At 64.6% G+C, this 456,595-nt stretch carries 411 protein-coding genes, 6 tRNA genes, 5 pseudogenes and 1 other annotated feature (2 of these 423 only partly in view); of the genes and pseudogenes, 234 read left to right on the top strand and 188 right to left on the bottom strand.

The window, feature by feature from the left end; all coding sequences use genetic code 11:
* The 3 genes and pseudogenes from ACX36O_RS09925 to ACX36O_RS09915 form a co-directional block, all read left to right on the top strand.
* Positions 1-42, top strand: partial view of a hypothetical protein gene (locus ACX36O_RS09925; protein ID WP_488359722.1) — the 3' portion only. 804 nt of this gene lie to the left of the window's left edge; only the last 42 of its 846 coding nucleotides appear in the window; the start codon falls outside the window, past its left edge; the stop codon is at positions 40-42.
* A 94-nt stretch (positions 43-136) separates the two neighbouring features.
* A complete protein-coding gene (locus ACX36O_RS09920) occupies positions 137-1,450 on the top strand; it encodes a zinc ribbon domain-containing protein (protein ID WP_488359721.1) in 1,314 nt (437 codons plus the stop codon).
* 172 nt (positions 1,451-1,622) lie between these two features.
* Positions 1,623-2,133 (top strand): annotated as a pseudogene (locus ACX36O_RS09915) (helix-turn-helix domain-containing protein); the annotation flags it as partial.
* Between the two features lie 172 nt (positions 2,134-2,305).
* Here ACX36O_RS09915 and ACX36O_RS09910 read toward each other — a convergent pair.
* Positions 2,306-2,938 (bottom strand): response regulator transcription factor, encoded by a 633-nt coding sequence (locus ACX36O_RS09910; protein WP_213361317.1) that lies wholly within the window; start codon positions 2,936-2,938, stop codon positions 2,306-2,308.
* Positions 2,925-4,820 (bottom strand): sensor histidine kinase, encoded by a 1,896-nt coding sequence (locus ACX36O_RS09905; protein ID WP_488359720.1) that lies wholly within the window; start codon positions 4,818-4,820, stop codon positions 2,925-2,927. Before ACX36O_RS09905 ends, ACX36O_RS09910 begins: the two co-directional genes overlap by 14 nt.
* Positions 4,821-4,980: 160 nt before the next feature.
* On the opposite strand from ACX36O_RS09905, the gene dsrO reads away from it, so the two are divergent.
* Genes dsrO through ACX36O_RS09890 form a run of 3 tightly spaced genes read left to right on the top strand, consistent with a single transcriptional unit; the run spans position 4,981 to position 9,979 of the window.
* On the top strand, positions 4,981-5,739 hold the full coding sequence (gene dsrO / locus ACX36O_RS09900; protein ID WP_488359719.1) for a sulfate reduction electron transfer complex DsrMKJOP subunit DsrO: 759 nt from the start codon (positions 4,981-4,983) through the stop codon (positions 5,737-5,739).
* Between the two features lie 13 nt (positions 5,740-5,752).
* Positions 5,753-6,847, top strand: a complete 1,095-nt coding sequence (gene nrfD, locus ACX36O_RS09895) for an NrfD/PsrC family molybdoenzyme membrane anchor subunit (RefSeq protein WP_091813535.1) — start codon at positions 5,753-5,755, stop codon at positions 6,845-6,847.
* A 39-nt stretch (positions 6,848-6,886) separates the two neighbouring features.
* A complete protein-coding gene (locus ACX36O_RS09890; protein WP_488359718.1) occupies positions 6,887-9,979 on the top strand; it encodes a molybdopterin dinucleotide binding domain-containing protein in 3,093 nt (1,030 codons plus the stop codon).
* A gap of 161 nt (positions 9,980-10,140) precedes the next feature.
* Here ACX36O_RS09890 and ACX36O_RS09885 read toward each other — a convergent pair whose 3' ends face one another.
* Positions 10,141-10,803 carry a glutathione S-transferase family protein gene (locus ACX36O_RS09885; protein WP_371699082.1) on the bottom strand — a complete coding sequence of 221 codons (663 nt, stop codon included), beginning with the start codon at positions 10,801-10,803 and terminating at the stop codon, positions 10,141-10,143.
* Between the two features lie 121 nt (positions 10,804-10,924).
* Here ACX36O_RS09885 and ACX36O_RS09880 point away from each other — a divergent pair, with 121 nt between their 5' ends.
* On the top strand, positions 10,925-11,545 hold the full coding sequence (locus tag ACX36O_RS09880) for a hypothetical protein (RefSeq protein WP_488359717.1): 621 nt from the start codon (positions 10,925-10,927) through the stop codon (positions 11,543-11,545).
* 56 nt (positions 11,546-11,601) lie between these two features.
* Here the strand turns inward: ACX36O_RS09880 and ACX36O_RS09875 are convergent, their stop codons facing one another.
* Positions 11,602-11,892, bottom strand: a complete 291-nt coding sequence (locus ACX36O_RS09875) for a surface-adhesin E family protein (RefSeq protein ID WP_488359716.1) — start codon at positions 11,890-11,892, stop codon at positions 11,602-11,604.
* Between the two features lie 240 nt (positions 11,893-12,132).
* Positions 12,133-13,761, bottom strand: coding sequence for a peptide chain release factor 3 (locus ACX36O_RS09870; RefSeq protein ID WP_488359715.1), 1,629 nt, complete (start codon positions 13,759-13,761; stop codon positions 12,133-12,135).
* Between the two features lie 366 nt (positions 13,762-14,127).
* Here ACX36O_RS09870 and ACX36O_RS09865 point away from each other — a divergent pair, with 366 nt between their 5' ends.
* Positions 14,128-14,619 carry a Dps family protein gene (locus ACX36O_RS09865; protein WP_091813551.1) on the top strand — a complete coding sequence of 164 codons (492 nt, stop codon included), beginning with the start codon at positions 14,128-14,130 and terminating at the stop codon, positions 14,617-14,619.
* A 129-nt stretch (positions 14,620-14,748) separates the two neighbouring features.
* Positions 14,749-16,209, top strand: coding sequence for an MFS transporter (locus tag ACX36O_RS09860; protein WP_488359714.1), 1,461 nt, complete (start codon positions 14,749-14,751; stop codon positions 16,207-16,209).
* Here the strand turns inward: ACX36O_RS09860 and ACX36O_RS09855 are convergent.
* The 3 genes from ACX36O_RS09855 to ttcA form a co-directional block, all read right to left on the bottom strand.
* Positions 16,206-17,147, bottom strand: a complete 942-nt coding sequence (locus tag ACX36O_RS09855) for a LysR family transcriptional regulator (protein WP_488359713.1) — start codon at positions 17,145-17,147, stop codon at positions 16,206-16,208. The two genes, ACX36O_RS09860 and ACX36O_RS09855, sit on opposite strands and share 4 nt — an antisense overlap.
* Positions 17,148-17,411: 264 nt before the next feature.
* Positions 17,412-18,074 (bottom strand): histidine phosphatase family protein, encoded by a 663-nt coding sequence (locus ACX36O_RS09850; protein ID WP_091813559.1) that lies wholly within the window; start codon positions 18,072-18,074, stop codon positions 17,412-17,414.
* Between the two features lie 112 nt (positions 18,075-18,186).
* Positions 18,187-19,152 (bottom strand): tRNA 2-thiocytidine(32) synthetase TtcA, encoded by a 966-nt coding sequence (gene ttcA, locus ACX36O_RS09845; protein ID WP_488359712.1) that lies wholly within the window; start codon positions 19,150-19,152, stop codon positions 18,187-18,189.
* A 346-nt stretch (positions 19,153-19,498) separates the two neighbouring features.
* Between ttcA and bfr (ACX36O_RS09840) the strand changes: the two genes are divergently transcribed.
* The 3 genes from bfr (ACX36O_RS09840) to ACX36O_RS09830 all read left to right on the top strand — a co-directional run bounded on the left by bfr (ACX36O_RS09840) (position 19,499) and on the right by ACX36O_RS09830 (position 20,856).
* Positions 19,499-19,981 carry a bacterioferritin gene (bfr, locus tag ACX36O_RS09840; RefSeq protein WP_091813565.1) on the top strand — a complete coding sequence of 161 codons (483 nt, stop codon included), beginning with the start codon at positions 19,499-19,501 and terminating at the stop codon, positions 19,979-19,981.
* Positions 19,978-20,448, top strand: coding sequence for a bacterioferritin (bfr, locus tag ACX36O_RS09835; RefSeq protein ID WP_091813568.1), 471 nt, complete (start codon positions 19,978-19,980; stop codon positions 20,446-20,448). Before bfr (ACX36O_RS09840) ends, bfr (ACX36O_RS09835) begins: the two co-directional genes overlap by 4 nt.
* 174 nt (positions 20,449-20,622) lie before the next feature.
* Positions 20,623-20,856, top strand: coding sequence for a (2Fe-2S)-binding protein (locus tag ACX36O_RS09830; protein ID WP_091813571.1), 234 nt, complete (start codon positions 20,623-20,625; stop codon positions 20,854-20,856).
* Here ACX36O_RS09830 and ACX36O_RS09825 read toward each other — a convergent pair.
* Together ACX36O_RS09825 and ACX36O_RS09820 are read right to left on the bottom strand one after the other, a co-directional pair.
* Positions 20,846-21,253 carry a dihydroneopterin aldolase gene (locus ACX36O_RS09825; RefSeq protein WP_091813573.1) on the bottom strand — a complete coding sequence of 136 codons (408 nt, stop codon included), beginning with the start codon at positions 21,251-21,253 and terminating at the stop codon, positions 20,846-20,848. The two genes, ACX36O_RS09830 and ACX36O_RS09825, sit on opposite strands and share 11 nt — an antisense overlap.
* On the bottom strand, positions 21,250-22,065 hold the full coding sequence (locus ACX36O_RS09820) for an SDR family oxidoreductase (RefSeq protein ID WP_091813576.1): 816 nt from the start codon (positions 22,063-22,065) through the stop codon (positions 21,250-21,252). Before ACX36O_RS09820 ends, ACX36O_RS09825 begins: the two co-directional genes overlap by 4 nt.
* A 74-nt stretch (positions 22,066-22,139) precedes the next feature.
* On the opposite strand from ACX36O_RS09820, the gene ACX36O_RS09815 reads away from it, so the two are divergent.
* The 5 genes from ACX36O_RS09815 to ACX36O_RS09795 all read left to right on the top strand — a co-directional run bounded on the left by ACX36O_RS09815 (position 22,140) and on the right by ACX36O_RS09795 (position 38,454).
* Positions 22,140-23,267 carry a class I SAM-dependent methyltransferase gene (locus ACX36O_RS09815; RefSeq protein WP_488359711.1) on the top strand — a complete coding sequence of 376 codons (1,128 nt, stop codon included), beginning with the start codon at positions 22,140-22,142 and terminating at the stop codon, positions 23,265-23,267.
* Between the two features lie 568 nt (positions 23,268-23,835).
* Entirely contained in the window at positions 23,836-24,708 is an 873-nt protein-coding gene (locus tag ACX36O_RS09810; protein WP_488359710.1) for an OmpA family protein, read from the top strand.
* 158 nt (positions 24,709-24,866) lie between these two features.
* Positions 24,867-32,588: a cadherin-like domain-containing protein gene (locus ACX36O_RS09805; protein WP_488359709.1), complete on the top strand. Its 7,722-nt coding sequence runs from the start codon at positions 24,867-24,869 to the stop codon at positions 32,586-32,588.
* A gap of 536 nt (positions 32,589-33,124) precedes the next feature.
* Positions 33,125-34,000: an OmpA family protein gene (locus ACX36O_RS09800; RefSeq protein WP_488359708.1), complete on the top strand. Its 876-nt coding sequence runs from the start codon at positions 33,125-33,127 to the stop codon at positions 33,998-34,000.
* A gap of 158 nt (positions 34,001-34,158) precedes the next feature.
* On the top strand, positions 34,159-38,454 hold the full coding sequence (locus ACX36O_RS09795; protein ID WP_488359707.1) for a cadherin-like domain-containing protein: 4,296 nt from the start codon (positions 34,159-34,161) through the stop codon (positions 38,452-38,454).
* Positions 38,455-38,712: 258 nt separating this feature from the next.
* Here ACX36O_RS09795 and ACX36O_RS09790 read toward each other — a convergent pair.
* Positions 38,713-39,033 (bottom strand): annotated as a pseudogene (locus ACX36O_RS09790) (integrase core domain-containing protein); the annotation flags it as partial.
* A 512-nt stretch (positions 39,034-39,545) separates the two neighbouring features.
* Here ACX36O_RS09790 and ACX36O_RS09785 point away from each other — a divergent pair.
* Positions 39,546-41,012: a hypothetical protein gene (locus ACX36O_RS09785; RefSeq protein WP_213361300.1), complete on the top strand. Its 1,467-nt coding sequence runs from the start codon at positions 39,546-39,548 to the stop codon at positions 41,010-41,012.
* Between the two features lie 538 nt (positions 41,013-41,550).
* Here ACX36O_RS09785 and ACX36O_RS09780 read toward each other — a convergent pair.
* Positions 41,551-42,263, bottom strand: a pseudogene (locus ACX36O_RS09780) (IS3 family transposase); the annotation flags it as partial.
* Positions 41,869-41,985 (bottom strand) — a sequence feature (AL1L pseudoknot). (Overlaps the previous pseudogene by 117 nt.)
* Positions 42,264-42,379: 116 nt before the next feature.
* On the opposite strand from ACX36O_RS09780, the gene ACX36O_RS09775 reads away from it, so the two are divergent.
* Positions 42,380-42,511, top strand: coding sequence for a hypothetical protein (locus ACX36O_RS09775; RefSeq protein ID WP_284069726.1), 132 nt, complete (start codon positions 42,380-42,382; stop codon positions 42,509-42,511).
* Positions 42,512-42,699: 188 nt separating this feature from the next.
* Here ACX36O_RS09775 and ACX36O_RS09770 read toward each other — a convergent pair.
* Both ACX36O_RS09770 and ACX36O_RS09765 read right to left on the bottom strand, forming a co-directional pair.
* Positions 42,700-43,872, bottom strand: a pseudogene (locus ACX36O_RS09770) (multifunctional CCA addition/repair protein); the annotation flags it as partial.
* Positions 43,869-44,552 (bottom strand): glutathione S-transferase family protein, encoded by a 684-nt coding sequence (locus ACX36O_RS09765; protein ID WP_091813587.1) that lies wholly within the window; start codon positions 44,550-44,552, stop codon positions 43,869-43,871. The pseudogene ACX36O_RS09770 and the gene ACX36O_RS09765, both read right to left, overlap by 4 nt.
* 217 nt (positions 44,553-44,769) lie before the next feature.
* Here ACX36O_RS09765 and ACX36O_RS09760 point away from each other — a divergent pair, with 217 nt between their 5' ends.
* The 5 genes from ACX36O_RS09760 (at position 44,770) to ACX36O_RS09740 (ending at position 51,816) form a co-directional block, all read left to right on the top strand.
* Positions 44,770-45,579 carry an enoyl-CoA hydratase gene (locus ACX36O_RS09760; RefSeq protein ID WP_091813589.1) on the top strand — a complete coding sequence of 270 codons (810 nt, stop codon included), beginning with the start codon at positions 44,770-44,772 and terminating at the stop codon, positions 45,577-45,579.
* 26 nt (positions 45,580-45,605) lie between these two features.
* Positions 45,606-46,490 carry an ATP adenylyltransferase family protein gene (locus ACX36O_RS09755; protein ID WP_488359706.1) on the top strand — a complete coding sequence of 295 codons (885 nt, stop codon included), beginning with the start codon at positions 45,606-45,608 and terminating at the stop codon, positions 46,488-46,490.
* A gap of 139 nt (positions 46,491-46,629) precedes the next feature.
* On the top strand, positions 46,630-47,745 hold the full coding sequence (locus ACX36O_RS09750; protein ID WP_488359705.1) for a patatin-like phospholipase family protein: 1,116 nt from the start codon (positions 46,630-46,632) through the stop codon (positions 47,743-47,745).
* A gap of 397 nt (positions 47,746-48,142) precedes the next feature.
* A complete protein-coding gene (locus tag ACX36O_RS09745; RefSeq protein WP_488359704.1) occupies positions 48,143-50,698 on the top strand; it encodes a hypothetical protein in 2,556 nt (851 codons plus the stop codon).
* A 2-nt stretch (positions 50,699-50,700) separates the two neighbouring features.
* Positions 50,701-51,816 (top strand): ComEC/Rec2 family competence protein, encoded by a 1,116-nt coding sequence (locus ACX36O_RS09740; RefSeq protein WP_371686520.1) that lies wholly within the window; start codon positions 50,701-50,703, stop codon positions 51,814-51,816.
* Positions 51,817-51,833: 17 nt separating this feature from the next.
* On the opposite strand, the gene ACX36O_RS09735 is transcribed toward ACX36O_RS09740, so the two are convergent.
* From ACX36O_RS09735 to ACX36O_RS09720, 4 genes are all read right to left on the bottom strand, one after another.
* Positions 51,834-54,962: a hypothetical protein gene (locus tag ACX36O_RS09735; protein WP_488359703.1), complete on the bottom strand. Its 3,129-nt coding sequence runs from the start codon at positions 54,960-54,962 to the stop codon at positions 51,834-51,836.
* A 22-nt stretch (positions 54,963-54,984) separates the two neighbouring features.
* Positions 54,985-58,818, bottom strand: coding sequence for a hypothetical protein (locus tag ACX36O_RS09730; RefSeq protein WP_488359702.1), 3,834 nt, complete (start codon positions 58,816-58,818; stop codon positions 54,985-54,987).
* The gene (locus ACX36O_RS09725) at positions 58,815-65,987 is read right to left on the bottom strand and encodes an OmpA family protein (RefSeq protein WP_488359701.1); all 7,173 of its coding nucleotides are present in this window, start codon (positions 65,985-65,987) and stop codon (positions 58,815-58,817) included. The genes ACX36O_RS09730 and ACX36O_RS09725 overlap by 4 nt, the downstream gene beginning before the upstream one ends.
* A 340-nt stretch (positions 65,988-66,327) precedes the next feature.
* Positions 66,328-67,266 (bottom strand): LysR family transcriptional regulator, encoded by a 939-nt coding sequence (locus tag ACX36O_RS09720; RefSeq protein WP_213361291.1) that lies wholly within the window; start codon positions 67,264-67,266, stop codon positions 66,328-66,330.
* Between the two features lie 226 nt (positions 67,267-67,492).
* Here ACX36O_RS09720 and ACX36O_RS09715 point away from each other — a divergent pair, with 226 nt between their 5' ends.
* The 4 genes from ACX36O_RS09715 (at position 67,493) to ACX36O_RS09700 (ending at position 71,685) form a co-directional block, all read left to right on the top strand.
* On the top strand, positions 67,493-68,764 hold the full coding sequence (locus ACX36O_RS09715; RefSeq protein ID WP_213361290.1) for a putative Na+/H+ antiporter: 1,272 nt from the start codon (positions 67,493-67,495) through the stop codon (positions 68,762-68,764).
* 56 nt (positions 68,765-68,820) lie between these two features.
* Complete coding sequence (locus ACX36O_RS09710) at positions 68,821-69,636, top strand: dihydrodipicolinate reductase C-terminal domain-containing protein (protein ID WP_213361289.1); 816 nt, start codon at positions 68,821-68,823, stop codon at positions 69,634-69,636.
* Positions 69,637-69,768: 132 nt separating this feature from the next.
* A complete protein-coding gene (locus ACX36O_RS09705) occupies positions 69,769-70,536 on the top strand; it encodes a transporter (RefSeq protein WP_213361288.1) in 768 nt (255 codons plus the stop codon).
* Between the two features lie 135 nt (positions 70,537-70,671).
* Positions 70,672-71,685, top strand: coding sequence for a sodium:calcium antiporter (locus ACX36O_RS09700; protein ID WP_213361286.1), 1,014 nt, complete (start codon positions 70,672-70,674; stop codon positions 71,683-71,685).
* 133 nt (positions 71,686-71,818) lie between these two features.
* Here the strand turns inward: ACX36O_RS09700 and ACX36O_RS09695 are convergent, their stop codons facing one another.
* Both ACX36O_RS09695 and glmS read right to left on the bottom strand, forming a co-directional pair.
* On the bottom strand, positions 71,819-72,610 hold the full coding sequence (locus tag ACX36O_RS09695; protein WP_213361285.1) for an alpha/beta fold hydrolase: 792 nt from the start codon (positions 72,608-72,610) through the stop codon (positions 71,819-71,821).
* A 6-nt stretch (positions 72,611-72,616) separates the two neighbouring features.
* Positions 72,617-74,479 (bottom strand): glutamine--fructose-6-phosphate transaminase (isomerizing), encoded by a 1,863-nt coding sequence (gene glmS / locus ACX36O_RS09690; protein ID WP_371686534.1) that lies wholly within the window; start codon positions 74,477-74,479, stop codon positions 72,617-72,619.
* A 140-nt stretch (positions 74,480-74,619) separates the two neighbouring features.
* Here glmS and ACX36O_RS09685 point away from each other — a divergent pair, with 140 nt between their 5' ends.
* The 3 genes from ACX36O_RS09685 (at position 74,620) to ACX36O_RS09675 (ending at position 76,589) form a co-directional block, all read left to right on the top strand.
* Positions 74,620-75,135: an Lrp/AsnC family transcriptional regulator gene (locus ACX36O_RS09685; RefSeq protein ID WP_371686533.1), complete on the top strand. Its 516-nt coding sequence runs from the start codon at positions 74,620-74,622 to the stop codon at positions 75,133-75,135.
* A gap of 95 nt (positions 75,136-75,230) precedes the next feature.
* Positions 75,231-76,211 (top strand): DnaJ C-terminal domain-containing protein, encoded by a 981-nt coding sequence (locus ACX36O_RS09680; RefSeq protein ID WP_488359700.1) that lies wholly within the window; start codon positions 75,231-75,233, stop codon positions 76,209-76,211.
* A gap of 33 nt (positions 76,212-76,244) precedes the next feature.
* Positions 76,245-76,589: a chaperone modulator CbpM gene (locus tag ACX36O_RS09675; RefSeq protein ID WP_250131029.1), complete on the top strand. Its 345-nt coding sequence runs from the start codon at positions 76,245-76,247 to the stop codon at positions 76,587-76,589.
* 19 nt (positions 76,590-76,608) lie between these two features.
* Here ACX36O_RS09675 and glmU read toward each other — a convergent pair whose 3' ends face one another.
* From glmU to ACX36O_RS09650, 5 genes are all read right to left on the bottom strand, one after another.
* A complete protein-coding gene (gene glmU / locus ACX36O_RS09670) occupies positions 76,609-78,009 on the bottom strand; it encodes a bifunctional UDP-N-acetylglucosamine diphosphorylase/glucosamine-1-phosphate N-acetyltransferase GlmU (protein WP_371686532.1) in 1,401 nt (466 codons plus the stop codon).
* Between the two features lie 36 nt (positions 78,010-78,045).
* Positions 78,046-78,597, bottom strand: a complete 552-nt coding sequence (gene lspA / locus ACX36O_RS09665; RefSeq protein ID WP_213361280.1) for a signal peptidase II — start codon at positions 78,595-78,597, stop codon at positions 78,046-78,048.
* Positions 78,598-81,423: an isoleucine--tRNA ligase gene (gene ileS / locus ACX36O_RS09660; RefSeq protein ID WP_488359699.1), complete on the bottom strand. Its 2,826-nt coding sequence runs from the start codon at positions 81,421-81,423 to the stop codon at positions 78,598-78,600.
* A gap of 147 nt (positions 81,424-81,570) precedes the next feature.
* A complete protein-coding gene (locus ACX36O_RS09655; protein ID WP_213361276.1) occupies positions 81,571-82,626 on the bottom strand; it encodes a bifunctional riboflavin kinase/FAD synthetase in 1,056 nt (351 codons plus the stop codon).
* Between the two features lie 62 nt (positions 82,627-82,688).
* Positions 82,689-83,558: a hypothetical protein gene (locus ACX36O_RS09650; RefSeq protein ID WP_213361274.1), complete on the bottom strand. Its 870-nt coding sequence runs from the start codon at positions 83,556-83,558 to the stop codon at positions 82,689-82,691.
* 95 nt (positions 83,559-83,653) lie between these two features.
* Between ACX36O_RS09650 and purN the strand changes: the two genes are divergently transcribed.
* The 3 genes from purN (at position 83,654) to ACX36O_RS09635 (ending at position 85,545) form a co-directional block, all read left to right on the top strand.
* Positions 83,654-84,268 (top strand): phosphoribosylglycinamide formyltransferase, encoded by a 615-nt coding sequence (purN, locus tag ACX36O_RS09645; RefSeq protein WP_213361273.1) that lies wholly within the window; start codon positions 83,654-83,656, stop codon positions 84,266-84,268.
* Positions 84,265-85,002 carry an esterase gene (ypfH, locus tag ACX36O_RS09640; RefSeq protein WP_213361272.1) on the top strand — a complete coding sequence of 246 codons (738 nt, stop codon included), beginning with the start codon at positions 84,265-84,267 and terminating at the stop codon, positions 85,000-85,002. Before purN ends, ypfH begins: the two co-directional genes overlap by 4 nt.
* Before the next feature lie 189 nt (positions 85,003-85,191).
* A complete protein-coding gene (locus ACX36O_RS09635; RefSeq protein WP_213361271.1) occupies positions 85,192-85,545 on the top strand; it encodes a hypothetical protein in 354 nt (117 codons plus the stop codon).
* Positions 85,546-85,680: 135 nt separating this feature from the next.
* On the opposite strand, the gene ACX36O_RS09630 is transcribed toward ACX36O_RS09635, so the two are convergent.
* On the bottom strand, positions 85,681-86,457 hold the full coding sequence (locus ACX36O_RS09630; RefSeq protein WP_213361270.1) for a ferredoxin--NADP reductase: 777 nt from the start codon (positions 86,455-86,457) through the stop codon (positions 85,681-85,683).
* 209 nt (positions 86,458-86,666) lie between these two features.
* Positions 86,667-88,232, bottom strand: a complete 1,566-nt coding sequence (lysS, locus tag ACX36O_RS09625) for a lysine--tRNA ligase (protein ID WP_213361269.1) — start codon at positions 88,230-88,232, stop codon at positions 86,667-86,669.
* A gap of 254 nt (positions 88,233-88,486) precedes the next feature.
* Here lysS and ACX36O_RS09620 point away from each other — a divergent pair, with 254 nt between their 5' ends.
* The 4 genes from ACX36O_RS09620 (at position 88,487) to ACX36O_RS09605 (ending at position 91,709) form a co-directional block, all read left to right on the top strand.
* Positions 88,487-90,184, top strand: coding sequence for a vWA domain-containing protein (locus ACX36O_RS09620; protein ID WP_488359698.1), 1,698 nt, complete (start codon positions 88,487-88,489; stop codon positions 90,182-90,184).
* Between the two features lie 149 nt (positions 90,185-90,333).
* Positions 90,334-90,852 (top strand): GNAT family N-acetyltransferase, encoded by a 519-nt coding sequence (locus tag ACX36O_RS09615; protein WP_213361267.1) that lies wholly within the window; start codon positions 90,334-90,336, stop codon positions 90,850-90,852.
* A gap of 78 nt (positions 90,853-90,930) precedes the next feature.
* Complete coding sequence (locus ACX36O_RS09610; RefSeq protein ID WP_213361265.1) at positions 90,931-91,203, top strand: type II toxin-antitoxin system TacA family antitoxin; 273 nt, start codon at positions 90,931-90,933, stop codon at positions 91,201-91,203.
* Positions 91,200-91,709, top strand: coding sequence for a GNAT family N-acetyltransferase (locus ACX36O_RS09605; protein ID WP_349772150.1), 510 nt, complete (start codon positions 91,200-91,202; stop codon positions 91,707-91,709). Before ACX36O_RS09610 ends, ACX36O_RS09605 begins: the two co-directional genes overlap by 4 nt.
* A gap of 40 nt (positions 91,710-91,749) precedes the next feature.
* Here ACX36O_RS09605 and accD read toward each other — a convergent pair whose 3' ends face one another.
* The 7 genes from accD to asd form a co-directional block, all read right to left on the bottom strand.
* Positions 91,750-92,637: an acetyl-CoA carboxylase, carboxyltransferase subunit beta gene (gene accD / locus ACX36O_RS09600; protein WP_213361263.1), complete on the bottom strand. Its 888-nt coding sequence runs from the start codon at positions 92,635-92,637 to the stop codon at positions 91,750-91,752.
* 29 nt (positions 92,638-92,666) lie between these two features.
* Positions 92,667-93,476: a tryptophan synthase subunit alpha gene (gene trpA / locus ACX36O_RS09595; RefSeq protein ID WP_371698493.1), complete on the bottom strand. Its 810-nt coding sequence runs from the start codon at positions 93,474-93,476 to the stop codon at positions 92,667-92,669.
* Positions 93,473-94,747: a tryptophan synthase subunit beta gene (gene trpB, locus ACX36O_RS09590; protein ID WP_488359697.1), complete on the bottom strand. Its 1,275-nt coding sequence runs from the start codon at positions 94,745-94,747 to the stop codon at positions 93,473-93,475. The genes trpA and trpB overlap by 4 nt, the downstream gene beginning before the upstream one ends.
* 12 nt (positions 94,748-94,759) lie before the next feature.
* A complete protein-coding gene (locus tag ACX36O_RS09585; RefSeq protein ID WP_213361260.1) occupies positions 94,760-95,434 on the bottom strand; it encodes a phosphoribosylanthranilate isomerase in 675 nt (224 codons plus the stop codon).
* Between the two features lie 99 nt (positions 95,435-95,533).
* Positions 95,534-96,322 carry a tRNA pseudouridine(38-40) synthase TruA gene (truA, locus tag ACX36O_RS09580; RefSeq protein ID WP_213361259.1) on the bottom strand — a complete coding sequence of 263 codons (789 nt, stop codon included), beginning with the start codon at positions 96,320-96,322 and terminating at the stop codon, positions 95,534-95,536.
* 17 nt (positions 96,323-96,339) lie between these two features.
* Entirely contained in the window at positions 96,340-97,572 is a 1,233-nt protein-coding gene (locus ACX36O_RS09575; RefSeq protein WP_371686527.1) for a FimV/HubP family polar landmark protein, read from the bottom strand.
* 287 nt (positions 97,573-97,859) lie between these two features.
* Positions 97,860-98,996: an aspartate-semialdehyde dehydrogenase gene (asd, locus tag ACX36O_RS09570; RefSeq protein ID WP_091813707.1), complete on the bottom strand. Its 1,137-nt coding sequence runs from the start codon at positions 98,994-98,996 to the stop codon at positions 97,860-97,862.
* Positions 98,997-99,601: 605 nt separating this feature from the next.
* On the opposite strand from asd, the gene ACX36O_RS09565 reads away from it, so the two are divergent.
* Positions 99,602-100,711 carry an S-(hydroxymethyl)glutathione dehydrogenase/class III alcohol dehydrogenase gene (locus ACX36O_RS09565; RefSeq protein ID WP_213361256.1) on the top strand — a complete coding sequence of 370 codons (1,110 nt, stop codon included), beginning with the start codon at positions 99,602-99,604 and terminating at the stop codon, positions 100,709-100,711.
* Between the two features lie 148 nt (positions 100,712-100,859).
* Here ACX36O_RS09565 and ACX36O_RS09560 read toward each other — a convergent pair whose 3' ends face one another.
* From ACX36O_RS09560 to ACX36O_RS09535, 6 genes are all read right to left on the bottom strand, one after another.
* Positions 100,860-101,345: a hypothetical protein gene (locus tag ACX36O_RS09560; protein WP_488359696.1), complete on the bottom strand. Its 486-nt coding sequence runs from the start codon at positions 101,343-101,345 to the stop codon at positions 100,860-100,862.
* Between the two features lie 218 nt (positions 101,346-101,563).
* Positions 101,564-102,031: a signal peptidase I gene (lepB, locus tag ACX36O_RS09555; protein WP_213361254.1), complete on the bottom strand. Its 468-nt coding sequence runs from the start codon at positions 102,029-102,031 to the stop codon at positions 101,564-101,566.
* 3 nt (positions 102,032-102,034) lie between these two features.
* Positions 102,035-102,658 carry a DUF6448 family protein gene (locus ACX36O_RS09550; RefSeq protein WP_213361253.1) on the bottom strand — a complete coding sequence of 208 codons (624 nt, stop codon included), beginning with the start codon at positions 102,656-102,658 and terminating at the stop codon, positions 102,035-102,037.
* A 96-nt stretch (positions 102,659-102,754) separates the two neighbouring features.
* Positions 102,755-103,210: a periplasmic heavy metal sensor gene (locus tag ACX36O_RS09545; RefSeq protein WP_213361252.1), complete on the bottom strand. Its 456-nt coding sequence runs from the start codon at positions 103,208-103,210 to the stop codon at positions 102,755-102,757.
* Positions 103,207-103,689, bottom strand: a complete 483-nt coding sequence (locus ACX36O_RS09540; protein WP_213361251.1) for an anti-sigma factor family protein — start codon at positions 103,687-103,689, stop codon at positions 103,207-103,209. The genes ACX36O_RS09545 and ACX36O_RS09540 overlap by 4 nt, the downstream gene beginning before the upstream one ends.
* Positions 103,690-103,702: 13 nt before the next feature.
* The gene (locus tag ACX36O_RS09535) at positions 103,703-104,260 is read right to left on the bottom strand and encodes a sigma-70 family RNA polymerase sigma factor (protein WP_213361250.1); all 558 of its coding nucleotides are present in this window, start codon (positions 104,258-104,260) and stop codon (positions 103,703-103,705) included.
* A gap of 198 nt (positions 104,261-104,458) precedes the next feature.
* Here ACX36O_RS09535 and fghA point away from each other — a divergent pair, with 198 nt between their 5' ends.
* A complete protein-coding gene (gene fghA, locus ACX36O_RS09530; RefSeq protein WP_213361249.1) occupies positions 104,459-105,292 on the top strand; it encodes an S-formylglutathione hydrolase in 834 nt (277 codons plus the stop codon).
* Positions 105,293-105,362: 70 nt separating this feature from the next.
* Here fghA and ACX36O_RS09525 read toward each other — a convergent pair whose 3' ends face one another.
* Entirely contained in the window at positions 105,363-106,592 is a 1,230-nt protein-coding gene (locus tag ACX36O_RS09525) for an MFS transporter (protein ID WP_213361248.1), read from the bottom strand.
* A 268-nt stretch (positions 106,593-106,860) separates the two neighbouring features.
* Between ACX36O_RS09525 and ACX36O_RS09520 the strand changes: the two genes are divergently transcribed.
* Both ACX36O_RS09520 and ACX36O_RS09515 read left to right on the top strand, forming a co-directional pair.
* Entirely contained in the window at positions 106,861-109,548 is a 2,688-nt protein-coding gene (locus tag ACX36O_RS09520; RefSeq protein ID WP_213361247.1) for a bifunctional acetate--CoA ligase family protein/GNAT family N-acetyltransferase, read from the top strand.
* 9 nt (positions 109,549-109,557) lie between these two features.
* A tRNA-Ala gene (locus ACX36O_RS09515) sits at positions 109,558-109,633 on the top strand.
* A gap of 4 nt (positions 109,634-109,637) precedes the next feature.
* On the opposite strand, the gene ACX36O_RS09510 is transcribed toward ACX36O_RS09515, so the two are convergent.
* Positions 109,638-109,967 carry a cupin domain-containing protein gene (locus ACX36O_RS09510; protein WP_213361246.1) on the bottom strand — a complete coding sequence of 110 codons (330 nt, stop codon included), beginning with the start codon at positions 109,965-109,967 and terminating at the stop codon, positions 109,638-109,640.
* A gap of 126 nt (positions 109,968-110,093) precedes the next feature.
* On the opposite strand from ACX36O_RS09510, the gene ACX36O_RS09505 reads away from it, so the two are divergent.
* Together ACX36O_RS09505 and ACX36O_RS09500 are read left to right on the top strand one after the other, a co-directional pair.
* Positions 110,094-111,341 carry a nucleoside recognition domain-containing protein gene (locus ACX36O_RS09505; protein ID WP_488359695.1) on the top strand — a complete coding sequence of 416 codons (1,248 nt, stop codon included), beginning with the start codon at positions 110,094-110,096 and terminating at the stop codon, positions 111,339-111,341.
* Between the two features lie 95 nt (positions 111,342-111,436).
* The gene (locus ACX36O_RS09500; RefSeq protein WP_371686262.1) at positions 111,437-112,702 is read left to right on the top strand and encodes a putative Na+/H+ antiporter; all 1,266 of its coding nucleotides are present in this window, start codon (positions 111,437-111,439) and stop codon (positions 112,700-112,702) included.
* 72 nt (positions 112,703-112,774) lie between these two features.
* On the opposite strand, the gene ACX36O_RS09495 is transcribed toward ACX36O_RS09500, so the two are convergent.
* The 14 genes from ACX36O_RS09495 to ACX36O_RS09430 form a co-directional block, all read right to left on the bottom strand.
* On the bottom strand, positions 112,775-113,140 hold the full coding sequence (locus ACX36O_RS09495) for a PaaI family thioesterase (RefSeq protein ID WP_371686263.1): 366 nt from the start codon (positions 113,138-113,140) through the stop codon (positions 112,775-112,777).
* 77 nt (positions 113,141-113,217) lie between these two features.
* The gene (locus ACX36O_RS09490; RefSeq protein ID WP_488359694.1) at positions 113,218-113,550 is read right to left on the bottom strand and encodes a DUF4298 domain-containing protein; all 333 of its coding nucleotides are present in this window, start codon (positions 113,548-113,550) and stop codon (positions 113,218-113,220) included.
* Positions 113,551-113,702: 152 nt separating this feature from the next.
* Positions 113,703-114,770 carry a 3-isopropylmalate dehydrogenase gene (gene leuB / locus ACX36O_RS09485; protein WP_213361240.1) on the bottom strand — a complete coding sequence of 356 codons (1,068 nt, stop codon included), beginning with the start codon at positions 114,768-114,770 and terminating at the stop codon, positions 113,703-113,705.
* Between the two features lie 161 nt (positions 114,771-114,931).
* Positions 114,932-115,582, bottom strand: a complete 651-nt coding sequence (leuD, locus tag ACX36O_RS09480) for a 3-isopropylmalate dehydratase small subunit (RefSeq protein ID WP_213361239.1) — start codon at positions 115,580-115,582, stop codon at positions 114,932-114,934.
* Positions 115,583-115,673: 91 nt separating this feature from the next.
* The gene (locus ACX36O_RS09475) at positions 115,674-115,835 is read right to left on the bottom strand and encodes an entericidin EcnAB (RefSeq protein WP_213361238.1); all 162 of its coding nucleotides are present in this window, start codon (positions 115,833-115,835) and stop codon (positions 115,674-115,676) included.
* A gap of 35 nt (positions 115,836-115,870) precedes the next feature.
* Positions 115,871-117,322 carry a 3-isopropylmalate dehydratase large subunit gene (gene leuC, locus ACX36O_RS09470; protein ID WP_488359693.1) on the bottom strand — a complete coding sequence of 484 codons (1,452 nt, stop codon included), beginning with the start codon at positions 117,320-117,322 and terminating at the stop codon, positions 115,871-115,873.
* A gap of 27 nt (positions 117,323-117,349) precedes the next feature.
* The gene (locus ACX36O_RS09465) at positions 117,350-118,282 is read right to left on the bottom strand and encodes a LysR family transcriptional regulator (protein WP_371686442.1); all 933 of its coding nucleotides are present in this window, start codon (positions 118,280-118,282) and stop codon (positions 117,350-117,352) included.
* A 299-nt stretch (positions 118,283-118,581) separates the two neighbouring features.
* Positions 118,582-119,892 (bottom strand): citrate synthase, encoded by a 1,311-nt coding sequence (locus ACX36O_RS09460; protein ID WP_488359692.1) that lies wholly within the window; start codon positions 119,890-119,892, stop codon positions 118,582-118,584.
* Positions 119,893-119,943: 51 nt separating this feature from the next.
* Positions 119,944-120,222, bottom strand: coding sequence for an FAD assembly factor SdhE (locus ACX36O_RS09455; RefSeq protein WP_091813774.1), 279 nt, complete (start codon positions 120,220-120,222; stop codon positions 119,944-119,946).
* Positions 120,223-120,240: 18 nt separating this feature from the next.
* Complete coding sequence (locus tag ACX36O_RS09450) at positions 120,241-120,945, bottom strand: succinate dehydrogenase iron-sulfur subunit (RefSeq protein ID WP_091813777.1); 705 nt, start codon at positions 120,943-120,945, stop codon at positions 120,241-120,243.
* A 13-nt stretch (positions 120,946-120,958) separates the two neighbouring features.
* Positions 120,959-122,764 carry a succinate dehydrogenase flavoprotein subunit gene (gene sdhA / locus ACX36O_RS09445; protein ID WP_213361229.1) on the bottom strand — a complete coding sequence of 602 codons (1,806 nt, stop codon included), beginning with the start codon at positions 122,762-122,764 and terminating at the stop codon, positions 120,959-120,961.
* Positions 122,765-122,767: 3 nt separating this feature from the next.
* Complete coding sequence (sdhD, locus tag ACX36O_RS09440; RefSeq protein ID WP_213361228.1) at positions 122,768-123,133, bottom strand: succinate dehydrogenase, hydrophobic membrane anchor protein; 366 nt, start codon at positions 123,131-123,133, stop codon at positions 122,768-122,770.
* Positions 123,134-123,155: 22 nt separating this feature from the next.
* The gene (gene sdhC / locus ACX36O_RS09435) at positions 123,156-123,593 is read right to left on the bottom strand and encodes a succinate dehydrogenase, cytochrome b556 subunit (RefSeq protein ID WP_213361227.1); all 438 of its coding nucleotides are present in this window, start codon (positions 123,591-123,593) and stop codon (positions 123,156-123,158) included.
* Positions 123,594-123,799: 206 nt separating this feature from the next.
* Entirely contained in the window at positions 123,800-124,606 is an 807-nt protein-coding gene (locus ACX36O_RS09430; RefSeq protein ID WP_488359691.1) for a GntR family transcriptional regulator, read from the bottom strand.
* A 248-nt stretch (positions 124,607-124,854) separates the two neighbouring features.
* Between ACX36O_RS09430 and ACX36O_RS09425 the strand changes: the two genes are divergently transcribed.
* The 4 genes from ACX36O_RS09425 to acnB all read left to right on the top strand — a co-directional run bounded on the left by ACX36O_RS09425 (position 124,855) and on the right by acnB (position 130,400).
* Positions 124,855-125,841, top strand: a complete 987-nt coding sequence (locus ACX36O_RS09425) for a malate dehydrogenase (RefSeq protein WP_213361225.1) — start codon at positions 124,855-124,857, stop codon at positions 125,839-125,841.
* A 244-nt stretch (positions 125,842-126,085) separates the two neighbouring features.
* On the top strand, positions 126,086-127,078 hold the full coding sequence (locus tag ACX36O_RS09420) for an HpcH/HpaI aldolase/citrate lyase family protein (RefSeq protein ID WP_213361224.1): 993 nt from the start codon (positions 126,086-126,088) through the stop codon (positions 127,076-127,078).
* A gap of 52 nt (positions 127,079-127,130) precedes the next feature.
* Positions 127,131-127,733 (top strand): hypothetical protein, encoded by a 603-nt coding sequence (locus tag ACX36O_RS09415; RefSeq protein ID WP_488359690.1) that lies wholly within the window; start codon positions 127,131-127,133, stop codon positions 127,731-127,733.
* 75 nt (positions 127,734-127,808) lie between these two features.
* Positions 127,809-130,400, top strand: coding sequence for a bifunctional aconitate hydratase 2/2-methylisocitrate dehydratase (gene acnB / locus ACX36O_RS09410; protein ID WP_488359689.1), 2,592 nt, complete (start codon positions 127,809-127,811; stop codon positions 130,398-130,400).
* A 156-nt stretch (positions 130,401-130,556) separates the two neighbouring features.
* On the opposite strand, the gene ACX36O_RS09405 is transcribed toward acnB, so the two are convergent.
* Entirely contained in the window at positions 130,557-130,754 is a 198-nt protein-coding gene (locus ACX36O_RS09405; RefSeq protein WP_488359688.1) for a hypothetical protein, read from the bottom strand.
* The gene (gene trhP / locus ACX36O_RS09400) at positions 130,751-132,223 is read right to left on the bottom strand and encodes a prephenate-dependent tRNA uridine(34) hydroxylase TrhP (RefSeq protein WP_488359687.1); all 1,473 of its coding nucleotides are present in this window, start codon (positions 132,221-132,223) and stop codon (positions 130,751-130,753) included. Before trhP ends, ACX36O_RS09405 begins: the two co-directional genes overlap by 4 nt.
* A 174-nt stretch (positions 132,224-132,397) precedes the next feature.
* Between trhP and ACX36O_RS09395 the strand changes: the two genes are divergently transcribed.
* A complete protein-coding gene (locus ACX36O_RS09395; protein ID WP_213361217.1) occupies positions 132,398-133,606 on the top strand; it encodes an FAD-dependent monooxygenase in 1,209 nt (402 codons plus the stop codon).
* A 93-nt stretch (positions 133,607-133,699) separates the two neighbouring features.
* Complete coding sequence (locus tag ACX36O_RS09390) at positions 133,700-134,113, top strand: COG4315 family predicted lipoprotein (RefSeq protein ID WP_250131027.1); 414 nt, start codon at positions 133,700-133,702, stop codon at positions 134,111-134,113.
* Between the two features lie 50 nt (positions 134,114-134,163).
* Here ACX36O_RS09390 and ACX36O_RS09385 read toward each other — a convergent pair whose 3' ends face one another.
* Genes ACX36O_RS09385 through ACX36O_RS09375 form a run of 3 tightly spaced genes read right to left on the bottom strand, consistent with a single transcriptional unit; the run spans position 134,164 to position 136,656 of the window.
* On the bottom strand, positions 134,164-134,475 hold the full coding sequence (locus tag ACX36O_RS09385; RefSeq protein ID WP_213361216.1) for a YkgJ family cysteine cluster protein: 312 nt from the start codon (positions 134,473-134,475) through the stop codon (positions 134,164-134,166).
* A 23-nt stretch (positions 134,476-134,498) separates the two neighbouring features.
* On the bottom strand, positions 134,499-135,407 hold the full coding sequence (gene argF / locus ACX36O_RS09380; RefSeq protein WP_213361215.1) for an ornithine carbamoyltransferase: 909 nt from the start codon (positions 135,405-135,407) through the stop codon (positions 134,499-134,501).
* Between the two features lie 52 nt (positions 135,408-135,459).
* Positions 135,460-136,656, bottom strand: a complete 1,197-nt coding sequence (locus ACX36O_RS09375; RefSeq protein ID WP_371686440.1) for an aspartate aminotransferase family protein — start codon at positions 136,654-136,656, stop codon at positions 135,460-135,462.
* A 290-nt stretch (positions 136,657-136,946) separates the two neighbouring features.
* Between ACX36O_RS09375 and ACX36O_RS09370 the strand changes: the two genes are divergently transcribed.
* Complete coding sequence (locus ACX36O_RS09370; protein WP_213361213.1) at positions 136,947-137,273, top strand: DUF3579 domain-containing protein; 327 nt, start codon at positions 136,947-136,949, stop codon at positions 137,271-137,273.
* A gap of 165 nt (positions 137,274-137,438) precedes the next feature.
* Here ACX36O_RS09370 and rpsT read toward each other — a convergent pair whose 3' ends face one another.
* Entirely contained in the window at positions 137,439-137,741 is a 303-nt protein-coding gene (rpsT, locus tag ACX36O_RS09365; RefSeq protein ID WP_213361212.1) for a 30S ribosomal protein S20, read from the bottom strand.
* Positions 137,742-138,001: 260 nt separating this feature from the next.
* Here rpsT and murJ point away from each other — a divergent pair, with 260 nt between their 5' ends.
* On the top strand, positions 138,002-139,561 hold the full coding sequence (gene murJ / locus ACX36O_RS09360) for a murein biosynthesis integral membrane protein MurJ (RefSeq protein WP_488359686.1): 1,560 nt from the start codon (positions 138,002-138,004) through the stop codon (positions 139,559-139,561).
* Between the two features lie 246 nt (positions 139,562-139,807).
* On the opposite strand, the gene ACX36O_RS09355 is transcribed toward murJ, so the two are convergent.
* The 3 genes from ACX36O_RS09355 to purM form a co-directional block, all read right to left on the bottom strand.
* A complete protein-coding gene (locus ACX36O_RS09355; RefSeq protein ID WP_371686438.1) occupies positions 139,808-141,769 on the bottom strand; it encodes a bifunctional metallophosphatase/5'-nucleotidase in 1,962 nt (653 codons plus the stop codon).
* Positions 141,770-141,786: 17 nt separating this feature from the next.
* Positions 141,787-143,712, bottom strand: a complete 1,926-nt coding sequence (locus tag ACX36O_RS09350; protein WP_371686437.1) for an alkaline phosphatase D family protein — start codon at positions 143,710-143,712, stop codon at positions 141,787-141,789.
* 159 nt (positions 143,713-143,871) lie between these two features.
* Complete coding sequence (gene purM, locus ACX36O_RS09345; RefSeq protein WP_213361208.1) at positions 143,872-144,900, bottom strand: phosphoribosylformylglycinamidine cyclo-ligase; 1,029 nt, start codon at positions 144,898-144,900, stop codon at positions 143,872-143,874.
* A gap of 140 nt (positions 144,901-145,040) precedes the next feature.
* On the opposite strand from purM, the gene ACX36O_RS09340 reads away from it, so the two are divergent.
* The 5 genes from ACX36O_RS09340 (at position 145,041) to folK (ending at position 149,831) form a co-directional block, all read left to right on the top strand.
* A complete protein-coding gene (locus ACX36O_RS09340; protein ID WP_213361207.1) occupies positions 145,041-146,123 on the top strand; it encodes an AI-2E family transporter in 1,083 nt (360 codons plus the stop codon).
* Positions 146,124-146,220: 97 nt separating this feature from the next.
* Complete coding sequence (gene hda, locus ACX36O_RS09335; protein WP_213361206.1) at positions 146,221-146,916, top strand: DnaA regulatory inactivator Hda; 696 nt, start codon at positions 146,221-146,223, stop codon at positions 146,914-146,916.
* Positions 146,913-147,590: an HAD family hydrolase gene (locus ACX36O_RS09330; RefSeq protein WP_213361205.1), complete on the top strand. Its 678-nt coding sequence runs from the start codon at positions 146,913-146,915 to the stop codon at positions 147,588-147,590. The genes hda and ACX36O_RS09330 overlap by 4 nt, the downstream gene beginning before the upstream one ends.
* Before the next feature lies 1 nt (position 147,591).
* Positions 147,592-149,346 carry a polynucleotide adenylyltransferase PcnB gene (gene pcnB / locus ACX36O_RS09325; RefSeq protein WP_371686554.1) on the top strand — a complete coding sequence of 585 codons (1,755 nt, stop codon included), beginning with the start codon at positions 147,592-147,594 and terminating at the stop codon, positions 149,344-149,346.
* Positions 149,343-149,831 (top strand): 2-amino-4-hydroxy-6-hydroxymethyldihydropteridine diphosphokinase, encoded by a 489-nt coding sequence (gene folK, locus ACX36O_RS09320; RefSeq protein WP_371686555.1) that lies wholly within the window; start codon positions 149,343-149,345, stop codon positions 149,829-149,831. The genes pcnB and folK overlap by 4 nt, the downstream gene beginning before the upstream one ends.
* Positions 149,832-149,909: 78 nt before the next feature.
* On the opposite strand, the gene ACX36O_RS09315 is transcribed toward folK, so the two are convergent.
* Together ACX36O_RS09315 and ACX36O_RS09310 are read right to left on the bottom strand one after the other, a co-directional pair.
* Positions 149,910-151,217 (bottom strand): YihY/virulence factor BrkB family protein, encoded by a 1,308-nt coding sequence (locus tag ACX36O_RS09315; RefSeq protein ID WP_213361202.1) that lies wholly within the window; start codon positions 151,215-151,217, stop codon positions 149,910-149,912.
* A 249-nt stretch (positions 151,218-151,466) separates the two neighbouring features.
* Positions 151,467-151,751 (bottom strand): 2Fe-2S iron-sulfur cluster-binding protein, encoded by a 285-nt coding sequence (locus ACX36O_RS09310; RefSeq protein ID WP_213361201.1) that lies wholly within the window; start codon positions 151,749-151,751, stop codon positions 151,467-151,469.
* Positions 151,752-151,835: 84 nt separating this feature from the next.
* Here ACX36O_RS09310 and ACX36O_RS09305 point away from each other — a divergent pair, with 84 nt between their 5' ends.
* Genes ACX36O_RS09305 through ACX36O_RS09295 form a run of 3 tightly spaced genes read left to right on the top strand, consistent with a single transcriptional unit; the run spans position 151,836 to position 156,183 of the window.
* Positions 151,836-152,573, top strand: coding sequence for an ABC transporter ATP-binding protein (locus ACX36O_RS09305; RefSeq protein WP_488359685.1), 738 nt, complete (start codon positions 151,836-151,838; stop codon positions 152,571-152,573).
* Positions 152,570-154,942 carry an ABC transporter permease gene (locus tag ACX36O_RS09300; RefSeq protein ID WP_488359684.1) on the top strand — a complete coding sequence of 791 codons (2,373 nt, stop codon included), beginning with the start codon at positions 152,570-152,572 and terminating at the stop codon, positions 154,940-154,942. The genes ACX36O_RS09305 and ACX36O_RS09300 overlap by 4 nt, the downstream gene beginning before the upstream one ends.
* Before the next feature lie 32 nt (positions 154,943-154,974).
* The gene (locus ACX36O_RS09295) at positions 154,975-156,183 is read left to right on the top strand and encodes an efflux RND transporter periplasmic adaptor subunit (RefSeq protein WP_213361197.1); all 1,209 of its coding nucleotides are present in this window, start codon (positions 154,975-154,977) and stop codon (positions 156,181-156,183) included.
* 99 nt (positions 156,184-156,282) lie between these two features.
* Here the strand turns inward: ACX36O_RS09295 and ACX36O_RS09290 are convergent, their stop codons facing one another.
* The 4 genes from ACX36O_RS09290 to ACX36O_RS09275 all read right to left on the bottom strand — a co-directional run bounded on the left by ACX36O_RS09290 (position 156,283) and on the right by ACX36O_RS09275 (position 159,953).
* Complete coding sequence (locus ACX36O_RS09290; RefSeq protein WP_250131026.1) at positions 156,283-156,486, bottom strand: hypothetical protein; 204 nt, start codon at positions 156,484-156,486, stop codon at positions 156,283-156,285.
* A 130-nt stretch (positions 156,487-156,616) separates the two neighbouring features.
* Positions 156,617-157,828 carry a 5-demethoxyubiquinol-8 5-hydroxylase UbiM gene (gene ubiM, locus ACX36O_RS09285; RefSeq protein WP_488359683.1) on the bottom strand — a complete coding sequence of 404 codons (1,212 nt, stop codon included), beginning with the start codon at positions 157,826-157,828 and terminating at the stop codon, positions 156,617-156,619.
* 46 nt (positions 157,829-157,874) lie between these two features.
* Positions 157,875-158,855 carry a drug/metabolite exporter YedA gene (yedA, locus tag ACX36O_RS09280; protein ID WP_371686559.1) on the bottom strand — a complete coding sequence of 327 codons (981 nt, stop codon included), beginning with the start codon at positions 158,853-158,855 and terminating at the stop codon, positions 157,875-157,877.
* Between the two features lie 99 nt (positions 158,856-158,954).
* On the bottom strand, positions 158,955-159,953 hold the full coding sequence (locus ACX36O_RS09275) for an LLM class flavin-dependent oxidoreductase (protein ID WP_371686560.1): 999 nt from the start codon (positions 159,951-159,953) through the stop codon (positions 158,955-158,957).
* Between the two features lie 144 nt (positions 159,954-160,097).
* Here ACX36O_RS09275 and ACX36O_RS09270 point away from each other — a divergent pair, with 144 nt between their 5' ends.
* Positions 160,098-160,970 (top strand): pirin family protein, encoded by an 873-nt coding sequence (locus ACX36O_RS09270; protein ID WP_371686561.1) that lies wholly within the window; start codon positions 160,098-160,100, stop codon positions 160,968-160,970.
* A 64-nt stretch (positions 160,971-161,034) separates the two neighbouring features.
* Here ACX36O_RS09270 and ACX36O_RS09265 read toward each other — a convergent pair whose 3' ends face one another.
* Positions 161,035-162,801, bottom strand: a complete 1,767-nt coding sequence (locus ACX36O_RS09265; RefSeq protein WP_371686562.1) for a thiamine pyrophosphate-binding protein — start codon at positions 162,799-162,801, stop codon at positions 161,035-161,037.
* A 36-nt stretch (positions 162,802-162,837) separates the two neighbouring features.
* Complete coding sequence (locus ACX36O_RS09260) at positions 162,838-164,460, bottom strand: FAD-binding dehydrogenase (protein ID WP_371686563.1); 1,623 nt, start codon at positions 164,458-164,460, stop codon at positions 162,838-162,840.
* Positions 164,461-164,563: 103 nt separating this feature from the next.
* Here ACX36O_RS09260 and ACX36O_RS09255 point away from each other — a divergent pair, with 103 nt between their 5' ends.
* From ACX36O_RS09255 to ACX36O_RS09240, 4 genes are all read left to right on the top strand, one after another.
* The gene (locus ACX36O_RS09255) at positions 164,564-165,484 is read left to right on the top strand and encodes a CPBP family intramembrane glutamic endopeptidase (RefSeq protein WP_371686564.1); all 921 of its coding nucleotides are present in this window, start codon (positions 164,564-164,566) and stop codon (positions 165,482-165,484) included.
* Between the two features lie 176 nt (positions 165,485-165,660).
* Complete coding sequence (locus tag ACX36O_RS09250; protein ID WP_213361185.1) at positions 165,661-166,434, top strand: metal ABC transporter ATP-binding protein; 774 nt, start codon at positions 165,661-165,663, stop codon at positions 166,432-166,434.
* On the top strand, positions 166,412-167,344 hold the full coding sequence (locus tag ACX36O_RS09245; protein ID WP_250131025.1) for a metal ABC transporter permease: 933 nt from the start codon (positions 166,412-166,414) through the stop codon (positions 167,342-167,344). Before ACX36O_RS09250 ends, ACX36O_RS09245 begins: the two co-directional genes overlap by 23 nt.
* Complete coding sequence (locus ACX36O_RS09240) at positions 167,341-168,258, top strand: metal ABC transporter solute-binding protein, Zn/Mn family (protein ID WP_371686565.1); 918 nt, start codon at positions 167,341-167,343, stop codon at positions 168,256-168,258. Before ACX36O_RS09245 ends, ACX36O_RS09240 begins: the two co-directional genes overlap by 4 nt.
* Before the next feature lie 27 nt (positions 168,259-168,285).
* Here ACX36O_RS09240 and ACX36O_RS09235 read toward each other — a convergent pair whose 3' ends face one another.
* Positions 168,286-169,197, bottom strand: coding sequence for a peptidoglycan DD-metalloendopeptidase family protein (locus tag ACX36O_RS09235; protein WP_371686566.1), 912 nt, complete (start codon positions 169,195-169,197; stop codon positions 168,286-168,288).
* 175 nt (positions 169,198-169,372) lie between these two features.
* Between ACX36O_RS09235 and ACX36O_RS09230 the strand changes: the two genes are divergently transcribed.
* Positions 169,373-169,747 carry a DUF488 domain-containing protein gene (locus ACX36O_RS09230; RefSeq protein ID WP_371686567.1) on the top strand — a complete coding sequence of 125 codons (375 nt, stop codon included), beginning with the start codon at positions 169,373-169,375 and terminating at the stop codon, positions 169,745-169,747.
* A gap of 20 nt (positions 169,748-169,767) precedes the next feature.
* On the opposite strand, the gene ACX36O_RS09225 is transcribed toward ACX36O_RS09230, so the two are convergent.
* Both ACX36O_RS09225 and ACX36O_RS09220 read right to left on the bottom strand, forming a co-directional pair.
* On the bottom strand, positions 169,768-170,175 hold the full coding sequence (locus ACX36O_RS09225; RefSeq protein WP_213362705.1) for a DUF6691 family protein: 408 nt from the start codon (positions 170,173-170,175) through the stop codon (positions 169,768-169,770).
* Between the two features lie 2 nt (positions 170,176-170,177).
* Positions 170,178-170,648, bottom strand: a complete 471-nt coding sequence (locus ACX36O_RS09220; protein WP_488359682.1) for a YeeE/YedE family protein — start codon at positions 170,646-170,648, stop codon at positions 170,178-170,180.
* Between the two features lie 327 nt (positions 170,649-170,975).
* Here ACX36O_RS09220 and ACX36O_RS09215 point away from each other — a divergent pair, with 327 nt between their 5' ends.
* The gene (locus ACX36O_RS09215; RefSeq protein ID WP_488359681.1) at positions 170,976-171,443 is read left to right on the top strand and encodes a hypothetical protein; all 468 of its coding nucleotides are present in this window, start codon (positions 170,976-170,978) and stop codon (positions 171,441-171,443) included.
* A gap of 96 nt (positions 171,444-171,539) precedes the next feature.
* Here ACX36O_RS09215 and ACX36O_RS09210 read toward each other — a convergent pair whose 3' ends face one another.
* The 5 genes from ACX36O_RS09210 to ACX36O_RS09190 form a co-directional block, all read right to left on the bottom strand.
* A complete protein-coding gene (locus ACX36O_RS09210) occupies positions 171,540-171,977 on the bottom strand; it encodes a DMT family transporter (protein WP_488359680.1) in 438 nt (145 codons plus the stop codon).
* 130 nt (positions 171,978-172,107) lie between these two features.
* Positions 172,108-173,169, bottom strand: coding sequence for a PD-(D/E)XK motif protein (locus tag ACX36O_RS09205; RefSeq protein WP_488359679.1), 1,062 nt, complete (start codon positions 173,167-173,169; stop codon positions 172,108-172,110).
* 15 nt (positions 173,170-173,184) lie between these two features.
* Positions 173,185-175,359: a Z1 domain-containing protein gene (locus tag ACX36O_RS09200; protein ID WP_488359678.1), complete on the bottom strand. Its 2,175-nt coding sequence runs from the start codon at positions 175,357-175,359 to the stop codon at positions 173,185-173,187.
* A gap of 628 nt (positions 175,360-175,987) precedes the next feature.
* A complete protein-coding gene (locus ACX36O_RS09195; RefSeq protein ID WP_488359677.1) occupies positions 175,988-177,889 on the bottom strand; it encodes a GmrSD restriction endonuclease domain-containing protein in 1,902 nt (633 codons plus the stop codon).
* Positions 177,886-179,286, bottom strand: coding sequence for a DNA cytosine methyltransferase (locus ACX36O_RS09190; RefSeq protein WP_488359676.1), 1,401 nt, complete (start codon positions 179,284-179,286; stop codon positions 177,886-177,888). Before ACX36O_RS09190 ends, ACX36O_RS09195 begins: the two co-directional genes overlap by 4 nt.
* A gap of 187 nt (positions 179,287-179,473) precedes the next feature.
* On the opposite strand from ACX36O_RS09190, the gene ACX36O_RS09185 reads away from it, so the two are divergent.
* Positions 179,474-180,391: a bestrophin family protein gene (locus ACX36O_RS09185; protein ID WP_488359675.1), complete on the top strand. Its 918-nt coding sequence runs from the start codon at positions 179,474-179,476 to the stop codon at positions 180,389-180,391.
* Between the two features lie 15 nt (positions 180,392-180,406).
* Here the strand turns inward: ACX36O_RS09185 and ACX36O_RS09180 are convergent, their stop codons facing one another.
* The 4 genes from ACX36O_RS09180 to ACX36O_RS09165 all read right to left on the bottom strand — a co-directional run bounded on the left by ACX36O_RS09180 (position 180,407) and on the right by ACX36O_RS09165 (position 185,671).
* Positions 180,407-182,275 carry a glutamine--tRNA ligase/YqeY domain fusion protein gene (locus ACX36O_RS09180; protein WP_488359674.1) on the bottom strand — a complete coding sequence of 623 codons (1,869 nt, stop codon included), beginning with the start codon at positions 182,273-182,275 and terminating at the stop codon, positions 180,407-180,409.
* A gap of 100 nt (positions 182,276-182,375) precedes the next feature.
* Positions 182,376-183,101: a VIT1/CCC1 transporter family protein gene (locus ACX36O_RS09175; RefSeq protein ID WP_488359673.1), complete on the bottom strand. Its 726-nt coding sequence runs from the start codon at positions 183,099-183,101 to the stop codon at positions 182,376-182,378.
* A 71-nt stretch (positions 183,102-183,172) separates the two neighbouring features.
* Positions 183,173-183,832 (bottom strand): 3'-5' exonuclease, encoded by a 660-nt coding sequence (locus ACX36O_RS09170; protein ID WP_488359672.1) that lies wholly within the window; start codon positions 183,830-183,832, stop codon positions 183,173-183,175.
* Positions 183,833-183,847: 15 nt separating this feature from the next.
* Positions 183,848-185,671: a DUF294 nucleotidyltransferase-like domain-containing protein gene (locus tag ACX36O_RS09165; protein ID WP_213361172.1), complete on the bottom strand. Its 1,824-nt coding sequence runs from the start codon at positions 185,669-185,671 to the stop codon at positions 183,848-183,850.
* A gap of 443 nt (positions 185,672-186,114) precedes the next feature.
* Between ACX36O_RS09165 and ACX36O_RS09160 the strand changes: the two genes are divergently transcribed.
* The 4 genes from ACX36O_RS09160 (at position 186,115) to ACX36O_RS09145 (ending at position 190,185) form a co-directional block, all read left to right on the top strand.
* A complete protein-coding gene (locus ACX36O_RS09160) occupies positions 186,115-186,423 on the top strand; it encodes a DUF485 domain-containing protein (RefSeq protein WP_213361171.1) in 309 nt (102 codons plus the stop codon).
* A complete protein-coding gene (locus ACX36O_RS09155) occupies positions 186,420-188,138 on the top strand; it encodes a cation acetate symporter (RefSeq protein ID WP_213361170.1) in 1,719 nt (572 codons plus the stop codon). The genes ACX36O_RS09160 and ACX36O_RS09155 overlap by 4 nt, the downstream gene beginning before the upstream one ends.
* Positions 188,139-188,404: 266 nt before the next feature.
* On the top strand, positions 188,405-189,241 hold the full coding sequence (locus ACX36O_RS09150; protein WP_213361169.1) for an undecaprenyl-diphosphate phosphatase: 837 nt from the start codon (positions 188,405-188,407) through the stop codon (positions 189,239-189,241).
* 194 nt (positions 189,242-189,435) lie between these two features.
* Complete coding sequence (locus tag ACX36O_RS09145) at positions 189,436-190,185, top strand: DUF4136 domain-containing protein (RefSeq protein WP_213361168.1); 750 nt, start codon at positions 189,436-189,438, stop codon at positions 190,183-190,185.
* A gap of 77 nt (positions 190,186-190,262) precedes the next feature.
* Here ACX36O_RS09145 and ACX36O_RS09140 read toward each other — a convergent pair whose 3' ends face one another.
* A complete protein-coding gene (locus tag ACX36O_RS09140) occupies positions 190,263-191,123 on the bottom strand; it encodes an alpha/beta fold hydrolase (protein WP_213361167.1) in 861 nt (286 codons plus the stop codon).
* On the bottom strand, positions 191,123-191,962 hold the full coding sequence (locus ACX36O_RS09135; protein WP_213361166.1) for a proteasome-type protease: 840 nt from the start codon (positions 191,960-191,962) through the stop codon (positions 191,123-191,125). Before ACX36O_RS09135 ends, ACX36O_RS09140 begins: the two co-directional genes overlap by 1 nt.
* 181 nt (positions 191,963-192,143) lie before the next feature.
* On the opposite strand from ACX36O_RS09135, the gene ACX36O_RS09130 reads away from it, so the two are divergent.
* A complete protein-coding gene (locus ACX36O_RS09130; protein WP_213361164.1) occupies positions 192,144-193,043 on the top strand; it encodes an inositol monophosphatase family protein in 900 nt (299 codons plus the stop codon).
* A 115-nt stretch (positions 193,044-193,158) separates the two neighbouring features.
* Here ACX36O_RS09130 and maiA read toward each other — a convergent pair whose 3' ends face one another.
* The 6 genes from maiA to ACX36O_RS09100 form a co-directional block, all read right to left on the bottom strand.
* Entirely contained in the window at positions 193,159-193,809 is a 651-nt protein-coding gene (maiA, locus tag ACX36O_RS09125; RefSeq protein WP_213361162.1) for a maleylacetoacetate isomerase, read from the bottom strand.
* A gap of 76 nt (positions 193,810-193,885) precedes the next feature.
* A complete protein-coding gene (locus ACX36O_RS09120) occupies positions 193,886-194,899 on the bottom strand; it encodes a fumarylacetoacetate hydrolase family protein (protein ID WP_213361161.1) in 1,014 nt (337 codons plus the stop codon).
* On the bottom strand, positions 194,896-195,453 hold the full coding sequence (locus tag ACX36O_RS09115) for a VOC family protein (protein ID WP_213361160.1): 558 nt from the start codon (positions 195,451-195,453) through the stop codon (positions 194,896-194,898). Before ACX36O_RS09115 ends, ACX36O_RS09120 begins: the two co-directional genes overlap by 4 nt.
* A gap of 10 nt (positions 195,454-195,463) precedes the next feature.
* The gene (locus ACX36O_RS09110; RefSeq protein WP_213361159.1) at positions 195,464-195,718 is read right to left on the bottom strand and encodes a DUF2783 domain-containing protein; all 255 of its coding nucleotides are present in this window, start codon (positions 195,716-195,718) and stop codon (positions 195,464-195,466) included.
* A 16-nt stretch (positions 195,719-195,734) separates the two neighbouring features.
* Positions 195,735-197,477: an FAD-dependent oxidoreductase gene (locus ACX36O_RS09105; RefSeq protein WP_213361158.1), complete on the bottom strand. Its 1,743-nt coding sequence runs from the start codon at positions 197,475-197,477 to the stop codon at positions 195,735-195,737.
* A 199-nt stretch (positions 197,478-197,676) separates the two neighbouring features.
* Positions 197,677-198,642 carry an MBL fold metallo-hydrolase gene (locus ACX36O_RS09100; protein WP_213361157.1) on the bottom strand — a complete coding sequence of 322 codons (966 nt, stop codon included), beginning with the start codon at positions 198,640-198,642 and terminating at the stop codon, positions 197,677-197,679.
* Positions 198,643-198,745: 103 nt separating this feature from the next.
* On the opposite strand from ACX36O_RS09100, the gene ACX36O_RS09095 reads away from it, so the two are divergent.
* Together ACX36O_RS09095 and mutS are read left to right on the top strand one after the other, a co-directional pair.
* A complete protein-coding gene (locus ACX36O_RS09095) occupies positions 198,746-199,690 on the top strand; it encodes a LysR family transcriptional regulator (protein WP_371687210.1) in 945 nt (314 codons plus the stop codon).
* Between the two features lie 162 nt (positions 199,691-199,852).
* Complete coding sequence (gene mutS, locus ACX36O_RS09090; protein WP_213361153.1) at positions 199,853-202,510, top strand: DNA mismatch repair protein MutS; 2,658 nt, start codon at positions 199,853-199,855, stop codon at positions 202,508-202,510.
* 11 nt (positions 202,511-202,521) lie between these two features.
* Here mutS and ACX36O_RS09085 read toward each other — a convergent pair whose 3' ends face one another.
* On the bottom strand, positions 202,522-202,839 hold the full coding sequence (locus tag ACX36O_RS09085; protein WP_213361152.1) for a hypothetical protein: 318 nt from the start codon (positions 202,837-202,839) through the stop codon (positions 202,522-202,524).
* 113 nt (positions 202,840-202,952) lie between these two features.
* On the opposite strand from ACX36O_RS09085, the gene ACX36O_RS09080 reads away from it, so the two are divergent.
* Both ACX36O_RS09080 and cysE read left to right on the top strand, forming a co-directional pair.
* The gene (locus ACX36O_RS09080) at positions 202,953-203,801 is read left to right on the top strand and encodes an RNA methyltransferase (protein ID WP_213362704.1); all 849 of its coding nucleotides are present in this window, start codon (positions 202,953-202,955) and stop codon (positions 203,799-203,801) included.
* Positions 203,802-203,838: 37 nt separating this feature from the next.
* Complete coding sequence (gene cysE, locus ACX36O_RS09075) at positions 203,839-204,615, top strand: serine O-acetyltransferase (RefSeq protein ID WP_213361151.1); 777 nt, start codon at positions 203,839-203,841, stop codon at positions 204,613-204,615.
* A 71-nt stretch (positions 204,616-204,686) separates the two neighbouring features.
* Here the strand turns inward: cysE and ACX36O_RS09070 are convergent, their stop codons facing one another.
* Both ACX36O_RS09070 and yjgA read right to left on the bottom strand, forming a co-directional pair.
* Complete coding sequence (locus ACX36O_RS09070; RefSeq protein WP_213361150.1) at positions 204,687-206,006, bottom strand: FecR family protein; 1,320 nt, start codon at positions 206,004-206,006, stop codon at positions 204,687-204,689.
* A gap of 131 nt (positions 206,007-206,137) precedes the next feature.
* Positions 206,138-206,806, bottom strand: coding sequence for a ribosome biogenesis factor YjgA (gene yjgA / locus ACX36O_RS09065; protein WP_213361149.1), 669 nt, complete (start codon positions 206,804-206,806; stop codon positions 206,138-206,140).
* A gap of 53 nt (positions 206,807-206,859) precedes the next feature.
* Between yjgA and pmbA the strand changes: the two genes are divergently transcribed.
* Both pmbA and ACX36O_RS09055 read left to right on the top strand, forming a co-directional pair.
* Positions 206,860-208,266, top strand: coding sequence for a metalloprotease PmbA (pmbA, locus tag ACX36O_RS09060; RefSeq protein ID WP_213361148.1), 1,407 nt, complete (start codon positions 206,860-206,862; stop codon positions 208,264-208,266).
* A gap of 1 nt (position 208,267) precedes the next feature.
* Entirely contained in the window at positions 208,268-208,693 is a 426-nt protein-coding gene (locus ACX36O_RS09055; protein WP_213361146.1) for a hypothetical protein, read from the top strand.
* Positions 208,694-208,792: 99 nt separating this feature from the next.
* On the opposite strand, the gene ACX36O_RS09050 is transcribed toward ACX36O_RS09055, so the two are convergent.
* The 4 genes from ACX36O_RS09050 to ACX36O_RS09035 form a co-directional block, all read right to left on the bottom strand.
* Positions 208,793-210,949, bottom strand: a complete 2,157-nt coding sequence (locus ACX36O_RS09050; protein ID WP_488360235.1) for a heavy metal translocating P-type ATPase — start codon at positions 210,947-210,949, stop codon at positions 208,793-208,795.
* A 325-nt stretch (positions 210,950-211,274) separates the two neighbouring features.
* Complete coding sequence (locus ACX36O_RS09045; RefSeq protein WP_213361144.1) at positions 211,275-211,736, bottom strand: GatB/YqeY domain-containing protein; 462 nt, start codon at positions 211,734-211,736, stop codon at positions 211,275-211,277.
* A 93-nt stretch (positions 211,737-211,829) separates the two neighbouring features.
* Positions 211,830-212,042 carry a 30S ribosomal protein S21 gene (rpsU, locus tag ACX36O_RS09040; protein ID WP_091813978.1) on the bottom strand — a complete coding sequence of 71 codons (213 nt, stop codon included), beginning with the start codon at positions 212,040-212,042 and terminating at the stop codon, positions 211,830-211,832.
* A 300-nt stretch (positions 212,043-212,342) separates the two neighbouring features.
* Entirely contained in the window at positions 212,343-213,440 is a 1,098-nt protein-coding gene (locus ACX36O_RS09035) for an NAD(P)-dependent alcohol dehydrogenase (protein WP_213361143.1), read from the bottom strand.
* A gap of 448 nt (positions 213,441-213,888) precedes the next feature.
* Here ACX36O_RS09035 and ACX36O_RS09030 point away from each other — a divergent pair, with 448 nt between their 5' ends.
* Positions 213,889-215,757, top strand: a complete 1,869-nt coding sequence (locus tag ACX36O_RS09030) for a phosphoenolpyruvate carboxykinase (GTP) (protein ID WP_213361142.1) — start codon at positions 213,889-213,891, stop codon at positions 215,755-215,757.
* Positions 215,758-215,908: 151 nt separating this feature from the next.
* Here the strand turns inward: ACX36O_RS09030 and ACX36O_RS09025 are convergent, their stop codons facing one another.
* Both ACX36O_RS09025 and ybiB read right to left on the bottom strand, forming a co-directional pair.
* Positions 215,909-217,162 (bottom strand): BaiN/RdsA family NAD(P)/FAD-dependent oxidoreductase, encoded by a 1,254-nt coding sequence (locus ACX36O_RS09025; RefSeq protein ID WP_371686872.1) that lies wholly within the window; start codon positions 217,160-217,162, stop codon positions 215,909-215,911.
* Complete coding sequence (gene ybiB, locus ACX36O_RS09020; protein ID WP_213361140.1) at positions 217,159-218,082, bottom strand: DNA-binding protein YbiB; 924 nt, start codon at positions 218,080-218,082, stop codon at positions 217,159-217,161. The genes ACX36O_RS09025 and ybiB overlap by 4 nt, the downstream gene beginning before the upstream one ends.
* Positions 218,083-218,149: 67 nt before the next feature.
* On the opposite strand from ybiB, the gene tsaD reads away from it, so the two are divergent.
* The 24 genes from tsaD (at position 218,150) to ACX36O_RS08900 (ending at position 240,763) form a co-directional block, all read left to right on the top strand.
* Positions 218,150-219,214, top strand: a complete 1,065-nt coding sequence (tsaD, locus tag ACX36O_RS09015) for a tRNA (adenosine(37)-N6)-threonylcarbamoyltransferase complex transferase subunit TsaD (RefSeq protein ID WP_371686873.1) — start codon at positions 218,150-218,152, stop codon at positions 219,212-219,214.
* Between the two features lie 507 nt (positions 219,215-219,721).
* Positions 219,722-219,979 (top strand): 30S ribosomal protein S15, encoded by a 258-nt coding sequence (rpsO, locus tag ACX36O_RS09010; RefSeq protein WP_091813995.1) that lies wholly within the window; start codon positions 219,722-219,724, stop codon positions 219,977-219,979.
* 170 nt (positions 219,980-220,149) lie between these two features.
* Positions 220,150-222,345, top strand: coding sequence for a polyribonucleotide nucleotidyltransferase (pnp, locus tag ACX36O_RS09005; RefSeq protein ID WP_213361136.1), 2,196 nt, complete (start codon positions 220,150-220,152; stop codon positions 222,343-222,345).
* 16 nt (positions 222,346-222,361) lie between these two features.
* Positions 222,362-223,348, top strand: coding sequence for an NAD(P)H-quinone oxidoreductase (locus ACX36O_RS09000; RefSeq protein ID WP_213361134.1), 987 nt, complete (start codon positions 222,362-222,364; stop codon positions 223,346-223,348).
* Positions 223,349-223,360: 12 nt separating this feature from the next.
* Positions 223,361-224,104, top strand: coding sequence for a triose-phosphate isomerase (gene tpiA / locus ACX36O_RS08995; protein WP_213361132.1), 744 nt, complete (start codon positions 223,361-223,363; stop codon positions 224,102-224,104).
* A gap of 58 nt (positions 224,105-224,162) precedes the next feature.
* Positions 224,163-224,618 carry a preprotein translocase subunit SecG gene (secG, locus tag ACX36O_RS08990; RefSeq protein WP_213361130.1) on the top strand — a complete coding sequence of 152 codons (456 nt, stop codon included), beginning with the start codon at positions 224,163-224,165 and terminating at the stop codon, positions 224,616-224,618.
* A gap of 142 nt (positions 224,619-224,760) precedes the next feature.
* Positions 224,761-224,845: transfer RNA gene (locus ACX36O_RS08985), tRNA-Leu, on the top strand.
* A gap of 44 nt (positions 224,846-224,889) precedes the next feature.
* A complete protein-coding gene (locus ACX36O_RS08980) occupies positions 224,890-225,249 on the top strand; it encodes an NADH-quinone oxidoreductase subunit A (RefSeq protein ID WP_213361128.1) in 360 nt (119 codons plus the stop codon).
* 64 nt (positions 225,250-225,313) lie between these two features.
* Entirely contained in the window at positions 225,314-225,796 is a 483-nt protein-coding gene (locus ACX36O_RS08975) for a NuoB/complex I 20 kDa subunit family protein (protein ID WP_091814011.1), read from the top strand.
* A gap of 12 nt (positions 225,797-225,808) precedes the next feature.
* Positions 225,809-226,417 carry an NADH-quinone oxidoreductase subunit C gene (locus tag ACX36O_RS08970; RefSeq protein WP_213361126.1) on the top strand — a complete coding sequence of 203 codons (609 nt, stop codon included), beginning with the start codon at positions 225,809-225,811 and terminating at the stop codon, positions 226,415-226,417.
* A 26-nt stretch (positions 226,418-226,443) separates the two neighbouring features.
* Positions 226,444-227,697: an NADH-quinone oxidoreductase subunit D gene (locus ACX36O_RS08965; protein WP_371686874.1), complete on the top strand. Its 1,254-nt coding sequence runs from the start codon at positions 226,444-226,446 to the stop codon at positions 227,695-227,697.
* Entirely contained in the window at positions 227,694-228,182 is a 489-nt protein-coding gene (nuoE, locus tag ACX36O_RS08960) for an NADH-quinone oxidoreductase subunit NuoE (RefSeq protein ID WP_213361122.1), read from the top strand. The genes ACX36O_RS08965 and nuoE overlap by 4 nt, the downstream gene beginning before the upstream one ends.
* The gene (gene nuoF / locus ACX36O_RS08955; protein ID WP_213361120.1) at positions 228,179-229,534 is read left to right on the top strand and encodes an NADH-quinone oxidoreductase subunit NuoF; all 1,356 of its coding nucleotides are present in this window, start codon (positions 228,179-228,181) and stop codon (positions 229,532-229,534) included. The genes nuoE and nuoF overlap by 4 nt, the downstream gene beginning before the upstream one ends.
* 13 nt (positions 229,535-229,547) lie before the next feature.
* Positions 229,548-231,686, top strand: coding sequence for an NADH-quinone oxidoreductase subunit NuoG (nuoG, locus tag ACX36O_RS08950; protein WP_213361119.1), 2,139 nt, complete (start codon positions 229,548-229,550; stop codon positions 231,684-231,686).
* Positions 231,683-232,759, top strand: a complete 1,077-nt coding sequence (gene nuoH / locus ACX36O_RS08945; protein WP_213361118.1) for an NADH-quinone oxidoreductase subunit NuoH — start codon at positions 231,683-231,685, stop codon at positions 232,757-232,759. Before nuoG ends, nuoH begins: the two co-directional genes overlap by 4 nt.
* A gap of 14 nt (positions 232,760-232,773) precedes the next feature.
* Entirely contained in the window at positions 232,774-233,292 is a 519-nt protein-coding gene (gene nuoI, locus ACX36O_RS08940; protein WP_091814028.1) for an NADH-quinone oxidoreductase subunit NuoI, read from the top strand.
* 35 nt (positions 233,293-233,327) lie between these two features.
* The gene (locus ACX36O_RS08935) at positions 233,328-233,990 is read left to right on the top strand and encodes an NADH-quinone oxidoreductase subunit J (RefSeq protein WP_091814031.1); all 663 of its coding nucleotides are present in this window, start codon (positions 233,328-233,330) and stop codon (positions 233,988-233,990) included.
* The gene (gene nuoK / locus ACX36O_RS08930; RefSeq protein WP_091814033.1) at positions 233,987-234,295 is read left to right on the top strand and encodes an NADH-quinone oxidoreductase subunit NuoK; all 309 of its coding nucleotides are present in this window, start codon (positions 233,987-233,989) and stop codon (positions 234,293-234,295) included. Before ACX36O_RS08935 ends, nuoK begins: the two co-directional genes overlap by 4 nt.
* Before the next feature lie 7 nt (positions 234,296-234,302).
* The gene (gene nuoL / locus ACX36O_RS08925) at positions 234,303-236,333 is read left to right on the top strand and encodes an NADH-quinone oxidoreductase subunit L (RefSeq protein WP_091814036.1); all 2,031 of its coding nucleotides are present in this window, start codon (positions 234,303-234,305) and stop codon (positions 236,331-236,333) included.
* A gap of 14 nt (positions 236,334-236,347) precedes the next feature.
* Positions 236,348-237,823: an NADH-quinone oxidoreductase subunit M gene (locus ACX36O_RS08920; RefSeq protein ID WP_213361117.1), complete on the top strand. Its 1,476-nt coding sequence runs from the start codon at positions 236,348-236,350 to the stop codon at positions 237,821-237,823.
* 11 nt (positions 237,824-237,834) lie between these two features.
* Positions 237,835-239,331, top strand: a complete 1,497-nt coding sequence (nuoN, locus tag ACX36O_RS08915; protein WP_091814042.1) for an NADH-quinone oxidoreductase subunit NuoN — start codon at positions 237,835-237,837, stop codon at positions 239,329-239,331.
* A 21-nt stretch (positions 239,332-239,352) separates the two neighbouring features.
* Entirely contained in the window at positions 239,353-239,664 is a 312-nt protein-coding gene (locus tag ACX36O_RS08910; RefSeq protein WP_091814045.1) for a DUF2818 family protein, read from the top strand.
* A gap of 5 nt (positions 239,665-239,669) precedes the next feature.
* The gene (locus ACX36O_RS08905) at positions 239,670-240,296 is read left to right on the top strand and encodes an NUDIX domain-containing protein (protein WP_371686877.1); all 627 of its coding nucleotides are present in this window, start codon (positions 239,670-239,672) and stop codon (positions 240,294-240,296) included.
* On the top strand, positions 240,293-240,763 hold the full coding sequence (locus ACX36O_RS08900; protein WP_091814051.1) for a DUF1178 family protein: 471 nt from the start codon (positions 240,293-240,295) through the stop codon (positions 240,761-240,763). The genes ACX36O_RS08905 and ACX36O_RS08900 overlap by 4 nt, the downstream gene beginning before the upstream one ends.
* 2 nt (positions 240,764-240,765) lie before the next feature.
* Here ACX36O_RS08900 and miaA read toward each other — a convergent pair whose 3' ends face one another.
* Positions 240,766-241,752 carry a tRNA (adenosine(37)-N6)-dimethylallyltransferase MiaA gene (gene miaA / locus ACX36O_RS08895; RefSeq protein WP_488359671.1) on the bottom strand — a complete coding sequence of 329 codons (987 nt, stop codon included), beginning with the start codon at positions 241,750-241,752 and terminating at the stop codon, positions 240,766-240,768.
* 3 nt (positions 241,753-241,755) lie between these two features.
* Positions 241,756-243,786 (bottom strand): DNA mismatch repair endonuclease MutL, encoded by a 2,031-nt coding sequence (gene mutL, locus ACX36O_RS08890; protein WP_488359670.1) that lies wholly within the window; start codon positions 243,784-243,786, stop codon positions 241,756-241,758.
* A gap of 25 nt (positions 243,787-243,811) precedes the next feature.
* On the opposite strand from mutL, the gene ACX36O_RS08885 reads away from it, so the two are divergent.
* The 3 genes from ACX36O_RS08885 (at position 243,812) to ACX36O_RS08875 (ending at position 245,744) form a co-directional block, all read left to right on the top strand.
* Complete coding sequence (locus tag ACX36O_RS08885; protein ID WP_091815456.1) at positions 243,812-244,456, top strand: DedA family protein; 645 nt, start codon at positions 243,812-243,814, stop codon at positions 244,454-244,456.
* Positions 244,457-244,600: 144 nt separating this feature from the next.
* Positions 244,601-245,083 carry an outer membrane lipoprotein gene (locus ACX36O_RS08880; protein ID WP_371686879.1) on the top strand — a complete coding sequence of 161 codons (483 nt, stop codon included), beginning with the start codon at positions 244,601-244,603 and terminating at the stop codon, positions 245,081-245,083.
* Between the two features lie 283 nt (positions 245,084-245,366).
* On the top strand, positions 245,367-245,744 hold the full coding sequence (locus tag ACX36O_RS08875; protein ID WP_143280539.1) for a DUF2442 domain-containing protein: 378 nt from the start codon (positions 245,367-245,369) through the stop codon (positions 245,742-245,744).
* A gap of 100 nt (positions 245,745-245,844) precedes the next feature.
* On the opposite strand, the gene ACX36O_RS08870 is transcribed toward ACX36O_RS08875, so the two are convergent.
* Positions 245,845-246,438, bottom strand: a complete 594-nt coding sequence (locus tag ACX36O_RS08870; RefSeq protein ID WP_091814063.1) for a 5-formyltetrahydrofolate cyclo-ligase — start codon at positions 246,436-246,438, stop codon at positions 245,845-245,847.
* A 64-nt stretch (positions 246,439-246,502) separates the two neighbouring features.
* Here ACX36O_RS08870 and ACX36O_RS08865 point away from each other — a divergent pair, with 64 nt between their 5' ends.
* Both ACX36O_RS08865 and ACX36O_RS08860 read left to right on the top strand, forming a co-directional pair.
* A complete protein-coding gene (locus tag ACX36O_RS08865) occupies positions 246,503-248,518 on the top strand; it encodes a lytic transglycosylase domain-containing protein (protein WP_213361113.1) in 2,016 nt (671 codons plus the stop codon).
* 27 nt (positions 248,519-248,545) lie between these two features.
* A complete protein-coding gene (locus tag ACX36O_RS08860) occupies positions 248,546-250,366 on the top strand; it encodes an ABC transporter ATP-binding protein/permease (RefSeq protein ID WP_091814068.1) in 1,821 nt (606 codons plus the stop codon).
* A gap of 96 nt (positions 250,367-250,462) precedes the next feature.
* Here ACX36O_RS08860 and queC read toward each other — a convergent pair whose 3' ends face one another.
* The gene (gene queC, locus ACX36O_RS08855; RefSeq protein WP_371686880.1) at positions 250,463-251,206 is read right to left on the bottom strand and encodes a 7-cyano-7-deazaguanine synthase QueC; all 744 of its coding nucleotides are present in this window, start codon (positions 251,204-251,206) and stop codon (positions 250,463-250,465) included.
* Positions 251,203-252,132, bottom strand: a complete 930-nt coding sequence (locus ACX36O_RS08850) for a 5'-nucleotidase (RefSeq protein ID WP_213361112.1) — start codon at positions 252,130-252,132, stop codon at positions 251,203-251,205. The genes queC and ACX36O_RS08850 overlap by 4 nt, the downstream gene beginning before the upstream one ends.
* 207 nt (positions 252,133-252,339) lie before the next feature.
* Between ACX36O_RS08850 and ACX36O_RS08845 the strand changes: the two genes are divergently transcribed.
* Entirely contained in the window at positions 252,340-252,972 is a 633-nt protein-coding gene (locus ACX36O_RS08845) for a hypothetical protein (protein WP_488359669.1), read from the top strand.
* A 130-nt stretch (positions 252,973-253,102) separates the two neighbouring features.
* The gene (locus ACX36O_RS08840; protein WP_371686883.1) at positions 253,103-253,603 is read left to right on the top strand and encodes a hypothetical protein; all 501 of its coding nucleotides are present in this window, start codon (positions 253,103-253,105) and stop codon (positions 253,601-253,603) included.
* Here ACX36O_RS08840 and ACX36O_RS08835 read toward each other — a convergent pair.
* Complete coding sequence (locus ACX36O_RS08835; RefSeq protein ID WP_371686884.1) at positions 253,600-254,241, bottom strand: histidine phosphatase family protein; 642 nt, start codon at positions 254,239-254,241, stop codon at positions 253,600-253,602. The two genes, ACX36O_RS08840 and ACX36O_RS08835, sit on opposite strands and share 4 nt — an antisense overlap.
* Positions 254,238-255,089, bottom strand: a complete 852-nt coding sequence (locus tag ACX36O_RS08830) for an adenosylcobinamide-GDP ribazoletransferase (protein WP_091815460.1) — start codon at positions 255,087-255,089, stop codon at positions 254,238-254,240. Before ACX36O_RS08830 ends, ACX36O_RS08835 begins: the two co-directional genes overlap by 4 nt.
* A 190-nt stretch (positions 255,090-255,279) precedes the next feature.
* Between ACX36O_RS08830 and ACX36O_RS08825 the strand changes: the two genes are divergently transcribed.
* Both ACX36O_RS08825 and ACX36O_RS08820 read left to right on the top strand, forming a co-directional pair.
* Positions 255,280-255,534 (top strand): hypothetical protein, encoded by a 255-nt coding sequence (locus tag ACX36O_RS08825; RefSeq protein ID WP_091814081.1) that lies wholly within the window; start codon positions 255,280-255,282, stop codon positions 255,532-255,534.
* A 41-nt stretch (positions 255,535-255,575) separates the two neighbouring features.
* The gene (locus tag ACX36O_RS08820) at positions 255,576-255,893 is read left to right on the top strand and encodes an NGK_0946 family protein (RefSeq protein WP_091814084.1); all 318 of its coding nucleotides are present in this window, start codon (positions 255,576-255,578) and stop codon (positions 255,891-255,893) included.
* Between the two features lie 123 nt (positions 255,894-256,016).
* On the opposite strand, the gene ilvA is transcribed toward ACX36O_RS08820, so the two are convergent.
* The 4 genes from ilvA to ACX36O_RS08800 all read right to left on the bottom strand — a co-directional run bounded on the left by ilvA (position 256,017) and on the right by ACX36O_RS08800 (position 262,951).
* Positions 256,017-257,594, bottom strand: coding sequence for a threonine ammonia-lyase, biosynthetic (ilvA, locus tag ACX36O_RS08815; RefSeq protein WP_213361106.1), 1,578 nt, complete (start codon positions 257,592-257,594; stop codon positions 256,017-256,019).
* Between the two features lie 91 nt (positions 257,595-257,685).
* Entirely contained in the window at positions 257,686-260,955 is a 3,270-nt protein-coding gene (locus ACX36O_RS08810; RefSeq protein ID WP_488359668.1) for a valine--tRNA ligase, read from the bottom strand.
* 269 nt (positions 260,956-261,224) lie between these two features.
* Positions 261,225-262,109 carry an MBL fold metallo-hydrolase gene (locus ACX36O_RS08805; protein ID WP_091814092.1) on the bottom strand — a complete coding sequence of 295 codons (885 nt, stop codon included), beginning with the start codon at positions 262,107-262,109 and terminating at the stop codon, positions 261,225-261,227.
* Positions 262,110-262,132: 23 nt separating this feature from the next.
* On the bottom strand, positions 262,133-262,951 hold the full coding sequence (locus ACX36O_RS08800; RefSeq protein ID WP_091814095.1) for a sulfite exporter TauE/SafE family protein: 819 nt from the start codon (positions 262,949-262,951) through the stop codon (positions 262,133-262,135).
* Positions 262,952-263,349: 398 nt separating this feature from the next.
* Between ACX36O_RS08800 and ACX36O_RS08795 the strand changes: the two genes are divergently transcribed.
* The 12 genes from ACX36O_RS08795 (at position 263,350) to ACX36O_RS08740 (ending at position 273,810) form a co-directional block, all read left to right on the top strand.
* Positions 263,350-263,595 (top strand): hypothetical protein, encoded by a 246-nt coding sequence (locus ACX36O_RS08795; RefSeq protein ID WP_091814098.1) that lies wholly within the window; start codon positions 263,350-263,352, stop codon positions 263,593-263,595.
* A gap of 58 nt (positions 263,596-263,653) precedes the next feature.
* Positions 263,654-264,433, top strand: a complete 780-nt coding sequence (yaaA, locus tag ACX36O_RS08790; protein ID WP_371686888.1) for a peroxide stress protein YaaA — start codon at positions 263,654-263,656, stop codon at positions 264,431-264,433.
* Between the two features lie 124 nt (positions 264,434-264,557).
* Entirely contained in the window at positions 264,558-265,406 is an 849-nt protein-coding gene (queF, locus tag ACX36O_RS08785) for an NADPH-dependent 7-cyano-7-deazaguanine reductase QueF (protein ID WP_371686889.1), read from the top strand.
* 200 nt (positions 265,407-265,606) lie between these two features.
* Positions 265,607-266,737, top strand: coding sequence for a Re/Si-specific NAD(P)(+) transhydrogenase subunit alpha (locus ACX36O_RS08780; RefSeq protein WP_213361097.1), 1,131 nt, complete (start codon positions 265,607-265,609; stop codon positions 266,735-266,737).
* 2 nt (positions 266,738-266,739) lie between these two features.
* A complete protein-coding gene (locus tag ACX36O_RS08775; protein WP_091814108.1) occupies positions 266,740-267,063 on the top strand; it encodes an NAD(P) transhydrogenase subunit alpha part 2 in 324 nt (107 codons plus the stop codon).
* The gene (locus ACX36O_RS08770) at positions 267,060-268,481 is read left to right on the top strand and encodes an NAD(P)(+) transhydrogenase (Re/Si-specific) subunit beta (protein ID WP_213361096.1); all 1,422 of its coding nucleotides are present in this window, start codon (positions 267,060-267,062) and stop codon (positions 268,479-268,481) included. The genes ACX36O_RS08775 and ACX36O_RS08770 overlap by 4 nt, the downstream gene beginning before the upstream one ends.
* A gap of 275 nt (positions 268,482-268,756) precedes the next feature.
* The gene (locus ACX36O_RS08765) at positions 268,757-269,299 is read left to right on the top strand and encodes a carboxymuconolactone decarboxylase family protein (RefSeq protein ID WP_213361094.1); all 543 of its coding nucleotides are present in this window, start codon (positions 268,757-268,759) and stop codon (positions 269,297-269,299) included.
* 180 nt (positions 269,300-269,479) lie between these two features.
* On the top strand, positions 269,480-270,703 hold the full coding sequence (locus tag ACX36O_RS08760; protein ID WP_488359667.1) for an acyl-CoA dehydrogenase family protein: 1,224 nt from the start codon (positions 269,480-269,482) through the stop codon (positions 270,701-270,703).
* 11 nt (positions 270,704-270,714) lie between these two features.
* Positions 270,715-270,879 carry a rubredoxin gene (locus tag ACX36O_RS08755; protein WP_091814117.1) on the top strand — a complete coding sequence of 55 codons (165 nt, stop codon included), beginning with the start codon at positions 270,715-270,717 and terminating at the stop codon, positions 270,877-270,879.
* 18 nt (positions 270,880-270,897) lie between these two features.
* Positions 270,898-271,710, top strand: a complete 813-nt coding sequence (locus ACX36O_RS08750) for an ABC transporter ATP-binding protein (protein ID WP_488359666.1) — start codon at positions 270,898-270,900, stop codon at positions 271,708-271,710.
* 28 nt (positions 271,711-271,738) lie between these two features.
* Positions 271,739-272,890, top strand: coding sequence for an ABC transporter substrate-binding protein (locus ACX36O_RS08745; RefSeq protein ID WP_371686336.1), 1,152 nt, complete (start codon positions 271,739-271,741; stop codon positions 272,888-272,890).
* A gap of 17 nt (positions 272,891-272,907) precedes the next feature.
* Positions 272,908-273,810, top strand: coding sequence for an ABC transporter permease (locus ACX36O_RS08740; RefSeq protein ID WP_213361088.1), 903 nt, complete (start codon positions 272,908-272,910; stop codon positions 273,808-273,810).
* 75 nt (positions 273,811-273,885) lie between these two features.
* Here ACX36O_RS08740 and ACX36O_RS08735 read toward each other — a convergent pair whose 3' ends face one another.
* Positions 273,886-274,938 (bottom strand): ABC transporter ATP-binding protein, encoded by a 1,053-nt coding sequence (locus ACX36O_RS08735; RefSeq protein WP_213361086.1) that lies wholly within the window; start codon positions 274,936-274,938, stop codon positions 273,886-273,888.
* A 95-nt stretch (positions 274,939-275,033) separates the two neighbouring features.
* On the opposite strand from ACX36O_RS08735, the gene ACX36O_RS08730 reads away from it, so the two are divergent.
* The gene (locus ACX36O_RS08730) at positions 275,034-276,734 is read left to right on the top strand and encodes an ABC transporter permease (protein ID WP_488359665.1); all 1,701 of its coding nucleotides are present in this window, start codon (positions 275,034-275,036) and stop codon (positions 276,732-276,734) included.
* A 124-nt stretch (positions 276,735-276,858) separates the two neighbouring features.
* Here the strand turns inward: ACX36O_RS08730 and ACX36O_RS08725 are convergent, their stop codons facing one another.
* On the bottom strand, positions 276,859-277,899 hold the full coding sequence (locus ACX36O_RS08725) for an FAD:protein FMN transferase (RefSeq protein ID WP_488359664.1): 1,041 nt from the start codon (positions 277,897-277,899) through the stop codon (positions 276,859-276,861).
* A gap of 311 nt (positions 277,900-278,210) precedes the next feature.
* Between ACX36O_RS08725 and nosZ the strand changes: the two genes are divergently transcribed.
* The 8 genes from nosZ to ACX36O_RS08685 all read left to right on the top strand — a co-directional run bounded on the left by nosZ (position 278,211) and on the right by ACX36O_RS08685 (position 288,179).
* Complete coding sequence (gene nosZ, locus ACX36O_RS08720; RefSeq protein WP_488359663.1) at positions 278,211-280,169, top strand: TAT-dependent nitrous-oxide reductase; 1,959 nt, start codon at positions 278,211-278,213, stop codon at positions 280,167-280,169.
* An 82-nt stretch (positions 280,170-280,251) separates the two neighbouring features.
* A complete protein-coding gene (locus ACX36O_RS08715; protein ID WP_213361081.1) occupies positions 280,252-282,912 on the top strand; it encodes a NosR/NirI family protein in 2,661 nt (886 codons plus the stop codon).
* 3 nt (positions 282,913-282,915) lie between these two features.
* A complete protein-coding gene (locus ACX36O_RS08710; RefSeq protein WP_213361080.1) occupies positions 282,916-284,223 on the top strand; it encodes a nitrous oxide reductase family maturation protein NosD in 1,308 nt (435 codons plus the stop codon).
* Positions 284,207-285,205 (top strand): ABC transporter ATP-binding protein, encoded by a 999-nt coding sequence (locus tag ACX36O_RS08705; RefSeq protein WP_213361079.1) that lies wholly within the window; start codon positions 284,207-284,209, stop codon positions 285,203-285,205. Before ACX36O_RS08710 ends, ACX36O_RS08705 begins: the two co-directional genes overlap by 17 nt.
* Positions 285,205-286,020: an ABC transporter permease gene (locus tag ACX36O_RS08700; protein WP_213362700.1), complete on the top strand. Its 816-nt coding sequence runs from the start codon at positions 285,205-285,207 to the stop codon at positions 286,018-286,020. The genes ACX36O_RS08705 and ACX36O_RS08700 overlap by 1 nt, the downstream gene beginning before the upstream one ends.
* Positions 286,017-286,613 carry a nitrous oxide reductase accessory protein NosL gene (locus ACX36O_RS08695; RefSeq protein WP_213361078.1) on the top strand — a complete coding sequence of 199 codons (597 nt, stop codon included), beginning with the start codon at positions 286,017-286,019 and terminating at the stop codon, positions 286,611-286,613. The genes ACX36O_RS08700 and ACX36O_RS08695 overlap by 4 nt, the downstream gene beginning before the upstream one ends.
* A 36-nt stretch (positions 286,614-286,649) precedes the next feature.
* On the top strand, positions 286,650-287,315 hold the full coding sequence (locus ACX36O_RS08690) for a nitrous oxide reductase accessory protein NosL (RefSeq protein WP_250131021.1): 666 nt from the start codon (positions 286,650-286,652) through the stop codon (positions 287,313-287,315).
* Between the two features lie 18 nt (positions 287,316-287,333).
* The gene (locus ACX36O_RS08685) at positions 287,334-288,179 is read left to right on the top strand and encodes a pirin family protein (RefSeq protein ID WP_213361077.1); all 846 of its coding nucleotides are present in this window, start codon (positions 287,334-287,336) and stop codon (positions 288,177-288,179) included.
* 175 nt (positions 288,180-288,354) lie between these two features.
* Here ACX36O_RS08685 and ACX36O_RS08680 read toward each other — a convergent pair whose 3' ends face one another.
* The 15 genes from ACX36O_RS08680 to ACX36O_RS08610 all read right to left on the bottom strand — a co-directional run bounded on the left by ACX36O_RS08680 (position 288,355) and on the right by ACX36O_RS08610 (position 311,737).
* Entirely contained in the window at positions 288,355-289,431 is a 1,077-nt protein-coding gene (locus ACX36O_RS08680) for an extracellular solute-binding protein (protein WP_371686890.1), read from the bottom strand.
* A 483-nt stretch (positions 289,432-289,914) separates the two neighbouring features.
* Positions 289,915-291,132, bottom strand: coding sequence for a DNA polymerase IV (dinB, locus tag ACX36O_RS08675; RefSeq protein ID WP_371686891.1), 1,218 nt, complete (start codon positions 291,130-291,132; stop codon positions 289,915-289,917).
* A 72-nt stretch (positions 291,133-291,204) separates the two neighbouring features.
* Positions 291,205-291,660 (bottom strand): SPOR domain-containing protein, encoded by a 456-nt coding sequence (locus ACX36O_RS08670; RefSeq protein ID WP_213361074.1) that lies wholly within the window; start codon positions 291,658-291,660, stop codon positions 291,205-291,207.
* A gap of 162 nt (positions 291,661-291,822) precedes the next feature.
* Positions 291,823-292,980 (bottom strand): alpha-hydroxy acid oxidase, encoded by a 1,158-nt coding sequence (locus ACX36O_RS08665; protein WP_371686892.1) that lies wholly within the window; start codon positions 292,978-292,980, stop codon positions 291,823-291,825.
* Between the two features lie 322 nt (positions 292,981-293,302).
* On the bottom strand, positions 293,303-295,540 hold the full coding sequence (pbpC, locus tag ACX36O_RS08660; RefSeq protein ID WP_250131020.1) for a penicillin-binding protein 1C: 2,238 nt from the start codon (positions 295,538-295,540) through the stop codon (positions 293,303-293,305).
* A 217-nt stretch (positions 295,541-295,757) separates the two neighbouring features.
* Positions 295,758-301,808, bottom strand: coding sequence for an alpha-2-macroglobulin family protein (locus ACX36O_RS08655; RefSeq protein ID WP_488359662.1), 6,051 nt, complete (start codon positions 301,806-301,808; stop codon positions 295,758-295,760).
* 219 nt (positions 301,809-302,027) lie between these two features.
* Positions 302,028-303,017, bottom strand: a complete 990-nt coding sequence (locus tag ACX36O_RS08650) for a branched-chain amino acid ABC transporter permease (RefSeq protein WP_488359661.1) — start codon at positions 303,015-303,017, stop codon at positions 302,028-302,030.
* Between the two features lie 19 nt (positions 303,018-303,036).
* Complete coding sequence (locus tag ACX36O_RS08645) at positions 303,037-303,921, bottom strand: branched-chain amino acid ABC transporter permease (RefSeq protein ID WP_213361061.1); 885 nt, start codon at positions 303,919-303,921, stop codon at positions 303,037-303,039.
* A gap of 91 nt (positions 303,922-304,012) precedes the next feature.
* Positions 304,013-305,242: an ABC transporter substrate-binding protein gene (locus ACX36O_RS08640; protein WP_434087730.1), complete on the bottom strand. Its 1,230-nt coding sequence runs from the start codon at positions 305,240-305,242 to the stop codon at positions 304,013-304,015.
* Positions 305,243-305,352: 110 nt separating this feature from the next.
* Positions 305,353-306,111, bottom strand: coding sequence for an ABC transporter ATP-binding protein (locus ACX36O_RS08635; RefSeq protein WP_213361057.1), 759 nt, complete (start codon positions 306,109-306,111; stop codon positions 305,353-305,355).
* Positions 306,111-306,881, bottom strand: coding sequence for an ABC transporter ATP-binding protein (locus ACX36O_RS08630; RefSeq protein ID WP_213361055.1), 771 nt, complete (start codon positions 306,879-306,881; stop codon positions 306,111-306,113). Before ACX36O_RS08630 ends, ACX36O_RS08635 begins: the two co-directional genes overlap by 1 nt.
* Before the next feature lie 351 nt (positions 306,882-307,232).
* Complete coding sequence (locus tag ACX36O_RS08625) at positions 307,233-308,240, bottom strand: NAD-dependent epimerase (protein ID WP_213361053.1); 1,008 nt, start codon at positions 308,238-308,240, stop codon at positions 307,233-307,235.
* A gap of 84 nt (positions 308,241-308,324) precedes the next feature.
* Positions 308,325-308,714, bottom strand: coding sequence for a PepSY domain-containing protein (locus ACX36O_RS08620; RefSeq protein WP_371686726.1), 390 nt, complete (start codon positions 308,712-308,714; stop codon positions 308,325-308,327).
* Between the two features lie 159 nt (positions 308,715-308,873).
* A complete protein-coding gene (locus tag ACX36O_RS08615; RefSeq protein ID WP_488359660.1) occupies positions 308,874-310,040 on the bottom strand; it encodes a nucleotide sugar dehydrogenase in 1,167 nt (388 codons plus the stop codon).
* 71 nt (positions 310,041-310,111) lie between these two features.
* Entirely contained in the window at positions 310,112-311,737 is a 1,626-nt protein-coding gene (locus ACX36O_RS08610) for an ArnT family glycosyltransferase (protein WP_488359659.1), read from the bottom strand.
* Between the two features lie 194 nt (positions 311,738-311,931).
* Between ACX36O_RS08610 and ACX36O_RS08605 the strand changes: the two genes are divergently transcribed.
* A complete protein-coding gene (locus ACX36O_RS08605; RefSeq protein WP_213361049.1) occupies positions 311,932-312,675 on the top strand; it encodes a glycosyltransferase family 2 protein in 744 nt (247 codons plus the stop codon).
* A 12-nt stretch (positions 312,676-312,687) separates the two neighbouring features.
* Positions 312,688-313,413 (top strand): TVP38/TMEM64 family protein, encoded by a 726-nt coding sequence (locus ACX36O_RS08600; protein ID WP_213361048.1) that lies wholly within the window; start codon positions 312,688-312,690, stop codon positions 313,411-313,413.
* A 10-nt stretch (positions 313,414-313,423) separates the two neighbouring features.
* Here ACX36O_RS08600 and ACX36O_RS08595 read toward each other — a convergent pair whose 3' ends face one another.
* The 4 genes from ACX36O_RS08595 to ACX36O_RS08580 form a co-directional block, all read right to left on the bottom strand.
* Positions 313,424-314,113 (bottom strand): SIR2 family NAD-dependent protein deacylase, encoded by a 690-nt coding sequence (locus ACX36O_RS08595; RefSeq protein WP_213361047.1) that lies wholly within the window; start codon positions 314,111-314,113, stop codon positions 313,424-313,426.
* A gap of 54 nt (positions 314,114-314,167) precedes the next feature.
* Positions 314,168-314,255 (bottom strand) — tRNA-Ser (locus ACX36O_RS08590).
* Positions 314,256-314,312: 57 nt separating this feature from the next.
* A complete protein-coding gene (locus ACX36O_RS08585) occupies positions 314,313-314,792 on the bottom strand; it encodes a hypothetical protein (protein ID WP_250131019.1) in 480 nt (159 codons plus the stop codon).
* A 194-nt stretch (positions 314,793-314,986) separates the two neighbouring features.
* A complete protein-coding gene (locus ACX36O_RS08580; RefSeq protein ID WP_250131018.1) occupies positions 314,987-315,541 on the bottom strand; it encodes a hemerythrin domain-containing protein in 555 nt (184 codons plus the stop codon).
* A 201-nt stretch (positions 315,542-315,742) separates the two neighbouring features.
* Between ACX36O_RS08580 and ACX36O_RS08575 the strand changes: the two genes are divergently transcribed.
* Genes ACX36O_RS08575 through ACX36O_RS08560 form a run of 4 tightly spaced genes read left to right on the top strand, consistent with a single transcriptional unit; the run spans position 315,743 to position 320,495 of the window.
* A complete protein-coding gene (locus ACX36O_RS08575; protein WP_488359658.1) occupies positions 315,743-317,275 on the top strand; it encodes an ABC transporter ATP-binding protein in 1,533 nt (510 codons plus the stop codon).
* The gene (locus tag ACX36O_RS08570; RefSeq protein WP_213361024.1) at positions 317,272-318,360 is read left to right on the top strand and encodes an ABC transporter permease; all 1,089 of its coding nucleotides are present in this window, start codon (positions 317,272-317,274) and stop codon (positions 318,358-318,360) included. The genes ACX36O_RS08575 and ACX36O_RS08570 overlap by 4 nt, the downstream gene beginning before the upstream one ends.
* Complete coding sequence (locus tag ACX36O_RS08565; protein WP_213361023.1) at positions 318,360-319,280, top strand: ABC transporter permease; 921 nt, start codon at positions 318,360-318,362, stop codon at positions 319,278-319,280. Before ACX36O_RS08570 ends, ACX36O_RS08565 begins: the two co-directional genes overlap by 1 nt.
* 54 nt (positions 319,281-319,334) lie before the next feature.
* Positions 319,335-320,495: a BMP family ABC transporter substrate-binding protein gene (locus ACX36O_RS08560; protein ID WP_213361021.1), complete on the top strand. Its 1,161-nt coding sequence runs from the start codon at positions 319,335-319,337 to the stop codon at positions 320,493-320,495.
* A gap of 16 nt (positions 320,496-320,511) precedes the next feature.
* Here the strand turns inward: ACX36O_RS08560 and ACX36O_RS08555 are convergent, their stop codons facing one another.
* A complete protein-coding gene (locus tag ACX36O_RS08555; RefSeq protein WP_213361019.1) occupies positions 320,512-320,673 on the bottom strand; it encodes a hypothetical protein in 162 nt (53 codons plus the stop codon).
* Here ACX36O_RS08555 and ACX36O_RS08550 point away from each other — a divergent pair.
* From ACX36O_RS08550 to dcd, 3 genes are all read left to right on the top strand, one after another.
* Complete coding sequence (locus tag ACX36O_RS08550; protein ID WP_213361018.1) at positions 320,672-321,769, top strand: BMP family ABC transporter substrate-binding protein; 1,098 nt, start codon at positions 320,672-320,674, stop codon at positions 321,767-321,769. The genes ACX36O_RS08555 and ACX36O_RS08550 overlap by 2 nt on opposite strands.
* A 198-nt stretch (positions 321,770-321,967) precedes the next feature.
* Positions 321,968-322,282 (top strand): c-type cytochrome, encoded by a 315-nt coding sequence (locus ACX36O_RS08545; RefSeq protein WP_213361017.1) that lies wholly within the window; start codon positions 321,968-321,970, stop codon positions 322,280-322,282.
* Positions 322,283-322,438: 156 nt separating this feature from the next.
* Positions 322,439-323,008 carry a dCTP deaminase gene (dcd, locus tag ACX36O_RS08540; RefSeq protein ID WP_213361016.1) on the top strand — a complete coding sequence of 190 codons (570 nt, stop codon included), beginning with the start codon at positions 322,439-322,441 and terminating at the stop codon, positions 323,006-323,008.
* 18 nt (positions 323,009-323,026) lie between these two features.
* On the opposite strand, the gene ACX36O_RS08535 is transcribed toward dcd, so the two are convergent.
* Positions 323,027-323,932, bottom strand: a complete 906-nt coding sequence (locus tag ACX36O_RS08535; protein WP_213361015.1) for a delta(1)-pyrroline-2-carboxylate reductase family protein — start codon at positions 323,930-323,932, stop codon at positions 323,027-323,029.
* 196 nt (positions 323,933-324,128) lie between these two features.
* Between ACX36O_RS08535 and ypfJ the strand changes: the two genes are divergently transcribed.
* Together ypfJ and ACX36O_RS08525 are read left to right on the top strand one after the other, a co-directional pair.
* Positions 324,129-325,007, top strand: coding sequence for a KPN_02809 family neutral zinc metallopeptidase (gene ypfJ, locus ACX36O_RS08530; RefSeq protein WP_213361014.1), 879 nt, complete (start codon positions 324,129-324,131; stop codon positions 325,005-325,007).
* A gap of 126 nt (positions 325,008-325,133) precedes the next feature.
* On the top strand, positions 325,134-326,609 hold the full coding sequence (locus ACX36O_RS08525) for a DEAD/DEAH box helicase (protein WP_213361013.1): 1,476 nt from the start codon (positions 325,134-325,136) through the stop codon (positions 326,607-326,609).
* Between the two features lie 6 nt (positions 326,610-326,615).
* Here the strand turns inward: ACX36O_RS08525 and ACX36O_RS08520 are convergent, their stop codons facing one another.
* Complete coding sequence (locus ACX36O_RS08520; protein ID WP_213361012.1) at positions 326,616-327,443, bottom strand: symmetrical bis(5'-nucleosyl)-tetraphosphatase; 828 nt, start codon at positions 327,441-327,443, stop codon at positions 326,616-326,618.
* Positions 327,444-327,469: 26 nt separating this feature from the next.
* On the opposite strand from ACX36O_RS08520, the gene ACX36O_RS08515 reads away from it, so the two are divergent.
* Positions 327,470-328,786 (top strand): hemolysin family protein, encoded by a 1,317-nt coding sequence (locus tag ACX36O_RS08515; RefSeq protein WP_213361011.1) that lies wholly within the window; start codon positions 327,470-327,472, stop codon positions 328,784-328,786.
* Positions 328,787-328,874: 88 nt separating this feature from the next.
* Positions 328,875-329,168: an H-NS histone family protein gene (locus ACX36O_RS08510; protein WP_213361010.1), complete on the top strand. Its 294-nt coding sequence runs from the start codon at positions 328,875-328,877 to the stop codon at positions 329,166-329,168.
* Between the two features lie 143 nt (positions 329,169-329,311).
* On the opposite strand, the gene ACX36O_RS08505 is transcribed toward ACX36O_RS08510, so the two are convergent.
* Both ACX36O_RS08505 and ACX36O_RS08500 read right to left on the bottom strand, forming a co-directional pair.
* The gene (locus tag ACX36O_RS08505; RefSeq protein ID WP_213361009.1) at positions 329,312-330,094 is read right to left on the bottom strand and encodes an SAM-dependent methyltransferase; all 783 of its coding nucleotides are present in this window, start codon (positions 330,092-330,094) and stop codon (positions 329,312-329,314) included.
* Entirely contained in the window at positions 330,091-330,723 is a 633-nt protein-coding gene (locus ACX36O_RS08500; protein WP_250131017.1) for a Maf family nucleotide pyrophosphatase, read from the bottom strand. Before ACX36O_RS08500 ends, ACX36O_RS08505 begins: the two co-directional genes overlap by 4 nt.
* On the opposite strand from ACX36O_RS08500, the gene ACX36O_RS08495 reads away from it, so the two are divergent.
* From ACX36O_RS08495 to ACX36O_RS08390, 22 genes are all read left to right on the top strand, one after another.
* The gene (locus ACX36O_RS08495; protein ID WP_250131016.1) at positions 330,722-331,327 is read left to right on the top strand and encodes a YceD family protein; all 606 of its coding nucleotides are present in this window, start codon (positions 330,722-330,724) and stop codon (positions 331,325-331,327) included. The genes ACX36O_RS08500 and ACX36O_RS08495 overlap by 2 nt on opposite strands.
* Positions 331,328-331,582: 255 nt before the next feature.
* Entirely contained in the window at positions 331,583-331,765 is a 183-nt protein-coding gene (rpmF, locus tag ACX36O_RS08490) for a 50S ribosomal protein L32 (RefSeq protein ID WP_213361006.1), read from the top strand.
* Between the two features lie 95 nt (positions 331,766-331,860).
* Entirely contained in the window at positions 331,861-332,928 is a 1,068-nt protein-coding gene (gene plsX / locus ACX36O_RS08485) for a phosphate acyltransferase PlsX (protein ID WP_213361005.1), read from the top strand.
* A gap of 129 nt (positions 332,929-333,057) precedes the next feature.
* On the top strand, positions 333,058-334,035 hold the full coding sequence (locus ACX36O_RS08480; RefSeq protein ID WP_213361003.1) for a beta-ketoacyl-ACP synthase III: 978 nt from the start codon (positions 333,058-333,060) through the stop codon (positions 334,033-334,035).
* 54 nt (positions 334,036-334,089) lie between these two features.
* Positions 334,090-335,031 (top strand): ACP S-malonyltransferase, encoded by a 942-nt coding sequence (gene fabD / locus ACX36O_RS08475; protein ID WP_213361001.1) that lies wholly within the window; start codon positions 334,090-334,092, stop codon positions 335,029-335,031.
* Between the two features lie 19 nt (positions 335,032-335,050).
* The gene (fabG, locus tag ACX36O_RS08470) at positions 335,051-335,797 is read left to right on the top strand and encodes a 3-oxoacyl-ACP reductase FabG (protein ID WP_213360999.1); all 747 of its coding nucleotides are present in this window, start codon (positions 335,051-335,053) and stop codon (positions 335,795-335,797) included.
* Between the two features lie 118 nt (positions 335,798-335,915).
* Positions 335,916-336,155 (top strand): acyl carrier protein, encoded by a 240-nt coding sequence (acpP, locus tag ACX36O_RS08465; RefSeq protein WP_091814240.1) that lies wholly within the window; start codon positions 335,916-335,918, stop codon positions 336,153-336,155.
* Between the two features lie 266 nt (positions 336,156-336,421).
* Positions 336,422-337,666: a beta-ketoacyl-ACP synthase II gene (fabF, locus tag ACX36O_RS08460; protein ID WP_213360997.1), complete on the top strand. Its 1,245-nt coding sequence runs from the start codon at positions 336,422-336,424 to the stop codon at positions 337,664-337,666.
* A 46-nt stretch (positions 337,667-337,712) separates the two neighbouring features.
* Positions 337,713-338,240, top strand: coding sequence for a hypothetical protein (locus ACX36O_RS08455; RefSeq protein ID WP_213360995.1), 528 nt, complete (start codon positions 337,713-337,715; stop codon positions 338,238-338,240).
* Entirely contained in the window at positions 338,237-338,881 is a 645-nt protein-coding gene (gene rpoE / locus ACX36O_RS08450) for an RNA polymerase sigma factor RpoE (protein ID WP_250131015.1), read from the top strand. Before ACX36O_RS08455 ends, rpoE begins: the two co-directional genes overlap by 4 nt.
* A gap of 12 nt (positions 338,882-338,893) precedes the next feature.
* Positions 338,894-339,613: a sigma-E factor negative regulatory protein gene (locus tag ACX36O_RS08445; protein ID WP_213360993.1), complete on the top strand. Its 720-nt coding sequence runs from the start codon at positions 338,894-338,896 to the stop codon at positions 339,611-339,613.
* A gap of 16 nt (positions 339,614-339,629) precedes the next feature.
* Positions 339,630-340,757, top strand: coding sequence for a MucB/RseB C-terminal domain-containing protein (locus tag ACX36O_RS08440; RefSeq protein ID WP_488359657.1), 1,128 nt, complete (start codon positions 339,630-339,632; stop codon positions 340,755-340,757).
* Between the two features lie 229 nt (positions 340,758-340,986).
* Positions 340,987-342,495, top strand: coding sequence for a DegQ family serine endoprotease (locus tag ACX36O_RS08435; RefSeq protein WP_213362695.1), 1,509 nt, complete (start codon positions 340,987-340,989; stop codon positions 342,493-342,495).
* 230 nt (positions 342,496-342,725) lie between these two features.
* The gene (lepA, locus tag ACX36O_RS08430; RefSeq protein WP_213360989.1) at positions 342,726-344,534 is read left to right on the top strand and encodes a translation elongation factor 4; all 1,809 of its coding nucleotides are present in this window, start codon (positions 342,726-342,728) and stop codon (positions 344,532-344,534) included.
* Positions 344,535-344,538: 4 nt separating this feature from the next.
* A complete protein-coding gene (lepB, locus tag ACX36O_RS08425; protein ID WP_213360987.1) occupies positions 344,539-345,504 on the top strand; it encodes a signal peptidase I in 966 nt (321 codons plus the stop codon).
* Positions 345,505-345,628: 124 nt separating this feature from the next.
* Positions 345,629-346,366 (top strand): ribonuclease III, encoded by a 738-nt coding sequence (gene rnc / locus ACX36O_RS08420; RefSeq protein ID WP_250131121.1) that lies wholly within the window; start codon positions 345,629-345,631, stop codon positions 346,364-346,366.
* Positions 346,363-347,415: a GTPase Era gene (era, locus tag ACX36O_RS08415; RefSeq protein WP_371686716.1), complete on the top strand. Its 1,053-nt coding sequence runs from the start codon at positions 346,363-346,365 to the stop codon at positions 347,413-347,415. Before rnc ends, era begins: the two co-directional genes overlap by 4 nt.
* Positions 347,416-347,444: 29 nt before the next feature.
* Positions 347,445-348,215, top strand: coding sequence for a DNA repair protein RecO (gene recO, locus ACX36O_RS08410; RefSeq protein WP_213360981.1), 771 nt, complete (start codon positions 347,445-347,447; stop codon positions 348,213-348,215).
* Entirely contained in the window at positions 348,212-348,973 is a 762-nt protein-coding gene (locus tag ACX36O_RS08405; RefSeq protein ID WP_371686715.1) for a pyridoxine 5'-phosphate synthase, read from the top strand. The genes recO and ACX36O_RS08405 overlap by 4 nt, the downstream gene beginning before the upstream one ends.
* 22 nt (positions 348,974-348,995) lie before the next feature.
* Complete coding sequence (gene acpS, locus ACX36O_RS08400) at positions 348,996-349,412, top strand: holo-ACP synthase (protein WP_213360977.1); 417 nt, start codon at positions 348,996-348,998, stop codon at positions 349,410-349,412.
* Positions 349,413-349,470: 58 nt separating this feature from the next.
* Positions 349,471-350,571: a beta-N-acetylhexosaminidase gene (gene nagZ / locus ACX36O_RS08395; protein ID WP_213360975.1), complete on the top strand. Its 1,101-nt coding sequence runs from the start codon at positions 349,471-349,473 to the stop codon at positions 350,569-350,571.
* Positions 350,572-350,613: 42 nt separating this feature from the next.
* Positions 350,614-351,465: a dioxygenase family protein gene (locus ACX36O_RS08390; RefSeq protein WP_213360973.1), complete on the top strand. Its 852-nt coding sequence runs from the start codon at positions 350,614-350,616 to the stop codon at positions 351,463-351,465.
* Between the two features lies 1 nt (position 351,466).
* Here the strand turns inward: ACX36O_RS08390 and cutA are convergent, their stop codons facing one another.
* Positions 351,467-351,832, bottom strand: a complete 366-nt coding sequence (cutA, locus tag ACX36O_RS08385; RefSeq protein ID WP_213360972.1) for a divalent-cation tolerance protein CutA — start codon at positions 351,830-351,832, stop codon at positions 351,467-351,469.
* A 109-nt stretch (positions 351,833-351,941) separates the two neighbouring features.
* On the opposite strand from cutA, the gene ACX36O_RS08380 reads away from it, so the two are divergent.
* On the top strand, positions 351,942-353,222 hold the full coding sequence (locus ACX36O_RS08380) for an RsmB/NOP family class I SAM-dependent RNA methyltransferase (RefSeq protein ID WP_213360971.1): 1,281 nt from the start codon (positions 351,942-351,944) through the stop codon (positions 353,220-353,222).
* A gap of 124 nt (positions 353,223-353,346) precedes the next feature.
* Here ACX36O_RS08380 and rpmG read toward each other — a convergent pair whose 3' ends face one another.
* The 3 genes from rpmG to trxB all read right to left on the bottom strand — a co-directional run bounded on the left by rpmG (position 353,347) and on the right by trxB (position 355,042).
* Positions 353,347-353,517 carry a 50S ribosomal protein L33 gene (rpmG, locus tag ACX36O_RS08375; RefSeq protein WP_091814280.1) on the bottom strand — a complete coding sequence of 57 codons (171 nt, stop codon included), beginning with the start codon at positions 353,515-353,517 and terminating at the stop codon, positions 353,347-353,349.
* Between the two features lie 32 nt (positions 353,518-353,549).
* On the bottom strand, positions 353,550-353,783 hold the full coding sequence (gene rpmB / locus ACX36O_RS08370) for a 50S ribosomal protein L28 (protein ID WP_213360970.1): 234 nt from the start codon (positions 353,781-353,783) through the stop codon (positions 353,550-353,552).
* A gap of 305 nt (positions 353,784-354,088) precedes the next feature.
* Complete coding sequence (gene trxB / locus ACX36O_RS08365; protein WP_213360969.1) at positions 354,089-355,042, bottom strand: thioredoxin-disulfide reductase; 954 nt, start codon at positions 355,040-355,042, stop codon at positions 354,089-354,091.
* A gap of 221 nt (positions 355,043-355,263) precedes the next feature.
* Here trxB and ACX36O_RS08360 point away from each other — a divergent pair, with 221 nt between their 5' ends.
* The 9 genes from ACX36O_RS08360 (at position 355,264) to ACX36O_RS08320 (ending at position 365,272) form a co-directional block, all read left to right on the top strand.
* Positions 355,264-355,938: a Crp/Fnr family transcriptional regulator gene (locus tag ACX36O_RS08360; protein ID WP_213360967.1), complete on the top strand. Its 675-nt coding sequence runs from the start codon at positions 355,264-355,266 to the stop codon at positions 355,936-355,938.
* Between the two features lie 14 nt (positions 355,939-355,952).
* Entirely contained in the window at positions 355,953-358,328 is a 2,376-nt protein-coding gene (locus ACX36O_RS08355; protein ID WP_371686712.1) for a DNA translocase FtsK, read from the top strand.
* Between the two features lie 311 nt (positions 358,329-358,639).
* Positions 358,640-359,308 carry an outer membrane lipoprotein periplasmic chaperone LolA gene (gene lolA / locus ACX36O_RS08350; RefSeq protein ID WP_371686711.1) on the top strand — a complete coding sequence of 223 codons (669 nt, stop codon included), beginning with the start codon at positions 358,640-358,642 and terminating at the stop codon, positions 359,306-359,308.
* Positions 359,309-359,390: 82 nt separating this feature from the next.
* Positions 359,391-360,764, top strand: a complete 1,374-nt coding sequence (locus tag ACX36O_RS08345) for a replication-associated recombination protein A (RefSeq protein ID WP_213360961.1) — start codon at positions 359,391-359,393, stop codon at positions 360,762-360,764.
* 272 nt (positions 360,765-361,036) lie between these two features.
* Complete coding sequence (locus ACX36O_RS08340; protein ID WP_213360960.1) at positions 361,037-361,966, top strand: branched-chain amino acid ABC transporter permease; 930 nt, start codon at positions 361,037-361,039, stop codon at positions 361,964-361,966.
* A gap of 17 nt (positions 361,967-361,983) precedes the next feature.
* Entirely contained in the window at positions 361,984-363,183 is a 1,200-nt protein-coding gene (locus ACX36O_RS08335) for an ABC transporter permease subunit (RefSeq protein ID WP_213360959.1), read from the top strand.
* 21 nt (positions 363,184-363,204) lie between these two features.
* Positions 363,205-363,975: an ABC transporter ATP-binding protein gene (locus ACX36O_RS08330; RefSeq protein WP_488359656.1), complete on the top strand. Its 771-nt coding sequence runs from the start codon at positions 363,205-363,207 to the stop codon at positions 363,973-363,975.
* A 10-nt stretch (positions 363,976-363,985) separates the two neighbouring features.
* Positions 363,986-364,702, top strand: a complete 717-nt coding sequence (locus tag ACX36O_RS08325; protein WP_213360957.1) for an ABC transporter ATP-binding protein — start codon at positions 363,986-363,988, stop codon at positions 364,700-364,702.
* Positions 364,703-364,846: 144 nt separating this feature from the next.
* On the top strand, positions 364,847-365,272 hold the full coding sequence (locus ACX36O_RS08320; RefSeq protein ID WP_213360956.1) for a VOC family protein: 426 nt from the start codon (positions 364,847-364,849) through the stop codon (positions 365,270-365,272).
* A 39-nt stretch (positions 365,273-365,311) separates the two neighbouring features.
* Here ACX36O_RS08320 and ACX36O_RS08315 read toward each other — a convergent pair whose 3' ends face one another.
* Positions 365,312-366,367, bottom strand: coding sequence for a CDP-6-deoxy-delta-3,4-glucoseen reductase (locus ACX36O_RS08315; protein ID WP_213360955.1), 1,056 nt, complete (start codon positions 366,365-366,367; stop codon positions 365,312-365,314).
* Between the two features lie 118 nt (positions 366,368-366,485).
* Between ACX36O_RS08315 and ACX36O_RS08310 the strand changes: the two genes are divergently transcribed.
* The 9 genes from ACX36O_RS08310 (at position 366,486) to tatC (ending at position 371,729) form a co-directional block, all read left to right on the top strand.
* Entirely contained in the window at positions 366,486-367,445 is a 960-nt protein-coding gene (locus ACX36O_RS08310) for an SDR family oxidoreductase (RefSeq protein ID WP_213360953.1), read from the top strand.
* Complete coding sequence (hisF, locus tag ACX36O_RS08305) at positions 367,439-368,221, top strand: imidazole glycerol phosphate synthase subunit HisF (protein ID WP_213360952.1); 783 nt, start codon at positions 367,439-367,441, stop codon at positions 368,219-368,221. The genes ACX36O_RS08310 and hisF overlap by 7 nt, the downstream gene beginning before the upstream one ends.
* 78 nt (positions 368,222-368,299) lie before the next feature.
* On the top strand, positions 368,300-368,701 hold the full coding sequence (hisI, locus tag ACX36O_RS08300) for a phosphoribosyl-AMP cyclohydrolase (RefSeq protein WP_488359655.1): 402 nt from the start codon (positions 368,300-368,302) through the stop codon (positions 368,699-368,701).
* 12 nt (positions 368,702-368,713) lie between these two features.
* A complete protein-coding gene (locus ACX36O_RS08295; protein WP_213362694.1) occupies positions 368,714-369,061 on the top strand; it encodes a phosphoribosyl-ATP diphosphatase in 348 nt (115 codons plus the stop codon).
* Between the two features lie 51 nt (positions 369,062-369,112).
* Positions 369,113-369,568, top strand: a complete 456-nt coding sequence (locus ACX36O_RS08290) for a DUF4870 family protein (RefSeq protein ID WP_250131012.1) — start codon at positions 369,113-369,115, stop codon at positions 369,566-369,568.
* Positions 369,569-369,647: 79 nt separating this feature from the next.
* Positions 369,648-370,007: a histidine triad nucleotide-binding protein gene (locus ACX36O_RS08285; RefSeq protein WP_213362692.1), complete on the top strand. Its 360-nt coding sequence runs from the start codon at positions 369,648-369,650 to the stop codon at positions 370,005-370,007.
* Positions 370,008-370,107: 100 nt separating this feature from the next.
* Positions 370,108-370,347: a Sec-independent protein translocase subunit TatA gene (tatA, locus tag ACX36O_RS08280; protein WP_213360948.1), complete on the top strand. Its 240-nt coding sequence runs from the start codon at positions 370,108-370,110 to the stop codon at positions 370,345-370,347.
* Positions 370,348-370,369: 22 nt separating this feature from the next.
* Positions 370,370-370,861, top strand: a complete 492-nt coding sequence (tatB, locus tag ACX36O_RS08275) for a Sec-independent protein translocase protein TatB (RefSeq protein ID WP_213360946.1) — start codon at positions 370,370-370,372, stop codon at positions 370,859-370,861.
* Between the two features lie 79 nt (positions 370,862-370,940).
* Complete coding sequence (tatC, locus tag ACX36O_RS08270) at positions 370,941-371,729, top strand: twin-arginine translocase subunit TatC (RefSeq protein WP_213360944.1); 789 nt, start codon at positions 370,941-370,943, stop codon at positions 371,727-371,729.
* A gap of 138 nt (positions 371,730-371,867) precedes the next feature.
* Here the strand turns inward: tatC and ACX36O_RS08265 are convergent, their stop codons facing one another.
* Together ACX36O_RS08265 and ACX36O_RS08260 are read right to left on the bottom strand one after the other, a co-directional pair.
* Positions 371,868-372,602 (bottom strand): glycosyltransferase, encoded by a 735-nt coding sequence (locus ACX36O_RS08265; protein WP_213360942.1) that lies wholly within the window; start codon positions 372,600-372,602, stop codon positions 371,868-371,870.
* On the bottom strand, positions 372,602-373,075 hold the full coding sequence (locus ACX36O_RS08260) for a YhbY family RNA-binding protein (protein WP_213360940.1): 474 nt from the start codon (positions 373,073-373,075) through the stop codon (positions 372,602-372,604). The genes ACX36O_RS08265 and ACX36O_RS08260 overlap by 1 nt, the downstream gene beginning before the upstream one ends.
* 50 nt (positions 373,076-373,125) lie before the next feature.
* Between ACX36O_RS08260 and ACX36O_RS08255 the strand changes: the two genes are divergently transcribed.
* The 5 genes from ACX36O_RS08255 (at position 373,126) to ACX36O_RS08235 (ending at position 378,869) form a co-directional block, all read left to right on the top strand.
* Positions 373,126-373,794, top strand: a complete 669-nt coding sequence (locus ACX36O_RS08255; protein WP_213360939.1) for an RlmE family RNA methyltransferase — start codon at positions 373,126-373,128, stop codon at positions 373,792-373,794.
* Between the two features lie 141 nt (positions 373,795-373,935).
* Positions 373,936-375,891, top strand: coding sequence for an ATP-dependent zinc metalloprotease FtsH (gene ftsH / locus ACX36O_RS08250; protein ID WP_213360938.1), 1,956 nt, complete (start codon positions 373,936-373,938; stop codon positions 375,889-375,891).
* A gap of 62 nt (positions 375,892-375,953) precedes the next feature.
* Positions 375,954-376,871 (top strand): dihydropteroate synthase, encoded by a 918-nt coding sequence (gene folP, locus ACX36O_RS08245; protein WP_371686708.1) that lies wholly within the window; start codon positions 375,954-375,956, stop codon positions 376,869-376,871.
* A gap of 88 nt (positions 376,872-376,959) precedes the next feature.
* Entirely contained in the window at positions 376,960-378,303 is a 1,344-nt protein-coding gene (gene glmM / locus ACX36O_RS08240; protein WP_213360936.1) for a phosphoglucosamine mutase, read from the top strand.
* Positions 378,300-378,869: a GNAT family N-acetyltransferase gene (locus ACX36O_RS08235; RefSeq protein WP_213360935.1), complete on the top strand. Its 570-nt coding sequence runs from the start codon at positions 378,300-378,302 to the stop codon at positions 378,867-378,869. The genes glmM and ACX36O_RS08235 overlap by 4 nt, the downstream gene beginning before the upstream one ends.
* 16 nt (positions 378,870-378,885) lie before the next feature.
* Here the strand turns inward: ACX36O_RS08235 and ACX36O_RS08230 are convergent, their stop codons facing one another.
* Together ACX36O_RS08230 and ACX36O_RS08225 are read right to left on the bottom strand one after the other, a co-directional pair.
* Entirely contained in the window at positions 378,886-379,485 is a 600-nt protein-coding gene (locus tag ACX36O_RS08230; RefSeq protein WP_250131011.1) for an NUDIX hydrolase, read from the bottom strand.
* A gap of 20 nt (positions 379,486-379,505) precedes the next feature.
* The gene (locus tag ACX36O_RS08225) at positions 379,506-380,204 is read right to left on the bottom strand and encodes a fumarylacetoacetate hydrolase family protein (RefSeq protein ID WP_213360933.1); all 699 of its coding nucleotides are present in this window, start codon (positions 380,202-380,204) and stop codon (positions 379,506-379,508) included.
* Positions 380,205-380,298: 94 nt separating this feature from the next.
* Here ACX36O_RS08225 and pgeF point away from each other — a divergent pair, with 94 nt between their 5' ends.
* A complete protein-coding gene (pgeF, locus tag ACX36O_RS08220; RefSeq protein WP_371686704.1) occupies positions 380,299-381,099 on the top strand; it encodes a peptidoglycan editing factor PgeF in 801 nt (266 codons plus the stop codon).
* A gap of 83 nt (positions 381,100-381,182) precedes the next feature.
* Here the strand turns inward: pgeF and ACX36O_RS08215 are convergent, their stop codons facing one another.
* On the bottom strand, positions 381,183-381,542 hold the full coding sequence (locus tag ACX36O_RS08215) for a hypothetical protein (RefSeq protein WP_488359654.1): 360 nt from the start codon (positions 381,540-381,542) through the stop codon (positions 381,183-381,185).
* Positions 381,543-381,766: 224 nt separating this feature from the next.
* Between ACX36O_RS08215 and phaC the strand changes: the two genes are divergently transcribed.
* The 6 genes from phaC to ACX36O_RS08185 all read left to right on the top strand — a co-directional run bounded on the left by phaC (position 381,767) and on the right by ACX36O_RS08185 (position 386,458).
* Positions 381,767-383,518 (top strand): class I poly(R)-hydroxyalkanoic acid synthase, encoded by a 1,752-nt coding sequence (gene phaC / locus ACX36O_RS08210; protein WP_371686280.1) that lies wholly within the window; start codon positions 381,767-381,769, stop codon positions 383,516-383,518.
* A 135-nt stretch (positions 383,519-383,653) separates the two neighbouring features.
* Positions 383,654-384,391, top strand: coding sequence for an acetoacetyl-CoA reductase (phbB, locus tag ACX36O_RS08205; protein ID WP_213360927.1), 738 nt, complete (start codon positions 383,654-383,656; stop codon positions 384,389-384,391).
* Between the two features lie 135 nt (positions 384,392-384,526).
* Positions 384,527-384,602 (top strand) — tRNA-Asn (locus ACX36O_RS08200).
* A gap of 39 nt (positions 384,603-384,641) precedes the next feature.
* Positions 384,642-384,717: transfer RNA gene (locus ACX36O_RS08195), tRNA-Asn, on the top strand.
* Positions 384,718-384,829: 112 nt separating this feature from the next.
* Complete coding sequence (thiD, locus tag ACX36O_RS08190; protein ID WP_213360925.1) at positions 384,830-385,675, top strand: bifunctional hydroxymethylpyrimidine kinase/phosphomethylpyrimidine kinase; 846 nt, start codon at positions 384,830-384,832, stop codon at positions 385,673-385,675.
* 360 nt (positions 385,676-386,035) lie between these two features.
* Positions 386,036-386,458 (top strand): hypothetical protein, encoded by a 423-nt coding sequence (locus ACX36O_RS08185; RefSeq protein ID WP_488359653.1) that lies wholly within the window; start codon positions 386,036-386,038, stop codon positions 386,456-386,458.
* 36 nt (positions 386,459-386,494) lie between these two features.
* Here ACX36O_RS08185 and ACX36O_RS08180 read toward each other — a convergent pair whose 3' ends face one another.
* From ACX36O_RS08180 to ACX36O_RS08145, 8 genes are all read right to left on the bottom strand, one after another.
* Positions 386,495-387,568 carry an NAD(P)/FAD-dependent oxidoreductase gene (locus ACX36O_RS08180; RefSeq protein ID WP_213360922.1) on the bottom strand — a complete coding sequence of 358 codons (1,074 nt, stop codon included), beginning with the start codon at positions 387,566-387,568 and terminating at the stop codon, positions 386,495-386,497.
* Between the two features lie 82 nt (positions 387,569-387,650).
* Positions 387,651-387,980, bottom strand: coding sequence for a ferredoxin FdxA (gene fdxA / locus ACX36O_RS08175; RefSeq protein ID WP_213360921.1), 330 nt, complete (start codon positions 387,978-387,980; stop codon positions 387,651-387,653).
* Positions 387,981-388,194: 214 nt separating this feature from the next.
* Positions 388,195-389,505 (bottom strand): sulfate adenylyltransferase subunit 1, encoded by a 1,311-nt coding sequence (locus ACX36O_RS08170; protein ID WP_213360920.1) that lies wholly within the window; start codon positions 389,503-389,505, stop codon positions 388,195-388,197.
* Positions 389,505-390,506: a sulfate adenylyltransferase subunit CysD gene (gene cysD / locus ACX36O_RS08165; RefSeq protein WP_213360919.1), complete on the bottom strand. Its 1,002-nt coding sequence runs from the start codon at positions 390,504-390,506 to the stop codon at positions 389,505-389,507. Before cysD ends, ACX36O_RS08170 begins: the two co-directional genes overlap by 1 nt.
* Positions 390,503-391,288: a phosphoadenylyl-sulfate reductase gene (locus ACX36O_RS08160; protein ID WP_213360918.1), complete on the bottom strand. Its 786-nt coding sequence runs from the start codon at positions 391,286-391,288 to the stop codon at positions 390,503-390,505. Before ACX36O_RS08160 ends, cysD begins: the two co-directional genes overlap by 4 nt.
* Positions 391,285-391,761, bottom strand: a complete 477-nt coding sequence (locus ACX36O_RS08155; RefSeq protein ID WP_213360916.1) for a DUF934 domain-containing protein — start codon at positions 391,759-391,761, stop codon at positions 391,285-391,287. Before ACX36O_RS08155 ends, ACX36O_RS08160 begins: the two co-directional genes overlap by 4 nt.
* A gap of 4 nt (positions 391,762-391,765) precedes the next feature.
* A complete protein-coding gene (locus ACX36O_RS08150; protein WP_488359652.1) occupies positions 391,766-393,565 on the bottom strand; it encodes a nitrite/sulfite reductase in 1,800 nt (599 codons plus the stop codon).
* Positions 393,566-393,707: 142 nt separating this feature from the next.
* Complete coding sequence (locus tag ACX36O_RS08145; protein ID WP_213360912.1) at positions 393,708-394,829, bottom strand: beta-ketoacyl-ACP synthase III; 1,122 nt, start codon at positions 394,827-394,829, stop codon at positions 393,708-393,710.
* A gap of 226 nt (positions 394,830-395,055) precedes the next feature.
* Here ACX36O_RS08145 and dnaB point away from each other — a divergent pair, with 226 nt between their 5' ends.
* Entirely contained in the window at positions 395,056-396,465 is a 1,410-nt protein-coding gene (gene dnaB / locus ACX36O_RS08140; RefSeq protein ID WP_213360911.1) for a replicative DNA helicase, read from the top strand.
* A 117-nt stretch (positions 396,466-396,582) separates the two neighbouring features.
* Here the strand turns inward: dnaB and pabB are convergent, their stop codons facing one another.
* The 4 genes from pabB to ACX36O_RS08120 form a co-directional block, all read right to left on the bottom strand.
* Positions 396,583-398,502 (bottom strand): aminodeoxychorismate synthase component I, encoded by a 1,920-nt coding sequence (gene pabB, locus ACX36O_RS08135; RefSeq protein ID WP_371686628.1) that lies wholly within the window; start codon positions 398,500-398,502, stop codon positions 396,583-396,585.
* Between the two features lie 3 nt (positions 398,503-398,505).
* On the bottom strand, positions 398,506-400,365 hold the full coding sequence (locus tag ACX36O_RS08130; RefSeq protein WP_371686629.1) for a PhoH family protein: 1,860 nt from the start codon (positions 400,363-400,365) through the stop codon (positions 398,506-398,508).
* Positions 400,366-400,562: 197 nt separating this feature from the next.
* Positions 400,563-401,069 (bottom strand): peroxiredoxin, encoded by a 507-nt coding sequence (locus tag ACX36O_RS08125; protein ID WP_213360908.1) that lies wholly within the window; start codon positions 401,067-401,069, stop codon positions 400,563-400,565.
* A gap of 199 nt (positions 401,070-401,268) precedes the next feature.
* Complete coding sequence (locus ACX36O_RS08120) at positions 401,269-401,646, bottom strand: Mth938-like domain-containing protein (RefSeq protein ID WP_213360907.1); 378 nt, start codon at positions 401,644-401,646, stop codon at positions 401,269-401,271.
* A gap of 98 nt (positions 401,647-401,744) precedes the next feature.
* On the opposite strand from ACX36O_RS08120, the gene ACX36O_RS08115 reads away from it, so the two are divergent.
* From ACX36O_RS08115 to ACX36O_RS08050, 14 genes are all read left to right on the top strand, one after another.
* Positions 401,745-402,998 (top strand): pyridoxal phosphate-dependent aminotransferase, encoded by a 1,254-nt coding sequence (locus ACX36O_RS08115; protein WP_371686630.1) that lies wholly within the window; start codon positions 401,745-401,747, stop codon positions 402,996-402,998.
* Between the two features lie 42 nt (positions 402,999-403,040).
* The gene (locus tag ACX36O_RS08110; protein ID WP_213360892.1) at positions 403,041-404,366 is read left to right on the top strand and encodes a homoserine dehydrogenase; all 1,326 of its coding nucleotides are present in this window, start codon (positions 403,041-403,043) and stop codon (positions 404,364-404,366) included.
* Positions 404,366-405,793, top strand: a complete 1,428-nt coding sequence (gene thrC / locus ACX36O_RS08105) for a threonine synthase (RefSeq protein ID WP_371686631.1) — start codon at positions 404,366-404,368, stop codon at positions 405,791-405,793. Before ACX36O_RS08110 ends, thrC begins: the two co-directional genes overlap by 1 nt.
* A gap of 158 nt (positions 405,794-405,951) precedes the next feature.
* The gene (locus ACX36O_RS08100; protein ID WP_213360889.1) at positions 405,952-406,401 is read left to right on the top strand and encodes a copper resistance protein NlpE; all 450 of its coding nucleotides are present in this window, start codon (positions 405,952-405,954) and stop codon (positions 406,399-406,401) included.
* A 76-nt stretch (positions 406,402-406,477) separates the two neighbouring features.
* Positions 406,478-406,672, top strand: a complete 195-nt coding sequence (locus ACX36O_RS08095; protein ID WP_488359651.1) for a hypothetical protein — start codon at positions 406,478-406,480, stop codon at positions 406,670-406,672.
* Positions 406,673-406,687: 15 nt separating this feature from the next.
* Positions 406,688-409,078, top strand: coding sequence for a phosphoenolpyruvate synthase (ppsA, locus tag ACX36O_RS08090; protein WP_371686632.1), 2,391 nt, complete (start codon positions 406,688-406,690; stop codon positions 409,076-409,078).
* Positions 409,079-409,148: 70 nt separating this feature from the next.
* Complete coding sequence (locus tag ACX36O_RS08085) at positions 409,149-409,442, top strand: DUF4212 domain-containing protein (protein WP_488359650.1); 294 nt, start codon at positions 409,149-409,151, stop codon at positions 409,440-409,442.
* Complete coding sequence (locus ACX36O_RS08080; protein ID WP_213360886.1) at positions 409,442-411,514, top strand: VC_2705 family sodium/solute symporter; 2,073 nt, start codon at positions 409,442-409,444, stop codon at positions 411,512-411,514. The genes ACX36O_RS08085 and ACX36O_RS08080 overlap by 1 nt, the downstream gene beginning before the upstream one ends.
* An 85-nt stretch (positions 411,515-411,599) precedes the next feature.
* A complete protein-coding gene (gene rpsF, locus ACX36O_RS08075) occupies positions 411,600-411,971 on the top strand; it encodes a 30S ribosomal protein S6 (protein WP_213360885.1) in 372 nt (123 codons plus the stop codon).
* Positions 411,972-411,996: 25 nt separating this feature from the next.
* Positions 411,997-412,320 carry a primosomal replication protein N gene (gene priB / locus ACX36O_RS08070; RefSeq protein WP_371686634.1) on the top strand — a complete coding sequence of 108 codons (324 nt, stop codon included), beginning with the start codon at positions 411,997-411,999 and terminating at the stop codon, positions 412,318-412,320.
* A gap of 24 nt (positions 412,321-412,344) precedes the next feature.
* On the top strand, positions 412,345-412,620 hold the full coding sequence (gene rpsR, locus ACX36O_RS08065) for a 30S ribosomal protein S18 (RefSeq protein ID WP_091814421.1): 276 nt from the start codon (positions 412,345-412,347) through the stop codon (positions 412,618-412,620).
* 17 nt (positions 412,621-412,637) lie between these two features.
* Positions 412,638-413,090, top strand: a complete 453-nt coding sequence (gene rplI, locus ACX36O_RS08060; RefSeq protein ID WP_091814424.1) for a 50S ribosomal protein L9 — start codon at positions 412,638-412,640, stop codon at positions 413,088-413,090.
* A 136-nt stretch (positions 413,091-413,226) separates the two neighbouring features.
* Complete coding sequence (locus ACX36O_RS08055; protein ID WP_213360884.1) at positions 413,227-414,117, top strand: ATP-binding protein; 891 nt, start codon at positions 413,227-413,229, stop codon at positions 414,115-414,117.
* A complete protein-coding gene (locus ACX36O_RS08050; protein WP_371686635.1) occupies positions 414,114-414,602 on the top strand; it encodes an NUDIX domain-containing protein in 489 nt (162 codons plus the stop codon). The genes ACX36O_RS08055 and ACX36O_RS08050 overlap by 4 nt, the downstream gene beginning before the upstream one ends.
* Before the next feature lie 6 nt (positions 414,603-414,608).
* Here ACX36O_RS08050 and ACX36O_RS08045 read toward each other — a convergent pair whose 3' ends face one another.
* From ACX36O_RS08045 to ACX36O_RS08020, 6 genes are read right to left on the bottom strand one after another with little or no spacing between them, the layout of a single operon-like run.
* Entirely contained in the window at positions 414,609-415,130 is a 522-nt protein-coding gene (locus ACX36O_RS08045; RefSeq protein ID WP_213360880.1) for a 3-hydroxyacyl-ACP dehydratase FabZ family protein, read from the bottom strand.
* The gene (locus ACX36O_RS08040) at positions 415,127-415,855 is read right to left on the bottom strand and encodes a phosphatase PAP2 family protein (RefSeq protein ID WP_371686636.1); all 729 of its coding nucleotides are present in this window, start codon (positions 415,853-415,855) and stop codon (positions 415,127-415,129) included. The genes ACX36O_RS08045 and ACX36O_RS08040 overlap by 4 nt, the downstream gene beginning before the upstream one ends.
* The gene (locus ACX36O_RS08035) at positions 415,855-416,727 is read right to left on the bottom strand and encodes a MipA/OmpV family protein (protein ID WP_371698730.1); all 873 of its coding nucleotides are present in this window, start codon (positions 416,725-416,727) and stop codon (positions 415,855-415,857) included. Before ACX36O_RS08035 ends, ACX36O_RS08040 begins: the two co-directional genes overlap by 1 nt.
* Before the next feature lie 20 nt (positions 416,728-416,747).
* On the bottom strand, positions 416,748-418,106 hold the full coding sequence (locus ACX36O_RS08030) for an NAD(P)/FAD-dependent oxidoreductase (RefSeq protein WP_371686640.1): 1,359 nt from the start codon (positions 418,104-418,106) through the stop codon (positions 416,748-416,750).
* Between the two features lie 30 nt (positions 418,107-418,136).
* Positions 418,137-419,411: a beta-ketoacyl-[acyl-carrier-protein] synthase family protein gene (locus tag ACX36O_RS08025; RefSeq protein WP_488359649.1), complete on the bottom strand. Its 1,275-nt coding sequence runs from the start codon at positions 419,409-419,411 to the stop codon at positions 418,137-418,139.
* Positions 419,404-419,694, bottom strand: coding sequence for an acyl carrier protein (locus ACX36O_RS08020; protein WP_488359648.1), 291 nt, complete (start codon positions 419,692-419,694; stop codon positions 419,404-419,406). The genes ACX36O_RS08025 and ACX36O_RS08020 overlap by 8 nt, the downstream gene beginning before the upstream one ends.
* A 172-nt stretch (positions 419,695-419,866) precedes the next feature.
* Here ACX36O_RS08020 and ACX36O_RS08015 point away from each other — a divergent pair, with 172 nt between their 5' ends.
* The 13 genes from ACX36O_RS08015 (at position 419,867) to ACX36O_RS07955 (ending at position 432,791) form a co-directional block, all read left to right on the top strand.
* A complete protein-coding gene (locus ACX36O_RS08015; RefSeq protein ID WP_371699130.1) occupies positions 419,867-420,160 on the top strand; it encodes a phosphopantetheine-binding protein in 294 nt (97 codons plus the stop codon).
* A gap of 35 nt (positions 420,161-420,195) precedes the next feature.
* Positions 420,196-420,954, top strand: a complete 759-nt coding sequence (locus ACX36O_RS08010) for a COG4648 family protein (protein ID WP_213360867.1) — start codon at positions 420,196-420,198, stop codon at positions 420,952-420,954.
* Positions 420,951-422,675, top strand: a complete 1,725-nt coding sequence (locus ACX36O_RS08005; RefSeq protein WP_488359647.1) for an AMP-binding protein — start codon at positions 420,951-420,953, stop codon at positions 422,673-422,675. Before ACX36O_RS08010 ends, ACX36O_RS08005 begins: the two co-directional genes overlap by 4 nt.
* Positions 422,672-423,634, top strand: a complete 963-nt coding sequence (locus ACX36O_RS08000; RefSeq protein ID WP_213360865.1) for a lysophospholipid acyltransferase family protein — start codon at positions 422,672-422,674, stop codon at positions 423,632-423,634. Before ACX36O_RS08005 ends, ACX36O_RS08000 begins: the two co-directional genes overlap by 4 nt.
* A 19-nt stretch (positions 423,635-423,653) precedes the next feature.
* Positions 423,654-424,247, top strand: coding sequence for a LolA-related protein (locus ACX36O_RS07995; RefSeq protein ID WP_213360864.1), 594 nt, complete (start codon positions 423,654-423,656; stop codon positions 424,245-424,247).
* A 10-nt stretch (positions 424,248-424,257) separates the two neighbouring features.
* Positions 424,258-424,767, top strand: coding sequence for an O-acetyl-ADP-ribose deacetylase (locus ACX36O_RS07990; RefSeq protein WP_371686644.1), 510 nt, complete (start codon positions 424,258-424,260; stop codon positions 424,765-424,767).
* Between the two features lie 100 nt (positions 424,768-424,867).
* Positions 424,868-427,282 (top strand): MMPL family transporter, encoded by a 2,415-nt coding sequence (locus ACX36O_RS07985; protein ID WP_371686645.1) that lies wholly within the window; start codon positions 424,868-424,870, stop codon positions 427,280-427,282.
* Positions 427,279-428,247, top strand: a complete 969-nt coding sequence (locus tag ACX36O_RS07980) for a polysaccharide deacetylase family protein (RefSeq protein ID WP_488359646.1) — start codon at positions 427,279-427,281, stop codon at positions 428,245-428,247. Before ACX36O_RS07985 ends, ACX36O_RS07980 begins: the two co-directional genes overlap by 4 nt.
* Entirely contained in the window at positions 428,244-429,458 is a 1,215-nt protein-coding gene (locus ACX36O_RS07975) for a beta-ketoacyl-[acyl-carrier-protein] synthase family protein (protein WP_213360857.1), read from the top strand. The genes ACX36O_RS07980 and ACX36O_RS07975 overlap by 4 nt, the downstream gene beginning before the upstream one ends.
* The gene (locus ACX36O_RS07970; protein ID WP_213360854.1) at positions 429,455-430,285 is read left to right on the top strand and encodes a beta-ketoacyl synthase chain length factor; all 831 of its coding nucleotides are present in this window, start codon (positions 429,455-429,457) and stop codon (positions 430,283-430,285) included. The genes ACX36O_RS07975 and ACX36O_RS07970 overlap by 4 nt, the downstream gene beginning before the upstream one ends.
* Positions 430,279-430,725 (top strand): hotdog family protein, encoded by a 447-nt coding sequence (locus ACX36O_RS07965; RefSeq protein WP_371686647.1) that lies wholly within the window; start codon positions 430,279-430,281, stop codon positions 430,723-430,725. Before ACX36O_RS07970 ends, ACX36O_RS07965 begins: the two co-directional genes overlap by 7 nt.
* A gap of 12 nt (positions 430,726-430,737) precedes the next feature.
* The gene (fabG, locus tag ACX36O_RS07960; protein WP_213360850.1) at positions 430,738-431,481 is read left to right on the top strand and encodes a 3-oxoacyl-ACP reductase FabG; all 744 of its coding nucleotides are present in this window, start codon (positions 430,738-430,740) and stop codon (positions 431,479-431,481) included.
* Positions 431,478-432,791 carry a cation:proton antiporter gene (locus tag ACX36O_RS07955; protein ID WP_213360848.1) on the top strand — a complete coding sequence of 438 codons (1,314 nt, stop codon included), beginning with the start codon at positions 431,478-431,480 and terminating at the stop codon, positions 432,789-432,791. Before fabG (ACX36O_RS07960) ends, ACX36O_RS07955 begins: the two co-directional genes overlap by 4 nt.
* A 3-nt stretch (positions 432,792-432,794) precedes the next feature.
* Here ACX36O_RS07955 and ACX36O_RS07950 read toward each other — a convergent pair whose 3' ends face one another.
* Positions 432,795-433,580, bottom strand: a complete 786-nt coding sequence (locus ACX36O_RS07950) for a glycosyltransferase family 2 protein (RefSeq protein ID WP_213360847.1) — start codon at positions 433,578-433,580, stop codon at positions 432,795-432,797.
* Entirely contained in the window at positions 433,573-434,397 is an 825-nt protein-coding gene (locus ACX36O_RS07945) for a lysophospholipid acyltransferase family protein (RefSeq protein ID WP_213360845.1), read from the bottom strand. Before ACX36O_RS07945 ends, ACX36O_RS07950 begins: the two co-directional genes overlap by 8 nt.
* Before the next feature lie 179 nt (positions 434,398-434,576).
* Here ACX36O_RS07945 and nadA point away from each other — a divergent pair, with 179 nt between their 5' ends.
* The 3 genes from nadA (at position 434,577) to sstT (ending at position 438,026) form a co-directional block, all read left to right on the top strand.
* Complete coding sequence (gene nadA / locus ACX36O_RS07940) at positions 434,577-435,725, top strand: quinolinate synthase NadA (protein WP_488359645.1); 1,149 nt, start codon at positions 434,577-434,579, stop codon at positions 435,723-435,725.
* Between the two features lie 28 nt (positions 435,726-435,753).
* Positions 435,754-436,608 carry a carboxylating nicotinate-nucleotide diphosphorylase gene (nadC, locus tag ACX36O_RS07935; RefSeq protein ID WP_213360841.1) on the top strand — a complete coding sequence of 285 codons (855 nt, stop codon included), beginning with the start codon at positions 435,754-435,756 and terminating at the stop codon, positions 436,606-436,608.
* 209 nt (positions 436,609-436,817) lie between these two features.
* Positions 436,818-438,026 (top strand): serine/threonine transporter SstT, encoded by a 1,209-nt coding sequence (gene sstT / locus ACX36O_RS07930; protein ID WP_213360840.1) that lies wholly within the window; start codon positions 436,818-436,820, stop codon positions 438,024-438,026.
* A gap of 4 nt (positions 438,027-438,030) precedes the next feature.
* Here the strand turns inward: sstT and ACX36O_RS07925 are convergent, their stop codons facing one another.
* The 8 genes and pseudogenes from ACX36O_RS07925 to ACX36O_RS07890 all read right to left on the bottom strand — a co-directional run.
* Complete coding sequence (locus tag ACX36O_RS07925; RefSeq protein WP_250131010.1) at positions 438,031-438,669, bottom strand: LysE family translocator; 639 nt, start codon at positions 438,667-438,669, stop codon at positions 438,031-438,033.
* Positions 438,670-438,677: 8 nt separating this feature from the next.
* Positions 438,678-440,366 carry an L-aspartate oxidase gene (gene nadB, locus ACX36O_RS07920; protein ID WP_213360838.1) on the bottom strand — a complete coding sequence of 563 codons (1,689 nt, stop codon included), beginning with the start codon at positions 440,364-440,366 and terminating at the stop codon, positions 438,678-438,680.
* Between the two features lie 68 nt (positions 440,367-440,434).
* Positions 440,435-440,653 (bottom strand): DNA gyrase inhibitor YacG, encoded by a 219-nt coding sequence (locus ACX36O_RS07915; protein ID WP_213360837.1) that lies wholly within the window; start codon positions 440,651-440,653, stop codon positions 440,435-440,437.
* Between the two features lie 7 nt (positions 440,654-440,660).
* Positions 440,661-441,416: a cell division protein ZapD gene (gene zapD, locus ACX36O_RS07910; RefSeq protein ID WP_488359644.1), complete on the bottom strand. Its 756-nt coding sequence runs from the start codon at positions 441,414-441,416 to the stop codon at positions 440,661-440,663.
* A complete protein-coding gene (coaE, locus tag ACX36O_RS07905; protein WP_213360835.1) occupies positions 441,413-442,048 on the bottom strand; it encodes a dephospho-CoA kinase in 636 nt (211 codons plus the stop codon). Before coaE ends, zapD begins: the two co-directional genes overlap by 4 nt.
* Before the next feature lie 79 nt (positions 442,049-442,127).
* Positions 442,128-443,000 (bottom strand): prepilin peptidase, encoded by an 873-nt coding sequence (locus tag ACX36O_RS07900; RefSeq protein ID WP_213360834.1) that lies wholly within the window; start codon positions 442,998-443,000, stop codon positions 442,128-442,130.
* Positions 443,000-444,223, bottom strand: coding sequence for a type II secretion system F family protein (locus tag ACX36O_RS07895; protein WP_213360833.1), 1,224 nt, complete (start codon positions 444,221-444,223; stop codon positions 443,000-443,002). Before ACX36O_RS07895 ends, ACX36O_RS07900 begins: the two co-directional genes overlap by 1 nt.
* Positions 444,216-445,397 (bottom strand): annotated as a pseudogene (locus tag ACX36O_RS07890) (GspE/PulE family protein); the annotation flags it as partial. The pseudogene ACX36O_RS07890 and the gene ACX36O_RS07895, both read right to left, overlap by 8 nt.
* A gap of 170 nt (positions 445,398-445,567) precedes the next feature.
* Here ACX36O_RS07890 and ACX36O_RS07885 point away from each other — a divergent pair.
* Both ACX36O_RS07885 and ACX36O_RS07880 read left to right on the top strand, forming a co-directional pair.
* A complete protein-coding gene (locus ACX36O_RS07885; RefSeq protein WP_213360831.1) occupies positions 445,568-446,251 on the top strand; it encodes a histidine phosphatase family protein in 684 nt (227 codons plus the stop codon).
* A gap of 180 nt (positions 446,252-446,431) precedes the next feature.
* A complete protein-coding gene (locus ACX36O_RS07880) occupies positions 446,432-447,925 on the top strand; it encodes an ABC transporter substrate-binding protein (RefSeq protein ID WP_213360829.1) in 1,494 nt (497 codons plus the stop codon).
* Between the two features lie 100 nt (positions 447,926-448,025).
* Here ACX36O_RS07880 and ACX36O_RS07875 read toward each other — a convergent pair whose 3' ends face one another.
* The 4 genes from ACX36O_RS07875 to ACX36O_RS07860 are packed head-to-tail and all read right to left on the bottom strand — an operon-like array spanning position 448,026 to position 451,742.
* A complete protein-coding gene (locus ACX36O_RS07875) occupies positions 448,026-448,811 on the bottom strand; it encodes an ATP-binding cassette domain-containing protein (RefSeq protein WP_213360827.1) in 786 nt (261 codons plus the stop codon).
* Entirely contained in the window at positions 448,808-449,872 is a 1,065-nt protein-coding gene (locus tag ACX36O_RS07870; RefSeq protein ID WP_213360825.1) for an ABC transporter ATP-binding protein, read from the bottom strand. Before ACX36O_RS07870 ends, ACX36O_RS07875 begins: the two co-directional genes overlap by 4 nt.
* Positions 449,872-450,750, bottom strand: a complete 879-nt coding sequence (locus ACX36O_RS07865) for an ABC transporter permease (protein WP_488359643.1) — start codon at positions 450,748-450,750, stop codon at positions 449,872-449,874. The genes ACX36O_RS07870 and ACX36O_RS07865 overlap by 1 nt, the downstream gene beginning before the upstream one ends.
* 32 nt (positions 450,751-450,782) lie before the next feature.
* Positions 450,783-451,742 carry an ABC transporter permease gene (locus ACX36O_RS07860; protein ID WP_213360822.1) on the bottom strand — a complete coding sequence of 320 codons (960 nt, stop codon included), beginning with the start codon at positions 451,740-451,742 and terminating at the stop codon, positions 450,783-450,785.
* A gap of 113 nt (positions 451,743-451,855) precedes the next feature.
* On the opposite strand from ACX36O_RS07860, the gene ACX36O_RS07855 reads away from it, so the two are divergent.
* Positions 451,856-452,122: a YfhL family 4Fe-4S dicluster ferredoxin gene (locus tag ACX36O_RS07855; protein ID WP_213360821.1), complete on the top strand. Its 267-nt coding sequence runs from the start codon at positions 451,856-451,858 to the stop codon at positions 452,120-452,122.
* A gap of 84 nt (positions 452,123-452,206) precedes the next feature.
* Here the strand turns inward: ACX36O_RS07855 and pth are convergent, their stop codons facing one another.
* From pth to ACX36O_RS07820, 7 genes are all read right to left on the bottom strand, one after another.
* A complete protein-coding gene (pth, locus tag ACX36O_RS07850) occupies positions 452,207-452,779 on the bottom strand; it encodes an aminoacyl-tRNA hydrolase (RefSeq protein ID WP_213360820.1) in 573 nt (190 codons plus the stop codon).
* 73 nt (positions 452,780-452,852) lie between these two features.
* A complete protein-coding gene (locus ACX36O_RS07845) occupies positions 452,853-453,464 on the bottom strand; it encodes a 50S ribosomal protein L25/general stress protein Ctc (RefSeq protein ID WP_213360819.1) in 612 nt (203 codons plus the stop codon).
* A gap of 97 nt (positions 453,465-453,561) precedes the next feature.
* Positions 453,562-454,521, bottom strand: a complete 960-nt coding sequence (locus ACX36O_RS07840) for a ribose-phosphate pyrophosphokinase (RefSeq protein ID WP_213360818.1) — start codon at positions 454,519-454,521, stop codon at positions 453,562-453,564.
* Between the two features lie 84 nt (positions 454,522-454,605).
* Positions 454,606-454,682: transfer RNA gene (locus ACX36O_RS07835), tRNA-Gln, on the bottom strand.
* A gap of 43 nt (positions 454,683-454,725) precedes the next feature.
* Complete coding sequence (ispE, locus tag ACX36O_RS07830) at positions 454,726-455,592, bottom strand: 4-(cytidine 5'-diphospho)-2-C-methyl-D-erythritol kinase (protein WP_371698701.1); 867 nt, start codon at positions 455,590-455,592, stop codon at positions 454,726-454,728.
* 11 nt (positions 455,593-455,603) lie between these two features.
* Positions 455,604-456,128, bottom strand: a complete 525-nt coding sequence (locus ACX36O_RS07825) for a lipoprotein insertase outer membrane protein LolB (protein ID WP_213360815.1) — start codon at positions 456,126-456,128, stop codon at positions 455,604-455,606.
* A 37-nt stretch (positions 456,129-456,165) separates the two neighbouring features.
* A protein-coding gene (locus tag ACX36O_RS07820) for a tetratricopeptide repeat protein (protein WP_488359642.1) crosses the window boundary here: on the bottom strand, positions 456,166-456,595 show its 3' end. Its footprint extends 1,457 nt past the window's final position; 430 of the gene's 1,887 nt are visible here — the last part of the coding sequence; its start codon lies beyond the right edge, outside the window; it ends in the stop codon at positions 456,166-456,168.

The raw sequence follows: 456,595 nt of genomic DNA, 5'->3' as shown, positions 1-456,595 counted from the left end.
GACTATGAATCTTGGTTGTCAGGCTTCAGGACTCAGGAGTGAGGCATGCGGTCTAACAATTCATTCAAGCCGAAGCCGCTTCGCGGCTCGGCTTAATTCACGCGTTAGACTGCAGTGACGGTTACAGGGGGATTCCGTGAGCAAGACAGGTGACGCTCTTAATAGCCTGCTGGAGAACTGGCAGCTTTTGAAAGACCAACGACCTTCAGAGTCAGACTTCAGCCCGCACGGTGTACATCTTTCTTACTCATCACTCGATGAGTATTTCCTAAGGCTGAAGTCTTTAGTTGATGCGCTCGATTCCAAAGGCTATTGGACATCATCTCCTGAGGTAGCGGTCGCAGACCAACCAATATCTAGCCTGCTTAGCACAGTAAATAGCCTTCTAATCAATGCGCGTTCCAACGGTGTCGGCTGGATGCTGGGTAGCGGCTTTCTTGAAGCGTTGAACAACGCACGTCAACTTATTGCGACGTTGACGCGTAGCCAAGCCTCTCTGAACAAAGAAATTGCAAAAGTCCTAACGGATAAGTCTGAAGCAGACATTGAGGCTGTTATCTCAGCCGCTGGAACCGCGCGCACCATCACTCGACTGGAAGCTGATGTAGAAACGCGTGCGAATAAACTTTCCGAAGACTCTGAGAAAGCCTCCGAGGCATTGGATGCTATATCTCAAACTCACGAAAATATTGCCGCTCTCGCAGAAGAGGTGAGCAGCTCAGCGGCTCATATCAAAGGCCTCGAAGCTGACTCAAAGGCCGCACGGGACGAAATTGATCAAGTGCGCGCGGCAGCGCTAGCACAAGAAGATTCGCTTGCCAAGCGCATTGAGTCAACACAAAAGACGATTACCACAACGGATGCAGAGGCAAAGGCGGCACTTGAATCTGTTCGGCAAGCTCTAAAGCAAGTTCGGGATCAAGGTCTTGCGGGCGCTTTCCAGAGCAGGAGCCGCAACCTCGGAAAGGAGAGGTTTGTCTGGGGTAGCATTTTTCTCGCCTCCATCATCTTGCTTGTTTGCTTAGCAATCCGGTTCTCCGTAGATCTAACAGAACTTACTTATGAAAGTCTGACAGTCAACTTGTTGCGGAGATTAGGGCTTGCTGCTCCAGCCGTGTGGTTGGGCTGGTACGCGGCCACTCAGCTTGGACGAGTTTCTCGCGTCCAAGAAGACTATGAATATAAGACTGCCTCTGCGCTGGCCTACCAATCCTACAAAGAAGAGATTGGAGCGCTGGAGGACGACGCGCTGCTGGAAAAACTAGCTGACATTGCCATCTCAAATTTTGGTGAAAGTCCTGTCAGACTCTATGAAAAAGGGCCACATGATGATGCAGTAACCCCTATTCAAGCGGCCGTCAAAGAACTTCCGCCTGAAAAAATAGCAGCGGTACTGGCTGCTATCGGTGAACAATCAATCAAGAGCAAGCTCTGGCAGTTAGGAAAGTAACGGACTGCAGTCTAACAATTCGTTCAAGCCGACGCCGCTTCGTGGCCCGGCCTTTTGTGCTAGCTTCTAGCACAACGCCGAGCCACTACGCAGCGCGGCTTAACTCAGGCGTTAGACGTCATAGACCAAATGGCTTGGCTCTCAAGACTCTTCGGCCGCGTGAAAGACGCCGCGCGCATGTCGTGTCATGGGCGTCTCGCGCGATACCTTCTATCGCTACCGTGACGCGCACGAACAAGGCGGCGTGCAAGCGCTGCTGGACAGCAACCGGCGCAAACCCAATCCCAAGAACCGCGTCGAAGAGGCCGTAGAGGCTGCTGTGATTGCCTATGCCCTGGAGCAACCTGCCCACGGCCAACTGCGTGCCAGCAATGAGCTGCGCCAGCGTGGCATCTTCGTCTCTGGCTCAGGGGTGCGATCGATCTGGTTGCGACACAACCTGGCCAGCTTCAAGCAGCGGCTCGCACAACTGGAGGCGCAAGTGGCACAAACAGGGGCCGTGCTGACAGAAGCCCAGGTGGCCGCACTGGAGCGCAAGAAGTGGCAAGGCCGAGACGCATGACTATCAGTTGTACCTGGCGATCAACGACATCGAGCACAGCAAGACCAAGGCCAATCACCCACAGACCAACGGTATCTGCGAGCGCTTCCACAAGACGATCCTGCAGGAGTTTTCTGAACTTCTACAGTTAAAAGCCTGAACTGGCAAGGATTGTTCGCCGCCGCGCAAGCTGTAGCGTTCTTGCTCTTCCTGATAGCTGGGTTCTTCTATGCCGCAGCAACTTAACCCTGCGATTCTCCGCAATTCATGCGGAGAATAAGCGCCTTATTCGCCGCAAATGCAAGGGGCGGGAATCAATCCAACGCCCCCGGATCCGCCCGCAACACCACCCGCGCCAATTCCGCCGCGCTGCCGATCCCCAGCTTCTCCATCACATGCTGCCGATGGATATGCACGGTCTTCTCGCTGATATCCAGTTCCCTGGCCACCAGCTTGTTCGGCAGCCCGCGCGCCACCAGCAGCGCCACTTCCGCCTCACGCGGTGACAGGCGCGCCAGCGCCTCATGCGCCTCGCGCGTGCGGCTGTCGCGCTGCAGCGTGGCCTCATGCTGGCGCAGTGCCGCGCTCACCACATCCAGCAGCCGCTGATCCTTGAACGGCTTTTCCAGAAAATCAAACGCCCCCTGTTTCATCGCCTGCACGGCCAGTTCCACGTCGCCATGGCCGGTGATGAACACCACCGGCGTGGTCCAGCCGCGCTCGCCCAGCGTGCGCTGCAGTTCCAGCCCGCTCATCTGCGGCATGCGGATGTCCAGCAGCAGGCAGCCGATGCGTTCGTCCGGCTCGGGGCAGGCGGCCAGAAACTCCGGCCCAGAGGCATGGCCGGTCACGTCCCAGCCCATGGATTCGAGCAGGAACAGCAGGGAGCGGCGGAAGGCGGCATCGTCGTCGACGACGTGCAGATGCCAGAGGTCAGGCTGGGTCATAGGCAGGGGCCTCAGCAAGTGGGGGAGGGGGAAGGTAGCGAGGCAGCGTCAGCGTGAAGCGCAGGCCGCGGCCGTGGTCGCCCGCGCGCGCATCGAGCCGGCCGCCATGCGCCTCGGCAATGGTGCGGCAGATGGCCAGGCCCAGGCCGAGGCCGTCGGGCTTGGTGGTGTAGAAGGGCTGGAACAGGCTGTGCAGCGCATCCGGCGGCAGCGGTTCGCCGTCGTCCTGCACGGCCAGTTGCACCTGTCGGGCGTCGGCATCCAGCGCGATTTGCAGCGTCTGGTGTTCCGGCTCCAGCTGGCGCGTGGCGTCCAGTCCGTTTTTCAGCAGGTTGAGCAGCACCTGCTGGATCTGCAGGGCGTCGGCATCCACCAGCACATCGTCCGGCACGCGGTTGTGCACCAGTACGGTGGGTGCATGCACCATCATGCCGCGGAACAGGGCCACGGCATCTTCGGCCAGGCGCACTGGCGAGACGGGGCCGCTTTGCGCGCTGCGCTTGCGCGAGAAGCTGCGGATGCGGGTGACGATGTCGGCGGCGCGATCGGCCTGGGTGGCCACTTCGCCGGCGGCGGTGCGCACGGCATCGTCCGTCAGGCGTTGCTGGTCGGCGCGGCGTAGCAGGCTGCGCGCATAGTTGCCGATGGCGGCCAGTGGCTGGTTCAGCTCGTGCGCCAGCGTGCTCGAGAGTTCGCCCAGCACCGACAGCCGCGCCATGTGGTCGGCCTGTTCCTTGGCCTGGCGTGCCTTGTCTTCAAGCGCATCGCGCGCATCCAGCGCCTGCTGCAGCGCCGCCGTGCGTGCACGCACCTGGTGCTCCACATGCACGGTATAGACGATCCACAGCACGATCAGCAGCGCCAGCCCGGCCACCCAGGGCCAGTAGCGCTGCGCCAGCACCATCAGGGTGGGCTCGCGCAGGTAGGCGTAGGGCCCGATTTCCAGCGTGCGGAAAAGTTCGTGCACCGACTGGTAATCGGCCGGCACCGACCAGCTCATCTGGTCGGCCGCCACCGTCATGCCCAGCAGCGAGGCGGTGAGTTGCTTGGCCAGTTCCGGCGAGGTGCCGCGCAGGCTGGCCACTGGCCAGTTGGGGTAGAGGCGGGTAGAGCTCGCACACGGAAAGCCCGGCAACTGCACCGGCGCCACCACGCGCAGTTGCTGCTGCCACTGCGGATGCGCTTCCAGCAGGCAGGTGCGGATCACGCCGGCATCGGCCTTGCCGTCCAGCACGGCCTGTACCACCTGTTCCATTGGCAGGCCGGTAAGGATCAGGCGCGCGCTGTCCACCGCCGGGTCCATGCCGATGCGCGCCATTTCGCCCCACAGAATCTGGTAGCCGGCAAAGGCTTCCTGGCCGACCACCGCCAGGCGCTGGTTGCGCAGGTCCTGCAACTGCTGCAGGTCGGCGCGATCGCGCAGGGTAATCACGGTAGAGCCAAAGGCCGCTCCGCTGGCGCTGCCTTCCTGCATGCCGTGGTCCAGCGTGAGCAGGCGTGTTACGCCGTGGCGCGATTCCAGCTCCACGTACTGGCCGGGGTTGGTGATCAGGAAGGCGATGGTGCCGGATTCGACCGCCTGGCTCAGGCCGTTGTGGTCCAGGTATTGCAGGCTGAAGCGGTAGCCGGGCAGGGTATCCTGCAGGTGCTGCAACAGCGGGCGCCAGTCCATGGCGATGCTGTCATCGCGCATGAAGGCGAGCACGCCGATGCGCACTTCGGGAGCAGAAGCGGCGGGCCTGGCGGCAGCAGCGGCCGTACTGGCGGGGGCGGATGGCGCATCGGGCGCACCCTGTGCCGACGAAGCAGCCACGCCCAGCAGGCAGGCCAGCGCAAACGCTCCCGCCCGACACCGCCGCCACAGTCCAGCAACCATCCTCATGGCCCCATTCTAGGCCGCCACCCTGCCGCGGGGCAGTCGGTACAAGCATGCAGCGGCATAGGGAAAAGCATCTATTCCGATCAACGATCCCGCCAATGGCACACAAAGAATGGGGTTATTACAGTCAAGGCATCGGCTGAATCTGCAGGAGCGAGATGCAATGAAAAACCCCCAATCCCCATCCCCGGCAGGCGGCGCGGCCCCTTCGGCCTCGCGCCGCAATTTCCTGCGCGGCATCCCCGTCATCACCGCGGCTGCGGCCACCGTGCCCACCCCCGCCATGGCAGAAACCAGCAAGCACCACTGGGGCATGCTGGTCGATGTGCGCAAGTGCATCGGCTGCCAGGCCTGCACCGTCTCCTGCATCCAGGAGAACGTGGTGCCGGAGGGCAGCTTCCGCACCGTGGTGTCCACCTACAGCGTGAAGGTGAAGGATTCGGTGCAGCCGGCCGGCACCTATGTGCTGCCGCGCCTGTGCAATCACTGCGACGAGCCGCCCTGCGTGCCGGTCTGTCCGGTCAGCGCCACCTACAAGCGCGCCGACGGCATCGTGGTGGTCAACAACGAGCGCTGCGTGGGCTGTGCCTACTGCGTGCAGGCCTGCCCGTATGACGCACGCTTCATCAACCACGAAACCAACAAGGCCGACAAGTGCACCTTCTGCGCCCACCGCGTGGAAGCCGGCCTGCTGCCCGCCTGCGTGGAAACCTGCGTCGGTGGCGCCCGTATTTTCGGTGACCTGAACGATCCCAATGGCGTGCTGCGCCAGCAGCTCGATGCCAACAAGGACAAGCTGAAGGTGCTCAAGCCCGAGCAGGGCACCAAGCCGCAGGTGTACTACATCGGGCTGGACGAGCGCTTCACCGGCAAGGTCGAAGGCCAGGGCACGCTGTGGAAACCGCGCGCCACCCACGGCTGACAAGGAGAACCCCATGAGCACGATTGTCGAAACCATCAACGTCGCACGCGAAGTGGCCTGGCTGCCCTGGGCCGTGCAGTACTTCTTCCTGATCGGCTTGTCCTATGGCGCCTTCCTGCTGTCGCTTCCGGGCGTGGCGCTGCGCAAGCCGGGCTGGGAGGTGATCTCGCGCCTGGCCCTGCTGGCCGCGCTGGTGTGCGGCCTGAGCGCCCCGGTGGCGCTGCTGGCCGACCTGCACCAGCCGGGCCGCTTCTGGCACTTCTATGCCTACTTCTCGCCCAAGTCCTGGATGTCCTGGGGTTCCTTCTTCATTCCGGTCTATCTCACCGGTCTGATCCTGTACGCCTGGCTGGCCTTCCGTCCGCTGCTGCAGCAGCATGCCGACGAAAACGGCCGCTTTGCCACCGTGGCGCGCTGGATCGCCCTGGGCGGGCACGAAAGCCGCGGCCCGCTGCTGATGGCCGCTGCGCTGGCGCTGATCGGCGCCGTGCTGGTGGCCCTGTACACCGGTGTGGAAGTGATGGTGGTGCGTGCCCGTCCGCTCTGGCATACGCCGCTGCTGCCGCTGCAGTTCGTCATCACCTCGCTCGGCGGCGCGGCCGGCCTGACGCTGCTGTTCAACCGCTTCGGCCCCAGCCGTGACGATGCCGCCATCAACCGCCGCCTCGCGCACACCGTGGCCTGGATGCAGTTGGCCTCTCTGCTGCTGGGCGGCGTCTGGCTGGCGCTGGGCCTGAGCGGCATCTCCCCGATCCACGCCGAGGCGCTGGCCGAAGTGGGCGGCTCCAACAACTGGCAGATGGCCGCCGCCTGGGCCGTAGTCGTCACTGCCATCACCTGGTGGCTGGGCTGGAAGCGCCCCAACAGCAGCCTGCTGCTGGCCCTGCTGGCGCTGCACTCCGCCTGGATGATCCGCTGGGCCATCTTCATCGGCGGCCAGGAAGTGCCCAAGACCGGCGCCGGCTACTACAGCTACCAGCTGCCGCTCGGCCCCGAAGGCCTGCTCGGCATCATCGGCACCGCCGGCCTGTGGGTGTTCCTGTTCATCGTGATCACCTATGTGCTGCCGCTTGACCGCATCGGTCGCCCGACCCCTGCCAAGGCCTGATCCCGGCCCCCGCACAAGATTCCCTCAAGGAGTACGAACATGAAAAAACTGGAACGTCGTGACCTGATCGCCGCCGGTGGGCTGGCTGCCTTCGGCGCCGGTTTCTCGCAGACCCTGGGCCGCATGGCAGAGGGCGTGCTGGGCGAGCAGCCCGAGCGCCACTTCGAACACGGCCGCTCGCCCGAGCCCGAGTTCAGCGTCGATCCCGCCACCGGCGCGCTCAAGATGAACCCCAAGCAGCAGGTGAGCTACACCGTCTGCCAGGGCTGCACCACGCTGTGCGGCGTGCGTGTGCGCATCGACAAGGAAAGCGGCAGCGTGATCCGCGTCACCGGCAATCCCTACAACCCGCTCTCCACCGATCCGCACCTGCCGATGAAGGCACCGTTCAAGGAAAGCCTGATCAGCGTCTCCGCCTTCAAGGACAAGGGTCTGGGCGGCCGCTCCACTGCCTGCGGCCGCGGCAACGCGGCCATGGACCAGATGAACTCGCCGTTCCGCGTGCTGACCCCGCTCAAGCGCGTCGGCCCGCGCAATGGCGGCCGCTGGGAGCCGATCAGCTTCGAGCAGCTGGTGAAGGAAGTGACCGAAGGCGGCGACCTGTTCGGCGAAGGCCATGTGGACGGCCTGGCCAAGCTGCGCGACCTGAAAACCCCGATCGACCCCAATGCACCGGAACTGGGCGCCAAGGTCAACCAGGTCGGCGTGGTGATGAGCGTGAATGACGGCCGCGATTTCTTCTCGCAGCGCTTCTGGAAACAGTCCTTCGGCACGCTCAACTACGTGGGCCACGGATCGTATTGCGGCGGTGCCTACCGCTCCGGCTCCGGCGCGCTGTTTGGCGACATGAAGGCCATGCCGCACGGCAAGGTGGACTTTGCCAACGCCGAGTTCGCCATGTTTGTCGGCACCGCCCCGGCCAACGCCGGCAACCCGTTCAAGCGCAGTGGCGCGCTGGTGGCCAAGGCGCGCGCGCAGGGCGTGCTCGACTATGTGGTGGTCGATCCGGTACTGACCAACGCCGACAACCGCGCCGTGCCCACGCGCAGCCACTGGGTGCCGATCCGCCCCAGCACCGACGGCGCGCTGGCCATGGGCATCATGCGCTGGATGTTCGACAACAACAAGGTCAACACCGCCTATCTGGCCTTCCCGAACCAGGAAGCGGCCAAGGCCGGCGGCGAGCCGTCCTTCACCAACGCGACCTGGCTGGTGATTGCCGAAAAAGGCCACCCGCGCTTCGGCCGCTTCGTGCGCGGTACGGATCTGGGTCTGGTGGAACTGACGGACGAGGAGCGCTACAAGGAAAAGGATCCCTACTACGTGCTGGGCGCGGATGGCGCACTGGTGGATGCAGGCACCTACATGGGCGCCGCCCAGCTGGAAGCCACGCAGCCACTGACCATCGGCGAGCAGCAGGTTGCCATCAAGACCGCCTACCAGCTGCTGCGCGAATCGGCGCAGAAAATGACCGTCAAGCAGGCGTCCGACATCACCGGCATTCCGGTTGACGTCATCAATGGCCTGGCCACCGAACTGACCAGCCACGGCCGCAAGGCCTGCGTGGTGAGCCACGGCGGCATGATGGGCGGCAACGGCTTCTACAACGCCTATGCGCTGATGACGCTCAACGCCCTGATCGGCAGCCTCAACTACAAGGGCGGCTTTGCCTTCAACGCCGGCGGCTTCCGTGACGCCAACCCGGGCCCGCGCTACAACCTGGCCACCTTCGAGGGCGAGATCAAGCCCAAGGGCATCCCGCTGGGCCGCAACGTGCCCTACGAGCGCACCAGTGAGTTCAAGAAGCGCAAGGAAGCCGGCGAGAAACCCTATCCCGCCAGGGACCAGTGGTTCCCCAACGCGCCCGGCCTGGCCACCGAATGGTTCACCGCCGCGCTCAACGGCTATCCCTACAACCTGAAGGCGCTGGTGCTGTGGTCGGCCAACCCGATCTACGGCATCCCCGGCCTGCGCCCGCTGATCGACGAACAGCTCAAGGATCCGAAAAAGCTCCCGCTCATTATCGCCATCGACCCGCTCATCAACGAGAGCAGCGCCTATGCCGACTACATCGTCCCCGACAGCGTGATGTACGAAAGCTGGGGCTGGGTGGCGCCCTGGGCTGGCGTGCCCACCAAGACCATGGCCGCGCGCTGGCCGGTGGTCGAGCCCAAGGCAGAGAAAACGCCCGAGGGCATTGCCATCGGCATGGAAAGCTTCCTGATCGCCGTGGCGAAGAAGCTGAACCTGCCCGGTTTCGGCCCCGCCGGCCTGACCGACAAGGACGGCAACCCGGTGCCGCTGGAGCGCCCGGAAGACTGGTATCTGCGCGGCGGCGCCAACGTGGCCTTCGCCGGCAAGGAGCCGGTGGGCGATGCCACCGACGAAGACATCCAGCTCTCCGGCGTGGAGCGAATCCTGCCGCTGATCAAGTCCACCGTGAAGGAGGACGAATGGCGCAAGGTGGCTTTCCTCTACACCCGCGGCGGCCGCTACCAGCCGCTCAACCAGTCGCAGGACGAAACCAACCCCGACTGGCAGACCTGGAAGTTCGAAAAGGCGCTCTGGCTCTGGAACGACAACCTCGCCGGCGCCAAGAACAGCCTGACCGGCAAGCCCTACAGCGGCTGCGCCACCTGGACGCCGCCCGCTTTCTGCGATGGCACGCCCATGCGGGACGTGTACAAGCCGCAGGACTGGCCGCTGACGCTGATCAGTTTCAAGTCGCCGCTGCAAAACTCCTACAGCATCGCCACCCGCATCACCGGCGTGCACCCGGACAACCCGGCCATCGTGCACCCGCAGGATGCCGAACGCGCCGGCCTGCGTACTGGTGATGTGGCCAAGCTGCAAACCCCCGGCGGCGAAGCGAAATGCACCGTGATCGTGCACGAAGGCGTGGTGCCCGGCACCGTGGCCATCGAGCACGGCTACGGTCACAAGGAACTGGGTGCCCGTGCCCACACCCTGGGCGGCCAGCGACAGCCCGATCGCCCGGACCTGCGCGCAGGCATCAACATCAACGATATCGGCCTGCAGGACCCCACCCGCGGCGGCAAGCACATCTGGGTGGACTCGGTTTCCGGCACCTCGGTGCGCAATGGCCTGCCGGCCCGCATCCGCCGCGCCTGATCAACGTTTTGTCCCTGCTCTCGGCCCTTCGGGGCCGGAGTGTTTGGCCTCCAGCCCCTAACGGCTGGAGGTTTTTTTGTCTCCGTTCCGCCATGGTGGGCCGTTTCAGCACGGGCCAGGGAATGCGCGTTGCACTTGCTGCCCCGACGAGGCGGCTTGCGTCAAGTCTGCGCCGGGTTTCCCTGCATCGTCGCCGCCAGCTCGTCATCAATGGCGGAGGCCCGCACATGCGCCTCGCGCCCCAGGATCGGCGCAATATAACGCTCGAACACCGGGCGCTTCTCGATGGTGCCGAACTGCAGCCCCCACATCAGGTGCGAAGCCAGATACAGATCAGCCGCCGTGAAATGCTCGCCGCACAGGTAGGAGCCCTTGTCCAGCGTGCGTTCCAGCTCGATCTCCAGCGTGTCCAGCACATCGGCATACGATCCATAGCCGGCAGTGCGCGACTGCTCCGGCGTGCCGGGATGCAGATTGAGCGCATGCGCCGTCACTGCGGCCTCCAGCGGCCCGGCCGCAAAGAACAGCCAGCGGTAGTAGATGCCGCGCGCCGGACTGGTCACTGCCGGCGCCAGATGCTGCAGCGGAAACTGGTCCGCCAGATAGGCGCAGATGGCGGCGGCTTCCGTCACCACCACGTCGCCATGCCGGATGGCCGGCACCTTGCCCATGGGGTTGATGGTCTTGTATTCGTCCGCCTTCATGCTCGTGCCGTAGTCGAGCAGCACGGTGTCGTAGGGGCGGCCGGTTTCCTCCAGCATCCAGCGGGCGATGCGGCCGCGGGAGTAGGGGTGGGTGTAGAGCGTGAGCGGGGTAGTCGGCATCAGGGAACTCCTCGAGTGGACAGCGCACGGCAGCGCCGTTTCTGCGCATGGTAGGCGCGGAACATGACAGGTGCTGTCAGCAGTTGTACTAAGCGGCCGAATTTGCGGCGACAATGCCGCAATGGAGATTTTCAGCATCGTGTTCATGCTGGGTCTGGCAGCCATGGTGCTCAACGCCAACGCCCAGCGCAAGCGGCTGGCCTTTCTGGCCGGACATTTACGCCCCTACCAGATCGAAAAGCAGATGGAGAGCCTGATCGACGGCTACCTGCGCGCCCTGGGCGAATCCGACCCGGCGCGCCAGCAGCAGGTCTGGGGCACACTGGACGCTACCGAACAGTCACTCAGCCAGCAGGTCACCCGTCTGGCCGAAGACCTGCAGCGCGCTGACCCGGCGCAGACACGCATGAGCGGCGTACCGCTGCAGGCCCTGCTGGCCGACAAGCTGCCCGATTCCGCCGTGCTCGATCTGCGCGCCCTGATTCAGGTGCATGCCCAGGGCATTGCCGCCCTCGCGCGGCATCCCGATGGGGAAACCCCCGCCGCGCGCAAGCAGCGTGCCTACACCATGAGCGCCGAACTGCTGCTCCTGCAGCACAGTTGCCACTGGTATTGCCGCTCGCTGGCGCTGGCCTCGGCACGCCTGCAGGCCAAGCACGACACGCCCTATCGCCAGGTCGTGCAGTCGGTCTCGAACGGCACCCGCCAGGCCTATGCGCGGCTGACCAATTACCCGCTCTGAGTGCCTGACAAAAACGGCCGCTCATGGGCGGCCGTTGGCGTGGAAGGCGGCAGAGCTTAGCGCGGGCAATAGGTTTCCATCACCTGGGTCATCACCTTGTCTTCGCGAGTGACGGGGATGTCGTGGCCCTTGCCCTTGGACTGATCCAGCAGTTTGCCTCCCAGATGCGGCTGCGTGTAGTAGCGCACCTGGTTCATGGTGTACGTTTTTGCCTTGCAGTTCAGCACGAACTCGGAAGACAGGGAGCGGTGGCCGAGCTGCGTGGCGTGGTTCATGTTCCAGACGCCGTCAAAGCGGACCAGGCCCTTGGCCGGGCTGTTTTCCTTCACGCTGTTCGGGTTGATCAACAGTTCCTCGCCGAAGCCGGCAGCGCGACGGTGCCCAGTGCAGCACCGACCACCAGCGCGCCCAACAGACGGGAAGAAGCAGATATCGAGAAAGTCATGGCAGTTAATCGCCCCGAAAGGGAAAATAGAAAGGTCGTTCGATTATGACCTTTGCCACCTGCCAGTCTGTAACGACGATGCAAGCAGCCGCTTCCGTTTGTATCCGAACGGGATGATGGGGCGGCTGCGCTGCGTCTTCGCTCAGCGTGCGCTGCCCAGCGACAGCCCCGCGTGCTCGCGCAGCGGATGGAAGTGGATCTTCGGGAACCGTTCCTGTGCCAGCCGCACGTCATACGGGCTGGTGCACAGAAAGGCCAGCGAATCGGCCGCATCGTGCGCCAGCCGCATCGGATAGGCGGCCTCGAACTCGCGCAGTTCGGCTGGCGTATCGGCTGTGATCCAGCGCGCGCCGGTGTACTGGCAGCCTTCCAGCCGCACCTCGCAGTCGTATTCGGTCTTGAGGCGGTGCTGCACCACCTCGAACTGCAGCTGGCCGACCGCACCCAGCAACATGTTGCCGCCCGCATCGGGCTTGAACACCTGAATCGCACCTTCCTCGCCGAGCTGCATCAGGCCTTGCTGCAACTGCTTGGTGCGCAGTGGGTTCTTCAGCACCACGGTCATGAACATCTCGGGCGCAAAGAAGGGCAGGCCGGTGAACTGCAGGTTCGGCCCGTCGGTAATGCTGTCGCCCAGTTGCACGCCGCCGTGCGTGGTAAAGCCGATGATGTCGCCGGCGTAGGCCTCTTCCACCGCCTCGCGGCGCTGCGACATGAAGGTCACCACACTGGTCGGGCGCAACTCCTTGCCGGTGCGCTGCACCTTCATCTTCATGCCCGGCGTGTACTTGCCGCTGGCCACACGCACGAAGGCGATGCGGTCGCGGTGGTTGCTGTCCATATTGGCCTGCACCTTGAACACCACGCCGGCAAAGCTCTCGTCATCTGGTTGCACGATACGCTCTTCGCGGTTGCGGTTGACCTCGGCATAGGCCAGGCGCGCGCCGGGCGGCGGCGACATGTCGACCACCGCATCCAGCACTTCCATCACCCCGAAGTTGTTCACGCCGGAGCCGAAGAACACCGGCGTCAGCTTGCCGGCCAGGAAGGCTTCGTGGTCCCATTCTGCGGAGGCGCCCACGGCCAGTTCCATGCTTTCCAGCGCATGGTCGAAAGCGTCGCCAAAGCGCGCGCGCAGCTTGTCGGCATCGCTCAGCGGAATCACCTCGAAATCCTGCGGACGCTTCTCGCTGCCGGCCTGGAACACCGTCATGCTCTGCGTGCGCAGGTTGATGATGCCGCCGAAGGTCTTGCCCTGGCCCACCGGCCAGGTGATCGGGCAGCAGGGCATGCCCAGCTCGCGCTCCACCTCGTCCAGGATGTCGAGCGGATCGCGCACCTCGCGGTCCATCTTGTTGACGAAGGTGATGATGGGCGTGTCGCGCTGGCGACAGACCTCGATCAGGCGGCGCGTCTGCGCTTCCACACCGTTGGCGGCATCGATCACCATCAGCGCGCTGTCCACGGCGGTCAGCACGCGGTAGGTGTCTTCCGAGAAGTCCTTGTGGCCGGGCGTGTCAAGCAGGTTGATCACGTGGTCGCGGTAGCTCATCTGCATCACCGACGAGGCCACCGAGATGCCGCGCTGCTTCTCGATCTCCATCCAGTCGGAAGTAGCGTGGCGGCTGGCCTTGCGGCCCTTGACCGCACCGGCGATCTGGATCGCGCCGGAGAAAAGCAGCAGCTTTTCCGTCAGCGTGGTTTTACCGGCGTCGGGGTGGGAGATGATGGCAAAGGTGCGGCGGCGGCGGGTTTCGGGGGTGTAGGACACGGGGCGCGGCTTTGGGACAATGAGAAAAAGCCGCGCAGGGCGGCTGGAGGCGCATGCAGGCCTGAAGCCCGAGTGCGTGCAAAAGCATGATTTTACTGTGCAGCGTGATTGGCGGCCAGTTGCGGCGTTGCCCGGCGGTGCTGGTGCAGGGCTTGCCGGGGGGCTCAGGGCAGCGGCGCGGCATCAACGCGCACAACGCCACGCCGGGAATGTCCCGCTGCCGGATACGGTGCTCAGGCGCGGGCCCATAGATTTTCCCTAAAACGTCAATAATTACGTGTGTGCGATACAGGCGCGTGGGCTGCCTACAATGCAAGACACACCGGACACACCCGTTCCGCATGACACCTTGAACACGGAGACCCCATGGCCAGGAAATCTGCTTCCCTTCCCGTCAACATCGGCATCAGCGACGCCAAGCGCAAGAAAATCGCCGAAGGCCTGTCCAAACTGCTGGCCGACAGCTACACGCTGTACCTGATGACGCACAACTTCCACTGGAACGTCACCGGCCCGCAGTTCAACAGCCTGCACGTGATGTTCATGGACCAGTACACCGAGCAATGGAACGCGCTGGACGTGATCGCCGAGCGTATCCGCGCCCTGGGCTTCCCCGCACCGGGCACCTACAAGGAATTCGTCAAGCTCGCTTCGATCCAGGAAGTGGAGGGCGTGCCGAAAGCCACCGACATGATTCGCCACCTGGTACTGGCGCAGGAAGCCACCGCCCGCACTGCGCGCGCGCTGTTTCCGGTCGTGGACGATGCCAACGACCAGCCCACGGCCGACGTGCTGACCCAGCGCATCGACGTGCACGAAAAGACCGCCTGGATGCTGCGCAGCCTGCTGGAGGAGTGAGCGACTGCGCTCCGTATCGGGGCGGCCACAGTGTTCGCGCTGTGCATCCGGCCGGGCGGCGTGCGTGCCAGTTCCTGCGCAGCGCCGCCGTCAACGGGGCGTCGCATAGCCGCTGTATAAAGGGCGGACATGCAAGAGCTCTCCACCGACGCGCCAAGCAAGTCCGGCGCGCGTCCTCCCACCCGTTTCACCTACCTGCTGTTGCTGGCGCTGTACCTGGCCCAGGGCCTGCCGGTAGGCTTTGTCACGCAGGCGCTGCCCGTCATCCTGCGTGAGCAGCAGGCCTCGCTGGTGCTGATCGGCTGGAGCGGGGTGCTGCTCATGCCCTGGGGGCTCAAGTTCCTCTGGGCCCCGTTGCAGGACCGCTATTACTGGCCGCGCATCGGCCTGGGCCGCAGCTGGATCCTGCCGACGCAAGGCGTGGCGCTGCTGTGTGTGGCGGGGCTGGCGCTGCTGGAGCCGTCCCTGCTGCGCGATCCGCAGATGGCCGTGCTGTTCGCCTCGCTGCTGATGCTGCTCGCCTTCGCCGGCGCCACGCAGGACGTGTCCACCGACGGCCTGGCCGTGCGCCTGCTGGCAGCGGGCGAGCGCAGCATGGGCAACGCGATCCAGGTCACGGGCTCGCGCATGGGACTGATCCTGGGGGGCGGCGGCGCGCTGCTGCTGCTCGACATGGCGCCCTGGCGCACCGTGATGCTGGGTATGGCGGGGCTGATCCTGCTGACCACCGTGCCGGTCTGGCTGCTGCGCGAGCCGGCCTGGCGGCGCGCGCGCAAGAACCAGGACGTAGCCGGTGCGGGCACTGTCCGCCACGATGCGGAGCTGAAGCGCGCGCTGTTGCCTGCGGGCGAGATGGTGGAGCAGACCGCGCTACCCGCAGAGCTGCAGCAAGCCGATGAAGTGGCTTGCGCTGCCCCCGTACAGGGCCTGCTCCCGCGCATCCGCCATTTCCTGCGCACCGAATTCGGCTACTTCCTCTCGTCTCCGGAACTGCGCGCCTGGCTCGGCGTGCTGCTGGTCTACAAGCTGTGCGATGCCTTCACCAGCGGCATGGTCAAGCCCATGCTGGTGGACATGGGCTACAGCAAGAGCCAGATCGGCACCATGGTGGTGATGCTGGGTTCCGGTGCGTCACTGCTGGGGGCCGTGGCCGGCCATGCGGTGCTGCGGCGGGTCTCGCGGATGCGGGCGCTGCTGGGTTTCAATGCCCTGCAGGCCCTCACCACGGGCTGCTACGCACTCATCGCGCTGTTGTTTTCGGGCAAGGTGTCTGCGGCGGATGGCCTTACAGCCTTCGACATGCTGGTGTACGGCATCAATGCGCTGGAACATTTCACTGCCGGCATGGCGCTGGTGGGCGTCCTCACCACGGTGATGGACTATTGCCGTCTCCGCAACGGCGGCAGCGATTTCACTTTGCAGGTCAGCATCATGTCCACGGTGAGCGGCGTGGCGCACTGGCTGTCGGGCTATGCGGCCGAGGCACTGGGCTATCTGGGATACTTCAGCGCGGGGATGGTGCTGGGGTTGCTGCTGCTGGGGCCGCTGGTGCGCTGGGGGCGGCTGCAGCGGCAGACGCATCCGGCCTAGTGGCCGAGCGGTTGGCACGTTGCGGCCGCATCCGGCCTGGCGGCCGACCGGGTGGCACGTTGCACGCGGATCAATGCCAGCAGGGCGTGCAGCTGGGGAGAGCCGTCGTCGGCGCGGTAGATGCAACTCAGGTCGATCTGGGCATGCGGGGCGTCAGACAAGGGGCGGTACACCGTGTTGCGCAGCGCAATGGCCCGGGTGACGGATTCGGGCACCAGCGTCACCCCGAAACCATGCGCCACCAGTGCCATGCCGGTGACCGTGTCACCGATCTCCTGCGCAACCGCGATGTCCAGGCCCCTGTCGCCAAAGATCCGGATCACGCGATCCACGAAATTGGGCCGGCCGGCATTGGGAAAGAGAACGAAAGGCTGGGTGGCCAGTTGTTCCAGGCTCAGGCTGTCCTCGGCGGCCAGGGGATGGCCGGCAGGCAGCACGGCCCAGAGCGGCTCCAGGGTGACCAGCTCCTGCGCCAGATCCGGCAACACCGGCATCATGCGGTTGAATCCGGCCGAGATGCGCCGCTGCCGCAGGGCGTCGATCTGTTCCTCGCGGTGCATGGTGTGCAGCACCACGTTCAGTCCCGGCAGCGAAGCACGCAGCTTTTGCAGCAAGGCCGGAATGGCGTCGTAGATGCCGGAACCGAACACCCCGATGTCGAGGCGCCCGAGCCGCCCCTGCCCGACACGCTGCACGCGGTCGATGCCGGCGGACACCATCATGCTGATGTTGGCTGCCTCGGTCCGGAACACTTCCCCGGCCTGCGTCAGCTCCATGCCGCGCGGCGTGCGCACAAACAGCTGGACCTGCAACTCGTCTTCGATTTGCCGGATCTGCCGCGTGAGCGGAGGCTGGGAGATGCACAGCCTGCGCGCAGCGCGCCCCATGTGGAGCTCATCGGCAACGGCCAGAAAATACTTGATGTGACGCAGGTCCATCCGGCAAGTTTAGAGCGGGAACACCGCCTTGACCCACACCGAGTTACCCTGCGTGTGGTTCCTGGCCGCGATTTCCTTCTCCCACTTCAGCGTGGCGAACCAGGCATTGCGGTGGTCTGATACCTATTCGGTATCAAGAGGGGTGTTCAGAGTGACAAAAAGGTCCGTGCCAGCGGGATCGGCACGGCATCCTAGGGTTTGTCTGAGGGGGTGGCTGGCAGGCGGCGTTGCGGTTGACCAACAATGCGGTGCGGTGCGGTGCGCTCAGCGCACGCTGCTGTCCTGCAATGCCGGCCCGTCGAGTGCATCCAGATGCCGGGTGTCGCCCCAGCCGATCAGCGTCAGGCCATCGGGCGTCCACAGCAGACGGTTGATGGCGCAGTTGGGCAGGTACCAGGTGCGTGCCGCCTGCAGGCCCAGGCGCGCTGCGGAGCGGTACAGCACATCCAGCACGCCACCGTGGCTGACGATGGCCACATGCTCGCCGTTGTGCTGGCGGCCGATGTCGTTCACGGTCTGCACGATGCGATCGCGCAGTTGCGCCAGCGATTCTCCTCCGCCGGGCGGCGCCCAGTTCGGGTCGCGTTTGCGCCAGCGCAGGGATTCTTCGGGGAAATGCACCTCGAAGTCGATGAAGGTCTTGCCCTCGATGTGTCCGAAATGGCGCTCGCGCAGTTGCGGTGTGGTGATCACCTTGGCATCGTGGCTGGCCGCGATGATGCGACCGGTCTCCTCGGCGCGCTGCAGATCGCTGCTGTAGACGGCATGGATCGGACTGTCGGTGAGGGCCTCGGCCAGGGCCCTGGCCTGCTGCCGTCCGGTGTCATTCAGGGGAATGTCGGTATGCCCCTGGATGCGGCGTTCGGCATTCCAGGCCGTTTCGCCGTGGCGGATGATCAGCAGACGGGTGGCGGCGGCAATCGACATGCCGCAATTATCGCCGCGCCGGATGCATTTTCAGAATCGGAAAACAGTTTTGCGCGCACGGCAGAGGGCGCGTGCAACACTTGCACGGCGCGTGCGTAGAGGGTGCGCAGGCTCAGTCCTTGCGTGCCAGCGGAATGCTGTCGATGGCAATCGACGCCAGCGGCGGCGCAAACTCTTCCTCGTCAAACGCCTTGTCGCCGTCCGCATCGGGGATGCCGGTGGTCTGCAGATCGCGGAAGTTGTGCAGCTTGCGGTCCAGCAGATGGCTGGGCACCACGTTCTGCAGCGCCTGCAGAATCATCTCGGTGCGGCCGGGGTGGGTCTTTTCCCATTCCTTGAGCATGTTGCTCACCTGCTTGCGCTGCAGGTGCTCCTGGCTGCCGCACAGATTGCACGGGATGATGGGATACTGCATGTGCTCGGCCCAGCGCGCCGTGTCAGCCTCTTTCACATAGGCCAGCGGGCGGATCACCATGAATTCGCCGTTGTCGCTCACCAGCTTGGGCGGCATGCTTTTCAGCTTGGCGCCGAAGAACATGTTGAGGAAGAAGGTGGCCACGATGTCGTCGCGGTGGTGGCCCAGCGCAATCTTGTTGCAGCCCAGACGGCGCGCCACCGTGTACAGAATGCCGCGGCGCAGGCGCGAGCACAGGCTGCACATGGTCTTGCCTTCGGGGATCTTGCTCTTGACGATGCTGTAGGTGTCCTGCGTCTCGATGTGGAAGGGCACGCCCAGGCCTTCCAGGTAGGCGGGCAGAATCTCGGGCGGAAAGCCCGGCTGCTTCTGGTCCAGGTTCACCGCCACGATGTCGAAGTGGATCGGCGCGCGCTTCTGCAGCTTGAGCAGCACGTCCAGCAGCGTGAAGCTGTCCTTGCCGCCGCTCACGCACACCATCACCTTGTCGCCTTCCTCGATCATGTTGAAGTCGACAATCGCCTGGCCGGTGAGGCGGCACAGGCGCTTGTCGAGCTTGTTCATCTCGCGCTGCAGACGCGCTTCGGCAGAATCCTTGGCGGGGCGGGCATGGGTGTCGGTGGGCTGCTCTTCGGCCAGCTCGGAGGCAAAAATATCGGACATGGCGGGTGTGGGATAGGGGGCGCAAAGAGGGATGCGGCAAGGCGGCCGCTGCGCCAAGCCCGCGATTTTAAACGCTGGGGCGGTTCATGGATAGCAATGGCCTTGCCATTCCTCGGCCTTGCGGGCGAAGGGATAGGCAGCGATGTGCCCGCCTGGTCACGTTCTTCGGGTCCGTGACGCTGCATCCGTGTGGCTCTGCCGGCACGAGGCACGACCGGGCCGGGACGCAGCACCTCGTCAGTGTATTCCCGATGGGGATAGGGCAGCGCCGGCTTCATGGTGTCATACTGTGCGCTACTGACTGCGATACCCCTGCAGTTTCCATTCCATAACAGGAGCGACCTCCATGAAAGGCAATCCCGAAGTCATCGCCTACCTCAACCAGTTGCTGGCCGGCGAACTGGCCGCACGCGACCAGTATTTCATCCATTCCCGCATGTACCACGAGTGGGGCTACAGCCGCCTGCATGCGCGCATCGCACACGAAATGGAAGACGAAACCGGCCATGCCAGCGCGCTCATCGAACGCATCCTCATGCTGGAAGGCACGCCGGCCATGGTGCCAACGGCGCTGAAAATCGGTGCGGATGTGCCTGCCATGCTGCAATGCGATCTGGAAGTGGAACTGGAAGTGCGCGAGGCACTCAAGCAGGGCATTGCGCTGTGCGAGCAGCATCAGGATTACGTCAGCCGCGAAATGCTGGTCGAGCAGCTCAAGGACACGGAAGAAGACCATGCCCACTGGCTGGAGCAGCAGCTCTGGCTGATCCAGCAGATCGGCCTGCAGAACTATCTGCAGAGCCAGACCGGTGAAGGAGCCAGCACATGAAAGGCCATCCCGACGTCCTGCGCCAGCTCAATGCCGTGCTGGGCGATTCGCTCATCGCCATCAACCAGTATTTCCTGCATGCACGCATGCTGAAGAACTGGGGGCTGGACGAGCTGGGCGAACACATCTACCACCAGTCCATCGAGGAAATGAAGCTGTCCGACAAGCTGGTGCAGCGCATCTTCCTGCTGGAAGGTCTGCCCAACCTGCAGGATCTGGGCAAGCTGCTGATCGGTGAAGACGCGCCGGAAATCCTCGCCTGCGACCTGCGGCTGGAGCGGCAGAAGCACACCACGCTGGTGCAGGCCATCGCGCTGTGCGAGCAGCAGCAGGACTATGTCTCGCGTGACCTGCTGGTCGAACTCAAGGACGAGAACGAAGACCACATCGACTGGCTCGAAACCCAGCACGACCTGATCGGCAGCATGGGGCTGCCGAACTACCTGCAGAGCCAGATGGACGATTGAGCCCCCGGACCGAACCCTGCACAAGGCCGCCAGACAGCGGCCTTGTGCTTGCCTGAAGAGCGGCCTGCATGTGTTGCGTGAACAAGACCCTGCGCGTCATAGGGATTGATAATAAAAACAATTATCAATTAATATGCCGGCATCGTAGTCCACTTTTCAGCAGGGAAGTCCAGAATGATTGTCTGTGTATGCCAGCGCATTTCCGATCGCGAAATCGCACGCCATGCCCATACCGGCATGAGTTTCGACGAGATCCAGCTCGAACTGGGGGTTGCCACGCAATGCGGCAACTGCGAATGCTATGCGCGCGATGTAGTGGCTCAATGCCAAACCAGCGGCCAGATGGCCGCGTTGCGCAAGGAAGAGGCTGCCGGTTCGGTCGTGGCGGCGCAAGCGCTCAGCGCTTGATCCGGAACACTTCCACACCCACGGCGTCACAGTCCGGATAGACGTCCGGCTTCTCGGTGGACACACGCACGGCCTGCACCTTGGGGTGCTCCAGCAGGGTGTTGGCCACGTCATCGCACAGGGTTTCCTGCAGCTCGATATGCCCGGCGTTCACACGCGCGGCAATGGTGCGGCGAATGAAATCGTAGTCCACCACCTCATGGATACGGTCTGCCTTGGGGGTGGACTGGCTCAGCAGCACATACATGTCCACATTCACGCGCACGCGCTGCGGGCCCAGCTTTTCGAAATCATGCACGCCGATGTTGATGTGCACCTCGTAATTGCGCAGGAACAGGCGGCGGCAGGACAGGGCGAGGGCTTCGTTCCAGTGGGTCGAAGATGTGATGGCGGTCATGTTGTTGTTTTGGGTGGCAGGTGTTGTCGCAATAGCTCGTCCACCACAAACATGATGTCGCGCGGCAGCGGAACCAGATGCTGCCCATTATCCACGCAGACCGTGCTGCCGGTGATGGAAGCGTTACTGGCCAGAAACAGGCAGGTGCGCGCCACATCGCGCGGATCGACCGGGCGACGCAGCAGGTTGGCGTGACTGGCGGCGGCGAAGTTGGCGTCGGTCTGCGGGCCGCTCACCAGCATCAGGCCCGGCGCCACGCCGCACACGCGCACGCGCGGGGCCAGCGCCTGCGCTTGCAGTTCCACCGCGCGCTCCAGCGCCAGCTTGCTGACGGTGTAGCTGAAGTAATCCGGATTGAGGTTGTAGACCTTCTGGTCCAGGATATGAATCGCCACGCAGCTGCCGGGACCGGCATCGCTGGCGTGTTGCTGTGCCATCAGGCGCGTCAGGTCCATGGGCGCCATCAGGTTCACGCCGAGCTGGCGGCCGGCCTGGGCTTCGTCAAACTCCATGGCACAGTCGGGCTCGAACAGCGAGGCATTGTTGATCAGTGCCTGCAGGGGGCCGAACGTGGCGGCCTGCTCCATCAGCGTGCGGCGCTGTGCGGCATCACCCAGATCGGCCTGCAGTAAGTCAATGCGATGGCCGGCCGCCTGCAGGCGCTGCTGCAGGGCCTGGGCGGCATCGAGGCTGCGCTGGTAGTGGCACAGCACATGCCAGCCGGCTCCGGCAAACACCTCGCACAGTTCGGCGCCGAGGCGATGGGCGCCGCCGGTGATCAGGACGGTGGGGGCAGGGGATGTATCAGTCATGGTGGCTTGATAGGCGGCACTTCAGCGGCAAGGGACGACGGGGAAACAGCGGCATTCGGTGGTAGATTGCGCGCATGCAAACCACTCCTGCCTCTCCGTCCACCCCCGCCTCCGACAATGCCGCACTGCAGGCGATCATACGTGCTGAAGTGACCCGGAACGGCGGCTGGCTGCCCTTCGACCGTTTCATGCATCTGGCGCTGTACGCGCCGGGGCTGGGTTACTACGCGCATGGCAGCACCAAGCTCGGGCATCTGCCGGCGGATGGCAGCGATTTTGTCACGGCGCCGGAAATCAGTCCGCTTTACGGGCACACGCTGGCCGTACAGGTGGCCGAGGCGCTGGCGCGCACCGGCACGCAGGAAGTCTGGGAATTTGGTGCCGGCAGCGGCGCGCTGGCCGAGCAGGTGCTCGATGCCTTGCAACAGCAGGGCGTGGCGCTGCGCCGCTACACCATCGTCGATGTCTCCGGCAGCCTGCGCGCGCGGCAGCAGGAGCGGCTGGCGCGCTTTGGCGACGTGGTGCAATGGGCGGCGCAACTGCCCGATGCGATCGAAGGGGTGATTCTGGGCAACGAGGTGCTGGACGCCATGCCGGTGCAGTTGCTGGTGCGCAAGGGCGGCGTATGGCATGAGCGCGGCGTAATGTGGGACGAAACGGAGCAGGGCTGGGCCTGGGAAGACCGCCCGACCGACCTGCGCCCCCCGCTCGACATTGTGGGCGAACACGACTACCTCACCGAAATCCACCCGCAGGCCGAAGCCTTCATCGGCACCATCGGCCGCCATTTACGGCGCGGCGCGGCCTTCTTCATCGACTACGGCTTTGGCGAAGGCGAGTACTATCACCCGCAGCGCCACATGGGTACCCTGATGTGCCACCAGCTGCACCAGGCCGACGACAACCCCCTGCTGGCCGTGGGCGACAAGGACATCACCGCCCACGTCAACTTCACCGGCATCGCCGTGGCCGCGCAGGATGCCAGGCTGGAGATCCTCGGCTACACCACCCAGGGCTGGTTCCTGCTCAACTGCGGCCTGGCCGAGCGCATGGCGCAGAGCAGCCTGGCCGAGCGCGCGCTGGCGCAGAAGCTGGTGATGGAGCACGAGATGGGGGAGTTCTTCAAGGTGCTGGGGGTGTGCAAGGGGGAGCCGTGGGAGGCCATCGGGTTTGCGCGGGGGGATCGGATGCGGATGCTGTGAATGTGTCGCGCATTTCAGGAATTTTTTGCATGACAGAGCCGGTCGCCCACAGGGGATAGATGCAAAAGTAGCCCGTTTCACACAAAACGTACCCCAATTTTGAGGGGTAAATAGTGCACATTCATGGTTGGATGCAGGCCAACGACCACATTCCCTCAGGAAATGTTCAGTAAATTCAATCGCTTGGGAATTTCGTGCTCGTTCAGTATCGCGTGAAATCCGTGAATTTTTTCACCGATTTGTACGAACTTTCAAGGGTATTTGAAATACCCTGCAAAAAACGCTTGCTGCATGCAACAATACTTTTCACATGCCCACGGAGCAAAGTTGTGGCTATGTCTGTTTATTAATAAAAATACGCGGTGAAACCGCGAGAGCAGTCACGGCAGCGACTTCGTTGGGATGAAACAGTAAACTCCGGACCGGCGCGTATGCGTTTGATGACGGCTTGATGCCGGTTCGGCTAGCCCACAAGAGGGAACGATCCCGGGAGGAGTCACGCATGAGCCGTATCTACACGTCTTTCCAGAGGGGCACGCAAGTTGCCCTGTTTTCAGCATGCGTTGTGATGGCGTCAGGCTGCGCTACCAGCGGCGGAGACGCCCATCCGCGCGAGTTCACCAGCGGCAAGGTGAACACGAGCGTGGACGCCAACGCAGCCAGCGCCGTCTTCCTGCGCCAGCAGGGGGCAGTGCCCGGCCAGGCCGTCAACATCTTCATCAACGGCGAATACCTCACCTCGCTCACCCCCGGCGGCTTCCAGCAAGGCCCGGCCTGCGTCGGCTCCAACCGCCTCACGGCCAGCTACACCGACGTGAGCACGCGCTACCTGGAGAAGGAACGCCAGGGCCAGAGCTTCGCCACCCCGGCAGGCCAGGTCAGCTACTTCCAGGTAGTGGGCGATGCAGCCGGCAAGCCCGTGCTGCAGCAACTGGACGCCACGGCCGGCCAGGCCCTGGCCGAGCAGCTCAAGCAGCAGGGCCACACGCTGCCGCGCGTGCAACTGAAGTGCGCCGTGCCGCTCAAGACCTACACGCTGCAGGCCTCGGCCCTGTTCCCGTTCGACAAGTCCGACTACGCCAGCATGCTGCCGCAGGGCAAGGAAGAGATCCGCAAGGTGGCGCAGGACATTGCCGCGAGCAAGGCCCAGGTGGACCGCATCGAAGTGGTCGGCCACACGGATCCTGAGGGCAGCGACATGTACAACCAGGCGCTCTCGCAGCGCCGGGCCGACACGGTGCGCATGGCCCTGTCGCAGAGCCAGCTGCCAAGCAGCCAGATCGTGGCGCATGGCCGCGGCGAGAAGCAGCTGCTGGTGAGCGACTGCCGTGCACGCTTCCCGCGTGATGCGAAGCAGCGCATGGCCTGCGACCAGCCCAACCGCCGGGTGGAAATCACCCTGTACGGCACGCAACAGGCTGCCCAGCCTGCGGCGAACTGATGGCAGCGGGGCAGTGCGCCCCGCTCCAGCGCAAGACCGAGAGACGGGTCCCATCCGACTGAATCAGAACCTGGCGGTGCGCCACAGCAGCAGGCACCGCCCCCAACTCTCCCGCAGCCCAACGCAATGAGTCGCTGCAGGGGGAACAAGGAAAGATCATGAGCCTGAAGAACATCACCATCAACATCAACAGTGCCAGCGAAACCGTGCAGAGCCTGCGCATTGCAGGGGGCGAAGGCGGAGCGGGAGCGAAGGGCCAGGGCGTGCGCATCAAGGCGCTGGCCAACGTGAAGTACCACTTCACGGACGAGGCCACGGGCTATGGCCCGGAGAACATGGCGACCAAGCGCGTGGGCAAGAACCTGCACATCGCGTTCGAGGGTGGCGACGTGAACCAGCCGGACCTGGTGATCGAGGACTACTACAAGGACAACGGCGAGATCGGCTACGGCGAAGGCAGTGACAACCTGCTGGTGGGCACGCACGAGAACGGCAATGTGTACCCGTATGTGCCGGAGAGTTCGGTGAGCACGGATGCGGTGAGCATGCTGGCCGATGGGGTGCAGGCCGGGCAGGCGCTGGGCACGAGCGTGGCGCCGGTGCCGCTGTGGTGGCTGCCGCTGCTGCTGATTCCGGCACTGGCGGCTGGGGGGGGGGATGGGGGTACGACTCCGCCTCCGGTTCCGCCGACGATCGACATTCCGGACCTGAACGGCGCTGCTCCCGGACAGAACACCGTGCGCGAAGACAAGACGGTGGAAGGTCACTTCACGATCAAGGCGCCCGAGGGGCTGACCAGCATCGTGGTGGCAGGCACGACGGTGACCAAGGCCCAGCTCGAGGCGCTGGGCACTTCGCCGGTCACTGTGGCGACCAGCCAGGGCGACATCAAGCTGACCGGCTACGTCCCGGCAACCGGCAAGATCACCTACCTGTACGACCCGGCCGGCCTGAGCAAGGACCACTCGGCGGGTGATGACAAGGTGCTCGACACGATCACGCTTCAGGTGATCGATGGCAAGGGTGGCAGCGTGAGCGGCGACCTGGTGGTGCAGATCACGGATACGGAGCCTCAGGCACACCCGGACGCGGTCCAGCTTGCCAAGGACGCCGCCAGCATTTCCGGCAACGTTGTGGAAGGCGGCCTGCCGGGCGAGCAGGCGGATGAGAAGAACCCCGACGCGCCGGTGCAGGTGGTGAGCGTGACGGACAAGGACGGCAATGCGGTTGCGGTTCCTGCCGACGGCACGGTTGTGGTGCAGGGCAAGTATGGCGAACTGACGATCGGCGAGGATGGTGCCTATACCTACACGCGCACGCCGGGCACGGCAGGTGGCAAGGATGACGTGTTCACGTACACGATCAAGGATGCGGACGGGGACCTGTCGTTTACGACGCTGACGATCAGCATTGGCAACACGCCGCCGGTGGTGGGTGATCCGAGTGTTCCGAACTCGGGGGATGTGACGCTGACGGTGGACGAGAAGGGTCTGGCGCCGCGCACGGGCGAGCCGGGCGGGTCGGGCGAGATGGCCGACAACATTGGCGACAACGACAGCGACAAGAGCGAAGCGACGACGGGCTCGGTGGTGTTCACGAGCAAGGACGGCGTGGGCTCGGTGATGCTGGGCACGGTGACGCTGGGCATGGGTATGGCCGCTGAGAAGGTGGTGCAGGATGACGCAACGGGCACGCTGAAGGCGTACTACGTGTTTGATGCAGCGACCGGTACGGGCACGGTGCACTACAGCTACGTGCTCAAGGACAACTTTGCGCACACGGCCGGCAGCGGGATGAACACGCACAACCTGCCGGAGCTGACGCTGACGGTGAAGGATGCGGACGGTCAGGCGGCCACGGGCACGGTGAAGGTGACGATCGTGGACGATGTGCCGACGGCCAAGGCCGACGTGGACAGCGTGGCGGTGGGCCAGACGGGCCCGGCCACGGGCAACGTGCTCACGGGTATGGATGCGACTGGAGGTGACGACAACACCACCGATGGTGTGGCGGACGTACCTGGTGCAGACGGAGGCGTGCAGGTGGTTGGCGTAGCCAAGGGCGACACGAAGGTGGCGCTGGACGATACGACGACGGTGTCCAAGGAGATCGCTGGAGAGTACGGCAAGCTGACGATCGGCGAGGATGGTGCCTATACCTACACGCGCACGCCGGGCACGGCAGGTGGCAAGGATGACGTGTTCACGTACACGATCAAGGATGCGGACGGGGACCTGTCGTTTACGACGCTGACGATCAGCATTGGCAACACGCCGCCGGTGGTGGGTGATCCGAGTGTTCCGAACTCGGGGGATGTGACGCTGACGGTGGACGAGAAGGGTCTGGCGCCGCGCACGGGCGAGCCGGGCGGGTCGGGCGAGATGGCCGACAACATTGGCGACAACGACAGCGACAAGAGCGAAGCGACGACGGGCTCGGTGGTGTTCACGAGCAAGGACGGCGTGGGCTCGGTGATGCTGGGCACGGTGACGCTGGGCATGGGTATGGCCGCTGAGAAGGTGGTGCAGGATGACGCAACGGGCACGCTGAAGGCGTACTACGTGTTTGATGCAGCGACCGGTACGGGCACGGTGCACTACAGCTACGTGCTCAAGGACAACTTTGCGCACACGGCCGGCAGCGGGATGAACACGCACAACCTGCCGGAGCTGACGCTGACGGTGAAGGATGCGGACGGTCAGGCGGCCACGGGCACGGTGAAGGTGACGATCGTGGACGATGTGCCGACGGCCAAGGCCGACGTGGACAGCGTGGCGGTGGGCCAGACGGGCCCGGCCACGGGCAACGTGCTCACGGGTATGGATGCGACTGGAGGTGACGACAACACCACCGATGGTGTGGCGGACGTACCTGGTGCAGACGGAGGCGTGCAGGTGGTTGGCGTAGCCAAGGGCGACACGAAGGTGGCGCTGGACGATACGACGACGGTGTCCAAGGAGATCGCTGGAGAGTACGGCAAGCTGACGATCGGCGAGGATGGTGCCTATACCTACACGCGCACGCCGGGCACGGCAGGTGGCAAGGATGACGTGTTCACGTACACGATCAAGGATGCGGACGGGGACCTGTCGTTTACGACGCTGACGATCAGCATTGGCAACACGCCGCCGGTGGTGGGTGATCCGAGTGTTCCGAACTCGGGGGATGTGACGCTGACGGTGGACGAGAAGGGTCTGGCGCCGCGCACGGGCGAGCCGGGCGGGTCGGGCGAGATGGCCGACAACATTGGCGACAACGACAGCGACAAGAGCGAAGCGACGACGGGCTCGGTGGTGTTCACGAGCAAGGACGGCGTGGGCTCGGTGATGCTGGGCACGGTGACGCTGGGCATGGGTATGGCCGCTGAGAAGGTGGTGCAGGATGACGCAACGGGCACGCTGAAGGCGTACTACGTGTTTGATGCAGCGACCGGTACGGGCACGGTGCACTACAGCTACGTGCTCAAGGACAACTTTGCGCACACGGCCGGCAGCGGGATGAACACGCACAACCTGCCGGAGCTGACGCTGACGGTGAAGGATGCGGACGGTCAGGCGGCCACGGGCACGGTGAAGGTGACGATCGTGGACGATGTGCCGACGGCCAAGGCCGACGTGGACAGCGTGGCGGTGGGCCAGACGGGCCCGGCCACGGGCAACGTGCTCACGGGTATGGATGCGACTGGAGGTGACGACAACACCACCGATGGTGTGGCGGACGTACCTGGTGCAGACGGAGGCGTGCAGGTGGTTGGCGTAGCCAAGGGCGACACGAAGGTGGCGCTGGACGATACGACGACGGTGTCCAAGGAGATCGCTGGAGAGTACGGCAAGCTGACGATCGGCGAGGATGGTGCCTATACCTACACGCGCACGCCGGGCACGGCAGGTGGCAAGGATGACGTGTTCACGTACACGATCAAGGATGCGGACGGGGACCTGTCGTTTACGACGCTGACGATCAGCATTGGCAACACGCCGCCGGTGGTGGGTGATCCGAGTGTTCCGAACTCGGGGGATGTGACGCTGACGGTGGACGAGAAGGGTCTGGCGCCGCGCACGGGCGAGCCGGGCGGGTCGGGCGAGATGGCCGACAACATTGGCGACAACGACAGCGACAAGAGCGAAGCGACGACGGGCTCGGTGGTGTTCACGAGCAAGGACGGCGTGGGCTCGGTGATGCTGGGCACGGTGACGCTGGGCATGGGTATGGCCGCTGAGAAGGTGGTGCAGGATGACGCAACGGGCACGCTGAAGGCGTACTACGTGTTTGATGCAGCGACCGGTACGGGCACGGTGCACTACAGCTACGTGCTCAAGGACAACTTTGCGCACACGGCCGGCAGCGGGATGAACACGCACAACCTGCCGGAGCTGACGCTGACGGTGAAGGATGCGGACGGTCAGGCGGCCACGGGCACGGTGAAGGTGACGATCGTGGACGATGTGCCGACGGCCAAGGCCGACGTGGACAGCGTGGCGGTGGGCCAGACGGGCCCGGCCACGGGCAACGTGCTCACGGGTATGGATGCGACTGGAGGTGACGACAACACCACCGATGGTGTGGCGGACGTACCTGGTGCAGACGGAGGCGTGCAGGTGGTTGGCGTAGCCAAGGGCGACACGAAGGTGGCGCTGGACGATACGACGACGGTGTCCAAGGAGATCGCTGGAGAGTACGGCAAGCTGACGATCGGCGAGGATGGTGCCTATACCTACACGCGCACGCCGGGCACGGCAGGTGGCAAGGATGACGTGTTCACGTACACGATCAAGGATGCGGACGGGGACCTGTCGTTTACGACGCTGACGATCAGCATTGGCAACACGCCGCCGGTGGTGGGTGATCCGAGTGTTCCGAACTCGGGGGATGTGACGCTGACGGTGGACGAGAAGGGTCTGGCGCCGCGCACGGGCGAGCCGGGCGGGTCGGGCGAGATGGCCGACAACATTGGCGACAACGACAGCGACAAGAGCGAAGCGACGACGGGCTCGGTGGTGTTCACGAGCAAGGACGGCGTGGGCTCGGTGATGCTGGGCACGGTGACGCTGGGCATGGGTATGGCCGCTGAGAAGGTGGTGCAGGATGACGCAACGGGCACGCTGAAGGCGTACTACGTGTTTGATGCAGCGACCGGTACGGGCACGGTGCACTACAGCTACGTGCTCAAGGACAACTTTGCGCACACGGCCGGCAGCGGGATGAACACGCACAACCTGCCGGAGCTGACGCTGACGGTGAAGGATGCGGACGGTCAGGCGGCCACGGGCACGGTGAAGGTGACGATCGTGGACGATGTGCCGACGGCCAAGGCCGACGTGGACAGCGTGGCGGTGGGCCAGACGGGCCCGGCCACGGGCAACGTGCTCACGGGTATGGATGCGACTGGAGGTGACGACAACACCACCGATGGTGTGGCGGACGTACCTGGTGCAGACGGAGGCGTGCAGGTGGTTGGCGTAGCCAAGGGCGACACGAAGGTGGCGCTGGACGATACGACGACGGTGTCCAAGGAGATCGCTGGAGAGTACGGCAAGCTGACGATCGGCGAGGATGGTGCCTATACCTACACGCGCACGCCGGGCACGGCAGGTGGCAAGGATGACGTGTTCACGTACACGATCAAGGATGCGGACGGGGACCTGTCGTTTACGACGCTGACGATCAGCATTGGCAACACGCCGCCGGTGGTGGGTGATCCGAGTGTTCCGAACTCGGGGGATGTGACGCTGACGGTGGACGAGAAGGGTCTGGCGCCGCGCACGGGCGAGCCGGGCGGGTCGGGCGAGATGGCCGACAACATTGGCGACAACGACAGCGACAAGAGCGAAGCGACGACGGGCTCGGTGGTGTTCACGAGCAAGGACGGCGTGGGCTCGGTGATGCTGGGCACGGTGACGCTGGGCATGGGTATGGCCGCTGAGAAGGTGGTGCAGGATGACGCAACGGGCACGCTGAAGGCGTACTACGTGTTTGATGCAGCGACCGGTACGGGCACGGTGCACTACAGCTACGTGCTCAAGGACAACTTTGCGCACACGGCCGGCAGCGGGATGAACACGCACAACCTGCCGGAGCTGACGCTGACGGTGAAGGATGCGGACGGTCAGGCGGCCACGGGCACGGTGAAGGTGACGATCGTGGACGATGTTCCGTTTGCCACTCCGGTGTACGAAACGGTTGGTGTAGCCAACAAGTTCTATGCGAACGTGATGATCAGTCTGGATGTATCCGGAAGTATGACTGATAGTGTGAAGATCACCAATCCGAATGGCTCAATAGAATGGGTTACAAGGCTTGAGGCTTCAAAGCGGGCGATCAAGTTCATGCTGGATCAATACCAGTCCAACCTTGACAGCACGATAGCCAATGGCGGCGAAGGAGAGGTGAAAGTCAGTCTGTCGACTTTTGCGGGCTCCGCCACGCAACGTTCCGCCGGGTGGATTACGCTTGCTGAGGCCAAGGCTTTTATTGACAGCTATGGTGCGGCAGGATCCACCAATTATGACGCCGCATTGCAGGAACTGATCGACTCCTTCAGCCAGACGCATGACGCGCTTGGGAATGTCTACGGGCAGCCGGTCGATGTGTCCAAGGATCCTGTCAATATTTCCTATATGCTCACGGACGGTGAGCCGACCGCATCGAATGGTGGCCAAGTCGGCATCAGCCCAGGTAATTTCCCCGGCTTTGTCGCTGGTGGTAATACCGATGTGGGGCAAGCTGATTGGGAAGCATTCCTCCGTGGCGATCTTTCCATTGCTGCTGGCCGGAAGACCATTTCCTATGCCATTGGCATGGGAAGCGGCGTAAGCGCCAATGCGCTTAATCCCATTGCCTACAACGGGGTTACCGGGCAGGATGATAACTCCCTGGTAAAAATCGTCAGCGACATGAATGATCTGGCGTCCGTGCTGGCTGCAACGACACCGGTGCCGCAGGGGGTCGACAGCAGCCTGCTCAAGGGCTATCTGCCGGGAGCCGGGTTTGGTGCAGACGGTGGCTATGTGACCAAAGTGGTGGTCAACGGACAAACCTATATCTGGAATGGCACTACCATGAGTGGCTCCGGCGGGACCTGGTCCAGCCCGAGTACCGGAGTGCTGAAAGTGCTGGGTACTTCTGGCGGTTGGCTGACGCTGACAATGGCGCAAGGCGGAGAATCAGGAGACTTCTCCTTTGAGCCTCCCAAGACAGTGCTGAACCATGATCCGGAGGTCGTGAGCTTCGTCTTTATCGACAAGGATGGAGATACCGCAGCGAGCAACCTGGTGATCGATCTTTCGGCATTGCCCATAGCGGGAGCGACCTATTCAGGTACGCTGCTTGACAATACCAAGACGGGTACCAGCGGGGTCGACATCATGGATGGTCAGGCCGGGAACGATATCCTCAGTGGCGGTGCAGGCAACGATATCCTGTATGGAGGATTGGGCAACGATACCCTCAATGGGGATGCCGGCAATGACAAGCTCTATGGCGGTCTTGGCAACGATAGCCTGAACGGCGGTAACGGTGATGACTACCTGGTCGGCGGTCAGGGCAATGACACGCTGACCGGAGGAGGCGGTGCCGACAAGTTTGTTTTCGCAGCCCCCTTGCATTCCACGAACAACCTGGATACCGTGGTCGACTTCAGTTCGGCGGAGGGTGACAAGCTGGTTCTCAGTGCCTTGTTCTTTGAGGGGCTGAAGGCAGGTGACCCTGTCAAGCTGGTCGTGAATGGGCCGGCAACTGATGGCAGTCCAACTGTGCTCTACAACAGCAATACGGGCATGTTGTCCTACGATGCAGACGGTAACGGTGCTGGAGCCGCCGTGGACTTTGCCAAGCTGCAGAACCTGGCACCGTTGAACAGTGGCGACTTTGTAGTGATCTGATCCTTGGCATTCCACGGCTAGCCGGCGGCCTGCAGCCGTCGGGATCAGCGTCTCTCGGCGGCAGGGCCTGCGGTGCACAGGCCCCACCCACCTGCACGGTTGCACCTTCAAGGCGGCATCCACCCATCATGGGCGGATGCCGCTTTTTCCTTTCTGCCTTCCAGAATTCCTTCGTGGGGCGCATGTATGTCAAGCACCTGCAACGCCTGTCACATAACCGGCCATCATGACGTCTGGCAACGCTTGAATATTTCGCTTACATATCTTCGGGTTTTCCGCCTGTCAGAGAGAAGCGGGATGCATCAACATAAAAACGTTACATTGGAAACCATGTGTACGGCCAACACATGGCTGGCGTGGTCTTCAGTTCCAAATATGCGAGCACGAATCCGGAGTTTTGTGAATTAGTTAACGTAGAAGAACTATTCCGTTCAACCATGATTTTTTCAGCCTTTGTCCCAATGCAAGAGGAGAGTCAAATGAATAGGTTTGTACTATCAAAGAGCGTGGTTCTGCTCGTTGCAGGAGCTACGGCATTGACTGTCACAGGCTGCGCCACCAGCGGCGGAGACGCCCATCCGCGCGAGTTCACCAGCGGCAAGGTCAACACCAGCGTGAACGCCAACGCAGCCAGCGCCGTCTTCCTGCGCCAGCAGGGGGCAGTGCCCGGCCAGGCCGTCAACATCTTCATCAACCGCGAATACCTCACCTCGCTCACCCCCGGCGGCTTCCAGCAAGGCCCGGCCTGCGTCGGCTCCAACCGCCTCACGGCCAGCTACACCGACGTGAGCACGCGCTACCTGGAGAAGGAACGCCAGGGCCAGAGCTTCGCCACCCCGGCAGGCCAGGTCAGCTACTTCCAGGTAGTGGGCGATGCAGCCGGCAAGCCCGTGCTGCAGCAACTGGACGCCACGGCCGGCCAGGCCCTGGCCGAGCAGCTCAAGCAGCAGGGCCACACGCTGCCGCGCGTGCAACTGAAGTGCGCCGTGCCGCTCAAGACCTACACGCTGCAGGCCTCGGCCCTGTTCCCGTTCGACAAGTCCGACTACGCCAGCATGCTGCCGCAGGGCAAGGAAGAGATCCGCAAGGTGGCGCAGGACATTGCCGCGAGCAAGGCCCAGGTGGACCGCATCGAAGTGGTCGGCCACACGGATCCTGAGGGCAGCGACATGTACAACCAGGCGCTCTCGCAGCGCCGGGCCGACACGGTGCGCATGGCCCTGTCGCAGAGCCAGCTGCCAAGCAGCCAGATCGTGGCGCATGGCCGCGGCGAGAAGCAGCTGCTGGTGAGCGACTGCCGTGCACGCTTCCCGCGTGATGCGAAGCAGCGCATGGCCTGCGACCAGCCCAACCGCCGGGTGGAAATCACCCTGTACGGCACGCAACAGGCTGCCCAGCCTGCGGTGAACTGATGGCAGCGGGGCAGTGCGCCCCGCTCCAGCGCAAGACCGAGAGACGGGTCCCATCCGACTGAATCAGAACCTGGCGGTGCGCCACAGCAGCAGGCACCGCCCCCAACTCTCCCGCAGCCCAACGCAATGAGTCGCTGCAGGGGGAACAAGGAAAGATCATGAGCCTGAAGAACATCACCATCAACATCAACAGTGCCAGCGAAACCGTGCAGAGCCTGCGCATTGCAGGGGGCGAAGGCGGAGCGGGAGCGAAGGGCCAGGGCGTGCGCATCAAGGCGCTGGCCAACGTGAAGTACCACTTCACGGACGAGGCCACGGGCTATGGCCCGGAGAACATGGCGACCAAGCGCGTGGGCAAGAACCTGCACATCGCGTTCGAGGGTGGCGACGTGAACCAGCCGGACCTGGTGATCGAGGACTACTACAAGGACAACGGCGAGATCGGCTACGGCGAAGGCAGTGACAACCTGCTGGTGGGCACGCACGAGAACGGCAATGTGTACCCGTATGTGCCGGAGAGTTCGGTGAGCACGGATGCGGTGAGCATGCTGGCCGATGGGGTGCAGGCCGGGCAGGCGCTGGGCACGAGCGTGGCGCCGGTGCCGCTGTGGTGGCTGCCGCTGCTGCTGATTCCGGCACTGGCGGCTGGGGGGGGGGATGGGGGTACGACTCCGCCTCCGGTTCCGCCGACGATCGACATTCCGGACCTGAACGGCGCTGCTCCCGGACAGAACACCGTGCGCGAAGACAAGACGGTGGAAGGTCACTTCACGATCAAGGCGCCCGAGGGGCTGACCAGCATCGTGGTGGCAGGCACGACGGTGACCAAGGCCCAGCTCGAGGCGCTGGGCACTTCGCCGGTCACTGTGGCGACCAGCCAGGGCGACATCAAGCTGACCGGCTACGTCCCGGCAACCGGCAAGATCACCTACCTGTACGACCCGGCCGGCCTGAGCAAGGACCACTCGGCGGGTGATGACAAGGTGCTCGACACGATCACGCTTCAGGTGATCGATGGCAAGGGTGGCAGCGTGAGCGGCGACCTGGTGGTGCAGATCACGGATACGGAGCCTCAGGCACACCCGGACGCGGTCCAGCTTGCCAAGGACGCCGCCAGCATTTCCGGCAACGTTGTGGAAGGCGGCCTGCCGGGCGAGCAGGCGGATGAGAAGAACCCCGACGCGCCGGTGCAGGTGGTGAGCGTGACGGACAAGGACGGCAATGCGGTTGCGGTTCCTGCCGACGGCACGGTTGTGGTGCAGGGCAAGTATGGCGAACTGACGATCGGCAAGGATGGTGCGTACACCTACACGCGCACGCCGGGCTCGGCGGGTGGTCAGGACGACGTGTTTACGTACACGATCAAGGACGGCGATGGTGACGAGAAGTCGACGACGTTGACGATCAAGATTGGCAACTCGACGCCGACGGTGGGCGAAGAGGAGCCCAATCCGGATGATCCGAACGGAACGCCGATCTACGTGATTGCGGATGGACAGGTAAACGAAGCGGGCCTGCCGGCGCGCACGGACGAGCCTGCGGGTTCGGATGCGGACAGCGACAGCGAAACGACCACGAGCCAGTTCATCTTTGCCAGCGCCGACGGCCTTGCGGCGGTGACGCTGGGAGGCAAGGCTGTGGCCGAGGGTACGGACTTTGCGGCAGATCCGCTGGTGGAAGATGACACCGGCAAGCTGTGGGCGTACTACACGTATGACAAGGCCACGGGCCAGGGCGTGGTGCACTACAAGTACACGCTCAAGGACAACACGCTGACGGATCCGTCGTCGGTGGACTTTGCGGTGAAGGTAATGGACCAGGATGGCCAGTCGGCGAGCAACACGCTGAAAGTGGTGATTGTGGACGATGTGCCGACGGCCAAGCCCGACACTGCCACACTGACCGAAGACCAAACCATCACCAATGGTTCCGTGTACACCAACGATGTTTTCGGTGCAGATGGCAAGGACGCTGCAGGCGGCGTTGTAGGGGTGAAAACCGGGTCGGACACCAGCACGCCTGCTACAGGCAACGTTGGTACCAGTTTGAAGGGCACCTATGGCACCCTGAAATTGGATGCCAATGGAACGTATACGTACACCCCAGACGCCGAAGCGCAGAAACTGAATAACGGGGATTCCAGAACCGACGAGTTCGTCTACACCATCAAGGATGGTGATGGCGACTTGTCCACGACCACCTTGGTTATTACGGTGAGAGGTGTCGACGATCCGCCTACAGACTTCGTGCCGTTGAAGTCAGTCACTGTCTCCGAGGAGGGGTTGCCTGGTGGTATCAAGGACAATGTGGGTGTGCCGTCGGATACGACGAATGAAGTGAAAGTCACGGTCACTGACGGCATCAAGTTCAAGGATGTCGACAACGTTGCAGCCGACTTCAAGGTATTCTTCACGGAGCCGACTGGTGTCTACAAGTCCGACAACGTCGAAATCGTTTGGGATATCAGCGTTCCCAATCAGATCACCGGGCGTGCAGGAAGCGCGACTGGTCCGGAGGTCATCGTCATCAAGGTTGGCACCATCACTGCCGACAGCAGTGTTGCCAATGGCTTCAAGGCCGACTATACGGTCGAGCTGAAAAAGGCCATCGATCACTCTGGCGAGGGCGTCGAGGACGTGAGCGATCTTGTGTTTGGCCTGAAGGTCTCTGACGGCCAGCACGAAAGTGCCTTGCAGTCACTTACGGTCACGGTTGAGGATGACAGTCCGTTTGCCACTCCGGTGTACGAAACGGTTGGTGTAGCCAACAAGTTCTATGCGAACGTGATGATCAGTCTGGACGTATCCGGAAGTATGGCTGATATTGTGAAGATCACCAATCCGAATGGCTCAATAGAATCGGTTACAAGGCTTGAGGCTTCAAAGCGGGCGATCAAGTTCATGCTGGATCAATACCAGTCCAACCTTGACAGCACGATAGCCAATGGCGGCGAAGGAGAGGTGAAAGTCAGTCTGTCGACTTTTGCGGGCTCCGCCACGCAACGTTCCGCCGGGTGGATTACGCTTGCTGAGGCCAAGGCTTTTATTGACAGCTATGGTGCGGCAGGATCCACCAATTATGACGCCGCATTGCAGGAACTGATCGACTCCTTCAGCCAGACGCATGACGCGCTTGGGAATGTCTACGGGCAGCCGGTCGATGTGTCCAAGGATCCTGTCAATATTTCCTATATGCTCACGGACGGTGAGCCGACCGCATCGAATGGTGGCCAAGTCGGCATCAGCCCAGGTAATTTCCCCGGCTTTGTCGCTGGTGGTAATACCGATGTGGGGCAAGCTGATTGGGAAGCATTCCTCCGTGGCGATCTTTCCATTGCTGCTGGCCGGAAGACCATTTCCTATGCCATTGGCATGGGAAGCGGCGTAAGCGCCAATGCGCTTAATCCCATTGCCTACAACGGGGTTACCGGGCAGGATGATAACTCCCTGGTAAAAATCGTCAGCGACATGAATGATCTGGCGTCCGTGCTGGCTGCAACGACACCGGTGCCGCAGGGGGTCGACAGCAGCCTGCTCAAGGGCTATCTGCCGGGAGCCGGGTTTGGTGCAGACGGTGGCTATGTGACCAAAGTGGTGGTCAACGGACAAACCTATATCTGGAATGGCACTACCATGAGTGGCTCCGGCGGGACCTGGTCCAGCCCGAGTACCGGAGTGCTGAAAGTGCTGGGTACTTCTGGCGGTTGGCTGACGCTGACAATGGCGCAAGGCGGAGAATCAGGAGACTTCTCCTTTGAGCCTCCCAAGACAGTGCTGAACCATGATCCGGAGGTCGTGAGCTTCGTCTTTATCGACAAGGATGGAGATACCGCAGCGAGCAACCTGGTGATCGATCTTTCGGCATTGCCCATAGCGGGAGCGACCTATTCAGGTACGCTGCTTGACAATACCAAGACGGGTACCAGCGGGGTCGACATCATGGATGGTCAGGCCGGGAACGATACCCTCAGTGGCGGTGCAGGCAACGATATCCTGTATGGAGGATTGGGCAACGATACCCTCAATGGGGATGCCGGCGATGACAAGCTCTATGGCGGTCTTGGCAACGATAGCCTGAACGGCGGTGACGGTGATGACTACTTGGTCGGCGGTCAGGGCAATGACACGCTGACCGGAGGAGCCGGTGCCGACAAGTTTGTTTTCGCAGCCCCCTTGCATTCCACGAACAACCTGGATACCGTGGTCGACTTCAGTTCGGCGGAGGGTGACAAGCTGGTTCTCAGTGCCTTGTTCTTTGAGGGGCTGAAGGCAGGTGACCCTGTCAAGCTGGTCGTGAATGGGCCGGCAACTGATGGCAGTCCAACTGTGCTCTACAACAGCAATACGGGCATGTTGTCCTACGATGCAGACGGTAACGGTGCTGGAGCCGCCGTGGACTTTGCCAAGCTGCAGAACCTGGCACCGTTGAACAGTGGCGACTTTGTAGTGATCTGATCCTTGGCCTTCCACGGCTAGCCGGCGGCCTGCAGCCGTCGGGATCAGCGTCTCTCGGCGGCAGGGCCTGCGGTGCACAGGCCCCACCCACCTGCACGGTTGCACCTTCAAGGCGGCATCCACCCATCATGGGCGGATGCCGCTTTTTCCTTTCTGCCTTCCAGAATTCCTTCGTGGGGCGCATGTATGTCAAGCACCTGCAACGCCTGTCACATAACCTGAAGCGCCCCGGGTTTCGCGGAGGCCAGTTGGTTTAAGTCAGGCGGTCGCGGCCTGACCAGCGCGTTGTTGGTGATAGTTTGCCTCGAACTCGGCGGGCGGGATATTGCCCAGTGGCCCCATCAATCGATGGTGATTGAACCAAGACAACCATTCCAGCGTTGCCAGTTCGACGGCCTGCTTCGTCTTCCATGGTCCACGGCGGTGGATCACCTCGGCCTTGTATAGACCGTTGATGGTCTCGGCCAGCGCGTTGTCATAGCTGTCGCCCTTGGAGCCCACTGAGGGCTCGATACCCGCCTCGGCCAGTCGTTCGCTGTAGCGAATTGAAAGGTATTGCGAGCCCCTGTCGGAATGGTAGCGCCGCAGGTTCTGCCCGTCATTCGGCGCTTGGCGCATGGCGCGTACTGCGGCGCACTTGGTAGACCACATGCGCACGCTGCTGTAATATCTCGGTTACGCGGAGGCCACTTGTCCTCGCCGTTGGAAGTGACAGAGCCTTCGCCGCGAAACGCGACATGCAGCTGCGCGACAGCACTGAGCGCAGAAAGGGGAAGATTGTGATGCTGACCTGTTTGAGGCTGGGCGTTGCTGTTGCGGTGATCTTGAGCGCTGCAAGTCTTCCGGGGCGCGCATGGGCATGGGAATGCCTTGACTGCTCTAAGAAGTGCTGCACCACCGTAGACCTTGGCTTGTTGGGCTCGCACACCGTTTGTGAATCCACATGCCAGACGACTTGCGCTGCTGCAAATGTCGGTTGTGGCAAGATTGACCCGACCCCCCCGGGGCTTCCGCCGGGGACCATTTCACCGGTCCCGATCCCCCCGGTTGGCCTCGATCCCGCTGTTGGCCTGGCGATCTTAACTGGGGGCATGGTGAACCCCGTAACGCAGAAGGCCGTCAACGACGCCATCTGGAATTTGAACAAGGCAGTGAAAGATGCTGCTTGGAACCTGGACAAAGCGGGCAAGGACGCCGAAGCCGAGGTAGGTCGCGTCGGCCGCGACGCAGAAGCACTCGGGAACGCGGCTAAGCACTACGGGGAAGCGGTGGTCAAAGGTACGGGCCTGTCATTGAACAAGGCGTTCACGAGGGTTCGCGAAGGCAAAGTCGTCGATGCGCTATGGCACATGGGGACTGACAGGGTGGTGACCGAGAGCGACGCCGCGGCTGCGGCCGCTCAGGAAAGTTCAATCCTGCGTACGGTTGGCCAGGTGTCCGCATCCGTGTACGGCGGGCCGACCGGGTGCGCGGCTTATGCGGCTTGGCTGGCGTACTACCAATCGGGCGGGGACGTCAACCTCGCCTTGCGTGTCGGCATCATCAGCGGCGCGACGGCCTACGCAATGGCCGGCGCAGGCGACATTCCGACGCGAAACGCGACTGGGGAGCTTGTGGCAAGTGCCGTCGCCAAGCGTGCGGCGGTGACGGGTGCGATCGGAGGTTTAGCGATCGCTGCAGCGGGAGGAGACGAGAACGCCGTTCGGGACGGATTCCTGCGCGCTGGCGCCATGGTGCTGATCCAGGAAGGCTATCGCGAGTACACGAAGCACCCGCTGTCTGAAACCGACAGAGAAGGCAAGCCGAGCGGCTTGAAGGCATCCCGCGGTGACGCGTACTGTGTCTCCACAGTGGTGAATTGCCGAACACCTCCGCCAGGTGCTGCCAAGATTGTCGATGGCGAGTTCCAAGGATGGGACCAGTCTAAACTTGATCCGTCTGCGCCGCACGTCGGCAATTCGTCTGATCTGTCATCGACCTTCAAGTGGCCTGCGACGGGCGAGGGTGCTCCAATCATGACCGCCATCTCCAAGATCCCGGGCGCCAACGCCATGGCCGTCTTCCACGACCAGTGGGCGCTCGGCTGGAACATGCCACCAGGGGTTCTTCAGGCGACGATCTATCCTGCGGTGATCCTCACGTACAACGGTACGAGCGCGCCACTCATGGAGATGGTGCGTGAGCAGGCTGTCAAGAAGAACGCTAACAGCTCTGCAGCAGGGCCGACTGCAGCTCAGGCGGCACCTCCGGATGGTGCTGGCAGTGTGATCCTTGTGAACCGCGATGCCATCAAAGCAGATCCGATTCAGCAACAGCGGCTCGAGGTGGCCTATTCCTGCGCAACGTCGACCGACGACCGATCCATCGCTGTAGAGGTCGATGACCAGAAGAAGACGTTCGCCTGTCGCGTGGTGTACCGCGCCAAGGGGCAACGCACCGTGCCATGGCGGGCGGCGAACGACACGCAGTATTGCTACAAGCGTGCGATGAAGTTGGCCAACACGCAGGTCGACGCCGGATACCAGTGTGGAGTGGCCTTCGCGACTCCGCGCAGGTAGCTTCGCGGGTGCCTTCCGGGGCACGCCTGCGCGCCCGATCCGCTAACGCGCCATCAGTTTCCCCGGAACAGCTAGTTGTAGTCGAACCGGCGAACGATCTCCGCTCGCGGCCTGGTCGCTTGCGGTTGCGGCGGGTTGATGAACGCCGCCGACTCCTCGGGAGCGATGACCGACGGCACCAGCAGGATCGCCGTCTTTGCCCTACTCAACCAGTTGCTGCCCGCACGCACGCTGGCACTGCCCGCCGGAATGGAGTCCCACGACGCGGGTAGCCTGCTGACATCCATCACCTCTAGGGCAGCCCAGACGGCACCCGGGGGCTCCGATTTCTTCGCCAGCGTAGAGTGCCGAGCTGATTAACCCGCCCGCAGTGGCGAGTTAGAACCGAAATGAGTGGCCTTCATCGAACCAGAATCGGTGGCCTTCCTCCAACCGGAACGAATGGCCTTCGCCAGAACGGAAAGAGTGGCGGCTTTCAATCGGAATGGCTGGCGGGTTTGGATTGGAATGCGTGGCCGGCCTGGTCCGGAATACGCAGATTGGGCCGCTCGGCTCTGAACTGCCGATTGACGCGATCAAGCGGACATGGCGATTTGGGGTCGGCAATCGTGGTGCGCTGCGCCTTGCCTCTGCGCACACCCTGCAGACCTTGCTGACGCATCAGCCGCTCGACGGTACAGCGTGCCACGGTGACACCCTCCCTGTTGAGTTGCAGCCAGACCTTGTCTGCGCCATAGACCTGCAAGTTGGCATGCCACACACGGTGAATCTGCGGCACCAGGACCGCATCACGCTGGGCACGCAGCGACCGCAAGGCTGGCTGACGCTGGCGTGCTGCATGACGCCAATACGCTGAAGGGGCAATCTGCAAGACACGGCAGATCGACTCGACCCCAAGCTGCGCCCGATGTTGATCGACGAAGGCCTTCAGGACTTGATGCGGCGGTCGAGCTCCGCCTGGGCGAAAAACGCACTGGCCAGCTTCAGGATCTCGTTGGCCTTGCGCAGTTCGCGGTTCTCACGCTCGAGGTCCTTGATGCGCTGAGCCTCGGCGGTCGAGACCCCGTCACGCACACCCGCATCCACCTCATGCTGCTTGACCCAGGCATGCAGCGTCTGCGGCACGCAACCGATCATCCCTGCGATGGACTCAATGGCCGCCCACTGCGACGGATGCTCGCTACGGTGTTCCAAGACCATGCGCACGGCACGCTCACGGACTTCAGGCGAAAACTTCGGGGACTTCTTCATGGCTCCATTCTCCAGTGTCGGAGCCTCCGCGAAACCCGGGGCGCTTCACGTTCACAGAGATTGCGCCTGATCAGAAATATACCTTTGACATCACGGCGACCGATGGAGACGGGGATGTGACGACTGCTCAAGTGTTGAATATTCAGCAGAATTCGACGCCGCCTGCTGTTGGAGCAGCGACGGATGGCGGAGCGGTGACCACTGCGCTGACGGATATGCAGGACGCCAGTCCCTATGTGCTGATCTGACCGGGTACAGCGTACAGTGCTGGGGAGAGGCCATACTCAACGTGTGGTCCCTCCTTCAGCGAATTCGGTTATAGCTAGCCTATTGTTTTGACTCTTTGCCTGTGCAAGGTTGCCCGAATGTAGCTTCCAATGCTCGGGTGGTCATTACTCAGGGCCTTGCTACGCGATAAATGCTGCCACTGCTGCTGCGCAGCAAGTGCAATGGCGCCTTCGTCCAGCTTCTGCAGTTCGTGCAGGGCGTGTACCAAGTAGGGCGCCTGGTGGTAGACAAGGTCTTCCAGCCCCAACCTTCCCCGAAAATCACACTCACAAGCCAGCAAAACCTCCTCAAACCGCTTCGGCTGCCGAAACGCATCACACCGTTCCAGCAACAGCACGGTGTCTTCTGCCGACAGCGACAGCGCGCCATGGATCACCCCATGCTCCCGCGCCACCACTTCCGCCAGTTCGCGGCAGTGCGTGGGCACGCGCAGGCGTGCGCTCATGGGGCGCAGCAGGTCCACGCTGCGCTGCTCATGCCCCGGATGGCGCGGCAGGTCTTCAGGCGGCGTGGTGGCCTTGCCCAAGTCGTGGCATAAACAGGCATAGCGCACGGTGAGCGGCGCCTGCAGCCGTGCGGCCATGTCCAGCACCAGCATCAGGTGCTCGCCCGTATCCACTTCCGGATGCGATTCGGCGCGCTGCGGCACGCCCCACAGCGCATGCACTTCGGGCAGGATGCGCGCCAGGGCGCCGCAGGCACGCAGCACCTCGAACATGCGCGAAGGGCGGTTTTCCATCAGCCCGCGTGACAGCTCCTGCCACACGCGCTCGGCCACCAGGTGGTCCACCTCGCCGTTGTGCACCATCTGGCTCATCAGTTCCAGCGTTTCCGGTGCCACGGTAAAGTCCGAAAATCGCGCCGCAAAGCGTGCCACGCGCAGGATGCGCACCGGGTCTTCGGCAAAGGCTTCGGTCACGTGGCGCAGCACCTTCTGCTCCACATCGCGCCGGCCGTGGTAGGGGTCGACCAGTGCGCCGTGTTCGTCCAGGGCAATGGCATTGATGGTGAGGTCGCGCCGGGCGAGGTCTTGCTCCAGCGTGACATCCGGCGTGCTGTACACGGCAAAGCCCTTGTAGCCGCGCGCAGTCTTGCGCTCGGTGCGGGCCAGGGCATGTTCCTCGTGCGTTTCCGGATGCAGGAAGACCGGAAAATCCTTGCCCACCGGCAGGTAGCCGTTCTGCACCATCCGTTCGGGGGTGGCGCCGATCACCACCCAGTCGTGGTCCTGCACCGGCAGGCCGAGCAGGCCGTCGCGTACGGCGCCGCCCACCATGTAGACGCTGGCGCCGGGGATGCGGGCATGGATACGTCGGGTCATCGCTGCAGCCGGTAGGGTTCTTCGAAATCCAGAAAATCCTGTTCGGCCAGGGCTTCGTCCATCCATTGCTGCACGGACGGCAGGGCGCGCACGCGCTCCACATAGGCCGCGGCTTTGGGTGAGACAGGCAGCTGGTAGCTGTGCAGCCGCATGCAGACCGGTGCGAAGAAGGCATCGGCGATGCTGAAGGCGCCGAACAGCAGGGGGCCGCCGTGCTGCTGCAGCAGCGCCGTCCACATCTGTTCCAGCCGGGCCACGTCGGCGCGCAGGGCGGCGTTGTCGCGCCAGTGCAGGGCGCCGGTATCGGGCAGGCTGGCCTCGATGTTCATGGGGCAGGCACTGCGCAGGGCGGTGAAACCGCTGTGCATTTCGGCGCAGACGCTGCGGGCCTGGGCGCGTGCGGCGCGGTCCTGCGGCCAGAGCGCGTGTTGCGGGTACTGCTCGGCCAGGTATTCGGCAATGGCCAGCGTGTCCCAGATGGCGAGGCCGTCATCGACCAGCACCGGCACCTTGCCGGTCGGGCTGATGGCTTCAAGCGAGTGCTTGAAGCCGGAGCCGGGCGCAAAGCTGTCGAAGCGGTGCATCACTTCCTCGAAGGCAATGCCGCTCTGGCGCAGCAGCACCCAGGGCCGCATGGACCACGAAGAATAGTTCTTGTTGCCGATATGCAGTTGCAGCATGAGGTGCACCTCGCAGGTAGGAAAGGGAATGCCCTGACTGTAACCCAGGCACGGGCGTGCTGGTTTGAACCGATGCCTTCGGCAGGGTTTTGCGACTATGCTTGAGGCATTCCAGTCTTTGGCCGGGGGCGTTGGCGTAGGCTTTCCCCGGCAGGTGTGCACGCGCGGCAGCCATGCGCGCGTGCCTTGTTTTTTTATGGCGATAAGGGGCGCGCGCATGTCTTCCAGTGATTTGTCTTCCAGCAGCAGCGTGGATGAAGCCTTTGTGCAGGTCGGGCAGCAGGGCGGTGTACGCACGCTGTGGCTGAACCGTCCGCGTCAGTTCAACCCCCTGTCCGAGGGCATGCTGGACGCGCTGGATGCCGCGCTGGCCGATGCGGCTCAGGATGCTTCGGTGCGCTGCATCGTGCTGGCGGCGCACGGCAAGGCCTTCTGCGCCGGCCACGATCTGCGCGAGATGCGCAGCCAGTACCGCAAGGACTATTACCTGGAGCTGTTCAACCGCTGCGGCCGCACCATGCAGTCGCTGCAGCAGCTGCCGGTGCCGGTGATCGCCCGCGTGCAGGGCATTGCGACGGCGGCGGGCTGCCAGCTGGTGGCGAGTTGCGATCTGGCGGTGGCGGTCGACAGTGCGCGCTTTGCGGTTTCGGGCATCAATGTGGGCCTGTATTGCAGCACGCCGGCCGTGGCGCTCACACGCAATGTGTCGCGCAAGCGCGCGTTCGACATGCTGGCCACCGGCCGCTTCATCGATGCCGCTACGGCCGAGGACTGGGGCCTGGTCAACCGCGTGGTGCCTGAGGCCGAGCTGGATGACGCTGTGGCCTTCTACACCGACAGCATCTGCGCCAAGAGCCCGGCCGCCATCCGCCACGGCAAGGCCATGTTCTACCGCCAGCGCCAGATGCCGCTGGCCGATGCCTATCCCTATGCGGCCGATGTGATGGCCTGCAACATGATGGAGGAGGATGCGGCCGAGGGCATCGATGCCTTCATCGAGAAGCGGCCGCCGGTCTGGAAAACCTGATAACCACGAAAAAGGAGGAGAGTCCCATGTCCCAGAGTTCCCTGATGCAGTCCGTCGACGCCCGCAGCGCCAGCGCGCTGGCCAGCGGTGCCCTGCAGCCCGTGCAGTCCGAGCAGATCCGGATCGAGCAGGAGGGCCTGCCGTTTGTGGTGCGCTGGGTGTCGTCGCTGGCTGCCAAGGATGCGAGCAAGCCGGCCGCAATCCCCGGCGGTCCGCGGGATCCGAATTTCAATCCCTTTCTCAACCCCGATCCGGAGCTGACGGTGGGGCCGCTGGGCGATACCCATGTGGCGATCCTGAACAAGTTTCCGTTGAGCGTGCAGCATCTGGTGCTGGCCTGCCGCGAGTTCGAGGAGCAGCTGCTGCCGCTCACGGCGGCCGATTTCACCGCGCTGGCGCGCGTGATGACGGAAGCGGGCGGACTGGGTTTATACAACGGCGGTACGGCCGCCGGTGCCAGCCAGCGGCACAAGCACGTGCAGTGGATTCCCTCTACCGATGACAATGCCGGTCTGGCGCTGTTCAGCGCCGGTCTGCCGCAGGATCTGCCGCCCCTGGGCGTGGCCCGCCACCCGGCGCTGTCGATGCAGCACTGCTTTGTGCGGGTGGACAGCGGCCCCGGCATGGCCGTGGAGCAGGCCGCCGCCAATCTGCAGCAGGCCTGGGAGAAGGGCTGCGCCGAATTGGGCCTGCAGCCCGGCGCCGACGGCCTCATGCCGCCCTACAACATGCTGGCCGGTGATGGCTGGATGCTGCTGATCCCGCGCAGCCAGGAGCAGTACGAGGGCATTTCGTTGAGTGCGATCTGCTTTGGCGGCACGCTGTACACGCGCACGCGCGAGCAGGTGGATCTGGTGCAGCAGGCCGGGCCGCTGCAGGTGCTGGCGGGGGTGGGTTTCGGGCGGTCGTGACTCTGGCGCCGCAGCGTGCGTGCGCCTGCCACAGGGCCGTGAAAATGCGGGTGTTCACGCCGCAAGGATGCTGCTAGCATGCCTCCATGCACGCTACCGTTGTGCCAGTCTGGCACGGGGCGGTGCGAGGGAGCGGATCATGGCGCTTGCAGACGGAACAACCCTTGGTCTGGCACTGTCGGGAGGCGGCTTTCGGGCCACCCTGTTCGGCCTGGGCAGCCTCTGGCGCCTGAATGATGCCGGCCTGCTGGGGCGGCTGGACCGTGTCACCAGCGTGTCCGGCGGCTCGATCATGGCGGGTATTCTGGCCAGCCGCTGGCACGCGCTGGATTTTCATGATGGCAGGGCGCGCAATTTTCGCGAGGAGGTGGTGCAGACGGTGCAGCAATTCTGCGCGCTGACCGCCGATGTGGAGGCCGGCCTGCTCGGCTGGATCACCCCTTTTCGCTCGGCGGCTGATTATTTGTGCCGCCACTACCGCGACGAGCTGTTTGGCGACCTGCGCATGCATGATTTGCCGGCGCGGCAAACCAGTCAGGTGCCGCTGTTCGTGTTTTATGCCACCAACCTGCAAACCGGGCGCAGCTTCCGGTTTCGCCAGGACATGCTGGCCGACTACCGCCTGGGAACCAACCGCGTGGCCAATCCCTTGCTGGCCACGGCGGTGACGGCTTCCAGTGCCTTTCCGCCGATCTTTTCTCCAGTCACCCTGGATACCGACCCGGCTGACTGGCAGGATGCGGATTGGGAACTGGACAGTGGCTTGTTGCGCGACTTGCGTCGCGAGATCGTGTTGGCCGACGGCGGCATTTACGACAACATGGGCCTGGAATCGCTCAATGAGGGCATCCAGCTGGTGAGCGACGCCGGCGCGCCGTTCACGATGGAGGCTTCGGTACAGTCCGACTATTTCAGCCAGCTCTCGCGTATCCGGGATATCTTCATCGACCAGGGGCGGGCCTTGCGCAAGCGGCAGCTGGTGGAAGAGTTTGCGCAAGGCCGCCGGCGCGGTGCCTACTGGGGAATTGGCACGCAGATTGCGGATTACGGTGCGAGCGGGGTGCTTTCTGGCGACAACGCCATGACACGCGGACTGCAGACCGTGCCCACGCGGCTGGCCAGTACGGATGCGGCTACACAGGGGGTGCTGATCAACTGGGCCTATGCGTTGGCGGATGCAGCGCTGCGCACTCGCGCACGCCTGCCGCTGGCGCCCGCCTCGGGCTGGCCGCTGCCGGAATTTGCACCGCATTGACGCAGGGGAGCCGGCCATGTCGTTGCACGGGAGAGATCGCCTGTTCCTGAAGGCCTGGGGGCTTGGGCTGGCGGATCTGGATTTTGCGCGTTGTCTTGCGGTGGCCGGGATGGGGTCTGCGGCGCCAGCGGGCGATGAGGGGCGGGGCGGTGGTCCGGACCCGTACCGGCTGGAATGGGCCTGGCCGGGCGTTGCAGGCGTCCTGTCGCGCGGGCGCTCTGAAAGTCCCAGCGAGGCCTGGCAAGCAGCGGTACTGAGAGCTTTGCCGGCGCCGGAGCGCTTGCTGGAGCGCTGGCATGCCCTGGTGCGGGAGCATCGGCGGCTTGCTTTCAGGATCGTGCGGCAATCGATCCCCCGAGGGCATAAAGTAGCGTACGCAGCCCTGCCCTGGGCGCAGGTGGCCATCCTGGCACAATGGTTGCTGCTGCCGGACGAGGTGGCCGGGGTACACATCCGCGGCGGGCCGGGCTGGGCCGAGATGCAGGCCCTGCGCTTTCCCTTGACCGTGTCGGCATTGCCCGATGATCCGGCGGCGGCGCATCTGGGGCGCCTGAATGATTTTCAGCCGGCGCATTGGCCTTTCCGTTATGTGCCGGCGGCACCGGATGCCGAGCGGCATGCATTGCTGGTGTTCGGACAGCCGCTGGAGCGGGCGCTGGCAGGCTTGCTGCAATCGCCGCTGCAACTGAAAACCAGGCTGGTGCTGGTCAACGGTCATGACGCGGGGCGGCCGGGGGCCGCAGCCCTGGTGCAGGCTTTGGTGTCCCGCGTGTCTGCCAGCGGCATCGTACTGCTCGCGGAGCCCTTGCCGCCAGGCGAGCTGGCTGAGCGTGTGCGGGAGGCATGCCTGCAGATGATGCAGGATCGCCCGCTTGATCTGGTGGTCCGCGCGGTGTTCGGTCACGCTGCGCTGTTGGCCGCCGGAGCAGGCTTGCTGCAGCACTGGCGCATGCGCGCGCAGATGGCAGAGCTGTCCCACAGGCTGGTGCGACAGCCAAGGGGCGCCAGCGTAAAGATGAGCACGCAGGCCATGCATCAGCTGGGAAGCGCTGATCCCGTTCCGGTGGGGGGAGCGCCTGATGCCTTGCAGACGGAGGCGCATGAACTGGGCAAGGCCATCCGGCGTGCCAGTGTGCGCCATCGTTATGCAGGCGAGGCGCATGAGGCGAGTGCCATGACCGAAGCCGCTCAGGCATTGCGGCAGGAGGCGGCGCAGGCGCAGGCCGAACAGGTGGCAGCTCGCCATCTGCAGCAACAGAGCTGGGTGAAGTCCAGGGACGGCCGGCTGCGACAGATTCGCAATGCCTATGTTCTGGGCGAGCCGGTGCTGCTCAAGGTGCGGATCGGCAGCCAGCAGGCCAGCGGCTGGCAAAGCGGGAGCCATGCTTTCCCGGATCGGGAGTTGCCGCCGAACGAGGACAGCCACCGGCTCACCGTGCTGTTCCACGAGCCCGGTCAGCTTGATGCGCCGCTGCAGCAGGACATTACCCTGCCTCGCACCGGCGAAAGCACGCAGGCCTTGTTCGACTTTGTGCCGCGGCGCGAAGGGGCGTTCCTGGCGCGCATTGCCGTTTTGCACCGCAACCGGGTGCTGCAGACGGCCCAATTGCGGGCACAGGTGGTGCCGTCGCGCCAGGCTGCGGGACGCAGGCGGATCATACTGGAAACCGAAGCCGAGGTGCGCCATGACTGGAGCAGCCTGGACGCACGCAGGCGCTTTGATCTGGCGCTGGTGGCGGGTGCACCGGATGCAGATGGCACGGCCCGCGCGACATCGGTGAGCGGTGGCAAGGCCTGGGCCACGGACCTGACCGGCGTGCAACAGGTTGCGGGAGAAATCGGGACCCTGCTCTCGGCGGTGGCGCACAACACGCAGGGTCACGGTCAGGGGCTCGATGCCGAGGACAATCCGCAGTTGTTGCTTGATTTGGCATTTTGCGGGCGGGAACTGTATGCGCAACTGGTACTGGATCAACTCGCGCAGAACCGGGAAGGTGCACTGGATGTGCGTTCCGATCAGGTGGGCCACATCCAGTTGGTGCAGACCCGCAGCGATGCCGTGATTCCGCTGGAGTTTGTGTACGACTACGAGCTGGGAACCGGATCCGGGGCCAGTGTCTGCCCGCAGCATCGGGAGGCGCTGGCGCAGGGGCGTTGCAATCCCGGCTGCGAAGGGCAGCGTCATCCGGGCCGGCATGTCTGTCCGATGGGCTTCTGGGGCTTGCGCAAGGTGATCGAGCGCCACGTGCAGGATGCGCCGGCGAAGGCCGATGCAGGGCACCCGCTGGTGGTACTGAGCGAGCCGACGCAGGCGCGTGAGAAGCTGCAGTTGCAGGCAGGTGCCGTGGTGGGTCATAGCGGACGCGTGGCGCATGGCAGCGTGGACGGCTTGCTGCATGAGTTGCGGACGCATCTGCAAGGCAGTGTGGAGCGGGTGAAGGACTGGGACGAATGGGCGACTGCCGTGCAGGCCCACGCGCCGCAATGGCTGGTGGCCTTTCCGCACAACACCGGCAGCGGCTCCACCCGCGAACTGGAACTGGGCAACAGCACCATCCGCACCCGTGGCATCCGCTTCTACCCGGTGGGCTCGGTACAGGGTGCTGCTGCGCATGGGCCGTGGCATGTGCGCCGGCCGGGGGGCGATCCGCCGCTGGTACTGCTGCTGGGGTGTGACACGGCAGGCAGTACCGAACCCTTCTCCTCGCACGTGAGCGCCTTCCGCCAGGCCGGGGCGGCGGTGGTGGTGTCGACGATTGCCACGGTGCTGGGAGCACATGCCGTGCAGGTGGGAACACGCATCGTGGCGGACCTGCTGGAGCAAGTGGCTGCAACTGGCGGACAGCCGCATCTGGGCGAGTTGCTGCGACAGGCCAAGTGCCGGGCACTGCTGGCGAGCCAGCCGATGGCGCTGTGCGTGGTCGCCTTTGGCGATGCCGACTGGAGGCTGTGAAGATGGATCCCTATTTCCTGCAGATCGAGATGCTGCCGGCCATGCACGGTGATTGTCTGTGGATCGAGTACGGCCGTGGTGCGGTGGCGCGGCGCCTGTTGATTGATGGGGGCCCGATCGGTGCCTACGCTGCACTGCAGCGTCGCATGGAACAGTTGCCGGAAGGGGATCGCCTGTTCGAATTGATGGTGCTGACGCATGTGGATACCGATCATGTCGACGGTCTGGTGCGGCTGTTTGCACAACCGCGTCCGGCCTGGCAGTTCGATGTGCGGGATGTGTGGTTCAACGGCTGGAAGCATCTGGAGCAGCAGACCCTGGGGGCGAACCAGGGGGAGTTCTTCAGTGCGCTGATCGAGAACCGGCTTGGCGCAGGACGCTGGAACAAGGCCTTTGGCGGCGATGCCGTAGTGGTGCCGGAGGAGGGACCACTGCCACGCATCACGCTGAAGAACGGCCCCACACTGACGCTGTTGTCGCCGACACGGGCCAAACTCGACCGCATGCGCGAGATGTGGCGCAAGACGCTGACCCGGTTTGCGCCAGGCGATCTGGAGGCGGCCTGGGCTGCATTGGCAACCCAGAAGAAATACCTCACCGACAAGACGCTGCTGGGCTCCACGCCAGAGCTGGACGCGCGCCTGTTGCGACAGGCGCTACCGGATCGCGCAGTGCCCAATGGGGCCAGCATTGCCTTTCTGCTGGAGTACCACGGCATGCGCCTGTTGCTGCTTGGCGATGCCCATCCGGGGCTGATCGTTGCATCGCTCAAGCGCCTGTTGCGCGAGCGTGGGCAGCGGCGCCTGCAGGTGGATGCCGTGAAGATGGCGCACCATGGCAGCAAGTCGAACACCAGCGATGCCCTGTTGGCGCTGATCGAGTCCCCCCGCTTCCTGATCAGCAGCAACGGGGCGATTTTCGGGCACCCTGACGACGAGGCGATCGAGCGCATCATCGTACGGTCGGTCGTGCAGCCGCCGGAGCTGCATTTCAATTACCGCTCCGAGCGTACGGCACCCTGGGATGACGATGCACGCCGTTCGGAGCTGGGCTATCGCACTTGCTACAACCCGCAGCCGGATGCGCCGATGGTGCTGCGCATGGAGCGCACGGATTGACGGCGGATGGCTCGGTATCAGGCATCCGGGCCCAGCAGCGTGGCAAACAGGGGCAGGAAATTGCTGGTATCAGCGCCATCCGGATCGGCCACCGCTGCGGTCTGTGGCAGCACGCTGTCGTCGGCAGGCCCTTCCCAGAGTGGCTGGATGACACCCAGTCCCCCTTGCTCCAGCATGTCCTGCACCAGGGCGAAGGCGCTACGCGGACGCTCCAGGCGGATCCATTCGGCGCTGAGGGGCAAGTTGGCGCCTGCTGGTGGTGTGATCCCGAGCCGGCCTGCCATGAGCAGGCGCCGGAAGGCACGGATGCGGCGGCTGTAGCCCTGATCGAGTGCACGGTCCAGCGTCGCCAGATCGGCGGCGCCGTCAAACGTGAGGCCGCGCCGGCGGAAGTGGCTGCTGCCCGTTAGCGCGTACACATCATCGACAATCACGGTGCTGCCGCGCAAGGCGACCGCGCGACCCGGAAAACCGCTTGGGTGAAACAGCGCAAAGCGTCGGGCGACAGTGGGGTTGGCCGCGAAAGCCATGGCAGCCTCACGGCGGGCAGCCAGCGCCTGGCGTACCCAGCCGCCGTGAGAGGCCTGCATGTCGGTCATGCGCGGAACGCAGACGATGACACACAAGGCAGGATGTTGCGTCATGCTTTCCAGCAGCACATTCACCAGGTCGATGGCATGCGCGCCCGTCTGGCCGGGCTGTGCGGTGCGCGCAAACTGCGCGCTCTCGATGTAGACAAGTTCGCGTGCATCGGCGAGTACCCTGCGCAGTGACCAGAGGGTGTCGCGCCGCCCCTTGCGTGAGACCCAGTATTCGCGCCTTACCTGTGCCAGCTGACGGTCGGCATTGTGCAGGCTGATGGCGGGCGAGGGGCTGATACCCAGGCGGCCGGCCAGATCATCGGTGATGGCCTGCAGGCTGGGAGCGGGGCCGGAAAACATGCTGTCCGGTGCGAGCGAAAGCTCGGGGGTTTCGCATTGCGGGGCAACCGTCTGCAGCAGCGCACCCATGCCGGTCGGGCTGCCGGCCGCGGCAGGCTCTGGCGGCAGGTTGAAATTGTCTCCTGCAGCAAACAGCAGCCAGCCATCCAGACCGCCGGGAGATCCCGGCAGCGGCAACAGCGGGCGAGCCCGGCGCAGGGCATGCCAGGCCAGGTCATGGGCCAGCTGGCCATCCACCCGCAGGCCGCTGGCATGCACATCAGGGCCGGGGGGATTGCCGGGGTTCCCCAGGGCGTGTCGGGCCGAGCGGGATTCGTCCATCCATCGCGCTCCGGTGCACACGGCCTGCCAGGCCAGCGCGCCATCCGGCGCGGCGGGGCCGACCGCGCTGGCCACGATGGTTTCGAAACGTGCCTGCATCGGCAGACGCGGGCCGGTGCGCGGTGTGTTTTCGGACGCAAACTTGCGCAGCAACTCGGTCACGCTGCCGGGCGAACCGCCCGGGGGAACCGCTGCCGGCTTGAGGCCGAATAGCGGAACAGGGCAGATGCCACGCATGTTGGGCGGGATCGCAGGCAGCATGTCCAGCCCGCCAAAGGCGGGAGGTGCGGGGGGTGTACCGGGCGCGCTGACCGCCGCGCTCAATCCGCCAAACAGGCGGCGCCGGCCATTGGAGGCAGCCAGCACGATATCCATGACAAGCGTCGGATCAGGAGGCTGGTTGGCGCCTTCTGGCAACCCGAAGGGGTTGGCCAGCAGGACTTCGGTGGGATTGAAACCATCAGCCAGTGCGGCGCCGCCGTCGCCACGCCGGAACGAGGGTTCTGCCGAGAAGGTGACGATTTCCTGGAACTGGCGCGGATAGATGCGAATGCCGGTGCCGGCCGGCGTGGCGGCGGCTGCCACCGTCACCACCACGTCCAGCGATGCGCTGGTGGCCCAGCGTGCCGACAATCCGGCGGCGGGAGACGGCAGGCTGGCTCCGAACGTGGCGGTGCTGGGTGAGGGAAAGGCGGGCCAGTGTGCGGGTGCGCCGGGAGCAGGCGGCAGTCCGGTGGGGGCGAATTGTGGGGAGCAGGCCATGACCAGACCGCCTCCCGCATTGGTCAGCCGCTCCACCACCTGGCGCGACGCAGCCAGGACGTCGGGGCCGTCGGTGAGGTAATCCAGGGTGACGTGGTTCCGTACTGGTGGCAGCAGGTCGGTGGGCGTATTGCCATCGTCCCCGGGGATGCCGCGAATGCTCTCCAGACTGCGGTTGCCCAGCAGATGCCAGGCAGCATCCACCACGAACACGCGCAGGAACCTGCGTGCCAGAGTTGGAGCAGCAACTCCGTTGAAAAGGGGCGGCGGATAACTGGTTGGCAGGCCCGGGAGCGGCAGGGGCAGCTGGTCCAGCGTGCCGTTCGGAGCCCAGCCCCAGTGCAGGCGTTGCAGGCTTGCACTGCTGGCCTGCAGCTGCTGGCCGGGGCTCAGGGTGATGTGTCCGGTATCGGCATTGCCGGGGCTGCCTCCCCCCTGCACGATCATGCCGGTGCCGGGAAGGGGGGAGAATAGTGCACCGTGCAGATCGCACAGCATGACATGGTTGCCGGTAGCCAGCGCCGCCAGTGTGGTCAGGCCGTTCTGGTCTCCCGCATTGCCGGTGGCGGCCGGATGGCGCAGGGCCGGCAATGCCGTGAGCAGGTCGGCCAGCATGGCCGCCACGGCCACCGGGCAGATGATCATGCCGCGCGTGTCGTGGAAAGAGGCTTGCGCGGATGCGGGAATGTCTCCGCCCAGGGCATCACCCGCCTCCATGCGCTGGGGCGTCCGGTCGGGCTTGTCGGCGAGTCGCACCACAAAGGCAACCGGGACCGGCTGCAGCAGCACGCCATCGCTGGTGAAACGGGCTGTGGCCAGCCGTTCGAGCCGTTGCGCGGCCTGGGGGTGCAGGCGCACCACGGCAACGGCGTCCGTGATCGGCACTCCGGAAGCATCGATGAATTCGCTGCCGGACTCCAGCCATTCCAGCATGCCGCTGAATGGCGCACAAGGTTCGGGCAAGGCAAGCGCCAGTTCGTCGGCAAGAAAGGTGGCAGGCTGGCTGGAGGCAGACCAGCGCATGGCGAACAGCGGCATGGTCAGGCCCAGCGCGGTCAGGCCATCTTCCTGCAGGCGCTGCTGGGCGAAGGGCGTGGTCAGCGTGGCAATGGTTGCGGGCATGGCATCACCTCGGTACAAAGGGTTAGCGGCTGGCCTGGGCGTGGCGTCCATCCGGTGCGGTGATGCTCACGGTGACGCGATCCAGGCTGCCAGCATAAAACAAGGTGTAGCTGACGAGCCCATGAAGGCCGGCATTGCGCTCCAGCCGCCATGCACGATCAGGCTCCACGGGGTTCTGGGGCGTTCCCGCAAGGGGAACCTCTGCCAGATTCATGGTGATCACCACCGGTTTGGGCTTGCCGGTCAGCGATTCGATATCGGGGATGCTGGGCGTGCGCAGGATGGCCGGCTCGACGGTGCGTTCGACGGGCCAGGACTTGCGCAGCAACTCGCCGGGAGTGAGGCGGCCAGGGCGGGGCGGACGCGGATTGGGCACGGGGCGCGGGATCCCCGGAGGTTTCGACTTGGGAGTCAGGGTGATGCTCAGGCGGTAGTGGCCACTGCTGCGGGGCTCGGTCGGTGCATGGCTTTGCCAGCTGATGACCGTTCCCCGGCCGCTGATGCCGAAGGTATTCAGGCCCAGCACGTCGGGATCAGGGTCGATCGGCCCGGCGGGAATGGCCAGCAAACGCTCCGTGGTGCGCCCCAGCGGGTCGACCAGATGGACGGAGATGGCGACGGGCTGCTGGATGTCGGCGCGGCGAAGCAGCAGCCGATACTGTGTGGTGCCCGCATCCGGCAGCGCGATCCGCCACGCGCCCGAATCGGCCGCAGGTGCCGTTGTGGGGAGGCGATCCAGCGGCAGCTCCACGGAGAGCATGGGCGTCTTGCCGGCGCTGGCATGGGCACGCAGCTCGTGCGGTCCCAGTGCCGTGGGCTGCCAGGGGGCGGTGCTGGAGAACTGTACTTCCACCAGGTCTGGCGAGCCTCCCGGCCAGACGGCCGTGAGCGGGGAAAGGTCGGGCGCGGCTGCAGGAGGAATCACGACCGAAACGGCTGCCGAAGGCTCCGAGCGTCCTGCCAGCGTTCCTTCGTCATCCTCTGCGGTTCCCCAGGCGACGGCACGGTACCAGACCCGTTTCCAGGAGCCGCCAGGGTCATCCTGGCCGGTGGCGCGTTGCAGGCTCACGCCATCGGGCGCTGGCAGCGGCTCCATGGTCCAGCCGTTGCCGCTGCCGGAAATGGTGGCCACGGGCGGGCCCATGGCATCCAGCGACCGGACTGCGGCCTCTGCACGGGTACGGAACAGCTCGAAATGCGACACCTGCGCGCCGGGCTGGCTCCGGATGTCGACGTGGGTGGCCCAGTCCGAGGGAGTGCCGGTCGCCATGCGCCGGACCTCCAGCAAGGGAGCCGGCGGAATGCTGACCTGTGGGGCGACGAAACGCTGCACCTGCTCGATCAACGCTTCGCCCGTGGGCCATGCCGATTCGATATTGCCGGCATTGACACCGATGAGGACGTAAAAGTGCATGTCGCGGCTGCCGCGGGGCAATGCAATATCGATGCTTGAGCGGGTGACGATGGGGCTTGCGTTGCGACGGGTGAAGATCTGGCGTACCGCCTTGTGGCGCATCAGCGCCAGGACCCGGGCGAGTCGCTGGGCCAGCCCCTGTCGCATGTCCGGGCCCTGCACCAGCCCGGCAGAGGCGCCGTCTTCCAGCCCGAGTAGCTGGCTCTCGCTGGATTCGTAGATAAAGTAGCCGATCACGCCAGCCACAGTCAGGGGCAGAAGCAGGCGCACATGACATTCACCTGCTGCATCCGGGAGGCTGGCCAGGGCGGGCGTGGGCAAATCGAGGACCGGGGGAATCGGATCGGACGCAAAGGCCAGCGCCGGTCCTGCGGGCGGGGTGGACGGCCAGGCGGAGACGCGCTGAGGTGCGGCGCGTTCGCGCACGCGGCACCACACGGCAATGCCGATATGCCGGTGGGCGCTGTAATCCAGCGCGAAGCCCTCGATACGGATGCGGTAGCGGCGCGTATCCTGCTGCGGGTCGTTGTCCACCGGGCCGGGCGTTACCAGCTTGTCGCCCTGCAGGTCGTAATACGTCATACTGACCGGGCCGGCTGCTGGCAGGGTGTCGGCATCGCCGGCGAAGGCAATGGAGACCGGGCTGGCGATGGCGCCGCCGGCCTGCCATTGCACGCCAGAGGGCACGGAGCTGTCGGGCAGGGGAGTATCACCGAGCAAGGGCGCATCGAACAGGCGGCAGACAATCTCGATCGACTGCGGCCGGCGCACCTTCCAGTCCACGGCCAGGTCAAGCGTCAGTACGCCATCGCAGACGCGACCGGCTTGCCTGGGAATAGCCTGCAACTGCATGTGCAGGACACGGGGCGGATCCAGCGGCGGTTGCGCGCGCTGGAAATCGGTCACGGACCAGGCACTCCATTGCCCCCAGATGTCCTGCAGGGTGATGCCGTAGCGGGCCCAGGCAGGAGCCGTGCTCAGGGGCAGTTCCAGGCCGGGATCGAGTGCATGGAGGCGGTGCGGGGTGGGATCCTGGGCGTGGGGGGCGACCAGGGCCAGCGGGATGACGCCACCGCTGGGGCGGGGTGACATCACGGCCTGAGCACGCTGTGCCGGTCGGGCCGGATCGCCGCGCGCCACGGCATGACTGCAGGGACGCAGCAGGCGCATCTCGGGCAGGCGATCCCACCCGATCTGCACGCCGGTACTCCAGCTGGAGTCCGGTTGCGGCGGGCGGCTCAGGCTCTGCTCCAGCGCCTGCATGTGCGCCGGGGACGGTATGGCGAGAGGCGGACGGAGGTGGATCGCCAACGCCGCCATTTCCAGGGGGGCGGATTGGCCATCCAGCCCCTTTTCCCAGCGGGCCGTGACCATGAAATCCGGACGGAGATTGGCAGCCTCATGCACCGCCTTGGCGTCCCCAAGTTCCAGGCTGGTGTAGGCCGTGCCAAAGCCGCAGGCGAGCGCCAGCAGCGGATCCGTGCTCACTCCCATGAGCAACATGGATAGCGGAGCGTACGTGGCGGTGGAGGCGTCCTGCATGGTGCCCGAAGCGCCCTGGGGCGATTCCACCGCGCGCTCCAGAGTGAAGGCGGCCTGGTCGCGTGGCGGTAGTTGCATGGCTTGATACAGGTCGTGCAGCAGATCCTGCTCCACGTCGGAGACCAGTCCCTTGAAGTCGGGGCGCTTCCAGTCTGGAGCCGGCAGGTTCCCCATCACCAAGGGCCAGCCGAAGGGTGCAGCACCGCGGCGCAGGCGATCGAGCGCGGCCTCCACCGGGGACAGAGGGTGCCCCATCATGCCTTGCCGCCCCGCGTGGGCATGCCACTGTGGCCCGTCGACCGGCAGCCCTACCAGTTCCAGCAACTTCCACTCGTCGCTGTTGGCGTAGTCCTGAGCGCTGATGCCCTGGATGGATTGCACGGAGCAGGGAGTACCGGACTGCGTCACGAACTGGACAGCGACGATGTGGCTGGCTCCAAGCACCACGCTGGTCGAGCCGGCAGGCACTGCCACGAAGGCCGCGATGGACTCCAGCCCTGGCGGGCCGGACAGTGCCAGCGCCAGCGCGGGCTGTCCGGCCAGATCGAAGCTGACCCGGACGTAGGCCTGGGGTCGGGCCTTCAGGCGGATGACCGTTCCCAGCGGGGCGGTCACGGGCGGGAAAAAGTCCAGCGCTTTCATGTCCTTCAGAACGGGCCGGCGTATCCAGACCTGGAAGGGCTCCGTCGGCATGCCCAGCGCGGGCTCGGGATCGTTCTCGTCGCTGGAAGCGGCGCGCAGCATCCAGCGCAACTGGATGGTGCTCCCGTTCCCGATGCCCCGTTCGCGCAGGTCATCCATCCAGTCGGAGTTGTCATCCTTGCGGCGGCGCGCGATGCTGGTCCAATCCAGCACCGCAGCATCCAGCAGGAACTGCCGGGGAGCTACTAGACGCATCATGTTTCCTCCCAAGGGGCTGCATGCAAGCCGACGAAGCCCAATTTGTAACTCTCATCCACCGCGTCGGTGCCGTCCAGGTGGGGATGTCTGAACCGGGTCCGCGTCAGCCCCAACTGCAAGGACTTGCCACGGCTATCCGGCTTGAGCAGTACGATGGCGCGCTGTCCGCCGGGCGCATAGATGACACGGTCGAAGACGTCGTCGGCCACCATTTCATCCGGCTGGGGCCGGTATGCCTCCAGAGCCAGCCAGGCATGGGACACCAGTTCCCAGCGCGAGGGCCGATCGGGCGTCTGCTCCTGTATGCGAGTCGGCAGCTGACGAGTGCGATGCAGGGGCTCGGGCGCATCCACCAGCACGGCCCGGGGTTGCGGCGGCGTATTCCCTGTCTGCTCCCACAGAGCCACCACACGCGGCTCCTTCGGCGGGAGGCTGGGCTCGATGCCGCAGGCTTGCAGTGCCGTGTCGAAGTCGGCCCCCTCGGCCTGCACGCTGTTCCCGGATGCGCTTGCGGGAAATGTGCCTGCCAGACCCGCAATGCTCCCTGCCCTGACGCAGCGATGCTCCGGCCGGTAGCCCAGAAACGCGGTGGCCAGGGCTTGCGGCGATGCATAGGCACCCGTAGAGAACCCGCGTCGCCATACTTCCACCGGAGTGCCTGAAGTGCCCGTCTGCATGTCAACCATCTCCACCACGATCAGGTAGTCGGTAAACGGATCCAGGGCGAACGGGATGTCCACGCGCGAATGGCGGATCCGCTCTTCGTCCACGGCGATGCAGGGCAGGCCACTGCCGGGCTTGCTCGTGCCCAGGCCGGGAATGTGCTTCTGGTCCGGGTCTGTCCTGGCGGCGTCGCCTGGCCCCAGTGCGCCCGGAGGCAGCTTCTTGCCACTGACCAGTTCGGACAGCACCTCTTCGAACGGAGAGACAATGCTCGCGGCCACCGGCCGGACGGTCGCCATGGTGATCGGGAACGGGTGCGGCACGGCGACAGTCGAAGGTGGGTGCCGGAACGATGCCGCCTTGATGCGCACTTGCAGCTTCTTGCCGTAGGCCTCGTACAGGCGCATGACGGACGGGGTGGCAAACACCAGACTGAGCGGATCGCCCGTAAAGCAATGACGCTCATCGGGCGTGGGCAGGCTCACCAGCATCCAGGGATCCAGGCGCAGCGGGGGGTGCCTGTCGGTGCGGAACCAGAAGTGGCTGTGGTGCTCGGTGGCCTGCAGTGCGGCAGCTTGTTCGGGCGTGGGGCGGGCATCCTGGTAGATCACCTTGCCGCTCCAGCGTGCTTCGACGCGATACAGCGTATCGGGGAGCAGCAGGGCCTCGTTGGCAGAGTCGGGGCCCAATACCGCCGCAGCGGCCTCCCGGTTGCGTGTGACGGTGGTCTCGTCGTAATCGTGGCGCTCCATTTCGCCGACGCGCATCATTTCGATGGCGCACAGATAGAACGGACGCAGCAGTCGTGCGGGCTCATCCACCAGATAGCTGCCCCGGCGCAGACCGATTTCCACACGATGGCATGCAGAATCACCCTTGAGGTCGACAATGACACTGACATAGCTCCCCAGCTTTCCTTCAGCGCCGGGCGGCATGAACCGTGCTGCCAGCCAGATCGCGTCGTACCAAGGCGATTGCAGGTCGGTCCACTCGACAGGCCAGCCCCGCACCGTCACCAGGTCCGGGTCCGAGACGTCGCGGTAACCCAGCGTTATGCCATCCTTGTCGAGCAGGCGGATGCGCAGTGCCTTCTGACGCAGCACGAACGAACTGACGAGGAGCAATACGCGCCCGGCCACGATCGGGCCTGTATGCAGGGTCAGGGCGTTACCGAGTTCCCCGGGCTCGAAGCCAGTCAGCTTCCAGGCGCGGACGATAGCCTCTGCATCGTCCGGATCGCCGAATGCGACGGGCGCCTTGTCGTCCGGCATGGCGGCGCCGAGGGCACGGGCCGAGCAGGGCTTTGCGGCTGTTCGCTGCTTTTCGGTCGGAACATAGGCGCCCCACTGCGTTGCGGCCAGGGTGCCGGCCTGGGTGAGCACTTCTGCGCGTGACAGGGACTGTCCCGTCTGCATGCGGCCCAGCACTTCGGTGAGAGTGAGGGGCTGATCCGGCAGCAGTTCACGATGAAATACCGGGCGCCATGGTTTTCCGGATGGCTTCTCCTGCGATTCTTTCTTGCGCAGCGGAGGGCAGGCGCTGGCCACGCCCAGTACGCTGGCGGCAATGATGCCTCGCATCTGGTCGTAATGCTCCAGACCGCAGCGCCAGCGCTCCGTGATCTGCAGTTGCAGGTCGGGCGCCCGTGATCGCACGGTGTCTGGTGGATCGGGCCAGGCCTGCCCGACCAGGGTCCAGCCGTGGGGCGACATGCCCAGTGGTGTGTCGCCGAAAGTCCAGAGCGTCGATGTAGCAGGCGCAGCCGGGTGACACACCGTGCCCCAGCGTTCCACGATGGTTTCTTCCTGAAAGCGGCCGCGCGTGAAGGCCTTGGGTGTGGCCACTGGCACCCAGGAAAGCAGGGCCAGCTGCACGTCGGCATTCTCATCCGTGGGCTTTTTGGCGGTCCACCAGGTGCTGGGTGCCGGTCCGGGGCCGATCGGCTGCTCCACCACCACTTCGTGCAGCTGGTAGTGGTACCAGTTGCTCCCGCGACGCGTCCAGCCGTCGCTGCTGCTGCCCGAAGGCGTCGTCGGCGGCTTGTCCCAGATCTTGAGACTGTCAGCCTGGGGCGGGGCACTCATCATCAGGACCGGAATGGCGTCGATGGGCACCACCGGGATGGCATTTTCGTCAATGGGTGGCTGGGCGTCTGCCGTGCGCACACCGGTGCCTATGCCGGTATCCACTCCTCGGTCGACGCCGGTTCCGACGACCAGGGCGGGCGAGCGGGACACGAGCTTGAGGTCGCGCACCAGTTCTGGCGCCACGGGTGCAGGAATATTGCTGTTTCCCAGCCTGAAGTGCACGCACCCCTTCACGCTGAAGAACACGAACTTGACCTTGCCGCAGATTTCTCCATCGATGCGCGTGAACTGCCGCAGCAGGCCGTTCACCAGTTCCTCCCCTGAATCGATGGTCAGCCGGGCCCAGGCGCTGATGCTGACGATGAACAGGCGCAATTCACCGCGGACCTCCATCGTGCCGCTCAGCCGGAAGGGTTCGAAGCCGACCACCGCCTCGAAGCCGCCCGCGATGCGCGCATACAGCCGGGCCGGAACGCTGCCCCAGGTAAAGGATGCATACAGCCCGGTGCCGATGGAAAATCCCTGGACTGCAGGCAGGCTGCCATGGGCCGGAATGCCGTTGCCCGACAGCATCAGGTAGCCGGAACCTTCGACCACGCCGAACAGGCTGGCCTGTACCGGGTCATCGTAGCGTCCCAGATACAGATGCCAGTCCTTGCTGTCACCCAGATTGAAGAAGGCTTCTACCGGGAGACGCAGCTGGATCAGGGGATCTATGGTGTAGTCCGCCACCAGCCCGATGGTCAGCGTTCCCTTGGCCGCATCGACGTCGATTACTGCCAGCAGATTGCCTTCGGCATTCTTGTCGCCCAGCGCAGGCATGGCCTGCAGCATGCGCGCCTTCATCAGCAACAGGATGCGCGGACCCGGCAACTCGAGCAGCAGCACCCCCTTGAGGTTGAGGAGCACGCTGGTGCCCACGGTGCCCAGAATGGCGCCCACGCCAAAGGCCCAGCGGTCGATGGCCGGTTTCCAGGCGCTCAGGTTGGTGGGGTTGCCATCCGCGCGGTCCTTGAGCCAGGCCAGCGCCGGCACGGCCGAATTCTCCAGCCCGCTTTCGTTGCGGCCGTAGTGCATCGCGAACAGGCCGAGAAAACCGTAGATGCCCAGGCCGGAATTGGCCAGGGGAATGCAGACCGGAAGCTCCACCTCCAGCGTCACGATCACGCCGGTGGCGGGGCCACCTTGCTGTTCCGGAATCTGCGCGATCTTCAGGCCGGCACACACACGGGTACTGATGGGAACCAGCGTCAGGTCGATCTGGCCGCCGATTTCCTGACCCAGCTCCATGTACCCCTTGCCGGCCAGGGCGCCGGGGATATCCACGCTGGCTCCAAAGGCGGTCAACTCCACGCCAAAATCGGGACTGGCGCCGTTCGTGTTAGCCGTCATGCGGATACGGGCGCGGTCGATGGAGACCACGCCAAGATCCACGCCGAATCCCAGATCGAACTCGAAGGACAGGGGGTTGGTCCGTGCAATGCGTGCACCCAGAATGCGCACGATCTGGCCCAGCGGGTCCGGAACGCGAATCGCACCGGGGCTCGACAGGTCGATGGTGTATCCCTTGGACGAATCGAAAACCGGCCGGAACTGGAAATCGCGTTCGCCCGGCTGGCTGCCGAAGCGCATCCCGATGGCCTTGTAGCGCACCACCATGGGCTGCTCGCGCGGGATCGTCAGCAGGGTGAACCCTGCCAGGGAAACATCGGCGGACAGGGCGGTTTCCACATCCAGCAGCAGGGCAACGCCGGTGCCGGACCCCTCGGTGTGCTTGATCACCAGTTCCCCGCCATACCAGATGATGCGCTCGACGGTGAACCAGCCCGCTTCGGCCAGCGCGGTGGCAACACCAATGGCGCCCAGCGACAGCGCTGCAGGAATCAGGTTGCCGGCGCACGGGTTCGCGGGCGCAGTGGCATCCAGCAGGGGCCAGAACAGCACCGTCATGCCCAGCAAGTTGCGGCCGACATCGGAAGATTGCAGTGGCTGGCCAGGAAGCTGTCCCAGCATGAACAGGCCGTTGCGGTCAGCAGGGTCGGCTCCCAGAAAGGCCTGTGCCGACCAGTTGCCAGTCGCGTTGTCGATCTGAAAGAGGATGCGCGCCTTGAGAATGCCGTCTGCCGGGTTGCCGCCCAGGCCGACCAGGGCTGCGTCGCCACCGTGGCCCTGAGCCTGCAGGTAGCTTTCCGTCGGGGTCTGGATGTCGAATTCGCCGCAAATTTCGACGGCGACGAATTCGTCGCGCACGATGCGTACCTTGGTGCACAAGGCGCGGAACCAGTCAGGAGTGGCAGGCTGCTTCGGCGTCGGGTCAGGCGGATCGACGAATACCGGCTGCGGCTGGTTCTGTCCACGGGTGACGCGGCCCTGGATCAGCGTCTCGGGTTGCGGGGGCAGCGTGGTGCGGGCCACGGCCCGCCAGTTCTGCCGTCGTGATTCCAGGGAGACATCGCCGTGCTCCCCCTTGCCGGTGATGGTGTAGCTGAAGGACTGGCCCGGCGCAGCAGCACGAATCAGTTCGGCAAAAGCCTCTGCACGCCGGCGCGAGAGCAGCAGGTTGTAGCTGCCGTCGTTCGGGTCGGCCTCGGTGCTGGCATAGCCTTCAATGGTGACACTGGCGGATTGGGGCAGGCTCTGCAGAATCGGGCCATAGGCCTGGCCGATACTGCTGCCACCCGGAAAGCGGGCATCGTCCCGTGTGGATGCGGCGGGGCGCGTGGCACTGTTGCCGGAGTCGACGCAATACGTGTGCCCTGTCGGCGGCAACGACCCGGCCAGCCCGTCCGAGGTGGCCGCGCCAACACCTGATTCGGCACCATGCGGATGCTGGCTCGGTTTGGGGCGGTCAAAGCGAAAGAAGCATTCGAGTTCCGTCATGCCGCCGGCCGCGCCAGGCACCGTGGCCTTGACCTGCGCGCTCGTCCCTGGAGCCACGGGCACCTGCACGCTGGTCGAGGGGCCGCTGTCCGTGCCGTTGACTGTCCATTGGGTTTGCGCATGCGGCGGACTGAGCGCGACCACTGCGTAGTCTGCATTCTGGGCAATGATGGCCAGTTCGTGCGTGCTCACGGCCGTGCCGCCCATGGTTACGGCGTCGGTATGGATTTCCATGCCCGGCTGGGCCAGCGCCCCACCGGGTGTCGGTTGCGCCAGCTCGACACGACGCGTCAGCATCAGGGTCAGCGTGGCACTGGAGCTTGCGGTGCTGGCCTGAAGCGTGAGCGTTGCACTGTTGCGGGAAGCCAGATCGAGGTCGAAGACATTGGGGTCGCCGGCTGCCGTGAGTGCCGCTCCATCCAGTGTTGCCTGGTAGACATACGGCGGTCTGGCGCCGGCCGCATCGATGCAGACGCGTGTCTTCTGTGGCAGGGCGGCACTCGCACTCCCATCCGCATGGGAGTTGAAGCCGATGACGCGGTTGCCGGCCGCAAAGAAGCGAGCCGACACTGACATCGTCCCGCCCTGGTTTATGATCGACAGATCAAAATCGCCCGTAATGCCGGGGGAGTCTCCCAGTCCGATCAGCAGGTGGCGTGCGCCGGCGGATACCGCCAGATCGCGCATGCCGTGCGGGGCCACGAACAGGCGGATCTCCGGCAGATACAGCCCCTTCCAGTTTTCATCGTAGCCGAACTGCTCCAGCACCTCCGGCGGCGTGGACTGGTCGGACAGGTCCAGCACTGCGCGCCGGAAGCCGAAACCTACCACGCGCGAGTCTCCGATGAAGGCGTAGGGCGGCTCCATCCGGACCATCTCGGCCAGCCCCAGGTCACCGGCATCGTCCAGTCCGGAACTGCCCACGCTCAGCAAATCCAGCGTCAGCACGCCGGCCGCATCCTGCTGCAGACGCAATTTCAGGCGTGGCAGCCAGAAGGCCACGTCCGGGTGCGCCTCGTCGGGTTCGAGCAGGCCATCGTCCGGCCGCAGGCGCGCGCCGCGCAGCAGGGGCGGGCGCAACGCCAGCGAAGTCAGGACCATGTCGAGCGTGAACTCGGTGCTGACATAATCGCTGGGCACATCGAGAGGAGGCGGGTCAAGGGCAGCCAGAACACTGACGAGTGGTTCGGACGATACCGCAGCCGCCGCAACGACGGAGGAGGCCATCCGGGGCGCATGCAGCTCGAAATCGATCCCTGCGTCACGCAGGTCCAGCCAGGGGTCGCGCCGGGAAGGGTCATCATGGGGGTGCGCCCCCCCGGTCTTGGCGCGGAAGCCGATGCGGCCGCGCGCCGGATCGATGTAGGGTTGCCCGGAGAGGTCGAACTGCGCACGTCCCCGCAACGCGATACCTTCCGCAGCCATGGCACTTTCATGCCAGTCGACCATGATGGCTCCCAGGGCCGCATGCCAAGGCCCCAGGCCTTGTCCGGACAGCATGTAAGGCAACACCAGATCCAGCAGAGACAGGTTCGTCATCGTCCTACTCCTGAAGCGTTTGCGTTCAAGGCGTGTCCAGTACTGCCCGGGACACGATGGACGCCCGCCGCCGAGGCAACAGGGGCTATCCATGGGGAATTTTGCGTGAACTATTTCACATTCGTGCTCCGGGCGCAAGCACTTTTCGTCTGCATGGAAACCCTTGCATGGTGCTTCCTCTGTAATCCAGGCTTGAAATAGTCCGAAAGTGACAGGAATTTTCCCATTTTCCTGACCGAAAGGCTTTTATGAATTGGTCTAATTGGTTATAAAATCAGTTTTTTGACTAACCTGGTGCAACAGCGGGCGTTCACCAGTTTCTCGCTCTTCGGTTAGTCGTTCACCTTGCCTGGGAAGTCCGGGCGCGTTTGCGGCGCACCGTGGGCGCCGAATGCTGCAGGAAATCATGCGGTCCCTGCAGGATGGCCTTCACCCCCGGATGACTGATGCGCCGATCCAGCGTGATGACATAGACCTCTTCCACCAACCCGGGCAGTTCCCCGCCGCGCACCAGACCGAATTGCCGCTCGAGTTCGGGCGTCAGTGTCGAGGGGTAGAGCATGGCCGCATGGCCTTCCTTGGCCAGCTCCATTCCCAGTGCCGGGTCATCGCATTCGGCCACCACAACCGGCTGCAGCTTGTGATGGTCCAGCCAGGCATGCAGGCGCGCCGAGAGCAGCGCGTCTTCGCCCGGCAGGGCCATGGGCAGTCCGTCCAGTCCTTGCGGCAGGCAACGTCCCTGCAGCAGTTCAGGACGGCCCACCAGCGACACCGGCAGCTGTCCCAGCAGGTGGCTGCGCGCCTTGACGCTGACCGAAGCCGGCATCGGTGCGTCCGCAATCACCAGGTCGATGCGGTGCAAGGCCAGATCCGCCAGCAGCAGCTCGTGCCGCCATTCGCGGCACACCAGCCGCACGCTGTTCGGGTGCAGCTTGAGTGCCGGCGCGAGCAGGTGCATCACCAGCGGCTTGGGCACGGCATCGGCTACGCCCACGCGCAGCTCCAGCGGCCGGCCGCTGTCGGCGCGGCTCTTGAGGCTGGCTTCCATCTCGCGGCCGAGCGCGAAGATGTCGCGTGCATAGTCCAATGCCAGCCGGCCGAACTCGGTCAGTGTCAGCTGGCGTCCCTGCCGCACGAACAGGGCGTTGCCGAGCGCCTCCTCCAGTTGCTGGATCTGGCTGCTCAGCGTTTGTGGCGTGAGGTGCAGCTGCTCGGCGGCCCGCGTGATGCCGCCGGCTTCAGCCACATGCAGAAAGTACTTGAGGTGCTTGTAGTTCATCACGGGGTGTCGTAATCATCAGATTTATTCGAATGATATCTTAGATATTTTCAGATTTACACGAAATAATTCGGGCACTACAATCGGCGCTCCCTGCAGCATCCGGTGTTTACCACCGTGATCCATGCGGCATTGGTGCTTATTTCGCGGCATTTGCGGTGATGTGGCCAGTGGCGCAGCATCCGGCTGTGCCCGGTGTGTTCCTGATTACCGAAAAGACGACTCCATGAATCCGACCAGCTTCCAGTTGGCCGCCGCCGCAATCTTCGCGCTGGCCGTGCTGCACACCTTCTCCACCAAATGGTTCGAGCGCCTGGCGCACCGCCATCCGCGCCATGCAGGCATCTACCACCTGCTGGGCGAAGTGGAGGCCGTGTTCGGCTTCTGGGCCATGATCCTCACCATCGTGATGATCATCATGCTCGGCGCCCCCGCCGCCATGGAATACCTGGAAACGCGCAACTACACCGAGCCGATGTTCGTCTTCGTGGTGATGGTGATTGCCGCCACGCGGCCCATCCTGCAGACCGCCGGCAAGGTGGTGCAGCTGCTGGCGCGCCTGCTGCCCTTGCCGCGCACGGTGGCTACCTATCTGGTGGTGCTGACGGTGGTGCCGATTCTCGGTTCCTTCATCACCGAGCCGGCTGCCATGACGCTGGCAGCCATGATGCTGTCGCGCGAGCTGTTTGCGCGCGTCAACGTCTCGCCGCTGCTGAAATACGCCACGCTGGCCGTGCTGTTTGTCAACGTCTCCATCGGCGGCACGCTCACTTCCTATGCGGCGCCGCCGGTGCTGATGGTGGCCCAGGCCTGGGGGTGGGACAGCGCCTTCATGCTGAAGACTTTCGGCTGGAAGGCCGCGCTGGCGGTAACCATCAACGCGGTGCTGGTGACCATGGTGTTCGGCCGCCAGCTGCTCAAGCTGGACCGCGAAGGCTCCGCCCAGGGCGACGAAGGCCAGCAACCCGTGCCACTGGCCCTGGTGCTGACGCACCTGGCCTTCCTGGTCATGGTGGTGGTGCTGGCGCACCATCCCGTGCTGTTCATCGGCCTGTTCCTGTTCTTCATGGGCGTGGTCACGGCCTATGGCCGCCACCAGGACCGGCTGATTCTGCGCGAGGGCCTGCTGGTGGGCTTTTTCCTGGCCGGTCTGGTGGTGCTGGGTGGCCAGCAGCAGTGGTGGCTCAAGCCGGTACTCACCAGCCTGTCCAGCGATGCGGTATTCTGGGGGGCCATGGGCCTGACGGCATTCACCGATAATGCAGCACTGACCTATCTCGGTTCGCTGGTGGATGGCCTCAGTCCCGAATTCAAGGTGGCGCTGGTGGCCGGCGCCGTGACGGGCGGCGGCATGACCGTGATCGCCAACGCCCCCAACCCTGCGGGCGTGGCCATTCTGCGCCGCTATTTCGATCATGGCGCGGTCAACCCGGGTATTCTCGCCCTGGCCGCTGCCATACCGACCTTTGTTGCAGCCATGGCATTCCAGTTGCCCTGAACCGCTGCAACTGCCTGCCGGGCCCCGTGCCCGGCGCACTGGAAAAGGAGCACAACATGAACAAGAAACCCTTGCGCGTCGGCATGCTGGGATTCGGCCGCACCGGCCGCGCCGTGGCGACCGTCCTCTTCAATGCCCCCCAGACCCATCTGGAGTGGGTGGTGCGCCGTTCGATGAGCAGCAGGCACCAGTCCGTGGCCGAAGTGCTGGGCGTGGAGTCGCCGCATCCGGCCCCGTTCCACACCATCGACGAAATGGATGCCGGCGCCTTGCTCGACCGCTTCCCGGTCGATGCCATCGTCGACTTCTCGGGCGAGGATGGCGTGCTCTACTACGGCGAAGCAGCGGCCAGCCGCGGCATCACCATCATCTCTGCGATTTCGGACTATCCCGAGGAACGCCTGGAGCTGCTGCGTCAGCTGGCAGAGCGTACCGTCGTCATGCACAGCCCCAACATCACGGTGGGCATCAACTTCCTGCTGATGGCGGCCAAGGTGCTGCGCCGCATCCTGCCGGATATCGACGTGGAGGTGTTCGAGGAGCACTTCCGCAGCAAGCCCGAGGTGTCGGGCACGGCCAAGGTGATTGCCGGCGAACTGGGCATCGAGCATGACCGCATCCGCGCCGTGCGGGCGGGCGGCATCATCGGCGTGCACGAGGTGCTGTTCGGCTTTCCGTACCAGACGGTGCGGCTCAAGCACGAATCGATCGCGCGCGAGGCCTTTGGGAATGGCATTCTGTTTGCGCTCGACAATCTGCGTGACAAGTCGGCCGGCTTCTACACCATGGAAGACCTGATGCGCCCGTACTTCCAGCTGGATTGCGCGCTGCCCAAGGATGCGGCGGGGGCGCCTCCCGCAGACGCGGGGTAAGCGGCGGGGCGGGGCCTGGCGTGCGCAGAGTCTGTCGGCCGGGCCTGCATGGTTAAAAAATTGTAATCTGGATCGCATTTATTGCAATTGAGTTGCGATAATGTGCGACTTTGTCACCTGACCCAGATCATCATGTCTTTTCTGTCCCTCTCCCATTGCTCCCGCCTGCTTGCCGGAGCAGGTTTGTCCCTGCTGGCTGGCGCCGCCATGGCGGCGCATCCCCTCATCACCGACGATACCGGCACCCAGGGCAAGGGCCACAGCCAGTTCGAACTGAGCAGCGACCATGACCGCACCCGCACCGACGCGGGCATCGAGCGCGTACAGTCCTCCAGCGCCGGCTTTGCCTACGGCGTGCATGACGATGTCGACCTCGGCATCAGCCTGCCGCACACCTCCTACCGGGTACCTGGCGAGGCGCGCCAGCAGGGCGTGGGCGATGTGACGCTGCAGGCCAAGTGGCGCTTCCATTTGGGCGAGCGCTGGTCGCTGGCACTCAAGCCGGTGCTGACCTTGCCGAGCGGCAACCATGACAAGGGCCTGGGCAATGGCCGCGCCACGACTGCGCTGCACCTGCTGGCGCAGTACGAGGCCGAGCCGCTGACCTGGCTGGTGAATGTGGGCGGCACCCACAACGACAACCGCGATGGCCAGCGCAAGGGCCTGTGGAGTGCTTCCACGGCGCTGCTGTACGCGCCGCATGCAGACTGGACGCTGGCCCTGGACGTCGGCGCGAATCGCAATGCCGACCGTGAAGGGCCGCGTACGCAGTCCTACGCCTTGCTGGGCGGCATCTACCACCTGAACAAGGATGTGGACCTCGATCTGGGCTACCGCCGCAGCCTGCAATCCGGCCCGGTGACGCATACCGTGGGCGCCGGCTTGACGGTGCGCTGGTAAGCGTCTGCCCGCAGGAGGCGGCGCTGGTTCCCTGTCCGCAATGGCCGCCGGGGCCGGCAGGGCCATCGTGGAGGAACCCGCCAGCGGGTGAGCAGGAGGGTACACTGGTCCTGATCTTCGATGAAAGGAGGGGGCGTGACGCTTGCCTGGATCCTGCTTCAGTTGCTGGCCTGTGCCGTGGTGATTGCCTGGGCCGGCTACTCGCTCAGCCGCAGCGCCGACCGGCTGGCCGAGATCTACGGCTGGGGGCGCGGCTGGGTCGGCCTGGCCATGCTGGCCACCATCACCTCGCTGCCCGAGCTCGCCTCGGGCATCAGTTCCGTCACCGTGGTGCAGGCGCCCAACCTGGCCGTGGGCAATGCGCTGGGGGCCTGCGTATTCAACCTGCTGTTCCTGGTGGTGGTGGACATGGTGCAGCGCCGCGAACCGCTCTACCGCCACGCCAGCGACACCCACGTGCTGTCGGCCGCCTTCGGCGTGGTGATGCTGGGTTTTGTCGCGCTGGGGCTGCTGGTGGGCGAACTGCTGGCGGATGTGCTCTACATCGGCGTGTTCAGTCCGCTGCTGCTGGGCCTGTACCTGCTGGCCTTGCGCAGTGTGCACCAGCATGAGCGACGCTTGCTCGAAGGCCTGGACGGCATCGCGCTGCCGCCGGAAACTCCGCGTGCCGAGCGCATGCAGACCTGGCGCAATTTCGTCTTCTCGGCCACGACCGTGCTGCTGGCGGGCAGTGCGCTGCCCTGGGTGGTGGATGCGCTCTCCGCGCATGTCGGCCTGTCGCGCAGCTTTGCCGGAACGGTGCTGATGGCGCTGGTCACCACCTTGCCCGAAATTTCCGTCACCCTGGCGGCGCTGCGCATGGGGGCGCTCGACATGGCGCTTGGCAACCTGCTGGGCAGCAATCTGTTCAACGTGCTGATCCTGTCGATCGACGATGCTTTCTACGTGCCGGGGCCGCTCCTGGCCGCGGCCTCGCCGGCGCACATGGGCACCATTCTGGCGGCGATGCTGATGTCGGGCATGGTCATCATCGGCCTGGTGATGCGGCCGCGGGGCAAGGTGCTGCGGCTGGTAAGCTGGATCAGTGTCGGCATTGCGGCCGTGTATGCGCTGAACGCGATCTGGATTTTTCTGGACGCTTCCGGCTGATACGCTGCGGGGCTCAGGGCTCAGGGCTCAGGGCTCAGGGCTCAGGGCTCAGGGCTCAGGGCTCAGGGCTCAGGGCTCGGGGCTCGGGGCTCAGGGCTGATGCCGGGTGGCAGGCGCTGCCGGGCTGGCGGATTTATGCCAGAGGCCGGACGAACTCCGCCACCAGGCGCACCACCTCATCTTCGCGCTCGCGGTGCGGCAGGTGGCGCGTCTCGGCCATGATCTCCACGCGCGCCGGCCCGCCCGAGAGCGCGCCGATCTGCTCGGGATGCGCGCTCGAACCGTACTCGTCCTCGCTGCCATGAATGGCCAGGACAGGGCAGCGCACCTCGGGCAGCACCGGGCGCAGGCTCCAGTGCTCGAACTCCGGATGCAGCCAGGAATCGATCCACGCATCCAGCACCCAGCGGGCCTTGTCGCCGTGGTACTTCTTCAGCCGCTCGAGTTGCGCCGGATCCTGGAACAGGACGCGCGCCTCTTCCAGCCCGCGCACCGTGCGTTCTTCGCGAAAGGCCTGCGCCGCCATGGTGACCAGACCGGCACACTGTTGCGGATAGCGCGCCGCACAGTTCACCGCAATGCCTCCCCCCACGCTGTGGCCGAGCAGGATGAACTGCTGCAAGCCCAGTGCCCGGATCAGCACGGCAAAGTCATCCTCCGCCTCCCGCGCGATGAAGTCGAGCGGCAGCGTGGCGGGATAGGCGTCGGAGCGGCCGAAGCCGAGCCGGTCATAGGCAACTACCTGCCGCCCGGTGCCCGTGCTGAGCGCCTGCGGAAAGCTGCGCCACAGCTCCACGCTGCCGAGCGAGTCGTGAAACAGGATGATTGGCGCCTGCGCGCTGTCGCTGCTCGCGGGCGTCCAGTTGCGGACGAACAGCCGGCCTTGTGTGCCGGTGATGAACTGGTCTTGCACAGCAGCTGACACCGGAAATTACTCCACCGTCACGCTCTTCGCCAGATTCCGCGGCTTGTCCACATCCGTCCCCTTGGCGCAGGCCGTGTGGTAGGCCAGCAGCTGCAGCGGCACCACGTGCAGGATGGGGCTCAGGCTGCCGTAGTGCTCCGGCATGCGGATCACATGGATGCCTTCCTCGCTCTGGATGTTGCTGTCCGCATCGGCCAGCACATACAGTACCCCGCCGCGCGCACGCACTTCCTGCATGTTGCTCTTGAGCTTGTCGATCAGCTCGTCGTTGGGCGCCACCACCACCACCGGCATGGCTTCGGTCACCAGCGCCAGCGGACCGTGCTTGAGCTCGCCGGCCGGATAGGCCTCGGCGTGGATGTAGCTGATTTCCTTGAGCTTGAGCGCGCCTTCCAGCGCGATCGGATAGTGCATGCCGCGGCCCAGGAACAGGGCGTTGTCCTTCTTGGCGAAGGCTTCCGACCACTGGATCATCTGCGGCTCCAGCGCCAGCACGGCCTGAATGGCCAGCGGCAGATGGCGCATGCGCTGCAGGTACTCGTCCTGCTTGTCCTCGGGGATGGTGCCCTTGACCTGGCCGATTGCCAGTGTCAGCAGAAACAGGCCGGCCAGCTGGGTGGTAAAGGCCTTGGTCGAAGCCACGCCGATTTCCACGCCGGCACGCGTGATATAGGCCAGCTCGCATTCGCGTACCATGGCACTGGTGGAGACGTTGCAGACCGTCAGGGTGTGCGTCATGCCGAGCGACTTGGCATGGCGCAACGCGGCCAGCGTGTCGGCGGTTTCGCCGCTCTGGCTGATGGTGACAATCAGCGTTTTCGGATTCGGCACGCTGGTGCGGTAGCGGTACTCGCTGGCAATTTCCACATCGGTCGGGATGCCGGCGATGGCTTCGAGCCAGTACTTGGCCGTGCAGCCGCTGTAGTAGCTGGTGCCGCAGGACAGGATCAGGATGCGGTCGATCTCCTTGAAGATGCGATAGGCACCGTCGCCGAACAGCTCGGGAACGATGCCCGCCACGCCTTCCAGCGTATCGGCCAGCGCACGCGGCTGCTCGAAGATTTCCTTCTGCATGTAGTGGCGGTAGGGGCCGAGTTCGGCGGCGCCGCTGTGGGCGTGCACGGTCTTGACCGGGCGGTCCTGCGCCGTCAGGCGCTGGCCGGCATTCTCGATCCAGTACTTGCCCGGCTGCAGGTCGACCACGTCGCCTTCTTCCAGATAGATGATCTGGTCGGTCACGCCGGCCAGGGCCATGGCATCACTGGCCAGATAGTGCGCGCCATCGGAGCCGATGCCCAGGATGAGCGGCGAGCCGGCGCGGCCGCCGACGATGCGGTGGGGCTCGTCACGCGCGATCACCGCCACGGCATAGGCGCCATGCAAACGCGCCAGCGCCTGCTTGACGGCATCGAACAGGTCGCCGTTGTAGAGCGAATCGATCAGGTGCGCGATGACTTCGGTATCGGTCTGGCTGGCAAAGGCATAGCCCTTGGCCTGCAGCTCGGCGCGCAGCGCGTCGTGGTTCTCGATGATGCCGTTGTGCACCAGCGCGATGCGGCCCGGCTTGTTGGCCGTGTTGGCGGCATCCACATGGGGGCCGTAGCTGAAGTGCGGATGCGCATTGTGCACGGCGGGCGCGCCATGTGTGGCCCAGCGCGTGTGGGCAATGCCGGTATAGCCATCGAGCTTGTCGTGCTGCACCTGCTCCAGCAGCTCGGCTACGCGCGAGGTGCTGCGGGCGCGCTTGAGGCCGTCGTTCCATACGGCCACGCCGCAGGAGTCATAGCCGCGGTATTCCAGACGCTGCAGGCCCTGCACCAGCACCGGCACCACGTTGCTGCTTCCCACTCCACCGACGATTCCGCACATGTTCTTGCTCCAGACAATAGATATGCCGAATCATAGGAAATCGTGTGAGAAATTTAGTGTTGAAATATCAAGTACAAAGAAATAAAATTTCTCCATAACTTGCCAATCAATAAAAATTTCACTTTTTTAATTTTCATGAAATGAATGAATACGATGTTGGCGGAGTCGAGCTGGATGCTGCCGACTGGCGCCTGCTCGAGCAGTTGCAGCAGGATGCCAGCCTGACCAATCAGGCGCTGGCCGAGCGCTGCCATATCTCGCCCCCCACCTGCCTGCGTCGCGTGCGCCGGCTGCAGGCGCTGGGGTTGATCGAGCGCACCGTCAGCATCCTTGGTGGAGACGCCCTGCGCGCGCTGACCGGCGCCGGCCTCACCGCGATTGTCGAAGTCACGCTCGACGTGCAGGCCGAGGAGGAGCAGCAGCAGTTCGAACAGCTTGCGGTGGCCGAGCCCGCCATCCAGCAGTGCTACCGCACCTCGCCCGGGCCGGATTTCATCCTGATTGCCACTGTGGCCGACATGCCGGCCTTCATGGCGCTGAGCCAGCGCCTGTTCACGCGCAATGCCAATGTGCGCAACGTGCGTTCGTTCTTCAGCGTGAAGCGAGCCAAGTTCAGCACGCGGATTCCCTTCCCGGAGCGCATCGCGCGCAGTTGATTTGTCCGCAGCGCATCCCTATATGCCCATAATGGCAGCGAGCACGTCCGCCAGGCGGCGGGCGGCTGGCAGTCCACCCACAGGAGCCGTCATTCATGGAGTTCAAGGACTACTACAAGGTGCTGGGCGTCGATAAGGGCGCCACGGCCGATGACATCAAGAAGGCCTTTCGCAAGCTGGCCCGCAAGTATCACCCGGACGTGAGCAAGGAGCCGGATGCCGCCGCGCGCATGGCCGAGGTGAACGAGGCCAACACCGTGCTCTCCGACCCCGAAAAGCGGGCCGCCTACGACAAGCTCGGCGCCAACTGGCAGGCCGGCATGGGCCCGGACGGCAATTACCAACCGCCCCCGAACTGGGATGCCGGTTTCGAATTCACCGATGGTGGCGGCGGCTTTCAGGGTTTCTCCGGCGATGGCAACTACAGCGACTTCTTCGAACAGCTGTTCGGCCAGGCCGCGCGCGCACAACGCGCCCAGCGCGGAGGACGTGCCCACGGCGGCAGCCACAGCATGCGCGGTGAAGACCATCACGCCAAGATCGAACTGGAGCTGCGCGATGCCTATATGGGCGTCGAGCGCACCATCACGCTGCAAAGTGCGCGCCTGGACGAGCAGGGCCACGTCATTCCCGAGCAGCGCAGCCTGCAGGTGAAAATTCCCAAGGGCGTGCGCGAAGGCCAGATGATCCGTCTGGCCGGGCAGGGCAGTCCGGGTTTCGGCGGCGGGCCGGCGGGCGATCTGATGCTGCAGGTCGTATTCCGCGAGGATGCGCGTTGGCGCGTGCAGGGCAAGGACGTCTATCAGCGCGTGCGTGTATCCCCCTGGGAAGCTGCCATTGGCGGCGCCATCGAGGTGACCACGCCAGCCGGTGGGACGGTCGAGGTGACCGTCCCGGCCGGATCGGGCAGTGGCCGCAAGTTGCGCCTGAAGGGCCGCGGCATCCCCTCTGCCGAGCCGGGCGATCTGTATCTGGAGCTGGAGCCCGCCATTCCGGGCGCCGTCACGGCCGAGCAGCGTGCGGCCTGGGAGAACCTGGCCAAGGCCTACCCCGGCTTCAACCCCCGTCTGGCCTGAGCGGCCGTTCGCGACTGACTGAAAGGACGAACCATGGCAATGATGCACACCACCGTGAGCGTTCCCGCCGACCTGACCGAGCTGCTGAGCGACCACTCGATGACGCTGGAAGAGCTGGCCCGCGCCTGCCGCATGGCCCCGGACTGGGTCAGCGCACGCGTGCAGGAGGGCGTGCTCTCCATCACGCAGATCAGCGGCGATCCGCACGTGGCGGCGGACGACCTGGGCACCTGGCGCTTTTCCTGCACCACCGCCATCCGGGCGCGCCGCCTGGCCGATCTGGAACAGATGTTCGATGCCGACCCGCAACTGGCGGCCATGACGGTGGATCTGATGGAGGAAGTGGCCGACTTGCGCCGCCGCCTGGCGATGCTTTGAGGACAGCGGGGGGCGGCGCTTACTTCTTGATTTTCACCGGCCGCTGGTAGTTTTCCTTCTGCACCAGCCGGCCGCGCACCACGCTCAGGGCATTCGGCGGCGTGTCGCGGCCAATCGTGCTGCCGGCGCCCACGGTGCCACCGGCGCCAATCGTCACCGGTGCCACCAGCACGCTGTTGCTGCCGATGTGCACATCGGCCTCGATCACCGTGCGGTGCTTATTGGCGCCATCGTAGTTGGCCGTGATGGAGCCGGCCCCGTAGTTCACGCGCTCGCCCACGGTGGCATCGCCCAGATAGGCCAGATGGTTGGCCTTGGCACCCTTGGCCAGGGTGGAGTTCTTCACCTCGACGAAGTTGCCGATATGCACTTCCTCGCCCAGATCGGCACCCGGGCGCAAACGGGCAAACGGCCCGATCAGCGCGCCGGCACCGACGCGCACGCCCAGCTTCTCGCCTTCGACATTGGTGAAGGGGTGGATCACCGCGCCATCGCCGATCTCGCAGTTGGCCAGCACGCAGTTGGCGCCGATGCGCACATTGCTGCCCAGCTTCACGCTGCCTTCGAACACGCAGTTCACGTCGATTTCCACATCCTGACCGCAGGAAAGCGTGCCGCGCAGATCGAAGCGCGCGGGATCGCGCAAACGCACACCGTCTCCCATCAGGCGCTCGGCCTGGCGCTTCTGGTACTCGCGCTCGAGCTCGGCCAGTTGCAGCGGGCTGTTCACGCCGGCTACCTGCACCGCGTCGCTGATCACATGCGCCAGCACCGGCACGCCATCGGCCACGGCCAGCTTGACCACGTCCGTCAGGTAGTACTCGTTTTGCGCGTTATTGTTGTCGATACGCCCCAGCCACTGCTTGAGCAGGCGCGCCGGCGCGGCCATGATGCCGCTGTAGATTTCCTTGACCGCCAGTTCGTCCGGCGTGCCGTCTTTCTGTTCGACGATACGCTCCACGTTGTCATAGGCATCTCGCACGATGCGGCCGTAGCCGAAGGGGTTCTCCATGCGCAGCGTCAGCAGCGCCAGCTTGTCGCCGCCGCACTGCTGCACCAGCGCCTGCACGGTGTCGGCCTGGGTCAGCGGCACGTCGCCGGACAGGATCACCACAATGCCGTCGTCGTCCAGCACCGGCACCGCCTGCTGCACGGCATGGCCGGTGCCGAGCTGCGGCATCTGGCGCACGAATTCGCGCCTGGGTTGCGTCTCTGCGGCCACAGCGAGCGCCGCTTCCACCTGTTCTGCACCGTGGCCGGTGATCACCACCACCTTGCGCGCCTGCAGCTGCGCTGCCGTATCCAGCACATGCTGCACCAGTCCCTGGTGGGCCAGCTTCTGCAGCACTTTGGGCGTGGCGCTCTTCATGCGGGTGCCTTTGCCGGCAGCCATGATGACGATGTCGAGAGGGTGGTTCATGGTGAAAAGAATGCGAAGGGAGATTAGCCAGCCCGCTCAGCGCGTTTTGCGCACGCGCAGGATCTCGTCCAGGATCAGGCAGATCGCCCCAATCGTGATGGCGGTATCCGCGACGTTGAAGGCCGGAAAGTGCCCCTGATGGAACAGCGGGCTCAGGAAATTCCAGTGGAAGTCCAGAAAGTCCACCACATAGCCATGCCACACGCGGTCGATCACGTTGCCGATGGCGCCGCCCAGCAGGCTGGCCATGGCAAAGCTGAACAGCTTCTGGTGCGGGTGCGTGCGGAGCATCCAGATGATGAAGGTCGCCGCCGCAATGCCGATGCCCATGAAAAACCAGCGCTGCCAGCCGCCCGCCTGCGCCAGGAAGGAGAAGGCCGCGCCATAGTTGTGCACGCGCACCACGTTGAAGAAGTTGGTGACGAAGGTGGCATCGCCCAGCTGGTAGTTCTGGACGATCAGCACCTTGGTGAACTGGTCGAAGATCAGCCACAGCGCGGCCACGGCCAGCCACAGGCCGAGGCTGCTGTCGCTGCTGCGCGTGGTTTTGCGGGCGGTGCCGGTGCGGCTGCGGGTGGTCGTCGCCATTTATGCAAACTCCCGCGCTTCGCCGGCGCCGTGCAGGTTGCTGTCGCAGCGGCCGCAGATGGTGGGATGCTCGGGGTTTATGCCCACATCGTCGCGGTAGTGCCAGCAGCGTTCGCATTTCTGCGCGGAAGAGGGCGTCACGCTGATCGCCAGCGCATCGCCGGCTTGCAGCGTCACCTGCGAGGTGATGAAGATGAACTTCAGGTCATCGCCCAGGCTTTGCAGGGCGGCCAGATCGTCAGACGGCGCCGTGATGGTGAGGTTGGCCTGCAGCGAGGAGCCGACCTGGCCCTGTTCGCGCACAGCCTCGATTTCCTTGTTGGCAGCGGCACGGATGTCCAGCAGGCGCTCCCATTTCACGGCCAGCAGATCATCGGTGGCGGGCAGGGTGCTGTAGGTTTCGATGAAGATCGAGTCGCTGCTGCCGATGATTTCCCACGCCTCTTCGGCGGTAAAGCTCAGGAACGGCGCCATCCAGCGCAGCATGGCGTGCGTGATGTGGTACAGCGCGGTCTGGGCGCTGCGGCGGGCGCGGCTGTCGGCCTTGGTCGTGTACAGGCGGTCCTTCAGCACGTCCAGGTAGAAGCCGCCCAGGAATTCGCTGCAGAAATGCTGCAGCTTGGCCACCACCGGGTGGAACTCGTACACCTCGTAGTGCGCCAGGATGTCGGTCTGCAGCGCCGCGGCACGGCCCAGCGCAAAGCGGTCCACCTCGAACAGCTCGGCATCGGCCACGGCATCGCGTGCGATGTCGAAATCGCTGATGTTGGCCAGCAGGAAGCGCAGCGTGTTGCGGATGCGGCGGTAGGCATCAACCACGCGCGCCAGGATCTTGTCGTCGATCGCCAGGTCGCCCGAGTAGTCGGTGCTGGCCACCCACAGGCGGATGATCTCGGCGCCGAGCTTGTCGCTCACGCTCTGCGGCGCCACCACGTTGCCAACCGACTTGCTCATCTTGCGGCCTTGGCCGTCCACGGTGAAGCCGTGCGTCAGCAGGCCCTTGTAGGGCGCGCGACCATCGGTGGCGCAGGCGGTCAGCAGCGAGCTGTGGAACCAGCCGCGGTGCTGGTCATGGCCTTCCAGATACAGGTCGGCCGGAAACTGCAGCACATCGGCATGGCTGCCGCGCAGCACGTGCAGATGCGTGGTGCCGGAGTCGAACCACACGTCCAGCGTGTCGTTCACCTTGGTGTAGTGCCGGGCCTCTTCCGCGCCCAGGATCTCCTCGGTCGTGATCTTGCTCCAGGCCTCGATGCCGCCGCGTTCCACCATGCTGGCGGCCTGGTCCATGATTTCCATGGTGCGCGGGTGCAGCTCGCCGCTGTCCTTGTGGATGAAGAAGGGCAGAGGCACGCCCCAGTTGCGCTGGCGCGAGATGCACCAGTCCGGGCGGTTGGCGATCATGTCGCGCAGGCGCGCCTTGCCGTTCTCGGGATAGAAACTGGTCTGCTCGATGGCCTCCAGCGCCACTTCGCGCAGGCTGCGCGGCGCCTTGTCGCTGGTGAACACGCCTTCGCCTTCGTCCATGCGCACGAACCACTGGGCGGCCGCGCGGTAGATCACCGGCGTCTTGTGGCGCCAGCAGTGCGGGTAGCTGTGCGTGATATCGTGCGTGGACAGGACACGGCCGGCATTCTTCAGCGCCTCGATGATCACCGGCACCGCCTTCCAGATATGCAGGCCGCCGAACAGCGGGAAGCCGTCTTCATACTGGCCGTTGCCCTGCACCGGGTTGAGGATGTCCTCGTACTTCATGCCGTGTGTGACGCAGCTGTGGAAGTCGTCCAGGCCATAGGCGGGCGAGGAGTGCACGATACCGGTGCCGTCCTCGTCGGTAGCGTAGTCGGCCAGGTACACGGGCGAGAAGCGCGCGTAGCCGGGGTCCACGTCGTACAGCGGGTGCTTGAAATGGATCAGGCCCAGGGTCTCGCCCTTGGTGGTGCCCACCACCTCGCCCTGCAGGCCGAAGCGCTCCAGGCAGCTCTCGACCAGCGAGGCCGCCAGCAGCAGATAGCCGCGCTCGGTCCTGACCAGCGCGTAGTTCAGGTGCGGGTTGATGTTCAGGGCCTGGTTGGCGGGAATGGTCCAGGCGGTGGTGGTCCAGATCACGGCAAAGGCGGGCGTATCCAGGCCAGGCAGGCCGAAAGCGGCAGCCAGCTTGTCCGGATCCGCACATTCGAAGGCGATGTCCAGCGTGGTGCTCTTCTTGTCCTGGTATTCGATCTCGAACTCGGCCAGCGAGGAGCCGCAGTCGAAGCACCAGTACACCGGTTTGAGGCCGCGGTAGATGAAGCCGCGTTCCATGATCTTCTTCAGCGCGCGGATCTCGTTCGCCTCGTTGCCGAAGTTCATGGTCTTGTACGGATTGTCCCAGGCACCCAGCACGCCCAGGCGCTTGAAGTCGGCCATCTGGCCGGCGATCTGCTCGGCGGCGTAGGCGCGGCTCTTGGCCTGTACCTCGTCGCGCGGCAGGTTGCGGCCGTGCAGCTTCTCGATCTGGTTCTCGATCGGCAAGCCGTGGCAGTCCCAGCCCGGCACGTAAACGGCATCCAGGCCCTTGAGCTGGCGCGCCTTCACGATCATGTCCTTCAGGATCTTGTTGACCGCGTGGCCGATGTGGATCTGGCCGTTGGCATAGGGCGGGCCATCGTGCAGCACGAACTTCTCCTGGCCGGCGCGGGCGGCACGCAGCTTGTCGTGCAGCTTGCCGTCTTCCCACTTCTTCACCCAGTCGGGCTCGCGCTTGGGCAGGTTGCCGCGCATGGGGAAGGGCGTATCGGGCAGGTTGAGGGTCTTGCTGTAGTCGGTGGTGTTCTGGTCGGACATGGCGGCGGAATCTTGGAAAGAGGGGACAGGGGCCGCATCATGCGGCGGGCAGGACGAGGCAGGCGGGGCATGCGGGCGTCGGACGCTGCCGGGGCCATGGGCCGCCGCAGGCCGGGCGCGCATGGCAGGCCTGCCATGCGAAGGCCGTCAAATTCGGTCGCGCGTGGTCTGGCGTCGGGTTTCGCTGTGGCGGGCGGCAAACCATGCGCGCGCGTCGGCACAGTCTTGCGCAATGCCCTGTTGCAGGGCGGCCAGACCGTCGTACTTGCGTTCGTCGTGCAGTTTGTGCAGCAGTTCCACGCGGATGATTTTACCGTAGCCGCCTTCGCGCCCCAGTTCCTGCGGCCATTCGAGGCAGAACGTCTCCAGCAGCACGCGTCCGCCGTTCACGTCATTGGGGTCGAGCGAGGGGCGGATGCCCATGTTGGCCACACCCGGCAGTGGCTGTCCGTCCTGCGTCAGGCCGTGCACCTGCACCACGAAAATGCCGCTGGCGGCGGGTTTCCAGTGCGAAAAGCGCAGGTTGAGCGTGGGAAAGTCCAGGCTGCGGCCCAGCTTGCGGCCATGCACCACATGGCCGCTGACGCTGTAGGGGCGGCCCAGCAGGCGCGTGACCTCGTTCATGTCGCCCGCTGCAAGCGCCTCGCGCACCTCGGTGCTGCTGACGCGGATGCCCGGCTCCGATGGCGCGGCCTCGCCCGGCGGCGTCAGGCGCGAGATCTCGTAGCTGTTCATGCGCGAGACCTCGAAGCCCTGCATGCGGCCGGCGGCGTCCAGCATGGCGTAGTCGCCGATGCGGCCCGCGCCAAAACGGAAATCATCGCCCACCAGCACATACTGCGCCCCCAGGCCTTCCACCAGCACCTGGCGGATGAACTCCTCGGCGGGCAGCGAGGCCAGCTGTTCGTTGAACGGGATGATCACCGTCTGGTCGATGCCGTTGTTCGCCAGTTCGGACAGCTTGTCGCGCAGGGTGGCGATGCGCGCCGGGGCCAGTTCCGGCTTCCTGAACTTCTCGGCAAAGAAGTCGCGCGGATGCGGCTCGAAGGTGAGGGCGCAACTGGGCAGGCCGCGATGGCGCGCCTCGTTGCGCAGCAGGGCCAGCATCGCCTGGTGGCCGCGGTGCACGCCATCGAAATTGCCGATGGTCAGGGCGCAGCGCGGGGCGAGCTGGGAATGGCGAAAGCCGCGGAAAATCTTCATGGGCGGGTATTATCGCCGCACGGCTGCCCCTGGGGCAAAAGAATGCGCACGAGCCCGGCGCGTTAGCGCGAGGGTTGCGCCGCCGTCAGCAGGCGCTGATAGTCATCCGCCGTGCGCTGGCAGGTGTCGCCAGTGCCATCGCGCCGCGCCAGCAACAGCAGGGAGCGGTCCCAGCCTGCAGTGTATTGTGCGCGCAACTGGCGCACGTCGTAGCCCTGGCGCAGGGCCGTGCTGGCTGACTCGGCAAACAGCGGTTCCTGGCCGGGCGCGCAACTGGCCAGCATGGCGCGCAGGCGCAGCAGGTGGCGCGCGGTGTTCTCGGCCGTCTGCTCCTTGATGGAAACCGGCTGCGGCACGGCCTGCTCGGCCAGCGCCAGCCACTGCTCCGCCTGGGCGCTGTCGTGCTGGCGTGCGGCCAGCATGGCCAGGGTTTCGGCCACCTGCAGGCGCTGCAGGGGGGCGAGCGAAGCAGCGGAAGGGGCTTTCAGCGCGGCGGCCAGTTGCTGCTGCAGGCGCGGCACCAGCGGGGCGAGCTTGCCCGGCCACTGGTCCAGCCGTACCAGCGTGCCCAGCATCTGCTGCTGGGCCTGCAGGCGCAACAGGTCGATGCTGCCATCGGCCTTCAACGGTGAAGCTTCCAGCCAGGGCTGCAGGCGAAACTGCAGGCGCTCGGCGCGCTGCAGCATCTGGGCGCTATCGGCCAGTTCGGCGCCATCGCGGTGCTGGTGATAGGCGACGGCCAGCGCCGTGCGCGGCACATCCACCAGATAGGACATGCCCGGCAGCACCACCGCCCAATAGGCCAGGTTCAGCGCCAGACCGCTGGGCTCGCGCCCCTGTTCCATGGCCTGCACGCTCTGGCGCGCGCCATACCAGGGGCCGGCAATCAGCGCCGCCAGAGCCAGCAGCGCGACAAGCAATTTACGGTTCATGGGCCTGCATTCTAGTCCTGCCATGTGGCTGGGAACGGCCGGTTCATGGTGTATCGCCTACACGCTTGCGCCGCCGATGGCGGATAATTCCGGGCATGACTTCGCAGAAAAACATCGTGATCCTGATCTCCGGCGGCGGCTCCAACATGGCGGCCATCGTGCGTGCTGCGCAGCGCGAACACTGGCTGCGCCGCTTCGGCGGCCGCATCGCTGCCGTGATCAGCAACAAGGCCGATGCCGGCGGCCTCAAGTTTGCCCAGGAGCAGGGCATTGCCACCGGGGTGCTTGATCACAAGGCCTTCCCCGATCGCGCCAGCTTCGATGCTGCGCTGGCGGAGCTGATCGACCGCTACGAGCCTTCACTGGTGGTGCTGGCCGGCTTCATGCGTATCCTCACGCCGGAGTTCGTGGCGCGCTATGCAGGCCGCATGCTCAACATTCACCCCTCGCTGCTGCCGGCCTTTCCGGGGCTGCACACGCACCAGCGGGCGCTGGATGCAGGCTGCCAGTTTGCCGGCGCCACCGTGCACATCGTGACGGCCGATCTGGACCACGGCCCGATTCTGGCGCAGGCCGTGGTGCCCGTGCTGCCGGACGACACTGCCGATACGCTCGCTGCGCGCGTGCTGACGCAGGAACATCTGATCTATCCGCAGGCCGTTGCCCGCTGCCTTGCGCGTCAGGCCAGCCTGCAGCAGGAGGCCGCATGACGACCCAGCCCGGCGACGCCATTCCCGTGACGGTGCCCGCGCCGCACGACCTGATCACATCCTGGCCCGAACAGCCGCAGCAGTTGTTCCTGCTGTTCCATGGCGCGGGGCAGAAGCCGTCCGACATGCTCGAGATGGCGCAGCGCCTGGCGCGGCAGTTCCCGCAGGGCATCGTGGCCTGCGTGGCCGCACCCCATGCCTACGACGAGGGCGATGGCTTCCAGTGGTACTCGCACCGCGGCGAGCGCGACGAGAACCGCACCGAGCGGCTGCTGCCGGCACGTCTGGAGTTTTCCGCCACGGTGCGTGCCTGGCAGCGCCACACCGGGCTCGGCCATGAACGCACGGCCCTGCTGTGCTTTGCCCAGTCTGCAACGGTGGCGCTGGAAACCGTGGCGCTCGAGCATGACCTCGCCGCGCGCCTGTTTGCCGTGGCCGGCCGCTTCGATCGCCTGCCCGAGCAGATGCACCAGCACACCTGCATCCACTGGATGCACGGCAAGAACGACGATGTCATGCCCTACCAGGCCGCGGTGGAGGCGGGCTATCGGTTGCGGGATCTGGATGCGGACTTCTCCGTCGACGTGTTTCCCGAAACCGGCCATTGCGTGACCGAGGAGATGGAGCAGCGCATCTTCCATCTGCTGGCCAACCACGTGCCGCTGCGCCTGTGGCGTCAGGCAATGGCCGAAGCGGGGCAACCGGAGACGCCGCCGCCTTCGCCACTGCACTAGAACTCCCCAGCGCGGGAGCCGGATGCAGGAAGCAGGGTCTCCGCAGCCATTCAGTAGGGGGCTTGACCTGCATCAGCACCGTCACCCGCCGGTGCGGTAACAGCTTGTAGGGCTATTGACTTTTGGCGACCAGCCGTCACCATAGAAATCTCTGCAACCCTTGGCCGCAAGGCCTGAATAGACACCTGCATGCTTGACTCCTTTTTTGGCGTCCTCACCCGCATCCTGATGTGGGGCGCCGCAGCCGTTTTCACCACCAGCATCCTGATCGCCGGCACCTTCGCCGTGGCCGTCGGCGGCGTCTGGATGCTGCTGACCGGCCGCAATCCGCTGCTGCTCTATCGCAGCTACTCCGACATGGCCAACCGTTTCCGTGGCGGCAATTTCGGCTGGTCGTCCATGCCGCAGGGCGGTGGTTTCGGATCGGCGTCTGCCGATGCCAACGCCGAAGAAGCACCTGCACCGCGCAAGGCGCCGGCCAGGCGCCGCTTTGGCCGCTCCTCCGATGTGCAGGATGCGGTCGTCAAGGAAATCCGTTCCTGAGGTTGAAGGCGAGGCGGAACTGGTTCCGCATGCGCCAACGGAATCCGCAGGCCACAACGGAAAAGGGCGGCAAGCCAGTGCTTGTCGCCCTCGTCGTTTCTGCAGCCCGTATCCGAGATACAGGCCGTAGCGCTATCAGCTTTCCACGAAAGCGCGCTCGATCACATAGTCGCCCGGGGTAGTGGTATTGCCCTCCGCAAAGCCGCGCTTCTCGCAGATTTCCTTCAGGTCGCGCAGCACGGTCGGGCTGCCGCAGATCATCACGCGGTCGGTTTCGGGATTCAGCTCCGGCAGGCCGAGTTCGCGCGCCATCTGGCCGCTTTCGATCAGGGTGGTGATGCGGCCCTGGCGCTCAAAGGGTTCGCGTGTGACGGTGGGGTAGTAGATCAGTTGCTCGCGCACGATCTCGCCCAGGAATTCGTGCTCGGGCAGTTCCTTGGTCAGATAGTCGCGATAGCACAGCTCGGCTACGTGGCGCACGCCATGCACCAGGATGACTTTCTCGAAACGCTCATAGGTTTCCGGGTCGCGGATGATGGACAGCCAGGGCGCCAGGCCGGTGCCGGTGCCCAGCAGGTACAGGTTTTTGGCCGGGGTCAGATAGTCGATCAGCAGGGTGCCCGTGGGCTTCTTGCCGACGATGACGGTATCGCCCACCTTCAGGTGCTGTAGCTGGCTGGTCAGCGGGCCGTCCGGCACCTTGATGCTCAGGAATTCCAGGTGCTCCTCGTAGTTGGGGCTGGCAATGCTGTAGGCGCGTAGCAGCGGCTTGCCGTTTTCCTGGCGCAGGCCGATCATCGTGAAATGCCCGTTGGAGAAGCGCAGGGCGGTGTCACGCGTGGTGGTGAAGCTGAACAGGCGGTCGGTCCAGTGGTGGACGGAAAGAACTTTTTCTTCGAGAAAGGCGCTCATGGTGCTCGGTCAGGAAGGCGGCGCTGGAAAGGGCGCTGCACAAGGAAAAAACAGGACGACAGGGGCCGTGCAGGTGGCGGCTATCGGGGTAAACCCACATTGTGCGCCTGACGTGACAGGCTTGGCAAAGATTTGTGTCTTATTTACTCATAACCCTGATCCGGATCAGAGAAGCCTTTCACGTCATGTGGCGAAAGTGGATAAGGTGCTTACAGGCCGGCTTCGCGGCGCAGCGCCGGGAACAGGATCACGTCGCGGATGCTCGGGCTGTCGGTCAGCAGCATCATGAAGCGGTCGATGCCCACGCCGCAGCCGCCGGTGGGCGGCATGCCGTATTCCAGCGCGCGGATGAAGTCGTGGTCGAAGAACATGGCCTCGTCATCGCCGGCATCCTTGGCATCCACCTGGGCCTGCAGGCGCGCGGCCTGGTCCTCGGCGTCGTTCAGCTCGGAGAAGCCGTTGGCCATCTCGCGGCCGGTGATGTAGAGCTCGAAGCGCTCGGTCACTTCCGGGCGGGCATCGTTGGCGCGCGCCAGCGGGCTGATCTCGGTCGGATGCTCCATGATGAAGGTGGGCTGCCACAGCTTCTCTTCCACCGCTTCCTCGAAGTACATCACCTGCAGGCTGGGCAGGCTGCGGCTGCTCAGGCGATGTTCTTCCTCGCTCATGCCCAGACGCTTGAGCGCGCTGATCAGCCAGGCCGGATCGTCCACGTGTGCGCCGGCCTCGGTGTGGGCGTGGATGGCTTCGCGGATGGTCATGCGCTGGAAGGGCTGTGACAGGTCGATGGCACGGCCCTGGTAGCTGATCTGCAGCGTACCCAGCGCTTTCATGGCCACATGGCGCAGCAGGGATTCGGTGAAGTCCATCAGGTCCTGGTAGTGCCAGAACGCTGCGTAGAACTCCATCATGGTGAACTCGGGGTTGTGGCGGACGCTGATGCCCTCGTTGCGGAAGCTGCGGTTGATCTCGAACACGCGCTCGAAGCCGCCCACGATCAGGCGCTTGAGATACAGCTCGGGCGCGATGCGCAGGAACATTTCCTGGTCCAGCGCGTTGTGATGCGTGACGAAGGGCTTGGCGTTGGCGCCGCCCGGAATCGGGTGCAGCATGGGCGTTTCCACTTCCAGGAAGCCGTGGTGCACCATGAACTCGCGCATGCTGCTGATGGCCTTGCTGCGTGCGGTGAAGCGCTGGCGGGCGGACTCGTCGGTGATCAGGTCGACATAGCGCTGGCGGTACTTGATTTCCTGGTCGGCCACGCCGTGAAACTTGTCGGGCAACGGGCGCAGGCTCTTGGTCAGCAGGCGGATTTTGGTCGCGTGCAGTGACAGTTCGCCAGTGCGCGTCTTGAACAGATAGCCTTCGGCAGCGACGATGTCGCCCAGGTCCCAGTGCTTGAAGGCGCCGTACACGTCTTCGCCCACGTCGTCGCGCGTGATGTAGATCTGGAAGCGGCCGGTGGAGTCCTGCAGCGTGGCAAAGCTGGCCTTGCCCATGACGCGCTTGAGCATCATGCGGCCGGCGATGCTGGCGGGGATTTTGTCGCCGGCGGCGTTGGCTTCGTCCAGCTGTTCCTTGGTTTTTTCTTCGTGGGCAGCGAGCAGGTCCGCAGCGCGGTTGGCCGGCTTGAAGTCGTTCGGGAACGCCACGCCCTTGCCTTCGGCCTGGGCGGCGCGCAGCGCCTTGAGCTTCTCGCGGCGTTCGGCGATCAGCTGGTTGTCATCAACGGCGGGGGCTGCGGGAGCCTGGGCGGGGTTCTGTTGTTCGGACATGGACGGTGTGATGGCGAGGCAAGGCCTGCCTCTGGGCTGGCAAAAACCCTTATTTTAGGCTGTGCGGGGTGCTTGCGGCCAGTGGCGGGGGTACAGGATGTTGTGGCGGACCGACTGCGCGAGGCGAATCGAAGGGTTTGGTGCCAACCGGGATTGGCCGCCGAGGGCGATTGTGCCCCGCGGGAGTCGCGGTACCATGCACACAAGGGCGAACCGATAGTGTTCGCCAGAGCACGAAAGACTGGAGACCACTGATGACGCAGACCACGGCCCTTTTCAACTCCGCATCGATCCGGCGCAGCGCCCCGGCTCTTGCTGCCTCCGTGCTGGCCCTGTTGCTGGCGGCCTGCGGATCGCCGCCTGCAGGCCGGACGTCCGACGTGGCCCGGGCAGAGGCGGTTGCGCCGCTCGCGGGCAAGGCCGCGGTGCGTACGGCGATGCCCATGGCTGTGGGAGGACAGGTCCTGTATGCGCCATCGCCAGCCGGTATCGAAGACCTGCGGCCTGCCAATACCGAGAAGTACGGCGAAATCAACACCAACCCGGTGCATGAGGTGGCGAAGGAGCCGGTTTCCACCTTCAGCATCGACGTGGACACCGGCAGCTACGCCAACGTGCGCCGCTTTCTCAATGACGGCCGGCTACCACCGGTGGATGCCGTGCGGGTGGAAGAGCTCATCAACTACTTTCCCTATGACTATCCCCGTCCGGCTGCCGGCAGCCCGCATCCCTTCGGCGTGACGACGGAAGTGGCACAGTCGCCCTGGAAGGCCGATGCGCAACTGTTGCGCATTGCCATCCAGGCCGCAGACAAGACCCTGGGCAGCCTGCCGCCGGCCAACCTGGTGTTTCTGGTGGATGTGTCCGGCTCCATGCAGGCGGCCGACAAGCTGCCGCTGGTGAAGAGAACGTTGCGCCTGCTGACCGAGCAATTGCGCCCGCAGGACCGCGTGACCATCGTCACCTATGCCAGCGGCGAAAAACTGGTGCTGCCGCCCACGCCGGGCAGCAACAAGGAGGCCATCCTGGCCGTGGTGAACGCCCTGCAGGCTGGCGGCTCCACGGCGGGCGAGGCGGCGATCCAGATGGCCTACCGCGAGGCGCAGAAAGCCTGGCAGCGCAACGGCATCAACCGCATCCTGCTGGCGACGGACGGGGATTTCAACGTCGGCATCACCGACTTCAACACGCTCAAGGGCATGGTGGCGGAAAAGCGCAAGTCCGGCATCTCGCTCACCACGTTGGGCTTCGGCACCGGCAACTACAACGAGCGCCTGATGGAACAACTGGCCGACGCGGGTGACGGCAACTACAGCTATATCGACAGCGAACTGGAGGCGAAGAAGGTGCTGCGCCAGCAGCTCACCTCCACGCTGGCCACCGTCGCGCAGGACGTGAAGGTGCAGGTAGAGTTCAATCCCGCCACGGTGAGCCAGTACCGCCTGGTGGGATATGAGAACCGTCTGCTGCGCAAGGAAGACTTCAACAATGACCAGGTGGATGCCGGCGATATCGGCGCCGGGCATGGCGTGACGGCGCTGTACGAGATCATCCCGGCGGGCAAACCGGGCTGGCTGAGCGACAGCCGCTATCAGCCGAAAGCGGCTCCAGCCGGGCATGGCAATGAACTGGCCTTTGTGCAGCTGCGCTACAAGCCGTTGGGCAAGAGCACCAGTGTGCTGATGAGCACACCGGTGCCGGTGGGTGCCCGTGCCCTGGCGCAGGCCAGCACCGACATGCGCTTTGCCACGGCGGTGGCGAGCTATGGCCAGTTGCTGCGCGGGGGGCAATATACCGGCCAGTTCGGCTGGAACGACACCGTCGCGCTGGCGCAGGGCGCGCTGGGGGCCGATCCCTTCGGCTTGCGCAAGGAGTTCGTCGAACTGGCGGGCGTGGCGCGCAGCCTGAGCAGCAAGCCGGGCGCGCGGCCGCCGTTGCAGATCAGCCGCTAGTGTGACACCTTGCCGGGCAATGGCTTCGGACGTTCTTGCGCCTGCAGGCCCGGGATGGTCGCTGTGGCGAGCCTGGCGGGCAAGGCAATGACGCCATGATCGAGTCTGCCCCCTTGTGCGTCTAAACCGTAATTTTTATTTTGCTTCGTATGCCTTACCCCATTTCCCACTCCAGTGTTGTGATTCGTGATGCAGGAGTCGAGGACGCCGCCGGCATCCGCGACATCTACAACGACGCTGTGGTGCATACCACGGCCATCTGGAACGAAATTGAGGTGGATGAAGCCAATCGGGTGGGCTGGCTGCAGGCGCGCCAGCAGATGGGCTATCCGGTGCTGGTGGCGGTGGACGAAGGCGGGAATGTACTGGGCTATGCCAGCTTTGGTGACTGGCGGGCTTTCGATGGCTATAGGCACACCGTGGAACACTCGGTCTACGTGCATCCGCAGGCGCGCGGCCAGGGCGTAGCGCGCCAGTTGATGCAGGTGCTGATCGAACGCGCCCGCGCGTTGGACAAGCATGTGATGGTGGCGGCCATCGAGGCCGGCAACCAGCCGTCCATTGCGCTGCACCGGCAGCTGGGTTTTGTGCAGACCGGCCTGATGCCCGAGGTGGGCATCAAGTTCGGGCGCTGGCTGGATCTGGCGTGGATGCAGTTGACGCTGTAACAGTGTTCGAGTATGTATTGACAACGGATATACGTTTGATAGGATGTATATCCGTTGTATAGCCACCAGGAGAAAGCCATGCGGGATGCTGCAATCAATCTGCGTGCATTGCCTGAACAGCGTGACCTGATCGATCAGGCGGCCATGCTGCTCGGCAAGAATCGCTCGGACTTCATGCTCGAAGTGGCTTGTGAGCGCGCGCAAGCCGTTCTGCTGGATCAGGTGCACTTCGCGCTGGATGCCAGCCGTTTCCAGCGCTTTACCGAATTGCTGGATGCCGAGCCTGCCAGCAATGCCGGCCTCGTCCGGCTGATGCAGGTCAAAGCGCCATGGGTCGAGCCGGAGGCGTGAGCGTGGAATTGCTGGCCCCGCGGCCGCTTTCGGTCCAGCATCAACTCGCCGCATTCGACAGTGGGGAGGCAGTACTGGACGACTGGCTCAAACGCCGGGCCCTGGCCAATCATGTTGCGGGTGCAAGCCGTGTTTTTGTCGTTGCGGATGCGCAAGGCCGGGTATACGGCTATTACGCGCTTGCGGCCGGCGCGGTGTCGCACAAGGAGGCCATTGGCGCGGTGCGTCGCAATATGCCGGATCCTGTTCCGGTGATGGTGCTGGGCCGTCTGGCGGTCGATGTGCAAGCGCGAGGCAGGGGGCTGGGGGCTGCGCTATTGCAGGATGCTGTTCGGCGCTCCCTGAATGTGGCCGAGAATGCGGGCGTTCGCGCCTTGCTGGTGCATGCCTTGCACGACAAGGCACGCGCCTTTTACGAGCATTATGGATTCCAGCCGTCACCGGTGCATGCACTGACCTTGATGCTTCGCCTGAGCATTGCCGGGCTTGGCACGATGACACGCTGACTACAGGATAAAACCGCCGTCGTCGAACGGCGGCGCTGACTCAAGCCGCCTCGACCGCGTCCGCCGGCATGCGCTGCAGCATGGCCAGGGATTTGGCAATGGTGCTGCGCAGTTCGCGGCGGTCGGTGATCATGTCGACGGCGCCTTTCTGCAGCAGGAACTCGGCGCGCTGGAAGCCCTCGGGCAGTTTCACGCGCACGGTGTTCTCGATCACGCGCGGGCCGGCAAAGCCGATCAGGGCCTTGGGTTCGGCAATCACGATATCGCCCACGAAGGCAAAACCGGCCGACACGCCGCCCATGGTCGGGTCGGTCAGCACGCTGATATAGGGCAGGCCTTTCTTCGCCAGGCGGGTGAGGGCGGCGTTGGTCTTGGCCATCTGCATCAGCGACAGCAGGCCTTCCTGCATGCGCGCGCCGCCGGTGGCGGTGAAGCAGATGAAGGGCACCTTCTGCTCGATAGCGTGCTCGACGCCCCGAACAAAGCGCTCGCCCACCACCGAGCCCATGCTGCCGCCCATGAAGTCGAATTCGAAACAGGCCACGACAACGTTGATGCTCTGCACGCTGCCGCCCATGACGATCAGCGCATCGGTTTCATTGGTGGCTTCCAGCGCCTCCTTCAGGCGCTCGGGGTACTTGCGGCTGTCCTTGAACTTGAGCGCGTCTACCGGCAGCACTTCCTGTCCCAGTTCGTAGCGGCCCTCGGCATCGAGGAAGGCATTGAGGCGCTCGCGCGCACCCATGCGGTGATGGTGGCCGCACTGGGGGCAGACGTTCTGGTTCTGTTCGAGATCGTTCTTGTAGAGGACCGTGTCGCAGCTTGGGCACTTGATCCACAGGCCCTCGGGCATGTTCGAACGGCGTTCGCTGCCGTGGTTTGCGGCCTTGGTTGCCTTGGCAGGCAGCAGTTTTTCCAACCAGCTCATAGTGTGATGTTGTATTTCAGTTGGCGTAATTATGCGTCCAATGCGCTACGGATACCTTGCAGAAAGCTGGCAGCCGCCCGGTTGATGCCTTCTCCCTGCTCGTTGGCGATGAGCTGGATGATGCGGCTGCCGATCACGACCGCGTCGGCATGCTCGGCAATGGCGCGCGCGCTTTCGGCATCGCGGATGCCGAAACCGACTCCGACCGGGATCTTCACGTGCTCGCGGATGCGCGGGATGGCTTCTGCCACGGCGGCCGTATCCAGCGCGCCGGACCCGGTCACGCCCTTGAGCGAGACGTAATAGACATAGCCGCTGGCCAATTGCGCCACCTGTTCCATGCGCTGCGGCGTGGAAGTGGGGGCCAGCAGGAAGATCAGGTCCATGCCATGCTCACGCAGCTGCGCGGCAAACTCGGTGCATTCCTCGGGCGGATAGTCCACCACCAGCAGGCCGTCCACGCCGGCTGCGGCAGCATCGCGCGCGAAGCTGCCGGCGCCATGGTGCAGTTCGTAACACTCGATCGGGTTGGCGTAGCCCATCAGCACCACGGGCGTCTTGTCGTCCTTCTGGCGGAAACTGCGCACGGCCTCCAGCACGTCGGGCAGGCCGCTGCCCTGGGCAATCGCCTGTTCGGCCGCCTGCTGGATCACCGGGCCGTCGGCCATGGGATCGGAAAAGGGAATGCCCAGTTCGATGATGTCCACGCCGGCTCCGACCATGGCGTGCATGAGCTCGGGCGTGCAGCCCTTGTGGGGATAGCCCGTCATCATGTAGGGAATGAGGGCGGTGCGGCCCTGGGCTTTCAGGGCAGCCATGGTGGATGCGATGCGGCTCATTGCTGGACTCCTTCACCGGATTGGCCGGCGCCACCCTTGACGACATGGCCGCGCATGGACGGGCGATCGTAGAAATCGACGCCGGACAGGTCGGCCACGGTGCCGATATCCTTGTCGCCACGGCCGGACAGGCAGACCAGGATGGATTGATCGGGCGACATGGTCCTGGCCAGCTTCATGGCGTGGGCCACGGCATGGCTGGATTCCAGCGCGGGGATGATGCCCTCGGTGCGGCACAGGTAGTGGAAGGCCTCGAGCGCTTCCTTGTCGGTGATGCCGACATACTCGGCACGGCCGGTGTCGCGCAGCCAGGCGTGCTCGGGGCCGACGCCGGGATAGTCCAGGCCGGCGCTGATGCTGTGCGTTTCGGTGATCTGGCCGTTCGCATCCTGCAGGATGTAGGTGCGGTTGCCGTGCAGCACGCCCGGGGCGCCCATTTGCAGGCTGGCAGCGTGCTTGTCGGTATCCAGACCTTCGCCAGCGGCTTCCACGCCGATCAGGCGCGTATTTTCGTGCTCGATGTAGGGGTAGAAGATGCCCATGGAATTGCTGCCGCCGCCCACGCAGGCGATGACGGCATCGGGCTGGCGGCCGGCATTCTGCTCGGGCATCTGCGTTAGGCATTCCTCGCCGATGATGCTCTGGAAATCGCGCACCATCATGGGGTAGGGGTGCGGGCCCGCCACGGTGCCGATGATGTAGAAGGTGTTGTCGACATTGGTGACCCAGTCGCGCATGGCCTCGTTCAGCGCGTCCTTGAGCGTGCGGCTGCCGGATTCGACGGGCACTACCTTGGCGCCCAGCAGGTGCATGCGGTACACGTTGGGCGACTGGCGCTTGACGTCTTCCGCGCCCATGTACACCACGCACTCCAGGCCGTAGCGCGCGCAGATGGTGGCCGTAGCCACGCCATGCTGGCCGGCGCCGGTCTCGGCAATCACGCGCGGCTTGCCCATGCGCTTGGCCAGCAGCGCCTGGCCGATGGTGTTGTTGATCTTGTGCGCGCCGGTGTGGTTCAGGTCTTCGCGCTTGAGGTAGATCTGCGCGCCGCCCATTTCGCGGCTCATGCGCGCGGCGTGATAGATGGGGGAGGGACGGCCGACGAAATGCGCCAGTTCGTGCTTGAACTCGGCAATGAAGTCGGGGTCGTGCTGATAGCGGGCGTAAGCCTGCTTGAGTTCGTCGATGGCGTGCGTCAGCGTTTCGGAGATGAACGCACCGCCGTATTTGCCAAAGTGCCCGTTGGCATCGGGTTGGGAATATGCAGACATGGGAATTCTCGATCAGGGCGTGCTGTCGGCCGCGCGCACGGCGGCGATGAAGGCACGGATCTTGCCGGCGTCCTTGATGCCCTTGGCCGACTCTACGCCGGAACTGACATCCACCGACAGCGATTTACAGCGCTTGCGCAACAGGCGCACGCCATCGCCCGCATTTGCAGGCGTCAACCCACCACTCAAAACGAGGCGAGCGTCGACGTTTGTTGGAAGCTGTGACCAATTGAATGCCTTGCCGCCACCGCCATAACCGTCGACATGGGCGTCGAGCAGGATGGCCTGGGCGTTTGAATACAGATGGCTGAATTCTAGCAAGTCGAAGCGCGGGGCGTCATCCCCCAGCGGAATACGGGCGGCACGCAGGTAGGGGCGGCGGCCGTTTCCTGTTACAGCGTCGCAGCGCTCGGGCGTTTCGTCACCGTGGAATTGCCAGAGCGCCTGGGGCACGGCCTCGGCAGCTTCCGCCAGCAGCGCGTCGTCCGCATTGACGAACAGCAGCACGGGCGTGACGAAGGGCGGCAGGCGGCGCGCCAGCTCGGCGGCGCGCTGCGGCGTGACGGCACGCGGGCTGGGGGCGTAGAGCACGAAGCCGGCGGCGTCGATGCCGGCTTCCACGGCGTCGTCGATGTCCTGTTCGCGGGTGAAACCGCAGATTTTGATGCGGGTGCGGGGATGTTGCATGGCGCTATTGTCAAGGACGGCGGGCCGGATCATGCGCCGACCCTGAAAAAGCATCTGGGCGCTGGCGAAGCCCGTGAACGGTGGCAAATGCCTGGGCGCTCAGCCTGGCAGCCAGTCAAAACTGGCCGTGCGCTCCGGCAATCCCCAGTGCGCTTCATAGACAGGCCCGGCAAAGTACAGTCCGCCCGGTGCAAAGGTGGGCGCGGCGGCATCGCGGCTGCGCGCGGCCAGTACCTCGTCGATCCATTGCGGCGGCTTGTGCCCGTGGCCCACCGCGATCAGGCAACCCATGATGTTGCGGATCATGTGGTGCAGAAAGGCGTTGGCCTGGAATTCGAAGCGCCAGTAGGCGCCGCGACGGCTGATGGCAATGCGCTGCACCGTCTTGACCGGGCTGAGCGCCTGGCAGGCGGCGGCGCGGAAGCTGGAAAAATCATGCTCTCCGAGCATGCGCCCGGCTGCATCCTGCATGGCGGTCTGGTCGAGCGGGCGAAACACCCAGCCGACGCGGTTGGCCTCCAGGCTGGGGCGCACGGGCGATTCCATCAGCACATAGACGTAGCGGCGCGCGATGGCTGCCGCGCGCGCATGGAAGCTGTCCGGCACCTCGGCCGCCCATTGCACGGCGATGTCGGGCGGCAGATAGGTGTTGGTGCCGCGTACCCAGGAATTGGTATCGCGCCGGATGTCGGTGTCGAAGTGCACCACCTGCATCAGGCCGTGCACGCCGGCATCCGTGCGGCCGGCGCACAGGGTGTTGACGGACGGGCCGTCAGTGAAACGTTGCAGAGCCAGTTCGAGTTTGTCCTGCACGGTCTGGCCATCGGGCTGGCTTTGCCAGCCGTTGTAGGCGGTGCCGAGATAACTGACGCCAAGGGCGATGCGCATGCGGGGCTTGTCTGCGTTCACTGTTTTTCCGCGGCGTCGATTGCGTCGAGTAGCTGTCGGGCTTGCGCTTCCAGTTCCTCGTCGGCCTTGTCCGCGACTTCTTCTGCCAGCGTACGGGCACCGTCGAAATCGGAGATGGCCAGGAATTCGCGGGCGAGTTCCAGACGGGCCAGCAGTGCTTCGGGGCTCGTCGTGGTGTCTGACTCGTCTTCCAGTTCGAGGTCGATGCTGCTGAAGTCGAAGGTGCGGGGCTGGATGGCGGGAGCGTTTGTGCTTGCCTCTTCCAGTGCGCTCAGGTCGAGCGTGAGGCCGTCGATTTCGGCCGTAGAGGCTTCGGGTTGGGTGGCTGCGCTTGCTGGCGCAGCGGTGAGCGCGTCCGCAGTGCCGGGTGTCTCTGTGGCAGCAGGAGCTTGGGCCGTGGAGGACGATTCAGCGGTCTGGTGATCCACGTTCCAGACGCGGGAAAGGGCTTCGGCAGCAGCGCGGGGCTGGGCCGCGGCAGCCTCGGCAGCAAGGCGCTCTTCTTCCCGCATGCGGCGGATGCGCAGCATCAGCCAGGCCACGCTGGCAAGCAGCACGGCAGCACCGGCAGCCAGCCACGTTAGCGGGTTGATGCCGCTGTCGGTAGCCGGAACAGGAGCTGCGGCGCCAGGTGCGCTGGCGGATTCTGCGGGGGCGCTGACGGCAGCCGCAGCGGCAGTGGCGCTGGCTACATCGGATGCGGACAGTGCAGGAGCAGAAGCCCCGTCAGTCGCGTTGGCTGCTGTAATGGGCTCGGCGACCGCCGGGGGTGCCGCGTCGGCTGCCTGGGAAGCGGCCGAAGCAGTGTTGGCGGTCGCAGCCGTCACTGCCTGAGGCGATGCGACGGCATCTGCCGAAGCCTGCGGGTCACTGGCGGCACCTGCCATCAGTGCAGGTGCGGTGGCAGATGCGTCAGGACTGGCTGCAGAGCTTGCCCCAGAGGACGCGGCTGAGGCTGCTGCCATCTGTACCAGCCGATAGCCGTGCTTTTCGAAATCCGCATTCTGCTGCTGGATCTGGCGACGTGCATCGGCAGCAGGGGTGGCCAGAACCTCGGCTGCGGCGGGCATGGTCAGTGCTGCCCCCTTCTTCAGCAGGTTGATATTTCCGGCCATGAAGGCATCGGGGTTGGCCTGCAGGATGGCCAGCAGCATCTGGTCGATGGAAGCGCCTGCCGGACGATGCGCGGAAGCAATGCGGCTGACCATGGCACCGGGCTTGGTTTGCACCACGATTGCAGCCGGGTCCGATACAGGAGCAGTCGCCTGTTGCGCCGTTGCGGGGAGTGCAATGCAGACAAGGAGGGCCGCGGCAGCGAGCGCATGTGCAGGACGATCAAGCGGGAAAGCAGGGCGGCAGATATTCATGGCGATAGTCTAACTGCCTGGGGTGGCTCACAATGGCCGGAAAAGGGGGGTTACATGCGGTCCGTTCCTGGCCGCGCAACAAAAAGGCGCAGCGCCCGAAGACGTTGCGCCCATGACGCGGTACTGCCGCCAGGCAGCGGCAATGGTGCTTACGCCTCCAGCAGGATGCGCAGCATGCGGCGCAGCGGCTCGGCAGCGCCCCACAGCAGCTGGTCGCCGATGGTGAACGCGCCGACGTATTCGGGGCCCATGGCCAGCTTGCGGATACGGCCGACCGGGATGGTCATGGTGCCGGTCACGGCGACGGGTGTCAGGTCCTGCACGGTGGCTTCACGCGTGTTGGGCACCACTTTCACCCAGTCGTTGTCGGCGGCGATCATGGCTTCGATGTCGGCCACGGGCACATCCTTCTTCAGCTTGAAGGTCAGCGCCTGGCTGTGGCAGCGCATGGCGCCCACGCGCACGCAGTAGCCGTCCACCGGGATCTCGCTGGAGCCGAAGTCGGCGCCCAGGCCCAGGATCTTGTTGGTTTCAGCCATGCCTTTCCATTCCTCGCGCGACTGGCCGTTGCCCAGATCCTTGTCGATCCACGGAATCAGGCTGCCACCCAGCGGCACGCCGAAGTTGGCGGTTTCGGCAGCGGTCAGGGCGCGCTGCTTGGCCACGACCATGCGGTCGATCTCGAGGATGGCGCTCTTGGGATCATCCAGCAGGGCCTTGACTTCGGCGTTCAGCGTGCCGTACTGCGTCAGCAGTTCGCGCATGTGCTGGGCACCGCCGCCGGAAGCGGCCTGGTAGGTCTGGGTGCTCATCCACTCGACCAGACCGGCCTTGTACAGTGCACCCACGCCCATCAGCATGCAGCTCACGGTGCAGTTGCCGCCCACCCAGTTCTTGCCGCCGTTGGCCATGGCGTTCTTGATCACCGGCATGTTGACGGGATCCAGCACGATGACGGCGTCCTTCTCCATGCGCAGGGCGGAGGCAGCGTCGATCCAGTGGCCGTTCCAGCCGGCGGCGCGCAGCTTGGGGAACACCTCGTTGGTGTAGTCGCCACCCTGGCAGGTCAGGATGATGTCGCACTTCTTCAGTGCTTCGATGTCGTGCGCGTCCTTCAGGGTTTTCTCGTTCTTGGCCATGGCCGGGGCAGCGCCGCCGGCGTTGGAGGTGGAGAAGAACACCGGCTCGATCAGGGCAAAGTCATTCTCTGCCTGCATGCGGTCCATCAGCACGGAGCCGACCATGCCGCGCCAGCCCACCAGACCTACTACGTTTCCAACTTTCATCGTGCACACCTTTCGCGATTTTCAAAAATGAACCAGACATCCGGACACACCATCGCCACCGTGTCCGTGCCAAAGCAGGGCCACCGAACGGCAACGCAGGTTTTCAGGGGAGGTTTGCAGCCGGCTCGTCCGGCCGGATTTGGCGCACGACGAACCCGAGCAGTCAGCCCTTGATGGTTGTCGTTTTGGTGATGGGAGCAGGCAATGCCGCAGCCCGGACGCCGGAAGGCGCGCACTGGGGGCAGAAGGCAACATTGCTAGACATGCAAACGATTATAGGGAGCAACCCCGATGCACGGTTGTGCTAATTGGAAAGGCCTGCCGAAAAAGCCGAATTTGCGGGCGCAATGCGTGGCGTAGACGCAAAAAACGCCACCCGGAGGTGGCGTTGCGGAGGTGCAGCGCAGGCGTCGGGCAATCAGTCCGTTGCGATGGCGCGGTAGGCTGCCGAAACGTGACCAACTGCGCGATCGGGAAGGATATGGGCGGACTGCGGGCGTGATGCGTTGGCGACGGAGTGCAGCCTGTGCAGACCGGGTATGCTCTCGGCATGGAGCGCCTGGACTCGCGCTTCCGGAACGACCATTCCCTAGGAGAAAACCGCCATGAAATCCCGTGCCGCCGTCGCATTCGCCCCCGGAAAACCGCTGGAAATCGTCGAGATCGACGTGGCCCCGCCGCAGAAGGGCGAGGTGCTGGTCCGCATCACCCATACCGGCGTCTGCCACACCGATGCCTTCACGCTGAGCGGGGACGATCCCGAGGGCGTATTCCCCGCCGTGCTGGGCCATGAGGGCGCCGGCGTGGTGGTGGAAGTGGGCGAGGGCGTTACCAGCGTGAAGCCGGGCGACCATGTGATTCCGCTCTACACCGCCGAGTGTGGCGAGTGCCTGTTCTGCAAGAGCGGCAAGACCAACCTGTGCGTGGCCGTGCGCGCCACCCAGGGCAAGGGCCTGATGCCGGACGGCACCACGCGCTTCAGCTATAACGGCGAGCCGATCTACCACTACATGGGCTGCTCCACCTTCAGCGAGTACACCGTGGTGGCGGAGGTATCGCTGGCCAAGGTCAATCCGGATGCCAACCCGGAGCAGATCTGCCTGCTGGGCTGCGGCGTGACGACCGGGCTGGGTGCGGTGAAGAACACTGCCAAGGTGCAGGAAGGCGATACCGTGGCCGTTTTCGGCCTGGGTGGCATCGGTCTGGCAGTGATCCAGGGCGCCAAGCTGGCCAAGGCGGGGCGCATCATCGCCATCGACACCAATCCCGGCAAGTTCGATCTGGCGCGCACCTTCGGTGCGACCGATTGCGTCAACCCCAAGGACCACGACAAGCCGATCCAGCAGGTGATTGTCGAGATGACCGGCTGGGGGGTGGACCACAGCTTCGAGTGCATCGGCAACGTGAACGTGATGCGTGCTGCGCTGGAATGTGCGCACCGCGGCTGGGGGCAGTCCGTCATCATCGGCGTGGCCGGGGCTGGGCAGGAAATTTCCACCCGCCCGTTCCAGCTGGTGACCGGCCGCAAGTGGCTGGGCACGGCCTTCGGCGGCGTGAAGGGCCGCAGCGAGCTGCCGGGCATGGTGGAAGATGCCATGGCCGGCAGGATCCAGCTGGAGCCTTTCGTCACCCACACCATGCCGCTGACCGACATCAACGAGGCCTTCGACCTGATGCATGAGGGCAAGTCGATCCGCAGCGTGGTGCATTATTGAGCGGGCGGTTTCGGGCGCGCCACGCCCGAAATGACAAAGAGGATGGTGTCTTTGCGACCATCCTCTTGCTCTGTGCTGCACGGTCTTTCCCGTCGCGGGAGTGTATCGTCCCGGAGGGCCAGGGCGCCGTGCTGCGCCCGGCTGAGGCTCAGTGGCTCAGGTCGATCTTCTTCCAGCCCTTATGGTCGAAATAGTCGCCGTAGGTGTTCAGGGCCTTGGCCACGTTCACCACGCCATCGGCGCGCTTGGCATCGCCCTGCTTGCCTTGGGCTGTTTCGGCGCCATTCATCATCTGGCCGATCAGGCCGTGGAGTTCTGCGTCGGCCTTGGGATCGAGTTTGCAGTTCTTGACGATATAGGCGACATCCTCATTCACCTGCTTGTTGAAGGCGGCGTAGTCGCTCGAGGTGGCCTTGCCTGCGTGGATGCGGTGCAGCGTCTTGTTGGTGGATGCCTGGATGGATTCCATGCCCTTGCGCAGCGGCGCGTCGATGGCCCACTTCTTGCCGTTGTTCAGCTGGATGGTGTGGGTTTCGCTGGCGGCGCCGTGGTTGTGGGCGTTGTCGGCCGCAAAGGCCGCCAGCGGCGTGGACAGGACGAGGGCGAGGATGAGGGGCATGGTACGGCGTTGCATGAGGATTCTCCTTGAATGGTTCGGATTGAAAAGGGCCGAATCAGTCGGCTTGCATGTACTAACGAGTGGGGAACGGGGAAAGTTCCACGGGTTGCACATTTTTTTTGAAAAAAGCGCCCTTCGTTGCAGGCGCTGGTGTGCCGGACTGTCCTCGGCTCTCCGAGGCGGAGTCGGGATTGAGGGTGGGGTGCTCGTTCTGTCCACCGATCCAGGGGGTGTCACTTGCCTCTTGCAACGCCAACGATGGCATCGGGCTGCACATACGGAGCTTGCCAGCTGCGGCTGTCGCTGGAGGCGACGCGGTTGTCGCCCAGCACGAAGTAGTGCCCAGGAGGCACTTGCCAATGGCCGGCCCGTCCCCCGGGGTGTGCGACATAGGATTCAATGACCTGCTCGCCATTGCGTTGCAGGCCCTGAGTATCCATCACCAGTGTGTCACCGGGTAGCCCGATCAGGCGTTTGATGATGCGTTCGCGCAGCTCCGCCGAGTGCAGCACCACGATGTCTCCATGGCGGAGTTGGGCGGTATCGCGCAGAGGGCGCGCAAAAAGAAGCTGCCCTGCACGCAGCGTGGGCAGCATCGATCGGGAATGCACGCGGATCACCAGGCCGAGGTAGCGCCGGAAGCCCAGCGCCGCGAGGGCCGCGGTCGCCAGGGCTGCCAGCCAGAGCCAGAGGCTGCTCATGGCTCAGTGGGCGTGAGGCTGATGATGGCCGTGGTCGTGCCCATGGCCGCAACCACCGCCGTGTCCGTGTCCATGATCGTGGCCTTCGGCGTACTTGAAGAACGACACATAGTCTTCCACGTGCGCACGGGCGGCGGCGACATCGTTGACATCGAAACCCAGGCTGGCACGGGCGCGCTCGAAGCGTGCCTGCAGTTCGGCATGCTGCTCGGCTGGCGTCAGTTTCAGCAGCGGCTGCAGATTGCCATCGAGCATGGCGGCATCGGCGGCCACCACCTTTGGGTCGAGCGCGGTGCCGGAAGGCTTGATGCCGTCATAACCGGCGCCTTCTCCGGCGCGATGGATGCGCACCAGGTTTTCCAGGAAGTGGCGGTCGGCCAGCTCGGCTGCTTCGCCGCCCAACGCACGCACGCGGATGGCACGCTCGAATATGGGCCGCAGTTCGGCTTCACCGTCGGCGAAGATCCATTTGAGGGCGTAGTTGATGTTGCCGGTCTGCAGTGCCTTGTAACCATCGACCACTGCGGGTCCGTCTTCGGTGTCGCAGTGCGCGCTGGCCCGACGCGGGGTGAGGGCGATCAGGGCAAACAGGGCGATGGCCGACAGGATAAGGGAAGTGGTAAGCATGATGTTCTCCTTGCTGAATGAAAATCACCGTGATATCCGGCTTGTTCATTCAAACGAATGGGAGCGCAAAAAGTTCCCTGGCCGTGGCCATCCCCGTCATTTGCCGTGCAACTGCTCTTCCTGCGTCGGTTCGGCGGAGTAGCGGCTGAGCAGCAGGGCCAGCAGTCTGGCGCGCTGCGTGTCGTTGAGCAATTCGCGCTCGGCCATCAACTGGGTAATGACGCGTTGCTGCTGCGCGTTCTGCAACTCGGCGATGCGCGCCTGTTCGCGGGCGATGGCGGAAAGGTCCGGCGTGGCCGAGAAAATCGCCTTTACCAGTGCCTCGCGATGCTGGCGGATCTGCTCCCAGTTGCCATTGAGGTCCTGCAGGAAGGGGCGCTCCAGCGCCTGCCATTGCTGGCGTTGCGCGGCATCCAGTTCCAGCATGTCGGTCAGGTGCTGCGCAGCGGCCTGCGGGCGCCATTGCTGCCAGGCCACGGCGCCCAGCACGCCGAGGTTCAGTGCCAGGGAAGCGGCCAGCAGCCAGTGGAGGGGTTTGCGCTCGGTTTTCATGGCAGGGTCCTCGTCATGCGGCAGAGTTCGGGGGCAGCGCATAATCCGCCCGGTGGCACCGGATCGAAGACGCGTACGCCGCCCATGTCGGCGGCATTGCCCACGGTTGCCGCGGGCAGCAGGCCGCCACCCAGCCAGAGGCCGGCCGCAAGGGCAATGCCCGCCGCCACGCCGCCCGGTGCACCCCCTAGCCAGCCGAACCAGCCGGACAGCAGGCCGGGGCGAGAGTGCCCTGGGCGGCTGGAAGGCGCCCTGGTATTGGGATGGGCATGCAGGCGGTCCTGCAGGTTGGCGGCCAGGTCGAAGCCCAGGGGCGGCGTTGGCAGCGCATGCAGGGCGTGCTGCAGGCCCGTAAAGACCTGCAACTGGCGCTGGCATAGCGGGCAGTGCAGCAGGTGCTGGGCGACCTGCTCGTGTTCTGCGGCGGGCAGGGCATTGTCCAGATAGGCGGACAGGTCATCGGTGGGAGGGCAGTTCATGGCAGGCTCTCGTTCAATGGGACATGATTTCGGCCAGGGCAAGGCGTGCACGGGCAATGCGGGACTTGATGGTGCCCAGGGGCACTTCCAGGACCTGGGCGATCTCGTCGTAGGACAGTTGTTCGATCTCGCGCAGCAGCAGGACTTCGCGCTGGTCCGTAGGCAGGCGCGACAGCGCGGCGTCGAGCATGCGCAGTTGCTGCACGTCGTGCAGCGAGGCCTCGGGCGTGGGGGCCGTGTCGACCAGCCGGGCTTCCTGTTCCGGCTCCAGCGTGACGAAATCGACCCGCTGGCTGCGCCGGAGCATGTCGTAGGCCAGATTGCGCGCAATGCGCAGCAGCCAGGTGCTGAACAGGGCGTCGGGGCGCCATTTGGGGAGCGCTTCGTAGGCGTGCATGAAGGTCTCCTGGGTCAGATCCTGTGCGTCCTCGCGTGTACGGGTCAGGCGCAGCAGAAAGCGGAATACGCGATCCTGGAAACGCCGCACCAGTTCGGCAAACGCCGACGCATCGCCGCGCTGGGCGCGTGCAATGCAGTCATCGTCGGAAAGCTGGCTGGTGGTGATTCGCATGATCGTGGCAACGGATTCAACGAATGGCGCGCGGAAAAGTTCCACGCGCGCACAAGAATCATGACCGACCCGGCATGCACCAGGCGCGAGATATCCAAGGATGTCGCGAGTGTACAGGGCACCACGCGGCTGCCGCGGCAGTGTATGCTTGGCCGGAGCCCGGGTAGCACGGGCCGGCGTTTTTCGGGAGGATGGCGCATGCAGCGCATTGAACAGCACACAAGTTTCGACGGCCGCCAGGAAGTCTGGCAGCACACCAGCACCAGCACCGGTACCAGCATGAACGTGGGGGTGTATCTGCCACCCAAGGCATTGGCTGGCGAGAAATGCCCGGTGCTTTACTGGCTTTCCGGCCTGACCTGCACCGAGCAGAACTTCATCACCAAGGCCGGGGCGCAGCAGTATGCGGCACAGCACAACCTGATCCTGGTAGCGCCCGATACCAGCCCGCGTGGCGACGGCGTGGCCAATGACGATGCCTACGATCTGGGGCAGGGCGCGGGCTTCTATCTGAACGCCACGCAGCAGCCCTGGGCCGCGCACTACCGCATGGAAGACTATGTGGTGGACGAACTACCGGCGCTGATCGAGGCGCACTTTCCTGCGAACGACCTACGCGGCATTTCCGGGCATTCGATGGGCGGGCATGGTGCGCTGACGCTGGCACTGCGCCATCCTGGGTGCTACCGCAGCGTCTCGGCATTCTCACCCATCGTGGCGCCTAGCCAGGTGCCCTGGGGGCAGAAGGCCTTTGCGGCCTACCTGGGGCCGGACGAGGCGCTGTGGCAGCAGCATGATGCCGTTGCGTTGATCGCCAATGCGCAGGAACGCCTGACCTTGCTGGTCGATCAGGGCGATGCGGATGACTTCCTGGCCGGGCAGCTCAAGCCCGAATTGCTGTGGAAAGCCTGCGCTGCCGTGCAGCATCCGCTGAAGCTGCGCATGCAGCAGGGCTATGACCACAGCTACTACTTCATCGCCAGCTTCATCGGGGATCACATCGCGCACCATGCAGCGGCCATGAGCGACTGAGTGGGCAGCGGGCACTCCGGGTATCGCTGGGCGCAGACGGCGCTCTGCTGGGCATTGAGGGGGAGCGAATTCAGCGGGTTTGCGGTGCTTCCCGTGCACCCGGCGCCAGCAGCAGCCCCAGCGCTGTCAGCCCGGCAAAGCCGGCACCGACCCAGAAGGTCGTGGCCGGGCCATGTGCTTCCCATAGCCAGCCGGCAATCAAGCTGGCCGCCAGCAGCGCCACGCCGCTCACCAGGTTGAACATGCCAAAGGCGGTGCCCAGCAAGGCCTGCGGCGCCCGGTCGGCCACCAGCTTGGACAGCAGCCCCTGCGTGACGGCCATGTGCAGTCCCCACAGCCCGGCTCCGACATACACCCTCCACACGTTGGGCGCCGTGGCCAGCACCACATCGGCCGCCACCAGCAATGCCAGACCGAGCAGCAACAGCGTGCGCGGCTGCATGCGGTCGGATGCAGCGCCGGCGGGATAGGCCCCGGCGGCATAGACGATGTTCATCACCACCATCACCACCGGCACCAGCGCCATTGCCACTCCCATGCTCTGCGCGCGCAGCACCAGAAAGGCCTCGCTGAATCGCGCCAGCGTGAACACGGCGCCGATCAGCACGATCAGCCAGTATTGCAGCGGCAGCTCCCTGATGCTGGACCAGCGCAGGCGCTTGCCATTGGCCTTGGCGTCGTCCGCCGGCTTTTCCGGATCGCGCACCCACACCACCAGCAGCACCACGCAGACCACGGCCGGAATCACCGAGAACCACATGGCCAGCCGCAGGTTGTCTGCCAGCCAGAGCATCAGCAGCACGGCCAGCAGCGGGCCGGCCAGCGCGCCGACCGAATCGAGCGACTGGCGCAGGCCATAGGCAGCACCGCGCAGTGCGGGCGGGGCAATGTCGGCCACCAGGGCATCGCGCGGCGCGCCGCGGATGCCCTTGCCGATGCGGTCGATGAAGCGCGCCGCCATCACCCAGCCCATGCTGTGCGCCAGCGGAAAGATCGGTTTGGTCAGCGCCGCCATGCCATAGCCCAGCACCATCAGCCATTTGCGCTTGCCCAGATAGTCGCTCAGTGCACCGGAAAAGACCTTGGTGATGGAGGCAGTGGCTTCGGCAATACCCTCCACCAGGCCCACCGCCACCATGGAGGCCCCCAGCGTGCCCACCATGAACAGCGGCAGCAGGCTGTGGATCAACTCGGACGAAATGTCCATGAACAGCGAGGCAAAGCCCATGGCCCAGATGCCGGCGGGCAGGGCGCGGGCAGAAACGCGCGGAGAGGAGGACGGGCTGGACGAATCGGCCATGGTGTGCGAGGGCTGGATCAGTCGGCAAGGCAGGTCAGGCGAGGCATGCCTTTTCTGCAGTTTCCAATATAGGAGAAAAATGGGGGCTGTGTGCTGCCGCGCAACGTCTGACGGCGAATTGTTTTGCGAGCGTGATCCATGTCAGTACATCCTCCGCAATACCCATTGGGGAATCAGGGAAGCTCGGTTACAGTTGCTGTGTTACACGCCGCCGCGTTGCCGTGGCCGCGCGGCGTTTCTGTGCGCTCTTAACCGACAGGCTTACGATATGGACCAGCATTACCTCACGCCCCTGTTTGCTCCTTCCTCTATCGCGGTGTTTGCCGGCAACCCCGAGTTGCGCGAATCCGATCCCGCCTACCGGGATGCGAAGAACCTCTATGAGGCCCTGACGGCGCAGCGCTACGCCGGCAAGTTCAACTTTCTGGATGTGGATACCACCGAAGGCCGCCTGGCCGACCTGATCAACACCGGCGCTGATCTGGCCCTGGTAGCGCTGCCTCCGCACAAGGTGATGGCGGCGCTGGAAGTGGCCGGGCGCATCCGCTGCAAGGCGGCGCTGATCATTTCCACCGGCATCACGGCCGAGCAGGCGTCCGAATTGCGCGCCGTGGCCCGTCGCAACAACATGTTCCTGATGGGCCCGAATAGCCGCGGCTTCCAGCGCCCGCACCTGGGGCTCAACTCCAGCATCGTCGGCCCGATTGCTGAGAAGGGGCCGCTGGCGCTGGTGTCGCAATCGGGGGCGCTCACATCGGCCCTGCTGGACTGGGCGCGGCCCAACAAGGTGGGCTTCTCCACCGTCATTTCGCTCGGCCCGCACACCGCGGTAGACATGGCGCAGACGCTGGACTTCCTCGCCGCCGATCCGCAGACGCACAGCATCGTGGTGTACCTGGAAGGCATCAAGAACGCCCGCAACTTCATGAGCGCGCTGCGCGCAGCGGCCATTGCCAAGCCGGTGGTGGTGCTCAAGGCCGGGCGCAAGCAGGCCGGCAACGTGGCGGCGCGCACGCACTCGGCGGCCATCGTTGGCAGCGACGAGGTGTTCGACGCCGCGCTGCGCCGTGGCGGTGCGGTGCGCATCCGTTCGTTCACCGAGCTGTTCTCGGCCGTGCAGTGTCTGGCATCGCGCTACCGTCCGGTGGGCAAGCGCCTGGCCATCATCACCAACGGCGGTGGCCCCGGCGTGCTGGCGGCTGATCGCGCCAACGACATTGGCCTGGAACTGGGCCACCTGTCCGACACCACCATCAACGCACTCAAGCCCAAGCTGCTGCCGCAGGCCTCGCTGGTGGACCTGATGGACCTGACCGAAGACGCATCGGCGGAGCACTTCCTGGAAGCCTTGCGCGCTGCTGCGTCCGATCCTGGCATTGACGGCGTGCTGACCATCCACACGCCCAAGATCGGCGCCGATATGGAAGGCGTGGCCACGGCCATCGCGCAGGAGCGTCCGAAATTTTCCAAGCCGCTGATCAGCTGCGTGATGGGCGATGCCTCGGTGCACGAGGCGCGCGGCATCCTGAACAACGCCGGCATCCCGACCTTCCGCAGCCCGGAAGCGGCGGTCGGTGCGTTCGGCAACATTGCGTCCTACTACCACAACCAGAAGCTGTTGCAGCAGACGCCGCCACCGCTCACCCACCTGGCCAAGCCAGATGTGGAAGGCGCGCGCATGCTGCTGGAAGGCGTGCTGGCCGAGCGCCGCCAGATTTTGACGGAGATGGAATCCAAGGCGCTGCTGTCGGCCTTCCATATTCCGGTGACGCAGACGATCCTGGCGCGCAGTGCAACCGAGGCCATGATGCTGGCTTCGCAGCTGGGCTTTCCGGTGGCGCTCAAGATCGACTCGCCCGACATTGCGCACAAGAGCGATGTGAACGGCGTGGCTCTCAACATCATGAATGCCGTGGGCGTGCGTGACGTGTTCGAGGAGATGATGGAAAACGTGGCGCGCAAGATGCCCAAGGCACGCATCAACGGCGTGTCGGTGCAGCGCATGGCGCGCCACAACCGCGGGCGCGAACTCTACATCGGCGTGGTGACGGACGAGCCCTTCGGCCCCGTGATCGCCTTTGGCGCGGGCGGCACCATGGTCGAGCTGTATGACGACCGCGCCATGGAACTGCCGCCGCTGAACCAGTTCCTGGCACGCCACATGATCGAGCGCTCGCGCGTCTCGGCCACGCTCGATGCCTGGCGCGGCGCCACGCCGGTGAACCGCGAATCACTGGAACAGGTACTGCTGCGCGTGTCGGAAATGGTGTGCGAACTGCCTCAGTTGCGAGAGATGGACATCAACCCCATCATCGTCGACGAAGACGGCGCGGTGGCGGTGGATGCGCGCATCGTGGTGGGCAACACGCTGGCCACGGCACGGCCCTATCAGCACCTGTCCATCCTGCCGTATCCGGCGCAATTCGAGCAGCAATGGCCGCTGCCGGGTGGCGGGCACTACATCGTGCGCCCGATCCATCCGGACGACGCCGAGATGCTTCAGGAACTGGTGCGTGGCCTCAAACCCGAGAGCCGCTACAACCGCTTTGTATCTGCGCTGACGGAACTGTCTCCGAACATGCTCTCCAAGTTCACGCTGATCGACTACGACCGCGAAATGGCATTGGTGGCGATCCTGACCGAGAAACACGTGGAAGAGGACGGCAGCGTGACCGAGACGCAGCGCATCGTCGGCTCGGCCCGCTACGTGACCAACCCGGACAGCAGCACCTGCGAATTCTCGTTGCTGGTGGCAGACGACATGTCCGGCAAGGGCATGGGCTCACGCCTGATGCGCTCGATCATGGATGTGGCGCGGGAGAAGGGGCTGAGTGAGATCATTGGCCTGGTGCTGACCAACAACTCCAACATGCTGAAGCTGATGCGGGCGCTGGGGTTCACCATTAAGGCTTATCCGGACGATCCGGATTTCAGGTTGGTGACGCATCAGCTGTGAGGAGTGTGTGGGGACGTAGCTCAGCTGGGAGAGCGCCGCGTTCGCAATGCGGAGGTCGGGAGTTCGATCCTCCTCGTCTCCACCATCCCTCAAGTCGTCAGGCAGATTGTCACCAGCGCCGATCCATCTTCTTCCGCGACCAGCGCATGCGGCTCGCCTCCGGCCAGATGCACCCAGTCTCCCGCACGCATCGTCTGAGTCCCCTGCGAGGTTTGCACTTGCATCCGGCCTTCCAGACACTGCACCGTAATCTCCCCCGGCACGCTGTGCTCGCGCAGTGTTTCGCCCTGGCGCAGCACGATGCGCACGACCTCCAGCTGCCGGGCCTTGATCAGCGCATGGGTGCGCGTATCGGCAAGGGCAGGACCCAAAGGGGCAAGTGAAACGACCTGGTTCGAAATGGCGTGGGGCTTGGCCATGGCAGCTACCTTTCCTTGAGCACTGATCGGCCCATGATACGCAGGCCTTCGTGATGCCCTGTCGCCAAGAGCTTGCTGCCCGCAGGGATAATGCATCCAGTCCCACTCCACAGGCCGCGTGCCCCCATGGTCCTCAATCTCGTCTGGCTCGGCTTTTTCCTCTCGGCCTTCGTCATCGCCCTGTTCCAGCTCGCGCAAGGTGATCTGGAAGTGTTCTCCCGCCTGCAGACCGCCCTGTTCGACGCCGCCAAGACCGGCTTCGAAATCTCCCTCGGCCTGACCGGCATGATGGCGCTCTGGTTGGGCATGCTGCGCGTGGGCGAAAAAGCCGGCCTCATCAACGCCTTCGCCCGCGCCGTCAACCCGCTGTTCCGCCACCTGTTCCCCGGCGTGCCGCAGGGCCACCCTGCGCAGGGCGCCATGACCATGAACATGTCCGCCAACATGCTGGGCCTGGACAACGCCGCCACCCCGCTCGGCCTCAAGGCCATGCAGGAGCTGCAATCCCTCAACGACAAGCCCGACACCGCCACCAACGCCCAGATCCTGTTCCTGGTGCTCAACACCGCCGGCCTCACGCTGATTCCCACCTCGGTCATCGCCATCCGCCAGACCATCGCGCTCAAGCAGGGGCTGACGGGCTTCAACGCGGCCGACATCTTTCTGCCCACGCTGGTCGCCACCTCCATTTCGCTGCTGTCAGCGCTGCTGATCGTGGCGCTGGTGCAGCGCCTGCCGCTATGGCGCCCGGCCGTCTGGGCACCGCTGGCCGTATTCGGTGCGGCAATAGGCGGCCTGACCTGGTGGCTGGCGCAGCTCCCGCCCGAGCAGTCAGCCCGCCTGATCGGTGCCATCGGCAGCGGCGTGATCCTGGGGCTGGTGGTGCTGTTCCTGCTGGCCGGCGCGCTGAGACGCGTCAACGTCTACGAAACTTTCGTCGACGGCGCCAAGGAAGGCTTCGGCGTCGCAGTGCAGATCATCCCCTACCTGGTGGCCATGCTGTGCGCCATCGCCGTGTTCCGCGCCTCCGGCGGCATGGACTGGATCATGCAGGGCATTGCCGCCATCGTCACCGCTTTCGGCCTGCCGACCGACTTCCTGCCCGCCTTGCCGGTAGGGTTGATGAAAATCCTCTCCGGCTCCGGCGCGCGCGGCCTGATGGTGGATGTCATGGACACCTACGGCGTGGCCTCCTTCCCCGCGCAGGTCGCAGCCATCATCCAGGGCTCGACCGAAACCACTTTCTACGTGCTGGCGGTGTACTTCGGCAGTGTGGGAGTGAAAAAAACACGTCACGCGCTCGCCTGCGCCCTGTTTGCGGATGTTGTCGGTATCATCGCTGCGGTACTCGTAGGGTATGCATTCTTTAGATAAAGGGTAAACCCTAGTGAGATAGAATTGGTTACAGTTATCCCGCTGCACGCTGGCGAGTGCCGAGCCGTGTCCCGATTTCCGCCTGATCCAGTCACATGAATCCGTCCTTTCCCCACGCTGCCGAGTTGCTTGCGGCCACCCTGTTTGCGCTGGCGCTGATCCATACCTTTTCCACCAAGTATTTCCACGGCCTGGCGCAGCGCTATCCGGGGCACTCGGGCGTCTGGCACCTGCTGGGCGAGGTTGAGGTGGTGTTCGGCTTCTGGGCCATGCTGCTGATGGTGCTGCTGTTCGGCCTGTACGGGCAGGATCAGGCTCTGGGCTACCTGGAATCGCGCAATTTCACCGAGCCCATGTTCGTGTTCGTCATCATGGTGGTGGCGGCCACGCGGCCCATTCTGAACTTCGCCAGCCGCATTGTGCTGCGCATGGCGCGCCTGCTGCCGCTGCCGGACGGCATGGCGCTGTACTTCATGCTGCTGTCCTTCGTGCCGCTGCTGGGCTCGTTCATCACCGAGCCGGCCGCCATGACGCTGGCCGCGCTCATGCTGCGTGATGCGGTCTTCACCAAGCCGGTCAGCAACCGCCTCAAGTACGGCACCCTGGGCGTGCTCTTCGTCAACATCTCCATCGGCGGCGTGCTCACGCCGTTTGCCGCGCCGCCGGTGCTGATGGTGGCTGCCAAGTGGGGCTGGGATCTGCCCTTCATGCTGACCCAGTTCGGCTGGAAAGCGGCCGTGGCCGTCTGTTTCAACGCGGGCGCCGCCATGTGGCTGCTGCGTCGCGAACTCAAGCGCCTGCCGGTCGAGCAGCCCGATGCTGCCTCCCGCGTGCCGGTCACCGTGGTGGTGATTCACCTGCTGTTCCTGGCCACCGTGGTGCTGTTTGCCCACCATCCGGTCGTGTTCATGGGCATGTTCCTGTTCTTTCTGGGCTTCACGGCGGCCTATCCCCGCAACCAGAGCCCGCTGATCCTGCGCGAGGCGCTGCTGGTGGCCTTCTTCCTGGCTGGCCTGGTGGTGCTGGGGGGCATGCAGCAATGGTGGCTGCAGCCGCTGCTGATGGGTCTGAACGCCGACACCGTGTACTTTGCCGCCACGGCACTTACCGCCATCACCGACAACGCCGCGCTCACCTATCTGGCCTCCTTGGTGGACGGCCTGACGCTCGACTTCAAGACTGCGCTGGTGGCTGGTGCCGTGACCGGTGGCGGCCTGACGCTGATCGCCAACGCCCCCAACCCGGCCGGCGCCACCATCCTCAAGGACCACTTCCCCGAAGGAGCCATCCACTTCTTCTGGCTGCTGGTCGCCGCGCTGCCGCCCACGCTGGTGGCGATGATGGCGTTCCGCCTGCTGTGAAGAACTTTCCGGAGGCCTGGCAGCCAGGCTGGCCGGCATTGGGCAGCAAAGGATGACGAGTCGTCGTCGCTCTCACACCTTCACGTTGACGATGGTGGCCTGCATCAGCGCAATCACTTTGACTGCACCATCCTTGTAGGCAAGCACTTCGCCTGTGCACACTGTCAGCATGCGGCCGGCATTCACCACCTTGCCGATGGCCACAAAGCGCTCGCCAATGGCCGGGCGCAGCAGGTTCAGCTTGAATTCCGCCGTCACCACCTCATGCCCCGGAGGGGCCTTGGTCAGCGCAGCATAGCCGCAAGCGCTATCGACGATGCTGGTGATGGCTCCGGCGTGAATGAATCCCTGCTGCTGGGAGAGATGGAGCGAAAAAGGCAGGGCAATCTGCACCTCGCCCTCTTGAGCCGAGAGCAACTCGGCCCCGAGAGTGGCCATCAGGCCCTGCTTTTCAAAGCTGGCCGCAATGCGGTCATGGATATCGCTCACGATCTGCCTCCCTGGCTCTCATGTGTCTACCGGATTTTCTGCGCCAGAGACTTGAGCAGCCGAAGGTACTCCTGATTGGTATCGGTCAAGGCGTTCCAGATGGTGTCCTTATCCAGGACAGAGTAGGAACCCTTGGCGACCATGGCCTGAATCTGCTGGCGCTGATTGTCATCCAGATCTTCTGATTCGGACAACTCCATCCAGTGTGCCTGATAAAGCGCACCCAATTTCCGGTACCGGCTATCCACATTGCTCAGGAACTTCCCTAGCTTGCGCAACTGCCGCAGGTCATCTTCCAGTGCGGTGCACAGCGTCTGCATTTCCTGCAGTCGGGCGAAATCATCAGGGGGCAGGGGCATAGTGAGCTCCGGTTGGCGGCCTCGCAGGCGGTGGACCATAGGCCGGGAAATGGCATCGCCGATGTGCGACGCGATCAGCAAGAGGGCATGATATCGCGCAAAAAAAGCGCGCTACCCGAAGGTGCGCGCTTTTGCTGCAGGGTGGGGAGTGCTTACAGCGCAGCCACCACCGCATCCCCCATTTCCACGGTCGTCACCTTGGTCGTGCCTTCGCTCCAGATGTCCGCGGTGCGCAGGCCCTGTTCCAGCACCTTCTGCACGGCCGCCTCGATGCGGTCGGCAGCGTCCGCCTGGTTCAGCGAGAAGCGCAGCATCATGGCGGCGCTCAGGATGGTCGCCAGCGGGTTGGCAATGCCCTTGCCGGCAATGTCGGGCGCGCTGCCGTGGCTGGGCTCGTACAGGCCTTGGTTCTTGTCATTCAGGCTGGCGGAAGGCAGCATGCCGATGGAGCCGGTCAGCATCGCTGCCTCGTCGCTCAGGATGTCGCCGAACATGTTGCCGGTCACCACCACGTCGAACTTCTTCGGCGCCTTCACGAGTTGCATGGCGGCGTTGTCCACCAGCATGTGGTCCAGCGCAACGTCAGGGTACTGCGCGGCCACTTCGACCATCACGTCCTTCCACAGCTGCGAGGTTTCCAGCACATTGTTCTTGTCCACGCTGGTCAGGCGCTTGCCGCGCTTCTGGGCCGCCTGGAACGCGGTGTGCGCAATGCGCTCGATTTCAGGGCGGCTGTAGCGCATGGTGTCGAAGGCTTCCTCGGTGCCGGGGAAGTGGCCGTCTTCGGCCGTGCGGCGGCCGCGCGGCGTGCCGAAGTAGATGTCGCCGGTCAGCTCGCGGATCAGCAGGATGTCCAGGCCGGCAATCAGCTCGGGCTTGAGGCTGGAGGCGTTCACCAGCTCCTTGTAGCAAATGGCCGGGCGGAAGTTGGCATACAGGCCCAGTGCCTTGCGCAGGCCCAGGATGGCCTGCTCGGGGCGCAGGTGGCGCTCCAGCACGTCGTATTTCCAGTCGCCCACGGCGCCGAACAGGATTGCGTCGGACGACTTGGCCAGCTCCAGCGTGGCCTCCGGCAGCGGATGGCCGTGCTTTTCGTAGGCGGTGCCGCCCACGTCGGCCCAGTGCATTTCCAGCGGCAGGTTCAGGGCGTTGAGCACCTTGACGGCTTCTGCAACGATTTCGTGGCCGATACCGTCACCGGGAAGAATGGCGATTTTCATGATGGATACTCAGGGAAAAAGAAAAAAGGACTCTGGTAGAACAGGCATCCATCAGCGGTGTTGACGCATGCCTGAGTGGGGTGAGAACCGGGGTGATCTGCGGCACGGCAATGCGAAGCGGCTCCTGGCCGCACGCGCTCTTGCCGAGCCTGCGATCGCCTTCAGACGGCCGGCTGATGGGCCAGCCAGGGCTTGCCAGCCAGGCGCTCGGCCTCGAAAGCCTTGATCTTGTCCACATGGCGCAGCGTCAGGCCGATATCGTCCAGGCCGTTGAGCAGGCAGTACTTGCGGAAGGCCTGCACATCGAAGGCGATTTCCTCGCCCTGCGGCAGCACCACCACCTGGCGTTCCAGGTCGATGGTCAGCTGGTAGCCGGGGAAAGCCGCCACCTCATCGAACAGGCGCGACACCGTGGCCTCGGGCAGCACGATGGGCAGCAGCCCGTTCTTGAAGCAGTTGTTGAAGAAGATGTCGGCAAAGCTCGGCGCGATGATGGCGCGGAAGCCGTACTGTTCGAGCGCCCACGGCGCATGCTCACGGCTGGAGCCGCAGCCGAAGTTCTTGCGTGCCAGCAGAATGCTCGCGCCCTTGTAGCGCGGCTGGTTCAGCACGAAATCGGGGTTGGGCTTGCGTTCGGACTCGGGCTTGCCGGGCTCGCCCTTGTCCAGATAGCGCCATTCGTCAAACAGGTTGGGGCCGAAGCCCGTGCGACGGATGGACTTGAGAAACTGCTTGGGAATGATGGCGTCGGTGTCGACGTTCTCGCGGTCGAGCGGGGCAACGAGGCCCTGATGGAGGGTGAACTTTTGCATGATGGATCAATGAGTGGGGCAGGGCAGGTGCGCCCTGCAATGGCCAGGGAGGCAGGCAGACCCCCGGCCTGCCCGCCGCCGCAAGGCGCGATTACTTGGAAACTTCCTGGATTTTCTCGCCCGCCTTCTCGATGCCGGCGCCGGCAGCCTGACCGGCCTCCTTGGCATCCTGCTTCACACCGGCCCAGGTATTGCAGCCGGAAACGGACAGGGCCATGACGATAGCGCTGGCGAGGATTGCGATGGTCTTCATTCAGGATCCTTTCTTGAAAACAGCCTCAACGGGCTTCATGCAAAAGCACGGACATCCACGAAATGCCCGTGTACCGCGGCCGCCGCGGCCATGGCCGGGCTGACGAGGTGCGTACGACCACCATTGCCCTGGCGGCCTTCGAAGTTGCGGTTGCTGGTCGAGGCGCAGCGCTCGCCCGGCTCCAGACGGTCGGCGTTCATGGCCAGGCACATGCTGCAGCCCGGCTCGCGCCATTCAAAGCCTGCTGCCTTGAAAATCTCGTGCAAGCCTTCGCGTTCGGCCTGTTCCTTCACCAGACCGGAGCCCGGCACCACCATGGCCAGCTTCACATTCTTGGCCACTTTCCGGCCCAGCTTCTTCACCACTGCAGCGGCTTCGCGCATGTCCTCGATGCGGCTGTTGGTGCAGCTGCCGATGAACACCTTGTCAACCGTGATGTCGGTCAGGGCCTTGCCCGGCTCCAGACCCATGTATTCCAGCGCGCGCTCGATGGCGCCGCGCTTGCTGGCGTCCTTTTCCTTGTCCGGATCCGGCACGTTGCCGCTCACGCCAAGTACCATCTCGGGGCTGGTGCCCCAGGTCACCTGCGGCTGGATCTCGGCGGCATTCAGCTCGACCACGGCGTCGAAATGCGCGCCCTCGTCAGAATGCAGCGTGCGCCAGTGTGCCACCGCCTGATCCCACTCGGGGCCGCCGACGAACTTGCCGGTAGCCGCGTCCGTGCCCGGCGCAAAGGGACGGCCCTTCACGTACTCGATGGTCTTGTCATCCACCGCCACGATGCCGGCGCGTGCACCGGCTTCGATCGCCATGTTGCACACCGTCATGCGGCCTTCCATGCTCAGGCTGCGGATGGCGCTGCCGCCGAACTCGATGGTGTAGCCGGTGCCGCCAGCGGTACCGATCTTGCCGATGATGGCCAGCACCACGTCCTTGGCCGTCACGCCAGGAGCCAGCGTGCCTTCCACTTTCACCAGCATGTTCTTGGCCTTCTTGGCCAGCAGCGTCTGCGTGGCCATTACATGCTCCACCTCGCTGGTGCCGATGCCATGCGCCAGCGCGCCGAAGGCGCCATGTGTGCTGGTGTGGCTGTCGCCGCAGACCACGGTCATGCCGGGCAGGGTGGCGCCGTTTTCGGGGCCCATCACGTGCACGATGCCCTGGCGCTTGCTCAGGAAGGGGAAATAGGCCGCAGCACCGAATTCCTTGATGTTGGCATCCAGCGTGGTCACCTGCTCCTTGCTGGTGGGATCGGTGATGCCGTCATAGCCCAGTTCCCAGCCGGTGGTGGGGGTGTTGTGGTCGGCGGTGGCCACCACGGAACTCACGCGCCACAGCTTGCGGCCGGCCTCGCGCAGGCCTTCGAAAGCCTGCGGGCTGGTCACTTCATGCACCAGATGGCGGTCGATATACAGGATGGCGGTGCCGTCTTCTTCGGTATGCACCACGTGCTCATCCCAGAGTTTGTCGTACAGGGTACGGGCCATGATTGTCCTTGTGATTAGCGTAAAAGGTTAAACGGAAACGGGGTGGGGCCGTTCGGCGCCCAGCAGGTGATCCACCAGCTGGCGCGCCGCATGCGGCAAGGCAGAAAAATCACGCGCCACCAGATCGAGGCGGCGTTCCGACCAGCCATCGCGCAAGCCGATACTCACCAGCTTGCCGGCACCATGCAGCAATTCAAAAGCGCGGCGCGGCATCACGCCCACGCCCAGACCATTGTCGATCATGCGGCACATGGCGTCCAGACCGGACACCGAGATGCGCAGGCGGATCGGCCGTCCGGCCAGCAGCGCCGCATGACGCATGGCCTGATGCACCGAGCTGTTGGCATGCAGGCCAACATGGTCGTAGTCGAGCGACTGGGCGAAATCGATCGCGTCGTGCTGCGCCAGCGGATGCGACTCGGACGCGATCAGCACCAGCTGGTCCTGCCGGTAGGGCAGGGTTTGCAGGCCGGCGCTGCCATGTACCAGATTGCCGATGCCGAGATCGGCAGTGCCATCCTGCACGGCCCGCACGATATCGGAGCTCAGGTGCTCTTCCAGATCGATCTTGATGTGCTCATGCTCGCGCGCAAAGCTGCCCAAATCTTCAGGCAGAAACTGCACGATGGCGGAAATGCTCGCATGCACACGCACATGGCCGCGCACGCCTTCCGCGTACTCACCGAGTTCATCCTGCATCTTGTCGATGCGACGCAGCACGGCGCGGGCATGGTGCAACAGGTTCTCGCCCGCAGGAGTCAGCGACACACCGCGTGCATGGCGCTCGAGCAGGGGGGTGTGGAACAGCGTTTCCAGATCGCTCAGCCGCTTGCTGACCGCCGATGCTGCGATATAGGCCTTGTCCGCTGCGCGCCCGATGCTGCCCGATTCGCACACGGCAACAAACAGCTGCAGCGAGGTCAGGTCGAGTCGGCGGGAAACGGAGTGGTCAGCGGCCATGGAGTCGGAGTTGGCATCGTGGTTGACGATGAATTTCCGCTATTTTGCGTCAAATTTTGGCGCTGATGCATCGCGGATCGAGATGTCTGGCCTTCCTAATGGCGAATCTTCGTGTTCGCAGAGGATGCTGGAAAAATGAACCTGCACCGGCATCTGCGTACAAGCTTCTGCAAACCCCCCTGTGCAAATCAGGCGCCCACGAATCCGCTTCGCCTCGCAGCGCAAGAAAAAACCCGCCAGGCTTGCGCACAGGCGGGTGGTGCAGACCGGCTGCCATGCAGCCGGTACAGCAGGGCCGATCAGCCCTTGTAGTTGGGCGGAACGTCGCGGCGGACGGAGCCGGTGTACAGCTGGCGCGGACGGCCGATCTTGTACTCGGGGTCGCCGATCATCTCGTCGAGCTGGGCGATCCAGCCAACGGTACGGGCCAGGGCGAAGATACCGGTGAACAGGTTCACCGGCACGCCGATGGCGCGCTGCACGATGCCGGAGTAGAAGTCCACGTTCGGGTACAGCTTGCGCTGGACGAAGTAGTCGTCTTCCAGGGCGATCTTTTCCAGGGCCTTGGCCAGGGCGAACAGCGGATCGTTTTCCAGACCCAGTTCAGCCAGCACCTGGTCGCAGGTTTCCTGCATCAGCTTGGCACGCGGGTCGTAGTTCTTGTACACGCGGTGACCGAAGCCCATCAGCTTGACGCCGGAGTTCTTGTCCTTCACCTTTTCCATGAACTCGCCAACCTTGGCCACGCCACCCATCTTCTGGATGTCTTCCAGCATGTTCAGGCAGGCTTCGTTGGCGCCGCCGTGGGCAGGACCCCACAGGCAGGCCACGCCGGCTGCGATGGCAGCGAACGGGTTGGTGCCGGAGGAACCGCACAGACGCACGGTGGAGGTGGACGCGTTCTGCTCGTGGTCAGCGTGCAGGATGAAGATGCGGTCCAGGGCCTTCTCGATCACCGGGTTGACCTTGTACTCTTCGCAGGGCGTACCGAACATCATGCGCAGGAAGTTGCCGGCATAGCTCAGGTTGTTCTGCGGGTACATGTAGGGCTCGCCCTTGCCATACTTGTATGCCATGGCGACCAGGGTCGGCATCTTGGCAATCAGCTGGATGGCGGCGCGGGCACGGTGTTCGGGGTTATGAACGTCGGTGCTCTCGTGGTAGAAGGCGGACATGGCGCCAACCAGACCGGTCAGAACGGCCATGGGGTGGGCGTCGCGACGGAAACCGCGCAGGAAGAACTGCATCTGCTCGTTCACCATGGTGTGGCTCAGCACACGGTGGTGGAAGTCCTTGGACTGGTCTGCGCTGGGCAGTTCGCCCTTCAGCAGCAGGTAGCAGGTGTCCAGATAGTCGCAGTTCTGGGCCAGTTGCTCGATGGGGTAGCCGCGGTACAGCAGTTCGCCCTTGTCGCCGTCGATGTAGGTGATGGCGGATTGGCAGGAGGCCGTGGAGAGGAAACCGGGATCGTACGTGAACATGCCGGTCTGTGCGTACAGCTTGCGGATGTCGATCACGTCAGGACCGATGTTGCCCTGGTACACCGGCAGCTCGACGTTCGGGCTGCCGTTGCTGAAGGAGAGGGTCGCTTTGTTGTCAGACAGTTTCATCAAGGAACTCCTGCGTTCTTGGTTCAGTGAATTAAAAGCAGCCAAAGCTGCTCAATGAGGGGCCGGATTACGCATCCGTTCCAGCAAGGCAACGACTTCGGGAGTGTCGAGCGGCGCCGCAGGTTGCTTGCGGCGCAGCAACAGATCCAGCAGATCGTTGTCGGACAGGTCCATTAGGGCATACATCGCTTGCGCTTCACTGACAGTCATGGCGCTGCCATGGTTGTCGAGGAAGCGCGTGATGAACAGGTCGTTTTCCAGCAAGCCGCGGCGGCAGCGCCACCGCATCTTGCTGAATTCTTCCGCTGTCAGGCGGTCGTCTGCCGTCATGTGCGTGTTTCTTCCAGATCAGATCGTGCGACGCGCGATCATTTCCTTGATCTTGCCGATCGCCTTCGCCGGGTTCAGGCCCTTCGGGCAAACGTCGACGCAGTTCATGATGGTGTGGCAGCGGAACAGGCGGTACGGATCTTCCAGGTTGTCCAGACGCTCGGCCGTGGCCTGGTCGCGGCTGTCAGCCAGGAAGCGGTACGCCTGCAGCAGGCCGGCAGGACCGACGTACTTGTCGGGGTTCCACCAGAAGCTGGGGCAGCTGGTCGAGCAGCTGGCGCACAGAATGCACTCGTACAGGCCGTTGAGCTCTTCGCGCTCTTCGGGGCTCTGCAGGCGCTCTTTCTCGGGAGCCGGCGTGTTGTTGATCAGGTACGGCTTGATGGAGTCGTACTGCTTGAAGAACATGGTCATGTCGACGATCAGGTCGCGCACCACCGGCAGGCCCGGCAGCGGCTTCAGGACGATCGGGTCCTTCAGCGTGCGCAGGTTGGTCAGGCAGGCGAGACCGTTCTTGCCGTTGATGTTCATGGCGTCGGAACCGCACACGCCTTCGCGGCAGGAGCGGCGGAACGCGATCGTGGGATCGAGTTTCTTCAGCTTGACCAGGGCGTCCAGCAGCATGCGCTCATGGCCGTCGAGTTCGATCTCGATGGTCTGCATGTAGGGCTTGGCGTCCTTGTCCGGATCGTAGCGGTAGATTTTGAAGGTACGTTTTTGCATGGAAAACTCCGGATCAGAAGGTACGGACCTTCGGTGGCACGGATTCAACCGTCAGGGGTTTCAGGTTCACGGGCTTGTAGCTCAGGCTGTTGCTTTCGCTGTGCCACAGGGTGTGCTTGAGCCAGTTGACGTCGTCACGGCCCAGCGGAGCGGTGGGGTGGTCGGCCGGATGCTCGTAGTCGTACACGGTGTGGGCGCCACGGCATTCCTTGCGGGCAGCGGCAGACACCATGGTGGCCTGGGCCACTTCCATCAGGTTGGCGACTTCCAGTGCTTCGACGCGGGCGGTGTTGAACACCTTGGACTTGTCTTCCAGGATGATGTTGCCCACGCGATCGCGGATGGCGGCAATCTTCTGCACGCCTTCGTCCATGCTGGCCTGGGTGCGGAACACGCCGGCGTGTTGCTGCATGGTGGCACGGATGTCGTTGGCGATGTCCTGCGAGTATTCGCCGGAGGTGTTGCTTTCCAGCTTGGCCAGGCGCGACAGGGTGAAGTCGGCAGCATTCGCCGGCAGCGGCTTGTGCTCCTTGTTCTTGTCGTTGAACTGCACGATGTGGTTGCCGGCCGCGCGGCCGAACACCAGCAGGTCGAGCAGGGAGTTGGTGCCCAGGCGGTTCGCGCCGTGCACCGACACGCAGGCGCACTCACCCACGGCGTAGAGGCCGTTGACGATGCGGTTCTCGCCGTTGATGTACTCGACCACCTGGCCGTTGATGGTGGTGGGGATGCCACCCATCTGGTAGTGGATGGTGGGCACCACCGGGATCGGCTCCTTGGTGATGTCGACGTTGGCGAAGTTGTGGCCGATTTCTTCCACGGACGGCAGGCGCTTGCGGATGGTTTCGGCACCCAGGTGGTCCAGCTTCATCAGGATGTAGTCCTTGTTGGGACCGCAGCCGCGACCTTCCTTGATTTCCTGGTCCATCGAGCGGGACACGAAGTCACGCGGAGCCAGATCCTTCAGCGTGGGCGCATAGCGCTCCATGAAACGCTCGCCTTCGCTGTTCAGCAGAATGGCGCCTTCGCCGCGGCAGCCTTCGGTCAGCAGCACGCCGGCACCGGCCACGCCGGTGGGGTGGAACTGCCAGAATTCCATGTCCTGCAGCGGGATGCCGGCGCGAGCCGCCATGCCCAGACCGTCACCGGTGTTGATGAAGGCGTTGGTGGAAGCGGCGAAGATACGGCCGGCACCACCGGTAGCCAGCAGCGTGGTCTTGGCTTCGAGCATGTAGACCTCGCCGGTCTCCATTTCGAGGGCGGTCACGCCCACCACGTCGCCGTCGGCATCGCGGACCAGGTCGAGGGCCATCCACTCGACGAAGAAATTGGTGCGGGAAGCAACGTTCTGCTGGTACAGCGTGTGCAGCATGGCATGGCCGGTACGGTCAGCCGCTGCGCAGGCGCGCTGTACGGGCTTTTCGCCGTGGTTGGCGGTGTGGCCGCCGAACGGGCGCTGGTAGATCGTGCCATCGGGGTTGCGGTCGAACGGCATGCCGAAGTGCTCGAGCTCGTACACGACCTTCGGGGCCTCGCGGCACATGAATTCGATCGCGTCCTGGTCACCCAGCCAGTCGGAACCCTTGATGGTGTCGTAGAAGTGCCATTCCCAGTTGTCTTCGCTCATGTTGCCGAGGGAAGCGGACACGCCACCCTGGGCGGCCACGGTGTGGGAACGGGTCGGGAAAACCTTGGTCAGCACGGCCACGTTCAGGCCGGCGCGGGCCAGCTGCAGCGAGGCGCGCATGCCGGAGCCGCCGGCACCGACGATGACGACGTCAAACTTGCGGCGGGGCAGGGATTGGGGAATCGAAGTCATTTTTTACACTCTCCACAGAACTTGGATCGCCCAGCCGGCGCAACCCAGCAGCCATACGATCGTAAACACATGCAGTGCCAGGCGGATGCCGGTCGGCTTGACGTAGTCCATCCAGATGTCGCGCACGCCGATCCAGGCATGCCAGGCCAGGGCCAGGATGGTGATCAGGGTCAGGAATTTCATCCACTGGGGGGCGAAGATGCCGGCCCAGGTGTCGTAGCTGATGGGGCCCGACGTGAACAGCACGGAGAGCAGCAGCACCAGCGTGAACAGCACGATCAGGGCAGCGGTGACACGCTGCGCGATCCAGTCACGCCCGCCGTAGTGGGCACCGGTAGTGAGGCGTTTGTAGCCGTAGTTGACAGACATGGGAGTTTCCTTTTGCTTGAAATCAGTACAGGCCGAACAGCTTGGCGCCCAGCACCACGGTCAGTGCGATGCTCAGGACCAGCACGATCATGGCGGAGGTGCGACCACCTTGCTTGCTGATCAGCTCGTGGTTCACATCCATGATCAGGAAGCGGACGCCCATGATCAGGTGGTGCAGGAAGGCCCAGATCAGGGCCAGCGCGATCAGCTTGTAGAACCAGCCGGGCATGCCCAGGCCGCCGTTGAACAGGGCGGTGAACTTCTCGTACGACACCTGCGAGGAGATCGAGTTGTCGAACAGCCAGACGACGAAGGGCAGGAGCAGGAACATCAGCGCGCCGCTGACGCGGTGCAGGATGGACATTTTGCCGGCCAGCGGCAGGCGGTAGCCCACGGTGATGTCCGCAAGACCGATGTTGCGGAACTCGGGCCGCTGGGAGGGTTTGGAGGTAGTTGTCATGGGAGGCCTTTTGAGAGTCAACAATCCAGAATGGCGCAAGTGTGACGCCACGCAAAAAGCGTTACAAGAGCAATCGCCGATTTTAGGACATGGGGCGGGCTTGCGCGCGCCGTTTTGGCGCAATTATGAAAAAACGCGGGGTTTCGCCGGGTTGTGCGTAAGTTTGCATTCAGTTAGTGACGTATGGTGCATACGCTGTCCGGGGATCAGCTTAGCGTGTTCTTGTAATAGTGTGTGTCGGTGCGGTATAGGCCCTTGCGCACCTCTACCGGGGCATCATTGTAGGTGTAGCTGACGCGGTCCACCTGCAGCACCGGGGTGCCGGTGCTGATGGCGAGCAGTTCGGCCTGGCCTTCGTCGGGCAGCACGGCGCGCACCTGCTCCTCGGCGCGGATGGTGCGCACACCGAACTCCTTCTCGAACAGCGCATAGGTGGGGCCCTGGTGGCTGGTCAGCATGTCTGCCGAGAGGCCCTTGAACAGCTGGGCCGGCAGCCAGATGTCTTCGAGGATGGTGGGCGCGCCGCCGAGCGTGAGCAGGCGGCGGATCTGCACCACGGTATCGCCGGGCTGCAGGCCCAGGGTGCGGGCCAGTTCGGCATGGGCGCGCGTGCGCCTGCACTCGATGATGGTGCGCTGGGCCGGGCCTTCGGCCGATACCGTGCCGCTGTCGGGATGCAGGCGCAGAAAGCGGTATTCGACGTGGCGCTCGTTGTGGCTGGCGACGAAGGTACCCTTGCCCTGGCGGCGCACCACCAGGTTTTCGGCCGCCAGTTCGTCGATGGCCTTGCGCACCGTGCCCTGGCTGACGCCGTAGCGCTTGGCCAGTTCCATTTCACTGGGGATGGCCTCGAGCGGCTTCCATTCGCCGGCTTCGAGGCTGTGCAGGATGGCCTGCTTGATCTGCTGGTAGAGCGGGCTGAAGGAGGGTGCGGGCTGCGCCAGCGGCGCGGCGACCGCAGCGCCGGTGTCCGCCACGGCGGCGTCGGAAGGCACTGGGGAAAGGTCTGGCATGGCGGCTCTGCGAGGGTGAAACAAGGTGGGTTTGCCCGCGGGTGTGGCGGCAAGCACGAATGATAAATCATATCTTATATAAGATATAAGACAAATTGACCGAATGTCACAATCGGCGTTACACTATGCGCACTTTGCGGCGGGGCTGTCTCGCATGGCCGGTTGCAGAGGCAACTTTCCCGATTTCCGGCGGTGACCGGCAGGCGGCCGGTGCAGCTGTTTCGACTTTTCTAACTGGAGACCATTCCATGAGCAAGACCCCCGTTCGCGTGGCCGTTACCGGCGCTGCTGGCCAGATTGGCTATGCCCTGTTGTTCCGCATTGCTTCCGGCGAAATGCTGGGCAAGGACCAGCCGGTCATCCTGCAGCTGCTGGAAATCCCCGACGAAAAGGCCCAGAACGCGCTCAAGGGCGTGATGATGGAGCTGCAGGATTGCGCTTTCCCGCTGCTGGCCGGCATGGAAGCACACTCCGACCCGATGACCGCCTTCAAGGATGCCCAGTACGTGCTGCTGGTGGGCGCCCGTCCGCGCGGCCCCGGCATGGAGCGTGCCGACCTGCTGGCTGCCAACGCCCAGATCTTCACTGCGCAGGGCAAGGCCCTGGACGCCGTGGCTGACCGCAACGTCAAGGTGCTGGTGGTGGGCAACCCGGCCAACACCAACGCCTACATCGCCATGAAGAGTGCGCCCAGCCTGCCGGCCAAGAACTTCACCGCCATGCTGCGCCTGGACCACAACCGTGCTGCCAGCCAGATCGCCGAGAAGACCGGCAAGCCGGTGTCCAGCATCGAGAAGCTGGCCGTGTGGGGCAACCACTCTCCCACCATGTACGCCGACTACCGCTTCGCCACCATCGACGGCCAGTCCGTGAAGGATATGATCAACGATGAAGACTGGAACCGCAACACCTTCCTGCCCACCGTGGGCAAGCGCGGCGCCGCCATCATCGAGGCACGCGGCCTGAGCTCCGCGGCTTCCGCTGCCAACGCCGCCATCGACCACATGCGCGACTGGGCCCTGGGCACCAACGGCAAGTGGGTCACCATGGGCATCCCGTCCCAGGGCTGGTACGGCATCCCCGAAGGCGTGATGTTCGGCTTCCCGGTCACCTGCGAGAACGGTGAGTACAAGGTCGTCGAAGGCCTGCCGATCGACGAGTTCAGCCAGCAGTGCATCAACAAGACGCTGGACGAGCTCAAGGGCGAGGAAGACGGCGTCAAGCACCTGCTGTAATCCGGCGGTGTGCGGCCTGCCGGTTTGCCGGCAGGCATTGCCAAGGTTGTCCTGGCCCGCGGGTCAGGACTTCCAGCCAAGTATTGCGTCCCCGTGCACAGTGCTTGGCTGGAAGTGTGTCCACCCCCTGGTGTTTCGCCAGCGGACGGATGCCATTGCAGGAGAGCAGGGCAGCCCTTTCGGGGTGGTGCCCGCAGCCTGTACGTGATGTGTGCAACCCCAACCCGATTGCTGCAAGCCCGCCATGACTGACACCACGACGGCCCATCCCCGCGAAGTTCTGCTGGATGCCCAGGGCGCCACCGGATTGCTGCCGGTGTGCGACCACTATTGCGGCGTCGAGGTACGCATGCGCAAGAGCCTGCAGCTGCAGGCCGAAATGAGCGAGGAATTCGGCGCGTGCATGTTCGACGTGACGCTGGATTGCGAGGACGGCGCACCCGTTGGTGGCGAGGCTGAGCACGCAGATCTGGTACTGGCCGTGGCCCGCGATGCCGCCCCCGAGGCCCGTGTGGCGGTGCGTGTGCACCCGGTCGACCATCCCGCCTTTGCCGCCGATGTGGAAAAGCTGGTGGGCCAGGCGGCCGACCGCTGGTGCCACGTGATGATTCCCAAGGTGGACTCGGTGGCAGACGTGGAGATGGCCGTGCGCCATGTGGATGCGGCGGGTGGCAGCGCGCTGCCGCTGCAGGTGCTGGTGGAATCCCCGCTGGCCGTGCACAACGCCTTCGAAATTGCTGCCCATCCGCGCGTGCAGTCGATCAGCTTCGGCCTGATGGATTTCGTTTCTGCCCACGGTGGCGCCATCCCCGGCGAGGCCATGGGCCTGCAGGGCCAGTTCACCCATCCGCTGGTGGTGCAGGCCAAGCTGCAGATTGCCTCGGCCTGTCATGCCTATGGCAAGACGCCATCCCACTGCGTGGTGACAGAGTTCAGCGATACCGAGGCGATCGGCCATGCGGCCCATCGTGCGGCCGCCGAACTGGGCTACACCCGCATGTGGAGCATCCATCCGAGCCAGATTCGTCCGATCCTGGCCGCATTTGCGCCGACCGAGGCGGAAATCGATACCGCGGTGGCCATTACCGAGGCTGCGATGGCAGCCCAGTGGGCGCCCGTCAGCCACAAGGGCAAGCTGCATGATCGTGCCAGCTACCGCTACTACTGGCAGGTGTTGGAGCGTGCACACGCGACTGGCAAATTGTTACCACAAGGCATGCTGAAATACTTTGCGTGACAGGGACTGATTTGATAATCGGTTGTCCCGTTTCAATGACTGAAAGGTATCCATGAAAAAGACCCTGATCGCACTGACTGCCACAATGATTGCTGCTTCCGGCGCGATGGCTGCCACCACGCCTGCCAAGGCTCCGGCCAAGAAAGCTGCGGCAGCCAAGACTGCCAGCAAGCCGGCCGCCCGGAAGGCCGTGAAGAAGCCGGTTGCCAGGAAGGCGGATCCGGCGAAGAAAGCGCCGAGCAAGCTGCGCGAGAGTCTGGCTGTGAACCCGATCACGGGTGCCAGCGCGCCCGTGGCGAGCATTCCCGGTCCGGGCACGCCTTTCCCGGCTCCGCCTGCCGGCACTGTGTTCACCGGCACCATGCGCTGCGAACTGGGCAGCGCAGTGACGATCACCCAGGATCCCGCCCGCCCGACCATGTATCAGGTCAGCAACGGCAAAGGTCTGACCTATACCATGCACCAGGTTCCCACCACCACCGGCGTGGTGCGCCTGGAAGATCGTGCCAATGGCGCGACCTGGCTGCAGCTCGGCAACAAATCCATGCTGATGGACCAGAAACGTGGCGAACGCGTGGCCGATGGCTGCCAGAACCCGCAACAAGCAGCGCGCGACCGCGAGCTGCAACAACGACCCGTCGACCTGCTGCGCTGATAGCGGGCAGGTTGAGGCCGGCTGCGTCTTCCGCAAGAAGGCGCGGCCCTTCATACCAACCTCAGGAGAACCACCATGTTGAAAGCCTACCGTGACCATGTGGCCGAGCGTGCCGCACTCGGCATCCCGCCGCTGGCCCTGGACGCCAAGCAGACGTCCGAACTGATCGAGCTGATCAAGAACCCGCCGGCGGGCGAGGAAGCTTTCCTGGTGGATCTGCTGACCCACCGCGTGCCCCCGGGCGTGGACGACGCCGCCAAGGTCAAGGCCAGCTTCCTGGCCGCCGTGGCCCACGGTGACATCCAGGTCGGCCTGGTCAGCAAGGCCAAGGCGACCGAACTGCTGGGCACCATGGTTGGTGGCTACAACGTGCATCCGCTGATCGAGCTGCTGGATGATGCCGAGGTTGCGGATATCGCGGCTGCAGGCCTGAAGAAGACCCTGCTGATGTTCGATTACTTCAACGACGTGGCAGCCAAGGCCAAGGCCGGCAATGCCAAGGCCAAGGAAGTGCTGCAGAGCTGGGCCGATGCCGAGTGGTTCACCAGCCGTCCCGAAGTGGCACAGAAGATCACCGTGACCGTGTTCAAGGTGCCGGGCGAAACCAACACCGACGACCTGTCTCCCGCTCCCGACGCCTGGAGCCGCCCCGACATCCCGCTGCACTATCTGGCGATGCTGAAGAACACCCGTCCCGACGCGGCCTTCAAGCCCGAGGAAGATGGCAAGCGCGGTCCGATCCAGTTCATCGAAGACCTGAAGAAGAAGGGCCATATCGTGGCCTACGTGGGTGACGTGGTTGGTACCGGCTCCAGCCGCAAGTCCGCCACCAACAGCGTGATCTGGGCTACCGGCCAGGACATCCCCTTCGTGCCGAACAAGCGCTTTGGCGGCGTGACGCTGGGCGGCAAGATCGCTCCGATCTTCTTCAACACCCAGGAAGACTCTGGCTCCCTGCCGATCGAGGTCGACGTGACCAAGATGGAAATGGGCGATGTGCTCGACATCTACCCCTACGAGGGCAAGATTGAGAAGGGTGGCGAGAAGATTGCCGACTTCGCGCTGAAGAGCGACGTGCTGCTGGACGAAGTGCGCGCCGGTGGCCGTATCAACCTGATCATCGGTCGCAGCCTGACCGCCAAGGCGCGTGAGGCGCTGGGTCTGCCGGCTTCCACCGCCTTCCGTCTGCCCAAGGCTCCGGTTGATACCGGCAAGGGCTTCACGCTGGCACAGAAGATGGTGGGCCGCGCTTGCGGTCTGCCGGAAGGCCAGGGCATCCGTCCGGGTACCTACTGCGAACCGCGCATGACCACCGTCGGCAGCCAGGACACCACCGGCCCGATGACGCGCGACGAACTGAAGGATCTGGCCTGCCTGGGCTTCAGCGCCGACATGGTGATGCAGTCCTTCTGCCACACTGCCGCCTATCCGAAGCCTGTCGATGCCAAGATGCACCGCGAACTGCCGCAGTTCATCAGCAGCCGTGGCGGCGTGGCCCTGCGTCCGGGCGACGGCGTGATCCACAGCTGGCTGAACCGTCTGCTGCTGCCCGACACCGTCGGTACCGGCGGCGACAGCCACACCCGCTTCCCGATCGGCATCAGCTTCCCGGCCGGCTCCGGCCTGGTGGCCTTCGGTGCGGCCACCGGCGTGATGCCGCTGGACATGCCCGAATCCGTGCTGGTGCGCTTCAAGGGCGAAATGCAGCCCGGCGTGACCCTGCGTGACCTGGTGCATGCCATTCCGCTGTACGCCATCAAGGCCGGCCTGCTGACCGTTGAAAAAGCCGGCAAGAAGAACATCTTCTCTGGCCGCGTGCTGGAAATCGAAGGTCTGCCGGATCTGAAGGTCGAGCAGGCGTTCGAACTGTCCGACGCTTCCGCCGAGCGCTCCGCTGCCGGCTGCACGATCAAGCTGAACAAGGAACCGGTCATCGAGTACCTGAACTCCAACATCGTGCTGATGAAGAACATGATCGCCGATGGCTACCAGGACGCGAAGACGCTGCAGCGCCGTATCGAGAAGGTCGAGCAGTGGCTGGCCAACCCGCAGCTGCTGGAAGCCGATGCCGACGCCGAGTACGCCGCCGTGATCGAGATCGATCTGGCCGACATCAAGGAGCCCATCGTCTGCTGCCCGAACGACCCGGATGACGCCAAGTTCATGTCCGAAGTGTCAGGCACCAAGATCGATGAAGCCTTCATCGGTTCCTGCATGACCAACATCGGTCACTTCCGTGCTGCAGCCAAGCTGCTGGGCGGCCAGCGCGACATTCCGGTCAAGCTGTGGGTCGCTCCGCCGACCAAGATGGACCAGAACGAGCTGATGAAGGAAGGCCACTACGCCGCCTTCGGTACCGCTGGTGCGCGTACCGAGATGCCGGGCTGCTCGCTGTGCATGGGCAACCAGGCGCAGGTGCGTGAAGGCGCGACCGTGATGTCCACGTCCACCCGTAACTTCCCGAACCGTCTGGGCAAGAATACGAATGTGTACCTGGGCAGCGCCGAGCTGGCAGCTATCTGCTCCAAGCTGGGCCGCATCCCGACCGTGGAGGAGTACCAGGCCGAAATGGGCATCATCGATGCCGACAAGGCCAGCGTGTACCGCTACATGAACTTCGACCAGATCGAGGAGTATGCCGAAGTGGCGAAGGGCGTTTCTGCCTGAGCTGTCTGACAGTGCGCGCCCTGCGGGGTGCGCATGAACGAGAAAACGACCCGCAAGGGTCGTTTTTTCATTACTGAAACCGGGTGAGGATCTACGGGGAGGCAGGGTGCCGTACCAACAGCCCGTTTTTCTTGCAGCCCTGCAGGCAATATGGGACTAGAGCGGGGGTTCGTCGCGCTTGTCCTTCATCACCAGGGACACGCCAACCGCAGCCATAACGGCCCATGCCACAAAGGCGCCCATGCCGAAACGTGCTGCCAGGGCATTCATGAAGAACAGCATCAGCAGGGCGACGGCGAGTACGCCGTTGCCCACCCAGAACGCCACCTTGGAGGGCTCGGGTGTCTGCTTCATGCGTTGCCCACCATCCGTGCCAACAGCGCGCCCTGGTAGCGCACATCCAACTGTAGCCACACCTTGAGCGGGCTGCCATTGGCGACCTGGATATCCAGCCCGTCGGCATTCTGCATGGCCTGCAGGGTCATGATTTCGTTGCCGCTGGGATGGATCACCTCGATGCGGTCTCCTACGGCAAAGCGGTTCTTCACTTCCACCTGCAGCCAGCCGTCGCGCGCCTCGGTTTTGCTGACTTCGCCGACGAACTGGCTGCGCTGGGTCTGAGAGCTGCCGGTTTCGTAATTCTGGTAGTCTTGCGCAGGGCGGCGCTCCAGGAAGCCGGCAGTGTAGCCGCGGTTGCTGAGACCTTCCAGCTCGGTGATGAGGGAGGGGTTGAAGGGGCGGCCGGCCACGGCATCGTCGATGGCGCGGCGGTAGATCTGGGCCGTGCGGCTGACGTAATACAGGCTCTTGGTGCGACCCTCGATCTTGAGGGAGTCGACGCCGATCTGCGTCAGGCGCTCCACATATTCGACAGCGCGCAAGTCCTTGCTGTTCATGATGTATGTGCCGTGCTCGTCCTCCATGATGGGCATCAGTTCGCCCGGGCGGCCGACTTCCTCGATCAGGTAGACCTTGTCGGCCAGCGGGTGGCGCTGGCCGTCGCCGGTGGCGGAAAGGGCATGGGTGGCTCCGTCTGCTGTTTCCGACCCGCACCTGCCCGCGCTGGCTCCCGCGGCAGAGCCCGCCCGGCTGCTGGCGGAAAAGGCTTTTTCTGCTCGCTCCTGTTCCGCTTCAAAGCTGAAATCCTTGTCCATCTTCGTGCCGATGGCATCGCCCGTATTGCTGTCCACTTCTGCATCGTGCGTGGCGTAGTTCCAGCGGCAGGCGTTGGTGCATGTGCCCTGGTTGGGATCGCGCCGGTTGAAGTAGCCGCTGAGCAGGCAGCGGCCGCTGTAGGCGATGCACAGCGCGCCGTGCACGAATACTTCCAGTTCCATGTCCGGGCATTCCTGGCGGATGCGCTCGATTTCGTCCAGGCTGAGTTCGCGCGAGAGGATGATGCGGCTGACGCCCACTTTCTGCCAGAACTTCACCGCGGCGTAGTTGACGGTATTGGCCTGCACCGATAGGTGGATGGGCATTTCGGGCCATTTCTCGCGCACCATCATGATCAAGCCGGGATCGGCCATGATCAGGGCGTCCGGGCGCATGGCGATCACCGGCTCGATGTCGCGCATGTAGGTGCGCACCTTGTCGTTGTGCGGAAGCAGGTTGCTGGTAACAAACAGCTTCTTGCCGCGGGCATGCGCTTCGGCAATGCCCTGTTGCAGTTGTTCCAGTTTGAATTCGTTGTTGCGCGCGCGCAGGCTGTAGCGCGGCTGGCCGGCATAGACGGCATCGGCGCCGTAGTCGTAGGCAGCGCGCATCTTGTCGAGGCTGCCGGCAGGGAGTAGCAGCTCGGGGGCTTTGAGGGTGGCGGTCATGGCAGGGGACGACTTGCAGGGCCGTCGTGATAGCGTGAAACCCGCTATTTTCCGGCTTTTGGCCTGACAAGGACAGGGGTCAGGCAAGAATCCGGCATTGCGTCAGGTCAACAAGCGCGCTCGGCATGGACGCGCGGTGGCGCGAAACCGGCCATTTGCAGGGACAATCGCAGCATGGATACACCGATTCTGATTGCCGGAGGCGGCATCGGCGGCTTGGCTGCTGCCCTGGCGCTGGCGCGCAATGGCGCCCGCGTGACTGTGGTGGAGCAGGCGGATGCCTGGGGAGAGGTGGGTGCGGGCATCCAGCTCGGCCCCAATGTGGTGCGCGTGCTCAAGAGCTGGGGGCTGGGTGACGGGCTGCAGCGCATTGCGTCCTTTCCGCAACTGCTGCGTGTGCGTGATGCCGCCAATGGCCGCACGCTGGGTACCCTGCATCTGGATGCGCGCTTTGCGCTGCGCTATGGCGCGCCCTATGCCACGGTGCACCGGGCCGATCTGCACGAACTGCTGCTGCAGAATGTCCAGCAGCAGTTTGCCGTGCAGCCCTTGCTGCAGCGCCAGGTGCAGGGCTGGAAGAAGCTGGAGGACGGCAGACTGGCCGTCGACCTCGCTGCCGGTCCCATGGCTGGGCCGAAAACCACCGAGACTGTGGAAGCCAATGTGCTAATCGGCGCGGACGGCTTGTGGAGCCAGGTGCGCCGCCAGATGCTGCCGGGCGAGGCCGCGCCGCGCTACAGCGGCATTCTGGCCTATCGTGCGCTGGTGCGTCAGGACAGCCTGCCGCCGGCCTTGCGCAGCCGGCAGGTGACAGCCTGGCTGGGAGACCGCATGCACATGGTGCAGTATCCCGTGCGCGGCGGCAGTCACATGAACGTGGTGGCGCTGGTGCAGGGGCCGCGACCGGATGACCTGCAGAGCTGGGACCATGCGGCCAATGCCGGACATCTGCGGGCCGCAATGGCAGGCACGGCGGCGCCGGTGCTGGGCATGGCCAAGGCGATCGAGCACTGGCGCCTGTGGCCGCTGTGCGATCGCCCGCCGGTGCGCTCGGCCAGCGAGATGGTGCAGGGCAGGGTGGCCCTGCTCGGGGATGCGGCGCATCCGATGCGTCCCTTCATGGCGCAGGGCGCCGGCATGGCGCTGGAGGATGCGGCCGTGCTGGCCCAGTGCATGCAGGCCGACGGCATTGGTGAAAAGGCGCTGTACCGCTATGCCGAGCGCCGCTGGCAGCGCTGCGCGCGCGTGCAGCAGCGCAGCATCCGCAATGGCAACATCTTCCACAGCACCGGCGTGATGCGCTGGGGTCGTGATCTGGGCATGCGGATGCTGGGGGAACGCCTGCTGGATGTGCCCTGGCTGTACGGGCAATCGGTGGTGTAGGGAGCCGCTCGGGCGCTTGTCCTACCCGTGCGGGAATGTCGCCCTGTATGATGGACTATCCCTTGTTCCGACATTGCACCGAAGGAGATGCGCATGATCAAGTCCATGGCCCTGATGACCACCGCTGCCGCTACCGTGTTTCTGGCCGGCTGCGCCGGTACCGGCAATAACGCTCCCAGCGCCAGCGACATGCCTCCCGCGGTGAACGCCGGCGGCATCATGGTCGGTACGGCCAACCGCATGACGCTCTACACCTTCGATAACGACGGCGTGAACCAGTCCAACTGCAATGACCAGTGCGCCGTGAACTGGCCGCCCCTGCTGGCCAGCAGCAGCGATGTGGGCCGTGGCGACTTCAGCGTGCTGACGCGCGCCGACGGTCGCAAGCAGTGGGCGCTGGTGGGCAAGCCGCTGTACTTCTGGAGCAAGGATGTGCGCCCGGGAGATACTACGGGTGACAACGTCAACGGCACCTGGCACGTGTTCCGGATCGCGCCCAAGCGTTAAGCGGCCCGCCCCTTCATAGACAGCTCGCGTTGGCGGGCCTGAGCGCGGGATCACATGTCCAGCACTGGCAAACCATTGCGCAAGCGTGCACGGTTGCAGCCATCGCTGCCGGCTTCCAGTTCGCGACAGGGATTGGGGCGCCATTCGTAGATGCCGCAGGACACCTGCCGGCCGACCTGGCCACAGAGAGCAGCGCAGCGGGGCGGCTGATGGTCGGTGCCGCGCAGGCGGCTCAGGCTGGCGGTCAGCGGCAATGCCAGCCCGTCGGGCACGATGCCGCCATCGGACTGCAGTTCGTGCCTGGAAAAATCCACGCGAAAAGCGGCGCAACAGGCGCCGCAGGTCTGGCAGGGTCCGGCCATGGTCGTGAAAGATGGCGAGGGGCTTACTGGCGATCCAGCAGCAGGTACTCCATCAGCGCCTTCTGCACGTGCATGCGGTTTTCGGCCTCGTCCCACACCACGGATTGCGGGCCGTCGATCACTTCGCCGGTGACTTCTTCGCCGCGGTGCGCCGGCAGGCAGTGCATGAACAGCGCATCGGGTTTGGCCAGCGCCATCATTTCGCTATCGACGCACCAGTTGGCAAAGGCGGCGCGGCGTGCTTCGTTCTCGGCTTCGTAGCCCATGCTGGTCCACACATCGGTGGTGACCAGATCGGCGCCGGCACAGGCCTCGTGCGGGTCCTTGAAGAACTTGACGTGGTCGCCCAGTTCCACGCCGGGAATGTCGCTGTTGATCTCGTAGCCGCTTGGCGCGCTTACGTGTACGGTAAAGCCCAGCAGCTTGGCGGCCTGCAGCCAGGTATTGGCCATGTTGTTGCCGTCACCCACCCAGGCCACCACCTTGCCCTGGATCGAGCCGCGATGCTCGATGAAGGTGAAGATGTCGGCCAGGATCTGGCAGGGGTGGTATTCATTGGTCAGGCCGTTGATGACCGGCACGCGCGAGAACTCGGCAAAGCGTTCCAGCTTGGTCTGCTCGAAGGTGCGGATCATCACCAGATCGACCATGCGGCTGATGACGCGCGCCGAATCCTCGATCGGTTCGGCACGGCCGAGCTGGCTGTCGCCGGTGGTGAGGTGCACCACGCTGCCGCCGAGCTGGTACATGCCGGCCTCGAAGCTGACGCGCGTGCGCGTGCTGGCCTTCTCGAAGATCATGGCCAGGGTGCGGTCGGTCAGGGTCTGGTGCTTTTCGTAGGACTTGAACTTGCGCTTGATGTAGCCGGCGCGGTCGATCAGGTAGGTGTACTCGGCGGCGCTGAAGTCGGTGAATTGCAGGTAGTGTTTCATGGGAGCGGTCCCGGGACGTTCAAACGGGAGGGCGGCGGCTGGCCGCCCCGTATCAGGCTGCCAGGAATTCCTTGACCAGCGGCGCCAGGATGGCGACGATCTCGTCGGCTTCGGCGCGCGTGAGCGTGAGCGGCGGCACCAGGCGGATCACGCGGTCGGCAGTGACGCTGAACAGCAGGCCGCGCTGGGCCGCCTGTTCCAGCAGGGCGCCGCAGGGTTTGCTCAGCTCCACGCCCAGCATCAGGCCGTGTCCGCGCACTTCCTTCACGCCGTCGACACCGGCGAAGGCCTGTTCCAGCGCCTGCTTGAGGTGCTGGCCGACCTGTGCGGCGTTTTCGAGCAGGTTTTCCTCTTCCATGATGCGGATGGTTTCGATACCCGCGCGCATGGCCAGCGGGTTGCCGCCGAAGGTGGTGCCGTGGTTGCCGGGTTGCAGCACGTTGGCAGCGCGCGGGCCGGCTACCAGCGCGCCGATCGGCACGCCGGAACCCAGACCCTTGGCCAGGCTCATCACATCGGGCTGGATGCCGGCCCACTGGTGGGCAAACCACTTGCCGGTACGGCCGAAGCCGCACTGGATTTCGTCGAGCATCAGCAGCCAGTCGCGCTCGTCGCACAGGGCGCGCAGTTGCTGCAGGAAGTCGGCATGGTATTCGTGGATGCCGCCTTCGCCCTGGATCGGTTCGAGCAGCACGGCGGTGATATTGGCGTTGCCGTCGGTGGCGCGGCGCAGGGCCTCGATGTCATTGCGCGGCACGCGGATGAAGCCGGGCACCAGCGGTTCGAAACCGGCATGGATCTTCGGGTTGCCGGTGGCGCTCAGGGTGGCGATGGAACGGCCGTGGAAGGCGTTCTCGAACACCACGACTTCGGCCTTGTCAATGCCCTTGTCATGGCCGAACTTGCGCGCGATCTTGAGCGCGGCTTCGTTGGCTTCGAGGCCGGAATTGCAGAAAAACACGTTCTGCATGCCGGTGAGCTCCACCAGCTTGGCCGCCAGCATTTCCTGGCCGGGCACGTGGTAGTAGTTGGAGCAGTGGATCATCCGGCCTACCTGCTCCTGCAGCGCGGCCACCAGCTTGGTGTGGGCGTGGCCGAGCGTGTTGACGGCAATGCCGCCCAGACCGTCCAGATACTCCTTGCCGTTCACGTCCCACACGCGGCAGCCTCGGCCATGCGACATGGCGATCGGCAGGCGGCCGTAAGTGTTCATAACATGGGGGGATGCGGCGGCAATCGGTGCAGACATGCTGGGCTCCAGGAAACAGAAAGCCCTCCGCACCTGCGTGCAGAAGGCAGGAAGCAGGCCGGCTAATCATGCCGGCCAAAAAAACATTGTAGAGCAGACCGGGCGCCACTGGCGCGCCATTGCCGCAACAACGACGCGCGCCAACCGTTCGCGCAGGGGGTGATCGGCCCTTGCCGCTTGGGGTTATCGCCACTCAGGAAAAATGGCACATGGGGTAGAATCGCTCTTTTTACAATTTCGTGACAGCCTGGCGATCCTGGGCTGCGCGGTTCTTGTCGGCTTTCACTTCCATGGCATCCACCAATTCGCAAGAAGTGTTCATCATCGGGCAGACCTCGGAAGGGCGGCGTTTCCGCCCGAGCGACTGGGCCGAACGCCTGGCCGGCGTGATGAGCCAGTTCCGTCCCGAGGGCGATCCGCCGCGTCTTGGCGGGCACCTGCGCTATTCGCCCTGGTGCACGCCCAACAACGTGGCCGGCGTCAAGTGCGTGATCGTGAACCGCGACATGCAGGATGCCGAACCCCAGGCCTGGGATTTCGTGATGAATTTCGCCCGCGACAACGATCTCCAGATTGTCGATGCCTGCCTGATGCCCGACGCCAAGCCGCTTTCCTGAGCGGTTTTTTTACGCCCGGATGCCAAGGCCGCCAGCAGGCGGCTTTTTTGCGCGTGGCCGTGCGCCCATGAAAAAACCGCCCGAAGGCGGTTTGATCTTGCTTGCTGACAGCGCACCCAGACAAACGGCGGAGCGGGGATGCCGCTCCGGGCTTGCAGCTGCCGATCAGGCGGCTGCTGCGGCCAGGGCCTTGACCTTGGCAGACAGGCGGCTCTTGTCGCGAGCGGCCTTGTTCTTGTGGAAGATGCCCTTGTCGGCAACGACGTCCACCACGGATTGCATCTTGGCGAACAGGTCCTTGGCCTTGTCGGTATCACCGGCCAGGATGGCCTTCTCGACGTTCTTCACGGCCGTGCGGTACTTGGAGCGCAGGGAAGTGTTCGCAGCGTTGATCTTGACGTTTTGACGCGCGCGCTTGCGGCCGGAGGCCAGGCGCGGGTTCTTTTTCTTGGGTTTTCCAGAAGCCATTGTATATATTCCTTGTGTTGAAGGATGTTGTCAGCAAAACGCGGAATTATAGCGGTGTGTGACACAGCTGTCACGAACCCGAGTTTTTTATTGCGCTGCAACAGGCTCCGGGCTGCCCAATGCGTGTGCAGGGCGCTACACTTCAGGTTCCTGTGCCAGCCTTGGCGGAGTCAGTTCCTGCCATGGCACCACCGCGCCCGTGGGGCGCTTTTTTGTGGCGACGTTCCTGCCGTTGCTGCGACGCACCTGACCGTTCCATCGTGAGCCTGTTCAAGTCTGCCTCCACCGTTTCGCTGCTGACGCTGGCCTCCCGCATCACCGGCCTGATCCGCGAACTGCTGATCGCCTCGGCCTTCGGCGCCAGCGCCTTCACCGATGCCTTCAACGTGGCATTCCGCATTCCCAACCTGTTCCGCCGCCTGTTTGCCGAAGGGGCGTTCAGCCAGGCCTTCGTGCCGGTGCTGGCCGCCGCGCGCGAGCAGGAGGGCGATGCCGCCACGCACCGCATGATCGACCGGGTGGCCACGGTGCTGTTCTGGGTGCTGGTGGTGTTCTGCGCGCTGGGCGTGCTGTTCGCGCCGCTGCTGGTATGGCTGATGGCCAGCGGCCTGAAGAAGAACCCCGAGGGCTTCGAGGCCGCGGTGGTGATGACGCGCTGGATCTTCCCCTATATCGGCTTCATGTCGCTGGTGGCGCTGGCGGCCGGTGTGCTCAATACCTGGAAGCGTTATGCCGTGCCGGCCGCCACACCGGTGCTGCTGAACATCGCGATGATTGCCGCGGCCTGGCTGGGCGGGCCCTGGTTCGGGCGCATGGGCATCCATCCGGTGTATGCACTATGCCTGGGCGTGATGGTGGGTGGCGTGCTGCAGCTGGGCACGCAGCTGTGGGCGCTGCACCGGCTGGGCATGTTCCCGCGCATCGGCATGAGTGTGTCGGCCATGCGCGAGGCGCTGGCAGACCCGCACATGCGCCGCATCGGCAAGCTGATGCTGCCGGCCATCCTCGGCGTGAGCGTGGCGCAGATCTCGCTGCTGATCAACACGCAGATTGCCTCGCATCTGGCGGCGGGCAGCGTGAGCTGGCTGAGCTACGCGGACCGGCTGATGGAGTTTCCCACGGCCATGCTGGGCGTGGCGCTGGGCGTGGTGCTGATGCCGCAGCTGGCACGTGCCAAGGCTTCGGGCGATGCGCAGGCGTATTCGTCCATGCTGGACTGGGGCTTGCGTCTGGTCGTGCTGCTGGCCGTGCCCTGCGCCGTGGCGCTGCTGGCGTTTTCCAAGCCGCTGGTGAGCGTGCTGTATCACTACGGCGCCTTCCGTAGTACCGACGTGGAGCAGACCACGCTGGCGCTGATGGGCTATGGCGCCGGCCTGGTGGGGCTGGTGGCGATCAAGGTGCTGGCGCCGGCCTACTATGCGCGCCAGGATATCAAGACGCCGGTGAAGATTGCCATTGGCGTGCTGATCGCCACGCAACTGATGAACCTGGTGTTCGTGCCCAGACTGGCGGTGGGTGGCCTGTCGCTGTCGATTGCGCTGGCGGCCATGCTCAACGCCGGCATGCTGCTGGCGGGGCTGTTGCGCCGCGGCAGCTACCGTCCGGAGCCGGGCTGGGCCAAGTTTTCTTTGCAGGTGCTGGCGGCGACGCTGCTGATGTTCGCCTTCCTGCTGTGGGCGGATGGGCTGCCCTGGGTGGAGGTGCAGAGCAAGCTGTGGCGCATCGGGCAGTTCGTGGCGGTCGTCGTCGGTGCGGCCGTGTTGTACTTTGGTGCGCTGGCGCTCGGGGGGTTCAGGCTGCGGCAGTTGCTGCGGCGTTGAATGATGCTCCTTGGCCGCCAGTGTGCGCTGTTTCATAGGCACAGGCGGGGCTGTCCCTCCACCGTTGCGCTGATCGGCATGTGGCGCCCGGGAGCATCATCGTCCCGGGAAGGGCATCATGCTTGCAGGTTAGACAACGTACCCATGCAAAACGGGCTGCAAGGTGCTTGCAGCCCGTGATGTGCAGAGAGGTTCTGCATCAAAATCGCTGAGCGGCCGACACGCGATGCCGGCCAGCTTGCCCCGTCAGGGCATCTTGAAGAACTGCGTGCTGTAAAGCTCGACCGGCAGCTTGCGGATCACCGAACGGCCGTTGGCGTCCTTCTCGGGGATGCGGTCAATCCAGGTCTGGAATACGTCGGCATCGAGCACGCCGATGTCGAGACGGCGCTCCTTGGGGATGTTGGCCAGGGTGGTGTAGCCGTCACCGCCGGTGGCATTGAAGCTCAGCACGAAGAGCTTGTAGGTCTTGCCCATGTCCAGCGGACCCCAGGTTTTGGTCGCCTGGTCGAGCACCTGCAGGTTGCTGGCGCGGTTGCCCTTGGCGGCAGACGGGTCAACGTCGAAACGCAGGCCGGCGGAGTAGGGGTAGGGGCCGGTGGAGCCGCCGGCCTTGAAGGTGGCATCCAGGCCATCCTCGATCATCGCCTTGGCCTCGGCTCCGGTGATCTGCAGGCGCCACAGCATGTTGCCGAAGGGCAGCACTTCGATCACGTTGGCAGCGGTCACGTCGCCCTTGAGCGGGATGCGCACGCCACCGCCGCTTTGCAGTGTCATGTCGGCACCGCCATAGTCCTGGTTGGCCACGTCCAGATAAGCCTGGGCCACCAACTGCTGGATGTCGCCGCCATGCAGGCTGACGTCGCCGATGGCGTTGCACTCTGCGCCCGAGCGGGAGTAGTCGGCGCTTCCTTCACCCCCCGGCACGCGGCGCGAGCAGATTTCCTGCGGGGCGGTAGCGACGATCTGCGCCTTGAAGGCATCCACCTTGGTCTTGAACGGCTGCAGCACCTGCAGCGCCTTGGCTTCGGGTTCGATCTGGCGCAGGAAGCCGGCAGCAGCCAGATCCTTGTTGAAGCTGGCGATGTCGTCGGCAGTGATCGAGCGCCAGGTCTTGTTGCCCTTGGCGTCGAGCACGGCCTTGCCGGCCTCGTCCACGATCATGGCGCGCTTGTAGCTGGGCGACACCGTCACATGCGGGGTGCCGGAACAGGCCGTCACGTCGCCATTGGCGTCGAAGCTGACCTTGAGTTCACCGACCACCTTGCTGTATTCGTTGGCCTGCACCAGGCAGGCCTGCTTGCCGTCCTTGTTCTGCAGCAGGGCGGGATACTCGGCTGCGGGCGTGCCCACCTTGTAGGTTTTCATGCTGGCAGGGCCGACCAGGGTGTGCGAATCTCCGCCCACCACCACGTCAACGCCGCTGAGCTGGGCGATCAGCGCCTTGTCGGCCTCGTAGCCGATGTGCGAGAGCAGCACGATCTTGTTCACGCCCTTCTGCCTGAGTTCGTCGATGGCGCGCTGGGCGGCAACGGCTTCCTTCTCGAAGGTGGTGTCGGGGTCGGGGCTGGAGGATTCCTTGGTCTTGCCGGACACGGTCAGGCCGACGACGCCCACCTTGTGGCCACCCCGGTTGAGGATGGTGGAGGGCAGCACGTAGTTCCTGGTGTTGGGCTGTGCCAGGGCGGAGTTGGCACCGAACCTGACGTTGGCGGAGAGCACTGGCGTCTTGCACTGGCCGGCATGCAGGTAGTCGATGAAGCTCTTCAGGCCGCTGTCGCCCTTGTCGAATTCATGGTTGCCCAGGGTGAAAGCGTCGAAGCAGACGGTGTTCATCAGGGCAGCGTCGGCTTCGCCGGGGTTGCCTGCGCGGTTGAAGAACAGGGTGCCGGTGAGGGCATCGCCGGCATGCAGGGCGATGGTGTTGGGGTTGGCCGCGCGAATGGCGTTGATGGTGGCCGTGACGCGCGGGAAACCGCCGGCGTCGACTTCCACATCGGTGCGCACGCCGTTGGGCTGCAGCAGCGACAGCGTGCGCGTGCTGCTGTCGAGGTTGGAGTGGCTGTCGTTGATGTGGGCGATGGTCAGGTCCATCGGCTGGGGGCGGGCCGCGGGGCCGGGGCCGCCGTCACCACCACAGCCGGCCAGTGCCAGTGCGCAGAACGCGGCACCGCCGAGCAGGCGGAAGGGCGAAGAGGAAGCGTGCATGGGAATCTCCTGGGGGGTTAGCCGATCACCGGCGTGGTGCTGCCGGCGGCGAGGGTGATGCGGGTGGTGCCAAGCAGCGGCTTGGCCGGTGTCTGGCCGTTCTCGAGCGGGCGCACCTTGTGGAAGCGCACTTCCATCTGCCTGGCCGTGATGGTGGCGCTGGCGTAGCCCTGGGCGTGGTGGTCGCCGAACAGCATGTCGGGGTTGTTTGGGGGCATGCCCTGCGGGAAAGCGGGATGCGCACCAGCGGGGATGCCGCGCCACATGAAGGCTTCGAAGGTGGTCTGGTCGGCTACCAGCGCGCCCAGCGCCGGCATGGCTTTGGCCGCGTTTTGCAGGTAGCTGAAGAAGGAGTGGCTGCTCACGCCGGCAGCCACGAAGTCGACCATGGCGGGATTGCCCGCCGGCGGGTTGACCGGGGCTTCGGGCTGGCGCGGGTCGAAGCCGATCTGGTCACGCACTATGCCGCACTGGAAGGCGTGCAGGTCGCCGGTGACGGCCACGACGTTGCGGATGTTGTTCTGCGTGAGGAACTGCATGAGTTCGACACGGTGTGCCGGATAGCCGTCCCAGCAGTCGGCGTTGATGGCGAACAGCTGCTTCAGGGCCGGGTCGGTGACCATGGGGTTCTGGCGCAGGTCGGCCCACATGCGGGAGAGCGACAGCTCGTTGCCCCAGACCTTCCAGGTGGACTGGCTCTGGCGCATGGTGTCCTTCCACCACTGGGTTTGCGTTTTGCCGAGAATGGAGGGCGCGGCGGCACGCGGCTGCTGGGTGACCAGATCGATGGACTGGGCCGTCAGCAGGGTGGGCAGCGGGGTGAAGTAGCGCGCGCCGACCGAGGTGTCCATCTTCACGGCATCTTCCGGTGCGGCGCCCTGGGAGGTGGCTACCAGGGCTTCGGGGATGGCATGGTCATCCCGATACAGGCGCTGGTCGGTCATGACGAGGTGCATCAGCGGGCCGAACTGGAAGTCGCGGTAGATGCGGATGTTGTCGTAGCGCTGGTTTTTCAGGTCGAACGAGACATCGCCCATGTCCACCGGCATGTATTCGAACCAGGCCTGGTTGGCGGCGCGGCGGCGGTCGGTCTGTTGCAGGTTGGCGTTGTTGTAGGTCTGGTGGTCCTGCCAGCAGTCGTCGCTGAACTCGTGGTCGTCCCATACCGCGATGAAGGGAAACTTGCGGTGCACTTCCTGCAGGCGCTTGTCGCTGCGGTAGGTGCGGTAGAGGGTGCGGTAGTCGTCCAGGGTGAGGGCGGCCACGGAGCCGTCGGCCAGGGGCATGCCGTTGGGCAGCTTGATGGGGGTGTGGGCCGGCTCGACCTGGCCGGCCTGGAAGGCGGCGCCCACAGTTTCGTAGATGTAGTCGCCGACGTGGACGGTGAAGTCCAGATCCTCTTCGGCAGCGAGCAGTTCGAGCGCGCCCCAGTGGTTGACGCTCCAGTCCTGGCAGTTGAACCAGGCAAAGCGCAGCTGCTCGCGCGTGGAATTGGCGGCGGGGGCCGTTTTGGTGAGGCCGCTGGCGCTGATGTCGCGACCGGCGACGAAACGGTAGTGGTAGCGTGTATCGGGCTGCAGGCCGGTGATCTTGGCACGCACGGTGTGATCGTAGACCTGGGTGGCCACCAGGTTTTCGTTGACCAGCAGCGTGGCGAAATCCGCAGAAGTGGAGACTTGCAGGCGCAGCGGAATGTCGCCGTTGTTGCCCGGGTTGCTGCGTTCCACGCGCGTCCAGAGCACCACGCTGTCGGCGCGCGGATCGCCACTGGCGACGCCGAGGCCGAACACGTGCGTGCCCAGCGGCGGGCCGCTGTCGCCGGAGCCGGGCCCCTGGCCGGCGTTGCCGTTGCCATTGCCGCCACCGCAGGCGGTGATCAGTGGACCGGCCGCGATGACACTGAAAAACGCTGCGCCACGGCGCAGCAGCTGTCTTCTTTGCATGGAGAACTCCCTGACGGCGCACGAAGGCCGCATGACACCGGGTGACAAAAGGTGTCTGGGAGTTTAGGAAGGCAACATGACAGAAATGTTGCCATGGCGTGTGGCATGCAAAAAGGGCGCCGGTGCGCCCTTTTTATCACGCGTTGGCGTTGGCCGGCTTCAGGCCACTGTCACGGGCGCAGCGCCATCGGCAGCGGCAATCTGGCCGATGACGTAGACAGTTTCGCCCTCGATGCGCAGGTTGTCGGCCACACAGTCTGCATCGGCGGCATCGACCACCACGACCATGCCGATGCCGTTGTTGAAGGTGCGGTTCATCTCGATATCGTCAATGCCGGCGGTTTGCTGCAGCCAGGCGAACAGTTCGCTCTGCGGCCAGCTGCCCTTGGTGAGGCGGGCCGTGGTGCCTTCGGGCAGCACGCGCGGAATGTTTTCGAGCAAGCCGCCGCCGGTGATATGGGCCAGTGCCTTGACCGGGTACTTGGCCAGGGTGGAGAGCACCGGCTTCACGTACAGGCGGGTGGGGCGCATGATGGCTTCGCGGAAGGGCATGCCGTCCAGCGTGTCGGGCAGGCTGCCGGCCGCGCGGTCGATGCACTTGCGCACCAGCGAGAAGCCGTTGCTGTGCACGCCGTGGCTGGCCAGGCCGAGCACCACATCGCCGGGCTTGACGTTCTGGCCGGTGAGGATCTTGCTTTTTTCAACCACGCCGACGGCGAAGCCGGCCAGGTCGTATTCGCCATCGGGGTACATGCCGGGCATTTCGGCGGTTTCACCACCGATCAGGGCGCAGCCGCTTTGCGCGCAGCCTTCGGCAATGCCGCCGACCACGGCAGCCGCGGTATCCACATCCAGCTTGCCGCAGGCGAAGTAGTCGAGGAAGAACAGCGGCTCGGCGCCCTGCACCAGCACGTCGTTCACGCTCATGGCGACCAGATCGATGCCGACGGTGTCGTGCATGTTCCACTCGAAGGCCAGCTTGAGCTTGGTGCCCACGCCGTCGGTGCCGCTGACCAGCACCGGTTCCTGGTAGCGCTTGGGCACTTCGAACAGGGCGCCGAAGCCGCCGATGCTGGCCATCACGCCTTCGCGCATCGTCTTCCTGGCGAGGGGCTTGATGCGTTCGACCAGCGCGTCGCCGGCATCGATGTCCACGCCGGCGTCTTTGTAGGAAATGGGAGTTTGCATGTGCGGAAAGATTACAAATGGTGAGCGCGTGCGCGCGCGGGCAAGCGTAGCGTAGACTTGCAGACGGCGCGGTGCTGGCACTGCGCGCAGCATCTGCCGTCAGGCAATACTCCCTATTGTAACAACCTTGCTCTGCGCCCATGGAATTTACGGCATACCAGAAACGAACAGCGGCCTGGACCGGCATTGCCCTGCTGGTGGGGGTCTTCGTGTGGCTGCTGGCGCCGGTGCTCACGCCCTTCCTGGTGGCGGCGGTGCTGGCCTATGCGCTCAATCCGCTGGTGAACCGGCTGGATGCCTGGTTCCGCGGCAAGACGCCGCGCTGGCTGGCCGTCACGCTGGTGATGATCATCTTCATGCTGGTGGTGACGGGTGTGGTGATGCTGATCGTGCCGGTGGTGGTGAAGGAAATGCCGATGCTGCAGAGCCAGATTCCGGTGCTGCTGGATCGCGGCAGCCACTGGCTGCAGGGTGTTTTCGACCGCTTCGGCGTGCCGCTTCAGGTGAACGTGGGCACGATCAAGGATCTGCTGCGCGACTATTTCAGCGCCAAGCCGGAGGGCGGCGCTCCGTCGGGCATCGACTCGGTGCTGTCCTCGCTGAAGATCGGCGGCAGCGTGGCCTTTGCCGTGCTGGGCAACCTGATGCTGATACCGATGGTGCTGTTTTACCTGCTGGTGGACTGGGAGCGCATCATTGCCAACCTGTTCCGCCTGGTGCCGCGCCGCATGCGCGATGCCGTGCACAACTTCGCCACCGAGGCAGACGAGGTGCTGGGGCAATACCTGCGCGGGCAGCTGACGGTGATGCTGATTCTGGCGGTGTATTACAGCATCGCCTTGTCGCTGTTCGGTTTCGATCTGGCGTTGCCGATCGGCATCTTTACCGGCCTGGCGATTTTCGTGCCCTATCTGGGTTACGGCGTGGGGCTGATCCTGGCGACGCTGTTCGGCATCCTGCAACTGGGGGTGGTGAAGGCGCTCGTGATGGTGGGCGTGGTGTATGGTCTGGCCCAGGTGGTGGAGAGCTTCTATCTCACGCCGCGCCTGGTGGGCGAACGCATGGGCCTGCATCCGGTGGTGGTGATCTTTGCCTTGCTGGCCTTCGGGCAGCTGTTCGGCTTTGTCGGCGTGCTGCTGGCGCTGCCGATCAGCGCGGTGCTGCTGGTGGCGGGGCGCCGGTTGCGGGCGCAGTATCTGCAAAGCGACCTGTACAACGGCTGAATACGGGCGGGTTTGCGGGGTGGCAGCAGGCGTTTCACGCACAGCTGCTGTCCCTGTTGTTGCGCTGCACATAAAATAGCGCGTTGTGCCTGCCTTCATGAAACAGATTCCGCTCGATATCGGCCTGACTCCGCGCCCGCGCCTGCATACGCTGGTGGAGGGGGAGAACGGGCGCCTGCTCGCCCATGTGCGCGAGGCGCTGCAGCAGCGCCAGCCGCAGACCGTGCCCACCTATGTATGGGGGCCGGCGGGCAGCGGCAAGACGCATCTGCTGCAGGCGGTGTTGCAGGAGCTGCACGAGCAGGGGCTGTCGGCCGGCTGGCTGGATGCCTCCACGCCATGCGGCGGCTATGCGCGCGAGTTCGATCCGCGCTGGAGCGCCGTGCTTCTGGACGAGGTGGAGCTGTATTCGCCCGAGCAGCAGCACACGGCCTTCAACTGGTTCATCAATGCCATGACGCCGCAGCAGGGCGAGCCGCGCTGGGTGCTGGCTGCGGGCAGCCTGCCGGTGGCCGACCTGCCGCTGCGCGAGGACCTGCGCACGCGCCTGGGCTGGGGTCAGGTGCATGCGCTGCAGCCGCTCGGCGACGAGGGCGTGCGCAAGGCGCTGCAGCAGGGCGCGGCCGAACGCGGCCTGGAACTCGGTGACGAGGTGGTCAACTACATGCTCAGCCGCTTTTCGCGCGACCTGGGCAGCCTCAATGAATTGCTGGGCATGCTCGATGGCTATGCCCTGGAACAGCGGCGCGCGCTGACCGTGCCGCTGCTCAAACAGATGCTGAACGAAACATGAATATTGCGCTTTTTGACCTGGACCACACGCTGCTTCCGATCGATTCGGACTTCACCTGGGCCCTGTTTACCAATGCCATCGGCTGGACCGATGCCGATGAATCGCTCAAACAGAACGACATCTTCTACCAGCAGTATGTGGATGGCGTGCTGGACATGAACGAGTACGTGCGCTTCGTGACGCGCGCCATCCGCGAACATACGCCGGAAGAGGCGCATGCGGCGCACGACCGCTACCTGCGCGAGTACATCGAGCCGCAGGTGCGTCCCGAGGCGCTGGAACTGCTGCGCGGCCATCAGGAGGCGGGCGACACGCTGGTGATGATCACCGCCACCAACCGCTTCATTGCCGGGCCGATCGGCGAGCGTCTGGGGTTTGCCGACGAGAACATCATCGCGACCGAACTGGAACGTGGCGCCGATGGCTGGATCACCGGCAATATCGACGGCGTGGCCAACCTGCGCGAGGGCAAGGTGCACAATCTGCAGCAGTGGCTGGCCGTGCGCGGGCTGGATTGGGAGAAAGTGCACATCACTTTCTATTCCGACTCCTACAATGACGTACCGCTGATGGAAAAATCGGCGGTGCCGGTGGCCACCAATCCGGACGAACGCCTGCGCGCGCTGGCGCAAGAGCGCGGCTGGCGCATTCTCGACCTGTTTCCGACGGAATGACATGATCAAGCGCTTCATCAACAAACTGCTGGGCAAGCCTGCGGCAAGCGTACGTCCGTCCTTCGGCAAGCGCGTCGAGGTACCGGCCTCGGTCCACAAGATCAATCCCAAGCTGGTGGACGAGCGCGCCGTCAACGTGGTGCTCACGCTGAAGAAGGCGGGTTTCGAGGCCTACATCGTTGGCGGTGCGGTGCGTGACCTGATTCTGGGGCTCAAGCCCAAGGATTTCGACGTGGCGACCACGGCCACGCCCGAGCAGGTGAAAAGCCTGTTCCGCCGTGCCTTCATCATCGGGCGCCGTTTCCGCATCGTGCACGTGGTGTACGGGCGCGGACGCGAGCATGAGGTGATCGAGGTCTCGACCTTCCGCGCCTATCTGGATGCGTCGGCCGCCGAGCAGGTGAACGGCAACGAGAAGACCAGCCGCCGTGCGCTCGAAGGCGTGCAGCATGCGGTGGATGCCAGCGGCCGCGTGCTGCGCGACAACGTCTGGGGGCCGCAGGAAGAGGATGCGGCGCGGCGCGACTTCACGCTCAACGCCATGTACTACGACCCCGAGCGCGAGATCGTGGTCGACTACCACAAGGGCATGCAGGATGCGCAGAAGCGCACCATCCGCATGATTGGCGATGCGGCGGGGCGCTACCGCGAGGATCCGGTGCGCATCATCCGCGCCGTGCGCTTTGCGGCCAAGCTGAACAAGCTGGATTTCCAGCTCGACAAGGCCACGGCCAGCCCGCTGCAGGAGTGCCTGCCACTGTTGGCCGACGTGCCGCAGAGCCGCCTGTTCGACGAAATGCTCAAGCTGCTGCAGACCGGCCACGCGGTGGCGACGATCGAGCAGCTGCGCGCGCTCGGCCTGCACAAGGGCATCTACCCGCTGCTGTCGCTGGCGGTTGAGCGCGCGGATGATCCCTTTGTGCGCAGTTCGCTGCAGGATACCGACCGCCGCGTGGGCGAGGGCAAGCCGGTGGCGCCGAGTTTCCTGCTGGCCTCGCTGCTGTGGCAGGACGTGCGCGAGGCCTGGGCGCGCAAGACGGCCAAGGGCAAGCCGCCCTTCGTGGGGCTGCAGGAGGCGATCGACGAGGTGTTCGATGCACGCATTGGCGATGTGTCCGGCCGCGGCAAGCTGGCGGCGGACATGCGCGAGATCTGGATGATGCAGCCGCGCTTCGAGAAGCGTACCGGCAACAGCCCGTTCAGCCTGATTGCGCAACTGCGCTTCCGTGCCGGTTTCGACTTTCTGCGCCTGCGTGCGGCGAATGGCGAGATCGACGAGGCGCTGGCCGAGTGGTGGCAGGCCTTCAGTACGGCGCCGGATTACGAGCGTGACGATCTGATCGCGCAGGCCAGGGAGCAGCAGCGCGAGGCGCAGAAGGCGCAGCAGCGCAAGGGGGCGCCCTCCAAGCCGACCGGGCGGGTGCATCGTGTGCCTTCGGCGGCTTCGCAACAGCAGTTGGAGGCCGAGGAGGCGGGGCTGGAAGAGGCCGCTGACGTTGACGGTGAAGCGGCGCCGGCCAAGAAGCGCCGCCGCCGGCGCAAGCCCAAGAGCGCGGCAGCCGGGGACGGTGTGATGGGTGCTGCGGATGCTGCTACCGGAGATGCTCCGGCTGGCGCAAAGGGGACGGCTGCGGATGCTCACGTTGAAGTCGGAGCTGCTGGTGACGGTGAAGTACCAGCCAAGCGTCGTCGCCCGCGTCGCCGCAAGCCCGCCGCGGGCGAGGCCGCTTCGGGGAACGGTGCGGCTGAAGAATGAATGCGGCCGTCGCCGCTCCCGTGCGTGCGTATATCGCCCTGGGAGCCAATCTCGGCGATGCGCCAGCCACGGTGCATGAGGCCATGAACAGCCTCGACGGCGTGCCGGAAACGCATGTGCTTGCGCGTTCGTCACTCTATCGGACGGCGCCGATTGACTCCAGCGGGCCGGACTATGTCAATGCTGTTGTGGCCGTGCACACGCACCTGAGCGCGGTGGAGTTGCTGCGCGCCATGCAGCAGATCGAGTTGCAGGCAGGGCGCGAACGCCCCTACCGCAATGCACCGCGCACGCTGGATCTGGATTTGCTGATGTACGGCGATCTGCAGCAGGACGACGCGCAACTGATACTGCCCCATCCACGCATGATGCAGCGCGCGTTTGTGCTGGTGCCGCTGCATGAAATCGCGCCGGGGCTGGTCAGCGATGCACAGCTGGCTGCTGTGGCCGAACAGGGGATTGAGCGGATTCCGGACGGGGCGTGAACGACAGGGGGCGCGCAGCGATGTTGCCCGCGGGGAGCATGGACCAGCCCGCCTGCCCGTCAAGCGACATTCGCTGCTTCATCCATTCCCGTCGTCCCCGCGCTGCCGCAGATGCTGTACTGCCAGCGTGGCAGCGGCCCCGGCGATGGCGCCACCCACCCAGGGCAAGGTGGCAGAGGGCTTGTCATCCCTGCAGTCGCGCGCAAGCGCTTCCCATTCTTCCTCGCTCAGCTCTTCGCGCCCCTGGCGCAAGGTCTTGCGTCGCTCCGAGAGCTTGCGTGCTTCGGTAGGCTGTTCGGAGGGCAGTTTGCCTTCGACGATATCCTCGCTGGCAGGGGCAATCGGTGTGTTCTGGACATTCACCGTGTCGTCGCGCGCTTCGACTGCTTCCAGGCGCGCCTCGCGCTCGCGCTGCTTCTGCTTGTGCGCCTCCACGTAGGCAGGCGAGCCGGGGAGTTCGCCCTTGGGCGTGATGTGCAGCACCCAGGCAAACTCCGCGCCCATCAGCAGGATCTGCGAGGAGTAGAACACCCACACCATCAGTGCCACCAGTGAGCCGGCTGCGCCATACACGGAGGTAGTGGAGGTGGAGCCGATATAGATGCCGATCAGGCTCTTGCCCACGGTGAACAGCAGCGAGGAAAGGATGGCGCCCGGCAGCACCTGGCGCCAGCCGAGTCGCTGGGAGGGCAGGCCCATCAGCAGGATGGTGAAGAAGAAGGTGAGGATGGCGAAGGAGAGCAGCGGGTTGAGGATTTTCGCCAGCACCAGCATGCCGGAGGTATGCGATGTGACCCATTCGTCCAGTGCGGCCAGGTAGGCCGAGACCACCAGCGACATGATCATCAAGAAGCCGATGGCGAACAGAATGCCGAAGGTAAGCAGGCGGGTGCGGATCAGGCGCCAGACGGTGAGGAGGAAACGCTCGTTTTTCGGGATCGCGGGTTTGGCCTGCCAGATGTTGTCCAGGGCCTCGCGCAATTCCACCAGTACCCCGGTGGCGCCCACGATCAGGATGGCGGCGGCCAGCAGCGAGGCAAAACCGCCTTCGCCGGGCTTGTTGGCGGCCTGCAGCAGCGAGTCGATCAGCTGGCCCGCGCGGGCACCGGCCAGTTGGGTGACTTCCTGCACCAGCTGCTGGTGCGCCACGCCCTCGCCGTAGAACAGGCCCACCAGGCCGACAAGGATGACCAGCAGGGGGGCCAGGCTGAACACCGTGTAGTAGGAGAGCGAGGCACCGTAGCGGGGACAGTCGTCGTTGATCCACTCGTTGGCGCTGGTCCAGACCAGGTACCAGACATAGAGGAAGGGGTGGGTCAGACGCTTGGCGAGGGAGCGTGGCCTGGCGTCGGGTGCATCAGTGTCGAGATTGGCGTCTGTAACCACAGAGAGTTCCCGCTGGAGCGCATCAGCGTTGTCCGTGGATGGGCCGGAAGGCTCTGTGGCCGATGGTCGGCGCGCTTTTGTGTCGTCGACTGGAAGGGGAGGCGATGTCGTGTCCATGGTGAACCCATGCGAAATACGGGATGGATATCACTCTAGGATGCCGGGCGTACTGCCCGTGTCAGAGGGCGCCCCGACTTGCTGCCCGCGGGTGGTGGATCACTCGCGCATCGGCACCTGCTGCTGGGGCTGTCAATCCCAGCGGATCGGCGTCGATTCAAGGACCAGGTCGCTGCGGGCGCTGGCTACGCAGGGCAGGATCCAGCCTGCGCGTTTCTCGTCCGGGCTGAGGCCGGGCCAGTCGATGCGCCAGTGGATGTCTCCCTGCACCAGCCGGCACAGGCAGGTGCGACAGCTGCCGTTGCGGCAGGAACTTGGCAGGGCAACCCCGGCCTGTTCGGCGGCCAGCAGCAGCGGCGTGTCGGCATCGGCAGGAAATTGCTCGCCGGAAGGCAACAGGATAACGCGGTGGGACATGACGGACAAAGGTGGTAGATTGGGAACACGGGGCGGCGGTATGCGGCCGTCCGCGCCGTTGTCTGCCGGGTCCGGATATTGTCGATGAAGCCTGTTGCCACTCCGCCATCCCAGAACGCCGAGGTGATTTTCCGTGCCCGCCAGCTGGGCAAGGTGTATCCCATGGGCGATGTGGAGGTGCATGCGTTGCGCGGCGTGGACCTGGAACTGTACCGCGGCGAGTTCGTGGTGATGCTGGGGCCCTCGGGCAGTGGCAAGTCGACCCTGCTCAACATTCTCGGCGGGCTGGATGTGCCGAGCAGCGGCGAGGTCTGGTACCACGGCGAGGATCTGACGCACGCCGGCGATTCGCGGCTGACGCAGTTCCGGCGCGAGCATGTGGGCTTCGTGTTCCAGTTCTACAACCTGATTCCCAGCCTGACGGCGCGCGAGAACGTGGCCATCGTGACCGAGATTGCGCCGGACCCGATGCGGCCGGAAGAGGCGCTGGCGCTGGTGGGGCTGGGCGAGCGGCTGGACCATTTTCCGGCGCAGCTGTCGGGCGGCGAGCAGCAGCGCGTGGCGATTGCGCGCGCCATTGCCAAGCGGCCGGTGGTGATGCTGTGCGACGAGCCGACCGGCGCGCTTGATTCGGCCACCGGCGTGCGCGTGCTGGAGGCGCTGGAGCAGGTGAATGCCGACATGGGCACCACCACCGTGGTGATCACGCACAACGCCGACATTGCGCGCATGGCGCATCGCGTGCTCACCATGGCCGATGGGCGCATCGTGGGCGAGCAGGTGAATGCGCAGCGCTTGCCGGCGCGGGAGCTGCACTGGTGATCGGGCTGTCCGCCATCCACCGCAAGGCCTTGCGCGACTTGTGGCACATGCGCGGGCAGGCGATGGCGATTGCGCTGGTGATTGCCTCGGGCATTGCCATGCTGGTGATGTCGCGCGCCACGCTGGATTCGCTGCAGGACACGCGCACGCGGCTGTACCAGGATTACCGTTTTTCCGATGTGTGGGCGCAGGTGCGGCGGGCGCCGGAGAGCGTGGCAGCGCGCGTGGCCGAGCTGCCGGGCGTGAACGAGGTGGAAACGCGCGTGATTGCGGGCGGCAAGCTGGCCTTGCCGGGTTTCGACAAGCCGATCGAGGCGCTGTTGCTGTCGCTGCCGGACCAGGGCGAGCCGCAGCAGAACCGGCTCTATCTGCGTGCCGGACGCATGTTGGCGCCGTTTGCCCAGGGCGAGGTGCTGGTGAGCGATGCCTTTGCCGAGGCGCACCAGCTCAAGCCTGGCGACACGCTGCGGGCCACCGTTTACGGGCGCTCGCAGCAGTTCACCGTGGTGGGCATTGCGGTGTCGCCGGAGTACCTGTACCAGATCAAGCCGGGCGCGCTGTTTCCGGATTACGAACGCTACGCCATTCTCTGGACGCACCGGCGTGCGCTGGGTGCTGCCATGAACATGGGGGGCGCCTTCAACCAGATCACGGTGAAGCTGGCACCCGGCACCAGCGAAGCGGAGACGCTGTCGGCTATGGACCGCATCCTGGCGCGTTATGGCAGCCGGGGGGCGATCGGGCGCATGGACCAGCTCTCGTACCGCTATCTGCACGAGGAGTTTCGCGGGCTGGCCACCATGGCCTGGATGTTCCCGCTGATCTTTCTCGGGGTGGCGGCGTTTCTGCTGAACGTGGTGTTCAAGCGCCTGATCGGCACGCAGCGCGATCAGGTGGCGATCCTCAAGGCCTTCGGCTACAGCACGCTGGATGTGGCGCTGCATTACGGGTTGATCGTGACGCTGATCGGGGTGCTGGGTTCGGTGCTCGGGGTGGCTTTGGGTGTGTGGCTGGGCAGTGCGCTGGCGGGGCTGTACCAGCTCAATTTCCGTTTTCCGTTCCTGGATTTCACGCTCAGCCCACAGGTGGCCTTGGCGGGCGCAGGCGTGAGCCTGCTGGCGGCCTTGAGCGGCACCGGCTGGGCCGTGTTTGCCGCGGCGCGCGAGCCGGTGGCGCAGGCCATGCGGCCGCCGGCGCCCGAGCGCTTCCGGCGCACGCTGGTGGAGCGCGCGGGCCTGACGCGCTGGCTCTCGCAGCCTACGCGCATGATCCTGCGGCAACTCGAGCGGCGGCCGCTGAAGGCGCTAATGAGCATCGTCGGGCTGGCGCTGGCGGGGGCCATCGTGATGATGGCGCGCTTCCAGACCGGCTCGATCGACTACATGGTGGATGTGCAGTACCGGCTGGCGCAGCAGCATGATATCAGCACCAGCTTCATCGAGATGGCGCCCCGCAAGGTGGTGGACGAGTTGCGCGCCTTGCCGGGCGTGCGTCAGGTGGATGGCGTGCGCAATGTGGCGGTGCGGCTGCGCAACGAGAACCGCATGGTGCTGACCAGCATCCAGGGGCTGCCGGCAGAGGGCTCGCTCAGCCGGCCGGTGGATACGCGGCTGCGGCGCATCGAACTGCCGCCGGACGGGCTGGTGCTGAATGACTACGTGGCGCGCAAGCTGGGCGTGCAGCCGGGCGACTATCTGCAGGTGGAGGAAATGGAAGGTCGCCAGACGCAGTTGCGGCTGCCGGTGGCGCGGCTGATGCAGGAGTATGTGGGCACCATGGCCTATATGGATCTGGACGCGCTCAACCGCGCCATGCGCGATGGCGATGTGATCAGCGGCGCGCTGCTCACCGTGGATGACGATGCCGAGGATGCCGTTTTCCGCGAGCTGGACCGGCGGCCCGGCGTGGTGGGCGCCGAGTCGCGACTGGCGGCGATCCGTGCGCTGTATCGCACCATTGCCGAAACCAGCGGGCTGTTTACCTGGGTGGCAGTGCTGATGGGGCTGGTGATCAACTTTGGCGTGGTGTACAACTCGGCGCGCATCGCGCTCGCCGAACGCGGGCGCGAACTGGCCAGCCTGCGCGTGCTGGGCTTCACGCAGGGCGAGGTCAGCTACATCCTGCTGGGCGAACTGGCGGTGCTGGTGATCGTGTCGATTCCGCTGAGTTTTGTGGCGGGCTATGGGTTGATCCTGTTCATGGTGCATGGAATGGAGTCGGATCTGTACCGGGTGCCGGTGCATCTGGAGCCATCCGCGTATGCATTTACCGCGCTGGTGACGGTGCTGTCGGCGATTGTTTCCGCGCTGGCGGTGTACCGGCGCATCCGGCAGCTGGATCTGATCGGCGTGCTGAAGACGCGTGAATAAGCGCCGCGCGCGTTAACATCGAGTGAACTGACATGCAGAAACCTTCCCGCAAGACGCTCGTTTTCCTGTTGCTGGGTGCAATAGCCGTGCTGTTGCTGCTCTGGCTGGTGCTGCGCGAGCCGCAGCAGCTGGCGACGCTGGCACGGGTGACGCGCGGGCCGATCGAGGTCAGCTTCGTGGAGGAGGGCAAGACGCGGCTGCAGCAGCGCTATGTGGTGACGGCGCCGGTGGCGGGCGTGGTGCGGCGCATCGTGCTGCAGCCGGGTGACCCGGTGCAGGCGGGGCAGAGCGTGGCCGAGATCGATCCGGCCGCCAGCGGCCTGCTGGACGCACGCTCGCGCAGCCAGGCGCAGGCCGAACTGCGCGGGGCGGAGGCGGCTCTGGCGGCGGCGCGACAGCGTATTACGGCTGCACAGGCGGCGCAGGCGCTGGCGCAGCGCAATCTGCAGCGGGGGCGTGAAGTGGCGCCTACGGGCGGCATCGCCCAGGCTGATCTTGACCTGATGCGCAGCCGCGCCGTGACGACCGCTGCCGATGTGGCGTCGGCGCGGGCGGATGAACGCGTGGCGAGCGAGCGTCTGTCTGCTGCGCGTGCGGTGCTGGCGGAGGAGGGGCGTGCGTCCAGCAGCAAGACGCGTGCGGTGGCGGCGCCGGTGGATGGCGTGGTGCTGCGGCGCCTGGTGGAGAGTGCGGCGCCGGTGCCGGTGGGGCAGCCATTGATGGAGCTGGGCGATCCGGCGGCGCTGGAAATCGAATCCGAAGTGCTGTCCACCGATGCCGTGCGGCTGGCGCCGGGGATGGCTGCGCGCATACTGCGCTGGGGTGGCGAGGGCGTGCTGCAGGCGGTCATCCGGCGCGTGGAGCCGGGCGGCTTTACCAAGGTGTCGGCGCTGGGCGTGGAAGAGCAGCGCACGCGCGTGGTGCTGGATTTTGCCTCGCCGCACGAACAGTGGCAGCGGCTGGGCGATGGCTACCGGGTGGAAGTGCAGTTCCTGGTGCAGCGGCAGGAGAACCTGCTGCAGGTGCCGGGCAGTGCCTTGTTCCGCGCCGGTGAAGGCTGGGCCGTGTATCGCATCGAACAAGGCAAGGCGCGGCGCACGCCGGTGAAGCTGGGCTTGCGCTCGGCCACGGCGGCGCAGGTGCTGGAAGGGCTGAAGGAAGGCGATCAGGTGATCGTGCAGCCGGATGACCGGATTGTGGAAGGGACGCGGATTAGGGAGGGAGGAGCCGCTGGCAAATAAGGCCGACCCTGGCTACGTTTTTTTCAGCGCTGCCAGGTCGCGCGGTCCAAGCCTTTCAACCGGGCAGGCGGCCAGAGGCGCAGCCATCAGCCGCGCGGCTTACTTTTTCTCGTCGTCGCGATCCGGTGTTACCAGATCAATGCCTGCGCCCACCGCCTTGACGCCGGTGGAGACGACAGCGCCCGTCACGGAAATCGCCGCGCCTGCTGCAGCGCCTACGACAGTGGTGACGCCGCAGCCGGCCAGCGGCAGGGTCAGCAGGCTGGCAGCGGCCAGACGAAGGAGGGCGGTGCGGTGCAACATGCGGGCCATTGTAGAGGCCCGGAGGGCGCCCGGCTCGGGCTGTTACGGCAGCCGGTTCCGGAGAACACACCGGCAGCACAAATAGCCCGAGCCAGGTCTCAACGCACGCCGGTAAGTGAAGCCGCAATCCTCAACGCATGCCGGTGAGTGAGGCCGCAATCGCCCGCTTGAAGGGCGTGATGCGCTGTCCGATCTGGACTGCCGCGTCGCGCACCAACCTGGCAGCCGGATGTTCGGTGGTGTAGAGCCGGGCCATTCCCTTGGTGATCAGGTACAGCGGTCGCGTGGCCAGCTGGTGCTCGCGCTGGTAGCGCTGCAGCACGACGGGGCTGGCAAAGTCCTGCCCGGCCGCGTGGGCCTGCAGGATGGCCTTGCTCAGGCTTTCGACGCCGAGCAGGCCGAAGTTGAAGCCGTGTGCGGTAATAGGATGCATGCCCACGGCGGCATCGCCCACGCAGGCAAAGCGCCGGGACACGATGCTGCGCGGATAGACGCCCACCAGCGGATAGACATGGCGCGTGCTGACCAGCGTCATGCTGCCCAGGCGCTGCGCAAAACGGCGGGCGATTTCGGCATTGAAGGCCGGTGCAGTCATGTTGGCAACTGGATCGATGGCGTGGCTGGGCAGGGTCAGCACGACAGAGGAGCGGTGCATGCCGGTGGCCGGGTCGTCGTTCATGGGCAGCAGCGCCAGCGTCTGGCCGTAGTCGAACCATTGCCAGGCCACATGATGGTGCGGCTTCTGGTGCAGCATGCAGCACACCAGCATGCTGTGGCCGAAGTCGTACATGTCGGCCGCCAGCCCCATGGCGCGGCGCGTGGTGGAGAAGCGGCTGTCAGCCGCCACCAGCAGGCGCGCCTTGAGCACGCGGCCATCTTCCAGCGTCACATGCGCGGCCTGCTCGTCGCTCCAGATGCGGCCGGTTTTCTGGCCGGTGAGGAGGGTGATGTCCTGGTGGGCGCTGATGCTGTCCTGCACGCAATCCCAGGCGCCCTGGCGGATCAGGTGGTTGGACACCAGCCAGCCCAGTTCGCTGCGCGGCGACAACTCATGGCCGATGACCATGCCGAGCGGATTGGGCCCGTTCAGCACCTTGGCGTCGCGCAGTTGCGAGAAGGCCGTGGGTTCGATCTGCTCGATGCGCTGCCACAGGCCGAGCTGGCGCAGGGTGTTGGCGGAGCGGTGCGTCAGGGCAATTTCACGGCCGTCAAAGGCGGGTTCGGCGATGGCCTGCTGCGCCTGCTGCTCCAGTATGCCGATGCGCAGGCCCTTGCCGGAAAGTGCGCGCGCCAGAATCAGTCCGGCCGGGCCGGCTCCCACAATCAGAATGTCGTAATCCATGGCGAGGCAGTGTAGCCAGCCCCGGTGCTGCGCAGCTTGATGCGGGTCAATGGTCGGTGGCGGATTGGACTCTGGCCGCGCCGGTCACGGCAGAGGGAGCGTCTGTGGCGGCGCCTGTGCCAGGTGTTGAAGCGATGGCAGGGCGCACTTGCCTGCCCCGGAAAATCAGCACCACGCCGAGCAGGATCACGCCCGAGGCCAGCCATTCCCCGCGCGTCACCACCTCGCCGCCCAGCCACACGCCCAGCAGCAGTGCGATTACCGGATTGACGAAGGCATAGCTGGTCGCCAGTGCGGGCGAGGCGTGGGCCAGCAGGTAGAGGTAGGCGCTGAAGGCAATCAGCGAGCCGAACACGACGAGGTAGATCCAGGCGATGGCCGCCGCCGGGGTGGGCGGCCAGTGCGGCGCCGGCTCGCCGGCCAGGACCGAGAGCAGCATCAGCACGAGGCCGCCGCACAGCATTTCGCTGGCGAAACCGGCAGGCCCCGAAGCCAGCGGCATGCGCGTGGTCGAGAGTACCGAGCCGAGCGACCAGAGCAGGGTGGCGCCGACGATGAACAGGATGCCGAGCGGCTCGCCGCTGAAGCTGGCGCCGCGCATCAGCAGCAGCACGCCGGCCAGGCCGACCAGCATCCCTGCCACTTCCAGCCGGTTCGGACGCTGCCCGAACAGCAGGCCGAGCGCGCTCACCATCATGGGCACCACGGCGATGAAGGTGGCAATCAGGCCGGAGCCGACATAGACCTCGGCATTGGCCGTCAGCCCCATGCCGCCGCCGAGCATCATGGCGCCGATTACCAGGGCATGCAGCCACTGGCGCGGTGCAGGCAGCGCAGCACGCCCCTCCCGCCACAGCATCCAGCCCATCAGCAGGCTGCCGGCGACCAGAAAGCGCGTGCCCATCCCCCAGAACGGCGGGAAGCTCTCCAGCGCGAAGCGGATGGCAAGATAGGTGGAGCCCCAGATCAGGTAGCAGGCCAGCAGGGAGGCCAGCAGCAGGCGCGGCAGCGGAGAGGATTTCGGCATAGCGCGCTATGGTAGCGCGCCTGTGGGGCATCCCGGTGGAGTTCCGCTATGGTCCATGCAGAACGGGCAGGGCGCGGATCGGTTCCCCGAATCGCAGGCTCAGCCGCGCGCCTGCACCGCCAGGTCCAGGGCCCGCAGCCGCAAGGCCGGATCGAATACATCGCACACCAGCATCATCTCGTCGGCCTGGGTGGCGTCGAGCAGTTGCTGCAGGCCATTGCGTACGGTATCCGGGCTGCCAATGACGGCGCAGGACAGGAATTGCTGCAAGCCCGCCATTTCCTGCGGCGAGAGCGAATCCAGATAGCTTTCGCGCGGCGGTGGCAACAGGCCGCGCTTGCCGGTGAGAATGCCGATCACTCGCTGGAACAGGCTGCTGGCCAAGTAGTGGGCTTCTTCATCCGTGGGCGCTGCCACCAGGGGCACGCCGATGATGGCATAGGGTTTGTCCAGCTGTGCGGAGGGCTTGAAGTTGCGGCGGTAGAGATCCAGCGCCTGCAACAGCATCTGCGGGGCAAAGTGCGAGGCAAAGGCGTAGGGCAGGCCCCGCTCGGCGGCCAGCTGGGCGCTGAACAGGCTGGAGCCCAGCAGCCAGATAGGTACCTGCGTATTGGCGCCGGGGTTGGCGATGACCTTCTGGCCGGGTTGCGGCGCGCCGAGATATTGCTGCAACTCGGCCACTTCGCGCGGGAAATCGTCGGCGGTTTCGGTGCGGTCGCGGCGCAGCGCACGCATGGTGACGGGATCGGTGCCCGGCGCGCGACCCAAGCCCAGGTCGATGCGGCCCGGATAGAGCTCGGCCAGCGTGCCAAAGGCTTCCGCCACCACCAGCGGTGCGTGGTTGGGCAGCATCACGCCGCCCGAGCCGATGCGCATGCGCTGCGTGCCGCCGGCGATATGCCCCACCAGCACGGCAGTGGCCGAGCTGGCGATGCCGGGCATGTTGTGATGCTCCGCCAGCCAATAGCGCGTGAAGCCCAACTGCTCGGCGTGTTGCGCGGTGCGCAGGGCAATCGCCAGCGCATCGGCCACGCTGCCGCCTTCACGCACGGCGACCAGATCAAGCATGGAGAAGGGGGTAGTGGCCAAGGTTTTCATGATTTCATTGTGCGCGCCGGCAAGAGTGCTTGCAATGGGGACATGGGCGCAAACGGGCGGGAATCAAGTTTTTCCCCTATAAAGTAAACCCATCGTCAGGCACGGCCTGACAACGGCGGCGCTGCCGCGCATGAGGAGAACACCATGACAGATTCCCATCCCCTGGCCGGAACCGTGCAGCAATCGCGCGGCGTGGAGCGCCTCGTGACCGGCATGGCCACGTCCGACGGCGCCGGCGTGCGCCTCACCCGCGTGCTCACGCAGGAACTGCAGCAACGCCTGGACCCGTTCCTGATGCTGGACGCCTTCGGCAGCGACCATCCGGACGACTACATCGCCGGCTTCCCCGACCACCCGCACCGCGGCTTCGAAACCATTACCTACATGCTGGCCGGGCGCATGCTGCACCACGACAGCGCGGGCAACGAGGGCCTGCTGGAAAGTGGCGGCGTGCAGTGGATGACAGCCGGGCGCGGGGTGATCCATTCCGAGATTCCGCAGCAGGAAGAAGGGCGCATGGCGGGTTTCCAGCTTTGGCTGAACCTGCCGGCGTCCGACAAGATGAGCGCACCGTGGTACCGCGACTTCAAGGCCGAAGAGCTGCCGCGCTTGCGTACGGCAGAAGGGGCGGAGGTGACGGTGATTGCCGGCGAAAGCCACGGCGTGACAGGGGCAGTGACACGCGCCGCAACACAGCCGCTGTACCTCGACATCCACCTGCCCGCACGCGCCGGATTTGCCCAGGCCTTGCCGGCAGGGCATAACGCCTTTGTCCATGTCTACGAGGGCAGCGTGCAGATCGGCGACACCATGGTGCCTGCGCAGCGCATGGCGATTCTGGACAATGCCGCTGGTGCCGATGGCGTGCGCCTGCAAGCGGCGGAAAATGCCCGCCTGCTGCTGATTGCCGGCCGGCCGCTGGGCGAGCCCATCGTGCAGTACGGTCCGTTCGTGATGAACTCGCAGGAGCAGGTCTACCAGGCGCTGCGGGATTTCCGGGATGGCAAGCTGGCCTGAGTCGCAGGGGCGTGCCTGTGGGTTCGCGAGGCAAACACGATGACCCTGAAGCCGTCCGCCATGGTCAGCGCCCCAGCTTGCGTCCCACGATCCGCCGCAGGAAGCGCAGCTTCTGCCCCAGCGGGAAGCTGCGGAAGTTGGTCCTGGTCGTGCCCTGCGTGAAGGTGGTGGGCCGGCTGTAGTCGATCGCCACATCCACGATCACCGGCCGCCCCTGCGCTGCCAGCTTGCGCGCTTCGGCGATGGCGCTGTCGATGCAGTGGTTGTCCGGCATGGGCACATAGGCGGCGCCCGTGGCCTGCGCCACGCCCTGCAGGCCGATGCGGTGCGGCAGCAGGGTGCAGGTCTGGCGCTGGTAGGGCAGTTGCTGCGCCTGCGCGATCTGTGCCAGCGCGCCATCGTTGAATACGCAGAAAACCACCCCCAGGCCATTGGCCGTGGCGGTCATGATCTCCATGCAGCTCATGGCAAAGCCGCCATCGCCGACGATGGCGACCACCTCGCGCTCCGGATGCGCCAGCCGCGCCCCGATGGCGGCCGGAACGGCATAACCCATGGCATTGAAATCGCTCGGCGTCAGCAGTGCACTGCCTTGCGGCCAGGCGTACAGCTCGGCCGCCAGAAAGGTGTGGTTGCCATCGTCCAGCACGGTGATGCTGTCGGCCGGCATCTGCTTGCGCAGGCTGGCAAAGAAGGCTGCGGGATTGACGCGCGCGGGGTCTCCCTGCTTGAGCCAGCCGTCCAGATAGGCAGCCTTGTCGCCGGCAATCTGGTGCTGCAGCCGGGTATTGGGGCTGCGCTCCGGCTTGCGGCCGCGCAGTTCCTGCAGCAGCGCGCGCAGCACCGGCTGCGCATCGCCCACCAGCGCTACCTGGGCCGGATAGTTGGCACCGGGCACTTCCGGGTCGATATCGACATGCACCAGCGCCTGGGGCACGCGCGCGCCAAAGCTGCCGGTCGGGATTTCGGCAAAGCGCGCGCCCACCGCCAGCAGGGCATCGCACTGGCGGAAGGCATTTTGCGCCGCCGGTACGGCCGAGCGGCTGAAGCCAAACCCCGCATGCAGCGGATGGTCGCCCGGAAACACCGCCAGTCCCTGCAGTGTGGTGCTGACCGGCATCTGCAGCAGCTCGGCCAGCTCCATCAGTTCGACCTGTGCGCCACGCGCGCCCCAGCCCACGAACAAACCTGCCTGGCGTGCCTGCAGCAGCACATCGGCCGCCTGGCGGACCAGCGCGGCATCGGGCAGTGCAGGGGGCTCCGGCGACTGCCATGCGGGCAGCTTGCCGGCATCGCCGGTAAAGATCTGCAGGTTGACCGGCAATTCCACCAGTACCGGCCCCGGCACGTCCGAAGTGGCAATCCGGTATGCCTCGAACAGCGTGGGCACCACCTGCTCATGCGTCATCACACGGAACGCGGCCTTGGTAAAGCCCCGCGCCATCTCCAGCTGGTCGATGCCGTGCAACTGGTAGCGCCGGCCGCTGTCGGTGCGCGTGCCACCGGTCAGCACCAGCATGGGCACGCCGGCCAGATAGGCCTCGCCGATGCCGCTGGCCGCGTGCGTCAGCCCGGCCGCCGGCACGATGGCCAGCGTGCCGATGGCGCGCGCTGCCCCTTCGGCGCCGATGCCACCCCAGTTCAGGCGGCTGAAGGCATCGGCCATGAAGGCGCCACCGCCCTCGTGTGTCACCAGCAGTGGCGTGATCTGGCGGCTGTGCGCCAGCGCGTCGTACAGCTCGGTGTTGTGCACCCCGGGGATGCCGAAGGTATGGGTAATGCCGAGCTGCTCCAGGGCATGCACGGCCAGTTGTGCGGCGGTCTTCTTCATGGCTGGGCCTGCGTTTGCGTGGGGGATGGGCCCATACTACCCGCCTGCGCCTGAAAGGGCACGCGCAAGACGTTGCGCACTGTAAATGCAGCCCCCGAGAAAAGTGCCTTCCAGCGCGCGCAGCCCGTTCATGCCGCCACCGCCGAAACCGGCAGCCTCGCCAATCGCGTACAGGCCGGGAATGGTGCTGCCATCCGGCCGCAGTGCCTCGCAGGCCAGATTGGTGTGGATGCCGCCCAGGCTCTTGCGGCTGATGATGTTTTCGCGGATGGCGATCAGCGGCAGCGCCTTTCCGTCCAGAATCGGCTGGGCCTTGCAGATGCGCAGCCGGTCGCCTTTCCAGCGTCGCAGTTCGGCGATGCGCTGGCGTTGCGGATCGGTGCTGGCCTCGCCCTTGGCGACTTCGGCGTCGTAACGCGCAACCCCGTCGCACAGCGTTTCTGCCTGGACAGCATCGCCGCCCTGCAGGGCGTTCATGCGTTCGGCCAGTTCCTCCAGCGATTGCGCCACCACCACGTCCGTGCTGTGCGCCAGCACCTCGTCCACCAGCCGCCGGTTGCCCAGCAGCAGTTCGCGCAGCAAGCCCAGCTTGCTGTGCTCGCGGATGGACGGATTGAACTCGGCCCCGGAAATCGCCAGCTCCTTCAGCGCGATGCGGCGGTTGAGCAGTTGCCAGGACCAGGGGCGCTCCTGCGCGCAGATCTGCGTCACCAGATCGCGCGTGTCATAGCCGCTGACCAGCGGTGGCCAGATGCGCTCGCCGCGCCAGTTCAGCCACAGCGCCGAGCGCGGCGGCACCAGCGACAGCCCATGGTCCGGCTTGCGCGGCCGCCAGTGGCGGATGCCGGCCGCGTAGTTCCACTGCCGGTCCAGATGCGTCAGCTCGGCGCCGGCCTGCTGCGCTGCGCGATGCAGCCGGCCATCGGCAAAAGGATGCGCGCCGTTGAGCAGCCCCTGCGGTGGCCGGTTCCAGTCCGCATGCCAATGCTGCCGCACCAGATCCAGATTGCCATTGATGCCGCCGGCAGCCACCACCACGACCGGTGCTTCGGCCTCGAACGGCACTCCGGTATCCTCGCGCAGGCCGCTGCATCCGTGGACGCCTCCCGCGCTCGTCAGCAGACTCTCCACCCGATGCCCGCACAGCAGCGTCAGCCGCTCGCGCTGCGGGTGCTGCAGCAGGCGTTGCACCAGCGTCTGCATCAGGCCATGCCCGGTGCCCCACACCACATGCCAGCGCGGCACCGTGTTGCCGCCGCCCTCGGGCGTCATGCCGCGCTCCACCCACAGCGGCAGCGGCAGGAATGACAGCCCCTGCGCCCGCAGCCAGTGGTACACATCCTGCAGACAGTCGTGCACATAATGCTCGGCCCAACGGCGGGGCCAGTGGTCGATACTTTCGTCGCGGCCGAACGCGCCGAAGCGCAGCCAGTCCTGCAGCGCGCGGTCCGGTGAATCCTGGATGCGCTGGCGCCGCTGTTCGGGCGTATCCACCAGCAGGATGCCGCCAAAGCTCTCCTTCGCCAGTCCACCCAGATTCTGTTCGCTGTCGCGGTCCAGCAGCAGCACGCGCCGGCCCTGATCCAGCAGGCGCAGGGCGCACACAATCCCCGCCAGTCCGGCTCCGATGATCAGGATATCGCCCGCATGTCGCTCCACACCGTCTCCCGAAAAAGAACGGTCGTATCATAGAAAACCGGTCAGCCCGGGGCTACTGAGGTTTTCCAGTAGGGCAGGGCATGGGCTGCGCTACCATCGCGGCATGAACCGTCCCGGCGCTCCGACCCTGTCCGAATCCGTCAGCTACCCGCAATGGCAGCGCGCCCAGGGCAGCCGCTGGTGGAATCCATGGCTGGCCCTGCTGGTATTCGGCCTGTTCTACGGTGGCACGCTGTACGGCCTGCGCTTGTTGATCGATTGGTCCGGCTGGGCGCCCGGCATGGATGCGATGCCGCAAATGCTGCTTCTGCTCAACCTGTCGCTGATCGGGCTGATTCCCGCCAGCCTGCTGGCGGTGCGGCTGGGTTTTCTGCACTCTGCGGGCTCCCTGCTCTCGCTATGGCAGCGCATGCGCTGGGGCTGGCTGTTGCGCGCCTGGGCCGTGGGCTGGCTGGCCATGGGGCCGCTGTTGCTGCTGGATCTGTTCCTGGTCGCGCCCCATCCCATCAACCTGCGCAGCGAATGGTTCTGGCCGCTGCTGATGATGGTGCTGCTCACGCCGCTGCAATGTGCGGGCGAGGAGATGGCATTCCGTGGCCTGGCGGCCCAGATCGTGGGCAGCTGGTGGCGCCGTCGCGGGGTGGCGGTCGCCATGTCCCTGCTGATTCCCTCGCTGCTGTTTGCCATGGTGCACGGTCCGCAGGACGGACCCCTGTTCCTGGCCCGCTTCGGCCTGGGCCTGCTGTTCGGATGGCTCAGCTGGCGCACGGGCGGGCTGGAAGCAGCGATTGCGCTGCATACCCTGAACAACCAGACCGCCTTCCTCGACGCCATCCTGACCAACCGTCTGCGGGAGGCGCTGTTCATGACGCAGGTCGAGTGGGTCACGGCCATCGTGCAACTGCTGCTCGTCGGACTGGCTGCCTGGCTGATCCTGCGGGCCTATCACCAGCGCGAGGCCGCACGCTGGACGCCGCCGCGCTGGCCGGATCACCTCCGTCCGGCAGCGCGGCCCGCACCCTGATCGGTGCATCGGCTACAATCGCAACATTGTTGCAGTAATGCGCCCCATGCCTTGCTGCCGTTTCCTCCCCGTTTTTCCATGAAATCCCTCCTGCTCGATGGCATGCTGTGGCGCCTGCTCTGGGTAGCCGTGCTGCTTGCCCTGATCTGGCTCATCTACTTTGCGGTGGTCTGACCATGCCGCTCGTGCTCGACAACATCACCGTCAGCTACCGCAGCGTGCCCGCCGTGCACCATGTCTACGCACGCTTCGACGAAGGCAGCTCCTGGGCCATCTTCGGCCCCAACGGCGCCGGCAAAAGCACGCTGCTCAAGGCCATGATGCGCCTGCTGCCCATAGACACCGGCACCGTGCACTGGCAGGGCCTGCAGCGGCACGACCTGGCCTACCTGCCGCAACTGGCCGAAATCGACCGCACCCTGCCCATGAGCGTGTTCGAACTCACCGCGCTCGGCCTGTGGCACGAAATGGGCAGTTTCGGCGGCCTGCGTCCGCAGCAGCGCGCCCGTGTGCACGAGGCGCTGGAGCGCGTCGGCATGTCCGCCCAGGCGCAGCGCCCGATCGCGGCCCTCTCCAGCGGCCAGTTCCAGCGCGTGCTGTTCGCCCGCATGCTGGTGCAGCAGGCGCGCTTCCTGCTGCTGGACGAACCCTTCAATGCCATGGATGCCCACACCACGCAAGCCCTGCTGCAGGTGCTGCGCGATTGCGTCGCTGCCGGCAAGGGCGTGATTGCCGTGGTGCACGACCGCGAACAGGCACGCAGCCAGTTCGACAACACCCTGCTGCTGGCGCGCGAAGTGGTCGCCAGCGGCCCCTCGCGCCAGGTCCTCACCCCCGGGAACCTGCACCAGGCCGACGGCTTCCGCCAGGAAGAGCGCGCCGACGAATGGTGCGATGTGCAGCCCGAACAACTCGCTCCCACGCAGCATGCCCATCACCACCATGATTGACGCCAGCCTGCTGCACGATCTGCTGATCGGCCCTTTCCTCGAATTCGACTTCATGCGCCGTGCCTTGGCCGGCGTGCTGTTCCTCTCGCTCAGCGCCGCGCCCATCGGCGTGCTGCTGATGCTGCGCCGCATGAGCCTGATGGGCGACGCCATCAGCCACGCGGTGTTGCCCGGCGTGGCGGCCGGCTACATGCTGGCCGGCTTCAACATCACCGCCATGGGTCTGGGCGGACTGGTTGCCGGGCTGGTGGTGGCGCTGGGCGTCGGCCTGGCCAGCCGCTACTCCAGCCTCAAGGAAGACGCCAACTTCGCTGCCTTCTACCTCACCTGCCTGGCCATTGGCGTGCTCATGGTCAGCCGGCAGGGCAGCCAGGTCGATCTGCTGCACCTGCTGTTCGGTTCGGTGCTGGCGGTGGACGTGCCCACGCTCACGCTGGTGGCCGGCGTGGCCAGCATCACGCTGGTGGTACTGGCGCTTATCTACCGGCCGCTGCTGGTGCAGATCGTCGATCCCGTTTTCCTGCAGGCCGTGGGCGCGCGCGGCACGCTCTGGCATGTGCTGTTCCTGATGCTGGTCGTGCTCAACCTGGTGGCCGGCTTCCAGGCGCTCGGCACCTTGATGGCCGTGGGCCTGATGATGCTGCCAGCCATCACCGCACGGCTCTGGCGCGACCGCATGGGCAGCATCATGCTGCTGGCCGTGGCCATCGCGCTGGCATGCGGCTACGGCGGCCTGCTGCTGTCCTTCCATGTCGACCTGCCGTCCGGCCCCGCCATCATCCTGCTCTGCGGCGGTGTCTACCTGTTCTCCCTCCTGTTCGCCAGCCAGGGCGGCATGATTCCGCGCTGGCTCTCCCACCGCCGCCATCAGCGCGCCGGTTTTACCTCACCCCGAAAGGATGCCCCATGACCCGTTACCTCAAGACGCTGCTAGCCACCTGCACCCTCGCTGCCGGACAGGCGTTTGCCGCCGCACCGCTGCCCGTGGTGGCCAGTTTCAGCATCCTGGGCGACGTGGCCCGCGCCATCGGCGGCGAGCGCGTGAAGGTGGAAACGCTGGTCGGCCCCAACCAGGATGCGCACGTCTACCAGGCCAAGCCGGCCGACATCCAGAAAATCCGCGCCGCCAAGGTGGTGCTGGTCAACGGTCTGGGTTTTGAAGGCGCCAGCATTCAGCGCGCCGTGCGCGACAGCAAGGTCTACAACCTGGCCGTGAGCAAGGGCATCTCCACCATCAAGGTCGAGAATGATCACGACCATGACCACAAGGGGCATGACCACGGCCACGACCATGGCGACGTCGATCCCCACGTCTGGACCGATCCTGCCGCCATGCAGCGCTACGCCCAGAACGTGGCCGGCGCCCTGATCATTGCTGACCCCGAAGGCCGCCTCTACTACGGCCAGCGCCTGCTCGACTACCAGCAGACCCTGCGCGAACTCGACAACTGGGCCGCCCAGCAATTCAATACCATTCCCAAGGCACAGCGCAAGGTGCTGACCGGCCACGACGCTTTCGCCTACCTTGGCAAGCGCTACGAGGTGCAGTTCCTGTCGCCACAGGGAACCAGCACCGAAAGCGAAGCCTCGGCCCGCACGGTGGCCAGGCTGATCCAGCAGGTGAAGAAGGAACAGGTCAAGGCCGTGTTCGTCGAGAACATCAAGGATCCGCGTCTGGTGCAGCAGCTGGCGAAAGAGGCGGGCGTAACGGTACAGACCGAGCCGCTTTACGCCGACGCCCTGAGCCCCGCCGGCGGTCCGGCCACCAGCTACGTGAACATGATGCGCCACAACGTGACGCAGATGGTCAAGGCGATGAAATAAGCCGGAGAACCGACAGCGCGCGACGGCTTATTCCAGGAACAGCCCCGGATCCACCGAAGCCTGGTTGAGCAGCACCGACCAGTGCAGATGCGGCCCCGTCACGCGCCCAGTGGCTCCCACGGCACCGACCGTCTGGCCGCGCTTCACGGTCTGCCCCGGCTTCACGTCGATGCGGCTCAGGTGGCACAGCATGCTCAGCAGCCCCTGTCCATGGTCGATCCAGACCGTGTTGCCGTTGAAGAAATAATCCCCGGTATCGATCACCGTGCCATCCGCCGGCGCCACCACCGCCTGCCCGGTCGGCGCCGGAATATCCGCCCCGCTGTGCGGCGCACGCGGCTGGCCGTTGAACACGCGGCGCTTGCCAAAGGAGTTGCTCAGCGTACCCGCGGTCGGCTGCAGCAATCGCAGCGAAAACGCAGCATCCCGGCTGAACACCTGCTTCACCCTGGCCTGGTGCGCCGCCTCGCGCTGGTAGCGCGCCGTGTCCTCGGGCGACAGGTCCACCACCTTGGGCGATACCTTCAGATGCTGCTCGGCGTAGGCCTTGGGGGCAATCGCGTAGTCGATGGTGCGCGTGCCCTTGCCATCGCGCAGGGTCAGGCGGGCACTGCCGGCTTCGGCCGACAGCGGAATGCCCACCACGGCCACCATGCCGCGCGTATCGGTGCTGAGCAGTACCGGGGTGCCTTCGGCCGTGCTCACCCTGGCTTCGCCCTCGATATGGCCCAGCGGCACAATCGCCACGCCGCCGGGCACGGCTTCCTGCCGGGGCAGAGCAGGCAGCGGCGGCATCGCCATGGCAGCGCGCGCACCGGCCAGTGCGCCGGTAGCCAGCAGGGCCTGCAGCAGCACACGACGGGGCAGCAGGGAGAGGGTGTCCGCGTCTTCGGCCACGGGGGCGATGGTGCGCGGATACAAGCTGGAAGCGAAGGTCATGGCTACTCCTCAATACCTTGCCGTCATGCTAGGGCCAAAATCGCCCGATGCGTCGCCGCGCCGGTAAAAAAGCGTGATTGATATCCGCATTGCCGGAAGGGATGCCGGCGCACCGGCAGGCAGCACATGCAGGGCGACGCACAATCGACCCATGTCCCCTGCAAGGAGTTCTGCCATGTACCACCTGCAACGCGCCTACGATTTCGATGCCGAATCCGGAAAACACGCCGTTCTGCTCGATCGCCTGTGGCCGCGTGGCCTGCGCAAACAGCGGCTCGAGGGCGTCATATGGGAAAAGGATGCCACGCCCTCCAACGAACTGCGCGGCTGGTTCCATGAGGATCCGCAGGAGCGCTTCGACAGCTTTGGCACGCGCTTCACGCAGGAGCTGGCAGACAGCGACGCCGCCCAGGAGGCTCTCAAGCGCATCCGTGCCCTGCATCGCAAGTTCGGCTCATTGACCCTGCTGACGGCCGCCAGGGATCCGGATCGCAGCCACCTCAGCGTACTGGCCAAGGTGCTGAAACAGCGGGGCAAGGCAGCGTCCTGAAACCGTGCGGGCAAAGAGGTTCAGTTCCGGTCCTGCTGCCAGCCCTGCACCAGCGCCCCCAGCGCAATGCCGGCCACCGCCCACAACAGCGTCCAGTTGCCAGCGCCAAGGCCCGCAATCGCCGGGCCCGGGCACACCCCTGTCAGCCCCCAGCCGATCCCGAAAATCGCCGACCCCGTCAGCGTCTCGCGATCCCAGGCACTCGGATGCTTGCCGAACTCGCCGCCCAGCAGTGGATGGCGCAGCACCAGCGGCAGCAGCTTGTACGCCAGCAGCGTCACCACCACGCCGCCGCCCATCACCAGCGCCAGACCGAAGTCGCGCAATTGCAGAAAGCTCAGCACCACTTCCGGCCGGATCATGGTGGACAGTGCCAGGCCAAAGCCGAACAGCGCACCGGCTGCCACGGTTGCAATAGTCTTGCCCATGCTCATGCCAGCCACCTCGTCACCAGATTCGCCGTCAGAAAGGCCGTGCCCATGAAGGTCAGCACCGCCAGCAGGGAGGGGCGCTGCAGCGAGCCAAGCCCGCAAATGCCGTGGCCGGACGTGCAGCCATTGGCACGACGCGCGCCATAGCCGGTGAGGAAACCACCTGCCAGCAGCAGCCACCAGGGCATCTGCGTGGTTTCGCGCGAGCCATCGCCCAGCCACAGCCACCACACCAGCGCGCCCAGGATCAGCCCGGCGGCGTATTCCAGCCGCCAGCGGCGCGTGTCGGTGAACTTGGCCTGCTGAAAGAAAGGGCGCTGCACCACATAGCTCCAGCTGCTGCTGAACACCGAACTCATGCCGCCGATGCGGCCCGTGAGGAGGAACAGTAGCGCGACACCGCCGCCGATGCAAATGCCACCCAGCAAATAGTGCTGCCAACCCAGGGGAAAGAGGGAAGAAATCGTCATCCCGCCATTATCCCCGCCCATCTCCCGTTGGTTCGCCCCTGTCGGGTGCGTAAGCAGCTGTAACCCGTGCCCACCCTGCAATTCGCAGCCGCTGAAGTGTGAAGTTTTGCACGCATGCCACGAGCTTCGACGACACGGACGGTGAAACGGTGACTGCACCATGTCAGTTTGCTGTCATGGTTCCGTCCTCATTCGGTTACTGCAGGAACATTTGAAAACGTGGATAGGACTGGTCCTACAAGGCTGGCCCGGCGCGGGTTTTTAAGGTTCGCCCTGTCGTCGTCGTTGCGCGGCGGCTCGTGTTCAACAACCCCAAGGATTTCCGTTTTGAAAAACAACCTCCTCACCGCTCTGCTAACCTCCGCTTCCCTGATGGCCGGTTCCGTGGCCATGGCCCAGACTGCTGTCGAACATGCACCCGCAACGCCGTCTCCCGCGGCTGAAGCCGCTCCTTCCAGCGCGATGCCGTCCCCCGCATCCATGGGTGACAAGGCTGGCGCCCCGATGGCTGCCACGCCGTCTGCCAACGCAACGGCCGCCGGCGCCGAGCCGGGTGCACTGGCGGCCACTCCGGCCAGCCGCATGGATGCCGAGCGCGTAGGCACCACCGAGCCGGGCGCGGACGAAATTGCCAGCGAAAAAAGCCGCACCGCCAAGAAGCCGGTGAAGCAGGCCAGCACCAAGAAGTCGGTGAAAAAAGCCAAGTCCGCCAAGGCGGGCAAGACCCACAAGGCTGCCGTGCAGACGAAAAATGCCGCTGGCGTGCAGCCCGGCGTGCCCACCAACCTGCAGTAACTCCCGGCTGATGGCGGCCGCTCCACCGTCACCTGTGGCGGAGCGGCTTCCGAAGCCAGGCGCCTGTGCAGCGTGCTCCGCTGCCGGCGCCTTTTTTCATCCGCGCGTGAACGCGAACGCCCCCAGCAGCACCAGCGATACGCCAATCAGGCGCAGCGGCGTGACCTCCCGTGCGGGCAAGCCGATCAGGCCGAAATGGTCGAGCAGCAGCGCCATGCCCAGCTGGCCCGCCACCATCAGCACCACCACCATGGCCACCCCGATGCGCGGCGCCGCCACAATTCCGGTCAGCACGAAAAACGCGCCCAGCACGCCGCCAAGCCACATCCACCAACTGGTGCGCAGCAGCATCGCGGTGTCCGGCAGGCTGCCGCGCAGGATGCCGAAATACACCAGCGCCAGCGCAATGGTGCCGACGGCAAACGAAACCAGGCTGGCCAGCACCGGGCTCTGAAACAGGACGGCACGCAACTGGCTGTTGATGGCGGTCTGTACCGGAATGAATGCCCCTGCTAAAAACACTAAAGCAATCATAAGGTTACGCATCGTGTTTCCTACTAACGCGGAAAAGAATGCTTATATATTATCAAAAGTACTATATAAAGCAGGCTCAACATGGGGCATATCCTCGCCGAAACGCGCCTCGCCCGATCCTTGCCGGACGTTACTGTTTGTTGCCGAGTATGTTGTTGGCTACCCGAAAGAGCCCATCAACGGGGTTGTTGGGGCCGATGAGCGCGGGGAGGTCGATTCTGAAGGACAACGAGCCGGGGTCGACGTGGTGATGCGACACGACATCATCGCGTCTGAGCACTTGGACGGCCGTGTCGCCCATGTCGTATCCACGCACGAAGGCGGGGGTGAACCCCATAGTAAAGGGTGCGTCATGCGACATGGCTGGGTGCCGGTAGCCAATGCCTGACTCCGAGCCATACTCTTCTACGTGGGACAAGAAGCTGTCCACGAGCGCATCACCCCCTGTGGTTTTTAGTCTGTCAACGACGCGCTGCGTAAGTTGAGGGACGGTGAAGGCGTTGGGGCTGGGCTCTGAGTACTGGAGACCGATGCTTACGAGTAATAGGCCTTCCTCCTTCGGCGTGATGTCGTCGCCGAGGAATGGCTCGACCTGATGTGTGCCCTGCACAATGTGGCTGGACGAGTCACGGGTTGTAGTTTTCACCTCTATGCCCGTCCCGTTCCAGACCAGGTCGCGGGCTGAACGACGCCAGCCGTGCCAAGCCTCTATGAGTTGTCCGACGTACTGGTCATCGATCCGGCGGGAAATTGCATCGAGCAGTAGCAGTTCTCCGGCCAGTCCGAGCAGAGTTGCTTCGGAGAGTTCAAGTCGTTTAATGGCCAATTCGATGATCGGCTCGGTGACAGCAAAGGCTCTTGGAAGGTCGTGGTCGGCTTGCTCGCGCAGAAGTTCGGTAGCGATCAATGCGGCAACCTGGTCGAAGTGTCCGTAGGCTGGGAATAGCAACCGAGTGGCGCTCAAACCCGCGCCATTTGCACGGTGCCATGAGTGGTACTGGATGGCCTTGCGGACGGTCTTTATCTTGGGTTGCAACTCCGGGCCTGCAAGAAACAATTCAATGTGTCCTAAGTGGTCGCGAGCAGCACCGACTACCTCCGCAGTTGTGAGCCAGTAGATGGTACGATCGTGTCCCTCTATGCCCTTGGGGATGGCGGAGATACGCTCGAGGATTTGTTCATAAGAGAGCATGACGCGTCTCGTCTCTCAGGGCAGGGTCGTAGTGGCGCGTGTAGCGGCGAATTGTTCCGGCCCGCCGGCGGGAAGGCACAGGCCGATAGCGATGGCAGGGTAAGGCTGCGTGGGGCGCTGGTTAACGTATATCAGGATTTGACCGTCCGACCCAGCCGGACGCCACGAGGAATCCACCAACTTGACGGGTGGCGGCTGGTTGCGGTGATGGTAGTCGAAGTAGAGGTCGCCTCGATAATCCCCTGAGTTTGCATTGGGAGTGCTGGTGCCCCAGGTTGTGGTCAGTTCACCGTTTGGACCAATGCCTTTCACCGTGGTCAGGACATCGAATGGAAGTTTGTTTAGAAGGCCGTTTTGGACAGGTGGACCGTCGCCAAAGCGGATACCCATCCAAAAGCGGGGCTGTGTCGCCTGCTTAGTCTGCAGGTTGGCCATGCTCCATAGGCGACCCGGTTCACCGGTGACGAACAGCCCCTTTACAGGCCGAGTCAGACTCGCCGCCCATAGCCGGAGATAGGCGGCAATCGAATATGGGCATACTCGTCGTGCTGGGTCGCCTGAACCGCGGATTGGAGGTCGGTACAGGCCGGGCTGAGCCAAGAGTCCTTCGGCGGAAACGCGCGCCTCGATTTGGGCCCAGTGCTTCCCAAGATCGCTGTCGTCGCCGGGGCGGTACGCGTCATAGCGGAGTTGGTCCAGCCAGTCGGCTGCCTCTACAAGAGTCAGCGGCTTGTCCAGAATTCGGCCAAGGTTCCTAGAGCCTTCGGTTACCGATGAAGACGTTTTGGCCTGGAACATTGTGGCGAGTAGGTCTGCATTGGGATCTGGAACACTACCGTCGTTCAACAGGGTTAGAAAAGGGCGTCCGCCCGGCGAGAGCGGGTAATTGCGGACGTTGGCGATCTTCCCAGTGGCACTGAAGTTCATTCCCTGAAGGACAGCTGGGTTGGGCGCACCGCCCATCATCCGCTGGGTAATGGAGGTGCGGATCGCCTCATCGATGTCGTGGTAGGCGCTGAAGAGGGCGAGTTGGTCTTCGGCAGCGAACACACGGCACAACTCGATGTAGCGTCCACGATAGCCGAACCACCGCTGCATCTGCATCTGGGTGTCGGCCAGTGGTGCATTGCTGGAGCGCTGGAACAGCGCCGTTGTCATGCCCTCGAGCGTGAGGCCACGTGCCATCACATTTCCGGATACGAAAATGGTGCTAAGGTCGCGAGGAGCCTTCCAGCGCCCTGAGTGATCGTCAAACTCGGGTTCGTAAGAGGGACGGTCGTCTGCGGCTGGGTCGCTATTCACGACAGACACTCGGGTTCCCGGAATGATCTCTTCTGCCAAGAGGGCCATTAGGGTCGGCTTGTCTGGGAAAACGTGCGGGTGGACCATATTGAACTCGGTCTCGATGGCCGTCGCGGAGGCCTCGTACCGGTTGAGCCACGCCATCCACGGGCTGGGGTTGGCGTTTAGTTGTGCCACGAGAGCATCTGGCAGGGTCGCGATCCCGTCGTTCAGAAGATCGCGAGCGGTGGTGCGGTCAGGTACTCCGGCCCAAAGCAGAATTTCTTCGGCGGACTGAAAATGGTCCTGGATGTTGGCCGAGGGATGGTACAGCATCGAGTGCGGTGCCATGATAGAGGCTCGGGCCTGTTCCGGTGTGTCATAGGTCTGGCTGGCTGCGGTGACTGGTCCGACTAGTTTGGAGCGGTGAAGACGGATGGCGCCGGCCACGAGAAAGGCCCTGACTGCCTCGGCACGGTCCTCATCAGGATCGGTGGTGAGCGGTCGGGCTAGGCATGCCCGCATGCCACGTCGATAGAATATTTCCCCCCCGGTGTAGAAGCAGGATAGGCCTTGGGGTTCCGGGTAGGTGGATGAACGTGGTGCGTTGAGGTTACCTGGGTTCGCACGGTCGATCATGTGTCCTATGTCTAGCGGCGTGCGCAGGGACGCCAGGAAATCTCTTGGAGCGAGGGGGTTGTGGTCTTCTTGGAGGAGGTTCGCTTGAGGTGTGGCAGTGTAGGCGATGTAGGTGGTGAAGAGGTTATCAGGTGAACCCTGGGGCGGGTCCCACAAGTTAGCGATCGTGCGGGGAATCTGCTTCAGGTTGCCATATAAGGGGTCCTGCCCGGTCTCAGCGATAGCGTCCAGGATCGAGCCATCGTCGGCTTCGTCGTCGAGGACCAGCATATGCACAGGACGATCGAGGGCCTCAACTGCATCGAAAACGTTCTTGCGGAGGCTATTGCCAAGTGCTCGTAAGTGGTGTGTTTGCTTCATAGCAACCACGATGATTGGGCGCTTCTGGGACAGCCTCTGTTTTACTGTGGCTGACTGCAGGGCATACGTCCGTGCGAGGGGTAGGTTAGTGTCAGAGAGCACCAGGGCTGGCGCAGGACATAGGATTCGCCGTGCCCGCTTCGTCAAATCGTCTGGCCCACAGTCGAGTTGATCCAATATGCGGCCGTAGGTTTGACGCCACAACGAAAGCCGTGTGCCTGCTAGCACTACTACGACATCGACGCCTCGGTCCATCGCCAGAGCTGAGAGGCCGAGCATCGAAGCTGTCTTTCCGGATTGGACCGATCCCATGATCAGGCCCGTGCGCACTCGGCTCGCCGGCCAGGTATCGAGAGCGGGTTCCCCGATACCGAAGATTCCGCGTTCTAGTATGTAGCGGCTGTCTGCCTCAACGGATGCCCGAGCGGTTGGGCTGAGACCGTGCAACTGACCTGTGTAGCGCGACCACCAGGTGTCTGGAGTGGAGGGACCCGGAGGATAGAAGTAGACATTCTCGGTCAACGGGGGGGCCATGGGACTACTGCTCTTCCTCTGACAGCAGGGTCCCCTGTAGGGATTCGTATCCCGAAGAGCCGAAGCGATGCTTGACCGCTTGCGAAGCTTGGTTCGGGTCAATGCTCAGGAGTTCGAGCACACCCTTTGCGATTCGGGCAATGTAGTCCCACTGGGTCTTGGTCTGAGCTTTCTCGATCCGTTTCCAGGCTGGACTGCTGGTGGCAGCGTAGATGCCCGAGGCGTTCTGCACGATTCGGTTTTCGATGTCGTCTGGGGATGCAGCAAGGGCGAAGGCCATGCCGACCACGGACCCGACTAGTTGGAGTTCCTGCCACTTGGCGCCCTTGCCATCGTCCATGAACTTCTCCGACCACACTTCCGAGTGGCGCGCGTGGAGATCAAAGGTCTTGGTTAGCCAGTCGAACAGATCGGTCAGGACTTGCTTATTGCGCAGCGGATGCTGCTTGTCGTCCTGCACGAGGGACATAAACTGATCGATATGTCCAGCGGTAGTCCTGACTTTCTGGTCTCCCGTGTCCAGCAACAGCACGGATAGGATCCACGAAAGGATTTTGGTACGACGGTATCGGCCGCGTCCGATACCGTAGTCCGACAAGGTTTTGGCAATCGTTGCGAGTTCGGGTACTTTGGCAAGCGAGGGAGCGATCGCGGCAACGTCGACGCGTGGGTCGGCATCTCCAGCTGCCGCGAGGATGGCCGGGGTAAGTTCGATTTCGTGGAAGGCCGCGTTGCGAATCTCTTCGGCGTTCAGGTGGACGCCCTGTTTGTTGTAAAGCTTGAAGACGTCGTGGATCTGGCGCGGGTCCGCTTGGGTGTAGCGGATCACGGGCACCTTGTAATTCGTGGTCTTTGTGAAGAGCTTCTCTACGGTCATGTTTGCACCTGCGACCGTGATAACGTTCCTGAGGATCTGCGTATAGTACTTGCCTTGAAGAGGCTCTAGCGCCGGGCCCGTGAGCCCACCGCTGCCGTTGTTGCGCAGCTTGAAGGGAAAGTAGTAGTCGTTCTCCAGCGCTGCCGTCAGGTTCTCGCCCTCTAGCGCCTTCCAGGCCTTCTTGAAGCGTGGGTAGTCCAAACGGAAGTTCTTCAGGAGGTCCTTGCCCGGATGGCGTTCGTCTGCGGCTGCGATGCGCTCGAGTGCCGCCGGATGGGCGCCGACAAATCGCAGCAACGCGGTGAGACGCTGCTTGCCGTCTACGACCTCTTGGGGATCGGAGGGGCCGACTTCGCGCAAAATGATGGACGGAAGCGGGATACCCCGGAGCACGGACTCGATGAGCGCTTGACGATCGTTTGTGGTCCAGACGTCCCCGCGCTGGTAGGATGGCGTCAGGTTCAGGTCGGAGGTGGTGAGTTCATTTATGGAGACCACGTCGGCGCTGGCCGTGACCGGTTCGGTGCTGAACTGTTGAGAGCCGGGGTCGGACTCCTCCCATGCGTTTGTCCAGTTGCTGGTGGCCGACGCACGCGTCGACCCATCCGATTCCATTTCTTCCGTGAAGGTCTGCTGTAGGCGCACTGCGAATTCGATGCGCTGGCTAAGATGCTCCAAGGCCAGCGGAGTGAGTTGACTAGGGGTGCTTGAGGCGTCAACCCCCTCGGCGACTTCGAGGTCGAGGTTTGTGGTGAGGCTGACCAGAAAGGAGTTCCGGTCGGACGTGTGCAGTTTTTCGGGGAGGTAAAGCCAGTCTTGTACCTCGGCTAGGTGCGTCATCCAGGAGTCGGAGGCTGGGTCTATCTCCTCGGCATCGATCGACGAACTAGCGGGTGAGACACCAGTCGGAGCGTCTGAGGTTTCGGAGAGGATAGAGATTCCGGCCGCGATGCGTTCCCACAATTGGGCGCTGGGATCTTCGTCGATGAAATCGTCCTCGTCGAACTGGTTAAAGCTGTCACTAGTCATGCGGTCGCTCCAAGGTGCTCGAGGGGGTAGATAGGGATGTTGTGTAACGTTGGTCGGCTCAGGTTTGCCACGAGGGGCCCTGCGATGGCTGCCACAACTTCCGCGTTAACTGCGTTGCCTAGGGCGCGGTATGCGTTGGTGATCGAGCTGGGAAGTTCGATGTTGCCGAGGCTTTGTAGGTTGGCGCACTCCCTGGGAAGCATGTATCGGCGCTCGCCAGCGAGATTAGCCCCTAGGATGGGCACCTGCGTCTCGGTGAAGGCAACGAGGCTAGGCGCCGTAGTAGGGCGCTTTACCCGAATCCCGGAGGCACGAACCTGAAGGACGAAGTTGTCAATATTACGCTCCTCACCTTGGGCGTTCCATTCGAATTTTTGGAAGCTTGACGGGAAGTTCTCGGGATGCCACTCACTCATCCAAGGGTTGATCCATGCGTGGTTCTTCGCATAGAACTCACGGTTCTGACGGATGAACGTTTGTTTCCAGAGCGGAAACTTAAGGTCGCCTTTGCGGCCGGCATGGCTGGGGATATGTTCACGCTGCTCGTCGATGTTCAGTCCGTCTAAGGGGAATCCGAAGCTGCCCTTGACGCCACCCATGTTCCTCAAGCCCAACCAAGGGCGCCGTGCCCACACGGCGGGAGGAGTGTCGTCTTCGTAGGGGTAGGTGGCACCGAACTCCATCGACCAGATGGGGAACGAGGGCATTTTGAGTGACTTTGGCGATCTAGCGAGGAAGTCTCCCCACATGTCGATAGCACGCTGAGTGAGTTCGGGGATATGACGAGTGACCACAACGTTGTCGAGCAGACAGTCGGCGATATGCGTGGGCTCGAGCGTCTTGATTGGCCACCGGTAGTCACATAAGCCGTCTAGCGATCCTATGAAGTAGGCGCGGTCACGGACCTGCGGAATGCCGAGTTCGTGGGGTGAATAGTGGTTGACCTGGACTCGGTATCCGAGGTTTTCCAGGTTGGAAATGATCGTGCGTTCAGTATGACCATCGTTGTGACGCCGGATGTTGCGTACGTTCTCGAGGATGAAACGCCGAGGTCTCTTGACCCGGAGGACATCGTGGACCTTGAAGAAGAGGTGCCCCTGACTGGTGTCGGCGAAGCCGAGTTGGTCCCCAGCCTTTGAAAAGGGCTGGCATGGAAAACCCGCAGCCAGGACCTCGTGGTCCGGAACCTCCCTAGCGATCTTCGCGTCGGAGTCGAGGTGGTTGATGTCTGACCAAGGTTTCAGTCCGTAATTGCGGGCATAGAGGGAATTAAGAGTTGGCTCCCACTCTGCGGCAAAGACCACCTGCCCGCCCAGCCCTTCGAGTGCCTGGTGGAATCCGCCGAGGCCCGCGAACAAGTCGACGAACCTAAAGTCACCGTTCAACTCAGTGGGCATAGGGTGGGGGTACTCCTGCATCTATTCTCAAGGCCGTCGGTCTGCGCGATGTTCGGTCAATTAATGCTATCGACGACTTCGTGTCGATGCTGCGAACTTTGTCAAACTTGAATTGTATCAGCTGCATTTCTAATGGCTTGCGGCGGCGTGCTAGCATTCTTGACTCGCCCTGCAGTCCCTTGCCGCCATGTTCCTGCCGCCCCGCAACCCGACCATTTTCCACATCCTGTTCTCGCTGCGGGGTTCCATCGCGGCAAAGATCTGGCGCCGGGTCGCCTACACCATGCTGCTGTCGGTGCTGGTCAACTTCACGCATGGGCAGGTGTACGACCACAAGATCACGCTCACGCCGACCGCCTTCACCATCATGGGCCTGACGCTGGCGATTTTCCTGGGCTTTCGCAATACCGCCAGCTACGACCGTTTCTGGGAGGGGCGCAAGCTCTGGGGTGAAATGCTGATCACCTGCCGCAACCTGGCGCGCCAGTTCATCACGCTGCCCCGTGCACCGCGCGCCGAGGCCACGCGCCAGCGCGTCTATCTGGCGATCGCCTTTGCCTACGCGCTCAAGAACCAGTTGCGCGGCAAGGATCCGGCGGCCGACCTGACGCCGCTGCTGCCGCCCGAACTGCTGCAGAAAGTGCTGGCGGCGGCGAATCGTCCCACCGCCATCCTCATGGAACTGGGCCACGCCAGCCGCGAACTCGGCGAGGAGGGGCTGGATGCGCAACTGGTGGCGCGGGTGGACCACGAAATCGGTGCACTCTCGCATGTGCTGGGCGGCTGCGAGCGCATCCAGTCCACGCCGATTCCGTACACCTACGTGCTGCTGCTGCACCGCACGGTGCACATCTACTGCTTTCTGCTGCCGTTCGCGCTGATCGACACCATCGGCTATCTCACGCCGGTGATCGTGGGGGTGGTGTCCTATACCTTCTTCGGGCTGGATGCGCTGGGCGACGAGATCGCCGATCCGTTTGACGAAGAGCCGAACGACCTGCCGCTGGACGCCATCAGCCGCACCATTGACATCAACTTGCGGGCGCAGCTGGGCGAGACGGAACTGCCCGAGCCAGTGCAGGCGAAGGAGGGCGTGCTGCTCTGACCCGGGTGCGAGGGCTTATTTGCCCCAGGAGTCCTTCAGCCCTGAAACGCGGTTGAGCACCACCTTGCCGTTGCCGTGATCCACCCGGTCGGTGGCAAAGTAGCCCAGACGCTCGAACTGGAAGTGGCTTTCCGGCCCCGCCTGCGCCACGCTCGGCTCGACCCAGCCCTGCACCGTCTTCAGGCTGTCCGGATTCAGCACCGTCAGGAAATCGCGCCCGCCGGCATCCGGCTGCGCCTCGGTAAACAGGCGGTCATACAGGCGCACCTCGGCCTGCACGCCGTCCTCGGCACCGACCCAGCCGATCACGCCCTTCACCTTCACGCTGTCGGCACCGGGCGTGCCGCTCTTGGTGTCCGGAATCAGCGAGACGAACACTTCCGTCACCTTGCCGTCGGCATCCTTCTCGTAGCCGGTGCATTCCACTACATGGCCGTATTTCAGGCGCACCTTGTTGCCGTCCTTGTGCTGGCCGGGCGGGTTGCTGGTGGGGCTGGCATGCGGCGGGAACAGGCGGAAATAGCCCTTGCTCGGCACTTCCATGAAGTCCTCGCGCTCAATCCACACGTGCTTGCCCATGCGCATGGTGCGCTGGCCCATGTCGGGGTGGTGCGGGTGCACCGGGGCCTTGCATTCGTCCAGCGTGCCGGCGCCCATCACCTCGTCCCAGTTGGTAATGGTGACCTTGAGCGGATCCAGCACCGCCATGGCGCGCGGCGCCACCGGATCCAGTGCATCGCGCAGAGCGCCTTCCAGCGTGCCGTAGTCGATCCAGCTGTCGGCCTTGGTCACGCCGATACGCTCGCAGAACAGGCGGATGGCGGCCGGCGTGTAGCCGCGACGGCGCAGGCCGGCCAGCGTGGGCATGCGCGGGTCGTCCCAGCCGCTCACGTGGTTCTCGTCCACCAGCTGCTTGAGCTTGCGCTTGCTGGTGACCACATAGGTCAGGTTCAGGCGCGCAAATTCGTGCTGGTGCGGCGGGGGTGTGTTGACGATGCCGCCAGCCGTGAGTTTCTCCATCAGCCAGTCGTAGAACGGCCGTTGGTCTTCGAATTCCAGCGTGCAGATGCTGTGCGTGATGTTTTCCAGCGCATCCTCGATCGGGTGCGCAAAGGTGTACATCGGGTAGATGCACCAGGCATCGCCCGTGTTGTGGTGGTGCGCACGGCGGATGCGGTAGATGGCCGGATCGCGCATGTTGATGTTGGGATGCGCCATGTCGATCTTGGCGCGCAGCACGGCGGCGCCGTCGGCCAGCTTGCCCTCGCGCATCTCGGTGAAACGCGCCAGGTTCTCGGCCACGCTGCGCGTGCGGAACGGGCTGTCGGTGCCGGGTGTGCCGAAGTCGCCGCGGTTCTTGCGCATGTCTTCCGGGCTCTGCTCGTCCACATAGGCCAGGCCCTGCCCGATCAGGTACACGGCCGCCGCGTACATGTGCTCGAAGTAGTTGCTGGCGAAGTAGAGGTGCGTTTCCTCCTTGCCGCCAAAGCTGCTGCGGTAGTCGAAGCCCAGCCAGTGCACCGCCTCCATGATGGCGTCCACGTACTCCTGGCTTTCCTTCTCGGGATTGGTGTCGTCGAAGCGCAGGTGACACACGCCGTCGTAGTCTTGCGCCAGGCCGAAGTTCAGGCAGATGCTCTTGGCATGGCCCACGTGCAGGTAGCCGTTCGGTTCGGGCGGAAAGCGCGTGCGGATGCGGGCCGGATCGATCGTGCCGGCTTGCTGGTGCGCGGCATTGCCGGGGGTCCCATTCCATTTGCGGGTGGCATAGATCCCCTTGTCCAGATCGGCTTCGATGATCTGGCGCAGGAAGTTGCTGGGCTTGACGGATTCTTCTGCTGCGGTGGCAGAGGAAGGGGAGGCAGGGGTATTCTGGATGCTCATGGGTCGATTTTATGGCCAAGCGGGCACCCGTCCGGCGTTGCAGGGACTCCGGCACCACCGTGTCGTCAAAACTGTGGCAATCAGCGGGTGGATGCCGTCCTCACAACTGGGCTCCAACGGCGCGGCCAATGGCATAGGTGATGCCCATGGCCAGCAGTCCGCCGAGCACATTGCGCAGGGTGGCTCGCAGCACGGGCGCATGCCCCAGGACGGCCGAACTGATCCCCGTGATGCACAAGGCCGCCACGACGGCGATGACCGTGATCAACACCATCTGCGACACGGGCGCGAGCAGGACGGCAAGCAAGGGCACCAGGGCGCCCAGGGCAAAGGCGGCCGCCGAGGCGAGCGAGGCGCTGATCGGATTGGTGTACTCGCCGGGCTTGATGCCCAGTTCGATTTCGGAATGGGCCGCCAGCGCATCGTGCTGCGTCATTTCGCGCGCGGCCTGTTCAGCGGTTTCCTTGCTCATGCCTTTCTGGCTCAGCAGGGCAGCCAGTTCGCGCAACTCGATGTCTGGCAACTGGGCCAATTCGAGCCGCTCGAGTGCAACGGCGGCCTGCTCGGTGTCCCGCTGGGTGCTCACCGACACATATTCGCCCACAGCCATCGACAGTGCCCCCGCAACCAGACCGGCCACGCCGGCGGTAAGCAGGGCCGCATGCGTGGGGCTGGCGCCGGCGACTCCGAGCACCAGCCCCGCGGTGGAGACGATGCCATCATTGGCGCCCAGCACGGCTGCGCGCAGCCAGTTCAGGCGATCCGATATGCCCGATGCGCGAGCGTCGAAAGCGGCGTGTTGCTGTGCGGAAGTGAAGGAGGTCATGGCAGGTCAAGGCGATGGACGACCCCCCATCTTAAGGACCGATGCCGGGTCTGCAAGCGTTTCCGTAACCGTCAGCCCGCATGCAGCTCCCGCAGCTTGATGAACGCGAGGCCGGCCATCACCGCATCGTTGAGCGCATCGTGCGCATCACGCGTGGGCAGCGCCAGATCCTTCATCAGGGTGTCGAAGCGCAGGTCGATGTCGGCATTGCCCTGCTGCTGATAGGGCGGCAACTGCTTGAACTTGTAGTCGTAGTACAGCGCGGACACCTCGATCTGCCTCTGCGGCAACTTGATGCCCAGCAGCGGTTTCATGGCGCGGTTGATCATCGCCACGTCGAACTCGAGGTAATAGCCCACCAGCGGCCGGCTGCCGATGAAGTGGATCAGCCGGCGCATGGCTTCCTCCACCGGCAGGCCGTTGGCCACGTCCATCTCGCGCAGGCGGTGCACGCGGATGCTTTCGGCCGAAACGTTGCCCTGCGGCTGCACCAGCAGTTCCAGCCGCTCGCTGCTCAGGATGCGATTGCCCTTGATGCGGACGGCCCCGATGGAGATGATGTCGTCGCTGCGCACGTTCAGGCCGGTGGTTTCGCAATCGAGCGACACATACTCGTCCGGGGGCGGGTCGTCGAAAATGAAGTTGAATTCGGGCGTGCTGAGCTGCCCTTTCTGCCAGCGATGGCGGGCGTTTTCAAGCCAGGCGCGCGGGGTAAAGCTGGAAAGTCCCATGAAATGGCCCCGCGCTTACATCACGTCCAGGCGGAAGCGCTGGTGCAACGTAGCCTTGAAGCGCTTGACGATACCCAGGCTGTCCTTGAGCAGGTCGCGTTCCAGACTGCTGATCTGGCCTACGTCCACATGACCGCTCACCGGCTTGCCGGCCTCCAGCTCCTGCAGACCCACCTTCAGGCGCATGCCCATGAAGATGTGCAGGCTGTTGATCAGGTTGTCGCCCCAGCTCTGCTTGAGCTTGCCCATCTGCACCAGCGCCCGGATGCGCTCCACCGTGCTGGTGGCCTTGATGCGGTTGGCCAGCGCCAGGCTGCGGATGCCGTGCACGATCGGGAAGATGCCCAGCTTCTTCATGTGCAGCAGCTCGCCACTGTCGCCCAGGGCAAACATGCGGCCGATCCAGCTGCTGCCGCTGCCGAAGGCGTCGATGGCGCTGGCAAAGCGGCTCAGCGTGGCCTCGTTGTCGGTGGAGAGTTCCCACAGGCGGTCGCGCACGCGGTCCAGCAGGCGCTCGTCGCCGGTCACGGCATGCGCGTCCAGGAAAATCGCCAGGTTCATCAGGTTTTCGGGGCTGCTCTGGATCAGCCAGGTACGCGTGCGCTCGCTCCATTCGCTCACGGTGCCGCGCCAGTCCGGGTTGTTCAGCATGATCTTGCCGGCGCACTCGGGGTAGCCGAAACGCTCCAGCTCGGCCGAGAAGCGGTCGCAGATTTCCTGCAGGTTGGCGGGCGGGGTGTAGTCGTCGCGCAGGATCAGGCCGTTGTCCTGGTCGGTCTTGAGCAACTGCTCGCCACGGCCCTCGCTGCCCATCACGATCAGGCAGCTGTTCTTCACCAGTTCTGGCGGGGCGATCATCTCCCAGGTGCGCTCGAACAGGCGCGCATTCACTTCCTGCACCAGATCGCCGATCAGGCCCACATTGGTGCCGCTGCGATACAGCTGCTGCACCATGCGCGTGGTCTGGCTGGCGGCGCCTTCGAGCGCCTCCAGGTTGTCGGCCTGGTCGATGCGGGTGAGGATCAGGTGCGAGTGGTTGGACAGGAAGCTGAACACGTCCAGCGACTCGACCACGCCATGCACGGTGTCGCCCTCGGCCACCACGATGCGGTGGATGCGGTGGCGCAGCATCTTGGCCAGCGCGTCGCCCATCAGCGCATTGGGCGGCAGGGTGATCAGGTTGTAGGTGGCCAGGTCGCCCACGGGCAGATCATCGAGCGGGCGGCCGTCGATGATGGCCTTGGGCAGCGCCGTGCTGGAGAAGATGCCTAGTCGCGGCAGCGTGCCGCTGGCATCGCGCACCAGCACGTGCGAGATGCGCTCCTTGTCGAACATGCGGGCGATGGCGGCAATGTCGGTATCGGCATCCACGTAGTGCGGCGCATGCAGCAACGCTTCTTCCAGGCGCGACAGCGTGAGCGACTGCATTTCCTGCTGGTCCTGACGTTGCGACAGGGCAGTGAGCTTGTCGCCCAGCTTGGAGAACAGCAGGGCGCTGAAGGTGGCGTTGCTGGCGATCAGCGACAGCACGGTTTCTTCGGCCAGCTCGTAGGCCACCACTTCTTCCTGCGCCTGGAAGCGGTGGCTGGCCTTGCCGGCGACCAGGCCACGGCCGTCGAAGGTGTCGTCCGGCCCGTACACGTGCAGCATGTCCTCGCCTTCGAGCTGCACCACCCGGCCCTTGATGATCACGTAGAGGAAGCGCGGCTTGTCGCCCACGTCCAGGATCACCTCGCCACGGCGGAAATAGGCAATGTCGACGTTGTCGCGCACTTCGGCCTGCTCGGCCTTGGTCAGGCTGTCGAAAGGAGAGGCCGAGAAATTGAAGGCGTTGGGCATGGTGTCGGGATGGACGGATGGAGTAGGCCGGCCATGCGCAGGGCGGCAGGAGGGCGGATGCTCCCGATTCTCGGGATCCGGCCGCGCAAACGCCCGGCTGGAGCACCGGAATCCTGCCAGTCTAATGGGCAGACTGTTACGCCAGCCTTACAGGTTCTTGCGCAAGTGTCGGGCATCACGACCGTTCGGACGGTCTCCGGCTTGTTGCCTTACGTTTACGTAAACGTCGTGGTGCGGAGGCGGTTTCTGAGTGGAAAGGGATACAAAACCGCTTTTGTCACATGCCTGACATTCGTTTGAGGGATACAACAATCTGCAATCGAAACTAGGGTTTGCACCATGATGGCGAACCCTAAATCGGCGCCTTCCCTGACAGTTTGTAAGTTAACAGCATGTTTCGGGTGCCACGATTGCCCATCGTTCACATCTAGGAGGAGACAACCATGAGTGACCCCATCGTGGAAAAGATCAGCAACAACCCGAAATACCAGGAACTCAAGGCCAAACGCAACCGCTTTGGCTGGACCCTGGCGATCATCATGCTGATCGTCTATTACGGCTACATCGCGCTGATCGCCTTTGACAAGGAATTTCTGGCGCAGCCCATCGGCAGTGGCGTGACCACGCTGGGCATTCCGCTCGGCATGGGCGTGATCATCTTCACCATCATCATCACCGTCATTTACGTGCGTCGTGCCAACACCGAATACGACGCAGTGACCCAAGAAATCCTGAAGGATGCCAGCAAATGAAAAAAACCGTTTTTGCACTGGGTACCCTGCTGGCTGCCGGCGCCGCACTGGCGGCAGGCGGTGACGTAGGCGAAACCGCCAAGCAGTCCACCAACTGGACTGCCATCATCATGTTCGGCGTCTTCGTGCTGGCCACGCTGTGGATCACGAAGTGGGCCGCCTCCAAGACCAAGTCGGCTGCCGACTTCTATACCGCCGGTGGCGGCATCACGGGCTTCCAGAACGGCCTGGCCATCGCTGGCGACTACATGTCCGCCGCTTCCTTCCTGGGCATTTCCGCGGCCGTGATGGCCAGCGGCTATGACGGCCTGATCTACTCCATCGGCTTCCTGGTGGGCTGGCCCGTCATCACCTTCCTGATGGCCGAGCGCCTGCGCAACCTGGGCAAGTTCACCTTTGCCGACGTGGCCGGCTATCGCTTCAAGCAGGGCCCGATCCGTGCGTTTGCCGCCTGCGGCACGCTGGTGGTGGTGGCCTTCTACCTGATCGCCCAGATGGTGGGTGCCGGCCAGCTGATTAAGCTGCTGTTCGGCCTGGACTACATCTTCGCCGTGATCATCGTGGGCGTTCTGATGATGGTGTACGTGCTGTTCGGCGGCATGACGGCCACCACCTGGGTGCAGATCATCAAGGCCTGCTTGCTGCTGTCCGGCGTGACCTTCATGGCCTTCATGGTGCTGTACAAGTATGGCTTCAGCCCCGAAGCCCTGTTCCGCCACGCCGTGGAAGTGAAAACCCAGATCGCTACTGCCGGCGGTGCTACTCCTGAAGCGGCAGCCAAGACCGGTCTGGCCATCATGGGTCCGGGCGGCTTCATCAAGGATCCGATTTCCGCCATCAGCTTCGGCATGGCCCTGATGTTCGGTACCGCCGGTCTGCCCCACGTGCTGATGCGCTTCTTCACCGTGCCGAACGCCAAGGAAGCACGCAAGTCCGTGGCCTGGGCCACGACCTGGATCGGCTACTTCTACGTGCTGATCTTCATCATCGGCTTCGGCGCCATCACCCTGGTGCTGACCGACCCGCAACTGGCTGACACCACCAAGGGCGTCATCAAGGGCGGTGCCGGTACGGCCAACATGGCTGCCGTGCTGGTGGCTGAAGTGGTGGGCGGCGACGTGTTCTTCGGCTTCATCTCTGCCGTGGCATTCGCAACCATCCTGGCCGTGGTGGCTGGCCTGACGCTGTCTGGCGCCTCCGCCGTGTCGCACGACCTGTACGCCACCGTGTTCAAGAACGGCAATGCCGACAGCGCTTCCGAGCTGAAGGTGTCCCGTATCACCACGCTGGCACTGGGTGTGATCGCCGTGCTGCTGGGCATCATGTTCGAGAAGCAGAACATCGCCTTCATGGTATCGCTGGCCTTCGCCATCGCCGCATCCGCCAACTTCCCGGTGCTGTTCCTGTCCATCATGTGGAAGGACATGACCACCAAGGGGGCCGTGATCGGCGGCTTCATGGGCCTGATCTCCTCCGTGGCGCTGACCATCGTGTCGCCCTCCGTGTGGGAAGCTGTGCTGGGCAACCCCAAGGGTTCCGCGCTGTTCCCCTACACCTCGCCGGCCCTGTTCTCCATGATCATCGGCTTCGTCGGTATCTGGCTGTTCTCCGTGATGGACCGCAGCAAGCAGGCTGCCGCCGAGCGTGCTGCCTTCCCGGCCCAGCAGGTGCGTTCCGAGACCGGTCTGGGTGCTGCCAAGGCGTCCGACCACTAAGCCAACCAGGCAACCTGTGCCAGTGCCGCAAGGCACTGGATTTTGAAACCGGGCTTCGTGCCCGGTTTTTTTATGCGCGTGGATTCTTGCGCGGGTGTTTGATCCATCCAGGGCTACCGGAGGCATCAGCCGGACCGTCTGCCGCCATTGCATGCGAAACAGGGTGCGGTGCTGCGTGGCAGCAAAGCCCTGCGATAATCGCCGTTTGCACTGGCGCGGCCGTTGTCCGTACGCCAGCCTGACGTTCTTTGACCACCGGGAGTAGTGTGGATACCTTATTGCTGATCAAGGCTGCCATCATGGGCATCGTGGAAGGCCTGACCGAATTCCTGCCCATTTCGTCCACCGGCCACCTGATTCTTGCCAGCTCGCTGCTCAACTTCTCGGCGCCGCCCTTCACCCCCGAAAAGGCCAAGGCCTTCGACATCGCCATCCAGACCGGCGCCATTTTCGCCGTGATCCTGGTCTACTGGCAGAAGATCCGCGACACCGTGGTACAGCTGCCCAGTTCGGGGCAGGCGCGCCGCTTTGCGCTGAACGTGATCATCGGTTTTCTGCCGGCGGTGGTACTGGGCCTGCTGTTCGGCAAGGCGATCAAGGCCAACCTGTTCACGCCGCAGGTGGTGGCAACCACCTTCATCCTGGGCGCCTTCGTCATCCTCTGGGCCGAGAAGCGCCAGAACACCGCGCGCATCCACAGCGTGGACGACATGACGGCCTGGGACGCGCTCAAGGTCGGCCTGGTGCAGTGCTTTGCCATGATTCCCGGCACCAGCCGCAGCGGCGCCACCATCATCGGCGGCATGCTGCTGGGGCTGGACCGCAAGGCGGCCACCGATTTTTCCTTCTTCCTGGCGATCCCGACGCTGATCGGCGCCGGCGTCTACAGCCTGTACAAGGCGCGCGACGTGCTGACCATGGCCGAGCTGCCGGTCTTTCTGGTGGGGCTGGTGTTTGCCTTCATCAGCGCCTGGCTGTGCGTGCGCTGGCTGCTCAAGTTCATTTCCAGCAACAGCTTTGTGCCATTTGCCTGGTACCGCATCGTGTTCGGCGTGATCGTGCTGCTCACCTGGTGGACGGGCGCCGTGGTGTGGGCGGAGTGATGCGATACGGCGGCTGGCGACTCGGCGCAAGCGGCCGATAGCCTCACGCTCCTCCGGCGCGAGCGGCAATCCGCCTGGATCGAGAGACACCCCGCAGTGACATTTGCTCACTGCGGGGTGAACTTTTTCCTGGCCGCGCAAGTCCAATATCCTGTACAACAGAAACACATTCCCGATTGCAAGCAGGAGGCGCCATGAAACAGACCCTGTCCCATTCCGCTCCGCGCAGCGGCTTGCGCACGCTGGTTTCCGCGCTGGCACTCGCCGGCGTGACGGCACTGGCCGGCTGTGCAAGCACCTTCAGCACCAAGGTCAGCAATTTCAACCAATGGCCGGCCAATGCCGCAGGCGCCAGCTTTGCCGTGCAGCCTGCCACCGGAGAGGGCGTGGCGCTGGGCGAACTGGAACGCAAGACCTACGAGGGCTACCTGGCGAAGCACCTGCAGGCACAGGGCATGGTGCCGGCAGCGGTGCCGGCCCAGGCGCGCATGCAGGCCGACATGGCCGTCAACGTGAAGCGCGAGTTGCGCCAGTTCAGCGTGCCGGTGTATCGCCACATTCCATGGGGCGGCTTCGGCACCTGGCCCTACTATCCGGGGGCAGCCTGGGGTGGGCCGTGGAATCCGGGTGACTACTACGAGGATGGCGTATTCGGCATGGGCGGCATGGCGCCGGTGTATCTGGGCGAGCAGCTGGTGACGCGTCCCGTGCACTTCTACCAGCTCAGGGTGCGTATCGCCGACCACGCCCAGGCATTGAAGGGCCAGACCGCGCCCAAGGTATTCGAGTCGACCGCGGAATATGTGGGCAACCCGGTAGAGCTGCCTTCCGTCATGCCGTACTTGATGGAATCGGTGTTCGACCGCTTCCCGGGCACCAATGGACAGGTTCGCACGGTCGAGTTCGACAGTGATACCGGCGCCAAGGTAGTGCCCAAACGCTGAGTTGCGGGAGGGATTTCAGGCCGCGCTCCTGCAAGTGGCTGGCCGGAGCGTGCGCCAGCCAGCCTGCAGGTCCGGCTTCATTTCCTGTCCGTGCGGGACGGCTGGATGTCTTCCAGCGCCTTGCCGATCAGCTCTACCGTTTGCTCGGGCTGCTCCAGCGGGAACAGGTGGCTGCCGCCTTCCAGCGTGTAGATGCGCCCCTGGGTGACGCGCTTGCTCGCGCCCAGGCCGACCTGTTTCAGTTCGCGCGAGGCGCTGCCGCCGATCAGCGCGGCCGGAACCTGCAGCGGATGCTGGCGCAGCCAGGGTCCGATATTGTCCGGCAGCGTGTTGTAGATGGCGGTTTCCACTTCGCGGTCGAAAGCCAGGCGGCGGCGTTCCGGCAACTCTTCGCTCGGCGCCTCTTCGGTGCCGTGGCGGATATAGTCGGCCAGTGCCTGCGGGTGCCAGGCGGCAAATACCGGTTTGGTGGCGAAGTGCTGGTGCGCGGCATCGGCGCTGGGCCATTCCTGGCGGCGGCGCTGGCTGGTGGCGCCGGGCGAGAAGCGCTGCAGCAATGGCGTCTGCTTGCCCAGCTTGACCAGACCGGCACGCCAGCCGCCCAGCACGGGCGAATCCAGCATCACCACGCCCTTGGCCAGTTCGGGTGACTGCGCGGCCGCCATCAGACTCAGGATGCCGCCCATGGAGTGGCCGAGCAGATAGCGCGGCTTGTCTTCGGGCTGGGGCAGGGTGTCGCAGAAGTCGATCAACTGCTCCACCATGTGGTGCCAGTTGTTGCTGACAGGGTAGCGTGGGTCGTGGCCGTACTTGTCCAGCGCATGGACTTCATGGCCCTGTTGCTCGAGCTGGTCGAGCAGCACGCGGTAGGTGCCGGCAGGAAAGCTGTTGCCGTGCGAAAAAACGATCTGTGCGGGGGGCGTGCGTGGTGTTTCCATCAGATGACCCGATCCTCGGGGGACTGGATTTTGGCAAGAGGGGGATAGGCGCCGTCCTGCATGACGAGCGGGGTGTCGGTGCTTTCGCCGTTCCAGACCGGGTCCGGCAGGCTGTCGAAGACTTCGCGCAGCTTCACGCCCCATTGCTCGTGCATGGTGCGGAAGTAAGGGTTGGTGTGGTCGATGCACACGATCTTGTCGCCACGCAGCGAATTGGCGTCGTACACGACCAGATCCAGCGGCAGGCCTACCGAGAGGTTGGACTTGAGCGTGGAATCCATGGATACCAGCGCGCACTTGGCGGCCTCATCCAGCGGAATGTCCGGATGGATCACGCGGTCGAGCACGGGCTTGCCGTACTTGGATTCGCCGATCTGGAAGAAGGGCGTTTCGTCCGTGGCCTCGATGAAGTTGCCGGCCGAATACACGAGGAACAGGCGCATGCCTTCGCCCTTGATCTGGCCGCCAAAGATCAGCGAAACATTGAAATCGACATTGGCGGCGCGCAGGGCGGCGCCATCGCGCTTGTGGATGTGGCGCACGGCGCAGCCGAGCACGCGCGCGGCATCGAACATGCTGGTGGCATTCCAGATCGTCAGGCCGCTGCTGCTGCCGTCGTGCGGCGCTTCGTCGCGCAGCACCTGGGTCTGCAGGATTTCGCGCACCGACTGGGCAATGCTGAGGTTGCCGGCCGAGAGCAGTACCATGAAGCGGTCGTCGGTCTTTTCATAGACCATCATCTTGCGGAAGGTGCTGATCTGGTCGACGCCGGCATTGGTGCGCGAGTCGGACAGGAACACCAGTCCGGCCTTGAGCTTGATGGCAACGCAGTAGGTCATGGGCAATCTGCCTGCAGTGGGAAAGAATCGTATTGTCGTGCGATTTTGCATTTCCTGCCGGGAATGTGTGGGGCGACATCCACGCAGGGGGTGCGCAAAAATGGGCATCATCGTAGAATAGCGCGATTGCGAGGCACCGCATCGACGGTGTCTTTTGTTGCCGCTCTTACCCACAATTCACATGTCTTCCAACCTGCATCCCATGCTCAACGTGGCCATCAAGGCTGCCCGCGCCGCTGGCGCCATCATCAACCGTGCCTCGCTCGACGTCGAGTCGGTGCGCGTTTCGCAGAAGCAGGCGAACGACTTTGTGACCGAAGTGGACCAGGCCTCCGAGGCCGCCATCATCGAAACCCTGCTGGGCGCCTATCCCCAGCACGGCATTTACGCCGAAGAATCCGGCCAGCGCCACGGCAACAGGAACAGCGATTTCATCTGGTACATCGATCCGCTCGATGGCACCACCAACTTCATCCATGGCTTCCCGGTGTATTGCGTGAGCATCGCCCTGGCGGTGCGCGGCAAGATCGAGCAGGCGGTGATCTACGATCCCAACCGCAATGACCTGTTCACCGCCACGCGTGGCCGCGGCGCCTACATGAACGAGCGACGCATCCGCGTGGGCAAGCGCATCCGCCTGGCAGATTGCCTGATCACCACGGGCTTTCCGTTCCGTCCGGGACAGGACTATGGCCAGTTCATGCAGATGTTCACCGACATGATGAAGAAGACCACCGCCATCCGCCGTCCGGGCGCTGCCGCGCTGGATCTGGCCTATGTGGCCGCCGGCATGAGCGATGGCTTCTTCGAGACAGGCCTGAGCCCGTGGGATGTGGCCGCGGGCAGCCTGCTGGTGCAGGAAGCCGGTGGCCTGGTGGGCAACTTCACCGGCGAGGCGGACGACCTGCTGTTTGCCGAGGAATGCATTGCCGGCAACCCGAAGATCTACGGCCTGATGGTGAACATGCTGAGCAAGTACAGCCGTTATACCGAAGAAGCCAAGGCCGCCCGCCGTGCGGCGCGCGAGGCCGAAGAGGCGGCGCAGCAGCAGGTGGCCGCCGAGGATGGCAGCGAAGAATAAATCCGGTACAACCAGTTGAAACAACAACACCCCGGCAGGTTTGATCCTGTTCGGGGTGTTTTGTTTTCTGGAGAGCGTATGTCAAAAGGCGGCCGCTGCTGGTAACAGCCGCTGCTCACTCGGCGTCGGCTTGTGCTCCGGGTGCAGCCTGCTGGAAGGCGGGCAGTTCCGCACACGCCGCGTCGATGCGCAGCAGGGTCGGGTAGGCGTCCAGCGGGCAATTGAAACGCCGCGCATTGAACAGCTGTGGTACCAGGCAGCAGTCGGCGAGCGTGGGCGTGTCGCCATGGCAGAAGCGGTCGGTGTCGGGGTGGCCGGCCAGCATGGCTTCCAGGCCCTGCAGGCCGGTGGCGATCCAGTGGTGGTACCAGGCGTCCTTCTGCTCCTGCGTGGCACCCAGCTGGCCGCCCAGGTACTGCAATACGCGCAGGTTGTTGATCGGGTGAATGTCGCAGGCAATGCCCTGTGCGATGGCGCGCACGCGGGCGCGGCCGACAGCATCCGCGGGCAGCAGGGCAGGGCCGGGCTGGGTTTCGTCCAGATACTCGATGATGGCGAGCGACTGCGTGAGCACGGTGCCTTCGTCGAGTTCGAAGGCGGGTACCAGGCCTTGCGGGTTCTTGTCGCGGTAGGCCGGGCTGTGCTGCTCGCCGCCGTTGCGTGCCAGATGCACCCGAATGGCCTCGTGGGCCACGCCTTTCAGCGCGAGCGCGATGCGCACGCGGTAGGCTGCCGAGCTGCGGAAGTAGGTGTAAAGCTTGGGCATGGTGAGGAGCTGCGGGGTAAAGCGGTGCGTCCGCAAACACCGGAGTGCGCACGGACGATGATGGCGAATGGGTCGGTCAGCGGGCGGTTGCCGTATCGACCGTGTTCTCTATGGTTCCGAAGATGTTCTGCCCCTGGGCATCGAACATCTCGATGCGCACCACGTCGCCGTGGTCCATGAAGGGCGTAGCCGGCTTGCCCTGCTCGATGGTCTCGTAGGTGCGCACTTCGGCCAGGCAGCAGTAGCCTACGCCGCCGTTGTCCACGGTCGAGCCCCACAGGCTGTCCTGCTTGTTCGACACGGTGCCGGAGCCGATGATGCTGCCCGCGCACAGGGTGCGCGTCTTGGCCACATGGGCTACCAGCTGGCCGAAATCGAAGGTCATGTCCTGGCCAGCGTTGGGCTGGCCGAACAGCTTGCCGTTCAGGTGCACCAGTAGCGGCAGGTGCACCTTGGCATCCTTCCAGGCATCGCCCAGTTCGTCCGGCGTGACGGCCACCGGGCTGAACGCGCTGGCCGGCTTGCTCTGGAAAAAGCCGAAGCCCTTGGCCAGTTCGTTCGGGATCAGGTTGCGCAGCGACACATCGTTGACCAGCATGATCAGGCGGATGGCGCTGGCGGCTTCCTGCGGCGTGGCGCCCTGGGCCACGTCACCGGTCACGACCGTGACTTCGGCCTCGAAATCGATGCCCCATTCGGGCTTGGCGATGACCTTGTCGCGCGGGCCGACGAAGCCGTCGGAGCCGCCCTGGTACATCAGCGGATCGCTGTAGAAGGACTGCGGCACCTCGGCATTGCGTGCCTTGCGCACCAGCTCCACATGGTTGATGTAGGCCGAGCCGTCAGCCCACTGGTAGGCGCGCGGCAGCGGGGAGTGGCAGGCGGCCTCGTCGAAGGGTTCGCCCTCGATGGTGCCGCTGTTCAGCGCTTCGTAGGTCTGGCGCAGCTGGGGCTCGATGCTGGCCCAGTCGTCCAGCGCGGCTTGCAAGGTACGCGCGATGGCAGGGACGGAGCGGTAGCGCGTCAGGTCGCGGCTGACGACGACGAGCGTGCCGTCACGGCCGCCTTGCTTGAGGGTGGCGAGTTTCATGCTTGGGTCCTTTTGTCGTAGGCATAGCTGCCATCATGCATCCAGCGGGCGTGGTGCGGAGCGCGCTTGGTTTCGGCCCACTCGTTCAGCATCTCCCACTTCACGGCGTCGAGCTTTGCGTTCATCTCGGGCGTGGCGGTGTTGGCGGCCAGTTCCAGACGGTGACCGTTGGGATCGAAGAAGTAGATCGACTGGAACAGCGTGTGGTCGGTCGGGCCCACCACCTCGATGCCGGCGGCCTCCAGCTCTGCCTTGGTCTGCAGCATGGTCTCGACGGAGTCGACTTCCAGCGCCAGATGCTGCGTCCAGGTGGGGGTGTTTTCGTCGCGACCCATGGGGGCGCAGGTAGGCAGCTCGAAAAAGGCCAGGATGTTGCCGTTGCCGGCATCCAGGAACACGTGCATGTACGGGTCGGCCGCCTTGGTGGACGGGACCTCGTCTTCGGCGATGGCGAGCACGAAGTCCATCTTCAGGTGCTTGACGTACCATTCGACGGTCTCTTTGGCATCCTTGCAGCGGTAGGCCACATGGTGGATTTTGCGGATCAGGCTCATGGCGTTCTCCTTAGAGCTGCGCAGCAGCGGGGGTGGGGGATGGGGTGATGTTGCGCGCGATCGCCATGGCTTCGCGCAGGGTGCCGATGTCGCCGATATGGTTGGCCAGCAGCAGGATCAGGCGGGCGTTGACCATGGCGCTCTGCTCGTCGCTCAGGTCGCGGTGCATGTCGATCAGGGCTTCGTAGAAGTCGTCGCCGGGCGAGAACAGCTGGAAATAGCGCTTGCCTTGCTCGGAGAAGTTGGGTTGCGTGTTCAGGGGCATGGATGTCTCCTTCGGATCAGGCGTTGCCGGTGGCACGGGCTAGGGCGACGCGGACCTTGTCGGCGTCGAACTGGCGCCAGCGGGCGGCGACGTGCTGGTCGGGGCGCAGCAGGTAGCTGGTGCCGGGCTGCAGGTCGTAGCGTTCGCGGATGCGCTGCTTGCTGTCGATCAGGGTGGCGAGGCCGGCGGCGGCGCTGCCGCGCTGGGCGATGATCAGGGGTTCAACCGGTATGCTGCCCTGCTCCAGCGCAGAGAGTGCCTGTGCGGTGGCGGCATCGAGGGCAGAAGCGTCTTCGATGTAGTGCAGCAGCTGGAAACGGTTGCCGCAGTGCTGCAGCAGCCAGGGGCGCTGGCCGCCCGAGGATGGGGCGTTGCCGGCCCCCTCGGAATGGCTCGCGCCGTTGGTGCGGCCAGATGACGTTTGCAGAGTGGCGCATGCAACAGGTGCATCATCCATCGGCGCGCCGGGCACCATATTGCCTGCAAAGCTGTCACTGTCCGGGGTATTCAGGCCGGAGGTGGTCAGATAGCTCGGCACCGACAGGCGGCCTGAGTTGACCAGCGCACGCGCAAACGGATAGTCACCGGCCAGCTCCAGCACCGCATTGCGGAAAGTGGTGCTGGTCTTGCTCTTGGGCGTGATGAAATCGGTGGAGCGGGTCGAATTGAGGATGTTCTCGTCCGCCGCGTAGCCGCGCTCGTCGCTGTAGCTGTCGAGCAGGCTGGCCGGGGCTTTGCCTTCCAGCACCAGCTTGAGTTTCCACACCAGGTTGTCGGTGTCCTGGATGCCCGAGTTGGCACCGCGGGCGCCGAAGGGCGACACCTGGTGCGCCGAATCACCGGCAAACAGCACGCGGCCGTGGTTGAAGCGGCCCATGCGGCGGCACTGGAAGGTATAGACGCTCACCCATTCCAGCTCGAACTCGCGTTCATCGCCCAGCATGGCGCGGATACGCGGAATCACGTTTTCCGGCTTTTTTTCCTCTTCGGGATCAGCCTGCCAGCCGAGCTGGAAGTCGATGCGCCAGACGTTGTCAGCCTGACGGTGCAGCAACACCGACTGGTTGCGGTGAAAAGGCGGATCGAACCAGAACCAGCGCTCGGCGGGGTATTCGGCCTTCATCACCACGTCGGCGATCAGGAAGCGGTCCATGAAGATTTTGCCGTCGATGTCCAGCCCCAGCATGGTGCGGATCGGGCTGCGGGCACCGTCACAGGCGATCAGCCAGTCGGCGGTGAGGGAGTAGGGGCCGTCCGGCGTTTCGACGCGGATCGTGGCCTTGTCCTCGTCCTGCAGCACGCTGATCACGTTGTTCCTGAAGCGGATCTCGAGGTTGGGCAGTTCGCGGGCGCGCTTGAGCAGATACTCTTCCAGGTAGTACTGCTGCAGGTTGATCATGCCGGGACGGTTGTGGTCGTCCTGCGGACGCAGGTTGAAGTTGAACACCTCGTCCTCGCGGAAGAAGGTGCGGCCCACATTCCACGAAACGCCCTTGTCCACGAAATCCTCGCCGCAGCCCATGCGGTCGAGCACTTCGAGCGCGCGCTTGGCATAGCACACGCCGCGCGAACCGATCGAGACAGTGTCGTCATTGTCGAGCACAACCACCGCATGGCCTTGCGAAGCCAGGTCGATGGCAGCGGACAGGCCCACCGGGCCGGCGCCCACGACGACGACCGGGTAGTGGCCGGGGCGCTTGTCGGCGATCTCCGGCGGCTGGACGTAGGGGAACTTCTGGTACTGGTAGGTACTGAGCATGATGTTGTCTCCGGACGGGCTAGTCGGTCGATGCCGTGAGCAGTCTGTTGCTGCGTGCCCTGTTGGGGAAAGGGGGTGGTGCGCCGCTATGGCGCTCCTGAATATCCCTCTCAAGTTCCGGCAAGGCGCCCGAGAGGTGTTGAGCTGTTCATGCGCGGCCAGACCGTGACGGCTGACCGTTTGGCGCTTCAGTCGCTGCTCACTCCTGCTGCAGCGCGTGCCACATCTGCTGGTCGCGCTCGGCGGTCCAGATGCGCGGATCGCGGATGCCGCTGGCTTCGTCATGGGCGCGCGTCACGTCGAACGGCAGGCAGTGCTCGTAGATGAACACCTGGCCGAACTTCGGATCCATCGCCTTGCGCGTGTGCGCCATGGTGGCCTTCAGATCCATGCCCTGGGCCACGGCTTCCTGCGCGCTCTGGTACAGCGTGCTGACGAAATCGCGCGTATAGGCCAGGCCTTTCTGCACCGCAGCAGGATCCATCAGCGCCGGGCCGCGACCGGGCACCAGCTTGTCGAAGTTCATCGCAGCCAGGTTGTCCAGCGTCTGCGGCCAGTCGGCCAGATAGGCATCGCCGGTATAGCAGGCGGCATCGGCCTCGACCAGGTCGCCCGAGAAGCAGATATTCTGCGACGGCAGGTAGACAATGGTGTCGCCCTTGGTATGGCCACGGCCCACCTGCTTGATCTTCACTTCCAGCTTGCCCATCCACAGCGTCATTTCGCCGTTGAACACCAGCGTCGGCCAGGTCAGGCCGGGCACGCTTTCCACAGCCTGGAACAGGCGCGGGAAGCGGCCGATTTCCGAATCCATGTCCTGCTGGCCGCGCTCCACGATCAGGTCCCAGGTGTCCTGGCTGGCGATGATCTGCTCCAGACCTTCGCTCTTGTAGCCGCTGGCGCCCAGCACGCGCACGGCGTGGTAGTGGGTCAGCACCACGTACTTGATCGGCAGATCGGTGATCTCGCGGATCTTTTTGATCACGCCCTGGGCCGCTACCGGCGTGGCGGTGGCATCGATGATCATCACGCCGTCATCGCCGATGATGACGCCGGTATTCGGATCGCCCTCCGCCGTGTAGGCATAGGCGTTGTCGCTCAGCTTGTCCCAGCTGATCTGCTTTTCTTCCAGGTCGGCCTGGGATGCAAACTTCTTCTCGCTCATGGTTGTCTCCGTGGGGGTGGATGGCGGGGCCTTGGGTGTGATTAAAGGCCAAAGGGATTTATCATGCAAGCAGTATTTATCCATGTATTTATCGGATTAACTGATGAATGTCACCCTGCGGCAATTGCGCGCCTTCGTGGCCGTGGCGCGCACCGGCAGCTTCACGCTTGCGGCTGAAAGCCTGTTCATCACCCAGTCGGCGCTGAGCGGGCTGATCAAGGAGCTGGAGCAGGCGCTCGGGCTGCGCCTGTTCGACCGCAGCACGCGGCGGCTGCAGCTGTCCGACGCCGGCAGCGACCTGGTGACGCATATCGAGAAGATTCTGCTCGATCTCGATGGCGTGATCGACGAGGTGGGCAAGCTCAAGGCGCTGCAGCGCGGGCTGGTGCGGGTCGCGGTGCCGCAGTTGATGGCCTGCACGCTGATGCCGGGGCTGATGGCATCCTTCCGCCACGATCATCCGCAGGTGCAATTGCGGCTGGTGGATACGCTGGTGGAGCAGGTGATCAACCGCGTGTTTGCCGGGGAGGTGGATTTCGGCCTGGGCCCGGAGCGGGCACCCAATTCGGATATCGAGGCAACCCAGTTGTTCGAGCTGCCCTTCATGGCGGCCTTGCCCGCGGATCACCGGCTCGCTTGCCAGCGCGCGTTGCGCTGGGCCGATCTGGCCGGCGATCCGCTGATCACGCTGCAGGGGCAGTTCACCGAGCGTCTGGCCACCGATCTGGGCGCGGCACGCCGCAGCGTGACGCTGGAGCCGGCGAACGAGGTGGCTTTCATGTCCACGGCGCTCAGCATGGTGGCGGCGGGACTGGGGTTGACCATCTGCATTCCCTATGCGGCAGAGATGGTGCAGCAATACGGCCTCGTGTTGCGCCCGGTCGTCGATCCGGTGGTGCTGCGCGGTTTCTACATCTTCCGGCGGCGCGGGCGCACGCTGTCTCCGGCGGCGCAGCGTTTTCATGACTACATCTGCGAGGAGCTGGAGCAGCACCGGCCGTTCGCGCGGGCTTTGCGCGAGGCGCAGAGGGTGGGGTCGAGGCGCTGAGGCCTTGCCCGGGTGCGAAGTGCCCCCGCATGAAGGCCGGAAACTGCACCCTGCCTGCGGCAAGGCAGCATCCTACAATGCAGGACTCAGACCTTCAGGCCAAGCAAGCGAGCGCGTCAAACTGACCTCGCCCTGCAAGAGGCCTTCATTGCCAGTTTCCGCATGAGTGCCACCTCCACCCCACGCTCCGACCTGCCAGGCCACACGCCCATGATGGCGCAATACCTTCAGATGAAGGAAGCGCACCCGACCACGCTGCTGTTCTACCGCATGGGCGACTTCTACGAGCTGTTCTACGAAGACGCCACCAAGGCCGCGCGCCTGCTGGGCATCACGCTGACCACGCGCGGCCAGTCGGCCGGCCAGCCGGTCACCATGGCGGGCGTACCGGTGCATGCGGTGGACAGCTACCTGGCCAAGCTGATCCAGATGGGCGAGTCGGTCGCCATCGGCGAACAGGTGGGTGAAGTGGGGGCGTCCAAGGGTCCGGTGGAGCGCAAGGTGGTGCGCGTGGTCACGCCGGGAACGCTGACCGATATCGAACTGCTGGGCGACAAGACCGAAGCCATGCTGCTGGCCCTGCATCTGCCGCAACGCACGGGCAGGGGTGCTTCGGGCAACGCCGGTCTGGCCTGGATGAGTCTGACGCAGGGCCGCATGGTGCTGGTCGAATGCGCGCCTGAGCAAATCGAGGCCTGGATCAGCCGCATCCAGCCCGCCGAGGTGCTCTACAGCGCCGACATCGGCACCACGCAGCGCGCCCAACTGCAGCAATGGCAGCAGCACGGCGCCATGCAGCGCTTCATCATCACCGAACGCCCCGGCTTCACCTTTGACAGCAGCCTCGGCCTTCGCAAGCTGACCGAGCAGCTGCGCAGCCCCAACCTCAACGCCTGGCAGGCCGATGACGTGCCGCAGGCGCACGCCGCCGCCGCCGCGCTGCTGGCCTACGCCGAGCACACCCAGGGCCGCGCCGTCACACACCTGCACAGCCTGCAGGTGCAGCGCGACGATTCGCTGATCAATCTGCCGCTCACCACCCAGCGCAATCTGGAGCTGACGCAGACGCTGCGCGGCGAAACCAGCCCGACGCTGTTCAGCCTGCTCGACACCTGTGAAAGCGGCATGGGCAGCCGCGCGCTCAAACACTGGCTGCTGCACCCCGAGCGCGCCCGCACTGCGGCGCAGCAGCGCCTGCAGGCCATCGGCCTGCTGCGCGAACGCGGCCTGAAGGATTTGCGCGCCGCGCTGCATGGCATCAGCGACGTGGAGCGTATCAGCGCACGCCTGGCGCTGCGCCAGAGCAAGCCGCGCGAACTGGCCGGCCTGCTGCGCACATTGGGCCAGGCCGAAGGCCTGCGCAACCGCTTGCAGCAGGTGTTGGGCGAGGAGTGCGATGGTCTGCTGCCTGTCATCGCCAGCCAGCTGCAGCCGCCCGCCGAGGTGCTGCGCCTGCTGCAAACCACGCTGCAACCCGACCCCGCCGTCAACATCCGCGATGGCGGCGTCATCGCCGACGGCTTCGATGCCGATCTCGACGAGCTGCGCGGCATCCAGACCCATAGCGCCGAATTCCTGCTGGCGCTGGAGGCGCGCGAGCGCGAGCGTTCCGGCATCGCCAACCTGCGCGTGCAGTACAACCGGGTGCATGGCTTCTACATCGAGGTCACCACCGGCCAGCTCGACAAGGTGCCGTCCGATTACCAGCGCCGCCAGACGCTCAAGAACGCCGAACGCTTCATCACGCCCGAACTCAAGGCCTTCGAGGACAAGGCACTGTCGGCCCAGGACCGTGCCCTGGCGCGCGAGAAATGGCTGTACGAGCAGCTGATCGAATCGCTGCAGCCGCATGTCGGTCAGTTGCAGACGCTGGCAACCGCCCTGGCCACCCTCGATGCCCTGTGCGCCCTCGCCGAGCGCAGCCTGGCCCTCGATTGGTGCGCGCCCACTTTCGCCATCGAGCCCTGCATCGAGATCAGTGCCGGTCGCCACCCCGTGGTGCAATCGCGCCTGATGGAAACCACCGGCGCCAGCTTCATCGCCAACGACACGCTGCTCAACCCCAGGCAGCGCATGCAGATCATCACGGGCCCCAACATGGGCGGCAAATCCACCTACATGCGCCAGGTGGCGCTGATCGTGCTGCTCGCCAGCATGGGCAGCTACGTGCCCGCCAGCAGTTGCCGCGTCGGCCCGATCGATGCCATCCTCACCCGCATCGGCGCGGCGGATGACCTGGCCAACGCCCAATCCACTTTCATGCTGGAGATGACCGAAGCCGCGCAGATCCTGCACGGCGCCACGCCGCACAGCCTGGTGCTGATGGACGAAATCGGCCGCGGCACCAGCACCTTCGACGGTCTGGCGCTGGCGGGCGGCATTGCGGCACACCTGCACGACAAGACGCAGGCGCTGACGCTGTTCGCCACGCACTATTTCGAGCTCACCGAGTTTCCCAAGCAGCAGCACGCCGCCGTCAACGTGCACGTGAGTGCGGCCGAAGCAGGACATGACATCGTCTTCCTGCATGCCATCGAGCCGGGTCCGGCCAGCCGCAGCTACGGCATCCAGGTGGCGCGCCTGGCCGGCATGCCGGCGGCCGTGATCCACCACGCACGCCATGCGCTGCAGGCGCTGGAAAGCCAGCAGCTGGAAAGCCGCGCCCAGATCGATCTGTTCGCAGCTCCGCCGCTGCCTGCAGCCGAGCCGGAGCCGGTGCCCAGCGCCATCGAGCACGAACTGGCCCGGCTCGACCCGGACGCCATGACGCCACGCGAAGCGCTGGATGCGCTCTATGCGCTCAAGGGACTGCTGCCGTAACCAAGTCCGGTTCAGCGTTCCTGCGGGGCCTCCAGCCGCTCCGGCGGCAGTGGCCGTACCGCGCGCTGGTAGGTTTTGACCAGCGCCACCAGCGCCAGGATCGGGATGAAGAAAATGGCCATCGCCACCCAGGCAATGCCCATGTAGGCGGTCAGGGGGGATTCGTACATCACCATCTTGCAAGGGCCGATCAGCCCCATGCCGCCGCACCGGTTGCCGATCAGGTAGGCCACGCACAGCCAGACAAAGGTGGCGATCAGGGTGGCGCGCCACCACGGAGAGGGGTTGGGTTCGGGGCCTTCGGGCCTGTGGCGGGAGGTCTCGGACATGACAATTCCTTCAGTGGCGATGCGGGCAGTCTAGAATATCTCCCTTCCCCCTGCCCATGACGGGCATCAACCTTGCTGACCCAACGGCCATTGGCGCCGACCTGATTCTTTCCATGCACGTCCGCTTCATCCTGCTGCAGACCAGCCACGCCGGCAATGTCGGTGCCGTCGCGCGCGCCATGAAGGTGATGGGCTTTGACGACCTGGTGCTGGTGCAGCCGCGCTGGCATGACGTGCTGCAGCGCGAGGAGGCGATCGAGCGCGCCAGCGGTGCCGATGACGTGCTGCGCAAGGCGCGCAGCGTGCAGAGCTGGGAAGAGGCCGTCCAGGGCATCGACTACCTGTGCGCCACTGCCATGACGCCGCGTGATTTCGGACCGCCCACCGTCGAGCCGCGCACGCATTTCGCGCAGTTGGTCAGCCGGGGCCGAAGCTCTGCTCCCCACAGCGCCAGCATGGTGGACAAGCCGCCGGACGCAGATGCCGGCGCTGCCGCTGCGGCCCAGGCCGGGCCGGCACCAGCCACGAGCCGGATACTGCCCGTACGCAGCCTGGGGCTGGTGTTCGGCAGCGAACGCTACGGCATGCGCAACGAGGAGGTCTATCGCTGCCACGCCTGCCTGAGCATTCCCACCAATCCGGACTATGGCTCGCTCAACCTGGCTGCAGCTGCGCAGGTGCTGGCCTACGAGCTGCGCATGGCCCTGGGCGGTTTTGCCAGCCCGCTGCCGGCCGTGTCCAGCCCGGAGCAGCGCGCCGATGCCGCCGACGTCGAAGGCATGCTGGCCCACTGGGAGCAGGCGCTGGTGCAGATCGGCTACCTCGATCCGCAAGCGCCCAGGAAGCTCATGCCGCGCCTGCAGCAGCTGTTCCACCGCGCCGAGCTGCGCCAGGAAGAAATCCACATCCTGCGCGGCATTGCGCGTGCCATGCAGAAAACCGCCGCCATTCCAAAACCCTGAGCCCGGTGGGTGCACCGGCTGCAAGTACACTAGTTTCATGTTTTCCCGTATCCGGTCCGACATCCAGTGCATTCTCGAACGCGATCCCGCTGCGCGCAGCAAATGGGACGTGGTGTTTTCCTATCCGGGCTTCCATGCCCTGATCCTGCATCGCTTGGCCCACAGCTGCTGGAGCAGCGGCTGGACCTGGCTGGCGCGCTGGATCTCGCACTGGGGGCGCTGGCTCACGGGCATCGAGATCCACCCCGGCGCCAGGATCGGCGACCGCGTCTTCATCGACCACGGCATGGGCGTGGTGATCGGAGAAATGGCCGAAGTCGGTGATGGCTGCACCATCTACCAGGGCGTGACGCTGGGCGGCACCTCGCTGGCCAAGGGCGTCAAGCGCCACCCCACTCTGGAAGAGGGCGTGATCGTCGGCGCCCATGCCTGTATCCTGGGCGGCTTCACGGTCGGCACTGGCGCCAAGGTGGGTTCCGGTGCGGTGGTCACCAAGCCGGTTCCGGCCGGTGCCACAGCCGTCGGCAACCCGGCCCGCATCATCCAGGCCGATGATGATGCCAAGCGCGAGGCAGCCGCTTCGCAAATGGGCTTCTCGGCCTATGGCGTCACGCAGAGCGACGACCCCTACAGCCTGGCCATGCGTGGCCTGATCGACAGCGCGGCCAGCCAGGAACACCAGATCGCGCTGCTGTGGCAGACGGTCGAAAAACTGGCCACGCAGCTCAAGGAAAGCGATTGCCTGCCGGACGAGGCGGCCATCGAGGATCAGCCTTCCGACGTACAGCGCCTCAACGATCTGCTCGGCAAGTAAGACCGCTTCCCTCCCATACGAAAAAGCCAGCGTGAGCACGCTGGCTTTTCTGTATGGAGGCGCGACGGCGATCAGGACGCCGGCATCCGCTCCAGCAGCACATGGTAGGGCAGGCTGCCGACATTGGCCGGTACCAGGATGCGGTAGGTCTGCTGCTCCGGCTGGGCCAGTTCCGGGTTGCGGGCCGTCACCCGCAGGTAGTAGGTGCCGGGGCCCATGGCAGGCAACGCCAGTTCGCCAGCGCCGTCGGAATGGCCAGCACCCATCGGGCGGGACAGGCCGGCATCGGCAAATACCGCCGCATCGACCGTATTGGGGGCCTTCGGCGCCTGTTTCGCCTGCCGGAAATTCACCGCAGTCCAGCGCAGCGTCAGTCCGGACGGCTGCAGGAACAGCGAGGGATGCAGCAGCAGCGATTCGGGCGCACGCACCACGACCCGCGTATCGGCATCCTGCCCTTCCAGACCGAAGGCATCCACTCCACGCACGCGTACATGCCAGGTACCCGGAGACAGCCCATTGAGATTGACCGCCGTGCCTGCCAGCTTGTCGCTCAGGTGCACGCTCTCGAACTGCGCATCGCTGGAGGCAATCACGCGATAGGCGCTTGCCCCCGGCACTGCCGGGAAGGTCCAGATTGCATTGGGCTGCATCAGGGTTTCAACCGTGGTGCCAAGCTGGGCGGGTGGCAGCAGCGGCACGGCAGTGATGTCTGCACGGTTCGGATCCACCGCAGCGCCCTGGCCCTGTTGCAGCAGGATGGCCGAGCGCTTCCAGGTGTTTTCATTGTTCACCACGCCCTGCAGCACCTCGGCACGGTCCTGGCGGGCCGTGGAATCGGCTGCGGCCACACGGAAGCGCGTGCCGCGCACGCCGATCAGCGAGGTGGTGGTTTCCACCTCCAGCGGCTTGGCACGCGGCGCCACCTTGTTCACCGCCGCCTCCAGCGCACCCTGTACCAGACGCATCTTGGCTGCGAACCAGTCCATCATGCGGCCACTGCCGTGCTGGTCCGGGGCGATGTAATAGCGGTTCAGCGTGATGTCGGCAATGGTGCGCGGCATCAGCTTCACCTGCGAACCATCGGCCAGCACCAGCACGGCCGAGCTGTATTCGCCGGTGCTGATGCGCGCACTTTCCTCCAGGCGCACGCCGGCATGCACCGGCTGCCCGTTCACTTTCACATCGCCCACGGTGTGGGTGAGATGGGCCTGCGTGGTGCGGAAACGCAACTGCGTGAGCGGCGCCGTCAGGGCCGGCGAGGCAGCAGGAGCCGCCGTGTCCGGAGCGGCCATGCCCGGCGCACCGGCCAGCAGCGCGCCACCGGCCAGGCACAGCACGGCGAGCTGCCGGGCAGCGAAAGTAGGGGTGGACTGGGCGAATACAGGCATGTTCAGACGGGGTTCATGGGTCGCGGAGGGCTAACCATTGTAGAAAAAACAGGAGGGCAACACTAGCGGATTGACGCACGGGGCGGTGGTACCACTGTGGTTCTTCCAACAAGCCGTAACGCCAACGGGCTTCAATCGGGTTCGGAGTCATCCGGCTCTGCCGCCGGAGCGACCGCAGAGTTGGCATGCAGCAATTCGACCTTCACCAGCTGGAAAAGTTCACGATAGGCACGGCCATGGCGCTGTGCCGCACCGGCTTGCTCCTTGGGTGCCGCCTGCGCATCCTTGCGCGCCTGACGGATGAGGGCGCGCAGTTGCTGGATATCGGTAGCCGGGTACTGCTGCAGCCACTCCGTCAGTGCCGCATCGCCGCCGTCCTCGGCCAGCAGGCGCTCGCGCCAGTGCTCGGCCTGATGCAATGCCGCCAGTTCGCTGGCGCTGCCATCGCGCTGCACCTGCAGGGCCGCGCGGATCGCCTCGATGACCTCGTCATCCAGCTTGCGCATCAGCTTGCCGATGAATTGCATCTGGCGGCGCCTGCCTTCGAAGTTGCTGATGCGTCTGGCATCGGCCAGCGCCTCCAGCAGCTTGTCCGGCAGCTCCAGCGGAGCCATCAGGTCGGAGCGCAGCGTGAGCAGCTCCTCGCCCAGTTCCTGCAGGGCTTCGCTCTCGCGCTTCAGGTCGCTCTTGCTGATGTCGGTGTCGCCCTTGGCCTGGCGCTTGAGCTCCAGATCGAGCTCGCTGCCTTCGTGCACAAAATGGCCTTTGACGTAGTAACCGCGTTTGGGTTTGCGTGACATGGGTGTCCGTAAAATTCTTGGGGAAGGAAATAGGCAAGTATCATACTTGTCCTATGAAAAAGACAGCCCCCCGATCCGCTGCCCCCGAGCAGGCCTCTGCGGCCGATCAGCCGCTCACCGGCTTCGCCTACAGCCGCGCCTTCTTCGAGGAACTGGTCGATAGCGCCATTGCCCATGCGAAAAAACTGGGCGCAACCGACGCCGGCGCCGAAGCCTCCGAAGGCTGCGGCCTGTCCGTGTCGGTGCGGCAGGGCGAGCTGGAAAACGTCGAGCGCAACCGCGACAAATCGCTGGGTGTGACGGTCTATATCGGCCACCAGCGCGGCAATGCCAGCACGTCCGACTTTTCCCGCAAGGCGATCGAGCAGACGGTGCAGGCTGCCTACGACGTGGCCCGCTACACCGCCCAGGACCCGGCTGCCGGCCTGCCGGACGACCGTGATGTGGAAACCACACCGCGCGAGCTGGAGCTGTTCCATCCCTGGGCCATCGACAGCGACCGCGCGGCCCGCCTGGCGCTGCGCTGCGAGGCTGCCGCGCTCGATTGCGATGCGCGCATCACCAACAGCGAGGGCGCCAGCGTCTCGGCGCAGCAGAGCCACTTCTTCAGTGCCCACACGCACGGCTTCCGCGGCGGCTACGCCAGTTCGCGCCATTCGATTTCCGTGGCTCCCATCGCCGGCCACGGCGACGAGATGCAGCGCGACTACTGGTACAGCTCCATGCGCAATCCGGCCGATCTGGCCGACCCGAAGAAAATCGGCCGCTACGCCGCCGAACGCGCGCTGAGCCGCCTGCACGCACGCAAGATCCCGACCACCGAATGCCCGGTGCTGTTCGAGGCACCGCTGGCCGCCGGCCTGATGGGCAGCTTCGTGCACGCCGTCAGCGGTGGTTCGCTCTACCGCAAGAGCAGTTTCCTGCTCGACAGCCTGGGCAAGCAGGTATTCCCCAAACATATCCGGATGCGCGAAGATCCCTTCATCATCGGCGGCAAGGGCAGCAGCCCGTTCGATGACGAAGGCGTGCGCGAACAGGCGCGCGACGTCGTGGAAGACGGCAAGGTGCAGGGCTACTTCCTCAGCGCCTACACCGCCCGCAAGCTCGGCATGCGCACCACCGGCAACGCCGGTGGCAGCCACAACCTGACATTCACCAGCACGCTCACCCAGGCACAGGACGACCTCGATGCGATGCTGCGCAAGCTCGGCACCGGCCTGTTCGTGATCGAACTGATGGGGCAGGGCGTCAACCTCGTCACCGGCGACTACTCGCGCGGCGCCAGCGGCTTCTGGGTGGAAAACGGCCAGATCCAGTTCCCGGTGCAGGAAATCACCATCGCCGGCAACCTCAGGGACATGTTCATGGGCATCGAGGCCATCGGCTCCGATATTTACACCATGGGCGCCAAGACCACGGGCTCGGTGCTGATCAACCGCATGAAAGTGGCAGGAAGCTGACATGGCAAACGCTCAGGACGCGCTGGTACTGGCCGAGGGCCACGCCCCCGACTGGGCCTTCCATCTGGCCGACGGGCGGTGGACGCATTCCCCGCTGCTCTGGGCCTGGCTGGCTGCAGGGCTGCTGGCCGTGGCGTTGGTGTGGCTGCTGACGGCGGGCTGGCGGCCGGTGTGGCGTTCGCTGCTGCGCTCCGGTCTGATCGCGGCGCTGTTCTCGCCGGCCATCGTCGCCTGCGAGAGCATCTCCATCATGCCTTTTCCCATCCTGCTCAAGCTGGCCCTGCAGAACCGCGAGGCGCTCAGCTGTGGCGCGCCGCTGGTGGCACTGCCACCCAATGCCATGACCTTCGGCGGCCTGTGGCTGGTGCTGTTCCTGGCGTTCTGGGTCTGGCAGTGGTTCCGGCAGCCGCCGGCAGCAGGGCGCTAGGAGCAGGGCGCTAGGAGCAGGGCGTCAGGGCGTTTGCCCTGTGCACTTTGCGTAGCCATCAGCATCCAGCGCTTGCCGGCTGGCACCATCTTCACCAGCTCATTGTCGCCAGCGCAGCAGCCGCAGCCCGTTGAACACCACGATCAGGCTGGCCCCCATATCGGCAAACACCGCCATCCACATGCTGGCATGGCCCATCAGCGCCAGCACGAACACCACGAACTTGATGCCCAGGGCCAGCGCAATGTTCTGCCACAGCACTTCATGCGTGTAGCGTGACAGGCGGATCGCCTCAGGCACGCGGCGCAGGTCGTCGTTCATCACCACCACGTCGGCGGCTTCCATGGCGATATCGGTACCGGCACCGCCCATGGCAATCCCCATGTCGGCACTGGCCAGCGCCGGTGCATCGTTGATGCCATCGCCCACCATGGCGGTCGGGCCGTGACTGCGCTGCAGGCTGCGGATGGCCTCCAGCTTGTGCTCCGGCAGCAGATTGCCACGCGCCTGCGCCAGGCCGGCCTGATGCGCAATGGCATCGGCCGTCACCTGGTGGTCGCCACTCAGCATCACGGTATGCAGGCCGAGCCCTTGCAGCTCGCCCACGGCCTGTGCGGCCTGCGCCCGCAATTGGTCGGCCACCGCAAACAGCGCCAGCACCTGATGCCTGTTGGCCAGCAGCGTCACGGTGCGGCCCTCGGCCAGCTGGTGCGTCACGGCCTGCTGCACCACGGCATCCATGCCGCCATGCTGCTGCTCGATCCAGCCGGACTGTCCCAGCAGCAGCGCCTCTCCCTCTGGCTGCTGCGCCTGCACCCCATGGCCGGGCACGGTATGGATCTGCTGAAGCACGCCGGGATAACGATGCGCCCCCCGTGCCAGCAAGCCGCTTGCGATCGCACGCGACACCGGATGGTCGGATTCGCCCGCAAGCGCCAGGGCGAGTGCGCGCACTTCGCTTTCACGCTCGGGCGCCACAAACCACTCGCTATGGATCAGCTGCGGACGGCCATGCGTCAGCGTGCCGGTCTTGTCCAGCGCCACGGCCTTCAGCAGCCGAGCCTGCTCCAGATGGATGCCCCCCTTGAACAGCAAACCGCGGCGGGCACCCGCCGTCAGCGCACTCACGATGGTCACCGGCGTCGCGATCACCAGTGCGCAGGGGCAGCCGATCACCAGCAGCACCAGGGCCTTGTAAATGGCATCCAGCCAGCTCCAGCCCATCAGCAGCGGGCCGCCCAGCGCCACCGCCACGGCCAGCGCAAAGATCAGCGGCGTATAGACCGCCGCGAAGCGATCGACGAAGCCTTGCGTAGGTGCCCGCGTGTGCTGCGCTTCTTCCACGGCATGGATGATGCGCGCCAGCGTCGTATTGCCGGCCGTCGAAGTACTGCGCATCTGCAGCACGCCGGTGCCGTTGATGGTGCCGGCAAACACGGTATCCCCGGTGCCCTTGTCCACCGGAATGCTCTCGCCCGTCACCGAAGACTGGTCGATGGCACTGTTCCCCGCAGTGATCACGCCATCGAGCGCAATGCGCTCGCCAGCCTTCACGCGCAGCACTGCACCCGGCTGGATCTGCGCTACCGGCAGCGTCAGCCATTGGCCATCCGCCTGCAGCACATCGGCCTGTTCAGGAGCCAGTTCCAGCAATTGCCCGATGGCATTGCGCGCACGCGCGGCCGAGCGTGCCTCCAGCAGCTCGGCGATGGCATACAGCGCCATCACCATCGCCGCCTCGGGCCACTGCCCGATCAGGAAGGCCCCGGTCACGGCCACCGTCATCAGCGCATTGATGCTGAGCCGGCCATGGCGCAGTGCTGCCAGCCCTTTCTGGTAGGTGGAAAAACCCGACAGGGCAATGGCCGCCACTGCCAGGCCCATGCCGGCATAGCGCGCCATCGGCATGTCTTCTCCCCACAGATGCAGCAGCTCGGCGGCGATGGCCAGCGCCAGCGCAAGGCCGAGTTTCCACACGCTGTCACCTGCATTCCCATGGACATGGTCGTGCTCGTCATGATCGCTGTCGCAACTCTGGCAGGAGGCCTCTGCCGTCACGGAGCCCGCTGCGGGCGTCGCGGCAAGCGGCACCGGATTGAAGCCGGCCTTGCGGATGGCGGCCAGCGCCTGTTCAAGCACCGGGGCATCGGCATCGATCAGCAGCTGGCGCTGACCGAGGCGGAATTGCAGGCTGCGGATGCCGTCCAGCCTGGCCAGCGCACGGCGGATTTCGCCTTCCTCGGTGGCGCAGTCCATATTGGCGATGCGCACCCAGGTGCCGGAGCTGCCAGCAGGCAGGGGCGCGGATTCTTCACGGGGGGCAGCACAACTGGAGCCGCAGCACGTCGTGGCAGCGGGAGCTGCCGATTCCGGCGTGCAGCATCCCGTGGTCGCGCCAGCCGCGGGCGCCGGTCCACAGCACGAAGCAGGCGACTCATCATGTCCGGACGCAGCACAGCACGCGTCCCGGGAGGAGGGGTTGGATTGCATGGCGCCATTATCCGGCGCCCCCGGGCGCAATTCCAGAGCAGGCATGCGGTAACCCCAGAGCCACTGGTGCTTCGCGTGCCCGCGGCGGGCGTCAGCCCGCCAGCACCGCCTTCACCGCTGCAGACACCTGACCCATGTCCGCCTTGCCGGCCAGCTGTGCCTTGGCTGCGCCCATGATCTTGCCCATGTCCGGCGCGCCCGGCTTGCGGCCCTGCTCGGCTTCGAACGCCGCGGCAATCGCCTGCACGGCAGCGGCAATCTCGGCCTCGCCCATGCGCTCCGGCAGGTACACCTGCAACACGGCCATTTCGGCCTTTTCCTTGTCGGCCAGATCCTGGCGGCCGGCCTGCTCGAAAGCGGTGATGCTGTCCTTGCGCTGCTTGATCAGCTTGTCCACCACGCCCACCACGGCAGCGTCGTCCAGCTCGATGCGCTCGTCCACCTCGCGCTGCTTGATGGCGGCTTGCAGCAGGCGGATGGTGCCCAGGCGCTCCATGTCCTTGGCGCGCATGGCGGTCTTCATGTCTTCGGTAATCTGTGCTTTGAGGGACATGGGAAATTTCCTTCGTGTATCGGGTGAAAGGGGAAACAAAAAACCCGCGTCGGCGTCCCGAGGCGGGTTTTGATCAGTGCCGAAGCTGCAGGATTAGTACAGTTTCTTGGGCAGCTGCATGGAGCGCACGCGCTTGTAGTGGCGCTTGACGGCAGCAGCTTTCTTGCGCTTGCGCTCGGCGGTGGGCTTCTCGTAGAACTCGCGGGCACGCAGGTCGGTCAGCAGGCCCAGTTTTTCGATGGTGCGCTTGAAGCGACGCAGGGCAACTTCAAAAGGCTCGTTTTCTTTTACGCGGATAGTGGTCATTAGCTAATGGTTTCCGAAAGATGCAGGAGTTTGCCGCAGGAAGATCGGGCCTGCGGGACAGCCCACAAAAAATGTCCCCGTCTACAGTTGATCAGGCCGACGGGGTTTGCCAGCAAGGCGATTATTTTAGCGAAAGAACCTACTGCCTGCAAGTGATTTTGCAGGTGCCAAGCGTGGCGTTGTCTCAAGGCGACGGCAACGGCAGGCAGGCCTTGTTCACAGCGCGCCTGCCCGGTACCGTCCTGCGTGCTCCCCGTATATCGGGCGCACGCAGGAGCGCATGCATATCCCCGGACCGGATTACGGCGTGATGGCGATCTTCAGCACGCCATCGCGCTGGTTTGCAAACAGGTCATAGGCCGCTACGATGTCATCGAGCTTGTACTGGTGCGTCACCAGCACCCCCAGGTCCACGCGTTCCGAGGCCACCACGTTCATCAGCCGGCGCATGCGTTCCTTGCCGCCCGGGCACAGCGCGGTGTTGATGCGGTGGTCACCCAGGCCGGCGCCAAAGGCATCCAGCGGAATCTTCAGGTCGGTCGAATACACGCCGAGGCTCGACAGCGTGCCGCCCGGCCGCAGGCAGCGGAAAGCCGATTCGAAGGTGGCCTGCGTGCCCAGCGCCTCGATGGCACCATCCACGCCCTTGCCGCCGGTCAGCTTCATCACTTCGCTCACCACATCCACGTTCTTGAAGTTCAGCGTGACGTCGGCGCCCATCTTCTTCGATACGGCCAGACGCTCGTCGTTGCCATCCACAGCGATGATGGTGGTGGCCCCCAGCAGCTTCGCGCCCGCCGTGGCGCACAGGCCGATCGGCCCCTGGGCAAACACGATCACGGTATCGCCGATGCGGATATTGGCATTCTCGGCGCCCTTGAAACCGGTGGACATGATGTCCGGGCACATCAGCACCTGTTCGTCGGTCAGGCCGTCCGGAATCGGCGCCAGGTTGCCTTCGGCATCCGGCACCAGCACGTACTCGGCCTGGGTGCCGTCGATCAGGTTGCCGAAGCGCCAGCCGGCCGTCAGCTTGTAGCCATGGCAGCCGCAACGCCCGCTCGGAATCAGATAACTGCCATCCTGCGACGGCGCACCATCCTGTGCGGCGTAGGAGTTGAAGTTCGGGCAGATGGCTCCGGCAATCACGCGCTGGCCTTCCTGGTAACCCTTGACGGCGCTGCCCAGTTTCTCGATCACGCCCACCGGCTCATGGCCCACCGTCAGGCCTTTCTCCACCGGGTACTCGCCCTTGAGGATGTGCACGTCCGTGCCGCAGATGGTGGTGGTGGTGATGCGGATCAGCGCATCGTTGGGTCCGACGTCGGGAATCGGCTTGTCGGCAAGCTCGATACGTCCGGGCTCGACAAAGACAGCGGCTCTCATCATGGCAGGCATGGCAACTCTCCTCACTCAGGGATGAAGACGAAGAACGGCTGCCATGGTCATCCCCCCACGGCGGCCGAGCGTACGCGGATGACTTGCTTGAACCATTCTAGGAGCGTGATGCGAGCGTTTGATGTCCTGCGGAGGAAACAGGGTGTTTCTTTGCCTCAGGACAAACCCCAGGCTTACGTGGAACTTTCAATTCGCTGTCGATCGTTTCAATCTGGCTGCAGCGCTCCCTCTGGGGCTTGAATAATGTATTACGGATGCCGGTTTTCACCATCGTTTCATGGTCATTGGTGCTATTCTTCGAAATTCCGGGAAAAGCTGGCGACCCCGTTTCTGGGAGGGGTCCTGCGCCAGCTTTGTGCGCCCGCCCGCATATCCAGCGCCAGCCTCGTCGAAGTCCTGCGAAGGAAGGCCCTGCCGCCGTTTTTCTTTTCGTTACTGGAGTCCTCTGATGTCCACATCCGCCACCGGGCTGAATCTCAACGTCCCCGACTATGTCAAGCACCCGCGCCTCGTCGCCTGGGTGTCCGAAATGGCCGCACTGTGCAAGCCCGCGCAAGTGGTCTGGTGCGACGGCAGTCAGGAAGAATACGACCGCCTGTGCCAGCAGCTGGTGGATGCCGGCACCTTCAAGAAGCTGAACCCGGCCAAGCGCCCCGGCAGCTACCTGGCCTGGACCGACCCGTCCGACGTGGCCCGCGTGGAAGACCGCACCTACATCTGCAGCGCGAACAAGGAGGACGCCGGCCCGACCAACAACTGGATGGACCCGGCCGAGATGCGCGCCACGCTCAACCCGCTGTTCGACGGCTGCATGCAGGGCCGCACCATGTACGTGGTGCCCTTCAGCATGGGCCCGCTGGGCAGCCACATCGCGCACATCGGTGTCGAGCTGACGGACAGCGCCTACGTGGTGGTCAACCAGAAGCTGATGACGCGCATGGGCAAGGCCGTGTTCGACGTGCTGGGCACCGATGGCGAATTCGTGCCCTGCATGCACACCGTGGGCGCGCCGCTGGCCGAGGGCGAGACGGACCAGACCAGCTGGCCATGCAACCCCACCGTCAAGTACATCGTGCACTACCCCGAAACGCGCGAAATCTGGTCCTACGGCTCCGGCTACGGCGGCAATGCGCTGCTGGGCAAGAAGTGCCTGGCGCTCCGCATCGCTTCCACCATGGGCCGTGACCAGGGCTGGCTGGCCGAGCACATGCTGATCCTGGGCGTGACCAACCCCGAGGGCAAGAAATACCACGTCGCCGCAGCCTTCCCGAGCGCCTGTGGCAAGACCAACTTCTCCATGCTGGTGCCGCCGGCCGGCTTCGAAGGCTGGAAAGTCACCACCATCGGTGACGATATCGCCTGGATCAAGCCGCATGACGACGGCAACCTGTACGCCATCAACCCCGAAGCCGGCTATTTCGGCGTGGCTCCGGGTACCAACCTGCACACCAACCCCAACTGCATGAAGAGCCTGTACAAGGACGTCATCTTCACCAACGTCGCGCTGACCGACGATGGCGACGTGTGGTGGGAAGGCATGGAAAAGGATGTCGGCGGCGAGCTGCCGGCCCATCTGGTCGACTGGCAGGGCAAGGACTGGACGCCGGAAGACGGCAAGGCCGGCCGCAAGGCTGCCCACCCCAACGCCCGCTTCACCATTGCGGCCACCAACAACCCGGCGCTGGACGCCCAGTGGGACGACGCCAACGGCGTGGCCATCGACGCCATGGTGTTCGGCGGCCGCCGCTCCACCACCGTGCCGCTGGTGACCGAGGCGCGCAGCTGGTCCGAAGGCGTCTACATGGCTGCCACCATGGGCTCCGAAACCACGGCTGCCGCCTTTGGCGCCCAGGGCGTGGTGCGCCGCGATCCCTTCGCCATGCTGCCGTTCTGCGGCTACAACATGAGCGACTATTTCCAGCACTGGCTCGACATGGAAAAGAAGCTGGAAGAGAAGGGTCACACGCTGCCCCCGATCTTCTGCGTCAACTGGTTCCGCAAGGATGCCGACGGCAAGTTCGTCTGGCCGGGCTACGGCGAAAACATGCGTGTGCTGAAGTGGATGATCGACCGCATCGAAGGCAAGGCCGAGGGCGAGGAAACCATGTTCGGTATCGCTCCGGCCTACGGCGAACTGAACTGGACCGGCCTGGATTTCAGCCCAGAGCAGTTCAAGACCGTGACCAGCATCGACAAGGCGGCCTGGGAAGAAGAGTTCAAGTCCCACGAAGAGCACTTCGAAAAGCTCAAGCACAATCTGCCGAAGGAGCTGGTCGAGACCAAGGCTCTGCTGGAAAAGCGTCTGGCCGAGGTGTGATCGCGCAATGAGGGTGGATTTGCGGCTGTTGTCCTGAGCAGCCGGACTTCCCTCTGAAGTCGCGGTAACTGACTTCGGATTGCCTCATAAAAAAATGGACTGGCACTTGCGGGCGCCAGTCCTTTTGCATTTTGGCCAGATGCGTTCCTCTTCAACCGGCCAGCGCCTCCGCGCATGCATGGGCACTGGCCCAGGCCCACTGGAAGTTGTAGCCACCCAGCCAGCCCGTCACATCCACGGCTTCGCCGATGACGTACAGGCCGGGCTGGCGCGTTTCCATGGTCTGCGATGACACATCGCGCGTATCGATGCCGCCCAGCGTCACTTCCGCCTTGGCATAGCCTTCGCTGCCGCTGGGCGTGATTTCCCACTGCTGCAGGCTCTGGCACAGTTGCTGCAGCGCCTTGTCCGCCGTCGCGGCCAATGGGCGCTGGCAGCCCGGATGGCCTGCCAGCCAGTGGTCCAGCAGACGGGATGGCAGGTAGTTGCCCACCTCATTGGCCACCAGCTTGCGTGATCCGCGTGCCTTGGCCGCGCGCAACTGTTCCAGCAGCGGGGCACGTTGCGGGGCATCGGGCAGGGGGCTGTCTGCATCGGGGATCAGGTTGATCTGCAGCGGCTGGCCGTCAAGCCAGTAGCTGGAAATCTGCAGGATGGCCGGACCGCTCAGGCCGCGATGGGTGAACAGCAGATCCTCGCTGAAGCGCACCCGCTGCTTGCGCTTGCCCTGCGCGACTTCCACACTGATTTCCACCGGCAGCGACACCCCGGCCAGCGCGGCAAAAGGCTGCCACTGCCTGGCATCAAAAGTGAGTGGCACCAGTCCGGGCCGCGGCGCCACGGTGCGCAGGCCGAATTGCTCCGCCAGCCGCCACGCCAGGTCAGTCGCGCCAATCTTCGGGATCGACAAGCCGCCGCAAGCCAGCACCATCCTGGCGGCACGTACCTCGCCCCGTGCAGTCTGCAGCACATAATCGCCGGCTTCGCCATCATGGGCTACGGATTCCACAGCGCAGGGCTGCCAGCGCGTCACGCCACCTGCATCGCACTCCCGCACCAGCATGTCGATGATGTCGCCTGCCGAGCGGTCGCAGAACAGCTGCCCCTTGTGCTTCTCGTGAAAGGCAATGCCATGTTTCTGCACCAGCGCGATGAAATCCTGCGCGGTGTAGCGCGACAGGGCGCTGCGGCAGAAATGCGGGTTCTGGCTCAGGTAGTTGGCGGGGCCGGCCTGCACATTGGTGAAGTTGCAGCGTCCGCCCCCGCTGATGCGGATTTTCTCGGCCAGTCTGGCGGCGTGGTCCAGCAGCAGCAGCTTCACGCCGCGCTGGCCAGCCTGCGCGGCGCAGAACAGCCCGGCAGCGCCGGCGCCGATGACCACGGCATCGAAACGGGCCGCGCTCATGATTCGACCTTTGCCACCAGATCCAGCACCGCCTGCACCTGCCGCGCAATCGGCTCGGGAACCGGCAAGGCGCCCGCGAGCACATCGGCGCTATAGCGCGCCGTCGCGGCAGCATCCGTCCCCTCCGGTATCCCGGGCAATTCCGTCAGGCTGCCCGTCTGCGCTTCAACCAGCCGCACCGGCTCGCCACGTACATAACCATCCATCTGGCGCACCCTGCGCGCATCTGCCACCACCTCGCCCTCGGTGCCACGCAGCAGCAGGGCGTTGCCCTGCATCAGTCCGATCACCTCCGCCATCGACACCGCATACTCCGGATGCGTGTAGGCCCCGATCACCAGGCTGCGCTGCTGCAGCGGCGTGCCGTGCAGCGGATTCATCAGCTTGACCAGGCTGTGCGCCGAATTGCGCAGCCCGATGCGACGGCGCGCATCCAGCACGCGGGCCAGTCCAGGGCTGAGCGCAGCCGTGTCCAGCCAGAGCGGATCGCTGTCCTGCACCGGCAGCAGCGGCCGCAAGGCCTGCAGCACTTCGGGCACGGTCACGCGCCCGTCCTCGGTCGGATGGCCGTGCATCAGCACGCGCAGCCCTTCCCGTGCCAGCAGCCAGGCCAGCATCGGCGTGAGCAGTGGCAGCTTGCGCGCCCCGTTGTAGCTGGGAATGACCACCGCGAAGCGGCTGTCGTCCGCCAGTTCCGGCAGGTGCAGATCGCAATGGGTGGCATCCAGAAATCCCGCCATCTCTTCCCGCGTCTCGCCCTTGATCCGCATCGCCAGCAGAAACGCCCCCATGGCCATCTCGTCAGGCTGGCCTTGCAACAGCAACTGCCAGGCGTCACTCGCCTCTTCGCGTGTCAGCGGCCGCGCGCCTTCCTTGCCGCGTCCGACGCCTTTCAGATAGGGAATCAGGGTTTCATGCATGGTGGTATTGTCAGGGAAGAAATGCCGCTCTCGCGCTCAACCCAACTCGCGGCACAATGGCGGTCTGATGCAAAACTCTTCTAACCTACCTACCCTGGTTCTCGGCATCGAGTCCTCCTGCGATGAAACCGGTGTCGCTCTGGTCGAAACCGGGGGCCCCGGCACGGCACCGCGCCTCCTGTCCCATGCGCTGCACAGCCAGATCGACATGCACCGCGCCTATGGCGGCGTGGTACCGGAGCTGGCCAGCCGCGACCATATCCGCCGTGTCATTCCGCTGGCGCGCCAGGTGCTGGAGCAGGGCGGGCGCACGCTGCAGCAGCTCGACGTCATCGCCTACACCCAGGGGCCCGGGTTGGCCGGGGCACTGCTGGTGGGGGCAGGCGTCGCCTGCAGCCTGGCTGCCGCGCTGGACAAGCCGGTGCTGCCCGTCCATCACCTGGAAGGCCATCTGCTCTCTCCCTTCCTCAGCGCCGACCCGCCCGAGTTTCCCTTTGTCGCGCTGCTGGTTTCCGGTGGCCATACCCAGCTGATGCAGGTCGATGGCGTCGGCTGTTACACTCTGCTGGGCGAAACCATCGACGACGCGGCGGGCGAGGCTTTCGACAAGTCGGCCAAGCTGATGGGGCTGGGCTACCCTGGTGGCCCGGCCCTGTCGCGCCTGGCCACCTTCGGCGATCCGAAGGCATACAAGCTACCCCGCCCGCTGCTGCACAGCGGTGATCTGGATTTTTCGTTCGCGGGCCTCAAGACCGCGGTGCTGACCCAGGTCAAAAAGCTGGAAGGGCAGCCCTGCGACCAGGTGCTGGCTGACCTCGCTGCAAGCACCCAGGCTGCCATCGTCGAAGTGCTGGTCAGAAAATCGCTCAAGGCGCTGGATACGACAGGCCTGAAGCGGCTCGTGGTGGCTGGCGGGGTAGGGGCCAATGCCTCCCTGCGGGAAGAACTCAACGCCGCCTGTGCCAGACGCGGGGTGCGCGTACATTACCCGGAACTGCACCTGTGCACCGATAACGGTGCCATGATTGCCTTGGCCGGCGCCATGCGGCTGCAGGCCGGGATGGCGCAAGCGCGCAAGGAGTACGCCTTCGACGTCCGTCCGCGCTGGGATCTGCAGCAACTCGACGCCTGACCCGGCCTTCGGGCAGGGGCGAATCTGGCTGCCTAGCTGGCAAACCCCAGGCAGGCACCCGCATTGGGCCGGCCGCGGCATTCCCGTTTCAGACGACGCTCCCGCTTGGCCGTGCTTTCCTCATTGCCGCGCAGCACGAGCACACGCGTGCGCGACATGGCTCGCGCTGCGGAGGCGGCGCTGCTTGCCGCGGGAGTGGCGGCAAGCGCTGACGGAGGATCGGCAGCCGGGGCCGGGAAAGCCGGGGCGGGGATCGACAGGGCGAAAACGGCGAGGGCAGCAAAACAGGAGAGGGGGTTGTGGTAGGCGCTGGGCATGGCAATATTGAGTATTTTAGTATTATTCTATCTGCGGTTTCCGCCCGTGATCGCACCCACTAGCCAGCCCGACAAGTCCCCGCTATAATCACCCGGTTCTGTTCCATACTGGCATGCCAGTTCGGCGGAGCGCACGCTGCGGGTAGTCCGGCCTGCAGCGCAAGTCAAATACCTTCAAGGAAATACCAAAATGGTCGATAAAGTTGCCGTTATCAAGGATAACGCCCGCGCCGCCAATGACACTGGCAGCCCCGAAGTACAAGTTGCGCTGCTGACCGCACGCATCAACGAACTCACCCCGCACTTCAAGACGCACGCCAAGGACCACCACGGCCGTCGCGGCCTGCTGCGCATGGTGAGCCGCCGCCGCAAGCTGCTGGACTACCTGAAGTCCAAGGACGCTGACCGCTACCTGGCCCTGATCGCCAAGCTGGGTCTGCGCAAGTAAGCAGGCATCGCATGCAGAACGCCTGAGAGAATCCTTCCCTCAGGCGTTTTTGTTTTTCAACCCGGAGATATTGCGCGCGAAGCTGTGTCATTCCATCAACATCCTGCGCCGGGCAGGGTCCTGCTGGAATGGCATCGTGTGCTGCAAGAAGCTCCATCCCGGAGATAACCATGTCCATTTTCAACAAAGTCACCAAGACCTTCCAGTGGGGCCAGCACACCGTCACCCTCGAAACCGGTGAAATCGCCCGCCAGGCCGCCGGCGCCGTGCTCGTCAACATCGACGACACCGTCGTGCTCGCCACCGTGGCTGCTTCCAAGAGCGCCAAGCCCGGCCAGGACTTCTTCCCCCTGACCGTCGACTACATCGAGAAAACCTACGCCGCCGGCAAGATCCCCGGCAGCTTCTTCAAGCGCGAAGCCAAGCCCTCCGAACTCGAAACCCTCACCAGCCGCCTGATCGACCGTCCGATCCGCCCGCTGTTCCCCGAAGGTTTCTACAACGAAGTGCATGTGGTCGTGCACACCGTGTCCCTGAATCCTGAAGTCGATGCCGACATCGCCGCCATGCTCGGCGTGAGCGCGGCCCTGGCCATTTCCGGCATCCCGTTCAATGGCCCGATCGGTGCTGCCCGTGTCGGCTACATCAACGGCGAATACGTGCTCAACCCGGGCCAGACCCAGCGCAAGGACAGCCAGATGGACCTGGTCGTCGCCGGCACCGAAGCTGCCGTGCTGATGGTCGAATCCGAAGCACAGCAGCTGTCGGAGGAAATCATGCTGGGCGGCGTGGTGTTCGGCCACGAGCAGGGCCAGATCGCGATCAACGCCATCCATGAGCTGGTGCGCGACGCGGGCAAGCCGGTGTGGGACTGGCAGCCCGAAGCCAAGGACGAGGAATTCATCGCCAAGGTCAACGGCCTGGCTGAAGACAAGCTGCGCGCTGCCTACCAGATCCGCAGCAAGCAGGCGCGCACCCAGGCCTGCCGCGAAGCCTATGCTGCCGTCAAGGCCGAACTGACCGAGCAGGGCGTCGAGTTCGATCCGGTCAAGGTCGACAACCTGCTGTTCGATGCCGAAGCCCGCATCGTGCGCAGCCAGATCCTGTCCGGCGAGCCGCGCATCGACGGCCGTGACACCCGCACCGTGCGCCCGATCGAGATCCGCAACGGCGTGCTGCCCCGCACCCACGGTTCCGCACTCTTCACGCGTGGCGAAACACAGGCGCTGGTGGTGTCCACGCTGGGTACCGAGCGCGATGCCCAGCGCATCGACGCGCTGGCCGGCGAATACGAAGACCGCTTCCTGCTGCACTACAACATGCCTCCCTTCGCCACCGGTGAAGTGGGCCGCATGGGCTCCACCAAGCGCCGCGAAGTGGGCCACGGCCGTCTGGCCAAGCGTGCCCTGGCCGCCGTGCTGCCGAGCAAGGACGAATTCCCCTACACCATCCGCGTGGTGTCCGAGATCACCGAATCCAACGGTTCCTCCTCCATGGCTTCCGTCTGCGGCGGCTGCCTGTCCATGATGGACGCTGGCGTGCCGCTGAAGGCGCACGTGGCCGGTATCGCCATGGGCCTGATCAAGGAAGACAACCGTTTCGCCGTGCTGACCGACATCCTGGGCGATGAAGATCACCTGGGCGACATGGACTTCAAAGTGGCCGGTACTGCCGACGGCATCACCGCCCTGCAGATGGACATCAAGATCCAGGGCATCACCAAGGAAATCATGCAGGTCGCCCTGGCCCAGGCCAAGGAAGCGCGCATGCACATCCTGGGCAAGATGCAGGATGCCATGGGCGAGGCCAAGGCCGAGGTGTCGGCCTATGCTCCGCGCCTGTTCACCATGAAGATCAACCCCGAGAAGATCCGCGACGTGATCGGCAAGGGCGGCGCCACCATCCGTGCGCTGACGGAAGAAACCGGCACCCAGATAGACATCGCCGAAGACGGCACCATCACCATCGCCAGCAACGACAACGCCAAGGCCGAGGAAGCCAAGCGCCGCATCGAAGAGATCACGGCCGAAGTGGAAGTGGGCAAGATCTACGAAGGTCCGGTCGTCAAGATGCTGGATTTTGGCGCGCTGATCAACGTGCTGCCGGGCAAGGATGGCCTGCTGCACATCAGCCAGATCGCGCACGAGCGCGTCGAGAAGGTGTCCGATTACCTGAGCGAAGGCCAGATCGTCAAGGTCAAGGCCCTGGAAACCGACGACAAGGGCCGCATCAAGCTGTCCATAAAGGCGCTGCTGGACCGTCCTGAGCGCGGTGACCGCCCGGAGCGCGCCGAACGCGGCGACCGTGGCGAGCGCAACGGCAACGGCCGTTCCTCTGCCGAGCAGCAGCAACAACAGCAGCAGTAAGCGGGGCAGGGCAGTCATGCAAGCCATTGCCATCGAGGCCTACGGCGCGCCGGAAATGCTCAAGCCCGTCACCTGCGCCGATCCGGTCGCGGGTGCGGGCGAGGTGCTGATCCGCGTGGCGGCGTCGGGCGTCAACCGTCCCGACGTGCTGCAGCGCAAGGGCCACTACCCGGTGCCGCCGGGCGCTTCCGAACTGCCCGGCCTGGAGGTTGCCGGCGAGATCGTCGCCGGCGATGCCGACGCCATGGCGCAGGCTGGCCTGAAACTGGGCGACAAGGTGTGTGCGCTGGTCGCCGGCGGCGGCTACGCCGAGCTGTGCGTGGCCCCCGCAGCCCAGTGCCTGCCGGTTCCGGCCGGACTTGACATGGTGCAGGCCGCCAGCCTGCCCGAAACCTTCTTCACCGTCTGGAGCAATGTCTTCGACCGCGCCAGACTGCAGCCGGGAGAAACCCTGCTGGTGCAAGGCGGCAGCAGCGGCATCGGCGTCACCGCCATCCAGATGGCCAAGGCGCTGGGCGCCGCGGTCATTGTTACCGCCGGCAGCGACGACAAGTGCGAGGCCTGCGTCAAGCTCGGCGCCGACCACGCCATCAACTACAAGACCCACGATTTCGTCGAGGAGGCCAAGCGCCTGACCGATGGCAAAGGTGTGGATGTGGTGCTGGACATGGTTGCCGGCGACTATATCGCCCGTGAAGTGGAGTGCCTCGCAGACGATGGCCGCATCGTCATCATCGCCATCCAGGGTGGCGTCAAGTCGGGCTTCAATGCGGGGCAGGTGCTGCGCCGCCGTCTGACCATCACCGGCTCGACGCTGCGTCCGCGCCCGGTGGCCTTCAAGGCCGCCATCGCCCGCGCGCTGCGCGAGAAGGTCTGGCCACTGGTGGAAAACGGCGCCATCGCGCCGGTTATCTACCGCACCTTTCCGGCCGCCCAGGCCGCCGAGGCGCACGCCTTGATGGAAAGCAACCAACACATTGGCAAAATCGTATTGACCTGGTAACGGAGGCACACAATGAAAAAACTGATCGCTGGCAACTGGAAAATGAACGCCAGTCTGGCAGGCAACGAAACGCTGATCAACGAGCTGCGCGCCGGCATCGGCGCTCCGGCGTGCGATGTGGCCATCTGCGTGCCCAGCCCGTACTTCCAGCAAGTCCAGGGCCTGCTGGCGGGTCAGGACGCCATTGTCATGGGGTCGCAGAACGTTTCCTCGCACGAATCCGGCGCCTATACCGGTGACGTGTCTGCCGCCATGCTGAAGGAGTTCGGCATCCGCTACGCCATCGTCGGCCACAGCGAGCGCCGCCTGCACCAGGCCGAGAGCGACACCCATGTCGCCATCAAGGCCGAGCGTGCCCTCGAGGCCGGTATCACTCCCATCGTCTGCGTCGGTGAAACCCTGCGCGAGCGCGAGGAGGGCATGACCGAATTCATCGTCAAGCGCCAGCTTGCGGCCGTGATCCACCTGGTGGGGCATTGCATCAGCGAGATCGTGGTAGCTTACGAGCCGGTCTGGGCCATCGGTACCGGCAAGACGGCCACTCCCGAGCAGGCGCAGGAAGTGCACGCGGTACTGCGTACACAGCTGCGTGCGGCAACCGAGCATGCAGACAAGATCCGCCTGTTGTACGGCGGCAGCATGAACGCCAGCAACGCGGCTGCGCTGTTGGCGCAACCCGACATCGATGGCGGCCTGATTGGCGGCGCTTCCCTGAAGGCGGCCGATTTCCTGGCCATCATTGCGGCAGCGCAATAAAATAACGGGCTTTGCGGCAGTACGCTGCCGCTTCCCACATTCCTCTGGCAAGAACACAATGACTTTTCTTCTCAACCTCCTGCTGGTCGTGCAGGTGCTGTCGGCACTGGCGATGATCGGCCTGATCCTGGTTCAGCATGGCAAGGGTGCGGACATGGGTGCCGCATTCGGCAGTGGGGCCTCCGGCAGCCTGTTCGGCGCCTCCGGCAGTGCCAACTTCCTGTCGCGCACCACCGCCGTGCTGGCCACGATTTTCTTCGTTGCCACGCTGGTTCTCGCGTACTTCGGCAACCTGCGCAACACCGGCGGCTCCGGTAGCGTGCTCAGCGGCATGGTCGCTCCCGCCGCCGTGACCGCACCGGCCTCAGCCCCTGCGTCTGATGCAGCCCCTGCAACCGGTCCTTCCGCACTGATTCCCGGACAGCAGCCGGCCGCCGCCGTGGCGCCCGCAAGCGTTGCTGTTCCCGCTTCCCAGCCTGCCCCGGTAGCCCCCGCCGCAGCCGCTTCCCGCTAAGCGAAAAGCCGGGCGTGCAATGCGTCCGGCGGGCACAAAAAACCTGTGTTGTAAGCGTCGACTAAGTTGTTTATGGTTACAATGCAGGGCTGATCCGGAGTGCTAAGAAATAGTCTCAGCCGGCTCCGGGCGAGACACGATTGCCGTCGTGGTGGAATTGGTAGACACGCTATCTTGAGGGGGTAGTGGCGAAAGCTGTGCGAGTTCGAGTCTCGCCGACGGCACCAGAAACATCTTTGGCTCTGCGCCAAAATTTACAAACGTAACAAAGATGGATCTTGCACTTTATCTCCCCGTTCTCCTGTTCATCCTGGTCGGCCTGGTTGCCGGTGCAGTGACCCTGGGTCTTGGTTCGGCACTCGGCCCGAACCGTCCTGATCCCGCCAAGAACTCCCCCTACGAATGCGGCTTCGAGGCCTTTGAAGACGCGCGCATGAAGTTCGATGTGCGCTACTACCTCGTTGCCATCCTGTTCATTCTTTTCGACCTGGAAGTCGCCTTCCTGTTCCCCTGGGCGGCCGCCTACAAGCAGCTGGGTCCCGTGGCTTTCTGGTCCGTCATGATTTTCCTGGGCATCCTCGTCGTGGGTTTCATCTACGAATGGAAAAAAGGCGCCCTGGATTGGGAATAAGCACAAGTTCCTGATACCGGGAGCGTGCATGCCGCGCTCCTGCGGGAATTGATTGGAGAGTTGCATGTCGCTTGAAGGTGTATTCAAAGAAGGCTTCATCACCACCAGCTACGACGCGGTGGCGAACTGGGCCAAAACCGGTTCCGTCTGGCCCATGACCTTCGGTCTGGCCTGCTGCGCCGTCGAGATGATGCACGCCGCTGCCGCGCGCTACGACTTGGCGCGTTTCGGTGCCGAGGTATTCCGCGCCAGTCCCCGCCAGTCCGACCTGATGATCGTGGCTGGCACGCTGTGCAACAAGATGGCGCCGGCCCTGCGCAAGGTCTATGACCAGATGGCCGAGCCGCGCTGGGTGATTTCCATGGGTTCCTGCGCCAACGGCGGTGGCTATTACCACTACAGCTACTCGGTGGTGCGTGGCTGCGATCGCGTGGTGCCGGTCGACGTCTACGTCCCGGGCTGCCCGCCCACGGCCGAGGCGCTGATTTACGGCATCATGCAGCTGCAGCAGAAGATCCGCCGTACCAACACCATTGCCCGCGCCTGATCCGGAGACCCCATGACTGCCTACGCTGTTGATATTCAGGAGCTGGCCAACACCGTGTCTGCGGTGCTGGGTGACAAGCTCAAGCATTCTGTGATTGACCGTGGCGAGCTGACCGTCGAGGTTGGCGCCGCCGACTACGTCGACGCCTGCCGTCTGCTGCGCGATTCCGCCGGCTGCAAGTTCGAGATCATGATCGATCTGTGCGGTGTCGACTATTCCGACTACAAGCAGCAGGTCTGGGAGCGCGAGCGCTTCTGCGTCGTGGTGCACCTACTGTCCGTGTCGCTGAACCAGCGCCTGCGCCTGAAGGTGTTCGCTCCCGATGACGACTTCCCCGTGGTTGCCTCCATCAATGACATCTGGAACTCCGCCAACTGGTTCGAGCGCGAAGCCTTCGACCTGTTCGGCATCGTGTTCGAGGGTCACCCCGACCTGCGCCGTATCCTGACCGACTACGGCTTCATCGGCCATCCCTTCCGCAAGGACTTCCCGCTCTCCGGTCATGTCGAGATGCGCTACGACCCCGAGCAGAAGCGTGTGGTGTACGAACCCGTCTCCATCGAGCCGCGCGAAATCACGCCGCGCATCATCCGTGAAGACAACTATGGAGGCTTGCACTGATCGCTCAGGCGACAGGGGTTTGATCTATGGCTGAAATCAAGAACTACACGCTCAACTTTGGTCCGCAGCACCCGGCAGCGCACGGCGTGCTGCGCCTCGTGCTGGAGCTCGATGGCGAGGTGGTGCAGCGCGCCGACCCGCACATCGGCCTGCTGCACCGTGCCACCGAAAAGCTGGCCGAGCACAAGACCTATATCCAGGCGCTGCCCTACATGGACCGCCTGGACTACATGTCCATGATGTGCAACGAGCACGCCTACTGCCTGGCCGTCGAGCGGCTGCTGGGCATCGAGGTGCCGATCCGTGCGCAATACATCCGCGTGATGTTCTCGGAAATCACGCGCCTGCTCAACCACCTGTTGTGGCTGGGCTCGCACGGCAACGACTGTGGCAGCTCCACCATCCTGATCTACACCTTCCGCGAGCGGGAGGACCTGCTGGACATGTACGAGGCCGTCTCCGGCGCACGCATGCACGCAGCCTACTTCCGTCCGGGTGGCGTCTATCGCGACCTGCCCGACACCATGGCCCAGCATGCCCCAAGCAAGCTGCGCAACAGCAAGGCCATGGAAAAGCTCAACGCCGCCCGCCAGGGTTCGCTGCTCGATTTCATCGACGATTTCACCCAGCGTTTCCCCAAGTGCGTGGACGAGTACGAGACCTTGCTCACCAACAACCGCATCTGGAAGCAGCGTACGGTCAGCATCGGCGTGCTGTCTCCCGAGCGCGCGCTCAATCTGGGCATGAGCGGCCCCATGCTGCGCGGATCCGGCATCGCCTGGGACCTGCGCAAGACGCAACCCTACGATGCCTACGACAAGGTCGAGTTCGACGTGCCGGTCGGTGTCACCGGTGACAGCTACGACCGCTACCTGTGCCGTGTGCAGGAAATGCGCGAGTCCAACCGCATCATCAAACAGTGCGTGGACTGGCTGCGTGCCAACCCCGGCCCTGTCATCACCGACAACAACAAGGTGGCACCGCCCTCGCGTGAAGGCATGAAGACCAACATGGAGGACCTGATCCACCACTTCAAGCTGTTCACCGAAGGCTTCCACGTGCCCGAGGGCGAGGTCTATGCCGCTGTCGAGCACCCGAAAGGCGAGTTCGGCATCTACATGGTGAGCGACGGAGCCAACAAGCCCTACCGCATGAAGATCCGTCCGCCGGGATACGTGCACCTGGCTGCGCTGGATGAGCTGTCCAAGGGCCACATGCTGGCCGACGCCGTGGCCATCATTGGCACGCTGGACATTGTGTTTGGAGAGATTGACCGATGATTTCTGAAGCAACCAAAGCCCGTTTCGCCAAGGAAGTGGCGAAATACCCGGCCGAGCACAAGCAGTCGGCGGTCATGGCTTGCCTGTCCATCGTCCAGCAGGAGCAGGGCTGGGTATCGCCCGAAAGCGAGAAGGAGATTGCCGACTATCTGGAGATGCCTCCGATGGCCGTGCACGAAGTCACCACCTTCTACAACATGTACAACCAGCAGCCGGTGGGCAAGTTCAAGCTCGCCGTCTGCACCAACCTGCCGTGCCAGCTGCGTGACGGCGGCAAGGCGCTGCAGTTCCTCGAGGAGAAGCTGGGCATCCACGCCGGCGAAACCACCGCCGACGGCATGTTCACGCTGCAGCAGTGCGAATGCCTGGGCGCCTGCGCCGATGCGCCGGTGATGCTGGTCAACGACCGCACCATGTGCAGCTACATGTCTGTCGAACGCATGACGGCACTGGTCGAAGGCCTGAAGTCCGCGGAGGGCAAATGATGTCGGTAGCGAACGTTCTCGCGCAATTTGCGTCTTCCGGCAATGAAACCTGCTTTCATGGCCGTCACATCGATCCGCAGATCTACAAGGATCTGAACGGCAGCAACTGGAGCCTCAAGGATTACGAGGCGCGCGGCGGTTACAAGGCGCTGCGCAAGATTCTGGGCAAGGATGGCGGCGAAGCCATGACCCAGGACCAGGTGATCTCCACCGTCAAGGAATCCGCGCTGCGCGGTCGTGGCGGTGCCGGTTTCCCGTCCGGCCTGAAGTGGAGCTTCATGCCGCGCCAGTTCCCTGGCCAGAAATTCCTGGTCTGCAACTCCGACGAGGGTGAGCCCGGTACCTGCAAGGACCGCGACATCCTGATGTTCAACCCGCACATCGTGATCGAGGGCATGGCCATCGCGGCCTATGCCATGGGCATCAGCGTGGGCTACAACTACATCCACGGCGAAATCTTCGAGGTGTACGAACGCTTCGAAGCGGCGCTGGAAGAGGCACGTGCCGCCGGCTATCTGGGCGACAGGATCATGGGCAGCGACTTCAGCTTCCAGCTGCATGCCCATCATGGTTTCGGCGCCTACATCTGCGGCGAGGAAACCGCGCTGCTCGAATCGCTGGAAGGCAAGAAGGGCCAGCCGCGCTTCAAGCCGCCGTTCCCGGCCAGTTTCGGCCTGTACGGCAAGCCCACCACCATCAACAACACCGAGACCTTCGCAGCCGTTCCGTGGATCATCATGAACGGGGGCCAGGCGTATCTCGAGTGTGGCAAGCCGAACAATGGCGGCACCAAGATCTTCTCGGTCTCCGGTGACGTGAACCTGCCCGGCAACTACGAAATTCCCATGGGCACGCCGTTCTCCAAGCTGCTCGAGCTGGCGGGCGGTGTCCGCACCGGCCGCAAGCTCAAGGCGGTGATCCCGGGTGGTTCCTCCTCCCCGGTGCTGCCGGCCGACATCATCATGGAATGCACGATGGACTACGACTCCATCGCCAAGGCCGGCTCCATGCTGGGCTCCGGCGCCGTGATCGTGATGGATGACAGCCGCTGCATGGTCAAGTCGCTGCAGCGCCTGAGCTACTTCTACATGCACGAATCCTGCGGCCAGTGCACGCCCTGCCGCGAAGGAACGGGCTGGCTGTGGCGCATGGTCGACCGCATCGAGAAAGGGCAGGGCCGTCCGCAGGACATGGACGTGCTCGACTCCGTCGCCGCCAACATCCAGGGCCGCACCATCTGTGCCCTGGGCGATGCCGCCGCCATGCCTGTGCGCGCCATGCTCAAGCATTTCCGTGACGAATTTGCATACCACGTAGAGCATAAGACCTGCATGGTGCCTGCATACATTTGACAAGTGGATCACCATGGTTGAAATCGAACTGGACGGTAAAAAGGTCGAGGTTGCCGAAGGCAGCATGCTGATGCATGCAGCCGAGCAGGCCGGAACCTATATTCCGCATTTTTGCTACCACAAGAAGCTGAGCATCGCGGCCAACTGCCGCATGTGCCTGGTGGACGTCGAGAAGATGCCCAAGCCGGTTCCGGCTTGCGCTACGCCGGTGGCCCAGGGCATGGTGGTTCACACCAAGAGCGACAAGGCCATCAAGGCCCAGCAGTCCGTGATGGAATTCCTGCTGATCAACCACCCGCTGGATTGCCCGATCTGCGACCAGGGCGGTGAGTGCCAGTTGCAGGATCTGGCGGTCGGTTACGGCTCCAGCGGCTCCCGCTACGAGGAAGAGAAGCGCGTGGTCGTGCCCAAGGATGTCGGTCCGCTGATCTCCATGGAGGAGATGACGCGCTGCATCCAGTGCACGCGCTGCGTGCGCTTCGGTCAGGAAATCGCCGGCCAGATGGAGCTCGGCATGTCCAACCGCGGCGAGCACTCCGAGATCGAGACCTTCGTTGGTGCCACGGTCGATTCCGAACTGTCCGGCAACATGATCGACATCTGCCCGGTGGGCGCGCTCACCAGCAAGCCGTTCCGCTACAGCGCCCGCACCTGGGAAATGGGCCGCCGCAAGTCGGTCGCTCCGCATGACTCCACCGGTGCCAACCTGATCGTGCAGGTCAAGAACCACCGCGTGATGCGCGTGGTGCCGCTCGAGAATGAAGCCGTCAACGAATGCTGGATTGCCGACCGCGACCGTTTCAGCTACGAAGCGCTCAACGGCACCGACCGCCTGACCGCTCCCATGATCAAGCAGGGTGGCAGCTGGAAGGAAGTCGACTGGCAGACCGCCCTCGAATATGTGGCCAACGGCCTCAAGCAGATCCGGGACGAGCACGGCGCTTCCAGCATCGGCGCCCTGGTCAGCCCGCACAGCACGCTGGAAGAACTGGCGCTGGCCGGTGAACTGGTGCGCGGCCTCGGCAGCGACAACATCGACTACCGCCTGCGCAACGCCGAGTTTGCCACCGGCAGCGAGATTCGCTGGCTGGGCATGCCCATCGCAGCGCTGAGCAAGCTGCAGCGTGTACTCGTCGTTGGCAGCAATCTGCGCAAGGATCATCCGCTGTTCGCGCAGCGCATCCGCCAGGCCAGCCGCCACGGCGCCCAGGTGTCCGCGCTGGTCGAGCAGCGCCAGGACTGGGCGATGAAGATGCACACGGTACTCGAAGCCGACGCTACCGAGTGGACGCAGTCCCTGGCAGACATCGCTGCCGCCGTGGCCGAGCAGAAGGGCGTCACTGCGCCTGCACAAGGCCAGGCCACGGAGGCCGCCAAGGCCATCGCGGCCTCCCTGCTGGGTGGCGAGCGCAAGGCCGTGCTGCTGGGCAATGCCGCAGCACACCACGAGCAGGCCAGCAGCCTGCTGGCCTTGGCGCAGTGGATTGCAACCGAAACCGGCGCCAGCTGGGGTTACCTGACCGAAGCGGCCAACACCGTGGGCGCCCAGCTGGCTGGTGCACGTCCCAGGTCCGGTGGCCTGAATGCCGGCGCCATGACCGAGGGCGGCGCGCTCAAGGCGGCCCTGCTGTTCAACGTCGAGCCCGAGTTCGACTGTGCCGCCGGCAGTGCTGCCGTCGCCAGCCTGAACCAGGCGCAGATGGTGGTCACCTTCAGCCCGTTCAAGACCAATCTGGCCTTCAGCGACGTGCTGCTGCCGATCAGCCCCTTCACCGAGACGTCCGGCACCTTCATCAACGCCGAAGGCCGCGCCCAGAGCTTCCATGCCGTGGTGCGCCCGCTGGGTGACACCCGTCCGGGCTGGAAGGTGCTGCGCGTGCTGGGCAGCCTGCTGCAGCTCTCCGGCTTTGCTGCCGAGACCTCGCAGGAAGTCATGGCCACGCTGCCGCTGAACCGCAGTGGCGACAGCGCCACCGTCGACGCGGCGCGCCTGAACAACCGCACGGATGCTGCCATCGTGGTGGGCAAGGCCCGTACCAAGCCGGTGACGGCGAGCATCTATCAACTTGACAGCCTGGTGCGCCGTGCACCGTCGCTGCAGGCCACGGCCGATGCCCGTGCTGCCAATCCTAGCCAGGAGGTGAGCGCATGATTGACGCACTGAACGCTGCCGGCCAGGGCCTGATCGAGGCTGCCTGGTGGGCGAATATCGCATGGCCGGTGATCTGGGCGCTGCTCAAGATCGTCGTGCTGGTCCTGCCGTTGCTGATTGCCGTTGCCTACCTGACCTACTGGGAACGCCGCCTGCTGGGCTTCATGCAGGTGCGTCACGGTCCCAACCGCGTCGGCCCGCTCGGCCTGCTGCAGCCCATGGCCGACGGCCTCAAGCTGCTGACCAAGGAAGTGATCCGTCCGGATCGTGCCAACCCTGCGGTCTACTATCTCGGCCCGATCATGGCCTTCATGCCGGCGCTGGCTGCCTGGGTGGTGATTCCCTTCGGCCCCGAAGTGGCTCTGGCCAACATCAACGCCGGCCTGCTGCTGGTGATGACCATCACTTCCGTGGAAGTCTACGGCGTGATCATGGCCGGCTGGGCGTCCAACTCCAAGTACCCGTTCCTGGGTGCGCTGCGTGCTTCCGCACAGATGGTGTCGTACGAAATCGCCATGGGCTTCTGCCTGGTGGTGGTGCTGATGATCACCGGCAGCATGAACATGAGCGACATCGTGACCGAGCAGGCCAAGGGCATGTTCGCCGACAAGGGCATGAACCTGCTGTCCTGGAACTGGCTGCCGCTGCTGCCGATCTTCATGGTCTACCTGATCTCGGGTGTCGCAGAAACCAACCGTCACCCCTTCGACGTGGTGGAAGGCGAGGCCGAGATCGTGGCCGGCCACATGGTCGAGTACTCCGGCATGGGCTTTGCCATCTTCTTCCTGGCCGAATACGCGAACATGATCCTGTTCTCGGTGCTGGCCGTGGTCATGTTCCTCGGCGGCTGGCTGCCTCCGTTCGAATTCCTCAGCTTCATCCCCGGCTGGATCTGGCTGGGCCTGAAGACCTTCGTGGTCGTGAGCATGTTCATCTGGATTCGTGCCACGTTCCCGCGCTATCGCTATGACCAGATCATGCGTCTGGGCTGGAAGATCTTCATTCCCGTGACACTGATCTGGCTGATCGTGATCGCTGTGTGGATGCAAACCTCCTGGAACATCTGGAAGTGAGCAAGGGTAGAGAAATGTCAACTGTAACCACCAAGCCGGAATCCGGGTTCTCCCTCAAGGATTTCCTGAACAGCTTCATGCTGACGGAGCTGTTCAGGGGCATGGCACTGACCGGACGCTACGCCTTCAAGGGCAAGTTCACTGTGCAGTACCCCGAAGAGAAGACGCCGCTGAGTCCGCGTTTCCGCGGCCTGCATGCGCTGCGCCGTTACGAGAACGGCGAAGAGCGCTGCATCGCCTGCAAGCTGTGCGAGGCCGTGTGCCCCGCCATGGCCATCACCATCGAGTCCGAGCAGCGCGAAGACGGCAGCCGCCGCACCACGCGCTACGACATCGACTTCACCAAGTGCATTTACTGCGGTTTCTGCGAAGAGAGCTGCCCGGTGGATTCCATCGTCGAGACGCAGATCTTCGAATACCACGGAGAGAAGCGGGGCGACCTGTATTTCACCAAGGACATGCTGCTGGCGGTGGGTGACAAGTACGAAGCGCAGATCGCGGCCACCAAGGCAGCCGATGCGCCTTACCGCTGATCCCGGCCAGGCCTAGAACACAACAGGACTCTCCCATGGACGTCAAAACAGGTCTCTTCTACGTATTTTCAGCGGTGCTGGTCTTTGCAGCATTCCGCGTGGTCACCGTGCGCAACCCGGTCTATGCCGTGCTGTACCTGGTGCTGTCGTTCTTCCAGGCATCCGCCATCTGGATGCTGCTGAAGGCCGAATTCCTTTCCATTACCCTGGTGCTGGTGTATGTCGGCGCCGTCATGGTGCTGTTCCTGTTCGTCGTGATGATGCTGGACATCGATGTCGAGACGCTCAAGCGTGGCTTCTGGAAGAACTTCCCGATGGCTGCGGTGATTGCCGTCTTCATCATCGTGCAGATGGCTGCCGTGCTGATGAGCAACTTCACCGAAACCGAGGCGCTGCCGATGCGTGGCATGGACGGTGCTGTGCTGGCGCCCAACGCATCCAACACGACCGAGCTGGGCAAGCTGCTGTACACGCACTACCTGTACCCGCTGGAGATCGCTGCGGTGCTGCTGCTGGTGGCCATGATCAGCGCGATTGCCCTGACCATGCGGAAGCGCAAGGACAGCAAGTTCCAGTCGCCGGCCGAACAGGTCCGCGTGCGTCCGCAGGACCGCATGCGCATCGTCAAGATGGACATCACCAAGCCGGCACCGGTGGCTGCCGATCCGGCCGCCGATGCAGAGGAGAAGAAGGCATGACACTCACCATTGGCCATTACCTGACCCTGGGAGGCATCCTGTTCGCCCTGTCGGTCATCGGCATCTTCCTGAACCGCAAGAACCTGATCGTGCTGCTGATGGCCGTCGAGCTGATGCTGCTGGCCGTCAACATGAACTTCGTTGCGTTCTCCCACTTCTGGGGTGACCTGTCCGGACAGATCTTCGTGTTCTTCATCCTGACCGTTGCGGCTGCAGAGTCGGCCATCGGGCTCGCGATTCTCGTGCTGCTGTTCCGCACACGCGACAGTCTCGATGTGGAAGAACTCAACACCTTGAAGGGGTAACAGAAAAATGAGTCAGACCCTTTCCGCTACTACCTTGCTGGCGATCCCGCTGGCACCGCTGGCGGCCTCGGCACTGGTTGGTATCTTCGGTACCAAGATGGGCGGCAACCTGCTGGGGCGCTCGGCCTCGGCACTGCTGACCATTGGCGGCGTGCTGCTGTCCTTCATCCTGTCCGCCATGGTGTTCATGCAGGTGCTGGATGGCGCGACCTTCAACGAGACGGTGTACCACTGGATGACCATCGGTACGCTGAAGATGGAAGTTGGCTTCATGGTCGACAGCCTGACGGCGATGATGATGTGCGTGGTGACCTTCGTGTCGCTGATGGTGCACATCTACACCATGGGCTACATGGAAGAAGACGAGGGCTACAACCGCTTCTTCTCCTATATTTCCCTGTTCACCTTCTCCATGCTCATGCTGGTCATGAGCAACAACTTCCTGCAGCTGTTCTTCGGCTGGGAAGCGGTGGGTCTGGTGTCCTACCTGCTGATCGGCTTCTGGTTCAACCGCCCGACCGCCATCTTCGCCAACATGAAGGCCTTCCTGGTCAACCGTGTGGGTGACTTCGGTTTCATCCTGGGCATCGGCCTGATCCTGGCCTACACCGGAACCTTCAACTACACCGAGTTCTTCGGCAAGGTCGATACGCTGGCTTCCCAGACCTATCCGGGCCTGGGCTGGAACGTGGCCACCATGGCTGCCATCTGCCTGTTCATCGGTGCCATGGGCAAGTCTGCCCAGTTCCCCCTGCACGTGTGGCTGCCCGACTCCATGGAAGGCCCGACCCCGATCTCCGCGCTGATCCACGCCGCCACCATGGTGACGGCCGGCATCTTCATGGTCGCCCGCATGTCTCCGCTGTTCGAGCTGAGCGACACCGCCCTGAACATGATCCTGATCATCGGCGCCATCACCGCCTTCTTCATGGGTATCCTGGGCGTGATCCAGAACGACATCAAGCGTGTGGTGGCCTACTCCACGCTGTCGCAGCTGGGTTACATGACCATGGCGCTGGGCGCTTCCGCCTACTCGGTGGGCGTGTTCCACCTGATGACGCATGCCTTCTTCAAGGCACTGCTGTTCCTTGCCGCAGGTTCCGTAATCATCGGCATGCACCACAACCAGGACATCCGCTGGATGGGCAACGTGCGCAAGTACATGCCGATCACCTGGATCACCTTCCTGATCGGTACCCTGGCGCTGATCGGCACGCCGTTCTTCTCGGGCTTCTACTCGAAGGAGAGCATCATCGAGGCGCTGCACTTCAGCAACCAGCCGGCTTCCCACATCGCCTACCTGGCGGCCATGGCCAGCGTGTTCGTGACCTCGCTGTACAGCTTCCGCGTCTACTTCCTGGTCTTCCATGGCAAGGAGCGCTATGACCAGAACCCCGACGCGCACCATGACGATCACCACGACGACCATGGTCACCATGGCGATGGCAAGCCGCACGAATCCAAGTGGGTGGTAACGCTGCCACTGATTCTGCTGGCCATCCCGTCCGTGATCATCGGTTTCCTGACGGTCGATTCCATGCTGTTCGGCGATTTCTTCAAGAACGTCATCTTCGTGGATCCGCGCCATCCGGCCATGGCCACCTATGCCCATGAGTGGACGAACACCTTCCACGGTGCTGTCGGCTTCGCCACGCACGCCGTGATGACCCTGCCGTTCTGGCTGACGGTTGCCGGTTTTGCCGTCGCTTACTTCCTGTACATGATGAACAACAACGTGGCTGCCAGCATCCGCAAGGCGCTGTCTCCGCTGGTCGTCATCCTCGAGAACAAGTATTTCCTCGACTGGATCAACGAGAACATCATTGCACGTGGCGCCCGCCTGCTGGGTGTGGGCCTGTGGAAGGGCGCTGACCAGGGCCTGATCGATGGCGCACTGGTGAACGGCTCCTGGAAAGTCGTGGGCGGCATCGCTGCCATCGCCCGTCGACTGCAATCCGGTTACCTCTACCACTATGCCCTGATGATGATTCTGGGTGTCGTAGCCCTGATGACCTGGTTCGTCTGGTACGGCAAATAAGGAGAAATATAAAAATGGGATTGCTGAGCCTGGCCATCTGGCTGCCAATCGTAATCGGAGCAGTACTGCTTGCCTTCGGGGAGGACCGTCACGCGCGCATGGTGCGCTGGCTGGCCCTGCTGGGCTCGCTGGCCAGCTTCCTGGTTACCATTCCGCTGTACACCGGCTTCAAGCTGCAGACTGCCGCGCTGCAGTTCGTCGAGAAGAACGAGTGGATTCCGCGCTTCAACATCAACTACCATCTTGGCGTTGATGGCATCTCCCTGTGGTTCGTGCTGCTGACGGCCTTCATCACCGTGATCGTCGTGATCGCCGGCTGGGAAGTGATCACCAAGCGCGTCAACCAGTACATGGGTGCCTTCCTGATCCTGAGCGGCCTGATGATCGGTGTCTTCTCCGCCCAGGATGCGATGCTGTTCTACGTGTTCTTCGAAGCCACGCTGATCCCGATGTACCTGATCATCGGTATCTGGGGTGGTCCGCGCAAGATTTACGCCGCTTTCAAGTTCTTCCTGTATACGCTGCTCGGCTCGCTGCTGATGCTGATCGCGCTGGTGTACCTGTTCAACACCTCGGGTGGCAGTTTCGACCTGCAGACCTGGTACAAGCTGCCGCTGGACATCGACGCACAGAGCCTGCTGTTCTTCGCCTTCTTCGCAGCCTTCGCCGTGAAGGTGCCGATGTGGCCGGTACATACCTGGCTGCCCGACGTGCACGTGGAAGCGCCCACCGGTGGTTCCGCCGTACTGGCCGCCATCATGCTGAAGCTGGGTGCCTACGGTTTCCTGCGCTTCTCGCTGCCCATTCTTCCGGACGCCTCCCAGAAATGGGCCTGGCTGATGATTGCCCTGTCCCTGATCGCCGTGATCTACGTCGGTCTGGTGGCCATCGTGCAGAAGGACATGAAGAAGCTGGTGGCTTACTCCTCCGTGGCGCACATGGGTTTCGTGACCCTGGGCTTCTTCATCTTCAGCGACATCGGCGTGGCCGGTGGCATTGTGCAGATGATCGCCCACGGCTTCGTGTCGGCCGCCATGTTCCTGTGCATCGGCGTGCTGTACGACCGCGTGCATTCGCGTGAAATCGCCGACTACGGCGGCGTGATCAACACCATGCCCAAGTTTGCTGCCTTTGCACTGCTGTTCACCATGGCCAACTGCGGTCTGCCCGCTACGGCCGGTTTCGTCGGCGAGTGGATGGTGATCATCGCTGCCGTCAAGGCCAACTTCTGGATCGGCCTGGGCGCTGCCGTGGCCCTGATCCTGGGAGCCGCCTACAGCCTGTGGATGTACAAGCGTGTCTATCTGGGCCCGGTCACGAACGACAATGTGCGTGCCCTGAACGACATCAATTCCCGTGAGTTCCTCATCATGGCCGTTCTTGCGATTGCCGTGATCTGGATGGGTGTGTATCCCAAACCCATGACCGATGTGATGGACGCCTCCGTTGTCCAGCTGCTGCAGCATGTGGCCACAAGTAAACTGCACTGAGAGAGTCTGCAATGATTGACAAACTGAGTTGGATCGCGGTGTATCCGGAGATCGTCCTGCTGGTAATGACCTGCGTGATCATCCTGGCAGACATCAGCGTTAAGAGTGCAGGGCGTACCCTGACCTATTACCTGACCCTGGCGACACTGGCTGGTGTGGCCGGCATGCAGGCCATGTACGCCATGAATGGCTACACCATGTACGGTTTCAGCAACCTGCTGGTGAGCGACAGCATGGGCAACTGGCTCAAGTGCTTTGCCGCCATGGCGATGTTCGTGACCATGGTCTACGCGCGTCCCTATTCGCAGGACCGTGACATGCTGCGCCGCGGCGGTGAGTTGTTCATCCTGTCGCTGCTGAGCCTGCTGGGCATCTTCGTGATGATCTCCGGCAACAACTTCCTGATCATCTATCTGGGTCTGGAACTGCTGACGCTGTCCAGCTATGCGCTGGTGGCCCTGCGCCGCGACAACGCCAATGCGGTGGAAGCAGCGATGAAATACTTCATCCTGGGTGCCATGGCTTCCGGCTTCCTGCTGTACGGCATGTCCATGCTGTACGGCGCGACCGGCACGCTGATGATCAACGAGGTGCAACAGGTGGTGGCTTCCGGCGTGGCCAAGCAGCAGATCCTGGTTCTGGGCGTGGTGTTCGTGGTTGCCGGTCTGGCGTTCAAGCTGGGTGCCGTGCCGTTCCACATGTGGATGCCTGACGTCTACGAAGGCGCGCCCACTTCGGTGGCCCTGATCGTGGCAGGTGCGCCCAAGCTGGCTGCCTTTGCCATCATGATCCGTCTGCTGGTCGAGGGCCTGCTGCCCATGGCCTTCCACTGGCAGCAAATGCTGGTGGTGCTGGCCATTGCTTCCCTGCTGGTCGGTAACCTGGCCGCCATCATGCAGAAAAACCTCAAGCGCATGCTGGCGTTCTCCACCATCGCGCAGGTCGGTTTCGTGCTGCTGGCATTTGTTGCCGGTTACGTGAACAACAGCTTCAACACCGTGGTGGATGCCTACTCGGCTGCCATGTTCTACATCGTCACCTACGTGCTGACGACGCTGGTCAACTTCGGTGTGATCATGCTGCTGGCTCGCGAAGGCTTCGAGTGCGACAACATCAGCGATCTGGCCGGACTGAACCAGCGCAGCCCGCTGTACGCCGGCGTGATGGCCATCAGCCTGTTGTCGCTGGCCGGCATTCCGCCCATGGTCGGCTTCTATGCCAAGCTGACCGTGCTCCAGGTGCTGGTGGCTTCCGGCCAGGCCTTCCATATCGGGCTGGCGGTGTTTGCCGTGATCATGTCCCTGATCGGTGCGTTCTACTACCTGCGCGTGATCAAGGTCATGTACTTCGACGCTCCCAACCCGCAGCTGCCCACCAAGATCCAGGCGAACTTCGAAGTGCGTTCGGTACTGTCGGTGAATGGTGCCCTGGTGCTGGTGCTGGGCCTGCTGCCTGCCGGCCTGATGAACCTGTGCGCCCATGCGATCTATCGCATGCTGAGCGCCTGACGGGCGGGGATCGCGGATACGATGTCCTTGAACCTGACTGTCTGGCTGGTGATCCTGGTGGCGTTCGTCGCCGCCAACCTGCCCTTCATCAACCAGCGCCTGTTCGCCGTGCTGCCACGGCGACAGGCCAGGGGTCGCAAGGGTTTCGGATTGCAGTTGCTGGAGTGGCTGGTGCTGTATTTCGTGGCGGGCGGCTTCTTCCTGCTGCTGGAGCGCAACGCCGGCCAGATCTATCCGCAGGGCTGGGAGTTCTACGCAACGACCCTGGCTCTGTTCGCCACGTTTGCCTTCCCCGGCTTTGTCTATAGCCACCTGATGCGGCACAACGACTGAACGGCATGACAGGCAAGCAAGCTTCCTATCCCTCCCTGGTCGACCAGGTGCGGGAGAATCACCAGCCTCTGGCCGAAGTCACCCAGGAACAGCAGTGCGTACTGCAGGGCAGGTTCCTGCGCGTGGTGCGCGATACGGTGCTGCAGCCCAACGGCAAGCTGGCCACGCGCGAGTACGTACAGCACCCGGGAGCGGTGGTGGTGGTTCCCATGCTGGACGATGGCCGCTACCTGCTGGAACGGCAGTATCGGCATCCCATGGCCCGCATGATGATCGAATTTCCTGCGGGCAAGCTCGATGACGGCGAGCCCGGCCTCGATTGTGCCCGTCGCGAATTGCGCGAGGAAACCGGCTGCGAGGCGCGCGAATGGGCCTATGCGGGCGTGATGCACAACTGCATTGGCTATTCCGACGAACATATCGAGATCTGGTTTGCGCGCGGGCTGAGCCAGCACGAGCAGGCGCTGGAAGAGGGCGAACTGCTGCACTTGTCCGCGGCCACACTTCCCGAACTGCTGGAGCTGACCCGCAGCGGCGCGCTCACGGACGCCAAGACGCTCACCTGCCTGCTGTGGCTCCAACTGGTCGACAGTGGCCTCTGGGCGCTGGATTGGCAGGAGCTGGCAGCGTGAAGGTGTTGAACCTGCGCTGCGGGGTGGGCCATGATTTCGAAGGCTGGTTTTCCTCGGAGGAGGATTTCCAGTCGCAGCAGCGCCAGCAGTTGATCGAATGCCCGGTCTGCGGCAATACGCGCATCGAGAAGATGCTGTCTGCACCGCATCTCAACCTGGGCCACGGCAGTGCCGGCAGTGCGGAGCCGGAGCGGGCTGCCCCTGCGGCAGCCGGCGACGGCAATGAACAGCAGCGCCTGCAGGTGATGCAGGCCATGTACGAGCGCATGGTGCAGCACGTGATGGAGCACACCACAGACGTGGGGGAGCAGTTCGCGGACCAGGCACGCAAGATGCACCACGGCGAAGTGGCCGAAGCGCCCATCCGCGGGCGCACCTCGCCCGACGAGGCGCAGCAGCTGCGGGACGAGGGCATCGATGTGGTGTCGCTGCCGGTGCCGAACATTTCCAAGCGCAGGCTGCAGTAAGGCTACGTCGGAGTGGCGGGCAGCCGGGGCTTGATGGCCTGTCCAGCGAGCTTCAGCACCTGTTCCAGCGCATCGGGCGCATCACAGGCCACCCGCTGGCGCCAGGGCATGCTGCGCAGCCAGGTGAGCTGGCGCTTGGCGAGCTGGCGCGTGGCAGCAATGGCTTTCTCGCGCCACAATGAAAGCGGTTCGCCTTTCTCCAGTCCTTCCCACGCCTGCCGGTAGCCGACGCAGCGCATCGAGGGGAGTGCGAGGTCCAGATCTCCCCGCGAGCGCAAGGCCTGCATCTCCTGCAGAAAGCCCTGCTCCAGCATCAGATCGAAGCGCTGGGCGATGCGCTCATGCAGCCAGCTGCGCTGTTCCGGCTCCAGGCTGATCAGGGCCAGAGGGCGCAGTCCGGTCACGCCGGTGTCGCTGCCCTGGGCGTGCCAGTGCGACAGGGGCTTGCCGGTGGCGTGCCAGACCTCCAGCGCGCGTCCGATGCGCTGGCTGTCGTTGGGGGCAAGGCGCGCCGCCGTTGCCGGGTCTACCGTGGCGAGGCGGGCGTGCATGGCCGGCCAGCCATGGCGCAGCGCTTCCTGCTCGAGCTGGCTGCGCAGCGCTGGTTCGGCTTCAGGCAGGTCGCTCAGGCCTTCGAACAGCGCCTTGAAGTACAGCATGGTGCCGCCGGCCAGCAGGGGCAGATGGCCACGCTGCCGGATTTCGGCAATCCGGCGCTGGGCGTCGCGGGCGAACTGGGCGGCGCTGTAGCTGTCGCGTGGGTCGATGATGTCGATCAGGTGGTGCGGCACAGCCGCCAGCTCTTCGGCAGATGGCTTGGCGGTGCCGATGTCCATGCCGCGATAGACCAGGGCCGAGTCCACGCTGACGATTTCGACAGGGAGGTTCCAGTGCGTGCGGGCATGGCGGGCAATGGCGAGCGCCGAGGCAGTCTTGCCACTGGCCGTAGGGCCGGCCAGGGCCAGGTAGTGCGGGGCGAGGGCAGCCATGGTTCAGCGCCCGCGCAGGAACAGGTTGTCCAGGTCACGCATGCCGAGCTGGCGCCAGGTGGGGCGGCCATGGTTGCATTGGTCGGCACGCTCTGTGGCTTCCATCTGGCGCAACAGGGCATTCATTTCTTCCAGCGTGAGGCGGCGGTTGGCGCGCACCGCCCCATGACAGGCCATGGTGGCCAGGATGTCATTGCGCGCGCGCTGCAGTACCGTGCTGGCATCGTGCTGGATCAGTTCGGCCAGTACCTGGCGTGACAGTTCCACGGCGTCGCCTTGCGCCAGCTGACTGGGCACGGCGCGTACTGCGAGCGTCTTGCCGGAGAGGGGGCTCAGTTCCAGACCGAGCTGCAGCAGGGCGTCGGCGTATTGATCGGCCGCGGCCATTTCCTGCGGTGTGGCGGCGAATGTGGCCGGGATCAGCAGTGGCTGGCTGTGCAGAGCAGCGTGCTCGAGTTGCTGCTTGAGCTGTTCGTAGACGATGCGTTCGTGGGCTGCGTGCATATCCACGATGACCATGCCATGGGTGTTTTCGGCAAGGATGTAGACACCATGCAATTGTGCGATGGCGCGACCCAGCGGCCATTGGCTGTCGGGCGATGATGCGGGGTTTGCAGCGGCTGGAGTGGCATCCTCGACAGCCATGGTTGCGGCTGTGGCCGGATTGGCTGGCCAGGAAGATTCTGCCAACGTGCTGCTGTCGGCGCCGGGAGGGAGGGCGTGCTGTGCTGCGTCCTGCCCCTTCTGCGGCGTGAAGCCCCAGGGGTTGCCTTCGCGTGCCTGCCAGGCGGGCGGGCGGTTCCAGTATGGATTGCCCTGGGGCGCATGCAATGGCATGAATTGCTGCTGCCATTGTCGATCGGCAGCAAGGGCTCCCGCAGCGGCCCCTTGCACATCGCTACCGCTGGCAAGACTTTGTGCGCCTTCGGCCAGTGCGGCGCGCGATGGGGCCAGGGCATTTTCGATGGCGTGGCGCACCGCCTGGTGTACCTCGCGGCTGTCGCGGAAGCGCACCTCGATCTTGGTCGGGTGCACGTTCACGTCCACGCGCAGCGGGTCGATCTCGATCATCAGCACGTAGACGGGCTGGCGCTGGCCGTGCAGCACGTCCTCGTAGGCGCTGCGGGCCGCGTGGGTGATGACCTTGTCACGCACATAGCGGCCGTTGACATAGGCGTACTGCTGGTCGGCGCGGCTGCGGGCGTAGTCGGGCAGGCCGCACCGGCCGCGCACCCGCACGGTTCCACCGGCGGTCTGCACGCTGTAGTCGACAGGCAGGCTCTGGGCGAGAAAGTCGTCGCCCAGGATGTCGGCCAGGCGTTGTTCGGGGTCGTGCGTGGCGCGCCACTGCTCGATCAGCTTGCCGTCGTGCCAGAGCGTGAAGCCGACGTGCGGCCGGGCCAGCGCATGGCGGCGTACGGCGTCGAGGCAGTGCGCCAGCTCGGTGGCGTCGCTCTTGAGGAACTTGCGCCGTGCCGGGGTGCTGAAGAACAGTTCTTTCACCTCCACGGAGGTGCCGGCCGCACGCGCGCCGGGACGCAGTTCGCCGCTGCGTGCATCCAGGAAATGGCCATGGGCGGCATCGGCCGTGGCGGAGAGCAGCGTCAGTTCGGATACCGCGCCGATGGCAGCCAGGGCCTCGCCGCGAAAGCCCATGGTGGCCACCGATTCGAGGTCGTGCAGGCTGCGGATCTTGCTGGTGGCGTGGCGCCGGATGGCCAGCGGGAGTTGTTCGGGCGGGATGCCGCAGCCGTTGTCCTCGATGGCGATCAGGCGCACGCCGCCGGCCTGCAGGCGGATGGTGATCTGGGTGGCGCCGGAGTCGAGCGCGTTGTCGAGCAGCTCGCGCACCACGGCAGCAGGGCGCTCGATGACTTCGCCGGCGGCGATCTGGCTGATGAGCTCGTCCGGCAGCGGTTCGATGGTGCGGGCAGGGGGAAGATGGTTCACCGCAATGATTGTAGCGAGACGACCGGATACACGGCGCGCCGGCAGAACCGCGGCGCCAGCAGCGATAATCCTGCCTTGGTTCATGCGCCGCCAGGCGCCAGGTGGAATGATGGAAATTATCAGTTTTTTGCTCGACTTCATCCTGCATATCGACAAGCACATTCTGGCGTTTGTCGAGGCCTACGGTCCGTGGGTGTATGCGTTGCTGTTCCTGATCGTGTTCGTGGAGACCGGTCTGGTGGTGATGCCTTTCCTGCCGGGGGATTCGCTGCTGTTCATTGTGGGAACGCTGTGTGCCACCGGGCACATGGATCTGGCATTGGCCATGGGGGTGCTGTTTGTTGCAGCGGTGCTCGGTGACCAGACCAACTACAGCATCGGACGCTTCATCGGGCCCAAGGTGTTCCAGTGGGAGGACTCGCGTTTCTTCAACAAGAAGGCTTTCGACAAGGCGCATGCCTTCTACGAGCGCTATGGCGGTATCACCATCATGCTGGCGCGTTTCATGCCATTCATCCGTACCTTTGTGCCTTTCGTGGCCGGGGTGGCGGAGATGAGCAGGGGCAAGTTCACCTTCTACAACGTGTTCGGTGCGGCCGTCTGGATTCTGAGCGTGACACTGGCGGGGTATCTTTTCGGCAACATTCCCTGGGTGAAGGCGAATCTGGAATTCATCATCTGGGGGCTGATCCTGGTGCCGGGGGCGCTGGCGCTGTTCGGCGCCTGGAAGCACGGGCGCAGCAGCGAGGCGTAAGCCTTGTCACAGTGTCTTGTAACAACTCTCCATGGGTGTATACACCTGAGCAGGCCGGCTTGGTGCATGATGCGGTTGTGCCAGCCCAGTGGGGGCAGGCGAGCAAGTCGGGCTTCGGAAAAGGAAGCCGCCAAGGAGATTCATATGCAAACCAAATCGCAACGCCTGATCGCCGGTGTGACCCTGGCTGTCGCAGCACTGGGTCTGTCTGCTTGTACCGGTTACGGTCCTTCCTACGGTACGCAGCCGGTGGGCAGCACGGGTGCTGCCGCCTACAGCCAGTACGGCACGGTGACGAACGTGCAATACATGCCCGCCGGCAGTACGCTCGGCAATTACGCCGGTGCCGCGATTGGCGCGGTGGTGGGTGGTGTGGGCGCCAGCCAGTATGCGCTGCGCAATGACAAGGACCGTCGCTACAGCACCGCCATTGGTGCGGTGGCCGGCGCGCTGATCGGCGAGGCCATCCAGCAGAACACCTCTGGCGTGGCTCGCTCCAGCCAGCCGTTCTACCGGATGACGGTGCGTCTGGACAGCGGCGAGACCCGCAGCTTCGACTACGCACAGTCGCCCGAGGTGGCCATCGGCACCCGCGTGCGCGTGGAGGGCAATCAGGTCTATCGTTGATGGACCTTGCTTCCCCCAGCCAAAGCAGGCCCTTCGGGGCCTGTTTGCATCTGGGGCAGCGTGTTGCCTATGACGGAACGCGGCGCAAGCCTACACGGAGCGGCCCGCCTTGTGCAATCATGGATAGTACGTTGCCGGCCCTTGCTTGGCCGCGACGCAATGACCGGCGAAGAACGCAAAAAGGAGGCTCTTGATGAATACGCACCGCAAACTGATTTCGATGGCGGCAATCGCTTCGGCGGCCGTTTTGGCAGGCTGCGCGACCGATCCCTACGGAAACCCCGTGACCACGGTTCCGGGCAACGTGCTCGGGTTGCCGGGAGTGGTTACGCCCAGCGCGGCGCTCTATGGCACGGTGACGGGTATCCAGTACCTGCCGGCCAATACCACCGGTGGCGGAATGGGGACGATTCCCGGCAGCGTGCTGGGAGCCGGCCTGCCGACTGGCTCGGGCGACCTTGCCAGTATTGCAACCGCCGTTGCCGTGGCGGTGATGGCGAACCAGGCCATGGGGACGACCAATCCGAATACCACCACTTCGGTGTACCGCGTGACGGTGCGTCTGGACAATGGTGAAACACGGGCGTTCGACTATGCCAGCCTGCCCAATCTGCGCGTGAACGACCGCGTGCGCGTGGAAGGCAACCAGCTGTACCGTTGAGCCGGCTGGGCGAATATGCCCCCGGTGCAAGGACAAAGGCCTCTGCGGAGGCCTTTGTCGTGCATGGGTGCCGGACCGCGAGCACCCTTGCCCGGGGCGCTCAGACTGCACCCAGCGGCCAGACCACGCCATTGTCATTCAGGATGGCGTCCAGCGGGATGTCGTGTTCGTCCGGCATGAGATCCTCGACAAAACCGTGCGTAAAACCCAGGCCCACGGTGAAGGGATGCGGTTCGAGCGAGGCCAGGGTGCGGTCGTAGAAGCCGCCGCCATAGCCCAGGCGGTAGCCGCCGGGACCGTAGCCGACGCAGGGCACGAACAGCAGGGTGGGCGTGACCAGCTCGGTATCCTTGGGCTTGGGAATGCCGTAGGCATCTTCCTCCATCGGGCAGCCGGGATACCAGGCATGGAAGGTGAGCGTCTTGTTTTCCTTGTTGATCACCGGCAGGGCGATGCGGCGCAGCTGGGGTTCCTCCAGCAGTTCGCCGTCTTCCTTCCAGCGGTGCAGGGCGGGCAGGGGATCGAATTCGCCCTTGATCGGCCAATAGGCGCCGATCACGGTATCCTGCCGGTCAACCAGCCAGAAGCGCATCACGCGCTGCAGCTGTTCGGACAGCAGCAGACGGTCGGGAAGATCGAGCCGTTCCCTGATCAGCCGTTGACGCAGACTCTGTTTACCATTTTTTTTATCCATAATCGCCCTTATGCAATTCTCTTCGCACATCCGATTCGGCCTGAGAGCCATTGTGACATGCCTGATGACACTCGGCACAGTGGCTTCGCAGGCGCAGCCCGCCGTGGGCGGCGACGATACGCTGCTCAACATGGCGCAGGCCTGGCGCAAGAAGGACACCGCGACGCTGTCCATGCTGCTGCCGCAGGCATCCGGCCATCCGCTGGAGCCCTGGGCGGCCTACTGGGAGCTGAATGCGCGGCTGGAAAGCGCCAGTGCCGGCGAGGTGGATGCCTTCCTGCAGCGCTATGCCGGCACTTACCAGGAAGACCGCCTGCGCAACGACTGGCTGCTGCAGCTTGGCAAGAACCGTGACTTTGAAGGGTTTGCGCGCTATTACCCGGCGTTCCGCATGCGGGATGACCGCGAAGTGCGCTGCTATGCGCTGTATGCGGATGCCGTGCTCGGCGGACGCAGTGGCGGTGAGATGGCGCAGGAATTCCGAGACAGCTGGTATGGCCAGCGCGACAGCGATGACGGCTGCACCCTGGCGGCAGGCGGTCTGCGGCAGAAGGGCGTGATTCGCGACGCGGATATCTGGCGCAAGGCGCGCCTGGCCGCCGAAACGAACCGCATGGGGACTGCACGCACGGCGGTGGGGGTGATCGACGGCGCGGCGGCCATGAGCGTGCCGGGGATTTTCTCCAGTCCCGCCAGCTATCTTGCCACTCAGGCCGATGCCGGCAGCCGCAGCGGGCGCGAGCTGGCGGTACTCGCCCTGTTGCGCATGGCATCGAGCAACCCGATGTCGGCCGCGCAGGCCATGCAGAGCGGCTGGGCCGCGCGGCTGGAGGCGCATGACCGCAACTGGGTATGGGGCGAGATCGGCAAACAGGCGGCGCTCAACCTGGACAGTTCGGCCATGAACTATTTCAGCCAGGTGCGCCAGCTGCGTGACCTGGACGACGTGAAGCTGGGCTGGATGGCCCGCGCTGCGCTGCGCATGGGTTACTGGCCGCAGGTGCGTCATGCCATCGAAGCCATGTCGCTCGAGGCGCAGCGTGAGCCCATCTGGGTGTACTGGCGGGCGCGTGCACTGCAGGGCGGGCTGCATCTGGGACATGGGCCGGATCGCGAAGCGGCCGCGCTGTATCGCAGCATTGCGGGGCACCAGGGCTTCTATGAACAACTGGCGCTGGAGGCACTGGGCGAACGCATCGGCACGCCGGCAACGCCAGCCGGCCTGTCCGGCTCGGAGCGGGCAGCGGCGCGTGCCAACCCCGGCCTGCAGCGCGCCATCTACGCCATGAGCATCGGCCTGCGCAGCGAAGGCACGCGCGAGTGGAACTACACCACCAATCTGCACCAGCGCGGCGGCATGAACGACCGCGAGTTGCTGGCTGCGGCGGCGCTCGCCTGCGAGCGCGAATGGTGGGATCGTTGCATCAACACCAGCGAGCGCACCAAGAGCGTGTTCGACCTGCAGCAGCGCTTCCCGACGCCGTACCGCAACGTGGTGGTGCCGCGCAGCCAGTCCACCGGGGTCGATCCGGCCTATGTGTATGGCCTGATCCGGCAGGAAAGCCGCTTTGCCAGTGCCGCACGCTCCGGCGTGGGGGCTTCCGGCCTGATGCAGGTGATGCCGGCCACGGCGCGCTATACCGCGCGCAAGCTGGGCATTCCCTACGAGCCCTCCATGCTGACGCACCTGGACACCAACGTGCGCCTGGGCACCGGTTACCTGAAGCTGGTGCAGGATGATTTCGAGGGCTCGCTGCCGATGGCGGCGGCGGCCTACAACGCCGGTCCGGGTCGTCCGCGTGCCTGGCGCAACGGCCCGATGCTCGAAGGCGCGATCTGGGCCGAGAACATTCCGTTCGGCGAAACACGCGATTACGTGAAGAAGGTGCTTTCCAACACGGTGAACTACGCCATCCTGCTGACGGGCCAGCCGCAGTCGCTGCGCAGCCGTCTGGGGCAGGTGGGGCCGCTGGCACCGGGACTGCCGGATCTCTCGCGCGATCTGCCTTCCACCGCCGTGCGCCAGATCATGCCCAGCGGCGAGGTGCGCGTGCTGAGCGACCCGACGGATGCGCCCTGAACGGGCGGCGCCCGGAAAGACTGATTCATGACCGATTCCCATACCCTGCCGGACCCGTGGAGCGGCCCGGGCCGCAGCTGGAGCACCTTCCTCAAGGACGCCTGGCGGCTTGCGCGGCCGTATTTTCATTCGGAAGAGCGCTGGCGCGCGCGGCTGATGCTATTCGTGATCGTGGCGCTCAACCTGGGCGGCGTGTACATGGCGGTGCTGTTCAACCAGTGGTACAACGTGTTCTACAACGCGCTGCAGGACAAGAACGTCGAGGTGTTCTGGTCGCAGATGTTCCGCTTCAGCTGGCTGGCGGTGATCGCCATCATCCTGGCGGTGTACAAGTTCTACATCACGCAGCTGCTGGACCTGCGCTGGCGTGCCTGGATGACGCGCACCTACCTGAACAAGTGGCTGGGCCACCACCGCTTCTACCATCTTGAACTGGCGCGCCAGAGCGGCGGCACGGCGGTGTCGGACAACCCGGACCAGCGCATCCAGGAAGACATTGCCCGCTTCACCGGCAGCACGCTGGGCATCAGCATGGGCCTGCTCAATGCTGTGGTGACGCTGGTGTCGTTCATCGGCATCCTGTGGACGCTGTCGGGCAGCTTCAGCTTCACGCTGGGGGGCAGCAGCTATACGCTGCCGGGCTATATGGTATGGGCGGCGATTGCCTATTGCGCGGTGGGCAGCGTGATTGCGCACTACATCGGCCGCGCCTTGATCCGCCTGAACTTCTGGCAGGAGTGGCGCGAGGCGGATTTCCGCTACAGCCTGGTGCGCGTGCGCGAATACAGCGAGGCGATTGCGTTGGACCGTGGCGAGCCGGCTTCGCGCGAACAGCTGGACTACCGCTTCGGCCATGTGCTGGGCAACTACCTGAACCTGATCCGCACGCAGAAACGCCTGGTGTGGTTCACCTCCTTCTTCCAGCAGGCCGCCATCATCTTTCCGTTCCTGGTGGCGGCGCCGCGCTATTTTGCCGGCGCCATCAAGCTGGGTGACCTGATCCAGATCTCGTCGGCCTTCGGCAAGGTACAGGATTCACTGAGCTGGTTCATCGACAGCTATCCGGCGCTGGCCAGCTGGCGCGCGACGACCGAGCGTCTGACCTCGTTCGACCGGGGCGTGACAGAGAGCTGGAAGATGCTGCCCGAGGTGGAGCAGGACGGGCTGGAAGGCTGGGAGCACCGGATTGTCGGTGACCGCCTGGAACTGGCTCATGCCAAGGCGCAACTGCCCAGCGGCAACGTGCAGGTGGAGGCCGATGCGCTGCAGATGCAGCCGGGCGAAACCGTGCTGGTGCAGGGGCCCTCGGGCAGTGGCAAATCGACGCTGCTGCGCGTGATTGCGGGCATCTGGCCGCTGGCGCATGGCCGGGTGACCTTGCCCGAGAGCAGCATGTTCCTGCCGCAGCGCCCCTATCTGCCGCATGGCAGCCTGCGTGCGGCGCTGGCCTATCCGGCAGCGGAAAATGCCTATGACGACGCCGAGTTGCGCCGCGTGCTGGAGATCGTGCGCATGCCGCAGCTGGTGGAGCAGCTGGATTACCGGGAAAACTGGGGCCACAAGCTGTCCGGCGGCGAACAGCAGCGCGTGGCGATTGCGCGGGCGCTGTTGCGCCAGCCGCGCTGGATTTTTGCTGACGAGGCCACCAGTGCGCTGGATGCGCCGACGGAAGAGCGCCTGTACCGGGAGCTGATCGCCATGGTGCGCGCCAACGGCGGCGGGCTGCTGTCGGTGGCGCATCGCCAGAGTGTGGCAGCCTTCCATGACCGCCTGTGGGTGTTGCAGCCCAACCCGGATGAGGCGGTGCACCAGGGTGCAGCGGCCTACCGGGTCGAGCTGGCAGCATGAGAGAACACGCATCGCCGGCGTGCTGCGGGCCGAGAGGCTCGTAGTGAGCGCCCGGTGCGAAGGTGCGGTGGACGCAGCAGGTGTCGGACAACCGGCTCAGGCCGCTGCCGAGTAACGCGCGTAGCCGCGTGCACGCAGTTCACACGCAGGGCAGCTGCCGCAGCCATAGCCCCAGGCGTGGCGATGCTCCCGGTCTCCCAGGTAGCAGGTATGGCTGTGTTCGACGATCAGGTCGACCAGCGCCTTGCCGCCATCCGCCACCCCGGAGGCATCGCCCAGTTCGTGCGCCAGCTGCCAGGTCTGCGCCTTGTCGATCCACATCAGCGGGGTGTCGATTAGCAGGCGTTTGTCCATGCCGAGGGACAGGGCGATCTGCATCGCCTTCATGGTGTCGTCGCGACAATCGGGATAACCCGAAAAGTCCGTTTCGCAGACGCCTGTCACCAGTACGTCCATGCCGCGGCGATAGGCCAGTGCCGCGGCCAGCGTCAGGAACAGCAGGTTGCGGCCGGGCACGAAGGTGTTGGGCAGGCCGCTGGCTTCCATGGCAAAGGCGGTGTCGCGCGTGAGCGAGGTTTCGCTGATCTGGCCGAGCACGTTCACGTCCAGCAGATGGTCCTCGCCCAGGCGCTCGCCCCAGGCCGGAAACTGCTGACGCAGCGCCTGCAGCACGTTCAGCCGCGCATCCAGTTCGACACGATGGCGCTGGCCATAGTCAAAAGCGATGGTTTCGACCCGCTCGTAGCGTGATAGCGCGTGGGCCAGGCAGGTGGTGGAGTCCTGCCCGCCGGAGAACAGCACGAGGGCGTGGCGGGGCAGTAGCGGCGGAAACAGGCTCATTCTGAAAACGCGAGAACGGGTTCGTGGCTGATGCCGTAGGTGACCAGACCCGAGGGCACATGTTCGGCGGCATTGCTGACGTGGCCGGTCTGGTCATCGAAGAAGAAATCGGGTTCGAATTCGCGCAGGAACGGCCCCTTGGGCAGGCCGCCGAGGAACATGGCTTCGTCCACGGCGATGTTCCAGCTCATCAGCGTGCGGATGGCGCGCTCGTGCGCCGGGGCGCTGCGGGCAGTGACCAGAGCGGTGCGGATGCGCAGGGGAGCCGCCCCCTGCTGGCTGGCCTGCTGCAACTGGTGCAGGGCGGCCAGGAAGGGCTGGAACGGGCCGGGGGGCAGCGGCAGGGCGGCGTTTTCGACTTCGTGGGCCTGGAAGGCCTGCAGGCCGCCATGCTGGTAGACGCGCTCGGCCTCATCGTCGAACAGCACGGCGTCGCCGTCGAAGGCGATGCGTACTTCATCGGGATGCTCGTTGCTGGCCTGCATGGAGCCGGTGGCGACCCGCGCGGCGGGAAACTTCAGCGCCAGTGCCTGACGCACATCGGCCTCGTTGGCAGACAGGAACAGATGTGCGCCGAGCGGGCGCAGGTAGCGGAAGGGGTCGCTACCCTGGGTGAATACGCCGCGCTCGATCAGGTTCAGCCCATGCGCGGCGGCGGAGCGGAATACGCGCATGCCGCTGACCGGATCGTTGCGCGACAGCACCACCACTTCCACCCGGCGCTGGCCGTCGCTGTTGAAGGCCAGCAGCTTCTTGACCAGCGAAAACGCCACGCCGGGGGCGGCCGGCTGATCCAGCTTGTGCAGTTGCGCCTGCATGTAGCCATGGGTGTCACCGCTTTCGAACAGGCGGTTCTCTTCCTCGAAGTCGAACAGCGCGCGGGAAGAGATGGCAACGACGAGTTGGCCTTCGAGGGTAGCAGGCATGGCGGAACGGGTCAGGAATGGGTGCTGCGGCACGGAAGTTGTTAGCCTGGGATGATAGCGCGATTGCGTCTGTCGGAGGCGAGCAGCACGGCATGCCGCGTGCGGCTGGCGCGGCGGTGCGATCCAGTCTGACAGCAAGCCCTGCCGCATCCTTGTATGCTCGGGTCATGGCCGGCCGGAAAGCGGGTTGGCGCGAGGAGATCCACCATGAACACACCATTACACTCTGCGTCGCAATGGCAGTCTTTGCCAGACACGGGGGCTGATGCACCAGACGAGGTGCAGGACAGCCGGGTGCGTTTCTGGCTATGGCTGGTTCTCGGGGCATGCGTTCTGGCTCTGGTTGCCATCATCGGGGGGTATGCATTCGGCAATGACATGCTGCGTGGCAGCCATTTGCGTGAACAGTTCTCGATGGGGCAGTCCGAAGATGCCTCTCAACCGATGCAGTTGGGCACGTACGATCAGGGGAGCACCCTGCTGGGCCGGCAGCCGGGACAGGCGCGCTATTATTCCGGGCCGTCGGAACTGGCGATGGCGGCTGCCCGCGGCGAAGTGGTGATTGACGAGGATGGCGTGATCCATGAGGTGGAACTGGAGCGCCAGGCCGCGATGGATCTGGCCCTGGAGGATGCAGCGCTGGCTCTCGAAATGGTTCCCGACACCTTGCCGCCGATGGCATCTGCCCGGGAAGGCCTGCGCCCTTCCGACGTAACGGCTGTTCCTGCGGCGCTGCCAGGTGACGATGCGGTTGCCATGATCGCGCATCCGATCGACGACACTCCGAGGCGCCCGGTTCGCATCGAAGCTGCGGGCGAGGATATTTTCTTCGGCCAGTGAGCGCCAGGCGGCTTCATTGACATACGGCAACAAAGCTTGCCGACTGTCGATAGCCAGCCAGGCATATTCCTGTTACAAAGCAGGGTGTTCCGTTTTTGCCATGCGCGCCATGGGTGCGTATCGTGTTGCCATGCCTCGTCCGTCTTCTTCTCCTTCTTCGCGCCGCACCGCCACGACCACCATTGCCGGCGTAGAAGTGCCTGTCGACAAGCGCCTGCTACTGGCCATCGTGGCCGCACTGGTGCTGTTTGCCGTGGTGGGCGGGGTCTATCTGGGCCTTGGGGCGGGGCAGGGCAGCCCGGTCAAGCAGGATGCCGCATCTGACGCGGCCAGTGCCGGGGCGCCGGATTTGGGAGCATCCTCCCAGATGGAACTGATGACCGGCAAATCCGCACTGGGGGGCTCGTCTGCCGTGGCTCCGACCGAGCCGGGTGCCATCGTGGCGCCGGGTGGTGTTGAACTGCAGCGTCAGGATCCGGTCGCTACTGCAGCGCCTGCTGCAGACCCCATGGCCTCCGATGCGTCTGCCGCCGAGGGTGAAGCGCCAGTCGACGGTGGCGTTACCCCTGCCGATGAAAACCCTGCTTCTGCCCCGCTGGCGGAACCTGCCGCCGAGCCTGCTTCGCACTAGACGGATGCCGAGCCCAGCGAAAGCGGGGCGGCCAGCCACTGCCCGTACGTGCAGGAGGCTTGTGGCCACTGGCGTGGCGAGGTGATATCGCTGGCGGACAGGCCCTGACCCAGCAGTTCAAGCGCCTTGATCACGCCCGCATGGGTTACCCAGACGATCCATTCCCCTGGTTCTGCGGGAGCCTGTTCCTGCCGGGCCTGCTGTACGCGGGCAATCATCTGCGCCAGCGATTCGCCGCGGCGGCCGACCTCGTAGCCGGCGAAGTCCGCCATCCAGTCGTCCCACTCCTTGCGCGAGACATTGTCCCAGGGCTGGCCTTCCCAATCGCCGAAGTTCATCTCCATCAGGCGCTCATCGGTCTGCAGCTGGCAGTGCAGGCCTTTCTGCAGCAGCTGGCGCTCCACCGTGCGTGCCAGTTGCAGGCAACGCTGCAGGGGCGAGGCCAGCAACCGGATGCGGGTGCCGCCCTGGGCAGCGTGGCGCGACTGCACGAAGCGGCTGAAATTGAGCGCGGCGTGGTGCGTGCCCTCGATATCCGCGGAGACGTCGAGCTGCCCGTAGCAGACACCCTCCTGCACCAGCGGTGCGGCATGGCGCAGCAGCCACCAATGGGGCGTGATCGGCGTGTGCGGCATCATGGCTGCCCCATGGCGCTGAGAGTGGCGCTGAGTGCGGCGCCGTAGAACACCAGTTCGCACACCTGCTGGGTGGCACCCAGGCAATCCCCGGTCACGCCGCCCAGACGGCGCCGGAACCACCAGCCCATCAGCAGCATGGCCAAGGCTGCTGCAACCGTGGCCGTTCCGATGATGGCCAGCAGCCCCGGACCCTGGTCCAGCAGAGACAGGCCGGCCAGCGGGGTGCACCACAGCGCGGCAGTCCAGATCGGCAGCTGCTGCATGCCGCCGGTAGCCTGCAGGGTTTTGGACTGGCCCTCCAGCCCCACGTGCGGCAGCATCTTCACCAGCAGCAGCGGCAGAAAGCGCGACAGCACATGCGCGGCCACCAGCACCCACAGCACGACCGTGGTCTGGAGAATGCCCAGGGCGGCCAGCAGCAGCACCTTCAGCAGCAGGGCCACGATCAGTGTGACGACCGCATAGCTGCCCACCCGGGAGTCCTTCATGATCGCCAGCGCGCGTTCGGGGCTGGTATGGCCACCCAGGGCGTCAGCCACATCGCCCAGGCCATCCTCGTGAAAGGCACCGGTGACCCAGATAGTGGCGATGGTGCTGATGAGGGCTGCCAGTGCCAGCAGCAGGGTGGAAGAGGCCATCAGCATGACCGGAGTGCCCCACAGCCAGAGCGTGCCGGCGTAAGCCACCGCTGCCACACTGCCGACCAGCCAGCCCACCGCCGGCATGTGGCCCATGGCGTTGCGCATCAGCAAAGGGCTGAAACCCACCCATTGCATCACCGGACCGGGCAAGGGCAGGCGCGTGAAGAACTGGATGGCCAGCAGCAGGTGGCGGATGGAATTTTCCATGCCAGAACTGTAAACCATCTGCATGGCAGCTTTCGTGACGCCCGGCAGCAGGGGGGATCACGTCTTCATGACGGGGGTCAGAAAAAAATGGGGGCATGAATATTTGGGTCCTAAGTTTTCATGCTTCCACGTGTATATAATCCGCCGGTAATTTTCGTCAGCAAATGTGACTGAACCCTCAAGGATACCCATGCGCCATCTTGTTACACCCCTGATGCTGTCCGCTGCCGCCCTGGCGACCGCATGTTCCAGCCCCGTGGTTGGCTATCGCACGTTCGAGGCAGACCCGGCGGCCGCCCGGGCCGCAGCCCGTGAAACCGCTGCCTTCGAGCGTGCCGAACGCGCCGAACGCCGTCAGGAGCGCCGTGAGCGCCTGATGGACGAAGCCGATGCCGTGCGCCGTGCAACCGGTGGCTATGGTGCCGATGTGCTGATCGTCCGCTGATCCGTTTTACTGCCTGTTCAACCCCTTATCTCTTAACGACCATGAAAACCCGTTTTCCCCTGTTCCTGATTTCGACCGTATTCGTGCTCACCGGCTGCGCTGCTGGCGGTGGCGTGGGTGAGTACGGCATGGGCGATGAGTCCGCTGCCATCAAGTCGGCGCGCAATCGCGAATCTGCCCGTGTGAGCCGTGCCGAACTGGACCAGCATCGCCGCCAGCGTACCAACGCCTCGGAAGAAATCGACCTGGCCAACAAGCGTCGCCGCGCCAAGAGCGAGGAAATCAACGACACGCTGGGTACTGTCAACAACGCAACCAACGTGCTGCACAATCTGCGTTGGTTGGGCCGCAGCTGGTAAGCCCGGGATCCGGTCTGGCCATGCAAAAAGCGCACGTCCGTGAAGGAGGTGCGCTTTTTCTGTTTCGTGGGCAGTAGCGAAGCGGCTACAGTGCCGGGCTCAGGCCCGCACGCCCGGGGCGGCTTACAGGAACATCCGGTAGACCGGGTTGTCTGTTTCTTCCACGTAGGGATAGCCCAGCTGCTCCAGAAATTCGTGGAAGCGTGCATCGTCAGAGGCAGGGGCCTGGATGCCGACCAGCACCTCGCTGTAGTCGGCGCCCTGGTTACGGTAATGGAACAGCGAGATGTTCCAGGCCGGGTTGAGCATGCTCAGGAAACGCATCAGCGCACCCGGGCGCTCGGGAAATTCGAATCGCAGCAGGCGCTCGTCAGTGGCCACGCTGCTGCTGCCGCCTACCATGTAGCGCACGTGGGCCTTGGCCAGCTCGTTGTGGGTGAGGTCGATGGCGTCGAAGCCCTGTTCCACCAGTTTGGCGGCAATTTCCCTGCTCTCGCCCTTGCCGTGCATGCTGATGCCGACGAACACGTGGGCACGCTCGCTGCTGTTCATGCGGTAGTTGAATTCGGTCACGCTGCGCGGGCCGCCGCCCAGGTTGTCGATCAGCGCGCACAGACGACGGAAGCTGCCGCGCTCCTCGGGGATGGTGATGGCGAACAGGCCTTCGTGCTCCTCGCCCACCTCGGCGCGCTCGGCGACGAAGCGCAGGCGGTCGAAGTTCATGTTGGCGCCGCAGAGGATGGCGGCGAAGGTCTTGCCCTCGCACTGGTGCTTGGCCACATACTGCTTGATGGCGGCCACGCCCATGGCGCCGGCGGGTTCCACGATGCTGCGCGTGTCCACGAAAATATCCTTGATGGAGGCGCAGACGGCGTCGGTGTCGACCTCCACATAGTCGTCCACCAGCTTGCGGGTAATGCGGAAAGTCTCCTCGCCCACCAGCTTGACGGCGGTGCCGTCGGAGAACAGGCCCACGTCATTGAGCGTGACGCGCTCGCCCTTCTGCACCGACTGGATCATGGCATTGGAATCATCCATCTGCACGCCGATCACCTTGATGCCCGGGCGCACAGCCTTGATGTAGTTGGCCACGCCGGAGATCAGCCCGCCGCCGCCGATGGCGACGAATACGGCATCCAGATGCTTGTGCGGCAGCGACTGCAGCTGCTGCAGGATTTCCATCGCAACCGTGCCCTGGCCGGCGATCACGTCCGGATCATCGAAGGGATGGATGAAGGTCAGGCCTTCCTCCTCCTGCAGCTTGACGGCGTGGTTGTAGGCATCGGTATAGCTCTCGCCGGCCAGCACCACTTCGCCGCCGAGGGCCTTGACGGCATCCACCTTGAGCTGCGGCGTGGTGATGGGCATCACGATCACGGTGCGTGTGTTCAGGGTGCGTCCACCCAGCGCCACGCCTTGCGCGTGGTTGCCAGCGGAGGCGCAGATCACGCCCTTGTGCAGTTGCCCGGGCGAGAGCTGCGCCATCTTGTTGTAGGCGCCGCGCAGCTTGAAGCTGAACACGGGCTGCTTGTCTTCGCGCTTGAGCAGCACGGTGTTGTTGAGGCGGCGGCTCAGGTTGCGCGCAAGATCGAGCGGGGTTTCCTTCGCCACGTCATAGACGCGGGCGTTGAGGATTTTCTTCAGATAGTCGTCCGGGGTGAGGGCGGCCGTGTTGTTCTTGCTTTCGGGCTGGGAGGACATGGTGGAATGCTTTGTCGTAACGGTTGCCGGTGACGAAGCCGGCAGGGGAAAAACGGCGCAGGCCGGGGAGCGCTGCGCCGTCGGGCAAGGATCAGCCCAGGCGGGCGAGTTGTTCCTTCACCTTGGCCAGCGTGGCACCGAACTCGGCCACGCGCTTCTGTTCCTGTTCGATCACCGCAGGCGGGGCCTTGGCGACGAAGTTCTGGTTGTTCAGCTTGCCGTTGGCCTTGGCGATCTCGCCTTCGAGGCGGGCGGCTTCCTTGGAGAGGCGGGCGCGTTCGGCGTCCTTGTCGATCTCCATGAACAGGGCCAGGCGGGCCTCGCCGACCACGGCCACCGGAGCGGCCTGGGCCGCGGCCTGCCAATCGGCTTCGTTGTCGAACACCTTCACTTCGCTCAGTTTGGCCAGCGCCTGCAGCGCGGGTGCCACTTCCTGCAGGAAGGCGGCATCGCCCAGCGCATACAGCGGCAGGCGTTGTGCCGGCGATACGCCCATTTCGCCGCGCAGGTTGCGGCAGGCATCGACCATCTGCTTGAGCTTGGCCACATGCGCCTCGGCCTGCTCGTCGAACTTCTCGGGGTTGCACACCGGATACTCGGCAATGCTGATCGAGTCGCCCGCGCGGCCGGCGATGGGGGCCACCTTCTGCCACAGTTCTTCGGTGATAAAGGGGATGATCGGGTGGGCAAGACGCAGGATCGTTTCCAGCACGCGGATCAGCGTGTAGCGCGTGCCGGTTTGGCGCGGCGCATCGCCGGTCTGGATCTGCACCTTGGCGATTTCCAGATACCAGTCGCAGAACTCGTTCCAGACGAAGTCGTAGAGCGTGTTGGCGACGTTGTCGAGGCGGTACTCGGCAAAGCCCTTGGCCACTTCCGCCTCCACACGCTGCAACTGGCTGACGATCCAGCGATCCGGCTGGGAGAAGGTCTTGTGGCTCTTGTCGCAGACCTTCGGCGCATTCGGATCCGCCACGATGCCGCAATCATGGCCTTCGCAGTTCATCAGCACGAAGCGGGTGGCGTTCCAGAGCTTGTTGCAGAAGTTGCGGTAGCCCTCGCAGCGCTTGCTGTCGAAGTTGATGCTGCGGCCCAGGCTGGCGAGCGCGGCGAAGGTGAAGCGCAGTGCGTCTGCGCCATAGGCGGGGATGCCGTTGGGGAATTCCTTCTCGGTGTCCTTGCGCACCTTGGGTGCGGTTTCGGGTTTGCGCAGGCCGGTGGTGCGCTTGTCCAGCAGCGGGGCGAGTTCGATGCCATCGATCAGGTCGACCGGATCCAGCACGTTGCCTTCGGACTTGCTCATCTTCTTGCCCTGGGCATCGCGCACCAGGCCGTGGATGTAGACGTGGCGGAAGGGGACTTTGCCGGTGAAGTGGGTGGTCATCATGATCATCCGGGCGACCCAGAAGAAGATGATGTCGTAACCGGTGACCAGCACGGTGCTGGGCAAATACAGGTCGTAGTCGTTCGTTGTGGCTTCGGTGCCGCTTTGGCTGAGGCCGGAATCGGTCCGGCTCATGCTCGCTGCGCTCGCCAAATCGCCGGATCCGATTCCGGCCTCAGGCAAAGCTGCTGCGGTCGAAGCCACACTCTCTTCGTTATTCGGGGCGGGCGGCACATCGCCTCGGCTGCTACCGGCGCCGGGAGCGGCGATTTCGTGAGCGAAGCGAGCATGAGCCGTCCCGGCAGCGCCGAGAGCCGAAGCGTCCCCCGCAGCCGATTCAGGCCACCCCATGGTGCTGAACGGCACCAGGGCAGAGGAGTACCAGGTATCCAGCACATCCTCGTCGCGTGTCAGCTTGGGCCCTTGCGTCAGCTTGAGCTGCAGGCTGTCCGTAATCGAGGTGTGGCAACGCACACGCGCGTGGGCCATGCCCTCCTGGATGCGGGCTTTCCACTGGGCCTTGGCTTCGTCCTCGTTGCGGGCGACGTAGACGTTGCCTTCGTCGTCATACCAGGCCGGAATCTGGTGGCCCCACCAGAGCTGGCGGCTGATGCACCAGTCCTGGATGTTGTTCATCCACTGGTTGTAGGTGTTGACCCAGTTCTCGGGTACGAAGCGCACCTGGCCGCTTTCGACGGCGTCGATGGCCTTCTGGGCGATGCTCTTGCCGGTGGGGTCGCCTTCGCCCACCTTGTTCATGGCGACGAACCACTGGTCGGTCAGCATCGGCTCGACGATCTGGCCGGTGCGTGCGCAGCGCGGCACCATCAGCTTGTGTTTCTTGGTTTCGACCAGCGCGCCGAGAGCCTCCAGATCCTTGACGATGGCCTTGCGCGCGGCAAAGCGGTCCATGCCACGGAAGATTTCGGGGGCGTTGTCGTTGATCGTGGCGTCGAGGTTGAGCACGCAGATCATCGGCAGCTTGTGGCGCTGGCCGACCAGGTAGTCGTTGGGGTCGTGCGCGGGCGTGACCTTGACCACGCCGGTGCCGAATGCGCGGTCCACGTAGTCATCGGCAATCACCGGAATCTCGCGGCCGACCAGCGGCAGGATCACGGTCTTGCCGATCAGGGCCTGGTAGCGCTCGTCTTCGGGGTGCACCATGACGGCGACGTCGCCCAGCATGGTTTCGGGGCGGGTGGTGGCCACGGTCAGGTGGCTCGGCGCACCGGCGGCCTGCAGGCTGCCGTCTTCGTCTTTCAGCGGGTAGGCGATGTGCCAGAGGAAGCCGTCTTCCTCTTCGCTTTCCACTTCGAGATCACTCACGGCGCTCTTGAGCACCGGGTCCCAGTTGACCAGACGCTTGCCGCGGTAGATGAGGCCTTGCTCGTACAGGCGAACGAAGGTTTCGGTGACGACCTTGCTCAGCTTGTCGTCCATGGTGAAATATTCGCGGCTCCAGTCCACGCTGTCGCCCATGCGGCGCATCTGCGTGGTGATGGTGTTGCCGCTCTGTTCCTTCCATTCCCAGACCTTGGCGACGAAGTTCTTGCGTGCCTCGGCCGGGGTGGGGCCCATGTCGTGGCGGCTGATGCCCTGGCCCTGCAACTGGCGCTCCACCACGATCTGGGTGGCGATGCCGGCGTGGTCGGTGCCGGGGATCCAGGCCGTGTTGTAGCCCATCATGCGGTGGTAGCGCGTCAGGCTGTCCATGATGGTCTGGTTGAAGGCGTGGCCCATGTGCAGCGTGCCGGTGACGTTTGGCGGCGGCAGCTGGATGGCGAAGTCATGGCCGGCGGCGTGTGCTGCCGCGCTGGGCGTGCCGGTGCCGCGGAAACCGGCCTGGCCGTAGCCGCGTTTTTCCCATTCCGGGCCCCACTGGGCCTCGAGTGCGGCGGGTTCAAACGATTTGGTCAGGCTGTTCAGGCCAGGTTGCTGCAGGGCGTCGGTCATGATGGTGTGGGGTCGAATGGGCATCCATGGCTGCACGGCAGGGGGCCGCGGCCGGAAGCAGTTTGTCATGCAGGGGCCCCACGCCGCGCTGGCGCGGGCCAAACTTTCATTTTACGGCCTGTGGCAGCCTCATGCACGCGGATGGTGCAGTGCAGCGAGCTGCCTGGTGGCAGGTGTCGGTCTCCGGGTACAACGGGGCGTGCTTGCAGGGAGGCGTCATGCCTGTTCGGGCAGGGCGTGACGGGACTTGGCTGGCACTGCAAGCCTGCGGCCTTGTCCGGAGGCGTTCAGCCTTACAGGACGTCCAGCGGAATTTTCAGATAGCGCGTGCCGTTGTCCTCGGGTTCCGGCAGGGCGCCGGCGCGAATATTGACCTGCACCGCCGGGAGGATGAGTTGCGGCATGTCCAGCGTGGCGTCGCGGGCCGTGCGCATGGTGACGAACTCCTCTTCGCTGATGCCGTCGCGCACATGCTTGTTGCTGCGTCGCTGTTCGGCCACGGTGTGCTCGCAATAGGCCGCCGGGTTGTCGGCCACGCCATCGGCATAGTTGTGGCAGAGGAACAGACGGGTGTCGTCCGGCAGGGCCAGCAGGCGGTGCACCGAGTGGTACAGCTGCGAGGCGGAACCGCCGGGAAAGTCGCAGCGCGCCGTGCCCCCATCGGGCGCGAACAGGGTGTCGCCCACGAAGACCAGATCGGCTTCTCCTGCCGGCGCATGCACATGCCAGGCCGTGTCGGCGGGCGTGTGGCCGGGGACATGCATGGCCTCGATGCGCACGCCGCCCAGCTCGATTTGCTCGCCTTCGCCCAGCAGCACGTCGAACTGGCTGCCATCCGTGGGCAGCCCGGGCAAATGGTAGATGCCGGCAAAGGTGCGCTGCACGGTGGTGATGTGCTTGCCGATGACGGTCTTGCCGCCCAGCTGCTGCTGGATGAAGGGCGCGGCGGAGAGGTGGTCGGCGTGGGCATGGGTCTCGATGATCCAATGCAGTTGCAGGCGGTGACGCTGCACATGCGAGATCAGCTTGCGCGCGCTGTCGGTGCTGGTGCGGCCGGCCTTGGGGTCGTAATCGAGCACCGGGTCGATGATGGCGCACGGGGCGCCGTCGCCCAGGTCGAGCACGTAGCTCAGGGTGCTCGAGAAGCTGTCGAAGAAGGGGGTGATGCGGAGCGTCATGGCAAATCCTCGCGTCGGATGGGTCAGGCCAGGGGCAGCCAGTGCGGGGCAAAGGTCTTGAGCAGCAGCAACAGCATGGCCAGCAGCACCAGCAGGGCGAAGCCCCGGTGCAGCCAGTGCTGCGGCACCTTGTGGGCAAACAGCCGGCTGGCGAACATGCCCAGCGCCGTGGCGCCGACAAACCACCAGCCCGAGGGCTCGATGCGGGTGCCGTGCAGCACCATCTGCAGCACGGTGGAGCCGGATACCAGCGCAATCACGGCCAGGGAAGTGAGCACGATGCTCTGGTAGCTGAGGTTGGTGAAGCGCTGCAGCATGGGCACGATGAAGAAGCCGCCGCCCACGCCCAGCATGCCGGTCATCAGGCCGGTGACGGCGCCGATGCCGCCCAGGGTGAGGAAGCAGCGGGGCGTCCAGCTGAACTTGCCGGTGGCGGGGTTGAGCATGCAGGGGGTGACGCGCTCGACCAGGATGGCGCTGCGGGAGCGCGTGCCCTGCCGCCAGCCGCGCACGGCCACGAACAGCAGGATGCCGCTGAACAGCACGGCCAGCAGTTCGGGCGACACCTGATGGGCCAGCCACTGGCCGATGGGAGAGGTGATGGCGCCCAGCAGCACCATGAACAGCGCCGCCTTGTAGCGCACCAGCCCGCGCCGCAGGCCGTCTGCCGCGCCCAGCATGGCACCGGCCGTGGCGGCCAGCAAGGCAACCGGCTTGGCGGCCACCATGCTCATGCCGATGCCCAGCACCAGCGCCGGGATGGCCAGGATGCCGCCGCCGGCACCGGTCAGGCCCATGACGGTGCCGATGGAAAGGCCGAGCAGCAGGCTGTTCCAGATCATGGCCGGGAGAGAGTGAAGGGCATGGACATGGCAGACATCATACAAACACGTGAAATGTCCCCGAGGCGTAAATGTAAACCACAGAATTACATTTTTGCCTATGGAAAGACTTGAGTCTGGGGTTGATTCTTGCTAATATTACATTTTGCATTCGCGTGCCCATTAGATTTCACGATAAAAAGCACGCATGCAAGGGCAGTGTCCGGCCATTCCCGGATGCCGCCATCTTCGCTGCAGTTTCGCTCATGGGGCTGCGGGTTTCTCCCGGATCGGGAGCGCCCAATTGACATTTTCCCGTCACAGTTTTCGGCCACAGTTGCCACTTGAAGTGCCACGTTTTGCGTGCGCACGCCGGCTGGCGCATGCCGACCGCGACGTTATCAGAAAGATTTTGAGACATGAACCATTCCATTAACCAGGCTCGCGCGCCGATTGCGCTGGGCCGCTACCACATCCAGGCATGCCCGCTGCGCATGCCCAGCGGCGGTTATGCGCCGCGCGTGTCCATCGCCAGCGGCAGCGGCTGCTCGCGTACCGACCGCATCGTGACTTTTGCCGGCGAGTTTGCCTGCGCGCTGGAGGCGGCCAGCTACGCCGAGCAACAGGGCCGTGACTGGGTGCAAGGCAGCACGCGCCTGCAGTAAGCAGAACCCTTGGTGATAATGGCAGGCATTCACAACGCCTGCCATTTTTGTTTCTGCCATGCTGTTTGTTCTCTCTCCCGCCAAGTCCCTGGATTACGACACCCCGCCTGCAGTGGCCACGCACAGCGCGCCGCTGTTTCCGGAACAGTCCGCCGAGCTGATTGCCGTGTTGCGCGAGCAGTCGCCGCAGCAGATCGCCACCCTGATGAGCCTGAGCGACAAGCTCGCTGCCCTGAACGTGGGTCGTTACCAGGCCTGGAGCACCAAGGCCGATACGGACAATGCCAAGCAGGCGGTGCTGGCCTTCAATGGCGATGTGTACGATGGGCTGGATGCCAACTCGCTGGGCAAGGCGCAGCTGGACTGGCTGCAGCAGCACCTGTGCATCCTCAGTGGCCTGTATGGCGTGCTGCGCCCGCTGGACCTGATGCAGCCCTATCGCCTGGAAATGGGCACGAAGCTGGCCAATCCCGGTGGCAAGGATCTGTACCAGTTCTGGGGCAGCCGCATTGCCGAGTACCTGAATGCGCGTTTCGAGGAAGAGGGCGCGGCCGAACCGGTGCTGGTGAACCTGGCCTCGCAGGAATACTTCAAGGCGGTGGACCGCAAGGCGCTGAAGGCACGCGTGGTCGAGTGCGTGTTCGAGGATGACAAGAACGGCGCCTACAAGATCATCAGTTTCCATGCCAAGCGGGCGCGTGGCCTGATGATGCGCTATGCGGTCGAGCACAAGATCAAGTCGGTCAAGGGGCTGCAGGGTTTCGCCACGGATGGCTATGCATTTGCGGCCGAGGCTTCCGGTCCGGATCGTCTGGTGTTTCGCCGCCGGCAGGAGTGAGGCGGCATCGGCGCGCAAAGGTGTGACGTGGGCGCCACGGCCAGGCCGCAGCGGGGCTGTGCTGCGTCACAATGAAAAGATGCATGCCGCCGCGCCATGGCGGCTTTTTTCCGGTTGAAAATCCATGCCCACTCCTGAGCAATCTCCCCTCGGCAAGGCCGTCAGCTACGCCGACCAGTACGATCCCACGCTGCTGTTTCCCCTGCCGCGCCAGCCCAAGCGCGATGAAATCGGCATTACCGGCCGCCTGCCCTTCATGGGCGCCGACCTGTGGACCGGCTATGAACTCAGTTGGCTCAATCTGCGCGGCAAACCGCAGGTGGCGCTGCTGCAGGTGAACATTCCCTGCGAGACGCCCAACATCATCGAGAGCAAGTCCCTCAAGCTCTATCTGAACAGTTTCAACAACACGCGCATCGGCTCGATCGAGGAAGTGCGCGAGCGCATTTTTGCCGACCTGAATGAGGCGGCCTGGCGCGGGGCCGCCACCATGGATGCCAGCATCGGCGTGCGCCTGGTGCCGGCCGAACTGTTCGACCAGCAGCCGATCCACGAGCTGGACGGCCTCAGCCTGGATCGCCTGGACTGCGAGTGCACGCACTACCATCCCGCGCCCGAGCTGCTGACCACCATCCCTGAAGAGGGCATCGTGAGCGAGACGCTGACCAGCAACCTGCTCAAGAGCAACTGCCTGATTACCGGGCAGCCGGACTGGGGCAGCGTGCAAATCAGCTACAGCGGCCCGCAAATCAGCCACGAAGGGTTGCTGCGCTATCTGGTGAGTTTCCGCAACCACAACGAGTTTCACGAGCAGTGCGTGGAGCGCATCTTCACCGACATCTGGAGCCGCTGCGCGCCCGTCAAACTCTCGGTTTATGCGCGATACACCCGTCGCGGCGGGCTGGATATCAATCCCTTCCGCACCAGCCACCCGCAGGCGCTGCCACCGGCCGTGCGCAACGCGCGGCAGTAATTCGGGTGGTTGCTGCCGGCCGGTTATTGGTAATTACATCGAAAGGCGTGGCCTTTGACTGTTAATATCTGTTGCAATAGATTAGGCAGCATGGGATGCCTTCGTCCCGTGCCGTGAAACGGGGGGCGCGACGATCGTTTGCCGAATGGCCCGCAGAAAGCCAGATAGACACAGGTTCCGTTTGATATTGGAGGAGTATCGTGCAAATTGGAGTCCCACTGGAAACAGTGCCCGGCGAGGCCCGCGTGGCCGCAACGCCGGAAACTGTGAAAAAGCTGGTCGGACAGGGACATACCCTGAAAGTCCAGGCAGGCGCCGGCATTCGTGCCGGTATTACCGATGCGGCCTATGAAACGGCCGGTGCCAACATCGTCGATGCGGCCACTGCCCTGGGCAGCGAGCTGGTGCTGAAGGTGCGTGCGCCTTCCGAAGCCGAACTGGCCCAGATCAAGCCGTCTGCCACCCTGGTCGGCATGCTTGATCCGTTTGATCGCGCCAATCTGGAGCGCATGGCGGCTGCGGGTATCACCGCGTTTGCCCTCGAAGCCGCTCCGCGTACCACGCGTGCGCAGAGCATGGACGTGCTGTCCAGCCAGGCCAACATCGCCGGCTACAAGGCCGTGATGCTGGCGGCCGACAAGTACCCGCGCTTCTTTCCGATGCTGATGACCGCTGCCGGTACCGTCAAGGCCGCGCGCGTGGTGATCCTGGGCGTCGGCGTGGCCGGTTTGCAGGCGATTGCCACGGCCAAGCGCCTGGGTGCCGTGATCGAGGCCTCCGACGTGCGCCCGAGCGTGAAGGAGCAGGTCGAGTCGCTGGGCGCCAAGTTCATCGATGTGCCTTACGAGACTGACGAAGAGCGTGAAGCGGCCGAAGGCGTGGGGGGCTATGCCCGCCCCATGCCGCAGAGCTGGCTGGATCGCCAGAAGGCCGAAGTGGCCAAGCGCGTGGCCGCTGCCGACGTGGTGATCAGCACCGCGCTGATTCCGGGCCGCGCTGCGCCCACGCTGGTGACCGAGGACATGGTCAAGGCCATGAAGCCCGGTTCCGTGATCGTGGACATGGCCGCCGGCAAGGGCCCGAACGGCACGGATGGCAACTGCCCGCTGACGCAGGCCGGCCAGACCGTGCGCGTGCACGACGTGACCATCGTGGGCGAGACCAACATCGCCGGCCTGGTGCCGGCCGATGCCAGTTCGCTCTATGCGCGCAACGTGATCGACTTCCTCAAGCTGGTGCTGCCGGCAGAAGGGGGCCTGAAGGTCGACATGGAAGACGACATCGTGGCGGCCTGCCTGATGACGCAGAACGGCGAAGTGAAGAGGAAGTAATCATGGACATCGTCTCTCCCACCATCATCAACCTCATCATCTTCGTGCTGGCCATCTATGTGGGCTACCACGTGGTGTGGAACGTCACGCCCGCGCTGCATACGCCGCTGATGGCCGTGACCAACGCGGTGTCCGCGATCGTGATCGTCGGTGCCATGCTGGCCGCCGGCCTGACCGAGGGCGCCCTGGCCAAGACCATGGGTGTGGCTGCCGTGGCGTTGGCCGCGGTCAACGTGTTCGGCGGCTTCCTGGTGACGCGCCGCATGCTGGAAATGTTCAAGAAGAAGGAGCGCAAGACGCCCGCCGCGAAGGGAGCTGAAAAATGAGCATGAACGTAGTTACTCTGCTCTATCTGGTTGCAAGCATCTGCTTCATCCAGGCGCTCAAGGGCCTGTCGCATCCGACCACCTCCATCCGCGGCAATATGTTTGGCATGGTCGGCATGACCATCGCCGTGCTGACCACGGCGGCGCTGATCGTCAAGCTGGCGGGTTCGCCCATCGGCTTGACCTGGGTGCTGCTGGGCCTGCTGGTCGGCGGTTCCATCGGTGCCATCATGGCCAAGCGCGTCGAAATGACGAAGATGCCCGAGCTGGTGGCCTTCATGCACAGCATGATCGGTCTGGCTGCGGTGTTCATCGCCATTGCTGCCGTGGCCGAGCCGCATGCGCTGGGCATTGCCGCGCTGGGTGATCCGATTCCGGTCGGCAACCGCGTGGAACTGGCGCTGGGCTCCTTCATCGGTGCCATCACCTTCACCGGTTCCGTGATTGCCTTCGGCAAGCTGTCCGGCAAGTACAAGTTCCGCCTGTTCCAGGGCGCGCCGGTGACCTTCCCCGGCCAGCACTGGATCAACCTGGGCCTGGGCATTGCCGCGCTGTTCTTCATTGTGAGCTTTGCCATGACGCAGAGCTGGACCGCCTTCATCCTGGTGACGCTGATCGGCTTCCTGCTGGGCGTGCTGCTGATCATCCCGATCGGCGGTGCCGACATGCCGGTGGTGGTGTCCATGCTGAACAGCTACTCGGGCTGGGCGGCTGCAGGCATCGGTTTCAGCCTGAACAACAGCATGCTGATCATTGCCGGTTCGCTGGTGGGTTCGTCCGGTGCCATCCTGAGCTACATCATGTGCAAGGCGATGAACCGTTCGTTCTTCAACGTGATTCTGGGTGGCTTTGGCGGGGACGCCGGTGCGGCTGCCAGTGGCGACCAGCAGCAGCGTACCGTCAAGAGCGGCAGTGCCGACGACGCGGCCTACATGCTGAGCAACGCCGACAGCGTGATCATCGTGCCGGGTTACGGTCTGGCCGTGGCGCGTGCGCAGCACGCCGTGAACGAACTGGCGCAGAAGCTGACCGAGCATGGCGTGAGCGTGAAGTACGCGATCCACCCGGTGGCCGGCCGCATGCCTGGCCACATGAACGTGCTGCTGGCCGAGGCCGAAGTACCCTATGACCAGGTGTTCGAGATGGAGGACATCAACGGCGAGTTCGCACAAGCCGACGTGGCCATCATCCTGGGCGCCAACGACGTGGTGAACCCGGCGGCGCTGCAGAAGGGCAGCCCGATCTACGGCATGCCGATCCTGGAAGCCTACAAGGCCAAGACGGTGATCGTGAACAAGCGTTCCATGGCCGCCGGTTACGCCGGCCTGGACAACGAGCTGTTCTACATGGACAAGACCATGATGGTGTTTGGCGATGCCAAGAAAGTGGTCGAGGACATGGTGAAGGCGATCGAGTAATTGGCGATTGCCTGAGGGGCCGCTCTTGTGCCGGCCTTGCCATCGGCCCCCTCTGTGCTTGCGCGAGGGGGCTTTTTGCTGCTTGTCGGAGGAGGGCGAACGGCCCCGGCCGAGGAACTCCGCTGGAGAAGCGTAGACGCCGATGAGTCGATTTGAGAGGGCTACCCTTGTTTATATTTCTTTTTGGAATATAAAAACAAGGAAAAAGTATTTTTCAATTATTAGAGGCCTCCCTACCATGTGAAGCATTGCCAAATTCTTGAAGGACCTATCGCATGAGCCGCCTGCCCATCCACACTGTTGATTCCGCCCATCCCGAAGCCCAGCCGCGCCTGCAGACGGCGCTGAAGAACAATGGCTTCCTGCCCAACCTGATCGGCGTGCTGGCCAATGCCCCCACCGCGCTGGAGATGTACCAGGAGGTCGGCGCCATCAACGGCCGCACCAGCCTGAGCGCCGGCGAGCGTGAAGTGGTGCAGATCACCGCGGCAGTGACGAATGGCTGCGGCTTCTGCGTGGCGGGCCATACCGCACTGACGCGCAAGAAGAAGCTGCTGCCCGACGAGGTGGTGGAGGCGCTGCGTGGCACCAATGCCATCAACGATCCCAAGCTGCAGCAGCTGGCGCAGTTCACGCTGGCCGTGATGGAGCACAAGGGCAATGTGCCGGACGAGGATCTGGCTGCCTTCCATGGCGCCGGCTACAGCGAGCAGCAGGCGCTGGAAGTGGTGCTGGGCGTGGCGCTGGCCACGCTGTGCAATTACTCGAACAATCTGGCGCGCACGCCGATCAACCCCGAGTTGCAGCCTTACGCCTGATGCTGCACCGGGTGCCTGGTGGCGGCACGCCCGAGGCGCGGCCGGCATACCGGTACTAGGCAGTTGCGACGCTATCGCGCCTGCCCGTTTCCCCCCGAATGATCTGATTGCAGGCACCCGCCGGTGTGGGTGCCGGGGTGGCCTTTGCCTTGTTGGCCGCCTGCTGATGAAGGAGACATCATGTCCGACGCCGCTCAACTCCTGCTGGGACAAGTCCGTTCGCATGTGCGGACCGGCCTGCGTCCGCTGGTGGAACAGATTGACCGCCAGGGCCTGTACCCCGAAGCCTGGCTGCGCGAGCTCGGTGCGCTGGGTGGTTTTGCCGCGCTGGCGCAGCCGGAGCAGGGGGGTTCCGGCCTGGGGCTGGCGACGCAGATCGAGCTGATGGCGGCCGTGGGTGCCGAATGTGGTGCGACTGCCTTTACGCTGTGGTGCCAGGGCACGTTTGCCTGGTATCTGCGCCAGAGCGGCAATCCGGTGGCGCGCGAGCGCTATCTGCCGCAGGTGCTGCGTGGCGAGCTGCTGGCGGGCACGGGCATGTCCAACACCGTGAAGCACCTGAGCGGCATCGAGAAGCATCTGCTGCAGGCGGAGCCGGAAGCGGGCGGCTATGTGGTGAGTGGTAGCCTGCCCTGGGTGTCCAACATCGGGGAAGAGCACATTTTTGCGGCCACGGCACAACTGGGTGAGGGCGGCTACGTGATGTTCGTGGTGCGTGGCAATGCGCCGGGCGTGACGCTCAAGCCCTGCCCCGAGTTCTGCGCGCTGGAAGGCACGCGCACGCTGAATGTGCGCTTCGACCAGGTGCACATTCCCTTTGCCGACGTGCTGGCACAACCGAACGAGTTCAACGCCTTTCTGGGGCGGGTGAAGCCGGGCTTCATCCTGCTGCAGATCGGCATGGCGCTGGGCGTGATCGAGGGCAGCCTGAAGCTGATCCGCGAGAGCAACCTGACGCAGTGCGTGACGAACGCCTGGCTGGATGACCAGCACGACGACCTGCAGGAAGAGCTGGATGCGCTGCGCGTGCAGACGCGGCAGCTGGCGCAGCAGGCGGAGGCGGGCACGGTGGAGATCCTGCCCGTGCTGCAGGCGCGCCTGCACGCGAGCGAGCTGTCGCTGCGTGCGGCCCAGTCGGCCGCGCTGCATGCCGGTGCGCGCGGTTACCTGATGCGCCATGCAGCGCAGCGCCGCAGCCGCGAGGCGCTGTTCGTGGCGATTGTGACGCCCGCGCTGAAGCAGCTGCGCCATGACATTGCGGTGCTGACGGCAGCCAATCCTGCGGCATTGGTTCCGCATGCAGCGGCGGCCGGAAACGGGGCTGCGGGCAGGCAGCGGGCGGACGCCGAGCAGGATCCGGCCAGGCAAGCTCCATGCGTCGCAACCGAAACCCCGGCCGTTTGAAGGAGTTTTTGATGAGCCAATGGATGTGCATTCCCTGCGGAATGATCTACGACGAAGCCGCAGGCATGCCCGAGCACGGCATCGCGCCGGGCACCCGTTTTGCGGATATTCCGCACGACTGGACCTGTCCGGATTGCGGCGTCGGCAAGGACGATTTCGTCGAGATTCCGGACTGAGACGGGGAGCGCTGAAGCATGACACACGCTGCCATGGTGCTGGAAGCACGCGACATTGCCCTGGGCTACGCGCAGGGGGATGGTTCGCACAAATGGGTGCTGCAGGATTTTTCGCTGGCGCTGCAGCCGGGCGAGCTGGTGTCGCTGCTCGGGCCGAGCGGGGTGGGCAAATCGTCGCTGCTGCGTGTGCTGGCGGGTTTGCAGCAGGCGCAGCGCGGGGAAGTGGCGCTGTTTGGACAGCCGCTAAAGCAGCCGCATCCGCGGGCAGCATTCGTGTTTCAGCAGGCCTCCCTGTTTCCTTGGCTGAATGTGCGCGAGAACGTGGCCTTCGGACTCGATTTCAGGCATCAGCCGGAACTGGACAAGGCGGAACTGCAGCGCCGGGTGGATGCAGCGCTCGATGAGGTGGGGCTGGGCCATGCGGCTGCGGCCTATCCGAGCGAACTGTCCGGCGGCATGGCGCAGCGCGTGGCGCTGGCCCGTGCGCTGGCGCGCCAGCCCAGGGTGCTGCTGCTGGACGAGCCTTTCAGTGCGCTGGACGAGGTGACGCGGGCCGAGATGCAGGAACTGCTGCGCACCATCGCCACGCAGCACCAGGCTGCGGCGGTGCTGGTGACGCACGATATCGACGAGGCGCTGACGGTGTCCGATCGCGTGCTGCTGATCGGCAACAGCCCGGGACGGCTGATTGGCCAGTGGCAGTTACAGGCACCGTTCCCGCGCCAGGATGTGGGCTTGCAGATGAATGCGTTGCGTGTGGAGATTCTGCAGTCGCTGCGTGATTCGCGTCTGCAACGCCAGCAGATCGAGACCGTCGAGTACGTGATCTGAGGAGCATGCCTTGAACCGCCGCGAATGGATGAAACTGGCTGCGCTGTTTACAAGTGCCGGCAGCCTGCCACTGCTGCAGGCCTGTGGCCAACGCCATGCGATGCAGCCGGACGCTCCGCTGCGCATCGGCTATCTGCCGATTACCGATGCCACGCCCCTGCTGGTGGCGCACAGTCGCAAGCTGTTCGAGGCCGAAGGCGTGGTGGTGGACCAGCCGGTGCTGTTCCGCAGCTGGGCGCAGCTGGTGGAGGCCTTCATCAGCGGGCAGGTGAATCTGGTGCACGTGCTGTCGCCGATGACGGTGTGGGCGCGCTATGGCAGCCAGTCACCGCTGAAGGTGCTGATGTGGAACCATATGGCCGGCTCGGCGCTGACCGTGCAGCCGGGCATCGGCAGCGTGGCAGACCTGGGTGGCAAGACCGTGGCGATCCCGTTCTGGTATTCGGTCCACAACGTGGTGCTGCAGTATCTGCTGCGCAGCAACGGGCTGGAGGTGACCGAGAGCGATACGCCGGGGCCGCACCAGGTGCGCCTGATCGTGATGGCGCCTTCGGACATGGTGGCGGCGCTGGCGGCGAAGAATATTGCCGGCTTTATCGTGGCCGAGCCTTTCAATGCGGTGGCCGAGAACAAGGGGGTGGGCAAGGTGCTGCGCTTTACCGGCGATGTGTGGCGTGACCACGCCTGCTGCGTGACGGTGGCGCATGCCCATGATGTGGAGCGCCGTCCCGACTGGGTGCAGAAGGTGACGCAGGCGCTGGTGAAGGCGCAGCTGTGGACGCTGGACCATCGCGTGGAGGCGGCGACGTTGCTGTCGAATGCGGGCGCGGGCAAGTACACGCCGCACCAGCCGGCGGTGCTGGGCAAGGTGCTGGCGCCGCCGCAGGCGGACTGGCAGCGCTACGTCGACAGTGGGGCGATCCGCCATCCCGAGTGGAAACAGTCACGCATCGATTTTCAGCCTTACCCCTTTGCCAGCTATACCGAAAAACTGGTGGAACTGCTCAAGCAGACCCATATTGCGGGTGAAAACCTGTTCCTGCGCGACCTTGACCCTGCACGGGTGGCCGGCGAGCTGGTCGACGAGCGCTTTGTGCGCAGTGCCATCGAGGCAACCGGCAGTCAGGCCCGCTTTGCGCTGCCAGCCAGCTTTGCACGGCAGGAAACCCTGCTGGCGTGACAACGGAAGTTCAGTTCATGACAAGTACGACCCTGCCTCTTTCCACACCGGCCGTTGTGGCTGCTTCTGCAGACGCACAGACTCCCGCAGCTGGCGCCATTGCCGGAGATGCCGGCGGCCCCAGGGCTTCGGGCTTCCCCGGTGGCGCTGCAGCCCGTCATTCCGGAGGTTTCTCTTCTGCCTTGCGCGCCGCGCTGGGCCTGTTGGTGCTGTTGCTGCTGTGGCAGCTCGGTGCCTGGCTGCTCCAGCAGACCATGCCGATCGCCAGCCTGCTGGCCCCTTGGCCGACTTTCAAGAGCCTGGGCTGGCTGCTGGGCAGCGGGCAGCTGTGGGCGCATGTGTTTGCCAGCCTGCAGCGCGTCCTGGTGGGGCTGGTGCTGGCGCTGATGATCGGCGTGCCGCTGGGCCTGCTGATCGGGCGTTCCCGGGCGGTGGAACAGGCCACTGGCGGCGCCTTCCAGCTGCTGCGCATGATTTCGCCGCTGTCGTGGATGCCGATCGTGGTGATGCTGTTCGGCGTGGGCGATGCGCCTATCTATTTTTTGCTGACTTTTGCGGCAGTCTGGCCGATCCTGCTCAATACCAGCGCAGGGGTGCGCGCCATCGATCCGAACTGGTTGCAGCTGGGGGCTTCGCTCAGCGCGACGCGAGGCGAGATGCTGGCGCGCGTGATTGTTCCCGCCGTGCTGGGCCATGTGCTGACGGGCTTGCGTCTGGCCATCGGCATCGTCTGGATCGTGCTGGTGCCGTGCGAGATGCTGGGGGTGAGCAAGGGGCTGGGCTATTTCATCCTGGATACGCGGGATCGGCTGGCGTATTCGGAGCTGATGGCGGTGGTGCTGTTCATCGGGCTGCTGGGCTGGCTGCTCGACAGTCTGGCGCGCCGTCTGCACAAGCGCTGGGCACACGGCAAAGCGTAAGGTCGCAGTAGCGCTCGGCAGCGGAATGCTTCGCCGGATGTGTCTGCGTGAACGGCACCAGGCCGCGCATGGAGATCAGGCTGCCTTCTGTACCGGTTCGCTGAACGTGACCAGCTGCCCCGGCTGCGCCCGCAGCGCGACACGATCGCCCACCGCATGGCTCATGTCGGTGGGCATTTCGGCCAGCACGGTTTCGCCGGTGGGCAGGCGCAGGGTGTAGAGCCAGTGGCTGCCGCGGAAGGCCTTGTGCAGCAGCTCGGCCTGCAGCGGCGATGCGGCGTCGTGCACGATCTCGTGGGCGCGCAGCAGCAGGCAGGAGTCGCCGGCGGCCAGCGGGCCGCTGATGGCGCCGAGCGGGGTCTGCATCCAGCCGGAACGTGCGGGATCCTGCAGGGCGGGCACCAGCATGCCCTGGCCGATGAACTGGGCGACAAAGGCCGTGGCTGGCTCGCGGTAGAGCGTGGCCGCATCGGCCCATTGTTGCAGGCGGCCCTGGTAGAGCACGCCGATGCGGTCGCCCATGGCAAAGGCCTCGTGCTGGTCGTGCGTGACCAGCAGGGCGGTGGTGCCGTGGCAGCGCAGGATGTCGCGCAGCTCCTGCGCGAGGCGGTCGCGCAGGCCGGCGTCGAGGTTGGAGAAGGGTTCGTCCAGCAGCAGCAGTTGCGGACGCGGGGCCAGCGCGCGGGCCAGGGCTACGCGCTGCTGCTGGCCGCCAGACAGTTCGTGAGGGTAGCGCAGTTCCAGCCCGCCCAGTCCGACCAGTTCCAGCACTTCAGTCACGCGGCGCTGGCGTTCTGTCCTGGGCAGGGCCTGCAGCCCGAATGCCACGTTGCGGCCGACATCCAGATGCGGGAACAGGGCGTAATCCTGGAATACCATACCCATGCGGCGCTGTTCCGGGGCGACGGCGTAGCCCGGCTTGCTGATGACTTCGCCCGCCAGCGTGATGCTGCCGGCAGACACCGCTTCCAGCCCGGCCACGGCGCGCAGCAGCGTGGTCTTGCCGCAGCCCGAAGGGCCGAGCAGCACGCCGATCTGACCGGCCGGCAGCGACAGGCTGACGTCCTGCACCGCAGGGGCAGGCTGGCCGGGGTAGTGCACGCTGAGGGAGTCTATAGTCAGTTGCATGGGCGATGGCGAAATCTGGAAAGCGGATCGCAGAATTATAGATTAAATGAATATAATTCTCATTAATTATCATGCGTGATCCATCAGCTTTTTCCATGCCGGCCTCTGCCGGGGGTGATCCACCCGCGCAGCAGGGCGCTTCGTTTGCAGCGCCGGGGCGCTGGCGTGCTTTGTGGGGAGCCTGGCTGGCGCGCGTCTGGCTGCTGCCGGTGGGTGTGCTGCTGGTGCTGCCGGTGCTGGCTGTAGTGGCGGCGGCATTGCAGTGGAATGCCGAAAGCGCCGATATCGTGCGCGAGATGGCGCTGACGGTGCTGCCGGATTACGCCTGGACTTCGCTGTTGCTGTGCGTGCTGGTGGCCATCGGCACATTGCTGTTGGGGCTGGGCAGTGCCAGCCTGGTGACCCTGTTCGATTTCCGTGGACGGCGGCAGTGGGAGTGGCTGCTGCTGCTGCCGCTGGCCATGCCGGCCTATGTGAGCGCCTACGCCTATACCGATTTCCTGCAGTTCAGCGGGCCGGCGCAAACCTGGCTGCGCACGCTGCTGGATGCCGAAGGGCGCATGCTGCCCGAGGTGCGCACGGTGTGGGGGGCGGCCTTCCTGTTCATCGTCACGCTCTATCCCTACGTCTATCTGCTGGCGCGCACGGCGCTGCTGGAGCGGGCTACCCATCTGATGGAGGCGGCGGCGATGCTGGGTACGGGCTTGCGCACGCGCATTCTGCGCGTGGCGCTGCCGCTGGTGCGGCCTTCGGTGGCAGCGGGAGTGGCGCTGGCGCTGATGGAGGTGCTGGCGGACTTTGGCGTGTCCAGCTATTTCGGCATCCAGACCTTTACCGCGGGCATTATCAAGGCCTGGGTTGTGATGGACGACCATGTGGCGGCGACGCAGCTGGCGCTGGTGCTGCTGGCGACGGTGGCCTTGCTGCTGTGGCTGGAGCGGCGCGCGCGCCGGCGCATGCGCTTTGCCAGCAGCCGTGGCCAGCGCCAGGGCGGCTCGCAGGGCAGGGTGCCGGTGCTCAAGGGCATGCAGGAAGCGCTGGCACACGCGCTGTGCGCGCTGCCGGTGCTGCTGGGCTTTGTGCTGCCGGTGCTGATGATGCTGCGGCCCCTGCTGCAGGGACTGGAGCTGGATCAGGAGGTGATGTGGGCGCAATTCCTGCCCTGGGCCTGGAACAGTATCCGGCTGGGTCTGTCTGCGGCCGTGCTGGCAACGCTGCTGGCACTGGCGCTGGCGGGCAGCGCGCGGCTGTTTCCCGGCCGCATGACGGGCGGCTTGCTGCAGCTGGCCTCACTGGGCTATGCGGTGCCGGGAGCGGTGATTGTGGTGGGCCTGCTGCTGCCGGTGGCGGCCTTGCAGGCCTGGCAGCCCGAATGGACGATCGGCGGGCTGGTGACGACGACGGTGCTGGGGGTGCTGTGGGCCTATCTGGTGCGCTTTACTGCCGTGGCGCTGCAGAGCGTGCAGGGCGGCTATGCCCGCATTCCGTCCAGCCAGGACGAGTCGGCGCGCCTGCTGGGCGTGGGCGGCTGGCGTCTGCTGGGACAAGTGCATTTGCCCTTGCTGCGCGGGCCGGTGCTGGCGGGTCTGCTGCTGGTCTTCGTGGATGTGATGAAGGAGCTGCCGGCCACCATGGTGCTGCGCCCCTTCAACATGGATACGCTGGCGGTGTCGGCTTTCCAGCTGGCGCGCGATGAGCGGCTCACCGAAGCGGCTCTGCCCAGCCTGGCGCTGGTGCTGGCCGGGCTGGTGCCGGTGATTCTGCTTAGCCGCTCGTTGCGACGCAGCAATGGGTAAGGCTGGCTGAGTCCGCCCCCTTGGCAGTCGGGCAGGGGAATTTTCCGGACACCTTGGCGCAAGCGGATGAAAACGAGCGTGCAGCTTTCGCTTCAAGCCCGCCAGTGTGATTTGTGTCTCCGAATCAGGCGCGGCGGATCGCCTGTTGTCCCGGTGGCGGCTGCAGCTTGCCTGTGAGTGCATCGCCGATTTCCACCGTGCGGTCGGCATGCATCACGATGAACTCCGGTACTCCCCAGCCTTGCAGGCTGCGCGAAGCCCTTGCCGGGCCGGCCACCATGGCGGCTGTGCCCAGACCGTTGACCTGATCCACGGTTTCGGCCACCAGCGTCACGCCGTGGATGCCGGCCGTCGGACGGCCCGTTTTCGGATCGATGATGTGGTGGTAGCGGGTGCCACCGATTGTGACGTAGCGTTCATAGTCTCCCGACGAGGCCACGATGCCTTCGCGCAGCGGCACGACTGCCAGCAGGCGATCCGGCTGCAGGCCGTCACGCACGCCGATGCGCCAGGGCTGGCCATCGGCACGGCGCGAGGCGAGCACGTCGCCGCCGCCATTGACCATGCAGCCGCGCAGGCCGGATTGTGTGAGGGCATCCAGCCCGGCCTGCAGAATGGGCAGCTTGGCCACGCCGCCCAGGTCGATACGGGCCAGCGGATCGCTCAGGCGGGCACGGGAGGCGCGTTTGTCGAGGTGCAGGGCGCTGCTGCGCGCGTGAGGCAGCAGGCGCCGGATCTGCGCATTGTCCAGCGGGCCGGCGTCGCGATCGGCCTGGGCGGTGAGTTGGCCGAGCAGGGGCTCGAAGGCGCCACCGGTCTTGCGCGACAGCGCCTGGCCCTGCTGCAGCACCTCCAGCATCTCGCGCGGAATGGCGATGCCCGGGCCACCAGCGGACTGGTTCAGCCGGCTCAGGGCGCTGGAGCCGTCGAAGCGGCTCATCAGGCCTTCCAGACGCTGCATGGCCTCGAAGGCTGCATCCACCTTCTGCGCGACACCGGCTTGCGATCCATCGGCCACGGTGATGTCGACTGCCGTGCCCATCAGTGTGCGGCGTGCGCGGTAGGGGGCGGTGACGCCGGCCGAAACCGGCAGCACCACCAGCGGCGCGACGGCGCCCAGCGCAGCCAGTGCGGCGCGCCGGGAGAAGACTGGACTACCCATCATGCTTGCTCTCCATCCATCAGTGACCGGGCGCATGCGGCTCCTGCAGCGCCGGGTTGCGGCGGGTTAACCCTGTAAGGGAATCATATCTTCCACCGTCAAAACACAGGGCACATTCTAATGAGATGGTCTCGACTTGTGTCTGAGCTGTCCCCTGTTGGCGGGATGGGGCGGCAATAGCTTGACTTGTATCAACTGAACGGATTTTGCATCTGGTTGCACATGCCCGATCGCGCTTAGTATGTAAATGGTTTAAGTGCCGGCCGGGCTGGGGAGCTTGGTTACAGGCACTGAACTTTGTCAAGGAGCGTGTCATGAGCGAGGAAACGAGCAAGATATTGGGTGCTGTCAGCGGTCTGGGCCGTCGTCGGTTTTTGCACTCTGCAGCGGCCGTGGGCGTCAGCGCAGTGGGCGCGGTCGGCTTGGCCGGCTGTAACGACAAGAAGGGTCCCGCAGGCGGTGCAGCCTCCGGTGCCGGTGCGGCAGCCAGCGGTGGCGGCGAGCACAAGGTCGGCGGTGCCGGTTCGGTCGAGGTCAAGCCCGGCCAGCTGGATACCCACTACGGCCTGTGGAGCAGCGGCCATACGGGCGACATGCGCGTGCTGGGCATTCCGTCCGGGCGCGAATTGCTGCGCATTCCCTGCTTCGTGCCCGATCCGCTGATCGGCTGGGGCCTGACCAACGAGTCCAAGGCCATCATGGGCACCAAGCCGGATGGCTCTCTGCAGTACACCGTGGCGGATACCCACCACATCCATGCCTCGTACAAGGATGGCATCTACGACGGCAAGTACTGCTGGATCAATGACAAGATCAACGCCCGTCTGGCGCGTTTCCGCCTGGATTACATGATCTGCGACAAGATCACCACCATCCCGAACATCCAGGGCTTCCACGGCATCTTCCCGGACAAGCGCGATCCGGTCGATCCCGCCATCAACCACACCACGCGCGTGTTCTGCGGCCAGGAATTCCACGTGCCCATGCCCAACAAGGGCAAGGACGTGAATGATCCGACCAAGTACCACTGCCTGTTCACCTGCGTGGACGCCGAGAGCATGGAAGTGCGCTGGCAGGCACGCATCGACGGCAACTGCGACCTGGTGGCCACCTCGTTCGATGGGAAGCTGGCGGCCAGCAACCAGTACAACACCGAGAATGGCGTGCACTTTGCCGAGATGATGTCGGCCGAGCGCGATGCCTGCCTGTTCTTCAACATCGCCCGCATCGAGCAGGCCGTGAAGGATGGCAAGTTCATCACCATCGGCGACTCCAAGGTGCCGGTGGTCGATTGCACGGTGGAAGCCAACAAGGATCCGAAGACGGCATTGTCCGTGCGCGTGTCCGTGCCGAAGAACCCGCACGGCGTGAACGCCACGCCCGACGGCAAGTACTTCGTCTGCTCCGGCAAGCTCTCGCCCACGGCCACCGTGATCGAGCTGCAGAAGGTGCTGGACTGGTTCGACGGCAAGCTTGACGAAATCGACAAGGCCATCGTGGCCGAACCCGAAATCGGCCTGGGCCCGCTGCACACTACATTTGATGGTCGCGGCAACGCCTACACCACGCTGTTCCTGGACAGCCAGGTGGTGAAGTGGAACATCGAGACCGCCATCAAGAAGCATGCCGGCGACAAGGCGCTGAACCCGGTAGTGGACCGTCTGGACGTGATGTACCAGCCGGGCCACATCAACGCCACGCAGGCCGAGACCATCGAGGCCGACGGCATCTGGATGGCAGTGGGCAACAAGTTCTCCAAGGACCGCTTCCTGCCGGTGGGCCCCATGCACCCGGAAAACGACCAGCTGGTCGACATTACCGGCGACAAGATGATCCTGGCCCACGACAACGCCGTGCGTCCCGAGCCGCACGACTTCGTGATCTTCAAGCGCGACTGGCTCCACACCAACCAGGTGTACAGCCTGGACGACTTCCCGCAGGGCGTGCGCGAGCCCAAGGAAACCGGTGTCACCCGTGAAGGCAAGAAAGTCACTGTGCGCATGGCCTCCATCGCACCGACCTACTACCCGATCGAGTTCAACGTGAAGGTGGGCGACGAAGTAACGCTGATCCTGACCAACCTCGACAAGGTGGAAGACCTGACCCATGGCTTCGCCCTGCCCGAGTACAACGTGCAGTTCCTGGTGAACCCGCTGGAGACCAAGTCGGTGACGTTCAAGATCGACAAGCCTGGCGTGTTCTGGTTCTACTGCACCAACTTCTGCCACGCGCTGCACCTGGAGATGCGTGGACGGATGATCGTCGAAGCCTGATTTCCCGACAGGGAGCCAAGGCAGACCGGGGCCGGGTTGACAAGGGCCCGCCCCCGGTCTTGTTTGCAAGCGTGGAGTAGTCATGAACTGGTTAAGCATTGCGCGCAGGCTGGCCGTTGCGGTCGGGCTGGCAGTTGCGGCGGCATCGCCCGCACTGGCGTCGACAAACAGCGGCACGGGCGCTGGCGGCTCGCAGGCCTATGAGGCCGAACTGCCGGCCGATCTGGCCACCGCCAAGGACATGTGCGCGCTGCTGCCGTGCAAGGATGTGTTTCCGGGAGCGGCGTCGTTCTCGGAGCGCAAGGGGCAGCCTCCTTACGTGGAAGCCTACGGCGCAGACGGCAAGACCAGGCTGGGCTACGTGATGCTCTCCACCGACATCACCGATACGCCGGCCTATTCCGGCAAGCCGGTGGTGACGCTGATCGGCATGGACAACGAGGGCAAGTTCGTGGGTGTGAAGGTGCTCAAGCACTCCGAGCCCATCCTGCTGCTCGGCATTCCCGAGTCGGCGCTGATCAATTTCAACAACCAGTATGTCGGCAAGTCGGTCAAGGACAAGATCGAGGTAGGCTCCTCGCATGCCGATGACGAGGTGATCGGCGTGGATGCCATTTCCGGCGCCACCGTGACCGTGATTGCACAGAACCAGGTGCTGATGACCTCGGGCGCGGCGATTGCCAAGCAGGTCGGCATCATGGCGCAGACCATCCGGCCGCAGCCCAAGTACGTGCCGCTGGCCGAGGGGGCCGAGCTGCCGGACTGGAACACGCTGGTCAAGCAGGAAGCCGTGCGCCGCATCGTGGTGCAGCCGCAGCAGGTGGGGCTGGACAAGACAGGCGAGCCTTTCATCGAGCTGTGGTTCGGCTCGCTCAATTCGCCCATCGTGGGCCAGGCCGTGCTCGGCAAGAGCAACTGGCAGAACCTGATGAGCCAGCTCAAGCCGGAAGAGACGGCGATTTTCGTGATCCGCACCGCCGGCAAGGAATCCTTCAAGGGTTCGGGCTTCGTGCGCGGCGGCATCTATGACCGCGTGCAGGTGCGCCAGGATGGTGACACCTTCACCTTCCGCGATACCGATGCGCTGAATCTGTACAGCGTGGCGGCCAAGGGCGCGCCGACCTTCACCGAGGCGGCCATCTTCATGGTGCGCTCCAAGGCCTTTTCGGATGCCTACCCGTGGCAGCTGACCTTCCTGGGCAACAAGGTGGACCGCGAAACCGGAACCCGCACTTTCGCCAACTTCGAAACGCCGTACTGGATGCCGGCGCAATACCTGCAGGGCGGCCATCCCAAGATCGAGAAAAAGGATCCGAGCTGGCTCAAGGTATGGAAATCGCGCGCTGTTGAAATCAGCCTGTTCGCGCTGCTGCTGGTGGCCGTGACCGTGGTGTACGCGCTGCGTGATCCGCTTACGCGCCGCTCCACGCACAAGAACAAGTGGCCGGTGAATGCCTTCAAGTATTCATTCTGGATGATCTTCATCGTCTGGGTCGGCTTCATCATGATGGCGCAACCGTCCATCACGCAGGTGCTGACCTGGCTGCACTCGCTGCTGTTCAAGTGGGAGTGGACGCTGTTCCTGAGCGACCCGTTCATCTTCCTGTTCTGGGTCTTCATCTTCATCACCATCTTCGTGTTTGGCCGCGGCCTGTTCTGCGGCTGGACCTGCCCGTTCGGTTCCATCCAGGAGATCATCCACAAGGTGGCCGGCGCCGTGGGCCTCAAGCGCTTCCAGTTCCAGCTGCCGCAGGTCTGGCATGACCGCCTGAAGTGGATCAAGTACGCGGTGTTCTTCGGTCTGGTGGTGGTGTCGCTGTTCTCCATGGGGCTGGCCGAGAAACTCTCGGAAGTGGAACCCTTCAAGACCACCTTCCTGGTGGGCATTACCAACCGCAGCTGGCCGTACGTGACATTCGTGACGGTGATTTTCGGTCTGTCGATCTTCATCGAGCGTCCGTATTGCAAGTACGTGTGTCCGCTGGGCGCCTCGCTGGCGATGCCGAGCACCTTCCGCTGGTTCGGCCTCAAGCGCAAGGCCGACTGCAACAGCTGCAAGGCCTGTGCCAAGGGCTGTGGCGCGCAGGCGATCGACGCCGACGGCCGCATCGACCACCGCGAGTGCCTGCACTGCCTGGATTGCATGATCCTTTATACGGATACGACTGGCTGCCCGCCGCTGGCCAAGGAGCGCAAGCTGCGTGAACGCGAAGGCCAGCCGCTCACCGCCATTGGCAAGAACGGCTACTTCATCCCGATCGTGCCGATCCAGGACGACCGCCAGTTGCAGCACGCCGCTGCGCTGCTGGCGAAGAAGCCAGATCCGCGCCTGCCCACCGAAGTGGCAGTGCCGCCCGTGGCCGAAGCCCGTGGCATCAAGCGCCTGTGGATCGAGATCGTGGACCATTTGTGGCCCTTCAACCGCGACAGCTGGAAAGGCAGCCGCATCCTCACCGCCGTCGGCATTGCCCTGGCACTGGCCGCATCGCTGGTGTGGGTATTGGCCGCGCAGGGCAGTGCTTCGCCCATCATGGTGATCGGCTGGTGGTTTGGATGGAGTGTGTTCGAAGTGCTGATCCGTCTGCAAGGCAAGCGTTACGTGAAGGATGGCCCCTGGTGGGGCACGGTATATCGCCGTGCCAACATCATGGACATGCTGGCCTATGTCGGCTTCAAGAACCTGCTGATCGGTGCGGCGCTGTTCTGGGCGCTGAAGGCCACCGGCCTGATGACGATAGGCTGAGCCATGACACGGAGCAGTACCCACCGTGTCCCCCGCCAACGCCTCGGCGTGCTGCTGGCCTGTCTGCTGGCGCTGCCGGCAGCGCAGGCGGCCGTGATCGGCGTGAAACCTGGGGAGAGCATCCAGGCCGCCATCGACAGGGCTCAGCCCGGCGATGTGGTCGAAGTGCAGCGCGGCCGCTATGAAGAGAACCTGCGCATCGAAAAGACCATCACGCTGCGCGGCATCAACCGTCCGCGCGTGAGCGGCGGCGACAAGGACGACACCATCCGCGTGACGGCGCCCGATGTCGTGATCGAAGGCATGATCGTCTCCGACTCCGGCGGCAGCCTGCTCAAGCAGAACGCCGGCATCTACATCCAGCCCGGCGCGCACCGCGCCAAGGTGCAGAACTGCTGGCTCAACTACAACCTGTTCGGCTTGTGGATCGAGAAGGCCGACGATGTGCAGGTGCTGAACAACAACATCACCGGCAAGCGCGATTTCGACAGCGCTCAGCGCGGCAACGGCGTCCAGCTCTACAACACCAAGGGCGCGAAGATCATCGGCAACCAGGTGAGTTTCGTGCGCGATGCGCTCTACATCGACGTGTCGCACCATGCGGAGTTCAAGCAGAACAACATGCACCACAGCCGTTACGGCACGCACTACATGAACTCCTACTACAACGTGTGGGAAGACAACGATACCTGGGCCAACCGCAGCGGCCTGGCGCTGATGGAAGTGCGCGACCAGGTGGTGCGCAACAACCGCGCCTGGGACAACCTGGACCACGGCATCATGTTGCGCACCCTGCAGGATGCGGTGGTCGAAAACAACGTGGTGATGCGCAACGGCCGCGGCTTCTTCGTCTATGACGTGGAATACACTCAGCTCACCGGCAACGTGGTGGCCGACAACAAGATCGGCGTGCACCTGTCGGGTTCGGCCCGCAACGAGGTGGACGGGAACGACTTCATCGGCAACCAGGAGCAGATCAAGTACATCGGCACGCGCGACACGCAGTGGGGCGGCAAGCGCGGCAATTACTGGAGCAACTACCGGGGCTGGGACCGCGATACCGACGGCCGTGGCGACATCTCCTACGAGGCCAACGACGTGGTGGACCGCCTGAGCTGGCGCTACCCCATGGTGCGCCTGTTGCTGGCCAGCCCCGCAGTGCAGGTGCTGCGCATGGTGGGCCAGCAGTTCCCGGTGCTGCGCGTACCCAGTGTGGTGGAAAAGAACCCCCGTATGGAGCCGGTTACTCCCGATTGGGAAAAATGGCGCTATATGTTGACAAGGAAAATTACCCATGCCCCAAGAAGTTAACGTGGCATCGCCTGCGGGCGGGGAGCCCGTCATTACCCTGCGCAACGTGACGCGGCGTTTCGGCGCCTTCACGGCGGTGGATGACGTGTCCATGGACATCGTGCGCGGAGAAGTGTTCGGCCTGATCGGGCACAACGGCGCCGGCAAAAGCACACTGTTCAAGATGATGCTGGGCCTGCTGGCCGTGAGCAGCGGCGATATCCGGATTTCCGGTGCGCCGGTGTCGGGCAGCGGCGCCCGCGCCGTGCGCCGTCACATCGGCTACCTGCCCGAGAACGTGGCGCTGTGGGACAACCTGACCGGGCTGGAAACCCTGCACTTCTTTGCCCGCCTCAAACGCATCGACAAGGCGGAATGCCAGCCGCTGCTCGAGCGCGTGGGCCTGGGCCATGCCGGCAAGCGGCCGGTGCGCGCCTATTCCAAGGGCATGCGCCAGCGCCTGGGCTTTGCACAGGCGCTGCTGGGCAGGCCGCAGGTGCTGTTCCTGGATGAACCAACCACCGGCCTGGATCCCCATGCCATCCATTTCTTCTGGGACACGCTGGCCGAATTGCGCGACCAGGGCCTGACCATTGTGCTGACCTCGCACATCCTGGCCGAATTGCAGAACCGGGTGGACCGCGTCGCCGTGCTGACCAACGGCAAGGTACAGGCACTCGGCAGCGTCGAAGCGCTGCGAGACATGCATGACCTGCCCATCATCGTGCAGCTGCAGCTTTCGCCGCAAATGGCCACAGCCCAGCGTGATGCGCTGATCGCAGGCCTGCCGCCGCAGTTGGCCGGTCTGCCGGTGGAGCGTCAGGCCAACGGCCTGCAGTTCAGCGTGCCACGTGCCAGCAAGCTGCCGCTGCTGCAGCATGTGATGGCGTGGAATGGCGCCGTGCAGGACATCCAGGTGAGCGAGCCTTCGCTCGAAGACATGTTCTTCGGCAAGTCGACGACTCCGGTCCAACCGACGGCCACAGCCGGCAAGGAGGCATGATGGAACTGCGACAGATTGCCACCATCGCCTCCAAGGAATTCCGCGATCGCCTGCGCAACCGCTGGGTGCTGGCCGTGGCGCTGGTGTTTGCCATATTTTCACTGGTCATAGCCTATGCCGGTGGCGCCCAGCAGGGCACCGTGGGCATCCGTTCCATCGAATTCACCATCACCAGCCTGGTGAGTCTGGTGATTTACCTGGTACCGCTGATTGCGCTGCTGCTCGGCTTCGACGCCATCGTGGGCGAGCGCGAACGGGGTTCACTCGATCTGCTGCTGGCGCTGCCCATCACGCGCGGTGAACTGCTGATCGGCAAGTACCTGGGTCTGGCGCTCGCGCTGACCCTGGCGATGCTGGTGGGGCTGGCGCTGGTGGGTGTGGTGCTCACCATGCAGTTCGGCACGCGGGCCGTCTACCATTACGGCGGCTTCGTCATGAGTTCGCTGCTGATGGGGCTGGCGTTCCTGAGCATGGCGGTGCTGATGTCCGTGATCGCGCGCGACCGCACCCGCGCCTCGGGCGGCGCCGTGATCCTGTGGTTCCTGTTAGTGCTGGTGTTCGACCTGGTGCTGCTCGGCGTTCTGGTGGCCACCAGCGGACATTACGGCGGAGATGCATTTCCTTATCTGCTGTTAATGAATCCCACGGATATTTTCCGCATCATGAACGTATTCAGCACCGAAGACATCCGCAGCGCCTACGGGCTGGTGAACGTGGTGCCGCCGGTGCTGGCCAACATCTGGGTATTGACCGGCGCCATGCTGGTGTGGATTGCCGTGCCGCTGGCACTGGCCAACTGGAGATTCAAGCCATGAGCAAGACAACCTATCTGTGCCGCTGCTGCCGCGAACCGCGCACCGACCATGACGAGCGCTTCTCCGAACGCCGCCTGTTCCTGGGCCTGATGGCGCTCGCCAGCATTGCCCCGCTGGCTGCGTGCGGCTCGAAAGAGGGCGAGGGCAAATCCGGCGCCATCCAGCCGGCCCCGATCACCCAGGGCACCTCCTGCGAGCTGGACGGCATGCTGCTGGTGGACTACCCCGGCCCCAAGGGCCAGATCCACTATGCCGATGCCAAGGAGCCTGCCTTCTTCTGCGACACCATGGAGCTGCTCAACACACTCATCATCCCCGAGGTGGTGCGCAAGGTGGACGCCGCTTTCGTGCAGGACATGGGTCAGACCGACTGGGACAACCCCAAGGGCGCCTGGATCGACGCGCGCACCGCCATCTACGTGCATGGCAGCAAGCGCAAGGGCTCCATGGGGCCGACCTTTGCCAGCTTCTCGAAGGAAGAGGACGCGCAGAAATTCATCGCCGAATACGGCGGCACCCTGGTGCGCATGGCCGACATCAAGCCCGAGATGGTCGACCTGCGCGGCGGCGTGAACACCGACGACCGGATGTAAGCCCGGAGCCCGTACCGACCAGCAGCGGAGAGTGCCATGTCAGCCATCCTTCCTCCTGATTCTTCCAGCTACCGGCGCCTGTCGCGCCGCCGCCTGCTGTGGTGGGGCGGGGCGGCGCTGGTGGCAGGTGCCGGCGCAGCTGCTGGCCTGTCGCGCAACTACTGGATGTCCCTGCTCGGCGGCGACGAGGAGGAGGACATGCTGCACGTCTGCGTGGTGGCGCCTCCCTATCCCTATGACCCCGCCAGCGGCCTGCCCATGGAAGCGCCGCGCGCCATTCCCAAGGATGCGCGCTGCCCCGTATGCGGCATGTACCCGGAGCGCACGCCGGCCTGGGCGGCGCAGGTCATCTACAAGGACGGCGGCGTGCACTTCTTCGATTCGCCGGTCGATCTGCTGCAGTTCCTGAAGAACGTGCCCGGTTTCAGTCCCGGCTACACGCGGGAAGACATCATCTCGGCCTGGGTCACCTACGGCCGCACCGGCCAGTGGCTGGCGCACGACAAGGCCTGGTACGTGCATGGCTCCGATGCACTCGGCCCCATGCGCATGGGCGATCTGCCGGCCTTTCCCACACGCGAGGCGGCGCAGGAATTTGCCGGCCGGCGCGGCGGCAAGGTGCTGGCCTTTGGCGACATCACGCCCTCCATCCTCAAGAGCCTGTCGAGCGACCGTTCGCACGCCATGCACGAAAACATGTAGTAAACACACAGGAAGTTCATGAAAAAGAAAGTCATCGGGGTCACCATGGCCCCCGCTGCGCGCCAGTTTGGCAATGCCTATGAGGGCCATGTTTTCTTCGGCAGCCAGGGGCTGGGCCGGCAGATCAATCCGGTCGCGCAGGTGGACCATGTGCCGCCCGCCGGACAGCAACTGGCCGGAGGCAGCACCGATGCGCAGGCACTGCGCGGTTGCGAAATCGTCACGCTGGTGACGCGTGGCAGCGTGGAGGCCCGGGATTCTGCCGGCAACCGCGTGCAGCTGCAGCAAGGCGATGCCCAGTGGCTGACGGCGGGCAGCGGCCTGCTGCGCAGCGAAACGGTGCAGGGCGCAGAGCCGGTGGAGCTGACCCATGTGCTGGTCAACCTGCCCGCGCAATTCAAGATGACACCCCCGCACAGCCAGCACCTGGCCAGCGCGGCCATTCCGCAAGTGACGTTGCCTGAAGGCGCCGGCACGCTGCGCGTGATTGCCGGCGAATACGAAGGTCAGCTGGGCCCGGCAGAAACCGTAGGCCCCGTGCAATTGTGGACCATGGATCTGCGCCAGGGCCACAGCGCCACCGTACCGCTTCCCACCGGCTGGTATGCCGTGGTGCTGGTGCTGGATGGCCGGCTCGAGGCCAGCTACTGGCCCCATCCCGTCACCGACCGTCAGCTGGTGGTGATCGACCGCGTGGGGGACGAAGTGCTGCTCACGGCCTGGGAAGACACGCGTCTGATCCTGGTGAGCGCCGAGCCGCTGAACGAGGAAGTGGCGGGGGAAGACGGGCTGATCCTGAACACGGCGGAAGAACTGGCGCAGGCCCGCCTGGACCTTGAGGCAGGCCAGTTCGGCGCGCTGTAAGGCAAGACTGTGGTGCAGGGTGTGGCTGTGCCGCCAAGAGGCGAGCCAACTGCCAAGCCCGTGCTACACGCTTCGTGCTTTGCGCCCCGATCGAATATAAAAAAGGCGCCGCAAGCGGCGCCAAGGGAACACTTCGTCGGTGCCCGTGCCTGTGTGGCGCCGGGCAACTGCCGGCTTACTTGTAGCCGACGCGGTCCAGCATCTGCTGCACCTTCACCTGATTCTTGCCCACCACGGCAACCGGGATGGTCTCGGACTTGAACGCCTTGCCGCCCGTCATGGCCTTGAGCGCGGAGTTGTCGATGACCGCGCCATTGGCCACCGGCCATTCGTTGTTGCCATCGGCAAAGTAGCGCTGGGCCTGCGGGCTGGCCAGGTATTCCAGGAATTTCTGGGCCAGATCCTTGTTTCTGGAATGCTTGGCAACTGCACCGCCAGCGATGTTCATGTGCGTACCCCAGCTCGACTGGTTGGGGAACACTACGCCTACTTTCTCGACCACGGCGCGATCGGCCGGGTTGCTGGAGCGCATCAGGCGCGCAAGGTAGTAGGAGTTGGTCAGTGCCACGCCGCATTCGCCGCTTGCCACGGCCTTGATCTGGTCGGTGTCACCGCCCTTGGGTGCCCGCGCCATGTTGCCCACCATGCCCTGCAGCACGGCTTGCGTCTTGTCGGCGCCGATGTGCTCGACCATGGTGCTGAACAGGCTCAGGTTGTAGGGGTGCGAGCCACTGCGCGTGCAGACCTTGCCCTTGTTGTTGGCAGCTGCCAGCTTTTCGTAGCTGTCCACATCGGCCGCCTTGACATTCGCCTTGTTGTACACGATCACGCGGGCACGGGTGGAAAAGCCGAACCAGGTGCTGCCGTTGGCATGCGTGTTGTCACGGTATTGGGCCGGGATGGCTTTCTCCAGCACGGGCGACTTGATCGGGGCAAACAGGCCGTCGGCATCGGCCTTGGCCAGGCGGGAAGCGTCCACCAGCAGGATCACGTCGGCGGGGGAAGCGCTGCCCTCGGCCTTCAGGCGCTGCAGCACGCCGGCATCATCGGTGTCCACGCGGTTGATCTTGACGTTGTTGGCCTTGGCAAAAGCGTCGTACAGGGCCTGGTCGGTCTGGTAGTGGCGGGCGGAGTAGATGTTGAGGACTTTCTGCTGGGCCAGCACGGACGGTGCAGCCAGGGCAGCCGCGAGGGCAGCGGCGCCGATAGAGCCGAGGGCGAGGGTTTTGCGATTCAGAAAACGCTGGGACATGATGCGGAAAAACTCCTGGTTGGTCGTGACGGCTTCTTGCCGCGTGGGTGCCATTATACATAAAAGAATGCGAATCAATATCATTACGGATGCAAGTAGGGAAATTCCTGTTGTGACGGTGCTACTGTGGCAAGTGTGAGGGACTCGTTCGTTGATTTGGGCTTTGAGGCCGCTTTGGCTTGCGCGGGGAATGGGCCCGGCTCCGGCTCCGGCTCCGGCTCGCTGCGCTCACGAAATCGCCTGATCCGGACCCGGGCCCATTCCCCGCGCAAGCCAAAGCTGCGGCAGTGGTGCACCCCATACACTCTCTCTGTCATTCGGGGCGGACGGCACCTGCTTCGGTTGGCGTTGGGTGCGGGTTAGGCGATTTCGTGAGCGCAGCGAGCATGAGCCCAACCCGCACCCAACGCCAACCGAAGCGCCCCCCGACACCCGAATCAGCCCCACCCCTGATGCGAAACGGAAATGGAGAGGGGGAGCGGCTCAGAACAGCGGCAAAGTCGTGTCTTCGCGTGACTGTCCCTGCGTTTCGTTGTGATGCAGGGCCTCGTCATTGGGCAGCAGATTGCCCACCCGCACACCCAGCAGGCGGAACGGGCGCGTCAGGTCCACACGCTTGAGGCACTGGCCGGCGGCATGGCGGATCTCGCGGGCGTCGGCCGTGTAATGCCGGATGCTGTGGTCGCGCGTGGCGATGCGAAAATCCGGATAGCGCAGCTTGATGCCGATGGTGCGCCCCATATAGCCCTTGCGCTGCAGGTCGGCCGCTACCTGCTGGCACAGCGCGGTGAAAATCTGCCCCAGCTCGGCCTTGTCGTGCACCGCATGCAGATCGCGCTCGAATGTGGTTTCGCGGCTCATGCTGACCGGTTCGCTGTGCGTTTCCACCGGCCGGTCGTCGCGGCCCCAGGCCGCATCGTGCAGCCAGCTGCCGTAGGACTTGCCGAACTGCTCCATCAGCCAGAAGCGGTCGCGCGCGGCCAGTTCGCCGATGGTGCGGATGTCCAGCCGCTCCAGCTTCGCACCCGATTTGGGGCCGATGCCATTGATCTTGCGGCAGGACAGCGGCCAGATCAGGCTCTCCAGGTCGTCCGGCTGGACGATGCTGACCCCGTTCGGCTTGTTGAATTCGCTCGCCATCTTGGCCAGCAGCTTGTTGGGTGCCACGCCCACCGAGCAGGTCAGCTGCGTGGTCTCGAAAATCGCTTGCTGGATGCGCTGCGCCAGCACCCGGCCGCCATCCTCCTGTCCGCCAGGCACCTCGGTGAAATCGATGTACACCTCGTCCACCCCACGGTTTTCCATCACTGGCGCGATGCGTGTGATGACCGATTTGAACAGGCGCGAATAATGGCGGTAGCGCTCGAAGTTCACCGGCAGCAGGATGGCCTGCGGGCACAGACGCGCCGCCTTCATCATGCCCATGGCGGAGCCCACGCCATAGGCACGCGCCGGGTAGGTGGCGGTGGTGATCACGCCGCGACCGGTATAGCTGCCGAGGCGGTCGAACGCATCGACGGGAATGTCCGCATGGCGCTCGCCGTACTGTTCGCGCAGCGCGAGGTCGTTGCGGCTCGGACTGCCGCCAATCACCACCGGCAGGCCCTTGAGTTGCGGATAGCGCAGCAGTTCGACCGATGCGAAGAAGGCATCCATGTCGAGGTGCGCGATGCGGCGGGGCAGCGGGGCGGGCTGGCTCATGGGGCAACAAAGCAAGACAGCCACGCGCCGCTGGATGCGGGCACGTGGCTGTGTAGGCGGATCGGGCCGGAATCAGGGAGCGGCGTTGACCACCTCGCTGCCCGTGCCGGTGCGGATGGTGCCGGCAGCGGCGGCGCGTTCCTGGTCGTTGGCGAAGGGGCCGATCAGCACGCGGAAATTGACGCCGCGCGGTGCCACGAAGACCTTGCCGGCCATACTGGGCACCTTGGTGCGGATGTTGTCGGCAGCGCGGTCGGCATTGGCCTGGGAGGAAAAGGTGCCGGCCTGCAGGTGCAGGCCATTCAGCGGAGCACCGGCCAGCGGCTGGCCGGTTACCTGCGAGCTGCCCACGGCACTGGTCGTGGCACCCGGAGCGGGCGTGCCTGCGCCGTCGGGATGGATGCTGGCATCGACCACCGGCACATTGCTATCGGTGCTCGGCGGCAGGTTGATGTTGGTGCAGGCCGCCAGCGACAGGGCGGAGGTGGCCAGCAGCAGGCTGGCAGCGCGCGTGAAAGTCAGGGTCATGTGCATGGATCCGGAAAAAGGATTACATGAAACGCCCGACCGCTGCGGCAGCATCGAAACCGCGCCCAGTCAGGCAACACCTTATTGTGCCCCATTCGCAGCGCCGCCCGCGGGGCGCGCGGGAAAGCAAATGGTATGCGCTTGTGACACGCAGCAGGCCCATCAGGCCACCGGGTAAGTTCCCTGGAGCAGGATGCTGCGATCCACCTGGTTGATGTCGGTATGGCCGCAGAAGGCCATGCTCACATCCAGCTCGTTGTGGATGATCTTGAGCGCCTTGGTCACGCCGGCTTCGCCCATGGCGCCCAGCCCGTACAGGAAGGCACGGCCGATCCAGGCGCTGCGGGCACCCAGTGCCCAGGCCTTGAGCACGTCCTGGCCGCTGCGGATGCCGCCGTCCATGTGCACCTCGATATCCTTGCCCACGGCATCGACGATGGCCGGCAGGGCGTTGATGGAACTGGGTGCGCCATCGAGCTGGCGGCCGCCGTGGTTGCTGACGACAATGGCGTCGGCACCACTTTCCACTGCAAGACGCGCATCTTCCTTGTCCATGATCCCTTTCAGGATGATTTTTCCACCCCAAAGTTTCTTGATTTCCTCGATGTCATTCCAGCTCAGCGCTGGATCGAACTGCTCGGCAGTCCAGGAGGCCAGCGAGGACATGTCGCTCACGCTCTTCGCGTGGCCGACGATGTTGCGGAAGGTGCGGCGCGAGGTGCCCAGCATGCCCAGGCACCAGCGCGGCTTGGTCGCCAGGTTGATCAGGTTGGCAATGGTGGGCTTGGGCGGGGTGGAGAGGCCGTTCTTCAGGTCCTTGTGGCGCTGTCCCAGCACCTGCAGGTCGAGCGTGACCACCAGCGCCGAGCAGTTGGCGGCCTTGGCGCGATCGATCAGGTTGCGCATGAAGTCCTTGTCCTTCATCACATAGAGCTGGAACCAGAACGGATGGCCGCCGGTGGCTTCGCTCACGTCCTCGATGGAGCAGATGCTCATGGTGGACAGGGTGAAGGGAATGCCGAATTGTTTGGCTGCACGCGCGGCCAGCATTTCGCCGTCGGCATGCTGCATGCCGGTCAGGCCGGTGGGGGCGATGGCTACCGGCATCGCCACGCGCTCGCCCAGCATGGTGGTAGCGGTGCTGCGGTTGTCCATGTTCACGGCCACGCGCTGGCGGAATTTGATCGGCTGGAAGTCGGCCTCGTTGGCCCGGTAGGTGGACTCGGTCCAGGAGCCGGCGTCGGCGTAGTCGTAGAACATGCGCGGCACGCGCTTCTCGGCCAGCACGCGCAGGTCTTCAATACAGGTGATGACGGACATGGAATATCTCCTCTATGCAGGCTCCGGCAATGCGGGGATGCTTATTGTTTAACGGGAATGGTCGCACAACGGCGGGTGCGGCACAAGGCGTGTCATGGTAGTGCGATCCCGGAAAAAAAGGCGGTACTTTTGGATGAAATCCGCGAGAGGCGATTGAGGAAATTTTGAGGGCTTGCGGGCTGGTTGCGAGGTGTTCCCGTTTACGTTCCTGGGGCACTTGGCACTTGGCACTTGGCACTTGGCACTTGGCACTTGGCACTTGGCACTTGGCACTCGACATTCATCGCGCATGGGTGCAGCGGCGCAGCGCTGCAGGGGTCCGTCACGGGCGACCGCTTGTACCGTTTGCGCCGGTCCGAACGCCAGCCCCCCGCACTTCGATTCCCACCCGATCCAGCACCTTGCCGTCTCCCTGGCGCAATTCCACGCTATGGCGTCCCGGCCAGGGCAGCCAGCCGACTGCGTTCCCCTGGCCGATGCGCTTGCCGCTGATCCACCATTGCGCGTTGGGGACCCGGGTGCGCAACATCAGGCGCTGGCGCTCGGGCGGGATGTCGGGGTCGAGGGCGAGGATGGTGCCGTCGCTCGGGCTGTCGATGCGGGCGAGGGCGCTGGCGGAGGTGCGCCCGGCCTGTGGGGCGACGGCAAACACGGCCTGTTCGGTACCGGTGATGAACCATTCGGTGCGTGGCGGTTCGCGCAGTGAGGCTCCGGCGCTGGGGGGAACGTCGAAGCGCACCTGGCGGCTGACGACGCCCGGCGGCGGCATTGGAGCCCGGCTGGGCGTGCTGGCGTGCAGGTGCTGCATCAGCGCCGCCCAGATCGGGGCTGCGCCGCTGGTGCCGCTCACGTCCCACATCGCATCGCCACGCGCATTGCCTACCCAGACGCCAATGGTGTAGCGCTGGCTCCAGCCGACCACCCAGTTGTCGCGCATGTCCTTGCTGGTGCCGGTTTTCACGGCAGTCCAGAAGCGCGTGTGCAGCAGGCTGTTGGGGCCGAAGGTGACCAGGCGTGCGTTGTTGTCGGACAGGATCTGGCCGACGATGAAGGCGGCGCGCTCGTCGATGGCCTGGCGGAAGGCGGGGTTGCCTGTTGCAGGCTGTGAGGTGGAGAACCCGCCTGCCCCTGTGGTGGCGGAAGCCGCGTTGCCACCATCCCCTGCGTTGGCAGCCGGTGCGTTGGGGAGCTGCATGCGCACCTCGGCCCAGCGCCCGCCATTGGCCAGCGCGCGATAGGCATTGGTCAGTTGCAGCAGGTTCATCTCCGGGCTGCCGAGCGCCAGGCTGTAGCCGTAGTAGTCACCAGTGCGGGCCAGGGCAATGCCCAGTTGCCGCAGCTGGCGTGCAAACGGATTGACACCCACCATGCCGATGGTGCGCACGGCCGGCACATTCAGCGAGTTGCCCAGTGCGGTGCGCACCGATACCCAGCCCTTGAAGTGGCGGTCGTAGTTCTGCGGAATGTAGAGGCCGCTTTGCGTCGGAATCGCGGCGGGCGAATCGTGCAGCAGCGAGGCTGCGGTCAGCCGGCGTTCGGCAATCGCCTGGGCATAGAGCAGGGGTTTGAGCGTGGAGCCCGGCTGGCGCGGCGCCAGCACGGCATCGACTTCGGGGCTGTGGCTGGTGCGCACCGACGCGCCGACCCAGGCCAGTACGTCCCCACTGGCGGTGTCCAGCACCAGCACGGCGCCGTCCTGCACATTGCGGCCCGCAAGTTCGTGCATCTGGCGCAGCAGTTGCTGCGTGGCAAGGCGTTGCAAGGGGGCGGACAGCGTGCTGCGCAACCGGGTGCCGGCCGGCTGCCCGCTCAGCAACCTGCGTGCCAGATGCGGCGCGTTGCCATCGCTCGGCGCCCAGGCCTTGCGCTGCATCACGCCGGCTGCATACAAGCCCAGGCTGTCGCATAGCACGGCGCTGCGTGGGGTTTTCTGCATGGATGCCAGCACGCCGCAGGCCCGTTGCCCGACGGCATCCGGCCCGGCATTGGGAGCACGCACCAGCGCGGCGGTAATGGCGGCTTCACGCGCATCCAGGCCGTGCGCGGCCTTGCCGAACAGGGTGCGGCTGAGCGCGTCGATGCCGACGATCTCGCCGCGAAACGGCACCAGGTTGAGATAGGCCTCGAGGATCTCGTCCTTGCGCCAGCGCCCATCCAGCATGCGCGCCGAGGCCGCCTGGCCGAACTTCTGCAGCAGCGTACGGCCACCCTGGCCGCGCTTCAGGTCGTCGTCGATCAGGCCGACCAGCTGCATGGTGATGGTGGAAGCGCCGCGCGTGCGGGTGTTCCACAGATTGCCCCAAGCGGCCGCGCCTGCCGCTTGCCAGTCCACGCCGCTGTGTTCGTAGAAGCGCTTGTCTTCGCTCAGCAGCAGGGCGGTGCGCAAGGCGGGTGACACATCGGCCAGCGCCACCCACTGGCCGCGTCGCACCTGGGGATTGGTACGCAGCCGGTGCACGATCTCGCCGTTGCGATCCAGCAGCAGGGATTCGGAGGAGACGAAATCCTGCCGTACTTGGGCAAAGCTGGGCAGCGCGTGGGCTGCGGGGGTATACAGCACCGCACTTCCTGCCAGCAGAGCCGAGCCGAATGCATGAATGCGTGCACGGCCGATCACTTGGAGCAGGATCGCTCCGACGCCTGTGCCAAGCGGTCGTGCGCCGGACTCCGCGCGGCGCAGGGCTGCGCCGCGACCCTGTGCAATCCAGGGCGAATCCGGGCCTTGCAACAAGCGGCGTGCTTTCGCCGCCAGCGATCCTTTCAGACCGTCAGCCAACTCAGCGCGCCTCCACCTTCACCGCCGCATTGGGCGCCACGCCGAACACTTCCGGCGCATAGAGCGCTTCCACGCGCGTGGCGGGCTGGGCAAACTGGCCCACGTTGTTCAGCCGCACCGTGTATTCGATGCTGGTCGTGCCCTGCGGCAGATACTCGTAGTAGGCGCGGTAGGCCTCGAAGCTGCGTTCCACAAAGGCCAGCCAGCCGCGACCACTGGCGCGCTCGCCCTCGGTGGCAATGGCCGAGTCACGGCCCAGGCCGCTGCCCAGCACGGTGGCGCCAGCCGGAATCGGGTCGCTTACTGCCACCCAGGTCATGTCGGTAGCCGCATTGATGTCCAGGCGCACACGCCAGATATCGCCACGGCTGGTCTTGCCGGGTACGGCCTGCTGAACCGGCGTCACCGTCTTCTTCACGCTGTAGCCGGCCGACACGGGCGCCTTCACCGGCACCGCCGCCAGCGCCTGCACCGTGGCCCAGGGCTTGCCGCTGCCTTGCTGCTGCAGGCTCAGCGTCTGGGCTGCCGCGCCGGGCGCGTTCTGCCAGGGCAGGAAGGCAGTGTTGTTGGTGTACATGCGCTCGGTCGCCGGGGCGCCGAACCAGTGACTGCCACGGGCCTGGGCGCTGGCACCCAGGCGCGCGACCTTGCTCCAGTCGATGGTCTGCTCGCTGCCGCCCATGCGCAGCAGCGTCTTTCCGCTCACCGGGCCGGCCTCGACCTTGGCGGCAAAACGCTCCAGCGCCAGGCCACCCCACAGGTTGGCATTGGTGGTCTGCCAGGCACCGTTCTTCTGTCGCGCGATGAAGCCATTGACCAGCAGCGGCAGCTCGTTCTGCCAGTCCGGATCGTTCACCACGGCCAGGATCAGGCGCGCGCTGTTCACGTCGCCGTTCTGCATCAGCCACCACCAGTAGTCATCGCGCTCGGTGCTGAACTGCAGGCGCGTGCCCTGGTAGCTCAGGCGCGCGCGCAGGATCTGGTTGGCTTCGGTCAGCAGCGTGTCGCGGTCGGGCACGGACGGCATGCGCTGCAGGACGCTCAGCCAGTCGATCACCGCATGCGTGGGCCACTGGTTGGGCGCGATGGTGATGCTGGTGAGCATGCGCGGCTGCGCCTTGCCATAGCGGGCCAGCGCCTCGATGGCGGCGATCTTTCGCACGTCGCGGTCGTTGCGCGGGCTCCAGAAGTCGCGCTCGATGCGGCCTTCGACGAACCTGGTCAGTCCGCCCAGCATGCTGTCGCGCGCGGCAGGCGACAGCTGCCAGCGTGGATTCAGCGAGCCGGCTTCATGCGAACTGGCCAGCAGGTGAGCGGTGAGCGTATCGCTGCCGCGGGCGCGGCCGCCTTCCTGCGGCGGGAAGTAGCTGGCCAGGCCGTCGGCGTCCAGATAGGTGGGCAACTCATTCAGAATGCCCTGCCACATCGCGTTGTCGCGCAGGCCGATGGCCTTGCTCGCCTTCTGCTCCAGGCAGACGTAGGGATAGTTGGCAAACCAGTCGCGCACGCCCGGCAGGCTTTCGGCCAGCGAGGGCTGCAGCGCGATCTTCACGCCGCCCTGGGCCGCCTTGCCATCGGCCAGGGCCAGGCTTTGCGGGGGCGGCGCCAGGCTGATGCTCTTGTCATCCACCTGCACCAGCATGCCCTGCTGCACCGTCAGTGGCACGTCCGGGATGATGCGCTGGCTCATCTTCAGGGCATCGGCTGCCTTGCTGCCGGCGGTGTCGCGTGCGCTCACTTCCCAGACGATCTCCTGCGTGCGCGTCGCGGTCAGTTGCGGGGGAGCCGTCACGTCCCAGGCAATCTCGTGCGAACCACCGGCGGGAATGGTCACGCTCTGCGGTTTCAGTTCGAGCAGGGTGGCCTTTGGCGTGACCTCGACCTGCATGTCCTTTTTGGTGGTATTGCGCAGCGTAATCTGGGCGCGATATTGGTCGCCCTCGCGCACCAGCGGCGGCAGGCCGCTGATGATCTGCAGATCCTGCGTGGTGCGGATGCTGGCTTCGCCGGTGCCGAACAGGTCCTGGCCGCTGTCGGCCACGGCTACCACTTTGAAGCGGGTCAGGGCGTCATTCAGCGGCACGGTGATGCGGGCCTGGCCGTTGGCATCGAGCTGCACGCGCGGATTCCACAGCAGCAGGGTGTCCAGAAGTTCGCGTGTGGCGGCGCCGTTGCCGCCATCACCGCCAGCCGGCACAGCCTTGCGGCCATAGTGGCGGCGGCCGATGATTTCCATCTGCGCGGTAGCGGTTTCCACGCCCCATGCGCGTTGCTGGAACATGGCATGCAGCAGGTCCCAACTGGTGTTGGGCTTGAGCTCCAGCAGGGCCTGGTCGACCGCGGCCACGGCCACTTCGGCATGGGCGGCGGGCTTGCCATCAGGAGTCTTGGCACTGATCAGCACCTGCGCTTGCTGGCGTACCTGGTAGGCTTCCTTGTCGGGCTGTACGCTCACCTGCAGGGCATGGCCTTCCACACCCACGTTCAGAGCGGCCATGCCCAGGCGGAAGGCGGGCTTGCTCAGGTCGACCAGCGGCGTGGGTGCGACGTATTCCTTGCCGTCATGCCAGAAGGCGCGCCACCATTCGCGTGGTGCCTTGTAGCCCCAGGTGAAGAAGCTGTACCAGGGCACGTCGCGCAGGCGGCCACGCAGGGCGAGCACGCTCACGTATACGTTCGGCCCCCATTCGGGCTGGATCTTCAGTTTGACGGTCGGATCCTTGCCGTTCAGCTCCACCACCTCGCTGTGCAGAATGCCTTCGCGCTCCACGCTGAGCAGGGCAGTGGCATAGCGGAAGGGCATGCGCACCTGCAGCTGGGCGGTTTCGCCGGGCTGGTAGTCGCGTTTTTCGGGCAGCACGTCCATGCGGTCGTGGTCTTCGCCGCCGAACCAGATCTCGCCCTGGCGCGTGACGGTGACGCTGGTGCTGGCCTCGGTGCTGCGGCCTTCGCCGTCGGTGGCGCTGGCGACCAGCTCCACCTCGCCGGGCTCATCGACCCTGGCGTTGCACACCAGCAGGCCGCGGCTGTCGCTCTTGCCGCTGCACAGGATGCCCAGGTCCTTGCTGCTGTCCTGGTTGTCGTAGGTGTAGAAGCCGCCCACCAGACGCTTGCGGCTGGTGACGGTGCTGTGCGCCACGCCGCGCACGGCCAGCTTCACGTCCTTGAGCGGCTTGCCATGCACATCCAGCGCCAGTGCCTGGAACTTCAGGTCCTTGTCCACCGACACCCAGTACTCGGTCTTGATGCCGGCGACTACCGCTGCCGGCCAGATGCGCTGCCGACTCTGCAGGGTCTGGATTTCGCCATTGGGATCGCTGTAGCTGGCTTCCAGCGTCACGTCCTGCGGCTGGCCGCTCTTGGGAATGTTGGGAATCTTCACCTGGCCGGCGCCGTCCTTGCCCAGCGTCAGTGCCAGGCGGTCGGCCAGCAGCTGCGTCTTGCTGGCGGGGGCGTCCTCGTCTTCGCTGTCGTCCTCGGTCTGGCGCGACCAGCGTTCGCTCTTGCTGAAGCTGAAGCCGCCGTAGTCGTCAAACCAGGCATAGGCCGGCTTGATGCTGGCCGACACCTGCACCGGCAGGCCGCTGGCGGCGCCGCCATTCAGGTAGGCCAGCTGCACCTGCACCGGCAGCTCGGTGCTGCCCACCAGGGTGTCCTTCTGCACCGGCGCGATGCTGCCGTGCATGGTGGGCAGGCGGAATTCCTCCACGCGGAATTCGCCGCTGTCGAGTTCATAGGGCTCGCCCTTGCGGTCCTTGCCGATTTGCGCCACACGGTAGTGGCCGAGCTTGGCCGCCTTGGGAGTCTCCCAGGTGGATTCAGCGGTCTGCCCGCCCGTGGCGGTGGTACGCCAGACCAGCGGCAGTTCGATGCTTTCATCGCTGCCAACGTGGGTAATGCGCAGCTGCGTCGGCATCTGTCCCGCGGCGGCCAGCCCGCGCAGGGTTTCGGTGCGCAGGTAGTGCTTCATCGAGACGGTTTCGCCGGCACGCAATAGCGTGCGGTCGAGCACGGTGTGGGCGCGCAGGTCGGGTTTGGGATCGCTGCTGGTGGGCACGTCGAAACGCCAGCTTTCGATGCCGCGGTTCCAGTCGCTCCAGACGAAGGCCATGTCGGTGCCGCCCTTGTCGTCGGCGGCACGGGCGCTGACGAACAGGGCGCTCTCCTGGTCGTACTCGCCACACCTGGGCGCCTCGATGGCCTGCTCATGGCGCCAGATGCCCTTGGCATCGGTCTTGCCGGAGGCCAGCAGCTTGCCATTGCAGCCGCTCACCGCCACGCTGGCGTTGGGGACGGGCTTGCCGTTGTCCAGCCGAGTGACCCAGGCCAGCGAGCCGGCGCGGCCATGCTTGAAGTGCACGCCCAGATTGGTCACCAGTGCGCTGGTGCGTACATACATGGTGCGTTGCTTGAAACGGGGGTCCAGCAGATTCTGGCCAAGGACGGGCGAGGCGATTTCCAGCACATGGAAGCCCGGCTGCAGCGGAATGCCGACCACCTCGAACGGGCGTGGATCGCCGCCTTCGGGCTTGGGCAGCTCGGTGGCCCTGGCGCCGCCGGCCTGGGCCAGCAGCGAGACCATGCGCGCCTGCACCATGCTGGGCGGAATGTCGGTCTGCTCGTCGTCATTGGACTCGGGCAGTGCCGGCGGCAGCGTCTGGATGCCGTCCTTGCGCGCCTTGGTGCGCTCCACCAGCTCGCCGTCATAGTCGCGCACGAGCTGGTACCAGCGAATGATTTCGGCGTCGCTTTCGGGCGTGAGAGTGCGTACCGTACCGCCCGGCTGCAGCGCCTTCACAGCCGGGGCGGCTTCCACCTTGCGCAGCGTGATGGGCAGCAGGGCGGGGCCATCCGGGCCTTCGGCAAAGCGCTCGACCACGCCAAAGGGGGCGGCCGCAAACTTGGCCAGCGGCGGCATGGGGCCGGTACGCACCATGAGCGGGAAGCTGTCGGCATTCTGCAGCGGGCGGCCGGCGTCATCCTTGAGCCCGGCAGGCAGTACCAGTTGTGCCGTGCTCTGCTCGGGCAGGGCGGGCTTGAAACGGATCTCCTCCACGCTGGCCGCCTTGGCTTCATCCGCGCTGAAATCCGGTTGCAGCGTGGTGTTGCCACTGCGCAGCACCACCTGTTTGGCCCAGTTCATGGGCACCGGAGCATTGAACTCGAGCCGTACCGGACGGATCGGCAGGCAGGCCGCCTGTGCATTCGGCCGCTCGCAACTGAAGGTGGCTTCGAAGGGCGGGCGTACCTTGAACTTCCAGTTCTGCGGCTGCGGACTGGTCAGGCCGCCCGGGCTGCGATAGCTGCCCAGGGTGAGGGAGACGGCAGCGCTTTGCGGAAGCGTGCGGTTGCACTGCAGCACCACAAAACGGTCGGGCTGCTTTTCGGCCTCTTTGGCAAACCAGCGCGACTTGAGGATGGCCGCGCGGTCATCGCCGCTGATCACGCGCGTGGGCACTTGTTCGCCGATACCTTCCACTTCGCAATGGCTGGCTGCCTGCACGCTGGCGGCATCGACGGCACCATTGAAACGCAGCACAAAGGCCTGGCTCTCGTCGATACTGCCGCCACCGGGGCTGATTGTCTGCACGAAGGGGGCGCCTGTGTGGAACTGCGCCGTGGTGGTTTCCAGCGTTTCGCCGGTGGGTGAGCGGAAACCGGGGCTGCTCTTGGCCGTGCAGCGCACATCGGCGGGCAGATAGTCGTCGAAATCCGCCGCCCATGAGGACGGATTGCGCCAGGCACCGTTGTAGCGCGGGATGGCAATCTGCTTGTTGGTGCTGGTACAGCTGATGCTGAATGGAGCCGGTGCTTCCGGATTGCCGGCGGTGACGGCGGGCTTGTCGAAGGTCACCACGAACTGGCGTACCTTGCTCACTTCGCCTTGCGGCGAGATGCTCAGCGGCTTGAGGGCCAGCGCCGAGCCCCCCGCGGCCAGCGCCAGCAGGGGCAGCGCCAGCCGCCAGGCGTTCCTGCCCCGGGATGGGGAAGAAGCATTATTGTCAGCAGCCGCGTCGGGCTGGGGCGATCGGGTTCCGAGGTGCGAAGTCATGTGCCAGGTCTGCCTGTGAGTGTCGTTGGACGATCCCGGAAGGGGTGCAGACGGGAAGCTGTCGCCTTGCGTCCGCAGGTGCCTATCATGCCATGCGTAAGAAAGTATTCGTCGCATTTGGCAAGAAAAAATTGCCACGTGGGAGTGTGGGGGAGGCAGATGGCAGCACCATGAAAAATGCCGGCGCTGGGGCCGGCATTGGACAGTGGAAGTGGGCTCTTATCGCTTCTTGCCGACGGAAGCCAGCTTGAGCCGCTGCACCAGCGCAATGTACTCCCCGACGATGCCACGGCGGAAGAGCATCACGCAGACCACGAAGATGAATCCGATCACCAGGTTCACCTGCTCGCCCAGGCTGTTGAACCAGTTCACCCCGGTCAGGCTGGCCAGGAAGTGCCCGATGTTGCCAAGGCGGTTCTCCAGAATCACCACGATCGTGGCCCCCACCACCGGACCCAGCAAGGTCCCCATGCCGCCAATCAGCGTCATCAGGATCACCAGACCCGACATCGACCAGTGCACATCGGTGAGCGTGGCAAAGCCCAGCACCACCGTCTTGGTCGCACCGGCCAGACCGGCCAGTGCGGCAGACAGGGTAAAGGCCAGCAGCTTGAAGCGGTCCACGTCATAGCCTAGCGAGATGGTGCGCGGCTCGTTCTCCTTGATGGCCGTGAGGATCTGCCCGTAGGGCGAATGCACCGTGCGGTAGATCAGCAGGAAGGCGGCCACCACGATGGCCAGCACCACGTAGTACATCACGAAGTCATTGCCCAGGTCGAGGATGCCGGCGATCATGCCGCGCGGCACGCCCTGCAGGCCATCTTCGCCGCCGGTGAACTTGGCCTGCAGCGCGATGAAGAAGAACATCTGCGCCAGCGCCAGCGTGATCATGGCGAAGTAGATGCCCTGGCGGCGGATGGCGATGTAGCCCATGATGACCCCGATGAGGGTGGCAAAGGCGGTGCCTGCCAGAATGCCGATGACCGGATCGGGAATCACCTGGGTCATGACCCAGCCGGTGATGTAGCCGGCGCCGCCGAGGAAGGCGGCATGGCCGAAGGAGAGCAGGCCGGTATAGCCCAGCAGCAGGTTGAAGGCGCAGGCAAACAGCACGAAGCACAGCAGCTTCATCATGAAGACGGGATACACCACGAAAGGGGCTGCCAGAGCGAGCGCAAGCAGCAAGCCGTAACCGATAGTCTTGTTCATTTTGTTGGATCCCTTTGCGTCACTTCTCTTTGCCGAACAGTCCGGCGGGGCGGAACATCAGCACCAGCACCATGATCACGAACACCACGGTGGTGGACGCCTCGGGATAGAACACCTTGGTCATGCCCTCGATCACGCCCAGGGCCAGGCCGGTGACGATGGAGCCGAGGATGGAGCCCATGCCGCCGATGACGACGACGGCAAAGACGACGATGATGAGGTTGGAGCCCATCAGGGGGCTGACCTGCAGCACGGGGGCGGCGAGCACGCCGGCGACGGCAGCGAGGGCCACACCGAGGCCGTAGGTGAGGGTGACCATGCGGGGTACGTTGATGCCGAAGGCTTCGACCAGCTTGGGATTCTCGGTGCCGGCGCGCAGCAGGGCGCCGAGCTTGGTCTTCTCGATGATGAGCCAGGTGCCCAGGCAGACGGCGAGCGATGCGAAGACGACCCACGCGCGGTAGTTGGGCAGGACCATGAAGCCCAGATCGGTGGAGCCGCGCAGCAGCTCCGGGGGGCTGTAGGACAGGCCGGAGACGCCGTACTGGGTGCGCAGCAGGCCTTCGACGACGAGGGTGATGCCGAAGGTGAGCAGCAGGCCGTAGAGGTGGTCGAGCTTGTAGAGGTGCTTGAGGAAGAGTTTCTCGATGACGATGCCGATGGCGAAGACGACCAGGGGAGCGAGAAAGAGCATGACCCAGTAGCTCAGCCCGAGGTACTGGCCGCCCATCCAGGCGATCATGGCGCCGAGCATGAACATGGCGCCGTGTGCGAAGTTGACGACGTTGAGCAGGCCGAAGATGACAGCCAGCCCGAGGCTGAGCATGGCGTAGAAGGAGCCGTTGACCAGACCGATCAGCAACTGGCTCATGACGCCCGCAAGGGGGATGCCGAAGATTTCCATGGGGGTTCAGGAGTAACAGGTGATGAAAAGCCGGTCACGGCTTGCGCCGGCAGTGGCTGCCCTCCGGGAGGGCAACCACTGCCTCACGGCATCAGGACTTCTTGACGAAGCTGCACTTGGACTCGGACAGCGGGGTGTAGGCCTGGTCGCCCGGCACGGCTTTCACCTGCTGGTAGTAGTCCCAGGGCTCCTTGGACTCGTCAGGCTTCTTCACCTGCATCAGGTACATGGTCTGCGCCAGACGGCCGTCCTCACGCACCTTGCCGTCCTTGACGAACATGTCGTTGATCGGCGTGCTCTTGATGACCTTCATCACGGCATCGCCATCGGTGGTGCCGGCCGCTTTTACGGCATTCAGCCAGGTGGTGGTGGCCGAGTAATCGGCTGCCTGCAGCATGCTCGGCATGCGGTTGAACTTCTCGAAGAAGCGCTTGGCGAACTTGCGGGAATCGTCGTCCTGGTTCCAGTACCAGCTCGTCGTGGCCAGCAGGCCTTGCGCATCCTTCAGACCCAGCGCGTGCACGTCGTTGATGAACACCAGCAGGCCGGCCAGCTTCATGTCCTTGGATAGGCCGAATTCGTTGGCGGCCTTCACGCTGTTGATGAAGTCGCCGCCGGCGTTGGCCAGACCCAGCACCTGGGCCTTGGACTGCTTGGCCTGCAGCAGGAAGGAGGAGAAGTCGGAGTTGCCCAGCGGCACCTTCACCGAGCCCAGCACCTTGCCACCGCCAGCCTCGACGATGGTGGTGGTGTCCTTTTCGAGTGAGTGGCCGAAGGCGTAGTCGGCAGTCAGGAAGTACCAGTTCTTGTCGCCACGTTCGATCAGCGCCTTGCCCGCCACGCGCGCCAGGGCCACGGTGTCATAGGCGTAGTGGACGTTGTAGGGTGTGCAGTCCTCGTTCGTCAGGCGGGCAGAGCCGGCACCGATGACGAAGTAGGGCTTTTTCTTCTCGGCCATGATCTTGGCCGTGGCCAGGGCAGTGGCGGAGTTGGTGCCGCCCACCATCATCTGCACGTTCTGCTGGTCCAGCCACTCGCGTGCCTTGGAGGCAGCGATGTCGGCCTTGTTCTGGTGGTCGGCGCTCACCAGCTCGACCTTCTTGCCCAGCACCGAGCCGCCAAAGTCGTCGATGGCCATCTGGATCGCCTCGGCGCCAGCCTTGCCATCCACGTCGGAGTACACGCCGGACATGTCGGTGGTAAAGCCGATGCGGATTACGTCACCGCCACCGCCAGCGGCAGGAGCAGCGGCGGTGGCGCCGCTGGCGCCAGAGGCCGCAGGCGCCGAGCTGCTGCCCTGCTTGCCACAGGCCACCAGCATTAGCACGGAAGCGGCCACCGCGGTCAGGCTTGCTGCTTTGTTCAGTTTCATCGTTTGTCTCCTGGTTTTTCTCGAGAGGGAAGGGTGTGGGTAAAAGGAATCGGAAGGACTCAGACGCCCAGCAGCTCGTTGAGCACCGGCATCTTCTCCTGCAGCTGGCTGGCCGCAAACTGCTCGACAATCTCGCCGTGCTCCATCACATAGAGCCGGTCTGCCAGCGGCGCGGCAAAGTGGAAGTTCTGCTCCACCATCACGATGGTGTAGCCCTTGGCCTTGAGCATGGTGATCATGCGCGCCAGCGCCTGCACGATCACGGGAGCCAGGCCCTCGGAGATCTCGTCGAGCAGCAGCAGGTTGGCGCCGGTGTGCAGGATGCGCGCCACCGCCAGCATCTGCTGCTCGCCGCCGGACAGGCGCGTGCCCGGGCTGTGCTTGCGCCGCTCCAGGTTGGGGAACATCTCGTAGATCTCCTTGGTGTGCATGGGCGGCTGCGGCTGCTTGCTGCGCACGCGCGGGGGCAGGTACAGGTTCTCCTCGCAGCTCAGGCTGGCGAAGATGCCGCGCTCCTCCGGACAATAGCCCACGCCCATGTGGGCGATGCGGTAGGTGGGCATGCGGATGGTCTCCACGCCATTGATCTTGATGGATCCGCGGCGCTTGCCGGCCATACCCATGATGGCGCGCAGCGTGGTGGTGCGCCCGGCGCCATTGCGGCCCAGCAGACTCACCACCTCGCCCTTGTTCACGGTGAGGTTCACGCCATGCAGGATGTGGGATTCGCCATACCAGGTATGCAGATCGCTGATCTCCAGCACCGGAGTGCCGGTGCTGGCCGCCTGTGTGGCCTGGGGTTCGAGAACGGCATGCATCAGTGGGCTCCTTGCAGTTCGGTGGCCGTGGTGCCCATGTAGGCCTCCATCACCTGCGGGTTCTGCGACACCTCGGCGTAGTTGCCCTCGGCGAGCACCTCGCCATGCGAGAGCACCGTGATGGTGTCGGCGATGGTGGAGACCACCTTCATGTTGTGCTCGACCATCATGATGGTGCGGCCGGCAGAGACCTGCTTGATCAGGTCGGTGACGTGACCCACGTCCTCGTGGCCCATGCCCTGGGTAGGTTCGTCAAGCAGCATGAGCTCGGGCTCCATGGCCAGGGTGGCGGCGATCTCCAGGGCGCGCTTGCGGCCGTAGGGCAGGTTGACGGCGAGCTCGTTGGCGAACTGCTCGAGCTTGACCTCGGCGAGCAGCTGCATGCAGCGCGCGTTGAGCTGGTCGAGCATCTTCTCGCTGCGCCAGAAGTGGAAGGACGCGCCGAGCCTGCGCTGCATGCCCAGGCGCACGTTCTGCAGCACGGTCATGTGGGGGAAGACGGCGGAGATCTGGAAGGAGCGCACGATGCCGTTGCGGGCGATGGTGGCGGGCTCGTCATGGGTGATGTCCTTGCCGTTGAAGAGGATCTGGCCGGAGGTGGGCTTGAGAAACTTGGTGAGCAGGTTGAAACAGGTGGTCTTGCCGGCGCCATTGGGGCCGATCAGGACGTGGATATTGCCGCGCTGGACCTTGAGATTGACGTTGTTGACGGCAACGAATCCCTTGAATTCCTTGGTCAGGTTTCTGGCTTCGAGAATAATATCGCTCATGGCTGCTTCGCTTGCGTTGAAGTGATGCAGTCTACGGGCAAAATCCGAACGGTCGGATCAAGGATTACCCTGACAGGTGGCTTGCCTGTTTAAAATCAAATTTATTAATATAAATCAATAAGATAGGTGATTTTTAACAAGTATTTTAGCAGCAGGAAAGGAGCGCTTCCTGACAAAAACGCAGGGCGCTCCAGCCCGCTGGATGCGGGTTGGGAACAATTAAGCCAAAGTGTATTTAAAGGCGCATGAAAGCCATTAATCCGGATATGGAAATATTCCGGGTGGGCCATGTGTGATTAATCACACGCCTGTCATGCGGGATTAATGCAATTGCGCTTGGCAATGACGGGATTATGCGCCGTAAAACCCGCGATACCAGTCCACAAACCGCTGCACCCCTTCAGTGACGGGTGTGGCGGGCTGATAGTCAAATTCCTGCACCAGTTCGCTCACATCGGCAAAGGTGTCGTGCAGGTCGCCGGGTTGCGGCGGCAGCAATTCCATCTCGGCTTTCCTGCCGATCGCCTGCTCCAGTGCGGCGATGTAGTCGAGCAGCACCACCGGCTGGTTGTTGCCGATGTTGTACACGCGCCAGGGCGCGCTGCTGCTGGCCGGGTCGGGATTCCGGCTGTCCCAGGCCGGATCGGGTGGAGCAGGGCGATCCAGCACGCGGATCACGCCTTCGACGATATCGTCGATATAGGTGAAGTCGCGCTTGTGCTGTCCGTAGCCGAATACCTTGATCGGCTCGCCCTGCAGGATGGCGCGCGTGAACTTGAACAGCGCCATGTCCGGCCGGCCCCAGGGACCATACACGGTAAAGAAGCGCAGGCCGGTGGTCGGAATCTGGAACAGGTTGCTGTACACATGCGCCATCAGTTCGTTCGACTTCTTGCTGGCAGCGTACAGGCTGAGCGGGTGGTTCACGCTCTGGTGCACCGAGTACGGCATGTCCGTGTTGGCGCCGTACACGCTGGAGCTGCTGGCATACACCAGATGCTCGCAACCGTGGTTGCGGCAACCCTCCAGAATGTGGGCAAAACCGAGCACATTGCTGTCGATATAGGCGAGCGGGTTGTCGATCGAGTAGCGCACACCGGCTTGCGCGCCCAGATTGGCCACGCGCTGCGGCTTGTGCGTGGCAAACACCTGCTCGACCGCCGCGCGGTCGGCCAGATCGATGCGGTAGTGCGTATAGCCCGGATGATCGGCGAACTGCGCCAGGCGGGCGTCCTTCAGGCGCGGATCGTAGTAATCGTTGTGGTTGTCGATGCCGACCACGCTGTCGCCACGCGCCAGCAGGCGCTGCGTCAGCGCCGCGCCAATGAATCCGGCCGAGCCGGTGACGAGAATCTTCATCACGCTATCTTAGAGGCAGCGAGCGGGATTTGGCGGTGCAGAGCGCGGCCGCTCCGGAAAAAATCCGCGAGCGGCCGGTTGGGATCAGGAGCGCTCCCTGGCGTCCTTGCGTTCCTTGGCGTCCTTGCGCTCCTGCCTGTCCTTGCGGGCATCGCGGTTCTGCACATCGCTGGCAATCACCTTGCCATCGGTAGCATCGACTCGCACCTCGACCACGCTCTTGTCGGGCGTGACCACGTCCACCTCGTAGTACGGCGCATCCTTGCCTTGCTCCAGTTCGGCCTTGATCACGCGGCCGTCCGGGTGCTGCAGTTGCGCTGAAGCGATGGCGTGCTGCAGCGTGATTTTGGAGGTGAGCAGTTCGTCGTAGCGATCGCCGGCGCGCTTGCCGTCCTGGCCTGCATAGGCAAATCCGCCTGTGGTGGCGATGGTGGCTGCAGCGAGCAGGGCGGCGATGGAAGTGTTGCGTTTCATGATGATGTTCCTTTTCGGGAGTTTGTCGCAGCACGATTGCTGTCGATGCCTCTATCATCGTCACGCAAGCTTAGGAATGCCTTAGCGTTCGCTGATGGAATGCTTAAGGTTCAAGGGGCCGCAGCAGCGGCCCCGCTCTATCGACTTGGTGCGTGTTGCTCAGTCGTTCCCGAACAGGTCGCGCGTGTAGATCTTGTGATTCACATCCGCCAGCTGCGGGCTGCGCCGGTTGGCGATGATCACGTCCGCCTCGCGCTTGAAGGCTTCCAGATCATTCACCACCCGCGAATTGAAGAAGTGCTCGTCGGTCAGCGCCGGCTCGTACACGATCACCTCGATGCCCTTGGCCTTGATGCGCTTCATGATGCCCTGGATGCTGGATGAGCGGAAGTTGTCCGATCCGGCCTTCATGATCAGGCGGAACACGCCGACCACGCGCGGGCGCAGGTTGATGATCTCGTCGGCGATGAAGTCCTTGCGCGTGGTGTTCGAATCGACGATGGCGCGGATCAGGTTTTGCGGCACTTCGCGGTAGTTGGCCAGCAACTGCTTGGTGTCCTTGGGCAGGCAGTAACCGCCATAGCCGAACGAGGGATTGTTGTAGTGCGTGCCGATGCGCGGATCCAGCCCCACGCCCTCGATGATCTGGCGCGTGTCCAGCCCGTGGATGGCGGCGTAGCTGTCCAGTTCGTTGAAGTAGGCCACGCGCATGGCCAGATAGGTGTTGGAAAACAGCTTGACCGCCTCGGCCTCGGTCGATCCGGTGAACAGCACCGGAATGTCCTGCTTCAACGCCCCTTGCTGCAGCAGTTGCGCAAATACGCGCGCCCGCTCCGACTGCTCGCCCACGATGATGCGCGAAGGGTGCAGGTTGTCGTACAGGGCCTTGCCCTCGCGCAGGAACTCGGGCGAGAAGATCAGGTTGTCGCACTGCATCTCGGCACGCATGCGCTCGGTATAGCCCACCGGCACCGTCGACTTGATCACCATCACCGCCTGCGGATTGATGGCCAGCACATCGCGGATCACCGCTTCCACCGAGCGCGTGTCGAAATAGCTGGTGTCGGGGTCGTAGTCGGTCGGCGTGGCGATGATGACGTAATCCGCACCTTCGTAGGCCTCGCGCTGGTCCAGCGTGGCACGCAGATTGAGCCGCTTGTGTGCGAGATAGTCCTCGATTTCCGCATCGGCAATCGGCGACTTGTGCGCGTTGATCAGGTCGACCTTGGCGGGAACGATATCCAGGGCGACGACTTCGTTGTGCTGGGCCAGCAGGATGGCATTGGACAGGCCGACGTAACCCGTGCCGGCGATTGCGATTTTCATGGAAGGAGCGCGTCAGGTTGCAGGATGAAAACTCGGTGGCACAGGCATGTGCCGCGAAACATCATAAATCCTTACCATTTCAGTTCGTCGGCGGCCTGCGGGCGCGCCAGAAAGGCCCGGGCCGTCGCCGTGGTCATCAGCGCCGCGCTGCCGCCGCGGTAGCGCTGGATGGCCAGCACCGGCACGCCATCGAGCTGGTGCATATCGCGCGTGTACAGCACGATGTGCGACTGCGGGTGCGCCGCCACCCAGCTGCGCACCGCTTCCTGTCCCTCGATCTGCACCAGCGGCTGCTCCAGCCGTCCGGCAAACTGGTATTGGTTGTGATAGAAGCCCATGTGCCCCACCTGGCCACCGGCATCCTGCACCTGCTTCACGGCACGGGCGACCGGGTGCATGTCATAGGAGTCGTACTGCGGACGCAGCACCGCCAGCTGGATGGCACTCGCCAGCGCCACGCCCAGCAGGGCCAGCGGCACCAGCGGCTTGGCGCTGCGGCGGCCCAGCGCATAGATCAGCACCGTCGCCAGCATCAGCGCCACCCCGGGCCAGGCCAGCACGGTGGCTTCATCCAGGTGGATACCCAGCTTCTCGGGCGCCAGCATCACGCCGCCCAGCACAAACACGAGCAACGCCGGCAGCCACAGCCCGCGCGCCTGTTCCACCTCGTCCAGCGCCCGCGCCGTCAGCAGGGCAAAGGCCGGGAAAATCGGGATCAGATAATGCGGCTGCTTGCCGCTGATGAAGGAAAACGCCAGCAGCACCGGCAGGCTCCAGGCAATGCAGAAACGCCCGCCACGGTCCAGCCGCTGGCGCAGATAGGGCAGGGTGGCGCGCCACAGTCCCGTCCAGAGGAACCACGGAAACAGCATCAGCGGCAGCAAGGGCAGATACCACCAGATCGGGCGACGGTGCGCGAACGATTCCACCATGCGGTTGGCCGTCTGGCCCCAGAAAATCGCGTTGCGGTATTCCTCGCCGCCCGAGTAGCCGGCCGGAATCGCCCAGGCCAGCGCAATGGCGGCACCGAGCAGAATCGACAAGCCAATGCCGCCCAGCCAGCGCCCCCAGCGCAGGCCGCGGTTCCACCACGGCGCCAGCAGTGCTGCGGGCAACACCTGCAGCAGGATCACCGGCCCCTTCGCCAGCACCCCCAGGCCAATGGCCAGCCCGAGCACGGCAAAGCCGCGCCGCGCCTGCCCGTCGGCCGCCATCACGATGCCGTGCATGCCGATCAGCGTGCACAACGCCATCAGGATGTCGAACATGGCCATGGTGGAAAAAATCATCCACAGCATGCCGCCCAGCAGCATCAGTACGGCCGGCCCTGCAATCCCGGGGCGCTGCGGCCACAGCCGGCGTGCCAGGCCCCAGGTCAGCAAGAGGCTGGCGGCTGAAGCCAGCGGCGATACCAGCCGCGGCCACCATTCATTCACGCCTCCGCTCAGCGCCCAGCCGAGCTGGAACAGCCACATCATCAGCGGCGGCTTGTGGTCGTAGGGCGCGCCGTTCTTGTAGGGCACCAGAAAGTCGCCGCGCAGCCACATCTCCCAGGCCACGCCCACATAGCGGGTTTCATCCAGCGGGGTGAGCGGACGGCTGAGCACCGCGACCAGCGTGAGCACGGCCAGCAAGGCCAGGGACAGCCACAGCAGGCGTTGCCGGGAGGGCGCCAGGGAACGCGCGGGGTCGGACATTCGGATTCTCCAGAAGACGCTGCCACTTGGCGCGGCGGCGCGGTGTTGCTGCATTGCAGCATGATGCACGCGCAATATACCAGCCGCCATCACCGTAGCAAGTTGAAACCGGCGCATGTCCTGACGGATGGCGGACGCTGGCATAAAATTCTAATCTTGTCTCAAGCATGGGCGCATGCAGCGTCCCCCTCACAATGACCCAAGTTACCGCCAGCCCGGCGCCTCACGCAGGTGTGCGTTTGTCCGTCGTGATTCCTTCCTACAACGAAGAGGAAAACGTCATTCCGCTGGCTGAAGAAGTCATCGCCACCCTGCGCGACCTGCCCGGCGGCTACGAGCTGATCCTGGTGGACGACGCCAGCACCGACAAGACGGCCAGCGTGATCCGCCAGCTCGAGGCGCAATATCCGACGGTGCGCGGCGTGTTCCACCGCGTCAATGCCGGCCAGAGCGCGGCGGTGGCCAGCGGCTTCCAGGCGGCGCGCGGCGAATGGGTCGGCACGCTAGACGGCGACGGCCAGAACGATCCGGCTGACCTGCCCGGCATGCTGGCGCTGGCCGAAAAACAGGGCGTGGACTGCGTCACCGGCGTGCGGGCCAAGCGCCAGGATACCTGGCTGCGCAAGTTCTCCTCGCGCGTGGCCAACGGCTACCGCAACTGGATCACCGGCGACAAGGTGAGCGACAGCGGCTGCGGTGTGCGCGTAGCCAAACGCAGCGCCTTGCGCGAAGTGCCGGTATTCAACGGCCTGCACCGCTTCCTGCCGACGCTGCTGCGCGGCCAGGGCTTTACCGTGATCGAAACCCCGGTGAATCACCGCGAGCGCATGCGGGGCGTATCCAAGTACGGCGTGCACAACCGCCTGTGGCGCGGCATCCGCGACTGCTTCGGCGTGCGCTGGTATCTGGCGCGCGCCGTGCGCTCCAACCGCCTGTAAACTGCGCCATTCATGCGCAACGAACACGAATCAGCCCTGGAAGAGGCGCTGGAGGATGTCCCTCCGGAGGAACTGGAACAGGTTGCCCACAACACCTCGCGCAAGCTGCTCACGCTGGTGGGCATTGGCGTGGTACTGTTCGCGCTGATCCAGTTCACCCCGCTCGGCCAGCAGCTGCGCGACTGGAACACGCTGGCCGGCATGTTCAAGGGCGGCGGCCTGCGCGCGGAGCTCTACTTCGTGCTGCTCAGCGGCTTTCTCATCATGGTGGGCGTGCCGCGCCTGCTGTTCTGTGCGCTGGCGGGATTTGCCTTCGGTTTCTGGCAGGGTCTGCTGTGGTCCACGCTGGGAAGCCTGCTGGGCTCCTTCGTCGCCTTCCGCGCGGCACGCTGGGGCGGGCGCGAGTGGCTGACCGAGCGCTTCGGCAAGAACCGCTTCTTCGGCCGCATCGTGCATGCCAAGCCCACCGTGGCTTCGGTCGTGCTGATCCGCATGCTGCCGGTGAGCAACGGCATCATCAACCTCGGGCTGGCGCTGAGCAAGGTGCGCAACCGCGCCTTCGTCATCGGCTCCGTCATCGGTTTCCTGCCGCAGGGCGTGGTCGCGGTGATCGTGGGCAGCGGCGTGGCGCAGGATGTGCCCTGGGCCGGGGCGGTGCAACTGGGCGTGGCGGCAGTGCTGCTGGCCGGCATCTGGTTCTGGACGTTGCGCAAGCACCGGACGATGGACAAGGACTGAAACGCCGCTCTCAGTCGCTGCGCAGCAGGTAGTCCACTACCTTCGGCACGCCGAGCGCGGCCCGTTCGGGAATCACCGTCAGGTCGTAGGCAGCAGCAGCCTGCAGCGACGGATTGGGGTCGATCAGATAGCCGTCGGCGTGTGGCGGAGCATAGGCGATCAGGCCGGCGGCCGGGTATACCTTGAGCGAGGTGCCCACCACCAGCACCACATCGGCTTCTGCCACCAGTTCCAGCGCCTGCTCGAGCGCAGGCACTTCCTCGCCAAACCAGACGATATGCGGGCGCATTGGTGCGCCCATCGGATCGGCATGGTCGGGCAACTGGTCGTGGTGCCAGTCGATGACGTAACCCGGATCGCGCGTGCTGCGCAGCTTGGTCAGCTCGCCATGCAGATGCAGCACCTGGCTGCTGCCGGCGCGCTCGTGCAGGTTGTCGACGTTCTGGGTGATGATCCGGACACGGTAGCGCCGCTCCAGTTCGGCCAGCGCAAAATGTGCGGCGTTGGGCTTGACCTGCTGCAGCTGGCGACGGCGGGCGTTGTAGAAGTCGAGAACGAGCCGGGGATTGGCCTGAAAGCCTTCAGGCGTCGCCACGTCCTGTACGCGGTGGCCTTCCCACAGGCCGCCGGCGTCGCGGAAGGTTTTCAGACCGCTGTCGGCGCTGATGCCGGCTCCGGTCAGGACCACGCAGGTTTTCATGAGGCAGTTCCATCGGATGCGCTAGGAACACACCAGAGTGGTGTTCTCGCGCCTTGGCGGAAGCGGTGAGATTCGAACTCACGGACCATTGCTGGTCGGCGGTTTTCAAGACCGCTGGATTAAACCACTCTCCCACGCTTCCGAACCTGTCATTGTACTGCGGGATTCCGTTTGCCAGACGGCGGGGTGGGTTCGCAGCTCAGGCGCGCAACTGGCCCTCGGTCAGCGAATCCAGCTGGAAACGCCCGCTGCGATCCCACAGCCAGGTGTCCACATAGCGTCCGCCGCCGCTGCCCGGAGGAGGAAAGGGCGAGGCGGCGCGCACCATGGTTTCGATTTCGCGCATCACTTCCGGAACATGGGTCGGCCCGCGCATCCAGCGCACCGAGCGTACCTGGCCATTGGCCGCCAGGTTCACCTCCAGCGTGCCTACGGCATACAGCATGGGTGGCAGCATGCCGCGGTAGATGCGATTGGCATAGCGGCCGTACAGGTGGCGCGCCGACTGGCGGCGAAAGGCCATGTCGGCCGCGCTGCGTGCCGCCGGACGGCCACCGAAACCGCAGCCCGCCAGAATGGCCGTTCCCAGCGCGCCGGCTGCAGCGGCCAGGCGCAACAGCATGCGGCGGGGGGGTGCGGATGCATCAGGAGTTGCAGGGATGTCACTTGGCAGCGGCATGGCGGACCTTTCTGGAGAAGAGGCAGGCAGCAAGACGGCATCGATGTCATTTTGCTGGACGGTCGATTCCTGCATGGTAGTCCGCATGCACAGCACGGCATGCGCGGTTGCACAATGAAACATGCCGGGCCTGAGCCCATGCCCGGCACATCTCGATCAAGGCATCGCCGAGGATGCTCGTGCGGCGGAAAATCTCAGGCGAGTCTGGGCTGGCTGATGCGTCGCTGCGCCATCTCTTCACCCCAGGCGCGCTGCTGCTCCTCGGGCACATCGGCGAACACGCGCGGATAGGCATCGTCTTCCTCGCAGGCAATGTGCGCGCGGTAGGCCTCGAGGAAGGGCGCTGCCACGGCACTGCCCAGCAAGGGGGCTGCATCGCCACCTTCCAGCAGCTCCAGCTCCGCGCGCAGCTTCTGCCACAGCTCCGCCATCGCCAGATGCTGCTGGTGCAAGGTGTCGGCCAGCTCCACCTGGCGGGCATCGCCGCTGGCCAGCATGCGCGGAAACAGGTGGCGCTCTTCGTCTTCGTGATGGTGCGGTCCGGCGATGTCGAAGTAGCGCAGGATGTCGCGCGCAGCCTGGCGCGCCTGCTCGTCGGCGCCATGGGTTGCCGCGTGGGCCTGCAGCCGTTCCAGCAGTGTGCACATGCGCAAAACGCGCTCATGGCAGGCCTGCAGCATGTGCAGTGGTTGTTCGAAGGTGGGGGCCAGCGCGGTGCGGCCCGGTTCAAGAATGGGGACAGTAGCCACGGTGTTTGCAGGTTCTTGCCAAAGATGCCCTATTGTGCGCTGCAGGATGCCAGCCGGGGCCGATGGCAGCACTTGCGGTGCGGGCATGCAGTGCCGAAAACTGCGACACGATCTGTCACAAAGCGTGCGTTTGCACCGACAATAGGCACTTTTCAGCAACCCTGCCTGCAAGGCAGGGAGCCCAGCCCGTCCGCGCAACCCATGCCCGCACCCCGACTGCAGCTTACCGACATCACCAAGCGCTATCCCGGCGTCACTGCCAACGAGTCCGTCTCCCTCACGGTACAGCCGGGCGAAATCCATGCCGTACTCGGCGAAAACGGCGCTGGAAAATCCACGCTGATGAAGATCATCTACGGTGCCGTGCAGGCCGACGAAGGCAGCATCGCCATCGATGGTCAGCCGGTGCGTGTGGAAACGCCGCAACAGGCGCGCGCGCTGGGCATCGCCATGGTGTTTCAGCATTTCAGCCTGTTCGACACCCTTACCGTCGCCGAAAACGTCTGGCTCGGCCTGGACCGCAGCCACAGCCTGGCGCAGGTCAGCGCCATGATCCGCGAGAAGGCCGCGACCTACGGCCTGCCGATCGATCCCGATCGCGCCGTGCACACACTGGGCGTGGGCGAACGCCAGCGCGTCGAGATCATCCGTGCCTTGCTGACCAACCCGCGCCTGCTGATCCTGGACGAGCCCACCTCGGTGCTGACGCCGCAGGCAGTGCAGGGTCTGTTCGAGGTGCTGCGGCGGCTGGCGTCCGAAGGCTGCAGCATTCTCTACATCAGCCACAAGCTGCACGAAATCCGCTCCCTGTGCACGGCCTGCACGGTGCTGCGCGGCGGCCGTGTCAGCGGCGAATGCAATCCGCAGCTGGAGAGCAACGCCTCCCTCAGCCGCATGATGATCGGGGCCGAGCCGCCGGCGCTGCGCAAACGCCCCAGCACGCCGGGCGGGCAGGTGCTGGAGGTCTATGGCCTGAGCCTGCCGAGCAGCCACCAGTTCGGTACCGAGCTGCAGGGTATCTCCTTCGAAGTGCGTGCGGGTGAGGTGGTGGGCATTGCCGGCGTGTCGGGCAACGGCCAGCATGAACTGCTGGCGGCGCTCGATGGCGAGGACCGGCGTGCCGCTCCCGGCATGGTGCGCCTGCACGGACAGGACGTGAGCCAGTGGGGCCCGCGCCGTCGCCGCGCTGCCGGCATGCATGTGGTGCCGGAAGAGCGCCTCGGACGCGGCGCCGTGCCCATGCTCGGGTTGGCACACAACCTGCTGCTGACGCGGCGCGAGGCGGTGGCACCGGGCGGCTGGATCCGCATGGGCCGGCTGCGTGCGCAGGCACAGGGCATCATCGAGCGCTTCGGCGTCAAGGCGGCCGGCGTGGATGTGCCTGCGCGGGCATTGTCCGGCGGCAATCTGCAGAAATACATCGTGGGACGCGAGATCGACGGCGGGCCGCAGCTGCTGATCCTGTCGCAGCCGACCTGGGGCGTGGACGTGGGCGCGCAGGCGCAGATCCATGCCGAGATCCTGGCCTTGCGCGACGCTGGCTGCGCGGTTCTGGTCGTGAGTGAGGAACTGGACGAATTGTTTGCATTGAGTGATCGCCTGCTGGTGCTGGCGCGCGGACGGCTGTCGCCGTCGATTCCGGCCAGCGAGGCCACGGTGGAGCAGCTGGGTGCCTGGATGAGCGGCCTGTGGGACGTGTCTCCGCTTGCCGCAGCGATGGAGGTGCCAGCATGAAGGCCTTGCAACTCGTGCCGCGCGCGCGGCCCTCGCGTTTCTGGAGCTACGCTTCGCCCGTGCTGGCGCTGGCCCTGACGGTGCTGATCGGCGTGCTGCTGTTCATCCTGCTGGGCAAGGATCCGGTGCAGGGCCTGAATGTGTTCTTTGTCGAGCCGCTCAAGAACGCCTATGCCATCGGCGAGCTGATGGTCAAGGCCACGCCGCTGCTGATCATCGCACTGGGCCTGGCGGTGTGCTTCCGCTCCAACGTCTGGAACATCGGGGCGGAAGGGCAGTTCATTCTCGGTGCCGTCACGGCCGGTGGCGTGGCGCTGATGGCCGATGCGCAGACCGGCCGCTGGATCGTGCTGGCCGTGCTGGCGGCCGGCGTGCTGGGCGGCATGGCCTGGGCCGGCATCGTGGCGCTGTTGCGCGACCGCTTCCATGCCAACGAAATCCTGGTCAGCCTGATGCTGGTCTACGTGGCCGAGCAGGTGCTGGGCTATCTGGTCTATGGTCCCTGGAAGGATCCCATGGGCTACAACTTCCCGCAGACGCGCATGTTCGAGGCCGTGACTGCGATTCCGCTCCTGATGGAAGGCTCGCGCGTGTCGGCGGGCCTGCTGATTGCGCTGCTGGGCGCCGGGCTGCTGTGGATTTTCCTGTTCCGCACCATTTCCGGCTTTGCCCAGCAGGTCGGCGGACTGGCTCCGGCTGCCGCACGCTTTGCCGGATTTTCCTCGCGTCGCGCGCTGTGGACGGCACTGCTGATTTCCGGCGGTGCCGCCGGCCTGGCCGGTGCCCTGGAAGTGGCCGGGCCGCTCGGCCAGCTGACGCCGCACGTGCCGGCGGGTTACGGTTTTGCCGCCATCATTGTCGCCTTTGTCGGGCGTCTGCATCCCTTCGGCATGGTGCTGTCGGCCATCCTCATGAGCATGTTCTATATCGGCGGAGAATTGGCGCAGTCGCGCCTGGGGCTGCCCAAGTCCATCACCGGCGTGTTCCAGGGGCTGCTGCTGTTCACGCTGCTGGCCTGCGATACCTGGATCCACTACCGCCTGCAGTGGCTGCGCCCGCAGGCTGCCGCGAAAGGAGGGGCGTGATGGAACAGTCCGCACTGCTCGTCGCTTCCATGCTCAGCGCCGGCACCGTGCTGGCACTGGCTTCGCTCGGTCTGCTGATCAATGAAAAGGCCGGGGTGGTCAACCTCGGTGCCGAAGGCATGATGCTGTGCGCCGCGCTGGCGGGCTTTGCCACCGTGGTGCATACCGGCAACGACTGGGTCGGCTTTGCCGCCGGCATGATTGCCGGCGGCCTGCTCGCCGCTGCGCTGGGCTATCTGGTGATCTGGCTCAATACCAACCAGTTTGCTACCGGACTGGCGCTGTCGCTGTTCGGCGCCGGCTTCTCGGCCTTTGCCGGCACCGGCTACGTGCAGGCCAGCCTGCCGGCGCGCGCCCAGCATGCCGTGCCGCTGCTGTCCGATCTGCCCTGGATCGGCACCGCGCTGTTCCGCCAGCATCCGGTGGTGTATCTGTCGGTGGCGCTGGCGTTCGGCCTGCTGTGGTTTTTCTACCGCACGCGCACCGGTCTGGTGGTGCGCAGCGTGGGCGAGGCGCCCGAATCGGCGCACGCACTGGGCTATCCGGTGCGCCGCATCCGCCTGGCTGCCATCGTCGCCGGCGGCATGCTGTGTGGGCTGGCCGGGGCATTCCTGTCGGTCGTCTACACGCCGCTGTGGGTGGAAGGCATGGTCGCCGGCAAGGGCTGGATCGCGCTGGCGCTCACCACCTTCGCCACCTGGCGTCCGCTGCGCGTGCTGCTGGGCGCCTGGCTGTTTGGCGGCGTTACCATGCTGCAGTTCTGGCTGCAGAGCCAGGGCGTGGACATGCCCAGCCAGCTGCTCACCATGTTGCCCTATGTCGCCACCATCGTCGTGCTGGCGCTGATCTCGCGCAATCCGACATGGATTCGCATTAATATGCCGGCAGCACTCGGCAAGCCGTTCCATCCGGGCGGCTGAAGGCCGCACCGCAGGGGCGGCCGCCCCAGAATCACCCACTACGGAGCCTCGCTCATGATCGATTTTTCCAAGCGCACCGCACTGCGCGCCGCTGCGTTCACCGCGGCTGCCTTCACCCTGGCCGCCTGTGGCCAGAAGGACGCACCGGCCACCGGCGCCTCCGCGGCACCGGCCGCCAGCGCGTCCGCCCCGGCAACGGCCGGCAAGGGCCCGCTGAAGATTGCCTTTGCCTACATTGGCCCGGTGGGCGATGGCGGCTGGACCTTCGCGCACGACAATGCCCGCAAGGCCGTCGAGAAGGAATTCGGCGACAAGGTGCAGACCAGCTTCGTCGAGAAAGTGCCCGAATCCTCTGACGCCGAGCGCGTGCTGCGCGACATGGCGTCGCAAGGCAATCAGCTGATTTTCGGCACCACCTTCGGCTACATGGAGTCCATGGTCAAGGTCGCGCGCGACTTCCCGGATGCCAGGTTCGAGCACGCCACCGGCTACAAGACCGCTGCCAACCTCTCCACCTACGACAGCCGCACTTACGAAGGCGCCTACATGGCTGGCGTGATCGCCGGCAAGATGACCCAGAGCAACGTGCTTGGCGTCGTCGCTTCGGTGCCGATCCCCGAAGTGCTGCGCAACATCAACAGCTTCACGCTGGGCGCGCAGAGCGTCAACCCGGCCATCACCACCAAGGTCGTCTGGGTGAACGAATGGTTCAATCCGCCAAAGGAAACCGAGGCGGCCACAGCCCTGATCAACGGCGGCGCCGACATCCTGATGCAGAACACCGACTCGTCCGCCGTGCTGCAGACTGCCGAAAAAATGGGCAAGCGCGGCTTCGGCTGGGATTCCGACATGACGCAATACGGTCCCAAGGCGCACCTGGGCTCGGCCGTGATCAACTGGGGCCCGTACTACATCAAGACCGTGCGCGACGTGCTGGATGGCAAATGGCAGAGCGGTGAATCCTGGTGGGGCGTGAAGGAAGGTGCCATCGACCTGGTCTCGCTGGCCGCCGATGTGCCTGCCGATGCCAAGGCCAAGCTGGACGAAGTGCGCGCCGGCCTGAGGGACGGCAGCTTCCACATCTGGAAAGGCCCTGTGCTGGATCAGTCCGGCAAGGAACTGCTGGCCAAGGACCAGGTCGCCGATGACAAGTTCCTGCGCGGCATCAACTTCTACGTGAAGGGCATCGAAGGCCAGGTGCCGGGTGCCAAGTAAAGCCTGGCCGTGTTTTTCAAATGCCTGCTCCGAGCAGGCATTTTTGTGGTCTGTAGCGCACGCATGCATGTTTGTGCTCCTCCAGCATCCGCCACGGCAGTAAAATCCCGCCCTCTGCAACGGCCTTGCTCCAGCCGGCAGAGTTTTTCTTTTCCGGAGCCATGTAGAGGAACACCATGTATAAAAACCTCGCGGCCACACTGCTGGCCGCTTTGGCCATGTCCGCCGTACCCGGCGTCTCCGCCCAGACCTCCGGGTCTTCTCCCTCCACCCCTGTTCGTGCTGCCTGGATGTACGTCACTCCCGTGACCGATGCCGGCTGGACACGCCAGCATGACGATGCCCGCCTGCAGGTGGAACGCGCGCTGGGCAACAGCGTGCGCACCACCCATGTCGCCAGCGTGGCCGAAGGCCCGGATGCCGAGCGCGTGCTGCGCGATCTGGCGCGCCAGGGCAACCAGATCATCTTCACCACCAGCTTCGGCTACATGGAACCGGCCATGAAAGTGGCGCGCGAATTTCCGCAGGTGAAGTTCGAGGTGCTGACCGGCTACCGCCAGGCGCCCAACATCGCCACGGCCAATGCCCGCTACTACGAGGGCCGCTATCTCGCCGGCATCGCCGCCGGCCGCGTCACCAAGTCGAACCTGGCCGGCTACGTGGTCGGCTTCCCGATTCCCGAGGTGCTGCAGGGCATCAATGCCTTCACGCAGGGCATGCGCTCGGTCAATCCGAAAGCCCAGGTGCGCGTGATCTGGCTCAACGAATGGTTCAACCCCTCGCGCGAGCGCGAAGCTGCCACGCTGTTGATGGACCAGGGCGCCGACGTGCTGGCTTTCCATACCGGCTCCACTGCCGTGCCGGTGGCGGCGCAGCAGCGCGGCCGCTGGGTCATCGGCTACCACTCCGACATGCGCCGCTACGCGCCCGACCATCAGTTGCTGTCCATCTCGCACCTGTGGGGCGACTACGAGGTCTCGCGCATCAAGGCCCTGCAGCAGGGCAGCTGGAAGAGCCAGAACGTCTGGAACGGCGTGCGCCAGGGCGCGATCCGCGTGGGCGATTTCGGCCGCAAGGTGCCTGCTGCCGTACAGCAGGAAGTGCTGCGCCGCCAGCAGGAGCTGGCCGTTGGCAAGCTGCAGCCGTTCGCCGGCCCCATCACCGATCGCGAGGGCAAGCTGCGCGTACCCGCCGGCCAGACGCTGAGCGATGCCCAGGTGCTGTCCATGAACTGGCTGGCACAGGGCGTGCAGGCGCCGCCGCTGGGCAAGTAAGCGGGCGCTGTCTCGCAGCTGCGACACCATGCTGTAACCTTGCGCAAATGCGTGTTTGCCACTCGCGCACGGGGGCGGCAAACCGCTAAGATGCGGTGCAAAAGGCGGCATCCCCTGCGGAACTTTTCTGCGCAGGGCCCGATCCAAACGCACAGGCAGACCGCAAAGGCCTGCAAGATATCCAGCAAAGGAGCTTCCATGAAACTCACCACCATCTCCAGCATCGCTGTCGCAGCGGGCCTGCTGTTCGGCGTGGTTCAGGGCGCCCAGGCGTCCGAGGCGCTGGCACGCTCCAAGAACTGCCTGAGCTGCCACACCGTCGACAAGCGCGTGGTCGGCCCGTCCTACAAGGACATTGCCGCCCGCTACAAGGGCAAGTCGGCCGAGGCCGCCCTGGTGCAGAAAATCCGCGAAGGCGGCTCCGGCAGCTTCGGCGCCGTGCCCATGCCGCCCAACCCCAACGTGAGCGAAGCCGATGCCCGCACACTGGCGAAGTGGATTCTGTCGTTCTGACAGCCTGATCCTGCAAGCAGACCGGCTCCCTGTGAGCCGGTTTTTTTGCGTCTGCCATCCCGCCGGGCGGCTTCCTTGCAGGCCAGCCAGTGGCAAGCCCGTCCGCCCGCGTAGAATCACGCCCATGACAACTGGCAGCACTTTCCGGGGCACAGCATGAGTATCAAGAGCGACAAGTGGATTCGCCGCATGGCCGAACAGCACGGCATGATCGAGCCATTCGAACCGAACCAGGTCCGTTTTTCGCCCGAGGGGCACAAGATCGTCAGCTACGGCACCAGCAGCTACGGCTACGACATCCGCTGCGCCCCCGAGTTCAAGGTGTTCACCAACATCCACAGCACGGTGGTCGACCCCAAGAACTTCGACGAGAAGAGCTTTGTCGACATCCACAGCGATGTCTGCATCATTCCGCCCAACAGCTTCGCGCTGGCGCGCACGGTCGAGTATTTCCGCATTCCGCGCAACGTGCTGACGGTGTGCCTGGGCAAGAGCACCTATGCCCGCTGCGGCATCATCGTCAACGTCACGCCGTTCGAGCCCGAGTGGGAAGGCTACGTGACGCTCGAATTCAGCAACACCACGCCGCTGCCTGCCAAGATCTACGCGGGCGAGGGCTGTGCGCAGGTGCTGTTCTTCGAAAGCGACGAAGTCTGCGAAACCAGCTACAAGGACCGCGGCGGCAAATACCAGGGCCAGGTTGGCGTCACGCTGCCCAAAACCTGATCCCGGGCCGCAGCAGTCTTACTGCGCGGACGCGGCCACGCGCATGGCCAGCCGCGCCGCGGCCAGATCCCATCCGGCCCAGCCGCAGCTCTTGAACAGCACCGGCAGATCCTTCTGTGTGGCACTGCCGCGGCACACCACATCGGTCAGCGTCGGCATGCCGGCCACCTCCAGCCCGGCCTGCAGCAGATCGCCCGCCTCGTGCTCTGCCTCGGGCGTATCCACCACGATGCGTCCGTGCGCGGCAAAATGCTGGCAGAACCCCGGGCTGAGTTCCACCATCGCCGGCGTGAAGGCACCCACGGCGGCAACAAACACATCCTTGCGCGGCGTGGCGTGCAGCACTGCCTGACTCGCCGGCGTGCAGGTCACCACCAGCGGGCACTCGTCGAGCGCGGCGTTCGGGTCCGTCACCACTTCTGCTTCCAGTCCATGCAGGTGCGCATGCGAGGCAAGGGCCTGCGCGCTGGCGGCGGAGCGCGACGCGATGCGGAAGCGGCGGCTGCCCAGTCCCGCGGCAAACGCATCCAGATGCGCCTTGCCCTGCACACCCGCTCCCACGATCAGCACCGGCCCGTCGGGATTGGGTGCCAGGCGCTGCGCTGCCAGCAGCGAGACGGCTGCCGTGCGTCGTGCCGTCACGGTGGGGCCGTCCAGCATCAGCCGGCGTTCGCCCGTTGCCACATCCAGCACCAGCACATCGCCCTGGATGGTGGGCCGCGCCGTACCGACATTGGCCGGCGTGAAGCTGATCACCTTGGTCATGGCCACGCGCGTATCCGATCCCGGCATCACGAACAGCGAACCGCCCCCATGCAGCGGCGCCACGATGCGCGGCGGCACGCTCACGCTGGCATCGGCCAGCAGGACGGCAATTTCGTCGGCGAGGGCGGGGTAGGGGAGTGCGAGTTCGGTATTGTTCATGGGCTGAGCTGTTGTAAAACGGAACTGGCCGGGCGGCCGGCGAGACCCGTGTCACGGTAACGGAAGTTTGGCATCTTTCCTACAGAAAGAGCCGTACGCCGCCAGGGACTCTGGCGCATAATCGTTGTGCATGAGACCCGACCCGCAGGGAGAGCGGAGTCGCAATGGCTGTCCAGACTGTAAAGGAAATATCACAATGAAATGGGAAGGCAATCGACAGTCCGATAACGTGGAAGACCGCCGCGGCCAGGGCGGGGGCGGCTTCGGCGGCATGCTGGGCGGGCGCAGCATCGGCATTGGCACCATTGTGCTGGCGCTGGTCGGCAGCATGATCTTCGGGGTGAATCCGCTCACCATCATCAACGTGCTTTCCGGCATGGGCGGTTCTGCTCCGGTCACCCAGAGCGCACCCGCACCGGCTCCGCCGAAGGAGGATCCGGTTGCCGCCTTCGTCTCCACCGTGCTGGCCGATACCGAAGACGTCTGGACCGACCTGTTCCGCCAGAGCGGCGCCAGCTACGTAAAGCCCAAGCTGGTGCTGTACAGCGGCCGCACCGCCACCGCCTGCGGTACCGGCCAGGCGGCCATGGGCCCGTTCTACTGCCCGGGTGACCAGAAGGTCTACCTGGATCTGGATTTTTTCAACACCCTCAAGCGTGACCTGGGCGCCAGCGGCGAGTTTGCCGAGGCCTACGTGATCGCGCACGAGGTGGGCCACCACGTGCAGAACCTGATGGGCATCACCGACAAGGTCGACTCCATGCGCGGCCGCGTGAGCGAACGCCAGATGAACGCGCTGAGCGTGCGCGTGGAACTGCAGGCCGACTGTCTGGCAGGCGTCTGGGCCAACCATGCCGACCGTGCGCGCCATATTCTGGAGCAGGGCGATATCGAACGCGCGATGGACGCCGCGGCGAAAATCGGCGATGATGCACTGCAAAAGCGCAGCCAGGGTTATGCCGTACCAGACAGTTTCACCCACGGTTCCAGCGCGCAGCGCGTGCGCTGGTTCAATACGGGCCTGCAAACCGGCTCCGTCAAGGCTTGCGATACCTTTAACGCCAGCAACCTGTAACAGGTGCTTCGCAGGCGACTTTGTCTCGCCTGCGCAACAGCCGGATAATGTGTTTTTCCGCCAAGGTGGCTCTGCTGCCTTGGCTTTTGGGCATTTGCCCTCGCTCAGTAAAGAGACTTCTGCTGCATGACAGAAACAGCCAACGTAACCTATGCCCAACTACCTTTGGCCGAGCCGCTGCAACGCGCCGTCGCCGAAATGGGCTATGTGAACACGACCCCGATCCAGGCCCAGTCCATTCCCGTTGTCCTTGCCGGACAGGACGTGATGGGCGCGGCGCAGACGGGTACGGGTAAGACGGCGGCGTTCTCCCTGCCTCTGCTGCAGCGCCTGCTCAAGCACCAGACTACCTCCGTGTCTCCCGCGCGCCACCCGGTGCGTGCGCTGGTGTTGCTGCCCACGCGTGAACTGGCAGACCAGGTCGCACAGCAGATCAAGCAATATGCCAAGTACACCCAGCTGCGCAGCGCCGTAGTGTTTGGCGGCATCGACATGAAGCCGCAGACGGCCCAACTCAAGGCCGGCGTCGAAGTGCTGGTGGCCACCCCCGGCCGCCTGCTGGACCACATCGAAGCACGCAACTGCGTGCTCAACCAGGTCGAGTACGTGGTGCTGGACGAAGCTGACCGCATGCTCGACATCGGCTTCCTCCCCGATCTGGAACGCATCCTGGCCTACCTGCCCAAGCAGCGCACCACGCTGCTGTTTTCGGCCACCTTCTCGCCCGAGATCAAGCGCCTGGCCGGCAGCTATCTGCAGAACCCTGTCACCATCGAGGTGGCGCGTTCCAACGCCACGGCGGCTACCGTCACGCAGCGCTTCGTGCGCGTGGACGACGACGACAAGCGCGCCGCGCTGCAGCAACTGATCCGCGAGAACCAGCTGCGCCAGGCCTTCGTGTTCACCAACAGCAAGCTCGGCTGCGCCCGCCTGGCGCGTCACCTGGAGCGCGAAGGCCTCAAGACGGCTGCGCTGCATGGCGACAAGAGCCAGGACGAGCGCCTGAAGTCGCTCGACGCCTTCAAGGCCGGCGAGGTCGATTTCCTGATCTGCACCGACGTTGCGGCCCGCGGCCTCGACATCAAGGACGTGCCCGCGGTTTTCAACTACGACATCCCCTTCAACGCCGAAGACTACGTGCACCGCATCGGCCGCACCGGTCGTGCCGGCGCCGATGGCCTGGCCATCAGCCTGGTCGGCAATGGCGACGGCAAGCTGGTGGGCGAGATCGAGAAGCTCACGCGCCAGACCATCAAGCCCGAAAGCATCGCGCTCGACAGCCGTGGCGGCCGTCCGGACCGCCGTCCGCCGCCGCGCCGCGAGGAGGGCAACCGTGTGCGCCACGAGCGCGACCGTGGCGATGCCGGCAGCTCGCGCGAACCGACGGGCGACCGTTATCGTCGTGCCCCGCGCATGGCCGATCCCTTCTTCGACAAGCCCTACGAGGCGCAGCAGCGCGACGAAGCCCCGTCCTGGGAGCAGGCGCCGCGCCGCGTTGCCACGCGCCCGGGCCTCAGCGCCAATATCCGTCCCAAGCGCACCGTGGCCGCGCTGTTCCGTCCGGCAGCCTCCGAAAACAACGGCAGCACGGCGGGCAACTGAATCTGCTCAGTATTCGGCGCTGGTGGCGCTGGTAACCTGGATTACCTCGCCCGGCGTGCCTTCCGGCGTGATCTCCACGGCTGTCAGTTCTTCGCCCCAGACGCAGCCCGTGTCCAGCGCGAGCAGGTTGTTCCGCTTGATCAGGCCCAGGGCCGACCAGTGCCCGAATGCCACCAGCGTATCGGCGGTGCGGCGCAAGGGATGCGCAAACCAGGGCACCAGATCATCCGGCGCCTCCTCGATGCTGCGCTTGTGCGAAAAATCCAAGCTCCCGTCCACATGCAGGAAACGGATGCGCGTCAGCGTGTTGATGATCAGGCGCCAACGCGCCATGCCGTGCAGGCTCTCGCGCCACAGTGCCGGCTGGTTGCCAAAGGCCTCGGACAGGAAACCCGTCCACTGGCGGCTGCGCAGGTGTTCGGCCACCTCCGCCGCGCATTCCAGCGTCTGCGCCACATCCCATTGTGGCTGCACACCCGCATGTACCATCAGACAGCGGTTGGCATACAGCGCCAGCGGCTGCCGGCGCAGCCAGTCCAGCAACAGAGACGCGTCGGAGGCAGTCAGCAGTTCGGTCAGCGTATCCCGGCGTCCCATCTGCCGGATGCCCTGCGACACCGCCAGCAGATGGATATCATGATTGCCCAGCAGGCAGAAGGCGCTGCCATCCATTGCCATTAGGCGCCGCAGTACACTGGCCGATTCGGGCCCGCGGTTCACGAGATCGCCCAGTACGTACAGCGTGTCCCGGCTGGGCGAGAAAGCCAGCTTGTCCAGCAAATCTCCCAGTGCGGCGTCACAGCCCTGAATATCCCCGATGCAGTACATTGCCATAATGCGCTGCATTATCCCTTGACTCCATGGACCTTTTACTCATCATTTTCCTGACCCTGCTCAACGGGGTGTTCGCCATGTCGGAAATGGCCATTGCCTCCAGCCGCAAGGCCAGACTGGACGCCATGAGCGCCTCGGGCGATCACGGCGCCACCGCCGCGCTGGGGCTGATCGACAATCCCACGCATTTCCTCTCCACGGTGCAGATCGGCATCACCTCCATCGGCGTGCTCAACGGCATCGTGGGGGAATCCGCATTCAGTCCCATCGTGGCCAGCGCGCTGCAGAACATGGGTATGCCGGAGGGCCCGGCAGGCATCACGGCGACGGCCATCGTGGTGACCATCATCACCTTCACCACCATCATCTTTGGCGAACTGGTGCCCAAGCGCATCGGCCAGCTCTATCCCGAACTGGTGGCGCGCTGGATTTCCCGCCCCATGGCCCGCCTGGCGCGCCTGACCAAGCCCTTCGTGCTGCTGCTGTCGGCCTCCACCACCGCTGTGCTGAAAATGCTGCCGATCGATACCAGCGGCTCGCGCAAGGTAACCGAGGAAGAAATCGCCGCCAGCCTGGAGGAGGGCGTGGACGCCGGACTGATCGAGGAGCAGGAGCACCAGATGGTGCAGAACGTGTTCCTGCTGGATGACCGCGTGCTGTCTTCCATCATGGTGCCGCGCAACGAGATCGACTGGTTCGAATCCCAGACCACCGTGTCCCAGGCCCTGCAGATGCTGCGCGGCTCCATGGAGCAGGCGGCCGAGCACCATATCCACTCCTGGTATCCGGTCTGCCGAGAAACGCTGGATAACGTGATTGGCGTGGTGAACGTGGGCCGCATTATGTTGGCCGAGAATGACGATGCCAGCCAGACGCTGGAATCGATCGCCATGCCGGCGACTTTCGTGCCGGAAACCCTGAGCGGCATGGAATTGCTCGAACAGTTCCGTACCCATGTTGGCCGCATGGTATTTGTGGTGGATGAATATGGCGAAATCCAGGGCATCATGACGCCGCGCGACCTGCTTGAAGCCATTACCGGCGAATTGAAAGTGGATGCCCACGAAGAAGCCTGGGCGCAAGTCATGGACGATGGCGCCTGGCTGCTCGACGGCATGATTCCCGTTGCCGAACTCAAGGCCCGCCTTGAAATCGACGAACTGCCTGACGAGGATAAAGACCATTACAACACCCTGGCCGGACTGTTGATGTACGTTACCGGTGCATTGCCCGAGGAAACCGACCGCATCTTCTGTACCGGCTGGGACTTCGAGGTGGTGGATCTCGACGGCAAACGCATCGACAAGGTGATTGCACGCAAATCGCCGGCAGCATTGGCTTAAGCAGGGATTGCGGTTATTATTCCTCAGTGCATTTTCAGTCCTATAATGCCGTTATTGCATATTCAAACCAACACGAACAGGAGTGCCGATGAATTCCCTGCAAGAACTGCTGAAACAGCGTGAAGAACTCGAAGCCCGCATCCGCCAGGCTCGCCAGGAACAAACGGCCGAGGCTGTGGCTACCTGCCGCCGCCTGATCGCTGAATACGAGTTGACCGAGCAGGATCTGTTCGGCGCCCGTCGTGGCGCACGTGCCGCCTCCACCGGCAGCAAGGTCGCCCCGAAATACCGCAACAACGAAACCGGTGAAACCTGGACTGGCCGCGGCAAGCCGCCGCGCTGGATTCAGGATAAGAACCGCGAGGATTTCCTGATCAAGTAAATCCGACTCACGCCAGGGTAAAAACCCTTGTCGTGCATACAAAAAAGCACCTGCCAGCAGGTGCTTTTTTATTGTCCCGGCTTTTCGCAGCGGGATATTCCCTTCAGCGTGATCAGGTGCCCGGGTTGCTACGCGCGTATTAATCAGAGGCCCAGCGCGAATACCGCCGGCAACCTCGGAGGCAGCTGCAGGGGATTCTTGCGCCATTGCGCCACGCTGGCTTGGCGAATCTGCATCTGCGGCAATGTCAGGCCATGGGCAATGCACAGACGGGTTTCTGGTTTCAGGCACTGCAAAGCGTGATCAAATACCGCCTGATTGCGATAGGGGGTTTCAATCCATATCTGTGTCTGGCCGCTGCGCATGGCCAGAGATTCAAGCGTCTGCAGGCGTTTTGCCCTTTCCGGCAGCTCCTGCGGCAAATAGCCGAAAAAGGCGAAACTCTGCCCATTCAGGCCGCTGGCAGCCAGAGCCAGCAGCAGCGAGCTGGGTCCCACCAGCGGCACCACGCGGATGCCGGCAGCATGGGCCGCGCGCACCACGGAAGAGCCCGGGTCGGCCACGGCCGGAATCCCCGCTTCGCTGGCCAGAGCCAGATCGTGACCGTCCAGCGCCGGTTGCAGCAGGGCCCGTACTGCCTTGGCCTGTTCCGCGCCGGCCTGCTGTGCCGGTACGTGGTCGCCTTTCTTGTGCACTTCGCGCGGCAGGGTGGCGATCTGCAACTCCTGCAGCGGCGCGGCCAGCGGTACCACGGCATTCACCCGCTTGAGCAGTGCGCGCGTGGTCTTGGCGTTCTCGGTGATCCAGTAGCGCAGCCGCGCCATCTGTTCGAGCGTGGCCTGGGGCAGCACATCGGTGACGGGCGGCAGCGGCGGTTCGCAGCCGAAATCCAGCGGTGCCGGCACCAGATAGAGCGTGCCGCTCATGCTGCCGCTCCCGCCAGGATCGGCACCCCCGCAGCGCGCAGCAGGCTGACTGTCCTGATCAGCGGCAGACCCACCAGCGCGGTCGGGTCATCGCTCTGCAGGCGTGCCAGCAGGGCGATGCCCAGCGCCTCGCTCTTGGCGCTGCCGGCACAGTCATAGGGCTTCTCGGCCAGCAGATAGGCCTCGATATCGGCATCGCTCATGCCGGTGTCGCTGTCGCGGAAGGTGACGCTGACCTGCGCCACATCCACCGACTCGAAACCGCTGGCCTGGCACACCACCGCCACCGCGGTATGGAATACCACGGTCTGGCCGCGCATCATGCGCAGCTGGGCCACGGCGCGTTCGTGCGTGACCGGCTTGCCCAGCGGGCGGCCATGCAGATCGGCCACCTGGTCCGAGCCGATGACCACGGCTTCGGGATGCTGTGTGGCCACTGCCTGGGCCTTGGCCAGCGCCAGGCGTCGTGCCACGCTGCGCGGATGTTCGTCGACATGCGGTGTCTCGTCGGTCTCGGGCGCCACCACATCGAACGGCAGGCGCAGGCGCTGCAGCAGTTCGCGGCGGTAGGGGGAGGTGGAAGCGAGAATGAGCTGGCGCGGGGCGGCAGCGGGGGAGGAGAAAGACATGGATTCTCTTACACTCGGGGGTATGGCAAACGACATCAAATCTGGCGGCAAGCGCGCGGCGCAGCCTTTCAATGCACGTCACCTGGACATCGTGGCTTTTGCCGAGGCAGGCGCGAGCCTGTCTGGCGAGGATCCATTGTCGCACTACGCGCGCCTGTCGCGAGAGGACCTTGGCGACGCCAGCGCCGCGACGGTACGCTGGCAGGCGCAGGGCCGCAGCGAGGCGGTGACTGGCGGTGCGCCCGAAATCTGGCTCGACCTGCAGGCCGAAACCCGCCTCGCCATGCAGTGCCAGCGCTGCCTGGAACCGATGCAGCAGCCGCTGCAGTTCGAGCGCGCGTTCCGCTTCGTACGTGACGAGGCCACGGCCGAGCAACTGGACGAGGAGCTGGAAGATGACGTGCTGGTCTGGCGCAAGGATTTCGACCTGCAGGCGCTGATCGAGGACGAACTGCTGATGGATCTGCCCGTGGCGCCGCGCCACGAGGTTTGCCCGAGTGCACCCACGATGCAGGTGCAGACGCCCGATTTCGACGCCGGGGAAGAGGAAAAGCCCAACCCCTTCGCCGCCCTCAAGGCTCTCAAGAAGCAGAACGGCGAATAAGACCGCATAATGGGGGTTCGCGCCACGCGACAGGCAATGTGGTGGATTTTTTGCCGCATCTTCCTTGCAAGCGTGGATGAAAACTGGTTATAATTCCATGCTTTACTGCTTAGGCATTTGGCCTTTGCGGCAATCATCAGCAGGCGGCACAGTCCCCAGGCCCACGGGCATGACGGGGAGCCGGAAGGTATTTTCCGGGTCCTGTGGCTGCAGGCAAAGCCCCGGAACCCATCAACTTTTTTAGAGGAGCGGATCATGGCCGTTCAGCAAAACAAGAAATCTCCTTCCAAGCGCGGCATGCACCGTTCGCACAACGCACTGACTGCCCCGAACGTGGTCGTCGAGCCCACCACTGGTGAGCAGCACCTGCGTCACCACATCAGCCCCAACGGTTTCTACCGTGGCCGTCAGGTGCTGAAGAACAAGTCTGAAGCCTGATCACCCGTGCTGCCAGTCGGGCCCGACGCTCTCGTAGCCTCGGGCTTTTTGTTTTGGCTGGCATTCCCTGATCCGTCAATACCAGGACGCATTCAATGAGCGAACCTTCTGCGCCAGTGACGCTGGCGGTGGATTGCATGGGGGGCGACCATGGCCTGAGCACCACGCTGCCGGCCTGTGCCCGTTTTCTGCAACGGCATGCCGATGTCAACCTGCTGCTGGTCGGCCAGCCCGAGGCGGTCAGCGCCGGCTGGGCCCGCCTCAAGGAGTCGGCAGGCATGGCCGCCGAGCGTGTGCGTATCGTGCCCGCCTCCGAAGTCGTCTCCATGGAGGATCCGGTGGAAGTCGCGCTGCGCAAGAAGAAGGATTCATCCATGCGTGTCGCCATCGCCCAGGTCAAGGAAGGCCAGGCGCAGGCGGCCGTGTCGGCCGGCAACACCGGTGCCCTGATGGCGATTGCGCGCTATGTGCTCAAGACCATCGAAGGCATCGACCGTCCCGCCATCGCCACGCAAATGCCCAACGCCAAGGGTGCGGCCACCACCGTGCTCGATCTGGGCGCCAATGTGGATTGCACGCCCGAGCACCTGCTGCAGTTTGCCATCATGGGTTCGGCTCTGGTGTCCGTGCTCAAGAACGATCCGCGTCCGTCGGTGGGTCTGCTCAATATCGGCGAAGAGGCCATCAAGGGCAGCGAAACTATCAAGAAAGCCGCCGAGTTGCTGTCGGCGGCAGGCGGGCGTGGGGAAATCAACTTCTACGGTAACGTCGAAGGCAACGACATCTTCAAGGGCACCACGGATATCGTGGTGTGTGATGGCTTCGTCGGCAACGTGGCGCTCAAGGCCAGTGAAGGCCTGGCGTCCATGATCGCATCTTTCCTCAAGGAAGAGTTCTCGCGCGGCGTGTTCTCCAAGGTGGCGGCCGTGCTGTCCTACCCGGTGCTGTCCGCGCTCAAGAAGCGCCTGGATCACCGCCGCTACAACGGCGCCGCGCTGCTGGGCCTGCGCGGCCTGGTGTTCAAGAGTCACGGCTCTGCCGATGCGCTGGCCTTCGGCTACGCGCTCGAAAGCGCCTACGAGGCAGCACGCCACCAGCTGCTGGCCCGTGTCGAGCAGCGCATCCAGGCCTGCGTGATGCCGGCTCCCGCGCCTGCTGCCTGATACTGCCTTCATGGCCCCCAGCTGCGCGGCCATGGAGCATAGCGGTTAAAATATATGGCTAACACTAAACCTGTGACAGGGGCATGACGCCGCCCGGCGCTGCCCGGTCACCCCAAGAAGAGTCCGTCCATGCCCCAGTATTCCCGCATCACCGGAACCGGCAGCTACCTGCCGCCGCGCCGTGTTACCAACCAGCAACTGGTCGAGCAACTGGCGCAGCGGGGCGTGGAAACCTCCGACCAATGGATCGTCGAGCGCACCGGCATCCAGGCGCGCCACTTCGCCGACGAGGGGGTGTTCAGCAGCGATCTGGCCGTGCATGCCGCACGTCAGGCGCTCGAATCCGCAGCTTGCGCGGCCAGCGAGATCGACCTGATCATCGTGGCCACCTCCACACCTGACATGGTGTTTCCCTCCACGGCCAGCATCGTGCAGCACAAGCTCGGCATCGCAGGCTGCCCGGCGTTCGACGTGCAGGCCGTGTGCACCGGCTTCATCTATGCGCTGACGGTGGCCGACAGCATGATCCGCAGCGGCGCCGCGCGCAAGGCGCTGGTGATCGGCTCCGAGATCTTCTCCCGCATCCTCGATTTCAATGACCGCACCACCTGCGTGCTGTTCGGCGATGGCGCCGGCGCCGTGGTGCTGGAAGCCAGCGACGAACCCGGCATTCTGGCGTGCGATTTGCATGCCGACGGCAGCCACCGCGAAATCCTGCACGTGCCCGGCCATGTCAGTGGGGGCGAGATCAGCGGCAACCCGCTGCTGCAGATGGACGGCCAGGCCGTGTTCAAGCTCGCCGTGGGCCTGCTCGAAAAAACCGCCGCCGCTGCGCTGGAAAAAGCCGGCCTGCAGAAGGAAGACATCGACTGGCTGGTGCCGCACCAGGCCAACATCCGCATCATGCTGAGCACGGCGCGCAAGCTGCGCCTGTCGCCCGAGAAGGTCATCCAGACCGTGCACGAGCACGGCAACACTTCGGCTGCCTCCATCCCGCTTGCGCTCGACGCGGGCGTGCGTGACGGCCAGATCCAGCGCGGCCAGAAGCTGCTGCTGGAGGGCGTCGGCGGCGGCTTCACCTGGGGTTCGGTGCTGCTGCAGTACTGACAGGCGGGCGCTAGCCGGCTCCGCATTTCCTGATTACTCTTTTTCTCTACCATCATGACCCAATTCGCCTTCGTGTTTCCCGGTCAGGGCTCCCAGTCTGTCGGCATGCTTGATGCCTGGGGCGACCATCCCGTTGTCCAGCAAACCCTGCAGGAAGCGTCCGATGCCCTCGGCGAGGACGTCGCCAGGCTGATCCACGAAGGCCCGAAAGAGGCGCTGGCCCTCACCACCAACACCCAGCCCGTGATGCTGGTGGCTGGTGTGGCCGCCTACCGCGCCTGGCTGGCCGAAGGTGGCGCCGAGCCTGCCGTGGTGGCCGGCCACTCGCTGGGTGAGTATTCCGCCCTGGTGGCATCCGGCGTGCTGACCTTGGCGCAGGCGGCACCGCTGGTGCGTTTCCGTGCCCAGGCCATGCAGGAAGCGGTGCCGGTGGGTACCGGCGCCATGGCGGCCATCCTGGGCCTGCCGGCCGACAAGGTGATCGAAGGCTGCGCGGCCGCGATGAACGACATGCCGGGTGAAGTGGCCGAAGCCGTCAACTTCAACGACACCGCACAGACCGTGATCGCCGGTAGCAAGGCTGGCGTCGAGAAGGCCTGCGAAGTGCTGAAGGCCTTGGGCGCCAAGCGCGCGCTGCCGCTGCCCGTGTCGGCGCCGTTCCACTCCAGCCTGATGAAGCCGGCGGCCGAAAAGCTCAAGCACAAGCTGGCCGAAACCCATCTGTCTGCACCGCAGATCCCGGTGGTCAACAACATCGATGTGGCGGTCGAGACCGATCCCGAGCGCATCCGTGATGCCCTGTACCGCCAGGCCTTCGGCCCGGTGCGCTGGGTGGAATGCGTGCAGGCAATTGCGGCCCGCGGCATCACGCACGTGGTAGAGTGCGGCCCGGGCAAGGTGCTGTCCGGCATGAACAAGCGCATCGATCCCGCGCTGGTCAGCGCTGCCGTTTTCGACCCGGCCAGCCTGGCCGATGCCAAGGCCCAACTGGCCTGAACCTGATCAAGGACAAACGATGACGACAAACACGACTCCGCAGGTGGCCCTGGTCACCGGCGCTTCCCGCGGCATTGGTGCCGCGATTGCCCGGCAACTGGCCGAAAACGGCTTCCGCGTGATCGGCACCGCCACCAGCGAAGCCGGCGCAGAGAAGATCAGCCAGGCCCTGTCTGCCTGGGAAGGCTGCAAGGGCGCCTGCGTCAACGTCAATGACCTGCCGGCTGTCGAAGCACTGATGGACGGGATCATCAAGGAACAGGGCGGTCTGCACGTGGTGGTCAACAACGCCGGCATCACGCGCGACATGCTTGCCATGCGCCTCAAGGACGAGGACTGGGATGCCGTGCTGGACACCAACCTCAAGGCCGTGTTCCGCGTCAGCCGCGCCGCCATCAAGCCGATGATGAAGCAGCGCTACGGCCGCATCATCAGCATCACCAGTGTGGTGGGCGCTGCCGGCAACCCCGGCCAGGCCAACTATGCGGCCGCCAAGGCCGGCGTGGCCGGCATGACGCGTGCCCTGGCGCGCGAACTGGGCAGCCGCAACATCACGGTCAACTGCGTGGCACCGGGTTTCATCGCCACCGACATGACGGCCGAACTGGGCGAAGAGCAGCAGAAGGCGCTGCTGGGCCAGATTCCGCTGGGTCATCTGGGCAGCCCGCAGGACATCGCCCATGCGGTCGCCTTCCTCGCCTCGCCGCAGGCAGGTTACATTACGGGGCAGGAGCTGCACGTCAACGGCGGCATGTTCATGGCCTGATAAGATAGCGCCGTGCCGGCGGGGCAGGATGCAGCATCGATATGCAAGCAGTCTGCGAAAACCACCGGCAAACGGCTAAAATCAAACTTTCCTTTCCACTACCAAGATAGAGATAACTATGAGCGACATCGAAGCACGCGTCAAAAAAATCATCGCCGAGCAACTGGGCGTTGAAGAAGCGCAAGTGACCAACGAAAAGGCATTCGTGGCTGACCTGGGCGCCGATTCCCTGGATACCGTCGAACTGGTGATGGCTCTGGAAGACGAATTCGGCATCGAGATCCCGGACGAAGACGCCGAGAAGATCACCACGGTGCAGAACGCCATCGACTACGCCAACGCTCACCAGAAGGCCTGAGCGCGCGTTGTCCGGTGCCGCGGCCTTTCTTTCGGAAGGCCGCAGGCCGGAATCCTGCCGAGCCGGTTCTGCCGGCTATTGGCATATGGGGTGCGCGATGCAAGTCGGCGCCCCTTGTTCCCTTTTCCTGAAATGCAGCATCTGAGCAGACCTCGCAACAAGGCCGGTCGCTCGGGTGCGCGTGTTTGCTGTTTATCTGCTCCTGTCCGTACGCCGCGTGTTGCCCCTGCAGCCGGGTGCGGCCAGTCTACTGATTGAGAATTGCCATGACCCGTCGTCGCGTTGTCGTTACTGGCCTGGGGTGTGTGTCCCCTGTGGGCAATACCGTGAGCGAAGCGTGGGCCAACCTGCTCGCCGGCCGTTCCGGTATTGACAAGATCACCCGCTTCGACGCCTCCGCCATGGCATGCCAGATCGCTGGCGAAGTGAAGGGTTTCGAGCTGGAGAAATACGTCTCCACCAAGGAAGCCCGCACCATGGATACCTTCATCCACTACGGCCTGGCTGCCGCGCAGCAGGCGGTGGAAGACGCCGGCCTGCCGTTCGGCGAGGCGCTGGCGCCCGAGGTGGCCGAGCGCATCGGTTGCGTGATCGGTTCCGGCATCGGCGGCCTGCCGCTGATCGAAAACACCCATGCCGAATACATGGCACGTGGCGCGCGCCGCATCACGCCGTTCTTCGTGCCGGCTTCCATCACCAACATGGTGGCGGGCCATGTGTCCATGCGCTTCGGCTACAAGGGCCCGAACCTGGCCATCGTCACCGCCTGTACCACCGGCCTGCATTCCATCGGCCAGGGCGCCCGCCTGATCGAATACGGCGACGCCGACGTGGTAATTGCCGGTGGCTCCGAGTCCACCGTGTCTCCGCTGGGCATCGGGGGTTTTGCCGCCATGCGCGCACTGTCCACCCGCAACAACGATCCGGCCACCGCCAGCCGTCCCTGGGACAAGGACCGCGACGGTTTCGTCCTGGGCGAGGGTGCCGGCATCATGGTGCTGGAAGAGTACGAGCACGCCAAGGCGCGCGGCGCCAGAATCTATGCTGAAGTGGCAGGTTTCGGCATGAGCGCCGACGCCGGCCACATGACGGCCCCCAACATGGATGGCCCGCGCCGGGCCATGGTGGCCGCTCTGGCCAATGCCGGCCTCAACGCCGATGCGGTGGACTACCTCAATGCACACGGCACCTCCACGCCGCTGGGTGACGTGAACGAATGCAACGCCATCAAGGCAGCGCTGGGCGATCACGCCAAGAACATGGTGGTCAGCTCCACCAAGAGCATGACCGGCCACCTGCTGGGCGGTGCCGGCGGCATCGAGAGCGTGTTCACCGTGCTGGCCCTGCATCACCAGAAGGCTCCGCCGACGATCAACATCTTCGAGCAGGATCCGGACTGCGACCTGGACTTCTGCGCCAACACCGCGCGCGACATGAAGATCGACGTGGCCATGAAGAACAACTTCGGCTTTGGCGGCACCAACGGCACGCTGGTGTTCAAGCGCGTCTGATGCACGTCACTGCTTGCTGGCCGGCATTGCCGGCACAGGCTGACTCATGAGCCAGCACCGACGGCCGCCGGCGGTCCGGTTTCCCCTTGCGGAACACCGGATTCCTGCGGCCGCCTTGTTTCTGGCCTTGCTGGCCGGCGCCGGCATGCTGCTGCTCTGGCGCTGGCAGCAGGATTTCCATTCTCCCTTTCTGAAAGTGACTTGGGGCGTGGCCTGGCTCTGGCTGGCCCTCGCCGCCGTGCTCGGCCGATACTGGTGGCACGCGCTGGCCCGTGGCTGGCTGGTGTGGACGGGTGAGCACTGGCAGTTGCGCCAGGTGGCAGACGGTTTTTCCCCGCACGACGCCCCGCGCTGGCAGTGCACCATCACGCTCGATCTCCAGTCCGCCGTGCTGCTGCACCTGCGGCCGGTTGAAGCCACGGCCGTGGCAGCAGGCACCCCCCGCCGCCCATGCTGGGTATGGGCCCGGCGCTCGGCCAGTCCCGCTGCCTGGCAGGGCCTGCGTCAGGCCCTGGTCTGGGAGCAACAGCAGCAGGGACGGGCATCGGTGCCGTCTCCGGAGTTGTCCGCATGAGCGACAAGCCCGCCGTCCCCGACACCATGCCGGCCGACCGCCAGGTCGACTGGCAGCTGGTGCAGCGCACGCTCGCCGGGGAGCAGAAGGCCTTCGAACTGCTGGTGCTCAAGTACCAGAAGCGGGTGGAGCGCCTGGTGGCACGCATGGTGCGCGACGTGGATGCCGTGCCCGACATCACGCAGGAAACCTTCATCCGTGCCTATCGCGCGCTGCACCAGTTCCGGGGGGACGCGCAGTTCTATACCTGGCTGCACCGCATCGCCATGAACACCGCGCGCAAGGCCCTGCTGGACATGAAGCGCAATCCGACGCTGAGCGATGCGGCGTTGAGTGGCAGCAGCGAAGACGACGACGAAACTTTTCTGCGTCAGAACGAACCAACTACCCAGGAAACCCCCGAGGCGATCTACGCAGCCAAGGAAATCGCCCACGCCGTGAACGAGGCGATCGACGCCTTGCCCGAGGAGTTGCGCCGGGCCATCACCCTGCGCGAGATCGACGGCATGAGCTACGAAGAAATCGCCGAACTGATGCAGTGCCCGATCGGCACGGTGCGTTCGCGCATCTTCCGGGCGCGCGAGGCGGTGGCAGGCAAGCTGCGGCCCATGCTGGAGAACCGTAGCGGCAAGCGCTGGTAACGAGGAATGAACATGACAGCCAGGACAACACAGACCCCTGATCCTGCAGCAATGGCGCAGGCCCTGTCCGCCTGGATGGACGGCGAAACCCTGCCCGACGGGGTGGAAGAAGCGCAACTGCTGGACTGGTTGGACAGCGATGGCGCGGGCCGCATGGCCTGGCAGCACTGGCATCTGGCCGGCGACATGCTGCGCCAGTCGCATGCCGATGAACTGGTGCAGACGGCCCTGCCGGTGGAGACGCCGGCATGGATGGCGGGCTTGCAGCAGGCGCTGGCGCAGACACGCGTGGCCAGCATGAACGAGGAGGTGCTGGCCGAGAGGCCCGGGGCGCAGGAAGTGTCTCCGGCAGAACCGGTGCAGCCGCCCGCAGTGCAACAAGCCCCGGTGCCGCAACGCATCGACCGTTTCGATACGGGCCGCGAGCCGGCCAACGACGGCATCTGGCGCTGGAAGCTGGCAGCCGGTTTCGCCTCCGTGGCGGCGGTGGCCCTGCTGGGGTGGAATGTGCTGACGCTGCAGCACCAGAACGGCAGCATGGCATTGCTGGCACAGCAAACACCTGCGCCAGAGCAGCCGCTGGCACAGGCGGAGCTGCCGGTCCAGGCAGTTGTTGCGGACGCAGGATCGCTGCCCGAGACGCAACTGGAGGAAATGCTGGCCGCTCATGCGCAGGTCGGCGGCCAGTCGCTGTTGCCGGAACTGACCGTGGCTTCGCTCGATGTGCGTTAAGCCCATGGATGGAGAGATGAAATTGACAGGCCGGATACGTCGTGGATTGCTGCGCGTGGCGATGGGCGCTGCCGCGTTGGGCGCGGGCCTGCTGGTGTGGACCCTGCCGGCCGCAACCGGGTTTCAGCCGGCACAGGCCGCCAATGAGCAGGCAGTGGCAAGCCGCTCGGCGCAGCAGTGGCTGCAGCGCTGGCAGCAGGCTGCGCGGCAGCAGTCCTATGCCGGCACGCTGGCGCTGTCCGGCGAGCGCGGCAATCTGCGCAGTGCACGGGTCTGGCATGCGGTGCGTGATGGCCGGCAGATCGAGCGCGTCGACAATCTGTCGGGCACGCCGCGCAGCATTTTCCGGACCGACAATGCGGTGCACATCTTCCTGCGCGATCGCAAGGAAGTGCGCATCCGCACCAACATGCCGCGCCAGACCACGCTGTTCCCGGGCATGATGCCACTGGCGGAGAACCAGCTGGCAGAAGCCGCGCGTCACTATCGCGCCAGCTCTCTGGGTCAGGAGCGGGTCGCCAACCATCTGGCCGACGTGGTGGCCTTCGTTCCGGTGGATGGACTGCGTTATGCCTACCGTTTCTGGAGTGACCAGAAGACCGGCCTGCTGCTGAAATGGCAGATGCTGCCGGCCGGCGCCCAGCCTGAACAGGCCGAGGTGCTGCGGGAGGTGGCATTTTCCGACCTGCAGATTCAGGCGCCGCTGTCCTATGCGCTGCTGGAAGGCATGATGAAGGAAACCGCGGGCTACCGCGTGCAGCAGGCCGCCTTGCGCACCACCAGCCTGCAGCAGCAGGGCTGGAGCTTGCGCAAGCCCTTGCCCGGGTATTTTGTAACGCATTGCTATGCGCGTCGCGCTGGCGGCCTGGGGCCGGTGGTGGATGCCGATCCTGCAGCGCGCAGCGGTGCCGCCTCCAATCAGACCGCCGCGACCGTGACGCAATGCGTGCTGTCCGACGGACTCAGCAGCATCTCGCTGTTCCTGTGGGAGGGCGCCGCAGCAGGGCCGCCGGCCGTACACAGCAAGGGCGCCACCAGCATCCGCAGCCAGGCCATCGCCGGGCAGCAGGTCACGGCGGTGGGCGAAGTGCCTCCCGCAGCATTGCAACAGCTGCTGGACAACCTGCAGCGCAGCCCGCGCTGAGCCGGAGGGCCACAGCACGTGCTTACATCTTGATTGCGTGCCCTCGTGGCACCATATGCTGCGATGCGACAGATGGCCGTGCATGCGGCTCTGCGTGCAGCAGTCCCTGATCCGACCCGAGGTTTCCGCCATGTTCTTCCGTTTCCGTTCTCCTGATTCCGAAGCCCCTGCAGCAGCGCGTGCCGGCCGTGCCCCCTGGCGCCTGACGGCAGCCGCCACCGTGGCCGTGATGCTGGCTGCGGGTGTGGCAGGTTGCAAGCCGGCGGCAGACGGAAAACCTGCGGCTCCGGCAGCCAGTGCCTCGCAGCCGCTGGCCACGCCACCCATTGCCATCAACCAGTCCGCCACACCGGCGGCCCCGCTGGTTACCGGCCTGCCTGATTTCACGCCGCTGGTGGAGCGCGTCGGACCGTCCGTGGTCAACATCCGCACCATGGAAAAGGTGCGTACCTCGCGTCTGGGTGGTGGCGGCACCCCCGAAGAGCAGATGGAAGAGCTGCTGCGCAAGTTCTTCGGCGTGCCGCTGCCGGATGGCCATCCGCGTCGCGGCACTCCGGCGCCCGATGGGGGCGAGGAGCGTCCCACCGGCGTGGGCTCGGGCTTCATCCTGTCGGCAGACGGCTACATCATGACCAACGCCCATGTGGTGGATGGTGCCGATGACCTGCTCGTGACCCTGCCCGACAAGCGCGAATTCCGCGCCAAGGTTGTGGGCAAGGACGTGCGCACCGATGTGGCGGTGGTCAAGATCGACGGCAAGGACCTGCCTGCCGTGCGCATCGGCAAGGTCGACACGCTCAAGGTGGGCCAGTGGGTGATGGCCATCGGTTCGCCCTTCGGCCTGGAAAACACCGTCACCGCCGGCATCGTCAGTGCCATGCAGCGCGACACCGGAGACTACCTGCCCTTCATCCAGACCGACGTGGCGATCAACCCCGGCAACTCCGGCGGCCCGCTGATCAACATGCAGGGCGAGGTGGTGGGCATCAACAGCCAGATCTACTCGCGCTCGGGCGGCTTCATGGGCATCTCCTTCTCGATCCCGATCGACGAGGCGGTGCGGATTGCCGACCAGCTGCGCGCCACCGGCACCGTGACGCGCGGCCGTATCGGCGTGCAGATCGGCGCCGTGGGCAAGGATGTGGCCGAATCCATGGGCCTGGACAAGGAAGCGGGCGCGCTGGTGCGTGGCGTGGAAGCGGGTTCGCCCGCCGAGAAGGCGGGTGTGCAGCCGGGCGACATCATCACCAGATTCAACGGCAACACCATCGCACGCACCTCCGATCTGCCGCGCCTGGTGGGCGAGACCAAGCCGGGGACCGCGGCCACCATCACCGTGCTGCGCAACGGCAGTAGCAAGGACTTGAGCATCACCATCGCCAAGGCCGAGGATGACGCCACCCCGCGCAGCCTGCTGGGTCAGAACGGCGAGAAGCTGCCTGGCGCCGCGGCCATCAAGTCGCTGGGCCTGAACGTGGCCGAGATTTCGGCGCAACAGCGCCAGCAGTTGCGTGGCAAGGGCGGCGTGCTGGTGCAGGAGGTGGAGCAGGGCAGCCCGGCCGAGCGTGCCGGCCTGCAGCAGGGCGACATCATCATGGCGATCGGCAACCAGCAGGTGGACAATGTGCCGAGCTTTGCCGCTGCCGTGGGCAAGCTGCCACCCAATCGCGCATCCAGCCTGCTGTTCCAGCGCGGCGAATTTGCCCAGTTCACCATGATCCGGCCGGCAGCGCGCTGATGGGGCGGCATGCGCCAGCGCAGCGGGTTTGCCCATCGGGCAGGCAAACCGGCTAAAATACCGGGTTGCAAAAAGAAGGCGCATGTCCGGCCCTGTCGCGCCGCAGGCCGGAGCCTTCCCTGTTTTCCCTTCAATGCTTTGCCCGCGCCGGCGCCCGTACAGGCACCGGTGCAGGCCGGGGTGTGGCTCCCCCGACGTATCCTGCCCCCTGGGCCTGCCATTCACTGTTCATGAACCACATCCGCAATTTTTCCATCATCGCGCACATCGACCACGGCAAGTCGACGCTGGCCGACCGCCTGATTTCGCGCTGCGGCGGCCTGTCCGATCGCGAAATGAGCGAGCAGGTGCTTGACTCGATGGATATCGAGAAGGAGCGCGGCATCACCATCAAGGCGCAGACCGCCGCGCTGCAGTACAAGGCGCAGGATGGCAAGGTCTACAACCTGAACCTGATCGACACTCCCGGCCACGTCGACTTTTCCTACGAGGTGAGCCGTTCCCTGTCCGCCTGTGAGGGTGCATTGCTGGTGGTCGATGCCAGCCAGGGCGTGGAGGCGCAAACCGTGGCGAACTGCTACACCGCGCTCGACCTGGGCGTGGAAGTGCTGCCGGTGCTCAACAAGATGGACCTGCCGCAGGCCGATCCCGAAAACGCCAAGGCCGAGATCGAGGACGTGATCGGCATCGACGCCAGCGACGCCATTCCCTGTTCAGCCAAATCCGGCATGGGCATCGACGAGATCCTGGAGATGATCGTCGCCAAGGTGCCGGCACCGCGCGGCAACCCCGATGCACCGCTGCGTGCCATGATCATCGACAGCTGGTTCGACAGCTACGTCGGCGTGGTGATGCTGGTGCGTGTGGTCGATGGCCGCCTGCAGAAGGGCGAGCGCTTCAAGATGATGGCTTCGGGCGCTGCCTATGATGCCAACAACATCGGCGTGTTCACGCCGGCCAACGAGCCGCGGGATGTGCTGAATGCCGGTGAGGTGGGCTACATCATTGCGGGCATCAAGGAGCTGAAGGCCGCCAAGGTGGGTGACACCATCACGCTCGAGAAGAAGCTGCCCAACAACCTCGGCCCGGCCGAGAAGGCTCTGCCCGGCTTCAAGGAGGTGCAGCCGCAGGTGTTTGCCGGCCTGTACCCGACCGAGGCCAACCAGTACGACGCGCTGCGCGACAGCCTGGAAAAACTGCAACTCAACGATGCCTCGCTGCATTTCGAGCCCGAAGTGTCGCAGGCGCTGGGCTTCGGCTTCCGCTGCGGCTTCCTGGGCCTGCTGCACATGGAGATCGTGCAGGAGCGTCTGGAGCGCGAATTCGACATGGACCTGATTACCACCGCGCCCAGCGTGGTGTACGAGGTGGTCAAGGGCGACGGCGAGGTCATCATGGTGGAAAACCCCTCCAAGATGCCCGATGTCGGCCGCATCCAGGAAGTGCGCGAACCCATCGTGACGGTGCACCTGTACATGCCGCAGGATTACGTCGGCCCGGTGATGACGCTGGCCAACCAGAAGCGCGGCGTGCAGATGAACATGCAGTACCACGGCCGCCAGGTCATGCTGACCTACGAGCTGCCGCTGGGCGAGATCGTGCTCGACTTCTTCGACAAGCTCAAGAGCGTGTCACGTGGTTATGCCAGCATGGACTACGAGTTCAAGGAGTACCGTGCATCCGATGTGGTCAAGGTCGACATCCTGCTCAACGGCGACAAGGTCGATGCGCTGTCCATCATCGTGCACCGCACGCAGGCACAGTATCGCGGCCGCGCCGTGGTGGCCAAGATGCGCGAGATCATCAGCCGCCAGCAGTTCGATGTGGCGATCCAGGCCGCCATCGGCGCCAACATCATCGCGCGCGAAACCGTCAAGGCGCTGCGCAAGAACGTGCTGGCCAAGTGCTACGGCGGAGACATCACGCGCAAGCGCAAGCTGCTCGAAAAGCAGAAGGCGGGCAAGAAGCGCATGAAACAGATTGGTTCGGTCGAGGTTCCGCAAGAAGCGTTCCTGGCCATTTTGCAAGTGGAAGACTGAACGCATGCCTTTTCTGACTGCATTGGTTCTCGGCGGCTTCGTCGCCTACATGGCGGGCTGGTACTTCGGTGCCATCGAGGGCAATATGGCGCTGCTGCTGTTCATGGCAGTGTGCGTGACCGGCGTCTACTGGATCGCCGAGAAATTCTGGTTCCAGCCGCACCGCCGCAAGGCCGCGGCCGATTTCGAGATTGCACAGAGCCAGCGCGAAGCCAGCCTGGCCGCCAAGGGCGTGACGGGCGACAACGTCAATGTGGCCCAGACCAGGGAGCGCCTGCTGGCCCAGCCCTGGTGGCTGGACTGGACGGCCGGCCTGTTCCCAGTGATCCTGGCGGTGTTCCTGCTGCGCTCGTTCGCCTACGAGCCGTTCAAGATTCCCTCGGGCTCCATGATTCCCTCGCTGCTGATCGGCGACCTGATCCTGGTGAACAAGTACGAGTGGGGCCTGCGCCTGCCGGTGCTGAACAAGAAGATCACCCAGGGCGAGCCGGTGCAGCGCGGCGAGGTGATGGTGTTCCGCTATCCGCCCAAGCCCACGGTGGACTACATCAAGCGCGTGGTCGGCCTGCCCGGCGATACGGTGAGCTATATCGACAAGAAGCTCATGGTGAACGGCAAGGAAATCGACCACACGCCGCTGCCGGACTATCTCGACCAGAGCACCATGCAGTACTACCAGCAGTTCCAGGAACAGCTGGGTACGCACACGCACCGCATCCTGATCGATGCCAACCGTCCCGCCGGTATTCCGGTGCTCGAGAATTTCCCGCAGAGCGAAAGCTGCCGCTACAGTATCGAGGGCGTTACCTGCAAGGTGCCTGCCGGCCATTATTTCGTGATGGGCGACAACCGCGACAACTCGGCCGACTCCCGCTTCTGGGGCTTCGTGCCGGATGACCATATCGTCGGCAAGGCCGTGGCAGTCTGGTTGAACCTGGGCGATCTCAAGCGCATCGGCCGCATCGAATGACGCCACGGGCCGGCGGCTGCTGCATTGCGGCCACCCGGCGAATGGTGTATTGTTTCCCGCACACGGATTGTCCTTCTTGACGAGTTCTACCTCCTTGCCTGGCACACCCGCATCCTCCCAGCCGCTGGACCAGCTTGCGCAACGCATCGGCCATGCGTTTGCCAACCCGGCCCTGCTGCAGCGTGCACTGACGCACCGCAGCTTCTCGGCAGACCACAATGAGCGGCTCGAATTCCTGGGCGATTCGGTGCTCGGTCTGGCCATCTCCAGCCTGCTCTACAGCCGGCTGGAACAGGCCCCCGAAGGCGATCTGTCCCGCATCCGCGCCAATCTGGTCAAGCAGGACAGCCTGCACCGCATTGCACTCAAGCTCGATCTGGCTGCCAGCCTGCGTCTGGGTGAGGGCGAACTGCGTTCCGGCGGCCTCAAGCGTCCCTCCATTCTGGCTGACGCCTTCGAGGCGGTCGTCGGCGCCGTCTATCTCGATGCCGGTTTCGCGCCGGCCCAGGCCCTGGTGCACCGCCTGTTTGCCGACGTGGACATCAACAGCAGCATGTCTGCCGCCGGCAAGGATCCCAAGACCGCGTTGCAGGAATGGCTGCAGGGCCGCAAGATGGCACTGCCGAGCTACCAGGTAGCCGATATCGAAGGCGCCGCACACCAGCAGACCTTTGTGGTCGACTGCCTGATCGAGGCGCTGCAACTGCGCGAGCGTGGCAGCGGTCCTTCCCGCCGCGCCGCCGAGCAAGACGCGGCCAGCAAGATGCTGCAACGTCTGCAGCAGGCCTATCCGCAGGGCAAGCCGGTTGCCCGCACCCTTACCATCCGCTCCCGCAACGCGGGGCAACGCAAGGCGCCATGAACCAAGATCCCGTTTTTCCCGATTCCCGCTCCGATGACAAAGGCGAGCTGGCTCCTGATGTGGCCAAGCAGCTGGAGAAAATTCTGGGCCGTGCACCGGCCACCGGCGGGGCGCCGGCTGACGCTGCATCCAGCGAAGCGGGCGAAGAGGCTGGCGCGCCGCATTGCGGCCTGGTCGCCATCGTCGGCAAGCCCAACGTGGGCAAGTCCACGCTGCTGAACGCGCTGGTGGGCCAGAAGATCAGTATCACTTCGCGCAAGGCACAGACCACGCGCCACCGCATCACCGGCATCCGTAGCGAAGGCGTGAACCAGTTCGTGTTCGTCGATACGCCCGGCTTCCAGACGCGCCACGGCAATGCCCTGAACAAGTCGCTCAACAAGGCCGTGACCGGCGCCGTCGCCGATGTGCACGTGGTGCTGTTTGTGGTGGAGGCAGGGCATTTCAGCCTGGCCGATGCCAAGGTGCTTTCGTTGCTGCCGGCCGACGTTCCGGTGCTGCTGATTGCTAACAAGCTCGATACGGTGCATCGCCGTGCCGAAATTGCCCCGTGGCTGCGCGATATGCAGCAACGCCATCCCTTTGCCGAGTTCGTGCCGATGTCGGCCAAGAACCCCAAGGACATCCAGCGCCTGCTGGAAATTACCGCCAAGTACCTGCCCGAACAGGACTGGTGGTATGGCGCCGACGAGCTGACCGACAAGAGCGAAAAGTTCCTGGCCAGCGAGATTGTGCGCGAGAAGCTGTTCCGCCTGACCGGTGACGAGCTGCCTTATACCTCTACCGTGGTGATCGACAAGTACGAGGAAGAGCCGGGCAAGAAGGTCTCGCGCATGGTGCGCATTGCCGCCACCATCGTGGTCGAGCGCGATGGCCACAAGGCCATGGTGATCGGCGACAAGGGCGAGCGCATCAAGCGCATCGGCATGGAAGCGCGCCAGGAACTGGAAAAGCTGATGGACGCCAAGGTGTTCCTGGAACTCTGGGTCAAGGTGCGCTCCGGCTGGGCCGATGACGAAGCGCGCGTGCGCTCGTTCGGTTACGAATAAGCCGTGACCTTCGCATTGCGGAGGGTGCCGTGGCACTGAAGCGCATCACGCACGAACCGGCGTTCGTGCTGCACCGCTATGACTGGAGCGAGAGCAGCCTGATTCTGGAGGTCTTCACGCGCCACCACGGGCGTACCGCGCTGGTGGCCAAGGGCGCCAAGCGTCCCAGTTCCAATTTCCGGCCGGTGTTGCTGCCCCTGCAGCCCTTGCAAGTCACCTACAGCAGCGATGGGGAGATCGGCACGCTCAAGTCGGCCGAATGGGTGGGCGGCCATGTGATGCCGACCGGCGAAGCGCTGCTCTCCGGCTACTACCTCAACGAACTGCTGATGCGCCTGCTGGCGCGTGACGATCCGCATGCAGCGCTGTTCGACGGCTACACCACTGCCGTGGCGCTGCTGGCGCAGGAGTCTGCCGCGACCACCGAGGTGCTGGAGGCCGTGCTGCGCGCCTTCGAGCTGACGCTGTTGCGCGAAGTGGGCGTGCTGCCCGTGTTCGATGTGCAGACGCTGACCCATATGCCGGTGCAGCCGGGCGATCGCTATGTATTGCTGCCTGAAAGCGGCCTGCGCCAGGCGCAGCCCTCCGAGGCACGTCAGGCCCTGGCCGGCCAGCATTGGCTGTCCCTGCAACAGGCCATGGACGATGCCGCGCCCCTGCATGCGCTGCTGCGCCTGTGCCTGGAGCGGCGCGAGCTGGCGCAAGCCCTCAAGCAGCAATTGCGCGGCGTGCTGCATTACCATTGCGGCGTCGAGACGCTGCGTACGCGTCAAATGATGATGGAGCTACAGAAACTATGAGTCAGCCGGGCAAGACCAGCCTCTCGGTCAATGTGAACAAGGTTGCGCTGCTGCGCAACACGCGCCACCTGGGTATTCCAAGTGTCACGCGCGCGGCCACGCTATGCCTGGAGGCGGGCGCCGACGGCATCACCATACACCCGCGTCCGGACGAGCGCCATATCCGCGCCAGCGACGTGGCCGAACTGGCCGCGCTGATGCGCGACTGGCCCGAGCGCGAATTCAACATCGAGGGCAACCCGACGCAGAACCTGATGGGCTTCATCCGCGACACGCGCCCGCACCAGGCCACCTTTGTGCCCGACAGCGAAGACCAGTTCACCAGCGACCATGGCTGGGATCTGACCGACCCGGCCGTGTGCGCACGCCTGCGCCCGCTGATCGACGAGTGCCACCAGCTCGGTGTGCGCGTGAGCCTGTTCATGGATGCCGATGCCGCAGCCATGGCCGCAGCCCGCGAAGTGGGCGCCGACCGTGTCGAGCTCTATACCGAGCCCTATGCCGCAGCCTGGGGCACGGCAGAGCAGGGCGCGCAACTGCAGCGCTTTGCCGCCGCCGCCCAGGCGGCACTCGATGCCGGCCTGCAGGTCAACGCCGGCCACGACCTGAACCGCGACAATCTGGCCGCATTCGTGCGCGAGGTGCCGGGCGTGAGCGAAGTGTCCATCGGCCATGCGCTCGTCGCCGATGCGCTGGAACTGGGCTACGCCGCCACCGTGCGCGACTATCTGCGCTGCCTGCGCGAAGGCGGGCGCTGAGACTGGCGAAGAGGGCAGGGGCATGATCTACGGCATCGGCAACGACATCTGCGACATCCGCCGCCTGCGCGCCACGCTGGAGCGGCGCGGCGAGCGCTTTGCCGAGACCGTGCTGGGCCCGTCCGAACTGCAGGTCTATCACCAGCGCCAGGCGCGCTGGCCGGACCGCGGCGTGCGCTACCTGGCGACGCGTTTTTCCGCCAAGGAAGCCTTCAGCAAGGCCATCTGCATGGGCATGCACATGCCCATGACATGGCGCCGCTGCGAAATCCTCAACCGGCCCAGCGGCCAGCCCTACATCGTGCTGCATGGCCAGTTGCAGCAATGGTTCGAGGCACAGGGATTGCAGGCCCATGTCAGCATCACGGACGAATCCGAGTACGCCGCCAGCTTTGTCGTCGTCGAAAAAACCGCGCCTGACAATCCCCCGGCGCGGTGATTTCTTCTGCCTTGCGCCACAATAGGCGCAAGTCCGATTACCAGAGAGTCAGCCAGACATGCACCACGCCCCCCTGATCATCGATATCGCCGGTACCCGCCTGACCGCCGTGGATCGCAAGCGCCTGCAACATCCGCTGGTGGGCGGTGTGATCTATTTCGGCCGCAACTGGCAGGACCGCGAGCAGATCACTGCGCTGAGCAGCGAGATCAAGGCGCTGCGGCCCGACCTGCTGATCGCCATCGACCATGAAGGCGGCCGCGTGCAGCGTTTCCGCACCGACGGCTTCACGCCGCTGCCGCCGATGCGCGCCCTGGGCCAGTTGTGGCGCAATGGCAAGGACGGCAGGGCACGCCTGGGCAAGCATGCGCTGGCGGCCCAGCGTGCGGCCACCGCCTGCGGCTATGTGCTGGCCTCCGAGCTGCGTGCCTGCGGCATCGATTTCAGCTTCACCCCCGTGCTCGATCTGGACTACGGCAAGAGCAGCGTGATTGGCGATCGCGCGCTGGACAGTGATCCGCGCGTGGTGGCTTCGCTCGCGCGCAGTTTGATGCTGGGCCTGCTGCAGGCCGGCATGGGCAACTGCGGCAAGCATTTCCCCGGCCATGGCTACGTCAAGGCCGATTCGCATGTGGCGATTCCCGTCGACAAGCGCGGTCTCAAGGCCATCGTCAAGGACGATGCGCTGCCCTATGGCTGGCTCGACAACGCCCTGACGGCCGTGATGCCGGCCCATGTGATCTATCCCAGGGTGGACGACGTGCCCGCCGGCTTCAGCAGCCGCTGGATCAACGACATCCTGCGCGGCCAGTTCGGCTTCGATGGCGCCGTCATCAGCGACGACTTGAGCATGCAGGGCGCACGCCAGATCCGCGGTCAGTCGCTCACCCATGCCGAGGCGGTGCTGGCGGCCCTGCGCGCCGGCTGCGATCTGGCCCTGCTGTGCAACCAGAGCCTCGACGGCGGCAAGGTGCTGGACCAGGTGCTCGACAGCGTGAGCGAAGCGGTGGTGAAAGGCCAGTGGGAGCTCAACGACGTGAGCGAGGAGCGCCGCCGCGCCTTGCTGCCGCAGTCGCCCGCACTGCCGTGGGAAGTGCTGATGCGCACGCCGGCCTATATTGCTGCGCTCGAAACCCTTTCGTCCCTGCACGCGGACTGAGCGTTGGCGACTGACCCGTCCTTGCCTGCGATGAGTTGCTCCATGTCCGATTCTGCCTCCCTGTCGTCCGGCTCCGCCGTCTTCCCGTCGCTGTTCATATCGCACGGCTCTCCGATGTTTGCACTGGAACCGGGACAGGCCGGTGCCGCGTTGCGCACGCTGGGGCAGACACTGCCGCGCCCGCGCGCGGTGCTGGTGCTGTCGCCGCACTGGATGACGCGCAACCTGCAGGCCGGCAGCCATCCTGCGCCGTCCACCATCCATGATTTCGGCGGTTTTCCTGAGGCGCTCTACCAGTTGCAGTATCCGGCGCCGGGCGCGCCGAAAGAATTGCTGGACCATCTGGTCGGTATGCTGGCGGCGCACCAGGTGCCGCTGCAACTGGAACCCGAGGCCGGCCTGGATCATGGCGTTTGGGTGCCGCTGATGCACCTGTACCCCGAGGCCGATGTGCCGGTGCTGCACCTGTCCTTCCCCAGCCACCTGACGCCCGAAAAGGCCGATGCGCTCGGCCGCATGCTGGCGTCGCTGCGCGAACAGGGCGTGTTCATCATCGGTTCCGGCAGCCTGACGCACAATCTGCGCGATTTCTTCGGCGGCAGCGACGATACCGGCTATGTGGCCGCGTTCGTCCAGTGGATGACCGACACACTGGAGCAGGGCGACACCGCCGCCCTGATCGATTACCGGGCACGGGCACCTTCCGCGGAACGCAGCCATCCCACCGATGAGCACCTGCTGCCGCTGATGTTCGCCTGGGGTGCTGCCGAAGGTGATGGGCCGGGCCAGTCCCTGCGCCTGCCGGGTGAACAGATCGGCTCGCTGCAGATGGACAGCTATCTGTTCGGCGCGCCCGAGGCGCTGCGCAAGGCGCTGGGCGAAGCCATCCGCTGAATCAGGCGGCAGCCGTTTCCGCCTGCAGCCACTGCGCATAGGCCGGATCGACGGCATGCAGCCGTTCCACATGCAGCTCGGGCACGTCGTAGCTGTGCAGCGCGCGGATCGCCTCCTGCAGTCGCCTGCACAAGGCCCCGCGCGTCTTGCAACTCAGTCGCCATTCCTGTCCGGCCACCACCGCGCCGTCCCATCGGTACACGCTTTCGATGGTGCTGATCTGCACGCAGGCCGCAAGACGCCGCTCCACCAGCGCGCGTGCCATCGCACGGGCCTGCTCCCCATCGTCAATGGTGGTGATGACGGCCACGGCTTGGCCAGGAGCGAAATCCGCGGCATCAGGACAGGAGGGGGCGGTGTGGGGCATGGCAGTTCTTGCGTCAGATCAGAAAGGGGGCAATCCGCAGCCAGACGCCCGCCCGGGAATCAGCCGGGGGCATTCCGCGGCACTGCAGGGCATGAGAAAATAGCAAGTTATGCATCCCAAAGCCCTTCTGGACCATTGTGCCGCATTGCTGGCTCAGGTCCTGCGATTCGACCATCCTGCCGACGCCATCGTGTCGCGCTATTTCCGTGAAAACCGCCAGCTTGGCCAGCGCGAGCGCGGCACTCTGGCAGAAACCGTCTTCGCCGTGCTGCGGTACAAGGCCCGCTTCGAAATGCTGGCCCGCAGCGGCAGCGGCCCGAAGGAGCGGCGCCTCGCCATCCTCGGCTTTGCCGCCGACCGTGACCTGCTCGCCGGCGCCCTGAGCGCGCAGGAAAAGGACTGGCTCAAGGCCTGCGACGCCGTGCAGGACAGCGAACTGCTGCCGGTGCACCGGCACAACCTGCCGCAATGGCTGGCTACCGAACTGGAAGCCCAGCTGGGCGAGCGTTTCATGGCCGTGGCCGAGAGCTTTTTGCAGCCGGCCCCGCTGGACCTGCGCGTGAACACCCTGAAGGCCAAGCGTGCCGATGTGCAGAAGGCGCTCAATGCCGAGGGCCTCGCGAGCCAGTCAACGCCCTGGACCCCCTGGGGCCTGCGCCTGCAGGGCAAGCCGGCGCTCACGCGTCTGGAGCTGTTTAAGCAGGGTGCCATCGAGATTCAGGACGAAGGCTCGCAGCTGCTGGCTCTGCTGCTGGACGCCCGTCGCGGCGAAATGGTGGTCGATTTCTGCGCCGGTGCCGGCGGCAAGACGCTGGCGATCGGTGCCAGCATGCGCAACACCGGCCGCCTCTATGCCTTCGACGTCTCCGCCCATCGCCTGGAAAACCTCAAGCCGCGCCTCGCGCGCAGCGGCCTGAGCAATGTGCACCCGGCGGCCATTGCGCACGAGCGTGACGAGCGCATCAAGCGTCTGGCCGGCAAGATCGACCGCGTGCTGGTCGATGCTCCCTGTTCGGGGCTGGGCACGCTGCGTCGCAACCCGGCACTCAAGTGGCGCCAGGATCCTGATACCGTGCGCGAGTTTGCCCTCAAACAGACGGCTATCCTCGCCAGCGCCGCGCGCCTGCTCAAGCCGGGCGGCCGTCTGGTCTATGCCACCTGCAGCGTCCTGCCGATGGAGAACGAGGTGATCGCCGATGCCTTTGGCGTGGCCAACCCGGCTTTCCGTCCGCTCAATGTGGCCGAACTGCTCACGCAGCTCAAGGTGCCGGACGCAGCCACACTGTGCAGCCCGGCCAGCGGCGCGGTCGAGGCGGGGCGCTACCTGCGCATGTGGCCCGACCTGCATGGCACCGACGGCTTCTTCGCCGCCGTCTGGCAGAAGACCTGAGGCTTGCGCAAAGGGGCAGCCGCGCAAGCGACTGCCCCCCGTTTCTTCCTGCGTTGCAAAGCCGCAGGGCATAAAAAACCGCCGGGCGATTGCCAGGCGGTTTTTGTGCAGGGAAGGGGCCGAATTACTTCAGCTTGACTTCCTTGTATTCCACATGCTTGCGAGCCTTGGGGTCGAACTTCATGATCGACATTTTCTCGGGCATGGTTTTCTTGTTCTTGCTGGTGGTGTAGAAGTGGCCGGTGCCGGCCGTGGATTCCAGCTTGATTTTTTCGCGTCCGCCTTTGGATGCCATGGTGAATTCCTTTCAGTCAGTAATGGAGTGGATCAGGCCTGGCCGCGGGCGCGCATGTCGGCGAGCACGGATTCGATGCCATTCTTGTCGATCAGGCGCAGGGCAGCGCTGGAAACACGCAGGCGCACCCAGCGGTTCTCGCTCTCGATCCAGAAGCGGCGGGACTGCAGGTTGGGCAGGAAACGACGCTTGGTCTTGTTGTTGGCGTGGGACACATGGTTGCCCACCTGCGGGCCCTTGCCCGTAACTTCACATTTGCGTGCCATGAAGAGCACTCCTTTACTGGTTTGTTGGAATCAACAGCCCCGACAACGCTGGCCGAAGCTGCACCTCGCCTGCGGAGCATGCCGGTCAAGAAAACCTGCATGCACGCTATTGCAGACGGTCGATTGCTTTTTTTGCCGGGCCTGCTGCAAGGAGCAGATTCAGCAAAGCCTTGGATTATATGGGATTTCTGGCTCGCAGAAAAGACCGTGCGGTGAAAAACCGCCGGTGCCTGCAGCGTCGTGGCCACATCGGTGCCAGCGCGGGGCCAGGCTTCGGATCTGCACCCGCATTGGCCGGATGAAAATCAGGCGTGCTCTTCCAGGAAGCGCTGCGCATCCAGCGCCGCCATGCAGCCGGTGCCGGCACTCGTAATGGCCTGGCGGTAGATGTAGTCCTGCACGTCGCCGGCTGCAAACACGCCCGGCACGCTGGTCTGCGTGGCAAAGCCGTTCTGTCCGCCCTTGGTGCGCAGGTAGCCGTTCTCCATGTCGAGCTGGCCGTTGAAAATCTCGGTGTTGGGCGCATGGCCAATGGCGATGAAGCAGCCCATCACCGGAATGTCCTCCGTGCTGCCATCCCTGGTGCTCCTGATGCGCACGGCGTTCACGCCTTTTGCGTCGCCCAGCACTTCGTCCAGGGTGGCAAACAGCTTGAGTTCGATCTTGCCGGACTGGACCTTTTCCATCAGCTTGTCGACCATGATGGGCTCGGCGCGGAAGCTGTCGCGGCGGTGGATCAGGGTGACCTTGCGCGCGATGTTGCTCAGGTAGAGCGCCTCCTCCACGGCGGTGTTGCCGCCGCCCACCACGCATACGTCCTGGTCGCGGTAGAAGAAGCCGTCGCAGGTGGCGCAGGCGCTCACGCCCTTGCCCATGAAGGCTTCTTCGGAGGGCAGGCCCAGGTACTTGGCCGAGGCGCCGGTGGCAATGATCAGCGCATCACAGGTATAGGTGCCGCTGTCGCCGGTCAGTGTGAACGGACGCTGCGTCAGTTCGACCTTGTTGATATGGTCGAACACGATCTGCGTGTTGAAGCGCTCGGCATGGGCCTGGAAGCGCTGCATCAGTTCAGGGCCCTGCACGCCGTCCACATCGGCCGGCCAGTTGTCGACTTCGGTGGTGGTCATCAGCTGGCCACCCTGGGCCATGCCGGTGATCAGCAGCGGCTTCAGGTTGGCACGGGCAGCATAGACGGCGGCCGAATAGCCGGCAGGGCCGGAACCGAGAATCAGGACTTTGGCGTGTTGGGTGGTGCTCATGGTGATGGATCGGTAGTGACTTTGACAGGCTGACTAATATAGCAGCGTCCCCTTGTCTGCGCCTTGCACCGGAGATCACGGGGCTGGCGCACGAGGCAGGCGATTGCGGCAGGGTGCGACAGGCGCGCGTTTTGCGAGATAGAAGAATCATCCGGTTACGCCTTCTTATTAGTGCAGAATATGGGAATCCGGCCAGTCGCTATTCGCAAGGAGGTGCAGCTATGGCTATTGTGTCCAATCTGGACCTGATTCGGCGTGTGCCGCTGTTCAGCGATCTGACCGCTGGCCAGTCGAGCATTCTGTACGCCAGCGTCGACAAGAAGCGCTTCAAGCGCGGTGAAAACATCGTGGAGCAGGGCAAGATTTCCGGCACCCTGTTCATGATCCTGTCCGGCAAGGTCCGCGTGCTGTCGCAGGATGCGCGCGGCCGCGAAGTCATCATGGCCACGCTCGAGGTGGGCGACTGCATCGGCGAGATGAGCCTGATCGACGGCGAACCCCATTCCGCCACCGTGCGTGCCGAAGTGCAGACCGACGTGCTCACGCTCAACCGCGAAACCTTCCTGCGCTGCCTGCACGAGAACGCCTCCATGGCCGATGCCGTGATGCGCGGCCTGGTGCGCCGCCTGCGCCGCGCCGACAAGCAGATCGAGTCGCTGGCCCTGATGGATGTCTATGGCCGCGTGCATACGGTGCTGCTCGAAATGGCCCAGCCCGATGCCGAGGGTCAGCTCATTCTCAGGCAAAAGGTGTCGCGCCAGGACGTCGCCAAGATGGTCGGCGCCTCGCGCGAGATGGTGAGCCGGGTGATGAAGCATTTCGAGGATGACGGCACCGTGGTGGATCGCGGTGACGGCACCTTCCTGCTGACCACGCAGGCCCATACGGTTGAATGAGTTTTCCGAGTGACATGTCCTATCTGATCCGCAATTCCCAGACTCCCGCGCCGGCTCCCGTCGAGAAGCCGCTGGTGCCGGCCCTGTTCCGTCGCTTCAGCCAGGAAAGTGCGCTGTTCGTGGGAATGCTTCTGCTGCTGTTCTGGCTGGCGGCCATGATCAGCCATGATGTGGCCGATCCTGCCTGGAGCACCACCGGCACCCGCGACTACACCGATAACTGGCTGGGTCCGGTTGGAGCCTGGGTGTCCGACATCAGCTACTTCCTGTTCGGCCGCAGCGTGTGGATGCTGTTTGCCGCGTTTGCCGGCGTCTGGCTGCGCCTGCTGCGCTCCTGGATGCGGGGCGAGGTGCCCCGGCAGGCGATGGCCGTCCAGGGGCAGGCTGCACCGGGCTGGCGTGCGCGCTGGTTCGGCTGGATGGATGGACGCCTGCTCTGGTGGCTGTCGCTGTTCGTGCTGATGGCCGTATGTACCGGCCTGGAGTGGTCGCGCCTGTACGGCTCGGCGGCCAGTCTCCCGGGCGGTGCCGGCGGCATGCTGGGGGCGTTCACCGGTCCGGCTTCCATGCTGGCGCTGGGCTTTCTCGGCTCCGGAGTGGTCGGCATCGTGTTGCTGTTGTTGTCGCTGTCCTGGGTCTTCCGCTTTTCCTGGGGCCGTGTGGCGCAGTCGGTGGGTGCCTTCATCGACCAGCGCATGAACGCGGCCCGCGAACGCCGTGAAGTGGCCGCCGATGTGGCAGCAGGGCAGGAGGCGGCGCGCCAGCGCGAGGAGCAGGTCGAGCAGGAGCGCGTGCACACGCAGGAAAAGCACCCGATTCCGCTGGTGGTGGAGCCGCCGGCCCGGCCGACCTCCGTCGAGCCCAGCGTGCGTGTGGCCAAGGAGCGCCAGAAGCCGCTGTTCACCGACATGCCCGATAGCCATCTGCCGCAGATCAGCCTGCTGGACGAGGCGCCGGCCAGCCGCGAATCGATCCCGCACGAAACGCTGGAAATGACCAGCCGCCTGATCGAGAAGAAGCTCAAGGACTTCGGCGTGGAAGTGCGTGTGGTCGCCGCCAAGCCCGGCCCGGTCGTCACGCGCTACGAGATCGAGCCGGCCACCGGCGTCAAGGGCGTGCAGATCGTCAACCTGGCCAAGGATCTGTCGCGTTCGCTCAGCCTGGCGTCGATCCGCGTGATCGAGAACATTCCCGGCAAGAACCTGATGGCGCTGGAACTGCCCAACGCGCGCCGCCAGACCATCCACCTGAGCGAGGTGCTGGGTTCCAACGCCTATCATGAAGGCAAGTCGCTGCTGACCATGGGGCTGGGCAAGGACATCGTCGGCAACCCGGTGGTGGCCGATCTGGCCAAGATGCCCCACGTGATGGTGGCCGGTACCACCGGTTCGGGCAAGTCGGTCGGGATCAACGCCATGATCCTGAGCCTGCTCTACAAGGCTTCGCCCGAACAGGTGCGCCTGCTCATGATCGACCCCAAGATGCTGGAGATGTCGGTGTACGAGGGCATCCCGCACCTGATCGCACCGGTCGTGACCGACATGCGCCAGGCGGCCCATGGCCTGAACTGGTGCGTGGGCGAGATGGAGCGCCGCTATAAGCTGATGAGCAAGGTGGGGGTGCGCAACCTGGCCGGCTTCAACGCCAAGATCGAGGATGCGCGTGCCCGCGAGGAACTGATCCCCAACCCGTTCAGCCTCACGCCCGAATCGCCCGAGCCGCTGGAGAAACTGCCGCACATCGTGGTGGTGATCGACGAACTGGCCGACCTGATGATGGTGGTGGGCAAGAAGATCGAGGAACTGATTGCCCGCCTGGCGCAGAAGGCGCGTGCGGCCGGCATTCACCTGATCCTGGCGACCCAGCGTCCCAGCGTGGACGTGATTACCGGTCTGATCAAGGCCAACATTCCGACGCGTATCGCCTTCCAGGTTTCCAGCAAGGTGGACAGCCGTACCATTCTCGACCAGATGGGCGCCGAAAGCCTGCTGGGCCTGGGCGACATGCTGTACCTGCCTGCCGGCCACGGCACGCCCACACGCGTGCATGGCGCCTTCGTGAGCGATGACGAGGTGCATCGCGTGGTGACCTTCCTGAAGGAAAAGGGCGGGCCCAACTACATCGAGGGCGTGCTCGAAGGTGGCACCGTCGATGGCGACGATGATGCCGGCGGCGAGGGCGGCGGCAACGAGCAGGACCCCATGTACGACCAGGCGGTCGAGGTGGTGCTCAAGAAGCGCAAGGCCAGTATTTCGCTGGTGCAGCGCGAACTGCGCATCGGCTACAACCGTGCCGCGCGCCTGCTGGAGGACATGGAGCGCGCGGGCCTGGTCAGCAGCCTGTCCACCAGCGGCCAGCGTGACATTCTGGTGCCGAACCGCGAGGAATGACCGGCTCGTGCCGCATCGCACCGGCAGATGCGGCACGGTCAACAAGAGCCTGCTGGCGCAGGGTTGTTGTCAGTTTGCTGCAATTCTTGTGTAACAACTTTCGGGGTTTGCACGGCCTTCAGGGGGTGGCGGGCCGCGTCTGTTACATTTTTCGGGGCTGGTAGCAAATTCGGTCGCCAAGGATACGGTACGGCTGCCGCCACCCCCTACACTGGCCTTGTCGCAGCGAGCCATGGCCGATCCGTTCAGGGCCTGGCAGGCAGGCCGAAACAGGCTGCACAGCTGCTGAACCCTTATCGCAAGGAGCAGAAATGACAACTTCCGTGTCCCGTATTCCGCATCGCAAGACTCTGGCGGCCAATGCCGCTTCGGTACTGGCCGTGAGCCTGCTGGCCTTCTCCGGCGCTGCCCATGCCGACAGCCTGGCCACGCTGGACAGCTACATCAAGAGTACGCGTGCCGGTTACGCCGACTTCACCCAGGTGGTGAGCAATGCCAACAAGCCGGGTGCCGGCAAGCAGAGCACCGGCACGTTCGCCTTCAAGCGACCGAACCAGTTCCGTTTCGACTACAGCCGTCCCTTCAAACAGACCATCGTCGCCGACGGCAAGACGCTGTGGATGTACGATGCCGACCTGAACCAGGTGACGCAGCGCAGCCAGTCCAAGGTGCTGGATTCCACTCCGGCCGCGCTGGTGGCCTCGGCTACCAGCATCGAATCGCTGAAGCAGCGCTTCACGCTGGAGGCCGTGCCGGTCAAGGACAAGCTGGAGTGGGTCAAGGCCACGCCCAAGGACAAGGACGGCCAGCTGCAGAACGTGATGATCGGCTTTGACGGCAAGCAACTGCGCAAGCTGGAAATCCTGGACAGCTTCGGCCAGCGTTCGGTGATGACCTTCGGCAACTTCGTGCCCACCGTGCCGTCTAAGGTGAGTTTCAAGTTCAAGGTGCCGGCTGGTGCCGATGTGCTGAAGCAATAAGCCCTGCAATCACGGGTACCGGCCGCCGCAAGTCGGCCTTTTTGCGTCCTGAGGGCGGAATTGGCCGGGTGCATTGGGTAATATGCAGGCCATGAGTGACCTGTTCGGCGATCTGCCGCTTCCCGCGTCGGGCGACCAGCCCGACTCCCGGCGCACCGCTCCGGGCGCCCCCCTGGCCGAACTGCTGCGCCCCCAGTCGCTGCAGGAAGTGGTGGGCCAGCAGCATCTGCTCGGCCCGGGCAAGCCGCTGCAACTGGCCTTTGCCTCCGGCAAACCCCATTCCATGATCCTGTGGGGCCCGCCGGGTGTGGGAAAGACGACGCTGGCGCGTCTGACGGCAAATGCCTTCGATTACGATTTCATCGCGCTTTCGGCGGTGTTCAGCGGCGTGAAGGATATCCGCGCCGCCATTGAGCGTGCCGAGCGCAACGTGGCGCTGGGGCGCAAGACCATTCTGTTCGTGGACGAGATCCACCGGTTCAACAAGAGCCAGCAGGATGCCTTGCTGCCTTTCGTGGAATCGGGGCTGGTGGTCTTTATTGGCGCCACCACCGAAAACCCGTCCTTCGAAGTGAATTCGGCGCTGCTCTCGCGTGCCCAGGTCTATGTGCTGCAGGCCCTGAATGCGGATGAACTGCGCGAACTGGCGCACCGGGCCCAGGCGGCACTGCCGGGGCTGGAGCTGGAGGAGGGTGCCATCGAGGTGCTGGCCGGCTACGCCGACGGCGATGCCCGCCGGATGCTGAACCTGCTGGAGCAGACGCATACCGCGGCACAGGCCAGCGGCATCCACAAGGTCGACACCGCCTTTCTGCAGCAGACGCTGGCGCTCAACGCCCGCCGTTTCGACAAGGGTGGTGACCAGTTCTACGACCAGATCTCCGCCATGCACAAGTCGGTGCGTGGCTCCGATCCGGATGCCTCGCTCTACTGGTTCTGCCGCATGCTTGACGGCGGGGCGGATGCCCGCTACCTGGCGCGTCGCATCGTGCGCATGGCCTGGGAAGACATCGGCCTGGCCGACCCGCGCGCCATGCAGCTGGCCAACGAGGCAGCCGCCACCTACGAGCGGCTCGGCTCGCCGGAAGGCGAACTGGCGCTCGCCCAGGCCCTGATCTACCTGGCCGTGGCGCCCAAGAGCAACGCCGGCTACCAGGCCTACAACACGGCGCGCGCCTTCGTGCGCCAGCACGGCTCCGATCCGGTGCCGGTGCATTTGCGCAACGCCCCCACGCGCCTGATGAAGGAACTGGGCTATGGCAAGGCCTACCGCTATGCGCACGACGAGCCGGAGGCCTACGCGGCCGGGGAAACCTATTTTCCCGATGCGCTCGACCCAAACCCAGGCTGGTACCAGCCCACGCCGCGCGGACTGGAGGCGAAAATCGCGGCCAAACTGGCGGATTTGCGTGATCTGGACCAGGCCTGGCAAGCAGGGCAGGGTGAAACCCGGTGAATGCCAATGTGTGAGAAGTGCCGCATTCCGTTGTGAAAAGTGTGTGACCGTCCTATTTTTCTAGGGCAAACCCTTGAAGTTCAATTGGTTGCATTTCGTGTCCAGTCGCTACAATCGCCCCACCGGAACAGAGGGGTCAACAAGCTGCCATATCGGTGAATTTGCCGTCTCCTGTTTCAGCAGGACGGCGCCGTCCCACAAGGCAGGCGCATGCCACAATCAATAGCAGTCTTCCAGGGCTACAGCCAGGGACAGACACGGAGTCACAACGTATGGAAATCTTGCTGCAGCAGATCATCAACGGTCTCGTCCTCGGCAGCATGTATGCCCTGGTAGCCCTTGGCTACACCATGGTGTACGGCATCATCAACCTCATCAATTTTGCGCACGGCGAAGTGCTGATGATCGGCGCTCTCACCAGCTGGACCATCATCGGACTGATGCAGGGCAGCATGCCCGATACACCCGGCTGGCTGATCCTGCTCATCTCGATGGTCATCGCCTGCATCGTGGCGGCGGTGCTCAACTTCACGATCGAGAAAGTTGCCTACCGGCCGTTGCGCAACAGTCCGCGCCTGGCTCCGCTGATCACCGCCATCGGCATGAGCATCCTGCTGCAGACGCTGGCCATGATCATCTGGAAGCCGAACTACAAGGCCTATCCCACGCTGCTGTCCTCCACGCCGTTCCAGGTGGGGGGCGCCGTGATCACCGTGACGCAGATCGCGGCACTGGCGGTAACGGCCATCTCGCTGGCTGCGCTGATGTATCTGGTCAATGCAACCAAGCTGGGCCGGGCCATGCGCGCCACGGCCGAGAACCCGCGTGTGGCCTCGCTGATGGGCGTGAAGCCCGATACGGTGATTTCCGCCACCTTCATCATCGGTGCCGTGCTGGCAGCCATTGCCGGCGTGATGTACGCGGCCAACTATGGCACCGTGCAGCACACCATGGGCTTCCTGCCGGGTCTGAAGGCCTTCACGGCAGCCGTTTTCGGCGGCATCGGCAACCTGGCTGGCGCTGTTATCGGCGGCATGCTGCTGGGCCTGATCGAATCGATCGGCTCCGGCTATCTGGGCGCGCTCACCGGTGGCGTGCTGGGCAGCAACTACACCGACATCCTGGCCTTCATCGTGCTGATCGTGATCCTGACGCTGCGCCCCTCCGGCCTGCTGGGTGAGCGTGTGGCGGACCGCGCCTGATCACGAAGGAGAGCACCATGGCATCTTCCAAGAACAAACTGGTTGTTTTCCTGCTGGCGGCGCTGGGCATGCTCGTGCTGCCGCTGGTTCTGCAGTATTTCGGCAACGCCTGGGTACGCATTGCCGACCTCGCGCTGCTGTACATCATGCTGGCGCTGGGCCTGAACATCGTGGTCGGCTACGCCGGCCTGCTGGACCTGGGCTATGTCGCTTTCTATGCGGTAGGGGCCTATCTGTTCGGCCTGCTCGCTTCGCCGCACCTGATCGAGACCTTCCCGGCCATTGCGGCGAGCTTTCCCAACGGCATGCATCTGCCGCTCTGGGCGGTGATTCCGATCGCGGCTGCGCTGGCCGGTCTGGTCGGCGTGCTGCTGGGTTACCCGCTGCTCAAGCTGCGCGGTGACTATCTGGCCATCGTGACGCTGGGCTTCGGCGAGATCATCCGCATTTTCATGAACAACCTGGATGCACCGGTCAATATCACCAATGGTCCCAAGGGCATCGGCCAGATCGATCCTGTGACGGTGTTCGGCTATCCGCTGTCCAAGTCGCTCAAGATCGGCGGCTTCACTATCGAGTCGGTCTCGCTGTACTACTACCTGTTCCTGATCCTGGTGGTATTTACCGTCATCATCTGCTATCGCCTGCAGGACTCCCGTATCGGCCGCGCCTGGATGGCCATCCGTGAAGACCAGACAGCGGCGCAGGCCATGGGCTTGAATACGCGCAACCTGAAGCTGCTGGCCTTCGGCATGGGCGCCACCTTCGGCGGTATTTCCGGTGCCATGTTTGCCAGCTTCCAGGGTTTCGTGTCGCCCGAATCCTTCAGCCTGATGGAGTCGGTGATGATCGTGGCCATGGTGGTGCTGGGCGGCCTGGGCCATCTGCCGGGCGTGATCCTGGGTGCCGTGCTGCTGTCCGCATTGCCCGAAGTGCTGCGCTACGTGGCGCACCCGCTGCAGGCCATGACCGATGGCCGACTCGACCCCGCCATCCTGCGCCAGCTGCTGATTGCGCTTGCCATGATCTCCGTGATGCTGCTGCGCCCGCGTGGCCTGTGGCCCTCGCCCGAACACGGCCAGGGCAAGTCGCAGGCCGACAGTCAGGCTGACCACATTCGCCCCGACACGGCCCAGCAGAACCCGCCCGGCGTGGATTCACCCTCGGATGCGATTCCCGGCACCATCGAAGTCCGCCAGGACACCGTCAACCCCTGAAGCCGGAGCGAAGCATTCATCATGGGTACTACCATTCTCAACGTCAAGAACGTTTCCAAGCGCTTCGGCGGCCTGCAGGCACTGAGCGATGTGCACATGCACATCGAGCAGGGCCAGGTCTACGGTCTGATCGGTCCCAACGGTGCCGGAAAGACCACTTTCTTCAACGTGCTGACGGGGCTGTACACGCCTGACAGCGGCAGCTTCGAGCTCGGCGGCAAGCCCTACGAGCCGACGGCCGTGCACAAGGTGGCGCAGGCAGGCATCGCGCGCACCTTCCAGAACATCCGCCTGTTTGCCGAAATGACGGCACTCGAGAACGTGATGGTCGGGCGCCACATCCGTACGCGCTCGGGCGTGATCGGCGCCATCTTCAAGACGCCCGGATTCAAGGCCGAGGAGGCCGCCATCCGCCAGCGTGCGCAGGAGTTGCTCGACTACGTCGGCATCCGCAAATATGCCAATTTCCGCGCCCGCACCCTGAGCTACGGTGATCAGCGCCGCCTCGAGATCGCACGCGCCCTGGCCACCGAACCCAAGCTGATCGCGCTGGACGAACCGGCGGCCGGCATGAACGCCACCGAAAAGGTGCAGCTGCGCGAGCTGATCGACCGCATCCGCAAGGACAACCGCACCATCCTGCTGATCGAGCATGACGTCAAGCTGGTTATGGGCCTGTGCGACCGTGTGACGGTGCTGGATTACGGCAAGCCGATTGCCGAGGGCACCCCTGCCGAAGTGCAGAAGAACGAAAAAGTGATCGAGGCATACCTGGGCACAGGCCACCACTGAGGCAAGCAAGATGGCAAATGTATTGTTGAAAGTAAGCGGCCTGGAAGTGGCCTACGGTGGCATCAACGCCGTCAAGGGCGTGGATTTCGAGGTGCGCGAGGGCGAGCTGGTTTCGCTGATCGGCTCCAACGGTGCCGGCAAGACCACCACGATGAAGGCGATCACCGGCCTGCTGCCGATCAAGGCCGGGGACATTGCCTTTCTCGGCAAGAGCATCAAGGGCCGGGGCGCCTGGGACATGGTCAGGGAAGGCCTGGTGATGATTCCGGAAGGCCGTGGCATCTTCACGCGCATGACCATCGTCGAGAACCTGCAGATGGGCGCCTTCATCCGCGACGACAAGGCAGGCATCGCGCAGGACATCGAGCGCATGTTCGCGCTGTTTCCGCGCCTGAAGGAGCGTCGCTCGCAACTGGCAGGCACCATGTCAGGGGGCGAACAGCAGATGCTGGCCATGGCGCGCGGCCTGATGGCGCAACCCAAGCTGCTGCTGCTCGATGAACCCTCCATGGGCCTGTCGCCCATCATGGTCGACAAGATCTTCGAGGTGGTGGAAGAAGTCTACAAGCAGGGCGTGACCATGATGCTGGTGGAGCAGAATGCCAGCCGCGCGCTCGGTATTGCCGACCGCGGCTATGTAATGGAGTCCGGCATTCTGACCATGGCGGGCGACGCACAGCAGATGCTGAACGACCCGCGCGTGCGTGCTGCGTATCTCGGCGAGTAAGACGGCGCAATTCGCTGAACGGCAACGTCAGGCAGCATGCGTTTGCATGTATGTTGCATAGTTCACGCTTTGTGAGCGTGGCACGAGCGCAAGCCCTCATTTCTTGGGGGCTTGGGCCTAAACTGTGCATGCACAGGACAGGTCATGCTCGCCCAATATATCTGCACCACCAATATCGAACAGTCGATCGACTTCTACACGAACGTCGTCGGACTGCGGTATGTGCCGCGGCAAGCGGACCAGGAGGAGTCCGTGCGGTCGCGGGAGGGTGGGGTCGCCAGGTCCTGCGATGTGCTGCTGATCAGGGATGAAACCATCAGCATGGCCTCTTCCCGGGAGGCCGGCCGTATCCGTCGCACCCGGTTGCGTCGTGTTCCGGGAACGCTGGCGCAGGACCTGTATTTTCTTTCGCGCTATCCGCTGGACTATGTCCGGGCGCGCATACAGGCAGCCGGCCGTTCTCCGGTAGAGGGCCCGGTGATCCGCAAGGGCAGCATGCATATGTTGCGCATGCTCTACCTGCTTGACCCGGATGGCAACCGCATCCGGCTGGTGGAGCTATCGGCATGACGCGCGCCGCGTAAACGGCGGCGGCGCGCCCGTTCGTCATCAGGCCGATGTGGCAGTTTGTGCCGTCTTGTCTTTCAGCGAGGTGAAAGCGTCAGCGAAGAAGGAGTCTTCCGGCAGCTGCGCCTTGCCCACGCACTGCGCATGGGCCGCATGCACCATGGCGGGCACGCCACAGGCGTAGAGCTGGTAGCTGCTCATGTCGGGGTGATCCTGCAGCATCTGGTTCAGCGCGAGGCCGCGCTTGCCTTCCCACACGTCTTCCGGCAGTGCGTCGGACACCACCGGCACGTAGCTGACGTTGGGGTGTGCCGCGCAGTAGTCCAGCATCCACTGGTGCATGTAGATGTCCACCGGGCGACGGGCACCCCAGTAGAGGAACACCTTGCGCTGGTTGCCGGTGTGGGTCATGTGCTCGAGAATGGCCTTGATGGGTGCAAAACCCGTGCCCGAGGCCAGGAACAGCACCGGGCCGGCGCTGTTGTCGCGCAGGAAGAAGCTGCCGAACGGGCCTTCGACGCGCAGGATTTCCTTTTCCTTCATGGCCGAGAACACGTGATCGGTGAACTTGCCGCCCGGCATGTGGCGCACGTGCAGTTCCACCTGCGGCTTGTTCGGGTCGACCTGGTGTGGTGCCGTTGCCATCGAGTAGCTGCGGCGCTGGCCGTCGGCCAGCAGAAAATCCAGATACTGGCCGGCATGGAACTGCATCGGTGCATTGGCCGGCAGTTGCAGCGTCAGACGCATCACGTCGCTCGAGAGCTGTTCCATGCCCAGCACGCGCACCGGCATCTTGCGTACCGGATAGGCGCCTTCGGAAGTGACCTGGCGCGATTCCAGCACCAGATCGCTGCCCGGAACCGCGCGGCAGGTCAGCACGAAACCCTGTGCAGCCTCATCCTCGCTCAGTGCGCTCGGCTGGTAGGGCTTGTGCTCCACGTTGCCACTGATCTTCTTGCACTTGCATGAGCCGCAGGCGCCGTCCTTGCAGCCGTAGGGCAGGCCGATTCCCTGGCGGATGCCCGCCTCGAGCACTGTTTCGCCATCCAGCACCTCAAACTGCCGACCGCTCGGCTGCACATTGACCTGATAACCCATGAAAATCGCTCTCCTGCAATCCTGAAACAATTGCCGGTATTATCTCCCGGACTGATGACTCCACGCTTAACGTCTGCGCCGCCAGCCCATGGCCAGCAGGGTTTCCAGGGCCTGTTTCATGATCTTCCGAGTCCGTTCCCGCGCCTTGCCGGCGCGCTTTCGCCGCCATCGTCTGCTGATCGTCGGCTGTGGCGATGTGGGCATGCGCGTGGTGCGCAAGCTGGACACGCAGCGCATGCAGGTGCTGGCCCTGAACAGCACCCCGGAGCGTGCTGCCATGCTGCGCGCCGCCGGCATCCGCGTGCTGTCCGGCAACCTGGATGCGCCGGCCACGCTGCACCGCCTGGCCGGTCTCGCACACAGCCTGCTGCACCTGGCGCCCCCCGGCGCGGAGTCGCCCGATGCCGACCCGCGCACGCGCGCGCTGATTGGCGCATTGCGACGCGGACGCCTGCCACGACGCGTGATCTACGGCAGCACCAGTGGTGTCTACGGCAATCGTGGCGGGCAATGGACGGATGAAACGGCTCCCTGTGCTCCCCTCACGGCGCGCGCCCGGCGCCGCGTGGATGCCGAGCAGGCCTTGCGCCAGTGGGGCTGCGCCGGCATGGGCCTGCCGGCGGTGTGCATCCTGCGCATCCCCGGCATCTACGCGCCCGACCGCGAAGGAGGCACGCCGCGCGAGCGCCTGTTGCGCGGCACCCCGGTGCTGGTGCAGCAGGACGATGTATTCACCAATCACATCCACGCCGATGACCTGGCACGCGCCTGTCTGCGCGCCTTGTGGAAGGGAGCCCCCCAGCGCGTCTACAACGCCAACGACGACTCCTGCAGCCGCATGGGCGATTATTTCGACCTGGCTGCCGACCTGTACGGCCTGCCGCGCCCGCCGCGTCTGCCGCTGGAGCAGGCCCGAGAGCAACTGCCGGCCACACTGCTGAGCTTCATGCAGGAATCGCGCCGCCTGCACAACCGCCGCCTCAAGCGCGAACTGGGTCTGGTGCTGCGCTATCCCACACCGGCGCAGGGCCTGCAGGCCGCTACGCCAAAAGCTGCCGCTACAATCGACGCATGTTAGCCAAACGCATCATTCCCTGTCTGGACGTTACCGGTGGCCGCGTGGTCAAGGGCGTCAATTTCGTTGAACTGCGCGATGCCGGCGATCCAGTGGAAATTGCCGCGCGCTACAACGAGCAGGGCGCTGATGAGCTCACGTTTCTCGACATCACCGCTACCAGCGATGGCCGCGACCTGATCCTGCACATCATCGAGGACGTGGCCAGCCAGGTCTTCATTCCGCTGACGGTGGGCGGCGGCGTGCGCACGGTGGACGATGTGCGCCGCCTGCTCAACGCCGGCGCCGACAAGACCAGCTTCAACTCGGCCGCCATTGCCAATCCGGACGTCATCCGCGAAACCTCCGGCCGCTACGGTTCCCAGTGCATCGTGGTGGCGATCGATGCCAAGCGCCGCGTTGCTCCCGAAGACATCGCCGCGCGCGGCCAGGGCTGGGACGTCTACAGCCATGGCGGTCGCAAGAACACCGATCTGGATGCCGTCACCTGGGCGCGCCAGATGGCCGACTACGGTGCCGGCGAAATCCTGCTCACCAGCATGGACCGCGACGGCACCAAGAGCGGTTTCGACCTGGAACTGACACGCGCGGTCAGCGATGCCGTCAACGTGCCGGTGATCGCCTCGGGCGGTGTGGGCAACCTCGACCATCTGGCCGACGGCGTGCAGCAGGGCGGTGCCGATGCCGTGCTGGCTGCCAGTATCTTCCACTACGGCGAATACACCGTGCAGCAGGCCAAGGAGCATCTGCGGGCACGCGGCATTCCCGTGCGCCTCTGATTTTCCGCAGGGGCAACGCCCCGGCGCCGGCCCGCCAGACGGAGCCGGATCCTGCCGATTTCACAAAGGATTTCTTCGATGACAAACCCGATCGACTGGCTGGACGCCGTGCAATGGGACGCCAGCGGCCTGGTGCCGGTGATTGCCCAGGAAGCCTCGAGTGGCGACGTGATGATGTTCGCCTGGATGAACCGCGAAGCGCTGCAGAAAACGGCCGAGCTGGGCTGCGCGGTGTATTTCAGCCGCTCGCGCAACAAGCTCTGGTTCAAGGGCGAAGAGAGCGGCCACGTGCAGACCGTGCACGACATCCGCCTCGATTGCGACAACGACGTGGTGCTGCTCAAGATCACGCAGACCGGGCACGAGCCCGGCATTGCCTGCCACACCGGCCGCCACAGCTGCTTTTACCAGAGCTTGCAAAATGGCCAGTGGCAGGCCGTCGATCCGGTCTTGAAAGACCCGGAAACCATCTACAAGTAAGGGGCAGAGATGATGATCTCCACCGAAATCCTCGCACGCGTGGCCGATGTGCTGGAATCGCGCCTGCCATCCAGCGGTGGGAATCCCGAAACCAGCTACGTGGCCAGGCTGTTGCACAAGGGGCCCGATGCCTTTCTCAAGAAGATCGGCGAGGAGGCCACCGAAACGGTGATGGCAGCCAAGGACGTGGATGCCGGCGCGGACAAGTCCAAGCTGGTGTACGAAGTGGCCGACCTGTGGTTTCACACCATGGTCGCACTCACGCACTATGGTCTGAGGCCGGAAGATGTCGTCGCGGAACTTGCACGCCGCGAGGGGATCAGTGGCATTGAAGAGAAGGCCAGCCGTCCGGCTGGCTAGCCCGCACGGTTGCGGGCGCAACAGGCGGAGCAATCCGCACGGAGGCGCGAGATGAATGATGTGATCGACGTGAAAGCCCGCGAAACCCGCCAGCAGCTGCCCAACGGCACCGGCTTCGGCTCGGCCGCGGCCCAGGCCGACAGCGCCGCGCTGCAGCGTGCCGAAGGTCTGAAGACCGTGGGCTGGATCAGCTACCTGCTGCACCTGATCGTGGCCGTGGCGGCCGTGGTGCCGGGTTTCCAGGTCAGTATCGCGCTGCTGATCGTGGCGTTCGTGATCGATCTGGTCAAGAAGGATGATGCCGCGGGCACCTGGCAGGAAAGCCATTTCTCCTGGCGCATCCGTTCCGTGGTGTGGGCCGGTGTGCTGTACGTGGTGACCAGCCCGCTGTTCCTGCTGTTGTTGCTGCCGGGCATGCTGGCCTGGGCGATCGTGTCCATCTGGTTCCTGTACCGCATCGTGCGCGGCATGGTCGCCATGAACGACAACCGCCCGGTGGGTGTGTGAATGCTGCGATACAGGTTTGTGACAACTTGTCATGAACCTGTCCGATAATGCGCGGATGACAGACACTCAGAAAATCCCCATGGACAAGCATCCGGATTGCATCTTCTGCAAGATCGCCGCTGGCGAAATTTCTTCCCGCAAGGTGTACGAGGATGACGAACTGTTTGCTTTCCACGACATTTCGCCGTGGGCGCCCGTGCATTTCCTGATCATCCCCAAGCGCCACATTCCCTCCATGGCCTCGCTCACCGAGGCCGACGCCGGCCTGATGGGCCGCATCATGACGCTGGCGCCCAAGCTGGCGCTGGAACAGGGTTGCGAGCCCTATCCGCAAGGGGGCTACCGCATCGTCATCAACACCGGCGAGCAGGGCGGGCAGGAGGTGCACCACCTGCACGTTCATGTCATCGGCGGGCCGCGCCCCTGGCTCAAGGGCTGATGGCAAAGGCCTGACGCCGGCCAAGGTTCTGCAACAACGGCGGCCGGCACGGCACGCGCGGCACACGTACAATCGCATTTACTGAAACAGGAGATTCATCATGGGTTCTTTTTCCATCTGGCACTGGCTGATCGTGCTGCTGATCGTGGTCATGATCTTTGGTACCAAGAAGCTGAAGAACATCGGTTCCGACCTGGGCGGCGCCGTCAAGGGCTTCAAGGACGGCATGAAGGACGGCAGCGAGCCGGAAACCCCCGCTGGCGAACAGCCCAAGGTGGCCAACAAGACGTCCGGTGCGCAGGACAGCGCCATCGACGTGGAAGCCAAGACCAAGTCCTGATGCGTGAGGAGCAGGGCGCGTCGTGATTGACCTCGGCATTTCCAAGCTGGCCTTGATCGGCACGGTGGCGTTGATCGTCATCGGGCCGGAAAAGCTCCCGCGTGTGGCACGTACCGTCGGCACCTTGCTGGGCAAGGCGCAACGCTACGTCAACGACGTCAAGGCCGAGGTCAGCCGCTCCATGGAGCTGGACGAGTTGCGCAAGATGAAGGATTCGGTCGAAAGCGCTGCCCGCGACGTGGAGCAGAGCTTCGAGAAAACCGCCAGTACCGTGCGCAGCGACCTCGAAGGCGCCATGCCGTCCGAGAGCGACTTCACCTCCGCCGACCCCGAAGCCGATGCCGACCGCAGCTGGTTTTCGCCGCGTCCCGCCGTCTACACGCCGCCGCGCAAGAACTGGCGTGTCAAGCGTGGTGCGATGCCGCGCTGGTACAAGATGCAGAACGGCGTGCGCACGCATGTGCAATCGGGTGCGGCACGCGTGGCGCGCCATCGCCCGAAAAAGCGCTTCTGATCCCCCCATGCCCGAACCGGCAGCCCGGCAGCTGCGCCCCTGGCGCAAAGCACTGCCAGAACGATTTCACTGACCCACCATGGCCGACCCCAATTCCAAGGACGATGAACTGGCTGGCACCGAACAGCCCTTCGTCGAGCACCTGATCGAGCTGCGCGACCGCTTGTTGTATGCCATCTATGGTATTGCTGCCGTCGCACTGGTTCTGGCCTTTTTCCCGGGTCCCGACGGCCTGCTCAATTTCGTTGCCCAGCCCATCCGTGCCCACATGCCGCCCGATGCCAAGCTGATTGCGGTGGACGTGTTCTCGCCCTTCTTCATCCCGCTCAAGGTGCTGATGATGGTGGCGGTGCTGGGCGCCTTGCCCTGGATCATGTACCAGATGTGGGCCTTCGTGGCGCCGGGCCTGTACACGCACGAAAAACGCTTTGCGCTGCCGCTGATCATATTCGGCAGCCTGCTCGCCTACTGCGGCATTGCCTTCGTGCAGTTCTTCGTGCTGGACAAGATGTTCAACTTCATCCAGCACTTCACGCCGGCTTCTGTGGCCGCCACGCCGGATGTTGCTTCCTATGTGCAGGCCATCCTGTCGCTCTATCTGGCGTTTGCGCTGGCGTTCCAGGTGCCCATCGTGGTGATGCTGCTGGTGCGTTTCGAGATGGTCACCATCGAGAAACTCAAGTCCTTCCGCGGCTACTTCATCGTGCTGGCCTTCGTGGTGGCGGCCATTGTCACGCCGCCGGACGTGCTGTCGCAACTGGCGTTGGCCATTCCCATGTGCCTGCTGTACGAAGTCGGCATTCTGGGCTCGCGCTGGTTCGTGCGCATCAGCAAGGCGCCGGAAGAGGGCGAGCAGGAAGCACCCTGATAGCCAGGCCTGCTGTCGCTGATGCTGACTGTATCCGGGCCGGTCTGCCGTCACTGCTGATCCGGAAACAATGAAGCCAGCTGGGAAGCTGGCTTTGTCGTTTGGGGCTGAGCCTGGCACAGCGGCTGCCAGCCTGCCTTACTCGCGCCAGTGCTCATCCACCCACAGCGCGGGCTTGATGAAGCGGAAGCGGCGGTTGCGGCGGCCGGCGAGGGCATCCGGCGGATTGCATTCGCCGTGGAAAATCACCACGCGCGCATCCTTGGGCACGAAGGGCGGATTCCAGAAGTTGGTGGGCCAGTTCGGAATGCAGTGGTACTTGAAGCTCGGGCACCAGGCCTTGGGCCAGTAGCTCAGCTTGCCCTGCTTGTGCAGCACGTCGGACAGGTAGGCCTGTTCGTTGCGGTATTGCTTGCGGATTTCGGCAAAGTGCTTGCGGAAATAATCCAGCACGTCCGGATGCGCACCGACCTTGAAGCGATACACCGAGGAGTTGCCGGTGATGCGCCACGGACGCTTGTAGTCGTGGATGATCACGAATTCGCCCGGATAGGTGAAGAATTCGTCCAGCGAGCCGGTGATGACCACGTCCACGTCCAGGAACAGGGCAGTGCCCTGCAGCCCGTGCAGGTCGGCCGTGAAGGTGGTCAGCTTGTTCCAGCCACGCTCCGGAATGCCGGGAGGCAGGTCCAGCGGGGGAATCGGGTAGCATTCCACCTCGGAGCGTATGCCTTGGCCGTCATCGGTCAGGCAGACGAAACGGAAATCGCCCGTCAGGTGGCGGCGCACCATGGCATACAGGCGGTTGACGTACTCGGGGCCGTACTTCTTGCCCCATTTCATGCACAGGATGAGGCGCTGCTGCTCGCTCATCAGTCGCCCTGGCGTTTCTTGACGGAAGTCTGGCGCGGCTTGGCGCGCTTGATCTTGCCGCCGGGTGTCAGGCGCTCATTGCCCAGAACGCGTACCATGCGCACTTCGGGACGCTGTCCGCCGCGCTTGCTGTTCTTGATCACCTTGATCTCGCGCGGGCCGGGCATGCGGTCCTCGTCGACCTCGCGCTCCTTCTCGGGCTGCGGGCGCCACAGCACCAGCAGCTTGCCGATGTGCTGGATCGGCGCGGCGTTGAGTTCGTCTGCCAGTTGCTGGTACATGGCGTCGCGTGCGGCGCGGTCGTCGCCCAGCACACGGATCTTGATCAGGCCATGGGCGTTGAGGGCGGCGTCGGTCTCCTTCAGCACGGCCGGGGTGAGGCCATCGGCGCCGATCATCACGACGGGCGACAGGTGATGGGCTTCTGCACGGTGCGCCTTGCGCTCCTGCACGGTCAATACAATTTGCGGCATGGGGGTATTATCCTCAAAACAGTGAATCGGCGGTTGCGCCGGAAAATCCGATGAAAGTCAAAACCAAGAGCAAGAAAGTCAACAAGGCATGGCTCAACGACCATGTCAACGACCCGTACGTGAAACTGGCGCAGAAGGAGGGCTACCGTGCCCGTGCTGCCTACAAGCTGAAGGAAATCGACGAATCCCTGCACCTGATCAAGCCAGGTGACCTGGTGGTGGATCTGGGCTCGGCGCCGGGCGCCTGGAGCCAGTATGTGCGGCGCAAGCTGTCACCCGACGGGGCGGCAGTCGGCGCACTCAATGGCAGGATTATCGCACTCGACATCCTGCCCATGCAGCCGATCGAGGGCGTGGAGTTCCTGCAGGGCGATTTTCGGGAGGAAGATGTGCTGCAGCAGCTACAGTCCACGCTGCAGGGACGCAAGGTGGACGTGGTAGTGTCCGACATGGCGCCCAACCTGTCCGGCGTGGAATCGGCCGATTCGGCGCGTGTGGCGCACCTGATCGAGCTGGCCATCGAGTTCTCGCAGGGCCACCTCAAGCCCGAGGGCGCACTGGTAACCAAGGTGTTCCATGGCAGTGGCTACAGCCAGCTGGTCAAGCTGTTCAAGGAGCATTTCCAGGTGGTCAAGCCGGTCAAGCCCAAGGCATCGCGCGACAAGTCTTCGGAGACTTTCATCGTCGGCATGCGGCTGAAGCAGCCTGCTGCAGCCTGAAACCGGGACAATACCGCACGGATTGAGGGGTTACGCGCACAAAATGGTACAGGCGATCCGCCTTGAAAGTCCTAAAATGCCCCCATATGGGCACTGTCGGCATGACTGTGCCCAGTTTTGCATTGGTATTGGAGTCTGGTTTTGAACAAGCAATGGTTTTCCAAGATAGCTGTATGGATGGTGGTGGCCATGGTGCTGTTCACCGTCTTCAAGCAGTTCGATGCGCGCGGACCGGCCGGCTCCAGCAACGTGGCCTATTCGGATTTCATTGCCGACGTGCATAACCGCAAGATCAAGAGCGCCACCATTCAGGAAGGTTCTGGCGGCACTACCGAGATCGTGGCCGTCACCAACGAGGATCGCCGCATTCGCACCACGGCCACCTATCTGGATCGTGGCCTGATCGGTGATCTGCTGAATGCCGGCGTCAAGTTCGACGTGAAGCAGCGCGAGGAAGGCTCGCTGCTGGGCAGCCTGCTGATCAGCTGGGGCCCGATGCTGCTGCTGATTGCCGTGTGGGTGTACTTCATGCGCCAGATGCAGGGCGGTGGCAAGGGCGGTGCCTTCAGCTTCGGCAAGAGCAAGGCGCGCATGCTCGACGAGAACAACAACTCTGTCACCTTTGCCGATGTGGCCGGCTGTGACGAGGCCAAGGAAGAAGTGAAGGAAGTGGTCGACTTCCTGAAGGATCCGCAGAAATTCCAGAAGCTCGGCGGCCGCATTCCGCGTGGCCTGCTGCTGGTCGGTCCGCCCGGTACCGGCAAGACGCTGCTGGCCAAGTCCATCGCGGGTGAAGCCAAGGTGCCGTTCTTCAGCATCTCCGGCTCCGACTTCGTCGAGATGTTCGTCGGCGTGGGTGCTGCCCGCGTGCGCGACATGTTCGAGAATGCCAAGAAAAATGCCCCCTGCATCATCTTCATCGACGAGATCGACGCCGTCGGCCGCCAGCGTGGCGCCGGCTTGGGCGGCGGCAACGACGAACGCGAGCAGACCCTCAACCAGATGCTGGTCGAGATGGATGGTTTCGAGACCAACCTCGGCGTGATCGTGGTGGCTGCCACCAACCGTCCCGACATCCTGGACGCCGCTCTGCTGCGCCCGGGCCGTTTCGACCGCCAGGTCTATGTGTCGCTGCCCGACATCCGCGGCCGCGAACAGATCCTGAACGTGCATATGCGCAAGATTCCGGTTGGCCCGGACGTGAATGCTGCCGTCATTGCCCGTGGTACGCCCGGCATGAGCGGTGCGGATCTGGCCAACCTGTGCAACGAGGCTGCCCTGATGGCCGCCCGCCGCAGCGCCCGTCTGGTCGAGATGCAGGACTTCGAGAAGGCCAAGGACAAGATCCTGATGGGTCCCGAGCGCAAGAGCATGGTCATGCCCGAGGAGGAGCGCCGCAACACGGCCTACCATGAGTCCGGCCATGCCCTGATCGGCCGTCTGCTGCCCAAGTGCGATCCGGTGCACAAGGTCACCATCATCCCGCGCGGCCGTGCGCTGGGCGTGACCATGAGCCTGCCCGAGCAGGACCGCTACAGCTACGATCGCGAATACATGCTGAACCAGATCAGCATGCTGTTCGGCGGCCGCATCGCCGAGGAAGTCTTCATGCACCAGATGACCACGGGTGCCAGCAACGACTTCGAGCGCGCCACCAACCTGGCCCGCGACATGGTGATGAAGTACGGCATGAGCGAGCGCCTGGGCCCCATGGTGTATGCCGAGAACGAGGGCGAGGTGTTCCTGGGCCGCAGCGTCACCAAGACCACGCACATGAGTGAAGAGACCATGCGCAAGGTGGACGAGGAAGTGCGCCGCATCATCGACGAACAGTACGATCTGGCGCGCCGCCTGATCGAGGAGCACAGCGACAAGATGCACGCCATGGCCAAGGCCCTGCTCGAGTGGGAAACCATCGACAGCGAGCAGCTCGATGCCATCATGGAAGGCCGTCAGCCGCAGCCGCCCAAGGACTGGGCGCCGCGTGTTCCCCCGCGTGGCGACGGTGGCTCCGGCGGCGGTACCGCCCCGGCAACCGTGCCGGCGCCGCCCGCTCCCGAGGTGAAGCCCACGCCCAATCCCACCACCCGCGTGTAAGCGCAGCACACGCACCCAGCGGAGCCCCGGCTCCGCTTTTTTGTTTTCCGGAGATCCTTTCCATGACCGAACAAACCCTGTGGCAGGCTGGCGATTACTGCCTGGACCTGCAGCGCCCGCACATCATGGGCATCGTCAACGTGACGCCCGATTCCTTTTCGGATGGCGGCCAGCATGCCGACACGGGCAGTGCCTTGCTGCATGCCGAGTCGCTGCTGTATCAGGGCGCGACGATCCTGGATATCGGCGGCGAGTCCACCCGTCCCGGTTCGCCGGCCGTACCGCTTGAACTGGAGCTGGAGCGCGTGCTGCCGGTGGTGAAAGCCGCCGTGGCCTACAAGGTGCCGATTTCGGTCGACACCTACAAGCCGGAGGTGATGCGCGCGGTGCTGGACGCGGGGGCATCGATCATCAATGACATCTGGGCGCTGCGCTGGAAATCCGGCCCGGATGGCCTGGATGGTGAGCAGGTGGTCGCCCAGCACGGCAAGTGCGGCATCTGCCTGATGCACATGCATCGCGATCCGCAAAGCATGCAGGTGCAGCCCATGCAGGGCACGGTGGAGGAAGTGGTGCGCGAGGTGGCCGAATTCCTGCAGAAACGTTCCAGCGTGCTGCGCAGCCTGGGCGTGAGCAAGGATCGCATCGTGCTGGATCCGGGCATCGGCTTCGGCAAGACGGTGCCGCAGAACCTGGCGCTGCTGGCGCAGCAGGCGGTGCTGCAGGAGGGCGGCCATGCCGTGCTGGCGGGCTGGTCGCGCAAGTCCAGCCTGGGCGCGGTGCTGGAGCTGCTGCCACCCGGCATCACCGATGTGGATCACCGCTGCAGTCTGCTGCCGCATGAACGCAGCCTGGCCAGCGTCGCTGCTGCCTTGCTGGCCGTGGAGAAGGGTGCACGCATCGTGCGCGTGCACGACGTGGCTGCCACACGCCAGGCGCTTGCGGTATGGGAAGCCATGACGCGGGTGTCGGCCGCCTGACGCACGGCCGGCTCATCTGGTGTTCGCTCCCGGCACGGTGCGAATGCGATAATCGACAGATTAACCAAAAAAATCCAGGAAAGATTCGATGAGCCAGGCACGCAAGTATTTCGGCACCGACGGCATTCGTGGTCCGGTCGGCACTTCCCCCCTGACGGCGGATTTCGTCATGAAGCTGGCCAATGCCGTGGGCCGGGTGCTGCAGCGCGAGAGCCCGCAGCGGTCGACCGTCATCATCGGCAAGGACACCCGCATTTCCGGCTACATGCTGGAAAGCGCGCTGGAGTCCGGCTTCAACTCTGCCGGTGTGGACGTGATCCTGCTCGGCCCGATCCCGACCCCGGCTGTGGCCTACCTCACGCGTGCACAGCGCGCCTCGCTCGGCGTGGTCATCAGCGCCAGCCACAATGCCTTTGCCGACAACGGCATCAAGTTCTTCAGTTCCCAGGGCACCAAGCTGCCCGACAGCTGGGAGCAGGCCGTGGAGGCCGAACTCGAGCAGCCCATGGTCTGTGTCGAGCCCGAGAAGCTGGGCAAGACCTGGCGCCTGAAGGACGCTGCCGGCCGCTACGTCGAATTCTGCAAGGGCAGCTTTGCCAATGACCTGAGCCTGCATGGCCTGCGCATCGTGGTGGATGCCGCCCATGGTGCGGCTTACCAGATTGCGCCCATGGTGTTCCATGAACTGGGTGCGGAAGTGATTTCCATTGGCTGCCAGCCCGATGGCCTGAACATCAACAAGGGCTGTGGTGCCACGCATCCGGAGGCACTGGTCGAAGCCGTCAAGCAGCATCGTGCCGACTACGGTGTGGCACTCGACGGCGATGCCGACCGCCTGCAGATGGTGGACGCCAGCGGACGCCTGTTCAATGGCGACGAACTGGTCTACCTGCTGGCCATGGACCGCGTGGCCCAGGGCCGCGTGGTGGAAGGCGTGGTCGGCACGCTGATGACCAACATGGCGATCGAGCAGGCGCTCAATGAGAAGGGCGTGGATCTGGTGCGCGCCAAGGTGGGCGACCGCTACGTGCTGGAAGAGCTGCAGAAGCGCGGCTGGCTGATCGGCGGCGAAAGCTCCGGCCACATTCTGGTGCTGGATGAGCACAGCACCGGTGACGGTCTGGTCAGTGCGCTGCAGGTGCTGCAGGCGGTGGCCCGCAGCCGCCAGACCATGGCCGAGTTGCTGCAGGATGCCAGCCTGTTCCCGCAGACCATGATCAACGTGCGCATGGCGCCCGGCACGCCGTGGCAGCACAGCGCTTCGCTGCAGCAGGCCATCAACGATGCCGAAACGGCACTGGGCAGCGACGGTCGTGTACTGATCCGCGCCAGCGGCACCGAGCCGGTGCTGCGCGTGATGGTGGAGGCCCGCGAGAAGGCGCTGGCCGATAGCTGGGCGAAATTGATTGCCGACACGGTGCCTGCGGCATGACGCTGGAACGGGATTCGGCTGCGTCCCCGGCCTTCTCGGCGGAGCGCGGCGGCGCTGCAAGACAGGAGCCGGCATTTTGGGTGGCGCTGGCCGACTACGGGAACCCGGTCCATGCCCAGGCCGTGGTCGATGTGCTGGATGCCTACGCGCGCGATCCCGCAGGCGGCGGCAAAGGGCTGACGGAAACGGTCAAGCAAGGCCTGGTCGCTGCCATGGCCCGCCGTCCTGATGCCTTCAGCGTGCTGGCCTGGGATGCGTCGGCAGCAGGCAGCCCGCGTGCCATCGGCCTGATCAACTGTTTCGAGGGCTTCTCCACCTTCGCCGCGCGTCCGCTGGTCAATGTGCACGATGTGGCGGTGCTGCAGGCGTATCGTGGCCAGGGTGTGGCCCAGTCCATGCTCGCCCTGGTGGAGCAGGAAGCGCGCCGGCGCGGGGCCTGCAAGCTCACGCTCGAAGTGCTCGAGGGCAACCGGCCGGCCATGCGCCTGTACCAGCGTGAGGGCTTTGCCCCCTATGCGCTCGACCCCGCCTGGGGCACGGCCGTGATGATGCAGAAAAAGCTGTGAAGCATTGCCGGCGGCATCAGCCGGCCGGCTTGCGATCGGGCGGAAAATCCTTCACCGAAAAATCCATGGTGTGCACGTCGAAGACACCGCGCCGGCGGTCCTCGAAATAGGCCTGCAGCATGTGGCGCACCGTGAGAAAGGCAATCTCGTCCCAGGGGATTTCCTCTTCGGCAAATAGGCGCGCTTCCATGGTTTCGGTGCCGGGTTCGAACCGGTCGTGGTGCAGCTGGCACAGGTAGAAAACATGCACCTGGCCCACGCGCGGTACGTTCATCACGCCGAACAGTGCGCCCATGTCGAATTCCGCGCCGGCTTCCTCCACCGTCTCGCGCCCGGCGCCTTCCGCGGTGGTCTCGTTGAGCTCCATGAAACCGGCCGGCAGCGTCCACTTGCCCTTGCGTGGCTCGATGTTGCGCTTGCACAGCAACACCTTGTCGCCCAGGAAGGGCACCGTACCCACCACGACCAGCGGGTTCACGTAATGGATGGTTCCGCAGGCCGGACACACGCTGCGCGCCGTGATGTCGTCCGGCGGCACGCGCTCCTCGGTGGCATGGCCGCAGTGGCGGCAGTACAGGGTCTGGGTGCGGGGTGGCTGATGGGTCGGAGTGAACACGGCAGGTGATCCGGAAAGGGTCAGGCAACGCGCAGGTGGACCGGGGGCAGGCCGTCGATGCGGGCTTCCAGCACGTCGCCGCGCACCACGGCGCCCACGCCTTCCGGTGTGCCGGTGTAGATCAGATCGCCGGGCTGCAAGGCCCAGGCGCGGCTCAGGTGCTCGATCGTTTCGGCAATGCTCCAGATCAGCTTGCCGACCGTGCTGTTCTGGCGCGTTTCGCCATTCACCGTGAGGCTGATGCCGGCTTGCGCCACGTTGCCAGCCTCGGCAGCAGGAACAATCGCACCGATCGGGGCGGAGGCGTCGAAGCCCTTGCCGATGCACCACGGACGGCCGTCCTTCTTCATTGCGTTCTGCAGGTCGCGCCGCGTCATGTCCAGGCCGACGGCGTAGCCATACACATGTTTCATGGCTTCGGCGGCGGGGATGTTGCTGCCGCCCTTGCCGATGGCCACCACCAGTTCCACTTCATGATGCAGGTTCTCCGTGAGCGTGGGATAGGGCAGGGGCGTGGGTGTATCGCCGCTGGCCACCAGCACGGCATCGGCAGGCTTCATGAAGAAGAATGGCGGTTCGCGTCCGGTAAACCCCATTTCCTTCGCGTGGTCCTCGTAGTTGCGTCCTACGCAGTAGATGCGGTGCACCGGAAAGGCCTGGGTGCTGCCGGCGATGGGAACCAGCGGGGCGGACGGGGGCGGGAACAGCGGGGTGGTCATGGCGTCTTGTTTTCGTATGTCTCTGGACGGACTAATTTACCACGCGAGCATGGCTCCCCGCGCGCAGCCGGCGAGGATCAGGTACATTGCCGGCATGACAACAAGCCCTGCCATTCCCGCCGACTGGATCCAGCCGCAATGGCCTGCACCGCTAGGCGTGCAGGCGCTGTTCACCACCCGCGCCGGTGGCGTTTCGCAGCCGCCGTTCGACAGCTGCAATCTGGGCGATCACGTGCAGGACGATCCGGCTGCGGTAGCGCTCAACCGCGACCGTCTGGCGCAGGCGGGGGGCATGCATCCGGTGTTCCTGCAGCAGGTGCACGGCTGCGAGGCATTGCGGCTGGATGCGGCCTCTGCCGACGGCCAGGTGGCGGATGCCTGCTTCAGCACCGTGCCTGGCGTCGCTTGTACCGTGATGGTGGCAGACTGCCTGCCGGTACTGTTCAGCCACCGCACGGTGCCTCTGGTCGGCGCGGCGCACGCGGGCTGGCGCGGCCTTGCAGGAACGGGAGGCTCGGGCGTGCTCGAAGCACTGCTGCAGGCGATGAATACGCAGCTGCGGCACAGGCATCCGGACGCAGGCCCGGACTGGCTGGCCTGGCTGGGGCCATGCATCGGGCAGGCGGCGTTCGAAGTGGGGGACGAAGTGCGCGATGCCTTCGTCGCGCATGATGCATTGTCGGCGCAGCTTTTCATGCCGGGGGTGCGGGAGGGCAAGTGGCAGGCCGATCTGGCTGGTCTGGCACGCCGGCGCCTGATGGCGCAGGGCGTGGAGGTGCACGGCAATGATGGCAGCGCGGCGTGGTGCACTTTCAGCCAGCCCGGGCGTTTTTACTCCTACCGGCGTGCACCGCGCACCGGGCGCATGGCGGCGGCCGTCTGGCTGGCCGACTGAGTACGCGGCCTCTTCGGGAGGCAGTCTGGTGCGGTGCATGGGGCGCGGAGCAAAACGAACGGATGCATTAGATCCGGACCGGGTCAACCGCCCTGATTGCGATTCTCCGGCGGGCGGTTTTGGTGCGGCGGTTCCGTGTCCTGCAACGAGCCCTGCGCGGTTTGTGCAGCATGCTCTGACGCGGTAGCGGCTGCACCGGCATCGGCACCGGCATCGGCATCGGCATCGGCATCGGCATCGGCATCGGCATCGGCACTTTCGGCAAGCCGCCGTTTGCGCCGGCGTGCGCCATGGCCGAGGATGTAGTACGCCAGTCCCATGGGGAGCACCCCGAAGAACAGGAAGACCAGCACCGCCTCAAGCACGCTGCCCCGGGGGTGGGTGGCGGTGGTCAGCGCAACCATTCCGACCACATAAAGCCATCCCAACATGATCAAGTACATTCGTTTGCCTTCAAATTATCAAAATTGTGTCTTACTATGGTTGTCTTCGTGGAGCCGATCTGACGCAGCATATTTTGCCAGCGCCTGTGAACTGGTGTATGCGGCGGGACGATTCCCGGCACACTGGAGTACTCCCCGGAGCACCATATTGTCAGTTAGCTGTGGGCGTCTGCAGCTATGATGTGGGCAGGAGTTCCTGCCAACCGAATCAAGGAGACGAGCCGATGAGTACGACCCCCAAGAACCCCTGGGAAGCCATTGCCCAGCCCATGCAGACCATGTGGGCCAATGCCATGCATCAAATGGGCCAGCCCATGCCGTTCGGCATGCCGGGTGCCATGCCCATGACCGACATGATGGGCACTTTCGCCAAGATGGTGCCCTCGGTTCCGGGCGCACCCCAGGTCAGCTTCGATCCGACCAAGCTGCAGGCGCTTCAGCAGGCCTACATGAAGGATCTGACCGAACTGTGGATGCAGGGCATGGTTCCCCCCAGCATCGCGACCGACCGCCGCTTCGCCAGCGAAGAATGGCAGAAGCAGCCCGTGTCCGGCTTTGCCGCTGCCCTGCACCTGATCAACACCCGCATGCTCATGGGCCTGGCCGATGCCATGCAGGGCGATGCCAAGACCAAGGCACGCGTGCTGTTCGCCGTGGAGCAGTGGGCTGCCGCTGCCGCACCGAGCAACTTCCTGGTGTTCAACGCCGATGCGCAGAAGAAGGCGATCGAGACCAAGGGCGAGAGCATTGCCAAGGGCATGCAGAACATGCTGCACGACATGCGCCAGGGCCACGTCTCCATGACGGACGAGAGCAAGTTCGAGGTGGGCCGCAACGTCGCCACGACCGAAGGCGCCGTGGTGTTCGAGAACGAGCTGTTCCAGCTGATCGAATACAAGCCGCTCACCGAAAAAGTGCATGAGCGACCCTTCCTGTTCATCCCGCCCTGCATCAATAAGTTCTACATCCTCGACCTGCAGCCCGACAACTCCGTCGTGCGCTACCTGATCGAGCAGGGCCACCACGCCTTCATGCTGAGCTGGCGCAACCCCGATGCCAGCATGGCCCAGACCACCTGGGACGACTACATCGAGAAGGGTGCCATCACCGCCATCAAGACGGTGCAGGACCTGACCAGGAAACCGGACATCAACGCGCTGGGCTTCTGCGTGGGCGGCACCATCCTCAGCAATGCGCTGGCTGTGCTGGCTGCACGTGGCGAAAAGCCGGTGCACAGCGCCACTTTCCTGACGGCGCTGCTCGACTTCACCCACACCGGCGTGCTCGACCTGTTCATCGACGAGGGTTTCGTGCGCATGCGCGAACTGCAGTTCGGCCAGGGTGGCCTGATGCCGGCAAGCGACCTGTCGACCACCTTCAGCTTCCTGCGTCCGAACGATCTGGTGTGGAACTACGTGGTGGGCAACTACCTCAAGGGCGAAACCCCGCCCCCGTTCGACTTGCTGTACTGGAACAGCGACTCGACCAACCTGCCCGGCCCGATGTACGCCTGGTACCTGCGCAACACCTACCTCGAGAACAAGTTGATCACCCCCGGCGCGGTCGAGGTGTGCGGCGAGAAGATCGACTTCAACAAGGTCGACATTCCCGTCTATATCTACGGTTCGCGCGAAGACCACATCGTGCCGATCGAAGGTGCATATGCCAGCACCCAGGTGCTGCCGGGCGAGAAGCGTTTCGTGATGGGGGCTTCCGGCCACATCGCCGGCGTGATCAACCCGGTCAAGAAGAACAAGCGCAGCTACTGGACCAACGACGAGCTGCCCGCCAGCCACGAAGACTGGCTGGCTGGTGCGACCGAGCATCCCGGCAGCTGGTGGGCTGACTGGTCGGGCTGGCTGGAGCAGCAGGGTGGCAAGCTGGTGTTGGCGCCCAAGCGCTACGGTTCCACCAAGTACAAGGAAATCGAGCCGGCTCCGGGTCGCTACGTGAAGGCCAAGGCCAGCCTGATGTGATTTCCTGCGGCAACCCTGGGTGGGAAGGACACTCAGGGTAAGCCATAGGCGTATTTTTACGGAGAGGTGCCGGAAGTCCGTGGGCACCGCTTCTAAACTGGAACGCAACGGATTTTTTTACCAGAGGAGACGACAATGACTCAAAAAGTAGCGTACGTAACGGGTGGCATGGGCGGCATTGGTACCGCGATCTGCCAGCGTCTGCACAAGGATGGTTTCAAGGTCATCGCCGGCTGCGGCCCGACCCGTGACTACCAGAAATGGCTGGACGAGCAGAAGGCAGAGGGCTACACCTTCTACGCTTCCGTGGGCAACGTGGGCGACTGGGATTCCACCGTTGAAGCCTTTGCCAAGGCCAAGGCCGAGCATGGCCCGATCGACGTGCTGGTGAACAACGCCGGCATCACGCGCGACCGCATGTTCGTCAAGATGACGCCCGAAGACTGGAAGGCCGTGATCGAGACCAACTTGAACTCCATGTTCAACGTGACCAAGCAGGTCGTGCCGGACATGGTGGAGCGTGGTTTCGGCCGCATCATCAACATCTCCTCCGTGAATGGCGCCAAGGGTCAGGCTGGCCAGACCAACTACTCCGCGGCCAAGGCCGGCATGCACGGCTTCTCCATGGCCCTGGCCCAGGAACTGGCCAACAAGGGCGTGACGGTCAACACCGTGAGCCCGGGCTACATCGGTACCGACATGGTTCGTGCCATCCGTGAAGACGTGCTGGAGAAGATCGTGGCGACCATCCCGGTCAAGCGTCTGGGCACCCCGGAAGAAATCGGCTCCATCGTCAGCTGGCTGGCTGGCCCGGATTCCGGTTTCACTACCGGCGCCGAGTTCGCCTGCAACGGCGGTCTGCACATGAGCTGATCGGCTTCTGACGCCTTGCGTCAGTGCCTGGAAGTCCCGCTTCGGCGGGACTTTCTTTTTTCGGCGGCCGGATGTCACGAAAATGTCGCGTGACTGGAAAACCGCGAAAAGCTGGTATATAATTTCAGTCTCTGTTCCTCAATAGCTCAGTCGGTAGAGCGCCGGACTGTTAATCCGTAGGTCCCTGGTTCGAGCCCAGGTTGAGGAGCCAGAACAATTTGATGTGTTGCCTTGTGCAGCATGCCGACATTCCTCAATAGCTCAGTCGGTAGAGCGCCGGACTGTTAATCCGTAGGTCCCTGGTTCGAGCCCAGGTTGAGGAGCCAGACAAAGCCCCGCAGCAGCTGTTGCGGGGCTTTTTCCATGGGCGTTCCGGCTTTCGTCGACGGGTTCATGGCGTATGCTTGCAGCGTTCAACACTCATGATGGAGTTGTGCCATGCAGGCCCCCGATTTCGATTTCAGCTACATCCATGTGCTCAGCATTGCCGGTTCCGACAGTGGAGGCGGTGCCGGCATCCAGGCCGACCTGAAGACCTGTGCGGCGCTTGGGGTGTATGGCATGACCGCCATCACGGCGATCACGGCGCAGAACACGCAAGGAGTGAGGGCCATCCATTCCGTGCCGCCGGAAGTGATTGCGGCGCAGATCGATGCGGTGGCAGGCGACATCGGCGTGGAGGCGGTCAAGATCGGCATGCTGCATGCGCCCGAGGTGGCCGAAGCGGTGGCAGCGGCGCTGGAGCGCCATGCATTCGCACAGGTGGTGCTGGATCCGGTGATGGTGGCGACCAGCGGCTCGGTACTGATGGAAGACAGCACCGTGAGCGTGCTGGTGAAGCGCCTGTTTCCGCTGGCCAGCGTGATCACGCCGAACCTGGATGAGGCGGCGCTGCTGCTGGGGCGTAAGCTGGAAACGGTGGAGCAGATGCGCAGCGCGGCATATGAGCTGCAGGCCATGGGCGCGCGTGCAGTATTGCTGAAGGGCGGGCATCTGCCGGGCGAGCGTGTGGCCGATGTGCTGCTGCTGGAAAACGGCGAGGAGTTGGTGATGGATGACGCACGCATCGCCACGCGCAATACGCATGGAACGGGGTGTACCTTGTCGTCGGCGATAGCAAGCTATCTGGCGCTGGGCGAGGACTTGCCCGATGCCGTGCGCATGGCGCGCGAGTTTGTGCGCAAGGCGCTGGAGGCGGGAGCCAATGTGCGCACCGGCGGTGTCGGCAACGGTCCCCTGAATCACGGTTTTGCGCCACGTGTGATGCGCATGGATCGCCTGTAGGCACTGTTACACGAGTTTCCTGATCTCACGTGCGATCGGGATCGCTGTTGGTAGGCTGGGAGGACTGCGTTTGAAGCGAGGAGAATTCCCATGCAGCAGCTATGGCCTGGAGTGATCCTGGCGGCCGCCGCCGTGCTGGCCGGATGTTCGGACCGGAGCGACAAGGCGGCAGAGGGGGCGGCATCTGGCGTGCCCGAAGCAGGGGCGTCGGCGCCCACTCCGGATACTGCGCCTTCTGACACAAGCGGGGGGATGGCGGGAACATCGTCCGCTTCTTCGCCTGCTTCGGCAGAGGCATCGGGCACTGGCACTGGCACTGGCACTGGCACTGGCACTGGCACTGGCCCGACGCCATCCATCATGGCATCGGCATCAGGCACAAGTACCGTTACGCCTGATCCAGTAGTTCCCCCCGAAGAGCTGGCCGCTGCCGAGAAACGCGCCTGGCTGGAGTCCCCGCTGTATGGCGGCGACAATGCGATGGCCCGGGCACGGCGGGTGACGATTACCCCCAAAGCAGGCGCTGCGGGTTACCGCGTTCATATCGCCAATCAGTTTTCCTTCGAATGCGACCTGAGCTTCAACAGCAAGGGCCAGCCGTCGCGCATGAGCGACTGTGCTCCCAGGCTGCCGGAAAACAGCGAGTGGAAGGTGGCGCAGAAGGAGATTCGCCTGCGGTGTTCGACGCTCGCCACCGAAGTGGTCTGCAGCGGCGATTACGACCTCGGCATGCCGGCCGGAGACGTGTATCCCGGCCGCATGACGATTGCGCGCCGGCGCTGAAGCTGCACCTGGCGGGCGCAGGCAGGGCGTAACGGCTCAGTCGAAGTTGGGCGATTCCACGCCCAGCACCTTGTGCAGCTTGGGACTGGTGGTGGTGTACTGCAGAAAGACCTTCTTCTCGGGGAAGATGTAGTCCATGGCGCCGAAGGCGGCCAGGGCACATTCGTGGAAGCCGGAGAGTATAAGCTTCTTCTTGCCGGGGTAGGTGTTGATGTCGCCTACGGCGAAAATGCCGGGCTCGCTGGTGGAGAACTTTTCCGTGTCCACGACCAGCTGCTTGCGCTCGATCTGCAGGCCCCATTCGGCGATCGGCCCGAGCTTGGGCGACAGGCCGAAGAAGACCATCAGCACGTCCAGTGGCACGGAGCGCGTGACGCCGTCGCCGCCGGTGACCTTGACGGCGGTGAGCTTGCCGCCGGTTTCCTCGTAGCCGGTGATCTGGCCGACCAGGAACTGCATTTTGTGCTGTTCGCACAGGGCCTTCATCTTCTGCACGCTGGCAGGCGCCGCGCGGAAGCCGTCGCGGCGGTGCACCAGGATGACGCTTTCGGCCTTGTGGGCGGTGTCGGCCGTGAAGTCGAGGGTCCAGTCCAGCGCGGAGTCGCCGCCACCGACGATCACCAGGTTCTTGCCGGCAAAGTCTTCCGGGCGTTTGACGCGGTAGAACAACTGGCTGCCCTCGAACTGCTCCAGTCCCTCGACCTTGAGCTTGCGCGGCTGGAAGGCTCCTACGCCGGCGGCAATGAAGATCGTCTTGGTGAGGAATTCGGTGCCCTTGCTGGTGCAGACGTGGAAGCGGCCATCGGGCTGGCGCTCGACTTCGGTCACTTCCTGGCCCAGATGGAAGGTGGCGCCGAAGGGCTCGATCTGCTTCATCAGCGCGTCGGTCAGCTCCTTGCCGGTGCAGACCGGGATGGCGGGAATGTCGTAGATGGGCTTGTCCGGATACAGTTCGACCGGCTGGCCGCCGGGGTAGGCCAGGGCATCGATGATGTGGGCCTTGACCTCGAGCAGGCCGAGTTCGAAGACCTGGAACAGGCCGACCGGCCCCGCACCGACGATGACGGCATCTGTCTCGATCGCGTTGGGAAAAGTGCGTTCTGTAGTCATGATGAAGTCAAAAAGGCAGCTTGCGCTGCCGTGGGTGGGTGTGCCGGGGCGCAGGCGCGCCGGCGCGACGGAAGGGAACGCTTCAGCGGACCAGCTCTTTCAGCTTGCCGGTCTTGTCCTTCCACTCCTCGGCATCGGGCAGCGCGTCCTTGCGCTTGGTGATGCTCTTCCAGCTGGGCAGGCGGGCCAGTTCGGCATTGAGCTTGATCATGTGCTGCTCGTTGGCGGGAACGTCTTCTTCGGCGTAGATGGCACCGACCGGGCACTCGGGAATGCAGACTGCGCAGTCGATGCACTCATCGGGATCGATGGTCAGGAAGTTGGGGCCTTCGCGGAAGCAGTCCACCGGGCACACATCGACGCAGTCGGTGTACTTGCAACGGATACAGGCTTCGGTGACGACGTGGGTCATGGTGGCTTCTCTTCTGGAACTGAATTACGACAGGAATGATGGGTAACCCTGGAATTTTAGCCGCTGCGGCGGGCCGTGGCTGGTTTAAGGGAAATGTAAACCGTCCAAACGGGTTCCGTCTTGCGTCAGGTCAAGCTTGGTGCTGCATTCTGTATCGTCCATGCGAACGATACGCCCAAGCGGGTCTGCCTTGGGCGATCAGGGTTATTTTTTGTCAAAGAACCATGGCGGCGGCGGCCGTGGCGTGGGTGGCCGTATCGACCAGGATCAGGGCGCCGAGCTGGCGGTTCTGCGCATAGGGCTGCAGCGGCAGGGGGGCCTGGAATTCGAGCTCGACCTGGCCGATGGCATTGGCGCCGAGCTGTTCGGCCGGGCCCTGCTGCAGGCTGTGGATGTCGAGCTGGTGTTCCACGCGGCGCACGCGCGCCTTGACCCAGCGGTGGCCGTGCAACGCCCAGTACTGGCGACCCGGCACCAGGGCATCGTTATCGAGCCAGGTGAGGGTGGCGGAGCACTGGCGCCGGGTTCGCAGGGGGTGGTCTGCGGCGATGATCCAGTCGCCGCGTGTGATGTCGAGTTCACGGTCGAGGATCAGGCCGAGGGAGCGCTGTTCCTTGCCGTCAGCCGGGCGGCGGGCATGGTCGAGGACCTGGGCGACGGTGGCCTGCTGGCCGCTCGGAAAAACCTGCACTGTATCGCCCGCCTGCACCGAACCGCTGGCCACGCGTCCCCAGAGCGTGCGGCGGCCCTGTTCGGTCCGGGCACTGCCGGCGCTGGATTCGATCCATTGCACGGGCAGGGCAAAGGCCTGGCGGGGAGCGGCGGCGATGGGCAGCTGTTCCAGGATATCGAGCAGGGTGGGCCCATGGTAGCCGCACCAGCCTGCGTGCGCATCGACCACATTCCAGCCCTTGAGAGCCGAGAGTGGCAGGATGGCGGCCGGGGTGATGCCGGCGGCTTGCGTGAAGCTGGTGAGAGCTTCGGAGATGCGCGCACAGGCCAGAGCGGGGTTGCTCACGGCGTCGAGCTTGTTGATGGCGAACACGCAGTGTGGCACGCGTAACAGTTGGGCGAGCAGGGCGTGGCGGCGGGTTTGCGGCAGCAGCTGCGCGGGAGCGTCGGGGGTGACGGCCCAGGGCAGCTTGGTGGCATCGACCAGCACCACGGCGCAGTCGGCCTGGCTGGCGGCGGTGACCATGTTGCGCGTGTACTGCTCATGGCCGGGGGCATCGCCGATGATGAATTTGCGACGCGTGCTGGAAAAATAGCGCCAGGCCACGTCGATGGTGATGCCCTGGGCGCGTTCGGCCTGCAGGCCATCGGTGAGACGGGCAAGGACGGCCGCGTCCACTTCGCCGGTGGCTTGGTGGGTGATGTGGGCGAGCTGGTCCTGCAGCACGGACCGGCTGTCGAGCAGCAGGCGGCCGATCAGGGTGCTCTTGCCATCGTCCACGCTGCCGCAGGTGATGAAGCGCAGGGCGGGGGCAAGGGCCTGGGCGGGGTGGTTGTTCAGGGCGATGTCCATCAGAAATATCCTTCGAGCTTGCGTTGTTCCATGCTGGCATCGCTGGTCTGGTCGTCCATGCGGGTGGCGCCGCGTTCGCTGGTGCTGGCGCCCAGGGTTTCGCGCACGATGTCATGGGCGCTGGCGGCGCTGCTTTCGACCGGGCAGGTGCAGGTGATGTCGCCCAGGGTGCGGAAGCGTACGTTCAGGGTCTGCACCTGTTCGCCTTCCCTTGGCGGGGTCAGCGGGGTGACGGGGACCAGCAGGCCGCGGCGCTGCACCACCTCGCGCGGGTGGGCGTAGTAGAGGCTGGGCAGTTGCAGCTGTTCGCGGGCGATGTATTGCCAGACGTCCAGCTCTGTCCAGTTGCTGATGGGGAAGACGCGGAAGTGCTCGCCGGGGTGCAGGCGGGTGTTGAACAGCGTCCACAGCTCGGGGCGCTGCTGGCGTGGCTGCCACTGGCCGAAGCTGTCGCGGTGGCTGAACAGGCGTTCCTTGGCGCGGGCTTTTTCCTCGTCGCGGCGGGCGCCGCCAATGAGGGCGTCGAAGCGGAATTCCTCGATTGCTTCCAGCAGGGTGACGGACTGGTGGGCGTTGCGGCTCTCGTCAGGCCGGGACAGGCGCACGGTGCCGCGTGCCATCGAATCTTCGACGCTGCGCACGATTAGCCTGGCCTGCAGCTCGGCCGCACGCTGGTCGCGGAAGGCAGTGACTTCGGGGAAGTTGTGGCCGGTGTCGATCATCAGCAGCGGGAACGGGATGCGGCCACGGCCGAAAGCCTTTTCGGCGCAGGCGAGCAGCACCAGCGAGTCCTTGCCGCCCGAGAATAGCAGGGCGGGGCGTTCGAAACTGGCGGCGACTTCGCGCAGCAGGAAGATGGTTTCCTCTTCCAGTGCGTCCAGGTGGGAGAGCGCGCCGGTGGCCGGGGCATGCAGGGGCGAGCGGGTAGCCGCAGACAGTGTGTGCAAGTGTGGGAGGAGGTTGGCAGGCAGGGCTTGCGTAGCGGGAGGGGAGGCATTCATGCTTGTTGCTCCTGGAGGACGGAGGCCGGGCTGGTTTCGGATGCAGTTGCGGAGGTAAGGTGGAGGCCGCATTCGCGCGCCTGATCCTGCTCCCACCACCAGCGGCCGGAGCGTAAGTCCTCGCCCAGGGTGACTGCGCGCGTGCAGGGAGCGCAGCCGATGCTGGGGTAGAACTGGTCGTGCAGCGGGTTGTAGGGCACCTGATGGGTGGCGATGTAGTGCCAGACGTCGCCCCAGGTCCAGTTGGCGAGCGGGTTGAACTTGGTCGGACGGCCTGCCGCCTGCTCGCTGTCGTCGCGCAGGGGGACTGTGGCACGGTTGCCGGACTGTTCACGGCGCAGGCCGGTAAGCCAGGCCGACTTGCCTTGCAGGGCGCGCTCCAGCGGTTCGAGCTTGCGGATGTGGCAGCAGCGCTTGCGCAGGGCCAGGCTGCGGTACATGGCTTCTTCGCCTTCGGCCGCGACAAAGGCCTGCACGCTGGCCGGGTTGGGGCGGTAGATGGCGACCGATTCCGGGCGGCGCTGTTGCGTGGCTTGCAGCAGCACCTGCGTTTCGGGGTGCAGCTTGCCGGTATCGAGCACGAAAAGGGGGATGCCCAGGCCGTTGGATTCGATCAGATGACTCAGTACAACGTCCTCGGCGCCGAGGCTGCTGGCCTGTACGAGGGTGCTGGAGCCGAATTCGGCAATGGCTGTGCGCAGGGTGGCGATTGCTTCCGCCACATGGGCGTCGTAGGCCGGGGAAGGGCGGCCATGCAGCGAGGGGGCCGACGAGGTGTTCATGCTGTGCTCTCCTTGCTGGCCGGGGCGGTCGCGGTGCGTTGCTCCGCAGCAGGCGCGACCGGGAGCGTGGCGGCATCGCTACCTTCTCCGGAAAAGCGCGGCTGGGGATGCAGTGCGTCGCCCTGGTAGTAGCCTTGCGCGAACAGCGCCAGCAGGCGTTGGCCATGTGCGGCGTTCTGGTCGGCGCGCAGCACGGCCTGGTCGAAGCCGCAGCGCTGCATCTGCGGCAACTGGTCGATTAGGACTTCGCCGGTGGCGCGGAGCGTGCCGGCAAAGCCGCGTCGGCGGCGCAGCAACTGGGCCTGGCTGTAGGCGCGGCCATCGGTGTGGGCGGGGAACTGCAGTTCCACCACGGAGATGCCGGCAAGGTCCGCCTGCAACGCGTCCTGGTCGTTGTTCAGGATCAGACGACCGGCTGTTTCCGGCTGGTAGTTCTGTGCGCGGATGAGGGAAAGAGGGGCTGGGGTGTGCATGGTTTCAGGCGGTGGCAAGATCGGCCGTCCTGGCAGGAGCGGCGGCAGGGTGGCGCGCCGCATTGGCGGCCTGCTTGAACGGTTCCAGGCCAGTGCGGCGCAGGGTCTGGATCAGGGTTTCGCGTTCGTGACGCTGGCGGCGATAGCAGTCGAGAATGGCCTCGATCACGTCCGGCACTTCGGCTGCGCTGAAGGACGGGCCCACAACCTTGCCCGGCATGGCCGGCCCGGAAAGGGCCGATCCGTCGGCGCCGCCCAATGTGATCTGGTACCACTCCTTGCCGTCCTTGTCGACGCCCAGGATGCCGATGTGTCCGCTGTGATGGTGGCCGCAGGAGTTGATGCAGCCGCTCATGTGCAGATCGATCTCGCCCAGATCCCAGAGCTCGTCCAGGTCCTGGTAGCGCTCCGCCAGCGCTTCGGCGATCGGGATGGAGCGGGCATTGGCCAGGGCGCAGAAATCGCCGCCGGGGCAGGCGATCATGTCGGTCAGCAGGCCGATGTTGGGGCGCGCCAGGCCGAGTGCACGCGCATGCTCGTACAGCGCGGGCAAGTCGCTGGCATGTACCCAGGGCAGCACCATGTTCTGTTCGTGCGTCAGGCGCGCCTCGCTGGCGCTGAAGCGCTCGGCCAGCTCGGCCACTGCGTCCAGCACGTCGCCATCCGCATCGCCCGGGGCAAGGCCCGGACGCTTGAACGACAGCGCCACCACGCGCAGCTGCGGCAGGCGATGCGCACGCACGTTGCGCTCCAGCCAGCGCTGGTAGGCGGTGCTGCTGGTGTCGGTGGCGTGAGGCAAGTTGGCAGCCTGCAGTTCCGGTTGCACGAAGCAGGCCGCAACGCGCTCGTATTCGGCCTGGGTGATGGTGTGGCGGCCGCCGTCCTCGTGCAGGATCTGGGCATACTCGGCCTCCACCGCGTCGGTGAAGCGCTGGCCTTCGGCTTTGACCAGCACCTTGATGCGCGCCTTCCACAGGTTGTCGCGCCGGCCGTACTGGTTGTACACGCGCAGCACGGCCTCCAGGTAGTTGAGCATCTGCTGCCATGGCAGGAATTCGCGGATCACCGGACTCACGATCGGCGTGCGGCCCATGCCGCCACCCACGCTCACGACAAAGCCCAGATCACCCGCGTCATTGCGCGTGAGCTTCAGGCCCACGTCATACCAGTGCGTGGCGGCGCGGTCTTCCACGCCGCCCGTCAGCGAAATCTTGAACTTGCGCGGCAGATAGGCAAACTCGGGGTGCAGCGTGCTCCACTGGCGCAGGATTTCGGCAAAGGGGCGGGGATCGGCGATCTCGTCCGGGGCGATGCCGGCCAGGGCATCGGCATTGAGGTTGCGGATGCAGTTGCCGCTGGTCTGGATGCCGTGCATCTGCACGCTGGCCAGCAGGTCCATCACGTCCGCGCTCTTTTCGAGCGGAATCCAGTTGAACTGCACATTGGTACGCGTGGTGAGATGCCCGTAGCCATAGCGCAGGGGCGGCGCTGTCAGCGTGCCGGGCTGGGCCGCCTGCAGCGCATCCTGCAGGCCCTGTGCATGACGCAGCAGTTCGGGTGCGGGCTGATCGTATTCGCGGGCGATGCGAGCCAGCACGCGCAACTGGCGGCTGGCAATCTCGCCGTAGGGCACGGCGATGCGCAGCATGGGTGCATGGCGCTGGATATACCAGCCGTTCTGCAGACGCAGCGGCTTGAATTCGGTGTCGGAAAGCTGGCCGGCCAGGTGCCGCTGCAGCTGGTCGCGGTACTGGGCCGCGCGCTGTTCGATGAACTGCTGATCGAAAGAGGTGTACTGGTACATGAATCCGTCCGCCTGCTTCCGGCAAGCGCGCACCATGCGCACGTTACCGGTCAGGAACGGACGAACTGTACCGACTCTTTATATCTTTCGGAACGATTTTATGATGATGTATATATATCCAAAGAATATATACGTCCGGCGCTTATTGTTTGCGCACGACCAGACTGCCGATCGAGTAGCCGGCACCAAACGAGCAGATCACGCCGACGTCGCCTGCCTGCAGATCCTGGCTATGGCGATGGAAGGCGATGATGGAGCCGGCCGATGCCGTATTGGCAAACTCGTCCAGAATCACCGGGGCTTCGTCAAAGCTCGGCTCATGGCCCAGCAGGCGCTTGCCGATCAGCTGGTTCATGCTCAGGTTGGCCTGGTGCAGCCAGAAACGGCGCACCTGGGCCGGCGTCAGGCCGAGGGTTTCGAGCTGGTTCGCGATATGCTCGGCGGCCATCGGGCACACTTCCTTGAACACCTTGCGCCCTTCCTGCATGAACAGTTGGTCGCGGTCTTCGGGATTGCGGTCCTCGCTGCGGCTCATGAATCCGGCATTGTTGCGAATGTTGTTGGAGAACTGGGTGGCCAGGCGCGTGCCCAGCACTTCCCAGCGGTTCGCCGAGGTCGCCAGATCGGCGCGCTCGATGACCAGCGCGGTGCACACGTCGCCGAAAATGAAGTGACAGTCGCGGTCCATCCACGCATGGTGGGCCGAGGTGATTTCGGGGTTGATTACCAGCGCAGCCTTGACCTGGCCGGTGCGTACGGCATTCACCGCCTGCTCCAGCCCGAAAGTGGCCGACGAGCAGGCCACGTTCATGTCGAAGCCGTAGCCTTTTGCGCCGATGGCGTTCTGCACCTCGATCGCCATGGCGGGGTACTGGCGCTGCATGTTGGAGGCGGCACAGACCACCATCTCGATATCCTCGCCCTTGCGGCCAGCGTTTTCCAGCGCCTGCGTTGCAGCGGCCACGGCGATTTCGGCCATCAGCGAAAGCTGGTCGTCCGGGCGTGGCGTCAGGCGCGGACGCATGCGGGTCGGATCCAGAATGCCTTCCTTCTCGATCACGTAGCGCTGCTTGATGCCTGAAGCCTTGACGATGAATTCCTCGCTCGATTCCGGCAGGGCCTTGCGCTCACCCGCGGCAATCGCCTCGGCATGCTTCTCGTTTTCCTGGTGCACATAGGCGTTGTAGGCGGTGACGAGTTCGGCGTTGCTGATGGTGTGCGGAGCGACCCACAGGCCGGTTCCGCTGATGGCGGCTTGATACATGGCGTGCATATCTGATGAGAGAATAATCGAACGATTGTACGCTTTGGTGCGCAGGCCGGGCAAGCAAGCGCCTGTGTACAAGTCGGAGGATTTCCCCTGGGGAGCGGGATGGTTCGGCGATGCTTGTGCACGCTCCGCACACAGCTTGTCCACAGGCTTGTGCACAACGCGCCGGTCCCAAACGCATTACGATGCAGGGTTGACGGGCATTGAACCAGGAACAGCTGTGACAGACCACGAGGATTACGGGCAATACGATTTCGAGCAACCGGTGGACCGGGAGGTGGCACAGCTGCGCGTGCCGCCGCATTCCATCGAGTCCGAATCCAGCGTGCTGGGCGGCCTGCTGCTCGACAACAATGCCTGGGACCGCGTGGCCGACCTGCTGATCGCCAGCGACTTCTACCGGCACGAGCACCAGCTGGTGTTCGAGGCGATCGGCAAGCTGATCAACGCCTCCAAGCCGGCCGACGTGATCACCGTATTCGAGGCTCTGCAGAGCCTGGGCAAGGCAGAGGAGGTGGGCGGCCTTGTCTACCTGAACGCCTTGGCGCAGTTCGTGCCCAGCGCTGCCAACATCCGGCGCTATGCCGAGATCGTGCGCGAGCGCTCCATTCTGCGCAAACTGGTCACTGCCAGCGATGAAATCGCCACCAAGGCCTTCAACCCGCAGGGCACGCCGGTCGAAAAAATCCTCGACGAAGCCGAGCAGAAGATCTTCAAGATCGGCGAGGAAGGCTCGCGCATGAAGGAGGGCTTCCAGCCGATGGAATCGCTGGTGGTCGACCTGCTGGACCGCGTGCAGGAAATGGCGGACAACCCGAACGACATTACCGGGGTGCCCAGCGGCTTCTACGATCTGGACCGCATGACCAGCGGCATGCAGGCGGGGGATCTGATCATTCTGGCGGCTCGACCGTCGATGGGGAAAACGGCCTTCGCAATCAACATCGCCGAGCACGTGGCGCTGGCCGAAGGGCTGCCGGTGGCGGTGTTCTCGATGGAAATGGGCGCTGCGCAGCTGGCCGTGCGTATCGTGGGTTCCATCGGCCGCATCGACCAGGGTCGCCTGCGTACCGGCAAGCTGCACGACGAGGAGTGGCCGCGCCTGACCGAGGCGATCGAGAAGCTGCGCACCGTATCCATGCACATCGACGAAACGCCGGGCCTTACGCCGAGCGAACTGCGTGCCAACGCGCGGCGACTGGCGCGCCAGCAGGGCAAGCTGGGCCTGATCGTGGTGGACTACCTGCAGCTGATGAGCGGCAGTGGCAGCGCAGCGGCGGAGAACCGCGCGACCGAGCTGAGCGAAATCTCCCGTGGCCTGAAGATGCTGGCCAAGGAACTGCAATGCCCGCTGATTGCGCTGTCCCAGCTCAACCGCAGCGTCGAGCAGCGTACCGACAAGCGGCCGATGATGAGCGACCTGAGAGAATCGGGCGCGATTGAACAGGACGCAGACGTGATCATGTTCATCTACCGCGACGACTACTACAACAAGGAAAGTCGCGAACCCGGCGTGGCCGAGATCATCATCGGCAAGCAGCGTAACGGGCCAACGGGAACGGTGAAGCTCGCATTTATCAAGCCGCTAACCAAGTTCGAAAGTTTGGCGAGCATGGCAGATGAATATTGATTCCTGATCGGGGTTTTATTGAGTTGAAAAGCCTGATCATAAATTTTCATTGCGGCATGGCGGCGAAGGGTTGTTTCCAGCATATGCCACCGGGAACGAGGCCTGCGGAACGTTTGTTCAGCTGGACTGCAGACTGACAGCGACCCAGCTCCGCACGCTGTTGATGAACCACAGGCGGTCGCCAGGCTCTGGTGTCAAAAGGCGCTGCAGCGGAATCGGCCTCTCCTCGATCAACCGGCGGTTCAGCAGGGCTTCCCTCAAGGTGCCCGGAAGCAGCCCGTGGGTCAGCGGAGGCGTGATGCAATGTCCATCCGCCATCTGCAGCACGAGATTGCCGCGCGTGCACTCGGTGACATTCCCGTCCGGGGTGTGCAGCAGCACATCCCAGGCATGCGCGTGCAAGGTAGTTTCGCGCTCATAGTGGCTGCGTTGTGTCGTCTTGTGGCGTAGCCATGGGGTGTCGGCTTCGGCATTGGGTGCGCTGGCCAGTGCAATCTGCTGGAGGGTGCCGAGCTCCGAACCAATGCGGGGAGCGCGCAGCCAGGAAGCAGGGGCGAGGCCGGTAGTATCCCAATTGCGAAGATCGTCAGAACGGGCGCTTTCCAGTTGCACTCCTTCGACCCGCAACTCTCCCTCTGCCGATCGCAACAGGCGCACGCGCCACGTGCCGGCAGCATGCGCGCACGCATACGTCTCCAGTTCCCGCTGCAGCGCTGCCGGCGACAGCGGCCGGAATCCCAGGGCAATCGCGGACGCCGTCATCCGGTCCAGATGCAAAGGCAGCAACGCATAGCGCCCGTCGACCAGCAGCAGCGTTTCCAGCAGCTCCGGCTCTGCGGCAGCCACCGGGGCCGTCTGCAGAAAGCGCGCCTTCAGCTGCGCCTCGGCATATTCCGCTTCCGCATCCGACGACCAGGTGATGCCGCCTCCAACGCCGCCACGCAAATGTCCGTCATGGGCAAACACCGTCCGGATCGCCACATTGAAGGTTGCCCGATAAGGGCTGACAATGCCCAGCGCCCCGCAATACACGCCGCGCGGGCTTCCTTCCAGCGCCACTATGGCCTCCATCGCCTTGCGCTTGGGCGCCCCGGTGATCGAGCCGCAGGGAAACAGCGCCTGCATCAGCGTTCCAAGGCCAATTTCCGGCCGCTTGATGGCCTGCACCGTGCTCGTCATCTGCCACAGCGTGGGGTAGGGCTCGGTCTCGAACAGCTTGGGTGTCTGCACGCTGCCCGTGACCGCGATCCGGCCCAGGTCATTGCGCAGCAGATCCACGATCATCACGTTCTCGGCGCGCTCCTTGGGGCTGGAGCGCAAGGCCTGCGCAGCCGCCAGATCCGCTTCCGGCGTGGCGCCACGCGGAGCGGTGCCCTTCATCGGGCGCGTGCTGATCTGCCCGGTTGCGCGGTTCCAGGTGAAGAACAGCTCGGGCGACAGCGACAGCACCTGCCAGTCGCCCCAATCGAGAAAGGCGCAATAGTCGGCCTGCTGGCGCTGCCGCAAGGCCTCGTAGTAATGCCAGAGCGGATAGCCATCCGGCACCTGTGCCAGCGAGCGCAGTGTGTGATTCACCTGGTAATAGTCGCCCGCGGCAATGGCCTGGAGAATCTGTTCCACCGCTGCGGCGTGGGTCGCGCCATCTTCGCTCAGTTGCCACGATGGCATCGGCGCCGGCGCTGCCATCTGCGCATGGGGGCCGGCAGCATGGCACTGGCTGCCCAGTGCAAACTCCGGCTCGCCATCCGGATGATCGAACAGCGCAAAGGCCAGCAACGGTTCTTCCGGCGCCGCCGTGCTCTGCGCCAGCTTCGCATCCAGCCCGGCAGCCGCCTCGTAGGCCAGATAGCCCACCGCCCACAAGCCGGCCACCGTCGCCTGCTCGAGCCGCGCCAGCACAGGCAACACCTCGTCAGGCTGCCAGGCCAGCAGCAACTCACGCGGACGACTGAAGCGCAGCCGCTGCACGCCGCCGCGGCTGTGCGGAAAATCGGTAACGAAAACCAGCCGTTCCGGATCGGGAATCAAGCGCGCCAAGATTTACAGCACTTCACTCGCAAAATCCGCCAGGCGCGACCGCTCGCCGCGGGCCAGCATGATATGCCCGCTATGCGGCCAGCCCTTGAACTTGTCCACCACCGCGGTCAGCCCGGAAGAGCCTTCGGTCAGATACGGCGTATCGATCTGCGCCAGATTGCCCATGCAGATGATCTTGGTGCCCGGGCCCGCGCGCGTGATCAGCGTCTTCATCTGCTTGGGCGTCAGGTTCTGTGCCTCGTCGATGATGACGTACTTGTTCATGAAGGTGCGGCCGCGCATGAAGTTCATGCTCTTGATCTTGATGCGGCTGCGCACCAGCTCCTGCGTGGCGGCACGGCCCCATTCACCGGCACCGCTGGAGGTGTCGCCGCCCTTGGTCAGGAACTCGAGGTTGTCGTCCAGCGCGCCCATCCAGGGGCCCATCTTCTCTTCCTCGGTGCCGGGCAGAAAACCGATGTCCTCGCCCACGCTTACGGTGGCACGTGTCATGATGATCTCGGTATAGCGGCGTTCGTCCAGCACCTGCGTCAGGCCGCAGGCCAAGGCCAGCAGTGTCTTGCCGGTACCGGCAGTGCCGGTCAGCGTGACGAAGTCGATCTCGGGGTCGAGCAGCAGGTTCATGGCGAAGTTCTGCTCGCGGTTGCGTGCCGTCACGCCCCAGGCGGCCTGTTTGGGATGGGTGCAGTCGCGCAGCGTCTTGAGCACCGCGGTGTTGCCGCGAATCTCGACCACGCGCGTGTACAGGCTGGGCTCGCCGGGCTGCTCGAAATACACGAACTGGTTGATCAGCATCTGCTGCGCCAGTGGCCCATGCACGCGATAGAAGGTATGCGCGCCTTCGTTCCAGCTCTCGATTTCGTCGCCTTGCGTTTCCCAGAAGTCGGCCGGCAGGGCGAGGGCGCCGTTGTACAGCAACTCGTCGTCGTCCAGGGTCTTGTCGTTCTGGTAGTCCTCGGCCGGCAGGCCCAGTGCGCGCGCCTTCACGCGCATGTTGATGTCCTTGGACACCAGCACCACCTCGCGGCCCGGATGCGCCTGCTGCAGCGCGGCGACCACGCCCAGGATCTGGTTGTCCGCCTTGCCTTGCGGCAGCGTGTTGGGCAGCGTGTAATTCAGCGTTTCGGTCTGGAAGAACAGGCAGCCGCGCGCTTCCTTGTGGCCGGTCGCATCCAGCGGCATGCCGTCGGCCAGATCCTGCTTGGGCACGGTGGCCACCAGCGCGTCCAGCGTACGGCTGGTCTGGCGCACGTTGCGTGCCACCTCGGTCACGCCTTTCTTGTGGCTGTCCAGTTCTTCCAGCACGATCAATGCCAGGAAGATGTCATGTTCCTCGAAACGGAACAGGCACATCGGATCGTGCATCAGCACGTTGGTATCCAGCACGAACAGCTTGGCCGGTTCGTCCGTGGCCTTGCGCGCCTTGCTGCGGGCGGCGGCAGGCTTCTTCGCACTGGCAGCCGACCGGGTGGCCGCCGGAGCCTTGGCAGCCACCGGGGACTCTGCCACCTCGGTGGCCGCGGCCTTGGCCGTGGCGCCGGTCTTGCGCCGTGCCGCCGGTGCGGGCTGGGAAGCAGCAACCGCCGCTACCGGCAGCCTTGTCACGGAGCCGGTCGCGGTTTCCCCGGTATCCAGCACTTCTGACACGCTGGCTTCGCCGGCATGGGCGGCCAGCACGGTATCGCTCTTGCGCGGTGCGCGGGTGCGGCGGCTGGTTGCGGGAGCGGCAGCGGCTTCGGGGATTTCTTCGGCGGCAGGGCGCTGGGTGTGGGCGCCGGAAGCCAGGGTTGCAGGAGTGGTGGCGGGCAGAAGCTTGGGATCCAGCAGACTGGCACGCTTCTTGGGTGCGGGGGGCAAAGGCATGTAGGTAGGGCTCTCGCAAGTCTATGGAACACATGCACAGCTGGCATGCCGGAAGAATGCGCCGGGTTCCCGGCCATTCATACACCTGCAATATACATCGTTGCCGCGGCCCTCTGTCACCGGCTTGTCACAAGGCGCAAGCGCGCACAAAAAAGCCGCTCACACGGAGCGGCTTGCTGACGGGCCGAGCTCGGCGCTTACTCGGCCTGTTCGGCCGTAGCGGGAGCGGCAGCAGTCTTCTTCAGGGCCTTGACGGCCTTGAGCACTTCGGCCACGTGGCCGGCGACCTTGATGCCGCGCCATTCCTGGCGCAGGATGCCGTCGGGGCCGATCAGGAAGGTGCTGCGCTCGATGCCCTTGACCTTCTTGCCGTACATGATCTTGTTCTTGACCACGCCGAACATGTGGCACATCTTCTCTTCGGTATCGGCGATCAGCTCGTAGGGCAGCTCAAGCTTGGCCTTGAAGCCGTCGTGCGAGGTCATGTTGTCGCGCGAGACGCCGAAGACGGCGGCGCCGGCCTTTTCGAAGTCCTTGTACTTGTCACGGAACTCCATCGCCTCGGTGGTGCAGCCGGGGGTATTGTCCTTCGGGTAGAAAAACAGCACAACGATCTGGCCGAGGTGGGAGGTGTTGCTGACCTTTACACCGTTGGTAGCGTTGGCGTCGAACTCGGGAATCAGCTTGTCTACGACGATTGCCATGTGTGTATCAATCTCTCTTTTGTAAGGGAAGACGGGGGCAGGATCGGGGGGTGAAACGCCATCGCCCTGAACGGAGGTGGCGCAGTTTGTACGCTGGGCGCAGACCCGTCTTCAAACGACAGCAGGCCGGGTGCCAAGTGCTGTCCAAACCCCTATTTTAAACCAAATTGCCAAAACGTGCCTCTGTGTAATCCCCATGTCAGGCGGAGGGCTCGACCAGCAGCGCTGCCAGTACCTTGCGTCCTTCACCGGCCAGCACGTTGTAGGTGCGGCAGGCCGCCGCGGTATCCATGGTTTCGATCCCGATGCGGCGTTGCAGCAGCGCGGCTGTCCATTGTGGATGCACGAAGCGCAGGCGGTTGCCGCTGCCGAAGATCACCAGTTCGCAGTCGTGCTCGGCCAGCGCGCCGAAATGCTCGGGGCCGAGATCCTCGAAACGGTCGCAATTCCAGCGCTGCAGATAGCCGTCGGAACTGAGCACCAGGCTCTCCTTGAACTGGCGGTGATCGACGGCCACCCAGCCCGGTCCGTGGGCAGTGATGGCCTGTACATCCATGCGGTCGGGCTGGATTTTCATGAGGGTCCTTTGTTGGGGCGCAACTGCTGCGCTGCACCAGAACGGCAAATTGTGGTCAAATTATAGTTTTCCCATCAAAAAACCCTGCAGGAGCCGGTGTGAAACCTATCCAGAAGTCCTCCAAGCTTGCCAATGTGCTGTACGACGTGCGTGGTCCGATCGTCGACGCGGCACGCCAGATGGAGGACGAGGGGCTCAAGATCATCAAGCTCAACATCGGCAACCTGGCGCCGTTCGGCTTCGAGCCACCCGAGGAAATCGTCGAGGACATGGTGCGCAACCTGCCCAATTCGGCCGGCTATTCCGACAGCAAGGGCATCTTCGCTGCGCGCAAGGCGGTCATGCACTACACGCAGCAGCAGGGCGTGCAGGGCGTCACGCTCGATGACATCTACATCGGCAACGGCGCCAGCGACCTGATCATCACGGCCACCACCGCGCTGCTCAACGAAGGCGACGAGTTGCTGGTGCCTGCGCCCGACTATCCGCTGTGGACGGCGGCCACCAGCCTGGCGGGCGGCAAGCCGGTGCACTACATCTGCGACGAGAACAATGGCTGGATGCCCGACCTGGACGACATCCGCAGCAAGATCACGCCGCGCACCAAGGGTATCGTGGTGATCAACCCGAACAACCCGACCGGCGCACTCTACAGCAACGAACTGCTGCTGGGCATCATCGAAATCGCCCGCGAGCACGGCCTGATCATCATGGCTGACGAGGTGTACGACAAGGTGCTGTATGACGGCGTCAAGCACACGGCCATGGCCAGCCTGTCCACCGACGTGCTCACGCTCACCTTCAACTCGCTGTCCAAGGCCTACCGCGCCTGCGGCTACCGCGCGGGCTGGATGTACATCTCGGGCGACAAGTCGATCGCCAGGGACTACATCGAGGGCCTGAACATGCTGGCCAACATCAAGCTCGGCTCCAACGTGCCTGGCCAGTGGGCGGTGCAGACGGCGCTCGGCGGCTACCAGAGCATCAAGGATCTGGTGAAGGAGGGCGGCCGCCTGCGCCGCCAGCGCGATCTGGCCTACGAGCTGATTTCCAAGATTCCCGGCGTTACCTGCGTCAAGCCGCAGGCTGCGCTGTACATGTTCCCCCGCCTGGATCCGGCCATGTATCCGATCGCCGATGATCGCGAATTCTTCCTGGAAGTGCTCAAGGCCACCCGTGTCATGCTGGTGCAGGGTTCGGGCTTCAATTTCCCCGACAATCAGCACTTCCGCATCGTCTTCCTGCCGCAGGAGGATGACCTGCGCGAGGCCATCAACCGCCTGGCCAAATTCCTGGAAGGCTACCGCAAACGCCATGCGGCCACCGCTGCACTTGCCGCTGCCGCCGCCTGAAACCTCTTTCCCGTATCACGACAAACAGAAAACGAACGCGACATGAATCCGATCAAAGTGGGCCTGCTGGGCATTGGTACCGTTGGCAGCGGTGTGTTCACCGTGCTGGAACGCAACCAGACCGAAATCAAGGGCCGTGCCGGCCGTGGCATCGAGATTGCCGTGGTGGCCGACCGTGACACCGGGCGCGCCCGCTCCATCGTGGGGGACCGTGCCGAAGTGGTGGAGGATGCGTTCGCCGTGGTCAAGCGCCCGGACATCGACATCGTGATCGAACTGATCGGTGGCTACACCATTGCCAAGGACCTGGTGATGCAGGCCATCGAGAATGGCAAGCACGTAGTCACTGCCAACAAGGCGCTGCTGGCCGTGCATGGCACCGAAATCTTTGCCGCCGCCCAGAAGAAGGGCGTGATGGTGGCCTTCGAGGCAGCCGTCGCCGGCGGTATCCCGATCATCAAGGCGCTGCGCGAGGGCCTGACGGCCAACCGCATCCAGTGGGTGGCCGGCATCATCAACGGCACCACCAACTTCATCCTGTCCGAGATGCGCGACAAGGGCCTGGACTTCGACGTGGTGCTGAAGGAAGCCCAGCGACTGGGCTACGCCGAAGCCGATCCCACCTTCGACATCGAAGGCGTGGACGCTGCGCACAAGGTCACGCTGATGAGCGCCATCGCCTTCGGCGTGGACGTGCAGTTCGACAAGGCCTATGTGGAAGGCATCACCAAGCTGTCGTCCGCCGACATCCGCTACGCCGAGCAACTGGGCTACCGCATCAAGCTGCTGGGCATCACCAAGCGCACCGACAAGGGCGTGGAACTGCGCGTGCACCCCACACTGATCCCGGCCAAGCGCCTGATCGCCAACGTCGAGGGTGCCATGAACGCCGTGGTGGTGCATGGCGATGCCGTGGGGACCACGCTGTACTACGGCAAGGGCGCCGGCAGCGAGCCGACTGCCAGTGCCGTGATTGCCGACCTGGTCGATGTGACGCGCATGCACACTTCCGATCCGGCCAACCGCGTGCCGCATCTGGCATTCCAGCCGGATTCCATGCAGAGCCATATCCAGATCCTGCCCATGGGCGAGGTCGTTACCAGCTATTACCTGCGTCTGCGCGTGGCCGACGAGACCGGTGTGCTGGCACGCATCGCCAGCATCCTGGCCGAGCGTGGCATCAGCATCGATGCCATCATCCAGCGCGAGGCGGATGAAGTGGCCGGTGAGGGCGCCGAGCAGACCGATGTCATCATCCTGACGCACGAGTGCCCCGAGGCGGCCATGGATGCCGCCATCGCCACCATGCAGGCTGCGCCCACGGTGCTGCAGCCCATCGTCCGTATCCGCAAGGAAGAGCTGAACTGATGCATTACCTGTCCACCCGTGGCGATGCCACTCCGCGCAAGTTCTGCGACATCCTGCTCGAGGGCCTGGCTCCCGATGGCGGCCTGTACATGCCGGTGCGTTATCCGCAGGTCGACGGCCCCACGCTGGCGAAGTGGCGCAAGCTCTACGCCGAGCAGGGCTATGCGGCGCTGGCCTTTGCCATCCTCTCGCTCTACATCGACGACATTCCGGCGGCCGACCTGAAGGCCATCTGCGACAAGACCTACACCGAGGAGGTGTTCGGCACGCCGCAGATCACGCCGGTGCGTGCGCTCGAGGGTGGCCTGAATATCGAGGGCCTGTCCAACGGCCCGACGATCGCCTTCAAGGATATGGCCATGCAGCTGCTGGGCAACCTGTTCGAATACGAACTGGGCCGCCGCGGCGAACAGCTCAACATCCTGGGTGCCACCAGCGGCGACACCGGCAGCGCGGCCGAGTACGCCATGCGCGGCAAGCAGGGCGTGCGTGTGTTCATGCTCAGCCCGCACGGTCGCATGAGCGCCTTCCAGCAGGCACAGATGTTCAGCCTGCAGGACGAGAATATCCACAACCTGGCCGTGGAAGGCGTGTTCGACGACTGCCAGGACATCGTCAAGGCCGTCAGCAACGATCTGGAATTCAAGCGCCAGTACAAGATCGGCACCGTCAACTCCATCAACTGGGCGCGCCTGCTGGCGCAGGTGGTGTACTACTTTGCCGGCTATTTCCAGGCCACGCAGTCGGATGACCAGCAGGTGAGCTTCACCGTGCCCAGCGGCAACTTCGGCAACATTTGCGCCGGCCATGTGGCGCGCATGATGGGCCTGCCGGTTGCGCATCTGGTGGTGGCCACCAACGAGAACGACGTGCTGGACGAATTCTTCCGCACCGGTGTCTACCGCGTGCGTGCCAGCGCCGACACTTACGAAACCTCCAGCCCGTCCATGGACATCAGCAAGGCCAGCAACTTCGAGCGCTTCGTGTTCGATCTTCTGGGCCGCAATGCCAAGCGCACGGCGGAGCTGTTCGGCAAGCAGCTGGGCAGCCAGGGCTTCTTCGACCTGAGCCAGGATCCGGTGTTCCCGCTGGCAGCCAGCCGCTACGGCTTCGTCAGCGGCAAGAGCACCCACGCCGACCGCCTGGACACCATCCGCGATTGCTACAACCGCCTCGGCACCATGATCGACACCCACACCGCCGACGGCGTGAAGGTGGCGCGCGAGCACGTGCAGGCCGGCGTGCCGATGATCGTGCTGGAAACGGCGCTGCCGATCAAGTTTGCCGATACCATCACCGAGGCGCTGGGCCGCCAGCCGGAAGTGCCGGCCAAATTTGCCGGCATCGAGGATCTGCCCAAGCGTGTGCAGGTTGTCAAGGCGGATGCCGACGGCATCAAGAAGATCATCCGCCAGGCCTGCGTGTAAGACGCGAGCGCAATTGTGTGTCAGGGCGTCGCGCGTCGGCGTCCTGGTCACAATACCATCCGCAACGCCTTGTTAGAATCGGAGCCGGTTTGCAAGCGAGGAGAACAACGATGGCAGTGACGACGAAAAATTCGCGCAAGGGAGCCTGGCGTATGGCCATGGCTGCCACTCTGGTGGCAGGCATGCTCGCCGGTTGCTCGACGGTGGACGGTGTCCTCGGCGCGGTAGGCCTGCAGCGCGTTCCCTCCACGGGCCCCGCCCCGGTCATCAAGGTGGATCGCGTTCCGCCGGCTTCCTCCGCTGCTGCGAGCTGGACCGGCACCTACCGCGGCATGCTGCCGTGCCCCGACTGCGAGGGTCTGCGCATCAGCCTGTCGCTGTTCAAGGATGCCACCTACGAACTGCAGACGGAGCAGATCGGCTCCGACAAGCGTTTCGAGCGCCGTGGTTCCTTCACCTTTAACGGGGACGAAACGCGCATCACGCTGGATGCGAATGGCCAGAACCGCAGTTTCGACATCCTGCCCCCCAACCGCCTGCGCATGCTGGGCAAGGACGCGGCCCCGATTACCGGCCCCGATGCCGAGAAGTTCATCCTGCGCAAATGATGCAGGCTGGCCCGTGCGCCTGATGCGAGGGCTTCCCCGGACAGGCCGGACAGGCATTGCCGGGGATTGCACCGCAATGCGCAAGGATTTCACTGTTTTCTGTCGCTATCCTGCACCGCAGGGGGCTGCATCCGGCCGCAAGACCCCGCATCAGGTGGTCGTGGCCACTACAATAACTGCATTCAAAAAGCGGCGGGCCATCGGGCCCGCCGGCTTTTGGCATTTGCCGCACAACCAGAACAAGCAAACAGGCAAGGCCGCACCGGTTTAACTTTTGGAGCATGCAATGTCTGCACTTTTCAATGCGACCGATCTGGTCGTTCCTTTCGAGAAACTCCGCATGGCGGACGTCGACACCGTCGGCGGCAAGAACGCCAGCCTGGGCGAGATGATCTCCCAGCTGCCCGAGGGCGTTCGCGTCCCCACGGGTTTTGCCACCACCGCCCACGCCTTCCGCGAGTTCCTCAAGCATGAGGGCCTGGATGCGCGCATCAATGCCAAGCTCGATGCGCTTGACGTCGATGACGTCAACGCCCTGGCCGCCACTGGCGCCGAGATCCGCGCCATGGTCGAGAACCAGCCTTTCCCGGCCGACCTGGAGCAGGGCATCCGCGAAGCCTTCGCCACCCTGAGCGGCGGTAACGACCAGGCCAGCTTTGCCGTGCGTTCTTCCGCCACCGCCGAAGACCTGCCCGACGCGTCCTTTGCCGGCCAGCAGGAAACCTTCCTGAACGTGGTGGGCATCGAGACCGTGCTGCACAAGATCAAGGAAGTGTTTGCCAGCCTGTACAACGACCGCGCCATCAGCTACCGCGTGCACAAGGGCTTCACCCACGCCGAGGTGGCACTGTCCGCCGGCGTGCAGCGCATGGTGCGCTCCGACCTGGGCGCCGCCGGTGTCATGTTCACCATGGACACCGAATCCGGCTTCCGCGACGTGGTGTTCATCACCTCCAGCTATGGCCTGGGCGAAACCGTGGTGCAGGGCGCCGTCAACCCCGACGAGTTCTACGTGCACAAGCCCATGCTGCAGGCCGGCAACAAGGCGCTGATCCGCCGCAACCTGGGCAGCAAGCTGATCCAGATGGTGTTTGCCACGCCTGAAGAGAAGGCCGCCAGCGGCAAGCTGGTGCGCACCGAAGACGTGCCGGCCGAACTGCGCAACCGCTACTCCCTGACCGACGCCGAAGTCGAGCAGCTGGCCCGCTATGCCATGGTGATCGAGCAGCACTATGGCCGCCCGATGGACATCGAGTGGGGCAAGGACGGCACCGACGGCCAGCTCTACATCCTGCAGGCCCGTCCCGAGACGGTGAAGAGCCAGAGCGAAGGCCAGGTCGAGCACCGCTACAAGCTCAAGGGCAAGGGCACCGTGCTGGCCGAAGGCCGCGCCATTGGCCAGAAAATCGGTACCGGCCCGGTGCGTCTGGTGAACGATCCCAGCGAAATGGATACCGTGCAACCCGGCGACGTGCTGGTCACCGACATGACCGACCCCAACTGGGAGCCGGTGATGAAGCGTGCCAGCGCCATCGTGACCAACCGTGGCGGCCGTACCTGCCACGCCGCCATCATTGCGCGCGAGCTGGGTATTCCGGCCGTGGTCGGCTGCCATGACGCCACCGAAACGCTGAAGGATGGCACGCTGGTGACCGTGAGCTGCGCCGAAGGCGACACCGGCCACATCTACGACGGCCTGCTGGAAATGGAAGTGACCGAGGTGGAGCGCGGCGCCATGCCCGAGATTGCCACCAAGATCATGATGAACGTGGGCAACCCCCAGCTGGCCTTCGACTTCTGCCAGCTGCCCAACAGCGGCGTCGGCCTGGCCCGCCTCGAGTTCATCATCAACAACAACATCGGCGTGCACCCCAAGGCCATCATCGACTACCCGAACATCGATGCCGACCTGAAGAAGGCGGTCGAGTCCGTGGCGCGCGGCCATGCTTCTCCGCGTGCCTTCTATGTGGACAAGGTCGCCGAAGGCGTGGCCACCATCGGCGCGGCCTTCTGGCCCAAGCCGGTGATCGTGCGCATGTCCGACTTCAAGAGCAACGAGTACCGCAAGCTGATCGGCGGCAGCCGCTACGAGCCGGAAGAAGAAAACCCGATGCTGGGCTTCCGTGGTGCCGCGCGCTACGTGAGCGAGGACTTCGCCGAAGCGTTCGCCATGGAATGCGAAGCGCTCAAGCGCGTGCGCAATGAAATGGGCCTGACCAACGTCGAGATCATGATCCCGTTCGTGCGTACCCTGGGTCAGGCCAAGAAGGTGACCGAGCTGCTGGCAGAGCATGGTCTCAAGCGCGGCGAAAACGGCCTGCGCCTGATCATGATGTGCGAGATTCCGAGCAACGCCATTCTGGCCGAGCAGTTCCTCGAGTACTTCGACGGCTTCAGCATCGGCTCCAACGACCTGACGCAGCTCAGCCTGGGTCTGGACCGCGACTCCGGCATGGAGCTGCTGGCCATCGACTTCGACGAGCGTGATCCGGCCGTGCAGTTCCTGATCGCCCGTTCCATCGCGGCATGCAAGGCGCAGGGCAAGTACATCGGCATCTGTGGCCAGGGCCCCAGCGACCACCCGGATTTTGCCCAGTGGCTGGCAAAAGAGGGTATCGTATCCATCTCGCTGAACCCGGATACCGTGATCGACACCTGGAAGAAGCTGGCAGCCTGACCGGCCTCAAGCGGAAGGGACTGCCCCGGGGCAGTCCCTTTTTTTATTTCCATTGCAGCGTTCCACCGGCATGCAGAGCAACGAGCACCCGCACGATATCCCGCTGGCCGACTCCGAACCGGTCGGCTGGGGCTGGCGTGGCTTTCTGCTGGCGCTGTGGGTGGGGGGCAGCTTTGGCGGCATGTATTTCGTGCGGCAACTGGAGCAGATCACGGTGCTGGGCTGGCCGCTGGGTTACTGGCTGGCGGCGCAGGGCCTGATCATCGGCTACGTCTGTATCGTGGCCTTCTATGCCTGGCTGGCCAACCGGCGCGAGCGGCGCCGGCGCATCCCGCTGGCCGGGCCGGACGGGGAGGGCGTCTGATGGACTGGCAGTCGCCCCAGCGCGTGCACCTGATCTTTGTGGCCTATGTGGTGGGCACCATGCTGTTCGTGGTGGCCATGGGCTTTGCCGAACAGATCGGGCTGTCGCGCGAATGGCTGGGCGGCATCTGCCTGATGGCCTCCATCCTGAGCTACGCGCTGATCGGCATCTACTGCCGCACCACCCAGATCAGCGAATACTATGTGGCGGGGCGCCGCATCAGCGGCTTCTACAACGGCATGGCCAGCGCGGCCGACTGGATGAGTGCCGCCACCTTCATCAGCCTGGCGGGAGGGCTGTATCTGCAGGGCTTTTCGGGCAGCGCGACCAAGGCGGGCGGGTTTGCCTATCTGCTGGGCTGGACTGGCGGCTTCTGCCTGGTGGCACTGCTGGCGGCGCCATACCTGCGGCGCATGAATCTCTATACGCTGCCCGGCTTCTTCGAGCAGCGCTACGGCGGCGACTGGCCACGCCGCATCGCCATGCTGGCCACCGTGGTCTGCACTTTCATCTACATGGTGGCGCAGATCTACGGGGTGGGGCTGATTGCCTCGCGCCTGTCCGGGGTGCGCTTCGAGATCGGCATGCTGCTGGGCCTGAGCGGGGTGCTGGTCTGCTCCTTCCTGGGGGGCATGCGCGCTGTGACCTGGACGCAGGTGGCGCAGTACGTGATCCTGCTGCTGGCGTTTCTGGTGCCGGTGTCGCTGCTGGCCTACAAGCAGCTGGGCACGCCCTGGGCGCCGGCCGCCTACAGCGAGCAGCTGGCCCGCGTCAATTCGCTGGAATATGCGCTGCTCGCGTCGCCCAAGGAGGCGGAGGTCGGGCAGATCTACTGGCAGCGTGCCATGCACGACGCCCAGCGTCTGCAGGACGTGAAAACCTCCATGTACCAGGATCGCATGGAGTTGCTGCAGCGACTGCAGGAACTGAAGAACGAGCAGACCGATACGTCCACCATTTTTGCCATGAGCCGTGCGCTGTCGCAGCTGCCGCGTACCGAGGAGGAGGCGCGGGCGCTCTGGAGCCGCTCGCTGGCCAGCAACCAGGCGCGCAGCCAGCCCTTGTCGGGCATGCCGCTGTCGGCGCAGGCCTATGCGGGCGACCCGGATGGGCCGCAGGAGCAGCGTGCGCTGCATGATCTGTCGCGGCGCAACTTCCTGGCGCTGATGTTCTGCCTGATGGCAGGCACGCTGGGGCTGCCGCACCTGCTGACGCGCTACCTGACCACGCCAAGCGTGGCGCAGACACGGTCGTCGGTGGCCTGGACGCTGTTCTTCATCGCCTTGCTCTATGTCAGCATCCCGGCACTGGCCATCATGGTCAAGTACGAAGTCATGCACAACCTGGTGGGCATGCGCTTCGACGCCTTGCCGCAGTGGATCTGGCAGTGGTCGCGGGTGGACCCAGACCTGCTCTCGGCGCAGGACGTGAACGGCGACGGGCTGCTGCAGTTTGCCGAGCTGCATCTGGATGCCGATCTGATCATGCTGGCGATGCCGGAGATTGCGGGCCTGCCTTACGTGGTGTCGGCGCTGGTGGCGGCGGGCGGGCTGGCCGCGGCGCTGTCCACGGCGGATGGCCTGCTGCTGACCATGGGTACCACGATCGCGCATGACGGCTACTACCGGGAGATCAATCGTAACGCGCCCGAGATCCGTCGTGTGATGCTGTCCAAGTTCGTGCTGCTGGTGATGGCGCTGGCGGCAGCCTACGTCGCGGCACAGAAACCGGGCGACATTCTGGCCATGGTGGCGGCCTCGTTCTCGATTGCCGCCGCCACCTTCGTGCCGGCCATGGTGCTGGGGATATTCTGGCGCCGGGCCACCCGGGCCGGTGCGGTGGCGGGCATGATGGCTGGCCTGCTGCTGACGGTGGGCTATCTGGTGGCATTCTCCCCGCAGACGCGGGAAGCCTGGCCGGCGCTGAAGGAGCTGCAGCCCTGGTGGGGCATCCAGCCAGTCGCGGCCGGCGTGTTCGGGGTGCCCTTCGGCGCCCTGGTGCTGGTGCTGGCCAGCCTGTTGACGCAGCACACCAGTGCGCACGAAATACGACGCGACACCTTGCCAATCTGATGCGCGTGTGGCTATAATCTTTGGTTTTCCTTGCCGTACTGCGCTTTGACGCTGCGGGCGGCATTCCATTCCACAAGGAGCATCGATGCGTCATTACGAGATCATTCTGCTGATCCACCCGGATCAGAGCGAGCAGGTTCCCGCCATGCTGGACCGCTACAAGGGCATGGTTACGGCCGGCAACGGCCTGATTCACCGTGTTGAAGACTGGGGCCGCCGCCAACTGGCCTACCAGATCAACAAGCTGAACAAGGCCCACTACCTGTGCATCAACATCGAAGCCGACCAGGCTGTGATGGCCGAACTGGAACACGCGTTCAAGTTCAACGATGCCGTGCTGCGCCACATGACTGTGCAGAAGAAGAAAGCCGACACCGCTCCCTCGACCATGATGAAGTCCGTCGAGCGCGAAGAGGCCCGCAAGTCCGCACAGGCGAGCGAGGCTGACGCATCCTGATCGGATGCAGGTGGAAACAGCGTCCGTGCCAGCACTGAACCGGCTGGAACTGACCGCCAGACTGGTCGACCGCGCACCCCTGCGTCTGACACCCGCCGGCATCCCGGTTCTGGATTGCGTGCTTGAGCACCAGTCGGAACAGGTTGAAGCAGGCAGCAGACGCCAGGTGAATGCCCAGATCCGCACCTTGGCTGTAGGCCCCCTGGCCGAACAGCTCGAGCGCATGGAGATGGGACGCGAGGCCCGGTTTGCCGGTTTCCTGGCCACTCCGGCCAGGCGCGGCGGGGTCGTCAAGACGCCCAGGCTGGTTTTTCACCTCCAGGCTTTCCAGACCACAGTCACCCCTTAAACACAGAATTTTCAGGAGTCCATCATGGCCTTCAAGAGCAACAAAGACAAGCGCCCGAAGCGCAATACCCAATCCCTGCTGTTCAAGCGCAAGCGTTTCTGCCGCTTCACCGTCGCCAAGGTCGAAGAGATCGACTACAAGGACGTTGACACCCTGCGCGATTTCATCTCCGAAAACGGCAAGATCATCCCCGCTCGCCTGACCGGCACCCGCGCGATCTACCAGCGCCAGCTGAACACCGCCATCAAGCGCGCGCGTTTCCTGGCCCTGCTGCCGTACACCGACCAGCACAAGATCTAAGCCAAGGAGCACATACCATGCAAATCATTCTGCTCGACAAAGTAGTGAACCTGGGCAATCTGGGTGAAATCGTCAAGGTCAAGGATGGCTACGCCCGTAACTTCCTGATCCCCTCCGGCCGTGCCCGCCGCGCTACCGCTGCAGCCCTGGCCGAGTTCGAAGCCAAGCGCGCCGAACTGGAAAAGCAGGCTGCCGAGAAGCTGGCTGCTGCCGAAGAACAAGGCAAGAAGCTGGAAGGCGCCGTGGTCAAGCTGACCCAGAAGGCTGGCGTTGACGGCCGTCTGTTCGGTTCCGTCACTAACGGCGACATCGCCGAAGAACTGGGCAAGATGGGCTTCCCGGTCCACAAGTCCCAGATCCGCATGCCCAACGGCCAGATCAAGACCGTGAGCGACAACACCGTTCAGGTGGCCCTGCACACCGACGTGGTGGTGGACGTGACCGTGACCGTGTACGGCGAAACCGCCTAAGCGATCCGGGTCAACCGACCGCATTCAAGGCCGTCAGGGCAACCTGGCGGCCTTTTCTGTTGGTGAGGGGCGTGGAACAGCTGGCAGCGGTGTTGTATGCTAAACGGTTTTCCGGAATTCGCATTGCTGTCCATCCATGTCCTCTTCCTCTCTTGAATCCCTGATTTCCCGAGCCGAATCACTGCTCCAGCGTCTGGAGCAGGTGCTGCCGCAACCGTTGCAGCAGCCGGACTGGAATGCTTCCATCGCCTTCCGCTACCGCAAGCGTTCCAGCGGTTTCGCCGGCCAGACCGGTGTGCTGGAGCCGGTGCGTCACGTTGCCGAAATGCGGCTGGAAGATCTGCAGGAGATCGACGGCCAGAAGGAGCGCCTGGTGCGCAATACCGAGCAGTTCGTGAGCGGACGCACCGCCAACAACGTGCTGCTGACCGGTTCGCGCGGCACCGGAAAGTCCTCGCTGATCAAGGCCTGCCTGCATGCCTACGCGCCGCAGGGCCTGCGCCTGATCGAGGTGGACAAGGGCGATCTGGTCGATCTGCCGGACATTGCCGAGCTGGTCGCAGGCCGGCCGGAGAAGTTCATCATCTTCTGCGACGACCTGAGCTTTGATGAAGGGGAACTGGGCTACAAGGCGCTCAAGTCCATGCTGGATGGTTCGGTGGCCGCGAGCACGCCGAACGTGCTCATCTATGCCACCAGCAACCGGCGCCATCTGCTGCCGGAATACATGAAGGAAAACCTGAGCTACACGCACACGCCGGATGGCGAGGTGCATCCGGGCGAGGTGGTTGAGGAGAAGATTTCGCTGTCCGAGCGCTTCGGTCTGTGGATCAGCTTCTATCCATTCAGCCAGGACGAGTATCTGGCCATCGTGCACCAGTGGCTGCGCAGCCTGGAGGTGCCCGAAGGCGAGATTGCCGCGGCCGATCCGCAGGCGCTGGTGTGGGCGCTGGAGCGCGGCTCGCGCAGCGGGCGCGTGGCCTGGCAGTTTGCGCGCGACTATGCCGGCCGCAGGGGGCAGGCATGAGCCGCACGGCAGAACGGCCGCTGGTGGCGGATGGCGACCGTCCGCGCGCGGATGCGACGGACGGCACGCCGCGCAAGCTGGTGCAGGTGGCGGTGGGAGTGCTGCTGCAGCCGGATGGCAGCTTTCTGCTCACCAGTCGTCCCGATGGCAAGGTGTACGCGGGCTACTGGGAGTTTCCCGGCGGCAAGCTGGAGCAGGGCGAGTCGGTGGAGCAGGCGCTGCGGCGCGAGTTGCGCGAGGAAATCGGCGTCGTGATCGGCACGGCACAGCCGTGGCGCGATACGGTGGTGGATTATCCGCATGCCTTGGTGCAACTGCATTTCTGCAAGGTCACCGAATGGACGGGCGAGCTGCACATGCACGAAGGGCAGCAGTTCAGCTGGCAGCAACTGCCGGTGCAGGTGCAGCCGGTGTTGCCAGGCACGTTGCCGGTGCTCGAATGGCTGGCCGCGGAGCGCGGCGGCAGCCCGACGCGAACAGCCTGAAGATACTCAGCTTCCCAGCAGGTCCTTGAGCTGTTCGGCCGGGATAAGGTGCTGCAGGCTTTCTGCCGGCACATGCGATACCATGAATTCCAGCGTGGCGGCTTCCTGGCCGTCGACCTCGGCCGTGGCGCTGGCCAGCACTGCCTTTTCGCCCATGCGGCGGCATTTGAGGGTGAAGAGCACCCGCTCGTTCGGCAACACGGGGCGCTTGAACCAGGATTTGCGTACCCCCGTGAGCATGCCGAGGTGGCCGGGTGCGATGGCGCGTGCGATCGGGTCTCCGGCCAGCAGGCCAGCACCAGCCAGCTGGGCCGCCGCTTCCAGCAGCAGCGCGCCGGGAACGATGGCGCAACCCGGGAAGTGCCCGGCCAGCACCGGATCGTCGGCGCTCCAGCAGGCTTCACCGGTGTAGTGGTCGTGGGCCAGCACCTCCACCCGCTGCAGCAGCTGCAGGGGTGCACGGTGCGGCAGCAGGGCGGCGATGGCGGCCTGGTCGAGATCGATCGGATAGTGCAGTTCTTCGGTCATGGTTCCAGCGGAGACGTGATGGGTTTGCGGAGTGGCAGGCCCTTGCGCCAGCGTGTGGCCAGCACGGCAATGCTGCCGGCGGACAGGCCCAGCACGATGCCCGCCAGCACATCCCACCATACATGCTGCTTGGTGGCCAGCGTCGAAAAGCCGATGGCCATGCACCAGAGCAGGCTCAGGATGTGCAGCCAGCGCGGGGCGCGCACTTCATGCAGCTCATGACGGATCCAGGCCCAGGCAAACAGCGCATAGGCCACATGCATGGACGGGAAGGCATTGCCCGGCGCGTCCACGCTCTGCAGAATTTGTCCGAGTGGCTGGCTGCTCCAGTCCACCCTGGGCTGCATGAAAGTCGTAGGGTACCAGTAATAGAAGGCCAGGCCCGCGGCACACATCAGCAAGGCGCTGGCGCCATGCCAGAGCAGCCCCCTCAGGTCGCGTTGCAGGGCACCAGGCAGTGATACATATACCCAGAGCGAAAAATAGATGATGACCCAGTCCGGCGAAAAGGTGACGGCACGATCGATCCAGGTATCAGGCATGACCGTGATCGGGTAGCGCGGATGGTGCAGCAGTTCGAAATAGAACAGGAAGAACACCCACATGAATGCGGTGGTCCCCAGGGCCTTGAGCCAGCACAGGGTGGTCACGCGCTGTCCGATCTGGCGCTGCCAGCTGGCGATAGGGGCCGGACCGGTGGCGGGCGGTACAGGCGGCTGCGCCATCAGTCGTAGATGCCGATCAGCGCCACGCCGCCGGTGACGTAGCGCTTCTGCGCCACCAGCGGGCTGTCGGCGAATTTGGCGCCATGCAGGCTGTCGTAGCGGATGTAGGATCCGAACCAGAGGTTGCGATATTTCCGGCTGAGCGAGAACAGCAGTTGCGAGCCGCTGTAGCCGGCGCCCGCCTGGTAGGCCGGGCGGCTGGTGCTGGCGTATTCGGGCGCTACGTCATAGAAGTAGGCGTGCTGCTTGCGGCTGGCGAAGATCGGTCCGGTCACCATGCCCAGGTTCCATTGGCCCAGCGGCACATCCAGGTTGAGGTTGGGCGAGAACACCACGCCGGCATTCTTCGGAGAGCGCTCGACCGTGAATGCTTGGCGCACCGGCAGCCGCAGGCGCAGGTTGACGGGATGCGTCTTGCCGTCGATCAGCGTGAAATCCAGCTGCGGGCCCAGTTCGACCGTGGGCTTGAGGTTGGGCATGCCGATGCGCTCGGGCACGTCGCCCCGGGTGGGCGGCGAGAGCGAGGCGCTGATGGACAGCTCGATGCGGTCGTTGTTGAACAGTTCACCGCGCATGCCGTACTTGTCGGACTTGAAGAAGTCGCCTTCGTAGTGCAGGTAGGGTACCGGCAGCACCATGGTCTTGGTCGTCCTGGCACCGCGGTAGGCGGGAAAATGCACCACTCCGGCGCCCAGGCCGATGGCTTCCAGTCCCTCGATGCCGAACAGGCGGCGCGAGGTGCTGCTGCTGTCGGCCGGGGTGGCGCCCGCATCCTTGGCGGGCAGGGCGGTCTGTGCCTGCGCCGGCAGGCGGATGGCCAGAGCGGCGAGCAGCAGTCCGGCGGAGGAGAGGCGGAGGCGGGCAGGCAGCATGCGTGATCCTTGCGGGCGGCTCAGTATTCGGTCTGGTTGGGCAGCAGGCCCGGAATGGCGACGATGTCATTCCTGCGCTTTTTCCAGGCACGGTAGGTGCGCTTGTAGTTGAGCGTGGAGAGCAGGTAGTACGCGCCCTTGAGGATGCGGATGGAGCTCCAGATCGGGGTCTTGCCGTAGATGTCGCCGGCCAGCATGGAGAGCAGCGCTTCCTTCATGCGGTATTTGTCGGACGGGGACATGAACATGTCGCGCATGGTCGGGTTGGTGACGCGGTAGATGAACCAGGAGAACTCGCGCGGGCCGTGGCGCATCTGGCGGTCGAACTTGCGCAAGGCTGCGGCACGGCGGGCGGGTTGTGCCAGCAAGGTGTCGATGGCTTCTGCGGCAAATACGCCCCCCTTCATTGCCAGCCAGACGCCGGACGAGAATACCGGATCGATGAAGGCGTAGGCATCTCCCAGCATCACATAGTTGCGGCCGTGGTTGCGCTCGGACACGTAGGAGAAGTTGCCCGTGGCCGTCACATGCGCATGGATCTGCGCCTGTTCCAGCCGTTTGGCCAGCGGCGGGCAGGTGGCGATGGTATCGAGCAGGAACTGCTCCAGGCTGCGGCCGCCGCGGGTCTTGAGATAGTGCGGCCAGGTCACCATCCCGACGCTGGTGACGCCGTGCTGCAGCGGGATGAACCAGAACCAGCCGTAGTCGAACCAGAAGATGGTGATGTTGCCTTCAGCCTTGCCCTCATGGCGCCGGGCTCCGGTGAAATGCGCATAAACCGCCGTGCTGTTGTGCTTCTTGTTCGGGTGCTTGATCCTGAATTTGTTCGACAGGAAGGTATCGCGGCCGGAGGCATCGACCAGAAAGCGCGCCTGCCATTGGCTGGTGCTGCCGTCGTCATGCCTGGCCTGGACCGTCACACGCTCCGGATCACTGTCCAGATCCACGGCAGTGACCTTGCAGCCTTCCACGGTGTGCACGCCCTTGCGCGTGGCGTTGCGGAACAGGATTTCGTCAAACTCCGAGCGCAGCACCTGGAAGGCCGAGGGCATGCTCTTGTCCCAGGCATCGGCAAACTGGAAGGTCTGGCTGCCGGCTTCGTGCCAGGGCGAGACGAATTCGGCGCCATGCTTGGGTACGCCGATGGCGCGGATCTCGTCGCCGACGCCGAGCTCGTCGAGCAGCGGCAGGTTAGCCGGCAACAGCGATTCGCCGATATGGAAGCGCGGGTGATGCGATTTTTCGAGCAGCGCAACCTTGTAGCCCTTTTGCGCCAGCAGCGGGGCCACGGTGCTGCCGCCGGGGCCGCCGCCGATCACCAGCACGTCATAGAGGGTATCGGGCACAGCTGTTGCCGGCGGAGAGGATTCTGGGGTCATGGGGCTTCCTTTTGGCGGCGGCTGCGAAGGTCAGGCGGCAGCCAGCGGCCGGTATCTGCGCGCGAGCAGAGAGACGTTGCTGCCCCCGAACGCAAACGAGTTGGACAGCGCATACTCTAGCGCAAGCCCGTGACGGGCTTGTAGCGGAACGTAATCGAGCGGGCAGGCCGGGTCGGGCTGTTGCAGATTGGCCGTGGGCGGGATGGAGCCGGTGTGCAGGCTCAACAGGGTGCTGGCGAATTCAACTGCACCGGCAGCGCCGATCAGATGGCCGTGCATGGACTTGCTGGCACTGACCGGAATCTGCGCGGCGTGCGGGCCGAACACGTCCTGGATCGATTGCGATTCGGTGGCGTCGCCAACCTGGGTGGCGGTGCCGTGGGCGTTGATGTAACCGACCTGTTCGGGCGTGATATGGGCCTCGTGCAGGGCCTGGCGCATGGCGCGGGCCTGACCGTCGGCCGAGGGTGCCGTGAGATGTGCGGCATCGCTGCTGCTGCCGTAGCCGCACAGCACGCCGTAGATGGGAACCCCGCGGGCTTCGGCGGTGCTGCGGGTTTCGAGCACCAGCGCGGCTGCGCCTTCGCCCAGCACAAAGCCGTTGCGGCGGGCGTCGAAAGGCTTGCAGCTTTGGGCGATGTCATCGGTGTCGGGCGTGGCGAGCACGCGCAGGGCGTTCCAGCCGAGGTAGGCGCCGGTGGTGAGCTGGGCCTCGGTGCCGATCACCAGCATGGTGTCGGCATGGCCGGCCAGAATGGCGCGCCACGCTTCGCCGATGGCAACCGCCGACGAGGCGCAGGCCACGCTATAGGTGTGCGAGGCGCCCTTGAGGCCGTAGCGCATGGAGGCCGCTGCGGCCGTGGCGTTGGCCATCAGGCGCGGTACGGTCAGCGGGTGCAGCACCGTGGGGTTACGGTGGCCGTTGCCTTCGGGATCGTACAGGCGCTGGTAGAAGGTGGAATAGAGCGCTTCCAGCGTTTCGGCGCCGGCCAGGCCCACACCAACGTAGACACCGGCGCGATCGGTATTGACGGTGTCGCGCGAGAAGCGGGCATCGTGCAGGGCTTCGGCAGCGGCCACCATGCCGAGCTGGGTGGCGCGGTCCAGGCCCTGGTCGGCGCGGTCGAGGCGGGCGTCCAGTCCGGGCGGCAGCGGGGCGGCCAGGGCGTTGGGCAGCCAGCGGCGCACGGCTTCGGGTGCTTGGGTGACGGCGCTGCGGCCTTCGAGCCAGGCGGCGAAGCTGGCATCGCGCGTCAGCCCCGAGGGGGTGATCAGCCCGATGCCGGAGACGACGACTTCACGCATGGCCGGCAGGGCCTGCCTGGGCCGGGAGCTCGGGCATCTCGCCGTTGTTGCGGGCGCGGATGGTCTGCTCCAGGTCAGCGACCACTTCGTCCAGCGTCATGCTGCCGTAGCGCATCGGCTCCTCGATCTGGAAGCCGTACTTGTCCTCGATCTCGAACAGCATTTCGACCAGGCCCAGGGAATCGAGGCCGAACTCCCCCATTTTGGCTGTGGGGTCGGCGAGCTTGTCCACGGGAACATCGGGTTGCTGGCGCAGGTAGTCGAGGATCAGTTGTTTGAGCATGGGTGCAAACCGGGCGGTCGGGGCCTGGGCAATGAAAAGGGCGGGGCAGTGCCGGCTGCCGGCTTGCGCGCGATACGTTCGCAATGAACAGCTACAGATGCAAGGCGGGGCAAGGGCTGGCTTGGCGCTGGCGAATCCTATAATTCTAGCTTTGTAGCATACAGGAACCACCATGAGCGACGTACAAAACACCCCTGACGCCGCCGCCGTTGACGCGCTGCTGCCCGAACTGGCAGAGCTGGTCGTCGAGGCAGTCAACCTAGATATTCCCGCAGCCGAGATCGAACCGGATACTCCGCTGTACCGTGACGGCCTGGGCCTGGATTCCATCGACATCCTCGAGATCGCGCTGGTGGTCTCCAAGCGCTATGGCCTGCAGATCAAGGCTGGCGATGCCGACAATGCCAAGGTGTTTGCCTCGCTGCGTGCGCTGGCCGGCCATATCGTGATGCACCGCACCGCCTGAGGCGTGTTGCCCCGTATCCGGCGGGGCGGTTTTCCATGCCTGCTTCCTACATGCTTTCCTCTCCGGCGGAATTGCCGCGCCCGTCGCTGCCGGCCCTGTTGAAGGGGCTGGCCGTACTGGCGTATGCCGCGCTGGTTTTCTGGGCCTGCGTGCAGCGTGAGCCGCGCTGGTGGTCGCTGCTTCCCATGCTGGCGCCGCTGGCGGTGTGGGGCGGGGTGCTTGCAGGGTCCCGCCTGGGGGGACGGATCTGGCAATTCGCGCTGGCTGCGGGCTTGCTGGCGACACTGTCTGCAGGCCTCGCCTGGCTGGTGCCTGCGGGTCACGATGGCCTGGTGCAGCCACAGCAGGTGCGCCTGTACTATTTCCTGCAGGAAACCCTGCTGCTGGGGCTGGTGTTCTGGGCCTTTGCGCATACGCTGCGAGCCGGCCATACCCCGCTGTGCACGGCGATGGCGGGCATGGTGCATCCGGTGCTGTCGCTGGCCCAGTTGCGCTACACCCGCGCCATCACCTGGCTGTGGGCGCTCACGATTGCATTGGTATGGCTGGTGTCTGCCGGGTTGTTCGTGTTCGGGACGCCGACGGCCTGGGCGTTTTATTCGTCGGTGCTGTCTCCGGCGTTGATGGTGGCGCTGTTCGTGCTGGAAGTGCTGGCGCGCCGCTGGCTGCTGCCGCCGGCAGACCGCAGCGGATTGCGGGACACACTGCGGGCCATGCGTTCGGTGGACTGGCGCACCTTTTCCGCCAGCCCGTCGCAGACGGTGCAAGCCAGGGGTGAGGAGCGCCAGCAATGAATGCACGTTCCTTCTGGCCCCTGTGCGGCCATGCGCAGCCTGATGCGGTGCTGGCACGCGATGCCGACGGGCCGATCACGGTCCGGCAGTGGCTGCATGACGTGCACGCGCTGGCGGCACGGTTGCCGGCGGACTGCACCCACGTCCTCAACGTCTGTCGCAACCGCTACCTGTTTCTGGTCGGTTTCGGCGCCGGCATCGTAAGCGGACGTGTCAGTCTGCAACCCTCGTCGCTTGCGCCGGAGGCGGTGCGTCACCTGCTGCAGCACGCCCCCCGGCCGGTCTGCCTGCATGACGGGGAGAGCGAAGGGCTGGAGGCACTGATGCCCTTGCTGCCGGTCGTGCGGCAACTGGTTCCGTCGAAGGCACAGGATGTGGAGATTCCGCAGATTCCCGCGGAACAGGTGGTGTCGCTGGTATTCACCTCGGGCTCGACCGGCCAGCCGGTGCCGCATGCCAAGACCTGGGGCAAGCTGCATCTCAATGCATTGGCCGAAGCGCAAATGCTGGGGCTGGATCAGGGGTCGCAGACCAGCATCGTGGGGACGGTGCCCTCCCAGCACATGTATGGCTTTGAATCGGTAATGCTGCTGGCCTTGCTGGCCGGTTGCAGCCTCTGGACGGGGAGGCCGTTCTACCCGGCAGACGTGGCGCAGGCGCTGGCATCCGTGCCGCAGCCGCGCATGCTAGTGACCACGCCGGTGCATCTGCGCGTGCTGGTGGATGCCGGTTTGGACTATCCGCCGGTGTACCAGTTGCTCTGCGCCACGGCGCCGCTGGCGCCTGCACTGGCCGGGCAGGCCGAGGCACACTTTGGCGCTCCGCTGCGCGAAATCTACGGCAGCACCGAAACCAGCCAGCTGGCCGTGCGCCGGCCGCTGGAGGGCCCGGCCTGGCGCCTGTTTCCGGGCGTGCGGCTGGAGCAACAAGGGGATACGACCTTTGCCAGTGGCGGCCATGTGGAGGGGCGGGTGCCCATGTCGGATGTGATCGAGCTGGTGGGAGAGGATGGCTTCATCCTGCACGGCCGCAAGACCGACATGGTGAATATCGCGGGGCGCCGCTCGTCACTGGCCTATCTGAATCATCAGTTGGCACAGATTCCTGGCATTCAGGATGGTGCCTTTTTTCTCCCCAAGCCGGTGGATGTTCCGGGTGGCCATGCGCCGCTGGTGCCGGAGGTGGAACGGCTGTGTCTGGTGGCCCAGGCGCCGGGCATGAGCGCGCGTGACATCCTGGATGCGCTGCACCCCTATGTGGAGGCGGTGTTCCTGCCGCGTCCACTGATTCTGGTGGAGCGCATGCCGCGCAACGAGACGAGCAAGCTGCCGCAGCAGGCTCTGCAGGGGCTGTATGCCGAGCACCAGTTGCGGCAGCATGCGGCTGCGCACAAGCCCGATTTGCGCTGGCAGGTGCCGGTGGATCATCCAGTGTTCGCCGGCCATTTCCCGGGCCAGCCGGTGGTGCCGGGGGCCCTGCTGCTGCAGCGCTGTGTGGATGCGTGGCGCGCGCTGCCGCAAGCACGCGGACAGGCCTGCAGCGTGCAGCAGGCCAAGTTCCTGCTGCCCTGCGGGCCGGGTGATGTTCTCGACATCCGGCTGGAGCCTGTGGAAGCGCCTGGCAAGCCGTTTGCGGCCAGCTTCAGGGTGCTTCGCGGCGAGGAGACCGTGGCCAGCGGCACCTTGCGGGCATTGTCTGCGCCAGCGCAGGAAAACGCATGAGTAGCCAGGGCGAAGCCAGTGCCGAATGGGCCACGCGCCGCGAGCGCAGCCAGGTGCCGGTGGTGCGCTTCATGGTCTGGCTGTCGCTATTGCTGGGGCGGCCGCTGAGCCGCTTGGTGCTGCGCGGCATCGCCCTGTATTTCCTGCTGTTCTCGCCGGGCGCGCGCAAGGCGCTGCAGCAGTTCTACCGGCACCTGTGGCAGCGGCCGGCCGGCTGGGGGCAGCTCTATCGCCACTTCCTGAGCTTTGCCACCACCATTCATGACCGCGTGTTCGTGCTCAACGGCCAGATGGAACTGTTCGACATCCGTCTGGAGGGACGCGAGGCGCTGGAGGCCACGCTGTCGCGGGGGCGCGGGCTGATCATCATGGGAGCGCACTTCGGCAGCTTTGCCATGCTCAAGGCCTTTGGCGATGCGCACCAGCGGCGTGCCCACATGCTGATGTACGAAGAAAACGCCAGCAAGATCAACAGCATTCTGGCCGCCATCAATCCGGATGCGCCGCGCCACATTATTGCGCTCAACCGGGTCGATTCCATGCTGCTGGCGCGCGAAAAGCTGGAGCAGGGCGACATGCTGGGGCTGCTGGCGGATCGCGGGCTGGATGACGATGACGTGGTTCGCCTGCCATTTCTGGGCGAGGAAGCGTCGTTTCCCGCCGGCCCCTTGCGGCTGGCGGCCATGCTGCGCTGTCCGGTGTTCTTTCTGGCCGGCGTGTACGAGGAAGGCAACCGCTATCGCGTGCATGCCGTGCCGCTGGCCGATTTTTCCGATTGCCCGCGCGCGGAGCGTGGGCAGCGGCTGCAGGCGGCCCAGCAGGCCTATGTGGCCGAGCTGGAGGCGCAGTGCCGGGCTGCTCCGCACAACTGGTTCAATTTTTTCGATTTCTGGAAACCTTCGCCCCCGAAGCCTGTCCAATCCGTGCCGGGCGTGACGGCGCCTGATCCCCGTTCCTGATTTTTCCGAGGTTTTTCGCATGCAAGCACAAGGTCTTTTTTCCCGTTTTCTGCGCCGCACCGCGCTGCTGGCTGCCGGTGTTGCACTGTCGGCTCCCGCCTGGGCGTTGGACATGGGACAGCTGATGCAGAACATGGGCCAGTACAAGGAGCGCACCGGCCGCTTCGTCGAGACCAGGCACATGAAGGTGCTGGACAAGCCGCTGCGCAGCAGTGGCGAGGTGCGCTATGTGGCGCCGCAGCTGTTCGAGAAGAAAACAGTCGAGCCGGCGGCCGAACTGCTGCGCGTGGATGGCGATGCATTGCGCGTGGAGCGCGGTGGCAAGACCTACAACGTACGCCTGTCGAGCCAGCCACAGGCGGCGGCCTTCGTGGATGTGATCGTCGGCCTGCTGACGGGCGATGCCGGCAAGCTGGAGCGCAGCTACGACTATGAGCTCAAGGGCACGGCGAAGAAGTGGACGCTGGCCATGGTGCCCAAGGATGCCAGAATGAAGGCCATCATCAGCAAGGTGATTGCCAGCGGCGACAAGGAGCAGGTGCGCACCATCGAGTACCAGCAGGCCGACGGCGACCGTTCGGTGATGGTGATCGAGCCGCTGGCCAAGCGCTGAGGAGAGATCGATGGCTGCCGTGCTTGAGGCGATCCAGGCTGATATCACCACGCTGCCGGTGGATGCCATCGTCAATGCGGCGAACAACAGCCTGCTGGGGGGTGGCGGGGTGGATGGTGCCATCCACAGTGCCGCCGGGCCGGAATTGCTGGCGGAATGCCGCATGCTGCATGGCTGTCCGACCGGCGAGGCACGCATCACGGCGGGCTACCGGCTGCCGGCGCGGCATGTGATCCATACCGTGGGTCCGGTCTGGCATGGGGGCGCTCAGGGCGAGGCCGGCCTGCTGGCCTCCTGCTACCGCAACGCGCTGCTGCTGGCCCAGGCCAACGGGGTACGCAGCATCGCGTTTCCCGGCATCAGCACCGGGGTGTATGGCTATCCGCACGCCGATGCCGCCGCGATTGCGGTGCAAACCGTGCGCGCCACGCTGACGCAGGCGCCCGGCGTGGAGCACGTACTGTTCTGCTGCTTCTCCTCGGGCGATCTGCAGACTTACGAGCGTCTGCTGGCAGCCTGAGCGATGGCTGTCGCGCGGCATTCCGGCAGTCGTGCAGGCTTTGGTAGCGCTTTCTCTGTGACAATGTGGGCTTTTCGGCGCACAAGGCGGGAAGGGCTTCATGGGTTTCTGGCGTAGCAGGGTAGTCTGGATCTGGATGCTGGCACTGGTGGTCGGCCTGCTGGTTATTGTCCGCAGCACCTTCACCACCGACATGTCGGCCTTTCTGCCGCAAAGCCCGAGCAAGCAGCAGCAATTGCTGGTGGACCAGATCACCGTGGGCAGCGTCTCGCGCATGCTGCTGGTGGGGCTGGAAGGCGGTACGCAGGAGCAGCGCGAGGCGGCATCGCAGGCTCTCGCGGGGCAGATGCGCGCCAGCGACCGCTTCTCCATCGTGGCCAATGGTTCGGCAGAGGCCTTCGAGAAGGACCGCGTGTTCCTGTTCGAGAACCGCTATCTGCTCAGCCCGGCTGTAAGCGAAGGGCATTTCAGCGTGGAGGGGCTGCGCCAGTCCGTCACGCACTCCGTCGACATGCTGGGCTCGCCTGCGGGCATGCTGCTCAAGGAGATTTTCCCCCGTGATCCCACGGGCGAGTTGCTGGCGCTGGTGGATGAGCTTGACAGTGCGGATCGTCCGGCGGGAGCCAATGTGTGGCTGTCGAAGGATGGCCAGCGGGCCATCCTGATGGCACAGACGCGTGCCGCAGGCTCGGATACGGATGCACAGGAGCAGGCGCTGGCCAGCGTGCGGCAGGCGTTTGCCGAGGTGCAGGCGAAGGACGCTTCATTGCAGCCGGTCAGGCTGCTGCTGTCCGGTGCACCGGTGTTTTCGGTGGATGCGCGCAACACCATCCGCAGCGAGGCCATGCGGCTGTCGGTGGCGGGCTTTCTGGCGGTGCTGACGCTGCTGTTGCTGGTGTATCGCTCGCCGCTGACGGTCGGCATGAGCCTGGTGCCGGTGTTCACGGCAGTGGTGATGGGCATTGCCGCGGTCAGCCTGGTGTTTGGCGTGGTGCATGGCATCACGGTGGGTTTTGGTACCACGCTGATCGGCGAGGCGGTGGATTACAGCATCTACTATTTCGTGCAGTCGGGAAAAACGGGTTCTGGCGGGGCGGCGGGCAGCGCCTCGTGGGCGAAGCGTTTCTGGCCCACCATACGGCTGGGAGTGCTGACTTCCGTTTTCGGGTTTGCTGCGCTGGTGTTTGCCGGCTTTCCCGGCCTGGCGCAGCTGGGACTGTATTCGATTACCGGCCTTTGCACAGCGGCGATGGTCACGCGCTATGTGCTGCCGGAGCTGCCTGCCCGGCCTGTCAATCTGGGGCCGGCACGCCGTCTGGGGCAGTGGCTGACGCGGCGTGTGGCGGCCCTGCGCCGCCTGCGGCCGCTGGTCTTGCTGGTGGCGCTGCTTGCAGCGGGCGTGCTGGTCTGGACCTCGCTGCATGGCAGTATCTGGAACCGTGCTCTGTCCGGCCTGAGTCCGGTATCGCAGGAGGCGCAGGATCTGGATGAGTCGCTGCGGCGCGACCTGGGGCAGCCGGACTTGCGCTATCTGGTGGTGGTGTCTGCGCCGGATCAGGAGACGCTGTTGCGTCGCACCGAGCAGGTGAGCAGCAGCCTGCTGCAACTGGTGGACGACAAGACCATTTCCGGCTTTGAAACGCCGACGCGCTACCTGCCCAGTGCCGCCACGCAGAATGCCCGCCGTGCCGCCATGCCCGATCCTGCAGAACTGCAGGCCCGCCTGGAGCAGGCGCTGGAGCCCTTGCCGGTGCGTGCCGACACCCTGCAGCCTTTTGCGCAGGATCTGGAGCGCGCGCGCCAGCAACCGCTGATCACGCCGGAGAGCCTCAAGGGCACGGCGCTGGCGCTGACGCTCGAAGCCATGCTGGTGCAGCGCGAGAACGGCTGGTCGGCCTTGCTGCCCTTGCGCTCGCCGGTGGATGCGCAGGGCAAGTCGCAGGAGATCGATGGAGCTGCGGTGCAGCGGGTGCTGGATGCGGGTGCTTCCCCGCTGCCCGGCACGGAGGTGCTGTTCCTGGACATCACCACCGAAACGCGCGACCTGTATTCCCGCTATTTCAATGAGGCACTGCTGCTGTCGCTGGCCGGCCTGCTGGCCATCGTGGTGCTGCTGGCCTGGTCACTCAAGAGCGGCCAGCGCCTGCTGCGCGTGCTGACGCCCATCCTGCTGGCCGAGATCGTCGTGGTCGCAGGGCTGGTGTTGCTGGGCGAACGCCTGACGCTGCTGCACCTGATCGGCCTGCTGCTGGTGGTGGCCGTGGGCTCCAACTACACGCTGTTCTTCGACCGCTACGATCTGGAAAATGAGAGCGAATCCATCACCATGGTGTCGCTGCTGGTTGCCAACCTGGCTGCCGTATTCGGCTTTGGCGTGCTGGCGTTTTCGCAGGTGCCGGTGCTCCGGGCCATTGGCGCCACGGTCGGGCCAGGGGCGGTAATTGCGCTGTTGTTCGCGGCGATCCTGACGCGCAAGACGGGGGCAGCGGCGTCCAGCGGGGAGGCGCAGGCATGAGTGCCGTGCCCGAGCTTCGAGCGGCCAATCGTGGCGTGGCACCGGAAATCCGTGCTGAACCAGGGGCGCCGGAGTCCGCCTCAGCCGCCGTTGCCCCGGCGGCGCGCTGGCGTCCTGTCCCTTTGGTATGGGTCAGCGTGGCCTGGCACAGTCTCTGCCTGCTTGGCCTGATCCGTCAACCGGCTGCATGGCCCTGGTGGCTGGGCCTGGCTGCGCTCAATCATCTGTTGCTGACGGCGCTGGTCTTTCTCCCGCGCAATGCCTGGATCGGGCGCAACCTCACGCGCCTGCCGGCCGAGGCCACAGCGCGTGCGCAGGTGGCGCTCACTTTTGATGATGGTCCCGACCCGGAAGTCACCCCGCAGGTGCTTGATCTGCTCGATCGCCATGGCGCGCGTGCCAGCTTCTTCTGCATTGGCCGACATGTGCGCCAGCACCCGGAACTGGTGCGCGAGATTGTCGCGCGTGGCCATACTGTCGAAAACCACGGCGATGCCCATTCGCCCGTATTTGCCCTGTGGGGCATGGCGCGCATGCGGCGCGATCTGCTTGCCATGCAGCAAGCGCTGCAGGAGGCCGGCGTGGCTCCGGCGCGATTTTTCCGGCCCACGGCGGGCTTCCGCAATCCCTTGCTCGATCCCGTGCTGGCGCGCATGGGCCTGCGTTTGGCGATGTGGTCGCGTCGCAGTTTTGACACGCGCGACGGCAATGCTTCGCGCGTGCTGGCACGGCTGACGCGCGGGCTGACAGCGGGCGACATTCTGCTGCTGCACGACGGCAACAGCGCCCGAATGCCTGCAGGGCGGCCAGTCGTGCTGGAAGTCCTGCCACAATTGCTGCAGCAACTGGAAGCCGCCGGGCTGCAGCCGGTGCATTTGCGCCAGGCATTCGCCGCGCAGCCCCTTGCGCTACCCATGAGCCCGGCACAACCCCTGCACGCACACCTTTCACCTCAAGATCCGTGAACCCGATCCTTCTCACCCATTACACGGCCACCACCTGCCTGGGCGTCGGCAATGCAGCGCTGCTGCAGGCCCTGCGCGACATGCGCAGCGGGCTGGCGCCGTGCGATTTCGATACGGTCAATTTTCCGACCTGGGCCGGCACCGTCGCCAGCTTGGACGAAGTGGCCTTGCCGCAAGCCCTGCAGCACTACGATTGCCGCAACAACCGGCTGGCCCAGCTCGGTTTGCAGGCAGACGGCTTTGCCGACGCCGTGCGCCAGGCCATGCAGCGCCATGGCGCCGATCGGGTGGCGGTGGTTCTGGGCACCAGCACCGCCGGCATCTATTCGACGGAGCTGGCCTACCGTGAGCGCGACGCACAGACCGGGGTCCTGCCTTTACATTTCCATTACGCCGAAACCCACAACACCTATTCGGTCGGCGCCTTCGTCAAGGACTGGTTCAGCCTGCAGGGGCCGGCCGAGGTGGTTTCCACGGCTTGTTCCTCGTCGGCCAAGGTGTTTGCCAGTGCGGCCCGCCTGTTGCAGGCCGGGCTGATCGATGCCGTGGTGGTGGGGGGCGTGGACACCCTGTGCCTCACAACGCTGTATGGCTTCCGCTCGCTGGGCCTGACCTCCGCAAACGCCTGCCGTCCCTATGACGGCGCGCGTGACGGCCTCTCGATTGGCGAAGCGGCGGCCTTTGCGCTGGTGGAGCGTGCACCGGAAGACCGGCAGGCATTGCCGGCAGGCAGCATTCTGCTCACCGGCTATGGCGAAACCAGCGATGCCCATCACATGTCGGCGCCGCATCCAGAAGGGGCAGGTGCCCAGGCCGCGATGCAGGCCGCTCTGCAGATGGCCGGGCTGCAGCCGCAGGATATCGGCTACATCAACCTGCACGGCACCGCCACGCCGAGCAACGACCTGGCCGAGGGCAAGGCGGTGCGCGCAGTGTTTGGCGCGGAGACGCCCTGCAGCTCGACCAAGGGTTTTACCGGCCATACGCTGGGTGCCGCGGGCGGCGTCGAGGCGGTGGTGTGTGCGCTGGCGCTCACGCACGGCTTGGGGCCGGGGAGTGCCGGTACGCAGGCGCTGGATTCGGCCATTGCGCCGTTGAACTATCTGCTGCAGCCACGAACGCTGCCGCTGCAGCATGCACTGAGCAACTCCTTCGGCTTTGGCGGCAGCAACTGCAGTCTGGTGTTCAGCCGCGTGGGAGGTAGCGCATGACCACATCGTCTCTGCAATTGTGGGTGCATGGCCTTGCCGTACTGGGACCGGGGCTGGCCAATTGGCCGCAGGCACAGGCGGTTCTGTCGGGGCAGGAGGCTTATGTCCCCGCTGCCACCGTGCTGCCGGTCCCCGAGATGCTGCCCCCGGCCGAACGCCGTCGTTCCAGCCGCGTCATCAAGCTCGTGATGGCCTTGGGCACCGAGGCCTGTGCGCAAGCCGGCATGGCTCCCTCCGCGCTGGCATCGGTGTTCAGCTCGTCCACCGGCGATGGCCACAACTACCATGCCATTTGCGAGGTGCTGGCCAGCGACCAGCGCGACGTATCGCCCACCCGTTTCCACAACTCGGTGCACAACACGGCAGCCGGCTACTGGTGCATTGCCGCGCAGGCAACCGGCCCGTGCCAGGTGCTGGCGGCCTACGATGCCAGCTTTGCCGCCGGCCTGCTGGAGGCAGCCGTGCAGGGTGTTTGCGAAGCGCGCGACATGCTGCTGGTGGCCTATGACGCTGACTATCCCGAACCCCTGCGTGCAACGCGTCCGGTGCCCGACGCGGCCGGTCTCGCCATGGTGCTGCGCCCGCAGCCGCATGCCGGGGCGCTGGCGCGCCTGGATATCCGCTGGCTGGGAAGCGATGCCGCGGCGCAGGCGGCGAGCGTGAACGGCCAGAGCCTGCCCGACCCCGCGCTGGAGCAACTGCGCACCAGCATTCCCGCCATGCGCGCCTTGCCGCTGCTGCAGCAACTGGCCAGCGGCCAGGCGGGCAGGGTGCTGCTGCCGTCGTTGCCCGGCCAGTGGCTGCAGGTGGATGTCACGCCATGCTGATGAGCCAGAGCGAGATCGCCGCACGCATCCCGCACCAGGGCAGCATGTGCCTGCTGCAGGAAGTGCGTGAGCTGGATGAGCAGCACATCGTCTGCACCACCCGCACCCATCTGGATGCCGCCAACCCCATGCGCGAGAACGGCCGCATGGGCGCTGCGCTGGGCATCGAGTATGCAGCGCAGGCCATGGCCCTGCATTGCGCCCTGCAACAGCAACAGGGCGAGCGCCCGCGTGGCGGCTACCTGACCAGCGTGCGCGACGTGCAACTGCATGCCGAAACGCTGGATGCCAGCTCCGAACCCCTGACCGTGCGCGCCGAGCGCATCGCCGCCAGCGAACAGACGGCCATGTACCAGTTCAGCCTGCATGCCGGCGAGAGCCTGCTGGTGCAGGGGCGCATTGCCGCCATGCTGGATGTGGCGGCTCCCTCACAGACCTGAACTTTTCCCGCAATGTCCTCTTCCTCTTCCCGTCAGCGCCATGCGCTCGTGACCGGCGCCAGCGGCGATCTCGGTTCCGCCATCGCCCGCCGTCTGTCCCAGGCCGGCTGCCATGTCTGGGTGCATGCCAGCAGCCAGCCGGCCCGTGCAGATGCCGTGGTGCAGGCGATCCGCGCGGCAGGCGGCAGTGCCGATCCCGTCGTGTTCGACGTGACCGATGCGGCTGCCGTACAGCAGGCGCTCGCCACCCTGCTGGAGCAGCACCCCATCGACATCCTCGTCAACAACGCCGGCGTGCATGACGACGCCGCCTTCCCCGGCATGACGGCCGCGCAGTGGCAGCGCGTGCTGCAGGTGAATCTGGATGGTTTCTTCCATGTCACACAGCCGCTGACCATGCCCATGGTGCGCCAGCGCTGGGGGCGCATCATCAATATTTCCTCGGTGGCGGCGCTGGCCGGCAACCGTGGGCAGGTGAACTATGCCGCTGCCAAGGGCGGGCTGCAGGCAGCCACCCGCGCGCTGTCGCTGGAACTGGCCAGCCGCAACATCACGGTCAATGCCGTGGCGCCCGGCATCATCGCCGGCAGCATGACCGAAGGCGTGTTCGACGACAAGCTGATCAAGGACATGGTGCCCGCCAAACGCGCCGGCAAGCCGGAAGAGGTGGCTGAACTGGTCGCCTTCCTCGCATCGGACGCAGCTGCCTACATCACCGGCCAGACCATTTCCATCAACGGGGGCCTGTACGCATGAGCGTCGCCAGCGAAGCCCTGTCCGGGGTGCACAAGAGCGAACTGCTGCTGTTCTTCACGCTGCTGCAGCTGTGCGTGATCGTGCTGGCCGGCCGCATTGGTGCCAACCTGGCCTTGCGCTGGGGACAGTCTGCCGCCGTGGGCGAGATCATCATCGGCATTGTTCTCGGCCCGACGCTGTTCGGCTGGCTGTGGCCGGATGCCTTCAATTTCGTGTTCCGCTCCACGCCGGGCGACGCGATGCAGATTCTTTCACAGATAGGGTTAATTCTGCTGATGTTCCAGATCGGGATGGAATTTGAATTCTCCCACCTCGCTGAAAAGGAACATCGGCGCAGCGTGACGCGCATCGCCGTGGCCAGCATGGTGGTGCCGTTCGGCTTCGGCTATGCGCTGGGCTACTGGATGACGCCCATCCTCACGCCACAGGCCAATCCCACGGCAGCGGCTTTGTTCGTGGGCACGGCATTCTCGATCACGGCACTGCCGATCCTGGGGCGCATGCTGATCGAGTTCGACATTGCGCGCAAGCCGCTGGGGGTGATTGCCATCAGCGCGGCCGCCATCAATGACGTGGTGGGCTGGCTGCTGCTGGCGCTGGTGACCATGCTGGCGGTGTCCGGTTTCGATGCCGCGCAATTCGGCTCCACCCTGGCGCTGCTGGTGCTGTACGTGGCAGTGTGCTGGTGGGGCGTGCGGCCCTTGCTGCGCTGGTGTGTGCGCCACCTGGGCGGGGGCGAAGACTGGAGCAACAACCTGCTGGGCGTGATTCTGGTGCTGGTGTTCCTCAGTGCCATCGTGACCTACAAGCTGGGCATTTTTGCCATCTTCGGCGGCTTCATGCTGGGGGTGCTGCTGCACGACCAGCCGCAATTCGTGGAAGCCTGGCGGCGTCACATCGGGCAGTTCGTCAACGTGTTCTTTCTGCCGATTTTTTTCACCTACACCGGGCTGCGCACCGACATCGGCGGGCTGGACAGTCTGGGCCTGTGGGGCTGGTGTGCCATCGTGGTGCTGGCCGCCTGCATCGGCAAGTATCTGCCGTCCTACCTGGCCGCGCGTTCAGCCGGCATGTCGCACGGGGAGTCGCAGATCGTCGGCGTGATGATGAACACGCGCGCACTGATGGAGCTGATCGTGATCAACATCGGCTACGACCTGGGCGTGATCTCGAAGAACGTGTTCACCATGCTGGTCATCATGGCGATCGTGAGCACGGTGATCACCACGCCGGTGTTGCGGCATTACCTGCCGAAGCTGGGCTACCGGCAGGTGAAGACCCATGTGCCGGAGGAAGTGACGGCGGACTAGCGCTCAACGCGCCAGCTTGCGCCAGATCAGCAGCGGCAGCCGCAGCACAAACCCCAGGAACAGCCGCGTGTGCATCCAGGTGAGCAGGGTGTTGTCGCGCAAATACTTGAAGTGCGACACGCCGCCTTCGCTGGCCTGGAAGTAGCGCACCGGTGCATCGATATTCAGCGCAGGCACGCCGCTCCACGACAGGCGCACCACCGCCTCCGGGTCGAAATCGAAGCGGCGCATCCAGCGCTGCCGCTGCATGATGCGTGCCAGCGGGGCAATCGGATAGACGCGAAAGCCGTATAGCGAGTCGCCGATGCCGTTCCACAGCGTTTCCAGGTTGGCCCAGAAATTGGACACCTTGCGCCCGTTCACGCGCAGGCGCGGCGCGCCGGCATCGAACACCGGCTTGCCCAGCACCATGGCCTCCGGCTGTTGCTGCGACTGCTGCATGAATGCCGGAATCAGGTGCGCAGGGTGCTGGCCGTCCGAATCCATGGTCAGCGCATGGGTGAAGCCTTCCTGGGCCGCGCGGCGCAGGCCGTGCAGCACGGCAGAGCCCTTGCCGCTGTTCTGCGGCAGCACCAGCACCTTCAGCCCGCTGTCCTCGTCCGCCATGCGCTGCAGCAGGGCGGCGCTGCCATCGGTGCTGCCATCCACCACCACCCAGACCGGATTCCACTGCGCACGCGCGCCCAGCACGGTTTCGCGCACTTTCGGCCCGGGGTTGTAGCTCGGGATCAGCACCAGATGGGTGCGTGAAGGCAGGGGCGCGCCGGCAGCGCTCGGGGTATCAGACATGGCTGGAACTGGAAGGGGCTGCGAAATGTTCGCGCATGTCCTGCTCGAACTGGCGGGCGATGTCGGCCGCCACCTGCTCGCCCGGCGCCTCGATGCGCTGGCCCAGCCGCATAGTGACGACCAGCGGCAGCACCGGCGGCTTGAACAGCGGCCAGCCCTTGCCCAGGTACGGCGTGCTCATCTCGATGAATACCTGCTGCATGGGCGCAGGCGCGCGCTGCGCCATGATGGCGCTGGCCGGGCTGCAGGGGTTGATCGGCCACTGCGAGGTGCGCGTGCCTTCGGGAAAGATCACCAGATGCGCATCGCGCCGCAACTCGTCGCAGGCCTGGCGGACCATCTGCATTGGCGAGGCGTTGCTGACGTAATGCGCCAGCCGCGTGGCGGCGCCGAACAGGATGTTCTGCTGCAACGAGGCCTTCATCACGCACACCGTATTGGGCAGCTGCGACATGAACAGGATGGCGTCGAGCAGGGAAGGGTGGTTGGCCACGACGACCAGCGCGCGCTCCTGCCGCAGCTGTTGCAGCGCGCTCAGGTCCAGCCGCACAAAGCAGAGGCTGCGCAGGATCCAGGTGTAGAGGCGTGTGCCGGCAAAGATCGCGCCGCGGCCGATGCGGCGACGCAGCGTGCCCGGCAGCGGCAACAGGCCCACCAGCATGGCAAACGGATACCAGGTGAGGCAGATCGCCGCCAGCGAGACGAGGCCGATCACCATGGCCACCGGCGCATACAGGCGCAGCAGGGGATTTCCGGCACTGGCAGGGGCTGAAGCGGAGCGGTGCGGGGGATGGTCGGGCTGCTGCGGCGCGGACATGCAAGAAGGAGGAAAAAATCCGTGCAAGTGATCACGGAACAGTGCTGCGAGGCATTGTAATGCGTCCTTTCGACCAAACCTGTTCTCTTCCGGCACAGGCTTTCTGCGTCACAATAGCGCACCACGCACGTTGCCGGAGCAACTGTTGCCGGAACACATCGAGAGACCAGAGACAAGCCATGACCGCTTCCACGCCCATTCCCATCAGCAAGGAGTTTGACTACCCGTTGCAGAACGCAGAAGGCGTCACATGCACCGCCCACGCCTGGGCCAAGGTGCCGCCGCAGCTGAACAAGGCCGAGCGCGATGCGCTGATGCAGAAAAGCGCCGAGCTGCTGAAGGCGCGCAATGCCGTGCTGGTGGCGCACTACTACGTGGATGGCGATTTGCAGGATCTGGCGCTGGCCACGGGCGGCTGTGTATCCGATTCGCTCGAAATGGCGCGCTTCGGCCGCGACCATGAGGCACAGACGCTGGTCGTGGCCGGCGTGCGCTTCATGGGCGAGAGTGCCAAGATCCTGAGCCCGGAAAAAACCGTGCTGATGCCAGATCTGGACGCGACCTGTTCGCTCGATCTGGGCTGCCCGATCGACGAATTCAGCGCCTTCTGTGATGCCCACCCGGATCGCAAGGTGGTGGTTTATGCCAACACCAGCGCGGCGGTGAAGGCGCGTGCCGACTGGATGGTGACCAGCTCCTGTGCGCTCGCCATCGTCAACCACCTGAAGGACAAGGGCGAGAAAATCCTGTGGGCGCCCGATCGCCATTTGGGCAAGTACATCCAGCAGCAGACCGGCGCGGACATGCTGATGTGGCAGGGTGCCTGCATCGTGCACGACGAATTCAAGGGCCTGGAGCTGGATCTGCTGTGCAAGCAGTATCCGGGCGCCAAAATCCTGGTACATCCCGAATCGCCCACCAGCGTGGTGCAGCAGGCTGACGTGGTTGGTTCCACCTCGCAGCTGCTCAAGGCCGTGATCGACGGTGCCGAGGGCGAAACCTTCATCGTTGCCACCGACAACGGCATCATGCACCGCATGCGCCAGCTGGCACCCGGCAAGACGCTGATCGAGGCGCCTACCGCCGGCAACAGCGCTACCTGCAAGAGCTGCGCGCACTGCCCCTGGATGGCCATGAACGCGCTGCAGGGCGTGGTCGATTGCCTGGAGCAGGGCAGCGGCGAGGTATTTGTCGACCCCGAGGTGGGCCGCAAGGCAGCGGGCTGCATTACGCGCATGCTGGATTTTGTCAAGGAGCACCCTGAGGCGCTGGTCGTCAAGGACGGCGGACGTCTGGCGGGCATGACGCCCGGCATCGGCGCCGCCTGATTTTCTACCTGATCTGCTGTAGCCCATCATGTTTGAATTCAACGAATCCCTCGACGAAGCCCGCATCCGCAATATCCGCGATGCCCTCACGGAAGACATCGGTGTCTGCGACTGGACCGGCCAGCTGGTTCCGGTTCCCAAGCCGGTGACAGCTCGCGTGCTGGTGCGGGAAGAGGCCGTGCTGTGCGGCCGTGCCTGGTTCGAGGGCTGCATGCGCGGGGTCGATCCGGACCTGACGCTGGAGTGGCACTACGAGGAAGGCGACCGGATGGCCGCCAACACCGATGTCTGCCACATCCGCGGCGAGGCGCGTTCCATCTTTACCGCCGAGCGCGCGGCGCTCAACTTCCTGCAACTGCTCAGTGGTACCGCGACGCTCACGCGCCGCTATGTGGATGCGATTGCCGGCGTGTCGGAGAAGGGCTGTGCCGTGCTGGACACGCGCAAGACCATTCCCGGCCTGCGCCAGGCGCAGAAATACGCCGTGCGTGTCGGTGGCGGCCAGAACCAGCGTATGGCGCTGTGGCATGGCATCCTGATCAAGGAGAACCACATCGCCGCCGCTGGAGGCATTCCGCAGGTGCTGGACAACGCCCGCGCGCTCGATGCCGGCGTGGAGATCCAGATCGAGGTCGAAAACCTCGACCAGCTGCAGCAGGCGCTGGAGGCCGGTGCCACCAGTGTGCTGCTGGACAACTTCACCCTGCAGGCCATGCGCGACGCCGTGGCGCTGACGGCCGGCCGCGCTCTGCTGGAAGCCTCGGGTGGCGTGCAGCTGGATACCATGCGCGAGATCGCCGCGACCGGTGTTGACCGCATTTCCATCGGCAAGCTGACCAAGGACGTGGTGGCCACCGATTACTCTCTGCGTATCGTCGGCTGACGGCAGGAGCGCCCTGCAACGTTTAGGCGTTTTCCCTGAGTGGTGGCGTGCGAGCCACAGCCGCCTGTGCCGGCTGCAAGAAAATTTGTCAGTTTCGTTAAAGGTTTCCCCTAAAATTGCCGCTTCTCCGGTCAGGCCCCCATCCGGCCCGGCTGGCATAACGACCGATGGCGTCCCGTGATCCGGCCGCCATCCAGGGAGGCTTTCTGATGATGGATTCGATCAAGCATTTCATCCGGCATGGTTCGCTGGTGACGCAAATTTTCATGGGCCTGATGGTGGGCATTGCGCTCGCCATCCTGTGGCCCGATGCAGCCCGGGCCACGATTCTGTTCGGCACGCTGTTCGTGGGGGCGCTCAAGGCTGTGGCACCGCTGCTGGTATTTGTGCTGGTGATGTCCTCCATCGCCAACCATGAAAAAGGCGTGCAGACCAATATGCGCACCGTGCTGGTCCTGTATGCAGTCGGCACCTTTGCCGCCGCCCTGGTCGCGGCCGGCGGCAGCTTCCTGTTCCCGATGGAGCTGACCTTCAAGCCTGTCACCGAAGAGCTCTCGCCCCCGGGCAACGTGATCCAGGTGTTGAAGAACCTGGTGCTGAGCATGGTCGACAACCCGTTCAAGGCCCTGATGAATGCCAACTACATCGGTGTGCTGACCTGGGCCATCGTGCTCGGCCTGGGCCTGCGCCATGCCGATCGCGCCACGCACAGAATCCTGGTCGACGTCTCCGATGCCGTCTCTTGGGTGGTGCGTCTGGTGATCCGCTTCGCGCCGTTCGGCGTGATGGGTCTGGTGGCCGACTCCGTGCTGACTTCCGGCTGGGATGTGCTGGTGCATTATCTGACCCTGCTGGGGCTGCTGATCGGCTGCATGCTGGTGGTGGCGCTGGTGGTGAACCCCATCATCGTTGCCGTCATGACGCGCCGCAATCCCTTCCCGCTGGTCTTCACGTGCCTGCGCGAGAGCGGCGTGACGGCCTTCTTCACGCGCAGCTCGGCGGCCAACATTCCGGTAAACATGGAGCTGGCCAAGCGTCTGGGCCTGAACCGCGACACCTACGCCATTTCGCTGCCGCTGGGCGCCACCATCAACATGGCCGGAGCGGCAGTTACCATCAACGTGCTGACACTGGCAGCCGTGCATACCCTGGGCATCCCGGTGGATTTCGGCACCACGTTGCTGCTGTGCGTGGTGGCGTCCATCGCTGCCTGCGGTGTCTCCGGTGTGGCGGGCGGCTCGTTGCTGCTGATCCCGATGGCGTGCAGCCTGTTCGGCATTCCCAACGACATTTCCATGCAGGTCGTTGGTGTCGGCTTCGTGATCGGCGTGCTGCAGGATGCGTTTGAGACGGCGCTGAACTCCTCGACCGACGTGCTGTTCACGGCCGCTGCCGATCCGGTGATGCGCGCCCGCTGAGCGCCTAGCGCTGCGACACCAGCAGCTTGAGTGCCAACCCGGCAAACACCACGCTGGCGCTCCGATTGAGCCAGGTCTGCGCGCTGGCGGAGCGTTGCAGCTTGCGCCCGATGCTCCCGGCCAGCAGGGCCAGCGTGGAAAAGGTCAGTCCGGCCGCGAGGATGAAGATCAATCCCAGCAGAAAGGTCTGAACGGCCACGCTGCCACGCGCGGGATTGCTGAACTGCGGCAGGAAGGCCAGGAAGAACAGAATCACCTTGGGGTTGGTCAGGTTCATGATGACACCGCGCAGCCAGGCCTGCATCGGTGTCATGTCCGGCACCGACGGGCCGCCGCTATCGTCCACCACGCTGGCTGGCGCGTTCCAGGCACCCCAGGCTAGATACAGCAGATAGGCGGCGCCGAGCAGCTTGAGCACCGTAAACGCCGTGGCCGAGGCGGCGAACAAGGCGGCCACGCCCCAGGCCACCGCCAGCGTATGCACGATCAGCCCGCTGCACAGCCCCAGCACCACCCACAGCCCCGCACGCACGCCGCGCAGGGCCGAGAGGGTGATCACGAACAGATTGTCCGGGCCGGGCGAAAGTGCCAGCAGGACGGCGATGCCGAAGAACCCTATGGCGACGTCAGGAGACAGCAGCATGTCCATGCTCAACGCAGCTTCTTGGCCTTCTTGCCGCCGCGCTTGTTCACGTTCTTGAACAGGATGGTCGGGAAGCTGGCCGGCAGCAGATCAGGATAGTCGCGCACATAGTGCAGCCCGCGGCTTTCGTGGCGGCTCATGGCGCTGCGCACGATCAGGTCGGCGCAGTCGACCAGGTTGCGCAGTTCCAGCAGGTCGCGATTGACCTTGAAGTTGGCGTAATAGTCGTCGATCTCGGCTTTCAGCATGTTGATGCGATGTTGTGCACGCTCCAGACGGCGCGTGGTGCGCATGATGCCCACATAGTTCCACATCACCAGGCGCAACTCGTCCCAGTTGTGGGCGATGACCACCTGTTCATCGGCATCCTCCACCTGACTCTCATCCCATTCGGGAAGCTTCGGCTGGCTGGGAATGGCCTTCTGCATGATCATTTCGGCGCAACTCTTGCCCAGCACCACGCATTCGAGCAGCGAGTTGCTGGCCAGACGGTTGGCGCCGTGCAGGCCGGTGTAGGTGGTCTCGCCCACGGCATAAAGGCCGTGCAGATCGCTCTGGCCGTTCAGGTCGGTGACCACGCCGCCGCAGGTATAGTGTGCGGCCGGCACGACCGGGATCGGATCCTTGGCAATATCGATGCCCAGCTCCATGCAGCGCTGGTAGATGGTGGGGAAGTGTTCCTTCAGGAAAGCCTCGCCCAGATGGGTGGCATCCAGCAGCACATGGTCCAGGCCGTGCTTCTTGATCTCGAAGTCGATGGCGCGGGCCACGATGTCGCGCGGTGCCAGCTCGGCGCGCGGGTCGTGCGCCGGCATGAAGCGCTCGGTGTGGATGTTGCCATCCGCATCCTTGAGCGGCAGCTTGAGCAGGCCGCCTTCGCCGCGCAGTGCCTCGGTGATCAGGAAATTGCGCTCCAGCGGGTGATACAGGCAGGTCGGGTGGAACTGGATGAACTCCATGTTGCCGATGCGGCAACCGGCGCGCCAGGCCATGGCGATGCCGTCGCCGGTGGAGGTTTCCGGGTTGGTGGTGTAGCGGTAGACCTTCCCCACGCCGCCGCTGGCCAGCACCACGGCACGCCCGGGAATCGTCAGCACCTTGCCTTCGTCGATGTTGAGCACATACACGCCGTAGCAGTTCTTGATCGGGTGCTGGCCGGCATCGCCCAGGTGCTTGTCCGTAATCACGTCGATCGCCATCCAGCGCTCGTGCAGAGTGATGTTGGGGTGCTTGCGCACGGCATCGAGCAGCGCTTCGTGGATGGCCTTGCCGGTGGCATCGGCCGCGTGGGCGATGCGGCGCACGGTGTGGCCGCCTTCACGCGTCAGGTGCAGACCGAGCGGGCCGCTCGGGTCGTGGGTGAACGGAACGCCTTGCTGTACCAGCCATTCAATGGCCTCGGCACTGTTTTCGGCAATGAAGCGGGCCGTGTCTTCATCCACGATGCCGGCGCCGGCTTCCTGGGTGTCGTGCACATGGCTTTCGATGCTGTCATCGGCGCCGAGTACGCCGACGATACCGCCCTGGGCGCGCGTGGTGGCGGATTCCTCCACCTTGCGCTTGGCAATCATGATGACGGGAACGCTGGGCGCCAGATGCAGGGCCACGGCCAGGCCCGCAAGCCCGGCGCCCACGATGACGACGGGGAGGGCAGATTGATCGCCGGTGGAGGAGATGGAAATTTCAGGGGAGGACATGGGGCAAATCAGGAAAGCGGACAGTGGCCGCACTCCTTGCGGGAGCCATGGCCGCCTGTCCGGAAAACTCAGGAATCAGGCGGCTCGTAGCCTTCCTCTTCGGTGCCGGGCTTTTGCTCCATGCGGTAGCTTTCGCTGGCCCAGGCACCCAGGTCGATTTTCTTGCACCGTTCGCTGCAGAACGGGCGGTAGGGGTTGGAAGGCGCATAGACGCTGTCGCCGCCGCATTGCGGGCAGACGACGATCTTGGCCGGCGCGACTTCCTGGGGTGGGGTCGATGCAGCCATGGCGACTTCAGGCGCAGAGGGTGAGCTGGAAATCGATGTCGGCCGGATGCAGGGCCAGATGGCCTTCGGCATCCTCGCGCATCATGCGCACGGCCACCATCAGGTGGTTGGCGCTGATCTCGGGCACGACGCGGCGGTTCGGGTCGATGCTCAGGCGCAGCAGCTGGAAGTTGCGGTTCTGCGGCAGGTTCCGCTGGAACTGGCCGTTCGATGCGCTGACCTTCTGCGTATGGCCGCTGTTGCGCAGCAGCGAGAGCAGCATGCGCACGCTGTCTTCCACCGCCTTGAAGGCGCCGATCCAGCCCTTGAGCGCGTACTGGCGCTGGCTCTCGGGCAGATGCAGCCAGGCGTGGTAGGCCGGCAGGTCGAATTCGCAGGTGCCGCCGGGAATCGCCGCGCGGCTGCGGATGGTCATCAGCCAGTCGTTGTCGGTGAGCGGCTGGCCGATCTTGCCGGTCATCTGCTCCAGCCGCTGGAAGCAGTCTTCCGCGGTGCGGATCATCTGGTTCAGCATGGATTCTTCCACCGCCGGATTGCCGCGGTAGCCGGCCAGGTGCTGCTTCTGGCGATCCAGATCGCGCATGATCTCGCCTTTCAGGTCGGAGCGGCTGGAGACTTCCAGCAACTCGAACAGCGTGATCAGGGCAAAGTGGTGGTCGATGGCCGTGGTGCGGGCGGCGAGTTCGTTGAACCGGTCGAGCAGGCGCTCCATCCGCAGATAGGTGCGAATGCGTTCATTGAAGGGGTATTCGAACAAGATCACGCGGCGTTTCCTTTGGGGCCAATGATAAGGTGGAAATGGCGCGCCAGGGCCTGCACCTGTGCGCGCAAACGCTCCAGCGTGATGTTGCTGCCGTTCTGCACCACGGCATCGGCGATGGCGTGGCGCTGCTGCCGCGTGGCCTGGCTGGCGATGATGCCTTCCACCGCCTCGCGCGCGAGCTGGTTGCGGCGCATCACGCGGGCGATCTGCGTGTCGGTGTCGCAATCGACCACGATCACCTGCTGCAGGCGCTTGCGCCAGTGGCTGGATTCGGTAAGCAGCGGGATGTCATAGAGCACCACGCGCGCCTGCTGGTGGATGGCTTGCGCCGCGCTGTCCTGGATCTGCTGCAGCACCAGCGGGTGCACGATGGCCTCGAGCTGGCGCTTGGCATCGGGCTGGGCAAACACCAGTTCACGCATGGCGTTGCGGTCCAGCGCGCCGTCGGGCTGGATGAAGCGGTCGCCAAAGGTCTGGCGTATGGGCGTAATGGCGGCGCCTCCCGCGGCGGTGGTGGCGCGCGAAATGGCGTCGGCGTCGATAAGGAACGCCCCATGGTGCTGGAACAGCTCGGCCACCGTGCTCTTGCCGCTGCCGATGCCACCGGTCAGGCCGATATGCCAGGTGTGCATGTGTCGTGTCTCCCGCGTCTGCGGATGGTTCTTGTGCGGGCCGTCCTGCTGCGGGCGGCGCATGCTGCAAATATAACTGCTAGCGGGCCTGTGCCAGCAATTGCAGCAGCCAGTTGCTGCCCATAATCCATCCGAGTGCGCCGCCCAAGGCCAGAAAGGGGCCAAACGGCAGCTGTCCCTGTTCGCCCAAGCGACCGTAGAATTTCAGCATCAGACCGACGACGAGGCCGCTGACCGAGGCCACCAGCAACACGGGAAGCAGGGCAGGCCAGCCCAGCCAGGCGCCGATGGCTGCATACAGCTTGAAATCGCCGTGGCCCATGCCTTCCCTGCCGGTGAGGTGCAGGAAGATCTCGTACACAAGACGCAAGCTGGCATAGCCGATGGCGGCTCCCCAGACGGCTTGCGGCAAGGGGGTGCCCGTGAGCCCTGTTGCTGCGGCCAGCAGGCCGGCCCAGAGCAGGGGAAGGGTCAGGCTGTCGGGCAGGTAAGTGGTGGCCCAATCGATCAGTGCCAGGCTGAGCAGGATGGCGCCAAAGAAGAACCAGGCCAGCGCCGGCCATGTCAGGCCGTAGCGCCACGCGCAGTAAGCCGCCAGTGCGGCAGAGGACAGTTCCACCAGCGGATAGCGGGGCGAAATCCTTGCCTGGCAATGCGCACAGCGACCGCGCAGCCACAGGTAGCCGAGCAGGGGGATGTTCTCGAACCAGCGCAGCGGGGTGTTGCAGGCAGGGCAGTGCGAGGCGGGCAGCCAGAGGTCGAAGCGCTGTGCAGTCTGGTGAGTTGCACGATGCCCTGGCACATCCTGCTGTGCAAGCAGCCATGCGGCATGATCCGCCTCCCAGGCCACTTCCAGCATGCGCGGCAGGCGGTGGATCAGCACATTGAGGAAGCTGCCGACGATCAGTCCCAGCAGGACTGCCAGCAGCCATTGGGGCCAGCCCAGCGGCATCACAGCGCCTGCCCCAGGCTGAATACCGGCAGGTACATCGCCAATATCACGCCGCCCACCAGCAGGCCCAGCACCACCATCAAGACCGGTTCCAGCAAACTGGAAAGACCACGCAGGCCTTCGTCGAGTTCGCTGCCTTCGTAATCGGCCACCTTGGCCAGCATGGTGTCCAGTGCGCCTGATTCCTCGCCGACAGCCGCCATCTGCACCACCAGAAGGGCAAACAGCTGCTGTTCCTCCAGCGCCTGCGAAAAGCTGCGCCCGCCGAGCAGCGCTTGGCGGATACGCAAACTGGCCTGTGCAAACACCAGGTTGCCCGAAGCGCCGGCAACGGCAGGCAGTGCCTCGGCCAGCGGAATGCCGGCAGCAAACAGCGTGGCGAGCGTGCGCGCCCAGCGCGCAGTCACGGCCTTGCGCGCCAGGGGGCCAAGCAGCGGGAGATGCAGCAGCAGACGATCCATGGTGTGCTGCATTGTGGCATGGCGGCGCAGCCCTGCACGAAACGCGAGCACGCTGCCAGCCAAAGCCAGCAGCAGCCAGCCACCCTGCGCCTGCACCCAGCGGCTGGCCTCGATCACCAGCAGGGTGGGCCAGGGCAAGGCGGCGCCGAGCGAGGCAAAGGTCTGTTCGAAGGAGGGAATCACCCACAGCATCAGCGCAGTGACGACAGCGATGGCGACCAGCAGCACGGTGAACGGGTAGAGCAGGGCAGATCGCACTCGGGCACGCAGGGCACAAGCCTGTTCCAGATCCTGGGCCAGGCGTGCCAGCACGGCATCCAGCGTTCCGGAGAGCTCGCCGGCCTCCACCAGGCTGCAGTACAGCGCATCGAAATGGCGTGGGTGCTGGCGCAGCACGCGGTGCAGCGGCTGACCATGTTCCACGCCCTCGCGCACGGTCTGCAGCACACCGGCGAGGGCGGGCGGGCTGCTGCGGCCGGCCAGATCAAGACATTGCAGCAGGGGCACACCGGCACGGTGCATGGTGGCCAGCTGGCGCGTGAAGCGGGCCAGCTCTGCAGCGCTGCTCCGCTGCCTGGCCCAGAATGGCGCGGGACGGATGCGGATCTGCTGCATGCCCTGCCGCAGCAGCCGGGTACGCAGTTCGGCGGGGGAGGCGGCCTGCCAGAGGCCGCGCTGGCGCTGTCCACGCCGGTCTAGCGCCTGCCAGCGGAAGTTGCGCAAGGCAGGCGCAGCATGAAGGGAAACAGCCAGCTTATCCATGTGTGGCAGTGAGCACTTCGGCCAGCGAGGTTGCGCCCTGCAGAACCTTGTCCAGCCCGGCCTGACGCAGCGAACGCAGTCCTTCGGCGCGTGCCTGCGTCTCCAGGGCAGTCAGCGGGGCATCGGCCAGCATCAGGGTGCGCAGCGCATCGCTCACCGGCATCACCTGGAAAATGCCGGTGCGCCCGCGGTAGCCATTGCTGCACGCCGGGCAGCCCACCGGGCGATAAGCCAGGCGGGGCCCGTCAACCGCCTCCGGTGCAAATCCCGCCGCCAGCATCTGTTCCGGTGACAGCTGCACCGGTTTACGGCATTGCTCGCAAAGGCGCCGTACCAGCCGCTGCGCGCTGACCAGGCTCAGGCTGGCAGCCAGATGGTAGGCCGCCACGCCCATGTGCCGCAGCCGGGTCATGGCGGAGGGGGCATCGTTGGTATGCAGCGTGGATAGCACCAGATGCCCTGTCTGCGCCGCCTTCAGCGCGATATCGGCCGTTTCCAGGTCGCGGATTTCCCCTACCATCAGCACGTCGGGGTCCTGTCGCAGAAAGGCGCGCAGGGCGCTGGCATAGCCCAGCCCGGCTTTCTCGTGCACATTGACCTGGTTGATGCCGGGCAGCGGGATCTCGCAGGGATCCTCCACGCTGGCGATGTTCACGCCGGGCTGGTTGAGCCGTTGCAGGCAAGCGTACAGCGAGAGTGTCTTGCCCGAGCCGGTGGGGCCGGTCACCAGCACCATGCCGTGCGGGCGTGCAATCGCTTCTTCCATCAGGGCCTGGTCGTGCGCCGGATAGCCAAGTTCCTCCAGGGTCAGGCCGACATGCGCGGCATCGAGCACCCGGATCACCACTTTCTCGCCGAACAGTGTCGGCAGCGTGCTCACGCGCAGGTCGACCATGCGCTCCGGTCCCAGGCGGAACTTGATGCGCCCGTCCTGCGGCAAGCGGCGCTCGGAAATGTCGAGCCGGGCCAGTACCTTGATGCGCGCGGCCAGCCGCTCGCGCAGCGCCAGCGGCGGCGCCATGCGTTCCTGCAGTACGCCATCGATGCGGAAACGCACGCGGTAGCGGTCCTCGTAAGGCTCGAAATGCAGGTCGGAACTGCGCAGGGCAATGGCCTGTTCGAGCAAGTCGTGCAGCAGCGTGACGACCGAGGCTTCGTCGGAGTCGGAAGCGGCTGCAGGCACGATGGACGGTCCCGGGGCGCTGCGATGGGGAAACAGGGGCTGGGCTTGCATGATACCCAATAAATATACTATAAAAGTAGTAATATTTTAACAAAAACAACCATCCACACCGTCACAAAACCCTGACAAATCTTTGTCATCGCCTCCCGTAGAATCAAGGCATGCTTGAAGTGATCCTGATCCGTCACGGTGAAACCGATGCCAACCGTTCCTTGCGCTTCCAAGGGCATGCGGATATCCCGCTCAATGCCACCGGCCTGCTGCAATCCGGCCGGCTGGCACAGGCTTTTCGCAACAACGGCATCCTGCACCGGGTGGCCGCCAGTTACAGCAGCGACCTGCAACGCGCCGTGCAGACTGCCCAGACTTCGCTGCAGCAGACGCCGCATGCCGCTCCCATGCTGCAACCGGCCCTGCGCGAGCAGAGCTTCGGCGTGCTGGAAGGGCTGACTTTCGAAGAGGCCAGGGCAGCCTATCCCGATGACGTGGAAAGCTGGATGCAATTCAGCGCCGACTACGCGCTGCCGTCCGGCGAAAGCACCCGCCAGTTTCACGAGCGCGTGATGGGCGCCCTCAACGACATTGCCTTGGCGCATCACCAGAAAGCCCCCGAAAACAGCTGCGTGCTGGTGTTCTCGCACGGCGGCGTGGTGGATATGGCCTGGCGCCACCTGACCGGACAGACGCTGTCCGGCCCGCGCACCTGCGAGATTCCCAACGTGGGGCTCAACCACATGCGCTGGGATGGCCGGCGTTTCCATCTGCACGACTGGGCCGATGCCCGCCATGTGGCCGATCTGCCGGAGCAGCCGCGCTACGACCAGCGCAAATTGCGGGGGCGTTGAAGCCCTGCCACACCAGGCATTCACCGCAACGGGGCACCGGGCCTGTGGATCGTGCAATAAGTCACATCGCCCCCGCAATCCGCATTTCGGGCTTCCCGGGCGGCATAGCAGTGGTATAAAACCCTCAAACGCTGCAGTGCAGCATGCATGCCCGCATGGCGGGCCATTGGGAGAATCGGAATGGATCGTCGATCAGTACTGCTTTCGGGTCTTGCCTGGACGGTGGGCGCGGGTGCGCTCAGCCTGCAGGCGGGCTGTGCCAAGGAGCGCAAGAGCGACCTGACGTTGGGCATGGTGCTTGAGCCGCCGGGGCTGGATCCCACGGCCGGCGCGGCCTCGGCCATTTCCGAGATCACGCTCTACAACATCTTCGAAACGCTCACCAAGATCCAGCCCGACGGTTCGGTGCAGCCCTTGCTGGCGGAAAAGTGGGAGTCGGCCGACCAGAAGACCTGGACCTTCCATCTGCGCAAGGATGCGAGGTTCCACAACGGCGAGCCCTTCAATGCCGAAACCGTCAAGTTCTCCTTCGAGCGCGCAGCCGGTGAGAAGAGCACCAACAAGGACAAGCGCCTGTTTGCCAGCTTCAGCGGCATCAGCACGCCCGACGCATACACCGTGGTGCTGCAGGGCACCGAGCCCAATCCGGATCTGCCTTTCCTGCTGGGGCAGGGCACGGCCATCATCGTCGAACCCAAGAGCGTGGCCAGCAACGCCACGGCTCCGGTGGGCACCGGCCCGTACCTGCTGGACCAGTGGCGCAAGGGCGCATCGCTGTCGCTGAAGAAATGGCCCGAATACCGTGCGGCCGACAAGATTGCCATCCAGGCCGCAACCTTCCGCTTCATCTCCGACACCGCGGCGCAGGCTGCGGCGCTGCTGTCCGGCGACGTGGATCTGTTCTCGCGCGTGCAGGTGGCGCGCAGCCTGGACCAGTTCAAGACCGACAAGCGCTTCCAGGTACTGGTGGGTGCCTCGCGTGCCAAGACCATCCTGGCCATTAACAACGCGCGCAAGCCCCTGGACGATGTGCGCGTGCGCCGCGCCATTTCCGCGGCCATCGACCGCAAGGGCGTGATCGACGGTGCGGCAGACGGCTTTGGCGTGCCGATCGGCAGCTACTATGTGCCGGGCGCGCTGGGCTACGTGGACACCACCGGCGTCAACCCCTACGATCCCGAAAAGGCCAGGCTGCTGCTGCAGGAAGCTGGCGTGAAGGACCTCAAAATCACCATCAAGCTGCCCCCGCCGCCCTACGCGCGCCAGGGCGGCGAGGTGATCGCTGCCATGCTGGCCAAGGTCGGCATCACGGCCAGGCTCGAAAACATCGAGTGGGCCCAGTGGCTGAGCAACGTCTATGGCCAGAAGGACTACGACATGACCATCATCAGCCATGTCGAACCTTTCGATTTCGGCAACTTCGCCAAGCCGGACTACTACTGGAACTACCAGTCCGAGGCCTTCAACGCGCTGTTTGCCAGCATCAACCAGACGGCCGATCCCGAGCAGCGCGCGCGCCAGCTCGCCGAGGCGCAGCGCCTCGTGGCGTCGGATGCCGTCAGCGCCTACCTGTACCAGCCGCAGTGGATCACCGTGGGCAGCAGCAAGCTCAAGGGCGTGTGGAAGGACATGCCGGTGTTTGTCAACGACCTGTCGGCGCTGTCGTGGGGCTGATGGCTTGCCGGAGCGCCCGCCTGTAGCGGTGACGCTTTTTGACATTGCGTGAACAGGCGCCCACTTCTTGTGGGTGCCTCTCCGTTTCCGAAACCCGGCCTTACAGCAGTGGTGCGGCGGCCAGCAACTGGCGCGTATAGGGATGCTGCGGTTCGGCAAACAACTGCTCGGTCGGCGCATATTCCACCACCTTGCCCTGATACAGCACCGCGATCTGGTCGCACACATGGTGTACCACGGCCAGATCGTGGCTGATCAGCATGAAGCTGATGCCGTGTTCGGTCTGCAGCCGCCGGATCAGGTTCAGCACCTGCGCCTGCACCGACACATCCAGCGCGCTCACCGGCTCGTCCGCCACGATCAGCTTGGGACTGCTGATCAGCGCGCGTGCGATGGCGATACGCTGGCGTTGGCCGCCCGAAAACTCGTGCGGATACTTGTCCAGGTCGGCTTCCTGCAGGCCCACGGCATGCAGGGCGTCGATGGCCTGGGCGCGCAGCGCCTCGGTTCCTGCGCCGTAGGTGTGCAGCGGCTCGGTCACGATGCGCTCGATATCCTGGCGCGGATCGAGCGAGGCATAGGGATCCTGGAACACCATCTGGAAATCCCGTCGGGCCTGTTGCAGCTCACGCGGCGGCAGCGCATGCACCTTGCGCCCGAGAATCTCCACCGTGCCGCTGGTCGGCTGGTCCAGCGCCATCACCAGCCGGGCCAGCGTGCTCTTGCCGCTGCCCGATTCGCCCACGATGCCAAGGCTCTGGCCGGCCTGCAGGCTGAGCGTCACGCCATCCAGCGCCCGCGTGATGCGCGGCGGCACGAACAGGCTCTGCCGGCGCTGCCGGTAGTGGCGCTTGAGATCGGTAACCTGGAGCAGCGGAGTCGTCATGGCGTGAGCTGCATGTGATAACAACGCGCCAGATGAGGGACAGACGGTGTCTGGCGCCCTGTGTCTACCGCTATGGCCGCCTGCGCTGACAATATCTCTGGTGTGCCGCCGTGTATTGCTTGCGGGGTTGCATGGACGGGTACCGCGAACAGCGGCGGCTCCTGCCCACGGCAATCGTCCTGCACGAAGCTGCAGCGGCCGGCGAAGCGGCATCCGGGCGGTGGCGTGAACATGTCCGGCACGCGACCCGGAATGGTCTGCAAGGGCGCACCGCGTGGCGCACCAATGCGCGGGCGTGCCGCCAGCAGCGCACGGGTATAGGGGTGCGCCATGCGCGCAAAGACTTCGCTCGTGCTGCCCGATTCGGCCACGGCACCTGCGTACAGCACCATCATGCGCTGCACATTGCGCGCAATCACGGCCAGGTCATGGCTGATCAGGATCAGCGCCATGCCGCGTTCGGCCACCAGGTCGCGCAACAGGTTCAGGATCTGCGCCTGCACTGTCACGTCCAGCGCCGTGGTTGGCTCGTCGGCGATCAGCACATCCGGGTCACAGGCCAGCGCGGCCGCGATCATGATGCGCTGGCGCTGTCCGCCGGAAAACTGGTGCGGATAGTCGTTCAGCCGCTCACGTGCATCGGGAATGCCGACCCGGTCCAGCAGTTCGACCGCATGGGCCAACGCTGCCCGCCGGTCCATGGCGCGGTGCTGGCGCAGCGGCTCGGCCACCTGGTCGCCGATGCGCTGCAGTGGATCCAGTGCCGTCATGGGCTCTTGGAACACCATCCCCAAATCATCGCCACGCAGGGCGCACAATGTCTTTTCGCTGGCTCCTACCAGCTCCTGCCCATTGAACACGATGCTGCCTTCTGCCCAGGCGTTGCGCGGCAGCAGGCCCATCAGGGCCAGCATGGCCAGCGTCTTGCCGCTGCCCGATTCGCCGATCACGCCCAGGGTTTCGCCGCGCTCCAGCGTGAAGCGCATGTTGCGCACGGCGGCTGCCACACCCCGATGGGTGCGCACCATCACGTTCAGGTCGCGGACTTCCAGCAATGCCATCAGCGGCCTCCCTCGCTGATCTTGGGGTCGAGCAGGTCACGCAGGGCGTCGCCCAGGAAGTTCAGCCCCAGCACCGCCAGCGCAATCGCCACCCCCGGATACACCGCCAGCATGGGATGGCTGAACATCAGCGTCTGTGCATCGGCCAGCATGCGGCCCCAGCTCGGTTGCGGCGGCTGCGTGCCCAGGCCCAGGTAGGACAGCGCGGCCTCGGCCAGGATGGCAATGGCAAACTGGATGCTGGCCTGCACGATCAGGATGGCCAGGATGTTGGGCAGGATGTGCTCCCAGGTAATGCGCCAGCGGTTCTTGCCGCAGGCGCGCGCCGCCAGCACGAACTCGCGCGTCCACAACGCATTGGCGCCGGCGCGCGTCACCCGGATGAAGGTCGGGATGTTGAAGATGCCAATGGCGATCATGGCGTTGACCATGCCCGGTCCCCATACGGCGGCCAGCATGATGGCGGTGAGGATGGCCGGAAATGCGAAGGTGACGTCGGTCATGCGCAGGATCAGTTCTTCGACCCAGCCACGCCGCGCGGCGGCCAGCAGGCCCAGAGCCGTGCCGATGACCAGACCGATACCCACGGCAATCACCCCCACGAAGATCGAGCTGCGCGCGCCTACCAGCAGCTGCGACACCACGTCGCGCCCCATCACGTCCGTGCCAAGCCAGTGACTGGCGCTGGGCGGCAGCAGCTTGCGTTCCAGGTGCATCTCCAGCGGCGGCCAAGGGGTCCAGACGTAGGAGAGCAGGGCGGCCAACACCAGCAGCAGCGTCAGCCCGCCACCCATCCACAGGCCCGGATGGCGCCAGGCACGGGCACGCAGGCGGTTCACGCGCGGTGCACTGGTCACGGTGGTCGCGGCGGGTGTCATGGCATGGGAGCCGGAAACATTGGCTGGCGTGTTCACTGGCTGCTCCCCCCCCGGTGGCGCAGGCGCGGATCAATCGCCGCATACAGCACATCCACCACGAAGTTCACCACGATCACCATCGCGGCCAGCAGCATCACGCAGTTGCGCACCACCACCAGATCCCGGTTGGCAATGCTCTGGAAAATCAGCCGCCCGAGCCCAGGCAGGAAAAACACGTTCTCCACCACGATGGTGCCCGCCAGCAGGTTGGCAAACTGCAGCCCCATCACCGTCAGCACCGGAATCATGGCGTTGCGCAGCACATGGCGCCACAGTGTCGCGCGCTCGCTCAGGCCGCGCGCGCGTGCCGTGCGCACGAAATCCTCCTGCATCACCTCCAGCACCGACGAGCGCGTGATGCGCGCCAGAATCGCTGTCTGCACCACCGCCAGCGCAATCGCCGGCAGCAACAGGCTCTGCAAGCCGCTCCAGAAGCCTGCGCGCCAGCCATCGAAGCCGCCGGCGCTGAACCACTGCAGCTGCACCGAAAACACCAGGATCAGCACGATCGCAAACCAGAAATTGGGCACCGCCATGCCGATCTGGCTGATTCCCATCACCGCGATATCGGCCGGCTTGTTGTGGCGAGAAGCCGCATAGATGCCGATCACCAGTGCCAGCACGCTGGTGATGAGCATGGCAAACACGGCCAGCGGGATGGTGAGTGCGAGCCGCTCGGCAATCAGCGGCCAGACCGGGCTGCTGTAGGCATGGCTGATGCCCATGTCGCCCTGCAGCAGGCCGCCGGCCCAGGCCAGGTAGCGCGTATGCACTGGCAGATGCAGCCCCAGCTGGCGCGAGAGCTCGGCCACGGCTTCGGGGCTGGCGTCCGGCCCCAGCATCACCTGGGCGGCATTGCCGGGCAGCACTTCCAGCACGCCAAACACCACCACCGATGTGAACAGCAGGGTCAGCAGCAGGCTGAGCAGGCGTTTGGCAAGATACAGACCCATGAGGCAGAAGTGGATACGGACAGCAAATGGCGGCAAGGCGCCGCCGCACTTGCGATAATAGCGGCGTTTTGTCCTTCGACCGAGGGACCCCCTGAAAGGAAGGACTGGCTACTGTGGCACTGATCATCACCGACGACTGCATCAACTGCGATGTATGCGAACCCGAGTGCCCGAACGAAGCCATCTATCTGGGCGAGCACATCTACGAGATCAATCCGGACAAGTGCACCGAATGCGTCGGCCACTTCGATGAGCCGCAGTGCGTGCAACTGTGCCCGGTGGCCTGCATCCCGGTCGACCCGCAGCATGTGGAAAGCCGCGAGCAGCTGATGCAGAAATACGAGCGCCTGCAGCAGGAAACCCTGAAGAGCCGCGGCTGATTTCGGCCGGGCGACTCCCGGCGTACAGGGCGCCGCTCGCCTGACGCAGGCAGGCGCCACGCCATCGGTGCGCGGCAGCCGTCGTCAAGGCGCCGTATGGATGTCCTTGGTCGCCTTCACCATGTCGCCCGCCAGCAGGTCGGGCAGGGCGCGCAGGCTGTGGTCGATGGCCTGCTCGATGGCAATGCGGTGATCGAGCGAGGGCTTCTTCAGCACCCAGTTCACCACTTCGGACTTCACGCCAGGATGGCCGATGCCCAGGCGCAGGCGCCAGTAGTCCGGCGTACCCAGTTGCGCATGGATGTCGCGCAGCCCGTTATGGCCGGCATGCCCGCCGCCTTTTTTCAGCTTGACCTGGCCGGGCTCCAGGTCCAGTTCGTCATGCACCACCAGGATGTTCTCGGACGGAATCTTGAAGAAGCGCGCCAGCGCACCCACAGCCTGGCCTGAACGGTTCATGAAGGTCTGCGGCAGCATCACCCACACCGGATGGCCGGCGACGTTGGTGCGGCCCACCTGGGCGAAATAGCTGCGCTCCTGGTTGAGCGTGATGCCCAGCTTGCGCGCTGCTGCTTCGGCCCACCAGAAACCGGCATTGTGGCGGGTGGCTTCGTATTCCGGGCCCGGGTTGCCCAGGCCGACGATCAATTGAATCATGGCGAGATAGTGTAAGTGCAGGGCATGAAAAAGCCCACCGAAGTGGGCTTCTTGCTGACGATGCAGGCCGGAATTACTCGGCTGCGGGCTCTTCGCCTTCGGCAGCTTCTTCGTCGGCACCGGGGCCTTTCGGGGCCACAACGCTGGCCAGCACCGGGTCTTCTTCGCCGTGGGCGATGGCTTCCACGCCCTTGGGCAGCTGGATCTGGCTCAGCTTGACCACGTCGCCCTTGACGACCTTGGTCAGGTCCACTTCGATGAACTCGGGCAGGTCGGCCGGCAGGCAGCTGACTTCCAGTTCGGTCACGATGTAGGCGACCATGCACTGCTCCAGCTTGACGGCCGGGGAGTCGTTTTCACCCAGGAAGTGCAGCGGCACCTTGAACTGCAGTTTTTCGGTAGCGGACACGCGCTGGAAATCCACGTGCAGCACTTGCTGCTTGTAGGGGTGGTACTGCACGTCTCGCAGCACGACCTGGCTGGTCTTGCCGGCAACTTCCAGATCCAGGATGGAAGAGTGGAATGCTTCCTTCTTCAGGGCGTGCCACAGGGCGTTGTGATCCAGCTCGATCAGCTGGGGTTCGGCGGTGCCACCGTAGATGATACCGGGGGCCTTGCCAGCATTGCGCAGGCGGCGGCTCGCACCCGTACCTTGCTTGGCGCGCTCAAAAGCGACGACTTTCATGGGTTTTCTCCATTGGGGGTACCACCGCGACCAGTGTGTACCCAGGTTGTAAAAGTGCACCGGATATCCGGTGCACCCGATTGGTTCCGGAGTGGAATTACTCCGAGAACATGCTCATGACCGACTCGCCGTGGGCAATGCGCGTGATCGTCTCGGCGATCAGCGGAGCCACGGAGAGCTGGCGAATGCGTTTGCACTGCTGCGCCTGCGGCGACAGCGGAATGGTGTTGGTCACGACGACCTCGTCCAGCGCCGTGCCCTGGACGATACGTTCGATGGCGGGGCCGCTGAACACGGGGTGCGTGCAATAGGCGTATACGCTCTTGGCGCCACGCTCCTTGAGCACCTCGGCAGCCTTCACGAGTGTGCCGGCGGTGTCGATCATGTCGTCCATCACCACGCAGTTGCGACCGTCGATGTCACCGATGATGTTCATCACTTCGCTGACGTTGGCCTTGGGACGGCGCTTGTCGATGATGGCCAGATCGCAGCCCAGCTGCTTGGCCAGGGCGCGTGCGCGCACCACGCCGCCCACGTCGGGCGAGACCACGATCAGGTCTTCGTAGTTCTTCTGGCGCAGGTCGCTCAGCAGCACCGGGGAGGCGTAGATGTTGTCCACCGGAATGTCGAAGAAGCCCTGGATCTGGTCGGCGTGCAGGTCCATGGTGAGTACGCGGTGCACGCCCACGGTCTGCAGCAGGTTGGCCACGACCTTGGCGGAAATCGGCACGCGGGTGGAACGCGGGCGGCGATCCTGGCGGGCGTAGCCGTAGTAGGGAATGACTGCCGTGATGCGCTCGGCCGATGCACGCTTGAGCGCGTCGACCATGATGAGCAGTTCCATCAGGTTTTCGTTGGTGGGGGCGCAGGTGGGCTGGACGATGAATACGTCGCGGGCGCGCACGTTCTGCTTGATCTCGACGGTGACTTCGCCATCGGAGAAGCGGCCGACCTGAACCTCACCCAGGGAGGTGCCGAGCGATTTGACGATTTCTTCCGCCAGACTGGGGTTGGCGTTACCGGTGAAGACGAGGAAATCGGAATCGAAGTTTTGCATGTCAGCTTCCGGCAATACAAAAGGCCATCAACAGTGGAAACACGATGATGGCCGATTTACTTTGGGTGATGAGAACAAGGTGTGTGGCAGGGGAGGAAGGATTCGAACCCTCGCATGCCGGAATCAAAATCCGGTGCCTTAACCGACTTGGCTACTCCCCTACACACGCCAGCTGCTGCAAGCAACCAGCGTTTGTGCGTTTCGTTAAGCTCTCCATTGTAGCAGAGGATGGAGGCTCAAATTGCTGCAGACTCTGATTTTCCAGTTTTTTTCTGGGGCCGACTGTTGCAATTTGTCGGCATCAAACCCTGCGGGCAATTGTGCAAACACTGCACTGCCTGAACCGGTCATGCGTGCCTGCAGTCCTTGCTGATCGAGCCAGGCGATGGCCTGGGTGATCGGCGGGCAAAGCCTTTCGGCGACCGGTTGCAGGTCGTTGTGTCCGTAATGAAACGGGTCAGCGTCTGCAACGAAAGCCGAGAGTGTAGCAGGTTTTGTGTCGCGTTTCAGGTCGGGTGAAGAAAAAATGGGTCCGGTCGGCACGCCCTGGTCAGGCTTGGCCACGATCCACCGGGAAACAGGCAGTTCCACCGGCTGCAGCTTCTCGCCGATGCCCTCGGCCCAGGCGTTGCGCCCGAACAGGAAGAAGGGCACATCTGCGCCCAGCTCCACGCCGATGGCGGCCAGCTGTTCGGGCGAGAGCTGGAGGTTCCAGAGGCGATTCAGCGCCATCAGGCAGGTGGCGGCGTCGGATGAGCCGCCGCCCATGCCCGCTTCGGCGGGAATCTGCTTGCGCAGGTGGATATGGGCGCCCAGCGTGCAGCCCGTGGCCTGCTGCAGCTTGCGCGCGGCGCGCACGCAGAGGTCTTCGGCCGGCAGCGGTAGTTCGCTTTCTTCGGTGCGGGTGATGGTGCCGCCGGCTTGCAGCGTGAAGTCGAGCGAGTCCTGCCAGTCGATCAGCATGAAGACCGACTGCAGCAAGTGGTAGCCGTTGTCCTGCCGGCCCACCACGTGCAGGAACAGGTTGAGCTTGGCAGGAGCGGGGAGCTTGTGAAAGGCGGTTTCGGCCATGGAACGCCCTGTCAGGCCGGGTTCTGGTCCAGCACGACCTGCAGGCGCGCCGTGGGCAGCGGTTGCAGGCGGCGCGCGCTGATGCGGCCTTCGGGCTGGCGGCTCAGGTCGGGTTGCCAGCCGGGCACGCTGGTGTTGCGGCCGGCGAGCCAGTCGAACAGGGCGGGCACCGGCACGTTGGCACCGGTCAAGTCGATGATCAGGTCATCGAGCGAGGGATATTCGCGTGCCATCTTGCCCTGTTGGGCGATGGCCTCGGTGGGTGACCAGCGCACCTGGGCGACGGTGCTGCCCAGCGGGCTGTAGAGGTCCAGCGTGCCTTGGCGCGGTGTGCCCTTGAGCAGGAAGCTGGCGAAGAAGGACTGCGGCGGCTCCTGGTCCACCGTGAGCGACAGGCGGCCGCTCCAGGTGGAGGCAGCAACATCGGGCGTGGCAGGGCGGGGCGGCGTGGCGCAGCCGGCCAGCGTGGCGCCGATCAGCGAAACAGTCAGCAGGCTGGCAGCCTGGCGGCGGTTGAGGCCTGGGAAATCGTTCATGGGAAAAATCAGTGATTAAACAGGGGGCAGGGCGGTTTCATGGTGCCGGCTTCACGCCGAACTCCTGCATGGTGCGCAGCAGCACCTCGTCCTTGGCGTCGAGCTTTAGGCCTTCCTGCCAGATGGCGCGCGCCTTGGTCTGGTCGCCCAGCTTCCAGAGCACTTCGCCCAGGTGGGCGGCGATTTCGGCATTGGGCTCGTTGTCGAAGGCCTTTTCCAGCCAGCGGCGGGCTTCCTTCAGGCGGCCGAGCTTGTATTCGGCCCAGCCCATGCTGTCCTGGACGGCACCGCTGTTGGGCATCAGTTCCAGTGCGCGTGCAATCAGCGTGCGTGCTTCTTCCAGCCGCTCGCCACGTTCGACCAGAGAATAGCCGAGGGCGTTGTAGGCGGCCGGGGTATCCGGGCTCAGGGTGATGACCTTGCGCAGGTCGGCTTCGGCGCCGGCCCGGTTGCCCAGGCGCTCGCGG

The organism is Brachymonas sp. KE5 (assembly GCF_057773645.1).
The sequence above is the reverse complement of the archived record's forward strand: the minus strand, read 5'-3'. Positions and strand labels throughout refer to the sequence as shown.

Coding starts and splice junctions, on each gene's coding strand:
- argF (WP_213361215.1), bottom strand. CDS start 135,407: ATGAAACACTACCTGCAATTCACCGACTTCAGCGCCGCCGAGTACACC.
- ACX36O_RS08030 (WP_371686640.1), bottom strand. CDS start 418,106: ATGACCCCAGAATCCTCTCCGCCGGCAACAGCTGTGCCCGATACCCTC.
- ACX36O_RS08970 (WP_213361126.1), top strand. CDS start 225,809: ATGACTGCCTACGCTGTTGATATTCAGGAGCTGGCCAACACCGTGTCT.
- ACX36O_RS08630 (WP_213361055.1), bottom strand. CDS start 306,881: ATGAGCGATATTATTCTCGAAGCCAGAAACCTGACCAAGGAATTCAAG.
- ACX36O_RS08650 (WP_488359661.1), bottom strand. CDS start 303,017: ATGAACAAGACTATCGGTTACGGCTTGCTGCTTGCGCTCGCTCTGGCA.
- glmM (WP_213360936.1), top strand. CDS start 376,960: ATGAGCCAGGCACGCAAGTATTTCGGCACCGACGGCATTCGTGGTCCG.
- ACX36O_RS08765 (WP_213361094.1), top strand. CDS start 268,757: ATGAGCCGCCTGCCCATCCACACTGTTGATTCCGCCCATCCCGAAGCC.
- ACX36O_RS09225 (WP_213362705.1), bottom strand. CDS start 170,175: ATGGGCAAGACTATTGCAACCGTGGCAGCCGGTGCGCTGTTCGGCTTT.
- trxB (WP_213360969.1), bottom strand. CDS start 355,042: ATGAGCACCACCCAACACGCCAAAGTCCTGATTCTCGGTTCCGGCCCT.
- ACX36O_RS09905 (WP_488359720.1), bottom strand. CDS start 4,820: ATGAGGATGGTTGCTGGACTGTGGCGGCGGTGTCGGGCGGGAGCGTTT.
- ACX36O_RS08725 (WP_488359664.1), bottom strand. CDS start 277,899: ATGATGGGTAGTCCAGTCTTCTCCCGGCGCGCCGCACTGGCTGCGCTG.
- rpoE (WP_250131015.1), top strand. CDS start 338,237: ATGAGCGACAAGCCCGCCGTCCCCGACACCATGCCGGCCGACCGCCAG.
- ACX36O_RS08800 (WP_091814095.1), bottom strand. CDS start 262,951: ATGATCTGGAACAGCCTGCTGCTCGGCCTTTCCATCGGCACCGTCATG.
- ACX36O_RS08685 (WP_213361077.1), top strand. CDS start 287,334: ATGAAAAAGAAAGTCATCGGGGTCACCATGGCCCCCGCTGCGCGCCAG.
- nuoL (WP_091814036.1), top strand. CDS start 234,303: ATGAGTCAGACCCTTTCCGCTACTACCTTGCTGGCGATCCCGCTGGCA.
- glmU (WP_371686532.1), bottom strand. CDS start 78,009: ATGAACCACCCTCTCGACATCGTCATCATGGCTGCCGGCAAAGGCACC.
- cysE (WP_213361151.1), top strand. CDS start 203,839: ATGTTTTCCCGTATCCGGTCCGACATCCAGTGCATTCTCGAACGCGAT.
- bfr (WP_091813568.1), top strand. CDS start 19,978: ATGAAAGGCCATCCCGACGTCCTGCGCCAGCTCAATGCCGTGCTGGGC.
- ACX36O_RS08025 (WP_488359649.1), bottom strand. CDS start 419,411: ATGCGTGAAGTCGTCGTCTCCGGCATCGGGCTGATCACCCCCTCGGGG.
- hisI (WP_488359655.1), top strand. CDS start 368,300: ATGACAAACCCGATCGACTGGCTGGACGCCGTGCAATGGGACGCCAGC.
- ACX36O_RS08880 (WP_371686879.1), top strand. CDS start 244,601: ATGCAAACCAAATCGCAACGCCTGATCGCCGGTGTGACCCTGGCTGTC.
- nrfD (WP_091813535.1), top strand. CDS start 5,753: ATGAGCACGATTGTCGAAACCATCAACGTCGCACGCGAAGTGGCCTGG.
- ACX36O_RS09675 (WP_250131029.1), top strand. CDS start 76,245: ATGGCAATGATGCACACCACCGTGAGCGTTCCCGCCGACCTGACCGAG.
- ACX36O_RS09805 (WP_488359709.1), top strand. CDS start 24,867: ATGAGCCTGAAGAACATCACCATCAACATCAACAGTGCCAGCGAAACC.
- ACX36O_RS09610 (WP_213361265.1), top strand. CDS start 90,931: ATGCGGGATGCTGCAATCAATCTGCGTGCATTGCCTGAACAGCGTGAC.
- folK (WP_371686555.1), top strand. CDS start 149,343: ATGAATGCGGCCGTCGCCGCTCCCGTGCGTGCGTATATCGCCCTGGGA.
- ACX36O_RS09535 (WP_213361250.1), bottom strand. CDS start 104,260: ATGCGAATCACCACCAGCCAGCTTTCCGACGATGACTGCATTGCACGC.
- leuD (WP_213361239.1), bottom strand. CDS start 115,582: ATGCAAAAGTTCACCCTCCATCAGGGCCTCGTTGCCCCGCTCGACCGC.
- ACX36O_RS07945 (WP_213360845.1), bottom strand. CDS start 434,397: ATGTCCGCGCCGCAGCAGCCCGACCATCCCCCGCACCGCTCCGCTTCA.
- ACX36O_RS09295 (WP_213361197.1), top strand. CDS start 154,975: ATGCAGAAACCTTCCCGCAAGACGCTCGTTTTCCTGTTGCTGGGTGCA.
- ACX36O_RS08055 (WP_213360884.1), top strand. CDS start 413,227: ATGTCCTCTTCCTCTCTTGAATCCCTGATTTCCCGAGCCGAATCACTG.
- ACX36O_RS07860 (WP_213360822.1), bottom strand. CDS start 451,742: ATGGGTCTGTATCTTGCCAAACGCCTGCTCAGCCTGCTGCTGACCCTG.
- era (WP_371686716.1), top strand. CDS start 346,363: ATGAACCAAGATCCCGTTTTTCCCGATTCCCGCTCCGATGACAAAGGC.
- tsaD (WP_371686873.1), top strand. CDS start 218,150: ATGCAAAACTCTTCTAACCTACCTACCCTGGTTCTCGGCATCGAGTCC.
- ACX36O_RS09560 (WP_488359696.1), bottom strand. CDS start 101,345: ATGCAACGCCGTACCATGCCCCTCATCCTCGCCCTCGTCCTGTCCACG.
- nuoF (WP_213361120.1), top strand. CDS start 228,179: ATGATGTCGGTAGCGAACGTTCTCGCGCAATTTGCGTCTTCCGGCAAT.
- ACX36O_RS08445 (WP_213360993.1), top strand. CDS start 338,894: ATGACAGCCAGGACAACACAGACCCCTGATCCTGCAGCAATGGCGCAG.
- ACX36O_RS08260 (WP_213360940.1), bottom strand. CDS start 373,075: ATGCCGCAAATTGTATTGACCGTGCAGGAGCGCAAGGCGCACCGTGCA.
- ACX36O_RS09885 (WP_371699082.1), bottom strand. CDS start 10,803: ATGCCGACTACCCCGCTCACGCTCTACACCCACCCCTACTCCCGCGGC.
- ACX36O_RS09685 (WP_371686533.1), top strand. CDS start 74,620: ATGAATGAATACGATGTTGGCGGAGTCGAGCTGGATGCTGCCGACTGG.
- ACX36O_RS08835 (WP_371686884.1), bottom strand. CDS start 254,241: ATGATGCCGCACACGCCGATCACGCCCCATTGGTGGCTGCTGCGCCAT.
- leuC (WP_488359693.1), bottom strand. CDS start 117,322: ATGGCCCGTACCCTGTACGACAAACTCTGGGATGAGCACGTGGTGCAT.
- ACX36O_RS09830 (WP_091813571.1), top strand. CDS start 20,623: ATGATTGTCTGTGTATGCCAGCGCATTTCCGATCGCGAAATCGCACGC.
- ACX36O_RS08180 (WP_213360922.1), bottom strand. CDS start 387,568: ATGACTACAGAACGCACTTTTCCCAACGCGATCGAGACAGATGCCGTC.
- ACX36O_RS09055 (WP_213361146.1), top strand. CDS start 208,268: ATGGCAAACGCTCAGGACGCGCTGGTACTGGCCGAGGGCCACGCCCCC.
- ACX36O_RS09240 (WP_371686565.1), top strand. CDS start 167,341: ATGACCCGTTACCTCAAGACGCTGCTAGCCACCTGCACCCTCGCTGCC.
- tatA (WP_213360948.1), top strand. CDS start 370,108: ATGGGTTCTTTTTCCATCTGGCACTGGCTGATCGTGCTGCTGATCGTG.
- ACX36O_RS09385 (WP_213361216.1), bottom strand. CDS start 134,475: ATGGCCGGACCCTGCCAGACCTGCGGCGCCTGTTGCGCCGCTTTTCGC.
- ACX36O_RS09035 (WP_213361143.1), bottom strand. CDS start 213,440: ATGCCTGCCATGATGAGAGCCGCTGTCTTTGTCGAGCCCGGACGTATC.
- ACX36O_RS09730 (WP_488359702.1), bottom strand. CDS start 58,818: ATGATGCGTCTAGTAGCTCCCCGGCAGTTCCTGCTGGATGCTGCGGTG.
- ACX36O_RS09305 (WP_488359685.1), top strand. CDS start 151,836: ATGAAGCCTGTTGCCACTCCGCCATCCCAGAACGCCGAGGTGATTTTC.
- ACX36O_RS09785 (WP_213361300.1), top strand. CDS start 39,546: ATGGTGAACCCCGTAACGCAGAAGGCCGTCAACGACGCCATCTGGAAT.
- nadB (WP_213360838.1), bottom strand. CDS start 440,366: ATGTCCTCCCCTGAAATTTCCATCTCCTCCACCGGCGATCAATCTGCC.
- ACX36O_RS09105 (WP_213361158.1), bottom strand. CDS start 197,477: ATGCTCAGTACCTACCAGTACCAGAAGTTCCCCTACGTCCAGCCGCCG.
- ACX36O_RS08160 (WP_213360918.1), bottom strand. CDS start 391,288: ATGAACACCTCGTCGGCCCCCTCGCTGCATGGCCGCCCTTCCCCGGCC.
- ACX36O_RS08665 (WP_371686892.1), bottom strand. CDS start 292,980: ATGTCCGTCATCACCTGTATTGAAGACCTGCGCGTGCTGGCCGAGAAG.
- ACX36O_RS09375 (WP_371686440.1), bottom strand. CDS start 136,656: ATGTCTGCACCGATTGCCGCCGCATCCCCCCATGTTATGAACACTTAC.
- ACX36O_RS08545 (WP_213361017.1), top strand. CDS start 321,968: ATGAAACTCACCACCATCTCCAGCATCGCTGTCGCAGCGGGCCTGCTG.
- hda (WP_213361206.1), top strand. CDS start 146,221: ATGAAACAGATTCCGCTCGATATCGGCCTGACTCCGCGCCCGCGCCTG.
- trpB (WP_488359697.1), bottom strand. CDS start 94,747: ATGTCTGCATATTCCCAACCCGATGCCAACGGGCACTTTGGCAAATAC.
- dsrO (WP_488359719.1), top strand. CDS start 4,981: ATGAAAAACCCCCAATCCCCATCCCCGGCAGGCGGCGCGGCCCCTTCG.
- lysS (WP_213361269.1), bottom strand. CDS start 88,232: ATGTCCGAACAACAGAACCCCGCCCAGGCTCCCGCAGCCCCCGCCGTT.
- ACX36O_RS09000 (WP_213361134.1), top strand. CDS start 222,362: ATGCAAGCCATTGCCATCGAGGCCTACGGCGCGCCGGAAATGCTCAAG.
- ACX36O_RS08740 (WP_213361088.1), top strand. CDS start 272,908: ATGACAAGTACGACCCTGCCTCTTTCCACACCGGCCGTTGTGGCTGCT.
- lepB (WP_213360987.1), top strand. CDS start 344,539: ATGCCTTTTCTGACTGCATTGGTTCTCGGCGGCTTCGTCGCCTACATG.
- ACX36O_RS08405 (WP_371686715.1), top strand. CDS start 348,212: ATGAGTCAGCCGGGCAAGACCAGCCTCTCGGTCAATGTGAACAAGGTT.
- ACX36O_RS09045 (WP_213361144.1), bottom strand. CDS start 211,736: ATGTCCCTCAAAGCACAGATTACCGAAGACATGAAGACCGCCATGCGC.
- ACX36O_RS09825 (WP_091813573.1), bottom strand. CDS start 21,253: ATGACCGCCATCACATCTTCGACCCACTGGAACGAAGCCCTCGCCCTG.
- ACX36O_RS09230 (WP_371686567.1), top strand. CDS start 169,373: ATGTACCACCTGCAACGCGCCTACGATTTCGATGCCGAATCCGGAAAA.
- tpiA (WP_213361132.1), top strand. CDS start 223,361: ATGAAAAAACTGATCGCTGGCAACTGGAAAATGAACGCCAGTCTGGCA.
- ACX36O_RS09760 (WP_091813589.1), top strand. CDS start 44,770: ATGTCTTCCAGTGATTTGTCTTCCAGCAGCAGCGTGGATGAAGCCTTT.
- ACX36O_RS09095 (WP_371687210.1), top strand. CDS start 198,746: ATGAATGTCACCCTGCGGCAATTGCGCGCCTTCGTGGCCGTGGCGCGC.
- ACX36O_RS09810 (WP_488359710.1), top strand. CDS start 23,836: ATGGCGTCAGGCTGCGCTACCAGCGGCGGAGACGCCCATCCGCGCGAG.
- ACX36O_RS09290 (WP_250131026.1), bottom strand. CDS start 156,486: ATGTTGCACCGCACCGCCCTCCTTCGTCTGGCCGCTGCCAGCCTGCTG.
- thrC (WP_371686631.1), top strand. CDS start 404,366: ATGCATTACCTGTCCACCCGTGGCGATGCCACTCCGCGCAAGTTCTGC.
- ACX36O_RS09100 (WP_213361157.1), bottom strand. CDS start 198,642: ATGAGCGAGAAGAAGTTTGCATCCCAGGCCGACCTGGAAGAAAAGCAG.
- ACX36O_RS08605 (WP_213361049.1), top strand. CDS start 311,932: ATGACCCAAGTTACCGCCAGCCCGGCGCCTCACGCAGGTGTGCGTTTG.
- ACX36O_RS08905 (WP_371686877.1), top strand. CDS start 239,670: ATGACAGGCAAGCAAGCTTCCTATCCCTCCCTGGTCGACCAGGTGCGG.
- ACX36O_RS08005 (WP_488359647.1), top strand. CDS start 420,951: ATGAATGCACGTTCCTTCTGGCCCCTGTGCGGCCATGCGCAGCCTGAT.
- ACX36O_RS09865 (WP_091813551.1), top strand. CDS start 14,128: ATGGCCAGGAAATCTGCTTCCCTTCCCGTCAACATCGGCATCAGCGAC.
- ACX36O_RS08600 (WP_213361048.1), top strand. CDS start 312,688: ATGCGCAACGAACACGAATCAGCCCTGGAAGAGGCGCTGGAGGATGTC.
- ACX36O_RS08435 (WP_213362695.1), top strand. CDS start 340,987: ATGCTGGCTGCGGGTGTGGCAGGTTGCAAGCCGGCGGCAGACGGAAAA.
- ACX36O_RS09620 (WP_488359698.1), top strand. CDS start 88,487: ATGACGCAGACCACGGCCCTTTTCAACTCCGCATCGATCCGGCGCAGC.
- ACX36O_RS07845 (WP_213360819.1), bottom strand. CDS start 453,464: ATGAAAGTCGTCGCTTTTGAGCGCGCCAAGCAAGGTACGGGTGCGAGC.
- ACX36O_RS08635 (WP_213361057.1), bottom strand. CDS start 306,111: ATGCATGCCGTTCTCGAACCCCAGGCCACACAGGCGGCCAGCACCGGC.
- ACX36O_RS09120 (WP_213361161.1), bottom strand. CDS start 194,899: ATGAAACTCGCCACCCTCAAGCAAGGCGGCCGTGACGGCACGCTCGTC.
- ACX36O_RS09405 (WP_488359688.1), bottom strand. CDS start 130,754: ATGAAGCAGACACCCGAGCCCTCCAAGGTGGCGTTCTGGGTGGGCAAC.
- phbB (WP_213360927.1), top strand. CDS start 383,654: ATGACTCAAAAAGTAGCGTACGTAACGGGTGGCATGGGCGGCATTGGT.
- ACX36O_RS09140 (WP_213361167.1), bottom strand. CDS start 191,123: ATGGAAACACCACGCACGCCCCCCGCACAGATCGTTTTTTCGCACGGC.
- ACX36O_RS09735 (WP_488359703.1), bottom strand. CDS start 54,962: ATGCCCGCAACCATTGCCACGCTGACCACGCCCTTCGCCCAGCAGCGC.
- ACX36O_RS09355 (WP_371686438.1), bottom strand. CDS start 141,769: ATGCACGCTTCCTCTTCGCCCTTCCGCCTGCTCGGCGGTGCCGCGTTC.
- ACX36O_RS08735 (WP_213361086.1), bottom strand. CDS start 274,938: ATGCAACTGACTATAGACTCCCTCAGCGTGCACTACCCCGGCCAGCCT.
- ACX36O_RS09820 (WP_091813576.1), bottom strand. CDS start 22,065: ATGACTGATACATCCCCTGCCCCCACCGTCCTGATCACCGGCGGCGCC.
- ACX36O_RS09500 (WP_371686262.1), top strand. CDS start 111,437: ATGAATCCGTCCTTTCCCCACGCTGCCGAGTTGCTTGCGGCCACCCTG.
- ACX36O_RS08840 (WP_371686883.1), top strand. CDS start 253,103: ATGCCTCGTCCGTCTTCTTCTCCTTCTTCGCGCCGCACCGCCACGACC.
- ACX36O_RS09680 (WP_488359700.1), top strand. CDS start 75,231: ATGGAGTTCAAGGACTACTACAAGGTGCTGGGCGTCGATAAGGGCGCC.
- ACX36O_RS09165 (WP_213361172.1), bottom strand. CDS start 185,671: ATGCCCAACGCCTTCAATTTCTCGGCCTCTCCTTTCGACAGCCTGACC.
- ACX36O_RS08040 (WP_371686636.1), bottom strand. CDS start 415,855: ATGGCGCAGCCGCCTGTACCGCCCGCCACCGGTCCGGCCCCTATCGCC.
- ACX36O_RS07870 (WP_213360825.1), bottom strand. CDS start 449,872: ATGGCATTGCTGGAAGTCCGCGACCTGAACGTGATGGTGCGCACCCAT.
- plsX (WP_213361005.1), top strand. CDS start 331,861: ATGAGCGAACCTTCTGCGCCAGTGACGCTGGCGGTGGATTGCATGGGG.
- ACX36O_RS08515 (WP_213361011.1), top strand. CDS start 327,470: ATGGACCTTTTACTCATCATTTTCCTGACCCTGCTCAACGGGGTGTTC.
- ACX36O_RS08265 (WP_213360942.1), bottom strand. CDS start 372,602: ATGAGCGAGCAGCAGCGCCTCATCCTGTGCATGAAATGGGGCAAGAAG.
- asd (WP_091813707.1), bottom strand. CDS start 98,996: ATGAAAGTTGGAAACGTAGTAGGTCTGGTGGGCTGGCGCGGCATGGTC.
- mutS (WP_213361153.1), top strand. CDS start 199,853: ATGAGTGCCACCTCCACCCCACGCTCCGACCTGCCAGGCCACACGCCC.
- ACX36O_RS09160 (WP_213361171.1), top strand. CDS start 186,115: ATGAGTGACCCCATCGTGGAAAAGATCAGCAACAACCCGAAATACCAG.
- trpA (WP_371698493.1), bottom strand. CDS start 93,476: ATGAGCCGCATCGCATCCACCATGGCTGCCCTGAAAGCCCAGGGCCGC.
- ACX36O_RS08480 (WP_213361003.1), top strand. CDS start 333,058: ATGCCCCAGTATTCCCGCATCACCGGAACCGGCAGCTACCTGCCGCCG.
- ACX36O_RS08910 (WP_091814045.1), top strand. CDS start 239,353: ATGTCCTTGAACCTGACTGTCTGGCTGGTGATCCTGGTGGCGTTCGTC.
- maiA (WP_213361162.1), bottom strand. CDS start 193,809: ATGCCCAAGCTTTACACCTACTTCCGCAGCTCGGCAGCCTACCGCGTG.
- ACX36O_RS08920 (WP_213361117.1), top strand. CDS start 236,348: ATGGGATTGCTGAGCCTGGCCATCTGGCTGCCAATCGTAATCGGAGCA.
- ACX36O_RS08710 (WP_213361080.1), top strand. CDS start 282,916: ATGACACGGAGCAGTACCCACCGTGTCCCCCGCCAACGCCTCGGCGTG.
- ACX36O_RS08585 (WP_250131019.1), bottom strand. CDS start 314,792: ATGCCGCTGCCAAGTGACATCCCTGCAACTCCTGATGCATCCGCACCC.
- pgeF (WP_371686704.1), top strand. CDS start 380,299: ATGACAACAAGCCCTGCCATTCCCGCCGACTGGATCCAGCCGCAATGG.
- yjgA (WP_213361149.1), bottom strand. CDS start 206,806: ATGTCACGCAAACCCAAACGCGGTTACTACGTCAAAGGCCATTTTGTG.
- ACX36O_RS09565 (WP_213361256.1), top strand. CDS start 99,602: ATGAAATCCCGTGCCGCCGTCGCATTCGCCCCCGGAAAACCGCTGGAA.
- ypfJ (WP_213361014.1), top strand. CDS start 324,129: ATGAAATGGGAAGGCAATCGACAGTCCGATAACGTGGAAGACCGCCGC.
- ACX36O_RS09635 (WP_213361271.1), top strand. CDS start 85,192: ATGCTTGACTCCTTTTTTGGCGTCCTCACCCGCATCCTGATGTGGGGC.
- leuB (WP_213361240.1), bottom strand. CDS start 114,770: ATGAAAATCGCCATTCTTCCCGGTGACGGTATCGGCCACGAAATCGTT.
- ACX36O_RS08335 (WP_213360959.1), top strand. CDS start 361,984: ATGGCATCTTCCAAGAACAAACTGGTTGTTTTCCTGCTGGCGGCGCTG.
- ACX36O_RS09030 (WP_213361142.1), top strand. CDS start 213,889: ATGTCCACATCCGCCACCGGGCTGAATCTCAACGTCCCCGACTATGTC.
- ACX36O_RS09740 (WP_371686520.1), top strand. CDS start 50,701: ATGGATCCCTATTTCCTGCAGATCGAGATGCTGCCGGCCATGCACGGT.
- ACX36O_RS08360 (WP_213360967.1), top strand. CDS start 355,264: ATGGCTATTGTGTCCAATCTGGACCTGATTCGGCGTGTGCCGCTGTTC.
- sdhC (WP_213361227.1), bottom strand. CDS start 123,593: ATGACAACTACCTCCAAACCCTCCCAGCGGCCCGAGTTCCGCAACATC.
- ACX36O_RS09370 (WP_213361213.1), top strand. CDS start 136,947: ATGGCATCCACCAATTCGCAAGAAGTGTTCATCATCGGGCAGACCTCG.
- ACX36O_RS08595 (WP_213361047.1), bottom strand. CDS start 314,113: ATGAAAACCTGCGTGGTCCTGACCGGAGCCGGCATCAGCGCCGACAGC.
- yedA (WP_371686559.1), bottom strand. CDS start 158,855: ATGCCGAAATCCTCTCCGCTGCCGCGCCTGCTGCTGGCCTCCCTGCTG.
- ACX36O_RS09755 (WP_488359706.1), top strand. CDS start 45,606: ATGTCCCAGAGTTCCCTGATGCAGTCCGTCGACGCCCGCAGCGCCAGC.
- rpsO (WP_091813995.1), top strand. CDS start 219,722: ATGGTCGATAAAGTTGCCGTTATCAAGGATAACGCCCGCGCCGCCAAT.
- ACX36O_RS08745 (WP_371686336.1), top strand. CDS start 271,739: ATGAAACTGGCTGCGCTGTTTACAAGTGCCGGCAGCCTGCCACTGCTG.
- ACX36O_RS09235 (WP_371686566.1), bottom strand. CDS start 169,197: ATGACCTTCGCTTCCAGCTTGTATCCGCGCACCATCGCCCCCGTGGCC.
- ACX36O_RS08315 (WP_213360955.1), bottom strand. CDS start 366,367: ATGGGTTATCAGGTCAATGTGCAGCCGAGCGGTCGGCAGTTTGAGGTG.
- nagZ (WP_213360975.1), top strand. CDS start 349,471: ATGCACCACGCCCCCCTGATCATCGATATCGCCGGTACCCGCCTGACC.
- ACX36O_RS07895 (WP_213360833.1), bottom strand. CDS start 444,223: ATGGATAAGCTGGCTGTTTCCCTTCATGCTGCGCCTGCCTTGCGCAAC.
- ACX36O_RS08795 (WP_091814098.1), top strand. CDS start 263,350: ATGAACCATTCCATTAACCAGGCTCGCGCGCCGATTGCGCTGGGCCGC.
- ACX36O_RS09720 (WP_213361291.1), bottom strand. CDS start 67,266: ATGAACTACAAGCACCTCAAGTACTTTCTGCATGTGGCTGAAGCCGGC.
- ACX36O_RS08080 (WP_213360886.1), top strand. CDS start 409,442: ATGGACTGGCAGTCGCCCCAGCGCGTGCACCTGATCTTTGTGGCCTAT.
- ACX36O_RS09145 (WP_213361168.1), top strand. CDS start 189,436: ATGAAACAGACCCTGTCCCATTCCGCTCCGCGCAGCGGCTTGCGCACG.
- purN (WP_213361273.1), top strand. CDS start 83,654: ATGACTTCGCAGAAAAACATCGTGATCCTGATCTCCGGCGGCGGCTCC.
- lepA (WP_213360989.1), top strand. CDS start 342,726: ATGAACCACATCCGCAATTTTTCCATCATCGCGCACATCGACCACGGC.
- ACX36O_RS08870 (WP_091814063.1), bottom strand. CDS start 246,438: ATGGATAAAAAAAATGGTAAACAGAGTCTGCGTCAACGGCTGATCAGG.
- ACX36O_RS08120 (WP_213360907.1), bottom strand. CDS start 401,646: ATGAAAATCCAGCCCGACCGCATGGATGTACAGGCCATCACTGCCCAC.
- ACX36O_RS09490 (WP_488359694.1), bottom strand. CDS start 113,550: ATGCCCCTGCCCCCTGATGATTTCGCCCGACTGCAGGAAATGCAGACG.
- nuoH (WP_213361118.1), top strand. CDS start 231,683: ATGATTGACGCACTGAACGCTGCCGGCCAGGGCCTGATCGAGGCTGCC.
- secG (WP_213361130.1), top strand. CDS start 224,163: ATGACTTTTCTTCTCAACCTCCTGCTGGTCGTGCAGGTGCTGTCGGCA.
- ACX36O_RS08050 (WP_371686635.1), top strand. CDS start 414,114: ATGAGCCGCACGGCAGAACGGCCGCTGGTGGCGGATGGCGACCGTCCG.
- ACX36O_RS08550 (WP_213361018.1), top strand. CDS start 320,672: ATGTATAAAAACCTCGCGGCCACACTGCTGGCCGCTTTGGCCATGTCC.
- ACX36O_RS08760 (WP_488359667.1), top strand. CDS start 269,480: ATGTCCGACGCCGCTCAACTCCTGCTGGGACAAGTCCGTTCGCATGTG.
- ACX36O_RS08730 (WP_488359665.1), top strand. CDS start 275,034: ATGCCGGCCTCTGCCGGGGGTGATCCACCCGCGCAGCAGGGCGCTTCG.
- ACX36O_RS08285 (WP_213362692.1), top strand. CDS start 369,648: ATGGACAAGCATCCGGATTGCATCTTCTGCAAGATCGCCGCTGGCGAA.
- ACX36O_RS09510 (WP_213361246.1), bottom strand. CDS start 109,967: ATGGCCAAGCCCCACGCCATTTCGAACCAGGTCGTTTCACTTGCCCCT.
- ACX36O_RS07950 (WP_213360847.1), bottom strand. CDS start 433,580: ATGTCTGATACCCCGAGCGCTGCCGGCGCGCCCCTGCCTTCACGCACC.
- nuoN (WP_091814042.1), top strand. CDS start 237,835: ATGATTGACAAACTGAGTTGGATCGCGGTGTATCCGGAGATCGTCCTG.
- dcd (WP_213361016.1), top strand. CDS start 322,439: ATGAGTATCAAGAGCGACAAGTGGATTCGCCGCATGGCCGAACAGCAC.
- ACX36O_RS09180 (WP_488359674.1), bottom strand. CDS start 182,275: ATGAGCATCCAGAATACCCCTGCCTCCCCTTCCTCTGCCACCGCAGCA.
- ACX36O_RS08125 (WP_213360908.1), bottom strand. CDS start 401,069: ATGGCAATCGTCGTAGACAAGCTGATTCCCGAGTTCGACGCCAACGCT.
- ACX36O_RS08690 (WP_250131021.1), top strand. CDS start 286,650: ATGTCAGCCATCCTTCCTCCTGATTCTTCCAGCTACCGGCGCCTGTCG.
- accD (WP_213361263.1), bottom strand. CDS start 92,637: ATGAGCTGGTTGGAAAAACTGCTGCCTGCCAAGGCAACCAAGGCCGCA.
- ACX36O_RS08570 (WP_213361024.1), top strand. CDS start 317,272: ATGAAGGCCTTGCAACTCGTGCCGCGCGCGCGGCCCTCGCGTTTCTGG.
- ACX36O_RS08825 (WP_091814081.1), top strand. CDS start 255,280: ATGCGCCATCTTGTTACACCCCTGATGCTGTCCGCTGCCGCCCTGGCG.
- ACX36O_RS09200 (WP_488359678.1), bottom strand. CDS start 175,359: ATGCTGGTCCTCGACGACGAAGCCGACGATGGCTCGATCCTGGACGCT.
- ACX36O_RS07885 (WP_213360831.1), top strand. CDS start 445,568: ATGCTTGAAGTGATCCTGATCCGTCACGGTGAAACCGATGCCAACCGT.
- ACX36O_RS08845 (WP_488359669.1), top strand. CDS start 252,340: ATGAACACACCATTACACTCTGCGTCGCAATGGCAGTCTTTGCCAGAC.
- ACX36O_RS08325 (WP_213360957.1), top strand. CDS start 363,986: ATGGCAAATGTATTGTTGAAAGTAAGCGGCCTGGAAGTGGCCTACGGT.
- ACX36O_RS09455 (WP_091813774.1), bottom strand. CDS start 120,222: ATGACGGCAGACGACCGCCTGACAGCGGAAGAATTCAGCAAGATGCGG.
- ACX36O_RS09880 (WP_488359717.1), top strand. CDS start 10,925: ATGGAGATTTTCAGCATCGTGTTCATGCTGGGTCTGGCAGCCATGGTG.
- ACX36O_RS09195 (WP_488359677.1), bottom strand. CDS start 177,889: ATGACTAGTGACAGCTTTAACCAGTTCGACGAGGACGATTTCATCGAC.
- ACX36O_RS08510 (WP_213361010.1), top strand. CDS start 328,875: ATGAATTCCCTGCAAGAACTGCTGAAACAGCGTGAAGAACTCGAAGCC.
- ACX36O_RS09275 (WP_371686560.1), bottom strand. CDS start 159,953: ATGAAAACCTTGGCCACTACCCCCTTCTCCATGCTTGATCTGGTCGCC.
- fabG (WP_213360999.1), top strand. CDS start 335,051: ATGACGACAAACACGACTCCGCAGGTGGCCCTGGTCACCGGCGCTTCC.
- ACX36O_RS08310 (WP_213360953.1), top strand. CDS start 366,486: ATGATCTTCCGAGTCCGTTCCCGCGCCTTGCCGGCGCGCTTTCGCCGC.
- ACX36O_RS08615 (WP_488359660.1), bottom strand. CDS start 310,040: ATGAAAATCGCAATCGCCGGCACGGGTTACGTCGGCCTGTCCAATGCC.
- queC (WP_371686880.1), bottom strand. CDS start 251,206: ATGAGCCTGTTTCCGCCGCTACTGCCCCGCCACGCCCTCGTGCTGTTC.
- ACX36O_RS08520 (WP_213361012.1), bottom strand. CDS start 327,443: ATGGCAATGTACTGCATCGGGGATATTCAGGGCTGTGACGCCGCACTG.
- ACX36O_RS08095 (WP_488359651.1), top strand. CDS start 406,478: ATGCGCAAGGATTTCACTGTTTTCTGTCGCTATCCTGCACCGCAGGGG.
- ACX36O_RS08020 (WP_488359648.1), bottom strand. CDS start 419,694: ATGCTCAAACAACTGATCCTCGACTACCTGCGCCAGCAACCCGATGTT.
- ACX36O_RS07840 (WP_213360818.1), bottom strand. CDS start 454,521: ATGCAAAACTTCGATTCCGATTTCCTCGTCTTCACCGGTAACGCCAAC.
- ilvA (WP_213361106.1), bottom strand. CDS start 257,594: ATGTCCTCCCAGCCCGAAAGCAAGAACAACACGGCCGCCCTCACCCCG.
- ACX36O_RS08495 (WP_250131016.1), top strand. CDS start 330,722: ATGGATTCTCTTACACTCGGGGGTATGGCAAACGACATCAAATCTGGC.
- ACX36O_RS09450 (WP_091813777.1), bottom strand. CDS start 120,945: ATGCAAAAACGTACCTTCAAAATCTACCGCTACGATCCGGACAAGGAC.
- ACX36O_RS09540 (WP_213361251.1), bottom strand. CDS start 103,689: ATGAACTGCCCTCCCACCGATGACCTGTCCGCCTATCTGGACAATGCC.
- ACX36O_RS07965 (WP_371686647.1), top strand. CDS start 430,279: ATGCTGATGAGCCAGAGCGAGATCGCCGCACGCATCCCGCACCAGGGC.
- ACX36O_RS09715 (WP_213361290.1), top strand. CDS start 67,493: ATGAATCCGACCAGCTTCCAGTTGGCCGCCGCCGCAATCTTCGCGCTG.
- ACX36O_RS08010 (WP_213360867.1), top strand. CDS start 420,196: ATGCCTGCTTCCTACATGCTTTCCTCTCCGGCGGAATTGCCGCGCCCG.
- ACX36O_RS08390 (WP_213360973.1), top strand. CDS start 350,614: ATGTCCGATTCTGCCTCCCTGTCGTCCGGCTCCGCCGTCTTCCCGTCG.
- truA (WP_213361259.1), bottom strand. CDS start 96,322: ATGCGCATCGCCCTTGGCGTCAGTTATCTCGGCACCGCCTACAACGGC.
- ACX36O_RS07995 (WP_213360864.1), top strand. CDS start 423,654: ATGCAAGCACAAGGTCTTTTTTCCCGTTTTCTGCGCCGCACCGCGCTG.
- fabD (WP_213361001.1), top strand. CDS start 334,090: ATGACCCAATTCGCCTTCGTGTTTCCCGGTCAGGGCTCCCAGTCTGTC.
- ACX36O_RS09550 (WP_213361253.1), bottom strand. CDS start 102,658: ATGCTTACCACTTCCCTTATCCTGTCGGCCATCGCCCTGTTTGCCCTG.
- ACX36O_RS08935 (WP_091814031.1), top strand. CDS start 233,328: ATGGACGTCAAAACAGGTCTCTTCTACGTATTTTCAGCGGTGCTGGTC.
- acpP (WP_091814240.1), top strand. CDS start 335,916: ATGAGCGACATCGAAGCACGCGTCAAAAAAATCATCGCCGAGCAACTG.
- nadA (WP_488359645.1), top strand. CDS start 434,577: ATGACCGCTTCCACGCCCATTCCCATCAGCAAGGAGTTTGACTACCCG.
- ACX36O_RS08625 (WP_213361053.1), bottom strand. CDS start 308,240: ATGAAGATTCTCGTCACCGGCTCGGCCGGATTCATTGGCGCGGCGCTG.
- sdhA (WP_213361229.1), bottom strand. CDS start 122,764: ATGACTTCGATTCCCCAATCCCTGCCCCGCCGCAAGTTTGACGTCGTC.
- ACX36O_RS08015 (WP_371699130.1), top strand. CDS start 419,867: ATGAGCGACGTACAAAACACCCCTGACGCCGCCGCCGTTGACGCGCTG.
- ACX36O_RS08850 (WP_213361112.1), bottom strand. CDS start 252,132: ATGCCTGCTACCCTCGAAGGCCAACTCGTCGTTGCCATCTCTTCCCGC.
- ACX36O_RS08145 (WP_213360912.1), bottom strand. CDS start 394,829: ATGTATCAAGCCGCCATCAGCGGAACCGGCCTGTGGGTCGCTCCGCAC.
- ACX36O_RS07880 (WP_213360829.1), top strand. CDS start 446,432: ATGGATCGTCGATCAGTACTGCTTTCGGGTCTTGCCTGGACGGTGGGC.
- ACX36O_RS08380 (WP_213360971.1), top strand. CDS start 351,942: ATGCATCCCAAAGCCCTTCTGGACCATTGTGCCGCATTGCTGGCTCAG.
- acnB (WP_488359689.1), top strand. CDS start 127,809: ATGTTGAAAGCCTACCGTGACCATGTGGCCGAGCGTGCCGCACTCGGC.
- dinB (WP_371686891.1), bottom strand. CDS start 291,132: ATGAGCCAGCCCGCCCCGCTGCCCCGCCGCATCGCGCACCTCGACATG.
- ACX36O_RS08155 (WP_213360916.1), bottom strand. CDS start 391,761: ATGCACACCCCAGCCCCTCTTTCCCTCATCCGCGCACAGAACTACCAG.
- ACX36O_RS09080 (WP_213362704.1), top strand. CDS start 202,953: ATGCACGTCCGCTTCATCCTGCTGCAGACCAGCCACGCCGGCAATGTC.
- ACX36O_RS09465 (WP_371686442.1), bottom strand. CDS start 118,282: ATGGCCGCTGACCACTCCGTTTCCCGCCGACTCGACCTGACCTCGCTG.
- ACX36O_RS07985 (WP_371686645.1), top strand. CDS start 424,868: ATGGGTTTCTGGCGTAGCAGGGTAGTCTGGATCTGGATGCTGGCACTG.
- ACX36O_RS08455 (WP_213360995.1), top strand. CDS start 337,713: ATGAGCCAGCACCGACGGCCGCCGGCGGTCCGGTTTCCCCTTGCGGAA.
- ACX36O_RS09245 (WP_250131025.1), top strand. CDS start 166,412: ATGCCCATCACCACCATGATTGACGCCAGCCTGCTGCACGATCTGCTG.
- glmS (WP_371686534.1), bottom strand. CDS start 74,479: ATGTGCGGAATCGTCGGTGGAGTGGGAAGCAGCAACGTGGTGCCGGTG.
- ACX36O_RS09890 (WP_488359718.1), top strand. CDS start 6,887: ATGAAAAAACTGGAACGTCGTGACCTGATCGCCGCCGGTGGGCTGGCT.
- pcnB (WP_371686554.1), top strand. CDS start 147,592: ATGATCAAGCGCTTCATCAACAAACTGCTGGGCAAGCCTGCGGCAAGC.
- ACX36O_RS09815 (WP_488359711.1), top strand. CDS start 22,140: ATGCAAACCACTCCTGCCTCTCCGTCCACCCCCGCCTCCGACAATGCC.
- ACX36O_RS08185 (WP_488359653.1), top strand. CDS start 386,036: ATGGCATCGGCATCAGGCACAAGTACCGTTACGCCTGATCCAGTAGTT.
- sstT (WP_213360840.1), top strand. CDS start 436,818: ATGATGGATTCGATCAAGCATTTCATCCGGCATGGTTCGCTGGTGACG.
- ACX36O_RS08555 (WP_213361019.1), bottom strand. CDS start 320,673: ATGGTGTTCCTCTACATGGCTCCGGAAAAGAAAAACTCTGCCGGCTGG.
- rpsU (WP_091813978.1), bottom strand. CDS start 212,042: ATGACCACTATCCGCGTAAAAGAAAACGAGCCTTTTGAAGTTGCCCTG.
- ACX36O_RS07990 (WP_371686644.1), top strand. CDS start 424,258: ATGGCTGCCGTGCTTGAGGCGATCCAGGCTGATATCACCACGCTGCCG.
- ubiM (WP_488359683.1), bottom strand. CDS start 157,828: ATGGATTACGACATTCTGATTGTGGGAGCCGGCCCGGCCGGACTGATT.
- ACX36O_RS08810 (WP_488359668.1), bottom strand. CDS start 260,955: ATGCCCATTCGACCCCACACCATCATGACCGACGCCCTGCAGCAACCT.
- ACX36O_RS08170 (WP_213360920.1), bottom strand. CDS start 389,505: ATGGACATCGCCCTGAACAACCACCCCGCCCAGGCCCTTGCCCCCGCC.
- lepB (WP_213361254.1), bottom strand. CDS start 102,031: ATGAGCAGCCTCTGGCTCTGGCTGGCAGCCCTGGCGACCGCGGCCCTC.
- ACX36O_RS08345 (WP_213360961.1), top strand. CDS start 359,391: ATGCAGGCCATGAGTGACCTGTTCGGCGATCTGCCGCTTCCCGCGTCG.
- ACX36O_RS08965 (WP_371686874.1), top strand. CDS start 226,444: ATGGCTGAAATCAAGAACTACACGCTCAACTTTGGTCCGCAGCACCCG.
- ACX36O_RS08715 (WP_213361081.1), top strand. CDS start 280,252: ATGAACTGGTTAAGCATTGCGCGCAGGCTGGCCGTTGCGGTCGGGCTG.
- rpmF (WP_213361006.1), top strand. CDS start 331,583: ATGGCCGTTCAGCAAAACAAGAAATCTCCTTCCAAGCGCGGCATGCAC.
- rpmB (WP_213360970.1), bottom strand. CDS start 353,783: ATGGCACGCAAATGTGAAGTTACGGGCAAGGGCCCGCAGGTGGGCAAC.
- lolA (WP_371686711.1), top strand. CDS start 358,640: ATGACAACTTCCGTGTCCCGTATTCCGCATCGCAAGACTCTGGCGGCC.
- ACX36O_RS08215 (WP_488359654.1), bottom strand. CDS start 381,542: ATGTACTTGATCATGTTGGGATGGCTTTATGTGGTCGGAATGGTTGCG.
- ACX36O_RS09425 (WP_213361225.1), top strand. CDS start 124,855: ATGAGCAAGACCCCCGTTCGCGTGGCCGTTACCGGCGCTGCTGGCCAG.
- ACX36O_RS07900 (WP_213360834.1), bottom strand. CDS start 443,000: ATGCCGCTGGGCTGGCCCCAATGGCTGCTGGCAGTCCTGCTGGGACTG.
- ACX36O_RS09420 (WP_213361224.1), top strand. CDS start 126,086: ATGACTGACACCACGACGGCCCATCCCCGCGAAGTTCTGCTGGATGCC.
- cysD (WP_213360919.1), bottom strand. CDS start 390,506: ATGAATGCCTCCCCTCCCGCTACGCAAGCCCTGCCTGCCAACCTCCTC.
- ACX36O_RS08820 (WP_091814084.1), top strand. CDS start 255,576: ATGAAAACCCGTTTTCCCCTGTTCCTGATTTCGACCGTATTCGTGCTC.
- ACX36O_RS08500 (WP_250131017.1), bottom strand. CDS start 330,723: ATGTCTTTCTCCTCCCCCGCTGCCGCCCCGCGCCAGCTCATTCTCGCT.
- nuoG (WP_213361119.1), top strand. CDS start 229,548: ATGGTTGAAATCGAACTGGACGGTAAAAAGGTCGAGGTTGCCGAAGGC.
- ACX36O_RS08000 (WP_213360865.1), top strand. CDS start 422,672: ATGAGTAGCCAGGGCGAAGCCAGTGCCGAATGGGCCACGCGCCGCGAG.
- ACX36O_RS08035 (WP_371698730.1), bottom strand. CDS start 416,727: ATGCTGCCTGCCCGCCTCCGCCTCTCCTCCGCCGGACTGCTGCTCGCC.
- ACX36O_RS09310 (WP_213361201.1), bottom strand. CDS start 151,751: ATGTCCCACCGCGTTATCCTGTTGCCTTCCGGCGAGCAATTTCCTGCC.
- ACX36O_RS09255 (WP_371686564.1), top strand. CDS start 164,564: ATGAACCGTCCCGGCGCTCCGACCCTGTCCGAATCCGTCAGCTACCCG.
- nadC (WP_213360841.1), top strand. CDS start 435,754: ATGTTTGAATTCAACGAATCCCTCGACGAAGCCCGCATCCGCAATATC.
- rpsF (WP_213360885.1), top strand. CDS start 411,600: ATGCGTCATTACGAGATCATTCTGCTGATCCACCCGGATCAGAGCGAG.
- ACX36O_RS09190 (WP_488359676.1), bottom strand. CDS start 179,286: ATGCCCACTGAGTTGAACGGTGACTTTAGGTTCGTCGACTTGTTCGCG.
- ypfH (WP_213361272.1), top strand. CDS start 84,265: ATGACGACCCAGCCCGGCGACGCCATTCCCGTGACGGTGCCCGCGCCG.
- ACX36O_RS09475 (WP_213361238.1), bottom strand. CDS start 115,835: ATGAAGACCATCGCAATCCTCGCCAGCGCTATCGTCATGGCCCTGTCC.
- ACX36O_RS08640 (WP_434087730.1), bottom strand. CDS start 305,242: ATGCTGGTGGCCTGTGGCAAGCAGGGCAGCAGCTCGGCGCCTGCGGCC.
- pmbA (WP_213361148.1), top strand. CDS start 206,860: ATGAAAAAGACAGCCCCCCGATCCGCTGCCCCCGAGCAGGCCTCTGCG.
- ACX36O_RS09185 (WP_488359675.1), top strand. CDS start 179,474: ATGTTCCTGCCGCCCCGCAACCCGACCATTTTCCACATCCTGTTCTCG.
- rpsT (WP_213361212.1), bottom strand. CDS start 137,741: ATGGCTTCTGGAAAACCCAAGAAAAAGAACCCGCGCCTGGCCTCCGGC.
- ACX36O_RS08830 (WP_091815460.1), bottom strand. CDS start 255,089: ATGGAAAATTCCATCCGCCACCTGCTGCTGGCCATCCAGTTCTTCACG.
- lspA (WP_213361280.1), bottom strand. CDS start 78,597: ATGGCGACGACCACCCGCAGCCGCACCGGCACCGCCCGCAAAACCACG.
- ACX36O_RS09070 (WP_213361150.1), bottom strand. CDS start 206,006: ATGCCTGTATTCGCCCAGTCCACCCCTACTTTCGCTGCCCGGCAGCTC.
- ACX36O_RS09725 (WP_488359701.1), bottom strand. CDS start 65,987: ATGACGAACCTGTCTCTGCTGGATCTGGTGTTGCCTTACATGCTGTCC.
- ACX36O_RS08975 (WP_091814011.1), top strand. CDS start 225,314: ATGTCGCTTGAAGGTGTATTCAAAGAAGGCTTCATCACCACCAGCTAC.
- ACX36O_RS09650 (WP_213361274.1), bottom strand. CDS start 83,558: ATGAACCGTAAATTGCTTGTCGCGCTGCTGGCTCTGGCGGCGCTGATT.
- rplI (WP_091814424.1), top strand. CDS start 412,638: ATGCAAATCATTCTGCTCGACAAAGTAGTGAACCTGGGCAATCTGGGT.
- ACX36O_RS09085 (WP_213361152.1), bottom strand. CDS start 202,839: ATGTCCGAGACCTCCCGCCACAGGCCCGAAGGCCCCGAACCCAACCCC.
- nuoK (WP_091814033.1), top strand. CDS start 233,987: ATGACACTCACCATTGGCCATTACCTGACCCTGGGAGGCATCCTGTTC.
- ACX36O_RS09910 (WP_213361317.1), bottom strand. CDS start 2,938: ATGACCCAGCCTGACCTCTGGCATCTGCACGTCGTCGACGACGATGCC.
- thiD (WP_213360925.1), top strand. CDS start 384,830: ATGCAGGCCCCCGATTTCGATTTCAGCTACATCCATGTGCTCAGCATT.
- mutL (WP_488359670.1), bottom strand. CDS start 243,786: ATGAACCAAGGCAGGATTATCGCTGCTGGCGCCGCGGTTCTGCCGGCG.
- ACX36O_RS09750 (WP_488359705.1), top strand. CDS start 46,630: ATGGCGCTTGCAGACGGAACAACCCTTGGTCTGGCACTGTCGGGAGGC.
- ACX36O_RS08980 (WP_213361128.1), top strand. CDS start 224,890: ATGGATCTTGCACTTTATCTCCCCGTTCTCCTGTTCATCCTGGTCGGC.
- nuoI (WP_091814028.1), top strand. CDS start 232,774: ATGTCAACTGTAACCACCAAGCCGGAATCCGGGTTCTCCCTCAAGGAT.
- ACX36O_RS08700 (WP_213362700.1), top strand. CDS start 285,205: ATGGAACTGCGACAGATTGCCACCATCGCCTCCAAGGAATTCCGCGAT.
- ACX36O_RS08805 (WP_091814092.1), bottom strand. CDS start 262,109: ATGACGCTCCGCATCACCCCCTTCTTCGACAGCTTCTCGAGCACCCTG.
- ACX36O_RS09155 (WP_213361170.1), top strand. CDS start 186,420: ATGAAAAAAACCGTTTTTGCACTGGGTACCCTGCTGGCTGCCGGCGCC.
- trhP (WP_488359687.1), bottom strand. CDS start 132,223: ATGACCGCCACCCTCAAAGCCCCCGAGCTGCTACTCCCTGCCGGCAGC.
- ybiB (WP_213361140.1), bottom strand. CDS start 218,082: ATGCATGAAACCCTGATTCCCTATCTGAAAGGCGTCGGACGCGGCAAG.
- coaE (WP_213360835.1), bottom strand. CDS start 442,048: ATGCACACCTGGCATATCGGCCTGACCGGTGGCATCGGCAGCGGCAAG.
- ACX36O_RS09655 (WP_213361276.1), bottom strand. CDS start 82,626: ATGAAGATTTTCCGCGGCTTTCGCCATTCCCAGCTCGCCCCGCGCTGC.
- ACX36O_RS08560 (WP_213361021.1), top strand. CDS start 319,335: ATGATCGATTTTTCCAAGCGCACCGCACTGCGCGCCGCTGCGTTCACC.
- ACX36O_RS08750 (WP_488359666.1), top strand. CDS start 270,898: ATGACACACGCTGCCATGGTGCTGGAAGCACGCGACATTGCCCTGGGC.
- ACX36O_RS09850 (WP_091813559.1), bottom strand. CDS start 18,074: ATGTCGATTGCCGCCGCCACCCGTCTGCTGATCATCCGCCACGGCGAA.
- ACX36O_RS08525 (WP_213361013.1), top strand. CDS start 325,134: ATGACAGAAACAGCCAACGTAACCTATGCCCAACTACCTTTGGCCGAG.
- ACX36O_RS08440 (WP_488359657.1), top strand. CDS start 339,630: ATGAAATTGACAGGCCGGATACGTCGTGGATTGCTGCGCGTGGCGATG.
- ACX36O_RS07825 (WP_213360815.1), bottom strand. CDS start 456,128: ATGAACGATTTCCCAGGCCTCAACCGCCGCCAGGCTGCCAGCCTGCTG.
- ACX36O_RS07915 (WP_213360837.1), bottom strand. CDS start 440,653: ATGGCTGCATCGACCCCACCCCAGGAAGTCGCGCCGGCCAAGATCGTC.
- ACX36O_RS08565 (WP_213361023.1), top strand. CDS start 318,360: ATGGAACAGTCCGCACTGCTCGTCGCTTCCATGCTCAGCGCCGGCACC.
- nosZ (WP_488359663.1), top strand. CDS start 278,211: ATGAGCGAGGAAACGAGCAAGATATTGGGTGCTGTCAGCGGTCTGGGC.
- ACX36O_RS08255 (WP_213360939.1), top strand. CDS start 373,126: ATGAAAGTCAAAACCAAGAGCAAGAAAGTCAACAAGGCATGGCTCAAC.
- ACX36O_RS09340 (WP_213361207.1), top strand. CDS start 145,041: ATGGAATTTACGGCATACCAGAAACGAACAGCGGCCTGGACCGGCATT.
- ACX36O_RS07875 (WP_213360827.1), bottom strand. CDS start 448,811: ATGACGACTCCGCTGCTCCAGGTTACCGATCTCAAGCGCCACTACCGG.
- hisF (WP_213360952.1), top strand. CDS start 367,439: ATGTTAGCCAAACGCATCATTCCCTGTCTGGACGTTACCGGTGGCCGC.
- ACX36O_RS09705 (WP_213361288.1), top strand. CDS start 69,769: ATGTCTTTTCTGTCCCTCTCCCATTGCTCCCGCCTGCTTGCCGGAGCA.
- ACX36O_RS09130 (WP_213361164.1), top strand. CDS start 192,144: ATGTCTTCCAACCTGCATCCCATGCTCAACGTGGCCATCAAGGCTGCC.
- ACX36O_RS08535 (WP_213361015.1), bottom strand. CDS start 323,932: ATGAACAATACCGAACTCGCACTCCCCTACCCCGCCCTCGCCGACGAA.
- ACX36O_RS07980 (WP_488359646.1), top strand. CDS start 427,279: ATGAGTGCCGTGCCCGAGCTTCGAGCGGCCAATCGTGGCGTGGCACCG.
- yaaA (WP_371686888.1), top strand. CDS start 263,654: ATGCTGTTTGTTCTCTCTCCCGCCAAGTCCCTGGATTACGACACCCCG.
- ACX36O_RS08680 (WP_371686890.1), bottom strand. CDS start 289,431: ATGTCCCAGCGTTTTCTGAATCGCAAAACCCTCGCCCTCGGCTCTATC.
- ACX36O_RS08775 (WP_091814108.1), top strand. CDS start 266,740: ATGGACATCGTCTCTCCCACCATCATCAACCTCATCATCTTCGTGCTG.
- ACX36O_RS08100 (WP_213360889.1), top strand. CDS start 405,952: ATGGCTGCCACTCTGGTGGCAGGCATGCTCGCCGGTTGCTCGACGGTG.
- ACX36O_RS09050 (WP_488360235.1), bottom strand. CDS start 210,949: ATGGACTGCGCCACCGAGGAAGGCGAAATCCGCCGTGCGCTGGCCAGG.
- ACX36O_RS09110 (WP_213361159.1), bottom strand. CDS start 195,718: ATGCCCCTGAACACGCAACCCAACTTCTCCGAGCAAGGCAAGCGCTAT.
- ACX36O_RS09710 (WP_213361289.1), top strand. CDS start 68,821: ATGAACAAGAAACCCTTGCGCGTCGGCATGCTGGGATTCGGCCGCACC.
- ACX36O_RS08505 (WP_213361009.1), bottom strand. CDS start 330,094: ATGAGCGGCACGCTCTATCTGGTGCCGGCACCGCTGGATTTCGGCTGC.
- ACX36O_RS09765 (WP_091813587.1), bottom strand. CDS start 44,552: ATGCTGCAACTGCATATCGGCAACAAGAACTATTCTTCGTGGTCCATG.
- phaC (WP_371686280.1), top strand. CDS start 381,767: ATGAGTACGACCCCCAAGAACCCCTGGGAAGCCATTGCCCAGCCCATG.
- ACX36O_RS09025 (WP_371686872.1), bottom strand. CDS start 217,162: ATGAGCGCGGCCCGTTTCGATGCCGTGGTCATCGGCGCCGGCGCTGCC.
- ACX36O_RS09525 (WP_213361248.1), bottom strand. CDS start 106,592: ATGGCCGATTCGTCCAGCCCGTCCTCCTCTCCGCGCGTTTCTGCCCGC.
- ACX36O_RS09855 (WP_488359713.1), bottom strand. CDS start 17,147: ATGGACCTGCGTCACATCAAGTATTTTCTGGCCGTTGCCGATGAGCTC.
- ACX36O_RS09795 (WP_488359707.1), top strand. CDS start 34,159: ATGAGCCTGAAGAACATCACCATCAACATCAACAGTGCCAGCGAAACC.
- ttcA (WP_488359712.1), bottom strand. CDS start 19,152: ATGTCCGATATTTTTGCCTCCGAGCTGGCCGAAGAGCAGCCCACCGAC.
- ACX36O_RS09390 (WP_250131027.1), top strand. CDS start 133,700: ATGATCAAGTCCATGGCCCTGATGACCACCGCTGCCGCTACCGTGTTT.
- ACX36O_RS09265 (WP_371686562.1), bottom strand. CDS start 162,801: ATGAAGAAGACCGCCGCACAACTGGCCGTGCATGCCCTGGAGCAGCTC.
- ACX36O_RS08645 (WP_213361061.1), bottom strand. CDS start 303,921: ATGGAAATCTTCGGCATCCCCCTTGCGGGCGTCATGAGCCAGTTGCTG.
- ACX36O_RS08670 (WP_213361074.1), bottom strand. CDS start 291,660: ATGACCCTGACTTTCACGCGCGCTGCCAGCCTGCTGCTGGCCACCTCC.
- ACX36O_RS08110 (WP_213360892.1), top strand. CDS start 403,041: ATGAATCCGATCAAAGTGGGCCTGCTGGGCATTGGTACCGTTGGCAGC.
- cutA (WP_213360972.1), bottom strand. CDS start 351,832: ATGCCCCACACCGCCCCCTCCTGTCCTGATGCCGCGGATTTCGCTCCT.
- ACX36O_RS09430 (WP_488359691.1), bottom strand. CDS start 124,606: ATGCCAGACCTTTCCCCAGTGCCTTCCGACGCCGCCGTGGCGGACACC.
- ACX36O_RS09395 (WP_213361217.1), top strand. CDS start 132,398: ATGGATACACCGATTCTGATTGCCGGAGGCGGCATCGGCGGCTTGGCT.
- ACX36O_RS09860 (WP_488359714.1), top strand. CDS start 14,749: ATGCAAGAGCTCTCCACCGACGCGCCAAGCAAGTCCGGCGCGCGTCCT.
- ACX36O_RS07955 (WP_213360848.1), top strand. CDS start 431,478: ATGAGCGTCGCCAGCGAAGCCCTGTCCGGGGTGCACAAGAGCGAACTG.
- ACX36O_RS09495 (WP_371686263.1), bottom strand. CDS start 113,140: ATGGCCACTCTCGGGGCCGAGTTGCTCTCGGCTCAAGAGGGCGAGGTG.
- ACX36O_RS09205 (WP_488359679.1), bottom strand. CDS start 173,169: ATGCTCTCTTATGAACAAATCCTCGAGCGTATCTCCGCCATCCCCAAG.
- ACX36O_RS08860 (WP_091814068.1), top strand. CDS start 248,546: ATGACCGATTCCCATACCCTGCCGGACCCGTGGAGCGGCCCGGGCCGC.
- ACX36O_RS08330 (WP_488359656.1), top strand. CDS start 363,205: ATGGGTACTACCATTCTCAACGTCAAGAACGTTTCCAAGCGCTTCGGC.
- ACX36O_RS08085 (WP_488359650.1), top strand. CDS start 409,149: ATGCAGAGCAACGAGCACCCGCACGATATCCCGCTGGCCGACTCCGAA.
- acpS (WP_213360977.1), top strand. CDS start 348,996: ATGATCTACGGCATCGGCAACGACATCTGCGACATCCGCCGCCTGCGC.
- ACX36O_RS09115 (WP_213361160.1), bottom strand. CDS start 195,453: ATGAGCCTGATCCGCAAAATCCACCATGTGGCCTACCGCTGCAAGGAT.
- bfr (WP_091813565.1), top strand. CDS start 19,499: ATGAAAGGCAATCCCGAAGTCATCGCCTACCTCAACCAGTTGCTGGCC.
- ACX36O_RS08575 (WP_488359658.1), top strand. CDS start 315,743: ATGCCCGCACCCCGACTGCAGCTTACCGACATCACCAAGCGCTATCCC.
- ACX36O_RS07970 (WP_213360854.1), top strand. CDS start 429,455: ATGACCACATCGTCTCTGCAATTGTGGGTGCATGGCCTTGCCGTACTG.
- ACX36O_RS09220 (WP_488359682.1), bottom strand. CDS start 170,648: ATGACGATTTCTTCCCTCTTTCCCCTGGGTTGGCAGCACTATTTGCTG.
- rpmG (WP_091814280.1), bottom strand. CDS start 353,517: ATGGCATCCAAAGGCGGACGCGAAAAAATCAAGCTGGAATCCACGGCC.
- ispE (WP_371698701.1), bottom strand. CDS start 455,592: ATGGCCGAAACCGCCTTTCACAAGCTCCCCGCTCCTGCCAAGCTCAAC.
- fghA (WP_213361249.1), top strand. CDS start 104,459: ATGCAGCGCATTGAACAGCACACAAGTTTCGACGGCCGCCAGGAAGTC.
- ACX36O_RS08235 (WP_213360935.1), top strand. CDS start 378,300: ATGACGCTGGAACGGGATTCGGCTGCGTCCCCGGCCTTCTCGGCGGAG.
- queF (WP_371686889.1), top strand. CDS start 264,558: ATGCCCACTCCTGAGCAATCTCCCCTCGGCAAGGCCGTCAGCTACGCC.
- ACX36O_RS09545 (WP_213361252.1), bottom strand. CDS start 103,210: ATGAAAACCGAGCGCAAACCCCTCCACTGGCTGCTGGCCGCTTCCCTG.
- ACX36O_RS08295 (WP_213362694.1), top strand. CDS start 368,714: ATGATCTCCACCGAAATCCTCGCACGCGTGGCCGATGTGCTGGAATCG.
- ACX36O_RS09505 (WP_488359695.1), top strand. CDS start 110,094: ATGGTCCTCAATCTCGTCTGGCTCGGCTTTTTCCTCTCGGCCTTCGTC.
- ACX36O_RS07925 (WP_250131010.1), bottom strand. CDS start 438,669: ATGCTGCTGTCTCCTGACGTCGCCATAGGGTTCTTCGGCATCGCCGTC.
- ppsA (WP_371686632.1), top strand. CDS start 406,688: ATGTCTGCACTTTTCAATGCGACCGATCTGGTCGTTCCTTTCGAGAAA.
- pnp (WP_213361136.1), top strand. CDS start 220,150: ATGTCCATTTTCAACAAAGTCACCAAGACCTTCCAGTGGGGCCAGCAC.
- ACX36O_RS08705 (WP_213361079.1), top strand. CDS start 284,207: ATGCCCCAAGAAGTTAACGTGGCATCGCCTGCGGGCGGGGAGCCCGTC.
- ACX36O_RS09175 (WP_488359673.1), bottom strand. CDS start 183,101: ATGACCTCCTTCACTTCCGCACAGCAACACGCCGCTTTCGACGCTCGC.
- purM (WP_213361208.1), bottom strand. CDS start 144,900: ATGCAAACTCCCATTTCCTACAAAGACGCCGGCGTGGACATCGATGCC.
- ACX36O_RS08770 (WP_213361096.1), top strand. CDS start 267,060: ATGAGCATGAACGTAGTTACTCTGCTCTATCTGGTTGCAAGCATCTGC.
- ACX36O_RS09415 (WP_488359690.1), top strand. CDS start 127,131: ATGAAAAAGACCCTGATCGCACTGACTGCCACAATGATTGCTGCTTCC.
- ACX36O_RS09585 (WP_213361260.1), bottom strand. CDS start 95,434: ATGCAACATCCCCGCACCCGCATCAAAATCTGCGGTTTCACCCGCGAA.
- ACX36O_RS09330 (WP_213361205.1), top strand. CDS start 146,913: ATGAATATTGCGCTTTTTGACCTGGACCACACGCTGCTTCCGATCGAT.
- folP (WP_371686708.1), top strand. CDS start 375,954: ATGACCGAACAAACCCTGTGGCAGGCTGGCGATTACTGCCTGGACCTG.
- ACX36O_RS07865 (WP_488359643.1), bottom strand. CDS start 450,750: ATGACACCCGCCGCGACCACCGTGACCAGTGCACCGCGCGTGAACCGC.
- ACX36O_RS09135 (WP_213361166.1), bottom strand. CDS start 191,962: ATGACCTACTGCGTTGCCATCAAGCTCAAGGCCGGACTGGTGTTCCTG.
- ACX36O_RS09250 (WP_213361185.1), top strand. CDS start 165,661: ATGCCGCTCGTGCTCGACAACATCACCGTCAGCTACCGCAGCGTGCCC.
- ACX36O_RS08290 (WP_250131012.1), top strand. CDS start 369,113: ATGAATGATGTGATCGACGTGAAAGCCCGCGAAACCCGCCAGCAGCTG.
- ACX36O_RS08320 (WP_213360956.1), top strand. CDS start 364,847: ATGCTCGCCCAATATATCTGCACCACCAATATCGAACAGTCGATCGAC.
- tatC (WP_213360944.1), top strand. CDS start 370,941: ATGGCCGACCCCAATTCCAAGGACGATGAACTGGCTGGCACCGAACAG.
- ACX36O_RS08225 (WP_213360933.1), bottom strand. CDS start 380,204: ATGACCACCCCGCTGTTCCCGCCCCCGTCCGCCCCGCTGGTTCCCATC.
- miaA (WP_488359671.1), bottom strand. CDS start 241,752: ATGGCTGCCCTCGCCCCGCACTACCTGGCCCTGGCCGGCCCTACGGCC.
- ileS (WP_488359699.1), bottom strand. CDS start 81,423: ATGTCCGACCAGAACACCACCGACTACAGCAAGACCCTCAACCTGCCC.
- ACX36O_RS08755 (WP_091814117.1), top strand. CDS start 270,715: ATGAGCCAATGGATGTGCATTCCCTGCGGAATGATCTACGACGAAGCC.
- ACX36O_RS08865 (WP_213361113.1), top strand. CDS start 246,503: ATGACACTCGGCACAGTGGCTTCGCAGGCGCAGCCCGCCGTGGGCGGC.
- ACX36O_RS08045 (WP_213360880.1), bottom strand. CDS start 415,130: ATGACCGAAGAACTGCACTATCCGATCGATCTCGACCAGGCCGCCATC.
- ACX36O_RS09520 (WP_213361247.1), top strand. CDS start 106,861: ATGGACCAGCATTACCTCACGCCCCTGTTTGCTCCTTCCTCTATCGCG.
- ACX36O_RS09270 (WP_371686561.1), top strand. CDS start 160,098: ATGACAGATTCCCATCCCCTGGCCGGAACCGTGCAGCAATCGCGCGGC.
- sdhD (WP_213361228.1), bottom strand. CDS start 123,133: ATGTCTGTCAACTACGGCTACAAACGCCTCACTACCGGTGCCCACTAC.
- fdxA (WP_213360921.1), bottom strand. CDS start 387,980: ATGACCCACGTCGTCACCGAAGCCTGTATCCGTTGCAAGTACACCGAC.
- nuoE (WP_213361122.1), top strand. CDS start 227,694: ATGATTTCTGAAGCAACCAAAGCCCGTTTCGCCAAGGAAGTGGCGAAA.
- rpsR (WP_091814421.1), top strand. CDS start 412,345: ATGGCCTTCAAGAGCAACAAAGACAAGCGCCCGAAGCGCAATACCCAA.
- fabF (WP_213360997.1), top strand. CDS start 336,422: ATGACCCGTCGTCGCGTTGTCGTTACTGGCCTGGGGTGTGTGTCCCCT.
- ACX36O_RS08150 (WP_488359652.1), bottom strand. CDS start 393,565: ATGTACCAGTACACCTCTTTCGATCAGCAGTTCATCGAACAGCGCGCG.
- ACX36O_RS08610 (WP_488359659.1), bottom strand. CDS start 311,737: ATGTCCGACCCCGCGCGTTCCCTGGCGCCCTCCCGGCAACGCCTGCTG.
- ACX36O_RS08695 (WP_213361078.1), top strand. CDS start 286,017: ATGAGCAAGACAACCTATCTGTGCCGCTGCTGCCGCGAACCGCGCACC.
- ACX36O_RS09630 (WP_213361270.1), bottom strand. CDS start 86,457: ATGAGCGCCTTTCTCGAAGAAAAAGTTCTTTCCGTCCACCACTGGACC.
- ACX36O_RS08355 (WP_371686712.1), top strand. CDS start 355,953: ATGTCCTATCTGATCCGCAATTCCCAGACTCCCGCGCCGGCTCCCGTC.
- ACX36O_RS08655 (WP_488359662.1), bottom strand. CDS start 301,808: ATGACTTCGCACCTCGGAACCCGATCGCCCCAGCCCGACGCGGCTGCT.
- ACX36O_RS09350 (WP_371686437.1), bottom strand. CDS start 143,712: ATGCAAAGAAGACAGCTGCTGCGCCGTGGCGCAGCGTTTTTCAGTGTC.
- ACX36O_RS08885 (WP_091815456.1), top strand. CDS start 243,812: ATGGAAATTATCAGTTTTTTGCTCGACTTCATCCTGCATATCGACAAG.
- pth (WP_213360820.1), bottom strand. CDS start 452,779: ATGATTCAATTGATCGTCGGCCTGGGCAACCCGGGCCCGGAATACGAA.
- ACX36O_RS09615 (WP_213361267.1), top strand. CDS start 90,334: ATGCCTTACCCCATTTCCCACTCCAGTGTTGTGATTCGTGATGCAGGA.
- ACX36O_RS09170 (WP_488359672.1), bottom strand. CDS start 183,832: ATGGGACTTTCCAGCTTTACCCCGCGCGCCTGGCTTGAAAACGCCCGC.
- ACX36O_RS08620 (WP_371686726.1), bottom strand. CDS start 308,714: ATGAAACGCAACACTTCCATCGCCGCCCTGCTCGCTGCAGCCACCATC.
- ACX36O_RS09460 (WP_488359692.1), bottom strand. CDS start 119,892: ATGAAACTGTCTGACAACAAAGCGACCCTCTCCTTCAGCAACGGCAGC.
- ACX36O_RS09210 (WP_488359680.1), bottom strand. CDS start 171,977: ATGATTGCTTTAGTGTTTTTAGCAGGGGCATTCATTCCGGTACAGACC.
- ACX36O_RS08130 (WP_371686629.1), bottom strand. CDS start 400,365: ATGCCTTTGCCCCCCGCACCCAAGAAGCGTGCCAGTCTGCTGGATCCC.
- ACX36O_RS08340 (WP_213360960.1), top strand. CDS start 361,037: ATGGAAATCTTGCTGCAGCAGATCATCAACGGTCTCGTCCTCGGCAGC.
- fabG (WP_213360850.1), top strand. CDS start 430,738: ATGTCCTCTTCCTCTTCCCGTCAGCGCCATGCGCTCGTGACCGGCGCC.